This is a genomic window from Deinococcus rubellus, from assembly GCF_025244745.1.
GTDB classification, from domain to species: Bacteria; Deinococcota; Deinococci; order Deinococcales; family Deinococcaceae; genus Deinococcus; species Deinococcus rubellus.
Genome location: NZ_CP104213.1, coordinates 1,501,542 through 1,953,849, shown reverse-complemented (window position 1 = coordinate 1,953,849; position 452,308 = coordinate 1,501,542). Strand labels below are relative to the sequence as shown.

The window sequence follows — 452,308 nt, the reverse complement described above, 5'->3', positions numbered from 1 at the left end:
CTGCAACTCATCAAGACGGCCCCCGGCGCGTCGCTGGTCAGCTCGGTCTTCTTCATGCTGCTGCCCGAACAGGTGCTGGTCTACGGCGACGCGGCCATCAATCCCAACCCCAACGCCCAGCAACTCGCCGACATCGCCATCCAGTCGGCGGACTCGGCCACCGCCTTCGGCATCGAGGCGCGGGTGGCGATGCTGAGTTACTCGACAGGCACGTCCGGCGGAGGTGAGGATGTGGAGAAGGTGGCTGAGGCGACCCGGCTGGTGCGCGAGCGCCGTCCCGACCTCAACGTGGACGGCCCGCTGCAATACGACGCCGCCAGCGTGCAGAGCGTCGGCCTGCAAAAAGCCCCCGGCTCCAGCGTGGCGGGCCGCGCCACCGTCTTCATTTTTCCCGACCTCAACACCGGCAACACCACCTACAAGGCGGTGCAGCGCGCGGCGGGCGTGGTGGCGGTGGGGCCGATGCTCCAGGGGCTGCGAAAGCCCGTGAATGACCTCTCACGCGGCGCACTCGTCGACGACATCGTGTACACCATCGCGCTGACGGCCATTCAGGCGATGCAGGTGGGGGCGGCGGCGCAGGCCGAGAGCCGCTAGACTCCGGGCATGGTCACCGCGATTGTCATGGTTCAGGCCGAGCGCGCCCGCATTCCCGAAACCGCCGCCCTCCTCGCCCAGGTCAAGTACGTCAAGGAGGTCTACAGCGTCACTGGCGACTGGGACATCGTGGCGATGCTCAAGTTGCCCAGCTACGACGACCTCGACGACGTGGTGACGGCCCACCTGCGAAAACTTCCCGGTATCCTCAAGACCCAGACCATGCTGGCCTTCCGCGCTTACAGCACCTCGGCGCTCGACGAGGGCTTCGGCATCGGCCTGGACGGCTAAGCAGCTCGCTCAGTAAATGTGAAACCCGGTCAGCCCGGTGCTCTCCGACCACTGGGTGTCCACGCTGCTGACCCTGGCGTGCTTGGGGCCGCGCCGGAGCTGGTGGGCCAACTGGTGCAGGTCCTCCTCGTGCCCCTCGGCGACGACTTCCACCCGCCCGTCACCCACATTCTCGGCAAAGCCGACAAGATTCAGGTCGCGGGCGTACCGCTGCACATACAGCCGGTAGCCCACGCCCTGCACGGTTCCGGAAACGAGGGCGGTCAGGCGCATGGGCCGGAGTGTAGCAGGGGAGAGCGGGAGCGCGCCGTGCCGGGCCTCACTGACTGCGCCGCTGCCACGCCAGCAACTCCTTGTGCCGCGGCGTGTTGTGCAGCGTGGCCGCCGTCAGGCGCTGCACCTCGGCCTTGCGTCCCACCCGCAGGTAGGCGTCCAGCGGCTCGAACCGGTACCACAGCGTTCGCCAGGGCCAGCCGCCCACAGCCGAGGCGGGCCGGGTCGGGTCGAGCGAGGCGTCGGGCCTGAGCTGCTGGGCCGCGTCGAAGGCCCGCGCCGCGCCCCTGGCGTCACCGAGATGCAACTTGGCCGCGCCCAGATTCAGGGAGCCGAAGGCGTCGGGTCTGGCCTCGACTTCCGCCTGCGCCGTTTTGAGTGCTGCACGCCACATGGCCTGGCCCTGGTGCTGCGTCCCCAGCAGCGTCTTCAGGGTATCTGATTAGCGAGTTGTCCTGGTTCAACAGCGCAGGGACATCAGCATACCAACGGGATCCTGACCACGCAGGCGGGCGGTTTCCACCGTCGACTTGATGCGCATGTACGTGGTGGCTCCCCGTGCATTTTTACTGCACTGCGAGACTTTCCTGGCCATGACCACGGTTCTGAGACTGCGTTCGGCAGCATTGTTGGTCGGTGGAATTTCCGGATCCGACAGGAACAGCAGCACCCTTTCACGAAGGTGCTGTTCTAGAATCCCCAGGCGCAGCCGCTCGTTGGCCTTGGTCTTCAAGGGTGCACGCATCAGCACCTTTTCCAGGCGCAGGGTGAGGGACTCACCCTGCTGCCGATATTCTTCCCGGGTACACCATCCCTCGTCATAGCGCCGATGGAGCTTGATCCCGTCGCGGAACACCTGCGCCAGTCGGAGGCCGTATTCGTGTCCTCGACCGGGCCGCTGTTGTTCTCCGGCAGCGACCTCATCCGCGTTGCGGATGAGATGCGCCAGGCACTTCTGCTGCCTGACCTGATCGAGGTTCTTGCTGTCATAAACCTTGAATCGGTCGCAGACCAGTATGCCTTGGAAGGCGTCGCCCAGGACCTTTCGAAGCTCGATGTTGGTGTGCTGGTGGTTGGCGGTGAACAGCACGGTCTGGGCGCAACGGAAGGTGCTGACCCAGGCTTGACTGGTGCTGATCCGCCAGCCGGTATCGTCATGATGCACAAACGCGGCCGCGCGCAGATCAGCTTCCAGGGTCTGAACATGGGCTGCCAGGGGGCCTGCATCCTCAGCCAGCCGCTGTGCGTCCTGGGTCACTGCGCCCTGCGTGATGCGAATTCCGGTCGTCAACTGGAGCACCCGTGGCAACCGGCGCTGTGGGAGGCCGATTTCATGGTGCAGCACCTGAAGGCTGGCCTTCAGGCGTGGTCCGCAGCGGTGAGCCGTTGCCCCATATTGATCTGCTGCCAGGTCAGGATGCACGCCGCGCACCGTGCCACCACACGCAGGACACACCATCACCGGAACGTGATATTCCGTGAGCTGCTGAGCGCGCTCAGCAGCGAGTTCGGTGATCCAAGCTTTGTCCTGGCGCTTGAAGAGCAATTTGCCGCTGAATCCGCAAGCAGCGCAGGTATTTGGCGCACTGACCTCGATCACTTGAGTGATCTGTTCGGGTGTCGGTGCCTGCTTGTACGTGAAAAGCCCCTCTCCCGCACGGCGTCCTGGGGGTTTGGGATCAGCTTTACGGGTTTCACGACTGTGCGGTGCCGCGTACTTGCGGCTCTTACGCTCAAGGTCTTCAAGGCGCTTCTTCAGGCGTGCATTCTCAGCTTTGAGCGCGCGGTTTTCGGCTTCCAGCCGCTCGAACCGCTGAGCCTGCTGGCGGATAATCTCCAGCAGCTCCTGCTCCCTCAACGTCCCAGTCATCCACCACAGCTTAACGGCAGCACCCCCGTCCTTGGACGGGTGTGCTGGGGGCCGCTAATCAAATACTCTTCAGGTTGCCCGCCTTACTTTTCGGCACCACCACCATGTAGCTGCGGTTGTAGCCGCGCCACAGCCGGTCGAGCTCGGCGTACTTCAGGCTCAGCTTCGGCCCCAGATACGAATCGTAGGCCCGGAATGTCCCTTTCGAATCGTCGTAGCCGCTCAGCAGGCGGTCGTGGTTCATCCCGCCGTCACTTCCCGTGACGAACCAGGTTTCCACCACCACCGGGTAGCCGCTGGCGATCAGCGACTTGAGCAGCGGCAAGGTGCCGTTCACGCCCTGATGCACGAAATACCCCTGGGCCTCGGCATAGGGCTTCAGCTCGCTGAAATTCACGTTCTTGTCGAAGGCGTCGTCCTTGAGTCTCGGCGCGATCTGGGCCTGCGTCTGGGTGCTGCCCCAGTAGCTCATCGCCCTACCGGTGGTCACCGGCCCGCAGTTGTTGAGCTGCTGGTACTCGTGCCGGATGCCGCTCAATTGGGTGGACGGGGGGGCGGCGGCCAGGGCCGGGCCGAGCAGGGCCAGGGCCAGGAAGGCAGGGCGGGTCAACGTTATGCCCGGCTTGTGCAGACCTGGACCGTGAGAAGGCCGCTGCTCACAGCATCGCCAGCGGACTGCTCAGCCCCGCCGCTTCCGGCTCGAAATTGGGCAGCACGCTCAACGCTTGCCCGTCCGCGCCGATGAGTTCGCCGTAGAACATGTGCGGGGTGGTGGCGGTGATTCGTGCCCGGTACAGCCCTGCGCTTTCCGCGCCGTGCGCCTTGGGCACCACGACGGGATGGTTGCCGCGCGTGTGGCCCTCCAGGTGGCCCGCCGAGTAGGCGTCGCCGCGCAGCAGCACTTCCTGCACCGTGCCCTGAAAGCGGGCGTTGCGCCGGGCGCTCCACTCTTTTTGCTTGACGATCAACCGCTGCAACCGCTCGGTCTTGAGTTCGCGCGGCAGATCCTGAAAGTGCCTGTAGCTCGGCGTGCCGGGCCGGGGCGAGTAGATGAACATGTAGGCCGAGTCGTAGCCCACCTCGTCATAAAGACTCAGCGTGTCCTGAAAATCTTCTTCGGTCTCGCCGGGGAAGCCCACGATGATGTCGGTGGCCAGCACCGCGTCCGGCATGTGTGTTCTGATCTGGGCGATGTGCGTCAAGTACTTCTCGCGGCTGTACTCGCGCGCCATTCGCCTCAGCACCCGGTCACTGCCGCTCTGCACCGGCAGATGTACGAACTCGCACACCGCAGGCGTCTGGCCCATCGCGGCGGCCACGTCCTCGGTGAAGTTCATCGGATGGCTGGTCGTGAACTTGATGCGCGGAATGCCGCTGGCACCCACCATCCGCAGCAGCTCGGCAAAGCTGGGATAGCCTGCGAGTTTTGCGCCCGTGTCGAAGCCGTAGGCGTTCACGTTCTGGCCCAGCAGCGTCACTTCCTTGACACCTGCCTCCAGCAGCGTGTCCAGCTCGCGCAGGATCTGGTCGGGGTGACGGCTTACCTGCGGGCCGCGCGTGGTCGGCACGATGCAGTAGGTGCAGTGGTGGTCGCAGCCGCGCATGATGGTCAGGTGCGCCTGCAATTTGCCGACTGGCGGCGGTGGAATGTGGTCGTGCAGCTCGTCTTTGAAGTTCAGGCCCCAGAAGCGCTCGCTACTCTCCAGCGCCGCGCCGATGTCGAGCAGGCTGCCCGGCCCCAGCAAAATGTCCACCTCGAACTTGCGGGCGATCTGCTGGCCTTCCTCGAGCTGCGCCAGGCAGCCCATCATGCCGATCACCAATCTGCGGGTCGCCTTTTCCTTGCGCAGCTGGCCCAGCACGCTGCGGACCTTGTCCACCGGCTTGCCGCGCACGGCGCAGGTGTTGATCAGCACGAAGTCGGCCTGGTCCACCGAGTCCACCATGTCGGCCCCGAGCGAGACGAGTTGAGACTGCACCAGATGCGAGTCGTACTCGTTCATCTGGCAGCCGTAAGTGATCATGTGCGCTTTCATCTGGTCCTCCTGGGCGGGCTGGAGGGAGTCCAGGGCCACGGGTCAAGGGGGAAATACTAGCGCAGTTTTGAGATGATCGATGTTCAGCCTCCGCGTCGTTCTCAATCTTCTGGTCTCTGACCACAGCGCCGCGATCTTCGGCCGCTTCCTCCGGGGTGATCTTGAAGACCGGACCATCAATATCTTGTGCCGCCGCCGAGCACCCCAGATCCGCTAAACTGCCCACCGTGCAGGAGCTGTTCAAACAGTGGAGCTTTTATCTGGCTTCCGGAGTGGAGGGCGCGGCGGGGCTGATTATCGCGCTGGCCGCCCTGCAAGCCACCTGGTGGGCGCTCAGCGTCTTCTTCGCGCGCCCGGCGGCCCCTGACGAGGCCAAGGAGAATGTGCGGCTGCAACTGGCCCGCTGGCTGGCGGTGGCGCTGGAATTCGAGCTGGCCGCCGATATCCTGCGAACCGCCATCGCGCCGAGCTGGGACGAGATCGGCAAGCTGGCTGCCATCGCCGCGCTGCGGACCCTGCTCAACTACTTCTTGCAGCAGGAAATCGACTCTCAAGCCAGGCGCAGCTGCCCGGCCGCCCCGCCCGCTTTGAGCGGCCCATGAACGCCTGGACGGCCCCCGCCGCTCTGGTTATCGGGGCCGTGGGCAGCCTGGTCCTGGTGGGCTATGTCCTGGCCGCGCTGTGGACCCTGCTGCGCGGCCGGAACGAAGCCAACACCGTGAAAGCCCGCCTGACCATCGCCGACGGCGCGCTGACGGCCCTCAATTTCGAGGTGGCCGCCACCCTGCTCAAGACCCTCGATTTGCAGATCTGGCACCAGATCGCCTTATTCGTGGCCCTGTTCGCTCTGCGAACGTTGCTGAAGCGTTTTTTCACCTGGGAGCGCCGCCAAATTGCGGCCCCGCCGTCCCTGGCGGCCCCCGCCTGATGCTGCCCATCCTGACCGCCCCCACCGCCGCCGGGAAAACCGCGCTGGCCCTGCGGCTGGCCCGGCAATTCCCGCTCGAGATCGTTGCCGCCGACGCCTTCACGGTCTATAAGGGGCTGGACATCGGCACCGCCAAGCCCACGCCCGCCGAGCGGCGAGAGGTGTCCCATCACCTGCTCGACGTGGTGGACGTGACCGACCCGTTCGACGTGGCCCAGTGGCTCAAGCTGGCCGAGCAGGCCGCCGCCGACATCCTGGGCCGGGGCAGGGTGCCGCTGATCGTAGGCGGCAGCGGCTTTTACCTCAAGGCCCTGGTGCGCGGCCTGCCGCTGACCCCGCCGAGCGATCCCCAGGCCCGAGCCGGGGTCGAAGCTGAGCTGGCAGAACGCGGTCTCGATGCCCTGATTGCCGAGATCGCCGCCCGCAATCCGCCGGAGGCCGCCCGGATGGAGCGCAACCCGCGCCGCGTCGTCCGGGCGCTGGAAATCTTTCGCCGCACCGGCCGCTTTCCCGGCGAATTCGGCCACAGCGCGCCCGCCCACTGCTACCAGGTGCTTGCCTTCAGCCAGCCGGATCTGGAAGCCCGCATTCGGCAGCGTGTCCACGCCATGCTCGGCGCGGGCTGGCCTGAAGAAGCTGCCTGGCTGGCCGAACAGGTCGCGCCGGACCAGGCTGCGACGGTGTGGCAGGCGCTCGGCTACAGGGAAGCCCTGGCCGTCGCCCGTCAGCAGCTCGGCCCCCAGCAGGCTGCCGAACAGATCGTCCTCCAGACCCGCCAGTACGCCAAACGTCAGCTCACCTGGGCCAGAACCCAGCTCGGCGCGGCGGTTCAGACGGAGCGGGAAGTCGAAACCGCGCTCCAGGCCTTTCTGTCACTCGTAAGGTAAATCGCTCCGCGCCCTGAGTCCGCCCCCTAGACTGCTTGCTCATGAGTCTGCCTTCCAGCCGGGACGTGCTGCGTCTGCCCGAATTCCGCGCCATGCTGCTGGCCGCCGTGTGCAGCACCCTGGCCAGCCGTGCCGTGGCCCTGACGGTGGCCTACCAGCTCTACCAGATCACCAAGAATCCCCTGACGCTGGGCATTCTCGGCCTGGTGGAGGCCATTCCCGCGCTGAGCCTGGCGCTGTTCGGCGGCGTGGTGGCCGACCGCAATGACCGCCGCCGCATCCTGCTGATGACCATCTCGGTGGAGGTGATCTGCGCTCTGGGCTTTACCCTCTACGCGCCGCACGCCGCCTCGGTCGGCATCTGGCCGATCCTGGCGCTGATCTTCACCCTCGGCGTGGCGCGCGGCTTTTCCGACCCGGCGCTGCCCGCCTTCCAGGCCCAGGTGGTGCCGCGCGAACTGCTGCTGCGGGCCTCGGCCTGGCGCTCCAGCGCGGGGCAGGCGGCCTCCATCTTCGGCCCGGCGCTCGGCGGCGTGCTCTACGCCTCGGTGGGTGCGCGCGGCTCGTACGTCTTCGCCTTTGTCCTGCTGCTCCTCTCGCTCGGCTGCGTCGTCTTCGTCAAGCCCAAGCCCATTCCCGCCTTCAAGGCCGGGGAGCCGTTCGTCCAGAGCATCAAAGAAGGACTGGCCTTCGTCTTGCAGCGGCAGGTGCTGGTGGGCAGCATGGCGCTCGATTTGTTCAGTGTGCTGTTCGGCGGCGCGGTGGCCCTGCTGCCGATCTTTGCCTCGGACATCCTCAAGGTGGGGCCGACGGGCCTGGGCGTGCTGGTCTCGGCCCCCAGTATCGGGGCGCTGGCCGTCATGCTCTACGCCACCCGCCGTCCGCCGGGCAGGAACGCGGGCCGCACCCTGCTGATCTCTATCGCGGGCTTCGGTGTCAGTATCATCGTGTTCGGTTTGTCGCACAATTTTTACCTGAGTGTGGCCGCCCTGGTCGCCACCGGCCTCTTTGACGGCGTGAGCATGGTCATCCGCAGCGCCACCTTGCAGCTCAAGGCCCCCGATCACATGCGCGGGCGGGTCAATGCCGTCAGCGGCATGTTCATCGGGGCGAGCAACGAGCTGGGGGCCTTCGAGAGCGGCGTGTCGGCCAAACTGCTTGGCACGGCCCGCAGCGTCTGGCTCGGCGGCATCGTGACCCTGATCGTGGTGGGCGTCACCGCTTACCTTGCGCCCGAACTGCGCGCCATGAACCTGACCGACATCGCCGAGGATCATCCGGCCGAGGACCGAGAACCGGAAGTTGAAACGCATGCCAGCGCCTACACTGAGGCGTAATGGCCCCCGCCGCTCCGGCCCCGTTTAACCCGGCCCAGCGCTGGACGCTGATCGCCACCGTGCTGGGGTCGAGCATGGCCTTCATCGACGGCTCGGTGGTCAATGTGGCGCTCAACGCCCTGCAAAAGGATTTCGGGGCCGATCTGACGGCGGCGCAGTGGGTGGTCAACGCCTACACCCTGATGCTGGCCGCCCTGATCCTGACCGGCGGGGCGCTGGGTGATGTCTACGGGCGCAAGCGGCTGTTTGGCCTGGGCGTGCTGATTTTCGCGGCGGCCTCACTGGGCTGCGGCCTCGCGCCGAACCTGCCACTGCTGATCGCCGCCCGCATCCTTCAGGGCATCGGCGGGGCGCTGCTGATTCCCGGCAGTCTGGCGCTGATCAACACCGTCTTTCCCGGCTCTTCGCGTGGTCGGGCCATCGGGCTGTGGTCGTCCACCACCAGTCTGGTGACCATCTTCGGCCCGGCGCTGGGCGGCGTGCTGGTCGACACGGCGTCCTGGCGCGTCGTCTTTCTGATCGGTGCTGGTGCTGCTGAGTCTGCGGGCGGTGCCCGACACCGTGCCCGACTCCCACTCCCGCGCCCGGCCCGATTTGCCCGGCTCGGCGCTGGCGGTGCTGGGTCTGGGTGGGCTGACCTACGGCCTGATCAGCGCCGGAGAAAGTGGACTCACCGGCCCGCCGCTGCTGATTGCCCTGGGCGGCGCGGCAGTACTGGCGCTGTTTGTCCTCTGGGAAGCCCGCGCCAGGGCACCGATGCTGCCGCTCAGTCTCTTTCGCTCCGCCGCCTTTTCTGGCACCAACCTGCTGACATTTCTGCTCTACGGCGCGCTCGGCGCGGCGCTGTTTTTTTTGCTGCTCAACCTGATCGGGGTGCAGGGCTACAGCGCCGCCCTCGCGGGGACGACCTTCCTGCCACTCTCGCTGCTGCTGGCCGGGCTGTCCGGCTATTTTGGCAGTCTGGCCGACCGGATCGGCCCCCGCTGGCTGCTCACGGCGGGCCCGGTGCTGGCGGGCCTCGGCTTCGCTCTGCTCGGCGGCCTCGGCGTGGGCGGCAGTTACTGGACCAGGGTGCTGCCGTTCAGGCTGGTCATCGGCCTGGGCATGGCGGTCACGGTGGCCCCGCTGACCTCGGCGGTCATGGGATCGGTAGGCGACGGGTATTCCGGCACCGCTTCAGGCGTCAACAATGCCGTGTCGCGCGCCGACGGACTGATCGCGCTGGCGGTCTTCACCTTAGTCATGCTCAGCCACTTCCGGGGGGCGCTGGGCACCTTCCTGCAAGCTGCCGACCTGCCCGAATCGGCCCGCCAGAGCATGACCAGGCAGAGCGGCCGCCTTGCCCAGGTGCCGGTTCCCACGAATCTCAGCACCGTGCAGACGGCTGCCGCCGCGCTGGCGGTCAAGCAGGCTTTCGCCGACAGCTTCCGGCTGGTGTGCTGGGGATCGGGCCTGCTGGCCGTGGCGGGCGGCGTGGTGGGGTTCTGGAGCTTGAGAAAGGCCGCCGAGAGCGGCACTTGCGAGCGACGCGAACTACCCCGGCTGCCCGTTTACTACCCGCGCCGCCAGCCGTGTTGTCAGAAACTCCTTGACGCTCTGCGCCGCCCGCGCGTTCATGCCCGGCACACGGGCGATCTCGTCCACGCTGGCGGCCCCCAGATCTTCCAGGCTGGAAAAGTGTTCGAGCAGCGCGTACTGGCGCTTCTCGCCGATGCCCGGCAGGTCGTCGAAGACACTCCGGAGCATGTCCTGGCCGCGCAATTTGCGGTGGTAGGTGATGGCGTAGTTGTGCACCTCGTCGCGCACGCCGATCAGCATCCGCAGGGCCGGGTGGGTGTGCGGCAGCAGCAACTCGCGGTCCACGCCGATTTCTGAGCCGCCGGTCAGCCAGAACTGCGCGCCGTAGCGTCCCGGCAAGATGATGCGCTCCTCGCGTTTGGCCAGACCCACCACCGGCACATTCACCCCGACTTCCTTGAGGGCGTCGAGCGCCGCATTGACCTGCCCGCGCCCGCCGTCGATGACGATCAGGTCCGGCAGCGGCAACTTGTCGGCCAGGCTCCCCGAAAACCGCCGGGTCACGGTCTGGCGCATGGAGGTGTAGTCGTCGGGATGGTCCAGGCCCTTGACCTTGAAACGTCGGTGCTCGCCGCGCCGTGACCTGCCGCCCTCGAACACGACCATGCCCGAGACGATATTGGTGCCGAACAGGTTGGAATTGTCGTAGCCCTCGATGCGCCAGGGCCGCTCCGGCAGCGCCAGCACCTCGCGCAGGGCGTCCAGGCCCGGATGGTCGCCCCGGCGCTCCAGCAGCGCCAGTTCCGATTCGAGGCCCGTCTCGGCGTTGCGCTGGGCCATCTCGGTGAGTTCGGTCTTGTCGCCGCGCTTGGGCAGGCGCATCTCGATGCGGTGCCCGGCCCGCTCGCTGAGCAGATTCGTCCACAGCGGCGCGTCGGCGTACTCGGCGGGCAGCAGAATCAGGGGCGGCACGTGGGTGGCCTGCGCGTAGTAGTCCTGCACGAAGGCCCCAAGAATCTCACCTCCCCCCGCCTCGTCGGCCCCGGTCAGGAAGCGTTTGTCGCGCCCCACCACCCGCCCGCTGCGCATCCGGAAGAGCTGAACCATGGCGAACTCCCCGGCCTGTGCGTAGCCCAGAAAGTCCAGATCGTCGCTGCCGGTCTGCATGGCGGCCTGCTCGGTGCCGAACAGCTTCTCCACCGCTTGCAGGCGGTCACGCAGCCTGCCTGCCTGCTCGAAATCCTGCCCCTGGGCCGACGCTTTCATGTCGAACTTGAGCTGCGCCACCACCCCCGCCGCCCGGCCTTCCAGCAGCGCCTTCACGTCGTCGACCACCCGCCCGTACTCGCCGGGATCGGCCCGGTCCACGCACGGCCCCAGGCAGCGGTTCATGTGGTAGTTCAGGCAGGGGCGCGGCTTTTTCTGCATCGGCAGCCCGGAATTCTTGCGCAGCGGAAACATGGTGTCGATCAGGTGCTTGACCCGCCGCACGGCGGAGGCGTCCGGGTACGGTCCGTAATAACTGGCCCCGTCCTTGATGACCCGCCGGGTGACGACCAGCATCGGAAAGGCCTCATGCGTCAGCTTCAAAAAGGGGTAATGCTTGTCGTCTTTCAGCAAAACGTTGTAGTGCGGGCGGTGCTGCTTGATCAGGTTGGCTTCCAGCACCAGCGCTTCCACTTCGTTGCGTGCCGAGATCCATTCGAGTTCCAGCGCCTCGCGGGTAAACCGCCCGCTCTTGCCGCCCGCCTTGAAGTGCTGCCCCACCCGGCTGCGAATGTTGTTGGCCTTACCGATATAGATCGGCGTGCCGCCCTTGCCGCGAAAAATGTAGACGCCGGGGGTGGTCGGCAGCACTGGCAGATCGTCAACGTGCATTGCCTCAGTCTAGGCCGGGAAGGGCCGGGACGACTCCCGCCAGCCTTACCAAAGCCCAAAGAATATATATAATTTAACGCAACCGCCATCCATTCCAATTCTTTCCACACCCCCGCCGCCTAGACTCCCGACATGACCACCACCCCACCCGCCCGCCACGACGTACCGACCGAGCAGACCTGGGACATCGGGGCCCTCTACGCCACGCCGCAAGCCTGGGAAGTCGAGGCCGCTGCGCTCGCTGCCGACATTCCGTTGCTCGGCCAGTTCGCCGGAACGCTCGGCCAGTCGCCTGAAGCGCTCGCCAGCTACCTCACCGCCTACGAGGCCCTGCGGATGCGCCTGAGCCGCCTGATGTCGTATGCCAGCATGAGTGCCAGCGTGGACGGCAAGGACACCCAGGCCGCCGCCCGCCGCGACCAGGCGGCCTCGCTCGGCAGTGTGTTTGCCGCCAGCACCGCCTTCGCCAGACCCGAACTGCTCCTCCTTGACGAGGTCCAGGTGCGCCCCTGGCTGGCCCGGCCCGACCTGGCCGATTTCGCAGTGATGATCGAGCGCGTCTGGCGCGAACGCCCCCACGTTCGCAGCGCCGAGGTGGAGGAACTACTGGGACTGGTGCAGGCCCCCTTTGCCAGCGAGCGCGGCATTCACCCGGCCCTGGTCAACATGGACCTGGACTTCGGGCGCGTCGGCGGCATTCAGATCGGCCAGGGCAACATCGACCGCCTCACCGCCGACCCGGACCGCGAGGTGCGCCGGGAAGCCTGGGAAGCCTACGCTGACGCCCACCTGGCCGCCCAGCACACGATGGCGGCGGCCCTCTCCACCCACGTCCGCCAGAACGTCTTCATGGCCCGCGCCCGCCGCTACCCCGACGCCCTCACGGCGGCCCTGACGCCCGACCACATTCCCACCTCGGTCTTTCACACCCTGATTGACACCTACCTCGCCAACATCCAGATCTGGCACCGCTACTGGGACGTGCGCCGCCGCTGGCTGGGCCTCTCAGAGTTGCGCGAGTACGACGTGAAAGCCCCGCTGGTGAGCGCCCCGGAGATGTCCTACCCCGAAGCGGTGGACGCCATCGTGGACGGTATAGCCCCGCTGGGCGACGCTTACCAGGCCCAGACCCGCGCAGGCCTGACCACCGAGCGCTGGGTGGACTGGGCCAGCAACGCGGGCAAGCGTCAGGGGGCCTACAGTAACGGTGGGGCGCGGGTCAAGCCTTACATCTTCATGAGCTTTCAGGGCGGCCTGGGCAGCATGAGCACCCTGGCGCACGAGATCGGCCACAGCATGCACTCCTGGCTCTCCCAGCAGAAACAGGCCAGCAGCGTGCCGCGCTACACCCTGTTCGCTGCCGAGGTCGCTTCCAACTTCAATCAGGCGATGGTGCGTCACCATTTGTTCGCCCACAACACCGATCCCGATTTTGAGGTCGCCCTGATCGAAGAGGCCGTCTCCAACTTTCACCGCTACTTCTTCATCATGCCGACGCTGGCCCGCTTCGAGCTGGAAATTCACCGCCGGATCGAGGCGGGAGAGAGCCTCAGCGCTCCGGCCCTCAACACGTTGATGGCCGATCTGCTGCAAGACGGCTACGGCGAGGGCGTCAAGGTGGACCGTGAGCGCAGCGGCGTCACCTGGGGAGAGTTCTCCACCCACCTCTACAGCAATTTCTACGCTTACCAGTACGCCACCGGCATCAGCGCCGCCCACCAGCTCAGGGCCGGATTCGGCGCCGATCCCGACGCGGCCCGCACGACATACCTGCACTTCCTGTCCGAGGGCGGCAGGCTCGACCCGCTGGACGCCCTGAAGGCGGCGGGCGTGGACCTGACGACCTCGCAACCGGTGGAGGAGACCTTCAAGGTGCTCGCCGGGTATGTGGACCGGCTGGAGGAACTGCTCGCCCAGCGAGACACAGCGGCCCAGACAACCTGATCAGGCGTTCTACGGTTTGGCTCCAATTCCAATGGAATTCGGAGAGAACACCGAATTTCCTTTCATCTTCGCCAAACCGTACTGGTTGAGACGCAGGCCGTTCAATTCCACCTTACTCGCCTTGTGGGCGCGGCTCCAGCCTATCCACGTACTTCTGGGCTGCCGCGAGGGCCTCCTCCATACTGTCCATCTTGCGTTTGACAATGTGCCGGGACACGTCGCGTCCGTCCACGCTGATCTTCCAGGTCTGCGCCGCCCCGCCCCGCAGTGGCCCGCTGGAAAACTGCGGGAGTTGCGGTCGCTCGATCTTGATGCGGTGGTCTTTGTAAAGTTCTTCCATGCCCAGCAGGGTAGCGCCTCTTGTCAAGAAATAAATTTCACGAACAGAAAATCTCGTGAAACCAAGCACTCAGTTAAGATACCGCCTATGACCCGCACCGCCATCCTCGTGCTCAACGCCGGTTCCAGCAGCCTCAAATACCAGCTCCTGTGCGGCATCGAGCGCCTGCTCAGCGGCCTGGTCGAGCGTATCGGCGAACCTGGGGGCGACCCCGACCACGCCAGTGCTTTGAGTCGTGTTCTGGCCGGCCTGCCCCCGGCTGTGACGGTGCAGGCCATCGGCCACCGCGTCGTTCACGGCGGCGAGGCCTTCCGGGCCGCCACCCTGATCACGCCGGAGGTGCTGCAAGCCGTCGCCGCGCTGGCCGACCTCGCGCCGCTGCACAACCCGCCCGCCGTGCAGGGCATCCGGGCCGCCCTGGCCGCCCTGCCGGGCGTGCCGAACGTGGCCGTCTTCGACACCGCCTTCCACGCGACCCTGCCGCCCCATGCCTACCTCTACGCCCTGCCCTACGACCTCTACACCGGGGGCGGGATTCGCCGCTACGGCTTTCACGGCACCTCGCACGCCTACGTCTCGCGCCGGGCGGCGGAACTGCTGGGCGGGGCAGGAGAGCAGGCCGACAAGCTCGTCACCCTGCACCTCGGCAACGGGGCCAGTGCCGCCGCTGTGCTGCGCGGCGTGAGCGTGGACACCAGCATGGGCCTGACCCCCCTGGAGGGCCTGGTCATGGGGACCCGCAGCGGCGACCTCGATCCCGGCGCGGTGCTGCGCCTCGGCGAACTCTACGGTCTGGAGGAAACGTCGCGGCTGCTCAACAAGGAGAGCGGACTCAAGGGGTTGTCGGGCGTCTCAAACGACCTGCGTGACGTGCGTGCTGCGGGTACCGAACGCGCCCGGCTGACTCTCTCGGTCATGACCTACCGCCTGGTCAAGCAGATCGGGGCTTACGCCGCCGCCATGAACGGCCTCGACGCCCTGGTCTTTACCGGCGGCATCGGCGAAAACGATGCTCAATTGCGCGCCGACGTGCTCGGCGGCCTGACCTTTCTCGGCTTTGAACTTGATGCCGCCGCCAACGCCGTGCGCGGCGGAGAGCGGCTCATCACCACGCCGGGCAGCAAGCCTGCCCTGGTCATTCCCACCGATGAGGAAGGCGAGATCGCCCGCCAGGTGCGTGCCGTGCTGGATCTCTGAATGCTGCTGATCCTCCACGCCGCCGTCACCTGGGCACTGGTCGGGCTGATCCTGACCATCCAACTGGTCCATTACCCGCTGTTCGCGCGTGTCGGCCTATCAAGCTGGCCCACCTACGAGCGTGAACACCAGACCCGCATCACTTTCCTGGTTGGCCCGCTGATGCTGGCCGAACTGCTCAGCGCCGCCTGGCTGGCCCTGCGCGTCCCGCCCGCGCTGCCCAGCTGGAGCCTGGGCCTTGGCCTGGCGCTCACGCTGGCCATCTGGATGTCCACCGGCCTGTTCCAGTCGCCGCTGCATGGTCGCCTGTCGGTCGCCTTCGACGCCCGGCTGCACCGGCAACTCGTCGTCGGTAACTGGATTCGCACCCTGGCCTGGCTGCTGCGCGGCGGCCTGTGCGTTTGGTGGCTGGCCCTCTCCCTGAAGTAGACGGCGGGTCTATCTGCATCTTTTAGCAATTAAATTGCGTCTCTACCTTTATATTAACATATCAACGCAACATTCCTCCTCTCCACGTTATACTGCCTGCATGAAGTTGCTCGAAACTCCCCAGCTCACCCCGCCCGCCCCCGACTACTCCGAACACACCCTGCTGACCCCCGGCCCCACCCCGATTCATCCGCGCGCCATGCGGGCACTGACCCGCCCGATGCTCGGCCACATGGACCCCGAGGTCTTCGCGCTCAACCGGGCCGTGCAGGCCGATCTGCGCGAGATGTACGGCACCGGGCCGGAAACCTTTACGGCGCTGCTGGCCGGAACCGGCTCGCTGGGCATGGAGGCGGGGTTCGCCAATCTGGTGGAGAAGGGCGACGACGTGCTGGTGTGCGCCAACGGCTCGTTTGGCCGCCGGATGGCTGAGATGGCCGCCCGCTACGGCGCGAAGGTCCGGCTGGTGACGGCCCCGCTCGGCGAGCCGATCAACCCGGCGGACGTGGCCGACCACCTGGGGAGCGCGCAGATGGTGGCCGTCGTCCACGGTGAGACGAGTACGGGGGTGCTCAACCCGCTGCCGGAAATCGCCGAGATCGTGCGCCGCTCGGGGGCGCTACTCACCGTGGACGCGGTGACGACGGCGGGCATGGAGCCGTTCGACATGAAGGGCTGGGGGGTGGACTACGCCTATACCGGGGCGCAGAAGTGCCTGTCGGCTCCGCCCGGCCTCGCGCCCATCGCCATCAGCGAGCGCGCCTTCGCCCGCTACGCCGCCCGCCGTCACCCCACGCCGCTGTGGTACTGCGATTTCAGTGGTCTGCGCGATTACTGGATAGAGCATACCTACCACCACACCGTCCCGGTCAACCTGCACTTTTCCTTCGCTGAGGCCCTGCGCGCCGCCCTGGAAGAGGGCCTGCCCGAGCGTGCCGCCCGCGTGCGCTGGATGGGCCGGGCCATCACTGCCGCCCTCGCGCCGCTGGGGTTCTCGCCCTACGTCGAGCGCCCCGAGGCCAGACTGCCCACCGTGCTGGCCCTGCGGCTGCCCGACCATTTCGATGACGCGGGCGTGCGCGCCGGGCTGCGGCAGCGCGAGATCAGCGTGACCGGCGGCCTCGGCCCTACGGCGGGCCTGATCTGGCGCTTGGGCCTGATGGGCGAGGCCGCCCGCCCCGCGCCCTACCGCATTCTGATGGTGGCCCTGGAAGACATGCTGGACGCGCCGGGACTGGTGCGGCGGTTCGATGCAGCGCTGGAGAGCGGAGTCTGAGCGGCCCACCCTGAAAGGGCTGCGTGGCGTCAGGGGAGATGTCAGCGACTGCCCCTGACCCGCCGCTGTCTGGGGAGTATCCTGCTTCCCATGCCCGTCACAGGCCGCTACGCCCCCAGCCCCACCGGGGCGATGCACCTCGGCAACGCCCGCACCGCGCTGCTGGCCTGGCTGCACAGCCGCGCCCAGGGCGGTCAGCATGTCCTGAGAATCGAGGACCTCGACACCGCACGGGTCCGTCCCGGCGCGGCCGACCTGATCCGCCGCGACCTGACCTGGCTCGGCCTCGACTGGGACTTTGAATATATACAGTCGGAGCGAAGAGACCTTTACGCTGCTGCTCTCACGCTTCTCCCCACCTACCCCTGCACCTGCACCCGACGCCAGATTGCTGAAGCCATCCACGCCAGCGCAGGCGCGCCGCACGGCCCCGAAGCCGTCTACCCCGGCACCTGCCGTGCTCACCACCCCTCCAATCCTCAGGCCGCTCTCCGCTGGCGCGTGCCTGATGAGACGGTCTGCTTCAACGACGGCTGGACCCAGACGACACTGTGCCAGCACCTGCCGAGCGAGGTGGGCGACTTTGTCCTGCGGCGCGGCGACGGCGTCCACGCCTATCATCTGGCGGTGGCGGTGGACGACGCCGAGATGCGCGTCACCGACGTGGTGCGGGGGGCCGATCTGCTGAGTAGCACGCCGCGCCAGATCGCCCTGCAACGCACCCTGGGCCTGCCGACCCCGCGCTATTTCCACGTACCGCTGATGACCGACTTCAGAGGTGAACGGCTGGCCAAACGCGGCGGCGCGCCCAGCCTCGCGGCGCTGCGCGCGGGTGGTGTCCCTGCTGGCCGCATCCTCAGCGAACTGGCGACCTCGCTGGGCTGGTCGGTGCCCGCCGAAATCAGGGCCCAGGACCTCCTGCCCATCTACGAAAGTCTTCTTCACAAAGTGATAGAATAACTTTTAGACAAGTTGTCTAAGTTTCACATTCAGGACGGCGCTGAGCGGCCTACCCTGGGTCCATGAATCTTCCCACCTATCCGCTGCCGGACGAGCGCGGACGCTACGGTATCTTTGGAGGGCGCTACGTCCCGGAGACCCTGATCCCGGCGCTCGACGAGCTGCGCGACGCCTACGCCCAGGCCAAGATCGATCCCGCTTTTCTGGGCGATTTCGAGCGCTTACTGCGCGACTACGTGGGCCGCCCCAGCCTACTGTATTTCGCCGAGAACCTGACCAAATATGCGGGCGGTGCGAAAATCTACCTCAAGCGCGAGGACCTCAACCACACCGGGGCGCACAAGATCAACAACTGTCTGGGACAGGCGCTGCTGGCTGTCCGCATGGGCAAGAAACGGGTGGTGGCCGAGACCGGGGCCGGGCAGCACGGGGTGGCCAGCGCCACCGCCGCCGCACTGCTGGGTCTGGAGTGCGTCGTCTACATGGGCCGTGAGGACATCCGCCGCCAGGCGCTCAATGTGTTCCGGATGAAGCTGCTCGGTGCGGAGGTCCGCGAGGTCACTTCTGGCAGCGCCACCTTGAAAGACGCCACCAACGAGGCCATCCGCGACTGGGTGACCAATGTGCGCGGCACCTTCTATATCCTCGGCTCGGTGGTGGGGCCGCACCCCTACCCGGCGATGGTGCGCGACTTTCAGAGTGTGATCGGCGAGGAAACCAAATGGCAGCTCGAGGCCCTCGAAGGCCGCCAGGTGCCCGACGTCGTCATCGCCTGCGTGGGCGGCGGCAGCAACGCCATCGGCATCTTCGCGCCGTTCGCTTACCTGCCCGAAGCTGAGCGCCCCCGACTGATCGGCACCGAGGCGGCGGGGCAGGGCGTGGACAGCGGTTTTCACGCCGCCAGCGTGGCCGGGGGCAAGGTCGGGGTGCTGCACGGCTCGATGATGTACCTGCTCAACGACGATGAGGGCCAGATCACCGAGGCCCACTCGATCAGCGCCGGGCTGGACTACCCCGGTATCGGCCCCGAGCACTGCTACTACAGCGATCATCAGGTGGCCGAGTACGTGCCGGTGACCGACGCGCAGGCGCTCGACGCCCTGCAACTGCTGGCCAGGCTGGAGGGCATCATTCCCGCTCTGGAAAGTGCCCACGCCATTCATCAGGCCGTCATCACCGCCCGCGAACTCGGTGAGAGCAAGATCATCGTGGTCAACCTCTCGGGGCGCGGCGACAAGGACGTGGCCGAGGTGGCCCGCCTGCTGACCGGGGGTGAGCACGCATGACCCAGACTGCCCAGATTCCCCCCAGCCGGATCCAGCGCCTTCACGCTGCCTTCGAGACCGCCAAAATGGAGGGCCGCGCCGCCTTCATTCCCTTCATGACGGCGGGCTACCCTGACGCCGGGCGCTTCTTGGACGTGGCCCGGACGCTGCTGGAGCAGGCCGACCTGATGGAAGTCGGGCTGCCGTATTCCGACCCGCTGGGCGACGGCCCCACCATCCAGCGTGCCGGGGAGACGGCCCTGAAGGGCGGCACCAGCACCCGGCGCACCTTCGAGCTGATTAAAGAGCTGCGGGCACATACCGACAAGCCCATCGTGATCATGACCTACATCAATCCGGTCTATGCTGTGGGGCCGAGCGAGTTCATGCGCCTGGCGGTGGAGGCTGGGGTGGACGGGCTGATTCTGCCGGACCTGCCGCCCGACGAGGACATCGGCATCCGCGAACTGGCCGCCGAGGCGGGCCTGGCCCTGACGTTTCTGATCGCGCCCACCAGCACCCCCGAGCGGGTGCGGATCGTGACGGCGGCCTGCACCGGCTTCGTCTATGCGGTGAGTGTGACCGGCGTGACCGGCGCACGCGAGAGCGGCGCACTGAGTGAGGTTCCGGCACTCGTCAAACTCGCCAAAGCGCACACCGCTCTGCCTGTCGCGGTGGGCTTCGGTGTCAAGGACGCCCAGACGGCCCACGCCGTCGCAGTCGACGCCGACGCGGACGGCGTGGTGGTGGGCAGTGCCTTTATCAACGCGGTGGCGGGTGGGGAAGACCTGGGCGCGCTGGCCGCGCAAATCGTGGCGGGCTGCAGAAAAGACGGCTGAGCTTGCCAGCAAAGCGCGGCCCCCGACTGACTCTCGGGGGCCGCGCTTCTGTTCGTTGATTCAGGCAAACTGCGAGAGCCAGCCGCCCAGCACGATCAGTGGCAGCAGGGCGGCGACCAGCCACACGGCGGGAAGACTGTCGGGCTCACTGCGGCTGGCGCAGCGGCGTGCCTGCCGTGGCTGCTCAGGTTGCCCGGAGCGCCGCGAGATCACGCGGCCTTCCCAGCCGGGTGCAGGCTGCCCAGCGCGGCCTTGAGGTGCTTGTACAGCTCACGCTGCAAATCCAGATCGTCCGGCAGTTCGTACTTGAGCTGATCGATGGCCGAGATCAGGTGCGCGCCGCCGGGACTGCGCTCGTGGTCGGGCCTTGCCCACTGCGGCAGCTCGGGCGTATGGACAGGTGCGTGCCGGGCGTCGTCCCAGTCGGCCCAGCTTTTGGGCAAATCGTAGAGGTAGCGTCCGATACCGAACTGCACCGCGCATCTCTTGAGGGCGTCGCTGGCCGCTGCCTTGAAGGTGCCCAGGTCGCCCTCAAGCGCCTCGCCGATGTCTTCACGTACCACGCCCAGCACCGTCAGGCGGCCCTTGACGGTAGGGCGGCCCGCCCCGGTGACGATCTCCATCTCGAAACTCCACCCGTCGGGACAGACGGCGTCGAGCCGGTCCTGCACGGCACGGGCGTCGATGTGGGCCAGCAGCAGGGCGCGGCTGCGGTCACGGGTAAAACTGGCCGGTTTCCAGTTGACTTCCTTTGCGGGAAACGGGGCCTGGAGTCGTTTCTGTACGTCGCTCAGTTTCATGGATTTAGTCTATAACAGAATAGCGTTACGGTCAAGACGTAATATAAGGCTTCCGATTATGCAGGGAAGCGATCCAATACCGCTCACTCCCGCATCGCCAGCGCCACCGCCTCCACCAGCCCGCCCGCGTCCACGTCGCCGACATGGTACTTGCTTGCCGCCCGCGCCTCCTTGTCGGCGTTGCCCATCGACACCGGGTAGCCGACCACCTGCAGGGCGGTCACGTCGTTGTGGCCGTCACCGACCATCATGACCCGGTTCAGCTCGAAGCCGTAGAACCCGGCCACCCGCGTGACCGCGCTGCCCTTGTTCACGCCGTCGCGGGTCACGCTGACGAAGAGTGTGTCGGGCATCACCGGGCTGCTGGCCGGATGAAGCTGTAAGCCGGTGTGGGCTTCGGCGAGCAATGCTTCCTTCTCGGCGTGTGGAATCAACCACTGGGCACGGACCACCGTACCGCCGAGGCTCAGCAGGTCGCGCGGTTTGAACGGCACGCCCAGCAGATCGGCATGCGCCACCGAAACACGCGAGGTGTCCTCCACGGCGTACTCGCGGTCGGTATACACCTCCAGAATCCGGTTGCTGGCCCGCGCTTTCTCGATCAGTCCGGTGAGGAGGTCGTGCGGCAGTTCCTCGCTGCGCGACTCTCCGGTGTCCACCTTGACGATGCTCGCGCCGTTCTGAAAGATGTGCCAGCCGTCCGGGTCGAGCCGCCGGGCGTAGTCCAGCGCCCGGCCCACGGCAGGGCGACCCGAACACAGCACTATCCTGATTCCCGCTGTCCTGGCCTGCGCCAGCGCTTCCCAGACTTCCGGGAGGACCACGTTCCCGGTGCCCACCAACGTGCCGTCCACATCCACACAGATCATGCTCAACATGGCGAGCAGTCTAGCCGCTGAGCCTCCTGCCGCTGGGTAAGCCGTCTATGCCACCGGGTTTCACAAGCGAAAATGCTCGGTATTTCATTCACGAGTCCATTCCAAAAAAGAGCGCACCAGATCGGCACGCTCCCTTTGACAACACCTGATTACACCAGGGCCCGCGCCATTCCCACCACTGAGGCCACGTCCAGGCTCGCGCCGCCGACCAGCGCACCGTTGATATTCGGCTGGGCGCACAACTCGGCAATATTCTCAGGCTTGACGCTGCCGCCGTAGAGGATGCGCACGCCGTCCGCGTACTCGCGGTAGAGTCCGACCAGCGCGCTCCGGATGGCGTCGGCCATCTCCGAGGCGTCCTGGGCGGTGGCGGTTTTGCCGGTGCCGATGGCCCAGACCGGCTCGTAAGCGATGACGATCTCACCCGCGCCCAGCACTGGCACCTGCGAGAGCGAATCCCGCAACTGATCGAGCGTGAAGGCCACCTGCTCGCCGCGTTCGCGCACGTCGAGTGCCTCGCCCACGCAGATGATCGGAATCAGCCCGCCCGCGATGGCCGAGGCTGCCTTGGCCGCCACGATCTGGCTGCTCTCAGCGTGGTAAGCCCGGCGCTCCGAGTGCCCGACGACGGCGTAGCTGGCTCCCACGTCCTTGAGCATGGCCGCGCTGATTTCTCCGGTATACGCGCCCGACTCGTGCGGCGAGAGGTCCTGTGCGCCGAGCTTGACCGGACTGTCTTTCAGTTCCCAGCCGAGTCCCTGTAAATCGATCGCCGGGGCCATGATCGCCAGTTCCGCCGAGGTCTGCGGCAAGCCGGCCAGCAGTTCTTTGGCCCAGCTGATCGCCTGTGAGGGCGTCTTGTTCATTTTCCAGTTGAGGGCCAGCAGATTCTGGGGCATGAAGTGCTCCTTTCGATGAGACTGTGGGTGTCAGATGTGGACGCTGAGCAGGACGAAGGCGAACGGGTTGTGTTTGGCTGTAGAAGCTGACGGGCAGCACGACCAGGCCCGTACCCGACCACCCATTCCCCGTAATCCACTTACTGCATCGCTTCGACGCCCGGTAAGGTCTTGCCTTCCAGCAACTCCAGGCTGGCCCCGCCACCGGTGGAGACGTGCGAAACCTTGCTGGCCTGGCCGCTCTTGTTGATGGCGCTCACCGAGTCGCCGCCGCCCACGACGCTGTAGGTGTCCTTGCCCAGCCCAGCCACCGCTGCGGCCACCGCATTGGTGCCGCCCGCGAACTTGGCAAATTCAAACACACCCAGCGGTCCGTTCCAGAACACCGTTTTTGCGCCTTGCAAGGCCGCCGTGTAGGCCTTGACCGTTTCCGGCCCGGCGTCCAGTCCCTGCCAGCCGTCCGGAATCTCGCCGCTGGGGACGATCTGGGTATTGGCGTCCTCGCTGAAGGCGTCAGCAGCAATGACATCCATCGGCAGCATGATCTTCTCGCCGTACTCGGTGAGCAGCCGCCGGGCCAGATCGAGCTGATCGTCCTCGTGGATGCTCTCGCCGATCGTGCCGCCGCGCGACTTGATGAAGGTGTAGGCCATGCCGCCGCCGATCAGCAGCCTGTCCACTTTGGGCAGCAGGTTCTCGATCACCTTGAGCTTGTCGCTGACTTTCGCCCCGCCGATGATGACCACATAAGGATGGGCCGGGTTGTTGATCAGCCTGTCCAGCGCGTCCACCTCGGTCTGGAGCAGCGTTCCGGCGGCGTGCGGCAACCTGCCCGCCACCCCGCTGACCGAGGCGTGGGCGCGGTGGGCGCTGCCGAAGGCGTCCAGCACGAAGGCGTCGCCCAGTTTGGCCAGCTTCTCGATCAGCGCCGGGTCGTTCTTCTCCTCGCCTGGTTCGAAGCGTACGTTCTCCAGCAGGGCCACCTCGCCCGGCTTGAGCTGCTGCACCGCCGTGAGCGTCTCACCACTGCCCGGCAGGCTGCCGATAAACTCGACCGGCTTGCCCAGCGCCCGGCCCAGCGTCTCCACCAGCGGTGCGAGGCTGTACTTGGGATCGGGACCCCCCTTGGGCCGCCCCAAATGGCTGAGGAGCACCAGCGACGCGCCGCCCTGAAGGAGTTTATTCAGGGTCGGCAACGAGGCCTGAATGCGGGTATCATCCTGAATGACCCCGTCTTTGATCGGCACGTTGTAGTCCACCCGGACCAGAACGCGCTTGCCGGAAACGTTTAAAGCATCTAAATTCTGCATGGGTTCTCCTGAAATTAGGGTCTGAGCGCCGAGGGTCCAAGCATTGAGGGCCCGAAGGTCTGAAACGAGCGCCAGCCAGCCCCAGACCTTCAGACCCTCAATGCTTGGAAAAACAGAACGGCTCTTAGACGCCTTTCTCGCTCACGATCTGCACCAGATCGGCGATGCGGTTGGAATAGCCCCACTCGTTGTCGTACCACGAGAAGAACTTGACCAGGCTGCCCATCGCCATGGTCAGGCCGCCGTCGATGATGGCGCTGTGCGGGTCGCCCACGATGTCTTGCAGCACGATGGGGTCCTCGGTATACGAGATGATGCCCTTGTGGCTGCCCTCGGCGGCCTTCCTGAAGACGGCGTTGACCTCGTCCGCCGTGACCTCGCGGCCCAGGATGACCACCACGTCGCTGATGCTGCCCACCGGGGTCGGTACGCGCAGCGAGGTGCCGTCGAACTTGCCCTTGAGCTTGGGGTAGACCTGTGAGACGGCCTTGGCCGCGCCAGTCGAGGTGGGAATGATATTGATGGCGGCGGCACGCGAGCGCCGCAAATCGCTGTGCGGCAGGTCCAGCAACCGCTGGTCGTTGGTGTAGCTGTGGACGGTGGTCATGATGGCCTTCTCGATGCCGAAGGCCTCGTCGAGCAGCTTCATCGGCGCGCCCAGCGAGTTGGTGGTGCATGACGCGTTCGAGAGGATGTGGTGCTGCTTGGGGTCGTAGTCCTGCTCGTTGACCCCGATCACGATGGACAGGTCCTCGTTCTTGGCAGGCGCGGTGATAATGACTTTTTTCGCGCCGCCCGAGAGGTGCTTGCTCGCGCCTTCACGGCTGGTAAAGATGCCGGTGGACTCGATGACGATGTCGGCCCCGAGTTCGCCCCACTTGATGTTGGCCGGGTCGCGCTCGGCCAGTGCCTTGATCGGTGTGCCGTTGACGGTCAGCGAATCGTCGTCGTAGCTGACAGTGCCGTCAAACTTCCCGGCGGTGGAGTCGTACTTGAGCAGGTTGGCCAGCGTCTTGTTGTCGGTCAGGTCGTTGATGGCCACGACCTCGATACCGCGAGCAACCAGAATCCTGAAAACCAGACGGCCAATGCGGCCAAACCCGTTGATGCCTACTTTCATAGTGTCTCCCTGACGGCCCGCTGTGGGCCGGGTGCTGCTCGCCCGCGCCGGAATCCTTGCCCAGCTCGGGCTCACCCACGTTCCAGGCCGCAGTTTAACGCAGCCGCACGGCGCAGCGCCGGGATGATGGCCCAGACAACTGGACAAGTGTACCAGGTACACTTGTCACGTCACTTTTGACGTCACCTGTTCCAGCGCGCGCTAGGTTCCCATCTTGCCGCTGCGAATCACGTCGGCGATGACTGGCGGCAGGTTCCAGGCCATGATGTCGAAGGCCGCCGAGGAGTAGTCGTACGGCACCTTGTGCATGCTGACCTTGGGGCGGCGTCCGGCGCAGTCGACCAGAATCACGTCTGCGCCGGGTTCGTGGTTGAGTGACAGCCCCACCGAGCCGGGGTCGATGAAGGTGGTGTCGCCGACCGTGCGCACGAACGGTACGTGGGTGCCTGCCGAGACGACCACCCGCGAGCTGAGCTGATCGGCGAGGTCCTGCATCTCGTTCTCGGCGGCCATCAGATCGAGCCGGGCCTCGGGGTCGTGCGGCGCGCCGTGAAAGTAGCGGATGCGCCCCACCGGGGTCATGATCCGTCCACCCGGTGGCAGGCGGCGCAGGTATTCGAGCTGCTCCGGTGACAGGACTGTGCGGGTCCATGCGAGCACCTGATCGGCCACGCCACGGCGGGTTTCACGTTCACCGAACTCCATCGAGACGCGCAGATCGCTTGACCCCAGGCCGACTTTCCAGCCTTCCTGCTGAACGAAGTCGATGACTGGCCCCGGACTGGCTCCGTAGCCGACCAGGTCGCCGACCACCACCACCGAGTTGACGATGTGTTCGCTCAGAAAACGCTGCACCGAGGTCAGCGCGTGAATGTTGCCGTGAATGTCACTGATGAAAGCAATTCGCAAGGTGACCCCAGAATACCGTACCCCGGTCCGGTCTGAGCGGTGCCCCCCGGTGGGGCTGCTACACTCCCGGCCATGTCTGCCCGTGTTGGAACGCCCTTGACCGGACCTCTTCAGCTGCTGTTGTCTACCGCGCTGGGGGTATTGCTGGCCCTGTGCGGGTTGCCGCTGTGGTGGAGTGCTGTGAGCGTGCTGCCGCTGGCGGCTTTGCTGTGGCAGCTCAGCCGCCAGCCCAGCGCCCGCCAGCTGGTCGTCCAGACGTTCTGGGCCATCAGCGCCTACTTCGCTGCGCAACTGTTCTGGCTGGTGGTTTTCATGCACAATCTGATGGCCAGTGACGGTGGGCTGCCCTCGGCGGTGGCCTGGCCACTGGCGGCGCTGGCGCTCTCGCTGCTGTTCATGCTCGAAGGCGTGTTCTGGGCGGTGATGGCCGCGCTGGTGGCCCGCTTCTTCCGGACACCGCAGGCCCGGCTGTGGGGGCTGGCGGGAGGCTGGGTCATTCTGGAATGGACCCGCACCCTGGGGGCGCTGGCCTTTCCCTGGTCGGGCCTGGGTTACACCCTGCTGCGGACGCCGCTGATCCAGGTGGCCGATCTCGGCGGCGTGCTGCTGCTCTCGGCCCTGATCACGGCCTCGGCAGCGGCGCTGGTGACGCTCGTGCAGAGCAGGAACCCGCGCCCAGCACTGCTGATGGCGCTGCTGTGGCTGTCCAGCCTCGGCTACGGCTTGACGCGCACGCCGGCGCAGGGGCCGGTGGGTCAGGCGCTGCTGCTGCGAACTGACTTCGACTCGTTCAGCAAAGCGGCGGGACTGAGTTTTGGTCAGTTCTGGCAAACCCAGTTAAATCTGAGTGCCCAGCGCCGCTCCGGTGAAGTGCTGATCTGGAGCGAAACTGCTGTGCCGGACCCGTCCTACCTATTGGGCACCTCAGATTTTCCTGGCGTGCCCGCGCCCGGCCTCTATGGTCTAGCTCAGCGCCCCAGTAATACTGCTGTCGGCTGGGACGGTCAGGCCATCACTGGCAGCTTCGATAAGGCCCACCCGGTGCCAATGGGAGAATACTTTCCTCTGTCGGGGGCGCTGCGCCCACTCTATGACCTTATCTTCAACTTGATCGGTTTTGCTTTCGATCCCCAGTTCCCTGGCCAGTCGTACACCCCGATCTCACTTGGCGGCGTCCTTTACGGCGTCTATATCTGCTATGACAGCATCGTGGCCCAAGTGGCACGCTGGCAGGCGATTGGTGGCGCTCAGGTGCTGGTGAATGTCAGCAACGACGGCTGGTACAGCGGCTGGGGCGTCTGGCAGCACTTTGACATGGGCCGCCTCCGGGCTATTGAAACCCGCCGCTACGTGCTCAGAAGTGTCAATAAGGGTGTGGCCGCCGTGATCAATGACCTCGGTGAGCCTTTACAGACGCTGACGACAGGGGAGGGTGTCCTCCACGCCGAGTTCCCATTGCTCAGCAGCACGACCCTGTACATGCGCCTTGGTGACCTCCCAGCCCTGCTGGCTGCATTGCTCCTGCTCGGGTACGCGGCCAGGGCAGACCGCCGTAAGTAATATATACAGGATAATTTACTCCCCCGCATCCCCCAGCAACTCCGTGGCTGAGTGAAAGCAACAATGCTGGGGAAACAGCGTTCAGTGCGGCGCGCAGCATCAGCCAGCGCTTCAGCGCCAAAACCATCCGTGCCGTCAACGGCACTTGCCGGACCTTACGGCCCTTGCCGCGCACCGTCAAATATCCCAGGGTCAGTTCGAGATCGTCCACGTCCAGCCCAACGAGTTCAGCGGCCCGCAGACCGAGTTGCCCACCCAGAAGCAGTAGAAGTTGATCACGGGCGGCCAGGCCGGGGTCATGCGGGTGCTGCTGCTGAGGCAGGGCCAGCAATGTTTTGAAGGTCGCCGCACTCAGGGCCGCCTTGCGTGTATGGGCCGCTTCACTTTCAGCGGGCGGACGCACGCTGGCGCTGGGGTCCGTCTCCAGTACTTTCGCCCAGACCAGCGCCCGCATCAGATTCCTGACTCCGTAGAGATGGCGCTTGACGCTGGAGGCCGACAGCCCCTGGGCTTGCAATTCCAGCAGCCAGACCTCAAAAACTTCCAGACCTCAAAAACTTCCGGCTCCAACTGATTGAGCGCGTGTCTGGGCGACTCGGGCGGCCCGGTGAAGGCCAGAAACTTCCGGAGTGACTCGGCATAATGGCTCAGCGTCAGGTCGCTGATGCGCCCGCCCTTGCTCGACTTGAGGCGCAGGCAGGTATGCAGCAGTTCGGTGAGGGCAGCGGTGTCCTGAGTGTAAGCGGCGAGGGCAAATTTTTGCGAGACGGACGGGGAGAATTCACCCACTGGCGGCAGGAGAGGCAACCACTGGGTGTTGTTTCCGGCACCGATAAAGCTAGTAAGCCTAGGCCAGTGCTGAGGTAGATCCTGGACGCTGACCTGCCAGATACACTGGGTGCGGCGATCAGGACTGTTGCTCCAGAGCGCAAGTTCCAAACCGTCTGTCACAAGGACGGCTGGGATTTGGAGAGCCTGAGCGTAAGTCAGCCCTTGCAGCGCCGCCTTTGCGAGCGACTCACCGGGCTTTTTTGCTTCAATCACCAGCTTATGGCAGTTGTGTTCTTCGACGACCACATCAGCTTCTGGGTAACGTCCACGGCTGCGTCCTACCTGCACGGCATACCCCCAGTGCAGCTGCTCAGTCTGGTAGCCCAGGAATGTAAGCAGTGGGAGGATGAATTTCTGCTCAACATCACGTTCCAGTGGAAAGTCACAAGCACTGAAGTCAGTCTTCACCGTACTGACGCTCCAATGCTTGCAAGGCTTCACGGCGAACGTCCATATCCATCCGAGCATAGACGGCACTGGTATTGATAGACGAATGTCCGAGAAGATCGGCCACCACATGCAAATCACGGGTGGCGCGGTAGAGTTGGGTGCCGGCCGTGCGCCGCAGGGTATGCAGGCCCCAGAGCTCCGGCGACAGACCGAGCAACTTATAATACTGCTCGGCAATATAACGAGCGCCGTCCGTAGACAGCCGCTGACCATCTGTCGCTCGAGAAAGCGAAACTAGGAGAGACTCGGCTGGACCGACCTTCCCGAGATCACTCCGGAACACCAGCCACTGTGAAATCGCGCCCGCGACTCCGGAAGTCAGTGGTATCTGCCGGGTTTTGCTGCCTTTGCCGCGCACGGTCAGGGTCAGTTCGGGCAGGTCAATATCAGATAGATTCAGGCCAACCAGTTCAGCGGCGCGAAGTCCCAACACGCCGCCGAGGAGCAACAGTACCTGATCGCGGGTTGCCTGGGCCAGTTGGTGCGGATGCTGCTGCAAAGGCAGTTGCAACAGCGCTTTTAATTGCCTCTGGCTGAGTGGTTTTTTCCGGGCATGGTTGGGCGTAGCTTCTGCGGGCGGTGAAATGCCTTGAGTTATATCTTGTTTGATCACTTCAGCCCAGACCAACGCCTTGATCAGATTACGCACACCGTAAAGATGACGTTTGACGGTGTTGGCACTTAGACCCTCGTGCTGGAGTTGTAAAAGCCACAGCTCAAAAACGTCAGGTGTCAGTTGATTCAGTGCATGGTTGGGCGAATCGGCTGGGCCCGTGAACAAGAGAAATTTCTTGACGGACTGCCCGTAGGTTTTCAAAGTGAGTGGACTCGTGCGGCCCCGACGCACCGATTTAAGCTGAATGTAGGTTTGCATCAACTGAATCAGCGCTTCGGCGTTTTGTTGATGGGCTGCCCGCAGACCCTCACGGCGGCGATTCTCTGGTGTCAGCCACCGACTGACCTGGGCAAGTTGCAGAGCGGTTTCCATACTCTTATATGATACTCCGCAGAAGTGAAATTCTGCGGAGTATCGTATCTTCACGTCTCCAGCTCCTCCAGACTCGCCCCAGTCAGAAACAGCCCAGCTCCCGGCAACACCCTGGCGGTGAACGGCGTCGTCTCCTCGTGCATCTCACCGTCGTATTGCAGCGGAAAAGGCTCGAGCGACGTGACCGTCACCTCACTGGCACGGTAGCTCTCCACATTTTTACCGAACACCGGTTCGCCCAGATTCAGCCGGGCACGCAACGAATCGATCAGGTTCGGCAGCAATTCGAGCAGTGTGCCGGGCTTAAGCGCCAACACCGTGAACTGGCCGTCGCTGGGGCTCACCCCCCTGGCAATAGGCAGCCGAAAATTGGCCATCCCAAAATTTGCCACCATGACCGCCATTGCCTCGACTTCCTGCTTCTGGCCGTCGAGAACCAGTTCAAAGGTGGTCGCCCGTGGGCTGAGCTGCTGAAAAGCGCTCACCACGTAAGCCAGCACCCCGAGCCTGTCCTTGAGCTTCTCAGCGCCCTGAATCATGGTGGCGTCGGCCCCCGCCCCGGCCAGCAGCACGAAGCCGCGCGTCTTGCCCGACACCATCAGTTCGCCGAGGTCGACCTGCACACTGCGGAGGTTATCGACCACCTGGGCCAGCTCATCGGGGCCCTCAGGCAACTTGAGATTCTGGGCGATCAGGTTGGCGGTGCCCGCCGGGTAGGCCAGTAGCGGGACCCCGCTGCCGCGCAGGGCGTAGGCCAGGCCGCTCACCGTGCCGTCGCCGCCCGCCGCGATCACGGCAGCGTAACGCTCCCGATGCTCCAGCAAAGGACCGAACCCGCCTTTGGGCGGCAGCTCCTCAGCGTCCACCTGCCAGCCTTTTTCACCCAGCGCCGCGATGAACTGAGGCAGGGGACTCTGGCCCTTGCCGGACTTGGGGTTGAAGATCAGCAGCGCGCGTCTGGGGGGGGTGGTCTGGGCCGTCATCAAACCATTAGACTGTGTCAACGGAGGCTGTGTATGCGCATATTCTTGCTTGGATCTTTACTGTTGGTGGGAACACTCTCATCGTGCGCGCCGAGGGTAGGCACGGTGATGGGCGTCACCCAGACACCAGTGCTGGTCAAGGTTTCGTCCGGCGCGGCCAAGGGCCAGGCCGTCACTCTTCAGGGGCGTTATCTGGGTGGCCCGGCCACTGGGCGCATTCGTCTGGGGGCCGACGAGAACGGTTCGGGCGGCTACCTGATTCCTGCCGGGGCCGTCACCTCATGGACCGACAGCGAAATCGTCTTCAACGTGCCCGCTGCGTCCCCGGCAGGCGGGAGTTGGCTGTTTGTCGAGGTCAACGGCAGGCAAAGCACCGGGCTGCCGTTCAGCGTCAGCGACCAGTAGACCGTATATCTCGCCGCCGTCCTCACCAGGGCGGCGGTTTCGCTTATCCCCTTGCTGGAGTGCTCTCCCCTGCTAGACTCGCATTTATGGCACTTCAGCGGCCCAAAGGCACCCAGGATCATCTACCGGACGGCAGTTCCGGCTCCCATTCCAGAACAAATCGCAGCGATACCCGTGCCGAGGCCTTCGCCCAGGTGGTCGAGACGGCCCGGCGGGTCCTCACACGCGGCGGCGCGCGGCTGATCCAGACCCCCATCTTCGAGGAGGCCGACCTCGTCAAACGCGGCGTGGGTGGCTCCACCGACATCGTCCGCAAGGAAATGTTCACGGTCCATTACTTCGGCGACCACGGCGGCTTCATCCTGCGCCCCGAGGGCACCGCCGGAATTGTCCGGGCGTATCTGGAAAACGGTCTCAAACAGTGGCCGAGTCCCCTGAAGCTGTGGACCCACGGCCCGATGTTCCGCGCCGAGAACGTTCAAAAAGGCCGCCTGCGCCAGTTCCATCAGGTGGACTACGAGGTGATCGGGGCCGCCGACGCCCTGGTAGACGCCGAGGCCATCGAGCTGATGGTGCAGGTCGTGCAGGCACTCGGTCTTAAAGGTGCGAGAGTCAAGCTCGGCTCCATCGGCGACCCGGCAGACCGGGGGCACTACAACGACTACCTGCGCGAAACGTTCACCCCACACACCGAGCGGCTCTCCGACGACTCAAAAGACCGCCTGGACCGCAACCCGATGCGGATTCTCGATTCCAAGAGCCAGGGAGATCAGACACTGATCTCCGAACTGGGTGTCAAACCGATGCTCGACTTTCTGGGTGAAGCCGCTGCCGCCCACTTCGCCCAGGTCCGTGGGTATCTGGACACCTGGGGCGTCGAGTACGATCTCGACCCCAGCATCGTGCGCGGTCTGGATTATTACCGCCGCACCGCCTGGGAACTGCATCACGAGGGCGTCGGGGCGAAGTCGGCCCTCGGCGGCGGCGGGCGCTACGACGGGCTGGCCGCTGAACTGGGCGGTCCCGAGACGCCGGCTGTCGGCTGGGCCTTCGGTATCGAGCGGATATTGATTGCGCTTGACGCCGAGGGGGTGCAACTGCCGGAGCAGGCCGGGCCGCTGGTCTTTGTGGCAGCGCTGGACCCCGAACACACCGGGCTGGCTGCGCAAGTCGCCTTACAGGCGCGTCAGGTGGCCCACGCCGAGTTCGCCTACCGCGCTCTCAAGCCCGGAAACGTCTTCAAGGAAGCCGAACGGCGCGGGGCTATCTACGCGGCCCTGATCGGCAGTGACGAGGCCGCGTCTCAGAACGTGACCCTCAAGCACCTTCAGACCGGCGAGCAGCGCCGCGTCGCCATCAACGATCTCAATGCCTTCCTGCTGGAGCACCCATGAAACGCACCGCCTACCTCGCCGACCTCGGCTCCGACCACCTCGACCAGCGGGTTACAGTCCAGGGCTGGGTCGCCCGCCGCCGCGACCTCGGCAAGCTGATTTTCATTGATTTGCGTGACCGCAGCGGCATCTTGCAGATTCAAATCGAGCCAGAGTCGCCTGCCTTTACCGAGGCCGACCGGATGCGCGGCGAATCGGTGGCCGAGTTCACCGGTATGTTGCGTCTGCGCCCTGAGGCCCAGCGTAAGGCCGGGAACGGCGCGTATGAGCTGATCGCCGATCAGGCCAAGCTTCTCAGTCTGGCGGCCACCCCGCCGTTCGAGCTGAGCAAGGGCCGTGAGGTCGCCGAGGACATTCGCCTCAAGTACCGCTACCTCGATCTGCGCCGCCCCGAGATGTTCGAGAAACTCCTGCTGCGCTCGAAGGTGTCGGCGGCCATCACTGCCTTTCTCACCGCAGAGGGTTTTCTCAATGTGGAGACGCCGCTCTTGACCCGCTCCACCCCCGAGGGTGCGCGCGACTTCCTGGTGCCCTCGCGACAGACACCCGGCGAGTTCTACGCGCTGCCGCAAAGCCCGCAACTCTTCAAGCAGCTGCTGATGATCGCCGGGGTGGACCGCTACTTCCAGCTTGCCCGCTGCTTTCGCGATGAGGACCTGCGAGCTGACCGCCAGCCGGATTTCACCCAGCTCGACATCGAGATGAGCTTCGTGGATCAGGAAGATATTCTGGACCTCAGCGAGCGGCTGCTGCGCCACCTCTTCGAAACGGTGCTCAACACTGAGCTGCCCAGTCCCTTCCCACGCCTGACCTATCAGCAGGCAATGGACACCTACGGCTCGGACAAACCCGATCTGCGTTTTCAGTTGCCGCTGGTCGAGGTCACTGATCTGTTCAGGGACGGGGCCTTCACTGTTTTTGCATCAGTCCCGAGCGTCAAGGTCCTGGCGACAGGTGAGCTGACCCGCAAGCAGATCGATGAGCTGGAGCGGGTCGCCAAACAGAACGGCGCGGGTGGTCTGACCTGGCTGCGCCGTGAAGGTGAGGGCTTCAGCGGCGGCATCAGCAAGTTCGTGGGCGACTTCGCCGCTGAACTGATCGCCCGGACCGGGGTGCCACCCGGCGGCACACTGCTGTTTGCGGCAGGCGAGTGGAAGAAGGTGGTGACGGCGCTGGGGGCGGTCCGAAATGCCCTGCGTGATCTGCTGTCCTTGGCCGAAGAAGGGTTTCAGGTCGCCTGGATCACCGACTTTCCGCAGCTCGACTACGACGAGGAGAGCGGTGCGTGGACCTACATGCACCACCCCTTCACTGCCCCACATTCCGCAGACCTGCCGCTGTTCGGCACCGAGCGTCAGGGCGAGATCCGCGCCCAGGCCTACGATCTGGTGCTCAACGGCTTTGAGATCGGCGGCGGCTCGGTTCGTATCCATGACCCAGTGGTGCAGCAGCAGATGTTCGGAGCCATCGGCTTCACGCCCGAGACGGCCAATGAGCAGTTTGGCTTCTTCCTCGACGCGCTCTCGTTCGGCACGCCCCCGCACGGCGGCATCGCCTGGGGTTTTGACCGCTTGATGATGGTCATGAGCGGGGCAGCCAGCATCCGCGAGGTGATCGCTTTTCCCAAGAACAACCGGGGCAGCGATCTGATGGCCCAGGCCCCCTCGGCGGCGAGTGAAGCGCAGCTCAGTGAGCTGGGGTTGCAGATCACTCCGGGCAAGTAAAACAGCGCTCAATTCATGACCGTTTGAGAGCAGGCCACGTTCTCGTCTGGCAGATGTTCTAAACTTGCCGGATGTCACCTGTCTTAGTTTCTCCGGCGCTTGAAGCCGCTCGCGGCGCGATGCAGCAGTCGGGCGTGGACGCCCTGTGGATCAGCCAGCCAGCCAATATCCGCTACCTCAGCGGATTTTCTAGCCCTGAGGACGCCAAACTGCTACTCACGCCTGACGCGGCTATCCTCTATACCGACAGCCGCTACGCCCTTCAGGCGGCCCAGGAGGTCAAAGTCGAGATCCATATCGCCCGCTCGCCCGCCACACTGGAACACGCTGCTGAGTGGGTCCAGGGACTGAAGGTCGGCTTCGAGGCTGAGCACCTCACGGTTGCGGGCCTGGACGACCTGAAACAGTACTGGCAGGCTGAACTGGTTCCCCTGCGGCGGCCAATCGAGACGCTGCGCCTTGTCAAATCGGACGCCGAGATCGCCATGATTCGTAGGGCACAGGCCATCGCCGACGCGGCTTACGCTGAGGTGTTGCCGCAGATCCGGGCTGGGGCGCGCGAGACCGATCTGTCGCTGGCACTTGAACTGGCGATGCGCCGCCTGGGGGCAGACGGTCCGAGTTTCGAGACCATTGTCGCCAGCGGTGAACGCGGCGCGTTGCCACATGGGCGGGCCAGCGACAAGCTGCTCGTGGCGGGCGAACTTGTCACCCTGGATTTCGGTGCGCTGATCGGTGGCTATCACTCCGACATGACCCGCACCGTGCCCGTCGGTGAGGTCAGTGCCGAGCTGCGCCGTCTGTACATGGCTGTGCTCGACGCTGAGGACCAGGCCATCGCTGCTGTCGGACCGGGTGTTCGCACGGCAGACCTCGACGCGCTGGCACGGGGAGTGCTGGCTGGGCATGATCTGGCCGAACACTTCACCCATTCGCTGGGCCACGGCGTCGGCCTGGACATCCATGAGGGACCGGGCCTACGCGCCGCGTCGGACGAGGTGCTGCGTCCCGGTATGGTCATCACCATCGAGCCGGGCGTCTATCTTGAGGGGGTCGGCGGCGTCCGTATCGAGGATCTGCTGCTCATCACCGAAAGCGGCCATGAGGTCTTGTCTCAAAGTTCCAGGGCGCGGCTGTGAGGCTGCGGGGATGGTTAATCGCGGCGACGTTACTGGCTTCCCCCACCGCTCTGGCGGTGCGTGGGCAGGCAGTTTATTATGGTGGAAAATATAATCCCCATACCCGAATGACTGCTGCGCACCGCACCTTGCCGCTGGGCAGTTGGGTGCGGGTGAGCCTTTCCAATGGGCATAGTGTGGACGTGCTGATCAATGATCGGGGGCCGTTCGGTAACAGCCGCCGCATTGTTGACCTCTCGCGGACGGCGGCGGCGCGGCTGGGTATTCTCTCGAAGGGCGTGACTGAGGTGGATGTGCGGGTACTGAAGTATGGGAGAACTGGCAGCGTGCGGCGCTGATCTGAAAACAGTTTCAACAAAGAAAGCCGGGCAGCGTTGGCCCGGCCTTCTTCTATTAGATTGCAGTGCTCAGGTGCGTGGAAAGAAGGTCTGTTCCAGCAGGAACACGTTCAGGCCGATGATCACAACAGTGATGAACCAGCCCACCCACTTCCAGAACGGGTTGATCATGAATTCGCCCATCTTGCGTTTGTCGGTCACGAACATCATCAGTGGCACCACCGCGAACGAGAGCTGCATTGAGAGCACCACCTGCGAGAGGATCAGTAAGCTGCCGGTGCCTTTCTCGCCGTAGATCAGCACCACGATGACGGTAGGAATGATCGCCAGCAGCCGTGTGAGGAGTCGCCGCATCCAGGGCTTGAGCCGGATGTTGACGAAGCCTTCCATCACGATCTGCCCGGTCAGGGTGCCGGTGAGCGTGCTGTTCTGGCCCGAGGCCAGCAGCGCCACCGCGAACAGAATGCTGGCGGCACCCGCGCCCAGCATGGGCGAGAGCAGTCTGTAGGCGTCCTGAATCTCGGCAATGTCGGTGCGACCCGCGTAGTGGAAGGCGGCGGCGGCCAGGATCAGGATGGCGGCATTGATGAAAAAAGCGAACGTCAACGCGATGCTCGAATCCCAGGTGGCGAACTTGATGGCCTCGCGCTTGCCTTCCTGGTCCCGGTTGTAGCCGCGCGTATTGACGATGGCCGAGTGCAGGTACAGGTTGTGCGGCATCACGGTCGCGCCCAGGATGCCGATGCCGACGTAGAGCACAGCGGGGTCGAGCAGTTGCTTGGAGGGCACCAGACCGCCCAGCAGCGGTGCAAGCTCAGGCTGGGAGAAGATCATCTCGAATAAAAAGGCCACGGCGATGGTGGCGATCAGGGTGATGACCAGCGCTTCGACGTATTTGAAACCTTTATTTTGCAGCAGCAAGATCAGGAGCACGTCGGCCACCGTCAGACACACGCCGAGGATGAGTGGGAGTCCGAACAGTAAATTCAGCGCGATTGCGGTGCCGATCACTTCAGCCAGATCGGTGGCAATGATGGCCACTTCAGCCGAGAGCCACAGCAAAATGGCGGCGGGTTTGCTGAAGTGGTCGCGGCAGGCTTGCGCCAGATCACGCCCAGTGGCGATGCCGAGGCGGGCTGAGAGGGCCTGAAGGTAAATCGCCATCAGTGAGGAGATGAGCACCATGCTCAGGAGGGTGTAACCGTAGGCACTGCCGCCTGCGATGGAGGTGGCCCAGTTGCCGGGGTCCATGTAGCCCACGGCAACCAGTGCGCCCGGTCCCAGGAAGGCCATGAAGCGTTTCCAGGCGGGCTGGCTGTAATCAATTTTGATGCGGGCGACGTCGCTGAGGGATTCCCCCAGATTCTCCTGCCGCCAGCCATTATCTTTAACGCTCATTTTTTACCGGGTCTCTTGGAGGGGTATGCACGCCTGCGATTTTAGGCTTAACTAAAACAAAATTTCAAGGGGTAGTCATGTTGATTGAGGAGAGACTTTGATGTTGTGAGGGTATGCAGATCTTTAGGTTGTGAGAAAGTGGTGTTAGAACAGATAGAGGCAATCCTAATATATATTCAGTACTGATATCTCGGGGGCGCTCCCCTGGCCGCGTATTTGCGATAGAATCTTGCAGGCATCAACACCTCAGGAGGAAGTACCACATGACCGAAACTGCATTACTCACGCTGGAAACCATCGCCAAGTACCTGAAGGAGCGCGAGGTTCAGCTTGATCTGGAAGAGAACAACGGCCAGCGCTTCATCCGCATGGGCTGGCGCTTCGAGATGGGCGACGCTGCCGTGCTGGTCAGTGTCAACGACGGCCCCAACAACACCTCGCGCCTGGAAGTCACCTGCGTCACCCAGAAGACCTACGTCGAGCGCAAGCAGGAAATCATGGGCATCCTCAACGAGCGTAACCGTGAGCGTGCCTTCGCCCGCAGCATCGACAACGACGGCAACGTCTGGCTCGAATATGTCGGCTTCTACCCCACCCTCACCGAGATGCCTCAGGAAACCTTCGACACCCTCTTCGGCGGCGTCCTGATGCACTTTCAGGACGACTACGCTTTCCTCGAAGGCGTGCAGATCACCCAGCCCCAGCCACAGGCTTAAAACTGCGCGGAACCGAACCGGGCCCATAAGCCCGGTTTTTTGGATGGCAGCTTGTGAAAGATAATTTTAAAAAGCTGGTTCGTGAAATTTAACTCAAGCATGAAGTGGAGAGCAGTATTCTCTATACTTGGCAGCGTGACTTCAATTCGCGATCTGCCCCAACTGATCGGCCAGACGGTAACGCTGAGCGCCTGGCTGCAAGACAAGAGCGGCAAAGGCAAGCTGCAATTTCTGAAACTGCGCGACGGCAGCGGCTTTGTACAGGCCACCGTCTTCAAGAGTGACGTCAATGAAGAGGTGTTCGAGCTGGCCCGGCACCTGACGCAGGAAAGCAGCCTGCTCATCACGGGCGAGGTAAGGGCCGACGAACGCGCCCCCAGCGGCGTCGAGCTGGCCGTCAGCGAGCTGAAGATCGTCGGGACGTCGGGCGAGTACCCGATCACGCCCAAGGAGCACGGCCCCGAGTTTTTGCAAGACCACCGCCACCTGTGGCTCAGGCACCGCCGCCCCTGGGCCATCCTGCGGGTGCGCGACGCGGTGCAGCGGGCCATCGTGGACTTCTTCCACGGCGAGGGCTTCATCCGCTTCGACGCGCCCTTCTTCACGCCCAACGCCGCCGAGGACACCACTGAGCTGTTCGAGATCGATCTGTTCGGCGAGAACAAGGCCTACCTCTCACAAACCGGTCAACTCCACGCCGAGGCCGGAGCGCTGGCCTTCGGCAAGGTCTACACCTTCGGCCCCACCTTCCGGGCCGAGAAGTCCAAGACGCGCCGTCACCTGCTCGAATTCTGGATGATCGAGCCGGAGGTGGCTCCCAGCAGCCATGCCGAGAACATGGCGCTGCAGGAGCGGATGGTCAGCTTCGTCGTCGGGCGGGTGCTGGAGGGCTGCGCCGAGGAACTTGCCGTACTGGAACGCGACCTGGACAAGTTGCGCCCTGCGGCCGAGGGCCACTTTCCGCACGTCACCTACACCGAGGCGCTGGAGATGATCCGCCGGGTCCTGACCTCGGGAGAGTTACCGCCCAATGTCTCAGCGGACACCCAGCCGGTCGAGTGGGGCGACGATCTGGGCGCGCCGCACGAGACCATCGTGGGGTCGCAGTTTGACCGCCCAGTGATCATCGAGAAGTACCCAGCCGCGATCAAGGCGTTTTACATGCAGCCCGACCCCGAAGATCCCCGGCTGGCGCTGTGTGACGACATGATCGCGCCGGAGGGGTACGGCGAGATCATCGGCGGCTCGGAGCGCATTCACGACTACCACCTGCTCAAAAACCGCCTGGACGAGCAGGGATTGCCGCTGGAAGCCTTCGAGTGGTACCTGGACTTGCGCCGCTACGGCAGTGTGCCGCACGCCGGGTACGGTATGGGCCTGGAGCGCTTGATCGCCTGGATCTGCGGCATCAATCACATCCGCGAGGCGATTCCCTTTCCGAGAATGCTGACCCGACTCTCGCCTTGAGAACAGGGCAGCTGGAGCACCCAGAGCTGGAACAGGTGGCCCGCGACTGGACGCTCAAACTCGTCGGGCACTCCAGCGTCACCAACTCAGCAGGCGAGGCGGCCTTCGGACCGTGGCTGTGCGCTGAACTTCAGGCGCAGCCTGCCTTCGCCGGACAATCACCACAAACGCAGCCGCCGCAAACACGGCCGCATCAGATACAGCCGCCGGTCTGGCTCGAACCGACCCTGCATGACAGCGCAGCACGCGCCTCGGTGTGTGCCCTGGCGCGCGGCAAAGGTCCCCGGACGGTGCTGCTGACCGGGCACGATGACGTGGTGGGTGTGGCCGACTACGGCGACCTCGCGCCGCACGCCTTCTCGCCTGAGACGCTGGCGGCCAGGGTGGCAACCTCGTTCTCGCCGGAGCATGACGGCCCGGTGCTGGCCGACCTCGCCAGCGGCGACTTCGTTTTCGGGCGCGGCAGCCTCGATATGAAGAGCGGGTTGGCGGCAGGCCTGGCGGTACTGGAAGCCTGGGCAGCTTCAGGAAACGAGGGCAATGTGCTCTTCGTAGCGGTGCCGGACGAGGAGGAGAACTCGCACGGCATGCGCTTACTGGTGCGGCAACTGCCGGACATCGAGCGCCGCTACGGACTGGAGATCGTGGCCGCCATTAATCTGGACGCCGAGGTGGACCCGGCGGGCGACGGGCGCGGGCAAGCCGTGTTCCTGGGCAGCGTCGGCAAGGTGCTGCCCAGCCTGCTGCTGCTGGGGAGACCGGCCCACGCGGGCACGCCGTTTGGCGGCCTGAGTGCGGCGCTGATGCTCGCGGAGATGATCCGGCGCGTCGAACTGCACCCCGATTTCATCGATCGCCATCCCGCCGAGTCGGGACCCCCAGCAGCGCTGCTGCAACTCTCGGACCTCAAGGACCACTACGACGTGACCACCCCAGACGCCCTGTGGTGCGGCTTCAACGTGCTGCTGCACGGGCGCACGCCCGGAGACGTGCTGGAGCGGCTGCATACGGCAGTGCAAACGGGCATGGAGGCGGCCCTCACCGATCTGGAAACGCGGGCGCGGGCCAGCGGCAGCCAGGTACGGGCCGCTCCGGTTCAGGTGCTGACCTACGCGCAGGTACTGGCGCTGGCCGAGGCCAGAGGTGGTCAGGCAGCGCTGGGAAGGCTCTCGGCCCTGGCGGCCGCAAGCGCGGCGCGCGATACGCCGCACCTGTGCCAGCAGCTCACCCTGACCGCCGCCCGCGAGGCCCAGTTGACCGGGCCAGCGGCCATCCTCGGCTTCGGCTCGCTGCCGTATCCGGTGGCCGAACTCGGCCAGGACGAATCATCTTTGGCCCTGCGAACGGCGGTGGAGCGCGCCATTGTTCAGGTGAAAGCAAAGTTCGGCGTCAGCGTCCGGACCCGGCCCTTCTTTCCCGGCGTCTCGGACATGAGCTTTCTGGGCGGCGCGCCAACACCCCGGCCTGGGCCAGCCGCATGACCCTGGAAGACAGCGGTCGGAACACCCTGCGCGTGCCGGTCGTCAACGCCGGTCCCTGGGGCCGCGACTACCACCAACGCGGCGAGCGGGTGTATGCGCCCTACGCCTTCGGTGTGCTGCCGCATCTGGTCATGGAAATCGCACGGGCGCGGCTGGAGCAGGCTTGAGGGAAAGCTGAGCCTCACAACGAAGCGCCAGAGAGAAGCGGCGCATCCTCAAACTGGGATGCGCCGCTTCTCTCCTGTTCTGTTTTGCTGGATTGCTCTGCTGCCTTGACAGGGGCCGGCGCTCACGCGGCGGCGGCGCGGGGTTGGCGGTGGAGCAGGCGACCCAGCAGACGGCTGAGCCAGTGACTGGAACCCGACTGGGCGCGCAGCTGCCTGAGCAGGCGGGCACGGCTGGCGTCCTGGTGAAGCTGATCGAGGCGGGCCTGGGCGGCCCAATGGTCGCTGCTTGAGATCATGGACATTCACTCTCCTGTCAGCGTCCACTCGGGTTCGCTGATGGGTCCATGATGCGCAGCAACGGGGCCAGTCCGAATCGGCACACTGGCTCAGCCGGAGACTGAATGGTTTGGCCTAGTCGGCCTGGTGAGTCGTTGGCCTATTGGACCGTAACCGGGGCGTCCAGGCCAAAAGCGCTATGGACCGTGCGGGTGGCACGCTCCACGTCTTCGCCCTCAATTGCTACGCTGATGTTCAGCTCGCTGCTGCCCTGCGAGATCATCAGGATGTTGATGTCGTCTCCGGCCAGGGCGCTGAACAGCCGGGCCGAGACGCCCTTGGTACCGCGCATGCCCGCGCCCACGATGGCGAGAACCGCCACGCCCTGCTGCACGTCCACCTGAAGCTGCCGCCCGCCCATCGGGGGGGTCAGGGCCGCCAGGGTACGCTCCTCGTCACTGCCGAGGATGACCAGCGAGACGTTACTCATACTCGACGACTGCGAGACCATCAGCAGGGTGATGTTTTCTTTCGCCAGCGCCGCGAAGAGGTCGGCCACCACGTCCGGCACGCCGAGAATGCCCGCCCCCGAGACATTAATGATGCTGACCCCTTTGATGGCCGTCACCGCCTTGACCGGGTGCGCACCGTCACCTGCCGCCTCGGTGGTCACCAGCGTTCCGGCAAACTCCGGGTCGGCGGCGCTCTTGACCCGCAGCGGAATCCCGGCGTCTTGCAGCGGCGTCACGGCCAGCGGGTGCAGCACCTTCGCGCCGAAGTAGGCCAGTTCCATCACCTCGCCGTAGCTGAGTTGGGCGATGTTCTGCGCGCCCCTGACACTCCGGGGGTCCGCCGACATCACGCCGTCCACATCTTTCCAGGCCCACACCTCGTCGGCATGCAGGGCCGCCCCGATGATGGTGGCCGAGAAATCGGTGCCGCCGCGCCCCAGCGTCGTGATGGCCCCCTTCTCAGTCTCGCCCATGAACCCTGCCACCACCGGGGTCAGGCCCGCGCCCAGCAGGCCGCTGAGCCGGTCACGGATCCGCCCTGCTGCTGTGCTGAGCGGACGGGCGCTGCCGAAGTGGGCGTCAGTGACGATTCCCGCCTGTCCGCCAGTCAGGTGGTGGGCACGCTGGCCGGAGGTTTCGAGCGCCAGCGCCATCAGCGGGGCCGAGAGCCGCTCGCCGAAGGCCACGATCAGGTCGCGGCTGCGCGGGGTCAGTTCGCGCAGCAGGTACACGCCGTAAACCGCCTGGCGCAACGTTTCGAGCAGCTCGCGGATCTCGCGCACGGTGTCGGCGTCGGGGGCCGCCCCAATATCCTGGGCGGCCGTGAAGTGCCGGGTTCTGAGGCCCGCGATCTGGTCGTTGGCATTGGCGATGTCGCCCTTCTCAGCAGCCTCGGCGATGCCGAGCAGTTGGTTGGTGACGCCCGACATGGCCGAAACCACCACCACCACCTTGATCCCTTCTTTGAGGCTGCGCCCGACCAGGTAAGCCGAGTGGCGAATGGCGTTGGCGTCGCCCATATTGGTGCCGCCGAATTTCATCACGAGAAGATGGGGGGACTCTGACATGGCGCTCAGTGTAAGCGGCGGTGGCCGCAAGCGCGGGCGGCGCGTCTATTCAGCTCCGGCGCTGGCCCCGCAAGTTACACTGAGCGCCATGCTCAAATTCGCCTCCAGCTTACTGCTCTCGGCGCTGCTGCCTTCTGCCTCAGCCGCCTCGTTTGCCGGGCAGGTCATCTATCAGGTAATGCCCGACCGCTTCTTCAACGGCAACAAGGCCAACGACGGCGTGACTGACCCCACTAACCTGCGCGCCTGGCACGGCGGCGACCTCGCGGGCCTGACCAGCAAGCTGAATTACCTGCAAAAACTGGGCGTCAGCGCAGTGTGGCTGACCCCCATCTATCAGCAGCAGCCGGGACGCAGCTTCGACACCGACGGCTATCACGGCTACTGGCCCGCCGACTTTCGCAAGGTGGATTCGCATTTCGGGACGCAGACCGAGTGGGAGGGGTTTGTAAAGGCCGCACACACGGGCGGGCTGAAGGTGATCCTTGATCAGGTGATCAACCATTTTGGCTACACGTCCCCCACCGTGACGCAAAAACCCGAGTGGTTTCATACCCAGGCCGACTGCGACGCGGCCAGTAACAAGGACGTGGTCTGTCCGCTCGCGGGTCTGCCGGACCTGAAGCAGGAAACGCCAGCCGTGCGCGACTTCCTGTTCGGCAACGACGACTACTGGCGTACCCAGGGCGTGGACGGTTTTCGCTACGACGCCATCAAGAATGTGCCGAACGATTTTTTGAAAGCGCTACTGGCGCGTGACAGGGCAGCGGGCACCTGGACCCTCGGGGAGTATTACGGCGCAGATGCCCTGACCGTCGGCCAGTACCAGCAACTCGGCTTTGATGGCCTGTTCGACTTTCAGCTGCAAGACGCCATGAAAACCAGCATCATGGGCGGCGGCGGCCTGGAGCGGGTCCGTAGCGCCCTGACTGAACTCGCCAAGGTGCCGCAGCCTGGTGAAGTGGCCCTTTTTCTGGACAACCACGACCTGCCGCGATTCGCCCAGGGCACGCTGTTCGAGGATCTGGGCCAGGACCGCACCAAATACGGATTGCGGGCGCTGCTGACCCTGCGCGGCGTGCCGGTGATCTGGCAGGGCACCGAGATTGCCATGCGCGGTGGGGGCGATCCCGACAACCGGCGCGACATGCGTTTCGAGTCGCAGTGGACGCCCGCCGAACAGGGCGTGTTCGCGGTGGCCAGCAACGCGGTCAAGGTGCGCCGGGCCTCAAAGGCCCTCTCGTTGGGTGACCAGACGCTGCTGGACGTGCCAGACAATCTGGCAGACCGACTGCTGCTGTTCGTGCGGCGCGAACCGGTCAGCGGTCAGCAGGTACTGGTTGCCTGGCACAGCGGCGAGGCACGGACCAGTTACTCGCTGAAAAGTACACTCCCCGCCCAGGCGCTCACACGGGGGCTGTTCTTAGACCCCGGTGAGAGCGTCAGCAACGCCAAATTGAGCATCAGTCACGGCTACCTCAACCTCAGCCTGCCGCCCAAGACGGCGATGGTCTTCGTGCTGGGCAGCGCGGCAGCCAGATGAGCAGGAAAGGATGATCAGGGCGGTGCTGTTTGACCGCGACGACACCCTCAGCGTGATGGACGCGGCCAAATACCCGCAGGCGGCCGCCTGGGCGCAGCAGCAGTTTGGCGTGGACGCAGGAATGGTACTGCGGGTGATGCATCAGCACTGGCAGCGCGCGTTCGGCGAGTGGTGGGATCTGCGAACCCTCGACGACGAGCGGGCCTTCTGGACCAAGTACAGTCGCGGCCTGGCGGCGGACCTCTCACTCAGCGACGGGCAGGGCGAGGCGTTCCTGGCGAAATTTCCGTATCAGGTGTTCATGAAAGCGGCTCCGCAGGCGCGGGCGGTGCTGGAAGCCTTGCGGGAGCGCGGCCTGAAAATCGGTGTGCTGAGCAACACCCTGCCCAACATCTGGCCCACCCTGGACGCCATCGGCCTGGCCGATCTGGTGGACGTGGCGCTGAGCAGTTGCGCCCTGGGCGTCCACAAGCCTGCCCTGGAAGTCTTCCGGCTGGCGGCCAGCGAGCTGGGCGTGGCCTGCGGCGAGGTGCTGTTTCTGGACGACAAGCCCGAGAACGTGGTGGCGGCACGGGAGGTCGGGATGCGGGCGGAATTGGTGGATTTGAGTGGAGAGGTCGCGGGAGCATTGGTGGGATTATGGGAAGTGGTGGGCCTGCTGGATGGATAGTGCTGGATGGATAGTGGAGAGGGGATTGTATATATTCATATCCCAACGCAGCTGGGCAGCGTGAGGGGCTACCATAACCACATGTGGACCGATGCCCATCTGGACCTGGCCTTCAACGCGCTGAACGGACGTGACCTGACGCTGGCCCTGGATACCCTGCGGCAGCGCGAACCGCAGTCGCCCGATACCGCCACCGTCACCTTCGAGGAACTGCGGCGCTCGGGGGTGGGGCTGTGCCTGGGCACGCTGTTCGCCATGCCGCAGACCGCCGAGCACGCCGGGTACACCGACTGGCGGGAAGCGCGGGTGCAGGCCCTGGCGCAGCTCGACCAGTACCGCCGCTGGGAGGACGCCGGGCACATCTCACTGCTCAGGAGTGGGGGCGAGGTACGTCAGCACGCCGCCAACTACGATCCGGCCTCTTCCCCACTGGGGGTGGTACTGCTGATGGAGGGAGCCGACCCGCTGCGCGACGTGGACGACCTGCCGTTCTGGGCGGAGGCGGGCGTCCGGGCCATCGGGCTGAGCTGGGGCAAAACGCGCTACGCCGGGGGCACCGACGCCCCGGGACCGCTGACGGCACGCGGGCACGAACTGCTCAGCGGAATGCGCGAGCTGAACGTGGCACAGGACCTCTCGCACCTTGACGAACAGGCGTTTTTCGAGGCATGTGAACTGCAACCCCGCTGCTTTGCCTCGCACAGCAACAGCCGCGCCTTCGTGGACGGCAACCGCCACCTGAGTGACGAGATGGTCCGCGAGATCGGGCGGCGGGGCGGCGTCATCGGGCTGGTGCTGCTGGGCCTCTTTCTCAAGCGCGGCTGGGACGTGGGGCAGCCCAGGGTCAGCCTGGACGAGGTGGTGCGGCACGCCGAGCACTACGCCGAACTCATCGGCTGGGACAACGTGGGGCTGGGCAGCGACATGGACGGCGGCTTCGGCAACGAGAAGACGCCGCAGGGCATCGATACCTACCGCGACCTGGAGCGCCTGGCCGACGCCCTGCCGCCGGAAGCGAGCGGCGTGATGGGCCGCAACTGGCTGAGATGGCTGGGAGCAAACTTATGAACGAGCTGGATCCCCGCATTCACGCTTACGACGACACCGGACGGCTGGCCGAAACCGCGCTGCTGGGGCGGCTCGACCAGTCGTTTACCTTCGTGGAACCCACACTTGCCTGGACCGGCCCGGCGCGGCTGAGCCTGCACGCCCGGCCCGATCTGACCAGTCCGCAGGTGACTGAGGCGCTGCCCGGCGAGGCGCTGGAGGTCGTCGTGCGCCGCGCCGACGGCTGGGCCTGGCTGCGGACGCGGGCCGACGGCTACCTCGGGTTTGCCCGCACTGCTGGGGTGGTCGCCCACGCTCCCGCCGACCCGCTGGCGGTGACGGCCCTGCGCGGCCACGTCTACGCCCAGCCGAGCATCAAGAGTCCGCTGGTGTCGGAGCTGTGTTTGGGCGCGCAGGTGTCGGCGGCGGGCGACGAGGTCACTGAGCACGGGCGGCGCTGGCGACCTGTTGAGGGCGGCGGGGGGAATGGGGGCTGGGTGCAGGCCGTCTGCTTTGAACCGCTGCCGGACGCGGACCCGGCGGCACTGGCGCTGAGGTTTCTCGCCGCGCCGTATGTCTGGGGCGGGCGCAGCGCCTGGGGGCTGGACTGCTCGGGGCTGGCGCAACTGGTGTTCGGGGTCTTCGGGCAGCGCCTGCCACGCGACGCCGATCAGCAGCAGGCGGCTTTGACAGTTGTGGACAGCGCGCGGCGCAGCGATCTGGCATTCTTTCCGGGGCACGTGGGCATCATGCTGGACGGAAAGAAGATGGTCCACGCCAACGCTGGCTGGATGGCCGTCAGCGTGGAAACACTGGGCGAGGGCGAGTACGGCAAGCGGCTGCAAGCTGAACTGCTGGGCTTCGGGCGGTGGGAGGCGTGATTCGCTGGGAGCATCAGGACCTGCACACCAGATCGCCCTTCGGCATCGCCCGCTGGACCCACAGCACCTATCCGCGCAGCTTCGTTTATTTCGAGGAAGGCGGGCTGGTGGGCCGGGGCGAGGCCGCGCCCAACGCCTTCTACGGCGAAACCGGCGAAACGGTCAAGGTTATTGGCCCGCTACTGGAAGACGCCCTGGGCGATCCCTGGGACTGGCAGGGCCTTCACTCTCGCCTGGCCGCGCGGATGCCGCATCACCATCCCAGCGTCAAGTGCGCGCTGGAAATGGCGGCGCTGGAATGGTGCGCCGTCTCGGCGAATCTGCCGGTGTGGCGGCTGCTGGGCTTGTCGGATGTGCCGATCCCCGAGTCGAGCTACACGGTGAGCCTGGCCGAATTGCCGGACATGCGGCGGCAGGCCCACGACGCCTGGGACAGCGGCCACACCATCTTAAAGGTCAAGCTCGGGACAGAGCACGACCAGCAGATCGTGGAGGCGCTGAGGGAAGAAGTGCCGCAGGCCCGGCTGCGGGTGGACGCCAACGCCGCCTGGAGCCGCCCGCAGGCCCGGCGGATGCTGGGCGTGCTGGAAGCGCTGGACGTGGAACTGCTGGAGCAGCCGCTGGCGGCAGACGACCTGGACGGACACGCGGCGCTGCGCGCCCTGGCCCGGCTGCCGATCATCGCCGACGAGAGCCTGCACCATGTCTCGGACGTGCCCCGGCTGGCCGCCGCTTTCGACGGCATCAATCTCAAGACCGCCAAGCTGGGAGGTCCGCTGCAAGCGCTCTCAGCGCTGCGAACGGCGCGGGCGCTGGGCCTGGGCATCATGATCGGCTGCATGATCGAGTCGTCGCTGGGCATTGCGGGCGCGGCGCATCTGGCGGGCCTGGCCGACTGGGCCGACCTCGACGGCGCGCTGCTGCTCGCGGACGATCCGTTCGGAGGATTGGAGTGGCAGGCCGGACACCTGGCGCGGCCCAGCGGTGTCGGCTGGGGCGTGAGCCAGCGGTGATCCGGGTCGCCATCATCGGCGGGGGCAACCGGGGCGGCGACGTGTATGCCCGGCACCTGACTGAGCAGGGAGCCAGGGTGACGCATCTGGTCGAGGCCAGAGCGCCGCGCTTATCGGAAGTGGCGGCGCGGCACCACGTTCCCCCCGAGCGGCAGTTCGCCGACTGGCCGGGTTTCTTCGCGCTGGGCAGGGTGGCCGACGCGGTGGTCATCGCCACTCCGGACGATCAGCATGTGCAACCCTGCCTGGCGGCGCTGGCGCTGGGGTACAACGTGCTGCTGGAAAAGCCGGTCTGCCTGGCGGAAGCCGAGCTGGACGCGCTGCTGATCGCCGAGCGGGCCAGTGCCGGGCGGGTAACGGTCGGCCACGTGCTGCGGACCACGCCGTTTTTCCGGACGGTGGCGGACGTGCTGGAGAGCGGGCGGCTGGGCCAACTGGTGGGCATCACACTGGCCGAGAACGTGGCCTGGTGGCACTACGCCCACTCCTACGTGCGCGGCAACTGGCGCGCCTCGCCGCCCGCCGCGCCGTTCATCCTGGCCAAGAGCGTGCATGACCTGGATGTGCTGCGCTGGCTGGCGGGAGCTGCGCCCACGCAAGTGGAGAGCCGAGGCAGCCTGCACCACTTCCGGCCCGAATCCCGGCCTCCCGGCGCGGCAGAGCGCTGCCTGGACTGCCCGGTGCCGTGCCCCTACGATGCCCGGCGCATCTACAGCTCCCGGCCCCAGGGCGAGTGGCCGGTCACGGTACTGACGGCAGGCGGGCTGAGTCTGGAAGATGCGCTGCGCAGCGGTCCTTACGGCGAGTGCGTCTATCTGGGCAAAAACAACGTGGCCGACCACCAGACCGTCAATGTGACGTTCGAGAACGGCGTGACGGCGCAACTGACCTCCAGCGCCTTCACGCACAACAACACCCGCACCCTGAAACTGCTCGGCTCGCACGGCGAACTGCGCGGGCAGATGGACACGGGCGAGATCGAGCTGCACGACTTTCTGAGCGGCAAGATGGAGACACTGCAGGTGGAAACCGGCGGCAACCACGGCGGCGGCGACGCAGGCCTGGTGGCGGGGTGGCTGGCGTCTCTGCGCGGCGAGGCAGGCGTGCCGGTGGCGCTGGCGGAGTCGCTGGATTCTCACCGGATGGCGTTCTGGGCGGAACGGTCAAGGTTGGGAGATTGAGCGGACGGCGCTCTGATACTGGCATGCCTCAACCAACACCTGCGTGGCCTTGAGGCTGCCGAACCGGGATCGGGGCGGCTTACCAGGATTTTCTGGCGGCGCGCCGCAGTCGGCCTAGCTCAGCCACTCTCGCCCTGACGGATACTCAGCACCCTGGACGCGCCGCTCTGGTCGGTGGTGACGCCCCAGATGACCTGGGCCACTTCCATGGTCGCCTTCTGATGGGTCACCAGCACGAACTGCGCACCTCTGGCGGCAAACACTTCCAGAAAGTGGGTGAAACGGCGGATGTTGGCCTCGTCCAGCGGCGCGTCCACCTCGTCGAGGACCGCCAGGGGCAGGCCGCTGGCCACGCCAGGGGCAGGGTGATCGGAAGGGGCAGAGTCAGGATGGGCATGGTTGAGGGCGAAGAGAAACCCCAGGCCCGCCATCGTCCGCTCGCCCGCCGACAGCAGCGCCATGCTGCGGGTGCGTTTGCCCCTGGGCTGCACCTGAAGGCGCAGACCGCGCAGCCGCCCGTCCTCGCCGCGCTCGGCGTCCAGTTCGCCCTCGCCGCCCAGCAACTCGCGGCTGTACTCGGTGAAGGCCGCCCCCACCCGCCGGAAAGCCGCGCTGGTGGCCGCGTCCTCGCCGCGCGCCAGCTCGGCCAGATGCTCCGTCAGGGTCTGGGCGGCAGCGGCGGCGTCCTGACGCTCGGCCTGCATCTGGCCCAGGCGGGTGGCCTGCTCGGTATGTTCAGTCTCGGCCAGCGCATTGACCGGGCCGAGGCCAGCGAGGTCAGTGCGCACCCGAGTGAGTTCGGCATTCCACTCGCGGGGGCTGCCGGGCAGCAGCGCGCCCTCAGGCAGCGCTTCCAGGCTGCCCTCGCGGCGGGCCGCCAGAAGCTGGGCGGCTTCAAAATTCTCACGCAGCTTGTTCTGGCGGGCCAGCAGGTTGGCATACTCCAGGCTGGCCGCCTGCTGGCGCTGCTCAGCGTCGGTCAGTCCAGCCGGGCGGTGATGGGCAACCTCCTGCTGGCGGCGCGTCACCTCGTCGTCGGCGGCGCGCTGCTGGGCCAGGTACTCGGTGAGCGCGGCGGTGCTGGCCGCAAGGCGAACCTGGGCGGCGCGCTGCCGGGCGGCGGCGGCCTCGGCCAGCGCCCGGCGGGCGGTCAGGTCGCGGGCGTGGGCCAACTGCTCGGCCTGCTCGCGTTCCCGGACGCGCACGGTGCTCAGGGCGGCGTCGAGATCGGTCAGGCGGGCCTCAAGGTCGGACAGGGACACGTCCGAGAGGCGCTGGGGCGCGGCCAGCAACGCCTCCAGGCGAGACTGCACCCCCCGGCGGCGGTCCTGGGCCGCCTGAAGCGCAGTGTCGAGCTGGGTCACGCGGCGCTCGGCCTCACGCTCGGCCCGCACGGCGTCGGCGTTGCCGGGCGACTGGGCAGGCAGCGGAGCAGGCCGAGCGGCGAGGTCGCGGCCAAGCTGCTCCTCCTGCCCAGCGAGCTGCGCTGCCGCCGCGTCGAGCTGGGCAAGTTCATCCGTCAGGTCCTGCATCCGGCGCTGATCGGCCAGCACGCCCCCCCCGCCGCCCGGCAGGCGGCCCCCGGTCAGCGCGCCGCCGGGTTCGATGAGTTCGCCGTCCAGTGTCACCAGACGCGGCCTGCTGGCAAACTGACGGGCCAGCCGGGTGGCCGACTTCAGATCTTCGAGCAGCAGAATGTCGGCCAGCAGCGCCTCGCTGATCTGCGGCGGGTCGCTCGGGCACAGCCCGGCCAGATTGCCCAGCACGCCCGGCTGGCCCAGCAAGGCGGCGTCGCGGCGGGGGCGGACCCGCAGCAGGTCGAGCGGCAAAAAGGTGGCCCGCCCGCCCCGGCGCTTGAGCACCTCGATGATCTCGCGGGCGTCCGCCTCACCGCGCACCACCACCTGTTCGGTGCGGCGGCCCAGCGCGGCAGTCAGGGCCACCTGATATTCAGATTCCACACTCAGCAGGTCGGCCACTGACCCGATCAAGCCGGGGTGCCCGCTCAGCAGCGCCTGACGCGGTCCCTCACCGTAGCGGGTATAGCTGCTCAGAACTGTCTCCAGGCGCGAGTGCTCGCGCTGCAAGGCCGAGCGTTCGGCGCGGCACTCGGCCAGCTCACGCCCCAGCCGGGTGAGTTGGCCTTGCAGTTCGGCACGCTGCAAGGCGGCGACCTGGGCGGCCTGCTCGGATTGCTGGCGCTGCTGGGCGGCGGCGCTCAGCTCGGCCCTGGCCCGCGCCAGTTCGGGCGTCAGGTGCTCCAGCGCGGCGCTCAGTTCGGTCCATTCGGTTTCCAGGCTGCCGCGCTGGGTCTGACTGCGGGTAAGGGCCTCGGCCTGCTCGGTTTCCAGGCGGCGGGCACGCACCAGCTCGGCACTGAGCGGGTGCTGCTGTGCTTCCAGGCGGGCCAGTTCAGTGCGGGTCTGATCGAGTCCAGCTTGCAGCGGCGCGGGGTCGGGAGCCTCCGGAAGGCGCTGATTCTCAGATTCGCAGAGAGAGGCGAGTTCGGCCTCGGTCTGGGCCCGCTCGGCCTGGAGGTGGTGCAGCGAGCGGCTGACCCGGCGCTCGGCTTCCTGGGCCGCCGCGAGCAGTTCCAGCGCCTGCTGGTGGGCCGCCAGATCGGCTCGAAGCGAGGTCAGCACCGACCTGGCGGCTTCGAGCCGGGCGGCGGCCAATTGGGTTTGCTGGGCGACCCCGGCAGACTGGAGACTGAGTCGGGCCGCCTCTTCGTTCGCCGCACGCCACTCGGCGGCCAGGGTGTCCTGGCGCTGGCGGCGCAGCGTCTCGGTCAGGGCCAGTTCGCGCAGGCTGAGCTGGCGGTGGTGCCCAGCCGCCTGCGCCTCGGCGGCCAAGCGCTGCAGCTGCCGGGCGAGGTCGTGCTCGCCGCGCTCCAGTTCCGCCAGGGTACTGGCCGCGCCTTGCAAGCGGCGCTCGGCCTCCTCCCTGGCGGCCACCGCGCGGCTGAGGCCCGCCGCTTCCTGAAGGTAGCCGAGCAGCACCTGGCCCTCGGCTTGCACCACCGAACTGACCTCGCCCTGCCCAATGACGGCCAGCCCGCCGGGGCCGAGGCCGGTGCCGCGCAGCGCGGCGTGGATGTCGCGCACCCGCACAGCCTGGCCGGAGAGGTCCTGCTCGGCGCTGCCGTCGCGGTAGATCCGGCGGCTGAAGCTGAGCTGGCCCTGGGTGGTGCGGAGTTCGAGCTGCACCTCGGCCAGACCCAGCGGCGCTTTGCCGCCGGAGCCGTGAAAGATCAGTTCGGTGGCCCGGCCCGCCCGCAGCTCACGGGCACGGGCCTGGTGGGTGGCCCAGCGGACGGCCTCCACCACGTTGCTCTTGCCCGAACCGTTGGGGCCGATCACCGCAGTGATACCAGGGCCAAAGTCCAGGCGCACGCGCTCGGCGAAGCTCTTGAAGCCTTGCAGGGTGATGGACTCGATCATTTCAGCACCAGTGAACCCGCAGGCCGCTCAGTCGGCGCAGTCCGCTTTGGTGTAGGGGCGGGTCAGGTCCATGTGGCCGAGCAGGGTCGGGCTGCTCTGCGCGCCCACCAGAAACAGCACGTCCTTGCCCGACTGCTCCAGCAGGGTGCGGGTCAGCGAGCAGATGACCATGCGCTCGCCGCTGACGCCGTAATTGAGCTGGGTGTAGCTGGTCGGCAGGTTGACGTAGAAATGCGCCCCACGTACCCACACGTCCGGCACCTGACTGCCCTGCGGCACGTCGCGCAGGCCCTTGCCTTTCAGCGGCCCGCGTGCCCAGGCCACCAGCGCTGCCTGGGCGATCTTGCCGGACGACTTACCCTCCACCGGCACGGTGCGGTCTTCCTTGACGAAGCCGTCGACCTTGTCGTTGGAAAAGTAGAGCGTGAGCGCCAGCGGCTGCACCAGTTCGAGTTGCAGCGGCGGCGGACTGGGCGAGGCGGACGGCCTGGACACCCACTCGCGCACGGCCAGTGTGGCGACGAGCAGCAGCAGCCCCAACAGGTTGAAGGGGGTGATGAGACGTCTCACTGGCCGCTCCCGGTCAGGTTGGCAGCCCGCGCCTTGAGGAAAGTGGCGACGCTCAGTGCCAGCGCGTCCGAGACCTTGCCGGTGCGCTGGGGCGTGATCAGGTTGGCAAGGTCGCGCGCGTTCTGCGGCCAGCCGAGTTCAAGTTCAAAGGCGGCATGCGGAGCCTGACCAGCCAGATACAGGCGCGGCACCTGCTGCGCGCCCGCCTTGAGGCCGCGCGCGCCGAGTTCACCGAGCAGCAGCTCGGAGAGCCGCTTGGTCTCGCCGCCGTCGCCCACCGCCGCTCGGACGAGCGGACTGCTGCCGCCCGCATCCCGGTAAGCGTTGATGATCTGGGCGTCCTGCTCGCCCACCGACTGATACAGGGTGATGCCCTGACGGTTCGCGCCGGGGAAGCGCCCCACGCTGAGCGTCACGAAGACCTGACTCTGACGGGCCAGTTTCTCGCGCTCGGCAATCGGCAATCGGCCCGCCGCGCTGCGGGTCAGCTTGACCTGCCAGCCGGACTTGCTCAGCAGCTCTCCGGTGGCGCGGGCGACCTCCAGCGGAATGTCCAGGCTGCCGCCGCCCTTGGGGGCCGGGTCGAGCACGATCAGCGGCGTGCGCGGTGCGTCGGTGAGGGCCGCGACATTGCGCGGCAGGCCCGGCCCGACATCGAGGACCAGCCTCACACTGCCGGGGCGCACCACCTTGAAGAGGCGGTAACCCGCGCCGCCGCCCAGCGTCAGGTTCAGCCGGGCGTCGCCGTTGGCTGAAGTGACCTCGAAGCTCGGCACGAAGGCCCCGCGCGTGGCGTAGGTCTGCGGATTGGCGTTAACGCCCTTGAGCACCAGCGTCAGGACGTTGCCGACCACGTTGACGGCGTACTGCGGGTCACGGCTGAAATCCAGCACGATGCGGTCAGTGTCCTTGCCCGCCCGCGAGGACACGTTGGTGAGGGCCGAGATGGGCAGTGAAAAGTCACCGGTCTTGTAATCGGCCCCCAGCCCGCGCGCCAGGGTGTCGAGCGGCAGATACAGCTCTCCGTTGACCAGCGTGGCGGTGCGGGCATTCAGGCGGGTATTGTCGAGTTGCACAGTGTTGAAGGTGGTGGCAGCGCGCTCGGTGTCCTGGTCAATCGGCAAGATCAGTTCGTGGCCCAGGCCCTGCACGACCACGTAGGGGTCCTGGCGACTGATCTGGACCACGCCCGACAGGGTGCCCTCGGCAGCGTACTCGGCTCCGCCCAGCACGATGGCCTGGGTGGTCTGGCCGCCCAGCATCAGCTTGCTGTAGGCGTACTGCGCTCCAGCCACCCCCAGCAGCAGCAGGGCGGCCAGCAGCGCGGCGCGAAGGCGCAGATCGGCAGCACCCAGCTTCATGCGTTTCTGATTTCCTTGCGGGCTTCCTTGTCGGCCTCGGCGCGGCGCTTGTCGTGGAGCTTTTTGCCACGTGCCAGCGCCACCTCCACCTTGAAGAAGCGGCCCTTCTGATACAGCCGGGTCGGAATCAGGGTCAGGCCCTTGACCTTGAGCTGACGCTCGATCTTGGCGATTTCCTCGCGGCCCAGCAGCAGGCGGCGGGTGCGGCGGGGGGTGTGGTTGTTGTAGCTGGCATCTTTGTATTCGGGAATATACAACCCTTCGAGGTCAATGTCGTGGCCCTGCAAGCGGGCGAAGGCGTCCCGGAAATCGACGCCCCCGGCGCGAATACTCTTGACTTCACTGCCGGTCAAGCTGATGCCCGCCTCGAACCGCTCCAGCAGTTCATATTCAAAGTTCGCGCGGCGGTTGGTATACACGGGCCGCATTCTAGCAGGCCCGTTTATGAGGGCAGCCAGGAAGACGCGCCGGGGTCAGTCGTGCGGCAACAGGCGCGACAGCAGCGGCTGAACGACGCCCAGCAGGACCGGCGCAAACCAGGCGATACTTGGCTGAACGAACGCCAGCAGGCCCATCACTGCGAACACGGCCAGGTTGAGCCAGGCCCGGATCGCCAGCATCCGAATCGGGGCGTGGGTGCCCACCAGCGCGTGGACGCGGACGTAACTCAGCATCAGCACGTATGCGGCGCTGATCAGCATCTGGTTGAGGGCATACGGCCAGACGCCCGCTTGGACGCCGCCGTGCGCGCCGAGCACGGCGGCGCTGAACGGCAGCAGCGAGACCGTCATCAGGTACAGGACATTGAGAAAGGCGAGGCGCTGGTCGCTGCGGCGCACGAAGGTGTACAGGCGGCTGTGGCTCAGCCAGCTCAGGCCGGTGACCAGAAAGGTCAGGACGTAGATGGCGAGCTTGCCGAGCAGATCAATGAGCGCCTGATTGACGGCGGCGCGCTCGGCAACCTCACCCAGACCGCGCGCCACCTCCGGCAGGTTGAGTTGCAGCACCAGCAGGGTCATCACGATGGCGAAGACGCCGTCACTCAGGCCATGCAGGCGGCTGAGCGGGATGTCCTGTGCGTCGGCTGCCGGTAAACTCTCTTCGGTCGGCATGAATTCAGTGTAGGCCCAGCGGTCAGGTTAGTTTAGCGCCCCGCCAGGTCTTCCAGAAAATCGAGGGTGTGCATTGCCACCTCAATAGGATGCGAGTCGGTCAGGGCGTGGGTGCCGCCTGCCACCCGTACGGCCCGCGCGCCTGGAATCTCCTGAGACATCCTTTCCAGTGTCCAGGTCTGGATCACCGGGTCGGCGGTGCCCTCGATGACCAGCACCGGCGAGCGCACCCGCCCCAGCAGCGGACCGGTGTCGTGGTTGTACTGGTCCTGGGCCAGCTGGTAAAAGTGAAGCGGCCCGGTGCGAACGTACGAGGCCAGGCCGTAAGGCCACAGTTGCACCCGTTCGCGCGGCAGGTCCAGGGTCAGCCGCCACATCTGCATGGCCACGTTGGGGTTCTCGGGAATGCCGGTAGGTGCACAGGCGATCAGCGGCCCGGCGAGCAGCGGGTAGCGGGCCGCCAGATCGATGATGACCTCGCCGCCCAGCGAATGCCCCAGCAGTGGCGTGCCGCCGAGCTGATTGAGCCTGAGCCAGGCGGCCAGGTGGTCGGTGAGCTGCTCGATGTGGGCCGGGTACGTCAGCCGCCCCGCCGAGAAGCCGTGGCCCGGCGGATCGTAAACCCACACCTTGCGCCAGCGCGACAGGGTGCGCGCCAGGCGGCGGTACATCCACGAGGCGCAGCCCAGGCCCGGCACGATGATCACCGCTTCCGGATGGGTCTCTCCGTAGACGCGGGCGTGGGTCCGCAGGCCGCGCACGACGCTGAAGTGAGGGCGGCCCGACTGGGTGGGCTGCCCGGCGGCGGCGTTGCGGTTCGCGGTCATGCGGGACCAGGACCAGCCAGAAAGGCCAGCACCGCCGCGTTGAAGGCGCGCGGCTGATCGACCATCACGACGTGCCCGGCGTGCGGCAGCTCGACGTAGTGGGCCTGCGGCAAGCTGGCAGCGAGTTGCTGACCGAGTTTGGGCGGCACCAGCGGGTCGCGCGACCCCCAGATCACCAGCGTCGGCACCTCCAGGGTGGGCAGTAGCGCCGCCACGTCGTCGCGCAGCAGGTCGCGGGCCGAGCGGTAGAGGTTGGGCAGGCCGGTTCTGAGTGAATCGCGCAGCACCACCGGCATGAAACGGGGGCGGCCCGAGAACCCGGCACGCGGCAAGTTGAGCGCCACCTTCCACCACCGGGCGTGTAGCAGACCGCTGGCGCAGGCCAGCACCAACCGGCAAACGCGCTGGGGGGCGAAGGCGGTCACATACAGCGCGATCTGACCGCCCATGCTGTGCCCGATCACGGCAGCGGGCGGTAATTCCAGGCTCTCGGCCCAGGCCACGATCAGGCGGGCGGCGTCCTGCACGCCCACGACGCCGAGCAGTTCCAGGGTCAGCACCTCGTGGGCACTCGCCAGCGCCGGAGCATTGAAGCGCCACCACTGCCCCGAGCCGCTCAGACCGTGGATCAGGATGATGGGCGGCCCCGCGCCCTGGCGGGTGTAGCGCAGGGTGCGTTCACCGTCTCTGAAGGTGTGGACGGTCAGCGGGGAACGGAGCAAGGCGCGCACGGCCCGAAGCATAGCAGGCAGCCAGCAAAGCGGTTTTCAGGCCCCCTTCATTCCTGACCAGTGTGACCGTTCAATGTGCCTGCTCAGTGCGGTGGCTCATGGTCAGGAACAACTCGTGAATGCGGGCGTCGCCGGTCAGTTCAGGGTGAAAGCTGCCCGCCAGCAAAGTGCCGCTGCGGGCCAGCACGATCTGTCCCTGGTGCTCGGCCAGCACCTCGACGCTGGGCGAGACCGCCTCGATGACCGGAGCGCGGATAAAAACCGCCGGAAAGGGCGTTTTGAAGCCCGCAACATCGAGCGAGGTGCGAAACGAATCGACCTGGCGGCCGAAAGCGTTGCGCTGCACCGTAATGTCCATCAAGTTGAGGCTGGGCTGCACACCGAACTGCGGCGGCGTGCCGTGAATGGTGCGGGCCAGCAAAATCATACCCGCGCAGGTGCCGAAGATCGCGCCGCCCGCTGCATGGAAATCACGGATCGCCTGAATCAGCCCGTACTCGACCATCAGATTGCCGATGGTGGTGCTCTCGCCGCCCGGCAGGATCAGGCCTGACAAACCTTCGAGTTGCTGCGGTAGCCGGACCTCGCTGACCTGCGCGCCCAGCGACTGCAAGAGGCGCTTGTGCTCGCGGAAGGCTCCCTGGAGGGCCAGCACGCCGATGGTGGGAGATGAGGTCATGGAGACTCCAGGATTGGATGCTGAATGGGTGGGTGAAATTAGAGGGGACGGGGCCATGAGCGCGGCGTCCTGCCCCTGAAGCGGTGGAACAGCAGCGGTGGGTCAGCTTTTTTCAGCGTCGTGCGCAGAAGAACCCAGCCAGACCGGGGGTCCAGAAACCGGACGCCTCCGGTCTGACCGGGCATTTTCGACTGGGCACTCGCCCTCCCCACTCACCAGCCCCGGCTGGCCAGTCGCTCTTGGGGAATCAGCGAGTCGATGTTGATGCCGGTCATCGGCAGACCCAGGTTCTCGCTGACTTCGGCCAGGATATCGGGGTTGTCGAAGTGGGTCACGGCCTTGACGATGGCGCGGGCGCGCTTCTCGATCTGGGCGAGGTCACCGCCGCCGCTCTTGAAGATGCCGCTGCCGACAAACACACCGTCCAGGCCCAGTTGCATCATCAGCGCCGCGTCGGCAGGAGTCGCCACACCGCCCGCCGCGAAGTTGACCACCGGCAGGGTGCCGTGGGCGTGCACATATTGCACCAGATGGTAGGGCGCGCCCAGATCGCGGGCCACCGACATCAGTTCCTCGGCAGGGCGGGACTGGATCGCGCGCATCTCGCCCAGGATGGTGCGGGCGTGCCGCACGGCCTCGACCACGTCACCGGTCCCGGCCTCGCCCTTGGTGCGGATCATGCTGGCTCCCTCGCCCACGCGCCGCAGCGCCTCGCCGAGATTCTTGGCCCCGCACACGAACGGCACGTTGAACTTGCTCTTCTCGATGTGGTAGCTCTCGTCAGCGGGGGTTAGCACCTCAGACTCGTCGATGAAGTCCACGCCCAGCGCCTGCAAAATCTGGGCCTCCACGAAATGCCCGATGCGAACCTTGGCCATCACCGGAATGGTCACGGCGGCGATGATCTCCTTGATCATGCTGGGATCGCTCATGCGGGCCACCCCACCATCCCTGCGGATATCGGCGGGCACACGCTCCAGGGCCATCACGGCAGTGGCTCCGGCAGCCTCGGCGATGCGGGCGTGCTCGGGCGTCACCACGTCCATGATCACGCCGCCCTTGAACATCTCGGCGAAACCGAACTTGATTTCAGGGGTGCCTTGCTGGGTCGATTGGTTGGTCATGCCACGCAGCATAGTCTCAAACTGGCTCCCCCGCCAGGGCCAGAATGGGCAAGCCAGGGGAGCCAGTTTCAGTTACTCAAGGCAAAAACGCCAGCGGATCAACTGGAGTGCCGCCCAGCCGCAGCTCGAAATGCAGGTGCGGCCCAGTGCATTCGCCAGTGCAGCCGACGTAGCCGATCAGATCGCCCTGTTTGACCTGCTGGCCCACTTCCACGGCGGTGGCGCTGAGGTGGCCGTAGATGATAGTCAGGCCCAGGGCAGCGTCCACGGTGTAGACGTTGGTGCCGTATGCGCCGTCACCACTCTTGGTGACCTCGCCGTCCTGGGCCGCGTGAATTGGGGTGCCCATCGGCTCCACCATGTCGAGGCCGCCGTGAAACTGCTCGACATGAAACTCGATGTCCTCCTCTCCGAAGCGGCTGGTCAGGCGCGGGTGGTCGAGCGGCCAGACCAGCCGCAGGTCCGGCGCGCTCTGTTCGGCCAGCACCGCCGCCTGCATCTGCGGGCGCGGATCGTTGGCGGCCAGATCGAGCATCTGGCCCTTGATCGTCTGGGTGCGGGCCGCGTCCTCAACGTTCTGCTGGGCCACGAAGCTCTGGTACTCGGCCTGCCGGGCGCTGGCCTCAGCAGCCTGCTGGGCCAGCCAGGTGTCGTACTGGGCCTGACGCTGGTACTTGGCGACCAGGGCCAGCCGTTCGGGACTGTTGAGCCAGGCCTGATAAGCCTCGTAGCGGCGCTGGCGCTCCATGAGGCGGGCAGTCTTCCAGGCTTCAAAGGCCTGGTACTGGGCCAGCACCACGGCTTCCCTGGCCTGCTGGGCGGCGCGTTCACGGCGGGCCAGCAGTTCGTCGCGGCGCGAGTCGGCGTAGATGCCCGGCAGCAGCAGCTCGTCACCGACCCTGAGTTCGGTGGGCAGCGTGATGGCGTTGGCGCGGGCCACCGAGAGCGGCGAAGCACGGTAGAGGTGAATCAGCTCGGCAGCGCTCTGGCCGGGCTTGATTCGCAGCAGCAGGCCGGTCTCGCGGGTAGGAATGTTGAGCCGGGTGCCCACCGAGAGCTTGTCGAGGCTGCCGAGATCGAGATTGGCACTGATCAGCTCGCGCTCCGAGAGGTTGGAGCGCAGCATCAGAGCGCTGAGCGTGTCGCCGTAGCGCAGCGTCACGGTCTTGATGCTGGCCGGGCGGCGGACAACGACTATCGGCGGTGGCAACGGCACCCGCACCACCTGCCCCCCGGCAGCGGCAGACCCGAGGGCGCTCGCTCGCCGCCAGACTGCACCACCCGCAGGGCCGAGAGCGTCACGCCGTAGCGCTCGGCGATCTGCGCGGGGCGCTCGCGCGGTGCGGCGATGACCCAGGCGGTCCAGTTGCCGGGCTGGGCTGGGGTCTTGAGTCGGAACGGGGGACGCTGAAGCGGTACGGGAGCCGGGCGCAGCAGCGCACTGATCGGCAGCGAATCCGGCGCGGGCCAGGCCAGCACAGGCAGCGGGGTGGGTGCAGCCCAGGTGAGGCCCAGCAGTGACAGACTCAGGCAGGCGGCCAGGCGGCGGGCAGAATGCAGAAATGACTGGGGCAAAGCATTAGGGGCCAAGGCAGGTCTCCGGGGCGAAATATGAGTGATCTGTCAGCATTCAAGCGCAGGAACCTGCCTTCAGATGTGAGAAATTCGGCTCCCCTCTCCCGGCCGACTTCAGCCGCCGCCCAGGGCCGCCAGGAATTCCTGGTTGTTGCGGGTCTTGCCCATGCGGCCCAGCAGCATTTCCATGGCGTCCGCCGGGTCCATGTCGGAGATGACCTTACGCAGCAGCCACATCTTGTTGAGCACCGCCGGATCGAGCAGCAGTTCGTCGCGGCGGGTGCTGGACTTGGTGATGTCCATCGCCGGGAAGATGCGCCGCTCCTCCAGACGGCGCGACAAGACGAGTTCGGCATTGCCGGTGCCCTTGAACTCCTCGAAGATCACATCGTCCATGCGCGAACCGGTCTCGACCAGTGCAGTGGCGAGAATGGTGAGGCTGCCGCCCTCACGGATGTTGCGGGCCGCGCCGAGAAACCGCTTGGGCCAGTGCAGGGCGTTGGAGTCCAGACCACCCGAGAGGGTGCGCCCGGTGGGCGGCGTGACCAGGTTGTTGGCACGGGCCAACCGGGTGATGCTGTCGAGCAGGATGACCACGTGGCCGCCGTCTTCCACCAGGCGGCGGGCACGCTCATGCACGAACTCGGCCACCCGGACGTGGTGCTGCGGTGGCTCGTCGAAGGTGGAGGCGATGACCTGCGCGCCCTGCACGCTCTCGCGGAAATCGGTGACTTCCTCGGGGCGCTCATCGACCAGCAGCACGATCACGGTCACGTCGGGGTAGTTACGGGTAATCGAGTTGGCGATCTTTTTCAGCAGCGTCGTCTTGCCGGCTTTGGGCGGCGCGACGATGAGGGCGCGCTGGCCCCGGCCAATCGGTACCAGCAAGTCGACGACCCGCAGGCTGATGCCGTCCGTGACGCCGGGTTCTTCAAGCACCAGTTGCTGATTGGGGAAGGTCGGGGTCAGGTCGTCGAAGCGAGGACGAAGCCGGGCTGCCTCGGGCGAGAGACCGTTGACCGCCTCCACCTGAATGAGCGAGCCGTAACGCTCGTTCTCGCGGGGGCGGCGGGCGCGGCCGATGACCTCGTCACCGCTGCGCAGAAAAAACTGCTTGATGATGCCCGCTGTGATCAGCACCGTGCGGGACGACGGGTCGAGCAGATCTCCCTGCAAGAAGCCGTAGCCGTCAGGACTGATTTCCAGGAAGCCGCGCGCCAGGGTCTGCCCCTCGCGCTCGGCCTGGCGCTCCATGATGGCCAGGGCCAGGGCGTCTTTCTTGAGCTTGCGGTAATTCTCGATGCCCGCCTGCGCCGCGATCAAGTGCAGTTCCGGCAGGATTTTTTGTTGGAGTTCGTAAAAGGGCAGGGTGTCGGTGCCCAGATGGTCGTTCACAGTGATGCCTCGGTTGGGGCCGCCCTCGCGGGGCGGGAAGTGAGCAAGATGACAGGCGGGCTTGGTTCGCAGTCTAGCGGTCTGAAGCGCGGGCAGGCAAAAGTACACCGGACGGTTGACCCGGCGAGCCGCCGAGTTTAGCATGCAGGTCGGCCCTCCAGCGGGGTCAAACAACCCTTAAAGCGAACGCGAGGACAGTAGGCAGAGCACACGCGATCACGAGCGAGTCAGGAACGGTGAAAGCCTGACGGTCCGCGCCCCGCCGAACATCACCTCCCGCGCTGGGCGAAGAAAGGCCGACGCCACGTGGCCGATTAGACCGCCCCGGATACCCCCCGGCAGAGGGCTTCAACGAGGTTGGCGAGAGCTGACGAAGTTGGGTGGTACCACGCAGACCGTTCATCACGGCGCGTCCCAGCAGTGTTTGGGACGCGCTGTTTTTGGCGCTCCGGGGAGAGGGTCAGAATGCAGATGACTGATATTCCGTTCGGCGTGACCGACTGGCCAGATGTGCCGGTGACGCAGCATCCGGGCGAGACCGGGGAAGCACTGTGGCGCACCCGGCAGTTCGGGAGCGTGCGGGTGCGGCAGGTCGAGTACACGCCGGGCTATCTGGCCGATCACTGGTGCCGCAAGGGCCACATTCTGCTGGTGCTGGAGGGCGAACTCGTCACTGAACTGGCCGATGGGCGCAGCTTTACCATGACGCCGGGCATGAGCTATCAGGTGGCCGACGAAGCCGAGGCGCATCGCTCGCGGACGGCGAGGGGCGCAAAATTGTTTATTGTGGACTGAACAAACCTGTTTCATATATATTCTAAACTGCTCAAAAAGGATTGCCCATGACCACCACCAACCGAAAGCCGTTGTTCCAAGCTGTTCAACAAAATCCGAAATTCCCGGCCCTTGAGGAGCAGACCCTTCAGTGGTGGGCCGAGCGGGGCATCTTCGAGCGCTCGCTGAAGCAGACCGAGGGCGGGCCACGCTACACCTTTTATGAAGGGCCGCCCACCGCCAACGGGCAGCCGGGCGTGCACCACGTGCAGGCGCGCAGCTTCAAGGACCTGTTTCCGCGCTTCAAGACCATGCAGGGCTACCACGTGCCGCGCAAGGCGGGCTGGGACACCCACGGGCTGCCCGTTGAGATCGGCGTGGAAAAGAAGCTGGGCCTGAATTCCAAGCGCGAGGTGGAAGCCTACGGCATCGACAAATTCAACGCCGAGTGCCGGCAAAGCGTGTTCGCCTACGAGGGCGAGTGGCGCAAATTTACCGAGCGGATGGGGTACTGGGTCGATCTGGACGACGCTTACATGACCCTCAACAAGGACTACATCGAGTCGGTGTGGTGGAGTGTCAAGCAGCTTCAGGACAAGGGCCTGCTCTACAAGGGCTTCCGGGTCGCGCCGTACTGCCCCAAGGACGGTACGACGCTCAGCAACGCCGAGGTGAGCGAGGGCTACAAGGACATCCAGGACCCCAGCATCTACGTGACATTCGATTTGACGGAGCCGCAGAAGCTCGGCCTGGACAATGGCGCAGCCTTCCTGGTCTGGACAACCACACCCTGGACGCTGCCGTACAACGTGGGCGTGGCGATTCACCCAGATTTCGAGTACGTGGCGGCCGCAGACAAGGACGGCAAGGTGGTCATCTTGGCCCGCAGCCTGCTGACCGAGGTGCTGGGCGAGGACGCCGAGGTGCTGAAGTCGTTTCAGGGCAGCGAGTTGGAGCGGGTGCCGTACTCTCCCCCGTTCACCGAGGCCTACGCCGCCGAGGGCGAGGGCAAGCCGGTTTGGATGAGCGGCCTGGATACCTATGTCTCCGACTCGGACGGCACCGGCATCGTGCATACCGCGCCCGCCTTCGGTGAGGACGACATGCGGCTGGCCCGCAATTACGGCTTCCCGGTCATCGTGGGCGTGGACGAGACTGGCAAGCACCGTTTCGGCCCGTGGAAGGGCGTGTTCTTCCGCGACGCCAACCAGGACATCATCCGTGATTTGAGGGCGCGGGGCGTGATGTGGAAGGAGAAGAACTTCGTCCACTCGTATCCGCACTGCTGGCGCTGCGGTACGCCGCTGATGTACTACGCCACCGAGAGCTGGTACCTGAACAACACGTCCATGAAAGCGCGCCTGATCGAACTCAACCAGACCATAGACTGGCACCCGCCGCACATCAAGAACGGGCGCTACGGCGGCTGGCTGGAAAACCTGATCGACTGGAATCTGTCGCGCAGCCGCTACTGGGGCACGCCACTGCCGATCTGGGAGAATGAAGACGCCAGCAAGTACAAAGTGATCGGCAGCTACCAGGAATTGGCCGAGCTGAGCGGGCGGCCCGAACTCACCGGCCCCGACTTCGATCCGCACCGCCCCTACGTGGACGACATCACCTTCGAGTTCGAGGGCGAGAGCTACCGCCGGGTGCCGTATGTGATGGACGTCTGGTACGACTCCGGCTCGATGCCATTCGCGCAGCACCACTACCCGTTCGAGAACAAGGAGAAGTTCGAGCAGGGCGGCTTTCCCGCCGACTTCATCGCCGAGGCGATTGATCAGACGCGCGGCTGGTTCAACTCGCTGCATCAGGTCGCCACGATGGTCTTCGACTCGGTGGCCTACAAATCGGTGATCTGCTCCGGGCACATTCTCGACGAGAAGGGCCTGAAGATGTCCAAGAGCAAGGGCAACATCGTCAACCCCTGGGACGTGTTCGAGCAGTACGGGGCTGACGCCGCCCGCTGGTATATGTACGTGTCCGCACCGCCGGAACTCAGCCGCCGCTTCGGGATGAACCTGGTGGGCGAGGCGTTCAGAAGTTACTTCCTGACGCTGTGGAACACTTACAGCTTCTTCGTGCTGTACGCCAATCTGGATCAGCCGGACCTGATCGCCGCACCACCTGTTTCTGAGCGCCCGGAAGTGGACCGCTGGCTGATGGCGAAAGTGCAGACGCTGATCGCTACCGTGACCGAGCGACTGGAGAACTACGACCCGACGGGATCAAGCCGCGCCCTGCAAGATTTTGTGACCGAGGATTTGAGCAACTGGTATGTGAGACGCAACCGCCGCCGCTTTTACAGCAAGGACGGCCAGGTCGATCTGAGCGCCTACGCCACCCTGCACGCCGCGCTCAAGACCGTGACACTGCTGACCGCCCCGTTCACCCCATTTCTGGCCGAGGAGCTGTATCAGAATCTGGTGCGGAGCGTGGACGCCAGCGCCCCGGAGAGTGTGCACCTGGCCAGCTGGCCGGTGGTGGATGAAAGTCTGGCGGCTCCGGCGCTGGTGGGCGAGATGGACGCGGTGCTGCGGGTGGTCAGCCTGGGCCGGGCGGTGCGCGGGCAGACCGGACTGCGCCAGCGCCAGCCGTTGCCACGCGTGATGCTGCGTGCCCGCAGCGGCGAGATGACCCAGGCTTTGGGCCGCTTTGCCGAGCAGATCAAGGAGGAACTCAACGTCAAGGAAGTGGAACTGCTCGACCAGTACGCCGAGCTGGTCAGCTACCAATTGCGGCCCAATTTGCCGCTGCTGGGCAAGAAGTTCGGCAAGGCGGTGCCGCAGGTGCGGGCCGCGCTGCTGGCTGCCGACGCCGCCGAGATCGCCCGCTTTGTCCGGGACGGGCAGCAGTTCGAAATCGTATCCCCCACCGGAGAGCGCTTCGAGCTGGGGCCGGACGAGGTGCTGGTGGACGCCAAGTCGCCGGAGGGGTTCGCGGCGATGGAAGAAGCCGGGTATCTGGTGGCCTTCGACACCTCGCTGACCCGCGAGCTGGAGCTGGAGGGACTGGCCCGTGACCTGGTGCGCGGCATTCAGGACGGGCGCAAGAAGGCAGGGTTCGAGGTGCAGGACCGTATCACGCTGCATCTGGAGTTGTCGGGCGACGCCAGAGACGCCGCCGAGGCGTGGCAGGAGTACCTGATATCGGAAACGCTGGCCGAGACGCTGGTGTTCGGCGCAGCCTCGGGCTTTGCGGCGGAAGTGGAAGGCGGCACGGCGTATCTGGAAAAGCTGGAACCTGATGGAGAGCCTGTCCACTGAGGCAGTCTGGCAGGGCTGCCCCCATGCCAGAAGGTGACAATCGTCAGGGGCGGCTTTACCAATCCATGACACAATGCTGCCTTATATGTCCGCGCCGACCCTGAACCCGTCCGAACAGGCCGCCGAGTCAGCGGGTCAGGCCAGCCGCACCGCCGCCCTGACCCCGGTGGACTACTTCCGGGGGCTGGCGATTCTGGAAGTGGTGCTGCACCACGCGTCCGGCGCGGCGCGGCGCTACGCCGAGGACGGCAGCACCGTGCTCCTGTTTCTTAACATCCTCAACCGGGTGCTGCATTTCGCGGTGCCCGGCTTTCTGTTTCTGTCGGCGGCGGTGCTGACCCGCAGCCTGCTGGCCAGACCCGACTACGGGCGCTACTTCTGGCGGCGGGTGGTGCGCGGGGCGTGGCCCTATCTGCTGTGGACGGTGCTGTACCTGCTCTGGAGCGCCTGGCTGGGCGACCGGCCCTGGGACGACCTCCTGAAGCCCGACAAGTGGCAGCTCTGGCTGGGCTACGGCAAGGGCAACTACCATCTGTATTTTCTGCTGGTGGCGCTGGAATCGTATCTGCTGCTGCCCTTCCTGCTCCCGCTGGCCCGCGCCCGCATCCGCATCTCAGCGGCGCTGGCGCTGGGGCTGGCGGTGCAGATCGGGATTTACTGGGCCAACAAATATTATCTGCACCTGCTGTATCCGGCGTCCACGGTGCTGTGGTATCTGGCCCCGGTGGTGCTGGGCGCGGCGGTGGGCGGGCGCTGGAGCGAGTTTCAGGACTGGTGGAAGCGGCGGCGAGGCAGGGTGCTGCTGCTCACCGCCGCCGCGCTGGTGCTGCACCTGCCGATGGCGCTGGCCTTTCTGGACGGGCTACAGGTGAGTCCCTGGCTCTACAGCGCCTCGACCTGGGCCTACACCACCCCGATGGCTTTGGTGGTGCTGGGTGCAGGCTACAGCTTGTGGCGGCGCGGTCTGGCACGCTGGGTGGGCCTTCTGGGCGGCCTGTCACTTCAGATTTACCTGATTCACCCGGCCATTCTGGAAGGTCTGGAGCACCTCTTGCCCTCCAAAAGCGTGGAGAATCTGGACACCGTGCCTGCCCTGCCGATGCTCCTGCTGATGGTGATGCTCTCGCTGACCGTGCCGCTGGGCCTCGCGCGCCTGCTCGCCTGGTTGCGGCTGAGCGGGGTGTTCTTTGGCCGCTGAGCGCCGGGCCGCTAGACTGACGGGAATGCGGCGTTTTCTCTTCACACTCCTGGGTCTGGTGATGCTGGGCACGGCCCCAGCTCTGGCTCTGACCAGCCCATCCAGTTTGCCCAGTTCGGAACTCCCCGACCCCCCGCAGCGCATCGCAGCGACCCGGCTGGCGGCCTTCGCCTCGGAGCACAGTTACCGCCTGCCGGGCGGCGGCCTGCTGATCGTGCCGCCGGAATGCCGTCTGGAGCGCTGCCCGCTGCTGACCATCTCACACTCGCGCGGGCGCACGCCGACGGAATTGACCGAGAGCACCAGCTTTCAGCCGTTTTTGCGCCAGTTGCTGGCTGCTGGCCTGCCGCTGCTGATCTCTGCCGAGGGTGGTCCCGACGGCTGGGGTGGGCCGGAAGCATTGTGGCAGCTCACCCGCGACTACACCCTGTCAGTGAGCAAGTTCAAATTCTCGGGTCGCACCTACGCGCTGGGCGTCTCGATGGGCGGCATGTCGGCGCTGCGGGCAGCGGTGGACGCCGTGTTCGACGTTCACGGCCTGATTCTGATTGACGGACGGGTCAACCTCACCGATGCCTGGAACAGCGGCCAGTCGCGCCAGCCGGAGCTGAGCGCCGCCTACGCCCTGAAAGGCCGCCCGCCCGCTGCCCACGAAGACCCGCTGGCCTCGCTGCCCGCCAGCTTCCGGGTGCCGCTGCTCGTCTTCGGTAGCCCGCAGGACACCACCGTGAACTTCAAGCGCAACGGTGAGGCACTCTACGGCAAGGCGGCGGGCATCGGCAGCCAGCTCGTCCATACCAGTGGCCCGCACCTGGGCGGCTCGCACCTGAGCGAACAGGTGGCCGCGCAGGTGGTGGCCTTCGTGCAGGGCCTCCAGGCACGCAAGTCGCCCTGAACAAGGTCAGATACCCTCGAAGAAATCGCTGTCTATTTTCTTGACCTGATAGGTGCTGCGGGTCAGCACGCCCACCCCGTACTGAATCATCAGGTCGGCCAGGGTTTCGCCGCCGATCAGGATGATGTTGCCAATCTGGCGAGCGGTGTCTGTGGCGCTGGAACTGAAGCCTGCGGTGGTGATCAGCACGCCCTTTGAGGCTTTGTGATAGGTCAGGCAGCCAGAAAAGTTCCGCACTTCCTGGCTGCCCACGTTGTTGGCCCACTGCTTGGCCTGAACGTAGACCTGGTCCAGTCCCAGCGGGTCTTGCTTGACGACCCCGTCGATGCCGTTGTCGCCGCTGCGCCCCAGCGCCTGGCCCGCGTCTCGCACGCTGCCGCCGTAACCCATCGCCACCAGAAGCTGCACCACCAGAATTTCAAATTGCTGCGGCGTGAGGGCGCGAACCTGGGCGAGGAGTTCGTCGGCCAATGCAGCACTGAGTTCGGCGTAGAGGGCGTCGAGCTGCTCATCGGGCGGAATCTGCTTGAGGTGGTCCGGTTCCGTTTCCGTTTCGTTCACTCCGTTGACGATTGCTTGCTTGCTTCCCCTGAACGCCACATATTCCGGAAAGCGGTTGAGCACTTTCATATCAATGCGGTCCGGAACTTCCTTTAGCAACTGCTGACCCCGCTCGGTAATTTTTACGGCTCCCCGTGTCGGGCTGAGCAGCACGCCCGCTTTGACCAGATGAAACTTCGCCCACAACACCCGGTTGGCGTATTTGGCTTGTTTGCCGCTGGGAAGCAGCTCCTGAAGGTCGGCCTCGCTAAGTTGAAGTACAAGGCGCAGCGGCTGGTAAAGGTCCCTGATACGGTACTCCTGACCGTTCTTTACCGCTTCGAGCATCGGCCTCATGAACGTCTGAAAATCGGGAACTGCCATTCCCCAACTTTAACCCAAACAAAAAAGCCGCCCACCCTGCGGCAGACGGCCCCAACTCAATTCCTGGCGCTCAGTCGGTGTACGCTCCCACCGCCGCGCTGCTGACCAGTTTGGCGTACTTGGCCAGCACGCCGCGCTTGTACCTCGGCTCCGGCTGCACCCACTCTTTCCGGCGGCGCTCGATCTCGGCCTCGTCCACATGCAGGGTCAGCTCGCAGGTCTCGGCGTTCAGCTCGATGGTATCGCCCTCATGGACCAGCGCAATCGGGCCGCCGACAAACGCTTCCGGCGCGACGTGGCCGACGACCAGCCCAAAGGTGCCTCCCGAGAAGCGCCCGTCGGTGATCAGACCTACGCTGTCGCCCAGGCCCTTACCGATGATGGCCGAGGTGGGCGAGAGCATTTCGCGCATGCCCGGCCCGCCTTTCGGCCCCTCATAGCGGATGACCAGCACATCACCGGGGTTGATCTGGTCGGACATGATGGCGTGCATCGATTCTTCCTCCGACTCGAAGACGCGCGCCGGGCCAGTGATCTTGATGGATTTCAGGCCGCTGATCTTGGCCACGGAGCCCTCGGGCGCGAGGTTGCCGCGCAGAATGGCGAGGTGCCCCTGGGCGTAGAGCGGCTGATCGTAGGGACGAATCACGTCCTGGCCCTCGTTGGGTGCGTCCGGCTCGTCGGCCAGATTCTCGGCAATGGTTTTGCCCGTCACGGTCATGCAGTCGCCGTGCAGCAGTCCGGCCTTGAGAAGCATCTTCATCACGCGGGGAATACCGCCGACCTCGTGCAGATCAGTGGCGACATACTGGCCGCTGGGCTTGAGGTCGCAGAAGACCGGCGTCACCTCACGGATGCGCTCGAAGTCGGCCAGCGTCAGGTCGATGTCGCAGGCGTGGGCAATCGCCATCAGGTGCAGCACCGCATTGGTGGAGCCGCCGACGCCCATGATGACGGTGATGGCATTCTCGAAGGCCTGCTTGGTCAGGATGTCCAGCGGGCGGATGTCAGCCTCAATGAGCTTCAGCAGGGCGCGGGCACTGTCGGCGCTGCTCACCGCTTTCTCGGCGTCCACGGCGCTCATGGTGCTGGAAAACGGCAGGCTCATGCCCATCGCCTCGAAAGCCGACGACATGGTGTTGGCGGTGTACATGCCGCCGCAACTGCCGTTGCCGGGGCAGGCGCGGCGCTCGATCTCATTGAAGTCCTCGCGGCTCATCTTGCCTGCGCCGAGCGCGCCCACCGCCTCGAACACCGACACGATGGTCAGGTCTTTGCCGTTGTAGTGGCCGGGCTTGATGGTGCCGCCGTAAACGAAAATAGCAGGGATGTTCAGCCGGGCAATGCCGATCATGGCCCCCGGCATGTTCTTGTCGCAGCCGCCCACCACGATCACGCCGTCGTGCGACTGGCCCCGGCTGACGGTTTCGATACTGTCGGCGATGACTTCGCGCGATACCAGCGAACACTTCATGCCCTCGGTACCCATGCTGATGCCGTCAGACACGGTGATGGTCCCGTAGACCTGAGGCATCCCGCCGCCTTCCTGAATCGCGCCCGTGATGTGCCCGGCCAGTTCGCCCAGCCCGTTGTTGCAGGGCGTGATGTTGCTCTGGGCGTGCGCCACACCGATGATCGGCTTCTCGAAATCGCCGTCGGTGAAGCCCACCGCCCGCAACATGGCCCGGTTGGGCGCGCGCTCGTCACCCTGGGTGACGTGGTAGGAGTTCCAGTTGAGCTTCTTCTTGGTGGTGGTGTCGGTCATACGGCCAGTCTAGAGCCTGGGACCCGGCACGGCGGGCAGGCGTCTGGGCAGCCCACCCTGATGGAGGCATGAAAAAAGCGGCCACTCGGGCCGCTGATTCCTAAAAGATAGCGCAGTATTCGGGCAAAGTCAAATATATGCAGTGGACCTCACTCAGCGCCGCACCGGCAACCGGCCCAGCCCCCGGATCACGAAACCGCCGCCGTACTCCGGCAGGGCGGCGGGGTCAGCCAGCCGCAAGATAGGCGCGTGTCGCACCAGCGCCCGCAGGCTCAGTGCCAGTTCCAAGCGGGCCAGCGGCGCGCCGAGGCAGTAGTGGCGGCCCAGTCCGAAGGTCAGATGCGGGTTGGGGTCGCGGCTGAGGTTCAGTTCGTCCGCCCGCTCGAAGCGGCGCGGGTCGCGGTTGCCGCTGGCATAGATGAGGGCCACCTGATCGCCCATTTTCAGGGATACGCCGTTCCAGTCGAGGTCTTCCAGGACGTAACGCTCAAACATCGGCAGCGGCGTGTCGAAGCGCAGCAGTTCCTCGACGGCGGTGCGAAACGGCTTGGGGTCGCCCTCGCCCGATGCCTGAACGAGCTTCTTCCAGTGTTCCGGCTGCCTCAGCAGCGCCAGCACACCCGCCGACAGGCCGTTAACGCTGGCCTCATGCCCGGCATTGAGCAGCAGAATGCAGGTGTCGGTCAGCTCGGATTCGCTGAGCATCTGGCCGCCGTCCTCGACCTGCACCAGCGCAGTGATCAGGTCGTCTTGGGGGTCGGCGCGGGCGCTCGGCAGCCAGTTTGCGGATCAGGGCACTGAACTCCACGACAGCCCGCTCGGCTTCCGATTGCTGCGTGCGGGTGAACTGCGGTTCATACAGCTTGACGATGGCCGCGCTCCAGGGACGCAACTGAAAGCGCTCAGCCTCCGGCACACCCAGCAATTCGGCGATCACCGTGACCGGCAGCGGCTCGGCGTAGTCGGCCACCAGATCAAACTCCGGACCCAGCGCCGAGAGCCGCTCCTCCAGAATCGCCTCGATACGCGGCTGCAAGGTTTCCACCCGCCGGGGCGTGAACGCCTTGCCCACCAGCGAGCGCAGCCGGGTGTGCTTCTCGCCTTCCGAGTCGAGCATGTGGTTGCCGTTGAAGGCGTCGAAGTGCTGCTGGGCCGGGTCGGGCAGCGGCCAGCCGAGTTCGTCACGCGAATACAGATGGGTCAGCGTGCGCCCAAAGCGCTTGTCACGCAGAATGCCGGAAATGTCGTCGTAGCGCAGCACGACCGTCCTGTTCAGGGCCGTATCGAAGAAGAGGGGCGTTTCCTCGCGCAAGCGTTCGAGCGCCGGGTAAGGGTTCTGGACGAAGGCCGGGTCGGTCAGTGGCAGATGTGGAGACATACTCAGAGCATACGGGGCGGCTCACTCCAGCATGAACCTGACAGCTTCCTGCACGTGAATGGCGGTGGTGTCGAACACCGGCACCGCAACATCGGCTGCACCGACCAGCAGGCTGATCTCGGTGCAGCCGAGGATGATGGCCTGTGCGCCCCTCGAAACCAGGTCGGCCATGACGCGGCGGTAAATGACACGTGACTGCTCTGTGACGGCATTGCGGCACAACTCGTCGAAAATGACGCGGTGGACCTCAGCGCGGTCTGCCGGGCCGGGCACGATCACATCCAGACCATACTTTTCCGAGAGCCGACCTGTGTAAAAATCCTGCTCCATCGTGAAGGCGGTGGCGATCAGGCCGACTTTCTTCAGACCCGCTCCTTGGATGGCCTCCCCGGTGGCGTCGGCGATGTGCAGCAGCGGCAGGCGGGTGGCCGCCTCGATGTGCGGGGCGACCTTATGCATGGTGTTGGTGGCAAGCAGCAGGCCCTCAGCCCCGGCGCGCTCCAGGCCACGTGTGATATCGGCCAGAATTTCGCCCGCCTCGTCCCACTCGCCACTGGTTTGCAGGGCCGCGATTTCGGCAAAGTCGACGCTGTGCAGCAGCAGCCGCGCCGAGGTCAGGCCGCCGCGTTGCCGAGCCACCTCACTGTTGAGCAGACGGTAATACTCCGCCGTGGACGTCCACGACATACCACCAATGACGCCGAGCAGTTTCATGAACTGAGGATACCCGGTCCAGGGATTCTACAAACGCCCGTTGGGAGCCAGGAAAGAGAAGGTCTCTTCGAGACGCTATGAATGGTGTGTTTTAATTCGTCCCGGGCGGATTCCAGCGCCCGGCACCAAAGAAAAGACCTTTTTGATCATCTTTCGCGCCGTCCTCTACGCTTTCCTGGGTTCGGGCTCACTGGGCGCTGCCTTGGGCAGCCGAACTTCAGGCGCGCCCATGAGGGCAAGCCCCGTCTGGCAGATAAGTCCACTTCCCGTTATCCTGAACGCGCACACTGAGAACATGCGCCGAAACAACGCTCTGCCGCTGATCGTGCTGTTCGCCGTGTTGATCGTCCTGGCCGCTTATCTGCTGCTGCGTCAACCTGGCTCAGGCCAGGTGGGCACAGCCCAGCCTTCAGGGGACGGCCCAGCCCGGCAGGCCGGGAGCGTGCCCAACTCCACCCTGACCCCCGGCGACGTATTGACCAGCGATAAGGCCGTCATTTGCCGGTCGGGCTACACCCAGACGGTCCGTAACGTTCCAAGCAGTCTCAAGACCCAGGTGTACCGCTCCTACGGCGTGACTTCGCACCAGCCGGGCGAATACGAGATCGATCACCTCATCAGCCTCGAACTCGGCGGCTCCAACAGTGTGAAGAACCTCTGGCCGGAAAGCTACGTGACCAAGCCGCTCAACGCCCACGTCAAAGACAGTCTCGAAAACAAACTGCACGCGCTGGCCTGCAATGGCACCATCAGCATGCAGGTGGCCCAGCAGGCCATTTCCAGGGACTGGACGGCGGCGTATGTCCAGTACGTGGGGCCGCTGCCAACCCACTGACAAGGATTCCGGGCCATCAGTCATGAAATGACTGTTGACCCGACCAAAGGGAGAAGGAAAAAACGGACGCCGGGATTGGACGAAAGCCGTAAAAGCCCAGCACTCCAGGGAGAGAGATGAACGATTCTGGCACCTCAGAGCCCAAGCCCGCAGCGCTGCTGGCCGCCCAGATTTCAGTGACCGACCGGCTCGGTCAGCCGGTCAAACGAGAGCTGAGCGCCCGCGAACGCTGGCTGGCAACTCAGGCGGAGACTGCCCTCCATGCCGCCCAGGCGTTGACGCCCGGCACCACGCTCAGCCGCCTGGAAATCAACGGCATGTTGCCGGACACCAGTTCCAGCTATCTTTACCTGCGCTACCAGCCGGACGCGAATCAGCCTGCCACAGCGCCGCAGGAGTTCTGGGCCTGCTTTCGCCGACGGGCCAGCTTTGACCAGAAGCGCGGGCTGATCGGCGTTCCCTCAGCCCTGGCCCCCGCCTGAGATGCACCGCCCGATTGGTAGCGCCTCACTTGGCGCTGAACTGCCCGCCCTCGGCCTTGGTCAGCACGCCGCCGACGAATTCGCCCATACCCAGCACCGTGACGGGCGCGCTGCCCCAGGTGCCGCTGCCCGTGATCGGCCCTTCCCAGTAGGCGATCGAAGTCGTCTTGGAGAGCAGTTCCTGATCGTCGTGAACGGCCTTCAGGGTCAAATCGCCCCGGTCGGACTTCACCTTCCAGTCGAGGGTGTAGGTGCGCCCGGAAGGTGAAGTCCACTGGCGCTGCGGGGTCATGGTCACGTTGCCGACAGCGCGGGCCACCCCGTCCACACCGACTTCCGAGCCAGCGAGTTGCACCACGGTGCCGTCCAGGGTTTTCACGCGGTAGAGCATCAGGTCCGAGCCGTCCGAGAGATGCACGCCGAACCAGTCCCACAGGGCATTGCGGCCTGGCTGCTGGTCACCCCACTGGTGGTCGAGCCAGGCCAGTCCCCGCGCGGGTTGGCCGTCAATGGTGCCGCTGACGTTCAGGCGGGTCACGCTCTGGTAATACAGTTGCCCAGTTTCAGGCGTGCCGGAGTAGCCGGGCGGATGCACCACCGGCCCCTTTTCGGGCGTCAGGGTGAGTTGCAGCGGCCCAGCTTTGAGGTCAAACGGTGCGGCGGGCGTGTTGGCGCTCTGGGTCAGCGTCCAGTCACCCTGCCGGACGCTCAGCGGCGGAAAAGAGAATTTGGCGTCCTGGCGGCCCTCTTCCAGAAACGTCAGCTTGCCGGTATTCAGATCAGTGATCGCCAGGTGCGCGGCAAAGTACGGAATGCCTTTGTAATTGACCTTGAACTGCGCCCAGTGAAACGCCTGCTGGGTGTCGGGCAGGTAGCCGGAGACATACCACCACTCAGTGGCCGCGTTGTTCGGCCCCAGGGCGGCAGGGTCAGGAATCCTGGCCGGATCAAAGGCAACGGCGCGGGGAACGCAGGCGGTCAGGAGCACGGGGGCCAGCCAGAGCAAGCGCTTCATAACCTACTCTAGGCGGGCCGGACGCCGGGAAACTGCGCCGGGGGCTACGCTCACTGCTCTGCACTCATGGGTCTTTCGGGTTGACGGTGTTCAGTCGCCCCGGTACCAGCCTATGCAGCAGCGCCACCAGGTCGGCGGCCATGAACTCGTAGTCGTCGGGAATGCCGAGCGTGAGGATTCGTGCGTCGGGCAGCGCACCTCTGAATCTGGTCCGCAGCTCGTCGCGGTGACGCTTTTCCATGCACACGGCCACGTCAGCCTACTCCAGCAGGTTACGGGTCAGCGGCGTCTCGGCACGTCTGTCGGTGCCCGTCGAGGCGACCTGCCAGCCGGGAACGCCGCGAAAGATCGTCTCGGCGGTGCGGCTGCGGAGTTTGTTGTGGGTGCAGACGAAGACGACCCGCAGCGGGCGCTCATGGGCCGCATTCAAGGCCCGCACCTACGCTCCAGCCAGGGAATTTCGGCAGCGAAGTGAGCGGGCGCGTGCTGGCTGGCCCACTTCGCTGCTGCCGCAACATCCATGGTACGCGGCGGTATTCCACATTCCAGCTGCCAGCCGTGCGCGTGGAGAACACCTAGCAGGCAGGCGTACTCATGGGCGTCCGTTCTGGACAAGACAGGGGGCGAGCGGCTGGCTGCCTTTCTGCCTCGACACCGGGCCAGCATTGACTACCGTGACGCTGCCCACCGCCGTCAGCATCTCGCGGTGGGTGCAGCCGACGATGCAGACCGTTGTTGTAGAGGGCGTCGGGCGCAGTGGTGTGGATGTCGGCCGGTACTGCCCGCAGAGCGAAGGCGTTACCATGCACGTTTGAGAGAACGGCTGGCCCCACACCCGCGACCTTACGGACTCTGCTGGCGAATTCATAACCGCTGGTACAGACTGAAATATGTTGCGTCCAATGCCAGCTCCCGAAATCCCGGCTGAGACTGCTCGTATTGCTCGAATGGCGTATCCGAAAGGCCATATGTTCATGCGTCTACGTGACGAGGTTGGGATGCTTCTCGTCGACGAGGATTTCGCCCAACTCTATTCCACACGGGGACAGCCCGGGCTGTCCCCGTGGAGATTGGCGCTCGTAACGCTTATGCAGTTTGTTGAGAATCTGAGTGATCGGCAGGCTGCTGATGCTGTTCGGGGCCATTTGGCGTGGAAATACGCGTTGTCCCTAGAGCTTGGTGACCCCGGCTTTGATTCGACAGTCATGAGCGAGTTCCGAGCACGATTTCTTCAACAAGACACTTTGTTGCTGCTCTTGGACCGATTTCTCGAGCGATGTCAGGATCTCGGGTTGTTACGTCGCCATGGCAAGCAGCGTACGGACTCGACTCATGTACTCGCAGCGATTCGTGTGATGAACCGGTTGGAACTGGTCACTGAAACGCTTCGCGCTGCGCTGAACGCACTGACTGAGATTGCGCCAGCTTGGTTACATCAGGTGAGCGACCCGATTTGGTATGACCGGTATGCGCACCGGGCAGAGAACTATCGCCTGCCAAAGAGTGAAACCGCCAAACAGACGTACGCGGCGTGTGTGGGTCAGGATGGTCAAACTCTTCTCGGACTGCTCAAGCAGTCCGAAGCCCCTCAGGGTGCTCTTCAATTGCCTGAGATTGTGGTCCTGCAACGCTGCTGGGCGAGCCAATTTGTGGAAGCAGAAGGGAGGCTCCGATTCAAAGAACGCAAGGAACTCTCTCCCAGTGTTGAGGCCGTGGAATCTCCATATGATCCAGAGGCACGATTCGGTACGAAACGCGGGAAGGGCTGGATCGGTTACAAGGTTCACCTGACCGAAACGTGTGAGGATGACCTCCCACGGCTGCTGACCTATGTCACCACCACGCTGGGAAATATGAATGACGCGCCCATCGGCTTGATCATCTAAAATCAGCTCTTTCAACGAAATTTGAGTCCAAAGCAGCATTGGCTCGATGCTGGATACCATGGCGCGGAACTTATTGTGGCTGCCCGTGAGCAGCATGGAACGCAGATTATTGGGCCGGTGCGACTTAACAATAACTGGTCTGGCCAGCATGTCCCAGGCTTTGATCTTCGATCATTTGAGATTCAATGGCAGCACCGACAGGTCGTCTGCCCACAAGGGCAGACGAGTGTAGCCTGGACGTCTACGGCCCGAAAGAACGGTCAGGCTCTGATCAACGTCAGATTTGCGAAGGAGAGCTGTCGACCTTGCCCCGTGAGAGCGCAATGTATTCGTTCAGGAGATCGTGCAAAATCGCTAAAGTTTCAGCCGCAAGCCCAACAGGAAGCACGGTACGCCGCACGTGACGCCATAAAAGACCCGCTCGCACAGCAGCTTTACCACCGGCGTGCAGGGATTGAGGGGACCCTATCCCAGGGCGTTCGTGCGTTCGGCCTTCGCCGATGTCAGTATATCGGCGAGCAGAAAACCAGGCTTCAACATGTCCTGACTGCGATGGCCATCAATGTCGTCCGGCTCGATGCCTGGATGATTGGAGAGCGGCCCATTGGGACTAAACATTCCCGCTTTGCTCGCCTTCAGGTCGCCTGAATTCGCCAGCAGAGTCCTTACGGCTGGGGCCGCCGCAAAAAAGCCATCACGACGCCGAACAGCAGACACGTCACCAGTAGCGAGACGAGACTCACGCCGAGGCTGAAGGCAGGAGAAAGCAGGTCCTGGCTGAGCTTGTAAACGCCGAACGGCAGCGCCCAGCCGAGGGCATACAGCCCGGTACGCCGCGCAAAGTCGGCGGTGCGGCTGGCCTGCGGAAAGAGCTGCACATTGAAGATGAAGGCCGGAATCAGCAGCAGTTGCGACAGGAAAAACCACAGCGGTAGGGTATTCAGGCCGCCGTACTGGCTGGCTGCAAAAAAGACATTGAGGGCCGCCATGACCACGGCTGCGATAAGGGCGATGCGGAGAAGTGGATACATAAAGGGCAGTCTAGCGTTTGGGTCCTCGGAGATTGATCCGGCAGCGCGGCCAGCCGAGCGGCGACGCCCTGAAGAGTCAGTCTCTCAGGCTCCCGCCTTGGCATCTTTAAAACTGTTTTTTACGCTGCGGCCCGCTGCGCTTTGCCCCGCCGTAGCTGTAAACCCAGCCCATGAAAAGGCCAGTGAAGACACCCACAAAAAGAGGTTTTTCAGTAGAGTTGCGTCGTCAGAGCTTGGTCGGAAAGGATCAGCAGGAGCACCAACACGCCGACAAAGGTGTCAACTACTGCTCTATGTACGCGGCTCCGCAAAACGTCAAGTGGCTGCCAGATGACCTGCCACAGCAGCAAAGCCGTCAACACTCCAAAAGCTGCCCAGTACCACAGCGGCACTTCACCCACGCGCCCAAATTGACCTTACGCGGCCGTCAGCAAGCCAAAAGCCAGAATGACGCCGCCGCTCAACAACCTCGGCCAGAGTTTCATACGCCATTTTTCGCAGTTAAGGTAAGACCTGTCTGTAATGCTCCACCATCGGGAACGGGTCGTAAAAGTGGTGCATCAGCGAACGCCATTGCTGATACTCGGGGCTGCCGCGAAAGCCCTCGGTATGGTCTTCCAGTGTTTCCCACCACACGAACAGGGCGTACTTGTGGTCGTCTTCCAGACACACTTGCAGCTCGTGACGGAGGTAGCCGGGCATGGCGCTGATGATGGCCTGGGCCTCTGCAAACGCCGCTTCAAACTCGGCGGTCTGGTTGGGGCGGATGTGGAGCAGGGCAAGTTCCTGAATCATGGATGGCTGCTTTTGAACGCGTGCCTCTGGTTCCAGATGTAGCCGAAAAGAAGGCCCATCGTCAGACCCATGAACAGGGCGAAAAACCAGTCGGGGCGCGGCGAAGCATGGTTGGCCAGGGTAAAGAGGAACATGAAGAGTCCTGTCGTCATACCCACACGCCAGCCCAGTGGCACATGCCTCAGCGCCGCGAGGTTTGAGCGCTGCGGCCACTGGGTCAGGAGAACAACAACCGCCAAAGTTAGCGCCCCCCAGCCCCAGCGGGGCACATCAACCAACGACTGGCCGTCCCACCGATGGCCAACCAGGATGATGGCCGTAAGCACCAGCGCGCCCAGAAGACGAAGATGGAGAGGCGATGATTTCATGTGCCCAGACTATCTCCTCCTACCCGAAATACCCCAGCACGTCAATCAATGTCCTGGCGTAGTCGTCTACCCTGATGCCGCGCTTCTGAATCTTGATGGACGGCGGGAAGGTGGTCACTTCGGTCTTGTGCGGGAACTTCTTGAGGCCGCCCGCGTCGTAGTCGAGCGCTTTATAGGCGAAGGTGATCTGGAGGTCAGTCATGGTCTCGCCGATGCTCAGCACCCGGCGGGCCAGGGCGGTGAGCCGCAGCTTGGCGAGGTCGATGAAGTTCTGGACCTCACTGCTGGGGGGGCCGAACTTCTTGCGCAAATCACGCTCGACGCGGCTGATGGCCTGCAAGGTTCGCGCTTCCGAGAGCCGCCCGTAGGTGCTGATGCGGGCGTCCTCGTCGTGGCCGAAGTACTCGGCGTCAAGGCGGGCATTAATGGGGAGGTCGATGCTGACGCTCAGCGGCACCTTGATCGGCTCGCCCTTGAGCTTGGCCACCGCCTCGGCCAGCAGCTCGGTGTACACGTCAATGCTGACCGCCTGCACGTGCCCGTGCTGCTCCTCACCCAGAATGTTCCCCACTCCACGAATCTCCATATCCTTCTCGGCCAGCAGGTGCCCGCTGCCCAGGTCTTGCAGGTCGGCGATGGCCCACAGCCGCCGGGAGGCGTTCTCAGTCATGCGCGGCGGGAAGAACAGGTAGGCGTAGGCGTCGGTGCTGCGCCGCCCGACCCGTCCCCGAAGCTGGTAAAGCTGCGCCAGCCCCAATCGGTCGGCCCTCTCGATCAGGATGGTGTTGGCCTCGGGAATGTCCAGGCCGGTTTCGACGATGGTGGTGGAGACCAGCACGTCGAAGGCCCCCTCCTCGAAGCCGAGCATGATCTCCTCGAGTTCTTCCTCGTTCATGCGCCCGTGCGCCACGCCGATGCGGGCTTCCGGCACCAGATTGCGCAGGTACAAACTACGCGCCCCGATGCTGGCGATGCGGTCATGGATATAGAAGACCTTGCCGCCGCGCTCGATCTCCGACACGATGGCGTCACGCACCGTCACCGGGTCGAAGGGGGCCAGGATGGTCTGAATTGGTTTGCGGCCCTTGGGCGGTGTCTGGATGCTGGACATGTCGCGCAGACCGACCATGCTCATGTAAAGGGTGCGCGGAATCGGGGTGGCCGACAGCGCCAGCGTGTCCACCGCCTTGACCCCTTCGGGAATCTCGATCTTGCCGTCCTTGCTGATTTCCGGCATGCCGCGCAGCGCCCGCAGCTTTTCCTTCTGCGACACGCCGAAGCGGTGCTCCTCGTCCACGATGATCAGGCCCAGATTCTTGAACACGATGTCGCTGCTGAGCAGGCGGTGGGTGCCGATGATGATGTCCACCTTGCCCGACGCCAGATCCATCAGAATTGCCTTGGCCTGCTTGTCGCCGGTGAAGCGCGACAGCCCCTCGACCCGCACCGGCAGGTCCTTGAAGCGCTCCACGAAAACCGAGGTGTGCTGCTCGGCCAGCAGGGTGGTCGGCACGAGAACGGCCACCTGCATGCCCGCGCCCACGACCCGGTGGGCGGCGCGCAGGGCCACTTCCGTCTTGCCGAAGCCCACGTCGCCGGAGATCAGGCGGTCCGCCGGGTTGGGCGCTTCGAGGTCTTTGAGGGTTTCCTTGAGGGCCGTTTTCTGATCAGCCGTCAGCTCAAATTCGAAATTATCCGCGATCTGGCGCTCCCACTCTTGGTTGGCGGGAAAACTGTTGCCGGGCGTGACCTGCCGGGCGGCGTACTGCACCAGCAGCTTGCCTGCCACTTCCTCAGCATTTTTCTTGGCGCGCTCCTTGGCTTTGGCCCAGGCATTCTTGTCGAGGCTACTCAGGGCGGGCGGGTCGTCGGTGGTACCGGGGTGGCGGCGCAGGGTGGGCAACAGCTCAATCGGCACGGCCAGAGCCGCCTCGTTCTTGTAGCTGATATTGAGGTAATCGCGGGTGACGCCCAGCACCGTGCGGGTTTGCAGCCCCTGAAACTGGCCGATGCCGTGCTCCGGGTGAATCAGATAGTCGCCCACCGCCAGTCCCAGCGCGTCGGTGACGGGTTTGCCGCTGAGTTTCTTGCCGCGCAGCGCCGAGCCGCCCTGAAAGCCGTAGATCAGGTCCTCGGTCAGCACCACCATGCGGGCCTGCTCCAGCACGAAGCCGCCCTCGCCGCTGGAGCGCAGGAAGCCCAGCTCGCCCGCGTCCAGACGCGGCAGATTCAGCCATTTGGGTCCTGTTTTATCCAACACCGTGTTGCCCAGCAGCTTCTCGGCCAGATAAGTAGCAGTGCGGTCATGCCGGACCAGCAGCAGCACCCGGTAGCCCGCCGCGCGCCACCCGTCCACGTCCGTCGCCAGTTCACCCAGCCGGGCGCGGTAATACGGTAGCGTCACCAGATCGAGCGTGAAGTCTTCCAGGATCAGCGGGGCACGGCCAAAACTGGTCACCTCACGCATCAGAAGCTGCGCCCACAGCAAGTCGGTAACGGGGCCCAGCACCGAGGCGTAGAACTCGGGGGCGTCGAGGAAGACCCGGCCCGGCAGCAGTTCCAGGCGGGTGGCGTCCCATTTGGTTTCGCTCAGGTAGCCTTCGGTGGGGGCAACGGCGTAACGCTCCAGCTTGCCACCGGGCAATCCGTCAGCGCTCAGTTCACGCAGGGTGTCGAGTTCGTCGCCGAAGAACTCAGCCCTCAGTGCGGCGAGCTGACCTTCCTGGGGGTCCGCCGTCAGGTACAGATCGAGCGTGTCGCCGCGCAGGATAAAGCCCAGTTCGTCGAGCCGCCCGTCGATCAGGCGTGGGTAGCCGAGGTGTTCGAGCCGCGAGAGCACCTCTTCACGCGGGTACTGGCGGCCCACCGTAAAGGTGAGGGCGTGGTCCTCGGGCCGGGCCGGAAACAGGTCCATCGCCGTCCGAATGTCCATCACGACGTGTTCGCGCTTCTCGTCCCATTCGCGCAGGCCGGGGTTGACACTGATGGGCGCGCCGAGCTGGCCCGCGCCCTGGTAGAGTGGCAATCGGTCGGGCGTGGTCAGCAGCACACAGGGGCCAGCGTGGGCGGCGAACAAGGCGGCGCGGGCCACCTGCGGGAGCAGCAGCACATTGCCTGGCGGCACACCCGGCAGCAGTTTGGAGAGCGAGGGCACGGCGACAGTCATCCGGTCAGTTTAATGTCTGGGCGCGGGGCAAAGGTCTTCAGATGAAGAAAGGCGCTACGGCAGCACCGGCATGGCGCAGCCCAGCGCCCCACCCGGCTGCGCCGCCGCCGAAACCTGCACGTCCAGGCCGCTGGCCCTAAATTCGGCGGGCGCGGCAATGTCCACCGTCATACCCTGGCCCAGCGCCCGCTGCACTCCGGCCCTCGGCGGCTGATCGGCGAGACCCATCAAGACGCGGGGCAGGCCGGGTGCCGACTGCCGGAAGCACCACCGGCTCAGCCACTGGGCCGCCGAGTTGAGGGCCTGCGCCTGCGGGCGTGTCAGCCTGTCACCCGCCGGAAGATGCACCCAGACCGACAGCTCGCGCACCTGCTCAGCCTGCACCGGGGTCTGGGCAGCGCTGCCCAGCAGCACGAACAGCTCGGCGGCAGGGTCGCGCCACTTCAGACGCTGCACCTGAGAGGTGGCGTGGGCCCGCTCGAAGGTGGCGCTCTCTATCAGATGCCGCTGCCTGAGCGTCTGAAGTGGATTCTGAAGCGTGGGGCCAGCGCCGCCCGCCCATGCACCCGAACCGGTCAGCAGGCAGGCGAGGAGCATCGGCAGCGGGCGCTTCATCGGTCCAGTCTAGCCTTCCCCAGAGGCCAGCAGCAGGGCTGAAGCACGCGGGCTTGAGCTGAACTTCATGTTCACCTTCTGGTCCGGCCTTCCGGGTCGACCGCCCCCCAGCAGATTTGCTATGCTCGCCCCTGCGTCACCGGGGGTGCCGACTGCGCTGATACCAGCGGAGCCCGGCTGAGATCACACCCCAGGAACCTGAACCGGGTCATACCGGCGGAGGGAGCGTGACTGCCGACCCGCCCTCCGGCTGCTTTGCCGTGAGCGCGGCGGCACCGCTTCTCCTCTGACGCCAGAGGGGATTTTTTATGATTAAACTGAAGTTGAACGTTTTGAGCCTGTTTCTGGTTGGCGGCCTCGCCAGCGCCGCGCCCACCACCCTCACCGTCATCACCCACGACAGCTTCGACCTCGACAAGAAGCTGATCGCTACGTTCGAGGCCCAGAACAACGTCAAGGTGCGTCTCATCAAGGGCGGCGACGCGGGCGAGATGCTCAACCGCCTGATTCTGACCAAGGCCAACCCGCTGGCCGACGTGGTGTACGGCCTCGACAACACCCTGGCTCCCCGTGCCGCCGCCGCCGGACTGCTGGAAGCGTACAAGAGTCCGGCGCTGAGCAAGGTCCCTGCCGCCGAGCGGCTCGACGCCTTCAACCTCAACACGGTGGACACCGGCTACGTGGCCTTCAATTATGACCGGGCCTGGTTCGAGAAAGCGGGCCTGGCGCTGCCCAAGACCCTCGACGACCTCAAGTCGCCCACCTACGCCAAGCTGACAGTGGTCGCCTCGCCCGCGACCAGCAGCCCCGGCCTGGCCTTTTTGCTGGCGAGCGTCAACTTCTACGGTCAGGCGGGAGCCATGCAGTGGTGGAAAGACGCGCGCGCGGGCGGCCTGAAAGTCACGCGTGGCTGGAGCGATTCGTACGACAAGGAATTTAGCCGCAACGGCGGCAAATACCCGATTGTGCTGAGTTACGCCAGCAGCCCCGCCGCCGAGGTCGCCTACGCCGAGGGGTACGACCCCAAAAAGCTTCCGGCCCAGTCGCCCACCGGCAACCTGCTGCTGCCGGGCAGCACCTTCCTGCAACTCGAAGGCGTGGGCGTCCTGAAGGGCACCAAACAGCCCGCGTTGGCCCGCAAGTTCGTGGATTTCATGCTCTCAGAGCCCGTGCAGGCCAACTTCCCCACCCGCATGTGGGTGTATCCGGCGGTGCAGGGCGTCAAGCTCGATCCGGTGTTTCAGTTCGCCCAGGTGCCGCAGGGTGTCAAGGCGCTGACGCCGATCAATACCCAGGCCGTGGTGGACGTGTGGGTGCGCGAGGTGCTGCGGGCGCGCTAAACCAGCGGGTCAGGTGGGCTTGCAGGCGTCCAGAATAATCGAGGCGAAACCCAGCGGTCCCCAGCCTGCCCGGTAGTCGGTGTTGCGGTGATCGAGCAACGCCGAGCGGTACACCGGGCCAGCTTCCGGTGACCAGGGCTGGAAGCAGAACTGCCCGCTGGGGTCGTGGTATTCCAGCAGGGTCACTTCAAAGCCTGCCTGAGTGAACACCCCGGCAAACGTCTGGGCATCGTAGACAATCTGGTGATCGGCAGCGGGGTGGTCAGCGGAACCGGGGCCGCCCACCTGCACCGTACACTGATACCCGGCATCGAGGAAAAAGGCGTCGGGAACAGCCACCCGCAACACGCCGCCGCGCTGAAGGTAGCGCCAGCACAGGCGGGCAGCGGCCTGACCCTGCGGCAAGGTCAGGTGTTCCCAGACGTGTTCGCACAGAAAGGCGTCGGCCAGCTCAGCACCGGAGAAGCGGGCAAAACTCTCAGGGTCGGTCAGGTCGAGCTGCTCACGCTGGGTGGCCGTCCAGCCGTCCCAGGTCTGCTCACCCGCGCCCAGGATGATGCGCCCGCCCATTTACCAGTCCCCGTCCAGGCTCAGCCGCACTGCTCCGGCCAGCGACTGACCCGGCGATAGCACCTTCATGTCGCTGCCCGCCACGCCGCGCGCCGCCAGATTGAAGGCGTCGGTGGCATGCGAGACGGGTTCCAGGGCCAGCGAGCCGTCGGGAGCGGTGAACAGGACGAGGTGCGAGAACACGTTGTCGGCGGTGAGGGTCAGAGCGCGCTGCCCCGGCCAGTCCCGACCCGGCCAGCCCACCCCCGACCAGCTCAGCCGCGCCGTGCCGTCCCAGGAAGCGAACACTGCATCGATCTGGGCTTCTCCCACTGGGCGGGCCACGCCGAAATCGAGGTTGGCGGGAATAGCCTGCGAACCGCCCAGCGGCAGGCTGTTTTCGTCGGTCGGATACCAACCGCCCGCCCCGAACTGCACCTGCGGCGGCTGGCCGTCTTGCAGGCGCTGGAAGTATGGGTGCAGGCCCATCCCGGCAGGCATCGCCTCATCCGAAACGTTGGTCAGGGTCAGGGCAATATCGCAGTGCGGGCCGTGCAGAAGGTACTCCAGACAGGCGGTAAAGGCCCAGGGCCAGTTCATGTCACCGAACTCCCGGCTGTCGAAGGTGCCGATGAGGTGGGTATCGCTGACCCGCTCGACCTGCCAGGGCCGGTTCCTCACATCGCCGTGCTGAACGAGCGTGCTGCCGGATTTGGGGCGCAGCTCAACGGTGCGGCCCGCGAACTCGAAGCGGGCGTCGCGGATGCGGTTGCTGTAGGGCATCAGCGGAAAACAGCCGGTGTCGCTGCTGCTCTCGACTTTGGCGGGGTCCACTGGCCGAAGCACCGGGCGGCCCGAGGCGGCGCTCAGGTTGAGAATGCTGGCTCCGTATTCCGGCACGATGTCGAGTGTCCAGTACTCGTTCTGGACGGTAACGGCCTTCACGGCTTGACGGCGGCGGGACGGCTACTGACCGCGTGATGAATCAGGATGCCCGCCGCCACGCCCGCGTTCAGGCTCTGCACCTGGCCCTTGACGGCAATGCTGACGAGTTCGTCGCACTTCTCGCGCACCAGGCGGCGCATACCCTCGCCCTCCGCGCCGATGACCAGCGCCAGGCGGCGGTCATAGTCCAGGCGGCGCAGATCGGTGGCGGCCTCGCCCGCTGCGCCGTAAATCCAGACGTTATCGGCCTTGAGCTGTTCCATCAGCCTCGGCAGGTTCTTGGTCTGGGCCACCGGCAGGTAGCTGGTGGCTCCAGCAGCGGCCTTGGCGACCACCGGTGAGAGCGGTGAGCTGCGGCGTTCCTCGACGACCACGCCGTGCGCGCCCAGCACCTCGGCGCTGCGGATGATCGCGCCGAAGTTGCGCGGGTCGGTGATACCGTCGAGCAGAATGATCAGCAGTTGCTCGCCCTTCTCGTCGGCGCGGTCGAGAATGTCGTCTACCGTCGCCCATTCCAGGTCTTCGATTTCGGCCAGCACGCCCTGGTGCTGGGTGGTTCCGGCGAGCTGATCGAGTTCGATGCGCGGCGCAAATTTGAGGTGCACATCGAAGGTTTTGAGTTCGCGCACGAAGGCTTCCTCGATGCCTTTGGCGACCAGAAGTTCGGAAACGCGCCCACCTTGCAGGGCTTCGAGCACGGGATTGCGGCCATAGAGAAGCATGGAAAGGAGTCTAGCGCGGGTGGAAGCCTTTACTCCGGCAGAAGGCCTACCGCCGCCTGTTCTACTTCATGGGTGTTAGCACAGCGCCCGTGCAGGTATACGTTCCACTGGCAGCAGGCGTGCAGTTGCTGAGGCTGACATTGAATTTGCCTGCTGTCGCTGAACTGGGCGTGGTGGTCACAGTAGTGGTTACAGGCTTCGGGGCCGCAGTAACGCCTCCGCGAATCGGCACGTTGGCAAACACCTTGTTGGCGAAGACGAGACGGGTGATGCTGACGTATTGGAGAGGGTAATCGAAGAAAAATGTAACTTTGACCGGCAGGTTTTTGTAGACACTGACGCCAAAAAAGCTAGTCGTGGAAGATTCGCCGCTACTCACAACAACTTGATTGGGTGGGTACTCCTTGCCGTCAGGACCAACCAATTTGAAGTACCCGAAGTAAAATGAGGCTGTTGTTTTATCTGAATTGCCAGTGTAGGTATAGTCAACGGTGCATTTTACAGATTTCGTATCTGTTTTTGTATTGACACGAATGCAGTTATTGAGATTGTAGCTCGCAGGCCCATCCTGCCAGGTTTGAGCAATACCACTTGCTCCATTCAGCGCTAAAACTGTAACAGCCAGGTAACTACTCAGCAGCAAAAACTAGGCATAATGATTTCACTGCGAAACACGCTGACGAGGCCATGCCAGACGTTCAATCCCTGCTTGTGGAGCGTCGAGATGTCACTCCGGATACGGGCGAAGTGCTGGCCGCCCTCCTTGGATCGGAAGCCCCCAGAGACCTTGCGTTTAACGCACCACGGCCTGATGTCCCGTTCGGCCTGATTGTTGTCAAAAGGCACACCTTCGTCGTGGAGGAAGCGCAGCACCGCCTCGCGGTGCTGCTGGCACCTCAGGGCCAGGTTGCGGCCTGGTGTCTGTTTCGTTCGGCCTCGTCTCCCAGGGACCGGAGGTGCTGGAGGATTGGCCTTCAGTCCAGCGTCCAGCAGGGCATCGAACTGCTGTTCGAAGGCGATCACGAGGTCGGGAGTGATCGTCCCATCCTTCTGCTGGTGGTACACCAGGCGCAGCGCGTCTCGCAGCTCTCCCGCCCATACTTGAGCGTGATGCTCGGCGAGGCCACGCAGTTCGCGCAGCAGGTGTGCCCCGCAGAGTGCGTGTTTCGCGGAGAGCTTGAAAGACGTGCTCCAGGCGTCGTGCATCAGGATGCCCTTGAACTGCGGCAGGACATTCATGGCTTCCAGCGCGGCGAAGCCCCGCTGGGAATGCTGGCCATCCAGGGTGAGCTGCGCGCAGCTCACGACATGCATCCACTGCAGCTTGCCGTTGACCTTGCTGCCGGTCTCATCGGCGTGCAGGACGGGTTGATTGAGCAGCGCGGCTTTGAGCTGTGTCTCGAAGTCGATGAGGCGGTCAGCAGCCAATTGGAGGTTCAGGACAATGGTGCCTTCACTGGGATGCGCTCCACACAACGCTTCGAGGATCTCCGTGGTGCGTTCCAGTGGTATGAAGTGTGCCGCATTCAGGGAGACCGCCAGCCCATGAACCCGAGACCCGTACTGAACCCGGCCGGGAACGTCGTCAGGGAAGGATGCGTGCTGGCGGTGCCGACACCCTGGGCAGACCTTGACGTCCGCGCGGTACTCGGTCACCTGCAAACGCAGCTCTGGCAGGTCCATGACCTGCCGTGCTACGTGCCCTTGGGCACTGACGCTCTCCCACGCGTGTCCACAGGCGCAATATCCGGTCAACGGTAAGGAGACGACCTCATCCACGTGCTCCGCCATCTTGAGGGTCTTACCGACATGACCACGTTGAGCGCCAGAAGACCGGCCGGTCTTCTGGCGCTCACTCTTGGGTACCCACGGCTTGTCTTTGCTCGGTGGTTGACTGGACGTCGTGCTGTCCTGTGCCAACCGGGCCTCGAGGTCCCGGAGCCGTCCGAGCAACTGAGCCACCTGCGCTTCGAGTTCACGAATCCGGGCCTCAAGGCGCTCACAGTTGGGACAGGGAACTTCGCAGATGTCCAACTGTAGCAAGGAGACTGAGCTACCTCGCTGAGTAGTTACACAGCCAGAACGATAAACTTTTTCACCGGCTGAGTTTACCCAAAGACTGCACTTCCAGCCTTAATCTAATGGGCCTATGCCCGCGCCCTTCTCCCCCATCCATTTCGACGCCAATCCGGTTGAACTCGCCCGCAACCTGCTCGGCGCGACCTTGCAGCGCACGCTACCAGATGGGCGCATTCTCACGGGCCGGGTGGTAGAGACCGAAGCCTATGACTGCCCGCGCGATCCGAGTTGCACGGCGGGGCGCTTTCACCACATCAAGACGCTGGAACTGAAAGCAGCACCGGGACAGTTCGTATTCTGGGTCGCCTACGGACATCCGCTGTTGCAAATCGCCTGCCGCGCCGAGGGCACTGCTGCCAGCGTGCTGATCCGGGCGCTGGAGCCGCTGGAAGGTGTGGACGCCATGCTGGAACACCGCCCGGTGGTGAGCGAGCGTAATTTGCTGAGTGGCCCGGCCAAGCTGGTGCAGGCGCTGGCGATCCTTCCCGAGCAGTTCCGGGGCCAGCCGGTCAACGGCGCGGCGCTGTGCTTGCTGCCCGGCCCGGCCTTGAGCGAGGAGCAGGTTAGCGTCACGGCGCGGGTGGGGATCGCGGCGGGGCGTAACCTGCCCTGGCGCTTTTACGAGACTGACAGCAAATGGATTTCGGGCGGCGTGCCAACCATGGACCTGGCAAACAGCAGCGCTTAGCTCCGCGCCTCCACTTCCTCCTGCGCCTGTCCCCAATCTTCCATGCGGGCCAGCAACTGGGCTTCCAGCTCGGCGGCCTGGTGGCCCAGCGCGGCGAAGTCGGCGTCGGGGGCAGCGTGGGCCAGGGCGCTCTGGGCCTCGTCGAGCTGGGCTTCGAGCTGGGCGACCTCGGTTTCCAGCCGCTCCACCTCGCGCTTGAGGTGCCACAGGCCCTTGCCCTTGGGCGCGGCGGGGTTTTGCCTCACGGGCGCAGCTTTGGCTTCCTGTACCTTCTCGGCGGGGCGATGCTTCTCGCGGTAGTACTGCCAGCCGCCGGGATACTCGTAAAATTGACCGTCCTCGATCAGCCAGATGCGGTCGGCCAAATGCTCGATCAGGCGGCGGTCATGGCTGACCATCAGCAGCGTGCCAGAAAAGTCGTCAAGCGCGCCTTCCAGACTTTCGAGCATCTCCATGTCGAGGTGGTTGGTCGGCTCGTCGAGAATCAGAAAATTGTGGTCTTCCTGGGCCAGCTTCAGCAGCGCCAGCCGCGCCCGTTCGCCGCCCGACAGCACCGCGACGGACTTGTCGTGGCTCAGGTACGGAAACATATAGGTGCCGAGCAGGTCGTGGGCCTCGGCGTCCTTCTCGACGTACTCGCGGGCCTCAAGGTAGAGGGTACTGTCCTCGTCCACGCCGTGCAGTTGCTGGTCGTAGTAACCTACCGTGACCCTGGCTCCGGTGCGGCTCTCGCCCCTGGCATCGTCGCTGGCACTCAGGCCCAGTAGCACCCGCAGAAAGGTGGTTTTTCCGGCTCCGTTGCGGCCAACCAGCGCCACCCGTTCGCCGTGGCGGATCTGCACCTGCACGTTCTCAAACAGGGTTCGCCCGGCGATGCGCTTGGTCAGGTGCCGCGCGTCGAGCACGATGTCGCCGCTGGGCGGTGCGTGAAAGAGAATCCGGGCGGTGCGCTCGGCGCGGGGCGGGGCCGTCGCCGCCGACTTTTTCAGGCGCTCCAGGCGGGTTTCCATGCTGCTGGCGCGGCGGGCCAGCTTGGACATGCCCAGGCCCCAGATCTTCATGCGGGCCGCCGACTCGGAAAGGGCAGCGACCTTGCGGGCGTCCTGCTCGGCGCGCAGGCGCTGGCGCTCCAGTTCCTCGTCGAGCAGGGTGCGGAAGGCAGTGTAGCTGGCCGGATACACCTTGACCTCGCCGCGCCACAAATGCGCCGTCTCGTTGGTGGCGGCGTCCAGAAAAGCCCGGTCGTGGCTGATGACCAGCAGCGCACCGGGGTAGCGCGACAAAAAGCCTTCCAGCCACTCCACCATTACGATGTCGAGGTGGTTGGTCGGCTCGTCGAGCAGCAGCACATCGGGGTTCTCGACGATCAAAGCAGCCAGGCCCAGGCGGGTGCGCTCGCCGCCCGAGAGCCGGGCCGTCTCGTCTTGCTCGCGGCCCCGGAAGCCGAAAGCCAGCGTCACGGCGTCCTTGCGGGCCCGGCGCTCGAAGCCGCCCCGGCGGGCGTAGTGCTCCAGCAACTCGGCGTGGTGTTCGATGCTCTCAGGCGTGCCGAGGTGCATCGCTTCGGCGGCGGCAGCGAGTTCGGCTTCCAGCGCGTCGAGTTCGTGGAAGGCCGCTTCCATGACGCCCTCCACCGTGCTGCCCGGCGCGAAGCTGGGGTCCTGGGTCAGGTTGCCCACCCGCACACCAGGAAACACCCGGATGGTTCCAGCATCGGCCTTCTCCGTGCCCAGCAGCAGCCGCAGCAGGGTGCTCTTGCCCGCGCCGTTGCGCCCCACCAGCCCGATGCGGTCACCAGGATTGATCTGCAAGGTCACATGGGTCAGGACTGGCTGAGCGCCGTAATCTTTTTGAACGTCCTCCAGGGCCAGCAACACGGGACCGAGTATGACACGCCGGGCGCGGTCTGCGCAGCCTCTCCACTCACCTGCCTCAAATACCCGCCCGACGCGCCGCCCGCTACACTACTCAGGTGCGTTTGTCGATTTTTCTACTTTGCGACCTGGTCTGTGGACTGGCCCTGACGCTGGGAGTCGCCGGGGCCGCGCCCTCGGTGCTGCGCGAGGTCAGCGGCAGCGTGGAGCAGCGCCGCACCGTCTGGCAGGCTGCCGCTGTGGGCGAGACGGTGGTGCAGGCGCTGCGAATCGGCGCGGGCCGGGCCACCCTGCAAAGCGGCAGCGGCCAACTGCTGGCGGCCAGCGGCTCGGCGCTGCGGATCTACCAGAACGAGCCAGATTTGCAAACCGGGAAGTTCTATCTCAGCGGCCAGCTCAGCTTCTTCTCGCAGAGCGCCCACCTCGCCAGCGACGGACGGGTGCGCCTGGACCTGCGCCCTCCAACCCGGCGGGTGGCAGTCATCTCGGGCACGGCGCGGCTGGCTGTGGGCACCCGCATCATCACCCTTCAGGCCAGTCAGCAGTACGATTTCGCCACCAAGCAAGTCACCCCGTTCGCCGAGCGCGACGCCTGGTACGACTCACGCTTCGTCGGCGAGGGCGAGGCGGTGGTGCAGTCCGTCAAGGGACCCGTGACGCTTGGACCGCTGGCGTCGGCACAACCGGGCAGCCCATCTGCTACGCCCATGCACAATGCCGCCGTGGACGAACGCCTGCAAATGGGCCAGCAACTGCTGACCGGCGCGAACGCCTTTACCGAGGTCGGCTTCACTGGCGGCGGCTACCTGCGGCTGCAACCGCAGAGTGCGCTCAGCGTGCTGAGCATCGACCAGGTGCTGTCGGAGGGTGGCCGCCGCCAGCGCGAGGTGACACTGCAACTCACGCGCGGCAGCGCCTGGAACGTGGTCGCCAAGCGCCAGGGCGGCTACGAGATCACCACCCCCACCGTCACGACGGCAGTGCGCGGCACGGTCTTCCAGGTGGACGAGGACGGACTGGTCAAGGTATTCGAGGGCCAGGTCGCTCTGCCCAGCAATGCGGGCTTGCTGCTGCGCCAGGACGAGCAACGCAGCAGCGGCGGCACCGTGAAGCCGCTCGTGCCCGACGCTTCTGACCTGGCCAACCAGGCACTCGACCGTCAGCGCGCCGCTCCCACCCGGCTCGACCTGAGCCTGGCCCCTGCCGCATCCGAGCTGAGTCTGACGGTCCGCAGCCAGCCCGACACCCAGCTCAGCGTGAACGTGGCCGGGCGCGATCTGACGGTGCCGGGCAATGCCGAGGGAGTATTTACCCTGGCTATGCGGCCGAACAGTCTGCCCGAGGGCCGCTACGACCTGACGGTGACAGCCCGGCGGCCCGGCAACAGCGCCAGCCTGCGGCGCAGCGTGCTGATTGACCGCAGCCCACCGGTTCTGAGCGGGGTGCAAGTGACTCGCCTGGGCCGCACCGCGCACCTGACTGGTCAGGTGGCCGACCTCTCTCCCAGCGTGCTGCTGCGTGCCGAGGTGGGCGGACAGATTTATACCCACACCCTGTTCCTGCCCCAGCAGACCACTTTCGACTGGCTGCTGCCGTTGCCGGAGCCGGGCACCGTCATCAAACTGAGCGCCACCGACGCGGCGGGCAACGCGGGTACGCCTGTGGTTTATGACGCGCCCTGAGCGGTGGCCGCTCGCCGCACTGCTGGCCGCCATCATTGCCGCGCTGCTGCTGACGGCACTGCCGCGTAACCCCGCCCTGCGAGACGTGCTCAACCGCAACTTGGCCGCGCCGCCCGATGCCCGCGTGGTGGTGGTCGGCATCGACGACGTGAGCCTGCGCGACTACGGCAACCTGACAACCTGGAACCGCGACCTGTACGTCCGCGCGCTGACCACCCTGCGCCAGGCCGGGGCACGGGCGGTGGGCATCGACGTGCTGTTTGACGCTCCTGCTCCCGGCGACGCGGCCCTGGCGCAGGCGGTCAGCTGGCCCGGCGCGGTACTGGCCAGCACTCCCCAACTGCCGCAGGGACCACACGGCTGGAACACCACTTACGGCGTCGCCAGCCTCAACCTGGAAAGCGGCGCGGTGCGGAGCTTCCAGACGGCCTACCGCAGCGTGGACGGCCAGCTCTGGCCCAGCTTCAGCGCCCAGCTCGCGCGCCTGGCCGGGGTGCCCAGGCCGCTGAACACCCAGCCCAAGATTCTGCGCTACGTCGCCCCCGACCCCAGCCGCCTACCTGTCTTCTCGTTTCGCGACGTGGTAAACGGCAACGTGCGCTTCTCAGACCTTCAGAACAAGGTCGTGCTGATCGGCCTGACCGCCAGCAGTTCGCCGGGCAACACCTTCCCCGATTCGCGCCTCGATTTGGTACCGGGAGTGGAGTTGCAGGCGCGGGCAGTGTCTTCACTGTTTGGGGAGCCGTTCCGGGTGGTGGCCCCCTGGCTCTCGGCCCTGATCTGCGCGGCCCTGGCGGCGCTGGCAGTATGGGCAGGCGGCCTGTGGGGCTTCGGGCTAGCACTGCTGGGCCTGGGCCTGAGCGCGCCCCTCTATCTGACAGGCTGGCTCTTTCCCGGCGTCACGGCTTCGCTCTCGGCCATCGTCGGCACGGCTTTCGTCGCCGCCGAGCGGGTCTGGACCCTGCGCCGCCTGGGCAGCCTCGATCCGCTGACCGGACTGGGCAACCGCCTGGCCTTTACCCGCGCCGCCGAGCACCGCTGGAACAGCCGGGCCGCCCGCCCGCTGGGCCTGCTGCTGGTTGATCTGGGGGGATTTCGGCGGGTCAACGAAGTGTATGGCAGGGCAGCGGGCGATCAGGTGCTACGCGAGGTGGCAGCGGCGCTGCGGCTGGGACGCACCCGGCGCGAACTGGTCTTCCGCTGGGGGCCGACGAGTTTGCCCTGCTAATCGAAGTCCAGGGTGACGTGACGCGGCTGGTCCAGCACCTTCAGACCACCTTCGCCGACCTCCGCTACCGCGACATCCCGCTGCGGATCAGCGTGGGCCAGGCCATCAGCACGCCGCAAATGACCCAGGCCGCCGAGCTGATCGAACAGGCGTCACGTGACCGCTACCGCATGAAGTACCGCATGGAGCAGCGCTGAGTGTCTGGTCATACCGATTCCGCTTAATTCCAGTAGCCCCAAAAACAGTGCGGAATGTACTTCCACAGCGCGGAATCGGTATCTTCTCATCCTCCCGCCGATCGGATGAGATCGCGTTCAGCACACATACGCTGTACACGATCTCATCGGACTCCGTATTAGATGCCGCCCGAATCGATCAGCTCCTTGGCACGCTGCACATGCGTTTCGAGATTGCCGCCCTCCACCGCCACCTGATCGGTCACGTCTACACCGTCCACCTTGACCCAGCCCTGCGGACCGTCGTCGCGGCCACCCCAGGCAGAGGGCAGCGCCACGTCAACTTGATCGGCTTCAATCGTCCGGCCTTTGTAGTCGAGTTTCATACGTTCAGCCTAGCGCCGAGGTCAGCGGCAACCTGCGGCGGTAGGCTTGGCGTTCCGTTCACGTTACGGCCCCGCGCGGCTGCCTGTGCTGTGCTGCTGCCAGTCTTGTGCCAGGGCCGGTATACTCGCTTAATGATTCCGACTGCGGCTTCTGCCAATATGCCGCCCGTGCCGGGGGCTGGTGGAGTGGTGCTGCGCGGCGACGCGCAAGACCCCCAGGTGCTGATGGTGCGCTACCGCAGCGGCACCTGGGCCTTTCCCAAAGGCCATCTGGAGGCGGGCGAAACGTCCCAGCAGGCAGCCATACGCGAGGTGCAGGAGGAAACCGGCGTGCGGGCGCAGGTGCTGGCGACCCTATCTGAGACCACCTACATCAATGACCGGGGCGAGTCCCGCCGGATCGCCTGGTTTCTGATGACCACCGAACCCAACCACACTGATACCAAACTCGAAGACACCTTCAGCGAGGGCGGCTTTCTCGGCGTCACCGAGGCCAGTACCCGGCTCAGCTTCACCGAGGACCGCGCCCTGCTGAATCAAGCCCTGATTCTCTGGAGAAAGAACCGATGACCCACTATGCCCTCGGCGACCACACGCCGGACGTTCACCCCACCGCCTTCACTGCGCCCAGCGCCGATCTGATCGGGCGAGTCCAGGTGGGCGAAAAAGCGTCGGTGTGGTTCGGCGCGGTGCTGCGCGGCGATATGGAAGCCGTCACAGTGGGGGCGCGCAGCAATGTGCAGGACGGCGCAGTACTGCACACCGACCCCGGCTTTCCCTGCACCCTCGGCGAGGACGTGACGGTGGGCCACCGCGCCATCGTTCACGGTGCGCGCTGCGAGAACGGCAGCCTGGTGGGCATGGGGGCCGTGATGCTCAACGGTAGCCGCCTGGGCCGGGGCGCGGTGCTGGGGGCCGGGGCGCTGCTGCCCGAGGGCCGCGAGGTGCCAGACGGGATGCTGGCGGTGGGCGTTCCGGCGAAGGTCGTCAAGCCAGTGGCGGGAATGGACAATGCTCAGCATTACGTCGACAACGCCGAGCGCTACCGCGCCGAGCTGAGGGCCGTCGAGCCTTCCGGGAAAATACCGTGAGTCGCCCGCCAGACTCCGGCAGCGGCGAGGGCAAGGAGGCCAGGCGGCGGCTGCCGCCCCGCTCTCCCGAGGTTCGTAAAACCGGGAGCGGCGAGAACCCAAAGGAGGGTGCTGCCCCAGACAGTCCCAGCACAGACAACCAGCTCTCCGGACTGCTCGACGGCCTGAGCCTGCCGGAGCAGTTTCTGGCGGCGGGCGCGGTGCAGGCGGACGGCACTGAGGCGAGCAGCATGCCCGTCAACGTTGCCGGGTCCGGCGAGGTGCGCTTGACTGCCCCGCCGCAGGAGCAGATCGGTCAGACCACGCCGACGCTAGAAGCCCAGACGCGGTCCGTTCAATCACCTCCCCCCCGCCAGGCGCGCCGATGATCACCCAGCTCAGCCCGATGTTTCCGGGAGCCACGCCGTTTCTGGCCCGCTTCCTGCCCACCGTAACGCCCAGCCACACCGGCATCCAGACCGGATTCTGCAACCTTCACGACTTCCTGCGCTTCCTGCACGACCAGAACTGGTACGGCTTCCTGCACGCAGGACTGGGCGAGCAGGCCGCCTACGTGCTGGTCTACGAGGGCCGCACGGTGGCGGCAGCGGGCCTGAGCAGCACCGGGGAGCAGGCGCTGGGCGAGCTGCTGCACCTCTACGACCAGGGCGCGCCGCTCTCGGCCTACCCGCTGGACAAGCACCTGGCGCACATCCTCAGCGGGGTGGGCAGCCGGGCCTGGAAGTTCAATCTCACCGACGACTTCACCGGGCTGCACTCGCGCCCCGGCGAGGCGGTCTTCTACGATCAGGGCCAGGTGGTGGCGACCCTGCCCGCCGGACTGTCGTATGAGGGGGCCTTTCCCGCGCCGCTGCGCCCGCAGACCCTGATTCTGCCGCGCAGTCTGGCGGGCTGGGCCCATCACGGCTACGTGGCGACCCTGCGCGGGCGCGACGCCGTGAACGCCATTACCACCGCCCACCAGAGCTTCCGCTCCCGCTACGGTGCCGAGGGCCTGACCTTTCAAAAAGCCCTGATCGATGGCCTGACGCCCGCCGAATTCGCCCTGCGCCGCGACGTGGCCCTGCACGACCTCGAGGCGCTGCTCAAAGAGCTGATCAGCGCTGGATACCTGAAAGACGACTGAACCGTGCCGAGAACCCCTGTTCCCATCACCCTCGCCATCGAATCGGCCACACCTTACCTGGCGCTGGGCCTGCTGACCCCGCAGGGCGAGTTCGGCTTGCGGCGCGAGGTCGGGCGTACCCACGCCGAGCAGCTTCCCGGCGCGCTCGAAGCGCTGCTGGCAGAGGCCGGATTGAAACCGAATCAGCTTGAGCAGCTCATCGTCGGCACCGGGCCAGGCTCGTACACCGGGGTGCGGGTGGGGGCCAGTTACGCGCTGGGCCTGGGCCGGGCCTGCGGCGCGCCAGTCCTGGGCGTCAGCACCCTGGAGAGCCTGATCGACACGCAGCAGGACGGGATTCAGGCTGTCTCGCTCGATGCCCGTAAGGAGCAGCTCTACGGCGCGGTCTATGTGGTCGGCGGCGGCGTGGTCGTGGACAGCCTGATTCCGGCGGCCAAGTACCCGCACGCCGAGTTCGCAGCGCAGGTCGGCGGCCATCTGTGGCGGCAGGACGCCCCGCCCGACGCCGTGGCTCTGGCCTGCGCTGGCCTGGCACACGGCCTGAGCGACTGGCAGTTGCAGTACCTGTGACGCCCCATCTGGAGCGCCTCATGCCCAAGCGGCTGGCCCGATGAGGCGGTGAGTATGCTGCGGCTCTTGCTCACGCTGCACACGGTAGAATCGCAGGTGTGATTCTGCGCCGCCTCGCCCTGGTTCTCGCTGTCGCGCTGGCGGCGCTGCTGCTGTTGGTCGTGTTCGGCCCGGCGCTCTACGGCCCGGCACTGCTCTCGCGGCTGGGCGGCGCTGACCGACTTTCAGTCTCGTCCATCAGCGGCCCGCTGTGGAACCTCTCGGCGCAGAACTTGAAGGTGACCGGGCCGGGCCTTGATGTCAGGGCGAAGTCGGCGCGGGTCGGCCTGGGAGGCTTCGATCCGGCCACCCACACGGCGCGGCTGAATGTGGCGCTCAGCGGCGGCGTGGTAGACCTGAACCTCAAGTCACTGCTGAGCAAGTCCAGTTCCGGCACTTCCACTGGCCTGGGTCTGCCGCTGGGCCTCAAGGTGCTGCCCGGCGACCTCGACATCAAGGACGTGCAGATCAACCTCGACGGCCAGGGCATCAACGTGCCCAGCGGGCGCTTCAGCGTGACAGGCAGCAGCACCGCGCCGGGCAGCGGGCAGATCAGAATGCAGGGGCAGACCGCATTCGGAAACGCCAGCGCCACGCTGCACTACGCCGAGCCAGGCGGCAGCCTGCGGGCCTGGGCCGACCTCGACGCCGACGCCCGGCTGATCAACGCCTACTGGAAACCCGGCGGCGTCACAGCCGGGCGGGTCCAGGGGCAGTACCGTTTGACGAACGGCGCACTGGCGGGCAACTTCAAACTGATGGGCGGGGCGGTCAAGGTGCCGCAGGCCCGTTTCGTCGCACTCAGCGATCTGACGGGGCGCTTCACCCAGCGCGGCAACTTGGTTCAGGGGCAGCTCGGCGGGCAAGGGCTGGGCGGCCCGGTGACGGCGCAGGCCAGCGTGGATTTGAAGGCCCACCACTTCGAGGTCACAGCGCAGGCCAGCCCCACCCTCGCGGCACTGGGCCAGGCGCTCAAGCTGCCCGCCAGCGGAAACGCCCGGCTCACGGCGCGGGCCAGCGGCTGGACCGACGTGAAGGTGAGCGCCGATGTCAGCAGCTCCCAGGGCCAGTTTGCGACCATCCCTTATCAGGGCCTGAGTGCCGCCTACCGCTTCGAGTCGCAGCTCCGGAACAAGAAAGCACACATCCTCCAAAATAATCTGAGCTTCGAGGTCGGCACCCGGCTGCTGAAGGAGCGCCAGCAGCTCGCCGGAACCTGGACCTTCAACAAGAGTGGCCGCCTGAGCCTGACCGGTGAGCTGGCCCGCAAACCACTGAACCTGACGGGCCAGATCGACGCCCACAACCAGCTGACTATCCAGGGACAAGGCCTCGGCGGACCGGCGCAGGCCAGTTACCAGCTCAGGGAGCGCGAGCTGAGCGCCACGCTGCGCCCCGACGTGTACTCCCTGACCGGCGAGCTGTCGGCCCAGGGCCACCTTGACGATCTGGCGTTGAGCGCCCGCCAGCTCAAGGTCGGCCCCCTCGTCCTGAACGGGCAGGGACAGTTGAACACGAACGGTCTGCGGGCCAGCCTGAATGCAGACAGCGGCGGCACCTTACAGGTCGACACCAGCCGCAAATTCATCGGCACCTGGCAGGCTGCCGGGCTGAAACTGGCGGGCGTCTCGGCCAGCGGAAGTGGCAGGGTCAACCTCGTCAAAGGACTCGCTGGGCAACTCAGCGCCGATGTGCCCAGCGTGACCAGTTCACTCAGTGGCCCCATCAACCTCGATTGGCAGAACCGCAGCGGCAGCTGGCAGGCCGGGCAGCAGCATCTGAAGTGGAGCGGCGACACCTTCAGTCTGGACGCCAATGACCTCAGGGCAGCGGGCGTAACCATTAACGGGCAGGCCAGCTACCGCACCGACACCCGGCAGGCCAGCATCAAGGCCAGCACCGACCTACTCGGTGAAATACAGACGCTGGCGGGACAGTGGACGCCAGGACACACTGGGGCTTTTAGCATCAGCGGGCAGCTTCTCAAAGCGCCGCTGACCTTGACGGGGCGGATTGATGCAGCCAACAAACTGACAGTGCAGGGCCAGGGCATCGGTGGACCCATCGAAGCCAGTTTCGACCCGGCCAGCCAGCAGCTCAGCGCCCAGCTCAACCCCTTCGTCTCCGGCGTCAGCGGCCAGTTGAGCGTGTCGGGTCAACCCAGCGATCTGGCCCTGAGAGCTGCCAACGTCAGGGTCGGGCCGCTGGTGCTGAATGGACAGGGACGGCTGGACGGTGCGGGGCTGCGGGCCAGCCTGACCGAGGCGGGCGGCGGGGTGCTGGGGGTGCAGGGGCAGCTCAGCGATCTCGCACTGAGTGTCCGGAATATCAAGGTGGGACCACTTACGCTCGGTGGGCAGGGACAGCTAGACGCGAACGGTCTGCGGGCCAGCTTGACCGAGGCGGGCGGCGGAACGGCCAGCCTGAACACCGACCAGCAGTTCGCGGGACGCTGGACTTTGAACAGACTGAAACTGGCGGGCGTCTCGGCCAGCGGAAGTGGCAGGGTCAACCTCGTCAAAGGACTCGCTGGGCAACTCAGCGCCGATGTGCCCAGCGTGACCAGTTCACTCAGTGGCCCCATCAACCTCGACTGGCAGAACCGCAGCGGCAGCTGGCAGGCCGGGCAGCAGCATCTGAAGTGGAGCGGCGACACCTTCAGTCTGGACGCCAATGACCTCAGGGCAGCGGGCGTAACCATTAACGGGCAGGCCAGCTACCGCACCGACACCCGGCAGGCCAGCATCAAGGCCAGCACCGACCTACTCGGTGAAATACAGACGCTGGCGGGACAGTGGACGCCAGGACACACTGGGGCTTTTAGCATCAGCGGGCAGCTTCTCAAAGCGCCGCTGACCTTGACGGGGCGGATTGATGCAGCCAACAAACTGACAGTGCAGGGCCAGGGTGTCGGTGGACCCATCGAAGCCAGTTTCGACCCGGCCAGCCAGCAGCTCAGCGCCCAGCTCAACCCCTTCGTCTCCGGCGTCAGCGGCCAGTTGAGCGTGTCGGGTCAACCCAGCGATCTGGCCCTGAGAGCTGCCAACGTCAGGGTCGGGCCGCTGGCGCTGAATGGACAGGGACGGCTGGACGGTGCGGGGCTGCGGGCCAGCCTGACCGAGGCGGGCGGCGGGGTGGCGAGCCTGAACACCAACCGGCAGTTCGTTGGCCGCTGGATGGTGGACGGCCTCGGTCTGGCGGGCTTCTCGGCCAGCGGAAACGGCACGGTCAATCTCTCGAAAGGCCTGAGCGGGCAACTCAGCGCCAGCGTTCCGGACGTGACCAGTGCGCTCAGCGGCCCGGTTCAGCTCGACTGGCAGAAGCGCAGCGGCAGTTGGCAGGCCGGGCAACAGCGCCTGAAGTGGAGCGGCGACACCTTCAGTCTGGACGCCAGCAACCTCAAGGTGCAGGACGTCCAGATCAACGGGCAGGCCAGTTACCACGCCTCGGACCGCCGCGTCACCGGGCAGCTCAGCGCCAGCGGCAAGGGCGTGCACCTGATCGCCACTGGCGAGGGTCAGCGGGCCAGGCTCAGCGGCACCCTGCGCGGCGTTCAGGTGGAGGCGCTGAGCGATCTGACGGCTCCCTTCAGCACGCGGGCCAGCTTGCGCGGCAGCCAGCTCTCCGGCACCCTGAGTTTCCAGAACGGCCTGAACTTCCGGCTGAAAAGCGGGCAGCAGACGGTCCAGGGTCACCTCGACGGCCAGAACTGGACTGTGACCGGCGGCGTGGACCTCGCGGCATTGCGCCCGCTGCTCGGCCAGAACCCGCCCGCCCTGAGCGGCACGGCGCAGTTCGGGCTGACGGGACTCGGCGGCACGGCGCGGGTGCAGGCCAGCGCCCTCGGCGGTCAGCTCGGCGGCACCCTGATGCGGCAGGGCGGCGTCGTCACGGCGCAGCTCAGCGCCCAGCTCAGCGACCTGACGGCGGCGCTCGGCGGTCAGGTGTATCCGCAGGTGCAGCTCTCCGGCCCGCTGACCTGGCGCGGCGCGGGCGGCCCGCAAACGGTGCAGACGCGGGTCAGCGGCCCCTACGGCGATTTGCGGCTGCGGGCGGCGGGCCAGACAGCGGCCATCAGTACTGGCAGCGTGAATCTGCCCGCCCAGGCATTACGGCTGGAGGGCAGTCTCACCCCGGCACTGGCCCTGAATGGCCGCTGGGGCGATCTGGGCCTGACCTACCGGAGTGGCGAGGTCGCCGCCAGCGGCAGCCAGCAGCTCAGCGTCGCTGGACAAAGCGGGCAGGTCAAGGTGGACGCCACCTGGCAGCCGGACTACAGCGGCAGCCTCAGCGCGGCGGGCCAGCTCGGTGAGTACGCCTTTCGCGCCAGCGGTCCCTGGACGGCCCTTCAGGTCGAGTTGAGCGGCGCGGGACTGCGGGCCACCGGCCGGGCCAACGCCCGCACCCTCCAGTACGGCCTGAACGTCAGCGGCGTATTGAATGGTGTGAAGGTTTCCGGGGCACTGCGCGGACAGAAGGCCGAGATCAGCGGCACCTTGAAAGCCAGCGACGGTCAGGGCGGCCAGGCCGACATCAAGGTGAACTCGCTGAGCAGCTTCACGGTGGACGCCCGCGACTTCAAGGTGGCGGGCCAGATGGTGCAGGGCCAGCTCAGCGCCGTCGGCGGGCAACTCAGCGGCTCGGCGCAGTTGGGGCCACTGAGCGTCAAAGCGGACAGGGGGCGCTTCACCGCGTTCGGCACGCTCTATCAGCACGCCATCAGCGCCAGCGGACGGCTGAGTCTGCCGTCCACGCTGAGCGAGGTGCAGCTCAAGGTGGACGGCCCCTACCTCAGCGCCCAGGCCAGTGGCAGCGGCGCGGCCCTGCGCGGCAGTGTCCAGCTTAAGGCGCAGCAGGTGGACCTGAGCGGAGTGAGCGCCCGGCTGCCCGCCCAGGTTTTCCCACTTGAGGCCTCGCTCTCTCCGCTGTCGGTGAACGTGGGCGGGCTGAATTATGCGGGCGGCCAGTGGGGAGGCGCGGCAACTTTGCGCTACACGCTGGCGAACCAGACGGGCCCAGCCCAGAACAGCACTCTCCAACTGATCGGCGGCGGAGAGCGCCTCAGCGCCGCGCCGAGCGGACTCGTCTCGGGCCGGGCGACGCTGCTGCCGAAACTGGGCGGCACCTTCCAGCTCGACCTCTCGGCGCTGGAAAAGCTGCTGCCCCCCACGCTGCTGCCTGCCCAGGTCAGGAGCAACCTGGTGCCGGGCGTCCTCAGCGCCCAGCTCTCGGCGCAGGGGGCGGCCCTGAGTCTCAGCGGTGGGCGCTGGCAGGGCGAGGTGCTGCACCTGAACGGAAACGTCGGCTGGGCCAGCAAGCTCAGTGCCAATGCGGTGTTGTCGCTGCCAGACTCGCGCCTGCCGCTGAGTTACGACGGTCAGACTCTCAGTCTGAAGGGCGGCGTGCTGAATGCCCACGTACTCAAACCGTTCCTGGGCACGAATACGCAGCTCAAAGGCCAGGTACTGGCCGATCTCAGCGTGCCGAAGCTCGACTTGGCGCGGGCCAGCGGCCAGCTCGGCGTCGCCCTGGCCCTGGGTGAACAGTCGGCACGTGGCCAGCTCAACCTGCGGGCCGGGCAGCTCAGCGGCACTCTGAGCAGCGATCTGGGCGGCTCTCCATTGACCCTCAGCGGGGCGCTCTACCCGCAGGCCAATGCCACCTTCCGCTTTGACGGCCTGCGGGGCAGCGTCGTGGGTGATGCCCACAGCCTGGACGCCCGCACTGTCTGGACGGCCAGAGCCGCCGGGACATTCAGGGGGCGCAGCCTGGACGCGACCGCGACCGCCAGCCCCCGGGCCGTGACGTTGGGCGGCGTGCTGGACGGCCTGCGCCTCGATCTGGCGGCCCGCTCAGGCACGGCAGCGGCAGGACTCGCAGGCTGGACCGTCGGCGGCATCTTCAACGCCGCCGACCTGAACCCCCTTACTGGCCAGACTGGGCAGCTCAGCGGCACGTTAGAAGGCAGTCTCGACGACCTGCGGGCACAGGCCAGCGGCGAGATCGCAGGCGTGGCCTTCAGCGTTCCAGCACGGTATCAGGGCGGCGCGCTCACGGTGCAGGCGGCCACGCTGGACGCGGCGCTGTCGGGTAACCGGGCGCGGGCCAACCTCAGCGGTCAGGTCTACCCGGCACTTCAGCTCGGCGGCAGCGCCGACCTCAGCGGCCAAGCGAGCGGACACTTCGAGGTCGGCGCGAGCGGGGCTTACGCTGCGCCCCACCTGACCCTCCAGGGCACGCTCACCTCCGACGTGCTGGGACTGGGCATCAGCGGCACCCGCCTGAACGCCGCCCTCAGCGGCCAGGACTTCGTGGTGACGGTACTCGGGCAGACCCTCAATGGGCTGGCGCGGGGCCGCACCGACGCGCCGGGCTTTCTCCAGACCGCCCAACTGACACTGCACGCGCCTTACCAAAACGGCCAGACCCGGCTGAGTCTGGACGGCCCACTCGGCTGGGACGCCAAGCGCGGCTGGAGCGGTGGGCTGAAGGCGGTGGGCGACGCACCCGGCGGCCCGCTCGACGCCGAGCTGAGTGGCAGTGGCCCCCTCACACTCAGGGTCAGCCTCGGCCCGGCCCGGCTCAGCGGGCAGCTCCCGGCCAGGTTACCCACCACACCGGGCGGCAGCCTGGAACTGCAATCTCTGGACCTCGGCGCGTTCTGGCAGCGGCCGAATCTGCTGGGCCTCAGTGGGCGGGCGACGCTGGGCGGCGCGAGCTGGGCCAAACTGGCTGCGGCCTTCAGCGGACAGCTCACCGATAAGGATAATCAGCTCAGCGGCGACCTGAACGGCCGGTACGCGGCGGGCCACGCCCAGCTCTCTTTAAACGGCCAGGCGCTGCGCGGATCGGCACGCTTCGACGCGCCCGACTTCAGCGCCTCGCTGAACGCCAGCCGGGTCACGCTCTCGCGCCTGCTGCCTCCTGCGCTGGGCGTCGATTCGCTGCGGCTGACCGGCACCCTCAAGGCGGCAGGATCGACGACGGACGGCCTGAAGACCCTCGACGCCCGCAACCTGCTGGTTAGCGGTATGCAGCAGAAGGTCGGCAACTTCCGGCTGAGCGGCTCGGCCACCTACGGCGGCGGCGTGGCACGGGCCGATTTGCGCGGCCAGGCGTATGGCGGCGAGCTGAGCGCTGTCGGCAGCTTCCAGAACGGTTTGAGCCTCAAGGCGCGGGGGCTGAACCTGAAGCAGTACGGTGTCAGCGCGGCCAGCGGCGAGGTCATGCTGCGCGGCAGCTACGACGACCCGGCCATCAGCGGCGTGCTGCGCGGCTCGCGGCCCGAGGGCACGGCGACGGCCACCCTCTCGGGTCCGCTCAAAGACCCCAGCGTGCGCCTCAAGGCCGAGCTGAAGGGGGCCTACAGCGGCACCGTTTATGCCGACGCCGGGCAGCTCGATCTGGCGGCCCAGACGGCCCAGCTCCACGTCTACGGCAACGCAGTGCAGAAGCCGGCGGCGGGCAGCGGCCCGAGCAACTGGGTCAACCTCGACCTGCAGGGCATCTGGCCCAAACTCAGCGGCCAGGCCACCACCCACCTGATCGCCCTGCGCCCGCTGGGCTTCGACGAGCCGGTGGTGCTGAGCGGCCAGGGCGACGGCAGCTACACCCTAGACGCGGGCAGCCTGGGCAGCGGTCAGGTGAGGCTCAGTGGCCTCAACCCCGTGGTGACCGCCAGCGCCACCCTGACCCCACTGAAATTGCTGGGAGCAGAAGGCCAGGGTCAGCTCAATGTCGGCCTCAGCGGACCGCTGAGTGATCTCAAGCTGGCGGCCAGCGGCACCTTCAACAATCTCAGCCGCAGCGGAGTCAGCCTGCCCACCACCTCGCTGAGCCTGAATGGGCCGCTCACGGCACTGCGCGGCGAGGTGCGGCAGGGCGGACAGCAAGTGGGCACCTTCGACGGTCAGCAACTCAGCTTCAACGACCTGAAAGCGGCGGCGGCGGGCCTCGACCTGACAGCCAGTGGGACGGCCACGCTCGGCGGGCAGGTCAAGGCCCAGGTCAGCGCCAGCGGTCCGGTCAACGGGGCGGCCAACCTGACTTACGATTCCGGGCAACTCACGGCGGCGGGCCAGCTCAAGGCAGTGGGCTTCGGCGGCAGCTTCGATGTGCAGGCCGGACCGCAACGTGGCTGGCAGGGCAGCCTTCAGCTCAGCGGCGGGCCGAGCCTCAGCGGGGTGGGACCGCTGCTGAGCGTGCCCACGCCGCTGAAGCTCTCGGGACCGTTCGCATCACCGAAGCTCGCAGGCAAGCTGGAACTGGTGGGGGCCGCCGCCGAGTTGCGCGCCAGCATTGACGGCGCGCAACTGACGCTGCGAAACGGCCCGACCACCCAGGCCAGCGGCACCCTCAGCCTGACCAGAGCGGAGGCCGGGTACGTCTGGACGGGCAGCGGGCAGCTCAAACGGCCCGAGGGCCAGCTCGACCTCGCCCTTTCCGGCGCGGCGGCGGACCCGCGCGCCCAGCTTCAGTTCCGGCGCGGCCAGTGGACAGCGCAGGGGCAGGGCAGCCTCGGCGGGGCCGATCTGGGCGTCTCGGATGGACAGCACCAGGGCAAATTGACCTACGACGGCAAGATTTTCACGCTAAACGCCCCGCTGCTCGACCTGGCTGGACTGGACATCGGCAGCCTGAGTGGGCGAATCAGCGCGGTGGGGTCTTTTGGCAGCGACCTGAACGGCTCGGCCAGCCTGAGCTTCAGCAATCTGAGCAGCGGCGCGATTCTGCCGTATTTCGAGCTGCCGCTCACCGGGTCCGGCAGCGCCCAGGTGAAGTTCGCCAGGGGCGTCGGGCAGCTTCAGGCGCAGGTGAGCGCTCCGTATGGGCAGGCCACGCTCAGTCTTCAGCAGACGGCAGCGGGCCAGGCATGGGCAGGCCGCCTGAGGGGCCAGCTCCAGAAAGGCGAGGGCCGCCTGAGTGCCGACGTGACCCTGGACGACTCGGGCGCGGGCGGCCAGGTAACCCTGCGAAATCTCCCGATTCAGGCCGCCAATCTGCAAGCCGACTTGAACGCCACGGTCACGCTCAGCGGCCAGAGCTTTACGCTGGAAGGCGAGGCCGTCAGCCCGGTGGGCCGCGCCGATGTCAGCGGCGACGGCAATCTGGCCGACGTCGTCCCGGCGCTCAGCGCGTACACCGTCCTCAAGCCCAGCGAGGCGGGCTACCGGGTCCAGGCCGGGGTATCGAGCTTCGATTTGGCGCAGCTCAAACTCGGCGCGGGCATCGGCGGGGCCGTCAGCGGCCAGCTCACACTCAGCCAGGGCAGCGGCAGCTTTGTGGTGAGGTCGGCCGCACTCAAGCTCGGTGACGCCAGCTTCCCGGCGCGTATCGACGGCACGCTGGCCGGGGGCGACTGGAGATTGCGCGGCTACATCGGCAACTCCACCCTGTTCGGGGCCGTCACGGCGGGGCAGCTCAGCGTCCGCAGTCAGCTCGAGGCGCTGCCGGTGGGCAACATCATCGCTGGGTTCACTGGCAAGCTGCCCGGCAACGGCATCGTCACCGGCATTGCCCGCATCGACGCGCCGCTCTCTGACCCGCTCTCGGGCAGCGTCAACCTGGTGGCCGAGCGGGTGCGGGTCACGGCGGGCCAGGACACCCTGATCGGCTCCGGCACCCTCGACTTCCGCAACCGCGAACTGCGCGAAGTCAACTTGCAGCTCAGCGGTGCGGGGCAGTGGAACATCAGCGGCCAGTTCACCCGGCAGAAGGTGGACCTCAAGGCAGCCTTCACCGACACCACCTTCACGCCGGTCCTGGCCTTCGTTCCCAGCCTGAGTGACCTCTCTCCGGCACTCAAGGGCAGCCTGACCCTCAGTGTGGGCGGCAGCTACGGGCAGCCCACCGCCTCGCTCAGCGGCTCGAACCTGGTGGGCAGCGTCTCGGGACTGAATGTGGCGCTGCCCAGCGTGCGCGGCAATCTCGGCAGCGGCGGCCTGTTCACAGCCCAGGCCGCCGTGCAGGCGTCGGGCAACGTCAGCGGAGTCGGCACGCTCAGCGCCGCCGGGCAGCTCATCGGCAGCCGTCTCAGCGGCGCGACCCTGCGCTACCTCGGCAGTCTCAGCGCCGAATCCCTGGGGAACCTCGGCACGCTGGACGCCAGCGTGTTGCAGGGCCAGAACGCCTGGACCGTCAGCGCCTCGGCACAGCAGGGCGGCAGCTTGAAACTCAGCGGTCAGGTCAGCCCCAGCTTCGATTTGACACTGGCCGCCCGTGAGTACAACCTGCCGGTTCGCAGCATCTACGCCCGCGAGAGCAGCCTCAGCGGCGACCTCAGCGCCAGATCGGCAGGCGAGCAGATTCTGGTGGGCGGCAACCTCAGCTTCGAGCGTCTGATCCTGGGCCGACTGGGAGCCAACACGTTGCCCGGCACCGCGCCCAGCACAGCCATTGGCGGCGCGAGCAACGCTGCGAGTAACTATGTCAGCCCGCTGCCCGACGAGCTGACCGTCTTTCCCAGCGACAAGGGCGAGAAGCCGCCCAGTGCCTTTTTGCAGCGCATCATCTTTCAGGACATTCCTATTCGCGCGCCCAACGGCATCCGGGTGGACGAGAATCTGGCCCAGGCCGAACTCTCGGCGGCACTGACCCTATCGGGCAGCGGAGCCGCGCCGCGCCTGAGCGGCAACGTCCGCAGCCTGCGCGGCAACCTGCTGCTGCGCGATAACAATTTCAACCTGCAAAATGCCCAGGCCGACTTCGACGGCTCCAGCCTGTACCCGGTCTTTCGCCTGACCGCCCAGGGCCAGGTGGCCGGGCAGGGCACGCCGAATACCCCCACCATTGGCGTGCAGCTTCAGGTCAACGGCTCGTTCGTGGTGCAGGCGGGCGTGCGGGCACTGCAACTCGACACTCAGCTCAGTTGCACCACCTGCACCGACGCGGGCGAATACTCGCAGGCCGAACTCTACTCGCTGCTGGCGCTCGGCACGCCCGACATCACCACCGTCGGCAGCAACATCGGCTCGCTGGGCCAGAGTGCCGTCAGCACCGCGCTCAACCTGTTCGTGCTGGGGGAGTTGCAGCGCAACATCGCTCGCGCGCTGGGCGTGGACGTGTTCCGCATCTCCAGCAACCTGATTACCCCGGACGGCAACCTCGACGCCAAATTCACCGTCGGCACCTACCTCTCCAAGCAGTTCTACGTGCAGTATCAGGTCGACCTGAGCGGCAAGGGCCTCTTTGACGCCACCTACACCACCTCTGACAACCGCTTTACCTTCCGCGCCAGCACCCCGATCAGTGGCCTGAATTTGCAGAGCGTGCGGCCCTCGTTCTCGGTGGCTTACAACTTCGGTGCCCGCAGCAGCCTGACGCTGGGCGTGCAGTCGGGGGACAGCACCCGGTTCTCGGTGGCATATCTGTACCGCTGGTGAGCGGGCTGATCGTGGGTGCACACCAGTTGCTGTGCACCCAGTTGGCCTCGTTTGACAAATAACGGTCCCGTGCCTACGCTGGCCGGGTAGAGCAAGTCACAGCTCGCCCGTTGACATGGCTTGGGTGGTCGGCCCTACCTCCCGCCGCACTCAGACTTCGCCTTCTCGACGGACTGGCTCCTGAGTAGGGCCAGCGGAGGTTTCATGTCCAGAACAATCCTTGCTCTGCTCAGCGCCGCCCTGCTGCTGAGTGCCTGTGCCGGACCTCGCGGACCAGTCGGGCCAGAGGGCACTCAGGGAAGTCAGGGCACCACCGGCCAGACCGGAGTAGCAGGCCAGGCAGGCCAGAATGGCACCGACGGAGCAACAGGCCCAGCCGGGCCAACAGGCACGACTGGAGCACCAGGTTCTCAGGGCGCATCAGGCACGCCCGGCCCAACAGGCCCAACAGGCCCAACAGGCCCAACAGGCAACGCCAACGTGGAGCAGTACACAATTGCTTATAACTCACCAAATGTGAACTACAGTGGGAACATTAAGATATACACCGTGACGGCTTTCACGCAAGCACAGCTCGACTCGAGCATCGTGCTCTGCTACTCTGAACTCTTTAATAGCTGGATTCCTGTACCGGGATATAATATTCTTTCTGAAACGACATCATTCATTGCCATAGATGTTCTTGACGGAAATCTGGAGATAAGACGCGGGGAGCTGAACTCGGCTGGGCAAATTGTTAAGAAGGACCAATTTGATAATTTCCGAGTCATTATTATTCCCGCCACGAAAATCACTCCACTCTCGCTGCACGGCCCAAATCTGAATGATTACATAGCGGTCAAGGCGTACTACCACCTGAGCGACTGAACCACCCCACAACAGAAAATCAGGCCGCGCTCCACACGGGCGCGCGGCCTGATTTTCTGCTCAGCTCAGTGGCTCAGGCTGGCGCGGGGCTCCAGGGCGTAGAACGCCACCACCGCGACCAAAGTGCCGACCCAGCCGGGCGCGCTGCCCAGATCGAGGCTGAATTCGCGGCCCAGCACGGTGCTGCCCAGGCGGCCTTCGAGCTTCTCGCCGGTCTGCTGCGCCGAGATGTTCCAGCCGACAATCGGCGCACCGAGGTAGCCGGTGACCCGGTCCACGCCGCGCAGGGTCAGGGTCTCCTTACCCACATTGCCGCGCAGTTCGCCGTCTTGCAGCTCGATCTTCACGCTTTCGTCGCCCACACTGCCAGCCACGCCGCGCTCGGTAATTTCGAGGTCAATATCCTTGCCGCTGAGCTTGCCGCCCGCACGGCCCACAATCTTGTCGCCGTCGATGGCGCAGCGGATGGTATATCCGTCCGCGCCGCCAAGGCGTCCTTTGAGCAAATCGTCCATGCGCAGCAGTATAGAGGCAAGTGGGCCTGCGGCAAGCGCGGGCCGGACCTCCGGTGCTCCGGCATGTTGCGCTTCATTCCACCACAAAGTGGAACCCCGCCGTTCGTGGTTCCGCAACACAGAACCCGCCGCTTCTCGTCCTCCCCTTGGTCGGCTCTCCACCGGAGGCCAGATCAGTACACCGCGTTGAGTTCCAGTCGCCCGGTGTAGTGCTGATACTCGACGTTGAGAAGGTACGTTCCCGCCTCACCGGAGCCGTTCATATCGAGTGACCAGCTGCCCTGCCTGCACAGCACGGCGCTGAGGGCGGTGCCGTCGGGGGCCAGTAAACGCAGGGTGGCCTGACCACCCTTGCCCTGGCAACTGCCGGTAACCGTCAACTTGCCCGCCTGGTAGGTCCGGAACGGGTAGCTGCTCTGGCCCTGGGCGTTGAGCAGGTACAGTGGCGTGAGGGTCGCTGCCCCCACCCGAACTCCAAAGGTGAAGTACAGAATCGCCACCGCCACCGCCAGCACCGCCAGGACAACACGCATCAGCTCACATTTTAGCGGATTTCGGCGATGAGGAGGGTGGCCCCACTTACCCCCCACTGGGGGGCCTGACGGCCCAGACCGCATCACCGGCGCGCCAGTGTAAGACAGGCATAAATAAGACAGGTACAAAGCAGCGCTTGGTGTCTCTTGTACACTCTCAAGTATGACTGTCTTCTCCTCCGCCCGCCCGCTGCGCGCCGCCGTGATCGGCAGCGGTCCCAGCGGTATCTACGCCGCCGACGCGCTGCTCAAGCAGCTTCAGGTGCCGGTGGAGGTAGACGTGTTTGACCGCCTGCCCACGCCCTACGGCCTGGTTCGCTACGGCGTCGCGCCCGACCATCTCAAGATCAAATCCGTGACAACCCTCTTTCAGAAAGTGCTGGGCGACCCGCGCGTGCGCTTTCTGGGCAATGTGGAAGTGGGCCAGAATCTCAGCGTGGGGGAACTCAGGGCACACTACGACGCGGTGATCTACACCGTGGGAGCGTCCTCGGACCGGCGGCTGAACATCCCCGGCGAGGACCTGGGCGGCAGCCTCAGCGCCACCGAATTCGTCGCCTGGTACAACGGTCACCCTGACGCCGCCGCCCGCGAGATGCTGCTGCACGCCTCGGGGGTGGCGGTGGTGGGCGCGGGCAACGTGGCGCTGGACGTGGCCCGCATCCTGGCCAAGACGATGGCCGAGTTGCACACCTCCGACATCGCTGCCCACGCGCTGACGGCGCTAGAGCATTCGGAGGTCGAGGACGTGTACCTGCTCTCACGGCGCGGCCCGCTGCAAGCCAAGTTCACGACCAAGGAGCTGCGCGAGTTCGGCGAACTGGCGGGTGCGGACGTGGTGGTGCGGCCCGAGGAGATCGCCGTCAGCGACGAGGACTACGCCGCCATCAGCGACAACGTGGTGAAGCGCAACGTGGATGTGTTGCGCGAGTTCGCCCTCAGGGCGGCGCAGGGTCAGCCCCGGCGCGTCCACCTGCGCTTTCTGGTGTCGCCGGTTGAGCTGATCAGTGATGCCCAGGGGCAGGTGGCCGGGGTCCGCATCGAGAAAAACCACCTGGACGCCCAGGGCAATGCGGTGGGCAGCGGCCAGTTCGAGGTGCTGCCGGTGCAGATGGTGCTGCGGAGTGTGGGCTACAAGGGTGTGGCGCTGAGCGGGGTCCCGTTCGACGACAAACGCGGCGTCATTCCCAACACGCGGGGCCGGATCGAAGGCCGAAGCGGCGAATACACCGCTGGCTGGATCAAGCGCGGCCCCAGCGGCGTCATCGGCACCAACAAGGCCGACGCCGCCGAGACGGTGGCCACCCTGCTCGAAGATGTGCCGGACCTGACGCCCGCGCCCGAGGCAGGCAGGGCCGCCGTGGACGCGCTGCTGGCCTCACGGCAGGTGGACGTGGTGAGCCTCGAAGATTACCTCAGACTCGACGCCCACGAGCTGAGCAGCGGGCAGGCGGCAGGCCGTCCCCGGCTGAAGGTGGCCCACCGTGAGGCGATGTTCGAAGTCATCCGGGCCAAGCGCTGAGTCTCACCACGCACAGATGACCCCATTGCAGCCCGCTGCTCCCACTGACCTGCTGATCATCGGGGCGGGGCCTGCGGGCCTGCACGCCGCCTTCTACGCCGGGCTACGCGGCCTCAGTGTGCGTCTCATCGACGTCCAGCCGGAAGTCGGCGGCCAGCTCAGCGCCCTGTATCCCGACAAATTGGTCTACGACCTGCCGGGATCGCCCTCGGCCAGCGCCGCCGACATCGTGGCCGCGCTGGCAACTCAGCTCGCGCCCTTCAGCCCGGACTACCGCCTGAGCGAGCTGGCGCAGACGCTGACCCAGACGTCTCTGAGCCAAACTGAGCGGGGCTGGACGGTCACGTCGGACCGGGCCAGCTATCCGGCCCGCGCCGTGATCGTGGCAGCAGGGCTGGGCGCGCTGCTGCCACGTGAGAGCAGGCTCGGCGGACAGCACCCTGACGTGCGGACCGTACTGGTAGAGCCTTCAGCTTTCAAAGGTAAATCCGTGCTGATCGTGGGCGGCGTGCCGCAGGCAGTGCGGGCCGCGCTCGACCTGGCCGCTGCTGGCGCGCAGGTCACGCTGACGCACCGCCGGGCGCTGTTTCGCGGCAGCCCGGCGCAGCTCAGGCCACTTGAAGAGTTGAAGCGGGAAGGTCAGATCACCGTCCACGCGCCTGCCGAACCCGAACGGCTGGACGAAGCGGGCATGTGGCTCAGAATCGGGAATGACCTCCGGCACATTGCCGCCGACAGTGTCTACGTTGCCAACGGACACCTGCCCGATCTGTCGGCGCTGCAAAGCTGGCCGCTCGGCTGGCAGGGCGAGTACATCCCGGCGGACGCCACACAGATGACGCGCTTGCCCGGCGTCTTCGTGGCGGGCGACGTGAGCCTGACGGGCGGCGACTTCAAGCTGCTCTCGGTTGGACTGGCACAGGCGGCGCTGGCGGCCAACTTCGCAGCCCAGTTCGTGAATCCGGCGCTGAAGGCCAGACCGGGGCACAGCAGCGATCGTCGGCTGCCGCAACCAGCAGACGACTGAAACTGGCGGGGGGTTTACCCTACCCGCGAGGTCAGGTCCCCGGTGAGGCCGAGCGCGCCCACCGGCAACCCGCTATGCACCCTGGGTCTCAGGCCCTCGGTGCGGATCAGGCGGCGGACTTCCTGACAGCGGCAGGTCGGGTAGGTGCAGAGCATCCCCTCAGGGTGGGTGGCCAGGAAGGTCCGCACCCCGTCCACCAGATCGCGCACCCGGTAGGCGCTGAGATGGGCGCGGCCCACCGTGACCTGCTTACCCTGCACATACGGCGCGATGTTCTCGAAATCTGCCGAGCAGTTGGGAAAGGCGCTGGGCACCACGTTGCCGCCCAGCGGCACATAGCGGGTCAGCAGCGGCACCCCCGCCAGATACTCGCCGTAGTGCAGGGAAGTGTTGCTGGAGTGGTCCACACCCAGCAGCAGCGACACCGCGTCGAGATCGTAAAGCGCGCCGATGGGGCCGTAGGGGTTGGTCAGCGACTGCGCCTCTACGATGGCGCGGGCCTGCTCACCCAGCGCCACGAAGCTCAGCGCCGGATGAAACGATCTCAGGGCGTCGGCCTGCTCAACCAGAAGCTGCGGCACCCGCCCGATGTCGCGGCTGACCCGCGTGTCGCGGTTGAAGGTGGCGTAGACCGAGGACGTGGGCGAGCGCAGCAGGGTCGCGTAGGTGAAGGCCGGGGCGCTCAGGGTGGCCGTGTGCCGCCTCAGTTCGCCCAGCAGCGCCGCTGTTCCGCCCTCGACCTGCCCGAACGAGCGCAGGCTGGCGTGGACGATGGCGTGCTGAGAGCCGTCCAGTCCCAGCGCGGCCAGACCTTCGGCGATCATGGCAGCCGTAACCTGGGGGCGGCGCAGCATGTTGAGCATCACGTCCAGTCTAGCGCGAAAGGAAGTGGCCACCCAGGCTTTTTCCCCTATATTTTAAAGCTTTCGGAAAGCACGCTTCATCCTGTGCCAGAAAAAAGCCGCCACAACACGCGGCGACCTCTTCTGGTCCTTTCTTGCCCCGAATTTATTTGACGAACAGCATCTGGCGGTAGGTCGGCATGGGCCAGTGCTTGGCGGCCACGACTTTCTCGAGCTTGTCGGCAGCCACCCGCACCGCCTGCATGGCGGGCAGCACGTTCTGCTGCATGTGGTGGGCCTTCTCGTGGATTTCCTCGCCCCCCTCGGCCGCGTTTTCCTCGCGCAGCTTGCACACAGCGTCATACATCTCGTCGGCAGCAGCGGCCACTTCTTCGGAAATGGCGGCGGCGGCCCTTCCCTGCTTGATGCCGCTCAGCTCGGCCAGGTACGCCAGCGCGGCGGGCATGATCTGGGTGGCAGCCACCGACTCGGTGGTCTCGCCCTCGATGTTGACGGTCTTGAAATAGATGTCGTACATGATTTCCTGGCGGGCGGCCAGTTCGCGGTCACTCAGAACGCTGTAGCGGCTGAACAGTTCGGCGTTCTTGGCATCGGTCAGGTGCGCGATGGCGTCAAGGCTGGTTCGCATGTTGAGCAGGCCGCGCCCGTGCTCGGCTTCCTGGTGCCACTCGTCAGCGTAGCCGTCGCCGTTGAAGACGACCCTCTTGTGGGCGTCGTAGGTGGTCTTGACCAGTTCACCCACCGCCGTATGCAGGTCCTGGCCGCTACCAAGCCTGGACTTGAGGTCGGTGGTGAGCGCCTGCACCGCGTCGGCCACGACGGTATTGAGGACCGTAATAGGAAAAGAAATACTCTGCAAGCTGCCCACTGCCCGGAACTCGAACTTGTTGCCGGTGAAGGCAAACGGGCTGGTGCGGTTGCGGTCTCCGGCGTGGCGCGGAATCTGCGGCAAGACGCTCGATCCCAGGCCTAGAAACCCAGCGACCTGCCCGCGTCCGCCCTGGCCGCTGGAGATGCGGTCAAGGATCTCGGTGAGTTCAGTGCCCAGGAAGATGCTGATGATGGCAGGCGGCGCTTCGTTGGCCCCCAGGCGGTGGTCGTTGCTGGCCGAGGCCACGCTGATGCGCAGCAAATCCTGGTGCTCGTCCACCGCCTTGATGATCGCCGAGCAGAAAAACAGGAACTGCAAGTTCTCGTGCGGGGTCGCGCCGGGTTCGAGCAGGTTGTCGCCCAGATCGGTGCCCATGCTCCAGTTGCAGTGCTTGCCCGAGCCGTTGATGCCCGCGAAGGGCTTCTCGTGCATCAGGGCCACCAGACCGTACTTGCGGGCGGTGTTGCGCAGAATCTGCATGGTCAGTTGCTGGTGGTCGGCGGCCACGTTGCTCTGCTCGTAAATCGGGGCGATCTCGAATTGGCCGGGCGCGACCTCGTTGTGGCGGGTCTTGACCGGAATGCCCAGGGCGTAGAGCTGCGTCTCGGCGTCGGTCATGAAGCTCAGCACCCTATCGGGAATCGCGCCGAAGTAATGGTCTTCAAGTTCCTGGCCGCGCGGGGGCTTTGCGCCAAAGAGGGTCCGGCCTGTCATCACCAGGTCGGGGCGGCGGTAGAAGTAGTCCTCGTCGATCAGGAAGTATTCCTGCTCCGCGCCGAGGCTGCTGCTGACCCGGCCCACCGGCGTCTCGAAGAGGTTAAGCGCCGGAACCACGGCCTTGTTGAGCGCCTCGATGGAGCGCAGGAGAGGCGTCTTGAGGTCGAGCGCCTCGCCGGTCCACGAGGCGAAGGCGGTGGGGATACACAGGGTCGCGCCGTTGGCGTGGCGCATGATGAACGCCGGGCTGGAGGGGTCCCAGGCAGTGTAGCCACGCGCTTCAAAGGTGGCCCGCAGGCCCCCCGAAGGAAAGCTGGAGGCGTCAGGTTCGGCCTGAATCAGCTCGCTGCCGGAAAACTGGGCCAGCGCCGTGCCGTCACTGCTGGGCGCGAGGAAGCTGTCGTGCTTCTCGGCAGTGCCGCCGGTCAGCGGCTGAAACCAGTGGGTGTAGTGGGTGGCTCCCTTGTCCATCGCCCAGGTTTTCATGGCCAGCGCCACCGCGTCGGCGATCCTGGGATCGAGCGGGTCGCCGCGCTCCAGGGTGGCCTGGAGACTCTTGAACATCGGTTTGGACAAGCGCTGGCGCAGGGTTTCGAGCGTCAGCACGTCCGAGCCGAAGACCTCGCCGATCATCTCGCTGGGGGTGTACTGCTGCTCCACATCCACGCGCCAGTTGCGCGCCGCCGCGACGACTTCAAAGTCCTGATTCATCTGGGTTCTCCTTGGGTGAGGGGGGGGCACCGGGGTCAGCGCAGCAAGAGGGCCTGTTGACTTGGGCTGAGTATAGACGCGGCGAGAAAAAGGCGTCAACGATTTGTCAGACAACTTGCAGGTTTGCCACCCCCGAGCCGGCGCGGACGCTGGCCAAATGCCGCTTTGGGCCGTGTGCACTGCACAAGCATCCAGGTTTGTTGGTACATTTTGCAGGGTGTCCATAGTTGCAAAATGGGTCTGATCGGCTGATCCGAGGTGCCGTCTCCGGCCCGGCCACGCCTGCTTGCCCGGCGCAAGCGCGGACCTCTACTCTGGGGTTTACCGCGCTTCACACTCCGACTGGTGCCGATTTCAGTTCACGCTTTGACCGGCGAAGCTGTCCAGTTCGAACATCCCAGTGCTCTCCCAGCCCTCTTTCACTCCTGCGAGGCTCCCCTCATGACCGACCATCCTCCCCCACCCACCCAGGCCCGCGTGCTGGAACTCCTCCAGGAAGGCCGGGTCAATTTTCTGCGGCTGCAATTCACCGATATTCTGGGTACCATCAAGAACATCGAGGTGCCGCGCAGCCAGTTCGAGAAAGCGCTCTCCGGGGGCGTGATGTTCGACGGTTCCTCGATTCAGGGCTTTACCCGCATCGAGGAATCCGACATGCTGCTCGCGCCGGACCTCTCCACTTTCCTGATCTACCCGCAGTTCTCGCGCGAGGAAGGCGAGCGCGGCAAGGTGGCCCGCATCATCTGCGACGTGAATCTGCCTTCCGGCGAACCGTTTCCCGGCGACCCCCGGTTCGTGCTCAAGCGCCAGATCGCCCGCGCCGCCGAGGCGGGCCTGACCCTGTACGCGGGCACCGAGCCGGAATTCTTTCTGTTCGAACGCGGTGAGGACGGGCGCGGCACCACCCGCACTGGCGACCACGCGGGGTACTTCGATCTGGCCCCACTCGACAAGGGTGAACGGCTGCGCCGGGAAATCGCCAACAAACTGGTCGAGATGGGCTTCGAGATCGAGGGCGCGCACCACGAGGCCGCGCCGGGCCAGCATGAAATTGATTTCCGCTACCAGGACGCCCTGGCCGCCGCCGACGCCATCAGCACCTTCAAATTCGTGGTCAAGCGGGTGGCGCTGGAGTACGGTCTGCTGGCCAGCTTTCTGCCCAAGCCAGTGGCCGGGGTCAACGGCTCAGGCCTGCACGTTCACCTCTCGCTGTTCAGGGACGGCCACAACACTTTCCACGATCCGGCGGGCGAGTTCGAACTGTCCGAGACGGCGCTGCACTTCATCGGTGGGCTGCTCGAACACTCGCCGGGGATATGTGCGCTGACCAACCCGACGGTCAACTCGTTCAAGCGGCTGGTGCCAGGCTTCGAAGCGCCGGTCAACGTGGCCTGGAGTACCTCCAACCGCTCGGCGCTGGTGCGGGTTCCAGCCAAGCGGGGCAACTCCACGCGGGCCGAGTTCAGGCTGCCCGATCCGAGCTGCAATCCGTATCTGGCGCTGGCCGTGATGCTGGCAGCGGGCCTGGACGGCATTGAGCAGAAGACCGTGCCGCCCCCGGCCATCCAGCGCAACATCTACCAGATGACGGTGCGCGAGAAACGTCACCACCGGGTCCGCGAATTGCCGCGCGACCTCTACGACGCGCTCGACAGCCTGGAGCGCGACGAGGTGATTTCGGCGGCGCTGGGCAACCACGCGCTTGAGCATTATCTGCGCGCCAAGCGGGCCGAGTGGCGCAATTACGCCGCCGTGGTGCACCCCTGGGAGATCGAACAGTATCTCGATCTGGTCTGAGGCAACCCCAGCCCGGCGAACGTCATCACCCGGACACAGACTGGGCTGCCGAATGAACATTTGACCGGTAAAGTAGTGAGAATTGCTCAAAACTTGATCAGAAAGCAATAATACTCCACAGCTAGTCGCTTAAATTAAGAAGAGTTGCGGAATAGGGGATGAGCTTTGCATTGACATCTCTTTAAGTTGCTCTTAGACTGTCGGAAGTTCCCACAACAACTGTGCCTGCTCTAGCAGCACCTGGAGGCTTATGAAGAAAACCAGCATTCTCGCCCTGACCCTGCTCGGCAGCTTGACGCTCGGCGCGGCCAGCGCCCAGACCTCACTCAAGATCGCCAGCATCTCGCCCCTCTCCGGTGGTCAGTCTGACCTCGGCAGCCAGATCAAGAACGGCGCGCAGCTCGCTGTCAACGAGTACGTGGCCCAGTTCAAGAAACTCGGCTTCGATCTGAGCCTCACCGGCTACGACGACCAGGCCGACCCGGCCACCGGCACCGCCGCCGCGCGCAAGATCGCCGCCGACAGCAGCATCCTGGCCGTCGTCGGAACGCTCAATTCCGGTGTGGCCATTCCCGCCAGTGCGGCGCTCGCGCCCAGCCACGTGGCGATGGTCAGCCCGGCCAACACCGCCAACCAGGTCACCGACCGTGGCCTCAAGAACATGAACCGCATCGTCGCCCGTGACGACGCCCAGGGACCTGCCGGAGCCAACTTCCTGACCGGCAAGCTCAAGGCCAAAAGCGTCTACCTGCTCAATGACAAGACCGCGTACGGCGAAGGCCTGGTGACGGAAGTCAAGAAGGCCCTGCTGGCCAAGAACATCAAGATTTCCGGCGATGAGGGCACCGAGGAAAAGAGTGACTTCTCGGCCATCATTCAGAAGATCAAACTGACCAAACCTGACGCCATCTACTTCGGCGGCATCTACAACCAGATCGGCGTGTTCGTCAAGCAGCTGCGCGAGCAGGGCGTCATGGTGCCGCTGGTCGGCGGCGACGGCCTGGACAGCGAGCAGATGGTCACCATCGGCGGCAAAGGCTCCGACAACGTCTATTACACCACCGTCGCGGCTCCCGCCGAGGCTCTGGTCGCTTTGCCCGCCGCCAAGAAAGTCGCCGACGCTTATAGCAAGGCCTACGGCAAGGATATCCAGGGCTTCGGCATCTTCGGCTACGACGCCGCCAAGGTCACGCTCCAGGGCGTCTTGCTGGCCGTCAAAGACAACGGCAACAAGCTGCCCAGCCGCGAACAGGTCGAGACCGCCATGCGCAAGGTCCGCGCCACCGGCCTGCTTTCCGGCACCGTGCAGTTCAACAGCATGGGCGACCGCAAAGCCGCCAAGATGTACATCATGAGCATCAACAACGGCAAGTTCACCCTCGATTCCACCATCAACGTCAAGTCCGCAATCAACTAAGCCATCAAGGCCTCGCGGCCTCGAAGCAGGGGCTGGGCAACGCGCCCGGCCCCTTTTTTGCATAGCGAACCTGACGCTGAACTGATGGACGCGGTTCTATCACCGCAAAAGGAGGGAATTCTTGGACTTCGCAACACTCGCGCCGTTCCTGGTGGGCGTGGTCGTCAGCGGGCTGGTGCTGGGCTTCGTCTACGCCATCATCGCGCTGGGCTACACCATGGTGTACGGCGTCTTGCAGCTCATCAACTTCGCCCACTCGGAAGTCTTCGTCACCGGCGCGGTGGTGGGCTTCGAAATTTTCCGGGTTCTGAACGGCTCCGAGATGAACGGCTATCTCAAGCTGCTGATCGCACTGATCGCGGCGATGGTGGCCTCGGGGCTGCTCAATATCCTGATCGAGCGCCTGGCCTACCGCCCCCTCAGAAACGCGCCCAGGCTGGTGCCACTCATCACTGCCATCGGCGTCTCGCTGATCTTGCAAGACGTAATCCGCATCATCGAGGGCTTTCAGGGCCGCTTCGATCTGACCTACCAGTTGCCCACCGGCTTCAGCACGCCGTTTTGCGGCCCCGACAGCACTTGCCCCGGCGTCGGCAAATTCCTGGGCACCATCGGCATCAGCTTGCAAGTCAAGGAAGTGATTGTGGTCATCGTGGCGCTGCTCTCGCTGGCCGCCCTCAACTACCTGGTGAACTTCACCAAGCTGGGCCGCGCCATCCGCGCGGTGGCCCAGGACCGGGTCACCTCGGGACTGATGGGCATTGACGCCAACGGCATCATCAGCCTGACCTTTTTGATCGGCGGCGCGCTCGGCGGCATCAGCGGCGTGCTGTTCGGCCTCAAGTTCGGCACCGTCAACGCCTACTCGGGCTTCGATCCGGGCATCATCGCCTTCACGGCAGCCGTGCTCGGCGGCATCGGCTCCATTCCCGGCGCGGTGCTGGGCGGGCTGGTACTGGGCGTCATCCAGAATCTGATCGGCGTGACCAACATCCTGGGCGGCGCACTCAACATCGCCAACCTGGGTGTCATCGACTCGTCGTATCAGCGCATCGGGGCCTTCCTGGTGCTGGTCCTGATCCTGATCTTCAAGCCCACCGGCCTGCTGGGCCGCAGCAATGTGGAGAAAGTATGACGGCCATCCGTCCAGGCTCGCAGCCGCCCATCAGTGCGCCTGACCGCAGCCTGGCGCTGATCATTCTGGCCGTCATCAGCAGCGCACTGCTGCTGGTCAGCCAGGAAAGCGCCTGGCTCGCGCGCCTGCCTTCAGCGCTGGCCAATTTCCTCAAGAATCCGCTGGTCGCCTCGCTGGTGCTCACCTTCTTTCTGGCCAATCTGCTGTTCGCCTACCGCTGGAAAGCCAGCTTGTGGGCCAAATTGCTGGTCGGTGGGCTGAGTCTGTTCCTGATCTTGCCGTGGGCCGGTCGCGACAACACCTCGGTGCTCGACCTCGCCATCCAGATCGGCATCTTCGCCGCGCTGTCGCTGGGCCTCAACATCGTGGTGGGGCTGGCCGGGCTGCTCGACCTGGGCTACATCGCCTTCTTCGCCGTGGGAGCCTACACCTGGGGCATCTTCGGCAGCGGGCAGATCGGCAAGGTGCTGACCTACTTCAAAGACAACAGCGCCAACAACGGCCCGGTGGTGGCGGTGGGCGGCCTGGTGCTCCTGATCGTCACGGCGCTGAGCCTGCGGACCATCAACCGGGTCAAGGGCAAACGCACGCCCGTCGCCAACTGGGCTTTCCTGCTGGCGGCGCTGGGCCTGGTCATCGGGGTCATTTTGCTGGCGCGCGGCGTGGTCATGCTGGTGGCGGCCAACGCGTCAGGCTTACCGAACGGCATCAATCCCAATTTCTTCTGGCTGTTCCTGATTCTGGCCATCGCGGCGGCGGCCAGCGTCGGCGTACTGATCGGCCTGCCGGTGCTCAAGCTCAAAGGTGATTACCTCGCCATCATCACGCTGGGCCTGGGTGAGGTCATCCGGGTGCTGGCCAACAACCTCGGTACCTACACCAACGGCTCGCAGGGCATTACACCCATCGGTTCGGCCTCGGTGCCGTGGTTCAACTCACTGGCCGGAGCGATAGGCTTCACGCCAGACCAGTACAATCTGTTTTTTCTGTATTTCGTGGTGCTGATTATTATTGCGGTCATCATTCTGGCCAACATGCGGCTTGACCGCTCCAAGATCGGGCGGGCCTGGATCGCCATCCGCGAGGATGAGATCGCTGCGCAGGCGATGGGCGTACCGCTGGTGCAGACCAAGCTGATCGCCTTCGCAACGGGGGCCAGCTTCGCAGGCATCATGGGCGTGATTTTTGCGGCCAAGCAGGGCTTTATCAGCCCCGAATCGTTCATCCTCAACCAGTCCATCTCGGTGCTGAGTATGGTGGTGCTGGGCGGCCTGGGCAGTATTCCCGGCGTGATTCTGGGAGCCGCCGTCGTCACCATCCTCAACATTTCCCTCCTGCCCTCGCTGGGTGAGGCCACCGCCAGCCTCAACATCCCGCCGCAGGTCAATCCGGCGCAGCTCCAGCGCCTGGTGTTCGGCAGCATTCTGGTCGCCATGATGCTGTTTCGGCCCGAAGGACTCCTGCCCAGCGTTCGGCAGCGCCGCATGATGCACGAGGACGACAACCCAAGCGACAACCTGACGCCGCAAGACTCGATTGCCGGTGAACTCAACCCTGAAAACGCGGCGGAAGTCTACTCGCCGGGCATTGCCACACGGGCCGACGACGAGCGCGGCGGAGGAACCCAATGACGGCTGCTGCGCGTCCAAATCTCGGAAAGCCAGCGGCTTCCGGTACCATTCTCAGCATCAAAGGGCTGACCAAAATTTTCGGCGGCCTGACAGCGGTCAACAACGTTGATCTGGAGATTCCGCGCCAGAGCATCGTCAGTGTAATCGGCCCCAACGGCGCGGGAAAAACCACTTTCTTCAATATGATCACCGGCATCTACGAGCCGTCCAGCGGCACGGTAAACCTCGATGGAGACAACCTGGTGGGGCTCAGGCCCGATCAGGTCACGGCGGCTGGCATCGCCCGCACCTTCCAGAACATCCGGCTGTTCGCCTCGATGGACAGCCAGGAAAACGTGATGGTGGGCCGCCACTCGCGCCTCAAGGCCGGATACATCGACTCGCTGCTGCGGACCAAGCGCTTTCACGAATCCGAGAAAGAGGCCGAGGACGTCGCCAACCTGATGCTCGACTTCGTCGGCCTGGGCCGCTTCCGGCACGAACTGGCCACCAATCTGCCCTACGGCGACCAGCGCAAGCTCGAAATCGCCCGCGCCCTGGCGACCAGTCCCAAACTGGTGCTGCTCGACGAACCGGCGGCGGGCATGAATCCGCGCGAGACAGAAGAACTCAAGAGCCTGATCCGGCGCATCCGCGACGATCTGGGCGTCACCGTCTGCTTGATCGAGCACGACATGAGGCTGGTCATGACCCTGAGCGAATACATCACCGTGCTCGACTACGGCTCCAAGATCGCCGAGGGCCTGCCGCACGAGGTCCGCAACAACCCCAAGGTGATGGAAGCTTACCTGGGGCGCGGCGCGGCGGCGGGCGAGTACGGCAAGGAAGAGACGGTCAAGGGCGGAGGCGCGAATGCTTGAACTCCGGGGCGTTCACACCTACTACGGCCACATTCACGCCCTCAAGGGCATCGACGCGGTGGTGCCCGACGGCGAGATCGTCGCCCTGATCGGCGGCAACGGCGCGGGCAAGACCACCACCCTCAGGACCATCAGCGGGATGCTCCGGCCCAAGCAGGGCAGCGTGATCATGCAGGGCAAGGACATCTCCGGCATTCCCGCCCACCAGATCATGCAGATGGGTATGAGCCACGTGCCGGAAGGACGGCGGATTTTTCCGCAACTGACCGTGCGCGAGAATCTGGAAATCGGAGCGCACACCGTCACCGACCGCAAAGTCATCGAGGAGCGCATTCAGGAAGGGTTTACCTACTTCCCGCGCCTCAAGGAACGCGAGAACCAGCTCGGCGGCACCATGTCCGGCGGCGAGCAGCAGATGCTGGCGATTGCCCGCGCGTTGATGGTCAATCCCAAGCTGCTGCTGCTGGACGAACCGAGCATGGGCCTCTCGCCCCTGTTCGTGGAAGCGATTTTCGACATCATTGTGGAGCTGAACGCCAAGCGCAAAACCACCATTCTGCTGGTCGAGCAAAACGCCCAGATGGCGCTGAGCGTCGCCAAGACCGCCTACGTGCTGCAAACCGGCGAGGTCAAGCTGTCGGGTAACGCCTCCGACATCGCCGAGGACGAGAGCGTGCGCAAGGCCTACCTGGGCGAGGACTGAACAGCCCCGCGCTCGTGCCCGCCCCGCCGAATCATGCAGCGGGCACGAGCAGGTATAGTAGGCGGATAACTCACCACTTTTTTCTGGAGGATTCATGAACCGATACAAGACCAAAGCCGTTTTCAAGCCCCTGCTCCTTACTGCGCTGCTGGCCGCCTCAGCAAGCCTCTCGGCGCAGGCCACCACACTGGTGTTCGGCAACAACGGCGAACCCGTCAGCCTGGAGTCCGGTAACATCACCGACGGCATCTCCATTCTGGTCCAGCATCAGATCTACGACACGCTGGTGCATTTCAAGGACGGCACCACCACCACCATTCCGGGCCTGGCGACTTCCTGGAAGGCCAACGCCGACGCCACCTCGTGGACCTTTAATCTCCGCAAGGGCGTCAAGTTTCAAGACGGCACCCCGTTTAATGCCGACGCAGTGGTATTTAACTGGCAGCGCTTCTTCGATCCCAAGAACCAGTACGGCTACCGCGACCAGGGCCGCACCTACGAGATCGTGGGGCAACTGCTGGGCGGCTTCAAGGGCGAGAAGGGAGCCGTCATCAAGGACATCGTCAAGGTAGACGACTCCACCGTGCGCTTCGACCTGAACATGCCCAGCTCAGTGCTGCCCGATGTGGTCGGGGCCGGGTACTTCGGCATCGCCTCGCCAGCGGCCATCAAGAAGGACGGCGGCAAGTACGGCACGCCCAACAGCACCCCGGTGGGCACCGGACCCTTCAGCTTCGTGTCGTGGAAGACCGGTGACCGCGTGACCCTGAAAGCCAACACCGCTTACTGGGGTGCCAAGCCCAAGGTGGACACCCTGGTCATCCGCTCGATCAAGGACGCCTCGCAGCGCCTCAACGAACTCAAGGCCGGAACCATCGACTTCACGGCGGACCTCTCGCCAGACAGCCTCAAGGACGTGACCAGCGACAAGACCCTGGCCGCCGTCAAAAAGCCCAGCTTCAACGTGGGTTTTCTGAGCCTCAACAACGCCAACCAATACCTCAAGAACGACAAGGTGCGCCAAGCGATCAGCATGGCGATCAACAAGAAGGCCATCGTGGACGCTTTCTGGAACGGCCTGGGCGTGTCGAACACCAGCTTTTTGCCGCCGGTCCTGAGCTGGGCCAACTCCAAGAATGTCCCCGCCGACTACAAGTACGACCCTGCCGCCGCCAAGAAGATGCTGGCCGACGCCGGATACGCCAACGGTATCAGCCTGGACCTGTGGTACATGCCGGTGAGCCGTCCGTACTTCCCCAACCCCAAGCCGATTGCCGAGGCGATGGCGGCTGACCTGTCGGCCATCGGCATCAAGGTGAACCTCAAAACGGAAGACTGGGCCAAGTACCTGGAAGACCGCAACAAGGAACCCGGCTTCGACATGTACATGATCGGCTGGACCGGGGACTACGGCGACCCCGACAACTTCTACGCCGCCTACTACGGCCCCAACGCCGCCGACGACATCAACTTCAAGTCGCCGGAACTCAACACGCTGCTCGACCAGGGCCGCGCCGCCGTGGGTCAGGCCGCCAAGGCCAAGATCTACTCGCAGATTCAGGACATCACCTACAAGGCCAACTACCGCCTGCCGATCGTACACAGCCAGCCGCTGGCCGCCCGGCGCACCTACGTGCAAGGCTGGGTGCCCAGTCCGCTGGGCAGCGAAGCCTTCAACAAAATTTCTGTCATCGGTAAGAAGTAAGAGCTGACACGGCAGGGCGGAGTGCGCAAGGTGCCTCCGCCCTGTTCGCGCGTCACCAGAAATGAGACCACAGAAATGAAAGAGGAGGACTCGACTTGGCCGCTTACATCTTACGCAGGCTCCTTCGCACGCTACTGGTGATGGTCGGCATCAGCGTGGTGGTGTTCGCCTTCGTGCGCTCGATTCCCGGCGACCCGGCGGTGGCGATGCTCGGCGAGCGCGCCACACCAGAAGCCTCGGCCCGGCTGCGCGAGCAACTCGGCCTCAATCAGCCCTGGTTTATCAACTACAAAGACCCGGCCCACCTGTTCGACGCCCAGTACCCCAAGTACGTCGGGGCGCTGCTCAGGGGCGACCTCGGCAACGGCATCAAGAGCCAGATTCCGGTGGCGAGCGAACTCAAAACCCGCTTTCCCGCCACCGTGGAGCTGGCGCTGGGGGCCATTCTCTTCGCGCTGATCATCGGCCTCCCAGCGGGCATCGTCGCGGCCCTGCGGCGCAACACCGTCTGGGACAACCTGGCGACCACCGTCAGCCTGGTGGGGGTCAGCATGCCGGTGTTCTGGCTGGGGCTGCTGCTGTCGTGGTTTTTCGCAGTGGTGCTGGGCTGGCTGCCGCCGAGTTCGCGGCTCAGCATCGCCTACACCATCCAGCCGATCACCGGCCTCGACGTGCTCGACGGGCTGCTGCGCGGTCAGTTCGCCGCCGCCTGGGACGCGTTTCGCCACCTGATCCTGCCGTCCATCGCGCTGGGCACCATTCCGATGGCGATCACGGCGCGCATTACCCGCAACAGCTTGCTGGAAGTGCTGGGACAGGATTATGTGCGCACCGCCCGCGCCAAGGGCTTATCCCCGCGCAGCGTGACCCTCAAGCACGCTTTGCGAAACGCGCTGCTGCCGGTGGTGACGGTGGTGGGCCTGCAAATCGGCGCGCTGCTGGGCGGCGCAGTGCTGACCGAGACCATCTTCTCGTGGCCGGGACTGGGATCGTGGCTCTACGACGCCATCTCGCTGCGCGACTACCCTGTGATTCAGGGCGGCGTCATCTTCGCGGCGCTGATTGTCAGCCTGGTCAATCTACTGGTCGATCTCAGCTACGCCTTCCTCGATCCCCGGATTCAGTACGCATGACGACCCCAGGAGGGCCACAATGACCACCGTGACTGCCGCCCCCGCCCGTAAGAAGCCGGAAAATATCCTGTGGCGCAGATTCAGGAAAAGCACACCCGGTAAGGTCGGGGCCATCATCGTGCTGGTGTTCGTGGCGCTGGCCCTGCTGGCTCCACTACTCCAGCCCTACGACCCGTCCACCGACATCGATTACCGCTACCGCCTCGCACCGCCGAGCGTTTCAGCCCTGTGGGACACCGACGCCAAGGAGAAATACACCGACGCTGTGAGCGGCAAGGTGCTGTACTTCAAGCACCCCTTCGGCACCGACAACCTGGGCCGCGACATTGCCACCCGCGTCTTGCATGGAGCCAGGGTCAGCCTCCAGATCGGCATTTTCGCCACGGTGCTGGCGCTGACCAGCGGCAGCCTGCTGGGCATCCTGGCCGGGTTCTACGGCGGCTGGATCGACACGGTGCTGGGCTACTTCAGCGACGTGATGCTGGCCTTTCCAAGCATTCTGCTGGCCATCGGCATCGTCAGCATTTCCAACCGGCCCGGCCTGACCACCGCCATGATCGCCGTGAGCGTGGTGCAGATTCCGATTTACCTGCGCCTGGCCCGCAGCGTGGTGCTGAGCGTGCGCGAGCGCGAGTTCGTGCAGGCCGCCAGCGCTTTGGGCGCGGGGCAGGGCCGCACCATCTTCAAGCATGTGCTGCCCAACAGTCTCACCCCGTTGATCGTGCAGGGCGCACTCAGCATCGCCACCGCCACCATCGAGGCCGCCGCGCTGGGCTTTATCGGGCTGGGCGCGCAGCCGCCGACGCCGGAGTGGGGCACCATGTTGGCCGACAGCCGCGAGTACTACACCCAGGCTCCCTGGACCATGATCTTTCCAGGCCTGGCGATCCTGATGACCGTGCTGGGCTTCAATCTGTTCGGCGACGGGCTGAGAGACGTGCTCGACCCGAGAAGCACGCAGTAGAGCATTCCAGTACAAACGCCGCGCCCCTTATTCAAACAGGGGCGCGGCGTTTGTGTGCCGGATCTACATTGGCTTCATGGGTTTCATCGGCTCCAGCGGCTTCATCTCGCTTTTGCCGGTGCCGTCCTGCACTTCCTCGAGGTCAACGGCTTCGGCAGTCGCCAGATCAGGCTTCTGGGACAGGGATTGCAGCTGGCCGCCTTTGACACGGTAGAACACGGAATCGTCTCCAGTTTTGATCTCTACGACGGCGCTGTCGTCCAACTGCCAGAGGACCGGTGTGCCCTGCCACTCCCCGGTGCTGGCGCTGCTACTCTGGCGCTGGCCTTCCGAGCTGAGACGAATGGTCGTCTGGTCGCCGTCATTTTCCAGGACGATCACCTGACTGCCGCTGAGCTTGCCCTGGTATGCCATGCCGTCACGCTAACGCCGGGACAACGCGGATTGGTGCGGCCCAGCTTCAGAAAGATTCAGGTCGGGACAACACAAAACGCCGGAAGCCTGACACTCCGGCGCTCGGTAAGCTCGGTAAAACGGGCAGGCTCAGTCCAGACTCTTGATCTTGTATTTCATCTGCTTGCCGCTTTCCAGATTCACGACGAAGCTCTCGCCCTTCTTGCGGCCCAGCAACTCGCGACCCACCGGGCTGTCGTCGCTGATCTTGGGCAGGCTGCCGCCGCGCATGGTGGCTTCCGGCGCGCTGACGAGCTGCACCTTCATGTCCTGCTTGGTGGCCTCGTTGTAGAGCACCAGCACGCTGCCGAGTTCGACCTTGCCGGTGTGTTCATCGCCCGTGATGAGGGTGGCGCGGGCCAGGGTGTCCTCGAACTCCTCGATGCGCGCCTCGATCATGACCTTCTCGCGCTTGGCGTCTTCCAGGCCGGTGTCCTCGAAATCGGTGCTGGCCTCCATCTGTTCCTGCAAGATGCGGGTGGCCTCGGCCAGGCGGCCCTGCTCCTGCTCCAGATTGCGCTGAAGGCGCTCGAAACCCTCCTGGGTCAGCTTGATCTGCTTATGCTCTGCGGCCATACGTCCTCCGTGATGAAGTCCCGTTGCCGCCAGCGGCGCGGGAGCTGAAATGAACCTGAAACCAGACTTGAAGCGGCGTCATTCTGCCACAAGCAGTTCGGCGGGGGCAAGAATTGCCAAAGCATAGTGTGAGAAGCGGCTGAATGGAACACCCCCACCCGGCCCACCTGCCACATCAGCGAGGAGACAGCGATTCGCCGAACGCCGCCGGACGCTTGAGAAGACGCAGATTGAGCGCCGCCGGGCCGCTGAAACGCACGTGATCCTGCGGCCTGGACGTGGCCTGACACTCGTAGTTCGCTACGCGGCGGCGCACCATGGGCCACACCACTGCCGCCGCCCGGCCCGCGATGTCGCGCTGCGCCACCGGCCCGAACAGCCGTGAGTCTTCCGAGCCGACAGCGCTGCGGTTATCACCCATCAGGAAGTACTGCCCGGCCCCCAGCGTCACCTCGCTGCTGACCCGACCCGTCGCCGTGTCCAGGCGAGCGTTGTCGGCGATCAGACTGCTCTGGTCCCAGCAGCCTTGCGCTCTCCAGTAGGCCGCGGTGAACTGCTGACTCACCCGCGCGCCATTGACGAACACCTCGCCGCCCGACATCCGCACCCAGTCTCCCGGCAGGCCAATCAGACGCTTGACCAGAAAGGGCCGGTAGTTGAATTGGTTTGTCCACTGATTCGTCCACTGGCCCAGCCAATTGCCCAGCAGCGGACGGTTGAGCGCCTGCGTCGGCGGTTTGAAGACCAGAATGTCACCGCGCTTGAAGTCACCCACCCCGAGCTTGTGCAGCCAGGTCTCGTACTTGGGAACCAGCAGCCGCTCGTGGTCGCGCAAGTTGGGCATCATGCTCGCCCCGTCCACCCCGACCAGCGTCACGCCGAACTGCGTGATGACGACGGCCAGCACCAGCGGCTCCAGCCACGACCACAGCACCCGCCAACCGGAAAACCTAACTATCAGATTCTTATACATAGATAGTGATTATCAGATTCTGATATGAGAACGGCGAGACCAGCATCGACTCTGTCGTCCCTTCCCCCGATCTGCCGCTAGGGTCTGTCTGGCTAAGTTTGATAGAGTCGTCTGTCATGGGCAGAACAGATCTCACGCCGGAACAATGGGCAAAACTGGAGCCTGAATTGCCAGGTAACCCCCGGCACGGACATGCCTACAAGCCGCATCTGCCGGTCATCAATGGTATTCTCTGGCGGCTGAAGACGGGAGCACCGTGGCGGGACATCCCAGAACGGTATGGCCCCTGGGAAACGTGTTGGGATCGCTTCACCCGCTGGTCACGCGATGGCACCTGGAAACGCGTCCTCGTGGCCCTCCAGGTCAAGGAAGATGCTCAGGGAAAGATTGATTGGGACGGCGCGTCCCTGGATAGCACCAGTTGTAAAGCCCACCGCGCTGCGGTGGGCGCACGAAAACAGCCAGCTAAGCTGGAAAAAAGGGGGCACTCAACGATGAGTGGCTCGGCATCAGCCGTGGAGGACGAAACAGCAAGATCCACGTGCTGACCGAGGGAAAACGCCGCCCGTTGGCCGTGCTGGTGTCGGAGGGTCAGGCCAGCGACCCGACCTACCTGCTTCCCCTCCTTGACGAGGTCTGCATCCGGCGGCCCGGTCCGGGCCGCCCTCGGAAGCGTCCGCCGATGGTGCGCGTAGATCGTGCGTACGGTGCACGGAAGTACCGTCAGCAACTGCGGAGCCGCAAGATCGTCTGTGTTTGTCCTGAACGCAAGGATGCCAAGAAAGCGCGGTTGAAGAAGGGCAGTCGTGGAGGTCGGCCCCCGAAATTCGACGCTGAAGCCGACAAGGGCCGCCAGGTGGTGGAATGCAACATCAATCGGCTCAAGGATTTTAGAGCACTCGCCACCCGCTACGAAAAACGTGGACATCAGTTTTTAGCCGTTGTACACGTTGCGTGCATTGTCCTCTGGCTCTGAAAACTCAGCCAGACAGACCCTAGGCCCTGAGTTTGAACCGCACCAGCACCAGAAGCAGTCCCAGCAACACAGCGTCGGCGGCCACTGTCAACGGAACTGCCTGCACGCCGAAGCGGGCCACCAGCACACCAATCAAAGCGGGCATGACCGCGCCGCCCAGACTGCCCGCCGTGAGCATCAGCGGCGCGGCACGGACCGGAAAGCGGGCTGTGAACCAGGCCAGCAGCGTGGAGAAGATCGGCGCGATGCCCAATCCCACGACCACGTAGCCCAGCGCCGCCAGGGCCGGAACGGCGATCAGCAGGCTCCCGATCAGTGCCAAAGCCGCGCAGGTGAGGACCACCCGCAGCGGCTGAAAGCGGACCGCGATGGCCGCAAATCCCAGTCGTCCAGCAGTGAGTGCCAGCCAGTAGAGGCTGGTAATGGCCTCGGGGTGTGGGTTACCGATGCGGCTGAGGTGCGTGGTGGCCCAACTGCCCAGCCCCGCCTCGATGCCGACGTAGGAAAAAAACAGCAACCCGAAGACGCCGACCTGACCCAGCGGGACGCGGCCCTGGGCCAGGTCGGCAGGCTGAGCGGGCCAGACGCGCACGCTGCGCAGCGAAACGGTGAGGGCCACGGCCAGCAGCGCCACCAGCACGAACGGACCAGGATACGCGCCCAGCCCCAGCGCCAGCAGCGGCGCGGCCACCGAGCCGATACCGAACATGGCGTTGACCAGGCTCGACGGCCCGGCTCCCAGCGTGGCGAAGGCGGCGTTAAAGCCCCCTGAGAGCGCGCCGAAGCCCAGCCCGGTGAGCAGGGCGGCGGCCAGCATGAACGTCCAGCTCGGCGCGGCAGTGAAGCCCAGGCCGACCAGTCCCAGCACCCCCAGTGCGAAGGCGGCGCTGCCGATCATCACCGAGGTCCGCAGGGCAAAGCGGGTCAGCAGTGCGGCGAGCAGCAGCGGCCCCATCGCACTGCCAAAGAAGTGAGCGCTGCTGATGCCCGCCACCGTCGCTGTGCTGACGCCGAAACGCGCCTCGAAACGCGGGAAGGCCGGGCCGTACCCCGCCTGAATGAGACCCAGCAGCAGAAACGCCGCGAACCCCACCACAAACAGTGCGGCGTGGGGAGAAGACGGACGGGCAGTAGGCAGGCGGCGGCTCATCAGCCGAAGAAGCCTAGCACGGGCCGGAGCAAGGGTAAACGACGCTTAAGGCAAGTGCTCAGCCGCCGCGCACCCGCTTCCCCTAGGCTAACCAGATGACTGACCGTGACGCTATGAACGATGAACTGCTGGGCGAAGTGGTGGACGAGGGCACCACCGGCGAACTCCTCGAAGAGAAGAACATCGCCGAGGATCTGCTGCGTGCCGACGTGAAGGCAGACCGGGCCAACGCCAATGACCAGCCGGGTTTTGACGATGGCCGTCTGGGCGGCTTCGATTACGAGGACCGCCAGGGTGAACCCAACGACACGGGCGAGGGCGGCGATACGGCGGGCAAGGAAACCGGCGGCGTGGGCATGAGCAGCAACGGCGGCGTGGACGGCGGCCCGGCCCGCACCCGTCCACTGCCGGGCAAAGACGGTCAGTAAAGACTCCGCCACCGCGTGATTGAGAATTGAACGAAATTCGGCGGCCTTAAAACTTACTGTGCTGGCCACATAATTCTCTCTCTGACCGTCACATTCTGGCCGCCGCTGAGCCGAGCGAAGTCCTGGTCTGCTCCTGCAGGAAACTCAAAAAGGCGTCCTCCCAGCGACGCATGCACTGAATTTAGTACGGCTCTCGATGTGTGGTTCTTGACTCCGGCTGTATACCGCGCTATGCTCTTTTTATCACCGCCTGACAAGGGCGGATTTTTTATGCCCTGACTTTCATAATCTGCGGCGGCCAGCTTCAAAGCTGAGACGTGCGCTAGGCTGGGCACCATGACCTCTGCCCCACCCGCCAGTCTCAAGCACGTCTCGTTCCTGAGCGCCGATGCCGACGCCGTGAGCGCGTTTTATCAGCAACTCGGCGCACAGGTCCATAAAGACCTCACCACCTCGGAGGGTATGCGCCGTCTGGTGCTGGGCTTCCCCGGCGGCGGCAAGCTGCAATTTTTCCAGGCGACGGGCCAAGCGCCCAGTCCCCACCCCGGCTGGCAGGAACATATCGCCCTGTACCTGGGTGACCTTGAGGCCAGCATCGGGCAGCTCAAGGCCAGCGGCGCAGCATTCACCCGCGACCTGACGCTCAGTCCCAGCGGCAACCCGATGGCCTTCGTGCTCGATCCGGACGGACGGCAGGTCGAGTTGCTTCAGGCCGGGCCGCTCAGCCTGGAATAGCGAAAGGCGGAGCCGCGCTCAACGTCGACTCCACCTTTCGCAGCTCATTCGCCCAGACTACGGCCCGTCCTTGTAGACCCGGCTGGAGTAGTAATACTCCTGAAGCAGCAGCTTGCCCAGCGCGGCCAGTGGCACGGCCAGCAGCGCGCCCACGATGCCCATCAGGGTCAGGCCCATCAGAATGGCGATGATCACCGTGACCGGGTGGAGATTGGTGGTGCGGCCCAGCACCATCGGCGAGAGAATGTGGCCCTCGATCTGGTTGGCCACCACGAACACCACCACCACCACGATCAGCTTGACGAAACCGCCTGCCGAGGCCGCCAGGAGAAGCGCCGGGGCGATGCCGATGACCACCCCCAGGTACGGCACGACGTTGAAGACCCCAGCGATAAAGCCGATGGCCGGAGCGCTGGGCACGCCCGCGATGCTCAGCGCCACGCCGATGAAGACGCCCACGAAGGCGGCGATGATGAGCTGGCCTTTGAGGTAGCCGCCCACCGCCTGCCCGACATTCCTGGAGAGGTCGAGCACGAACGGTTGCCAAGTGCGCGGAAACAGCCTCAGGAAATTGAGACCGAGTTTTTCGTAGTCCAGCATCATGTAGATGCTCATGATCAGCACCGCGAAGCTCTCGCCGATGATGCCCGCCACGCTCAACACGCCGCCGAGGAAGGCCCCACTGTTGGCCTGCAAGTACGGCAAGATCTTGTTGAGGTACGGCTGAATGTACTGCTGCAAGCCCGCCGCACCGTTCTGGCTGAGCTTAGTGATCTGATCGCTGACACTGGAGAGGGCCGGAATTCGTTTGGTCAGCTCGATAAACCACGGCTGGGTCAGAAAATCTTTGGTGAGTGTGGGGAGGCGCTGCACCAGATCAGTGAGCTGAGTGACGATGGTGACCAGCAGCCCGGAAGCCAGTACCACCAACCCAAAGATCACGACGACGGTGAACAGCACGCCGACAGCGCGGTTGATCTTGCGGCGCTCCAGCCACACCAGCATCGGGTGGGCCAGGTAGGCGATGATGTAGGCGATGACGGCCAGCGTGATGATGTGCGCCACCGAGCCGACGACCCGGTAGACCAGATAGAGCAGCAGCAGAAACGTCGCCGCCCGGATGTAGGGGTTGCGCCAGATGACCTGAAAGGCATTGCTGGATGGGTCGCGGTCAGGCAGGGATGGCTGCAAGTGGGAGTCCTCCAGCTGCATGATACGGGAGAGCGCTGAAGCTCCTGGCGAGACCAGCGCATCCGTCATCTGGCTGACGAAACGGCGGGCCAGCAAGCACTATTTTAAGAAGCCAGTGAATCATGCGTTCGTGGACGGAAGTTTTGACGACGGGGCGGAGAGCGGTCAGGCCGGGCGTGCGGGCTTCGGCGTGGTGCTGATCACGCCGGGGCAGTTGCCACAGCATGTCTACGGCCACACCCTGGCCCACGACAACAACGCCACCGAGCTGCGGGCTGTCACGGAGGCGCTGCGCCACGCGCCCGCCCAGCAGCCTCTGACGGTTCACACCGACAACCTGAACGTGCTCTCGGCCATCCGGCACGGCAGCCGCAGCACCAGCCAGCACGAGGAAGCGCTGCGGGTGCTGGAGGTGGCCGCCGAGCGCGGCATCACCCTGCACCTGGCCCGCGCCCGGCGTGAGCGCCGCCACATGCAGGCTGCCCATACGCTGGCCAACGACGCCCGGCTGGAGCGCGCCAGCTTGCCGCCGCCTGGCCCGCACGCCGAGGTCAACCTGAGCCACGCACCCTGGCGCGATTCGGCAGTGGTGACCCTGCGCCGGGCCGGTGAACGGGTCAGCGCCGAGGTGTCCCGATTGCCCGGCGACGCCCTGGCCCACAGCGTCCGGGCGCTGCTGACCGCAGTACAACTGGCCCGGCCCGGCGAGACGCTGATCATCTCACACGCTTCCAAGCTGGCCGCCGCTTTGTGGGAGAAGCCCAGCCGGGCGCTGCCTGGGGCAGCTCAGGCCGCGCTGCTGAGTGCCAGGGCTGAGGCCGCCGAGCACGCGGTGGTGGTGATCTTCGAGCGGATACAGGCTTAGAGCACGCCGACCCGCTTCAGCTCGGGGCCGCTTCCAGCATCTCGGTGTTCGCGCCGCCGGGCTGCCCTTCCTCGGGCTTGAGCAGCGGAAAGAGCAGCACGTCGCGGATACTGTCCTTGTCGGTGAGCAGCATGGTCAGGCGGTCGATGCCCATGCCCATCCCGGCAGTGGGCGGCATCCCGTATTCGAGGGCCAGCAGAAAATCCTCGTCCTGCTGGTGGGCCTCGTCGTCTCCGGCGTCGCGCCGTAAAGTCTGGGCCTCGAAGCGGGCGCGCTGATCGAGGGCGTCGTTGAGTTCAGAGTAGATCGGCGCGAGTTCAAAGCCTGCCACATAAAGGTCGGCCCGCTCGGCCAGACCGGGGCGCGAGCGGTGCGCCTTGACCAGCGGGCTGATGACCAGCGGCATGTCGGTCAGGAAGGTGGGATTGATCAGCCCCGGCTCCACGTACTCGCCGCCGAGCTTGTCGAGCAATTTATAATCCGGAACCTTGCGGAACCCGGGGTGCTTGGCGTCGCTCCAGGCCCGCAACTGCGCGAGGTCGAGCGGATCGAACTCCATTCCCGCCGCCTCTTTGAGGGCCGTCACGAAATCGAGGCGCTTGAACGGCAAGCTGAAGTCCACCATCTTGCCCTGATACGCGATGACCGGCTGGCCGTGCAGTTCCATCACCAGACCGTGCAGCATGGTTTCCACCAGTTCCATCATGTCGCTGTAGTCGCCGTAGGCGAAATAGGCTTCCAGCATGGTGAATTCGGGGTTGTGGGTGCGGTCCACCCCCTCGTTGCGGTAGTTGCGGCCAATCTCGTAGACCTTCTCGAAGCCGCCGACCAGCAGCCGCTTGAGGTACAGCTCCAAGCTGATCCGCATCGAGAACTCGTGCGAGAGGGCGTTGTGAAAGGTCTTGAAGGGCTTGGCCTCGGTGCCACCGGGAACGACTTGCAGGGTCGGCCCCTCGACTTCCATGAAGTCCTGATGGTCGAGAAACTGCCGGATAAAGCGCACAATCCGCGAGCGGGTGCGGTAGGTGGCGCGGCTCTCGGGGTTGATCATCAAGTCGAGGTAGCGGCGGCGGGCACGCAATTCCTCGTCTTGCAGGCCATGCACCTTGCTCGGCAGCGGGTGCAGGCTCTTGACCAGCGGCTGCCAAGTCTTGACTTCCAGGGTAAGTTGCCCGGTTTTGGTGATAAACGGCACACCCGAGACGCCGATGATGTCGCCCAGATCGATCTTCTTGGTGGCAGCGAACTGCTCGGCGGTCTTCTTGCCGAAATACAGCTGGATGGTGCCGCTCTCGTCTTGCAAATCGGCGAAGGCTGCGCCGCCCATGTGACGAAAGAGCATGATGCGCCCGGCCAGGCTGTAGGTTTCGTCGTCCCAGCGCTCGCCATGTTCGCCGATGGCCTGTTCATTCTGCGAGTGGGCACTCAAAATGTCGGCGGCGTGGTGGGTCTGGGCATAGCGGTAGGGGTGCGTCTCGAAACCTGCCTCGCTCAGGGCGGCCTGGTTGTTGAGGCGGGCGACGGTCTGTTCGTGGAGCTGGCGCTGGGGCTGACCATTGGAGGCGGGGACGGATGCGGCGTCGTCTGACATGCCGCCGAGTATAGAGTGCGCTCCGAAGTGGGCAACGTCATGCTGCGACGAATGAGCTGTGGGGGACTGAGAAGAAGACGGTTTACTTTGTAAAGTATCCCACTTCTCCCCCGCCCCGTTTTGGTGGATGCTGCCCCGATGAAACTCAATAACGATCTGCTGATGCTGAGCCTGACCGCCGACTTCGGAAACGGTCCCAGCGTGCTTCACCCGGTGCTGATTCTGGACCACGAGGCCGGACACACGCTGGTCGACGCCGGAATTCCCGGCATGGAAGACGCCATCCGCGCCGAGCTGGCCGCGCAGGGACTGGGCCTTGAGGACATCAAGCGGGTCATCGTGACCCACCACGACCTCGACCACATCGGCAGCCTGCCCGCCGTGGTGGCCGCGAGCGGCGCAAAGGTCTGGGCGCTGGAGCGCGAGATTCCGCTGATCGAGGGCGACGAATGGCCGCAGAAACGCCCCCGGCCCGAGCAGATCGAGCAGATGATGGCCGACCCAAACGTGCCGCAGGCCCGCAAGGACATGCTCCGCCGAATGTCGGCCATGCCGCCTGTCAAGGTCAAGGTGGACCGCGCCCTGCACGACGGCGAGGTGCTGCCGCTGGCCGGGGGCGTGAAGGTGGTGGCGACGCCGGGGCATACCTTCGGGCACGCCAGCCTGTATCTGGAGCGCAGCCAGACGCTGATTACTGGCGACGCCATGACCTCCAACACAGGCACACTGCATGGCCCCAGTGCCCAGGCCACGCCCGATATGAAGACGGCGGGCGAATCGGTGGGCAAGATGGCCGGGCTGGACGTGCAGACCGTCGTGACCTATCACGGCGGCGTGGTGCATGAAGGCGCGAACGAACAGCTCAGCCGGGTGGTGGGCGAGATGGCCGGAGCGAACGGATGACCGGCAAAGCGACCAGGTCGCAGCGCTGGGTCTTTATCGGCGACAGCATCACCGACACCGGACGGCGCGAGGACCCCGAAGGCTACGGCAACGGCTACGTCTCGCGCATCCGCGAGCAGCTGCTGGTGAATGATCCAGCCTGCACCACCGAAGTTCTGAACCGGGGCGTCAGCGGCGACACCGTGCGCGAGTTGCGGCAGCGCTGGCAGGCCGACGTGACGGCCCTGAAACCCGACCTGCTGAGTATAAAGATCGGCGTGAACGATGTGTGGCGCAGCTTCGATGGCGCACCAGACCAGGCGGTGAACGCGGACGAGTACCGCGCCACCCTGCGCGGCCTGCTGGGCGAGGCCAGCGCCCTGGACTGCCGTCTGGTGCTGGTTACGCCGTTTCTGGTGGAACCGGACCGCCAGGAACCGATGCGCCGCGAGGTCGAGAACCGCGCCAGGATTGTGACTGAGCTGGCCCGTGAGTTCAGGGCCACGCTGGTCGAGCTGCAACCCGCCTTCGACGCAGCGATGGACGCCAGTTCGGCGGCCCGCTGGGCCCCGGACCGGGTGCACCCCAGCGGGCCGGGCCACCTGCTGATCGCCCGGACGTGGCTGAAAGCGGTGACCGGCTGAGCTGCCACAGCGCCTGATCTGCTGCGCCCGGCCCGCGCTGCTCTAGACTTTCCTTGAAATGACGGTGCCTGACCACGCTTCCCCGGCTTCACCCGCCGAAACCCCCGCCGCCCCGCCGCACGATCTCGGTCTGGGACGGATTCTGGCCGAGCAGTCGGGTGAGCGCTTCCTGAATAAAGACGGCTCGTTCAATGTCCAGCGTCAGGGCATGGGCTGGCAGTCCATCAGCGTGTACGGCAGTCTGCTGACAGTGCCGTGGTGGCTGTTTTTTCTGGCCATGGGCGGCCTGTATCTGCTGCTCAACGCCCTGTTCGGACTGATCTACTACGTGCTGGGGTCGGGTGCACTGAGTGAGGAGCCGCTGGCAGGTATGCAGCGCTCGCTGGCCTGCTTTTTCTTCAGCGTGCAGACCTTCGGCACCATCGGCTACGGCCACGTCTACCCGCTGACAACGGCGGCCAATACGGTGGTCACGCTCGAAGCCTTCGTCAGCTTGCTGGGCGTGGCGCTGGCGACTGGGGTACTGTTTGCCCGCTTCTCCAGGCCGCAGAGCCGCATCCTGTTCAGCCGCCACGCGGTCATCGCGCCGTTTCAGGGCAGCACGGCGCTGATGTTCCGGCTGGTCAACGGGCGGCGCAGCCAGCTCATGAATGCCCGCATAGAGGCGGTACATACCCAGTTCGAGGTCCTGGCGGACGGACGGCGGGTGCGGCGCTTCACGGCGCTGACGCTGGAGCGCTCGCAGGTTACGCTCTTGCCACTGGCCTGGACCATCGTGCATCCGATCACGCCGCAGAGTCCCTACTGGCAGGCCACGCCTCAGCAACTCGGAGAAAGTGACGCCGAGATCATGGTGATCTTCAACGCCACCGACGAGGCAGTGCAGCAGACCATCCATGCCCGCAGCAGCTACAAACCGCACGAACTGCGCTGGAACGCCCGCTTCGCCGACCTCTACCGCCGCACCCCACGCGGCGACCTCTACGTGGACGTGGAGCGCCTGCACGATACTGAAACGGCTGTGCTGGACGCCTGAGACAGGCCAAATTGAGCGGCAAACAAGTTTATTTAGCCAGCTAAGCGCTTTCGTCGGCTACACTGACGTATGGCTCAGATCTCCCGTTATTACGATGTCAAACGCGGCTCCGACGGACACCGCTATCTCAGCGTGAAAGTCACCGGATTCTCGCTGCTGCACATTCCGCTGCTCAACAAATCCACCGGCTTCACGCCCGAGGAACGGCGCTTCCTGAACCTGGAAGGGCTGGTGCCGCCGCATACCTCCACCTTCGAGGAGCAAAAGCAGCGCACCTTCCAGCGCTATCTCCAGCAGGTCACCGACCTCGACAAGCACGAATTCATGCGCGCCCTGCAAGACCGCAACGAAGTGCTGTTCTACGGCATCATGGCCGACCACCTCGAAGAGTTGCTGCCGATTCTGTATACCCCCACCGTGGGCGAGGCGGTGCGGGTCTTCTCGCACATCTACCGCTACCCGCGCGGGCTGTCGGTCAGCACATTGGACGTCGACCGGGTGGACGAGATGCTGGGCAATGTGCCGCTGGACGATGTGCGGATGATCGTCGCCACCGATTCCAGCGCCATTCTGGGCATCGGGGATCAGGGCTTCGGCGGTATGGCCATCTCGATTGGCAAGCTGAGCTTATATACGGCGGCGGGCGGCGTCGGCCCCGACAAGACCCTGCCCGTCGAGCTGGACGTGGGCACCAACCGCCAGGATCTGATCGACGATCCACTCTACCTGGGCGTTCACCACACCCGGCTGACCGGGGCCGCCTACGACGAGTTTCTGGACAGCTTCGTGGAAGCCGCTCAGGCCCGCTATCCCAAGGTCATCATCCAGTGGGAGGATTTCGCGCGCGGCACGGCCTTTCATGTGCTGGGCCGCTACCGCAAGGTGATTCCCAGCTTCAACGACGACATCCAGGGCACCGGGGCGATGGCCTTATCGGGCCTGATCAGCGCGGCCCGGCTCAAGAACGAGACCTTGCAGGAGCAGGTGTTCGTGGTGGTCGGCGCGGGCGCGGGCGGCATCGGTGTGGCGGGCATGATCCGCAGTGGCCTGATGCGGGCGGGCCTGAGTCCTGCCGAAGCCTCCGCCCGCGTGTACGTGGTGGACCGCTTCGGCCTGCTGATGCACGGGCAGAACCTGGAAGACCACCAGCTCAGCTTTGCCAAGACGCCCGCCGACGTGGAGGGCTGGATCAGCTCAGAGCGTCTGGCGGCGGGCGAGTGGCCCAGCCTCTACGAGACGGTCAAGTACAGTGGGGCCACCGCCCTGCTCGGTCTGTCGGGCGTTCCGAACCTGTTCAGCCAGCCCATCGTGGAGGCGCTGCACGCCAACGCCGCGCGGCCCATCGTGTTTCCGCTGTCAAACCCCACCGCCAACGTGGAGGCCCAGCCCGCCGATGTGCTGCGCTGGACCACTGGTGAAGCCATCGTCGCTTCGGGCAGTCCGTTTGCAGACGTGGTACTGGACGGCGTGACGTATCCCATCGGTCAGGGCAACAACGCCTTCATTTTTCCGGGACTGGGTTTCGGGGCAATCATCAGCCGCGCCCGCGAGATCACCGACGGCATGATCATGGCCGCCGCCGAGACGCTGGCCGACGAGACGGCCCAGCACGGCGGCCTGGTGTACCCACCGATCTCGTGCATCCGCGACGTGTCACTCAAGGTGGCGGTGCGGGTGGCGCGGCAGGCCATCTTCGAGGGCGTGGCCGCCGAGAAACGGGTCCGCAATCTCACCGATGACGAGCTGGCCACCTTCGTGCAGCGCCGCTTCTGGCAGCCGCACTACCTGCCGCTGAGAAAGGCCGAGGACGCCCAGATGCTGCTGTGAGGGCTCGTGGCTGGTGAGAGAAGAAGGGAGCCGGGCAGCATGAGATCCCAGCCCGGCCCTTCTCTTGTGGATTGAACTCAACGCTTATTTGTACCAGTTCTTGTCCCAGCGCTGGCCGCGCAGCTTCTCCATCTGATCGGCAGGTAGCCCCTGACCATCAGCCAGCGCGGCGTTGCGTTCCACATTTTTCACCGAGCGCATACCCACGATCACGGTGCTGACCGCCGAGTGACTCAGCACAAAACGCAGGGCCTTTTCCGGCACCCCGGCGGTGCTGATGCCCAGCGCCTGTTCGATGGCCCGCAGGTGCGGCTGTAACTCTGTTTTACGCTCGCCCCTGAAATAGTGGTTGCGGAAATCGCTCTCGGGAAACCGGGTCTCGGGCGTCACGTTGCCGCTGAGCGCCCCCTCGTCGAGCGCCACCCGCACGATTACGCCGACGCCGTGCTGCTGGCACACGTCCAGCAGTCGGTCAGCGGGCGTCTGGTCGAAGACGTTGTAGATGACCTGCACCGTTTCCACCCAGCCGTCCTCAATGGCCTTGATGGCGTTCTCCGGCTGGTGGTCGTTGATGGAGATACCGAAGTGCTTGACCCACCCATCACGCTTAAGCTGCTCCACGCCCTCACGCCAGCTGCCCTCACCCAGCCACGAGTCGTTCCAGACGTGAAACTGCTGCACGTCCACACTGTCCATCCCCAGGTTGCGCAGGCTGGTCTCGGTGCAGGCCACGATGTACTCGGCAGGAAAAGCGTCGTCGGCGTGGCTGCCGGGTTCGGCGGGCCATTTGCCGTTCTTGGGCGGAATCTTGGTGGCGACCAGCGTGCCGGGATGTGCGCGGGCCACCTCGCCGACCAGCTTCTCAGAGTGACCTTCACCGTAGGCGAGGGCCGTGTCGATGAAATTGCCCCCAAGTGTGATGTAGCGCTCCAAGGCGCGGGTGCTCTCGCTGTCGTCCGCACCGATCCACTGTTTGCCACTGATGCCCCACGCGCCGTAGCCGATCTCGCTGACGCTCAGGCCGGTGCGCCCCAGTGGGCGCTGATGGAGGGTGTTGGAATTGGAATTGGTCATGGCCTCTGTTTTAAGCCCGCCCGACTCCTTCCAGGTGAGTGAACCTCCAATATTTGTCATAATTTGTCAAGGACTTTTCAAACGGCAGGTCAAGTGCCCATATAAATTGACATTCGCAAATAGAGGACGCTAGACTTGGCCTATGACCGCCACCGATTTCCCGCCACACAGCCAGGCCCAGCAGATCGCCGCGCCGCCGATTCCAGCCCGCTCCTGGGCCATCATCGATTCCACCTTGCGTGAGGGCGAGCAGTTCGCACGTGGCAATTTCAAGACCGGCGACAAGATCGAGGTGGCCCGCGCCCTGGACGCCTTCGGAGCCGAGTACATCGAGCTGACGACTCCGATGGTGAGCGCCCAGACCGCCTCAGACATCCGGCAACTGGCCGACCTGAACCTGAACGCCAAACTGCTGACGCACGTCCGCTGCGCGATGGAAGACGTTCAGCGGGCAGTGGATACCGGCGTGGACGGCCTGGACCTGCTGTTCGGCACCTCCAGCTTTCTGCGCGAGTTCAGCCACGGCAAGAGCATCGGCCAGATCATTGAGTCGGCCCAGAAGGTCATCGGCTGGATTAAAGAGCATCATCCGAATCTGGAGCTGCGCTTCTCCGCCGAGGACACCTTCCGCTCGGAAGAAGCCGATCTGATGGCCGTTTACAAGGCCGTCAGCGACCTGGGTGTGCATAGGGTGGGCCTGGCCGACACGGTGGGCGTCGCCACGCCGAGGCAGGTCTATACCCTGGTGCGCGAAGTCCGCAAGGTCATTCATGCCGAGTGCGGCATCGAGTTTCACGGCCACAACGACACCGGCTGCGCGGTCAGCAACGCCTACGAGGCCATCGAGGCCGGGGCCACCCACATCGACACCACCATCCTGGGCATCGGCGAGCGCAACGGCATCACACCGCTGGGCGGGCTGCTGGCGCGGATGTTCACCTTTGACCCGCAGGGTCTGATGGACAAGTACCACCTGGAAATGCTGCCGGAACTGGACAACATGATCGCCCGGATGGTGGGCCTGCCGATTCCCTGGAACAATTACCTGACGGGTGAGTTTGCCTACAACCATAAGGCCGGAATGCACCTCAAAGCGATTTATCTCAATCCTGGCGCTTACGAGGCGATTCCGCCGCAGGTGTTCGGGGTGGGGCGGCGCATTCAGGCGGCCAGCAAGGTGACCGGCAAGCACGCCATTGCCTATAAAGCCCGCGAAATGGGTCTGCATTACGGCGAGGAGGCACTCAGGCGCGTCACCGACCACATCAAAGCGCTGGCCGAGCACGACGAACTGGACGATCAGCACCTGGAGAAGCTGTTGCGGGAATGGGTGAGTGCCTGAGTGATCATCAGATTCGGGGTGCTACGGTTCGGGCATGCCAGGTGAGAGATCGGGTGAGCTGAACCACTCCAGATCGCGCGGGGCGAGAGCGTTGGTGTTGCTGCACGACCAGCACCTGCGGCAATGTGTAGATGTCTGGAAGCAGGCGAAAGCGGCGAATCTCCATCTCCCGGAGACGAAGAGCGAGGATTACCGCTCGCTGGACGCCCTGCTGCACCATCTTCTCCACTCGGCGAGAATTTACATATTCAGGATTTGCCACAACCTCAGCTTGCCCGCCCCTCAGATTGGTCCAGTGCCGGACATGGAAGTGCTGGCCGGGCAAGCAGACCGCTATCTCGAACACCTGCTGGAGCGCTGGCGCTTGCCGTTGGCAGATGTCACGGACGCCCAGATAGAACCCGACCCGGAACTGTACTTCGCCGGAATGCCCTACTGGGTGGACGCCATGCTGGAACACGCAGTGATGCACCCGATTCGCCACGAGTTTCAGCTCAGGGAACTCATGGAGCGGCAGGGGTAGGATGCAGCTTGCTTACCACAGCCCTGCTGCCTTCAGCCGCGTGCTTGAGCGCGTCAGCCGTTTGAATCCGACCTACTCCAGACTCGGTGTGACGCTGGAGCCGACGCCGCACATGGAACAGCACCGGGTTGTGCTCGGCAGCGGCGAACGGACGTTTCAGCAGGCCCGCGCCGCCCTGCGCGGCTGGCAGACCCATCAATCGCGCTGGCTCAGGCTTTATCCTGGTGGCGGGCCGCCCGCTGAGGGTCAAACTGTCCTTGTGCTGCTGTGTCTGGCAGGCTGGTGCCTGGCCTTCGGTTGCCGCATCGTGCGCGTGCTGGATGACGAGCGGCGCACGGGTTTCGCCTACGGCTCGCTGCCCGGCCACCCGGAGCGCGGCGAGGAATTGTTTTTGATCGAGTGGCACGAAGATGACCGCGTGACCTTCACCCTGCGGGCCGTCAGCCAGCCTGCCAACTGGGTTTACCGGCTGGGGCGGCCCGCCGCAGAGCTGATGCGCCTCCTCGGCACCCGGCAGTACATCCGGGCCATGCGGCGGGCGGCAACTGGCACAATACTTTCCAGATGACTGGTCTCTCCCCCCTTCCCTACCGCGTCTACGCCGCGCCGCGCACCGAGGGCGGCAAACTCGCTTCCTTGTTCGTGAGCGCCGGGGGTGACTTGCAGGCCCAGGCCGCCCGCGCAGGCACGCCGCTGAGCGTCTTCATTGAGAGGCTCGATGAGCACGGCGCTCACCTGCGCGTCTTCACACCCACCCGCGATAAGGGCGACTCTGACAGCGCAGCCCTGGTGGCCCTGCACCACCTCTATGCGGAAGGGCGGGTTCCTGACGTGTCGAGCGTCTGGATGAACGGCCAGGAATACCCGGCCCAGCTCTGCGGCGGCGAGTGGCTGCTCAAGCAGGGTGACGTGAGCGTGACTGGCGCGCCGGACACCGATTTCGGCCCACTGAGAATCCAACCGGAGCACGTTCAAGTCGCCTCGGCAGGCCGCCCGAATCTGGTCGTGGGCGTGCCGTCCCTGGACGTCCTGACCCACTTTCGGACCGACGTAGAGGCCCTCAGCCAGCTCGGGCGCGAGACACAGACGACGGGTTTCATTCTCTACACGCTCGACGCCGAGCGCACCGATGTCGCCTTTCGGGCCTTCGGGCCGCTGAGGGGTTTTGACGAGGACGCCGCCAGCAGCAACATGTTCGCCTGCCTGGTGGGGGCGCTGAGTATGCGCGGCGCGCTGCCGGAAGGTGAGCCGCTGGTACGCGGTCTCCAGATGATGCCGGGCGTGCCGTCCAGGTTGAGCGCCCAGTACGCCCCGCAAGCGGGCGGAGCGAGTGACGTGTGGGTGGGCGGCACGGCCAGCAGGTTGAATGAATGACTGAATTGAACTTGAGCACTCCAAATTTCAATGAACTAAGGCGAGATCTGTCGTTCTCGGCCGTGCTGGCAGGCTTCATCGCCGTGCTGGTGGGGGCGTCGAGCAGCATCGGGCTGGTGATCGCCGCCGCGCAGGCCGCGCACCTGACCCCCGCACAGACGAGCAGCTGGATTTTCAGCGTCTACATCAGTATTGCCGTCACGGGTTCGCTGCTGAGCTGGCGGTACCGCGCCCCGATCCTGACCGCCTGGACGACGCCGGGGCTGGCTCTCATTGCCACCCAGGCCAGCCACCTGACCCTGCCGGAGATGATCGGCGCGTACCTGATCAGTGCTGCGCTCATCACGGCGCTGGGCCTCAGCGGAGCCTTCGAGCGGGTCACGGCACGGATTCCGGGGCCGCTGGCGGCGGGGCTGCTGGCGGGCGTGCTGATTCCGTTCGTGCTGGGGGCCTTCAAAGCCTTGCCCACCTCGCCGCTGATCGTCGGCGCGATGACGGGCGCGTTTTTGCTGGGTCGGGCCTTCTTGCCACGTTACGCGGTGCCCCTATCGCTGGCGGCGGGTGTGGTCGCCGCGCTGCTGAGCGGACAGATCGGTACGGTGGGCGGAGCGGATGTGTTCGGCACCCTGACATTCACGCTGCCCCACTTCACCCTCAGCGCGCTGCTGGCCCTGGCCCTGCCGATGACGTTGCTGACCCTGGCCTCGCAGAACCTGCCGGGCGTGGCGGTGCTGCGAACCTTCGGTTACTCGCGGGTGCCCACCACGCCGCTGATCTGGGTCACCGGGCTGGCCTCGCTGCTGTCGGCTCCGTTCGGGGCGCACACCACCAACCTGGCGGCCATCACGGCGGCCATCGGCGCGGGCGAGGAGAGCCACCACGATCCGGCGCGGCGCTATGTGGCGGGCCTGTCCAGCGCCTTCTTTTATCTGCTGCTGGGCATTTTCGCGGGCTGGGTGGCGGGCGCGGTGGGGGCTGTGCCGCCCGCCTTCATCGCGGCGCTGGCGGGGCTGGCCCTGCTCGGCACGGCGACCAGCAGTCTGGTGTCGGCGCTGAGCGACACCGAGTGGCGCGAGGCCGCTGCCGTCACGGTGTTCGTCACTGCCTCGGGGCTGAGCTGGTGGGGGCTGGGCAGTGCGTTGTGGGGGCTGATCCTGGGCGGGCTGCTGGGGTGGGGACTGCGCAGGAGGGGACCAGGACGCAGAGCATGAGGCTGGCACGTTTTCCCCTCAGCGCTCTGTCCGCCGGAATGGTCGCCGTGCTGATCAGTTTCGCCAGCAACATTCCGCTGTTCGTGCAGATGTTCGCCGTGGCGCACTTCTCACCGGGCCAGTCGGTCAGCAGCCTGACGAGCATGTACCTGCTGCTGGGACTGCTGGGCGCGGGCCTGTGCCTGATCTACAAAGCGCCGGTCATCCTCGGCTGGAACACGCCGGGTCTGGCGGTGCTGATCGCTGAGGGCAGCCGCTTCACACCGAACGATGTGGTGGGAGCACTGCTGCTCAGTGGCGCGGTCCTGGCCCTGATCGGCGTCAGCGGCGCATTCGACGCCGTGGCCCGGCGCATTCCCCCGGCGCTGGCCTCGGCGCTGCTGGCGGGCGTGCTGCTGCCGTTCGTGCTGCGCGGTGTCGCCGCCATCCCCGCCGCTCCCGCGCTGACCCTGCCACTGCTAGGTACTTACCTGCTGGGCCGCGCCTTTTTTCCACGCTATGCGGTGCCCGCTGCACTGGTCATGGGCCTGGGGGCCGCCGCGCTGGGCGGACAACTGCACTTCGACGCGCCGCACCCGCTGGGCCACCTCGAACTGATCGCCCCGGCATTCGGCTTCAGCGCCGCGCTGACCCTGGCCCTGCCGATGACGCTGCTGGCGCTGACGGCCCAGAATCTCACCGGCATCGCCATTCTGCAATCGAGCGGCTACAGCCGGGTGCCGGTCAGGCCGCTGATCACGCTGACCGGTTTGGCCGCCACTCTGGCCGCACCATTCGGCAGCCTGACCCTGAATATGGGGGCCATCACCGCCGCCCTCTGCACCGGACCGGACGCCCACCCCGACCCGGCGAAGCGCTACCTGGCGGGCCTGACCTGCGCGGGCGGCTACCTGGCCCTGAGCCTCGGCGCGGGGGCGCTGCTGGGCCTGGCCAGCGCCTTTCCCGCCGCACTGATGCAGACGCTGGCGGGCGTGGCCCTGCTCGGCGCGGTAATGGGCGGTCTGGAAGGCGTGCTGAGAGACGCCTACTGGCGCGAACCGGCCCTGCTCACGCTGGTCGTCACCGCGTCGGGCTTCAGCCTGCTGGGGCTCAGCGGCGCGGTGTGGGGCCTGGGGCTGGGCTGGGGGCTGGCCTGGCTGCGGGCGAGAGGCACCAGATGAGCAGGACCGGAATTGAAGGTCACCCACCACTGACCCCTCCTCGCATTTAAACGGGTTACGTTTGTTTCATATCCAGATCAGGAGAGAACCGATTTCATCTGAGTCCGTATCACATCGCGCTGGGCACCTCGATGCCGATCAGGCCCAGCGTTTGCACGAAGGCCCGTTGCAGCCTGCCGACCAACGCCAGCCGAGCCTCACGCAGCCCCGGCTCACTCGCCAGTACGTTGGTCGCGGGGCGGCCCTCCTTGTTCTTGGCGTTGTACCAGCCGTTGAAGGCCGAGGCCAGGTCGAGGGCATACTGGGCAACCACGTGAGGGCTGTGAACACGCACCGCATTGGCAACCACTTCCGGAAACCTGGCGACGACTTTGGCGAGGTTCAGATCGAGGTCGGTGGTGCTGGCCCAGTCGGCCCCGCTCCCGTCCACGGCGTGGCCCTCAGCCTGTGCTTTCTTGAGGATATTTCCGGCCCGTACCGCCGCGTACTGCACGTAAGGCGCGGTGTCGCCCTGAAGGGCCAGCGCAAGGTCCCAGCGGAAGTCGATCTGGCGAGTCGGCTCGGCCTTGAGCATGGCGAAGCGGATGGCCCCCACCGCGATGCGGCGCACAATCTCCGCACCCTCGGGGGTGCCGATGACCTCGGGCTTAAGGTTCTGCATCAGCTCGGTGACGAGTTGCCCAGCCTCGTCCAGCACGGCGTCGGCGCTGACCCCGATGCCCTTGCGCCCTGAGATGGTCTGGCCCTCGAAAGTCACGAAGGCATACGACAGGTGGATGCTGCGCTCCTCCTGCTGCGGCGACCCGGCAACCCCCAGACTGGCCCTGACGATCTTCTGGGGATGCTCCTGGCGCGAGTCGATCACGTTGATGACTTCAAAAGCGTGGCCGAATCTTCGCTCGGTGTCGGGCTGCCCGTCGGGCGCGGAAGTCCAGACGGTGCGGCCCTCGGGGTCGGTCATGAACGGCCTGAACTTCATACCCTCGAACAGGCCGAACTTCCAGAACTGATAGCCGATGTCCTTGGCGGCGTACATGGCCGTGCCGTCCGAGCGCATCAGCACCACGTTGCTCTCTTCCAGCCCCGGCATAAAGGCCGACACGTCCATCACCAGCGCCCCGGCGAACTTACCCTCCAGCGGGCGGGCCGTGTGGCTGCCGCCCTCCAGGATGTTCATGGCCTGACTCAAGAACCCGCTGCCCACCACGTCGGATTCCCAGTTGAGCAAATCGTAGCGTGCGCCGAGCCGAAAACAGGTATCGAGGTGGGCCTTGACGATCTGCTCGATCTCGCCGCGCAGTTCGCCGGTTTCAAGGCGGTGCATCACAGCGCGGATGCCGCTTTCCAGCTCTGGTTTGTCGGGGTCGGCGTTAAGGCGTACGTAACCCTCGCCCATGAAGTGGTCGTACTTCTGCTTGCCGTCCCACTTGCGGCGGTAGTGCGCCTGGGCATAGAGGCTCTCAGCCGCCTGCCGCCCGGTGTCGTCGATGTAGTTCTGAATCTCGACCTGATGCCCGGCGGCGCGGAAGATGCGGCCCATGCTGTCGCCCAGCACCACATTGCGGACGTGCCCGACGTGCAGCTCCTTGTTGGGGTTGACCGAGGTGTGCTCGATGACCACCTTGCCGCTGCCCTGCTCCGGCGTGGCGGGATCGGTGACCACCGCCTGCACGAAGGCCCCGGCGTCCACGAAGAAATTGAGAAAGGGGCCAGCCGCCACAGCGCGGGCGATCCCGGTGGGCAACACCACCGTCTGGGCGAGCTGGGCAGCCACCTGCGCCGGATCCTGGCCGAGCAACTTGGCGAGCTGAAAGGCGGCGGGCGTGCCGTAATCGCCGGGCTTGTTCGGCGGCGTTTCCTGAATCGCCACGTCCAGAGGTGCGCCGAGTTGTAAGGCGGCTCCTTCGACGGCGGCTTTGAGCTGGGCCTTGAGGTTCATAAGGGGAGATTTTAGCGCAGGTGGGAAGGCAAGCAGGCAGCTGACCTTCCACTGACGCTGGGCAGTCAGGCTGACATCAGGGCGGGTGGTGTATCATGAGTCACCAGAGCGGCGGCCCTCTCACTTCGCCCTCATGACTGGTCGCCACAGGAGTTTCATGAGCGTCCAAACCAACAACCAAGCCAAGACCGAAGTGGAGCGTGCCCGGCTGCTGGCCGACGTTCACGACTTCCTGAGGATTCTGCGCGGCATGAACAACGAGCTGACCCCCTTCGACTGGGTGCGTCACCTGGCCCCGGACGGCGAATTCCAGCGCGGCGTGGAGGCCATTCCGGTGGACCACATCATCGGCTCGGTGGACCGTTACCGCGAATTCGACCGCTACTACCTGCCCAAAGAAAAACACCTCGACGACCGATGGGTAGGCGTTCGGCGCGCCCAGCTCGACGGCAAGGAGCTGCCGCCGATTCAGGTCTACAAGGTGGGCGAACTCTACTTCGTCAAGGACGGCAACCACCGGGTCAGCGTGGCCCGCCGCCAGGGGCAGGCGTACATCGACGCCAGCGTGATCGAGCTGCACGTCACGGTGCCGCCGAGCGAGGGCGACACCCTGAAAGACATGATCATCAAGGGCGAGTACGCCCAGTTTCTGCGGGCCACCAAACTCAACGAGGTGTCGCCCAACCACAAAGACATCCTGTTTACGAAGCCGGGGCGCTACGCCACCCTGATCGAGCACATCAACGCCCGGCGCTATTACCTCGACCTCAAGCCAGGACGAGAACGGCCCGTGACCTGGGAGGAAGCGGTGGAGAGCTGGTACCGCCGCCTCTACAGCCGGATCGTGGAGAATATCGAGGCCCACGACGTGATGCACCGCTTTCCGGGCCGCACCGAGGCCGATCTGTATCTGTGGATCATGGACCACCGCTATTACCTCTCGGAGAAATACGGTTACGACGTGGGCAGTGAGCAGGCCACGCTGGACTTCAGCAAGCACCACGCTCCCCGGCTCTACAAGCGCCTCGGCCAGCGCATGAAGCTGGCCTGGCGCGGCAAGCTGGAACCGAGGCTGTAGGCTGTAGGGTTCCACTCCTGGTCGGGCTGCGTTCTCAGACCGCCGCGCTACACTCTGGGGCGTGACTTCGCTGTATCTACTAATCAGCATCCTGATGGCCCTGGCCCTGCTGGCGCTGCTGCTGCGCCCAGGCCCGGCACGCCCGATCACCCTGTGGCTGCTGGCGGCGCTGCTGCCGGTGCTGGTGTCGGTGACGGCAGCGCTCTACGGGCAGGCCCAGGCCCAGCGTACTTTATCGGACTTCAATCCGGCGGTGCAGGACCGCGCCCTGGCCTGGCGCGACGCGGGCGGCACCGAGAGCACCTCCACTCTGGCGCTCAGCGGGCTGGACGCCGCCTGCGTGGTGCGGGCGGCCCAGCGCGGCGGCACTTACCAGCTCAGCAGCTCCACACTCTTCGTGCCGAATCAGGCTCAGCTCCTCGGTCCCTGGCCCAGCAAGGCCCAGGCCGACGCGCTGATGCTCAGCGGGCGACTCGGCTGCCGCCGGGTGAGCCGCGCGGGCGAGTAGCGCCGAGCAAGGCCGCTACTTGCCCACGCAGAAATTCCTGAACACCGCGTCCACCACGTCCTCCTGCACGTCACGCCCGGTCAGCTCGGCCAGTGCCCCCAGGGCCTGTTCCAGTTCGTATCCGGCCAGGTCATCGGGCAGATGTCGGGCGGCGGCAATATGCATCAGGGCGCGGCGGGCGGCGTCGGCCTGGCGCTCAGTGGTGAGCCAGGCCTCACCGCGCGTCTGGTTGCCGAGCAGGGCCGCGCGCACCGCCTCGCGCAACTCCGGCAGGCCCGCGCCCGTCACGGCACTGACCAGCAGAAACCCGGGAGCCTGCCAGCGCTGGCCGAGGTCAATCTTGGTCTGTATCCGCAAAGTGGGGGCGTCACTGGCGATGTCGAGCGGTTCGCGCGCAGCGCTGCCGTCCTCGAGCAGCAGCACCAGGTCGGCATTCTGGCCGAGCAACTGGGCCTGGCGCACGCCCGCCGCCTCAATCTCGTCGGCCGTCTCACGCAGGCCCGCCGTATCGACCAGCGTGATTGGCACGCCTGCCAGTTCGAGCTGGGCTTCCAGGTAATCGCGGGTGGTTCCGGCGATGGGCGTCACGATGCTGCGCTCATAGCCGAGCAGGGCGTTGAGCAGGCTGGACTTTCCGGCATTGGGGCGGCCCAGCAGCGCCAGGCGTGCGCCGCGCGTGGCGATCTGCCCGGCGCGGGCGGTGCCGAGCAGGCCAGCGAGTTCGGCCTCGGCCCTCAGCAGGGGTTCCCCACGCTCCTCTTCCGGCACGCCCTCGTCGGGATAATCGAGCATTGCCTGAATGGCGGCCAGGGTGCGGGTCACGGCCTCAGCCACAACCGAGACCCGCGCCGCGATGGCCCCGCTCAGACCCAGCGTCGCCTGACGCCGGGCCGCGTCGGTCTGGGCATTGACCAGCGAGAGCACCGCCTCGGCCTGGGTCAGATCGAGCCGCCCACCGAGGTAAGCCCGCAGGGTAAATTCGCCAGGCCGGGCCGCGCGGGCACCGACTTCCAGCACCCGCTCCAGCAACCGGGCCAGCACCGCCGGGCTGCCGTGAGACTGCAACTCGGCCACATCCTCGCCGGTGTAGCTGTGCGGACCGCGAAAGATGAGGCACAGACCCTCGTCAATGCTGTCGCCCGACCCGCTCCTGAACGCGCCGTAGAGAAAGCGTCCGCCGGGGGTGCGGCTGGGCCGCGAGCGTCCAGCGAATACCGCGTCGGCCACCCGCAACGCCGCCGGGCCACTGACGCGCACGATGCCCACCCCGGCGCTGCCCGGCGCGGTGGCGATGGCGGCGATGGTGTCTGAGAGGCCAGTCATGCAGAGAGGCTAGCAGAGGCGCAGGCAGGCAACCGGACTATTCGTTGGCAACAGGAAATATGCAGTTCCAGTACCGGGCCGCATCTTTGAACGGCACTCCGTCGTTGATCAGCCGCCCCGCGCTTCACGAAACGGTTTGTAGAGCAAAGCTGCCGCCGGGATCAGCACCAGCACGGCCCCGGCAGCCATCAAAGCGGTAGGTGGCGACCAGGTGCCAACTGCGCCCGCCGCGACCACGTAGCCGAGCGGCACCAGGGCGTAAGTGGCGACGCTGATCAAGCCGAAGACCCGGCCCTGCAATTCGGGAGGCGCGGTTTGCTGCACCCAGGTGGGAAACAAAATGTTGGGCACCATTGCCAGCCCGTCGGCCAGGGCCAGCAGCAGCGCCGCCGCCACCACGCTGCGGGTCAGTCCCACGCCGAGGTAGCCGCTGAGGCCGATGCCGATGACGCTCAGCGCCGTTACCAGGGCTGCCCGCTCGGTGTGGACGCAGGCCAGCACAAACGACGCCGCCAGGATGCCCGCATTCATTGCCGTGAGCAGATAGCCGTAGACCGCCGCCGGTTCGCCCAGCGTCCACGTGACGTAGAGCGGCAGCGCCACGCCCATCACCGGGGTGGCAACATTGGTGGCCGCAAAGAAGGTCAGAAAGAGCAGCATGACGGCCTGCCCGACCACCCAGCGCCAGCCCTGGCTCAATTGCTCCAGCAGGGTCTCACCGTGCGGCACTCCCACTGGCTGCTCGGCCACGCGCAAGGTCAGGAGCGTCATGACCATCCACAGCAGCGCCCCGGTGTTCACGGCAGCCAGGCCACCCACGCCGATCACTGCCAGCAGCGCCCCGGCCAGGGCGGGGCCGACGAGGTAACCGAGGCTGTCACCCACCGAGAAAAGGGCATTGCCCGCTTGCAACTGCGGCGGCGCAATCACCTGGGGCAGGAGGGCGTTGTACGCCGGATTGCCCACAGCGCTGAGGCTGCCAAATACCACGCCGAGCGCGTAAAGGTGCCACAACTCGGTGCGGCCTGACCAGATCAGACACGTCATCAGGGCCATACCCAGGGCCCGGCCCGCATTGGTTGCCACCAGCAGGCGGCGGCGGTTGAGGCGGTCCGCCCAGACGCCACCCAACAAGGAGAACAGCAGCCCAGGCAGCACGTTTGCCAGCAGCACCCCACTGAGACCCGCCGCCGCGCCGCCGAGCTTCAGTACCAGAGCAACCTGCGCCACCCGGAAGAGGGCGTCTCCAAAAGTGGAGAGGGTCTGGGCTGTCCAGAGCTGGCGATACTCTCGCTGGCCCAGCAGTGTCCAGTTGGCCTTCACCCAGCAGCCTGGGCGCAGCGGGCCGAGCGCGGAGCGCGCGCCCAGGAAACGCGGCGGAAAGAGTGACGCATCAATGCCAGGCTACTCCACAATCCGCCACCAGAAACTACTAGACGCTTGCTGGAACGCTTTCCAGGTGCGTGGCCTCCGCCCTCCTCAGCCTCAGCGTCTGTTGGAGCGCGTCACCATCAGCTTGAACTCGTTGGGGCTGGAAGCGTTGTCGCGGGCTTCCTCCATCGAGATCAGGTTGGCCTGATACAGATCGAGCAGGTGCTGGTCGAAGGTGTGCATACCTCTGATGTTGTCCTCGACCAGCGCCTCCTTGATCTCGTGGGTGCGGCTCTCGTCGCGGATAAATTCGGAAATCAGCGGCGTGTTGATCAGCACCTCGTGGCCCAGCACCCGGCCCACGCCGTCGGAGCGGCGCAAGAGCCGCTGACTGATAATGCCCACCAGCGACTCGGCCAGCAGCACCCGGATCTGGCCGCGCTCATACGGCGGAAAGAAATCGATGATACGGCTGATGGTCCGCATCGAGTCGAGGGTGTGCAGGGTCGAGAGGACCAGGTGGCCAGTCTGGGCGGCGGTCAGTGCGGCCTCCACCGTTTCCTTGTCGCGCATCTCGCCGATCAGGATCACGTCGGGGTCCTGGCGCATGGCGTACTTGAGGGCGGTGCCGAAGTCGCGGGTGTCCGCGCCGATTTCACGCTGGGCCACGATGCTGCGCTGATTGCGGTGCAAGATCTCGATCGGATCTTCGATGGTGATGATGTTGTAGGCAAAGTTTCGGTTGATGTGGTCGACCATGCTGGCCATGGTGGTGCTCTTGCCCGAGCCCGTCGGCCCTGTCACCAGAATCAGCCCGCGCGAGGCTTCCGAGAACGTCCGCAGCACCTCGGTGGGCAGCCCCAGCGTCTCGAAATTGGGAATGCTGTCGCCGACCACCCGCATGACGATGCCAACCGCGCCGCGCTGCCGGAAAATGTTGCAGCGAAATCTGCCCATGCCTGAAACGCTGTAGGCGGTGTCAAGTTCGTTGCGGTACTCGAAATCCTCCCACTGATCGGCGCTGAGGATGCTCTGGGCGAGTGCCTGGGTGTCGGGCGGCATCAGCAACTGGGTGCCGAACTGCACCAGTTGGCCGTCCACCCGGCCGGTCGGCGGGCTGCCCGCTTGCAGGTGCACGTCGCTGACCCGGCGCGAGAGCATCTGCCGCAGCAATTCGTCGAGGTTCACTGAACCTTCTCCGCATAGTCCACCGCAGCGGGCGCAGTGGCTGGCACGGTCAGCGGCAGATTGTCGATCAGGCGCACGCCGAACAGGTGGGCCGCCACCAGCAGGCGGGCCTGCGTCGGCGCGTCGGCAGGCAGGGGAGCATCAGAGCGGCGCGGGATAGACACACCCCCATTATCGAGCTGTTCTATGTCACGCATGTCACCGTCCACCAGCCCCAGGTAATCGAGGGTCAGATCCGGCTCGCTGACCAGCACCGCGCGGGCCGCCGCCAGCAGCCCGTCCGGGCGGCGCTCGCCCGCCGCATAGCACTGCTGGGCCGCCCCCAGGGCGCGGGCGAGCACGGCAGCACGTGCCCGCTGCGGCGGCGTGAAGTAGCTGTTGCGGCTGCTCAGTGCCAGGCCTTCCTCGCCGGGCAGCGACGAGCGCACCGTCGGCACACCCACGATTTCGAGCAGCAAATCAAGGTCGCGTACCATCCGGCGCACCACCATCAGTTGCTGCCAGTCCTTCTCACCGAAATACGCCCGCGTCGGCTGCACCAGGTTGAACAATTTGAGCACCACTGTCGCCACTCCGCTGAAGTGCCCGGGCCGCGACGCACCGTCGAAACCCTCCGAGACGCCCGCGACGCTGACCCGCGTGGCGAATCCCGGCGGGTACATCTGGTCGGTGTCCGGCGCAAACAGCACGTCCACGCCAGCCCGCTCGGCAAAAGCCGCGTCGTGCGGTAGGTCGCGTGGGTAAGCGGCAAAGTCCTCGCTGGGGCCGAATTGCAGCGGGTTGACGAAGAGGCTCAGCACCACCCGGTCGTTCTCGGCGCGGGCGCGGCGGATCAGGTGGGCGTGGCCGTCGTGAAGGTGGCCCATCGTCGGAACCAGCCCCAGGGATGGGCTGCCGCCCGGCCCCAGTGCGGCCCGCAGCTCAGCGGGCGTGTGGACAAGTTGCATCACACCCGGCAAGCTATCAAAAGTTCAGCCAGGAAAGGTCGGTGGAATCAGCGGTCCAGCTCTTGCGGCAACACCAGATCGATCAGCCAGTTGAGGACCGTCAGGATGATGGCCCCCACGAACGCGCCGCCGAACCCCGACACGTTGAGCGCCGTGAGCGACGCCACCAGCATCAGCATCAGGGCATTGACCACCAGGGTGAACAGGCCCAGCGTCAGCACGTTGATCGGTAGCGAGAGCAGCAGCAGAATGGGCCGGAGAACGGCATTCACGACGCCCATGACCAGCGCGGCGATCAGGACGCTGATCCAGGTGCTGCCCGGCTCGAACGACACGCCGCCGTAGAGCCGGGTGACGAGGTAGAGCGCCGCCGCACTGATGACGAATTTCAGGAGGGCATTGAGCATCTTCCCACCCTAAGACCTGGCCGGGCGCAGGCGTCTTCAGCCGGGCTTGAGGGAGTTCTCAGGAACTGGGCGCTTTACCTCTGGCACCGCGGCGCTTATGCTACGGGCATGTTCAGCCGCACTGCCTGGTGGTGGCCCCGTTTTTCTGGGTGACACTCCGGCTGCCTTGCAAGAAGTCCCGCCGCGCCCAGGAACCGACGAGTTCCGGGCGCGTTTTTTTGTGTGTCCGCATCTTCCCCTCCCCTTTCCGCAGGAGACCGCATGACCCTCACCCAGCCGCAGATTCAGCCCCCAGCAACCTTTACCGAAGTGCGCGAACTCAACGCCGATCTCGACACGCCGGTCAGCGCCTACCTGAAAGTCACCGGCGGCGCAAAGAAGCTCAGCTTTCTGCTGGAGAGCGTGGAGGGCGGCGAGCGGCAGGCCCGCTACTCGTTTATCGGGGTGGGCGAGGTGGGGCGCTTCACCCTGCGTGGGACAACGGCGACGCTCAGCGGGATCTTAGGGAATGAAACAATGGAGACGGCGGACCCGCTCGCCCTGCTCTACAGCCGGGTGCTGCGGCCCGTGACGTTGCCCACCGAGAAGTTCAGCGGCCTGCCGCCCTTCTTCGGCGGCGCAGTGGGCTACGCGGCCTACGACATCATCCGGGTCTATGAGCAGTTGCCCGACGCCAATCCCGACGAGCTGAACGTTCCGGACGCCCTGTTCATCGTGCCGGAAGGTCTGGTCATCTTCGATCACCTGCGCCACCGGCTCTACGCGGTGGCCATCTCCGAGGCCGAGGCCGAGGCCGGGCGCATCGTGGACGCCCTGGAAACCGATCTGCGCGGGCCGCTGCCGGATGTGCCGGGCCGTGAGAAAGCCGAGCCGATGACCTTCAAGAGCAACTTCACACCCGGGGGCTACCAGAACGCGGTGAAGCGCTGCATCGGGTACATCCATGCCGGGGACATCTTCCAGGTGGTGCCGTCTCAGCGCTTCTCCGCCGACCTGACGGTGGAACCGTTCGCGCTCTACCGTGCCCTGCGCGGCATCAACCCCAGCCCGTACCTGGGTTTTCTGAATCTGGGCGAGGTGACGCTGGTGGCCAGCAGCCCGGAGAGCCTGCTGCGAAGCGACGGCCACAGCATCGTGACCCGCCCGATTGCCGGGACCCGGCCACGCGGTCAGACACCCGAGGAGGACGCCGCGCTGGCCGCCGAATTGCTGGCCGACGAGAAGGAGCGGGCCGAGCACCTGATGCTGGTCGATCTGGGCCGCAACGACATCGGGCGGGTGGCCGAGTACGGCAGCGTGACGGTGGAGGACGCCTTTTCCATCGAGCGCTACAGCCACGTGATGCACATCGTCAGCGGGGTGCGCGGCATTCTGCGCAAAGGTCAGACGCCGCTCAACGCCCTGGCCAGCGCCCTGCCGATGGGCACGGTGTCGGGCGCACCCAAGATCCGGGCGATGGAGATCATCGACGAGGTGGAATCGGTGCGGCGGGGGCCCTACGGGGGCAGTTTCGGCTACATCGCCTTCGACGGCAGCCTCGACATGGCCCTGACCCTGCGGACCATGGTCATCACGAACGGCAAACTCCATATTCAGGCCGGGGCGGGCATCGTGGCCGACTCCGACCCAGTGGCCGAAGAACTGGAAACGAGAAGCAAGGCGGCGGCGCTGATGCGGGCGGCGGAAAGGGCGGCGGGAGGACTGTGAACATCCGGTCAGCGAACGTCGACGATCTGGCCGCTTTGCTGGCGCTGCAAAAACTGGCCTTTCAGAGCGAGGCCGAACTCTATCCGGAAGCGGAAATCGCGCCGATGAAGCAGACATTGCCGGAACTTGCGGATGAATTTCCCCAGTACACGACGCTTATCGCTGAGCAAGACGGCGAACCCGTCGGCTCGGTGCGCGGACGGGTCATGGGCGGAGTGGGTGAGATCGGGCGCTTGATGGTACATCCGGCACGGCGCGGACAGGGACTGGGGCGTGCGCTGATGTGCGGGATAGAAACGGCGCTGGACCTTCAGAATTTCAAGCTGTTCACCGGCGAGCGCAGTCTGGGCAATCTTCGGCTCTACGAATCGCTCGGCTATCTCCAGAGCGGCCAGTTTGAAGCGGGGCCAATCGGCATGATCGAAATGATGAAATCAGGAGAACGAAAAATGACCCAGCCAGCAAGCGCCCTGCCCAAAATCCACATCCTCATCATTGACAACTATGACTCGTTCACCTACAACCTCGTGCAGTATTTTGGCGAGCAGGGCTGCGAACTGACCGTCTGGCGCAACGACGCCTTCACGCTGGACGACGTAGCGAAGCTGAATCCCGACGCCATCGTGGTGTCGCCCGGCCCCTGCACGCCGCTGGAAGCCGGGCTGAGCGTGGACGTGATTCGGGCCTTTGCGCCGAAATATCCGCTGCTGGGCGTCTGCCTGGGCCACCAGAGCATCGGCGAGGCCTTCGGGGCGACGGTCAAACGCGCGCCGATTCCAGTACACGGCAAGACCAGCCGGGTCTCGCACGATGGTCAGCACCTGTTTGCAGGCATTGAGGGCGAGGCATGCGTGACCCGCTACCACAGCCTGATCGTTGAAGATTTGCCGCCGGAACTGCTGGCGACGGCCTGGACCACCGATCAGACCCCGGCGGGCGAGTACCGCGCGCTAATGGCCCTGCGTCACCGCGACTACCCGGTGTTCGGCGTGCAGTTTCACCCGGAGAGCATCGCCACCGAGGACGGCAAGATCATGATTCGCAACTTTTTGAATGAGGTCCGGCTGAATGAAGTTCGGCAACATCAGGCAGGCCGCGCATGATCCACGCCCGCTTGATGAACGGCGAGCGCCTCAGCCAGTTGGAGGCGTCTGCCTTCATGGACGAGGTGATGAACGGCAATATCAGCGCCACACGGCTCTCGGCGGCGCTGGCAGCTTTACGGGTGCGCGGCGAGACGCCCGAGGAGATCGCAGGCTTTGCCCAGTCGATGCGCCGCCACGCCGTGCGGGTGCCGGTGACGCCGCGCGAGGTGCTGCTCGATACGGCGGGCACTGGCGGCGACGGAGCCAACACCTTCAACATCTCCACCACCGCCGCCTTCGTGATCGCGGCGGGCGGGGTGCATGTCGCCAAGCACGGCAACCGCGCCGCCAGCGCCCGCGCCGGGAGTGCCGACGTGCTCGAAGCGCTGGGCGTCAACCTCGACGCGCCGCCGGAGCGGGCCGCCAGCGCCATCGACGAACTCGGCGTGGGCTTCATGTTCGCCCGCAACTACCACCCGGCGCTGAGGCACGCCGCACCCGTGCGCACCGAGCTGGCCTCGCGCACCGCCTTCAACGTGCTCGGCCCGATCAGCAACCCCGCCGGGGCAACCCATCAGGTGGTGGGCGTCTACAGCCCGGCTTTGACCCGCACACTGGCCGAGGTGCTGCGGCTGCTGGGCAGTGCGGCGGCGCTGGTCGTGTCAGGCGAGGGGCTGGACGAACTGACGGTCAGCGGCCCCACCCGCGTCAGCGAGCTGCGGGCAGGCGAGATCAGCGACTACACCCTGACCCCGGCGGACGTGGGTCTGGGCGAGCACCCCATCTCGGCACTGACCGGCGGCGACGCCTTCGAGAACGCCGCCATCACGCGCTCGGTGTTGCAGGGCGGCGGCACAGCGGCGCAGCGCGACGTGGTGGCCCTCAACGCCGGAGCCGGGCTGTACCTGGCGGGCCGGGCGGCAGATTTGCGCGGCGGCGCTGAGCTGGCGGGCCAGATTCTGCGCGGCGGCGCAGCCTGGGACCTGCTGGAGCGCTACGCGGCCTACACCCACCACTGAAGACGCCGAAACCATCAAGCCCACCTTAATCTCATTCGCCATCAAAGTTACCGAACGGTCAGCTCGGTTCGCTAAACTCTGGGCATGAGCAAACAACATACCCTCGGATTGTGGCTGACGGTCGCGGCCCTGGGCCTCAGCGTCACGCTGGGGCAGGCGGGCGCGCAGACCAGCACAACAAACACTGGAAGCGCTGTCACCGTCGCTACGCCCTCCGCCGTCAGCAGCACCCAACCGGCCCTGTCGCCCGCATTGGACGCCGAGCGGCGCTTCTTTGAGCTGCCCGGCTTCGGCAGGGTGGCCTACTATGCCGACACACGCGGCACGGGCCGCCCGCTGCTGCTGACCACCAGCATCAACGCCGCCGCCAGTGCCTACGAGATGAAACCCATTTTCGACACCTACGCGGGAAGTAGGCCCATCTACGTGCTGGAATGGCCCGGCTTTGGCAGCTCGGCGCGGCCTGACGTGACCTACACCCCCGAACTGATGACCAGCGCCCTGACCAACCTGGTCGCCGAGATCGGGCAGGACGTGGACGTGGTGTCGCTCTCGCTCGGCTCGGAGTTCGCGGCGCGGGCGGCCCTCGCTGAGCCGCGCATCAAGTCGCTGGCCCTGATCTCCCCTTCCGGCCTGGGCAGCGCACGCGGCGGCACCCAGCGCGCACGCGACGAGGACGGTGGCCAGAAACTCTACCAGCGCCTGCGGACTTTCGGCACGCCGCTCTACGCCCTGATCAAGAGCCAGCCGAGCATTCTGTATTTCCTGAAGCAGAGCTTCGTTGGCCCGGTTGATTCGGGTCTCTTCAATTACAGCCGCGAGAGTGCCAACCAGCTGGGCGGCAAGTACGCGCCGCTATTCTTCATCAGTGGCCGTCTGTTCACGCCCGACGCCTTCGACACTCTTTACAGCAAGCTCAGCATCCCAGTGCTGGTCCTCTACGACAAAGACAATTACGTGAACTTTAACCGCCTGCCGGACTTCACCGCCAAGAGCAACGTGAGCGCCGTGCGCATCGTGCCGAGCCAAGGCCTGCCGCAGTTCGAGAAACTGCCAGAAGTGAAGGTGGCGCTCGACGGGTTCTGGCAGAGCATGGGGCTACAAGGCAAATAAAGTGTGGCCGTTTATAGAGTAAGAAAATGGTGGTCTGCTTTCAGCATCTTCTTTATAACTGTCTCCTTATACGCCCTCTTTACTTCTGATTCCAGCACATCATCCTTTGATTACGCATTTGGATACTCGCTTTTAGTTACTTCGACGTTCTGGCTATTAATTACCACTCAATCAAGAATAGTTATTACCCCAGATTCAATTTTAAAATACTGCCTCTTCGGTAAGTGGAAAATTAGGGGGACGGATATAGATGGAATTGCCATTGAGCGTGTTCCGCGTTCGCCTAGTTTAATTCTGAAGATCCACACCGTTTACGGACAATTAGTATCCATAAACTTCAACTACTACAGTGGTGAGCAGGAGGCGTGGCAGGAAATCCGCAAAATGACTTCGCCAGAAGTGGTTCGGGAACGCTGGCCCAAATACCTGATCTGGCTGCCGGACCGCGACAAGTTCTAGGCTTGGATAGTGAGTTTGAAGCTGTGCAGCGTTCCCTCAGCTATCCTCAGCCCATGACTGTTCTCCACTTTTCCCTGGCACGCGCTTGAGCGTCCGCATTCTGGGCGGCGTCGCCAAGGGCCGCACTCTCAAGGTTCCTGAGAGCGCCCGTCCCAGCACGGCGCGGCTGCGTAAAAGCCTATTCGATCTGCTCTACTCGCGCTTTCCCGAAGGCTCCTCGTTCATCGACCTGCACGGCGGCAGCGGCGCAATCGGCCTGGAAGCAGCCAGCCGGGGCTACCGGGTGACCCTGGTCGAGCAGGACGCACGGGCCGTCAAGAATCTGGAGCAGTCGGCCCGCGACCTGGGACTGCGGGTGCGGGTTGTGCGCGGCGACACGGCCCGGCTGCTCGGCAGTCTGCCGCCGCACGACATCCTCTTTTCCGACCCGCCCTACACCCAGGATATTCCCAAGCTGACCCGCCAGATTCTGGGCAGTCCGCTGATGGGCGCGGACTCGCTGCTGATCGCTCAGCACCCCAGCCAGCTCCACCCCGGCGAGATGACGGGCTTCGAAGCCGAGCGCCGGGTCTACGGCAGCAACGTGCTGACGCTCTACACCGCCGCACCCCAGGAGGCCCGTGAGCAAGACCCCAAAGACGCTTGAAACGCGCGGTATGAACGCCGTCTTTCCCGGCAGCTTCGACCCGGTCACCAGCGGGCACATGGACGTGCTGACCCGCGCCTCACGCATCTTCGACCACGTGACCGTGACCGTGATGCACAACGCCCGCAAGCGCAGCACCCACCTCTTCAGCCTGGAGGAGCGCCTTCAGATTCTGGAGGAAGCCACCCAGCATCTGCCCAACGTCAGTGTGGATTCGTTCGGCGGCCTGCTGGTGGACTACATGCGCCAGCAAAACCGCAGCATCATCGTGCGCGGACTGCGGGCAGTGTCGGACTACGAATATGAACTCCAGATCGCCCACCTCAACCGCCAGCTCGGCGACGTGGAGACGGTGTTCATCATGGCAGCGACCCGCTGGAGCTTCGTATCGAGCAGCATGGTGCGCGAGATCGCCTCCTACGGCGCAGAGGTGAACGAGATCGTGCCGCAGGCCAGCGCCCGAGCACTCAGACTTAAGTTCGCGGACGTGCAGCGGCCGGATTAACTCAGAGTGTGAAAAATTAGTCGTAGCCTAAGAAGAGATCACTTTCAACCGCAACGGTATTTTTAGATGTCCCACACATCCTTTTCAGAAAAATTGGGACCGATGAAAGTCGGTTTCTGCTTCAAAATTACCCCTATCCCCCCCATTGCAAAAACTGACTGTGTGAAAAAATCGTGTTATGCTGAGGCGTTCGTAAGAGTTATGAGAAAATGCGGCCGCCCGCTTTCGCGCTGAAGAAACAGCACATCGGAGTTGCAAATGAAAACGACAATCAGATTATGCGGCATGATTTTGCTGAGCGTTTCTCTATTTTCCTGCTCGCGTGACACTTCGAGTAGCACGCCTACCAGCAACGTGAGCGCTCAGGGAGTGACCCCAACGCAGGCGCAGGCGGCGGCCCAAGAGCAGGGTAAATCAAAATACGGCCGCATTGATCCGGAAGTGCCGAATGTCAATTCACTTAGAGGACAGGGATTGACTACTGTTCAGGCGGTTGACTTCAATGTGGTCGCCCACGCAGACGACTGGGAACTCTTTTTCAGCCCTGAAGTCTACCGTGAAGTCACCAGCGCGACGACCAAGAACGTGTTCATCTACCTCACTGCTGGTGACGCGGGCGCGGGCAGAGGCCCGGTCAAAAACAATCCCTACTATCAAGCACGTGAAGATGGTGCCAACGCAGCGGTGCGCTTTATTGCCAGCGTCAATGCCGCGACTGGGGAAGATCCAGTGTCTTCCAAAGTCGTCATCGCTGGACATAAAGTGCTCAGGGTAGCGTATCGGAACACCGCTTCTTATTTTTTACGGCTTCCAGACGGCGCGCCGGACGGAAAGGGGTTTGCTGGTCAGTCTATGCAACTTCTCTACGAGAACAAAATTCCTAAAATCAATGCAATCGACAAGTCAGCAGTGTATCCAGACTGGAAGGACTTGACAAACACAGTCAAGGGGATTATCAAGAAAGAAACGGGAAATCTGGGGAAGGCATCGTTTAATTTGATGGACTCCGATCCAATCGTCAAAGTCGATCACTCGGATCATATTTACACGACGATGCTTGTGAATTCGATCCTCAAAACAATGCCTTGCGTCAATGCACAATATTTCCTTACATACTGGAAAAATTACACGCCCGAGTATCCCATCAACATGGGCTCAGAAGATCTCATCAATCAAGCGGCTGTTGTGGGAGTCATGCAAGCCAGTGAAGCAGACGCAGGTTATCCGGGATCATGGGATGAGTTCCACAAATCCTTTATCGGCAAAGATTACTCCAGGGAAGTACCCGCCACTTCTACTGCTGCCTGTATATAGGTTCCAGCCAAAAGTCATGAAGAAGGCCTCCACAGAGTTCCGACAGGAGGCCATCTTCATGACTTTAAGTCAGTCCTCTTCCTTGCCAGCAGCTCAAACCTTGCTCCCCGTGGGGCGCGGTGGCTGACCGTTCTTGTGTGCGTCCTTGAGGGCAGCGAACGCCTTACCCCGGTGGCTCACGGCGCGTTTCTCACTGAGGCTGAGCTGCCCCAGACTCCGGCCATCCGGCAGTTCGAAGAGAGGATCGTAGCCGAAGCCGCCGACCCCGCGCGGGCCTTCGAGCAGTTTGCCGTCCACCTCGCCACGGTACTCCTCGATGTGGCCGTCAGGGTAGGCCAGGACCAGCACGCTGACAAACTTGGCGCGGCGGTCCACGGCGTTGCGGGTGCGCTCCAGCAGGTACAGATTACGCTCGTGATCGTCCTTGCGGTGGCCGAAGCGGGCGCTGTAGATGCCGGGCTCGCCGCCGAGCGCGGCCACTTCCAGGCCGGAATCGTCGGCCAGGGCCGGAAGGCCGGTGTACATAGACGCAGCAGCGGCCTTGATCATGGCGTTCTCAGCGTAGGTGCTGCCGGTTTCCTCGGGCAGCGCCACATCGCCCAGCGGTTCGAGCTGCCAGCCGAGGTCGGAGAGGGCTTCTCTGAATTCGTTGACCTTGCCGGGGTTGCTGGTGGCGACCACCACGCGCAGCGGGCCAGAAACGGAGGGAGAACTGGGTTGACTCATCCCCTCAGTGTAGGGCACAGCTTCCGCCGGAAGGGAGCAGGTTTTTCAGAACCTGCCGTTCATTTGCCTGTCTGGCTTCATTTGCCCGCTTGATCGTCACCCGGCTTGAGATCGCCGCCCTCGCCGTACTTGACGCTGAGGTAGCGCCGCCCGGCTTCCAGCTTGCGGGTGTGCTGCTCGGCCTGCGCGTCACTGATGGACCGCATCCGGCGCTCGATGAGGCTGAGTTGCTCGGCCAGCAGCACCTCGCCGTAGGCCAGGTCCGACCCGGTCACGCGCAGGTTCTGGTAGGCCGAGAGGGCGCTGGGCAAATCGTCGTCGGCGGCCTGGCGGGCGTCGTGGGCCTCGCGGGTCAGCACGCCGCCCGCCGCCGTGGAGCGCAGCGCGTCGCGGGTAGAGGTGGCCGCCGCGTTGAGTTTGTGGCGCAGCGGCGGACTCAGGCTCGCCCCGGCCTTGAGGGTCAGGTGCGCCAGCTTCTGAATGCGCCCGGCTTCCAGCGAGGCCAGTTCGGCGCTCACGTCGCTGACCGCCAGGGCTGCCGGAGCCTCGCGGCGCACCGCCGCCTGCCGGGTGCGTTGCCGGAACGACACGAAGGTGAAGACCACGCCCGCGATACCCGCCAGCATCAGCAGCGTGGCCACCAGCGAGCCGTTCAGCGCTGCAATCAGCAAGCAGATCAACAGGACCCCAATCAAGAGGACGCTGAGCGAACCCACCACAACCAGACCCAGGGTGTCACCGGCCCGGCCCACCGCGAACGCGGCCTGCCCGATCAGCGACGGCGAACGGCGCTCACTGAGCCAGGCGTGGTCTTCTTCGGGAACATGGGCTGCCATCAGTGGAGGACTCCGTTGTGCAGAATAAAAACCTGCGAAATGAAAAACTGGGAACAGGACCGGACCATCATGTTCAGAGTACGCCTTCTGCTCGCCGCGAGTTCCCGCACGCCCCAACGCGCCTGGCCAGCGCCTGCCAGGGGCCGAGCTGAAAGTAGTTGTGGCCCAGCGGGCTGGTACTCGGCAACACCCAGACCTCCGCGCCTTCCAGCAAGCCGGGCTGCAGGCCGTAGGAAAGCCTGCCCGTCGGCACGCCCAGTACCTGACTGGCTCCGCGCTTGCTGGTGAAGGCCACCACTTCGGGGCGGTAGTGGGCAAGGCGGGCGCGCAGCTCATCCGGTTCCCAGGCTTCGGTGGGCAGGCTGGCGTCTACCCCGCTGTGCTTCTTGGCCACGTCGGTGAGGCCGATACCGAGGGCCAGCAACGCCGGAAACTCCTGGGGCGCGAAGAGACGCGGAGTCAGCTCCACCTCGGCCAGCACCCGCCAGAATTTGTTCTGCGGGTTGGCGTAGTACGCCCCGGCACGGGCGCTGATGCGGCTGGGCGCAGTGCCGATCAGCACCAGCCGCAGCCCCGGCGCGAGCAGGTCGGGCACCAGGTGGCCCTCGCCGGACGGCGGGAGCAGAGATTCAGTCGTCGCTGTAGCGCTCATCTTTGAACGGATCGCCGCGCATGTGGTAGCCGTTGCGCTCCCAGAAGCCCGGCGCGTCGGCGCTGATAAATTCCAGACCATTAATCCATTTGGCACTCTTCCAGAAGTACAGGTGCGGCACCACCAGCCGCAGCGGGCCGCCGTGTTCCGTTTCCAGCGGCTTGTCGCCGAAGCGGGAGGCCAGCAGGTTCTCGGGCCGCACAAAATCGCCGAGGCTCAGGTTGGTGGTGTAGCCGCCCACTGAGTGGATCATCACGTGGGTCGCTTCCGGCTTCAGGATCAGCATCGGCATCAGATCGGTCACCCGGATGCCGGTCCAGGTGGTGTCGAGCTTGCTCCAGTGGGTCACGCAGTGGATGTCGTAGGTCAGCGTGGTCTGCGGTAGGGCGCGCAACTCCGGCCAGGAGAATTCCCGTTCCTCGGCCAGCCCGAATACCCTGACTTTCGCGTCCTCAAGCTTGTAACGCGGCGCGGGGCCGTAGGTCAGCACCGGGAAACGGCTGGTCAGGCTCTGGCCAGGCGGCACACGGCCATTCATATCGTCTGCGGGTTTTTTGAAGAAGTTGCCGAGCATACCCTTATTTGAGCGCCCAGCCCACCGGAGCTTGGTAAGCCGCGCCGCCTTACGCCTGCCAGATCAGCGTTCTTCAGCCCCGGATTAATGCCTGCCTCACGTTCGCTTAAGGTGCTGTCACGTGCGCGTCAGCTTGAGACGGCAAAGTGAGAGGTATGAACAGAAGATTTTTGGGACTAATCGGCGCGGCGGCTCTGCTGTCGGCTTGCAACGTCACGGTGACAACGCCCGCTTACAGCTCGTCAAACAGCCTCACCCTCGACGCGGTCAGTTCGTACACCAGTCAGTACGCGCTCCTTACCAGCGCTCAGGACCAGAACGGCAACACGCTCGCCGCCGGAACCCCGATCATCTGCGACAACCTCAATACCCGCCTCGATGTGGGCGTGAGCTGGACCGGCGACCTCCAGCAGATCGGCATCCGCTTCAAGGGCGCACTGACCGGCGATACCAGCAACACCAACGTCTTCGGCGACCGCTACAGCGCCCCGGATTACAGTGGCAGCGGCACGGCCAGCATCACCATCCGCCCCGGCTTGGCCCCGCTCAAGGCGAGTAGCGGCGTCAGCGCTCAGGCTATTATCGTGACGCCCATCACCACTGTGAATGTCAAGGGCTATACCTACGTTCAGGCGTTCGGTAAAGACAGCAGCGGCAATTACAGCAATGTGGTCGAGAGCGTGACTCAGATTCCCGTCGCCAACTGCTCGTAAGCTCCGAGCGGGTCTTCCAACTTCGCCTGTTCATTCCAATTCCGCCCACCTGACACCGCCCCCACTCACCAGGAGACCCAAATGAAACTTAACGCCAAAATGCTCTTGCCCGCCCTCGCCCTGCCCCTCTTGCTCGCCGCCTGCGGGAGTGCCAGCACCGGCTCCGGCACTGTCAAGTTTAACGACTTGAAGACCGAGTTCAGAGACGCCACCGGCAAATACGTGGCCTGCGACACGACCAACCTCAACCCCGGCACGACGGAGATCACTAACGTCGCTGTCTACTACACGGCCACCGGCACCATCAGCAGCCTCGATATCGGTCTCCTGGGCAATACCAGCAGCGTTTACGACAGCAACTACACGACCACTGTGCAAGGCAACCAGCTCCAGGCCATCAGCGGCAACGACTTCAAGACGGTCTTCACCGCTGATTCGAGCACCGGCCTGCTACCCCAGGCGATCATAGTTAAGCCCAACCCGGACGTGGCCATTAAGAACGTGACCACCAGCGGTGGGGCAGGCAGCTTCTACGCTCAACTGACGCTGCACAGTGGCAGCGAGGTGGCCAGCACCAACAGCAAGCTGGCCACGCTGCCTTCTATCCCGGTGTATACCAACTGCACCGTGACCAGCGTGACGACCGAAAAGCTTTAACTCCCCTGTTCTCCTCAAGCCGCCCCACTGTGGGCGGTTTTTTGTGGCCTGCACAGCCTCCCCGCACGCTACACTGCACCCACATGTCCACTTCAACCCCAGACGTTTCCAAAGAGGCGCTCTACCGCTCATGGCTGACCCTGCTCAGCTGGCTCGGCGAGGAAGCCGCCGCACGCGGCCTCAAGCTGAGCAAGGTGGCCGACTTTCCAGATTACATCTACCGCATGGAGCGGCCCTACGACCTGCCCACCACCATCATGAGCGTGAGTCTCAACCGGGCCGACCCCCAGTATCCCGAGTCGGGCGGTCAGGCGCTGTTTCTGGCGGCAGTCAGCCCCCGGCACGTTTCCCTCGGCGGGGTGTCGCTGCGGGTCATGGGCGGCAGCAAGCACTGGCACCTGCACGCCCACGGCAATGAACTGCTCGAAGGCAAGCGGCCCTTCACTCGCCCGCGCCTCACCAGCATCCTCGACGGCGTGCAGGAAGGCGTGGACGCTTAGCGAGGCGACTTCATTTTGCCTTGACCGGGTACAGAGCGAGTCTCCAGTCAACCCGGCATAACTTCAATTTCCCTGTATTGATTTCGCAGTCACCGGCGACCTACAGTGGCTCCACGAACAACCGAGAGGAACGCTATGGACGAGACGCTGCGCGTTTCCGGGACATCACGCCCCAACGCGGTCGCCGGGGCCATCGCCGCCCTGATCCGCACCACCGGAACGCTTGAAATTCAGGCCATCGGGCCCTCTGCTGTCAACCAGACGGTCAAGGCGCTGGCCATCGCGCGCGGCTACCTGCACGGCGAGGGTCTCGATCTGAGCGCCCAGCCCGCCTTTGTCAAGCTTGACGTGGCCGAGGAGGAGCGTACCGCCGTACGCTTCCTGGTGCGCCGGGAGACACTGCGGTCTGCCAAGACAGTTGCCCTAGCGACACTGGACAAGGCCAAGAGCGTGCCGGGCCTGTGACGCTAACCTCCATTATGTGAGTTGTTCAGGGCCACTGCAACGTCGCAGAGAGGGTGTCGAATGGCAGAACATTCGGAAATGAGGCGAGGTTTTTGCCCTATTTATTTTCTAAGAACAGGAGCCGATCTTGAGAAAGTTGATAAACGCGAACTCCAATTTTCCATTTGAAGGGTGTTGCGGTAGCCCTGCTGAGTGGTCTGGGTACAACCGGTCGGGTGCCCCAAAGCCGCTATACTCAAAGATCGTATGACCAGAGCCAAACTCCCGATGACCCGGCGCGGACACGACAAACTCGCCGAAACCCTCAATCACCTCAAGACCACCCGCCGCGAGCAGATCAGTGAGTACATGGGCAGCGCCCTGGCCGACGGCGATTTGCGAGAGAGCGCCGCCTACGACGAAGCCCGCATGCAGCAGTCAGAGAACGAGGCACGCATCATCGAACTCGAAGACCAACTCGAGCGTGCCGTGATCGTGGACGAGAGCGCCCAGGACGGCGTGGGCCTCGGCGCAAGAATCAAGGTCCGGGACGGCAAGGGCACCGAGCGCGCCTTCGAGATCGTCGGCACCTACGAGGTGGACGTGCTCAAGAACCGCATCAGCGACCAGTCGCCCATCGGACAGGCCCTGTTGGGCAAACGCGTCGGCGATACCGTGACGGTGAAGCTTCCCAAAGGCAGCGCCGAATTCAAGCTGCTCGAAGTCATCTACGACTGAAACGCTGCCGTCGCCTGACTCCTGACAGCGAACCCTGAATGTGAAGGCCGCGCCCCGATTTCGAGGAGCGCGGCTTTCTCTGAACGGGGGCGCGGCAGGGCCACGTCCACTCAAGACAGTTCGTAGGCAACAGGTTCACGGCGGCGCAGAAAGACTGCCACCCCGGCAATGCCGAGCAGCGCGACGTTGACGCCGATCCAGAGGGTCAGTACGATGGCAATTGAGTTCATTTCTAACACCAGTGTGAAGTCTCAATTAGAAATGAAATGTGAAGAAAAATACTTCAGTTGCTCATGGCAGCCACCAGATCGCCGAGCAGATCTGGGCGAAAGCGCTGGCCGCTGGCATGCTCAAGCTGACGGGCCAGCACGCGGGCCGGGAAGTCCGGCAGGCTCAGCAGGGTGGCCCCGGCCCGCTGCACCTCGCGCACCGCCTGGCCGCTCAGATCGAGGACGGTGTGGTACGGCTGCACCAGTTGGGCAGGCAGACTGCCTCCGGTGAGGACCAGAAGGTCGGCGCGCTCGGCCAAACCGCGCAGGGCCGCGTCGCTGCGGGTCAGGGCGAAGGCCGCCAGCCCGGCGGGCAGATCACGTGACATGGCCTCGGCCTCGCGGTGGGTATCGGCAACCACGGTGATGGCCTTGAAGCCCAGCCGCACCAGCCCCAGCCCCAGCCGCAAATCTGCTGCCGAGCCGATCAGCACGGCGTGCGCGCCCCTGGCGGCGTAGCTGCTTTCCTGCACAGCACTTAAAAGCGCCTCGGGCGCAGCATAGGTACCGCGCGGCCCACCAGTAAAGGCCACCGCGTCGCTCAGCCCGGCACGGCGGGCATCGGGGTCGAGCTGAAGGTACTGGGCAGCCTGGACGTGCAAGCTGGGGTGCAGCAGCGCTCCGGCAAAGCCCAGCGCCTCGCAGGCGGCCAACACTTCCGGCAACGGGGCAGCGGCTACCCCCAGCGCCACCAGGCCAAACTCGCGCAGGGCGCGGGCAGCAGCGGCGGAGTAGCCGATCAGGGCCAGCGCCGCCTCGCCCTGGGCCGGGCCGGGAGCCAGGCTCACAGTCTGGTCCCAGCTTTCACAGCCCCGGTCACAGCACATCCTCCGGGCTGCCGCGCTTGCGGAGGTTGTTCTGGGTCTTGCGCCACCGCAGTCCGCGCACGATCAGTGGGCTGAGCGGACTCAGGCTCAGCTCGTAGCCAGGAAACCAGACCTTCTCACCGCCGAAGTTTTCTTTCATGCGGTAAACACCGAAGCTATGTTTGGTCTCGTCGAGCTGGCGCGGAATGCCCCAGAAGTCGAAGGTGCGGTAGCCGCGCGCTTTCGCGTCGAGCATGGCTCCCCAGTAAAAAGCGGTGGGAGCCTTGGCGTCCTTGCGCTCGCCGCCGTCGGGGCCGGGCCGATCATCCTTGATACTGCCGCCAAACAGGTAATTGGTGACCGTGCCCATCGCCAGAAAAAAGCCCCCGGCCAGCGCCCGGCCCCCGTGGCGGGCCAGCACGATGTAGGCGTCGCCGCCGTGGGCCGCACCCTCACGCAGCATGGTGCGGTAATAGGCCTGCGGAAACGCGCCGAGCTGGGCACGCTCGTTGGTGGCGGTGAAGATGGTCCAGAATTCGTCGAACAGTTCGGGCCCGCCGCTGACGACCTCGACCCCGAACTTGCCCGCCGCCTTGACGTTGCGCCGCGCCATGCTGTGGAGGTTGGCGAGCAGCGCCGACTCCTCACCCCCCAGGTTCACCGTGATGGTGTGTTCGGGCTGCTCGGCCTCAGTTCGACGCCAGGGGCCGATGGCTTCGGGAATCAGGTCGGGGGTACGGGCAAACGGCGGCTCGATCTTGACCAGGCTGTCGTTCATGCGGGCCACTTTCCGCAGGGCGGGCGCAATATCCGGCAGCCGCGCCATGCTGTCGAGGACCGGGCCGCGCGGGGCATACAGCAGGTCGAAACCCGGTACCAGGCGCTTGCGGATCAGTTGCAGCGCCCCGACAGCCTGTCCGGCGTCTTGGAGCAGGTAGCGGGTCGGCGTCTGGCCCAGTTCGCGGCGGGCCTCGCCGTAGCCCCAGCCTTGCAGGGCGCTGGTGATGGGCAACCGGGCCACCACCTCGTCGTAGGCGCGGGCGTCTTGGATGGGAAGCAGCTCTAAAGGCACGGTCAGGATTGTAGCAGGGGCGGCAACATGGACAGACGGTCAAAGCGCAGGCCAGGGCCGCTGCAAAGTCCATCAAAGGCAAAGTTGGGGCGAGCATTTGCCAAGCTCCTCAAGATGGCCCCGTGATTCTGGAGGATGAACACGGCAAAAACCTCGCCTCATCTCCGAACATTTTTCCATTTGTCAGCCGCGCTGCGGCTTTGCGGTTTCCCCAGGCAAAGGTAAGATTTATGGGGGCAGTTTCCAAAACATCTGCTAGACTGACCCGTTCAGTGAAACGCAGACTTTGGCCTGCAAGGCGTCTGGTTTCCCGCACCCCACCCCCGACTGTCAACCTTCACCCCGCGCCGCAACACGCCCCACCTCTGGCCTGTTTCGCTGGGGCCACCTTGGAGCAAGCATGGCTGAACAAACTCCCCGCCGCAAAAAGATCCAACCGCCCGCGCCGCCCGTCCTGAGTGCCGAGACGCCTGCCGCGCCCAAGCCCAAAGCCGCCATCAAATCGCGGGAGAAGACCCCAGCTGCAGGCAGCCCCGACAAGAGCGGCCCGGCAACGGTGGGTCAGGCTGCGCCAGAAAGTAGCCCCACCAGCAAACCGGCAGCGAAGAAAGCAGCAGTCAGCAAACCGGCAGCCAAGAAGGCGGCGGCCAAGCCCTCCGGCAGCACTGCCGAGAGCGCGGCCAGCGCCGATGCCGCACCCAAACCCAGCAAGGCCAAGGCGGGCAGCAAACCCGCTGGCAAGGCCGTCAGCGCCGACACCAAGGCGAGCACCGGCAGTTCCGCTGACAGGCCCGCCAAGAAAGCGGGCAAGGCGGCAGCCAGCAGCGTTCAGGAAAAGCCGTACTACCAGCACTCAAGTATCCAGGACCTGCTCAAGACCGGCAAGGCGGCGGGCATTCTCAGCGCCGAGGAGATCGCCGCCGCCCTGACCACCGCGATGGAAGCCTCAGGCCTTGACCCCGAGAGCGCCGAGGCCTTCGAGGAGTTGCAGCTCTACATCCAGAGCCAGCATATCGAGATTCAGGACCTCGAAGAAGACGAAGAGGAAGAGGACGCCGAGGCCGAGGACAAGGAAAAGGAAGAGGCCGAGGAAGAGGAGAAGTACTTCGACGACATGCCCCGCGCCGTGTCCAACGACCCGGTACGCCAGTACCTCCACGAGATTGGGCGGGTGCCGCTGCTGACCCTGGAAGAGGAGATTGCGCTGGCCCGCCGCATCGAGGAAGGCGAGGAGGCGAGAAAGTCGTTCGAGGAGGAACCCGACCTCGAAGAGCGTGCCCAGCGCCGCCTCAAGCGCCAGATGGAAGATGGTGCGGCGGCCCGCCAGGGCCTGATCGAGGCCAATTTGCGGCTGGTCGTCAGCATCGCCAAGAAGTACACCGGGCGTGGCCTGGGCTTCCTCGATCTGATTCAGGAAGGCAACCAGGGGCTGATCCGGGCTGTCGAGAAGTTCGAATACCGCCGCCGCTACAAATTTTCAACCTACGCGACCTGGTGGATTCGCCAGGCCATCAACAGGGCCATCGCCGACCAGGCGCGCACCATCCGCATCCCGGTTCACATGGTCGAGACCATCAACAAGCTGACCCGCACCGCCCGGCAGCTTCAGCAGGAACTCAGCCGCGAGCCCACCTACGAGGAGATCGCCGAGGCGATGGGACCGGGCTGGGACGCGCCCAAAGTGGAAGAGGTCCAGAAGGTCAGCCAGGAGCCGGTGTCGCTCGAAACGCCCATCGGCGACGAGAAAGACAGCTTCTACGGCGACTTCATTCCTGACGAGAACCTCGATTCGCCTGTCGAGAACGCCGCCAAGACGCTGCTCAGCGAGGAGCTGGAAAAAGCGCTGGGCAAGCTGACCGAACGCGAGGCGATGGTTCTCAAGTTCCGTAAGGGGCTGGTGGACGGGCGCGAGCATACGCTTGAGGAAGTCGGCCAGCGCTTCAGCGTGACCCGCGAACGCATCCGCCAGATCGAGAACAAGGCGCTGCGCAAGCTCAAGTACCATGAGAGCCGCACCCGCAAGCTGCGCGACTTCCTGGACTAAGTGCGCCCTCGCTCTCTCCACTCGGTAAAGCGAAAGCTTTCCAAGGAGGTCCCTCGAGGGGCTGGACTGAAGCAGACGAATTCAGAGAAGCGCCGAACCCTAACGTGGGGTTCGGCGCTTCTCTGCTGAGGTGACAATAAAAAAGCGGCGAACCCACTCCGGGCCGCCGCTTTCTCAATTCGTGAACTCAGGCCACTTGCTTTTTCTTGGCGTCTTTCTGGTCGACCAGCGCCTGGGCCTCGCGCAGCCGAAAGACCACCAGGCTGCCAACGAAGGTGCAGGTGATCTGCTTATGGGCGTTGAGCAGGCTGAGGGCCACCATGATGTCCTCGCGGGTCATACGGAGCTGCTCGGCCATGTGCAGGGCACTGTCGGCACGGCCCTCCAAGTAGTCACGGATTTTTTTGGCGTCGGCGGTCAGCGGGGTCGCAGGCACGTCGGCCAGGCCCGGATCGGCCAGACCGTACACGGCGCGGGTGCCGGTACCGGGTAGGCGGCGCACCCGGCCCTGGTCGAGCAAGCTGGCGAGCGCGGCGCGCAGGTGCGACAGGGCCAGGCTGGTGGTCTTGGCGAGTTCGGTTTCGACCCATTCGGGCTTGCTGTCGAGCGCGGCCAGCACCAGCTTCTCGTTGGCGCGGCGGGTTTCTTGCAGGTCTTCGACGGTGGGGGGATTGAACATGGGGCCTCCGGGGCAGTGGGCGGCGGCTCTCCAGCCCGAACAGATCGGACGAAACCGCCAGCAGGAGCGCGAAAATCAATTGAATCAATGGAAACGAATACCGCTTTGCGTGTCGAGCGTTGGATCGCAATTTTGAACCAAGCTCAACTTTTCTATTTTGACATAAAATCATCCAAGTCTGGTGAGTTTACGTCTCTGCGCAGCAAAGCAAAACCGAACGGAGGAGCCGTTAGCTCAGCCGACGATATCGGGGTGAATGCCGAAATCTTCGGCAACCAGGCGGGCTGTCATCTTGGCCGACATCATCACGCTGGGGGTGCCCGCGCCCGGCTGCGCGCCCGCGCCGACCATGTACAGGTGGGTTACGTCTTCCGAGCGGTTGTGGGGCCGGAAAAAGGCCGACTGGGCCAGCACCGGCTCCGGCCCGAAGGCATTGCCCAGATAGCTGTCGAGGGTGTCGGCGAAGTAATCGGGTGTCACGTAATCGAGGTGGGTCAAGCGGTTCCGCAGGCCCGGAATATAACCCCGGTCATCCAGCATTCCCATGACCCGGTCCACCAGCAGCGGTCCCTGCACGGTCCAGTCGAGGCCGCTGGCGTTGTTGGGCACCGGAACCAACGTGTAGGCGGCGTGGTGACCCGCCGGAGCCAGCGCCGGGTCGGTCAGGGTGGGCACATGCAGGTACTGACTGAAATCCTGGCCCAGCACTTTCTGGCCGAAGATCTCACGCAGCAGCTCCTCGTAGCGCGGCCCCAGAATGATGTTGTGGTGGCGCAGCTTGAGGGGGCACTCAGGATCGTCGCGGAAGCCGAAGTAGATCACCAGCAGGCTCATGCTCTGCGGCGAGAGCTTGACGCGGGTGTCCGAGTTGATCTTGCGGACCTTTTTGTCCAGGCGCTTGAGATAGGTATTGGCCCAGTCGCCGTTGCTGACGACGATATCGGCGCACAGCTCCTCACCGCCCTCCAGCTTCACGCCGCGCGCCACCTGCTGGCGGCCCTCCTTTTCGGTAACGATGTCCGAGACGCCCGCGCCGTAGCGAATGGTGCCGCCGAGTTCCTCAAACTTCTTGACAAAGGCCCGCACCAGCGCTCCGGTGCCGCCGATGGCGTAGTGAATGCCCCAGGTCTTCTCGACGAAGTGGATCATGGCGTAAATGGCCGGAACGCTCAGCGGGTTACCGCCGATCAGCAGCGTCTCGAACGAGAAGACCTGCTGCATCTTGGGATTCTGGAAATACTTCCGAGTAAATGAGAAGAGGGTGCGGACCGCATCGAGCTTGAGCAGGTCCGGCACGGCCCTGAGCATGGTGGGAAGGTCGCCGAAATGGGTGTAGCCCAGTTCGAGAAAGCCGCGCTCGAAGATGGCCCCGGCGTCGCGCAGAAACTGCTCGTAACCGCTGAGATCCTCGGGGGCCAGTGCCTCGATCTGGGTGCGGGTGCTGGTCAGGTCGCCGTCGTAGTCGAAGAAGGTACCGTCGTCGAAGTAGATCCGGTAGAACGGCGAGATCGGCACCAGCTTGACGTACTTCTCGGTGTGGGGCCGCTCGGCGTGAACCCGGCTGCCACCATCCGGGAAGTCGGGGGCGGAGAGGCGGGCCTCGTCGCGCTGGAGGGCGAACAGTTCCTCGATGAACTGCGGCACGGTAATGACCGTCGGCCCCATATCGAAGGTATACCCGTCAACATGGCGCTGGTAGGCCCGCCCACCCGGTGCGTCGAGGCGCTCCAGGATGGTGGTATTGAAGCCTAAGCTCTGAAGCCGGATGCCCAGGCTCAGGCCGCCGATGCCGCTGCCGATGATCAGCGCAGTCTTGCGGCGAGGTTGAAACGGCTGGAGGGAAGCGGCTTGGGTCGCAGAAATCGTCATGAAAGGTCCTTGGGGAGACGTGATGAAAGGCGGGGCGCAAGTCAGAGAATGAGTCTCCCAGGTCAGGTTGGCGCGGCTCAGCCCAGGGGTGGGCGGGGGCTGCTCAGACCGGGCTGGGACTGGAGCGGACTTCCCACCAGGCCCCCGGCAGCATCAGCAGTTTTCGGGGGCCACTGACGTGGGCGCGGCGGCTGAAATTGTCGTAGTCGTTGGCTTCCAGGGCGTCGAGAATACCCTCGTAGGCTCGGGCCGCCGCCGTGACCGCCAGACGGCCCGAGCCGTGCAGGTACGGCAGCCCAGCACGGCCCTCGCGGTACCAATCGCGGGCCTGCTGGGTCAGGAAACGCATCAGGGCGCGGTACGGCGGCGTGACCTGGCCCGCTTCCAGGGTGGCGCGGCTCACGCCGTACTGGGCCATCAGATTATCCGGCAGATAGATGCGGCCGCGCTCCAGATCCTCGCCCACATCACGCAGGATATTGGTGAGCTGCATGGCCTGACCCAGCTTGAGGGCGTAGTCGAGGGTCTGCTCACCGCCGCTGTAGCCCGAGATCGGCGCGATCATGAAGCCGATGACACCCGCGACCCGTCGGCAGTAGAGTTCCAGTTCGCCGAAGGTGCGGTAGGGCGTGCCGCCCGCGTCCATCCGCAGATCCATTTGCAGGCCCAGGTACAGCTCGTGAAATGCCTCCTCGGGCAGCGGGTAGCATGAGGCAGCCCAGCGCAGGGCGGTGGTGACGGGTTGGGCCGCGTCATCGCCCCGCGCCAGATCTCCCGCCTGGTCGCCGCGCAGCGCCGCACTGGTCGACAGCCACCAGGCTTCGAGGGCCGTCTCGCCGCCGCCCGGTTCGTCCACGATGTCGTCGCCCTGACGGCAGGCGGCATACACCGCCCAGACCGCTTCCCGCTGCACGGCAGGAAAGAAGCGCGAGCCGAAATAGAAGGTCTTGGAGTGGTGCCTGGTCAGCTCCCGGCAATGCTGCAAAGCGCCGAGTTGCTCCGGGGTCCAGCCGCGTGGGTGACCGTCTCGCACGTCTCCTCCTTAGGACTGCAGTGTAAGCGCAGCGGCAGGCCACAGAGAGGGCACATTCTTACAGACTTCCTGCTGAACAGCTCTGACGCGTGGAGCGGACTGTCCACTCACGCCCTGATCCACTGGCCGAACAGCACATTGGCCCGCCGCCAACTGCCGACCCATTCGAGCTGCGGCAGCCAGGCGCAGAGTTGGGCCTCGTCGGGAAAGCTCAAGCCACCGAAGCGGCCCAGTGCAGCCTGGAGCGGCGAACCGTCGCGGGCCAGTGTCATCAGCCAGAGCTGCCCGCCGGGACGCAGCAGGCGCTGGGCCTCGGCCAGCATCTGCTGGGGACGGGCCGTCTCGTTGAGGGTCGCGCCGATGGTCACGCCGTCGAAACTCGCGTCCGGCAGGCCGCTGCGCTCGGCGTCAAGCAGAGCGTACTGGATCAGCGGACTGCTTTCGCGCCGGGCGGCGACCTTCAGCATAGCCGGGCTGATGTCGCACGCCAGCACCTGGGCACCTGTGCGGGCCAGCACACCAGCGTAAAAGCCGCTGCTGGTGCCGATGTCGAGCCACGTCTGACCGGCCTGCGGACGGCACAGCGCCCTGAAGTAAGCAGCCTCACGCACCAGCGGCAGCGGCCTGCCGGTGAGCAGTGTCAGCGACTGCTCGCGCCACATCTGGTAGCCCAGCGCCGTGAGCGGCAGCAGGTTGCTGCGCTGGGCCGGAGTGCGTGGGGGCGTGCCCGCCACCGCTGCGGCGAAATCAAACTTGTTTACCCTTTCTTCAAGTTGCCCGGAGATGGTCATGTTGCCATTATGCTAGGCAGATGACCACGGCTGCCCACAGCGGCCACCGTCGGCACGGAGGGTTTTTATGGAACAGAACAAAGGTCTCGGCGGGTCATTGATTGATGTCTTTGACGCTGCAGTGAATCTGATCAAGACCGAGGCAGGTGTGCTGACCAAGCGCGCCACCGACACCGTCAAGGCCAAAGGCCTGGGCGTGGTGCTGCTGCTGGCCGCCACCGGGCCGCTCGTCCTGGGCCTGATCTTTATCATCCTGGCGCTGTTCTACGGCCTGATCCGGCTGGGGCTGGGAGCCTGGGCCGCCGCCTTCTTCATCGCGCTGGCAAGCTTCGGGCTGGCAGGTCTGCTGGTGGTCAGCGGTCTGAGCCGTCTGTCGGCCAAGGTCAAGGAAGATCCCATGAATGACAACGACTATGATCTCAAGACCCCCTACACCGAGCAGGAAAGCGGCTTGCGCGGCGACCCGGCGCTGATTTCGGGGCGCGCCTCAGTGCCGCAGGGCCAACAGGTCGGTCGGGTCCAGCAAGTCCACCTGCACGGCGCAGCCAGGGTGGAAGGCGTCAAGGACGATCAGGCCAGTGCTGATCAGACCAGTGCCGTGCCCAGCACGCCGCTGGCCGCCGGGCGCAACGCGGGCGAGCACAACCCGGTGCCTGGCAAGACCCCCAGCGCGGACGCCGGACCCCAGGTGCCGGACAAGTCCAGAACCGCGCCCGAGGGCATCGTGGTGAGCACCGTGCCCACCTACAAAGAAGACATGAAAAAGGAGGGATACTGATGAGCGAGCGCGAGGACGCCCGGCTGCGGCTGCAAGAATCGGTAGACCAGCTCGGCCAGCAGGCCAGCTTGCAGGTGCAGTTGCAAAAAGAGCCGCTGAAGATGCTGGGCATCGCCACCGGCGTCGGCGCGGTCATCGGCATCGTGCTGGGTCGCTCGCTGAGCAAGACCAGAAAGATCTATGTGGACGATACGCTCTCGAAGAAGGACCAGAAGGCGTTTGCCAAGGCCCAGGTCCGCTACAAGGGGCCTGCCGGGAACATCGGCGGGGCACTTCTGGCGACCCTCGGCACGCTGGCCTTCAAGATCGTGCAGGACCGCTATATCGCGCCCAAGCTTGAGGAACTCGCCCAGAACCTGAGCCAGCAGGCAGGTGACGCGGTCAAGACGCCCCGTCCTCCCAAACCCAGCAAGGACGTGGTGATCCGCGATTTCCGCGCATCCACCGAGAAGGCCTACTCCGACGAGCGCGGCAACCTCAACCTGACCCCTGCCCAGCAGGCGGCCGGAGAAGTCGCCTACGCCGCCCGCGACGTGCCGGTGCGCGACTTCCGGGTGGCCGCCGAGAAGGCCCACGCCGATCAGTTCGGCAGCGTGATCTCGGACGCCGCCGCGTCACCGATGCCCGCCGTCAGCGCCGAAGTGAGGCCGACGGCAACCAGGACCGAGGCCATCACAGCCGACGCGCCGAAAACCAATTTGCAGAAGTGAGCTGAACGGAGAGCGGCCCGGACTGATCAATGTCCGGGCCGCTCTCCCGTTAACTGTATGGCAGTCGTGACATCAGCTCAGACGGCCATACAGAAGCGCTGGGACGGCGTCTGGCTTCATCTCTCTCCTGGCGAGCTATACCCGTTCCAACCTCGCCGCTCGGGAGAGAGGGGTCATCAAACTGCCCCAGATGAATCTGGCCTGCCCGGACGAACCGCTCTCCAAAAAAGCTAATTCTTCAGGCGCGGCGGCTGGGCTTCAGCTTCGTAGAGGTCGGTCAGGTGACGCATCAACTGGCGGCCCAGGGCCAGCAGATCGGCCTCGCCCACCAGATGCAGCTGGAATTGCCCGTGCGGGCCGTATTCACCCACAAAGTCGGCCCCGTCGCGCCGCACCCGCACCCGCACCTCACACAGGCCAAGCCGGAACCAGGCAGCGTGCCAGGCTCCCAGCGGCAGAGGCCGCAAACTCTGGACCGGATCAGAGACCGTTTCGGTGGTCACATTGTTGAGCGGCAGCCCAGGCCCGCTGGCGTGCCTGAGCGCGTGGTAGAGCGCTGTCAGAAACGCCTCACAGGCCCGCGTCTCGGCCTGCCGCCGCGCCGCCGAGCGCTCGACGGCGTGTTGCAGAGCATCGAAATCAGTCATCGGGAGAGCGGGCGCTCACTCCTCGACGTCCAGTTCCTCGGCGGCGCGCTTGCCCGCCAGCCATTCCAGGCCCGCCCACATGAATTCGTCAAGGTCGCCGTCCAGGATGCCCGAGGAATCGTGGCGCATCACTCCGGTGCGGTGGTCCTTGACGTACTGCTTGTCGAGCACATAGCTGCGAATCTGCGATCCCCACTCGATCTGCTTTTGCTCGCCGCGCGCCGCCGCTTCCTCGGCCTCGCGCTTCTTCATCTCGATGTCGTAGAGGCGCTGCTTGAGGATCTGGAGGGCGATATCGTGGTTCTTGATCTGGCTGCGCGTCACCTGCGAGGCCACCGCGATGCCGGTGGGAATATGGGTGAGGCGCACGGCGGAGTCGGTGGTGTTGACGCCCTGCCCGCCCGCGCCCTGAGAGCGGAACACGTCGCGGCGCAGGTCCGAGTCGGGAATGTGAATGTTGATTTCCTCGACCGGCACTTCCGGCACCACGTCCACGCTGGCAAAGCTGGTGTGGCGGCGGTTGTTGGAATCGAAGGGCGAGACTCGAACCAGACGATGAACGCCGTTTTCGGGAGCCAGCATGCCGAAGGCCTTCTCACCCCGGATGATGAATTCCGCCGAGGTGATTCCGGCCTGGTCGCCGTCCTGCTGGTCGAGCAGTTCGACCTTGTAGCCCCGGCGCTCGCCCCAGCGCATGAACATCCGCTCCAGCATCCCGGCCCAGTCCTGCGACTCGGTGCCGCCCGCGCCGCTCTTGACCCGGACGATGGCTGCCGCGTCGGCGTGCTTCATGATGAAGAGTGTTTCACGGTACAGTTCGTCCACGTCGCGCTGAAGGCGGGTCTGCTCCTCGGCGAGCATCTCGGCTTCCTCGGCGCTGGCCATCTCCAGCATCTCGGATAAACCGTCCGCGTCGGATTGCAGCCGGGTGTAAGCGTCCACGACTTTCCGCAGACTCCCAGCCTCCTGGTTGACACTCCGGGCGCGTTCGGGGTTGTTCCACAGATCGGGGTTGCTCAACTCGCGGTCGAGTTCATTGAGGCGGCGCGTTTTTCCGGGAACGTCAAAGATACTCCCGGAGCGCGGCCAGTTTTTCCAGTAATGCTTGCATGGCCTCTCCCTTCTGCTGGCCAGGTCGGGCACGGTCAGCAGGCAGAAGCAGAGTATAGCGGCTAGGGCTGACCGAGCAGTGTCTTGACGGTCACCAGCGTGTAGCCCTCGGCCCTCAACCCCTTGATGATGGCCGGGAGCGCCAGGCCGGTGGCAGGCGCGTGGCCGCCGCTGACGTGCAGCACCACGATGCTGCCGCCCCGCACCCGGCCCAGCACGTCTTTGACGATCACTGCCGGGTCGGGCTGGTTGGCGTCGCCGCCAATCACGTCCCAGTGGACCACTTTGAGGCCCGCCGCCTCGACTTTCTTCACATCGCTCTCTGCGGCGCAGCCACCAGGAAACCGGAAGTAGCGGGGCGTCTCACCCGTCGCGGCCTCGATGGCGCGCTGCGAGCGCTCGATGTTGGCCGCCTTCTGGGCGTCGGGGATCATCGCCAGGCCGTAGCAGGGCTGTGAGAAGCCGGGGTGGTCGTAACTGTGGTTCTCGATCTCGAAGCCGAGATGGCGGGCCAGCGCCAGGGCAGAAGCCGGGTACACCTGCGCCCACATCCCAGTCAGGAAGAAGGTCGCGGGAGTATTTGTTTTTTCCAGAGCCTGCACCACCGTCTCGTTGTCGAAACTCCTGACCTTGCCGCTCCGGAGTTCGCCCTCCATGCCGGGGGTCATGTCAGCGTCGAAGGTCAGGGCCACTTCCCTGGACGAACCCGCCTTGAGCATGCGCGGCCCGTGCGTGACGATGCCGGGGGCGTCGAGTGAGGGGCGCAGGGCGGAGGAATGCAGGGCCGCTGCCGGAGCCTGAACGAGCAGCAGGAGGGCCGACAGGGCAGTGCATTTCATGAATGCAAGCTAAAGGTTGCAGATCAGGCTGAGGTGGAAGGCAGACTGGTCCCGCCCGCGCCGGGCCTGGGCACAGTGGCCCGTTCCAGTTCGGCCCAGAAACCTTCCTGCCAGGGCCAGGCCAGGCCCCCGGTGAGGCGGCGGGTGGCCCGCAGGGTCAGCCCGCCTGCCGCACCGTAAAACAGCACGTCAAGGACAATCGCCAGCGGGAAGGTCAGGGCGTGGGCGCGGGCCACCTGGGCATTGAACCCGGCCACACCGAACGGCAGCGTCACCAGCCAGATCGCCACCAAGTAGCTGGCCACGCCCAGCAGCAGGGCCTTGAGGGCAACCAGCGCGGTGGCCCAGCCGAGCGCCCGGCGCACCTCTGGCTGCGAGAGCGCGGCGCTGAGCAGTTGCTTGCGCTGCGGCGTTTCCGGCGAGACCAGGCCGTAGAACAGAAACTCGAAAAGGGGCCGCCCCAGCAGCAACGACACCCCACAGACGAGTACCAGCAGACCAGAGTGCAGCGCGTCCTTGAGGGCGAAGGCCACCCCGTCGAGCCGCAGAAAACTGACCGCCGCGCCACTGAGCGCTCCAGCCAGCAAAAAGAGGCTGAAGGGGTTGAGCACCCGCCGCCGCAGGGTGTCGGCCACGATGTAGAGGGTCGGCAACACGCCCGCCAGCACGTAGACGCCGTAGTTGCCCAGATGCAGCGACAGATCGGGCAGGCCGACCGGCGCAGGGTTGAGCAGGGCGTAGGGCAGCACGAAGGTAAAGGCCACGTCGAGCGCCAACCGAACGAGACGCTGCCAGACGACCCGCCGCCCACTGGATGTTCGTTTGGCCGAATTCAACACGACTTCAGTGTAAGGCACAGCAAGACGACTTCCTGAGCCGCCCGGCACGGCTGTGTTACGCTTCAAAGCATGACTGACACCCTCGCCAGACCAGCCGCCGGGCAGCGCGACACCGCCGTTTTCGATCTGATTCAGGAGGAGGCCGAGCGGCAGCGCTACGGCCTGGAACTGATCGCCTCGGAGAACTTCACCAGCGCTGCCGTGCGCGAGGCGGTGGGCAGCATCCTGACCAACAAGTACGCCGAGGGCTACCCCGGCAAGCGCTGGTACGGCGGCTGCGAGGTCGTCGACAAGGTCGAGCTGCTGGCCATCGAACGGGCCAAGGCGCTGTTTGGGGCCGAGTGGGCCAATGTGCAGCCGCACTCGGGCAGCAGCGCCAACATTGCGGTTTACGGCGCGCTGCTCAACCAGGGCGACACGGTGCTGGGCATGGACCTGGCCCACGGCGGACACCTGACGCACGGCTCGCCGGTCAACTTCTCAGGGATGCGCTACCAGATTGTCGGCTATCAGGTGGACCGCGAGACGGAGCGCATCGATATGGAGCAGGTGCGGCGACTGGCCCACGAGCACAGACCCAAGATGATCATCGCGGGCGCGAGCGCTTACAGCCGGATCATCGACTTTGCAGCGTTCCGGGCCATCGCCGACGAGGTGGGCGCGATTTTGTTTGCCGACATCGCCCACATCGCCGGACTGGTGGCAGCGGGCGTGCATCCCAGCCCGCTACCGCACGCGCACGTGGTCGCCACCACCACCCACAAGACCCTGCGCGGGCCGCGTTCGGGTCTGCTGCTCTCCAGCGACCTCGACCTGACCGCCAAGCTGGACCGTGCCATCTTCCCCGGCCACCAGGGCGGGCCCCTGGAGCACGTCATCGCAGGCAAGGCGGTGGCTTTCGGCGAGGCGCTGACCCCCGAATTCAAGACCTACAGCGCCCAGATCATCAAGAACGCTCAGGCCCTGGCCGCCGAGTTCCAGGCGCTCGGCTACCGGGTCGTATCGGGCGGCACCGACAACCACCTGTTTGTGCTCGATCTGCGCCCCCAGGGCCTCAACGGCACCAAGGCCACCAAGGCGCTCGACGCCGTCCACATCACCATTTCCAAGTCTACTTTGCCTTACGACACCGAGAAAATTCTGCACGGTGGCGGCATCCGCATCGGCACGCCCGCTGTGACGACGCGCGGCATGTTGGAGGGTGAGATGCCAAAAATCGCCAACCTGATTGACCGGGCGCTGCGGGGCGAGAACGTGAAAGCCGAAGTGCATGACTGGATGGGCGGGTTCGATCTACCGTAAGCAAGTCGGGAAGAATGCCACCGGGCCGCGCTTATTCAAGGTGCGGCCCGGTGTCTGTTTGCTGTGGCATTCTGGCCACCACCATCGAGCGTGGATGATCTGAACTGGCCTCCAAGACACCGAAAAGCGCCCAACATGGGATCACTCTCCCCCACTGCTGGACGCTCTTTCAGATGGCGAGCAGTCAGCTTTCAGTGACCTCATGTTCAGAGACGGCGCTTCACCGAAAGCCGATATCCCTCAGAAGGTGTAACTCTTCGGCACCACCACCACGCCGTTGTCGGTCACGGTAAATCCTCTGGCGCGGTCATGCTCGACATCGTGGCCGATCTTGGTGGCGGGCGGCACGATCACGTCCTTATCGATGATGGTGCGGCGAATCTGGCTGTGACGGCCAATCTGCACGTTGTCGAACAGCACCGAACTCTCGACCAGCGAGTAGGAGTGGGTATGGACGGAGCGGCCCAGCACGCTGTCGCGCACGGTGCCGCCGGAGATGATGGTGCCCCCGGCCATGATGCTGTTGAAGGCCTGCCCGCGCCGACCATCGGACTCGTGGACGAACTTGGCAGGCGGCGAGAACTCGCTGCTGGTACGCAGCGGCCACTCGCCGTTGTAGATGTCGAACTCCGGGTTGACCGTCACCAGGTCCATGCTGGCATCGAAATAGGCGTCGAGCGTGCCCACGTCGCGCCAGTAGAGGTTGGGACGGTCCTGGCCGGGAATCGGGTTCTTGTGGAAATCGTAGGCCATGACGTTGTAGCCGTCCGATAAGGCGCGCGGAATCACGTCCTTGCCGAAGTCGAAGCCTTCCTCGCCGCCCGACATGCTGGTTTCGAGCAGTTCCTCCAGGGCGCGGCGCGAGAAGATGTAGTTGCCCATGCTGGTGAGGCTGGTGCCGGGCTGACCGGGGATGCTGGGCGGGTTAACGGGCTTTTCCAGAAAGTCGGTGACCTTCCATTTGTCGTTCACATGCATGATGCCGAACTGGTGCGCCTGCGCCTGCGGCATCGGGTACGCGGCAATCGAGATGTCGGCGCGCGAGTCGATGTGCTGCTGGAGCATGTGCTCGACGTTCATCTTGTAGATGTGGTCGCCCGAGAAGATCGCCACGTAGTCGGCGTCGTGGTTGCCCACCAGGTGCAGGTTCTGGTAGACGGCGTCGGCGGTGCCCCGGTACCACACCGGGCCGAGTTCCTCGAAGCGGTACATCTGGGCCGGAACCAGCGTGATGAAGTAGTCGCTCAGGAAGGTCCCGAAGCGCCAGCCGCGCTGGATGTGCTCGGTGAGGCTCTGGGCCTTGTACTGGGTCAGCACGTAGATGCTGAACAGCCCCGAGTTGATGAAATTGTTGATGGCGAAGTCGATGATGCGGTACTTGCTGCCGAACGGCACAGCAGGCTTGGAGCGCCGCATCGTCAGCGGCGAGAGGCGTGAGCCCTGACCGCCCGCGAGAATCATACCCAACACGCGTGGTTTCATAGTTCCCCCTGGTGATGTTCGAGAAGTCGGACGTGTACAGAACGCTCCCCAGTTTACCGTCAGAAATGAAGGCGGGTGCCCTTTACGTTTGCTTGTCGCTTGGCCCGGCCCGGCCCGCCTGCCGCAGCACCAGCCCCACGAAGCGGGCCAGCCGGGGCGCGCGGCCCCAGCGCCTGCGGTCCCCGGCCACCCGCCAGACCCACTCCACGCCCAGCCGCCGGGTCCAGGCCGGGGCCAGCGCCGCCGTGCCCGCCAGCACATCCAGCACGCCGCCGCAGCCGAGCAGCACCGGCACGCCGAGCCGGGCACGCCACGCCTCGTTGAACGCCTCCTGCCGCCCCGCGCCCATGCCGGTGAGCAGCAGGTCCGCGCCGCTCTGGGCGATCAACCCGGCCACCCGAGCGTCGTCTTCCGGGCCAAAATAGCCGTGATGTACGCCCGCCACCTGAATACCGTACTGGGTCCGCGCCGACGCCGCTGCCGCTTCGGCCACGCCGGGTCTCGATCCCAGAAAGAAGACCCGGAGGGCCGCGCCGCGCCGCTGCATCAGCCCTGCCGCCAGATCGAAGCCCGGCGCACGCGGCACTGCCTCACCCAGGAGCCGCCGCGCCGCCCAGACGATGCCCACCCCGTCCGCCGTCACCAGATCGGCACGCTGCATGGCCTGGGTAAAGGCCCCCACCTCGCCGCTGCGGGCGTCCTCGGCACGGGCCTGAATGATGAATTCTGGGTTGAGCGTCACCACCGTGTGCGGCCCTCGGCGCTCGGCGCTTAACCAGGCTTCCAGCCGGTCCAGCGCCTGTTCGAGTGTCACAGGGTCGAGTGGAAGATCGAGCAGAATCAGGCGGGACCGGGTCATACAGCGAGTCTAGCGTGAGGTTGTCGGCGCGTCCGGCCTCTCCGGCAAAACCGCCCAATGTGCACTGTCTTTCCTTTGCCGGGGAGCGCACATGAAAATACTATGAAGCATGTTGCCTGGCTTTCTTGCCGCCCTGCCTGAAGCGGCCCGCGTGCCGCTGCTCGCCGCCACCCGCCAGCACCACTGGAGTCGGGGGAGCATCGTGCTGCACGCCGACGATCCTGCCGAGACGCTCTACATGCTGCAAAGCGGCCACGCCCGGCTGTACCGTCTGGGCAGCAGTGCCCGCGAAGTCACGGTCAACGTGCATGGCCCCGGCGACCTGCTGGGCCTGAGCGCCCTGCTCGACGACGGCAAGTACGGCCTCTATGCCGAGGCGATGGACGACCTCTCGGCGCTGATGGTCGGCGGCGAGGCGCTGCGCGAACTGATGGCCCGCTGGCCCGATCTGAGTGTGGCGCTCAGCACCCAGGTGGTGCGCCAGACGCGTGGCCTGCAAGACCGGCTCTCGCAACTGGTGTTTCTGGAAGTCTCGCAGCGCCTCGCCCTGGCCCTGCTCGAACTGGCCAACGAGAGTGGCGAGGCGGGCGATCATCAGGTGGCGCTGCGCGGACGCATCTCGCACCAGGACCTGGCGCACGCGGTGGGCAGCACCCGCGAGACCATCACCAAGCTGCTGGGCGAGTTCCGCTCCAAGGGCCTGCTCGACCTGGGCTACCGCCGCATCGTGGTCATGGACCGCACGGGGCTGGAGCGGGCCGCCCGGCAGCCTCTGGGCGCTTAACGGAGCCTGAATGCTTGAAGACAAGCTTCCGGCGCGGGCAGCGGCACACAAAAACCACGCCGGGGCGTGCATGATGATGGACGCATGACGCCCGCCTCTCCCCTGCCCAGCCTGACCGACGCTTACCGGGCAGGCCACCTGACCGAATTTTTTGCCCACACCCCTGCCGACCTCCAGGCTGTACTGGAAGCGGGCCGTGAGCTGGACCGCCCCGCCCTGGTGGCTGCGCTCCGGGCTTACCATGCCGATCTCGGCCTGCCTGACAGGGCAGACAAAAAATCGGACGCGGCGGCCCGAACGCTCAGCGCCCAGCTCGATCTGCTCGCGCACCCCGAGGCCCGCGTGGTGGTGGCCGGGCAACAGGCCGGACTGCTGGGCGGCCCGGCCTACAGCGTCCATAAGGCCGCCGACGCCGTGCTGCTGGCCCGGCAGCTCAGCACCGAGTCGCGCCCGGTGCTGCCGGTGTTCTGGATCGCCAGCCAGGACCACGACGCGGGCGAGGTGGCCTCCACCAGCCTGCTGGACTTTTCCGAACGCGAGTTCCGGCCTCACCTGGAGCTGCCGCAGGGCGTGCCGGTGGGCCGGATCGGGTGGCGGACCGAGTGGACCGCGCAGCTTCTGGAACTGATCAGCGAGTTCGACGCGCCGGAAGTTCACAAGGCGGCGGTGCGCGCCCATCTGGACTTCGCCTTCGCCGGAACAACCTACGCCGACGTGTTCGCCCGCCTGATGTTCCGGTTGCTGGGCGAGCACGGGCTGATCGTCCTCGACCCGCTGCATCCGGCGCTGGCCCGCCTGATGGCCCCAGCCCTGGCCCGCGAGCTGGAGCGTCCGCTGGACGGCCCGCAGCGCATCGAGGAAGCCGCAGAGCGGCTGGCCGGGCGCGGCTACACGCCGCAACTGCGCCGCCCCGCCGGAGCGACCAACCTGTTTATCGAGGAGGAGGGCGGCCAGCGCACCCTGCTGCGGGTCGTGGGCGACAGTGACAAGAGCCAGCACTTCGACGGCCACACCAGGGCCGAACTCCTGGCCCTGCTGGAGCGCGACCCCAGCCGCCTCACGCCCGCCGCCGGACTGCGCCCGATCATTCAGGATATTTTGCTGCCCACTGCCGCCTTCGTGGTCGGGCCGGGCGAACTGGCCTACGCCGCCGAGCTGCGCGGGGTCTACGCACTGCACGGCCTGACGCAGCCGGTACTGTGGCCGCGCCTGAGCGTGACCTGGCTGGAACCCAACGTGGCGCGGCTGCTTTCACGCTTCGGCGTCACGGCGGCGCAGTTTCAACGCGACCCGGAAGGCACGCTGGGCCGGGCGCTGGCGACCACACAACAGGCCGCCTCACTCGGCCAGGAACGCCTGAATACCCTGCACACCCAGTTCACGGCGCTGGCGAGCGAGCTGGCGGCCCTCGACCCAACCCTCAGAAGCAGCGTGGCTCGCACCGAGCAGCGCACCCTGGCCCGGCTAGAGCGCCACCGCGTGCAGGGCTACGTCGCCCTGGCCCGCGCCGAGAACGACAGGGCCGGGCAACTGACCCGCCTCAAAAAGCACCTGCTGCCCGCCGGACACCCGCAGGAGCGCGAGATGAACTTTCTGACCTACCTGCTCAAACACGGCCAGACGCCGCTCAACATGCTGATGGCGCAGACGGCAGGAGCGACGGTGGAGCTGGTAATTCCGTAGAGCAGTCGTCCGTTCCATCGGTGCGGAAAAGCGCCCCAGCAATTCCGCTATCTTGGGCATGACGGACGCCTGTGAGGACAACTATGCCTCTCCTCCCATATGGATCTACCCGCCCCCACCTGCTCTGGCATATATTTGACTCGCTCCACACGGTGACAAAAATCCTGAAATTTTTATGACAAATACTCTAGCGCTGGTGAAAGTAGCCTTCGCCCCAGCATTTACCGACCACACCCAACAGACGGACCCCTCGCCCGCGTTACCGGGCAAAAGCGCTTCCCACTTCCCGCCCTGCCTATACTCCTAGCCATGCTCCAGCTCACCGATCTGCCGTTTGCCGCCGCCGTTCACACCGGGGCCAGGCCCGCCCAGCGCCTCACCTGGGACTCGCGCCAGGCTGACCCCGACACGGCGTTCGTGGCCCTGCCCGGCGAACAGATGCACGGCAACGCTTTCGCGGAGCAGGCGCTCTCGCGCGGCGCACCCTTCGTCCTGACCGACCTGGATGTGCCGCGCGCCGTGCGGGTCGCGGACGCCCGCCAAGCGCTGTTCGCCTGGGCCAGACAGGAGCGGGCAAACAACCCGCTGGTCGTCGGCATCACCGGCTCGGTGGGCAAGACCACCGCCAAGAGCTACGCCGCAGCCGCACTGGAAGCCCACTTCATGCCGGTGTTCAACACCCTCCCGGCCATCGCCTGCTTTCTGCTGGAGTTTGGCCGCTCGCCTCAGCCGCTGGTGGTCGAAATGGGCATTGACCGCGTGGGTGAAATGCGCGAACTCGTCGATCTGGTGCGGCCCGATGTGGGCATCGTCACCAGTATCGGCGCGGCACACCTGGAAGCACTCGGTAGTCTGGACGGCGTGGCCCGCGAGAAGGGCGTCATTCTGGAAGCGCCGCGCACACTCGTCTCAGAGCAGGCTGCCGCTTGGTTTCCCGGCGTGGACACCTACGGCTTCGGCACGGCGACCCACGCGGGACAGCAGCTCAAAGTCGGCGCAGCGGGCGCGTCGTTCCGGTTCGCGGGCGTGGAGGTCCACCTGCCGCTGGCCTCACAGGTGCAGGCCGAGGCCGCCGTACTGGGCCTGGCGCTGGCCGGGCAGGCCGGACTTGATGTGTCAGCCGCCGCCGAGCGCCTCACCGCCGTTCGGGTGCCGGGGGGCCGCTACCGGGTGCTGCCGGGGCGCTTCACCATCATCGACGACACCTACAACGCCTCGCCGCTGAGTGTCAGAGCCGCGCTGGCATCGCTGGGCGCGTATGGAGGGCGCAAGATCAGCGTGCTGGGCCGGATGCTGGAACTCGGCGAGGACGAGCAGACCATGCACGCTGAAATCGGTGGGTCTGCTCGCCAGCACGCCGATGTGACCTACGGCGTCGGCCTGTTCGCCGCACTGCTGGGCGAACACGCTTACCGCACAGTGCCGGAGCTCCTCGAAGCCCTGCGCCCCGAACTGCAAAGCGGCGACGTGGTGCTGGTCAAGGCCAGCCGGGGCATCTCGTGGACACCGGAAAAGCGCTTGCAGGAAGGCGTGGGCCTGGAGAGCGTGGTGGACGCCCTGCTGAGCTGGGAAGGCGAATGAAGCGCCTCTACTCCCTGGCGCTGCTGGGCCTGCTGAGTGCCTGCGCTCCTGCCCAGATTCAGCGAACCCAGGCGAATACCAATGCCCTGCCCTTCCAGGCCGACTTCACCGACGCGGGCGTGACCTGGGTGGCGGGCGGCAAAGCTTTCGTGGCGCGCGCGCCCAGCTTCCGGGTGCAGCCTGCCCCACTGCCGACGCCCGCCGTGGCCGCCGCCTGGGTGGGCAGCGTGGCCTGGGGAGCCTTGCCCGACGCGGGACTCATCGTGACCCTCGACGGGCCGCCCGAGACGCAGGTGGTGGGCCGGGCGGTGCGGCTCAGTCACCAGCGGGTGTATTTGCAAGACGGCAGCGCCGTGACCTATTCCGGCAGCGCGGCGGACGGCCTGCTGGGCTTTCCGGCAGCAGTGCTGACCGGCGGCGACGGCGAGGAATACGCCCTGGTCGGCGGCAATCTGTACCGACCCGGCAGTCCGCCCACGCTGCTGAGTGCCGGAGCGCAGTCGTACCTCTACAGCCTACCGGGGCGCGGCGCGGCCACCGCCAACGTGCCCACCGTGCAGACGGACGCGGGCCTCTACCGACTCACAGGCGCGGCGCTGGAACGCCTGGACGGCGCGGGCAAGACGGTGACAAGCCTGCCGCATGGCCCCGGCCTGATCGGCACGGTGGGCGGGCGCATCGTGACCCTGAGCGCGGCGGGGCAACTGAGAGTCTTTCTGAGCGATCTGCGGGAAGTGCGGCCCTGACACCCTCTACCAGACCGGCCCAAAAACCACCGTGCTACTCTGCCCCCATTGTGTCTGAACATTCAAATGCTTCCATTCTCTCTGCACCGGAGCCTGCATGATTCTCACGGCGCTGCTCTCGTGGTTCTTTCTGGGCCTGTTCATTCACGTCTCCAAGCTGCGCGGCTGGGGCCAGCCGGTTCGCAAAGAAGGGCCGCAAACCCATCTGAAAAAGGAAGGCACCCCCACGGCGGGCGGCGTGGCCTTCGTGCTGGCCTTCCTGGCGATGTGGCTCATCTATTTTCTGATCAACCCGCTGGAAGGCAGCAACCGCACCCGCGAGATCATGATCGTGCTCTCGGCCACCTTCATGGGCCTGATCGGCTTTGTCGACGATTTTCTCAAGATTCGCTGGCGGATGGTGGGCGGCAAGAAGGAACTGCTGGCCCGCGAGAAGTTTCCGCTGCAACTGATCGTCGGGGCGGTCTTCGCCTATTTTGCTGCGCCACTCGCGTCACACCTGCTGGTCCGGAGCTTCGGGCCAGTGTGGGACGTGGTGCTGATCACGCTGGTGATGGTGGCCGCCGTCAATGCCTTCAACTTCACCGACGGGCTCGACGGACTGCTCGGCGGGGTCAGCCTGATCGTGCTGCTGCCGTTTCTGGGCGTCTCGCCCGCTGCGCTGCTGCTGGTCGGGGCGGTGCTGGGCTTCATGTGGTACAACGCCCACCCAGCCCGCGTCTTCATGGGCGACATGGGCAGCCACGCCATCGGCGCGGTGGCGGCGGGCGTCTACGTCCTCTACGGCGATCCCTGGCTGCTGCCGGTGGCGGCGATCATCCCGGTGGTCGCGGTGCTGAGCGTCATCATTCAGGTCGCCTCGTTCAAGACCACCGGCAGGCGCGTTTTTAAGATGAGTCCGATTCAGCATCACTTCGAACTCAGCGGCTGGAAGGAAACCCAGGTCACGGTCCGGTTCTGGGTCATCACCGCGCTGGCGACAGCGGCGGCCTGGGGCTTGATGGGCGGGAAGTGGTGAAGGCCGCGCGGATCGGGTCAGGCAGGTCGGGTCAGACGCTGCGTTAAAGCGGCTTGCAAGTCCGGCCCGAACACTCCGGCAGTTTGAAACCTGCCGGGCCTCCCGGCCAGCCCAAACGGACCCGTGACGCCCTGTCACAAGCTCTAGAGGCTGGTTGAGAGGGAATCGAAGTTTGACGGGATGATTTTGTCGCTGGCAAACTGGACGGATGGATCGCCGTGCGTACCCAAGTGATGTAGATGACGAGACGTACCACTTTTTATTGCCGTACCTGGCCTTAACCCCTGAGGATGCCCCGCAGCGGAAATTTCCGCTGCGAGAGGTCTTGAATGCGTTGTTGTGGATGAGTCGAACGGGGGCGCAATGGGCATTTCTGCCGCACGATCTTCCACCAGCAGAAGTGGTCCGCAGTCAGGCGAAGCGGTGGTTCGAAGCGGGGTGCTTTGAGAACGCCGTACACGACTGACGGATGCTCAGTCGCGTTCAACAGCAACGTGCCGGCGAGCCGACGGCGATCATCATCGACAGCCGCACGTTGCAAAGCACCCCGGAAAGTGGTCACCGTGCCGGGTTCGATGGAGCGAAGAAGCGCAAGGGTACCAAGGTCCATCTGGCGGTGGATACGCTGGGTCACCTGTTGACCTTGACCACGTCGCCGGCCAACGAACAGGATCGCGCGCAGGTAGAGGCGCTGTGTCACAGCGCCCAGGAGCTCACAGGTGGGATGCTGGAGGTCGTATTTGCCGATCAGGGCTACACCGGAGAACAAGCGCAGAATGCGGCGCGCAAAAGCAATATTGAGTTGATCGTCGTGAAGCGTCCGGACGCTTCACGGGGATTTGTCTTGCTGCCGAAACGATGGGTGGTGGAACGTTCGCTGGCGTGGTTGTCGCGCTTTCGTCGATTGGGGCGTGATCTGGAACGGCTGTCCTCGACCTTGATCGGCTTCCACTTCGTCGCCGCCTGCGTTCTGTTACTGACTAAACTCAGGCCCATCCTTGGATAGGCTGTCCACCAGCCTCTAGACTGATGGCCTCAGAATCAGCCTTTATCAATCGGCCACAAACCCGCACAGCTTCCCAAAGGCCGGAAGCGTTGCCCCGACACTGTGAACGTTCACAATCTGGTTTTATTTCAAGGAGGCAACACCATGACCACGACCACCTACCGTCAACTGGGCCGCAGCGGCCTGCATCTCTTTCCCCTCGGCCTGGGCACCATGCAGTTCGGCTGGAGCGCGGGCGAGGACGCTGCCTTCGAGATCATGGACGCCTACCACGCGGCGGGCGGCAATTTTCTGGACACTGCCGACATCTACACCACCTGGACGCCCGGCAATCCCGGCGGCGTCTCCGAGGAGATCATCGGGCGCTGGATGAAGGCTCGCGGCAACCGGGACGACATCGTGGTGGCAACCAAGGTGCGCGGCGCGATGGGCGGAATGGACAACGATCAGGGGCGCGGCAGCGTACACCAGCGTGAGGGGTTGTCCCGCCGCTGGATTCTCAAGGCTTGCGAGGATAGTCTGAGACGCTTGCAAGTTGACCATATCGATCTGTACCAGGCCCACTGGATCGATTCGCAGACCCCCATCGAGGAAACGCTCTCGGCCTTCACCGAACTGGTGCGCCGTGGCTACGTGCGCTACATCGGCTGCTCGAACTTCAGCGCTTGGCGGCTGATGCAGGCGCTGTGGACGAGCGACCGCAAGGGGCTGGAAGCGTTCGTCAGCGTTCAGCCGGAATACAGCCTCCTCTCGCCCACCCGGGCCAACTTCGAGCGCGAATTGCAGCGGGTGGCCGTGGAGTACGGCCTCGGGGTCATTCCCTGGAGTCCGCTGGGCGGCGGCCTGCTGACCGGCAAGTACCGCCGGGGCCAGCCGATGCCCGAGAGCGTTCGGGCAGGCGGCGCGGCCCAGCGCCTTACCGATGAGAATTTCGACATCATCGAAACCTTGCAGACCGTCGCCGACGCCCACGCCGCCAAGCCCGCCCAGGTGGCGCTGGCCTGGATGCTGGCCCAGCCCGCCATGACCGCGCCGATCATCGGAGCCAACAGCGTGGCGCAGCTTCAGGAACTGCTGGGCACGGTGGACCTGACCCTGAGCGAGGACGATCTGGCCCAGATCACCAAAGTCAGCGACTGGGAACGGGCACGCACCGAGCTGGAGCGCTAAGCCGCCCAGCTCCTCATTCAGACTGAGCGACAATGCAGACCGGCAGGGCCAAGGCGCTTGCCGGTTTCGCTTCTCACCGCGCCGCACAAGGAGACTCAAGATGGGATTTCTCGATCAGCTCAAGACACTTGCCAACCAGGGCCTGACCGCCGGGCAGGAAGGCTTTGCCCGCTTCAACAACGCCACCTTCGCCGACGCCAGCATGGCCGCCTGCGCTCTGATCGCCGCCGCCGACGGCAAGATCGACACCCAGGAGCGCAGCCGCACCGCCGCCTTCATCACCAGCAGCGACAAGCTCAAGTCATTTGACGTGGGCAAACTCCGCAGCAAGTACGACGACTACTGCGACAAGGTGACCCAGGATTTCGATTTCGGCAAGATCGAGCTGATTCAGGTGATCGGCAAGGCCGCTAAGAAGCCCGAGGAGGCGCGCGCAGTGGTGCAACTCGCGGTGGTGATCGCCAATGCCGACGGCGACTTCGACGAGAAGGAGCAGATGATCATGCGCGACATCATCTACGCCCTCAAGCTCAATCCCTCCGAATTCGGGCTGTAAGCGAAGACCCTCAGCCCGCACCGCCCGGCATCCCTTACACTCGGCCCATGACCGGCCCGACCCGACCCAGAGCTTCAACCAAAAGCAAAACCAGCAAACCCGGACCGCAACTCAAACTGCGCCGCGCCGCCACCTCGCCAACTGAGGCCCAGGAACTGTATTTCAAGGTCGTTCCCGCTGTGCTGCCGCCGCGTCTGGCACGCCTGAAGGCGCTGACCAAACCCGGCGTGCGCGGCGCTTCCGGCATCGACGACGCCCAGGCACTCCTGGCCGAAACCCTGCTGAAAGCGCGGGTCAAGGGTGAGGTGCTGGACCTGACGGCACTGGGTGGCCTGCTTGCCAGCTTGCCGGGCGTGGGCCTGCGGGCCGCAGAGGGATCGGCCCCGGCGCTGGCGGTGCTGAAAGCGGCTGGGCTCGAGTCGGCGGCGGTCATTCCCGGCGACCCCCTGGAGCGCGCTCCCACCGTCACGCTGATTCTGGCCGGAGACCGGGGCAACGCCTACGCCCAGGCCCAGGTCAGCTGGGCGCACGCCTGCACCCCGCCGGGCGGCGTCCTGTACCTGGCCGGAGACCGGGACAAGGGCTTTGACCGCTACGTGCGGGCAGCAGGCGCAGCCTTCGGCAGCGGCGAGACCATCGCCCGCGACGGCGGCATGCGGGTCGCCAGGCTGGTGCGCCGCCCCGGCCCGACCCCGCCCCAGCCGGAAGCCGAAACCTACGAACACGAGGGCCTGAAGGTGGTGGCGCTGCCAGGCGTCTTCAGCGCGGGCAAGGCTGACAGGGCGACGGCGCTGCTGCTGCGGACACTGAACGATCTGGACGTGTCGGGCAAAACGGTGCTCGACCTCGGCTGCGGCGCGGGCCTGATCGGGGCCTGGGCGGCCAGGCGCGGCGGCACGGCGACCCTGGCCGACGCCGATTTGAGCAGCGTCCGCAGCGCCGAGCAGACGCTGGCGGCCAACCAGCTCATGGGCGAGGTGATTCACAGCGACGTGGACGCGGATCTGGGCGAGCGCACCTTTGACCTGATTCTGTCCAACCCACCCTTTCATGTAGGGCGCGGCGTCGTGCTGGACGTGGCCGCCGAGTTTCTGAACACGGCCCGGCGGCGCTTGAACCCTGGCGGCGTGGCCTACTTCGTCGCCAACGACTTTCTGCCCTACGAGAAACTGCTGACAGGCTGGGCAAAGGTGGAGGAAGTGGTGCGGGAAAGCGGTTTCAAGGTGCTGCGGGCAGAGCGTCTCTAACCTCGGCCCGAGGCCCAGTACACTACCCGGCATGGAAACCTTCGCTTCCTTCAAAGTCGGCGGCCAGCGCATCTACGGCATGGTTCACCTGCCCGAACCCGATCTCAACGGCATCCCCAGACCCGCCCACGGCTTTCCTGGCGTCGTCATTTTGCACGGCTTCACCGGCAACCGGGGCGGCGATCACCGTTTGCTGCCGCTGCTGTCGCGCTATCTGGCCGACCGGGGCGTCGCCTCGCTGCGCTTTGACTTCCGGGGCAGCGGCGAGTCGGAAGGCGACTTTTCCGAGATGACCGTCAGCCGCGAGGTGGAGGACGCCGTCGCAGGATTCGAGTACTTCAAGGACCTGCCGGAGATCGACCCGGAACGCGCCATGCTGCTGGGCTTCTCGATGGGCGGACTGGTCGCGGCCCTCACCGCGCCGCAAGTGCGGCCGCACCGGTTGGCACTGTGGGCACCCGCACTGCCGGAACTGTGGCTGAAGATGCTGCCGGGAGGCTATGTGCCGCCCGCCATCCTGGATCAGGGCGGCTGGCCGATTGGCCGCGAATTTTTTCTGGAAATGCCGCGCCTGGACCCGCTCAAGGCTGCCGGGCAATACCGGGGGCAGGCGAAGGTCTTTCACGGCGACGCCGATACGTCGGTGCCGCCTGAAATGGGCAGGCGCTACGCCCAGGCGCTCGGCTGCGACTGCGTGGCGATTCCGAACGGCACACACACTTTTGAGAGCATTCCCAGCACCGAGATGCTGTACAGGGTCACGGGAGAGTTCTTGCTGGGAGAATGAGGCGGCTTGTCGCTCATGTTGTGATCAGTCAGCAGAGGAAAATCAGGGAGGATTCCAGTCCACCGTACTGAACCCACTACCAGTTCAGCGCTGAATTACGGCGAGTAGCGGGATCGCGGACGGGTGCTTCAGCCGTCTCCTGACCTCGCCTGACCCCGAAGGCGACGCGCCTGACATCGTGGAACATGAACCGGAACTTGCACCTGAAGCACCGCTCAGCCATTTCGCCTACAGCCCACCCCAGCCCGACCCGCTAAGCTGTCAAGCACATGCCCACGCCCTCTTCGGACCCCAGCGTAACCGTGCGGGCTGACCATCTCCGCAAAGCGTACACCGTCACCGAGAAAGAACCCGGCTTTCTGGGCAGCCTACGCGCCTTCGTGCGGCCCAAAACGCGCACGGTGGAGGCGGTCAAGGGGATTAGCTTTGAGCTGACGGGCGGCGAGATGGTGGGCTTCCTCGGCCCCAACGGCGCAGGCAAGACAACCACCTTGAAAATGCTCTCAGGGCTGCTGCACCCGACCTCCGGCACGGCGACGGTGCAGGGCCACACCCCGCAGAAGCGCGAGACGGCCTTCCTCAAGCAGATCACGCTGGTCATGGGCCAGAAACAGCAACTGATCTGGGATTTGCCCGCCCAGGACAGCTTTCTGGTCAATCAGGCGATCTACGAGATCAGCGATACCGAGTACAGAGCCACCATGCGCGAGTTCGACGAGGTGCTGGATCTGTCGGGCATTCTCAGCAAGCAGGTTCGCAAACTCTCACTGGGTGAGCGGATGAAGTGCGAGCTGGCCGCCGCGCTGCTGCACCGCCCCAAGGTTCTCTTTCTGGACGAACCGACCATCGGCCTGGACGTGAACATGCAGGAGCGCATCCGCGAATTCGTGCGCGAGTACAACGCCCGCTTCAACGCCACCGTGATGCTGACGAGTCACTACATGGCCGACGTGACGGCCCTGTGCCAGCGGATTCTGGTGATCGACGGCGGCGAACTGGTCTTTGATGGCGACCTCTCGGCCCTGACCTCCGGCCCCGACGCCCGCAAGACCGTGAAATTGCAACTCTCGCAGCCGACCACCGCCGCCCGTCTCTCAGAATACGGCGAACTGATCCGCCTGGACGGCCTGGACGTGGAACTGACGGTGCCCCGAAGTGAAGTCAGCGCCCGCGCCGCTGCGCTGCTGACGCATTTTGAGGTGGCCGACCTGACGGTGGAAGACCCGCCAATCGAGCAGGTCATCGGGCAACTGTTCCGAAGCGAGCGCAAACCCGAGCCCGTTGAGGCCCTGGCATGACCCCTCTGAGCTGGCGTCACACCTGGCGCAAGTTCAGAGTCTTGATGGCGACCCAGTTTGCCCACATGACTGTCTACCGGGCCGAAATCGTCATCTGGATGCTGTCGGGTACGCTGAGTCTGATCATGGGCCTGATCTGGATGCAGCAGGCCGCTTCCGCGCCGGGCGGCGAGATCGGCGGCTATACGGCCCGCGATTTTGCCTCCTACTTCATCGCCACCTGGGGCACGGCGCAGGTGCTGGTGGTGTGGGTGGCCTGGGAACTGAGTTTCGACGTGCGGCAGGGAACCTTGTCCCCCAAGCTGCTGCGCCCGATTGACCCGTTCTGGATGCACTACGTCGGGCACTGGGCCGAGCGCATCGTGCGGCTGCCGCTGATGTTCGTGCTGCTGGTCATTTTTGCCATGCTGACTGGAGCCAGCTACACGACTCAGGTCTCGCACTGGTTGGTCTACCTGCTGCTGGTGCCGCTGGCCTTTACCCTGCGCTTCTTTATGGAGTACTGCATCGGCCTGCTGGCCTTCTGGTTCGAGGCCGCCGAGAACTTTCAGGAGCTCATCTGGGTGCTGTACGCCGCGCTGGGCGGACTGCTGGCCCCGCTGAGCCTGTATCCGGCGGCGGTGCAGAAGGTGGCCGCCTTCACGCCGTTTCCCTACATGCTGGGTCTCCCCTGCGATCTGTTGACCGGCAAGGCCACCTTAAGCGACGCCCTGCGTGGATTCTTCATTTTGCTGACCTGGACAGTGGGTCTGGGACTGCTGCGGGTCTGGATGTGGCGCAAAGGGGTCAGGAAGTACGGGGCGGTGGGAGCGTGAGGGGACCGGCAACCGCCTTGCTCACTCACCCCCTCTCCTGCGAAACTTTACAGGCCCCAGCCTTCACGCCGCCGCGTGCCGTTCCCTTTGAAGGGACGGAGCGGAAAGCGAAACTCTCGTTTCCCTTCTTCCGCCTTAGAGAGAAGACGGCCAGAGGGGTTGAGGAGTGGCGTCCTCATGAGCGTCCGTTCGCGACGAGCGGTGAGCGCAGCGAACATGCTCTTCTTATAAGCCGCCACAGGCCCGCATGAGATTCTTCCGCCTCCTGCGCATCTACCTCTCGGCCAGCCTGAGCGTGCAACTGGCGTACCGGGCCAATTTTGTCGCTGCCCTCCTCAGCAGCTTCGCCAACCTCGCCACCGGACTGCTGGGCGTGCTGCTCTTTTACAGCCGTCCCGAGATCAAGGAACTGGGCGGCTGGAACCTGGAAAGTGCCTTGATAGTGGTGGGCTTCTTCACGCTCACCGAGGGGGTCATCAGCGTCTGGCTGCGGCCCAACTTGACCCAGCTCTCGGAGGGCATCCGCACTGGCACGCTGGACTTCTTGCTGCTCAAGCCGGTCGACGCGCAGTTTCAGCTCTCGGCCCGCAACCTGAATTTACTGCGGCTGCCCGACATGCTGCTGGGCCTGGGATTGATCGTCTGGGCGGGAGCAGCACTCGGCACGGTGACGCTGGGCGGAGCGCTGCTGGCTGCCGTGCTGTATCTCAGCGCCATGACGATGGTCTACGCCATCTGGTTCATGCTCAACACCACCGCCTTCTGGCTGGTCAACGTCCAGAATGTCACCGAGCTGTTTCAGGGCGTCTTCAGCGCCGGGCGCTACCCCTTGCAGGCGCTGCCACTGTGGATTCGCCCGGTGCTGACCTTCGTAATTCCGGTGGCCTTCATCACGACCATTCCGGCCCAGGCGCTGCGCGGCGAGCTGGGCACGGCGGCCCTGTTCAGTCCGCTTGTGGCGCTCATTTTGCTGGTGATCTGCCGCGTGCTGTGGTTGCGGGCACTGGGCAGTTATACGAGTGCCAGCAGTTGAGCGCCATGAATGAAGGCCGCCGCCTGCGCTAGCCTCAGCCCATGACCGCGCCCCTTCACCTCGCCGCCAGTCCGGAAGAGACCCTCTACAGCCGCATCGGCCCCGCCACCTTGCACGATCTGGTCACGCGCTTTTACGGCCTGGTGGCCCAGCACCCCGAGCTGATTCCCATTTTCCCCGCCGATCTCAGCCTCACGGCCCGCAAGCAGGAAGCCTTCCTGAGCGGCCTTCTGGGTGGGCCACCGCTGTACCACCAGGAGTTCGGCCCGCCCCGGCTGCGGGCGCGGCACCTGCCATTTGAGATCACGCCGACGCGGGCGCGGGCCTGGCTCAGTTGCATGAACGCCGCCATGCGCCGGACGCCCGACCTGAAGCCCGAGGACGCCGCCGAACTCTTCGCCGCACTGACCCGCACCGCCGCCGCGATGGTCAACACCCCGGAGCCGGAATAATGAGCGAGCTGGAACTGATTCAGGCGGACATTCTGTACACCGGCATGGGCCTGCCAATCCGAAACGGGGCCGTTGTCATCGGAGGGCAGACCATTGCCGCCGCAGGCAAGCTGGACGCCCTGAGTGCCCAGTACCCGCAGGCCGAGCCGCGCCACACGGTGAACGTGATCGCCCCGCTCCCGGTCAACGCCCACGCGCATCTGGACATGTCGGACTACGCGTTTCAGGCGCTGCCGTACTTCCAGTGGATTCCCGAAGTGGTCATCGCCGGGAGGCTCTCACGTGGACTGGCGGGCGCGAAAAAGGGGCTGGCGCAGGTGCGGGCCAGCGGCGCGGCGGCCCTGGGCGACATCGTGTGGCCGGGCACGCCGGAAGTGATGGACTGGCTGCTGAGCGAAGCCGATATGGGCGGCGTGGCGTACTGGGAGGTGCTTGATCCCAACCCCACCACTGCCGAACAGACCTTCGCGCAGGTTGTTCAGGATGTGGCCCGCTTCCGAAAGCTGGAACGCCCCGGCGGGATGCGGCTGGGCCTCTCACCACATGCGACGCACACCGTATCAAGCAGGTTGCACCGCCTACTGGCCGACTTCGCCCGGCGCGAGAACCTGCCGCTGCAAATCCACGTGGCCGAGCACCCCAGTGAGCTGGAGCTGTTTGCAAGCGGCACGGGACCACTGGCCGAGAGCTTTGCCCGGATGGTTCAGTTCAGCTCGCCGGGCCTGACCTTGCCGGAAGTGCTGGGCCGCCCTCCCACGCCGGGGCTGACGCCAGTGTCGTATCTGGCTGAACTCGGCGTACTGGACGCCCGGCCCACCCTGATTCATATGGTCAACGTGACGGACGAGGACATTCGCACGGTGGCGCAGGCGGGCGCAAATGTCGTGACCTGTCCGCGCAGCAACGCCAACTTGCAGTGCGGCACCTTTCGCTGGGCCGACTTCGTGGCGGCGGGCGTGGACGTGGCCCTGGGCACCGACAGCGTGGCGAGCGGCGAGACGCTCAACATTTTTGACGAGATCGCGGCGGCGCGGCGCATCCACACGGACCTGGACCCACGCCTGATCGTGCGGGCGGCGGTCAAGGGCGGGCACAGGATCATGAATCAATATGGTCTGCGCAGTAAAGCACCCTTCCTGCGCCGGGGCGAGGCGTGGGACGAGCGCTTCGTGTGGCCTTCAGTCTGAGCTGACCGCAAAAAACCGGGCGCGTGGCCCGGCAATGAGGGTGGGTTGAGCTGAGGTCAGGGCGTGGTCGGCGGCGTTGGCGGGTCAGTCGGCGTGGCCGTGCAGGTGCCGCGCTGAACATTGGAATCGTTCTGACGCTGCAAGGTCAGCACGCCGGTCAGCGGCAGGCTCTCGCTGTTCAGCACCAGGCACTCGTACTGATCCACGCCGCCGCCCGCCGCCGCCACGTTCCAGACGAAGCGGGTCTTCTTGAGCTGGTCGCTGTTGGTATAGGAGGTGTACTGGTATTCGCCGCTCTGCACCTGGGCCGCGTTCACCTGATCGGCCACGCTAAGGGTGCCCTTGCCATTCTGCACCTCGACCAGGCGCGGCACCGACAGCGTTTTACTGACACTCTGACTGGCGAGTTGCCCGCTGACGGCCCAGGTCTGACCGACCAGGAGTGGTCCAGCCCGACTGGGAGAGGAAGTATCGATCACGTTGCCCAGGTTGAGGGTGGGCGCGCAGGCGCTCAGGGTCAGGCCGCATAGCAAAGCAGGCCAGACAACGGACAGCGGACGTTTGGGCATGGCCCCAGCATACGGGCCACAGGTGAGAAGGAAGATGAGGAAGCTGACCGGGGGCTCCGGCTCAGCGGCCTGACGCAACGAACTACTGCAACGACCGGAGCCTTCAGACGCTTCAGAGTTCGCCGCGTGCGAAGGCGCTCATCAGGTCGGGGGCAGCGGTGTCGAAGCCCACCACGTCGAGCATGTCGCTTCTGTGCGGGTCGGCGACGCTGAACTGGGTGGCCGTCAACCCGACCACGATCAGGCGGGCGGCCAGGCCAGTGCGCTGACGGTATTGGTCCAGCGCGGCGCTCGGGTGAACCGTTCCGGCCCAGGTCTCGTTGTCGGTGTAGACGACGAAGGTGTCCACGTCCACGTTCGCCTGCGCCGCCCAGCGCATCGGCTGAGCGCAGTCGGTGGCCCCGAAGCTGGCCGACTGGGCTTTTCGCATGGCCGCCTCCAGGGTGTCGCGCGGCGTGATGCCCAGCGCCCGGAACTGATCGGCAAAACCCATCGTGAGGGCCTCGGGTTCGGTTCTCAGCGCCAGCATGCCCATGGCCGCCGCCGCCATATTGGGCGTCAGGCCCGGCACGCCTGCCACCTCGCCCCAGGTCATCGAGCCGCTGACATCCAGCGCCAGCAGATGCCGCGTTCCGGCGGGCCGTACCTGCCCGAAAGCAGTGTGAAACGCTTCTTCCAGTGCGTCCACCACACGCGGTACCGGCAGCCAGCTACTATTGCCGCGCACACCCCGGCCCGCCGCGTAGACCAGCCGCGCCTTGAGGGTGTCGAGCGGGTGAATGCGGCCCCGTGCCAGCGCCAGCGGGTCGGTCAGGCGGGCCACCACCGCGCCCACCAATTCGCGGTCATTGACGCTCAGTACCCCCACCCGGCTGAGGTTGCCGAGGTTTCGCAGCAGCCAGGTCAGCCCGTTGGTCTGCATGGCCGCCCGGTAGACCTCGGGACCACGCAGGTGGGTCGGCACGCCCTCGATGGGCAGGCCGTAGGCGAGCATCAAACGTGCAGCGGCTTCGTCGGTTGGCGCTTGCTGCACCAAACTGTGTCCCTCGATGACGCGCAAAGCCGGAGCGTCGGCGTCGGGGGGCGGCACCAGGTCGCCGCTGACCATGAATTTCAGAACGGCGTTGCGAACCGGATCGGCGGTCTTTGGGTGCGCGAGGCGCAGCGCGTCGGCCTGCGTCCAGCCGTCCCGGCCCTTATATTTGACGGCCCAGAGTGCCAGTCTGTTCACGTCCAGGGTCTCGTAGACGTTCGCCACGCCCCGGCGGGTCAGCCGCCCCCAGCCGCCGAGGGCCTTCACGAACGCCAGAAAATGCAGCAGCATGGTACCGGTGCGGGCCACCTCGGGCAGCGCCCGCCAGGCTGCCTGCCGGTCCGCCACATCGGGAGCTGTTTTGGCAATTAGGGCCAGCACCAGCAGCGCCGGGTCGGGCCGGAGCGCACGTCCAGCGCGCACCACGTCCAGCATGATCCGCAGGGCCAGGGCCGCGTCGCACTCAACCAGCTCGCGCAGAAAGTCGGTGGCCTGCACGGTGTGGGCCTGCGCTCCGGCATAAAAGGTGCCGCCGTCGCTGCCCAGCACCAGAAAGCGGGTCAGCCGGGCCGCGTCGCCCAGGGCGTAGACGAAGCCGCCCGCATTGTTCTTGACCTGACGCGCGTCGAGCGGACGATGCTGGCCGCGCTGGAGGGGGTTGACGGCGCTGAGCAGGGTCTTTAAGGCAGAGTTCTTTGCGGCGTCGGTCATGCGGGCGGCCCTCCTTGGGTGGGCAAAAAGAAGTCAGGGCAAGCGTGGCCCGTAAAAAGACACGGCAAAAGACAGCACGCGGAGGTGGCATGGGGAGGACCCGAATCCACGATCCTGCCATGAGAAGTGGTCATCCTCGCCGCTCCGGTCCAGCCCAGGAGGCCGACAAGAGGAGGCCGGACACACGTTCTGACCGGCTGAGCGCGCACGCCACAATTGAAGTGCCGATCTGTCCCGCACTGCGTTGAAGTGTTGTTGAAGCGGAAAACAGCTTGGCCTGCGCAGCACGTTCAGGGCAAGGGTTCTGGTCACGAAAGGAGAGGAGCCAGTCCGGGCCGGAAAACGCAGCCCGGCGCAGTTGAATGGTCTGCCCGGCTCCCAGGCGTGCCGACGCGGCGACCATTGGCTGTATGTGGGGGTAACCGTGACCATTTCGGCCCTGAACGCCGACAAGCAAGCAAAAAGTTGACCGGACAAGGAACGGAACAGGGGGGCATTTTTTCAAGAAATAACCCTGAACCTTCGGCCCGGCCAAACAACTGGAGGCAATTTGAATCAGGGGCCGCTCCGGAGTGTCTGCACCGCGCCTGCCCCTGATTGCCCGGTCAGTCTAGCTTCGCGCGGCGAGGCTGCCTATTGGCCGTGTGGCGCAGTACCGGGCTAAGCCAATCGGCTCAGGGCGCACTACACTGGGCCATGCTGCTGACCCTGACACCCGACGACGCCCGCGCCCACCGACTGATGGCCGAGCAGCAGCGTGAACTCCGGCAGCTCTACCACGACACCGACGAACGCACCGAGCCGTTCGACCCGGCCTCACTCGCGGGCGGCGTACTGCTCGGCTGGGAGGAGGACGGCGAACTGCTGGCGATTGGCGGCCTCAAACCGCTGGAAGTTGACGACACTCAGCTGAGGTCAGCTGAGATCAAGCGGATGTACACGCAGCCGGGGGCACGGGGGCGCAAGCTGGGCCGCGCCATGCTGGACGGCCTGATCATCTGGGCACGTGAACACGGCCTGGAACAGGTGGTCCTGGAAACCGGCGACCTTCAGATGGCGGCGATTGGCCTCTATGAAAGCGCGGGCTTTGAGCGCATTCCCAACTTCGGTTACTACGTCGGCGTCGAGAACAGTTGGTGCTACGGCCTCGACCTGGAGGCCTGACGAAGAAGAGTGAGTCGGCCGCAGGTGGATGCGCTGACGCCGCCGCACCGGGCCGCCGAGCTTCGGCGCAAGTTCGGTGTGGAGACGCGAGAGGTCGCTCAGGCATTTGAGGAAGTTCGCGCTCCCAGCGGGCAAATTCTCGGGGCGATTGTCTTGCTGGCCCGGCGTCAAGGCGACATTCACGCCCTGGCGAATGCATACCGCGCCGCGCTCGCTGCCGCCACCGTGAAAGAGGAACGCGGGTGAACCCGCTCGGCCCTTCCGGTCAGCGCTGAACCGCTACCATACGGGCACATGAAGCCGCTTGCAAAATCTTCTGTCTCTAAACAGCTCTGGAGCGCCGCCGCGCTCCTGCTGCTCAGCGCCGTGCTGGTCGGCTGCCCCAAGCAGAGCACCGGGACGACCAGCGGCGACAACTGCATTGACGAGTTCGCCGACGGCTCACCCAAGGCTCCGGTCAGCACCGTCGTTCTGTGCCGCGCCGAGTACATCAGCGTCTACGATCCGGCCAGAAAGGTGCCGCTGCTGGTGGCCGAGAAACTGCAACCCGCCGAGTTCGACGGCTCAGTCAGCCGCGCCGACAACTTCCAGCAGGACCCCGACCTGGCCGAGTCGCAGAGCGCGGGGCTGAACGATTACCGCAAGTCCGGCTACGCGCGCGGCCACATGGCTCCCGCCGCCGACTTCACCAGCACCGACGAGGCCATGAACCAGTCGTTTTACTTATCGAACATGGTGCCGCAGGACAGCGGCATGAACAGCGGCATCTGGGCCAGCCTGGAGAGCGCGACCCGCTCATGCGCCAAGCAACTCGGCAGCGTGTACGTCATGACTGGGCCAATTTTCGAGGGCAAGCCCAAGACCATCGGCAGCGATCAGGTGGCGGTGCCGAGTTCGATCTACAAGATCGTGGTCCACGGCAACGCGGCCCGCGCCTTTCTGATGCCCAACCGCAAGCTTCCTCCGGCCCGCAGCAACTTCACCCGCTATGAGGTCACGGTGAACGAGGTGCAGCGGGCCACCGGCCTGACCTTCTTTCCCGGCGGCAACGTCAACTTGCAGGCGCACGCCAGTTTCTGCGGCGGCAGCTACGGCAGCTAACCTGCCGGGCATGCCGTGACAGCGGCCCAGCCCGGCGCTTCGCATCCGCCGGTCAGCACGCTGGAACTGTTTCTCGATCTGGTGTTCGTCTTCACCGTGACCCAGATCACCAGTCTGGTGGTGCATCCGCACGGCGCGGTGGACTACCTGCGGGCCAGCTTGGTGCTGCTGATCGTCTGGTGGATGTACAGCGGCTACATCTGGCTCACCAACAATGTCGGCACCGACAGGACGGCCTACCGCCTGCTGATGTTCGGCGGCATGGGCGGCTTCCTGCTGATGGCGCTGAGTATTCCGCACGCTTTCGGCGGGGCGGGCATGGTCTTCGCGCTGGGCTACCTTGCCGTCACCCTGATTCACGCCGGACTCTTCAAGCATGCTCCCAACAGCAGCGCCCAGGCGATCCGGGGCATCTTCGGCTATAACTTGGCGGCGGCCTTGCTGCTGCTGCTGGCAGCCCTCCTGCCGGGCCTGGCGCTGGCATGGTGGGGCCTGGCGGTGGGCGTGCTGCTACTCGGCAGTGCGGTGCGGCGCGGGCACGGCTTTCAGCTCCGGCCGGCCCATTTCGCTGAGCGTCACGGCCTGATCCTGATCATCGCGCTGGGCGAGAGCGTGGTCGCCATCGGCGTGGGCGCGGGCAATTCGGCCATCACCTGGCGGCTGGCGCTCGGCGCGCTGCTGGGGCTGGCCCTCAGCGCCGCGCTGTGGTGGAGCTACTTTAGCGGCGACGACGAGCGGGCCGCCAGAGCGCTGGAACGCGCCCCGGCCGAGACGCGTCCACACCTGGCCCTGCGCGGCTTCGGCTTCGGCCACGTGCTGATGATTGCGGGCATCATCGGGCTGGCGGCGGGCGTCAAACTGGTGGTGGGCCACCTCGGCGGCGCTCCCAGCGCGCTGACGGCCTGGAGCCTGGCGGGCGGGGTCAGTCTCTACCTGCTCGGCGACGTGCTGTTCCGGCAGGTGGTGGGCATCGGCCGCGCCCCAACCCGACTCGTTTTTGCCATGCTGGCCCTGCTGAGTGCGCCGATTGGCCTGCTGGGCGGCGGACTGCTTCAGCTGGCCGTACTGGTGGCGCTGCTGGTGGGGCTGCTATGGCTGGAAGAGAGGCGGGATGATGCCCAACCTGCCTGATCTCTTCGGCGCTCCTCCCGAGTACCCACCGCGCAGCATCTGGCAGCGGGCCTGCTCGGGCTGCGGGGCCTGCTGCGCGGCTCCCGATATCGCGGCGCTGGGCAAGCCGCTGGGCGTGGCCTGCACCCACCTGGGCGCGGGCTGCCGCTGCCAGATCTACACCGAGCGCCCCCAGGTGTGCCGTAGTTATCAGCCCGACTGGGTGTGCGGTGAGGTTTCGGCCCTGCCGACACTGGCTGCCAGGGTTGAGCGCTTTCTGGAAATTTATGGTCTGGACAGCAGTGGCGAGAGCTGAGCCAGACGGAACAGCACCGTCCTGGACCTTAGAGGCTGGTGGACAGCCTATCCAAGGATGGGCCTGAGTTTAGTCAGTAACAGAACGCAGGCGGCGACGAAGTGGAAGCCGATCAAGGTCGAGGACAGCCGTTCCAGATCACGCCCCAATCGACGAAAGCGCGACAACCACGCCAGCGAACGTTCCACCACCCATCGTTTCGGCAGCAAGACAAATCCCCGTGAAGCGTCCGGACGCTTCACGACGATCAACTCAATATTGCTTTTGCGCGCCGCATTCTGCGCTTGTTCTCCGGTGTAGCCCTGATCGGCAAATACGACCTCCAGCATCCCACCTGTGAGCTCCTGGGCGCTGTGACACAGCGCCTCTACCTGCGCGCGATCCTGTTCGTTGGCCGGCGACGTGGTCAAGGTCAACAGGTGACCCAGCGTATCCACCGCCAGATGGACCTTGGTACCCTTGCGCTTCTTCGCTCCATCGAACCCGGCACGGTGACCACTTTCCGGGGTGCTTTGCAACGTGCGGCTGTCGATGATGATCGCCGTCGGCTCGCCGGCACGTTGCTGTTGAACGCGACTGAGCATCCGTCAGTCGTGTACGGCGTTCTCAAAGCACCCCGCTTCGAACCACCGCTTCGCCTGACTGCGGACCACTTCTGCTGGTGGAAGATCGTGCGGCAGAAATGCCCATTGCGCCCCCGTTCGACTCATCCACAACAACGCATTCAAGACCTCTCGCAGCGGAAATTTCCGCTGCGGGGCATCCTCAGGGGTTAAGGCCAGGTACGGCAATAAAAAGTGGTACGTCTCGTCATCTACATCACTTGGGTACGCACGGCGATCCATCCGTCCAGTTTGCCAGCGACAAAATCATCCCGTCAAACTTCGATTCCCTCTCAACCAGCCTCTAGGGCTTCAGGTCCAGACGTGCCAGCACCGCACCAAGCTGGACGGCCAGGTCCGTTTCGTCTCCCCCATTCTCGATCACCGCGTCGGCCAGTCGGCGTTTTTGTTCGGCAGGCATCTGGGCGGCGTTGCGGGCCAGCACGGCCTCGCGGCTGAGCTGATCACGGGCCATAACCCGCGAGAGGCGCAGCTCCAGGGGCGCATCAATCACCAGCACGGCGTCGAACAGCGCCTGTGAGCCGCCCTCGAACAGCAGCGGCACGTCCTGAACGACGGTCCGCACGCCCGCCTCAGCCGCCGCCGCTTCCAGTTCGGCCAACCGGGCACGCACACGGGGATGGACAATAGCGTTCAGCTTGGCCAGCTCTGCCGGAAAACCGAACACGCGGCCCGACAGCGCAGGGCGGTCCAGCTCTCCGCCGACCACCACACCGGGAAACACGGCCTCGATGGCCTGGAGGGTCTGCGGCTCGCGGGTCACCAGCCGGGCCTGCACGTCGGCGTCGAGCACCGTGAAGCCGCGCTCACGCAGCAGGCGGGCCAGGGTGCTCTTACCCGCGCCAATCGAGCCAGTCAGGCCGATACGTCTGAAAGGGGCCGGAAGCATGTGCGCACTCTAGAGCCTGCCCGGCGACCTCACAGCCAGCGGAAGGCCAGGAATGCCGCCAGCACGCCGATGATGGTGCCGACCAGCACTTCCAGGTAGGTGTGGCCGAGCAGCACCCGCAGCGGCTTGGGCGCAAAGCCCTCGCGGACCACCGCACGCAACTCCTCGACGAGTTCGTTGATCAGTCGTGCCTGCTGGCCGCTGCTGTGGCGCACGCCGGTGGCGTCGTACATCACGATCAGGGCGAAGGTGGTCGCCACCGCAAACAGTGGGCTACCCAGCCCCTCGGTGAGCGCCACGCCCGTCACCAGCGCCGAGACCATCGCGCTGTGGCTGCTGGGCATGCCGCCGGTTTCCAGGGCCTTCTCGGGCCGCCAGCGCCGCTCGACGAGCAAGATCAGCAGCACCTTGACAACCTGCGCCCCGGTACTGGAAAACACAGCGGTCCACAGCCAGCGGTTGCCGAGCAGTTCGGCCAGGGAATTCACGGGCGCTTCCGGTGGAGGGTGCAGGGTGAGGTGTCCACGTCTGGGCGGCATTCTACAGGCTCAGGCATGACAAACAGATGTCAGGACATTGCGGCGGTGCTCACCAGCTCGGTGACCCGTTCGCCCGCTTGCAGGCGCTCGGCGGCCAGCACCGTGTTCATGATCAGCTGGGCCACCGTCATCGGGCCGACACCGCCGGGCACCGGGGTCAGGGCAGCGGCGACTTCGGCCACGTCCGGGTGAACGTCCCCAGCCAGTCTGGCCTTACCGCTCTTGCTCAGGCCGACGCGGTTCACGCCCACGTCGACCACCACTGCGCCGGGACGCACCATCTCCGGGGTGATCAGGTGCGCTTTGCCCACCGCCACCACCAGCAGATCGGCCTGCCGGGTCAGCGAGGCCAGACCTTGCGTGCGCGAGTGGGCTATCGTCACGGTGGCGTCGCGGGCCAGCAACAGGGCAGCCAGCGGCTTGCCGACAATGGTGCTGCGGCCCACGATGACCGCCCACCGACCGGCGATGGGCACCCGGTAGTAATCGAGCAGCGCCACCACCCCGGCAGGCGTGCAGGGCGGCAGGGCGGCGTCCCCGGTCCACAACCGCCCCACATTGACCGGGTGAAAGCCGTCCACGTCTTTTTCCGGGCTGATGGCCTCCAGCACCGCGCCGCTGCCGATGTGGGCGGGCAGCGGCAACTGCACCAGCAGGCCGCTTACGGCGGGGTCGGCGTTGAGGCGCTCGATCAGGGCCAGCAGCTCGGGCTGGGTGGTCGTGTCCGGCAGGGCGTGAACGGTGCTGCCCAGGCCGACTTCCAACGCCTTCCTTTCCTTGAGACTGACATAGCTGACGCTGGCCGGGTCCTCGCCCAGCCGGACGACGTGCAGCTCGGGGCGGTGCGGCAGCCGGGCGGCACGGTCTCGGGCCTCGTCGAGCAGCGCCTGGGCAGCGGGCGGACCGGAGAGAATGGCCGCGCTCAACGCTCCGCCTCGGTGACCTCTTGCTGCGGAGTGGCCTCTTCCTGCGGCGCTGAGCTGGCCTCCAGACTGCGCGACAGCCCGCCCAGCACCCCGTTGACGAAGCGGCCCGAGTCGTCGCCGCCGAACTTGCGGGCAATTCGCACGGCGCTCTCGATGACCGGCGGGTGGGCTTCCCGGGTGTGAATCATCTCGAAGACCGCCAGCCGCAGCACGTTGAGATCGGTTTGGGCCATCTGCTCGAAGCTCCAGCCGCGAATGGTGCGCTGCAACAGGTCGTTGATCGCCGCCTCGTGCTGCTGGTAGCCGAATACCAGCTCATGCGCGAAGGCCAGCGCCTCGGGATTGAGGTGCGGGTAGGTGTCGTCGCCCGAGAGCATGGCCCCCTCGGCGCGCATGTAGACCTGCTGGAAGGCCAGGCCCCCCTGCCCCGCCTCGAACAGCACCCGGAAGGCGAACTCGCGTGCGGCGCGGCGGGTGCCGACCGGCTGGGCGGCGGCGCGCTCGCGGCGGGTCACGGCTGGCCTGCCGGGGGCTGGACCGGAGACGGCGTCGGCAAACTCAGGCCCTGCACCGTCACGTTGACCGCCTTAACCTTGAGGCCGGTCATCAGCTCGATATTTTCCTGGAGGGCGCGCTGGGCCTGCTGGGCGAGGGCGTGCAGGTTCTTGCCGTACTCGATGGTGAGGCCCACGTCTAAGCTGACCTGCTGGCCCTCGCGGGTGATTTTAAGCGCCCTGGGGCGGCGCGAAGTCGGCAGCTCACCGGCTCCCAGACTACCGAGCGAATCGCTGAGTGAGTCGCTGATCGCCTCGCCCAGCTTGCCGGGACGCGGCGCGGCAGCGGCGGCGATGCTCAGGCCCTGAATGCGCTCCAGGGTGGAGGTGGCGATATCGGTCAGGACATTCTTGCTGATCTCAAGTTCCATAGACGTCTCCCGGTGCAGTGCTCTGTCATGCGGCGCGGAGCCTGTCGCGGCTCCAGAATTGCCCATCAGTCTAGCAGCGGCGCGCCCAGCTCCGAGAGCAGCGCCGTGAGAGCCGCCTCGTCCAGCACCGGCAGCCCGAGTTCCTGGGCGCGGGTCAGCTTGCTCCCGGCGTCCTCGCCCGCCACCAGGTAACTGGTCTTGCCGGTCACACTACCGGTGACGCGCGCGCCCCGCGCTTCCAGGGCCGCTTTGAGAACGTCTCGGGGCCGCGACAGACTGCCGGTCAGCACGAAATTGAGGTTTGCGAGTTGTGCCGTACGGCTCTCGGCCTCGCTGATTTGGCTGCCCAGACTGGCGGCCCGCAGCTTGGCGATCAGGCTTTGCAACCGCTCGGAGGCGAGTTCGGCGCTGACACTGTGGGCCAGGATGCCGCCCAGTCCCGGCACCGCCTCGATCTGCTCGGGTGTGGCCGCCTCCAGCGCCGCCAGCGACCCGAAGGCGCGGGCCAGCGCTTTGGCGTTGCGGTCCCCGACGCCCGCCATACCCAGCGCGTTGATCAGTCGCCACAGCGGCTTGGCTTTGCTTTCCTCCAATTGCGCCAGGATATTGGCGGCTTTCTTGTCGCCGCCGCGCTCCAGATTGGCGAGTTGCTCGGCAGTGAGCTGGTAGAAGTCGGCGGCGTCCTTGACCAGTCCGGCTTCCAGCAGTTGCCGGGTCAGCTTTTCGCCGATGCCGCGAATGTCCAGCGCGCCGCGCGAGACGAAGTAGCGCAGCCCCTCGTAGAGCCTGGCCGGGCATACCGGATTGGTGCAGTAACGGTTGGCGTCACCCTCCTCCCGCACAGCGGGAAAAGCGCAGATGGGGCAGTGGTCGGGAAAGGTGTAGGGTTCGGCCCCCTCCGGGCGCAGTTCGGGCAACACCCGCACCAGTTCGGGAATGACCCCTCCGGCCTTGCGAACGACCACCGTGTCGCCCACATGCAAGTCCAGGTCGCGGATGAAGTCCTCGTTGTGCAGCGTGGCCTTGCTGACAGTGCTGCCCTCGATCAGCCGGGACGCGAGGTGCGCCAGCGGGGCCAGTTTGCCGGTGCGCCCCACATTGATGCTGATGCTTTCCAGCGTGGTCTGGGCCTCCTCCACCGGAAACTTATAGGCAATCGCCCACTTGGGCGCGCGGCTGGTGAACCCGGCCTCGGTCTGCAAGTTCAGGTCGTCGAGCTTGATGACGGTGCCGTCCACATCGAAGGGCAACCCGCCGCGCATGGCGAGCAGGTCGGCGTGGTACTGCACAGCTTCCTCTACGCCCCGAACCTGCTTCGAGTACGGGCTGACCGGAAATCCCCGCACGCGCAGCCAGTCGAGTACCTCCCACTGGGTACGCGCCGCCACGCCGTCCCGCTTACCCAGCGCATACAGAATGGCGCTGAGGTTGCGCGAGCGGGTCAGTTCCGGGTCTTTCTGGCGCAGCGCTCCGGCAGCTCCGTTGCGGGGATTTTTCAGCGGCGGCGTTCCCAGTTCCTCAGCCCGCTCGTTGAAGGCGGCGAACTCCTCGCGGCTGAGGTACACCTCGCCGCGCACTTCGAGTTCACCCTTCAGTCCTTCCAGCTTCTGCGGCAGCCCGGCGATGGTCAGCACCTGCGCGGTCACGATCTCGCCCATCACTCCATTGCCGCGCGTGGCGGCCCACTGCAATTCGCCGTCCAGGTAGTACAGATTGACACTCAGGCCGTCGATCTTGAGTTCGCAGGTATAGGTAAAGTCGGCCTCGCCCGGCGCGATGTTCAGCGACCGCGCCAGCTTCTCCTGAAAGCCCCGCAGTTCATCGTCGCCGAAGACGTTGTCGAGGCTGGTCATCGGGGTGGGGTGGTTGACCGGCAGGAAAGCGCTGCTGGGCGCGCCGCCCACCGCCTGCACGGGCGAGACGGCCACCGCCCCCACAGGCCAGTCGGGATGCTCAGCTTCCAGCGCCCGGGCTTCACGGGCCAGGGCGTCGTATTCGTGGTCGGTGATCTCGGGGGCGTCCTGCTCGTGATAGAGGCGGTTGTGGCGCGCGAGTTCTCCGATCAGCCAGTCGTAACGTTGCCGGGCTAAGCTGCCTGCGTCCTGCTCCGCTCTGCTCTGGGCCGTTACGCCCTGAGCTGAATCCTGATTTGGTGTTCGTTGGTCAGCGCTCATGGATCAACGCTACCATCACTGCCAGGGCCGCGTCCCCAGCCACCCCCCACCGCTCGGTCCCGGGCACACCTTTAGCGTTTCGTCATTTCGCGTATACTTTCTTCTCAGTACACCCGCGCTCCGCTGACCTTCAGCGGCTCCAGAGCGCTTTGCACAGATTTTTCAGGAGGACACCCATGAAGAAACTCTCCACCACTGCCCTGACCCTTTCGCTGCTGACCCTGACGGGCCTGGCCGCCGCCCAGAGCGGCATCCGCGTGGGCATGGCCTACGACGCGGGCGGCAAGTTCGACAAGAGCTTCAACCAGTCGGCCTACGAAGGCTCGCAGCGCGCGGCCAAGACCGGCGGCGTGAGCGTCAAGGACTTCGAGCCGTCCGACCCCAGCCAGACCGTGCAGGGCATTCGCGGCTTTGCCCAGGACGGCTTTGACCTCACCATCGCGGTGGGCTTTGCCAACAACGCCAGCGTGACCCAGGTCGCCAAGGAAAACCCCGACCTCGCTTTCGGCCTGGTGGACGACGTGTCCGATGCCAAGAACGTTCAGAGCATGACCTTCAAGGAAGAGGAAGGCAGCTATCTGGTGGGCTACCTGGCGGCGCTCAACAGCTCGACCGGCGTGCTGGGCTTCCTCGGCGGCATGGACATTCCGCTGATCCACAAGTTCGAGGCCGGATACATCGCGGGCGCGAAGGCGGCCAACTCCAAGGTCATCGTGATCAGCCAGTACGTGGGCACCACCCCCGACGCCTGGAACAACCCCGGCAAGGCCAAGGAGATCTCGGCCAGCATGAAGGCAAAGGGAGCCGACATCGTGTTCGCCGCTGCTGGAGCCTCGGGCAAGGGCCTGCAAGATTTCGTCAAGCAGCAGCAGTGCCTCAAGGCCGCGCAGCTTCCCAAGGGTGTGACCTTCCAGACCGACAATTTCAAGAACGTGCCCAAGGCGGCCAGCTACACCGCAAGTTGCGCGGGCAACACCCGTCCGATGTTCTTTATCGGCGTGGACAGCAACCAGAACTACCTGGGCGATTTCGACAACAACCCCAAAACCCTCAACCACGGCCTGACCAGCATGGTAAAGCGGGTGGACAACGCCGTCTACGCTCTGATCATGGAAGTCAAGGCCAACAAGTTCAAGGGCGGACCGCGCGTCTTCGGCCTCAAGGAAGGCGGCGTGGGCTACGCCATCGACCAGTACAACAAGGCCCTGATTCCCAGCTCACAGGTCGCCAAGGTCGAGGCCATCAAGGCCAAGATCATCAGCGGCGCGATTAAGGTGCCCAGCGAGCGCTGAGCTGCTGAGACGGCGTTCGCGCTGATCGTAAGCTCTGGTGGCGACAAGCCTTACCTTTTCCTTTAGACTGATGTCCAAGGCCCCGCACGTTTCCCGTGAACGTGCGGGCCTCTTTTGGCATTCTGGCGCGGGCGGACATGCAGGCCGAACGCGGGTGGCCTTGAGAAACCTTCACCCTTTGCGAGTACCGTGAAGCGGTGAACATCCCCTTCTCCAGCAAACCGGGCGGCCCACTGCCCGCAGGTGTCAGCAAACCGACCTGGGTCATCGTGGACGTCGCCGGGCCGCTGCCTGCCCGGCAACCGACCAACCCCATCGCGGCGCTGCTGAGCCGCAGCGAGAGCCTCGAATCGCTCGCTGCCAAATTTGACAAGCTGAGCAAGGCCGAGTGGCTCCACGGCGTCCTGCTGCGCTTCGGCACGCTCGAAACCGACCTCGCCTCGGCCCACGCGCTGCAGGCCATGTTGCGCCGCCTCTCAGAAACCAAGCGCACGGTGAGTTACCTGCCGAGCGTCAATAAAGTCAGCCTGCTGGCGGCCTCGGGCGCGCAGGAAGTGGTGGCTCCCGAGTCGGCGGAGTTCATGCTGCACGGCTTCGGGGCCGAGATCACTTATCTGGGGGCCTTTCTCAAGAAGCACGGCATCGACTTCGAGAATCTGCGGATCGGCGAATTCAAGAGCGCCCTGACCCGCTTCTCGCAGGACCACATGGACGTGGCCCAGCGCCTTCAGACTGCCGAACTGCTGCGGAGCATGGAAGATGCCTGGGCCGCCGATCTGGCCGAGGCGCGCGGCGTCAGCGAGAACGCGGTGCGGCAGTGGCTCGGCGAGGGCGTGTCGAGCGCCCGGCGTGCCCACGAACTCGGCCTCATCAGCAAGGTCGCCTACGAGGACGAGCTGATCGGCCCGGCCACCCGGCCCCTGGCGGCGGTCATCGACCTGCTGATGCCGGAGGGCGGCAAGAGTAAAGCGGGGCGCATCGCGCTGGTGCCGGTCATCGGCAACATCGTCACCGGCAAATCACGAAATAACCCGCTGCCGCTGCCGCTCCTGGGCGGCGCGATGGCCGGGTCCGACACGGTGGTCGCGGCCTTGAGGCGGGCCAAGGAAGACAAGCAGACCAGGGCCATCGTCTTGTATGTCGATTCCGGCGGCGGCTCGGCGCTGGCCTCTGATCTGATCTGGCGCGAGGTCATGACTTCCGAGAAACCCGTCGTGGCGGTCATGGGCAGCGTGGCGGCGTCGGGCGGCTACTACGTGCTGGCGCACGCCGCGCATGTGATCGCCTCGCCCTACACCATCACCGGCAGCATCGGCGTGGTCACGGGCAAGCCGGTGTTCAAGGAGTTCAACCAGCGCCAGGGCTTCACACCCGAGCGGGTCGAGCGCCAGGACAACGCCCTGATCTACAGTTCGTCGCAGCCGTTCAGCGACGCCGAGCGGGCGGAACTGGAGCGCGGCATCGCCGAGGTCTACCAGCGCTTCGTCTCGCGGGTGGCCGAGGGCCGCAAGCTGAGCGTGGCCCAGGTGGACAGCCTGGGGCGCGGGCGCGTCTGGAGCGGCCCCGACGCCCTGACGGCAGGATTGGTCGATGAACTTGGTGATTTGCACACTGGCCTTCAGCGCGCCTGCGAACTGGCCGGGCTGAGTTACGACGCCCCCGTCTGGACCGCCACGCCGCCCAACCGGGGACCACTGCCGGAGTTCGCCCAGCAGGCTGCCGCCGTGAGCCTGAGACCACCGTTCCTGAATGATCAAACGCTGCTGTGGCTGGACCTGGGACTCCAATTGAAGTAGCGGGCGACGGTCTCTGGGCTTGCACTTTGCGGCCCCGTCACCCAGCATGGACCGTATGCCGACCAATTACGCGGGCAATGATCAGCAGCGGGCCGCGTTGGGCGCTTACATCAAGCTGTGGCGGGCAGCGCACTTGGTCGAGATGGAAGCCAACCGCCACCTTGCCGACTTCGATCTCACCATCAGCCAGTTCGGGGTGCTGGAAGCGCTCTACCATCTCGGCCCCATGAACCAGCGCCAGCTCGCCAGCAAGATCCTGCGCTCCAGCGGCAACCTGACGATGGTCATCGACAATCTGGAAAAGGCCGATCTGGTACGGCGCGAGCGCAGCGAACAGGACCGCCGCGTCACCAACGTCTCGTTGACCGTGGTCGGCCACGAACTGATCGCGCGGGCGCTGCCGCCGCATGTGGAGGGCATCGTGAGCGTCTTCAGTTCGCTGAGCGAAGATGAACTCGCGCAACTCTCGAGCCTGACCCGCAAGCTGGGCCTGGCCCTCAGCGTGACCGAAGCGGACTGAAACACGAACCGCAGTGGCAGTGATATTCATCACTGAATCATTCAATGTTAAGTGATTAAATATCGATATGGCTGATTCAACCTTCCTATCTTCTGAGACCACGCCGGTCCAGGGCCTGCATCACCTCACCGTGATGGCGAGTGACCCGCAGCGCAACATCGACTTCTATAGCCAGACGCTGGGTCAGCGCCTCGTGAAAGTGACGGTCAACTTCGACGATCCCGGCACGTACCACCTCTATTACGGTGATTTGACTGGAAAGCCTGGCACGATCATGACCCACTTTCCCTGGCCCGGCGCAAAACGCGGCGTGCGCGGCAACGGCGAGGTGGTGGCCGCCGCCTACAGCGCGCCCCGGCAGAGCCTGGCGTTCTGGCAGGCACGGCTGGGCGACTTCAAGCCGCAGGAGAGCGTGCGTTTCGGCGACAGTGTGCTGCGGATCGCCGACCCCGATGGCACCTGGGTAGAACTGGTGTTTGATACAGGCGACGACGTTTCTCCGGTGGACGCCTGGCCCCACTCCCCCGTTCCCGCCGAACACGCTCTGCGCGGCTTTCACTCGGTCACAGCCTGGGTCGGCACGACGGCCGCCGTGGCAGAGCTGCTGGTGGGTCAACTCGGCTTCAGCGCGGTGGGTCAGGAAGCTGACGACGAGGGCCAGCGCACCCGCTTCAGGGGCAGCGGCCAGAACATCGGGCTCTTTGTGGACGCGGTGGAGCGCCCTGGCCAGCCGCGCGGCACGTTCGGCGCGGGCAGCGTTCACCACGTCGCCCTGCGGACCAGGAACGACGCCGAGCAGGAAGCTTATCTGGAGAGCCTGACAGCGGCGGGTTACCGTCCCACGCCAGTCCAGGACCGCCAGTATTTTCACAGTATCTACTTCCGGGAACCGAACGGGGTGCTGTTCGAGATCGCCACCGACGCCCCCGGCTTTCCCGACGACGAGGCCGTGGACGAACTCGGCCAGCATCTCAAATTACCCGAGTGGTACGAGGCGCAGCGGCCCGCGATTGAGCAGCAGGTGCCGAAGATCATCAGCCGCGAGTACGGCGTCACCATTGGGCAGCGCGAGCTGGCGACCTCAGAGATGAAGGCGCAAGCGTCCATTTCAGTACTGACCGCTGGCCGCCCACTGGGCGAGGGTCGTATGGCCGCCGTGCTGCTTCACGGGCGCGGCAGCACGGCCCAGGACATCCTGGGACTGGAACGCGAACTCAACCTCAGCGCCTACAGCTACCTTGCGCCGCAGGCGGAGGGTGGAAGCTGGTATCCGCAGTCGTTCCTGGCCCCACTCAATCAGAATCAGCCGTCTCTGGACAACGCGCTGGCAACCATTGACGTACTGATGACCGGGTTGGAGCAGCAGGGCGTCGCGCCGGAGCAGATCATCCTGGGCGGCTTCTCGCAGGGAGCTTGCCTGGCGCTGGAATACGCGGCTAGATATGGAAAGAGACTGGGCGGCGTGCTGGCCTTCTCGGGGGCGCTGATCACCCTGGAACACGGCAGCGACCTCGCCGGAACGCCAGTCTTCATGGGCGTGGCCCCGGACGACACGCATATTCCACTGGACCGCTTTCAGGCGAGCGCTGAGGCGCTGAGGGGGCTGGGTGCAGCCGTGAACGCCCAGGTTTATCCGGGCTTGGGCCACGCCATCAACGCGCCGGAGCTGGACGCGGCGCGGGAACTGATGCAGCGGGCGGCAGGGCTGGGCTGAAGGCGGTTACTTCAATGCAGCCGTCACGACCAGCGGCAACGCATCTGGCCCCTCGAAGCCCTGCGAGTACGCCCGCACAATGACGGCCAGCCCTGACTTGTAGCGGTAGGCCGTCTCCAGCCGGTAGCCGCTGGCACACGCCCGCGAGGCGGGCAGGCGGGTGTCGCGCTGCAACTCGCGCCCGCCCAGGGTGAGGGCCAGGCCAAGCGTGGGACGGTCCGAGAAGGTGCACTTGGAGGCAAGCGGCAAGCTGGTCAGGGTGAAGGTGCCTGCTTTCGTCAGGGTGCTGATCGGCGCGGCGCTGGGATAGCCCGACTGCGGCAGGACGTTGAAGAGGCGCTCGCCCGGTAGCGGCGAGATCAGACTGTAGCGCTTGAGGACGTTGAGCTGCCCGGCACGCCAGGTCCTGACCAGAGCGGCCAGCCTGGCAGCGCTCACCCCATCCTGTTTCCAGGTGTGCTGAAGCCGGTAGGCCACAGCATTGCGCCGGACATCGGTGATTTGCAGCGCTGCCGCCGGGAAGCCGCTGCCGTCCTGAATCCACGAGGTAACCAGCAGGTGATAGCGGGCATCTCGGCTGAAGCCCTGCTGGACGATGTGGGGAAAGTCGGCAGCGCGGGCCAGGCTTGAGAGGGCAACCAGCAGCACGAGAAGGCGTTTCATGCTTCAGGGTAAGCTGCCCGGCGCATTTTGTTCTGACCTGATGTGCGCTAGACTGAACGCATGACCCACCCCCGCGCTACCCGAATGATGCGAATGCGCCTGCGCTAGCCGCTGCGGGGCGGTGTCGAGCGGGCTTTTTCCAGGTACGGGAAAAGGCCCGCTCTCTTTTGGGACCAACGCGGAAATGCTTCCAGCATCCCATAGGGCCTCGTCTCTACTTCCCACCCGCTATCCTGTTCACGTTTGCGCCTTCACGGGCCACCGAAGGAGCCTTGACCCCCATGTCGACCCCAGACCCCACCAAAGAACCCTTTTACATCACCACCGCCATCGACTACGCCAACGGTGCGCCGCACATCGGGCACGTCTACGAGAAGATTCTGACCGACGCGATTGCCCGCTACCACCGCCTGGCCGGGTACGACGTGTACTTCGTGACCGGCACCGACGAGCACGGTGAGAAGATCAGCAAGGCCGCCGCCAAGGCCGGGCAAACGCCCCAGCGCTTCGTCGACGACCTGTCGCAGCGGGCCTTCAAAGGGCTGTGGGACAGGCTGAACATCAGCTACGACGACTTCATCCGCACCACTGAGGCCCGTCACAAGAAGTATGTGCAGGACGTGTTGCAGCGCGTCTACGCGGCGGGCGACATCTATTTTGCCGAGTACGAAGGCCTCTACTCGGTGGGGGCCGAGCGCTACGTGACCGAGAAGGAACTCGTCCCCGGGCCGGACGGCGTCAAGCGCTTTCCCGGCGACAAGGACCCGCCGGAACTGCGCCGTGAGGCCAACTACTTCTTCAACATGGAGAAGTACCAGCCCTGGCTGCTGGAGCATATTCAGACGCATCCGGAGTTCATCCAGCCGGTCGGCTACCGCAACGAGGTCATCGAGATGCTGCGCGAACCCATCGGGCCGCTGAGTATTTCCAGACCCAAGAGTCGGGTTCCGTGGGGCATCGAGCTGCCCTGGGATGCCGACCATGTGACGTATGTCTGGTTTGACGCGCTGCTCAATTACCTCTCCGCGCCCACCAGCAAGGGCCGCCCGGAGCTGTTCGATCACGCCTGGCACGTCATCGGCAAGGACATCCTCAAGCCGCACGCGGTTTTCTGGCCCACCATGCTGCGGGCGGCGGGCGTGGCTCCCTACAAGAAACTGGTCGTCCACGCGCACATCCTGGCCGAGGACGGACGCAAGATGGGCAAGTCGCTGGGCAACGCCATCGACCCCGAAGCGCTGGTGGGCGAGTACGGCGTGGACGCGGTGCGCTACACCATTCTGCGCGAGGCGACCCTCAGCGCCGACAGTCCCTACGGCGAGAGCATTCTGATCAATCGCCAGAACGCCGACCTCGCCAACGACCTGGGCAATCTGCTTTCGCGCACCGTCAGCATGATTCAGAAGTACCGGGGCGGCGTGCTGCCCGCTGCCGGAGCACTCAACGAACGCGAGCAGGGCATCCGGGCGGCGGCGCTGAGCTTACCCGAGCGGATCATGGGCCTGGTGCGCGACCTCAAGGTGAACATGGCCCTGGAAGCCGCGATGGAATTCGTGCGCGACCTCAACCGCTACATTGCCGAGAGCGCGCCCTGGGCGCTGGCGAAGAACCCCGACGACGCCGGAAGGCTCGACACCGTGCTGTACACCGCCGCCGAGGGCCTGCGGGTGGCGAGCGTGGCGCTGGAGGCAGCCATTCCCAGCAAGGCCCGCGAACTCAGGGGGCAACTCGGTCTGGGCGGCCAGAGCTACACCCTGACGCCCGCCTGGGGCCTGATCGCTTCCGGAACGCAGGTGCTGGGCGGGCCTGTTTTGTTTCCCAAGCCCGAGCCGAAGGGAGAAATAACCAGCACCGCGCCTCCCGCCCAGCCCAAGCCGCAACCCGAAAAGAAGGTTCAACCCACGACCGTCGAAACGCCCATCAAGACCGCCGAAGCCGCTCCAGAAGCTGACTCAGACAATCTCATCAGCATCGACGACTTTGCCAGAATTGACCTGCGCATCGTGGAAGTCGTGGCAGCGGAGGCGGTGGCCAAAGCCGACAAGCTGCTGAAACTGACCGTCAGAATGGGCCATGCTGATGGAAGCTGGGAGGAGCGCACTGTCGTCAGCGGCATCCGCCAGTGGTTCACGCCGGAAGACCTCGTAGGGCGCAAGGTGGTGCTGGTCGCCAACCTCAAGCCCGCCAAGCTGCGCGGCATCCAGTCGCAGGGCATGATTCTGGCCGCCGAGGACGAGCACGGCAACCTGGACCTGCTGGGCACGAAGCTGGACTTGCCGAGCGGCACGAAGGTTCGCTAAAAATCCTGCAAACACTAGAGGGAGGCCGAGTCGAATTCGGCCTCCCTCTAGTGTTTGCTGCCGGTTGGGTCTAGAAGAACCGCGCCAGATCGCGCACCAGCACGAAAGCGGTCAGCAGCATCACCAGCCCGAAGCCCGCCGCCGTGACCGCCTGCTCCTGGGTAAAGGTCAGCGGGCGGCCCCGCAGCACGCCGACGATGACCAGCAGGATACGCCCACCGTCCAGCCCCGGAATCGGCAGGAGGTTGAAGAAGCCGAGGCTGAGGTTGATCGCCGCCGCGATGCCCAGGAGGGTCCAACCGCCCAGACTGGCCGCCTGCGAGACAACCTGCACCGTGCCGACTGGCCCGACCACGCCCTCGTCGGTTTTGAGGTTGAGGGTGAAGAAGCGGACGAACAGGTTCTTGAAGGCATTCAGGACTTGCGGAATGGCATTGACCAGAGTTTTCCCGGCCTGACCGGCGGCCTGCGGCAAGTTCAGGGGCGTCACACTGATGCCGGGGCCGTAGGCGACGCCGAGCTTTTGCTGTGCGCCGCCCACCCTGGCCGTCCAGTCGAACGAGATTGTCCTGACCTGTCCAGCCCGCTTCAGCGTCAGGGTATGCGGCCCGCTGACAGCCAGCACCGAGGCCAGGCGCTGCCAGCCAGGCTTGCTCTGCCCGGCTTCCTGGTAAGTCGGCGGCAGCGGCTGACCGTCAATAGCGGTGATCGTGTCGCCCGCCTGAAGTCCCAGCGCCTGCGCCCGCGAGTCCGGCAGCACCTGCGAGACACTGATCTGGGTGTCAATCGGTGTACTGAGGCCATTGACATTCAAAGTGGCGGTGATGATCAGGAACGCCACCAGCAGGTTCATCAGCGGCCCGGCCAGCAGCACTGCGATTTTGCCGAGCGCGCCCAGCGAGGCGAATCCCCGCGTGGGCGCACGAACCGAGTCGCCCTCGATGTCGGGGGCCATGCCGTCAATCTCGACGTAGCCCCCGATGGGCAGCAGGCTCAAGCGCCATTCGGTGCCGCGCCACGTCCGCCGCCCCAGGACCGGGCCCATGCCGATGGAAAACGAGCTGACCTTGACGCCCTGCCAGCGGGCCAGCGCGTAGTGGGCCAGCTCGTGCAGGAAGGTGGCGGCAGTGATGATCAGCAATGTCCAGATCAGGCCAGCGGGCGTGAGCGCCGAGGCGATGCCCTGAAAGAAACTCACAGTGGTGTCCTCATGGATGTATCCTCATACGCTGACCTCGTCGTGAATCAATTCGCCCGCCCGCCGCCGCGCCCAGGCGTCGGTCTGCGCCAAGCTATCCCAGGTCAGTTCGCCGCCCGGTGCTTCGTCCAGCACGGTTTCCAGCACCCTGGCGATGCCCAGGAAGCTGAGCCGACCATTCAGAAAAGCGTCCACTGCCACCTCGTCGGCGGCGTTGAGAACCGCTGGACTCAGCGCGCCCTCGCTTCCGGCGCGGTAGGCCAGGCCCAGGCAGGGAAAGCGGGCCAGATCAGGATCGGAAAATTCAAGTTGGCCGGTCAGGTGAAAGCCCAGGTGCCCGGCGACCTCTCCCCGGCGGCGCACGCCGCGCACGTCGCCGGGAGCGCTCATCCCGCTGGGCGCGGCGTCGATGGCGTAGGCAATCGAGAGCCGCATATCGGTGGGGCCGAGCTGGGCCTTCAAGCTGCCGTCACGGAAGCGCACCAGCGCGTGAACGATGCTCTGCGGATGCACCAGCACGCCCACCCGCGACACCGGCACCCCGTAGAGGCTGGCGGCCTCCATGACTTCCAGCCCCTTGTTAAATAAGGTGGCCGAGTCGATGGTGATCTTGCGGCCCATGCTCCACGAGGGATGCCTGAGCGCCTGGGCCGGAGTGATCTGGCTGAGGTCGGCGGGGCCTTCACGAAAGGGTCCTCCCGAAGCGGTCAGGATCAGCTCGGCCACATCGTCGAGATGTTCGCCGGTCAGCGCCTGATACACGCCGGTATGCTCGGAGTCCACCGGCACGATTCGCCCGCCGCCGCGCGCCGCCGCTTCCCAGATCAGGTGGTGGCTGATGACCATTGCCTCCTTGGTCGCCAGCGCCACTGCCCGGCCCGCCTCCAGTGCGGCGCGGGTGGGAGCAAGTCCCTTGAGACCGCTCATGGCATTGACGCACACGTCGGCCTCCAGTGCGGCAATCTCCGAGGGGTCGGCGATGACGCGGGCGAGTGGACCGAGGCGCTCGCGGGCAGCGGGCAGCACGCTTTGCTCCACGCTGACGAGCGCGGGGCGAAACTCACGGACCTGGGCTTCGAGCAGATCGAGGTTGTGGCCCGCCGCCAGCGCCAGGACCGTGTCGCCGCGCTCCCGGATCACGTCAAGCGTCTGGGTGCCGATAGAGCCGGTGGAGCCAAGCAAGGTCAGGCGCATTGCCGCTCAGTCTGCCGCATCCGCGCAGACAGAATGGGCGCATGGATGACCAAAATGCCCCGTAGCGGTTTACCCTGAAGCATGACACCGCTGCTGCTCGGCCACCGGGGCACGCCCCGCCTTCATCCCGAAAACTCGCTGATCGGCTTTCAAGCCGCGCTGGACGCCGGACTCGACGGCATCGAAACCGACGTGCGGCGGCTCGGCGACGGCGGGCTGGTAATCTGCCACGACGCCCAGTTGCCGGATGGACGCAAGCTGGACACGCTCAGCCACGCCGATCTGCCGCCCCACGTGCCGCTGCTGCCCGAGGTGCTGGCCTGGGCCGCCCAGACCGGGGCGTACCTCAACATCGAGATCAAACCCGAACTCGGCCGGGGCGACGGGCGCACCGAGGAAACCCTGGACCTGATCCGTGCCTACGGCCTCGGCCAGCAGGTGATCGTCAGCTCGTTCAGCCCACTGCAATTGCTGGCCGCCTTGCAGCACGCGCCGCAGATCGCGCGCGGCTTTCTGTACCACCGGGCCTACGTGATCGGCGGCTGCAATCTGGTGCCGCCCATCGCCCGGCGGCTCGACCTGGCGGCGCTGCACCCACATTTCAGCTTGGTGACGCCGGAAGTCATGGACACGGCCCAGCGGGAAGGCTGGCGGGTCAACACCTGGACCGTCAACGACGCGGGAGAAGGTCGGCGGCTGCTCGGCATGGGCGTCACAGGCCTGATCGGGGACCTGCCGGACGCGCTGCTGGCAACCCGCAGCACATCCTGAACGGCAACACAAAACAGCAGGAAGTCTGTAACGAATCCTGAGAAGCCGTAAACATATAGCCGCTAAACTGAAAGGCCAGTCTAAATATTTGACTGGCCCTCGTCTTTGACATCTTCTGCGCAGACTGAGGGCAAGAAATCAAGTATATGGCAGAAATCATTAAGGAAAAAGGGGAAAAATGAAGAGAATCATCATCATGCTGGCACTGGGGAGTGCCGTGCAGACGGCGGCGGCCCAGACGACCATCGAGTTCTGGCACACCTTCGGCGACGTCAAACGTGGCGGCTGGATTCAGGACCGCGCCGACGAGTTCAACAAGCTCCACCCCGATCTCAAGGTAATCCCCAGCTTCAAGGGCGGCGACAACGAACTCATCTCGGCCACCATTCTCTCGGCCCGCCAGGGCAATCCCCCGGCCATCTCCCAGATTTTCGAGGGCGGCTCTCAACTCGCACTCGACAGCGGAGTATTCCAGCCGGTCAGCGCCATCAAGAACGTGGACTTCTCGGATTACATCAAGCCGGTCCTCAACTTCTATACCATCAGCGGCAAGGTCAACAGCCTGCCCTTCAACTCAAGCAGCCCGGTGCTGTACTACAACAAAACCCTGATGCAGAAGGCCGGGCTCAATCCCCTCAGGCCGCCCACCACCTTCGGCGCAATGCTCGACGACTGCAAGAAGATCAAGGCCGCCAACATCGGTGTGACCTGTTTCGGCATGAGCGTCAACGGCTGGTTCATCGAAAACTGGCTGGCCGAGCAGAACCAGACTTTCCTCAACAACAACAACGGCAGGAGCGGGCGGGCCACCGCCAGCAATCTGGACAGCGCCGCCGCCAAGACCATCTTCAATTTCTTCAAGACCCTGCAGGACAACAACTACTATTCCTATACCGGCAAGCTGGAAGATTACGACGGCTCGGACGCCATTTTCAACAACCAGAAAGTGGTGTTTCACATCACCTCGACTTCCAAGATCGGCAACAACTCCGACGCGGCCAAGCGGGCAGGTTTCTCGCTGGGCGTCGCCCGACTGCCGATTCCCGACAACACCAGACGCAACGGTGTGGTGCTGGGGGGTGCGAGCCTGTGGATCGCCAAGAACCTGAGCAAGGAAAAAGCGGAGGGCGCGCTCGACTTTGCCCTCTACATGACCAACACCAAGAACATGGCGTCGTGGCACCAACTGACCGGCTACTATCCGGTGCGCCAGAGCAGCATCAATCTGCTCAAAGAGCAGGGCTGGTTCGCCGAGGCCCCACTGCAACTCGTCGCCTTCAATCAGCAGACCAACACCATTCCGAGTCCGGCGACGGCGGGAGCACTCAACGGCGCGGGGCCGGAAACCCGCAAGATCACAGAGCAGGCGCTGCAAAAAGTTCTCAACGGCACCCCGGTAGACGCCGCGCTGAGCGAGGCCAAAGCCCGCGTGGACGCCGCGCTGAGCGATTACAACGCCAACTTCAAATAAGCACTGGACATCAGCACCGGGCGGGCCTGGGCACAAACCGCCAACCTGACCTGCGCCAGACAACAATCGTGAGCACCTAGCCTGAAGTGGTTGTGTCAGGATACAGTGACTGACAATCACCTGACCGGCACTGCCTACTCTCATCCGAGACTCAACACGGACCGAGGCGACCTGTGCGTTTGGTCAGGCGAGACTTCATCAGGCAGGACAAGGAGCGATATGAAACGATTGATGTTAATGCTGGCCCTCGGCAGCGGGCTTCAGACGGCAGCAGCCCAAACCACCATTGAATTCTGGCACTCCTTCGGCGACGCCAAGCGCAGCGACTGGATCAAGGCCCGCGCCGACGAGTTCAACAAATCCCACCCCGGCGTGACGGTGGTGCCCAGCTACAAGGGGGCCTACAACGACTCCTTGCAGGCCACCATCCTGGCTGCCCGTCAGAACAAGGCCCCGGCCCTGGTCCAGATCTTCGAGGTCGGCAGCCAGCTGGCGCTCGATTCGGGCATGTTCCAGCCGGTCAGCAGCGTCAAGGCCGTGGACTTTTCCGATTACATCAAGCCGGTCATCAACTACTACACCATCAACGGTAAGGTCAACAGCCTGCCGTTCAACAGCTCCTCACCGGTGCTGTACTACAACAAAGACCTGATGACCAAGGCGGGCCTGAACACCGCCACCCCGCCCACGACCTTTGGCGGCGTGCTGCGCGCCTGCGCCAAGGTGAAGGTGGCGCTGCCCGACACCAAGTGCATGAGTATGGCGCTCTACGGCTGGTTCGTCGAGCAGTGGATGTCCGAGCAAAACGCCCTGCTGTTCAACAACAGTAACGGGCGTGCGGGCCGCGCCACCGCCACCACCCTCGACGGAGCGGCGGGCAAGAAGATTTTCCAGTTCTTCAAAGACCTCCAGGACAAGGGCTACCTCACCAACACCGGCAAGCTGGCCGACACCGACGGCACCAACGCCATCTTCAGCAACCAGCGCGCCGTCTTCACCATCAACAGCACCGCCGACCTGGGCAACCAGCTGGCGGCAGCCAAGACGGCAGGCTTCCAGCTCGGCGTCGGCGTGCTGCCGATTCCTGACGGCACGGCGCGCAACGGCGTGGTCATCGGCGGGGCCAGCTTGTGGATTCCCAAGAACCTCACCAAGCCCCAGGCCGAAGCCGCACTCGACTTTGCCCTCTACATGACCAACACCAAGAACATGGCCGACTGGCACAAACTCACCGGCTACTACCCGGTGCGTAACAGCAGCATCACGGCGCTGCGTGCTCAGGGCTGGTTTACCAGTTCGCCGCTTCAGATCACGGCCTTCAATCAGTTGCTGGCCACCAAGTCCAACCCCGCCAGCGCGGGCGCGCTCAACGGCGTGGCGATCCAGACCCGCACCTTGATGGAACAGGGCCTTCAGAAAGTCACCGGCGGTCAGGGCGTGGACGCTGTGCTGAGCGACACCGCCAACCAGATCAACGCCGCGCTGACCGACTACAACAAGAACTTCAAGTAAGCTTGGGCCGGAACCGGCGCGGCAGCTTCAGCGCTCACTCTTCTCTCGTCAGACCCCCCGATGTGTTCCGGGGGGTTCTCCCCGTTCTGAGGAGTGCCTCACCACCCGCCCCACCGTCCACACAGACTTCGCTTCACCGGAGGAACGCCCCTTGAGCCTGATCTCTCGCCGCCCCCGCCCACCCACCACAGCCGCCGAGCCGCAGGCGCAGGAACGGGCCACCTTCAAAAGCCCGGTGCTGCCCTGGCTCTTCTTGCTGCCCACCTTCCTCATTCTGGCCGTGTTCCTGTATTACCCAGCCCTGCGCACCCTGCGCCTGAGCTTGTACCGCTCGAACATCATTCTGGGCAATGAGAGCTTCGAGGGACTGGGGCAATTCGCCGAGTTACTTTCCAGCCCGGTCTACCATCAGGTCATCTTGCAGACGCTCATCTACTGCGCCCTGGTGGTGGTGCTGGGACTGCTGTTGGCGATGGGCCTGGCGTGGCTGGCCAGCCGCCCGATTGCAGGGGCCAAGTTCTACCGCCTGATGCTGATCTATCCCTACGCCCTGTCTCCGGCCATCGCGGGCACCATCTGGCTGTTTTTGTTCAACCCTGAGATCGGCGTCATCAACAACATCCTCTCGTCGCTGATCGGCGTGCGCCCACGCTGGCTCGACAACCCGCTGCTGGCCTTCGGCCTGGTGGTTCTGGCGGCCATCTGGAAGGGACTGGGCTACAACGTGGTCTTTTATCTGGCGGCCATTCAGAACATTCCCGGCGAGGTGAGTGAAGCCGCTGCCATCGACGGCGCAACCGGCTGGCAGGCGTACTGGAAAGTGATTTTTCCGCTGCTCTCGCCGATGACGTTCTTTCTGGTGTTCACCAACCTGGTGTACGCCCTGTTCGACAGCTTCGGCCTGGTCGATATTCTCACGCGCGGCGGTCCGGTCTACGGTCAGACCGGCATCACCACCTTCCTGATCTACCAGCTCTACGAGGACGGATTCCGCAATTTCAAGACCGGCGTGGCTGCTGCCGAGGCCGTGCTGATGCTGATCATGGTCGGTGTGATCACCGTGATGCAGTTTCGCTACGGCAACCGGAGGGTTCACTATGGCGCGTAAAGCGGTTTCGGCGGCCCCTGCCTACCCCACTGCGCCGCGCCCGACCAAGACGGGGCCAGCCCGTCACCTGTGGATTCACGTGGTGCTGATTATCGCCGTGGTAGTCATCGCCTCACCGCTGCTGTTCGCGCTGATCAAGGCCACCCAGGCCAGCGACGTGGTGATCGGCCCCAGCCTGCTGCCCGGCACCCACTTTCTGGAGAACCTCGCCAGTGTCTGGAACGGCGCGCACCTGGGCCGCTACATGACCAACTCGCTGATCGTCACCGTCTGCGTCACCTTCGGCAAGACCGTGCTGTCGTTGCTGGCCGCACTGGCGTTCGTGTATTTCCGCTTCCCACTCAAGAGCCTGGCCTTCGCACTGGTCCTCTTTACCCTGATGCTGCCCACCGAACTGCTGATCGTGGCACTGTTCGACCTGATCTCCGGCACGCTGAAATGGGCCGACTCCTACGCCGCCATCATCGTACCGTTCCTGGCCTCGGCCACTGGCACGTTCCTCTTCCGGCAGCACTTCCTGAACATTCCCGCCAGCCTGGCTGACGCCGCCCGAATTGACGGCTGCGGCCCGCTGACCTTCCTGAGCCGGGTCCTGATTCCGATGAGCTGGAACACCATCGGCGCGATGGCCGTCATTCAATTCGTCTCGGCCTGGGACCAGTACCTCTGGCCGCTGGTGATCATGCAGTCCGACGACAAACAGGTGGTGCAGGTGGGTCTGCGCCGCCTGATCGATGCGGGCGGGCAGACCGACTGGGGGGCGGTGATGGCCGGGGCGATGATCACCCTGGTTCCGCCGCTCCTGATCTTCACCCTGCTGCAAGAGCAGTTCAGCAAAGGCTTCGCGCTGGGGCAGGACAAGTAAGTTCGGCCAGAACCAACATGACTTTTTTCAAAAGAAGAAGGCCCACCCCTATAAGCGGTGGGCCTTCTTTTGTATTTTTTGCTCGTCTGTACAGCTTCAGAACACGTTGATATTCAGAAAGATGTACGTGATCGGCACTGCGAACAGGAGCGAGTCGAGCCGGTCCAGAATGCCGCCGTGACCGGGCATGCTGTTGCCGCTGTCCTTCGCACCCAGCGAGCGCTTGATCAGGCTCTCACTGAGATCGCCGAGTTGCGAGGCGCTCGCCACCATCACGGCGTACAGAAAGGCATCGGGCAGACTCCAGATATTGGCCAGCCGGGTCACCAGCACCACGACAAAGAAACTGAACAGCAGCCCCCCGAGCGCTCCCTCCACCGTTTTGCCAGGGCTGACCTCGGGCGCGAGTTTGCGCTTGCCGAAAAAATAGCCGAAAAAATAGCCGCCGGTATCAGCGGCGAAGGTGGCCAGCAGCGGCAGCGCGAAGAACAGCAGGCCGCCCTCCGCGTCGGGGGTATAGCGCAGCATCAGGCCGTAGCCGAGCAGCCAGGGAATGTAGAGCAGTCCGAACATGCTGTAAACGATCCGCTCCAGCGGCCTCTCGCCCGGCTGCATCACTTCCACGACCAGCAGGTAACCGGTGGCCGCCGTCAGTACCACCTCGCGCCACGACCCACCGACCCAGGGCGCGGGCCAGCCAGGATAGCTGGCGATTACGATGGCCGCGCCGAAAAAGTAGAGCGCGGCGCGGCGCACGTCGATGTCGCGCCGGTCCACCATCCGCACGTACTCGCGCAGGGCCAGAAAACCGATGATCAGCAGGAAGGGCAGCAGCGTGGTCCAGCCGAAGTACACCGCCAGACACACCAGCGCAAAGCCCACCACCGACGTGGTGACGCGGGTACTGAGCGACTCCATACGCTTCGGCCCAGGCTGAGCGCCGGGCGGCGCGGGCGGCGTGGCCGGGGGCCGACTCACCCGAGGATGTCCTGCTCCTTGGCGCTCACCGTATCGTCCACCCGCTTGATGAACTCGTCGGTGAGCTTTTGCACGTCGGCCTCGCCGCGCTTGATCTCGTCCTCGCCCACCCCATCCACTTTCTTGAGGTCGTCGAGGGCGTGCTTGCGCAGGCTGCGCACCGCCACCTTGGCATCCTCGCCGTAGGTGCGGGCATTCTTGATCAGGTCCTTGCGGCGCTCCTCGGTGAGCATCGGCAAGCTGATGAAGATGGTGTCGCCCTTGTTGTTGGGGTTGAGACCCAGGTCCGAGTCGCGGATGGCCTTCTCGATCGGGTTGAGCGCACCCCGGTCCCAGGGCGTGATGACCAGGGTGCGGGCGTCGGGGGTGCTGATGCTGGCGACCTGATCGATGGGCATGGTGGAGCCGTAGTAATCGACCTGCACCTTCTTGAGAATGCCAGGGTTGGCGCGGCCCGTTCGCAACACCGAGAGGCTCTGGTCGAGCGCCTCGATGGCCTTGAGCATCTTGCTGCGTGATTCGGTTTGAATCTGTTTCATGTCCATAAAGTTTGACTCCTTGACGTGCCGGGCACAGTCTGCCCAGCTCCCGCTACGATGTGATCAGCGTGCCGACCCGCTCGCCCAGAAAGAGGCAGCGCAGGTTGCCTGCCTGAAAAATATCAAAGACGACCAGTGGCAAGCCCTTGTCCATACACAACGTGATGGCGGTGGCGTCCATCACGGCCAGGCGTTGCTCCACCACATCCATGTGGGTAAGCGAATCGTAGCGCACGGCGTCGGGGTTTTTCTGGGGGTCGGAGTCGTACACGCCGTCCACTTTGTTCTTGGCGTACAGCACCACTTCTGCGCCAACTTCCAGCGCGCGCAGGGTGGCGGTGGTGTCGGTGGTGAAGAAGGGCGCACCGTTGCCACCGCCGAAGATGACCACCCGGCCCTTTTCCAGGTGACGCATGGCCCGGCGGCGGATATACGGCTCGGCCACCGCCGCCATGTGAATGGCGCTCATGACGCGGGTGGGTTGTCCGGCGCGCTCCATCGAGTCTTGCAGCGCCATCGCATTCATGACGGTGCCGAGCATGCCGATGTAGTCGGCGGTGGCCGGATCCATGCTCTTACCGTTCTGCGCGCCGCGCCAGAAATTGCCGCCGCCGATGACGATACTCAGCTCCACGCCGCTGCCCTCCAGCGCCGAGACGATGTCGCGGGCGAGCTGATCAGTGGCCTCGGGCACGATGCCGAACCCCTGGTTCCCCGACAGAAATTCGCCGGACAGTTTGAGAAGAACCCGTTTGTACATACTTGACCTCACAGGAAAGCGGTAGGCAGGAAAGGTACAGTGCTGTGGGTTTCGTCCAAAAAGAAAGCCCAGCAGCGCCGGGCGACTGGGCAAAGAGAAACGTGGCCCGAACTTGTGGAGATAGAGGACGTCAAAAAAGAAGGCGACTTACGCCGCCCTCCTCAACTGCATTTACGCGCCGATCTCGAAGCGCACGAAGCGCTTGATGGCCGTATCGCCGAGGTACTTGCCCACCGTCAGGCTGTTGTCCTTGACGAATTTCTGCTCGGGCAGCACCCGCTCCTCGTAGAACTTGCCGATCTGTCCGCCCACAATCTTGGCGGCCAGGTCAGGGTTCTTGCCCTCGTTGATGGCCTTGTTGGTCAAAATCTCGCGCTCTTTCTCAATATCGTCGGCGTTGACCTCGTCGCGGCTGAGGTACTGGGGGCGCTCGGCGGCCACGTGCAGGGCCACGTCCTTGGCCTGCTGCTCGGCTCCGCCCGCAAGATCGACCAGCACGCCGATCTTGCCGTTGCTGTGCACGTACCCAGCCACGTTCTGGCCTTCCAAGTAGGCCACGCGGTTAAGCACCAGGTTCTCGCCGATGGTGCCCGCCGCCGCCGCAACAGCCGTCTCGACGGTGTCGCCACTCTCCAGCTTGAACTGCTTGAACTCGGTTAGATCGTTGGTCTTGGCCTTCAGCGCGGCCTGGGCCAGGCTTTCTACCAGCGCCTGAAAGTCAGCGTTGCGGGCCACGAAGTCGGTCTCGCTGTTGAGTTCGACCATCGCGGCGCTGTTGCCGTCAATGACAAAGCGGACCAGCCCCTCTTTGGCCTCGCGGTCCGACTTCTTGGCGGCCTTGACGATGCCGCGCTCGCGCAGCAGGGCCACCGCTTTGGTCTCGTCATTGCCCGCGTCGGCAAGTGCCTTTTTCACGTCCATCATGCCCGCGCCAGTCATCTCGCGCAGTTTTTTGATTGATTCCAGCATATCGTTACCTCTCCTGTATCTTGTTATGTTGTTTTGTTCTCAGAACACCAGCCAGCCAGAAAAATGCGGGGCCTGAACACTGAAGTTCAGGGCCGCCGCACGGTTAGCGCTTGAAGAGGGCGGCTTCAGCCCCGAATTTCGTTGTCCAGCGCCTGATCGGCACCCGAGGCGATCTGCTGGCCCTGGGTGTCGTTCTGGCTCATCGCGCCGCCGATCCCGCCCTGGGTGGTGAACATCGCCACGTCGTCGCTGACCGGCTCCTGGGCCGCCTCGATCTCGGCGTTGTCCTCGCCCACGCGCTCGCTGCTGACATCCTCGCCGCCGCCGCGCGCTTCCACGATCAGATCACCGATTCGGTGGGTGATCAGCTGAATGCTGCGGATGGCGTCGTCGTTGCCCGGCACGATGTAGTCGATCACGTCGGGGTCGGAGTCGGTGTCGGCCAGCGCAATAACCGGGATGCCCAGTTTGTTGGCTTCCTGCACGGCGATGACTTCCTTGGTGGGGTCGACCACGAACAGGGCGTCGGGCAGACGGGTCATCTTGCGGATGCCGCCAACGTAGCGCAGCAGGCGGTCGCGCTCGCTGCCGAGCTGGATGCGCTCGGCCTTGGGGCGATCACTGATGCGGCCCGACTCGAACAGCTCGTCGAGCTCGGCGAGGCGGTCAATCCGGGTGCGGATGGTGCGGAAGTTGGTCATCATGCCGCCGAGCCAGCGGCTGGTCACGTAGGGCATGCCCGAACGGCGGGCTTCCAGTTCTACGATTTCCTGGGCCTGCTTCTTGGTGCCGACGAACAAGATGGTGCCGCCGCGCTCCGAGAGGTCCTTGATGAAATCGAAGCTGCGGTCGATCTGCTTGAGGGTCTTTTGCAGGTCGATGATGAAAATACCGTTGCGTTCGGCAAAGATAAAGCGTTTGAACTTGGGGTTCCAGCGCTTGGTCTCGTGCCCGAAGTGCACGCCTGCTTCTAGAAGCTGCTTCATTCCGATATAGGACATCGTTTCTCCTGAGCGTTAGACAAGTGAAGTTTGCCGTCCATGCGCCGAGTTGGAACACTCAGTCGAAGACCGCGACGCTCGAGCGCGGCCTGCTGGGAACACGGGGGCACCCAAACGAAGAGCTTATCATGCGAGCAGGGTCGTGGAAAGAGGCACGCAGAAAGTTTGAGAGGCCGAGAGGCTCACGGCACGCCAGACGGCAAAGCTTGAGGGAAGGTGCTAGGCAGCGATATGGCCCACCGCAGTGCTCGTCGGCTCCGCCGCCCGACCTGAACACCTGTCGCACCCCGGCTCGCCCGCTACACTGCACGTATGCTTCGTGCCGCCTACTGGCTTTCTGCCGTCATCTATCTGCCGCTGGGGCTGATCCTGTACTTCTTTCCGAGCAGCCTCAGCCAACTGCTCAGTCTCAGTCCGCTGTGGCTGGCCCGTCTCAGCGGCGCGCTCCTCACCGCCTGGGGCGGGCTGATCATCGCTGCCGCATTCCGGCCCGACAGCGTGACCCGCTACGGCCTGGCGGCGGCCAATCTGCTGGCAGTGGCCACCCTGGTCCCGGCGGCGCTGCGCGGCACAGTGGGCGCAGCGTCCGGCGCAGTGCTGGTCATCTGCGGCGTGCTGGGCGTATCGGGCCTGCTGGCCATCGCTGGAGGAACCCACCGTGCCTGAAAATGTACCTGAACCCATGCCTGAGCCGGAAAACCAGGGCGGTGAGCGGCTGCAAAAGCGCCTGGCCCGCGCCGGAGTCGCCTCACGCCGCGCCGCCGAGGAACTGATCAAGGCGGGGCGCGTCACCGTCAACGGCCAGCTAGCGACCCTGGGCCAGAGCGTCACCGAGCGCGACGTGATCGAGGTGGACGAACTGGTGGTGGGCGCGAGCAGGGAACCGCACCGTACGTTTGCCATGTACAAGCGCCGGGGCGTCATCGTCACCACCCACGATGAGAAGGGCCGCCCCGCTGTGCTCGACCACATGCCGAGCGTTCCAGGGCTGCATCCGGTGGGGCGGCTCGACCGCGACTCCGAGGGGCTGCTGCTGCTGACGACCGACGGTGAACTGACCCTGCGCCTGACCCACCCGCGCTACGGCCACGATAAGGTCTACCGCGCCTGGATCGACGGCGGTATTCCCGACAACGACACGCTGGACGCGCTGGAAGACGGCATCGAGCTGGAAGACGGCTTCACGTCCCCGTCGCGGGTGGACCGGGCTGGGAAAGGCGTCTACGTGACGCTGCGCGAGGGCAAGAACCGTCAGGTGCGCCGGATGCTGGAAGCGGTGGGCCACCCGGTCACGCGGCTGGTGCGGGTGCGCCTGGGCGGATTGTGGCTCGAAGACCTGGTGCCCGGCGAGTGGCGCGAACTCGGCAGCCGCGACCTGTTCGATCTGGAAAACCCCGACAAGACCCCGGAAAATGTCTGGGCCCGCAAGGAACAACTGACGCGCGAGCGCTGGGGCTGAACAGCTCTCTGCACAAGCTCAGGACAGGGTATTGAACACGTAGAAGACCAGCAGGCTGAACATCACCACCCAGGCTCCCAGGCGAAGCTGGCGCGGCAGGAAGGTGCCACTGGTCACAGCTGAGAGCTGAAGGCCCGCCCCCAGCAGGCTCAGGCCGAACGGCAACAGGCCGGGACTCAGGCGGCTGAGGTGCCACAGGGCCAGAATGTAGATGATGCACACCACGAAGGTCACGCCCACAGCCAGCAGCACCAGGGCCGTCAAGCGGCGGGGAGCCGCGTCTGCCCGCGCCACGCCGCTCACCGAGATCAGCACGACCAGTTGCAGCAGCAACGCGGCGACGACTAGCAGGGGCATGGCTTCACGCTGCCCAGCTTAGCGGGTCGGAAGGGCGACCCGCTAAGCGGCCACGTGTATACTCCTGAGCGCGGGAAGGAACACGGTCGCGCCCTGATTTAACCCAGGGTGAGGAAAGTCCGGGCACCGCAGGGCAAGATGCCAGCTAACGGCTGGGCGGCGAGTGAACCGGCGTGCTTGAGAGAACGCACGCACAGGCGCGAAGCCGACGGACAGTGCCACAGAAACCAGACCGCCCGCCGCAAAAAGGCCGCTCTCACGGTGCGGCGGGTCAGGGTGAAACGGTGCGGTAAGAGCGCACCAGGCCCGGCAGAAATGTCAGGCGTTTGGTAAACCCCATCTGGTGCAAGACCCGACAGTGGAGGAGGGCGGCCCGCCCGTTGATTCCCAGGATGGTCGCTTCAGGAGCGCGGCGACGCGCCTCGCAGAGAGATGACCGTGATTCCGCAAGGAAGACAGAACCCGGCTTACTCCCTTCCCGCACCAGATGAACGCCGCCGCCCTGAGTGACTGGGCGGCGGCGTTCATCTGTGGCTGGGCTGACAGCTGATAACAGCAGCTACACTGCACCATGACTGTCAACAACGAGCGGGATCTGGAAGGGATGAAACGGGCGGGTCGGGTGGTTGCCCAGACACTCGCGGTACTCAAGGCCGCCATTGAACCGGGCATCACGCCCTCCGACCTTGATCTGCTGGCCGGGCAGGTGTTCGAGGCCCACGGCGCACTCTCGGCTCCAAGGCTGGAATACGCGGCACCTGTGAACGCATTTATCAGTGTGAACGACGATATTGTTCACGGCCTGCCAACCCATCGGCCCCTGGCGGCTGGGGACGTCGTCAAGATCGACGTGACGCCAAACGTTCAGGGTTACATCGCCGACGCGGCCATCACGGTGGCCATGCCGCCTGTCTCTCTGGTGGTTTCGCGGCTCCTGGCCTGCGGTGAGGCGGCTCTGGCGGAGGCCATCAAAGTTGCCCGGCTGGGCCGTCCCCTCAATGGGATTGGCCAGGCCATTGAATTGGAAGTCAGAAAACGCGGATTCACCTTGCTACGCGAGTTGCAGGGTCACGGCGTGGGCCGGGCCATTCATGAGCCGCCCAACGTCCCGAACTTTTTCCAGCCTGGCCTGAAACAACCTCTGCACGAAGGACTGGTCCTCGCGGTGGAACCGATGGTGTCCAGTGGCCGCGCCTGGCGTACCCGAACCAGACGTGACGGCTGGACGATCTGCACCACCGATGGCGGGCTGGCGGCCCACTTCGAGCACACCATCATGATCACGCGGGGTGCGCCCCTGATTCTCACCGCCTGACTCAGGGCTGCGGCAAGACTTCCTGAATCGGCACATTTTGGGGCGCTGCGGCCTGAGTCTGCTCCGCCTTGCCTGCCAGCACCGCCGCGATGAAGCCGGCGAACGGCGGGCTGGGGCGCATCGGGCGCGACTTGAATTCGGGATGGGCCTGTAAGCCCACGAAAAACGGGTGGCCGGGCAGTTCGATGCTCTCCACCAGTCCCGCGCCGCGCCCGGCCATGCCGGGGGTCACGCCGCTGATCACCAGGCCCGCTTCTTTCAGCCGCTCAACATACGCTGGATTGACCTCGTAGCGGTGGCGGTGGCGCTCCTGCACCTCGCCGCCCTGTGGGACGTTATAGAGACGCGCCAGCTTGGTTCCGGCCAGCAGATCCATCGGCCAGTCGCCCAGTCGCATGGTGCCGCCCAGGTCCGCCGTCTGAAGCTGCTCGGGCATCAGATCGATGACCTTATGCGGCGCGTAGGGGTCGAACTCGGTGGAGTTGGCCCCCGGCAACCCGGCCACGTTGCGGGCATATTCCAGCACCGCCACTTGCATGCCCAGGCAGATGCCCAGGTACGGCACGGCGTGGGTGCGGGCGTACTCGGCGGCCCGGATCTTACCCTCGATGCCGCGCACCCCGAAGCCTCCCGGCACCAGAATGCCGTCCACATCGCCGAGCTGGGCCTCGATCTCGGCGGCCTCCTCCAGCGACTCGGTGTTGACCCACTTGATGTTGACGCGGGCGTCGTTGGCGATCCCGGCGTGCAGCAGCGCCTCCATCATCGAGAGGTAGGCGTCGGGCATGGCGGTGTACTTGCCTGCCAGCGCGATGGTGACTTCCCGCGCGGGCGACTTGATAACCCGGACCGCATGTTGCCAGACGCCCAGGTTGGGATGAATATGTTCCAGATCGAGCAGCGTCTCGACGGCTTTGCCCAGCCCCTGCTCCTCCAGCGCCAGCGGCACCTCGTAGACGTGCGGCACATCGAACGACGAGAAGACCCGGTTGGGCTTGACGCTGGTAAATAGCGCGATCTTGCGGGTGATGTCTTCGGGCAGCTTGTCTTTGCTGCGCACCATCACGATGTCGGGGCTGATGCCCACCGAGCGCAGGGTCGCCACCGAGTGCTGGGTGGGCTTGGTCTTGAACTCGTTGGAGGTTCCCAGGTACGGCACCAGCGTCAGGTGCAGATAGAGGGTGTGCTCGTCGCCCACGTCGAAGCGGACCTGCCGGATGGCTTCCAGAAACGGCAGCGACTCGATGTCGCCTACCGTGCCGCCCACCTCGATCAGTACGATGTCGGCTCCGGCCCGCTCACCTGCTTCGGTGATGCGGCGCTTGATCTCGTCGGTGACGTGCGGAATAACCTGCACCGTCTGCGAGAGATAATCGCCAGCACGCTCCTTGCGAATGACTTCGAGGTAGACCTGCCCGGTGGTGATGTTGCTGCCCGGCGGCACGTCGAGGTCGAGAAAGCGCTCGTAGTTGCCCAGATCAAGGTCAGTCTCGGCTCCGGAAGCGGTCACGAATACCTCACCATGCTCGTATGGCCGCATGGTTCCGGCATCGATGTTGATATACGGATCGATCTTGACGGCGGTGACCTTGTAACCGCGCGCCCGCAGCAGCGCGCCGAGCGAGGCGGTGGCCACGCCCTTACCCAGACTGGAGACCACGCCGCCGGTCACAAAAATATATTTGGTCTGCATCGCTGTGTTCCTCCTGCCCCCGCCTGTTTCCCGGCTCCAAAAGAAAAACCGGGAGCGCAGAGGCTTCCGGGATTTCAGGGTAGCACAGGGGATGGTTCAGGGACAGGACGCGGCGCGTGGGCAGGCCCAATTACGAGGCGAGACAGTCGCACCTAAGACCTTATTGTTGGCAGCAGTCGCACGAATTGACGGGGAAGTTGAACCAGTGATGCGCTGCATCTCGAATGAAAAATTCACGGTGCCATCAGGTCGAGCAACAGCACCCGCCGCTATCGCCGCAGCCGTTGGCCCTGTGGGCCGTGTAATGGAAAATTTCAGACTACCAGGTTTAATATAGTCTACGAGAATCGCTCCAGATCTACCAGTGTAATACGGAGAAGACGGCACATTAAGAATACGATTTATGCCGTTTTCAGGAACATAATTCGGAAACCAGGCCGTTATTCCATCATAGAGATTCGCACCTCAGCAGCTGACACTTCGGTGAAAATGGCGTCTAGGACGCAAAACAGCAGCATGCAGGGCGGTATCTCGGTCTGTGACAATCCGAACGACCGCCCTGCTTCATGCTGACACGCTCACTGCTTATCTCAAACTCAAGCTCCCCCACCGTCGAATCGACGCGCTCCGCAGAGTGTCCGAAGTGCTGTTCGGCATCATTCAGGCCGAGTCCACCGTTCACCGAAAGATCGCCCTGAACATCCCACGTGCCGGTTCACCAGAATCCAAAACCCGAACTGTGGCACGGGTATTTCATGACGCTCAGCTCACTCCACAGGACGTCTTGGACGTCCTGCTCCCCTTACTCCCCGCAGGGAAACTCACGTTCGTGATGGACCGGACAAATTGGCATTACGGAAAGACGCCGCTCAACATCCTGGTCCTCGGTGTCGCGCTGGGTGGAGTCGTGCTCCCTCTGATGTGGAAGGTGCTCCCTCATCAGGGCAATAGCCATACCGGCGCACGGATCCTCCTGGTCTCAAAATTGCTCCAAGTGCTTCCTGCGAAGCGGTGGGCGGTGCTTATCGCCGATCGCGAGTTCATCGGAGAGGATTGGTGCAGTTTCTTGCGCTGGAAGAAACTGCGGATGTGCCTACGGATCAAGGAGAATACCCGCATCGACGACGAGTGAGCCCGCGATCAGTTCGCAGGACTGAAACCGGGTGAGGTGCGCTCCCTGTATGAGCGGACCTGGGTGTACGGCGGGTGGATGAACGTGGTCGTCACCCTCTCTCCTACGGGAGAGAGGGTGATTGTCATCTCGGATTTACCCGTCTGGAACGTACTTCAGACCTACCGGAAGTGTTGGGGGATCGAGTGTTCATTCTCCGCGATGAAGACGCGAGGTCTGAATCTGGAAGCGACCCATATGACCGCACCGGACCGGATTTCCAGGCTGTTCGGACTGCTCTGCATCGTCCTGGCCTGGACCTTACGGATTGGAGAAGATGAGCAGGCCGCTGACCCGCCGAAAAGAGATAACCGGGGACGACTCCCTAAAAGTCAAGTCAGGATCGGCCTGAGGGTGCTGAGCGACGCAATTCGTTGGGGGATGGATGCGTTCTGGACACATCTTTTACTGCTCAAAACGCCTTTCCTCCCTCCCAGTGCAGGAAAATCTTGAAGTGTCAGCTGCTGAGGATTCGCACGATACTCCATCAGAACCCACTGGTTGTCATTTTGAGGATCGGTTTTAGGCTTTGAGCTGGCGAGCAAAGTGGAATCGTTTATCAGTGCCGAGCGCAATACTGGATAATAGGCGAAAAATCGGTAGCAGCCATCAGAATTTATTGAACTAGGATCAGCATTAGTGCAATTGGTTATTGTGTTGTCTGACGCATAATTTGGAGCGCGTGGAGGCAAAACCATCGCCAGGAAAACATTATTGATCTCAGCTGAAGTTGGAGATAGTAGGTTAGAGAGATGACCGACCGTTGGCTACCCTCGCACCTGACCCGAACTCAACTCGAAGAACGTCGGCTGCACTTCCTCGAACTCCTCGAGACTCAAGCGCACAGTACCCAGGAACTCGCTGAGTTCTTGGGCGTCAAGGCGAGTCCCATCAGCACGTGGAAACATCGCCTGCGGCACCAGGGTTCAGACGCGCTGCAGGCCACGGTGACCACGGGAAGAGCGCCAGCGCTCTGCGGGGAACAGCGGGAGACACTCAAGCGTCTCCTGTGCGAAGGCGCGCAGGTCCACGGCTTTCCTGACGCCAGTTGGAGCACCTTGCGGGTCAGAGACGTCATTGGTCGTCACTTCGATATCTGGCATCACCGCGATCACGTCCGCAGAATCCTGCACCAGTTGGGCTTTTCCCGCCAGAAGCCAGACAAACGCGCTCTGGAACAGAACCCGGAAGCTGTGGCGACCTGGATTCAGACCACCCTTCCCGAGATCAAAAAAAAGTAGCTGCCGGTGCGACCCTGGTGTTCCTGGATGAAGTGGGCTTCAGTCTCAAAGGCACGGTGAAGCAGACCTGGGCGCTGCGCGGCCAGACCCCCGTGGTCCTCGGGAAAGCGAGCTGGGATAAGGTCTCAACCATCGGTGCGGTGACCACTGCTGGCCAGTTTTTCCAACAGACTCAGCACGGGGCCTTCAAAGGCCCCGATGTTATTTGCTTCCTCCAGCACATCTTGACCCACGTCCCAGGAGAGGTCGTGGTGGTGCTGGACAACGCTGGCATCCATAAGTCGAAGGCCGTCACGGCCTTCGTCACAGGTGAATCTCGGTTGTCCCTGCAGTACCTCCCACCGTATGCTCCGGAACTCAATCCCATCGAGCTGGTGTGGGCGTACATGAAGCGGAACATCCTGGGGAACTTCTGTGCCCGCACCTTGCAGGAACTGAAGGCACGCCTCCGGGTTGGGTGGCAGCGCGTTCGGTATGTCCGACTCCCTGCTCGCCTCCTGCACAGCTATCTCCCATCTTGAACTTCAGCCGGGATCAATAGGAACAGTCGCCGTTGCTGATGCAACAGTCCACTGATATTGATTATTGCCATTGACTGTATTTTTGGCGGTTGTGCCAGTCGTAGTAAGGAGTAGATTGCTCGTGCCTGATCCCGTGGGCCACCACACGTAGAGTGCCTCTCCCAGTCTCCCAGTGATGATCTGTTGCGCTATCTGACCTTCCTTAATAATATCTGCGTTAAGATTAATACGGTTAGAATCACGTGCGGAAGAGCTGATGATCGCGCTGATAGCTACCAGAAGTGCTCCAGCAATAAAAATACTCATCAGAAGCTCAACTAAAGTGAAGCCTTGTTGACTCTTCATCTTCTTCATGGGCGTAAATCCAGCGTGAGGGTCATAGGGGAGCTGACACCTGGCATGCTCCTAGTAATAGATAAACGGCGCATGGGAGGATTAGCGAGCTGGTCACAACCGGCAGGGCTCATCGGTACATCAAGAACATTTAGATTAATACAGGTAACGTCACCAAGCTGAGCAGCAGTCAAAGGTGGGTTGTAGTCGTAATCTGCGGTCACTAAAGTCCTCACAGCCTCAAGCTGCCGCTGCGCCGCCGTAGTCACAGACAATGTTTGTTGTGAAGTAATGTTAACCTTATTAAATCCAATCAATGGGACGGCAACCGCAGTAATAACTAACCCCAGACATACTAAAGCAATTGGAGTTTCAATTAAAGTGAAGCCCGCTTGATAAACATTTTTCCGACCTCTCATTGACGAATCACCTTACCCGTCACACCGACCACATAAAAGGTTTGCGTATTTCCACCTGATTTGCTTACAGTTAAAGTGCGATTGGTGGCCGAAAGATCGCCGTATGGAGCACCATACACGAAACTTCCTGTAGTCGATCCACCAATTTGCAGAACTACGTTGTCAGGGATCGCGATACTCGTGACCACATCACCTGGCTGCACACCCGAAACCCTGAGATCGTATCCCTTTCCGCCGTTTATCAACGTAAAGCTTGAATCCTTGCTTGTCTTAAGGGACGCGCTTCTAACTCTCTCTAAGTCCAGAGCAATCTGAGAGGCTGCAGAACGAATCTGGTTAGATACCAGCTCTCCTTGCACGTTCACTATTATTACGACAAAGAGAATACCAATTACGAGAATAACAACGAGTAGTTCTATGAGGGTAAATCCATACGCCCACTTACTCATTGATTTTTTTCCTGTCTAAACTCATTCATAAGCGTGAAGTCAACATTTGTACTTTGCGTTCCATCAGGATTGGTCTTCCCAAGGGCTGGCTGCCAATTGGCAACTAACGTAGCACCTGTCGGGTCCACACCCGGCACACCAACGGAAGTTGTTGGAAAACCTGGCGGGCTATAATCTGTACCACGGGCGTCATAGTAATAGTTTTCACTCCAGCCACTTGAGCCATTTTTAACAATCGCATCTTCGTCTTTAATTACACCACCACGAACAACAAGTGTACCTTTATCTCTCCCGCTTCCAGTGCTACCAAAGTCATAGGGGTTCGACGCGGATGCATTGTAAGGAATAATATGTCCTCTACCGGCCATCACAAACCCATCAATCTCCAGATTCTTGGGGGCATTCGCGGAAGTTCCAGGGGCTGTATTCTGATTGATCGTCGTTGGGTTGTAAGCAAGTCGGACATCTCCAGCACTTGAATATAGTCCGAAGATGTTCTTGATATCATATTGGCCATTGGTCTTAGATGCACAGGCTCTAATTGACAGGCAGCGATTCTCGTATTTCACATCTCCTGTCAGTGTCGTGCTTCCCTGTGAGACGACAGTAATGCCAGCAAACTTGGCGATAGCTGCTCCTCCATTGGCACTGGCAGCAGCGGCAGTCAAGCGGGTTGGCCCACTCAAACTCCCGATATCACCGTCAGCGTAGATCATTCCGTTGAAGACATCCGGCTGAACTCCAATTGCAGCAGCTATCCAGCCAGTAGATGTCGCAGAGCTCTTAACCGCATTAACAAAAACATTAGAATTAGGAGAGGTTTCAATGAGCATCTTTTTGTCTTGAGCGTATCTAAGTCGAATAGGTAGGCTGAGGTTTCCACCATTCGGGACAATCTCAATATTTTGAAAAGTTGCTGGCGTTCCACCGCTTGCACTCAGCGAGATTTTTTGCGGATTTGCAACTAGCACACCAGCAGTACTCGCTAAGTCTCTCTGATTTCGACTATTGATCGGCATATTAATAAAATTGGCGTTAAAACTCGGAGTTGGATTTCCGTTTCCGGCTGCTACTTGTATGTATATAGATTTATCAGTTCCATTCGGGGTCTTTGTGGCTCCGTAAAGATTGTATGCACCCTGACTTCCACCTGATCCCATCTCACTGGCCATAATATAAGAGTCATTACCATTGACGACATCATTTACAAGTCCATTCACACGGGCACCACTTGGTGTATCTACTCTATTTCCCTGAGCGTCGATACTCTTTGCAATGGTTGAATAACCAGCAGATGTTAGAGCTCCATCGATGGAGATGCTCGATCCATTCTTTACTCCTGTAGTACCGTACACTCCACGAAAAGAGGGTATTGAATTGGTATGAAACGGACCACTGAAGTCGTTACCATATCCGTAGTAACCTGCGTGACTCCCCCATTGATTAACAAATTGGCCATAACTCGTGAAATTAGGATTTGTTGGGGGAACCCCAGGCACTTCGAACTTGAAGCTAAAGGCATGAACAGTCTCATTACCGCGCACAGTGATCCGGCGACTGGAATCTGAGGATTGACCAAGACTATCAACGCCAGAAACTCGGAAATACAGTGCATATGCATATTCGTCGGTCTGTAACAAGGTAAGAGGCCTTAGGCCAGCCTGCACTTGTGCACCATTGACAAGGGCCGCCCGATTTGCAGAGAACACTCTATCGAAAAACGCCTGGCGGTCAGCAACACTTGTCGCCGGAATACCCGCTTGGGTGTATGCCAATGCCGCAGTGCCATTGTTTGATATAAGTTGCGCGAAGAAGTTTGCTTGATTAACAGAAAATTGAGGAACATCGCAAACCTTAGCACTTTGAGGGATGGACACGCTTGTGCCAACAATAACCGTATTACTTGCATTTGCTTTGACGTACCCAGCAACCGGAACAGTCGCACCATTTTGACATAAACTGGCAATCCAACTCTTTAATGTGCCGTATGTCGTGCCTGCAGGCAGTGTGGAATTGGTCATAATGCGCTGCGATGCATCAAGCAAGCTTTTCGCATAGGCTATGCCCGATTCAGCAGAGTACTGAGCAGGCAACACTGCTTTTTGTTCACCTGTTGTGCGGCGCACTGAGAGTGAAAGATTCGCCGAAATAACCAGGAGCGCCGCCAACATCAGCATGGCCATCAGAACGATAACGATCAATCCTGCGCCCTCTTCACGCCGCCGACCAAAAGAGGGGTGATGGGGATGACCAGGGCTCTGGGGGGAATATGGAGGCCATACAGCCCTATCCAAATTCATCGGAGATTTAACACGCTTGTATACCATGATTGACTATTTCTCAAGAGGTGCTTGATCCGTAACCCCTGAATGGGGTGGGAAATCAGTCTCCACACTCCTGACGGCAGTAACCACAACGCTTCCCAATAGCGGCCTCATACCCCAGGCAGAACCTGGACTTAAGGTAGGACCATGGTTTCACCCCGTCGTTCTTCGCTAAAGTCGACTTCTCTGGTGTCCGCTCTCCCCCGCCCACTCGACTTCACCTACCCGTCCAACCGCTGGGCCGCCGCCGGGCTGGGGCTGGGACTGCTTGCAGCCAGAGCGCTGGGCCACTCCTGGCCTGCCAGTCTGCGCATCGGCCTGGGCACCTTCACCAGCTGGGCCATTGCCCGCGAACTCGACCCCGATTATTCGCAGACGGCGCTGGTTGCTATGCCGCTGGCGTTCGTGGCCTCGCTGGGGCGGCCCGCAGATGCGGCAAAGCAACCCGAAGGTCTGAGCAGCCTGCGTCACGCCCTGCCAGGCTTCGTGGCGCTCAGCAGCACACGCGCTCTGGTCGCCACGGTGGGGCCAGCGCCGAGTGCCCAGGACGCCGCCGCGCTGGGGGTGCAGGCCGCCGTCACGGCGCTCAGCAGCGGCAGCGTCACCAGCCTGCTGCCGGGCGCGGCACTGGCCTGGTCGAGTCAGGCCCGTGACCGCTTCAGCGCGCCGCCGCTCTCGGGCCTGGAGGTGTTGGCTGCCGGAGCAGTGCCTTCCGCTGGACGCAGCGCGGGCCATAGCACCCTGAGTGATCTGCTCAGCCTCGCAGCACTGGGCCTCAGTCGCCAGCTCGCAGCCCCCGAACGGATCGACAGTTCGTGCGATCTGGTACCCGATAAAGTCTCCGACGAGCGGGTGAGGGCAGCCCGGCTACTGAGCCTCGGCACGCTGGCACTGGGGCTGGTGCGGCGCGAAACACTCTCGCTGGCTCCACTCGCGGCGGCCTGCGTGAGTATCGGTGTGCGGCGCGCCCTTCGCCGTTGACTCCCACTGTTCCGGTTTGCTGAAGCTTTGCCCAAGAACTGAGTGGTCAGTTGGCAGCTTCTCCTGCACTCGGTTCGGCTCACTATCACCTACAGTGAATCCATGACAGGCATTCCCAGACAGATCACTTTGGTGCTGGCCACGCTGCTGACGCTGGTCATGAATTACCTCTCCAACGCCCTGCCGCTGTTCGGCAACAGCAACGGCCAGGTGTCGGACTCGCTTCCCAACGCCTTCACGCCTGCCGGGCTGACCTTTGCCATCTGGGGTGTGATTTTTCTGGGCCTGGCGGTGTTCGCCGTCTATCAGGCCCTGCCGGGGCAGCGCGGCGCACGCTACGACGCCCTGTTCTGGCCTTATCTGCTGGCCAACCTCCTCAACGTCGGCTGGCTGCTGGCTTTCCAGAGTCTGCATTTCGGACTGAGCGTGCTGATTATGCTGACATTGCTCGCGTCGCTGATCTGGCTCTACACGCGCCTCAGAAGCCTGGAGCTGAAGCGCAGCGAGACGCTCGTCCTGGGCCTGCCCACCAGCCTGTATCTGGGCTGGATCGCAGTGGCGACGATTGCCAACGTGACGGCCTGGCTGGTCAGCCTGGGCTACACGAGCGGCCTGCTGGGTCTGAGCGGCCCCATCTGGTCGGCGCTGCTGGTGGTCATCGCCTCGCTGATAGGAGCCTTCCTGCTGCGTGCCAACCGCGATCTGGCCGTCAGCGGCGTGATCCTGTGGGCTTACTACGGTGTCTACCTGGCCCGCCCGGACGCGACCATCGTGCTCAGCGGACTGATCGTCGGGGTGCTGATTCTGCTGGCCGCCGTCTTCGTGCGGAGCGGCAAGCCCGGCAGCGGGGCACGGCGGCTGACGGCCTGAGCTGACGGTCTTTCGGCAAAAGAAGATATAGAAAAGATCGAAGCGTCTAAAGCAAGCTGATTAGACGCTTCGATCTTTTCTATTCTCACTTACAAGCTGAGCTGCACCAGTAACCGCTCCAGGGCTGCCGGAACGTCCAGACCGCGTTTCATCGCCAGATCAGCATCGAGGATGTGGTTCAGGTGCGCCCTGATCTGGCGCTCGCTGAGCTGGCGGGCCACCTCCAGCGCTTTCTTGGCTGGGTAAGGCTTGACACCCAGACGCTGGGCCGCCTCGCTCTCGGAGACGCGCCCGCCGCCTTGCAGGAGGGCCACGCTGCGGGCCACCAGGCTGTATTGCCAGATCACCGCCCCCATCAGCTTGAACGGGTCTTCCCCACTGACCAGCAACTGCCGCAACTGCTTCAGAGCTTCGGCCGTGCGGCCCGCTGTGGCCGCGCCCAGCATGACGAACGAATCGCCCGGCGGCTCGCGGCCCACCACCCGCCGCAGCGTCTCACGGTCCAGCGGCCCGTCCACGAAGGCCAGCTTGTTGAGTTCGGCGCTGAGGCCCGCCAGATCGGCCCCGAACACCTCGGCCAGATACTGCGCGGCCTCACGCTCCAGCTTGAGCTTCATCTGTTTGGCCCGCGCCGTTGCCCAGCCTGCCACCTCGCCGGGCTTGACGGGCGCGGGCACCGCCTGATGCTGACCGTGCTGCTCGTAGTGCTTGACGCGGGTCGCCGCGCCCAGCAGATCGAGGACGACCACCAGCGCGCCGGGTGTGGCCAGGGCTGCCAGGAGCGCCTTGTCGGGCCGCACACCTTCCAGATCGACCAGTGCCGCCGATTCCCCGAAGAGACTGGGGGCCAGCAGGGTAGCGAGCGTCTCCGGCGTCACGTCCTCGCCGCTGACACGTGGCAGATCGCGCAGGTGCAGGCCGCGCCCGGCAAGCGCTTCACGGGCAGCCTCCTCGACCAGAAAGCGGTTGCCGGAAAACGCCAGAATCACGCCTGGGTATTCCTGACCGAGCGCTCGCCCATCAGGGCATGCTGCCAGGCTTCTCGCAACTGCTTGGCCATCTGCTCAGCACTCTGGGGGCGTTTGTCCGGGTCGCGCTGCAGGGCACTTTCCAGCAGCGGGTGCAAGGCCGCTGGGCCAGGCAGCGGCAGGCACTCGCTCGACAGTCCCACCAGCCAGCCGAGCGCGTCCGGGTGCGGCGGCTCACCGGCCAGGCAATCAAACAGCAGCCCTGCCACCGCGTAGAGGTCGCTGCGGGTGTCGCCGCGCACGCCGTTGAACTGCTCCGGGGCCATGAACTGCGGCGTGCCCATGCGGGTCCCAGCATGCAGACCGTCCGGCAGGGTCCGGTCACAGGCCATACCGAAATCGGTTACGCGCACGCTCTCTGCACAGGCACGTCCTCCCAGCAACATCACGTTTTCCGGCTTGAGGTCGTGGTGGGTAACGCCCTGGCGGTGAAAGGCGCAGGCAGCGCTCAGCACGCCCAGCGTGACGCTGACGGCCTCGGCAGCGCTCAGGCGGCGGGTGTCGAGCAGCTCGCGCAGACTGCACCCCTGGACGAACGGAAAGACCAGTTGATCCTGGGTGTGGGTCAGCAGCGGCACGAGGGCCGGATGCGACAGGCGGCGCACCACCCGGCCTTCATGGTGAAAGCGCAGCCGGAACTCGGCGTCGCCGCCGACCAGCGCCTTGACGAAGACGTCCTGGCCCCGCCAGCATCCGCGCTCCAGCCGCACGCCGCCGTGCGCCGAGAGCAGGGCGCAGTTGGAAAGCGTGATAGGCCGGGTGATGGGTGAACGGGTCATCTGTCAGAGTATAAAGACGAATGCTTCACAAGCCTGTCACTTCGTCACCTTCGTGAGCGCTTGACTAACCTCACTTGCTCCAAAGTGGCCAAGGTGGGCCGCGTCACGCCCCAGGCCGAGCACCGCGCTAGCCTGACGAAATGCAACGTCCCCGCCGCCTGCGCCGCACGCCCGCCCTGCGCGCCCTGACCCGCGAAATCCGTCTCTCCGCCGAGCAGTTCATTTTGCCGCTGTTTATCCATGAGGGCGTGGGCGACCAGGAGATTCGCACCATGCCGGGCGTGCTGCGCCACGATCTGCCGGGACTGCTGGCCAGAGTGCAGGAAGCGCATGACCTGGGCATCGGCAGCATCATCCTGTTCGGCATCCCCGACCACAAAGACCCGCACGGCTCAGAAGCCTACGCCGGGGGCGGCATTGTGCAAAAAGCCATAACAGAAATCAAAGCCAGGTTTCCCACACTCACGGTCATCGCCGATACCTGCCTGTGCGAGTACACCGATCACGGGCACTGCGGGCCGCTGATACCGGACGGCGCGGGCGGCTGGACAGTGGACAACGACGCCGCCCTGCCGCTGCTGGCCCAGACCGCCGTGTCGCAGGCCCGCGCTGGGGCCGATATCGTCGCGCCCAGCGCCATGATGGACGGCCAGGTGGGCGCGATCCGGGCCGCGCTCGACGCCGCAGGCTTTAGCGACGTGCCGGTGATGGCCTACGCCGTCAAGTACGCCAGCGGTTATTACGGCCCCTTCCGCGAGGCGGCGGGCAGCACCCCCAGCGTGGGGGACCGCGCCAGCTACCAGATGGACCCGGCAGGCGGCTACCGCGAGGCGCTGCGCGAGGCCCGGCTGGACGTGGCCGAGGGAGCCGATTACCTGATGGTCAAGCCCGCGCTGGCTTACCTGGACGTGATGCGGGTGGTCAAGGACGAATTCGAGTTGCCGATGGTGGCCTACAACGTCAGCGGCGAGTACGCGATGCTCAAGACGGCAGCACTCGCCGGGATGCTCGACGAGAAGCGCACGGTGCTCGAAACCCTGATCGCCTTCCGCCGCGCCGGAGCCGACGCCATCATGACCTACCACGCGCTCGACGCGGCACGCTGGCTGCGGGAAGACGCTGGGAAGTAGCGCGGAGCCGCCGGGCTGGAAGCATGGCGCGGCGGCGTCTTCGGCTGGGTGACTCCGCGCCGCAGTCTGCGCTCACAGGCTCAGCTCCCGGTCCATATTCAACTTCAAGCGCCCAGCCTCCAACCAGACGCGCAGATGCCGGTATCTGACGAGGTAAAACACCCCGACCAGCAGCGCCGCCAGCCCAGACATAGCACCCATGCCCATCGACCAGCGCGGGCCGAAGGTGTCGGCCACCCAGCCGAGCAGCGGCGCGCCGATCGGCATGGCCCCCAGCGCCACCGCCAGCCGCAGGGCCATGACCCGCCCGCGCATGGCGGGTTCAGTGCTGAGCTGCATGATGGTGTTGGAGGAATTCATAAACGTCTGTGCCGAGATGCCCACGACGACCAGCGTCAGCCCGAACAGCCAGATGCTCGGCATCACGGCGGCCAGGGCCAGGCCGACGCCCAGCACAGCCGCGCCGCTGAGCAGCACCCCGAACGGCACCGTGTCGCGCCGGGCCGCCAGCAGCGCGCCCGCCACCGCGCCCACCGCCATCACCGAGTTGAGCAACCCGTACTCACCCGCCCCGGCGTGAAAGACGCTGACCGACATGGTGGAAATGAAAATCGGGAAGTTGATGGCGAAGGTGCCGACAAAAAACAACATCAGCAAAATGACCCTCAGGTCGGGGCGCTGCCGGACGTAGGCGAAGCCTTCCAGCAGATTGCCGGACTTGCGGGCCGCCCGCTCATCGCGGCGCAGCTCACTCAGCCGCAGCCGACTGAGCGAGACGATCACGGCGGCGAACGAGGCCGCGTTGATCAGAAAGACCCAGCCGGTGCCCACTGCGCCGATCAGCACCCCGGCCACGGCTGGCCCCACCATCCGGGCCGCGTTGAACGAGGTCGAGTTGAGGCCCACCGCATTGGGCAAGTCGGCCTCACTGACCAGTTCCGAGACGAAGGTCTGACGCACCGGGGCATCGAAAGCGGTGACGATGCCCAGCAGCGCCGCGAAGCCGTAGACCTGCCAGAGCTGCACATGGCCCAGCACCGTCAGCAGACCCAGCAGCAGCGCCAGCACGCCCTGGCCCATCTGGGTCGCCATCAGCAGGCGGCGGCGGTCCAGGGTATCGGCGGCCAGTCCAGTGAGCGGCAGCAGCAGCAGCTGCGGGCCGAATTGCAGCGCCGTCACGACGCCGAGCGCGGTGGCATTATGGTGGGTGAGCTGGGTCAGCACCAGCCAGTCCTGGGCCGTGCGCTGCATCCAGGTGCCGATGTTAGAAATGATGGCCCCACTGGCCCAGACACGGTAATTGTGGATTTTCAACGAGCGGAAGGTGCTGCTCATTGTAATTGGCCGGCGCTCAGGGACACTTGGGTTCTCCTTCTGGTGCAGTGTGTGCCAGATCGGCGAGGCGTCTCAGCAACCCGGCGGCGCGGGCGAGTTCGGCCTGTTCCGGCAGCGTGAACTGCATCTGAAGCGAATCAGCGAGCCAGTCTTCCCGCGCCGCTCGGCTGGCGCTGAGCCGGGTGCGGAACAAAGTCGTGAGCGCCCAGAGGGTTTGCCGCCCATCAGTGGGGTCGGCGCTGCCGCTCACGCAGCCCAGCACTTCCAGACTGGCGACGGTGGCCCCCATCGACTGCGGGCGCACGCCCTCGGCCCGTGCCAGAGCGGTCACGGTGAGCGCTTCCGCGCGCTCCAAGTGCGTCAGCGCCGCCACCTGAGACGGCGTGAAGTCGCCGAGGTGCGCTTCCTGCCGCAGTCGCCGCCGCAGCTTTCCGACGACCACCCGCAGTTCGGCGGCCAGCGCGGGAAGAAGGACTTGATCAGTCATGACGAGAGCCTACTACTTGTGAAGCTAAACTTTGTAGTTTCCCTTGGCATCATGCGGACTGCTAGGAGCCTTCAGGCATTTGCCTGGCCCGCCGTTTAGACTCTTGTCCATGCGCGTCGTCCTCAAGCTCGGCACCTCGGTTCTTACCGGCGGCTCGGACCGCCTCTGCCGCCCGCGCATGGTGGACCTGATGCGGCAGATGGCGGCCCTCCAAGGCGCGGGCCATCAGGTCATCCTGGTCACGTCGGCGGCGGTGCTGGCAGGCTGGGAAGCGCTGGGCTTTCCGCCGCGCACCCGTACGGTGGCCGAGAAGCAGCTGCTGGCCGCCGTCGGGCAGGGCGTGCTGATGCAGACCTACGGCGCGCTGGCTGAGATCTACGGTGTCAAGGTGGCCCAGGTACTGCTCACGGCGGGCGATTTCCGCGACCGCACCCGGTATCTCAACGCCCGCACCACCCTGGACGGCTGCCTGGCGCGCCGCATTCTGCCGATCATCAACGAGAACGACGCGGTGGCGACCTCGCAGCTCAAGGTGGGCGACAACGACACCTTATCGGCCTTCGTCGCCAATCTGGCCGAGGCCGACCTGCTGGTCATCCTGACCGACGCGCCGGGCCTCTACACCGCCGACCCACGCACCCACCCGGAAGCAGTGCTGATTCCGCTGGTGGAGCGCATCGACGCGGGCATCTGGGAGAAGGCGGGCGGGGCCGGGTCGCACCGGGGCACCGGGGGCATGCACACCAAGATTCAGGCCGCCGAGATCGCCACCCGCGCCGGAACACCTGTCATCGTGGCCCCCGGTGACGCCGAGAACGCGCTGCTAAGAGCGGTGTCGGGCGAGGCCATCGGCACCCGATTCGTGGGACACGGCTCTCGGCTCGAAGCCCGCAAACGCTGGATTCTGGCCGAGATCGCCAGCGGCCAGATCGAACTCGACGCGGGCGCGGCCAAAGCGCTGCGCGAACGCGGCAGCAGCCTGCTGGCCGTCGGCGTGCGCTCGGTGGTCGGCGAATTCGAGCGCGGCCACACCGTACGCCTGCTCTCACCCAGCGGCGAGGAAATGGCGCGCGGCCTGACCCGCTACCGCTCCGGCGATCTGCGGCGCGTGGCGGGCCTGAGAAGCAGCGCCATCGAGGCGGCCCTGGGCTTCAGCGACGGCCCGGAAGTGGTGCACAGAGACGATCTGGTGCTGCTCTAAGAGGTGGTCCAGACAAACTGAAATTCAGGTTTCCTGTCTGTACTCCCCTAGCACTTCAGTCACGGCAGACAGGGAGCGCTCAAAAAAGACCGGATTGCTCACCCGGTAGTAGCCGACGGCCTGAACACCCTTGGCCAAAGCCCAGGCCCGACCCCGCGCCCAGGTGTCGTCATCAACCCTCAACGCGGCGCGGAAGGTTTGGCGGCCCGCAGCGGTCAGCATGCCCCAGGCCACCTTAAGATCGACGGCAGGATCGCCCAGGCCCAGGGCACCAAAATCAATAACGGCGCTCAAACGGCCTTGCTGGGCCAGCAGGTTGCCAGATTGCATGTCTCCGTGAAGCAGCACGGGCAGGCCGCTCCAGGCCGGAAGCATAAGGGCGTCTTGCCAGAGGTGAGCGGCCAAGGCAGTGTCGAACATTCCTTCACAGGCTGCGGTGGAAGCGCGGGTAAAGTCGTCCATGCGGCTCAGAAAATCCTGGCCGTAGGCAGACAGCAACTCAGTAGAAGTTTGTTTTGGTGGGGCGGTCTCTTGCAGAGCGCTGATGAACGCGGCCAGATCGAGCGCCAACTGCGACTCGTCGGCAACACTCTCCAGGGTGGCCTCTTCACCATCCAGCCAGCGGTGAATGGACCAGGCGAAGGGATAGCCCCCGCCGGGTTGGCCCACCGCGAGCGGCACCGGGATGGCCAGCGGGAGCAGCGGAGCCAGACGGGGCAGCCAGTAAGCCTCCTTGACCGCGTCATCTTTCCCCAGTGAATCAGGGGCAGGCGCACCACCATGTCGTCGCCGAGCCGGTAGATCGCGTTGACCGTCCCGCTGGACCGCAGGCGCTTGAGCGGTAATCCGGCCCACTGTGGGAACTGCGCGGCCATCAAACGGCGCGCGAGTGCCGGGGACGTCTCGGTCTCGTCCGGGTGCATTCTGGGCTGATCGCCAGTCACGGTGACCTCATTCAGACGGGCCTGCAAGATCCACAGCCAGTACCAAAAAGGGGGGCGCTCCCGCCTCCCACGCCGCGATGTCCCTGGCGCTCAGGCCGCCCGCACCCGCGCCAGGACCGCGCCCTCAGCGCTCTGTACGACAAACTGGCCCTGCGCCCGAGCCTCGGCCCACTTCAGCAGTTCCAGCAGATCGTCGGACTCGCGCAGCACATCGTTCTCGCCGCTGCCGTCCCACAGCAATCGGTAGGCCCTGGCCTCGGCAGGCGCTTCCCAGCGCACTCCACTGTCTTCTTTGGTAAAGGCTCTTGACATGTTGTCATTATAGCGCTTACAGGGCAGAATCAGAGTAAGAGAACGGTGTCCGGAACTTCATGAAGGCGGTTCAGCGGCTGTCCAGCAGCACTTTCAGCCGGTCCAGCACCTCCTCGATCTTTTCCAGGCTGGTCGCGTAGCTCAGCCGCACCCGGCCCGGTGCGGCAAAATCAGTGCCGGGCACGACGGCCACCCGCGCCTCGTCCAGGATCAATCGGGCGGCTTCCAGTTCGTCCGGGTGAATCGGCGCGGTGTCGGTGAGCACATAGAACGCGCCCTGCGGCGTGGGCGTCTCCAGGCCCAGGGCATTGAGTCCGGCCACGATGCGGTCCCGGCGCTGGCGGAAGGCAGCGCGGCTGCGCTCGATGAAGGCGTCACTGTCCGTTACCGCAGCGACGGCGGCCCACTGCGCGATGCTGTTGGCGTTGCTGGTGCTCTGGCCCTGAATGGCGTTCATGGCCTGAATAAGCGCCAGCGGCCCCGCCGCGTAGCCGATGCGCCAGCCGGTCATGGCATACGCCTTGCTGGCTCCGTTGACCGTCAGCGTGCGCTCAGGGGCAAAGCGGGCGATGCTGATCTGGTCGGCGTCATAGACGATGTGCTCGTACATCTCGTCGGTGATGATCAGCAAATCTCGTTCCTGGGCGAGCGCGGCCAGTTCGCGCAGGGTGCTCTCCGGAAACACCGCTCCAGTGGGATTGCCAGGGCTGTTGAGCATCAGCAGCTTAGTGCGCGGAGTGATGGCCGCCCGCACCGCGTCCACGTCGAGCTGATAACCGCTTTCAGACGTCGTCGGCACCGCCACCGGCACCCCGCCCGCAAAACTGACCATCTCCGGGTAGCTGACCCAGTAGGGAGAGGGGATCAGCACCTCGTCGCCGGGGTCAAGCAGAGCGAACAGGGCGTTGAACAGGGCCTGCTTGCCGCCGCTGGTGACGGTCACAGCGTCAGGCGAATACGTCAGGCCGTTTTCGCGTTGCAATTTGGCGGCGATCGCTTCGCGCAGTTCAGGAATGCCGTTGACCGCCGTGTACCGGGTCTTCCCCGCGTCCATCGCAGCTTTGGCGGCGGCGATCACGTGCGGCGGCGTGTCGAAATCCGGCTCCCCCACTGCCATCGAGATGATGTCCACGCCCGCCCGTTGCAACGCCAGGGCGCGCGACGACACCACCACCGTGGACGAGGGCTTGAGGTTTCGGACCTTCTGGGAGAGTGTCAGGCTGAGCGGGGTGGTCATGCGGACATGATAAAGCGCCCACCGCGCTCCTGGGTTCAGTGGACTGGGTTCAGTGGACGGCATCCCAGCCGCAGGAGCGGGTGGGCCGCTCCTGCGTTCACGCTTCCTTCACGCCGAAAGCTGGAAAACTCCGTATGATGGCGGACAATGCCCAATCGTAACTGGCCCGACCGCAGTGTGACATTAGCCCTGGGGAAGCTGACCCCGGAATGGGCTGCGCGCCCGACCCTGTCCGGGACGGCTGGCACTCAGCCCCGGAAACAAGTCCCCCTCGGCGCGGCCCTGCTGCTGGCGCTGAGCCTGGGCTGGAGTGCCGCGCAGACGGCTGCACCGGCCCCCACCGTGCCGCCCCCTGCGCCGGTGACGACTCCCGCTACGCCCACTTCTGCGCCCGTCACTGCTGCGCCCGTCAAGCCCAGGCCACCCGCCGCCAACTACGTGGCGCTGGGGGTGCTCTACTACGACCAGGGCAACTTCAGTGACGCTTACCTGTCGTTCCGGGCCGCCGCCGAGGCCGACCCGATGAACAGCGACGCACTATTGGGACTGGGCCGCAGCCAGTCGCGTCTGCGGCTCTATGTGCCTTCCCTCGACACCCTGAAGAAGCTGGTGACCCAGGACCCGCGCAATGTCAGCGGCTACCTGGCGCTGGCCCAGGCTTACCAGGCGCAGTACGTCGGCACCAGTGACCGCAGCACCATTCCCGGCACCCTGGACGCCGCCCTCAAGGTGCTCGACGCCGCCGAGGTGGCCACGCGCGGCGGCGACAGCGACAAACTCGATCTGAACCTCTCCAAGATTTACAACGAGCGCGGCTCGCTCTACCGCCTCCAGCGGCAAAATATCAAGGCCATCGACGCCTTCAAGCAGGCCAATACCCTCAATCCCGACAACGGGGTGATTCTCTACAACATCGGTGACATGTACTACGCCACCGGCAACATTCCCGAAGCGCTCAACAACCTGCAACTGGCGGTCATCGCCGATCCCAGCGATCCGTTCAACCGGGCCTACTACGCCAAGCTGCTGGCTCTCAGCGGCAATCTCAGCGCCGCCAGATCCGAGGCGGCCCAGGCCGCCCGCTTCGCGCCCAAAAACCCCTACGCGGTGGGCCAGTACGGTGTGGTGTCGTACCTCGCCAAAGACGCCAAGACCGCCCGCACGCAGTTGGTGGCCTCGATCAAGCTCGACCCGCTGCGCTATCCGGAGTTTTATTACTACATGGGCCGCCTGGAACTCGACCAGGGCAACCTCAAGGAAGCGCGCAACAACCTGACCAAAGCGGTGGCGCTGGCCAGCACCACGCCCGAATACCTGTATTACCTGGGGCTGGCGTATGAGCGCTCCGGCGTCAGCGCCGCACCAGACCGGCTGCGGGCGCTCGACTCGTATACCCGCGCCACTACGCTCGACCCCGGTTACCAACTGGCCCTCGACGGCCTCAAGCGCCTGAAGTAAAACTCTTCCTGGGTTGGCCCCGGCCTGCACCACAGACCCCGGCGGGCGGGGCGGGGCATACTTCGTTTCGCATGTCCGCTTCCGCCGCCCTTTCCGCGCCTGCCATCTGGTCGGTGGCTTTGCCTCTGCCGCTGCCTCCCTATGACTTCGCCGCGCCGCACGGCTTTGCAGGGTCAGCGCTGGGTCGGCGGGTGCTCATTCCCTGGCGCGGCGATCTGGCGCTGGGCGTGGTAGTGGGCGGCAGTGCGGGCAGCGGACACAAGCTGCGCGAGGTGGCGGGTGTTCTGGACGACTCGCCCTGGGTCGGGCACGGCTTTCTGGCGGGGGCAGCCAGCCTCAGCGCCCTCTCGCGGGTGCCGCTGGGACTCCTGCTCTCCGATCTGCTGGGGGTGGGACTGAATCCCCGCTACAGCCACCGGGTCCGGGCAGTGCAGGACGCCGATCTGAGTTTATTTGCCCGCCACACCCCGACTTCAGACTGGACCGACGCCAGCGCTTTTCCCCCGGCGCTGCTTGACGCCGTGCGCGAACAGGGCCTGCTCGATGAGGCGTTCGGCCTCACGCCGCGCTCGACCACCATTTACCAGGCGCGGCCCTGGGCGCAAGTGCCGGAAGATCAGCGCCACCAGACCGCCTGGCAAGCGGTGGCCTCCAGCGCCGTGCCCCTGACCGCCCGGCAGCACACCGCCTGGGCGTGGCTGGACGCTCACGGCCCGGTCCTGAGCCTGGGCGACTGGGCGCGGCGGGCCGGAGTGGGCAGCGGCGTGGTGATGGCGGTGGTGCAGCGCGGCTGGGCTGAGGCCGTGATCGTGGACGCCGCGCCGCCGACCGCTTGGAGCGTGCTGCAAACTGCCGGGCCGTTCGAGACCCAGAGCGCCTGGGCGCAGGCTGCCGGAGTACCGCCCAGCCAGGTCGCCTCCCTGCTGGCCCGCCGCTGGGCCGACAGCGTGGAGGTGCAGGCCCCGCCGCCCGCGCTGCCTGCCCCCGCCGCCCCGCCCCGCGCCGTGCCGGACGACCTGCCGGAAGGGCTGATCTGGCGACTACACGGGGGCCGCGACCGCGAGCGCTTCGCCAGTTTGGCCGCCCGCCTGCGCCGCCGCCTGGAACTGGGGCGCAGCGTGCTGGTGCTGGCTCCCGACGCCGCTACCCTGCGCCGCGCCTGGGACGCACTGAGCGGGCTGGCAGCAGACACCGGCACCCAGGCCGTGCCGTTTTCGGGCGGCCTCAGTGAGGTGCAGCGCGAACACACCTGGCAGCTCATTCAGTCTGGAGAAGCGCGGCTGATCATCGGCTCGGCCCTGGCCTTGCCCGCTCCAGTCAGCGACCTAGCGCTGATCGTGGTGCTGGAGGAGGCCAGCGACGGCTACAAGCTGCCTTCCGGGTCGGGGGTGTTCGTGCCCGATCTGGCGGCGCGAATGGCGAGCGCGCTCCAGACGCCGCTGGCCTACGTCGGCACGGCCCCGGCGGTGGAGTCGGTGGCGCACCCCGGCGTGATCATTGCCGCGCCGCGCAGCCGGGTGCATATCGTGGACTACGCCAACCCAGCGAGTCAGCCCGACATGGGGCCGCTCAGTGGGGTGCAACTGCGGCAATCGGGCGCAGGCTATCCGCTGTCACACGATCTGGCCAAGGTGCTGCGGCAGGTCGCCGAGCGTGGACGGCAGGCGGCCCTGCTGGCTCCCCGGCGCGGCTACTCGGCGCTGATCCGCTGCCCCAGCTGCGAACACACGCCGCAGTGCCGCAACTGCGACATTCCGCTGCGGCTGCACCAGCAGACCCGGCAGCTCACCTGCCACCAGTGCGGCTACACCCAGGGCATTCCCGAGCGCTGCGACGTGTGCGGTGAGGCGCTGTGGAGCGCCAGAGGCCCCGGCACCGAATGGATCGCCGCCGAGGTGAGAACCCTGCTGCCCGGCTGCCCGATCTACCGCTTCGACAAGGACCAGCAAGACGACCTGACACCGCTGATGCGCGGTGAGAGCGGCGTGGTGGTCGGTACCCAGGCATTGCTGTCGCAGGACGCGCCGCCCAATCTGGCCCTCATCGGCGTCACGCTGGCCGACACCTGGCTGAACCTGTCGGACTTCCGGGCCTCGGAGCGTTACCACCGCCTCCTGCGGCAACTCGTCACCTGGCACCCCGAGCGCGCCCCGCTGCTGCTGGTCCAGACCTTTCAGGCCGAGCACCCGGCCCTCAGGAGCGTGGCAGACAGCCACGACGCCCTCCAGTTTCCCAGGGCCGAGTACGAGCTGCGCCGGGCGCTCAACTACCCGCCGCACGCTTCGCTGGCCCAGGTGCTGATCACTGCCCGCGAACAGGGCCGCGCCAGCGCCGGGGCCGACGAGGTCGCGCAGGCACTGTTTGCCGCCGGAGCCACGCCGCAGGAAGTCCTGGGGCCAGCGCCCAGTCCGGTCACGCGAATCAAGGGGCTATATCCGTATCACCTGATGCTTCGAACACGCGATGAGACGCGGCTGGCCACCCTCTTGGAAGTCCTCAACCGGAGCTGGAAGGCGCGGGTGCGGGTGGACGTGACACCGAGGGGCGGATTTGGGGTCTGAGATGGCCTGACCGGGACTGGTCATCAGAATGACGAGGGCGGCATTGGGTTTTGCAAATCGGTGAGGTCATCCCAGGACCAGCGCTGCGATCTGCCTCGCGCAAGCCGAGGTTGAAGTGTGGGTCGTGTCCACTTCCAGGTCGTAGCGCACCCCCTGGTGAACCAACTCCGCCTGAAGCCGGGCCATCCCCACCACCCGGTCCACCCTTTCCAACTCGCGCCTCTCTGCCACCGCAGCGTCGCATTTCACTCCGACCCACAGCACATTCAGACCTTCCAGTGCACTGAGCCATCTCGCCTGCGAATCCGCACCTCCCAGAAAAACCTCGTCCACAATGACGTTCGCACCGTGGCGGGCCATCTCGCCCACGCCCCGGCTCCAGGCCATATCCAATCGCCGGAACGTTTCTCCCGTCGTGACTTGCCCGTCTGGGCCGAAGTTGACACCCGCATCCGAAGACTGAAGCGCAGGTGGCAGCGCTTCAATGAAGGTGTCCACGCCTAAAGTCAGCCAGACACCCGGAAGAACATTTTGCAATTGCCGGGCCAGGCTGCTCTTGCCAGCACTGGAGCCGCCGTTGAGGACAATGACCTGACCGTTCATGGCCCGGAGTGTAAGGCAACCCGGTCCCAAACGACCCGAATCCAGCGCCCCACTACTTCAGCAAGTTCCGCGCGATGATGACCCGCTGAATCTCGTTGGTGCCCTCGTAGATCATGTTGAGTTTCACGTCTCGCAGCAGCTTCTCTACCGGGTACTCGCCCACGTAGCCGTAACCGCCGTGAACCTGAATCGCTTCATTGGCCGCGTCGAAGGCCATTTCCGAGCAGTAGGCCTTGGCAATGGCGGCCTCAGAAGCATGCGGCTTGCCCTGATCCACCAACCAGGCGGCCTTCCAGGTCATCAGCCGTCCCGTCTCGATGCCCATCTGCATCTCGGCCAGCTTGAACTGAATGGCCTGGTAGGTGGTGATCGGCTTGCCGAACGCCTCGCGCTCCTTGGCGTACTTGAGGCTCTCGTCGAGCGCCCGCCGCGCCACGCCCACCGACCCCGCCGCCACCGGCACGCGGGTCTTGTCCAGGGTCTTCATGGCGATCTTGAAGCCGTCCCCGAGGCCCCCGAGCTGATTTTCCCTGGGCACCCGCACGTTCTCGAACACCAGTTCGCTGGTCAGGCTGGCGCGCTGGCCCATCTTGTGCTTGATCTTGTTCGACGAAAATCCCGGCGCACCCTTGGGCACCACCAGGGCGACGGTGGCGCGGTGGCCTCCATTCTTGTCAGTGGTGGCAAAGACCACGGTGATCTCGGCGATCCCGCCGTTGGAAATCCACATCTTGGTGCCGTTGATGACCCACTCGTCGCCGTCCAGCACCGCAGTCGTGCTCATGGCGGCAGCGTCGGAGCCGTTGTTGGGTTCCGACAGGGCGAAGGCGGCCAGGCTGGCCTTCTCGGTCAGCGGGGTCAGAAACCGCTTCTGCTGCTCCTCGGTGCCGCCCACCACAATCGGCGTGATACCCAGCTCGGAGGCCATCAGCACGGTATAGATGCCCATGCAGCCGTAAGCGATCTCCTCACCGATGATGGACTCGTCGAGCATCCCCAGACCCAGCCCGCCCGCGTGTTCGGGAACGCTGAGGTTGAGCAACCCGACCTCGTGCGCCTTCTCCACGACCTGCCAGGGCAATTCCTCTTTCTGGTCGTACTCGGAGGCAATCGGGGTAATCTCGCGGCGGGTAAAATCGCGGGCGAGTTGCTGAAGCTGCTTTTGTTCGTCGGTGAGGGAAAAGTCAATCATGGGCGGTGCTCCTTGGATGGGCGAAGGGTGGACGGGTCCGGGGCTGGGTTTAGACTGAGTCTAAGCTTAGCAAAGCGAAAGCCGTCACGCACTCAGGGGCCGCGCAGGTGCAGCGCGAACGAGGCCACCAGTTGCGCTGCCACCACGCCGCCGAAGACCGCTGCCGTGCGGTTCTGTCCCTGGACCAGCAGTGCTCCGCAGACCGCGCCGTAGAACAGCAGCTCGAAGCCCAGCCGGGCTGGGTCAGTCAGACGGGAAGCCGAATTGGGCGCGGCCCAGATGCCCCAGGCCGCCCCCGCTAGCAGGAGGGTCGCCACCACCGCCAGCCAGCGTAGCCACAACGCCAGGTCCAGATGCCAGCCCCAGCAGGCCAGGAAGAAGAGGGCGGCCAGCTCGCAGCCAAAACTCAGTATCTGCACCGCAAAGATCACCGGACTGAAGATCACTGGGCCAGCTTCGGGGCATGGCGCTGGGCTTCCCGCACCACCTTGCGCATTGCCTCGGCGGGCTGCTCCAGCACCCTACCGTGACCCACCGCCAGCCGCGAGGGGTTCAGCTCAGTCAGGCGGGCAGCAGACTCGGCGGCAAGGTGGGCGTCCCAGGTCGCCAGCGCCGGAAACGGAAACAGGGGACGCAGCTGTCCGGCCACCGCCAGCCCACCCGCCACCTGAAAGGCGTCTCCGGCGATCACGGTGCCGTCACGCTGGTCATGGAAAGCGAGTTGACCCGGTGTATGCCCTGGCGCGGCCACCGCCCAAAGTGACCCCACCCTGTCGCCGCCTTGTAGCAATCGGTCCGGGCGGGTCCGCGCTCCCCTCAAATCGCCTTTGAGCTTGTTGTTGCCCTCGCCCGCGTCGAGGCTCAAATCTCCGGCCAGCAAACGGGCGTCGCGGGCGCTGATACTGACCTCGGCGTTCGGCAAGGCGGCATGCAGTGCGTCCAGGCTGCCGATATGGTCGCCGTGCGCGTGCGTCAGCGCGATGCGGATGATGGGCAAGCCGATCTGCCCAGCCGCTTTCAGGATGGCCATCTCACTGCCGGGCAGATTGGCATCGATGAGCGTCAGGCCGTCATCGTCCCGGACGAAGTAACTGTTGACCACGCCGAAGCGGGCCAGGCAAAAGAGATGGGAACCGTGCTGGGTCAGTGGCATGATTTGCTCCTTCCAACGAACAAAAACGACGTTCGCCTTGATGGTGAACAGCGTACATCTTCAAATCCCTGGCGTCAAGACATACACTGTTCGCTATGCCATACCCGTCTAAACTCACGCCCGATCTGATTTTGAATTCAGCCCAAACGCTGCTCGATGCTGGCGGCGCGGCGGCGCTCAACATGCGTCCGCTGGCCGCCGCACTGGGGGTGCAGGCCAGCAGTCTGTACCGCCATTTCCCGGACCGGGAAGCGCTGTTGCAGGCGCTGGAAGACGCGGCGTCCACCGAATTTGGCCGAGTTCTTCAGGGGGCCAGTTCCGGAAAACCGCCACGCGAAGCGCTGTGGGCAGCGGCTGAGGCATACCTGAGCCATGCCCGGCGCTTCCCGCACCGTTACGGCCTGCTGCTCTCGCCGCGCTTACCGGCAACAGCGCAGCCCGGCCCCGGCAAGGACCTCTGGAACACCGTGTTGAATCTGGTCAGTGCACTGAGTCGGATACCGGACGACACCGCCCGCACGGTGGCGCTGTGGGCCTTTCTGCACGGCTACGCGGTGCTGGACCGCAGCGGCCTGTTCGGTCTCAGCGGGCCGAGAGGCAGTTTCGATATCGGCGTGAACGCCCTGCTGGACGAGATGGAACGGGCCGCCCCAGCGGCGAGCGCATGACCCCGCCCTTACCGGACGAGGCCCGTGCCCTGTTGATCGATGAGGGAGACCGACTGGCACGGCGGCTGGCGCAGCAGCTTCACGCGCCGCTGGAGCGCCAGGACCGCCTGACGCTGTATGGCCGCTCGCTGGCGCTCAATCTGGTACAGGCGCTGCTGCCCACCGTGGAGCAGATCACCTGGCGCATGGACAGGCCGCTGAGCGCCCACGTCACCAGTGATTTGCGGGGCCGCGCTGTGGTGCAGACCGTGACTTTTGACGGCGAACTCCACAGCAACCTGCCCGCCGACGACCTGATCGAGACGGCGCTGTTCGGGCGAGGGCAGCTGCACCCGAAGATTCGGGAAGAGTTGCTGGGGGCGCTGCACGGTTCCGAACACGCCGCGACGCGGGCGCTGGTGGCCTGCCTCAAGAGCAAGCCCGTGCTGGACGCCACCCAGCGGTATCTGCAGGGACTGCTCAGGACGTGACGCCCATGAATCCGGACCCGTCAATCTGAATCAGTGGCTGTTCAGTGACCGCCAGGCTTTGAAGGTCACCGGAAACAGCGGCTCAGCCAGTTCACCCAGCGCCCGCGCAAACAGGCGAGTCTCGTACTGTGCGCCCTCGTGGTCGCGAAGTTCCAGAAAATGCAGCAGGCTCCGCACATTGAAGGTGTAGTAACTCTCGGTGTAGAGGCTGAGCGGCAGGACGCCCCGCGCCTGTTCACGGGTCACGCCAAGTTCGAGCAGTTGATGGTAAGCCTTGAAGGCCGTCTCGGAAGCGTACTTCCACACTTCGCGGGCGGCGTTTTGGTCTAAAGAACCATCGTCTTCCACACTGGCCTGCCGGTTGCTGGGGGCTTGCTTGCGAAACTGGGTGGGCGTGTAGTCGCGCTCCTGAAGCTCGACATACCTGCCCGAAATTTCATTTTTTGAGACTCCGACACGGTGGCGCACCAGCTGACGGTCAACAAAAATCGGGCAAACCAGCTTGAAGGTGATCAAGTTGTGTTCAAACGGACTGCCATGCTTGTGCTTGAGCAGGTAGGCGATCAGCTTCTCGTCACGGCCCGTCAGCGGCACGTCCGAATCGCCGCCGAAACTCACTCTGGCTGCATTCACTATCATTTTGTCGTCGCCCGCATACTGAATCAGCGCGGCCGAGCCAATGCCGTCTGAGAGCGGGTAGAGCACAGGCGAGGTAGAAGGAAGCACCGGAGCAGAGGCAAGATCATTCACGCCCCTTAGCTTAAGCCCATTCGCTCAAACCACCTCGGTCAGCGGCGGCGCACCCGGACCAGCACCGGCAGCGGCTGACGGCGGTCTTCAGGGCGGCGGGCAAGCGTCAGACCGAGGGCGACGGCGGCGACAGTCAGTGCAATCAGCATGGCTCAGTCTGCGCGCCCCGAGCTGACAGGAGCGTTACAAATCTGACGGTTGCCGAGGGGCGTCGAGCTTCATCAAAGTCAACCTCTCTACCACTGTCAGAACGCTGAAACCGACCTTCGCATCAGTCCGCCGCGCCCGCCGATTGGCCGGGTGCGGGCCAGTGATTCAAAGCGGATTGACCCCCAACAGCGTGCAGTCAGGTATTGGCAATGCGCGGAGGAAGCGCTGGGCCCAGTCGTGTTTGTAGAGTTATGAACTGAGCACTTCACCTGGCCCGACCAGCAACCGGTCCAGGCTCAGTCCACCCGCTTCCACGATTATCCGAAATTCTTCGGCTGAGACGGGCAACACTGACAGCCGGTTGCCTTTTTGTAGCAGACGCAGGCCGCTCAGTTCAGGTTTAGTCCGCAGAGCGTCCAGCGTTTGAAAGTGGGGCAGTGCAGCCACCGCCGCCACGTCCACCATGCTCCAACTTGGCGAATCGGGTTTACTTCGGGCGTCAAAGTAAGGGCTGGACCCGTCGAATTGCAGGTCGTCGGGGTAGGCGGCCCGCACCACCCGCGCCACCCCTGCGACACCCGCCGGACGGGTGCTGGAGTGATAAAACAGGCACAACTCGCCCACCTGCATCTGGCGCAGAAAATTGCGGGCCTGATAATTCCGGACGCCGTTCCAGGCTTCGGTCCCCGCCGCCATCAGGTCGGCATATCCGAACACGTCTGGTTCACTTTTGAGCAGCCAGAACTTCACGCCGGACAGTCTAGAGCGCGGGTCTTCTTCACGGTCTCTTGATTCTGGACTCAGGCAGGCAACTTGCGGGCGGCCCACTTCGTACAGTGAGATCAGGAGGCTCTACCCATGTCTATTCTCGACCGGCTGTCCCGTTTGCTACGCGCCAACGTCAACGATCTGATTTCCAAGTCCGAGGACCCCAGCAAGATCATCGAGCAGACCCTGCGCGATATGCGCGACGCCTACTCGCAGGCCCGCGTGGAGGTGGCAGGCTCAATGGCCCAGCAGGCCAAGCTGGAGCGCGAGGCCAACACCAACCGCAAGCTTTCTGAGGAATACGGCATGAAGGCCGAGGAAGCCATGCGCGGCGGCAACGAGGACCTGGCCCGCGAGGCGCTGCGACGCAAGCAGAACCACGCCGACGTGGCAGCAGGCTTCGACGACCAGCTCAAGCTCAGCACCTCGCAGGTCGATCAGCTCAAGACCCAACTCCGGGCGCTGGAAGCCAAGATCGACGAGATGGAGAGCAAGCAGCAGCTTCTGCTGGCCCGCCACCAGACCGCCAAGGCCAGCGAGACCCTGGAGAAAGTCTCAGGCTTCGATAAGTCCGGCGGTGCCATGAGCGCCTTCGACGATATGGAGCGCAAGGTCACGGCCCAGGAAGACAAGGCCAACGCCATGCATCAGTTGCGTGAGGAAGGTGACATTGACGCCCAGCTCGCCAATATGGGGCGTGGCAAGGCGCTCGACGACGAGTTCGAGGCCCTCAAGCGCAAGGTGCAGGGCAGCTCAGAGGGTAGCCAGAACCAGTAAACACCGCCAGCCAGTCGGCTGGACAGAATCAAACAACCGTACACAGTGGAGGTCAGCGAGAACAAATGCGCTGGCCTCCACCTTTTCTTAAAGAGCCTTCATCTCAAGCACAGAGAAAAACCCGCTTTCGCTGAAGCCGGGTTGAGCCAGCATTCATCAAACCTTCTACAGCCTGTCAGCTCAGGTTGTGGCCCTGCCATCTGTCAGCCCTGACACCCCTCACCAAGTCAAGGCGCGGCAAACTGCACGGGTGACTGTTTACCGGGCCTACACGCCCGCCGCCTACGAGTTTCCGCTGCCGGAAGGCCACCGCTTTCCCTATTACAAGTACCGGGGCGTGGCCGAGCGCCTCAGTGGCCTGTTGCCGGTGCTCGACACGCCCAACCTGTCGTGGGCGGCAGCGGGCATGGTGCACGATCCGCTGTGGCTGCGGCGCTGGCGGCGAGGCGAGGTCAGCGCCAGGGAGACCCGCGAGTTCGGTCTGCCCTGGAGTACAGAAGTGGTGGAGCGGGCGCGGCGGGCAGCGGGAGGCTCGCTGGCGGCCCTACACGACGCCTTCGAGGTGGGCTGGGGGGCCAATCTGGCGGGCGGCACCCACCACGCCTTCGCCGACCGGGCCGAGGGCTTTTGCCTTGTCAACGACGCCGCCATCCTGACGCGGGCAGCACTGCGGAGCGGCCTGGCGCGGCGGGTCATGACGGTGGACCTCGACGTGCACCAGGGCAACGGCACGGCGGCGCTGCTGAGCGGAGTCAGCGGCGCATACACCCTCAGCGTGCATGGCGAGCGCAATTACCCGTTTCGCAAGGAAATCAGCAGCCTCGACATTGGCCTGGGCGACGGCGTGCAGGACAGTGAATACCTGGCGGTGCTGCACGCCCAGGTGCTTCCGGCGATGGACGCCTACCGACCCGATCTGCTGCTGTATCTGGCAGGAGTGGACGTGCTGGCCGGTGACCGCTTCGGGCGCTTCGCCCTAAGCCTGGAAGGCGTGCGGGAGCGCAACCGACTGATCCTGAGCTGGGCCAGAAACGCGGACGTACCCGTGGTGACCATGCTGGCCGGGGGCTACAACGCCGACCACGCCCTGACCATCGAGGCCCACGCCAGCGTCGTGCTTGACGGCCTGGACGTGTTCTAGAGCGGGAACCGGGCAAACGGACCACAGCAGACGGGAGAGGGCCAGGCGCTTTGCCTCTTATAGAATCTCCATACCTTCTTCAGAGTGTGACCCCATCACATTTCAACCTTGGACAAACCTTATACAGTCACTGTACAGTCCGCTGGCTGAAGGGGAGCGATCCGCGTTGATGGTTGCAGCGTTCCTTCCGTTCTCACACCGCGCCCCGGCGCAGACAGGAGACCTTATGACCCTGCACACGAACTTCCCGCAGACCCCCGCTCCCCAGGGCCGCCCACTCCACCGGGGCGATACCCTCTACTACGCCGGTGACGCCGCACCGAGCCTCTACCGACTAGAAAGCGGGCTGCTGCGGGCGGTGCGTTTGACCTCGCAGGGCCGCAACCTGACGGTGCGCCACGTCCGCCCCGGCGACATCTTCGGCGAGGAAGCGCTCCACAACCTGCCGCGCAGCCACCAAATCATCGCCCTGACCGACGCGGTGCTGACGCCACTGCATCTGGAGCACCTGGGCGGCAACGAGTTGTGGGAAGTCACGCGCAGCCTCAGCGCCCAGCTTCAGCGGGTCATGACCGACGGCGTGCACATTCAGGACGGCGAGTTGCGTGAGCGCATCGCCCGCTACCTGCTCAACTTGGCGGGCAGCAGCCTGGGCGGCACCCACGCCGACGGCAAGCGTTATGTGCGCGCCACCCACGAACTGATCGCCGAGGGCACGGGGGCCACCCGTGAGTCAGTCAGCAAACTGATCGGCGAGATGCGCGACGACGGCCTGCTGACCCCCGCCTACCGCTGCCTGACCTTGACCAACGAGGCGGCCCTCAAAACCGAGTCAGGGCTGTTCTGATTTCGAGCCGGCCCTTCTTACTTCTCGCCCAAATGGCGTCCCCGGTCCGGAGACGCCTGTTTTGTTTTTGTGGCTGTTCAATCTGAGAACGGGGCGTTTTACCGCTGACTTCCCTGTCCGCCTGTGCTTGACTGCGCTCATGTCCGGCTCCCCTGCCCCGCGCCCCCGACCCAACCCCAAATCCAGTCGCCCGTCCACGCCGCCCAGCGGGCAGAGCACCACCCGCGCCGTGCTGCTGATGATTCTGCTCACCGCTGCCGTGCCGGTGGCTGCCCGCTGGGTGCAGGGCGACTTTGAGCGCTGGCTGACCAACGGTCTGACCCTGCTGGCCTCGGGCTGGCTGCTGTGGAACGTGGACAGAGGCTCGGTGCTGGCCTGGCGCGTCACCGTGTCGCTGAGCATCGGCCTGGGCGTGCTGGCGATGCTGGTCGGGCTGGTGGCGGGGCAAGGGGCCTGGGGCGGCTGGATCGTCACCCTGGTGGGCCTGCTGTTTGTCGGCTGCGGCCTGCTGCTGGTGGGCGTGCCGGACGTGCGCGAATATCTGGATGGCCGCTGGGCGACCTGGCGGCGCGGCAAGCTGGGGGGAGGGTCTGGTCGCCCATGACCCGGCGCTTCACCGTCTCGGGCACCAACACGGCCTTCAGTTGTGCCCACTGCGGCCTGAAGGTGCTGGCGCTGAGCAACGGTTCTGTCAGAAACCACTGCCCCGGCTGCCTGCACAGCCTGCACCTGGACGTGTTTCCCGGTGACCGCGCCTCGGACTGCGGCGGCCTGCTGGAGCCAGTCGAGATCGAGCAGCACCCCAAGAAAGGCTGGATGATCGTTCACCGCTGCCAGAAGTGCGGCCATCTGGGGCGCAACAAGGCCGCCCTGGACGACCCCCAGCAGCCCGACGACTTCGCGGCCCTACTCGCGGTCTCGGCCCGACACCGCGAGTAGGGCCGCCTTATCCCACGCTGGCCTTGTTAGACTCAGGGCATGATCCTGTGGGCACTCGTGACTCTCATTCTGTTTTCCGCCCTGCTGCTGGGCCTGGCCGCTTTCGGGCCGCTGCGGGGCACGCCCTCGGCCAGGCCGCTGAGCTGGACCGCCAGCGTTCAGGCGGTCCTGGCCCTGTTGCTGGTCGGCGCACGCCTGACGGGGATGGCCTGATATGGGACCTGAGAGTACCGGGGAGCTGGGCGCGGGCGCAAACCTGATCGATCTCAACTTCATGGGCGTGCCGGGCAGCATCGCCAGTTACGTCTTCGATACGGGCGACGGCCTGGCACTCGTTGATACTGGCCCCAGCACCACCCTCCCGGCGCTGGAAGGCGGCCTCCAGAAACTGGGGGCGGCCCTGAGCGACGTGCGCCACATCCTGCTGACCCACATCCACCTTGACCATGCAGGCGCGGCTGGCTCGCTCGCCCAGCGCCTGCCCAGGGCCAGCGTGTATGTTCACGAGCGCGGCGCGAAGCACCTGACCCGCCCCGAACGACTGATCGCCAGCGCTGGCCAGATCTACGGCGACCAGATGGGAGCGCTGTGGGGCGAAATGCTGCCGATTCCCGCCGAGCGGTTGACCGTGTTACGCGGCGGAGAGCACCTGGCTTTCAGCGGACTACCGGGCGGCGTGGACGTGCATTACACGCCGGGACACGCCGTCCACCACGTGTCCTACCACTCCGGAGACGACCTGTACGTGGGCGACGTGGGCGGCATTCGCATCGCCCTGCCGCAGAGTCCGCGCCCACCCACCCCGCCGCCGGATATCGATCTGGCCGCCTGGCAGCGCAGTATCGCTCTGCTGCGGGCCCTCCCGGCCCGCCGACTGCACCTGGCCCACTTCGGCTGCTACGTGCAGAGCGCTTCTCACTGGGACGGCCTGCTGCTCAACATCGCCACCGACGCGGCGCGGGTCGGCACCCGGCTCGAGGCGGGCGAGGACCTGGCGAGCATCACCCGCACCTTCAGCGCCGAGTTGCAGGCCGACCTCGACGCCGAAGCGCCGGGCCTGGCCGACAAATTCGTGCTGGTCTGTCCGCCGTGGATGAGCGTGCAGGGGCTGGCGCGGTCATTCCAGCAGCAGGCAGAGCAACCGCAAACAGGGCAGCCGTGAAGGTGCTGGTCGTCGGCGGCGGCGGGCGCGAACACGCCATCGTGGAGGCGCTGGGCCGTGCACAAAGCGTCAGCGAGATTCTCTGCACGCCCGGCAATCCCGGTATGGCCCAGCAGGCCCGCCTGATTCCCGGCGATCAATCGCCCGACTCGGTCACGGCCCTGGCCCTCGTCGAGCGGGCCGATCTGGTCATTGTCGGTCCCGAAGCGCCGCTGGCCGCCGGGGTGGTGGATGCTCTGCAAGCGGCGGGTCTGGCCGCCTTCGGCCCCACGCGGGCGGCGGCGCGCATCGAGGGCGACAAGGTCTGGAGTAAGGCGTTCATGCGGCGTCACGGCATCCCGACGGCCCGCCACCGCAGCTTCGCCGGGCTGGACGCAGCCCTGAGCTACGCCGCCGCCCAGCCACTGCCGCTGGTCGTCAAGGATGCGGGCCTGCGTGCCGGAAAAGGCGTGACCATCGCCCACACCCCTTCGGAGGCCGAGGCGGCGCTGCGCTCCATCTTCGAGGTGCCGGACGCCCAGACCGTCATTGAGGAGTTTATGACTGGCCAGGAAGTCACGGTGCTGGCCTTCTGCGACGGAGTGAGGGCTGTGATGCTGCCGCCTGCCCAGGACCACAAGACCATCTTCGCGGGTGATGTCGGCCCGATGACCGGCGGCATGGGCGTGATCTGCCCGTTTCCCATCTCGGAAGCTGACCTCAGCCAGGTGCAGACCGGGATTCTGGACGTGACCCTGCGCGGGATGAGTCAGGAAGGTTTTCCCTACGTGGGCGTGCTGTACGCCGGGCTGATGCTGACTGGCGAGGGCCCGAAGGTGGTGGAGTTCAACGCTCGCTTCGGCGACCCCGAGGCCGAGGCGGTGCTGCCGCTGCTGGACAGTGATCTGGCCGAGATCGCTCTGGCCTGCGTACGCGGTGAGCTGATCGCCCAACAGGTCCGCTTTCGTGAAGAGGCCAGCGCCGTGATCATCCTGGCCGCGCCGGGCTACCCCGCGACGCCTCAGACGGGCATTCCACTGACCCTGCCTGCCGTCAGCGAGGGCGAACACATCTTCCAGGCGGGCACGGCCCTGGACGCCGGGCAGCTCGTCTCCAGCGGGGGGCGGGTGCTGGCGGTGCAGGCCAGCGCACCGACGCTGGACGCCGCGCTGGGCCGGGCCTACCGGCTGGCCGACGCCGCACATTTTGCCGGGGCGCAGATGCGGCGCGACATCGGCGCGCGCATCGGAGCTAGGCCCGACAGCCCCCCCCAGGTGGTCTCCCCCGAAACAGCCGGTTGATTTTTCTGTGTGCCGCCTGCTAGCATCACGCTTGCCCTTGCCCCAGCCAGCGCTGCGGTGAGTTCACGAGTCGCCGGAGTGGCGGAATGGCAGACGCACTTGACTCAAAATCAAGCGGGAAACCGTGTGGGTTCGACTCCCATCTCCGGCACCACCTTCATTTCATAAGGACAGCCCATGACCGCACTGCTTTCCATCTTTATCGCTCTGTTCGCGCTCGTCTGCGTCGGACTGGTTTTCTTCGTGCTGCTGCAAGTGCCCAAGCAGGCCGGACTCTCGGCCAGCCTGGCGTCGGGCGGCGACCTCTTCGGCGGGCGCGGCGTCGAGGGCGGACTGATCCGCATCAGCAGTGTGCTGGGCGGTTTCTTCATGTTGCTGGCGCTGCTGATCAACATTCTCTCACACTGAAACGGCTTCAATCTCACACTTAATGCCTGGCCTCAAGATTGGGGTCGGGCATTTCATTTGCAATGAGCAACCACAGTGAAGTTGTCATTAGTCGTCTGGCTTACCCAAACTAAGCCATTTGCTTGACCCCAGCAAAAAAGCGCGCTTATAGTACGGTCGCTACCGTCCACTCCAAAATGTATCGCCCAAGCCGGGGGAGCTGACCTCTAGATCACACCACCGTGCTGAGCGTGCTGGACCGGAAGCAACTGTTCCTGACCTTTGATCCCAAGGAGAATGAATGAAGAAATTAATGATGCTTGCCGCCGCCCTGACGCTCAGTGCCGCCAGTGCCGCCCCGTTCGTGTACCCCGCCGCTTGGTTCGCCGACCCCGTCTCGCAGGCCAAGTCGGGCGGCGAGGTTAGGGACACCAACCTCAGCGATTTCAAGACGCTCAATCCCTTCACTTCTGCTGAAGCGAATAGTCTGCCCCTGATCATGGGCGACCTCAGCGCAGGCCTCTTCACGCAAGACCCCACCAGTGGCGACTTTATTCCGTTCATGGCCGCCGCCATGCCGACGGTCAGCAACGGCGGTAAGCGCTTCACGGTCAAGCTACGGCCCGACATGAAGTTCAGCGACGGCCAGGCGATCACTGCCGACGACTGGGTCACGACCTACAAAATTGATGTCGATGAAAAGGTGGGCAGCAACGCCCGCGACAGCTTCTTCCTCAACGAGAAGCCGATCACCGTCAAGAAGATTGACGCCACGACCCTGCAATTCGATTTCCCCACCGTTAGCGCCAGCGCCTACGCGATCATGAGCTACGCGCCCTGGCCCGACCACGTGTTCGGACCGGTCTATGCCAAGAGCGGCGCGGAAGGCATCAAGGCGATGTGGGGCCTGAGCGCCGACCCCAAAACGATTGTCGCGCCAGGGGCCTGGGTCATCAGCAGCTATCAGCCTGGCCAGCGGGCCGTGCTCAAGAAGAATCCCTACTATGGTCAGTGGGTGAAGGACAGCGCGGGCAAGGCCCTGCCCTACCTCGACACCTACAATATCCGTATCGTCAAGGACCTGAACGCCGATCTGGCGACCTACCTGTCGGGGCAGTCGGACGTCTATGCCCCAGCAAAGCCGACGACTTGGCACAGATCAAGAAGGCCATCGACGCCGGGAACCTCAAGTCGGTGTTGGTTCCCAACGTCAGCCCCAACTCGACCAGCTCCTGGATCGTCTTCAACTGGAACAAGTCGGCTGATCCGTTCAAGCAGAAACTCTTCCGCGAGGCCAAATTCCGCCAGGCCATGAGCCACATCGCCAACCGTCAGGCCATGATTCAACTGGCGCTAGGCGGCCTCGGCACGCCGGTCTATACCAGCACCTACCCGGTGTTCAAGAACTACCAGTTCGCCGACACTCCCAAGTTCGAGTACGATCTGGCGGCAGCCAGCAAGCTGCTCTCGGACATCGGCTTCAAGAAGAAGGACGCGGCAGGCTACCTGGTGGACGCCAGCGGCAAGGAACTGGCCTTCACCCTCTCCACCAATTCCGGCAACACGGTACGCGAGCAGCTCGGCAGCATCTTCCGCGACGAGGCCAAAAAGGTGGGCGTCAAGGTCAACTTCACGCCGATTGACTTCAACAACCTGGTGGATCAGCTCACGGCCAAGGGCCCAAACCGGCCCTTCGATGCCATTTTGCTGGGTCTGTCGGGCGGCACCAACGTCTGGCCCTACGGCAACAATGTGGTTCCCTGCGGCACCAACCTGCACTCGTACAACAACCCCACCAACGGAGCCTGCCTGACGCCGCAGGAAACGCTGATGACCAAGTTGTACTACCAGGGCGACCAGACGCTGGACTCGGCGGCCCGCCAGAAGATCGGCCAGCAGCTCTCCAAGGTTGAGGGTCAGTTGCAGCCGGTGATTTACCTGGTCGGTACCAACTACCACGTCACTTACAACAGCCGCCTGGGCGGTGAGTATAAGCGCAACCTGTGGGACGCTTACTACGGCTCACGTACCGGCGTTTACATCACCACCTACATCAAGTAAGCTAGCGAGATTTGTAACCGGCTGGGGCCGTTCGCACAAGCGAATAGCCCCATCTCTCTGTAAGGTCCTCGCCTCCAGCGAATGTATTGCCAAACAACAAGGAGCCGCCCTTGGTACTCTTCCTCTTACGCCGGTTTCTCAATTCGATTCCGACCCTGATCTTGGCCAGCATGCTGATCTTTTTTATCATTCAGCTGGCTCCTGGCGATTTCCTGACGCCCGCACGGCTGAACCCGAATATTTCTCCTCAACAGCTTGAAACCTTGCGGCACAACTTCGGTCTGGACCAGCCTCCTATCCTGCAATACTTCTCCTGGATCAAGAACGTGGTGCAGGGAGATCTGGGGCTTTCCTTTCAGTACCAGCAGCCGGTACTGGCCGTCGCATGGCCACGTATCGTCAATTCTCTTTATCTGGTACTTCTCTACTTAATCATTTTTTACGTTATCGCCATTCCTCTAGGAGTTTATGGTGCTGTGCGTCAGTACACAATTGGCGACAAGATCAGCAGCACCATCATGTACTTTCTATTGGGCTTTCCCAGTTTCTTCCTGGCCCTGATCGTTCTCTTTGGAATTGTGCAACTGCGTTTTGCAACAGGCTGGCAGTTTCCAACTGGCGGAATGACCAGCGACAACCATGATTCTTTGAGCCTAGGAATGAAGTTCTGGGATATCTTGAAACATATCGCGCTACCCGCCCTGGTGGTCGCCGTGGGAGATGTAGCGGGGTTCACAAGAATTTTGCGGGGGCAGATGCTGGAATACCTGCGGGCCGATTTTGTGAGAACAGCCCGTTCCAAGGGAGCCACCGAATTCTCAGTCATTTACAAACACACGCTTCGCAATGCCATCATCCCGTTTGTCGCTGGGCTGGGCAGTCAACTGCCTGCCCTCATTAGCGGCGCTGGCTTTGTCGAGGTTGTGTTCGCTTACCCTGGGATTACCCCGATGCTGCTCGACTCAATCAACGCCCGCGATCTGTATCTGATTGCAGGCTTCAACATTCTCACAGTCGCCCTGCTCATTATCGGCAACGCTCTGAGCGATATCTTGCTCGGTATAGTTGATCCACGGATTCGCTACTCATGAAAATACAGCGTATTTATCAGTCCATCTCCTCGGAAGAGGCCATCGCCGGGAGCTTACGATGACGACAGTCACTCCAGGGTCCACAGTCAGCACTAAAAATCAAGGTCAGCTCTCGGTTGCTATTCAGCAGTTCAGAAAAAATGGTGTCGCCAAGTTTGGGGGAGTGGTCCTCATCTTGCTCTATGTCATGGCCCTCTTCGGAGGTTTTCTGGCTCCCGATGGCCTTTCCAACTACAGCACGACCAACTTGACACCTTTCCATCCTCCAACTCCCGTTCATTTCTTCTCAAATGGCAGTATATCTCGCCCGTATGTAAACAATTACAGTCAGCAGCTTAATATGACCACGTTCATTAACGAATATAAACCGACTGCCGAGAAATGTCCGATTTATTTCGGGGTTTCAGGAGAAACGTATAAAATATTAGGAGTCATACCAGCAAGTCTGCACTTGTTCGGGACCAATAATCCCAATTGCAAAGTCTATTTGTTTGGAGGAGATGGTTTGGGGCGCGATCTCCTCTCACGAACAATGTACGCTTCGCAAATTTCACTTACGATTGGTGTTCTCTCCGTTCTTGTCGCCACAATTATCGGGATGATCATGGGGTCGATTTCCGCCTACTTTGGCGGCACAGTGGACAACCTTATTCAGCGTCTTATTGAAGTGATCGCCTCTATCCCTTACCTCTTCTTGGTCATTCTCCTGCGGTCCATTTTTCCAGCCAATCTCAACCCCATTCTGGTCCTGTACGTCATTCTGGGTATTCTGGCGTTTATCAGTTGGGGCGGCCTTGCGCGCGTGGTGCGCGGCCAGCTTCTCAGTGTTCGCGAACAGGATTACGTCTCAGCAGCAACGGCGCTGGGCGCATCAAGCGGACGGGTGATGTTTCGCCACATGCTGCCGTCGATGACCAGTTACCTGATTATCAACCTGAGTTTGGCTATTCCCGGTTTTATCCTGCTCGAATCCGGCCTGAGCTTTCTGGGCATTGGCGCAGTCGAGCCTTACGCTTCCTGGGGCAGTCTACTCACCCAGGCCCAGGAAGGCGGCTTCGCGTCGATCACCCAGCGGCCCTGGGTGCTGATTCCCGGCTTTTTCATTGTGGCCACCGTGATGTGTTTTCAGCTTCTCGGTGACGGTCTGCGCGACGCCTTCGATCCCCGCAAGCGCCAGTAAGACTTAAGCGCCTGGCAGATGCGCACCGCGCCCCTGCCAGGCGCTATGATGCCTGGCATAGTTCAATACTTCGCTCAGCGTTGACCCGCTCTTTGTCCGTTGTTTCCGTTTTGACGTTCACTCTTCTTCCAGGAGCGTTGCATGACCCTGACCAAAGACACCGCCGTGCCCAACCGCCACGCCGAGACCCTGCTCTCGGTGACCAATCTCAAGACCTACTTCTTCACCGATGACGGCGTGGTCAAGTCGGTCGACGGCGTGACCTTTCACCTCGGCAAAGGCGAAACGCTGGCGGTGGTGGGCGAGTCCGGCTCCGGCAAGAGCGTGACCAGTCTCAGCGCCATGCGCCTGATTCCCACGCCGCCCGGCAAGATCGTCGAAGGCGAGATGCTGTTTACCGGCAAGGACGGCAAGACCGGCGACCTGGCCAAGATGAGCGAGGCCGAGATGCGCAAGATTCGCGGCAACGACATCTCAATGATCTTTCAGGAACCGATGACGTCGCTCAATCCGGTGTACACTGTGGGCGACCAGATCGCCGAGGCGGTGTCGCTGCACCAGGGCAAGAACCGCAAGGAAGCCATGCTGGCCGCCACCGAGATGCTGCGGCTGGTGGGTATTCCGGCCCCCGAGAAACGCGTCCACGAGTACCCGCACCAGATGTCCGGCGGCATGCGCCAGCGCGTGATGATCGCCATGGCCCTCTCGTGCAACCCGGCCCTGCTGATCGCCGACGAGCCGACCACGGCGCTCGACGTGACGATTCAGGCCCAGATTCTCGATCTGATGCGCAAGCTGCAAAAAGAGATCGGCATGAGCATCCTGTTCATCACCCACAACCTCGGGGTGGTTGCCGAGATGGCCGATAGAGTCGTCGTGATGTACGGCGGACGGGTGGTCGAGGAGGGCGACGTGATCGAGATCTTCCAGGCCCCGCGCCACCCCTACACCATGGGCCTCTTGAACAGCATTCCGCGTGTGGACCACGCCGCCGAGTACCACGGCGGGCTGGGTCAGAAAAAAGAGCGCCTGGAAGCCATTCCCGGCAACGTGCCCAACCCGCTGAACTTGCCGCCCGGTTGCCCCTTCGAGCCGAGGTGCAAGTACGCCATCGCCGAATGCAGCAAGGCTGTGCCTGCGCTGGAAGACACCGGCGGCGGCCATATGTCGCGCTGCATCCGCTGGAAGGAGTTCGAGAACGAGGCCCGACCTGCCGTCTCGCAGAGCCACAACGCTATGGGAGAAACACTGTGACCGCCAATTTCAACCCCAATCCAGCCAATACCGCCACGCCAGGGGCCGTCGTGTCCGCCGCACCACCACTGCTCAAGGTCCAGAACCTGGAGAAATACTTCCCGATCCGGGGTGGGCTGCTCTCGCGGGTGGTCGCCAACGTCAAGGCCGTCAACGACGTGTCGTTCGAGCTGGCCAAGGGCGAGGTCGTCGGGCTGGTGGGCGAGTCGGGGTCCGGCAAGACCACGGCGGGCCGCGCCATTCTGCGTCTGATCGAGCCGACAGGCGGGCAGGTCATCTTCAACGGCACCGACGTGACCAAACTCGGCAAATCGGAGATGCGCGAGTACCGCCGCCAGATGCAGATCATCTTCCAGGACCCGTTTGCCAGCCTCAACCCGCGCATGACGGTCTCGGACATCATCGGCGAGGCGCTCGATATCCACAAGCTGCACCAGGGATCGGCCCGCACCGAGCGCATCTCCAGCCTGCTCCAGAAGGTGGGACTCAGGCCCGAGCACATGCGCCGCTACCCGCACGAGTTCTCCGGCGGCCAGCGCCAGCGCATCGGCATTGCCCGCGCCCTGGCCGTCGATCCGAGCTTCATCGTGGCCGACGAGCCGGTGTCGGCGCTCGATGTGTCGATCCAGGCACAGGTCGTCAACCTGATGCAGGACCTTCAGGAAGAACTCGGCCTGACCATCCTGTTCATCGCACACGATCTGGCCGTGGTCGAGTACATCTGCGACCGGATCATCGTGATGTACCTGGGCCGCATCATGGAAATCGCGTCGAGCCGCGAACTCAACCGCAACCCCAAGCATCCCTACACCGAGGCGCTGCTCTCGGCGGCCCCGGTGCCCGACCCCACCGTCAAGCGCCAGCGCATCATCCTGGAGGGCGACATTCCCAGCCCGATCAATCCTCCCTCGGGCTGTGTGTTCCGAACCCGCTGCCGCTACGCCATCGACGACTGCGCCAAGATCGTGCCGGAGCTGCGCGAGGTGTCGCCGGGCCACTTCAAGGCATGTATCCGCGACGACGTGCTGTAAAGCCGAACACCATCAAGAAGAAGCAGGGCCGCCCATCTCGGAGCGGCCCTGCTTTCTTATATCTTACTCGAACTGCGCCAGCACCGCTTCCAGCCGCTCTTTCTGGGCGCTGAAGTCACTCACCCGGCGCTTCTCCTCCTCAATGACCTCGGTGGGGGCACGGGCCACGAAGCCCTCGTTTCCGAGCTTGCCCTGCGCCTGCTTGATCTGCTTGTCCAGCTCGGCCAGGCGCTTTTTCTGCTTGCCGAGCCAGTCGGCGGGGTCGACCGTGCCGTCCAGCGGAGCTCGGATGATCACCCCGGCGTCCACCGCGCTGAGGGTGCGGCCTTCCAGCGCGTCCACCAGACTCACGCGGGCGATACCCTCCACCACACGGGCATTCTGACGTACCAGGTCGGCGGCCTCGCCTTCCACCGACACACTCAGGCGGTCCTGCGGCGATAAGCCCAGCTCGTTCTTGAGAACGCGCGCGGCACTCACGGCGGCGCGCAGGCGGGTAAAGGCTTCAGTGGCCTCCTGATCTTGCAGTGCGGCGTTCCCGTCCGGCCAGGCGTGGACCGCCAGCTGGCGGCGGTGGCCGAGCGCGGCGTACAGCTCGGAAGTGATGAACGGCATGAACGGGTGCAGCAGCTTGAGGATGTGCTCCAACACCAGCTTGAGGGTCGCTAGCGTGCCGGTGTTGGCTGCACTCATGGCGGGCTTGGCCGCTTCCAGATACCAGTCGCAGTACTCGTCCCAGGTGAAGGCGTAGATAGACCGGATCGCCGCGCCGAGGTCGTAGGCGTTCAGATGGGCCGTGACTTCCGCCGTGACCGCATCGAGGCGGCTGATGATCCAGCGGTCGGCCAGGGTCAGCTTCTCTTTGTGCCCGGCCAGAGAGAGCAGCAGATCGCGGCTGCGCGGATTGACGCCCGAGGGCATCTCAGCGGCGGCGCGGATGTAGGGGGTCAGCGGGTCCTCAGCGGGCAGCTCGGCCACCACTTCCGATAAGCGCAGCCGCACGAAGCGGGCGGCGTTCCACAGCTTGTTGGCGAAGTTGCGGCCCTGCTCATAGCGGCGGGCGTCGTGGCGAATATCCTGACCGCCCGTCGAGAGAAAGGCGAAAGCGAAGCGCGAGGCGTCCACCCCGTACTCATCGAAGAGTTCCAGGGGGTCGAGGCCGTTGCCCTTGCTCTTGGACATCTTCTGGCCCTTGCTGTCGAGGTAGAGGCCGTGCAGCATCACCGTATGGAAGGGAGCCTGCCCGGTCAGACCGTAGGCGGCCATCTGCATTCTGGCCACCCAGAAAAACAGGATGTCGTAGCCGGTGATCAGCACCTGCGTCGGGTAGAACTTGAGAAAATCCTCGTTGCCCTCGTCGGGCCAGCCGAGCGTAGAAAAGGGCCACAGGTTACTCGAAAACCAGGTGTCGAACACGTCCGGGTCGCGGCGCAGGTTCAGGTGGGCATACTGCGGGTCGGCGTCACAGTCCAGATCGGGATTTTCCAGACTCGGCACGTAGATGTTGCCCTCGGCGTCGTACCAGGCCGGAATCTGGTGCCCCCACCACAGCTGGCGCGAGATGTTCCAGTCGCGGATGTTCTCCAGCCAGTCACGGTTGACCTTGGTATAGCGCTCCGGAACGAACTGCATTTCGCCCTTGTCCAGGCCCTCCAGCACCTGCTGGGCCAGCGGTTTGACGTTCACGAACCACTGCAAGCTGACGATGGGTTCGACCGGCACCTTGGTGCGCTCGCTGAGGCCGATGGCGGTGTCGTGGTCCTTCTCCTCAATCAAATCGCCACTCTCGCTCAGGGCCTTGACCACCGCCTTGCGGGCGGCAAAACGCTCCAGACCGCGAAATTGCTCGGGCACCAGCTCGGAGGTGAGGTTGCCCATCAGGTCAATCACGCTGGGGCGGGCAAGGCCATGCCGCTCGCCGATCTCGAAGTCGGTGGGGTCATGGGCCGGGGTGATCTTCAAGGCTCCCACGCCAAAATCACGTTCCACGGCGCGATCGGCGATGACCGGCACGTATCTGTCCGTCAGCGGAATACGCGCTTTCATCCCGATCAGGTGCGAGAAGCGCTCGTCGTCGGGATGCACGGCGATCGCTTGATCGGCAAAGATGGTCTCGGGACGCACGGTGGCGATCAGGATTTCGCCTGCCTCACCGTTGCTGGCTGCCGCCGCCGGGTCTTCGAGCTTGTAACTCAGCGTGGACATCTTGCCCTTGCGGACCTCACGGTCAATTTCCAGTTCGCTGAGGGTGGTCTGCGCCGCCGGGTCCCAGTTGACGATGCGCTCGCCCCGGTAGGCCAGACCTTCATGGTAGAGCTTAACGAACTGATGGCGCACCGCCCGACTCAGGCCCTCGTCCATGGTAAAGCGCTCGCGGGTCCAGTCGGCACTGACCCCCAGACGGCGCAGTTGCTCCAGAATGACGCCGCCCGATTCGGCCTTCCAGTTCCAGACTTTTTCCACGAACGCCTCTCGGCCCAGGTCGTGACGGCTCACGCCGGCCTCGCGCAGTTGCCGCTCGACCACCACCTGAGTGCTGATTCCGGCGTGGTCCATGCCCGGCAGGTACAGCGCCTCGAAGCCCGCCATGCGCTTGTAGCGGATCAGGCTGTCGATCAGGGTGTTGTCGAGCGCGTGGCCGAGGTGCAGGTTGCCGGTCACGTTGGGCGGCGGAATCACGATGGTAAACGGCTCGCGGGCGCTGGTCGCGTCGGCGCGGAACGGCTCCTCGAACCAGCGTTTGGCCCACCTCGGCTCGGTGGCGGCCGGGTCGAACGACTTGGAGAGTTCGTTGACGGTGTCGACAGCCGGGTGGGTGGGGTTTTCGGAGGCAGCGTCGGTGGCGATGTCAGTGGCAGGGTCAGTCATGGGGCAGCTCCTGTGGAGAGGGGAAGGTAAGCGTCAAAATTCCAGTCGAGCGCGGGGGCATCGAGGGCAACCCAGCGGAAAGCGAACAAGTGGTCGTCGGCGTGATGCTGCCAGACTTCGGGCAACTCTGGTGGGGCCAGCAGGTGAAAGAAGTGACGCAGCTCGCGTTTGTGGTGCTCAGCGTTGATCCAGACAGCGCTGCCCAGGTCATGGGGCGGGCCAAAGCCGCTGCGTTCGGTTTCTTCTCTGACTCCCCGGCTGGCCGCCTCCCCACTTCCACACCGCCTGCTGGAACCTGCACGCTGGAGTCGTCAGGCACGTAGTCAAACACCAGCAGCCCCGCGACGCGCGTGACGCGACAGACGGCGTTTCCGCGCAATTGATGGCGTTGGGCATGGGCACGGGCCGGAATCAGTTCTGAGGACAGCATGGACATCCAGAGTGCTCCTGAGTGAGAGAAAAAACCGCCGGGCAACAAAAAACGCCCCATCCGCCTGGATCTGCGGACGAGACGCCATGAAGGTCATTCCCGTGGTACCACCGCGATTCCCACCCCATACAGGGCGAGCACTTGAACGCGCTGTGCCGGGCGCACCCGGAGGAGTCTACTTGGCCCAGCGCTTGCCCGGCCTTTCTTCCCTCGTGCTCGCGGGCGACATTCTCCGGCGGCGTTCCCAGCCTCCTCTCAGTCTGGACTGGGCTGTCCAGAGAGACCTTCCTGTGGGCGCTCACACCGGGTACTCTTCCCGGTCATTGCACGAGAAGTATAGCGCGGGCCAGGGCGGCGGGAAGTGGGGCGAAGGATCCAGTTTTCTTCAGACCCAGCCCATACACCGTCAGACGGAAGGAAATAAAGCCCTTGCTCGGAGCGCGTTCGTTGCCCAGTCGCCCCTTCACCCTGCGCGGCGGCGTTGACCGACTGACTCAGGGTTGGGCATCCTCACGCAGGCGGTATCCCACTTCCCGGCAGCACTATTTCCGCGCTGACCACATGAAATACTCCGCCCATGCCCAACCTCCGCACCCTGACCCTGGCCCTCCTGCTGCTCGCGCCCGCGCCCATGGCGTTTGCCCAGACCGACGTGCCCGCACAGGTCAGCAGCGCCCAGACCGCGCCCGTCAAGCTCCCGGCGGGCGTCACTTTTGTCAACTCGGCGGAGGGTATCAGCGAGTACCGCCTCGCCAACGGTCTCCGGGTGCTGCTGGCCCCCACCGCGTCCAACGCCCTGATGACCCTGCACGTCACTTACCTGGTAGGCAGCGTGGACGAGGGGCTGGGCGAGGGCGGCATGGCGCACCTGCTGGAACACATGCTGTTTAAAGGCACGCCCCAGCATCCCGACATTCCCGGCGATCTGCGGACGCGTGGAGCCAATGCCAACGCCGACACCCACCCCGAATACACCGATTACCACGCCACGTTCAATGCCACCAAAGACAATCTGGATTTTCTGACGTCGCTGGAAGCCGACCGGATGGTGAACAGCTTCATCAAACCCGAAGACCTCGCCAGTGAACTGAAAGTGGTCATCAACGAGTTCGACAACGGCGAGAACAACCCTGGCAATCTGCTCTACAAGGCCACCCAGCAGGCCGCCTTTGAATTTCACCCGATTGGCCGCAGCGTCATCGGCAACCGCTCGGAGGTCATCAATGTTCCGGCCAGCCGACTCAAGACCTTCTACGCCAGGTATTACCAGCCGGACAACGCAGTGGTCACGCTGTCGGGCAACTTCGAGCCGGAGGACGCACTACAAAGGATTCAGGCCACCTTCGGCCAGATTCCCAGACCGGACCGCAGCCAGCCGGGCCAGGCACTGATCGCCGACTACACGGTGGAGCCGCCCCAGAACGGCGAGAAGAAGGTCAGTGTGCGGCGGGTGGGGGCCGCGCCGATCATCATCGACAGCTACCACACGCCCGCCGCCAACAGCCCCGACAATGCCGCGCTGAGCATGCTCTCGTACGTTCTGAGCGAGCAGCCTGACGGACGGCTCTACAAAGCGCTGGTGGGCAGCACACTGGCGGTGGGCGCGGGCATGAGCGTGGACAGCTACAGTGTGCCGGGTCTGAGCAGTCTGGTGGTCAATCTGGCCCCGGACGGCAGCATTGCAGCGGCGCGGGCCGCCTTGCAGGGCGTGGTCAACAAGCTGAGCACCAATCCCATCACCGACGCTGATGTGGAGCGCATCCACACCCAGCTGATCGCCGGGTTTGATCGCCTGGCCGCCGATCCCGCCGCCACCGCCGAGAACCTGATTCCAGAGCTGCCCAGCGGCGACTGGCGCAGCTTTTTCCTTCAGCGCGACGCCCTCCTGGCGGTCACGGCGGCAGACGTGAACCGGGTGGCCCAGACGTACTTCAAACCCAGCAACCTGACGGCAGGCACCTTTTACCCGACGCCCGCGCCGCAGACGGTCACGGTGCCCGCCGCACCGGACATCACGGCGGCCCTGAACAACTTCAAACCCCGCGCCGCCCAGGCCCAGGGCGAGAACCTCAACACCGACCCTGCCGCGCTGGAAGCCCGCGTGGTGCGCGTCACGACGCTGCCCAGCGGCATCAAGGCGGCGTACCTCAGGAAGGCCGTGCAGGGCAACCGGGTGCTGCTGAGCCTGAATGTGGATCTGGGCAATGAGACGACCGAGGCGAGCGTCCGCAACCGCGACGCGGGCGGCTACGTGGCGGCCATGCTGCTGCGCGGCTCTAAGGGGCTGAGCGTGCAGCAGCGCCGCGAGGCACTGGCCAAACTGAGCGCCACCCTGAATATCGGCGGCGGCTCCAGTGGCCTGAGCATCAGTATGAGCGCCCCGCCGGAAAACCTGGCCGCCACGCTGGAGATTGCCCGCACGGTGCTGCGCGAACCGTTGTGGCCGCAGAGCGACTTTGAAGACCTCAAGCGCGGCAGGCTGACCGGGCTGGAAGAAGGCAGGTCTGATCCGAACTCGCTCGCCAGCATCGCGCTGGGCCGCGCCTTCATGCCCGCAGATGCCAAACGCGGCGACAGGCAGTATTACCGCAGCCTGGACGAGCGGATCGAAGACCAGAAGGCGCTGACCCTGAACGATGTGAAGGCGGTGTACTCGGGTTTATGGGGACTCTCAAACTCGGCGCAACTGGCTGTGGTGGGGCCGCTGGACAGAAGCGTGGTGGAAAGCAGCATTGCCAGGTTGCTGGACGGCTTCAAGTCCCCGGTGGGCTACGAGCGCCTGACCAACCCGCTGGTGACGCCCGCAGCGCAGACACTGAACCTCAATGTGCCTGACAAAACCGGGGCGGTGCTGCTGGCCTCGCAGAACTTCGCGCTGAAAGACACCGATCCCGATTACGCGCCGCTGCTGATCGCCGTGCAGATCCTGGGCGGAGACAGCCTGTCCTCGCGGCTGGCGACCCGCGTGCGGCAAAAGGAGGGCTTGAGTTACTCGTCCGGCGCGAGCGTGAGCGCCAGCAGCGAGCAGGCACTGGGCAGCTTCGATGTGTCGGCCACTGCCTCGCCCGCCGACATCGACAAGGTGCAGACGGCCCTCCAGGAAGAACTCGCCCGCGCCCTGAGTGACGGCTTCACGGCGGACGAGGTGAGCAGGGTGCAGGCAGCCATTCAGCAGGCCACCGCCGCCAACCGCAGCGACGACAGCAACCTGCTGGGAGACCTCCTCAGTCAGACCTATCTGGGGCAGACCTTTGCCGACAGCGCCGAGCAGGACGCCGAATTGCAGGCCGTGACGCCCGCTTCAGCGCTGGCTGCCCTGAGAAAGTACGTCGACCCGGCCAAACTGGTGGTGGTGAAGGCGGGGAGCTTCGGGAAGTAGCGGCGCGGAAGTCACCCAAGACCGGCAGCCGGACTTCAGTTCAGTGTCCGCTCACCCGCTTCGGGAGCGCCGCCTGGCACCCAACTGTTGGCCCAGTCGGCGCGGAAGAGGTAGGTGGCGTCCTCACCCTCGCGGGCGTACCAGACCCGCACACCCTCGCCGGGGCCACCCGCCATCGGCGACCAGGGAGTGAGGTAGGCGGTTTCGCCCGCATTCAGGATCGCCAGCGGCTGACCGTCGGCGCTGCGGGTTCTGAGCCAGGCGTTGCCGCTGGCAGGCGACCACCCGGCCAGATGCAGGGTCTGACCGGAGGTGTTGAGCAGCCGGGCGGCGTGAACGTCCAGCGTGAGTTCGAGGTCGGCCACCGCCGGAAGCTGAGCACCCTGCCAGCGGCGCAAGAAGGGCTGGGCGGGCCGGGGCGAAGCAGGCGGCAGCGGCGAGCGGCGCGGGTAGAGCACGGCAGAGAGCAGTACTGCCAGCCCGTACAGCACCGCCGAGGCGGCCAGCAGCAGCCCGCCGACGCTCTGAAACTGCACCGCCAGCATGGCCAGCACCAGCGCCAGGCCGAGGCCCAGCCAGGCCAGGCCCAGACCCCGTCGGCCCGGCGCGCTCCGCAGCCGAAGCACCGGCCAGTAGGCGGCGATCAGCACGAAACCCGCCCCCGCGCCGAAGAGGGCCGGGACGTCGAACACCGGGGCGGCCAGCAGCGCGCCCAGGCCCAGCGGCATGAGCCACCCCAGCCGGGGCCACAAGCTGCGGCGGGCCGACTGCGCCAGTTGCCACAGCCACATCAGCGCCGCGCCAACCAGAACGGCGGTGTAGAGCGGGGTCAGTTGATGAAGAGTATTCACGACGCTGTTCTCCCGCGCCTAACCGCGCTGTCCATGCCGGGTCATCTCGAAAACCAGGTGGCCGAGTTCGTCTCTGAGGAGGCCCTCCCAGGCGGTCTTCACGGCGTTGAGGCTGCCCGGCAAGGCAAAGATGAGGGTGTGGCCCGCCAGCCCGCCGACGGCCCGCGAGAGCATCGCCGCGCCGCGCACCTCCTGATAGCTGAGCATCCGGAAGAGTTCACCGAAGCCCGGCATCGGCTTGGTGATCAGCGACTCCACCACCGGAATGGTCACGTCGCGCCCGGTAATGCCGGTGCCGCCGGACGTGATCAGCACTTCTGCGTCATGCATCATCCGGGTGATGGCCGGGCGGATCTCGGTGGCGTCGTCCCTGACGATGGCCCAGCCGCTGAGCGAGTGGCCCAGGACGGCGAGTTCGCGGCGCAGATACTGGCCGCTGGTGTCGGTCTCCGGCGTGCGGGTGTCGCTGATGGTCAGCACGGCGACGCGCACAATGCGAGGCGCAGCTTGTTGGTGGTCGTCACGGCCCATGCGCGCTACTGTACGCCGCCGCAGGGAGAATGTGGGCGGGTTAAGGCACGGTTGGATCGGTCTTTGCTCAGCCTATGCCCACCTGACCGGCCCGGAGCACCGCCAATGCCCGCTCAGGCAGCACATTCCAGTCCGCTTTGCTGAGTCGGGTGCGGCGGTGGTGCAGCTTCAGGTAGACCGTCGCCTGCTCTTTAAGGTAGGCCCGGTAATGCTCGTCGTGGCCTGCCTGCACGCATTCGAGGGCCAGTCCGTCCAGACGCTCGGCCAGCTCAGCCAGCGCCAGAAAACGCGCGGCGTCGGCTCCGCTGTGGCCCAGCATGTCGCTGAGGGCGCTCAGGTTGCCAGGCTCGCGGGCCAGGCGCAGGGCCGCCCGCTTCACGTTGGGGTCGGCCAAAGTCAGGCGACAGGCGCGGCAGGGCTGCTCACGGCTCGGCTCGCCGCACACCGGGCACGGCGCGTAGCCCTGCTGCTCGCGCCAGCGCCGGGCGCGGGTCACGGCCTCGGCCGCTTTGAGGGCCACGCTGCGGAGGCTCTCCGGCGCGGCCTGGGCCAGTTGGCGGGCGCGGGCGCGGTCCGGTGCGGGCAGCGCTTCAGGCAGCGGTGTGGGAATGTGGGCATTCAGGCGGCCCACCGAGAAGCGCAGCTCGGTCACGCTCTGGTCACCGAGTTTTTCCTGAAGCAGCTTGAGAAAGGCCGGACGCTGCAAGGTCAGGAAATGGGCCAGGCTGCTGTCACGCACCTCGATCATCAGCGTATTGCCCTGCTGGCTGCGGGCACGGGTGAGTTTGGCCAGGTCGGTGCCCACCACTTCCGGCCACAGCACGATGCTACGCGCCTTGGCCAGCCCGCCCTGCAGGCGGTGTTTGGCGAGGGTGGTGCCCAGCACATCGCGCAGGCCGCGTGACCCGCCGAGGCGCGGTCCGCTGCGGCGGGTCACGCGACGACCTGTCCGGCGATGGGGGCCTGCTCAGGTTCCCCAGATTCAGTCGGGGCCGGGCTGAAGGTTCCGGCCTCGGCACTCAGGCTCTGGACCGCGCCGGGAGCCTCCTCGGTGCCGGTGACGATGGCCTGCGGCACGCTGGCGGCCATCGTCAGCAAAAAAGCCCGGCGGGCGGGGTCGAGTTCGGCGGAGAAGTCGTCAATCAGCAGCAGCGGCATCTCGCCGAAGCGCTCCTGCAACAAGTCGAGTTCGGCTTTTCGGAGCGCCAGGGCAATGGTGCGCGCCTCTCCCCGGCTGGCGTAGTCGCCCGCTGCGAAGTCGCCCAGGGTCAGGCCCAAATCGTCGCGGTGCGGCCCGATAACAGTGGAGCCGCGCGCCCGCTCCTCTGCGGCGCGGCGGGCGAAATCGGCCCGGAAGGTTTCGGGGGTGGTGGTTTCCACGAGTTCGAGTTTGAGCGGCTTGGCCGAGCCGAGGGCGGCGTTGGCGGCGGCGGCCAGCTCGGCCAGCCGGGACACGGCGCGGCGGCGCACCTCCATGATCTCGCTGCCGAGCTTGATCAATGTCTCTTCCCAGATGGGCATGGCCCACTCTTCCCCGGCCCGCAGGGCGGCGTTGCGCTGCGCCACGGCGCGCTCATAGCGCGAGAGCTGCTGGGCGTAGCGGGCGCTGATGCGCGAGAGCAACTCGTCGAGGTAGGCGCGGCGCAGACTCGGCCCGCCGAAAACCAGTTCCGAGTCTTCCGGGCGAATCCAGACGGCGCTGCCACGCGGCAATTCGAGGCCGCGCACCCGCACCCCGTCGGCCTTGAGGGTACGCCGCCCACGCCCCAGCCCCACTTCCAGCACGCTGAGACTGCCGCCCTGGAGCAGATCGGCCCGCACGTAGGCTTCCTTCTCGCCCTGCTGCACCAGTTGCTCCAACCTCCCCACGTCGCTCAAGCCGGTGAGCGCCAGGTAGACGGCCTCCAGCAAGTTGGTCTTACCCGCTCCGTTCGGCCCCCACACCGCGCTGACGCCCGCCGGAAAGTGCAGCGTGGCGGGCGCGAGGTTGCGGTAGTTGAGGGTGGTGAGGGTTTGCAGGAGCATAGGGGCATTCTAGCGGGGATGCGGGGCGCGACCGGCCTCCCCCATCCCCCCATCTGGCTCACCTGGGCGTCATATCCGGCAAAAAGCACGTGCTAGACTTTCGCGCGTGTGCCGGGAAAAAAGTGCCAATTCACCCAGGAACAGCCTGCCCAGGAAACAGGGCAGCAAAAAAACCACCCCAGCAAACAACTGGCGTGGTGGGTGGTGCACCCGATAGGACTCGAACCTATGACCTTTGGCTTCGGAGGCCAACACTCTATCCAACTGAGCTACGGGTGCAGACAAAAAAAGCGGAGCAAATGCTGCCGTGAGGCCGTAAAGCTCAGGTAACTTAGCATGCAGGTAAGGAGGAATCAAGTGAATAAAAAAGTACTCACCAGCGTCCTGCTGGGGTTTCTGGCCGTCTTGCTGGTGGTGGGCCTGATCTATCAGTTCACGCCGAACGTGGGCAGCCTGTTCAGCACTGCCCAAGCGGGCACGCCCGCCATCAAGGTAAACGGCCAGACCATCACGGTGGAAGAATTGCAGGCCCTGCAACGCAGCAACCCGGTGCTGAGCGCCACCACCACAGGGTCGCTCGGCGACGATCTCAAGACCGTGACGGTGGAAAGCCGCATCGAGAACGCGCTGCTCAAAGCCGCCAGCCAGGACCAGGACATCAGCCGCAACGATGTCAACACCCAGGTGGATCAGGTGCGCAAGAGCAACAACCTGACCGACAACAAGACCTGGGTAGACCGCCTCGCGCAGATCGGCTTTACCGACGCTTCCTACCGCCAGGAAGTCAAGTCGCAACTGGCCGTGCAGAAAAAGCAGAAGGCCATCACCGACGCGGCTCCCAAAGCCAGCGCCGCCCAGCTCCAGCAGTACTACGACCTCAATAAGGCCCAGTTTCAGGATGAAGCCCGGATCGTGGGCCGAGAAATCGTGGTGGCCGACCAGGCCAAGGCCAACGCCCTGCTGGCCCAGCTCAAGGGCGGCTCGGACTTCGCGGCGCTGGCCTCGGCCAACAGCAGCGAATTTAAGAGCCGGGGCGGCGCGCTCGGCCCGGTTACCAACGGCAAGCCCGCGCCCGTGACCCAGGCGACGCTGCCCACCGAGGTCGGCGCAGCGGCCTTCGCCCTGACCAGCGGCGGCCTGACAGACGTAACCGCCTCGGGCGGCAAGTTCTACATCGTCAAGGTCGAGCAGTTCGTTCCGGCGGCCACCAAGCCGTTCGAGGGCGTCAAGTCGCAGGTCACCGATAAGGTCAACCAGCTGCTCCAGACTGCTGCCGCCGAGCAGTGGTTCGACGGCCTGCGCAAGAACGCCCAAGTCGAGTACTTGCTGCCCGCCTGGAAAATCCAGAACCCCACCGTCGCGGTGGTCGGCGGCCAGAAGATTGCGTATTCGGACGTGCTCAGCGGCGTGGTCGGCAATCAGCAGTTCGCCGCGCTGCTCCAGCAGGTGCCTGCCGAACAGGCGGGCAGCATGGTCAACCAGTTTCTCAAACCCGGCATCACCGAGCAGCTCATCGAGCAGTACGCCGCGCCCACCATCGTCGCCAACAACAAGCTGGCGCTGGTCGGCAACCGTGCCAGCCTGGCCCAGCAGCTGGCCCTCTACGGCTCGCGCGACGTCACGGTCAGCGATCAGGACGTGATCAAGAACTACCAGACCAACATCGCCACCTACACCACCAAGGCCAGTGCCACCATCAGCGAAGCCGTCTTCGCCGACAAGGCCAAGGCCCTGGCCTTCCGGCAAAGCTTCGACGGCAAGAATTTCGTCTCGGCAGCCAGCAAAGCGGGCGGCACCGTCTCAGAGCGCGGCAGCCTGACCCAGGGCGACGCCAAACTCAACCCGGCACTCGGCAAGGCCATCTTCGACACCGCCAGCCTGCGCCCCGCCGGGGAGGGCAGCGTCAGCGACGTGATCGAGAACGGCCAGAATTTCAGCGTGGCCTACGTCACCGATCTGGTGCGCGCCAGCGTCAAGCCGCTGAAGGAAGTCGAGTCGGTGATTCGCCCGCAACTGCTCGCGCAAAAGCGCAGCGAGGCGGGGCAGGCCTACCTCAAGGCCCAGATGAAGGGCATCAAGGTAGAAAACGACCTCAGCGCCGTGCTGGCCGCCCAGGACAAGCGCCTGGCCGCCGCTGCGCCCAAGCCCACGCCGAGCAGCACTGCGCCGGGAACGGCAACCCCGGGCAGCACCGCCCCGGCGACGACGCCTGCGGCGACCCCAGCAACCACCCCAGCCACCACTCCCAAGACCACCGCGCCCGCCAAACCCTGAACTGAGTTTCACTTTCAAGCCGCCGCCCACTTGTCTTGGGCGGCGGCTTTGAGATTTGATACGGCCTGCGCTCCGAGAAAATGCTCTAGGCTGCCAGGCACCGCCATGCTCGCCGCACTCGCTTCCCTCAGCCAAGCCCAGCACGCCAGCGAGTTTCTGCACCGGCTGACGCTGATCGCCTCGGAGCGCTGCCGGGCGCACGGCGCTCAGGCGCGGCTGGGCGAGGCGCTGAGCGTGCTGTGCGCTCACGGGCGCGGGCTGGGCCTGAGTGACGGCTCGCTGGCCCGCCAGGCCCTCACGACGGGGCAGCCGCAGCGCAGCGGCATGATCTGCGCCCTGCCGCTGCGCTGCGGTTCACCGGCGGACGGTTCACTGACCGGCGCGGTGCTGGAAATTATCGGCGGCGAGGCGGCGGCACTTGCCGAGATCGAGGTGGCCCTGCCGCTGCTGACGCTGGCCTTCGAGGGCGCGCTGGCCCGCGAGGCGCGGCGCGGACGCGGGCGCGTCACCGAGACGCTGGCGCAGCTCAACGTGCGCATCGGCGGCAGCCTGGATCTGGCCGAGGTGCTCACCGCCACGGCCCAGAGCGCGGCCCACGCGCTGGGCTTCGAGCGGGCGCTGGTGGGCTTGTTTGGGCCGAGCGGCGAGGCGGGCCGCCCAACCGGCACGGCACTGGCCAGCGAGGTCTTTACCCACGGTTTTGCCGCACCGTTCAGCGGCGACGTGGGCGTGGGGCCGGAGAGTTTCGCCCGGCTGATGGAACGCGGGGAGGTCATCGTCTACGATCACGAGCGCGACCAGGGCACGCCGCTGAGCGCTGGTCTGGCCGAATTCTCGCCGATGCTGGCCCTCATCGCGCCGCTCAAGGCGCGAGGCAGGCCGCTGGGGATCCTGTATGCCGATCTGCGGGTACGCCGCCCACTCAGCGAGGGGGACGACACCCTGCTGCTGGCGCTGGCCGAGCAGGCCAGCCTGGCCATCGACAACGCCCGGCGCTACACCGACGAGACCCGCAAGCGCCACGTGGCCGAGTCGCTGCGCGAGGTGGGCGCGTCTCTCTCACACAGCCTCAACCTGGCTGACATTTTAGCCAGCGTCCTCAACTACGCCCGCGTGCTGTTTGGGGCTGACGCCTGCGCCGTTCACGAACTCCAGCCGGACGGACGCACCCTGAGTATCCGCAGCGCGGTGGGGCTGTCGAGCGAGTACGTGCTGCGCTCACGGGCCAGGGTCGGCACGGGCGTCACCGGACGGGCCGTCGAGCGGGGGCAACTGACATGCAGCCGCGATGTGGGCGTAGAAGCCCAGGGCGGCGGCTCGCGCTACAGCCGGCAACTGCTGGCGGCAGGCAAATACCCGTACCGGGGTGTGGTGGGCCTGCCGCTCTCGGCACGCGGCAACGTCTTCGGCGGTCTGAGCCTCTACTACACTGAAGTCCTGCCGCTCGACGCCGAGGAACTCGCGCTCACCGAGGTCTTCGCCGCCCAGGCCGCGCTGGCCATCGAGAACGCCCGGCTCTACGAGGACGAGGTGCGCCGCGAGCGCGAGAGTGCCGTGCTGCTGAGTGTGGCCGCCCGCTTGCAGTCGCCGATTGCGCCGGGCGCACTCTTTGAGGTGGCCCGCGAACTGACCCTGGCACTGGGAGCCGAGCGCGGCCTGATCGTCACGCTCGGTGGGACCGAGGGCAACTTGACTGCGGCAGGCCAGGTCAGAGACACACCTGAGCGCGTCACCCAGGTCGCGGCCTACAACCTGCCCGCTGCGCCGGACGCCGCGCAGATCGGCTGGCTGGTGGCGCAACTGGGCCGGGGACCGCGCCCGCTGACCCGGCGGCACCTGCTGGACGGCGCGGCCAGCGGTCTGCTCGCACCGATCCGGCACCAGGGCAGTTTGCTGGGGCTGTTCTACGCCGACCAGTCGCAGGAAGAGGTGCCCGGCGAGCGCAGCCTGCATCTGGCCCGTTCTCTCAGCGATCAGGTGGCCCTCTCGCTGAGCCGCGAGCGGCTGTTGAGTGCCCTGGCCCGCGAGGAAGCCCGCTACCGCCTGCTGGCCCACAGCGCCCACGACCTGATCATCGCCGCCGACACGGCAGGCACTGTGACCTACGCCAACCCCGCCAGCCTGCGCCTGCTGGGGCCGCTGGAAGGCTACGGGCTGATGAGCCTGATCAGTGCTCCGGCCTTTCTGGACGCCTGGCACACCTGTCTGAGCACACCCGACAGCGGGGGCCGCTGCGAGGTGACGGTCAGCGGCGTGGCGGGCGAGCTACACCTGGAAGTACGCCTCTCCGCTGTCACCGGCGGGCCGGGACAGGTCCAGGGCCTGCTGCTGGTGGCGCGCGACCTCAGCGAGTTGCAGACGCTGGCCGAGGAAATTCAGCGCCGGGGTCAGGAACTGGAAGCGGTGTCGGCCCGGCAGGGCGAGTTGCGGCAGTTTCTGTCGCTGTTTACCCAGGCCCAGGAGGAGGAGCGCCGCCGCATCAGCCGCGAGCTGCATGACGACACCGCTCAGGTGCTGGTGGCGCTGGGCCGCCGCCTGGACAGACTGGGACGCAACCTGAGCGGCGAGAATCGCCTTCAGGCTGCCGACATCCGGCTGGACCTCAACGCGGCCATCGAGAGCGTGCGCCGCTTCGCGCGCAACCTGCGCCCCAGCGTGCTCGACGACCTGGGGCTGCTCCCCGCGCTGGAGTGGCTGGCCTCACAGTCCCGCACCCCCACCCGCCTGGAAGTGCAGGGGGCCGAGCGCCGTCTGAGCGCCGCCGCCGAACTCACCCTCTTCCGGGCCGTGCAGGAAGCCCTCAGCAACGTGGACAAGCACGCCGGGGCCGCCAGCGCCGCCGTGCGGGTGGTGTATCAGCCAGGCGAGGTGGAGGTCAGCGTCAGTGACGACGGGCGCGGCCTGGACAGCGGCGAGGCCGCGCAGCGCGCACAGGCCGGGCACATGGGTCTGCTGGGATTGCGCGAGCGGGTGGCGCTGGCGGGCGGCGAACTCAGCCTGGAGAGCAGGGCGGGGCGGGGCACCCAGGTGCGTTTCGTGCTGCCGGGCTAGACCTGGTTTCGTTTTTCTGTTCTGCGGGCCATCCTGACAGCCCCAGAATCTCCGCGCCCAGACCCACAAAAGACCCATTTTGCGCTATACTGAACAGGTTGCCCGGCAGCCGGTCTATTATGCTCACAGCATAATATATGATAGACTCTGCTCACCGCCTGAACCCCTTCAGGTCAGCTCATTTCACCCGCCCGGCCCCCGGCTGAGCGCGGCCACCCCTGGAGTCACCGTGACTGGAATCCAACCTGTTGACATCACCACCGAAGTCAAGACCAATTTTATCAATTACGCCATGAACGTCATCGTGGACCGGGCGCTCCCGGACGTGCGCGACGGCATGAAGCCCGTTCAGCGCCGGATCATGTACGCCATGCTGCAAGAAGGGCTGCTGAGTAACCACAAGCACGCCAAATCCGCCGCCGTCGTGGGCGAGGTCATGAAAAAGTACCACCCACACGGCGACAGCTCGATTTACGACGCGATGGTCAGACTCGGGCAGTGGTGGAACATGCGCTACACCCTGGTCGACCCGCAAGGCAACTTCGGCAGCATGGACGGCGACGCGGCGGCGGCCATGCGCTACACCGAGGCCCGCATGACCAAACTGGCCGAGGAAGTGCTGGCCGATCTGGAAAAAGAAACGGTCATCTCCAAGCCCAACTACGACGAGACCACCGAGGAACCCAGCGTGCTGCCCGCCGCCTTCCCCAACCTGCTGGTCAACGGGGCCTCGGGCATCGCGGTGGGCATGGCGACCAACATCCCGCCGCACAACCTCACCGAGATCATCAACGGGCTGCTGGCGATTACTGAGAAGCCCGGCGACACCGCGCAGGAAAAAGCGGCGTTGATGACCCTCGACGAGATGATGAAGCACGTGACCGGCCCGGATTTTCCCACCGGAGGCCGCCTCTCGCAAAGCGGCATCCGCGAGGCGTACCTGACCGGCCACTCGGGCCTCAAGGTGCGCGGCAAGGCCCGCATCGAGGAAAAGAACGGGCGCAACCAGATCATCATTTCCGAGATTCCGTATCAGGTCAACAAAAGCAACCTGATTCTGACCATCTCGGCGATGTACAAGGCGGGCAAGATTCCCGACATCTCGGCCCTGCGCGACGAATCCGACCGCAAGGACCCGGTAAGAATCGTCGTGGAGCTCAAGCGCGGCGCGATGCCCACGCTGGTGCTCAATCAGCTCTACAAATACACCCAGCTCCAGACCACCTTCACAGTCATGAACCTGAGCATCGTGGACGGCCAGCCGCGCGTTCTATCGCTGATCGACACCATGATGTACTTCCTGGCCCACCGCGCCGACGTGGTGACCCGCCGCACCGAGTATGAACTCAAGCAGGCCAAGGCCCGCGCCCACGTCCTGGAAGGCCTGCTCAAGGCGCTCGACCACATCGACGAGGTCATCGCCCTGATCCGGCGCAGCAACACCGGGGCCGAGGCCAGAGACGGCCTGATGCTGAGATTTGATTTTAGCGAGATTCAGGCACAGGCGATTCTGGATATGCGCCTTCAGCGCCTGACGGGGTTGGAAAGTGGCCGCCTGCAAGCCGAGTACGACGAATTGCAGGCTCTGATCACCCGCCTGACCAGCATCCTGGGCGACAAGACGCTGCTGTGGCGCGAAATCCGCAAGGAGCTGCGTGAGCTGCGCGAGAAGTACGGTGACGAGCGCCGCACCGTGGTCACCCTCTTGGAAGAGGACATCAACAAAGAGGACCTGATCGCCGTCGAAGACATGGTCATCACCATGACGCGGGCCGGGTATCTCAAGCGCACCAACCTGGGCAACTACCGCGAGCAGAAGCGCGGCGGGCGCGGCTCGTCGGGCGGCAAGCTGCGCGAGGAGGACATCAACACCCGCGTGTTCGTCGGCAGCACCCACGATTACCTGCTGTTCTTCACCGACCAGGGCCGGGTCTTCCACGAGAAGATCTACGATCTGCCGGAAGCGGGCCGCGACGCCAAGGGCAGCCACATCCGCAACCTGCTGCCCAGCTTGCGCGAGGAGGAGAATATCGCCTCGGTGCTGAGCGTCCACAGCTTCGAGGAGACGGGCTGCTTCGTTTTCGCCACCAAGAACGGCATCATCAAGAAGACCCTGATCACCGACTACGGCAACATCACCTCGGCGGGATTGATCGCCATCAACTTGCAGCAAGACGACGGACTGATCGGTGTCGGCATTGTGCAGGACGGCGACCATGTGGTGCTGGCGACCCGCAACGGCAAGGCCATGCGCTTCGATTCCTCCGAGGTGCGCGACACGGGCCGCGCCACCCAGGGCGTCATCGGCATCCGGCTTCGCGAGGGCGAGAGCGCCGATCAGCAGCGTGATCAGGTGGTCAGCATGGCGCTGGTACCGGGCGGCGACGAGCAGAGCGAACTGCTGGCCGTCAGCGAGTACGGCCTGGGCAAACGCACCCCGGTGGGCGATTACCCCAGCAAGGGGCGCGGCGGCATGGGCGTCATCACGCTCGACGTGACCGAGAAGACCGGCGCGCTCGTAACCCTGACCCGTGTGGGTGGCAACGAGGAACTGATGGTGCTGACTCAGAAAGGCACCGTCATCCGCACCCGCGTGGACGATATCCGGGTCACAGGCCGCAATGCCCAGGGCGTGAAGGTCATCAACATTCAGGACAAGGACCGCGTTATCAGCGCCTTCTCGATTGCCCGCGAGGACGAGTTGTAAGCCCAGGCTGAACCGGGTTGGGCAGGGGCCGAGAAGGTGGTCCCTGCCCGATTTTCTTGGAGACACGGTGCACCCGCCACCATCCTCATCTCGATCACATTCTTCGAGAAAGGTGTCATCTGGACACCAAGAAAACCCCTGATAGAAACAGCCGTCCCAGCCGCACTTTTCTCAAGCTCCATACTGCTCAGCACAGCCCAGGGTGAGGATACCTTCATCCACACCTTTTGTAGCCTGAGCTTTGATTAAAGATACAAAACTGTTTACAAAATTGTGATGTAGGTGTACACTGTGGTCATGGCCAGGATTGACCCGGCTCCCACCCTTCACTCAGCCTCAGGAGGCACAAACATGCTCCTCGAAAAAACGTTCGTTGACACCATCACCTACCGCCCCGGCGTCGTCATCCTCTACCCCGGCAAGTCCGAAATGCTCTACCGCGTCGCCAGCGGCCTGGTCCGCATTCACACCATGGACGACGACGGCAACGGGCTGACCCTGCGCTACGTCAAGCCCGGACAGTATTTTGGTGAAGAAGCGCTGGCCGGATCAGATCGTCAGTACTTCGCCGAGGCCGTCACCGACAGTACCGTCGACGTGATCAATCCGGCGCTGATGAGTAACGAGGACAACCTCGAAGTGACCACCCACCTCGTCCGCACGCTGGAGCGCGCCTACGAGAGCATTTACCGTCTGGTCGGCAAGCGGCTGCGGGCACGCATCGCGGGCGAGTTGCTCGAACTCAAGGACACCGCCCTGGCCTCGCAGCTCGACAGCGGCGAAACCATGATCTACGCCACCCATGATGAGCTGGCCGCCGCCGTGGGCAGCGTGCGCGAGACCGTCACCAAGGTCGTCGGCGAACTCAGCCGCGACGGTGTGATCAGCGCGGGCTACGGCAAGATCACCCTGCGCGACGAGAAAGCGCTGGCCCGCATCTCCGCCGAGTAAGTTCCAAGCAAGTAGTTAAGAGCCGCCTCCACATCGGGGCGGCTTTTTTGGCTTCCAGAAACGTATGCCTGGAAGGCGCAAAACGCTACGGTCTCCCCCGCTGGCCTGCGCCATCCTGCCGACATGGCCCGCCGCCTGCCGCTCTCCAACTGGCCGCCGCCGCCCGCGAGTGAGCCGCGCTGCGGGTTGTGCGAGCGGGCCGTGCCGCACCTCACCGAGCACCACCTGATTCCCAGATCGCAGGGTCGGCGGCGCGGCGTCAAGGTTTATGAGTTGCCGACCGTGATGCTGTGCGGAGCCTGTCACAAGTTTTTGCACAAGACCTTCAGCAACGCCGAACTGGCCGGAGAGCTGAACTCACTGGACGCTTTGTTGGAACAGGAAAGTGTACAGAAGTTCGTGGCCTGGCTGAGAAAGCAGCCCGCGACGAAGGGCGTCAAGGTGCGCTAGGCACTGACTCCAATCGCCTCGCTGACATGCGTGAACCCGTCGCGGCGCAGCAGCTCCAGCAGTCCGGCGTTGATGCGCCGCGGCAGGTCCGGCCCCTGGTAGATCAGGGCGGTGTAGACCTCGACCAGGCTGGCCCCTGCGCGAATCTTGGCGTAGGCGTCCTGGGCCGAGAACACGCCGCCCACACCGACAATCGTCAGTGCGCCCGCCGTCTGCCGGAAGGCCCGGCGCACCAGTTCGGTGCTGCGCCCGGTCAGGGGCCGCCCGCTGAGGCCGCCCGACTCGGCCCGGTAGGGATGGCTCAGGCCGTCGCGGCTCAGGGTTGTGTTGGAGAGGATCAGGCCCGAGGCCCCGGCCCGCACGGCGGCGTCCACGCTGGCCTCAAAGTCGGTGTCGCTCAGGTCGGGGGCCAGCTTGACCAGCACCGGCAAGGCCCGCAGGGTTCGGACGCGCTGCTTCTCGGCCTCGGACAGCACGACGCGAACCAGCTCGTGCAGCTCGGCCGCACTTTGCAGCGCCCGCAACCCCGGCGTATTGGGACTGCTAACGTTGATGACAAACCCGTCGGCCACGCCTGCCAGCGCCCGTACTCCGGCCAGATAATCGTCTGCCGCCTGCGCGTTGGAGGTGTCCTTGTTTTTGCCAATGTTGGCCCAGACGGGAACAGCGTGCGGGCCAGCCAGCCGGTGTTCCAAAGCAGCCAGCCCCCGGTTGTTGAAGCCCATCCGGTTGATCAGTGCTTCATCGGACGGCAGGCGAAACAGGCGCGGCGCAGGGTTGCCGGGTTGCGGGCGCGGCGTCACCGTGCCGACCTCAAGAAAGCCGAAGCCGATGTTAGAGAACACGCCAATGGCTTCAGCGTTCTTGTCCAGGCCCGCCGCCAGACCAAGTGGGGACGCGAAGGAAAAGCCCCACAGCTGCTGGCCGAGCGCCGGTGCAGTCGCCCTGGTCAGCGAGCCGATCAGCGCAGGCAGGCCGGGGAGCCGACCAGCCAGGGCGCAGGCGTTCATGGTCAGGTGGTGGGCCTGCTCGGCGTCGAGGCGAAAAAGTGCGGGTTTGAGGCGGGCGTACATGGCAAGCAGGATAGACGACGGCGCGACGCGGCGGGCGTCAGGATGGGCACAAAAAGGGTCACACTGCCCAGAGCGTGACCTTTGATTTAAGGTTTACGCTACAGATGACTGGGCATCGGCCCGAACTGCACGAGCTGGCCGTGCCGGGCCTGGGCTTCCTCTTCCATCAAATCGGCCAGGCTGGCACTGCCCAGCACGCCGCGAATGGCAGTGTCCACCCGCCGCCACAGCCCTTCGGTGGAGCAGGTGCCAGTGCGGTCACAACTATGGTCGTCTTCGATGCAGGCGACGGGCGCGATGCTGCCCTCCATCGCCACCACCACGTCCCAGGCGTTGATCTGCTGCGGCGGGCGCGAGAGGATGTAGCCCCCGTGTGCGCCCCGAATGCTGCGAATAAATCCGGCGCGGCGCAGGTTGGAAGCGATCTGCTCCAGATAATGCTGGCTGATGCCCTGACGCTCCGAAACGTCCTTGAGCGGCACCGCCGCACCGGGACGCTGGCCGATGTCGATCAGGGCGCGCAAACCGTACTGAGCCTTGGTTGAAACCCACATGGAGCCAGTCTACTCCCAAAACCCGTACTGGTAATGTGGATTTCGGCGGGTTGACTTGAACCAGCACTCATTCCAAATCCACGCTCTTTTTCGGCGTCCACTTTTTGCGGCCCGTCGCGGAGGGGGCCGGGGCGTTTTCGGTGGGCGTAACTTGTGTCTGGACGGGTTCGACTGGAGTCGGTTCAACTTGAACTGATTCAGCCCGACTTGGCGCAGCGGCGACTGGAGCTTCATCTGCTGCCCGTGCCCCGGCTTTAGGTGCCCATTTGGGGCGGGCGGCGGGTGGAGTGGGTCCAGTCTGGGCAAGTTCGCTCTGGAGGGGTTCAGGCGAACTGGGTTGAGATTGGGCGGGTTCAGGCTGAACAGATTGAGTCTGAGCGGGCGCTGAAGCCTTGACTGCTCCCGGCTTCCACTTGGGCCGCTCGGATGACTCCAGCGCGGAGGCAGCGGTCTCGACGGTTTGGGGTGCAGGTTCGGCAGCGGCAACAGTTTCGGCTTTCGGCGTGCCAGACTTCCACTTAGGACGTTCAGTGGGCGAGCCTTCGATCTTTTTCTCAGCCTGGGCTTGAGTGCTGGCCGGTTCAGCGGGCGCAGCCTCCACTTTGGATGCGCCAGGTTTCCACCTGGGGCGCTCGGCGGGTTCGCTCTGAGCAGGAGCGGCCTGAATAGCCGTCTTCTCCTCCACTGGCACGTCGCTCACGTCATCCTGAGCAGCGGCCTTACCCCATTTCTTGCGGGCTGGGGCGGGTTCGGGGCTGGGCTGCTGTGAACTGACCTGCTCCGGACTGGTTGCGGCTATTTGAGGCACCGCTTCGGCACTTACATCGTCCTGCTTGCCCCATTTCTTTCGGGTCGGCTGGGCTTCAGTGGGCGTCATTTCCACGTTTTGCTCCACACCCAGCGCGGGACTCACATCGTCTTTCTGTCCCCACTTTTTGCGTGGCGGGGCCGGGACTTCTGGCACTGGCCCGCTCTCCGGCTGCGCGTTGATCACCGAGGCGCTCGTCTCTCCCACCACATTCGAGGGTGCGTCGGCGCTGATCTCGCCGTGCCCGGCAGCCATCGGCTGCTCGGCAATCGGGGCGCTGACGACTTCCGGCTGCTCCAGCGGGCTGGGGGTCTGCATCGGCCCCGTCGGTTCGGCCCACTCGCCGCTTGCGCGCTGCACACTTTCCAGCAGCAATTCGGCCACGTCCTTGACGATGATCTGGTCCTGGGCCTGCATGGTGGGCGTGGAGTTGAGCATGGACTTGCAAAAGGGGCAACCCACCGCCAGCACCTTGCCTGCCTTGGCCGAAACAGTCGCCGCGTCCAGCCGGGCCTGAATCTCTTCGAAGCGGTTGTCGGAGATGCGCCCGTCGCCCTCCTCCTCCTCCTTCCAGAACTGAGCGCCGCCCGCCCCGCAGCAAAACGAATTCTCGCGGCTGCGTTCCAGTTCCAGAATTTCCAGGCCCATGCTCTGAATAACGTGGCGCGGCGCGTCGTAGACGCCGTTATGGCGGCCCAGGTAGCAGGGATCGTGATAGGTCACTGACAGGTCAAGCGACCCCGGCTGGAGCTGGCCGCCCGCCACCAGCTTCTCCAGATACTCGGTGTGGTGCATGGTCTGGTAGTGGCCGCCGAGTTGCGGGTACTCGTTGCCGATGATGTTCATGCAGTGCGGGCAGGTGGCGACGATCAGCTTGGGGTGCACCTGATTGAGCGTCTCGATATTCTCCTGGGCCAGCGTCTGGTACAAAAACTCGTTGCCGGCGCGGCGGGCGCTGTCGCCAGTGCAGGCTTCCTTCTTGCCCAGCACCGCGTAATTCACACCCGCCTTGTCGAGCAGTTGCACGAAGCTGCGGGCCACCTTCTGCGCGCTGGGATCGTAGCTGGCCGCGCAGCCCACCCAGTAGATGATGTCGGGTTCGGGGTTCTCGTCGATGGTGGGCACCTTGAGGCCGTCGGCCCACTCGAAGCGCTTGTCGCGTGACAGGCCCCAGGGATTTTGCGCCCGCTCCATGCCCCGAAAGGCCGACTGAAGCTGCGGCGGAAACTCGCCCGCGACCATCACCTGCTGACGGCGAATGTCGATGATGTCGAGCATCTGCTCGTCTTGCACCGGGCAGACCTGCATGCACGCGCCGCAGGTGGTGCAGGCCCACACCGCCTCCTCGCTGATGGCGAACTCCAGCAGGGGGTGGGTCGTGACGGCCCCGCTCTCGAATGGCGCGGCCTTCAGCGTGAACGGACTGGGATGCGAGGCGATGACGTTCAGCTCCATGCGCTTGTTGATCTCCAGCGCGGCGGGCGACAGCGCCTTTCCGGTGGCACTGGCCGGGCACACGTCCTGGCAGCGGTTGCACTGGATGCAGGCGTAGGCGTCGAGCAATCTAGGCCATTCCAGGTCTTCGAGTTTCTCCACGCCGAGCTTCAGCTCCTCAGCCTCCATCGCCGCTTCCAGGCCCTTCATCGGCGGCAGCGTGCCGGAGTTGGCCTGACGCTTGAAGGTGTAATTCAGCGGAGCCATGAAGATGTGGACGTGCTTGGTATAGGGAAAGTAGGCCAGGAACACCAGCACCGAGCCGAGCGCGCCCCAGTAACCGAAGACGCGCCAGTCGTAGAGCGCCGCGTCGGAAACGCCGCCGAAGAAGGCCCTCCCGATCAGCGTGGAGAACGGCTGCCAGGCGTCGCCGCCCTCCAGTTGCAGCTTGGCTCCCTGACCGATGGCCCGGCTGCCGACGTGGAACACAATGAAGGCGCTGACGATCAGCGAATCGCGCAAAATGTAGTTCTGCTCGACCAGCGGGTGCAGCAGGCTCTTGCCGTTGAAGCGGAAATCACGTCTGGACGGTGAGAACAGGCGGCGAATAACCAGCGCGATCACGCCCACCAGCACCAGGAAGCTCAGCACGTCGGCCAGCAGGTTGTACACCTTGCCCCAGACATGGTTGGACGTGATAACGAAATGAAAGTAGCCTTCCAACCCGTCGACCAGATTGACCGGCACGTAGTAAGTAAAGCCGTAGAAGATGAAGGCGTGAAAGGTGCTGATGACCGTGCGGCGGCGGAAGGTGCGCTCCTGGGTCAGTGAGGAGACCAGGGCCGAGATGAGACGCTTGCCCAGCACATCGAAGCGGGGTTCGGTGGCGGGTGCGCCCCGGCGAATCCGCAGGTAGAGGCGGTAAAAGCCCCACACGCCCAGGCCACCGAACACCAGTGCGAACACGAAAAACAGAATTTTGGAACTGAGCGGCAGCACGGGAAACCTCCGGGGGCGAGACAGGTTGAGGTACGAAAATTGAACTGGGTCTAACGATTGTGAAAGGCAGTATACCCACAGGCACGGGAACAGGTTGGACGTCTGGAACAGCATAGCGGCCTGAGGAGGCCAGGGGACACGGCTTCAAAGCACCCCGCCTCCCCTTTGCAGGAACGTCCAGACGCTAGGCTCAGTGGCATCTGGCGGCCCTGAGCGGTGAGGCCGCACCCCGGAGGACACCCCACTTGACCCTGACCCCTGTCGAACTGCAACGCTACCTCTCCGCCCTCGTCGAGCAGAACCTGCCCCTCTCGACCATGATCTGGGGACCGCCCGGCGTAGGCAAATCCAGCATCGTGGCGCAGATCGCCGCCGCCCACGAGCTTGAGTTTGTGGACGTGAGGTTGTCGCAACTTGCGCCCACCGATCTGCGCGGCCTGCCCGTCGCGGAGCACGGCATCTCACGCTGGTATCCGCCGGAGTTCTTGCCGACCGGGGGCCGGGGGATTTTGTTTCTGGATGAGGTCAACATGGCCCCGCCCACCATGCAGGGCATGGCCCAGCAGCTCATTTTGGACCGTAAGGTGGGCAGCTACGAGCTGCCGCCGCACTGGTTTGTCTGGGCGGCGGGCAACCGCAAGGAAGACCGCGCCAGCGTGTTCGACATGCCCGCGCCACTGGCTAACCGATTCCTGCACCTGACGGTTCGCAGCGACTTTGATTCGTGGCGCGGCTACGCGCTGGGCCGCAATTTGCACGAGCAGATCATCGCCTTCCTGACCTTCCGGCCCGAACTGCTGCACCGCCTCGACCCCACCCAACCGGCCTGGCCGAGTCCGCGTGCCTGGGAAATGGCTTCGGCCCTGTGGCGCAGCGGGCTGGACGTGGCCCCGGCCATCGGTGAGGCGGCAGGCGCGGAGTTCGTGGCTTTCGTGCGCCTCTACGAGCAGCTTCCCGATCTGGGCGACGTGCTGGACGGCGGCGGGCTGGGCCTGCGGCTGCCCCCCGAGCCGAGCGTGCGCTACGCGGCGGTGGTGGGCCTGGCGGCGCGGGCCAAGGACGCGGCGCAGGCCTACAACGCCTTTCGCTGGCTGGCGAACGGAGCGGGGCCGGAGTGGTTGCAGCTCTATGTGGCGACGCTCGTGAGTAAGTTCCAGGCCCAGGGCCACCTGGCCGACCTCGTCGAACTGATGCAGCGCGACCCCGAACTGGCCGCACTGGTCGGCAGCGCGGCAGAACTGGCGGAAGCCTGAGATGACCCGGCCCGACCCCACCTTCGAGCGCCTCGTCTCCGGCTCACGGCTCAGGCTGCGCGGCAAGAGCGCTTTCTTCGCCACGCTGCTGCTGCACGCCGACATCGTGCCGAGCCGGGAAGTGCTGCTGGCCGGAACCGACGGCGAGCGGGTCTATGTCAATCCCGAGAACGCGGCCACCTTATCCGCCGACAGCTTTGACGGTCTGCTTCTGCATGAGGTGCTGCACGCGGCCCTCTCGCATGTGCCCCGGCGTGGCCCCCGCGAGAAGCAGAAATGGAACCGCGCTGCCAACCTGATTGTCAACGGCATGGTGGCGCAGGCGGGCCTGCCGGTGCCGCCCGACGCCGCCCGCGACGAGCATCTGGAGCAGCTCAGCGTGGAGGAGGTCTACGTTTCGCTGGGCGAGAGTGACGAGGACGACGGCGACAGCGATCTGATGGACGGGCCGCCGAGCGACGCGCCGCCCAAGGGAGAAAAATCCAGCGACGTCAAGCGGCAGTGGGATCAGGCACTGGCCCAGGCCCGCAGCGTGGAAGCCATGACCGGCAAGGGCGACGACCCGCTGGGTATGCACCGTGAACTCCGGCGGCTGGAACCGGCCCGGCTCGACTGGCGTTCGCAACTGTGGCGCTTCCTGGCACGCACCCCGGTGGATTTCGGCGGCTTTGATCGGCGTTTTGTCGGGCGCGGGTTGTACCTGGAAGCATTGGACGACGAAAGCCTGCGCGCCCTGATCGCGGTGGACACTTCCGGCAGCGTGGACGACGACGCGGTGCGGGCGCTGATCGGTGAGGTGCAGGGCGTGCTGGGCGCATACCCGCACGTGCAGGCCACCCTCTACTACGCCGACACCGAGGCCTATGGCCCCTACGAGTTGCGCCCCGGCGACGAGATTCCCGCGCCTCAGGGCGGCGGAGGCACCGATTTCCGGCCTGTCTTTCGGGAAGCCGAGACCGCCGAGCCGGACGTCATTATTTACCTCACCGACGGCTACGGCGACTTTCCGCTCCAGGCTCCCCGCGCCCCGACATTGTGGGTGGTGCCGCCGGGCGGACTGGAGGACAGCGGCTTTCCGTTCGGAGATGTGTTGAGGCTGGAAGACGGGCAGTAGTCACCCCTTCAAGCGCCAGCCACGCTTTTCCAGCGTCCGCAGATTGGGTTCAGCAGCGATGGACAGCAGGTACGGCGCGAGCCGCTGCAACTCGTCATCGCCTTCCTCGCCGCACCACTCACTGACCCGCACCAGATGACCGTAGCTGCAGGCGTAGTTCTCGGCCCGGTCATCGACCACCAGAATCCGCTCAGGTGGATAGCGCCCGCGAATCCAGCGGGCCTTGAACTTGCGGGCAGGCTTGAAGAAGGCGAACTGACCCTCGGCGTCGCGCCGAAAGGTGCAGCGCTCCCGGTGCCACAGAAAGAAGGCGCGCTCACGGAGGTCGAAGCCGGTGGCCGCCTGAACTCCAGCCAGCCCTTCGAGCATCCAGTCCTCAGTGGCCGCCGTCCAGATGGCCAGATCGTAGGCCGTAGACACCGCCGTCAGAAATTCGGCCAGATGCGGGCGCAGGCTCAGTTTCAGGCCGCCCGGCACCCGGACGCCGTGCCACAGCGTTTCATCGAGGTCAAGGACCAGCAGGGGTCGGACAGGCGCGGGCAGGCTCAAGGTTCGGGCAGTCTAGCCGCTTCGCTCCCTTTCCCTGCGCTGCTCTAGAATGCCCGGCATGACCGCCGAACCCGCCCACCGCCTGCCCAGCCTGGAGGCTGCCCTGGACGCGGCGAGCAATCCGCGTGCGCCTGCCGGAGAGCTGGCGACCCTGGCGGCCCACCCGGACACGCGGGTGCGTGCCGCCGTGGCCGCCCACCCCAACACGCCGCCGCACCTGCTGGGGCTGCTCGCGGAGCGCTTCGCCGCCAAGGTCTTGCACAATCCGGCCCTGACCCTGCTGCGGCTGGCCCGCCCGCACCTGCTCTCGGAGTTTCCCGATGTGGGCGTGGCGGCGCTGGCGGCCCTGCCTGACGCGCCAGACTGGGTGCTGGACGCGGCCCTGCGGCACGAGAGTGTGAACGCGGTGCTGGCGGTGGCGCGCAGGCCGCAGCTCAGCGAAGCGCGTGTCAGGATGCTCGCGGAGAGCGGGCTGTGGCAGGTGCGCGAGGCGGCCGCCCTGCGCCCGGACCTGCCACCCGATCTGCTCGGCAAGCTCGCCAGCGACGACGACTACGATGTCCGCAAGGCAGTGGCGCTGCGAGACGACGTGCCGGAAGGACTGCTCAGCGGGCTGGTGCACGATTCGCACAGCATGGTCCGGGCGCACGTGGCCCGCCGCCTTGATCTGCCGCTGGCCCTGATCGCGCGCCTGGCAAGCGATACCGACTCCGACGTGCTCTCGGTGCTGGCCCGCCGCCTCGACTTGCCGCCCGCGCTGCGCGAACAACTGATGGACAGTGACGATATCGGCGTGCGGGCCGCCACCCTGCAAGCCTGGGCGGTGCCGGAAAGCTGGCTGCGCCGCGCTGAGCAGGACCCCGAGCCGGAGGTGCGCGCCGCCCTGGCCCACCGCCCCAACCTGGGGCCGGAAACCCTGCTGCGTCTCGCGCACGACGAGGCCGAGCCGGTGCGCCGGGCACTGCTGGAACGCGACGATCTGCCCGACGACGCCGTGATCCGGCTGGCCCACGCACCCGAACAGGACATCCGGCTGCATGTCGCCAGCGCCCTGAACCTGCCCGAAGCGGCCCTGGACGTGCTGATGACCGACGAGGACGCTGCCGTGCGGACGGTGCTGGCGGTGCGCCCCGATCTGGGCGAGGTCCGGCTCTTACAGCTCACCGAGGATGCCAACGCCGAGGTGCGCCGGGCCACCGCCCTGAGTCAGCAGGCCGCAGGGAACGTGCTGACTCGGCTGTGCTCGGACACCAACGCCGGGGTGCGCCGCGCCGCCGCCCTGCACCCGGCCCTTACGCCGGAGCAGCTCGCCCGCCTGGCTGCCGACCCCGACGCAGGCGTGCGCCTGAGCGTGGCCTCGCGCGCCGGGCTGGATAGAGGCCTGCGCGACCAGCTCAGCCGCGACCCCGACCCGCTGGTGGCGCAGGCAGCCGGGCAAGGCGATCAGCAGGCAGCGCAGCACTTTCTGCACCCTTAGAGCGTGTTGTGGCTTCTAGCGCCCTCCGTCTTCAGGGGAACGAGTCGCGGGAGAGGCCAAGGTTGGGCAATGACGTCCGTCCATGACAAGTGGGAGAGCGCAGCGAATGCACACTGAACTGACCCAAGGGACACACTGCTGAGTCCCAATCGCACGCCATTCAGTCTTTAATCTCCCACCTCACTGCCCGTTCCAGACGCCACCGGCATGTTCTCGGTCAGTGGGGCCGCTGCAGAATCTTCGACCAGATGCGGCAGGGCCACGTAAAAAGTCGCGCCCTCGCCCAGTTGACTCTCGGCCCAGACGCTGCCGCCGTGACGCAGCACGATGCGCCGGACGTTGGCCAGCCCGATGCCGCTGCCCTCGAACTCGTCGGCGCGGTGCAGGCGCTGAAAGACCCCGAACAGCTTGTCAGCGTAACGCGGATCGAAGCCCACCCCGTTGTCGCGGACTTCCAGAACCATCTGGGTGTCGGTCTGGCTGGCGCGCAGGCGCACGGTGGGCTGCTCGGCCCTGGCGCTGTACTTCACGGCGTTGCCGAGCAGATTGAGCAGCACCTGCCTGAGCAGCGAAGCGTCGCCGCGCACCTGCGGCAGCTCGCCTACGTCCCACTGCGCTTCCCGGCCCGGCGAACTGAGTTGGAGTTCGGCGATGACCTCAGCCACCAGATCGGTGAGCGAGACCCGACTCTGGCGCATTTCCTGACGGCCCATCCGCGAGAATTCGAGCAGGTCGTCAATGAGCTGGCCCATTCTGGAGGCCGCATCACCGATGATGCCCATGTAGCGCTGCCCACGCGGGCCAAGGCTGCTGCCCGTGTCTTTCTGGAGCAGGTCGGTAAACCCGACGATGTGGCGCAGCGGCGTGCGGAGATCGTGCGAGACACTGTAACTGAAGGCTTCGAGTTCGCGGTTGGCTTCCTCGAGTTCGGTGGTGCGCTGGGTCACCCGCTCTTCCAGGGAGGCGTTGAGTTCGCGCAGTTCTTCCTGGGCCTCGCGCACCCGCCGCGAGAGCTGGGCACTTTCCAGGGCCACGCTCAGGCGGCTGGCGAGTTCCTGGGCCAGTTCCAGGTCGCGGTCACGGACCTTTTGCCGGAAACCCAGCGCCAGCAGCATGGCCTCGTCACCGCCCTGAAGCCGCTTGCCGCCCAGCGGAATCAGCAGCAGGCCCGAGAGGTTACTTTCGAGCAGCGCTTCTCCCTCGACGACCACCGGATCGGTGCTGGTCAGTGCCTGCTGCGCGCCCGCGACCACGTCAGGGTGCGAGAGCAGCAGCACCTCTCGCACATGCCCGCGCACCTGGCTGATCGGCGAGGCCAGATGGCCCGAGGCGTACTTGATCCACAGCGCCGAGAGCGACGTGAAGCGCTCATTCATCAGACTCAGGGCGGCGCGCAGGCCCGGCACGCCGCTGTCGGGCATCAACCCCTCGCCGCCGATGAGCTGCCCGCTGATGGCCGCGATGAGCCGCGAACTCCACTCGGCATACACCTGATCGTCGATGTCGGTGCTGGTGCCGACCCATTCGAGCAGCTGCCCCTGCCCGCCGTGAATGGCGACGCTGCGGGTCACGAAGGTGTGGTAGGTGCCGCCTGCGCCAAGCAGGCGATGCTCGAATTCGAACGGGTCGTGGCTGCCCAGCGCCTGCGCCCAGCGGCGACTGAACTCCGGGCGGTCGTCCGGGTGCACAGCGTCCAGAAAACGGCCCCCGGCACGCTCCCCGCCCACATAATCGTGCCAGCGGCGGTTGAAGTAGGTCGGCTGGCCCTGCGCGTCGGTCAGCCACACCACCTGCGGCATGCCTTCCAGCACGCCCCGGTAGCGCTCCTCGTTGTGCAGGGCCAACCGCTCGGCTTGCAGGCGGTCATGCACGTCACTGACCGAGAAAACCCACTCGCTGACCTGTCCACCCGCATCCAGAATCGGTGCGCCCACCAGCACGAAGTAGCGGTAGGCAGTCTCCACCTGTAGTCTCAGCTCCAATACCATCGTCTGAGCACTGCGGCTCGACGCTTGCCAGGCACGCTCCAGGGCCGCGCGGTCTTCCGGGTGCAGCACGTCGCGGATCATCGCCTCGCCGAACATCTGCTGGTACTTGACGTTGCGGTAGGCCACCTCGTCGCCGTTGCTGGTGACCCACAGCGGATACGGCACGGCTTCCAGCACGCCCTGGTAGCGCCGCTCCCCGGCCTTGAGGGCGCGCTCGGCGTCGATGCGCTCGCTGATATCGTGGATGACCTCGAGCTGTCCGATGACCTCGCCGCGCTCGTTTCTGACGGCGCTGCGCTGCATCTCGCCGTAGAAGCGCTGCCCGTTGCGGCGGCGGTAGACGGTGGTGACGCGCTCCAGGGACGTGCTGCGGTCAATGCGCCCATCGGCATGCAGGGCGGCGATGCTCTGGCCGCGCAGATCGTGCGGCGCGTAGCCGAACTGATGCTCCAGCGCGTCGTTGGCGTAGAGCACCAGATTGTTGGTGTCGGTAAAGACGGCGGTGTCGTGCATCGAGCGGAAGATCGCCTCGAACTCGGCCCGCGCCCGCTCCAAGCTGGAGCGCGACAGGGCCAGCGAGCGGCTGATGTCCTCGGCGCGCAGCCGGGCGCGGACCTGGGCCTGAAACAGCAGGGCGGCGAGGCTGCCGACCAGCGCGCCCGCCAGCAGCACCAGCCAGGGCGCAGCGGCAGCCCAGTCGCGCCCGAAACTGGCCAAAGCGGCGTGGGTCACGGTCCAGGTGCGCCCCGCCACCTCGATGCGCGAGGTATCCTCGAAAGCTGCGCCCGGAGTGACGCCGCCGTAGAGCAGCGACGGGCCGTCAGTGATCTGGAGTTCGAGGTTGAGGTTGGCGGCCCGGCGCTGTTCGCCGCGCAGACTGCTCACCAGATCGCTGAGGCGCACCGGCACGTAAACGAAGCCGTACAGCGCTCCGCCGCGCGCCACCGGCAGGTACAGGATCACGGCGGGCTGAGCCGCCCCCAGATCGTCGACGAGTTGCAGCGGCGCGGTGGCCACCGGCTGGTTGAGGCGGCGGGCCTCATCGATGGCGGCCCGGCGCAGCGGCTCACTGTACATGTCGTAACCCAGCACGGCGGGCGTGTTGCTGCCGGGCGGCTCGGAAAAAGTCACCGGCACGTGATTGCCCGCAGTAGCCGGATACACCGTGAAGGTCGGTAAGCTGCGGCGCTGGTCCTGGGTGTAGATGCTCAGCAGGGTGGGCGGCACCCAGCGGGCAAAGCCCAGGAGGCGTGCGCCGGGCAACCGCTGCGGCAGATTGAGATCCTGGACATAGCGCCCGAAGGTGGCCCGGTCGATGTCGGCCCCAGTGCTCCACAGCGCCCGCGTGGAGATCATCACGTTGACGTAGCTGTCGAGCCGCCGCATCAGGCTGGCGTCGAAGGTCGCCACCTCGCGCTGAAAGCGGGCGCGCTGCTGCTCGGCCACAAAATAGCCCACCAGCGCCGCCAGAACCGCCGAGAGCAGCAGCGCCAGCAGCAGCACCACCAGCGGCGTGATCCGCAGGGCCAGGCGAGGTCGGGGCAGCCGGGCAACGCTCACAGCGGCGCTCCCCGGTCCAGCCCGTGCAGGCGCAGGGCATCCAGAAAGACCTTGATCCCGATTTCACAGCCGGTCCAGGCGATGAAGGCCAGCCGTGCCTGCTGGGCCAGCATCCCCAGACCATTCTCGGCGCGCAGGCCAGCGGCGCGGGCCTCGCGCATCATTCGGGTCTCGGCGGGCTTGTAGACCATGTCGTAGACGAGCGCAGAGGGCGGCAGGGCAGCGAAGTCGAAGTCCAGCAGTGGCGTCTGATCCGGGTCGTTCAGTCCTGCGCTGGAGGCGTTGACGATCAGCGACACCTGCTCCCAGGAGACGGCAGCCCGGTCCAGCGCCTGGCCACCCAGCGCCGCCGTGAGTGAGCGTGCCCGGTCCGGGGTGCGGTTGACCACGAACACTTCCCGCTGCCGAAGCCGCAGGGCGTAGACAGCGGCCCGCGCCGCACCGCCCGCGCCCAGCACCACGGCGGGGCCGCCTGCATCGCCCGCGTCCGACAACGCCGCCGCCAGCCCTGGCGCGTCGGTGTTATCGCCGTGCAATTGACCGCCCACATTGATGACGGTATTGATGGCCCCGATGGTCCGCGCTGCGCCGCTGAGCGAGTCCATATAGGCAACTGCCGTTTCCTTGTGGGGAATGGTGAGATTCGCGCCCAGCACGCCCTCGACGCGCAGCGAGGCGAGCGCCTGGCCCAGTTCGGCAGCACTGACCCAGCGGGCGCTGTATTCGCCTGCCAGGCCGCAAGCCGCAAAGGCCGCGTTGTGCATCACCGGGGATAAAGTATGAGACACCGGATCGGCGAATAGGTATGCCTGCACCGGACGACCTGCCGGTTTGGCCTTCTCCCTCATCACAGCTCTCAGTCTAGCGGGCTTTGGCTGCCCGGCGTAGGCTCCCCGGCACAGGGCATTGCTTCACCCTCCTGTCAGAATGCGGGACGCGGTGAGGGAAAGGCAGAATGTAGACCAGGGCACGGCCCCGCCGACAGATGCAGCGGAAAATGACAGGCATCAGAAACGCCCATCCTGTCCGCTTCCCCCCGCCGCGTACCGGGGGGCTTTTTGCCGCCTGAGCCTCTCAGGCCAGGATCTGGCGACGCTACCCGCCTCCCTGCTGCCCGTCACCCTTCACGCCCGTTTCGCCGCCCAGGCGGCCAGGAGCCATTTTGAACGAACAGACGCTGATCACCGCCCAGATTCACCTCAACTCGCCCGAGGAAGCGCTCCATCTGCTCGGCACCAGCGACAGCAATCTGCGGCGCATGCGCGAACGCACGCCTGCGCGCCTCACCGCACGCGGCGACACCATCAGCGTCAGCGGGCAGGACGCGGGCCAGGTGGCCGCCGCCGAGCGCATGATCAAGGACGCGCTCGAACTGGTGCGCGGCGGGCATGAGCTGACGCCCGAAGCGGTGGACCGCATCGCCAACCTGAACGGCGAGGGCCGCAGCCTGGCCGCCGAGACCAGCAGCGCGCCGAGCCTGCCGCGCGGCATCAAGCCCAAGACGCCGGGCCAGAAGGTGTACCTCGAAAAAGTAGAGACGAGTGACATCACCTTCGGCATCGGCCCGGCGGGCACCGGCAAGACCTACCTGGCCGTGGCGATGGCCGTCAACGCCCTCAAGGCCAAGAAGGTCAAGCGCATCATCCTGACCCGGCCCGCCGTGGAAGCCGGAGAAAAGCTGGGCTTCTTGCCAGGCGACCTCCAGGCCAAGATCGATCCTTACCTGCGCCCGCTCTACGACGCCCTCTACGACATGCTCGATCAGGAGAAGTTCGAGTCCTACCTGACCAGCGGCGTGATCGAGGTGGCCCCGCTGGCATTCATGAGAGGAAGGACTTTGAACGACGCCTTCGTCATTCTCGACGAGGCCCAGAACACCACCGGCGAGCAGATGAAGATGTTTCTGACCCGCATGGGCTTCTCCAGCAAGGTGGTCGTGACCGGCGACGTGACCCAGATCGATCTGCCGCGCCACGTCACCAGCGGGCTGGCAATTTCCAAGCGTATCCTCAGCCAGATCGAGGGCATTGCCTGGCATGAATTCACCGACGTGGACGTGGTGCGCCACCCCCTGGTCGGCAAGATCATCCGGGCCTATGAGCAGGCCGAGAATGCCGAGCAAGACAAGCGAGCGGCGCGCCGGGGCGACCTCCAGAGCCTGCCGGAAAACGAAAGGGACAACCAGCAGGGCTGAGCCGGGGGCAGAGCCGCAAACCAAGCCTCAACCTGGCCTGCGTAAACGCCAGGTCAAGGGAAGACTCAGCGCCCAGACGCTAGGCTGAGCGCCACAGGAGGGCCTTTTTATGACCGATAACCACGGTATCAATTCCGACGCACCCAAACCGCAAGACCTGCCCGAAGCGCCCGAGCATGCCCAGAAAAAGGGCCTGGACGCCCACGACGTCGAGGAGATCGGCAGCATGATCACCTCCGACCCGCCCAGCAGCAACATGGGCGAGAGCAGAGAAGACGAGGACTGAGCTGCCCCTCGACAAGCACAGAGCAGGAGCGTCCGGGGCAACTCGGGCGCTCTCTTTTCCGGTGGACACCGCGCTGGTTGGCACGGCCATCCGGCAACTTTGAAAGGCCCCGCCGCATACTGACCTTGATGCTGACATGCTGACGCGCCCGCTGCTGCTTGCCTGCCTGCCCTGGACGGCGCTGGGCTGGCAGCCCTGGTGGCTGTGCCTGCTCCAGAGTGGAGCAGTGGCCTTCACCGTCAGTCGCCGGGAGCGCGCCGCCCTGCCGCCGGGGTCTTTGTTCGTCAGCCTGCTGCTGCTGGCCCTGCTGGGGACACTGACACACTGGCCCGATCTGAAAAGCGCGGCCCTGACCTTCGTGGTGACCGGACCTCTCTCGCTGCTGCTGGCAGCAGGCATCGGCGGCGCGCAGCAGGGGCAGCGCTGGGCGCTGGCGATCCCGGCGGCCCTGCTGCTGCTCGGCCCCACCTGGCTGGGCGTCCTGGGGCTGCTGCTCGGCGCGCTGGGACTGGGCGGCCCGGACCGTCAGGCGGAGTCGGGGCTGAAACCGCAGGGCAGGCCAGGTCTGGGCTGGCCCATGCTGCTGACCGCCGCAGTGGCGCTGCTGACTTTTGCCCTGCTGCCCCGGCCTGCCCTGCCCCACCTGGACCGCACCCCGATTGACGTCGTCCAGCGGGTGCCCGACGCGCCAGCGTCGGTGCGTCCACCCGCCCAAAATCAGGTCGGCAAGCCCAGGGCCGCGCCCCGGCTCGCCCCGGACCGCAGCCTGCAAGCCTTGCTCGACGCCTCCAGCCTGCCGCTGCTGGGTATGGCACTGTTGTGCCTGGCGGTGCTGTGGCGGATGCGGCCAATCAAAGGCCAGCCGCTGAAGTGGTGGGCACTGCTGCCCATTGTGGGACTGCTGGCAGCGGCAGGACTCTTCGTTCTGGGTCTTCTCCTTCAGCCGCAGCCGCTCTACCGGGTGGTGGGGCGCATCGTCGAACCGGCGGCGAGGCAGGTGACCCCGGCGGGTGGCGGAGCCGGGCGGCAGACCGCGCCCCTGCCACTGAACCTGCCGACCTGGCTGATCTGGACGGTGGCGGCACTGAGCTTGCTGCTGCTGCTGCTCATTGCCTGGGCCGTGCTGCGGCTCAGGGAACTGCCGGACGACACCGACGGCCCTGCGTTGACGGACCCCCCAGACGGCCCCACTGACGCGCCGACGGGCCGGGTGCGGGCGGCCTACGCCGCCACCCTGCATGTGCTGGCCCATCACGGTCTGAGCCGCCTGACCAGCGAAACCCCCGACGAACTGCTCAGCCGCGCCGCCGTTCGCTGGCCCGAGGCCGCCGCGCCGCTGGCACAACTGACCGGGGCCTATTCCCCGGTGCGCTACGGTCAGGCCGCCGACGAAAGCCAGGCCGAGGCTGCCGAGCACAGCGCCGCCGAGGTGCAGTCTCTCCTCGACGCCTCCCCCGTTCCCGACTTCCCCCTTCCGAGGTACCCATGACTGAGCCCGCTCAACCGTCCGATCTGCAAGCCTGGGCCGAGCGCCTGGAAAGCAACGTGGCCCGCGTGCTGGTGGGCAAACAGCAGGTGACCCGGCTGGCCCTGGCCGCCGCCCTCGCGGGCGGACACCTGCTGCTCGAAGACGCCCCCGGTACCGGCAAGACCATGCTGGCCCGCGCCCTGGCGGCCTCGCTGGGCCTGGTGTTCAAGCGGGTGCAGTTCACGCCCGATCTGCTGCCCAGCGACGTGACCGGCGTGAGCGTGTACCGGGGGGGCGAGTTCAGCTTCGTGCCGGGCCCGATCTTCACCGGGATACTGCTGGCCGACGAGATCAACCGCGCCACCCCCAAAACCCAGTCGGCGCTGCTGGAGGCGATGGGCGAGGGGCAGGTCACCGAGTCGGGCGTGACGCACCGCCTGGAGCAGCCGTTTTTTGTGATGGCGACCCAGAATCCGGTGGAACACGAGGGCACCTACCGCCTGCCGGAAGCGCAACTCGACCGTTTTCTGATGCGGCTCTCGGTGGGCTATCCGGCGCTGGAGGAGGAGGTGGCGCTACTCGCACGCCTGCAAGGTGTCCACCCGATTGGCACGCTGGAGGCGGTGGGCACGCCCCAGGAACTGCTGGCCGCCCAGGCTGCCGCCCGCCGAATTTATGTCGATGAGGAAGTGCGGCGCTACATCGCCCGGCTGACAGCGGCCACCCGCGCCCACCCCCAGGTGCTGCTGGGGGCCGGACCGCGCGCCAGCCTGGCCATGCAGGGCATCGCCCAGGCGCTGGCTGCCCTCGCAGGCCGGACCTACGTGCTGCCCGACGATGTGAAGACAGCGGCTCCCTTTGTGCTGGCCCACCGCCTGAGCCTGGGCACCGAGGCGCGGCTGCTGGGCATCAGGGACGTGCAGGTGGTCGGGGAGGTGCTGGCCAGCGTGCCAGTACCAGCTGAAACCGTGCCCGCCCGCCCGTGATCGTCGACCCGTGGACCCTGGCCTGGCTCGCTGTGCTGCTCTTGCTCGTGGGCCTGATCTGGGCCGCCTACCGGCAGCCGCCCAAATTGGAACTGAGCCGCGAACTGCCGCCAGCAGGTTTCGTGGGCCGTCCGCTGCCCTACCGGGTGACGGCGCAGCTGCGCTCGCGGCTGCCACTGCGCTACGTCATAGAAGACGCGCCGCCGCTGCGGATCATCGCGGACAGGCAACTACGCTGGGGCGGCTGGCTGTGGCACTCGGGCGCAGCGCAGCTCAGCGGCGAGGTCAACCTCAACACGCGCGGCGAGTACCACTGGCCCGATACCGTGCTGCGCTGGGCCGATCCATTCGGGCTGTTCTGGCGCAGCGTCCGGCTCAACTTTCCCACCCGGCTGGAAGTCTATCCTGGCGTTCACGGGCTGCGGCTGCCCGATCTGCTGCGCCCGCTGCTCTCGGAAGGCGCGCTCAGCCGCACGCTGGGCCTGGACGACCCGCTGAGTCTGCGCGGGGCGCGGCCCTACGTGCCGGGCGACCCGCCGGGCCGGATTCACTGGCGGCTCTCGGCGCGCAGCGGCGAACTGACCGTGCGCGAACTGGAGCGCACCGCCAGCAGCCGCCTGATGGTGTACCTCGACCCGCGCGGCGACGCGGTGTTCGCGGAGAGCGCCGTGCGCCTGGCGGCCAGCCTGGTCCAGGAAGCGCTGCACCTCGATCTGCCGGTCTCGCTGAGCACGCCGGGCCACGCGACACCTTCAGGCCGCACCCCTCAGGCACTCCGGGCGGCGCTCTCGCGGCTGGCGACCTTGCAGCCGCTTTCCCCCGGCGAGGCCCTACCCAACATGGCAAGCGAGTTGACCTTTCAGGCGGCGGGCAGCAACCTGATCGTGCTGACCCAGCGCGCACCCACCGATCTGCTGACGGCGGCGCTGCGGGCCAGGACCAGCGCCAAACGGGTGGTCGTGGTGGTCATGCCGGAGGGCTTCTATCTGGAGCCTGGCGAGTCGCCGCGCCGCCAGTGGGCGGGCCTGCCGGACAGCGTGCGCGACCTGGAAAGGCAGGCGGGCGTGCTGGCCGACGCCGGGGTGCTGGTGTTCGTGCTGCGCGGCAACCAGAGTGTGCTGCGGCTGGCATGAGTGCGCGGAGCAACGGTTGCGGACACCGGCGCTAAGCGCCTTGCAGCGGTCCATACGCCCGCGTCAGATCACGGGTCAGGACGCCGAGGTGCAGGGCGTCGCCTTCCGAGCGCCGCACCCGCAGATCGTCGTCCAGCAGTACCAGGGCCACCACCTTTCCTGCCGCGTGGCGGATGTGCAGGTGCTTTTCGCCGCGCAACTGGGCTTGGTCGGCACGGCCCAGCAACGCCCACGCCCCGTCGGTATCGGTGAGGCCGAGTTGCTGCTCCGGCACGGCCAGGCGGAACAGTTCGTCTTCCAACCAGGCCACCACGTCGGGTCGGCCCCCGATCAGGCCTTGCCGGATGGCGGGTTCGGGTGAGTTGAGGGGAATCCTGCCGCCGCCGCGCCGGGTCACGCTTCCGCCCGCCGCCTGAATGAGCGCCATACCCGCCGCGATGTCCCACTCGCTTCTGGGCGACATGGTAAACGTCGCGTCGGCCTCGCCCGCCGCAATCAGCGCCAGCTTGAGGGCGATGCTGCCCGACGGAAGCATCTGCGGCAGCGGGTAGCGGTGCAGTTCGCGCTTATGTTCGGTATCCGAGACGGCGATCAGGAATTCGGCGGGCAGGCGAGCGCTGAACCCGGCGCGCTCACCGTTCCTGGTTAGGCCCTCCCCCACCACACCGCTGTAAAGGGCCTGCCGGGCAGGTGCATTCACCACACCCAGCACCGCCTCGCCCTCCACCGCCAGGCCGATACTGACCGCAAAATCGGGGGTACCGTCCACGTACTCTGTGGTGCCGTCAATCGGGTCGATGATCCAGACCCGGCGTTTGCTGAGGCGCTCGGCGGTGTCGGTGAGTTCTTCGGACAGAATGCCGTCATCCGGAAAGGCCGCCCGCAGTCCGGCCACGATCAGTTCGGACGCCTCGGTATCGGCCACCGTCACTGGGTCGTCCTTGGAGGTCTTGTAGTCCACCTTGAATCCGGCGGCGCGGTGTCTGAGCAGGAGTTCTCCGGCCTGACGGGCGAGGGCCTCGGCGATCTGGCGTTCATGGGCGTAGGTCATCGTCTGCAGCATACCCACTCCCCTAGCTTTGCGGCTTGCTTGTGGCCGCCGCACGCCGCTACACTACGCCTCAATGTACGGCTCCCTGCGTTTTGCCGACAATCTGAATGACGATCCCCGCTAGGGGACGCCCGCGACCGTTGACCGCGCCCCCGACTTCCCCACGGAGTCGGGCTTTTTTTGCTTTACGAGGAGTCCAGATGACCACTTCAGAATCGGCCCAGCCCGCTGCCCCATCCACCAGACTTCCCCGCACCCTCACCCGCGACCTCGGCCAGCATGACGGCCAGCCGGTCCGCTTGCAGGGCTTCGTCCATGCCCGGCGCGACCTCGGCGGGGTGCAGTTCGTGGTGCTGCGCGACAAATCCGGCGTAGCCCAGTGCGTCGGCTCGGGGCTGCATCTGCCCCTGCCCGAGAGCAGCGTGGAGATTACCGGCACGGTCAAGGCCCACAAGAAAGCGCCTGGCGGCTTCGAGGTGCAGGTCGGGAGCATGAAGGTGCTGTCGGCGGCGACCCAGGCGTCTCCGCTGGAAATTCCCAAGATGGAGTGGAACGTCAATCCCGAGACCATGCTGGATTACCGCTACGTGTCGGTGCGCGGCCTGCGCGAACGGGCGGCGCTCAAGGTGCAGGGCGAGATCGTCTACGCCTTCCACACCTACCTGCGCGGCCAGGGTTTCACCGAGATCAGCACGCCCAAGATCGTCTCGGCGGGCGCGGAGGGCGGCGCGAACCTCTTCAAGCTCGACTACTTTGGTGAGCAGGCCTACCTGGCCCAGAGTCCGCAGCTCTACAAGCAGATCATGGTGGGCGTCTTCGAGCGCGTCTACGAGGTGGCCCCAGTCTACCGCGCCGAGGAACACGCCACCAGCCGCCACCTCAACGAGTACCTGTCGCTGGACGTGGAGATGGGCTTTATCGACGACGAGGAAGACGTGATGAACCTGGAAAACGGTTTCATGACGTTTGCGATGGAGCGCCTTCGCGAGAGCTGCGCCGCCGAGTTCGAGCTGCTGGGCGCGACCATTCCCGAGGTTCCCAGACATATTCCGCGCATCACGCTGCTGGAGGCCAGAAAGCTCGTCACCGAGAAGTTCGGGCATCAGGTGGGCGGCAAGGACCTCGACCCGGAAGCCGAGCGCTTGCTGTGCCAGCACTTCTCCGAAACCGAGAACAGCGACTTCGTGTTCGTCACCAAATATCCGCGCGCGGCCCGGCCCTTCTACACGCACGCTGACCACACCGAGGACGGCAGCCTCAACCCCGACCTGACACGCGGCTTCGACCTGCTGTTCCGGGGCATCGAGATCACCTCCGGCGGCCAGCGTATCCACGAATATCAGATGCTGATGAACTCGATCGACGCCTACAAGATGAACCGCGAGGCCATGAGCGGCTACTCGGAAGTCTTCAAGTACGGCATGCCCCCGCACGGCGGCTTCGCGATCGGGGCCGAGCGCCTCACCGCCAGACTGCTGGGCATCGCCAACGTTCGCTACGCCCGCGCCTTCCCGCGCGACCGCAACCGCCTGACACCCTGAAGGCGGGCGAGGGCGGCGCACTCGGAATTGTAAGAGAACATTAAGGCTGGGCTGCTTATTCTGGCCGCACTTTGCAAGGAGTGGGTGGTCGCCGGGCGCTTCATGACCCGCTCCCTGTCATGGACTGGCGTCTTTGAAGGAGCAGCTATGAAGCGGTATCTTCCTGCACTCACCTTGTTGGCATGCCTCGGTTTCTCGGCAGCTGTGGCAAGCACAAACACTGACCCCGATATTCTGGTCAACCCGGCAGACTCGCCGTGCAGCAAGATTCGTCTGCGCCTCTGGGAAGCAGACAAATGGATTCTGGACGTTTATCTGTCGCCGGACGGCAAGCACAAGTTCATGCTCGGCAAGGCGTTTCCGAAACTCATCAAAGGCGACGATTACCGGGCCGTCTCCGAGTGTCTGGACTTGAAGAAGGGCGGTTTCTCCAATTCCGGGGGCCTGAACTTCGTCTACGATGGCCGCACCCTGATCTTCAACTTCAACAGCAGCGGCTACGCCATCAGCCGGGGCGGCGTGCGCTGAGAACCTGAACCAGGTTAAATCAGTACCTGAAAAACACCAGTTCGCCGGGCACCTGGGACGGAATCACCCGCGCGGTGGGGGCGCTGAGGGCCTGGGCAAGTTCGCGCGCCTCGGCCAGATATGCCGCATAAGGCACCTCGCCCGCCTGACGCGCCGGGGCCGGAACATCAAACAGGCCGGGCAGCGGCTGATCTGCCGGGTGGGTCCAGGTGCCGGTGTGCCAGTCCACGTCGTAGAGCGGCACAAAGCGCTCGCCGTAATCGGCCACAAATTCCAGGGCGTCGAGCATGAAACCGAACTCGGCCTCGCTGGTCCAGGGCGCGAAGTTCAGCCGTGTCCAGCCGGGCTTGAGACCGTCAAACCCGCCCAGCACGCAGGACAGGTAGCGCTCGCTGGTCGCGTCGTCGATGTTCAGCAGCGCGTGACCGTAGGGACCGGCGCAGGCGCAGCCGCCACGCGACTGGATGCCGAACAGGTCGTTGAGCAGCCGCACTACGAAGCGGGGGTGCAGCACAGCCTCGCTGCCGCTGCGGATCAGAAACGACAGCACCGCCAGTCTCGGCTCGTCGAGGTTGCCCAGCAGGCGAATGTTGGGATGGCGGCGCAGCCCGGCAATGGCGCGGCCAATCAATTCGTGCTCACGCGCCTGAATGGCGTCGGTGCCCAGCCGTTCCTTGGCCTTGAACGCCAGGGCCGCCCGGATCTTGCCGAGAATGGCGGGCGTTCCGGCGTCCTCACGCGCTTCCACGTCGGCCACGAAGCGGTGGGTGGTGCGGCTGACGTAACTCACCGTGCCGCCGCCCGCCGTTGTAGGTGCGCCCGCCGGGTACAGGTGCGTCTGGAAGCACAGCAGGCCCGGCGTCCCGGGGCCGCCCGCGAATTTGTGCGGGCTGAGAAACACCGCGTCGTAGCCATCGGGGCGTCCGGGCCGCATGTCGATCGGCACGTAGGGCGCACAGGCGGCAAAGTCGAAGAACGCCAGGGCACCCTGGGCGTGCAGGAGCCGGGCCAGGGTACGGGTATCGGTCAGGTGACCAGTCACGTTGCTGGCGGCGCTGAACGACCCGATCTTGCGCCGGGCACGGTACTCCGGGGCCTTGAGCAGCACCCGCAAGGCTTCGAGATCAACGCCGCCCCTGGGACACAGCGGTACTTCCACGACCTCGGCCAGGCTCTCGCGCCAGGTGACCTCGTTGCTGTGGTGCTCGTAGGGCCCGACGAAGACCACTGGGCGCTCGGCGAGCGGGGTGGCCTGCCGCAGGCGCTCCAGCAGGGCCGAGGGCGCGGCCAGGCCCAGGATCTCCTGAAGGCGCTTGACCGCCGCCGTGCTGCCCGACCCACACCACAGCAGTGTGCAGCTTTTGTCTGCGCCGAGCTGGGTCTTGACATACTCGCAGGCGTCGTGGGCCAGACGGGACGTGATGGCCCCAGTGGCCGAGTCCTCGGTGTGGGTGTTGGCATAGAGCGGCAGGACCCGCTCGGCCAGGAAGGTTTCAGTGGAGCGCAGGGCACGCCCCGAGGCGACGTGATCGGCGTAGGTCACGCGGCGGTCACCGAAAGGCGTCTGAATCACCGCGTCCTGACCGATCAGGTCACTACGAAATTCCGCGAAGGGGTCCATCTCTGTAGTGTAGGCTTCCTGACTGGGGCGTCAAATGGGCGGGGCCGCAGGTCTGGTTGTGTCCACCCTTCAGTGGTCGGTCGTGAGGTCGTTCAGGGCGTCGTCACTCAGCAGCATTAAGAGCCTATCCGGAAAGTCCGGGCATTGAGAGCCGAAAGGCTGCCCACAACGTGATTTTTAGCTTTATCACTTCCGAATGAGCAGCGAAGTGCGAGTAAAGCGTCCCAGAGCGGCTTTCTAGACATTGTCTCGTTATTTTCCGGATAGGCTCTAAGGTCAGCAGCGTCCACAGCCGGGTCAGGCGCGGTCATTGCCAGGGATGCCGGGCCCGCCAGGCGCTTTGCAGCAAGGCGCAGCTCCCCCGGTGCCGAACCCACCGGCACGCAACCACTCGGCATGGCCCCACTCAAAACCGGGCCATCCAGAAGAGGCCCAGCCCCGCCGCCGCCAACCCAGCCGCCGTACCAGCAATAACAGAGCAGGCACGCCCCCGGTACAGAGCGCCGGAGTGGGCAGCTGGCGGCTGCCACCCAGCGTCACGGCGCGTTCCTTATGCAAGCGGCCACAGCGGCGCAACCGGGAGTGGCGTCACCAGGGTTGTGACATTTTCGACCTGACTGACCCTATCTTGCCATTTCTCGCATAATTTTTGAAGTGCCATCATCCCACAGGCAGAAGAGCGGGCGTCCAGCTGGAGAGCCTGAACGCCTGTAGAGGGTAAAAAGTTGACGGCGGGGTTTAGGGATCACGGTGAAAGCGGCGGCGAAAGCGCTGGTTCAGGGCTTGCAGGCGCTCGGCCACTGCCAGTGCCCCGGCGTCGTGGATGATGTGGCCGCCGCGCGAGGCCGCCCCAATCACCAGACCCGCCGACACCAGCACCAGATTCTTGATGATGTACTGCCCCTCCAGCGTCGGCACCAGCGGAAACACGTTGAATGTCTCGTGGCGGAAAAACAGCAGTGGCAAAAACGTCCCGGCCATCTGCGTCAGTAGCAGCAGCACGGTCAGGCGCAGAAAACGGCCCGAAAGCAGGCCCAGCCCGATGGCACATTCCCAGGTCGCCAGCAGCGGCAAGCTGACGGCGGGCGGCACCAGGCCAAAACTCAGCACCGTGATGGTGTGGGTGGCCAACTCCTGCGCCACGCTGACGCCGGGAAAAAACTTGAGCACCCCGAACCAGAAGAACACCACGCCCAGCGACAGCCGCAGCAATGTGATGCCGTGCAGCGCCCACCAACCGATCATCCGGTCTTCGATCAGCCTGAGTTTCCAGGCGAATTCATTGAGAGCCGCCGAACTCGGACGGCGATTTGATTCATCCGGCAAAAAGCTGGTGCTCAGGCTTCCTCTGGTGCGTTTGGCGCGGTTCATAATGACCTCCGGAGCTTCTTTTGATGAACGGCGGCTTCTTTTTTCTTCTCTTGCCTGTATGTACGCAGTCAGGCAATCTTTAGATGTGGCCGCTGATTTCGGGCGGCAGGCCGTGTGCTAGCCTGACCCGCATGCCGGTGTACGTCGTCGATAAACCGCTGAACCTGACTTCGCACGATGTGGTGGGCCGGGCGCGGCGACTGCTCCAGACCCGGCGGGTGGGCCACACGGGCACCCTCGATCCGCTCGCCAGCGGTGTGCTGGTGCTGTGCGTGGGCGATTCCACCAAGCTGGTGCAGTTCATGGAGCGCGACAGCAAGGACTACCTGGCTCTGATCAGCCTGGGGGCGGCCACCCCGACCCTCGACGCTGAGGGGCCGATTCTGGAGCGCGCCCCGGTACCGGACTTCAGCGCCGGGCAGGTGCGCTCGGTTCTCTCGGCCTTCGTCGGCCCGCAGGAGCAGGTGCCGCCGCAGTACAGTGCCCTACAAGTCGGCGGCGTGCGTGCCTACGCGGTGGCCCGCGCCGGAGGGCAACTCGATTTACCGGCCCGCCACATCACCATTCACGAACTGACGTTGCTCGGCCAGTATGCCGACCTCAGCGCCGCGCCGCGCACCTTCGCGCCTGGCCCGGACGGACGCTGGGCCGGGAGCGACACTGGCCTGAATGTCAGTCTGCCGCCCGCGCTGGGCGATTTTCCCACGCTGCTCGTCTGGGCGCGGGTGGGCAGCGGCACCTACCTGCGTTCGCTGGCCCGCGATGTGGGCGCGGCGCTGGGCGTTCCGGCGCACCTGGCCGGGCTGATCCGCACCCGCGCGGGCCGCTTCGAGCTGTCGCAGGCGACCACGCTCGACCTGATCGGCGAGGCGGCGGGCCTGCCCGATCTGAGCGCCCTGCCGCTGCCGATCATCGATGCTGCACCCGAACTGGCCCTGCATCTGCGCCAGGGCAAACGCCCCGCCGACCCCCGCCAGGGCCGCTTCGCCGTGCTGCTCGGCGGCCAACTGGTCGCGGTGGTTGACGGCGACGGCGAGCGCCTGACCGTGGTGCGGGCCTGGGCCTAGCACCCTGAGCGCGACGGTGGTGGCGGCCATTGAGTACAGCGTTTGGCGCTTTCCACGCAAGGCATAACAACTGACCGAATGCTGTTTCTTCACTGGCGCTGGAGCGGTCACACGGGAAAAGAGTCCAGGGGCACCCGGCCGGCCTGGACTTTGCAATGGGTTTTGACGTTTGGACCCTGGCCTGAGTGCAGCCTTCAAGAAACGACGGTACGACCATACCTACGCCGAACTGCTCCCAGCGCCCTTTCCACGTCCTGTGTATCACTAACTGGACGCTGCTCTGAAACGGCTTTTACAGTGCCTGCATTTACAACGTCTGGGCCAGAATGGGCGTGGTCGTCGGCTGCGGGCTGCCACTGGGCGGCTCCACGCTGACAGCCAGCGTCACCGGCCCACTCAGCGGCGCGCTCAGAAAGCTGCGGCCCTTGAAGACGCCCAGCGATGCGGGGGCCTTGCCGACCACCTGCCAGGCCTGGTACGCCCTGCCCTGCGGCGCGGCGGCGACCAGCAGCACGAAGGCGCGGCCATCTTTGAGGCGCACCGCCGTGCCCAGCGGCTGGCCTTCCTTGGTCGTCAGCGCCGTGCTGACCGCGCCCGGCTGGGTCTGATAATCGGCCAGTTGCCGCTCCGGAGTGGTATTCAGACGCGGCAGGATCAGCACGGCGGCCACGGCGGCGGCCAGCGCAGCGGCGGCCAGCCAGCCGAGATACGGCGAACGGGACGGCGCGGCCAGCGGTAGATTTGCCGGGGCTGGCGCGGCAGGCTGAGTCTGGATGGACTGATTCTGATCCGGCTGGATCTGTGCGACTTGGATCTGTGCAGCTTCGATCTGAGCGGGCTGCGCCTGTGCCTGGTCAGCCCGCACCCGCTGAAGCAGACGCTCGGCGCTGCCCGCAGGCACGGGGGCTGGATCGGCCAGGGCAGCCAGGGTGTCTTGCAGGGCGCGCAGCTCAGCTTGCCAGGCCGGTTCAGAGGTCAGGCGGCGCTCGACGCTGGCTGCTTCTACGCCGTCCAGCAAGCCGAAGGCGTAGAGACTGAGCTGATCTTGCCACTCGGTTGATTCGGATTCATTCGGCATCGTGCTGACCTCCTTTAGAGGAAGTGTTGGTGCGGAGCGTGTCGGGGGCCGGGGCCACCGATGTTTCCAGGTGAACGCGCATCTGGGCGAGTGCCCGGCGCAGGTAGGTTTTGATACTGCCCAGCGGTATGCCGGTGCGCTCGTTGAGTTCACTGTGCGAGAACCCCTGATAAAACGCCAGCACCACCAGGGTCTTTTCCGGTTCGCCGAGAATATCCACCGCCCGCTGGGCGATCACCTGCTCGATGCGGTCCGGCGCGCTGGTCGGCGCGTCCCACTCTTCGAGGTCCAGACCCGTCTCGGGGCGGTCCCGCAGCGCCTGAAGCATGCGGTTGTGGGCAATCGTGACCAGCCAGGTTTTGACGCTGGCCCGGCCCGGATCGAACCGGGCGGCAGCTTTCCAGGCATTGAAGAAAGCGTCCTGAACGCAGGTCTCCACGTCGTCTTGCTGCCGCAGCATCCGGCGGCCCAGGCCGTACAGATAAGGTGCGTAGCGCCCGTAAAGCGTACTCAGGGCAGCTTCGTCGCCTCCGGCCATCCGGCCCATCAGGACTTCATCAGTATCTTCCACTCGCCATTAAGCTATCACTTCGCCTCCTTTGAGAACGCGGCCCATGAGCTTGTCCACCGGTGCCGGGCGCGGCTGAGGTTGATGCACTTGGGGCTGGCCCGCTTGAGGTCGATCTCCTTGAGATTGACGCGCTTGAGATTGAAAGTCCACCGGATCGGGAGCCTCGATTTCTGCGGGCGGCGACCCCGACGAATCAGCCGGTCCGCGCGGCCTGAGCCGCCACAGCCGCACCATCAAGACCACACCGCCCAGACCCACACCACAGAGTCCACCGATTGCTGCTGTCAACCACAACTCCTGAGCCATAACCAATTCGTCCTTTGCTTCGGCGGCGACGGGTGCGCCGGGGCGGCGGTCAACTCAGGGTCCGGACTGAAGAAATTTCAGCCGGAAGAACAATCAGGCGAGGCCACCCCGAAGAGTCGACCCCGCCCGCTGCCGAGTGCCCAAGGGGGTGGGCGACTCAATAGGTTTTAAGCGTGTCAGACCGATTTGGATGTGGAACCGCAAAGAGGAAATCAGGGTAGGTGGGGAAGTACGTTGCGGGCCACCGAAGGAGAACGGGGAACAGCGAATCTCTGTTTTTAGATGAAATTAAATTTTGTTTGAGGTCGAGCCAAAGTAGGGCAACGAGATTGCCGCTAGACACGAAACCCACCGGGGCATCCGTCTGTCTGCGGGCCTGCCCTGGCCGCTACACTGAACGGATGAAGACCGCCGCGCCCCGTCTGCTCGCTTCCCTGGTGGCGGGCCTGTCCAGCGCCCTGATCATGTACGGCATTTTCCTGTCGGATGGTCGGCCTTTCCCCTACCACAACAGGGTGCCCGACGTGGAACTGGCTTACCGAATGATTCCGCTGGAGCTGTTGATTGGAGCACTGGTGGGGGGACTGGTGTCCTGGCTGTTCGGGCGGCGGCAGGCCAGCGCGCCCCGCAGCGACGTGCAGGAGCGGATGCTTTACCGCTTCGCCTACCGCCAGGGCGGGGTATTCACCCTGCCGGAACTCGAAACCCAGTCGCCGCTGAGCGCCGAGCAGGCCCGGCAGGTGGTCGAGCGCCTGCTTACAGCGGGGCGTCTCAAGCAAGAAGGCGAAACCTACCACCTGAGATGAACCGCGCCCCGGACGCCCTGTTCGACCTGGCCGTCAACCGGGCCGCCAACACCCTGCGCAGCCTGCCCGCTGCCGGGCGCGGGGCGGCCCTCGGCGAGTGGCACGCCCGCACCCGCTTTGCCCGCCGGGTGGCGCTCAGCGAGGTGGTGCGCTGCCTGGAGACGCGGCCCCCCGGCGAATGGCACTGGTCCGGCGGGCCAGAGGGCAAGTGGCAAGTGGGCAAGGCTGCGTTTCCCTAGAGCGAAGTCAGGCCAGCTGCCAGCGCGTCCAGCGCCAGCCCGATGCCCCGGTTGATCTCGCTTTGTGGCAGGTAGGGTAGCAGGGGCCTGCCGGGCGGCTGGAATAAGGCCAGCGTCTCGTCAGCGGGTACGTGAAGAAAGCCGCAGGGCACGCCGGGGCCGAGCTGATGGCGGGCCAGGTACATGGCCTGATTGCACAGGTACAGGCCCGCCGTGTCACTGACATAACCGGGCACGCCCGCTTCCCGCCAGGCGCTCAGAATGGCCCGCAGCGGCAGCGTGCTGAGGTAGGCGTCGGGGCCGCCAGAGCAGAGTTCGCGGTCCTGAAACGACGCGCCCGCGTTGTCGGGAATGCGGAAATCGAGGACGTTCAGGGCCACCCGCTCCAAGCTGAGCTGCACCCGGCCCGCCGCCAGCCCGGTCAGCAGCACGGCGTGGGGCTGAACACGTTTCAGAACCTGCGCCAGCACTTCCGGCATGCTGGCGGCATTGACCGGCAACGCCTGGGTGAAGACTTGCGCGCCTGCGATCTGCTGGTTCCCAAAAGCTGAGAGCGCTGTCAGGGTCGGGTTGCTGGGGTGGTCACCGAAGGCCTCGAAGCCGGTCAGCAGAATGCGGTTCATGCCGTGAGTCTAGCCGCACCGTCTGGCAGCACGGTTAAAGTCGCCGCCCAGCGTTAGCCTGAAGCCATGCCCGAACTGCCCGAAGTCGAGACCACCCGCCGCAAGATCGAGCCGCTCCTGGTGGGCCGCATCCTAACGCGCATCGAACACGACGCGCCGCACAAGTACACCGACACCCACAAAGCCGAGGGCCGCACCGTGACCGGCATCGGGCGGCGCGGCAAGTACCTGCTACTACAACTCGCCGCCCACGAGGCCGCCACCGCTGGCGAGCACAGCGAGGACCTAGAACTGCTCGTTCACCTGGGCATGACCGGCGGCTTCCGGCTGGAAGCGGGGCCGCACACCCGCGTCACGCTGCATACCGACCAGGGTGCAATTTATTTCAACGACGCCCGGCGCTTCGGCAAGGTGGCGGTGGTCCGCAGAGGCGAGTACGCCGCCTTCCCTACCCTGCACAACATGGGGCCGGAGCCACTCTCGGAGGAGTTCAGCGAGGCCGAGTTCGTGAAGGCGGCGGCCAGCGCGGGGGCCGTCAAGCCCTGGCTGCTGTCGCAGAAGCCGGTGTCGGGCGTGGGCAACATCTACGCCGATGAGAGCTTGTGGACAAGCCAGGTGCACCCGGCCCAGACCCGGCTCAAGCCTGCCGAGGCGCGGCGTCTCTACACGGCCATCCGTGAGGTGATGACGGCAGCGGTGGCGGCGGGCGGCAGTACTCTGGGTGACGGCACCTACCGCCAGCACGACGGCGAGGCGGGGGCATTCCAGGTGCAACACCACGCCTACGCCAGAGCAGGAGAGCCGTGCGAGCGCTGCGGCACGCCGATAGCGAAGACCGTGCTGGCCCAGCGAGGAACGCATTTTTGCCCCAGGTGTCAGACCCTCAAGCCGCGCTAACTTGAGCACATGAGCGATTCACCCGACCTCACCGCCCTGCGCGTTTCGTATACCCAGGGCGAACTCCGCCGCGCCGACCTCGCTGCCGATCCGCTGGCACAGTTTCAGGGCTGGTTCGGGTCCGCCCAGCACAGCCAGGTGCGCGAACCCTACGCGCTAAGCCTGGCCACTGCCGACGCTGCCGGGCGGCCCAGCGTCCGCACGGTGCTGCTGCGCGGCGCGGACGAGCGCGGCCTGACCTTCTACACCAATTACGGGTCTCACAAGGGCCATGATCTGGCCACCAACCCGCAGGCCGAGCTGCTGTTCTTCTGGCCCGATCTGGAGCGGCAGGTGCGCGTTTACGGCTCCGCCGAGAAAGTCAGCCTGGAGGAATCGGACACCTACTTTCACAAGCGCCCCCGCGAGTCGCAGCTCGCTGCCCACGCCAGCGACCCGCAGAGCGCCCCAGTTGAGAGCCGGGCGGCGCTGGAGGCCAGGCTCAGCGCTTTGGAGGCGCAGTATCCGGAGGGCAGCGAGGTGCCCAGACCCGACTTCTGGGGCGGTTACCGAATCGCGCCGCAGGAATGGGAATTCTGGCAGGGACGAGCGAACCGGATGCACGACCGCTTCGTGTACCGCCGGGCTGGGGAGGGCTGGACGGTCGAGCGGCTGATGCCCTGAGTGCGCCGCGCCCGCAACTTCTGGCCCGCTGAACCCGTACCTGCTTTCAGGAGGCGTCAATGCTCATGCTGTACTTGTTTTGCTTCATCGTGGGCGGCGGCCTACTGGCCTTTTCGGTGATAGGCGGCCACGACCACGACCCCAGTGGCTCGGACGTGGGCACAGGTCACCCGGACCACGTGATGGAGGCCCAGGATGGCTGGGCCAGCTACTTCTCGCTGCGGGCGATGGTGAGTTTCGCAGCTTTCTTCGGGCTGGGCGGGCTGGCAGCGCGCGGCCTGGGCCTCGGCGGGCTGGCGCAACTGGGGTTTGCGCTGATCTGCGGACTGCTGGTCGGCGCGTTCGCAGCGGTGGCCCTGCGGCTGGCGCGCACGCGAGGCGAAACCGCGACCCAGGCCCTGACCCTCACGGGCCGCACCGGCAAGGTGACGGTGGCTCCGGTGGGTGGGCAGCCCGGCAAGGTCGAATTGATCGTGGCAGGCCAGACCGAGCAGCTCCTGGCCCGCAGCGCCGACACCCTGCACCCCGGCGACCAGATCATCGTGATCGGGGTCGAGGGCGGCCTGCTGGACGTGCGGGTCTGGGAGGGCAACTGATGCCGCCAGTCCTGACCGGCAGGGCTGAGCCTGTTTTCTCTTTGCTCAGCACAACCCTGCATTCGCTCATCTTCCCTGCCCCGACGTTCCCTCGCCCCGCTCACCTTTCCTTTCTCCGAGGCCCCTCATGACCGGAACCATTGTGCTCGCCCTGATCGTCCTCTTCGGTATTTTCATCGTGCTGATGATGATCCGCTCTCTGCTGATCATCGTGCCCCCCAACAAGGTGGTGGTCATCTCGGGCCGCTCGCGCACCACCGCTGAGGGCGACTCGGTAGGCTACCGGGTCATTCGCGGCGGGCGGGCCTTTCGCGTGCCGCTGCTCGAAAAAGTCGCCTGGATGGACCTCACGACCATTCCGCTCGATCTGCGCGTCGAGAACGCCTACTCCAAGGGCGGCATTCCGCTGACCATCCACGCCGTCGCCAACGTCAAGATCAACGCCCACGAGCCGCAGCTCTCCAACGCCATCGAGCGGTTTCTCGACACTGACCGCAAGCAGCTCACCAACATCGTGCGCGACACCCTGGAGGGCAACCTGCGCGGCGTGGTCGCCACCCTGACTCCCGAGGAGATCAACCAGGACCGCCTCCGCTTCGCCGAGGAACTCATCGGCGAGGCCGACCACGACCTGGGCAACCTGGGCATCAAGCTCGACACCCTGAAGATTCAGAATGTCTCGGACGCCTCGGGCTACCTCGACAGCATTGGCCGCCGCCAGACCGCCGACGTGCTCAAGGAAGCCCGCGTGGCCGAGGCCGAGCGCGACGCCGAAGCGACCCAGGCCGAGGCCCAGGCACGCCAGCGTGCCCAGGTGGCTCAGGCCATCAGCTCCCAAGCGGTGCTGGAGCAGCAGAACATGCTCAGAATCCGCACTGCCGAACTCGGCGCGGTGGCCGCCTCCAAGGAAAACGAGGCCAAAGTCACCGCCGAGCGCGCCCGCGTGGTGGCCGAGCAGCAGCTCGAGCAGGAGCGCGTCATTCTGAACGCCAAGCGCTACGAGGCCGACGTGGTGGCCCCCGCCCGCGCCCAGCGCGAGGCCAAACTCCTGGAAGCCCAGGCCGCCGCCGCGCCGATCATCGAGGAGGGCCGTGCCAAGGCCGAGGCCGTGCGGCTGATGACCGAGGCGTTCCGGCAGGCAGGCAGCGAGGGCGAGCGGGCATACATCCTCAACATGCTGCCCGGCATCGTCTCCGAGTTTGCCGATGCGGTGCGCGGCATGCAGATCGACAAGATCACGGTGCTCGATTCGGGATCAGGCCAGGCCACCCGGAACGCCATCGGCACCCTGCCCGGCAACATCGTCTCGCTGATCGAGCAGGTCGAGAACGCCACCGGAGTCAACCTGCTCAGCGCCCTGACGATGCGCGGCTCGGGTGTGACTGCGCCGGCTGTGCCGGTCAGCTCAGCCAACGACTGACAGGGGAGCGGGTAGGCGGGGGCGAAGACTGAAGCGGGTCTTCGCCCCCGCCATTTTTACTGCGGCAACACCGAAACTCCAGCCGCCCTCACTGCGGAAACAGCGGCGGCTGCGCTCCCGACGCGGGTGGGGCGAGCTGATTTTGAACGCTCAGGCCCAGCAGCCGCACCGGACGGCCCGAGAGCAGTTCCGGGGTCAGCAGTTCTCGCGCCAGTCTGAGCAGCCGTGCCGGATCGGTCAGCGGTACGGGACTGGTGAGTCGGCGGGTCAGCAGGGTCCGGTCCGCGAACTTGACTTTCAGCACCAGACTGCGCCCCCGGTAGTCGGCACGCGTCAGGCGCGGGATCAGCAGTTCGATCAGCCCCGGCAAGGCCGCCTGCACCTCGGCGAAGCGCGTCAGGTCGTCCTCGAAGGTGCGCTCCACGCCGACACTCTTGCGCTCACGGTCCGGATCGACGGGACGCTCATCTATTCCGTGGCTGATCCGGTGAAAGTGTGCGCCCTGCGCGCCGAACCAGCGGGTCAAGTCCGCGAGCGACTGACGCTTGAGGTCGGCTCCGGTAAAGAGCTGGTGGTCGTGCATCCGGCCCCGCGTGGCCGGGCCGACGCCGTGAAACCCTTCCACAGGCAGGGCGGCAATCAGTGCCTCGGCGTCCTCGGGGCGAATGACGGTCAGGCCGTCGGGCTTGTGCATGTCGGAAGCGAGCTTGGCCAGAAACTTGTTGAAGCTGACCCCGGCGGAGGCGGTAAGACCAGCCTCGCGCCGGATGTCAACCTTGATCGCCTGAGCGATGCGGGTGCCGGAAGGGTGGTGGCTCACATCCAGATACGCTTCATCCAGCGAGAGCGGCTCGACCAGATCGGTATACCGGAAGAACACGGCCCGGATGACGTCCGAGACTTGCTTATACACGTCCATCCGGGGCGCAGCGAGCAGGAGATGCGGGCATTTTTGCAGGGCCAGACTGGTGGGCATGGCGCTGCGGACACCGTAAGCGCGGGCCTCGTAGCTGGCAGTCAGGACCACGCCGCGCTTACTCTGGTGCGCCACCGCGACGGCCTGACCGCGCAGGCTGGGCTGGTCACGCACCTCGACGCTGGCGTAAAAGGCGTCCATGTCGATGTGAACGATCCGCCGCACACCGCCATGATGGCGCTTTGCTCGGGTCGTATAGGTGATGGGCGCGGCGCTGGCATGGTATGGGAGGCAGCTGAGTGCCCTAGGGTCTGTCTGGCTAAGTTTGATAGAGTCGTCTGTCATGGGCAGAACAGATCTCACGCCGGAACAATGGGCAAAACTGGAGCCTGAATGGCCAGGTAACCCCCGGCACGGACATGCCTACAAGCCGCATCTGCCGGTCATCAATGGCATTCTCTGGCGGCTGAAGACGGGAGCACCGTGGCGGGACATCCCAGAACGGTATGGCCCCTGGGAAACGTGTTGGGATCGCTTCACCCGCTGGTCACGCGATGGCACCTGGAAACGCGTCCTCGTGGCCCTCCAGGTCAAGGAAGATGCTCAGGGAAAGATTGATTGGGACGGCGCGTCCCTGGATAGCACCAGTTGTAAAGCCCACCGCGCTGCGGTGGGCGCACGAAAACAGCCAGCTAAGCTGGAAAAAAGGGGGCACTCAACGATGAGTGGCTCGGCATCAGCCGTGGAGGACGAAACAGCAAGATCCACGTGCTGACCGAGGGAAAACGCCGCCCGTTGGCCGTGCTGGTGTCGGAGGGTCAGGCCAGCGACCCGACCTACCTGCTTCCCCTCCTTGACGAGGTCTGCATCCGGCGGCCCGGTCCGGGCCGCCCTCGGAAGCGTCCGCCGATGGTGCGCGTAGATCGTGCGTACGGTGCACGGAAGTACCGTCAGCAACTGCGGAGCCGCAAGATCGTCTGTGTTTGTCCTGAACGCAAGGATGCCAAGAAAGCGCGGTTGAAGAAGGGCAGTCGTGGAGGTCGGCCCCCGAAATTCGACGCTGAAGCCGACAAGGGCCGCCAGGTGGTGGAATGCAACATCAATCGGCTCAAGGATTTTAGAGCACTCGCCACCCGCTACGAAAAACGTGGACATCAGTTTTTAGCCGTTGTACACGTTGCGTGCATTGTCCTCTGGCTCTGAAAACTCAGCCAGACAGACCCTAGTCCAGCAGGGAAGCCATTTGGCAGCTGAACATCAAATCGCCGACGGTTTTTCGAGATAAAGTTCACCATGTACAACCGACCACCGCAGGCGTTTTAAATCGAATGATGCATCACAGTTCCCCGACCCGTTAAACGGCCCAATACCGGCATGACTTCTGCTCAGCGCACGATTTCCCGCGAGATTCAACTGGCCGCCCGTCCCCAGGGCGAACCCAAGAACAGTGATTTTGCCCTGGTGGAGCGCGAACTCGGCCAGCCGGGCGCAGGCGAGGTGCTGGTTCGCAACCTCTACCTGACCGTCGATCCCTACATGCGAGGACGCATGAACGACGTCAAATCGTACACCCCGCCCTTCGCGCTGAACGAAACCATGACCGGTGGCGCGGTGGGCGAGGTGGTGGCCTCGGGCGCAGATGGGCTCAGCGTGGGCGATCTGGTGCTACATGACCGGGGCTGGCGCACCCACGCGCTGATGCCTGCGCAGGCGGCGCGCAAGCTGGACATCCAGCCTGGCGTCTCGCCCAGCGCCTACCTGGGCATTCTGGGCATGCCCGGCCTGACCGCCTACGCTGGACTGCTGGAGGTCGCCGCCTTCAAGCCGGGCGACGTGGTGTTCGTGTCAGGCGCGGCAGGGGCGGTGGGCAGCGCGGTGGGCCAGATCGCCCGTCTCAAGGGGGCTGGGCGGGTCATCGGCAGCGCCGGATCGTCAGAAAAGGTGGCCCACCTGACCGGCGTCCTGGGCTTTGACGCCGCTTTCAATTACAAAGATGCTCCAGTACTCCAGCAACTCCGCAAGGCCGCGCCGGACGGCATAGACGTGTACTTCGACAACGTGGGCGGCGACCATCTGGAAGCGGCCTTGAGCGTCTTCAATCCCTTCGGGCGTGCGGCGCTCTGCGGGGCCATCAGCCAGTACAACGCGGCCCAGCCGCCCAGCGGCCCGCGCAACCTGGCGCTGGCTGTCGGCAAGCAACTGACGCTGAAAGGCTTTATCGTCAGCAGTTACAGCCACCTGTTCGCGGCGTTCGTGCAGGAGGTCAGCGGCTGGATCGCGTCCGGCGAATTGCACCACGATGAGACGGTCATTGAGGGCATCGAGAACACACCGGGAGCCTTCATGGGTCTGCTGAATGGTCAGAACACCGGCAAGATGGTTGTCCGGCTGTAGAGCGGCCAGCAGCAGGACAAGCAAAGCGAAACCGTAACTACTCAGCGAGGTAGCTCAGTCTCCTTGCTACAGTTGGACATCTGCGAAGTTCCCTGTCCCAACTGTGAGCGCCTTGAGGCCCGGATTCGTGAACTCGAAGCGCAGGTGGCTCAGTTGCTCGGACGGCTCCGGGACCTCGAGGCCCGGTTGGCACAGGACAGCACGACGTCCAGTCAACCACCGAGCAAAGACAAGCCGTGGGTACCCAAGAGTGAGCGCCAGAAGACCGGCCGGTCGTCTGGCGCTCAACGTGGTCATGTCGGTAAGACCCTCAAGATGGCGGAGCACGTGGATGAGGTCGTCTCCTTACCGTTGACCGGATATTGCGCCTGTGGACACGCGTGGGAGAGCGTCAGTGCCCAAGGGCACGTAGCACGGCAGGTCATGGACCTGCCAGAGCTGCGTTTGCAGGTGACCGAGTACCGCGCGGACGTCAAGGTCTGCCCAGGGTGTCGGCACCGCCAGCACGCATCCTTCCCTGACGACGTTCCCGGCCGGGTTCAGTACGGGTCTCGGGTTCATGGGCTGGCGGTCTCCCTGAATGCGGCACACTTCATACCGCTGGAACGCACCACGGAGATCCTCGAAGCGTTGTGTGGAGCGCATCCCAGTGAAGGCACCATTGTCCTGAACCTCCAATTGGCTGCTGACCGCCTCATCGACTTCGAGACACAGCTCAAAGCCGCGCTGCTCAATCAACCCGTCCTGCACGCCGATGAGACCGGCAGCAAGGTCAACGGCAAGCTGCAGTGGATGCATGTCGTGAGCTGCGCGCAGCTCACCCTGGATGGCCAGCATTCCCAGCGGGGCTTCGCCGCGCTGGAAGCCATGAATGTCCTGCCGCAGTTCAAGGGCATCCTGATGCACGACGCCTGGAGCACGTCTTTCAAGCTCTCCGCGAAACACGCACTCTGCGGGGCACACCTGCTGCGCGAACTGCGTGGCCTCGCCGAGCATCACGCTCAAGTATGGGCGGGAGAGCTGCGAGACGCGCTGCGCCTGGTGTACCACCAGCAGAAGGATGGGACGATCACTCCCGACCTCGTGATCGCCTTCGAACAGCAGTTCGATGCCCTGCTGGACGCTGGACTGAAGGCCAATCCTCCAGCACCTCCGGTCCCTGGGAGACGAGGCCGAACGAAACAGACACCAGGCCGCAACCTGGCCCTGAGGTGCCAGCAGCACCGCGAGGCGGTGCTGCGCTTCCTCCACGACGAAGGTGTGCCTTTTGACAACAATCAGGCCGAACGGGACATCAGGCCGTGGTGCGTTAAACGCAAGGTCTCTGGGGGCTTCCGATCCAAGGAGGGCGGCCAGCACTTCGCCCGTATCCGGAGTGACATCTCGACGCTCCACAAGCAGGGATTGAATGTCTGGCATGGCCTCGTCAGCGTGTTTCGCAGTGAAATCATTATGCCTAGTTTTTGCTGCTGAGTAGTTACGCGAAACCTTCTGGGCAATGAAAAAGCCGCCCGGTGGCGTTGTCACAGTGGATGGGATTGGTCAGTCCAGGCGTCAGGACAAGATGATTTTGCGAGGGCCGCGAAGCGCCAGGTGCAGCAGACCGAGCCTCAGCCCTGACCCGGCTATGACCTGCGCGACCACGAAAACCAGCCGGAAGTTGAGGAATGCCATGGGCCATTGTCGGATGTAAATTCTTACACAACCGTCACGCCCCGCATGACACTCGTTCCTCCCTGAGCTTGCGCCGGGGCGTGCGGGTGGAAGGCGAAGAAAGAGGGCATTCAGCTGATGCAGATCGCCCAGGACTTCCCCGGCGAAACAGAAGCAGAACTGCTGGAAGCACGTTAAGGAGATTTCCCCACCTTCGACGATATCCTGGAAGAACCCAGCTAGACATCAGGCAAAGTCCGATCAAAGCCGCGTCCGTGAATCTGCACTGGGCGCTGCTGGCTACCCACATATCTACGCCAATCCGCTCTTTGAACGCTGGTCAATAGCTGCAGCCTCTGGCCTGCCATTCTGAAAGAACCGGGCCTGAAGGTTGTAATCGTGCCAGAATCAAAAAGTTAGGCATAGGAGAAACGATGAGTAGACCGATCAGATGGGGAATCAGTCGTCTACTACTCGTATTACTGGGCCTAGCCTGCCTGATCAAAGCAATGGTGGAATGGCGTTTAAGCAGTACAAATCACGACTTGATGGGCCATAGTCTCATTAGTGGACTGATGGGCACGTCTTTGATCGGCGGAAGTATTTCACAGCGCAAGCCATTTACGATCGTGCATGTCTGCTGGGCAGTATTTGTATTTGTTGAAGTCTTTGTGAAGAGATTACTTGTCTTCTAGTACAGGCTAGGCAGGTAGAGCGTCATCCACCCCAAGACTTATACAGCCCCCGCTCCTGTCTGTGGATAACTGATCTCCCCTGTGCAAAACCGCCTGCATATTGACCACATCACTGAAAACGCCCGCTACAACGCAAAAACGCCACTCGTTAAAGCGGCGTTTTTGCTGTACTGGCTGGTGGAGGCACACGGATTCGAACCGTGGACATCCTGCTTGCAAATTACCGCCCCGCTTGTGGCGCGATGTATTTGCTGGGAGCCGCACGTTACATTTTTGCCGTCTGGGACAGCATTACGCATGAGGTAAGAAGCTCGGCGGTAGGCGCTGGAAGGCGGAAGGTGCCGGACCTTTTACGCACGAATTACGCACGCCCACCCCTTTAATGCCCAGGCTGCTGCCATTACGCCATGTCCAGAAATGTGCTTATTCGTTTCGTTCCACCTGCACCCATCAAGGTCAAGACTGGCAAGGAGACGACGCACACCCGCAAATGGGACGGCGAGAAGCTGGCCGCGTTTCTGCAAGAGGGTCTGGAGATCTGGGCGGGCGACAAGTACCCCGACTTCGAGATGCGGGTGGCGGTGTCGCGTCAGGCTGAGATCCGGTTCGAGAACTGGAAACCGGAGAAGAAGGAAGCAGAGGAGCTGCGCGCGGAGATCGGTGAAGAGATCAGTCAGGTGATGGAAGGCATCAAGCCGGAAGACTACCTGAGCGAATAAGATTGTCCAAAGGGTTATCCACAGGCCTGCTTCTTGCCTGTGGATTATTTTTGCCCCTCAGCTTAGCCCCAGTTCATCGGTCGGGATATTTTCGGTCGGGACATTTGAGTTTCTTGCCGTCAGTCAATCCAGCCAAATTCTCGGTGCGCTTCTTCGATCTCTGCCCGATTGGGCTCCGTACCGAATGTATGCCGTAGCCCTTCGTAGTAATCATCAGGGGTACTTGACGGCCATTCTCCCGCCTTGGCATTCTGCACCATCAAATCATGAAGGCCTTTGTGGGCAGCTGCACTGATTGTCCGGCCATCGTTGTCCACGTAGATGATGCCTTCCATATGCTTGCGCCAGAACACGGCCAAGGTTGCATGGGAGTCACTGCGGCGTAGGTCCTCTTGGATTTCGTGATCTGCGCTTATCCAGAGCACTTCGCGTCCTGCGCGCCAACATCTGACCATCAGGGAATCGAGCTTGACCTGCTGGAGCGGGGTCGGTAGTTCAAGCTGCTGAGTAACCTTGACGGTTGCCCGAGGCGGACGATTCTTCTTTTCGCTCATAGCATAATTGTATGGGTAAAAGTTGCCATTGAACAAAAGCGAAGAATGCCCCCGCTCCCGGCATCGGCCAGGAGTGGGGGCTTTTTTGAGACTCAGGGGTCTCCTGCGAATTATACAAGAGCGAGAATCAAGGCTGTCAAAAAGCAAATGCGGGCGCTTGCGGACTTGTGGCGTCTAGCGCGGCCCGCCCGTGACATTCGGTGGAACTGGGTGGGCAGTGGGGAGCTGAGAGCAAGCCCCGAGGATGAGCAAGCCGGTCAGAGCCAGCAGCGCGTATTTCTTCTTCACGGCAGCCTCAAGTAGATGGGCCGCACGCCGCTGGCTGCCCGGTAGTACGTCACCGATCCGCCGCTGACCTTGCCCTGGTCGATGATGACCCGATAGAGCTTGCCCGCTGTCACATCTGGCAAGCTACACCCGACGTACCCGCTGGCCCGCTTCCGGCAGTTCTGGTCGGTGGTCACGAAGTCGCCGCCCAGCAGCAGCGCCGGGGCCGTTGCTGTGTCCGGGCCGGGATTGATGAACACCACGCTTTGCCCGTCGATCTTCAGTGAAGCTTGCTCCTGCTGGGCGGCTTGCAGGGCCGGGGCGCAGGAAGCTAGGGCGATGACGCACGTTAAAGCCAGAAGTCCGAATCGTTTTTTCACAGTTCCCCCATTTCGCGCAGCTTCTCGATTTCTTCCTGCACCTTGAGTCGATTCTCGGCTGAGAGATGGGCGTCACCATCAGCCAGGTCAATGACGACCGGCGCAAGAACGGGCGCAAGCTTGAGGACGGTGGCAACAGACAGCTTGTCGCCGACCATCCCGGTGATGAGGTTGAGCAGTTCGTTCATGGCGTCTCCTGTACGGGTGCAGCAACAATGACGGCGGGCGGCAGGTCGACAGGCGAATCGGCCAGCGGCGCGTCATCCGGCAGATGCAGCGCGGGCCAGTCGGTGCGGGTCGCGGCGGGGAAGTCAGCGTCATCCTGCGGCGGCTCGGCCGCCGGGAAGCCCAGCAGCGGAATGGCCTCCAGCCCGCCCGTCGAGGGCACGATCACAGCAGGCGGGGCCGCGTTTCCAATCCAGCCGAGCACCGTCTTCGTCCCGTCGCGCCCGATCACCGCTGTCAGGCCAGCGGCCAGGCCGAAGAAGATGGAGGTGGGCCAGCCGGTGAGGCCGAACAGGGGCAAACTCCCGCCCAGGTTGCTGAAGTACAGCACCACGCCCCCAATCACGCCCAACACCGTACTCAAGGCCCACCAGATGGGGGCGGGCGGCTCCTTGCGCGGCGGCTCGTAGGCGGCATATCGAACGGAGATGTTGCGCTTGATGGTGCTGTTCACGCCGAACACCACCGCCGCGAGTGCCGCCGGGCTGCTCCCCAGAAGGCTCAGACCCGTCAGATCGAAGCCGAAGCCGTCGGCCTGGGCCGCCGCCGTGCCAGCCAGCAGCAGCATTCCGAGAATCAAAGTCTTCTTCATTTTCCCCCCCTGAGAGCAATCCACACCGCGCCCGGATCGGTGGCGTTGACGGTGATACCGCCGCGAGAGATGCGCTGACCGGCCACGTTGTCCCAGCCGCCGCCGCTGTTCTCGATCAGCACGCGAGGACCAGGAGACACAGCAACTGAGGTAGGCTTCACCACAACCGGCGGAGCTGGCGGCGCAGCGTCGAATACCCAGTCACGCGGCATTCGCCCCACCGTGGTCAGCCCGCCCCACTGCGGCAGCGGCACCCAGTTCAGCGAGCCGCCCAGGGACCGGCCCCGGCGCACTGTGGCGTTTTCCAGCACGTAGAGCTGGCCGTTCTCAATGCCCAGCAGCCCGATGTGACCGAAGTCGCTGGGCAGCCGAGAGAACACCACGTCCCCGGCGCTGGCTGCACTCAGCGGCACAGTCATCTTCTGGTCGATGAACGCCTGCTCCATACTCCGTGCCCAGGGAACGGTGGGCGAACGTCTGCGGTTCTCGGGCGTTAGGTGCTTCGAGATGGCCATGAGGGCGTACCACTCGCCGCCGCGCCAGTCGTTTGCATCCTCGATGACCTGCCGGTCTGCCTTGAGGCAGTAGTTCGGCTCCCGCTCGATCTGGAGCTTGCCGCTCAAAACGGCGTCGATGCTGCGTTGAATCTTGTTCATTTCGCTCCCTTTTTGAAACAGCTCTCTGGAATCACGAATGGCACCCGGTAGGCCGCCGCGTCAGAATTGAGCGACGTAGCCGCGCTGCGAATCTCGTAAAACCCCGGCTCCAGATCGGCGGGCAGTGGGTACTTGCCGAAGGTGCTGTTGAGCGTCTGCCCCTGCTGCGCCTGGGTCCAGATGAAGTACTTCGGGTCGGTATCTGGCTTGAGCGTGCGGCCCTCCGAGGCGTCCCACAGCGTCCGCACCACCATCAGGAGCGTCGGGGTTTTGTTGACGATCAGGCGCGGCTGCCACGTCACCACCCCGCCGGGGCAGACCTCCGGCTTGGTTGGCAGGTACACCTCGGCGGTGTAGCTGAACGGCGAGGGCCGCCAGATGCTGCTGTAGAGCTGCGAGGCCAGCAGGCCCAGCAGCACGGCCACACACGCGGCGAACACCCACAGGAATGGTGCGACCCAGCCGGGCATCACGCGGGCAATGTGCGGACTCACGGGTGGCTCCCACTGAACTTCAGCACCGTCACGATCACAGCAATCAGGGAGGCCAGGGAACCGCCGCCCAACCACTTGATAATCAACATCTGCCCCTCCTGACGCGCCGCCTGAATCCGGCTGGCCTGCTCAATGGCGTCCAGCCGGTCAGAGGCAGCGTCATCGACGGCGGCGAGGTCCACTTTGATCTTGTCAATGTCGCCTTGAACCTGCTTGACGGCGGCGTTCAACGTTTCTCGGATGCTCGGCACGCCCGTCGCGGGATCGCCCGCCACGCTCCGGTCGAGGCGTTCCAGAACCTTCTTGACCTCACCTATGTCTGCTGAGAGCCGCTGGAAATCGTCGGGACTGGTCATGGCGCACGCTCCAGCACAATGCCCCGCCATGCGCCCAGTTCGCCCGTGACGTTGCTGTAGCGCTCAGCGTCGTAAAGTTCCCAGCGCCAGGTGAGCGAGGTCCACAGCTCAGCGGCGGGCACGGTGTTGGTGGCCTTGCCGATCTCCCACGCGCCCGTGAGCGGCTTGATCGGCTGGTACGGCGCACCCTTGCGCTTGACGTTCAGGGTGCTGGACTTGCGAATACGGAACACGGTGCTGGCCGGGCAGCCAGGAGAGACGATCAGCCGGACGTGGTAGGCCACGCCACGCACCTGATCCGGCGAGAGGGTAAGGGTGCAGGCTGCGGGCCGGGTGAGGACCGCTGCCGGGAAGAGCAGGAGCGGCCCGAAGAGAAGGAAAGTGAGCTTCAAGTGGCCTCCGGGGTCATGGCTAGAGTTTCGCCGCGCCCATGACACCTGGACATGGGCGTGAAAAAACCCCGACTAGGCGGGGGCTGAGGTGTGTGTTGGGTGGCCGATACCTGCCGCTATGGATTCCTAGGACGCGGCTGTCGTCGGCTGCCGTGAACAAAGCCGTCTCATAGTCACCATCATCCGTCCTCGCTGTAGCGTGGGATGGGGCAGTCAAAGCAAGCACGACTATTTCTCAGGGCAATTCAGCTCCAGAGTTTAATCTGTGAACCATGAACAAACTTCTACCCCTCCTTCTTCTCTCGGGTACCACTGTCCTCGCCCAAGAGTTGCTCTACGATCCGGCCCCACCTGCCAATAGCGCCTTCGTGCGGGTATTGAACGCACCCAGTGCCACCCTCGGCGACAAGGCCGTCACCGCTGATAAAGGTGCCGCCAGCGTTTACGTCGTCATCCCCCAGGGCGACTTCACTGCCAAGATCGGCGGCACCAGCGGCAAGCTGAAGGTCGAGGCGGGCAAGTTCTACAGCGTGGTGGCCGATGGGACTAAGCTCAATCTGCTGACTGATCCTTCCGCCGACAACCGCGCCAAGGCCCTGCTGGTGATTTATAACCTCAGTAAAATAGTCAGCATCGACCTCAAGACTGCCGACGGCAAAACGGCTGTGGTGAGCGGTGTCAAGCCCGGCGAGAGCGGCAGCCGCGCCGTCAACGGCATCACCGTGGATCTGGCGGCCTTTAGCGGCACCAAAGCACTCGGCACCCTCAAGGGTGTCAAGTTGGAGCGCGGCAGCGCCTACGCACTGGTCCTTACCGACAGCGGCCTCACGTTGACTACCAGCAGCACCAAGACCAAGTAAGGCGGGGGCAGGCGTGGTCTTCAGCAGTAACGTCTTCCTGTTCCTGTTCCTGCCGGTTTTCCTGATCGTCTACTACCTCCTGCCCTTCAAGGGGCGGAGCGCGTGGATTCTGGTCGGTAGCTACGCGCTGTACTCGTGGTGGCGGCTGGATTTCCTGTGGCTGCTGGCCGGGGTCACGCTGGCCGCCTATTTCTTCGCCCTAGCGATTGACCGCTCCAGCGGGCCACGTCGCTTTCAACTCCTGACGGTGGCCGTAACGCTGAATCTCTGTGCGCTGGGCTACTTCAAGTACGCCAACTTCGGCATCAGCAGCTTCAACGCGGCCATGACTGGCCTGGGGTTTGCACCGTTTACCTGGGCACCGATTCTCTTGCCCATCGGCCTGTCGTTCTTTATCTTTCACGCCATCTCCTACTTGGTGGACATCTACCGCAAAGAAGAGCCGCCCACCCGTAACCTGCTGGACTTTGCCGCCTTCATCGCCCTGTTCCCGCACCTGATCGCCGGGCCAGTACTGAAGTACAACCTGCTGGCCGATCAGTTCCTGAGCCGCACCCACACCCTGGAGAAGTTCAGTTATGGGGCCACCCGCTTCATGACGGGATTTGCCAAGAAGGTGCTGATTGCCGACACCATCGCGCCACTCGTGACGGCCACCTTTGGCCAGACCAGCCCCAGCTTTTTTGACAGTTGGCTGGGGGCACTGGCCTACACCTTGCAGCTCTACTTCGATTTTTCGGGCTACTCCGACATGGCCATCGGGTTGGCGGCCATGATGGGCTTCAAGTTCCCTGAGAACTTCAACCACCCCTACATCTCCCGCAGCATCACCGAGTTCTGGCGTCGCTGGCACATGAGCCTGAGTTCGTGGCTGCGCGAGTACCTCTACATCGGCCTGGGCGGCAACCGCAAAGGACGCACCCGCACCTACGTCAACCTGGCCCTGACGATGGTGCTGGGCGGACTGTGGCACGGGGCCAACTGGACCTTTATCCTGTGGGGTACCTGGCACGGCGGCATCCTGGCCATCGAGCGCCGCATGAAGGAAGCCAAGCTGTGGCAGCCTTTCCCCACCTGGCTAACCATTCCCGGTACCCTGCTGCTGGTCATTCTTGGCTGGGTGATGTTCCGCGCCGACAATGTGCCCGCCGCCTTCCGAATGTACAAGGGGATGCTGGGGCTAAACGGCGTGCCGCTGAGTGACACGTTGGCGTGGCAGGTACGGCCTAGCGAGTTGATCACCATGCTGATTGCCGCCGTGCTGGTCTATGTCGCCCCAGTCTGGGGACAGCGGGTGGGTGATGTCGGAAGTAAGCTGCTGCGCCCCGGCCCGGCAGTGGTGGCCACCGTGGCGCTACTGCCACTGTTCGTCTTGGCGATCATGAAGCTGTCGGCACAAAGCTATACCCCCTTCCTTTATTTCCAGTTCTGAGGTGACTGAATGACTGAATTTGCCCAGGACACCGTCAAACCCAACATCGACAATCCGGCGGCCCCAAAGGTCTTGCAGTGGATGCCCGCCGCCTTCCTGCTGGCGGTGGTGGGGGTCGGCGCGGCGCTGGCCCTCACCTCTAAGGGAACACGTACCTTTCCTACCGGACAGGACGTGGTGACGGGGCAGTGGATGGGAACCTACGAAAAGACCAACCTTGACCCGGGTGTGCCTTGGCGCGACGCCAGCGTGAACCTGTGGGGCGGTCTGAATTACCGCCTGTTCGGTGAGGCCCGCGATGGGGCTGTGATCGGCGCAAACGGCTGGCTGTTCACCAGTGAGGAATTCCAGACGGCCAAGACCGACGCCGCAGAGATCGCGGGCAAAGTCGCGTACATCAAGCAGGTCCGGGACGAGCTGGCCAAGGACGGCGCAAAGCTGGTGGTGGCTCTGGTTCCGGCCAAGGTGCGGGTCTACGCGGACGAGCTGGGCGGCGTCAAGGTGCCCGAGGTGAATGCCTCGCTTTACGAGGACTTCCGCCAGCAGCTCGTCATGGCAGGCGTTCCCACGCCGGATCTCGCTGCCGACTTTAAGGCAGACAGGTCAAGAGGCGACCTGTTCTTCCACACCGACACCCACTGGACACCGCTGGGGGCAACTGTGGCGGCACAGGTCCTTGCGCCTGTCGTAAAGGGATTGGGTCTGGATTTGCCAGCAGTAACGTATGCGGCATCGAAGAAACCTCCAGTCAAACGTTCGGGCGATCTGCTGCGCTACATTCCAGTACCGGAAGGTGAAGGTCCCTCACCCGACACGGTGCAAGAAGCGGTCTACACCCGCACCGACGCAGGCGGCGGCGGACTGCTGGGAGACGAGAGTTTGGCCGTGACACTGGTCGGGACCAGCTACAGCGCTGTCAGCAAGAACAACGTTTGGCACTTCGATGGGGCTTTGTCCAAAGCGCTGGGCACGGAAGTCCTCAATGCTGCACAGGAAGGCAAAGGCCCGGTTGTGCCGATGCGCGAGTATCTGTCAGGGCAAGACCGGAAAGACAACCCGCCGCAAGTGGTGATCTGGGAGATTCCAGAGCGGTTCTTGCGGGTGGGTTATCCAAAGGAGACAATGAAATGAAACAGATCCTTTTGACCCTGGCCTTGCTAGGAACCATTGCATCCGCTGCACGTCCAGACTGTGGTGATTTCGCGGACCGTAGCAAGTTTTATTTCGACAATCAGGGTAACATCTTGTCCCGTTTTGATGTCGGCACCTTGACAGACGCGGGCTTGACGGACCCAGCCACTCGTGAGTACTTCCGTCGCCTGGCAGCGGCCTTCTCGTATCACGGCTCACAGCTCATCGCCATGCCGCTATCGGTCTTCGGCTGGAGCTTCGTTGGTAGGATCGACCCGCGTGAGGCGCAAGGCACTCCCTTCGCGGCCCTCCTCGAACCAGGATACTTGGACAAACGTTTGGTGGCCAACCAGCAGCGGCTTGCGCTGTACCGCTCAGCGGGATTGCCAGTCGCCGATTACATCGGCACGGCCTTCGCGATCCTACGCATCAATCCAAATCTCAACATTTACAACCCTCAGGACACTCACTGGACGCCGGACGGTGCAAAAATCGGTAGCGAGGCAGTGGCAGCACAGCTCGTCGAGATCAACCCGCAACTTAAGGCTGCACTCAACACCAAGCACTTTGACGTGAAAGCGGGCACCTTCGCTTATTTCAAAAATAGTGGTTGGCCTTATGCGATCCGTAAATCTTGCCCGAACACGACCTGGACGCCCCTGTCTGAAACCATCCGTACTGCTGAGAGCGTGGCACTTGACCCAGTGGGTCTCTTGGACGACGAGGCAGCTCCATCAGTGGTGGTACTAGGGTCAAGTTACTCCTCCCCGATTCTTGGTTTTGTTCCATACCTACAAAAGGATTTGGGTACCGAAGTGACCAACGCGGGCCAGTCCGGTGGCGGCACCTTTGGCGCGATCCGCGACTATTTCGCATTGGACGCGGCTCAGCCCTGGGCCAAGTTGTACATCTGGGAGTTCCCCGACACGTTTCTTTTTCCAGATACCGAATTCCGGCAGGTACTGCCGCTCTTGCTGCCTAGTACTGAGATTGAACGTGGCAGCTTCACTGCGCCGGGCAGCAGCATAGCCTATACGCCAAAATCGTCGGGTATAGCCGGGAGCCGTTACGTTGCGGAAGTGGCTTTTGACAAACCGCAAACCCGGGAGTTGAGCCTGACGCTGACTTATACCGATCACGCCGAAACGGTGCAACTCACCAAAGCCAGGGGAAGCATCCCGACTCAGTTTCTGATTGAACTCAGCGGAACAACCCCTCTGAAAACCGTGACCGCAACCTTCCCCAGCGCGGCTCAGGGGAGCGTGCATGTGGCGATTCGGCAATATGACGAAGCGGCATACGAGGCTGATACGACAGGCAATTAACCCACCTTGCGCCACGTCCCGTTGAACCCCACGCACTGCATGAGTTGATTGATGGTCATGGGGATGTCGGTAGCAGGCATGATGGTTGAACCTGCTGTGAGCGTCAGCCCTTGAAGGGCGATGACGGTGAGGCGCTGGCCGTTGTATTTGGGGGCAGGCAGTGTGGCATTAGTCCAGGCTGAGCCGTTGTTGTAGAGCGTGGCTGTAAGGTTGTCTGCCCACTCGTACCCGACGCCCAGCACGATGGCTCCGCCTGCCCCGGCGTTGTTGATGCTCGTGCTGTCGCTCCCCACCGCTCCCCAGCCCGTGCCGGAGCTGAACCCTGTTCGCTTCGTGTAGATCCGTCCGGTGGTCGTGTCGCGCAGCATACTCCCGATGCCGTACCCCACCACGCCGCCCACAGGGTTGAGATTCGGGTTGCCGCTGCAAAAACCGTTCGCCAACAATGCTCCAGCGTTGGCAGCACGCTTGGTTTCCAGCCCCGTCTGGTCATCGATGCTCCAGCCAATTTCGTTCACCCATTTCGTCGGATCGGGATCTGTGGTATTGAGCCGGTAGCGCTCCTTCGTCCGCTTGTTCGCGGTGATTGGGGCATTTTGATTCTCCCGCTCAGTGATGGTCGTCGCCGCCGGGAGCGCCTGCACATCTCTGGTCACCGTCGTGCTATCAGCGAACAGCACGGCCTTCTGCTTTAACCCCGGCAGGTTGTTGCGCCCAATGACGCCCTCGGGACCCTGATCGGCATGGCTGACATACGTGAGCAGGGCGTCCGAGACGCCTACATCCAGCGTCAGGAACTCCAGCCACTCGGCCACCCGGTTATTGTGGACGATGACGCTCTGACGCCCACCTGCACGAATGGAATAGGCGCTGCCCCGGCTCGGTAGTCCCTTGGACTCGTGATTGTTGAACGCCGCGCTTACCAGGCCATTGGCTTCAATGTGAATATCAGTAAACTCAAAATAGTTGTTTTCGATGAAGGTATAGGCCGTCAGTGGGTGGTCTACCGTCACCCCTCGGCGCAGCTTCATGAAGCGCGAGTGCAGCACCCGGTTGCCGTTTGCGCCGTCCGTCTGGCCGCCGGTCAGCAGCACGCCACTGCCGAGGTTGGAGCCACCGTGGAAGGCGCAGCGCTGGATGGTGTTCCAGTAGTTGCCCGTGACAGTGCCGTCCAGTTTCAGCGCGTAGGCCAGGGGGTCAGCATTGAGAACCGAGAAGCTGCACGCCTCAATGTTAGCCATCTGAAACTGGCTCAGGTCAACCGCGCCCAGGCCAGAGGTTGTCGTAAAGGCTAGGCCCTTAACCTCCAGTCCAGTCATGTAAAGCGCGTCCGTTTCGGGGCGGAAGGCGTAGCCGCTGCCGGTGTAATTGATCTGCGGCTTGGGAATCGTCCGCTGAGTGACCGGGCTGGTGTTGCGATAACCCGCCCCCATGCCGTGCCCATCGGATACGATTTTCACGTTCGCGCCGATGTAGATCGGCGCGCTGACTGTGATCTGCTCAAGGGGGATCAGGATCGCCCGTCCCGTGTCCCGCCCTTCCAGCACCAGGTCTTGTAATTTGCCTGCGTTGTAGCTGGCGCTATTGGCTGCCGCCAGCCCCCGGTTCAGGCCAGGGATGAAATTCACGGCCAGCGCCGCACCTTCAGGGTTGACTAGAGGGAAACCGTAGGGCGTCCATGCTCCAGCTTGTTTCAGGTGGTAGGCGAAGCCCGTGCTGGTAACGGTACGCGCCACATCGCCGTTTGCACGGTTCGCCAGATCAGCGTTTCGCGCCACGTCGGTGAGATACGGGAAGGTTTTGTTGGCCGCCAACATTTCATCTCGACTCTGCGCGCTATCGGCCAGCGATTGCGTCATCTGCGGCACCAGCGCCGTCGCCTGTGCCAAATTGATGAGCTGCTCAGGCGTGGCCGTTAGCGCCTTACCCACCGTCACCAGCGCGTTGATGTCCAGTTCAGTGGCGGTGGACGAACTCAATACCGGCTGGAACGTCACCGAACTGATCGGCAGACCGCCCTTACGAACCGTCAGGCGGTAGGTGTCCGGGTCCGGATCAATGCCAGGCCGGGCAGCCCCGCTCACGAAGTCGCTGAAGGTCGTGCCGTCAAAGGCTTTCAGGTTCCCAGTCGAGTCAATGGCTGCGTCGGGAAAGCCACTGGCGGGCGCAATGCCGTTCAGACCGATGACGCCGTGCCGTCCGTCGACCGTGATGGAAACGCTCAGGGCGCTGGCGTCGCCGCCCCGGTCATGTTTGTATTTCCAGATTGCCATTAGAGTTCCCCTTCCTTCCACGCAATAACGGCGGTGGCCCCGGCGGCGATGATGGTCAGGCTCGCGAAGCCCGGCTCCAGATACGGCAGTGGCCCCGTCACGGTCAGCGCGGCGTCCATCCCGCTCAGGGTCACGTCCTCCCCGCCCAGCATCAGGGTCTGCCCGGCTGGGATGGTGCTGTGCCAGGTGGTCAGGCCTGCGTCACTCAGGATGCTGGGGTCCGTGACAGCCGAGCCGCCCGCCGTGATGCTGACCCGCAGATCAGCCCGCGCCTGCCCGCCGATGCTGACCGGCGTGACCACCCCGACAGGCACCGTGCGCGTCTTGCTTTCCTGCCAGAAGTACGGTGAGGCGCACTCCAGTGTCAGTTCCACCGCGCCGCCGCGCATGGCCGCCCCGGTGAAGCTGCGGGTCACCTTGCTCACCCCGGCGATGCTCAGCGTCCCGCCCGGCGTGCGGCTGTACCCGGCAATCCGTGGGGCCAGCGTGGCAATCTCGCGCTGCAAGGCAAACGCCTCTTCCGGGTTCTTCCCGTGCGTGCCGAGCGTCACCGCGAACTGCCCGGCCCTCGGGCGGCGCTCCCCGACGAACACCTTCAGGCCGGTGCCGGGCACGTCCTCAAACGTCCCGATGGGCACGAGGTCCGGCTGCGTCTCCCCTTTCACGAACAACGCCTGCTCAGGGGTCCAGCGGTGCAGGTTGAGCAGGTCTCTCCCCTGTTCGTCCAGAAACACCCGGTCAATCATTTGCCCGCCCGCATTTCCTGACGGACACGCTCGATGGCCGCAGCAGTGGCGTCATCGTCACTGCTGGCCTGCGGCGTGCCGCACTCCACGCTCACGGTTCCGGCACTCAGGTCATAGGTCACGCGCTGCACATCCAGGTCCACCTCGCCCTGCATGGTTTCAAAGCGGCTGACACCTCGGCAGGCCACGCGCCGGAGTCTCCGGTACTGGCCGGTCCAGCTCCGCACCGGCTGCACGCGGTACCGCAGCAGCCCGAAGGCGTAGGCGGAGAGTGTGCCTGTGCTGCTGAGCTGCGGCAGGATGCGGCCTATCCGGGTGGGGTCGCCAGTCAACTTGAAGGCGCTCACGCTCACGCCGTCCCCGGCATAGGTCCAGCGGGTCACGTTGTCCGTCGTGGTACCCCTGGTCAGCGGGATGTCGCCACCCGGTGTCACGAGGCTGACCCCGGTGGCCCCGATGCCGGTGCCGGTGACAGCGGTGTTGAAGAACGTCAGCACTGCTGAGCCCGCTGTCAGGAAGACCGGCGCGGGCGGGGTGACGAGCGCGGCTGAGGCTGGACTGAGGGTTCGGGTGTACCCGCCTTCGGCAATCGCGGTGGCGTTGAGGCTGTTGTTGGGATTGCCGGTGAAGGGGAAGGCATCTATCGGCACCGTGAAGAATTGCCCGGCGTCATTTCGGCACGTCATGATGACATGCGCCTTGATATTAGATGCCGACGAGCCGGGCGGCAACGTGCCACGCACTTGCCCATTCACGGAAATGCTCAACCCAGACGGGGCATACGTGGCAAAGAAGCTGGGTTTATACCGGATATCTGTGGTGTACCCACCGAAGACCTCAATCTGTTTCAGGAAGCCGTTATTCACCGTTTCATTTGCCGCCACCCAGGTCTGGGAGGGGGAGCGTCGGACCTCCAGCACCTGACCGAGCGGCAGGCCGTGATTATCCACAATGACATCGAGGCCGTAGTTGTAGCTCGCGGAGGGCAGCGTTACGGTCATCACGCTTTCGTCCACCGTCGCCGGGTGCATATGCTCGCCTGCCTGGAGCGTGAACATGTTGGGTGTCGCCAGCACCCCAGCAAAGTCGGCATTGAAGAACAGCCCTGTCTGATGGGCCACGTAAGGACCGGGATACTCGAAATACACGGGTAGACCCGTCCCGATGTCGGTGTAGTACCCGCTGAATTTGGTCGCAATGTCCACCGTGCCAGCCACGCCGTCGAGCGGGTTGTCTGCGGCCTCACCAACGCGGGCAGGAATCTGGTTCGGCGGCTCCCAGACCTCACCCCGTTTGACGATTTCGCTTTCGATGCGGCCCTCGAACCATGCCTCAGTGCCATCTGGGCGGTTGTAGGAGAAGCGCACGGCGTTCCTGTACCCGCTGGTGTCGCCAGGGCTGATCTCTGAACGGGTGCGCGGGAAGCGGTGGGTCAGTTCGGTGTCGGGTCGGTACGCTCCGATCCGGCCCCGGTTGTCCACGCCCCAGGTGCCGCCGTCGATCACGGGCATGGCCGCCTGGAAGGTGTCGCCCAGCAACTCAAACAGGGTCACGGCTTTCAGGGTGGCCAGGTCCACTGGAATGTCTCCCAGGGTCACGCCGGGCGGCAGGATGCAGTGCCCGATGACGTACCCGAGGTACAGGGCAAACTTGGCGGTGATGGTGCCGGACCAGCGGGCCTGGGACACGGTGTCCTTGAGGGGCCGGGCCTGAATCTCACCCGCGCCGATCTGCCACGGTTCCCCACCGACCTCGCCCAGATACGTGGGGTCATCGTCCGCGTCTCCCTTCAGCCAGATTCTGAGCCAGTCCCCGGCCTCAAAGGCAACCGGGGCGCTGACCTTGACGCTGCCAGGACCGCCGAACTCGCCGCGCAGCACCTCAAACTTGCCGCCCAGCGGCGCGATCTCGCCGGGCCTGTACGTTCCGGCCTCGCGGGCGTAGATGATCTGGTACGGGGCTGCCGCGCCGGGCTTGCTGAGACTCAGGCGGTACATCAGGTGTACCGCGCCAGCTTGGCCCGCAGGTTCCCGCTGGTGGGTGGGGAGCCGTAAGAGACGATGGTGGTCTGGGTGTAGCTGATCTCCTTGACCGCCGCCGTGTTGTTGTTGACGGCCTTCGTCAGATCAGGGATGGCACTGTTGAGGACGCCCAGCAGCGGCCCCAGCTCACTGCCGATCTGGACGCTCAGGCCGGGCAGGGCCGCGCCGATCTGCTGAATCAGCCCGCCCGCGTCCAGTCCTTTCGAGAGCGCCGTGTCGAGCTGGGTGAACAGCGGATCGAGTTTCGAGAGGATGCGTTTCACGATGAAACCGTCCTGAATGGCTTGGCTGATCTTGTCCCGCACACCCTTGTACATGGCGTCCAGTGGGCTGTCCCCATTCAGGAACGCCTGCACCCCGCTCATCATCGACTGCCGCCAGCTCTGGGCAGTCTGTTCGCGCTGCTGGGCCAGTTGCTGCGCGGCCTGCACCTCGGCAGTCTGGGCGCTCAGGCGGGCCACCCGCTCCTGGGCATCGTACTTGCTGTGGATGCTGGAAATCTGGGCGGCTGTCAGGTCAGCGGCGCTCAGCTCGGCTTCTTCTTCCAGGGCGATGCGTTCCAGGGTGCGGGCCAGCTTATCGGCGTTGTAGGCGCTGTCGATAGCGCGCTTCTGGTCATCGGTACCGGCGGCGGCCAGGGCCAGCGAGTGTTCCGCGTCGGCCAGCGAGTCGCCGTCGCTCAGTGCCTGGAGCTTGATGTTGCGCTGAATCTCGGCGGCCTTGCGGGTGGCCTCGGTCTGCCAGTCGAGGTAGTCCTGATCGTTGGAGCGCTGCTTGAGGTTGAACTCCTCGTTGATGTTGAGCCGGTCCTGCTCGGTGAGGCCATCGGCAGCCAAGGCGCTCTGGCGGTCGTTCTCGATTCGCGCTGCCGTGTTGACATGCAAGCGCTCTTGCAGCTCGGCATCGGAAATGAGCTTGGCCCGGTTCTGGATTTTCAGGGCCGTCTCGATATTGTTGATGCCTGCGCCCTGAACGCTGCGCTGCTTGGCGGCAATGGCTTCAGGCGAGTAGCGGCCCGTGCCAGCAGCCTTATCGACAGCGTCCATCGTCTTGATGTACTCTTTGGCCGCCTCGGTGGTCATCTTGGTGTCGTAACCGAGCTGGGCGATGGCCGAGCTGAGCGCCTCGGTCTTGCTGGGGTCACTGTCCGGCAGGGCCAGGGCGTCGGTGAGCCGTTTGGTGTCGCGGGCGTAGGTGCCAATGGTGTCGGGGTTGTTTTTGAAGGCATCGACCAGGGCCTGCTGCACCCCATCGGTGATGCTGCTTGCCAGAGTCTTGGCGAAATCCTCGATATTGCCGGACTCGCGGTACTTCTTGAACCCGCCGTCCATCCCGGTGTACACGCTGTTGACGAAGGTGGAAGCCGTTTTCAAGCCCACCTTGTCCACTTCGTTCACCACTTCCGGCCCGCCTCCAAAGAGGTCAGCCAGCCAGCCCTTCGAGCGGATCGAGGTCTTCTGGTAATCGTCCGGATTCAGATACGGGTTGGCATCCTTAAAATCGTCGCGCAGCTTGGCGACCTCGGCGTGGGCCTTCTTGAAGCCGCCGATGGCGTCAGCGATGCTGGAAGCAAACTTGACGGCCAGCGCCACCCACGAATTGAGGTCCGCACCGCCACTGGCAACGATCTTCGCCACGTCGCCCGCCATGCTGCTGACCTTGCTGAAGAGGTTTTCAGCGCCCTTGATATTCGCGGCCAGATCCTTCCAGGGGGTGTTCAGTTTCTTGCCGAAGCGGTCATAGTCTTGTTCGCTCTGACCCATCGCACCGGCCAGATTGCCCAGCGCACCGGTCACGTTGGCCAGCAGATCGGCGTAGCGCCCGAAGACGTTGATCTGCTCTCCCCTGGCGGCGCGCAGAGCGTCCTCAGCACCTTCCAGGGATTCCAGAGTGGTTTTGTACTTTTCGCTGTCCTTGTCCAGTCCCACAAGATCGGTTCGGTACTGGCTGATCTGCTCAATCAAGGCCCCTTGAAGCTCGCTGTTGGCTGAGAAGTCCAGGCCATTCCCCTGGGTCACTTTGCGCTGGGCGGCCTTCACTTTCGCAGCGGCGGCTTTGTCAGCCAGATCAATTTGTGCTTGAGCGCCGTCGCTGTCGATCTGGGTCAGGCTGGTTTGCAAGGCCAGATCAGCCGCTTTGATCTTGTCGCCATTCACCCCCGCGTCTTCCAAGGAACGGGCGTGGGCGCGCTGAGCGGCCTCTCTACGGGCCTGCAAAGTCTCAGCGAGGTTCTGGGCCTCGCTTATGCTCCCAGCCTTATAGCGGGCCTGCTGACCGGCAACAGAGAGCGCCGTTTCAGCATCCTCGCGGGCGCGGGTGCTCTGGCGGGTCAGGAGGAGCTGATCGGCGACGGCCTTCTCGTCGATGGCCGTCAGTTGCTGGGTGCGGGTGGCGGCAGCCTGAACATACGCCTGGGTCTTACGACCTTCTTGGGTTTCAAGGCCAGCAGTGGCCCGCGTGAACGCTGCCCGCACCGCCTCTTTGTCCAGATCGGCCTTCTGGGTGATGGCGTCTTTCTCCGAGATGAGGCCCATCTGCTTTTGGATTTCGAGGTGGGCGGCAGTCTGGGCGCGTTCAGTGTCCAGCAAATCCTGATGGCTGCTGATGAGGAGCGCCTTGGCCTCCTGAACCTGCTCGGGGGTGAAGCCGCTGGAAGGGTCGGCCAGAAGCTTAAGCACCTCGTCATTGCTCAGGCGGTTCTTTTTAATGCCGTCCAGAACGCTGGCAAAGTCCGTGGTACTGGCCTGCGGATTCTCAACCGGCTTGCTCTTGCCGCGCCCGCCATCCTGATAATCGGCTGGGTTCTCGTAAATGTCGGCCACCAAGTTATCAACGTCAATCCGGTTGGCAATTTCGGCCCGTACCATCTGGGCAAAGGCACTATTCGGTCCGCCTTTCTTGACCAGCGCCTTGAGGGTGTCGGCCAGGAATGCGCCGCTGGCCCCCGCAAGGCCCGCTTGCAGTCCTTCCTTCTGATCGTCGCTGATGGTCCCGTATGCCGCGTCGGTCTTGGCGTCTGGAATGACATTTCCAGCGAGGCCGCGCCCCTCGAACTGATCGCCCTTGAGGCCCACAATTGGCCCCGCCGCGTCCCGCACACCCTGAATGGCCCCTTTCAAGGCTTCCAGCTGCTTGGTCGTGATGCTGCCGTTGCTGGCCAGCAGTTCTAGTCCGCCTTCGAAGTCATCCAGGGCCTTCAAACCGCTGGGCATCTGTGCGAGCAGCTCGCCCGTGGTGTAGCTCAGCTTCTCGAAAGGCTTGATCGCGCCGTCAGCCTGCCGGGCTCCGTCCGAGACAGCGCTGTACGTTCCGGCTGAAACCTCGGCATCAATCGTGTCCTGAGCCTCGATATTCTTCTGGCGCTTGATTTCTTCAGTGACGGCCCGCACGCTGCCCGCCGAGGCGTAGCCCTGCTTCTCCAGCTCGCCGAGGGTTTTGATGTAGGTGGCCACTGCATCGTCACCAGAAGGAATCTGGTCTACGGCGTCCTGAACACTTACCACGATGGCGTCTTGTGCTTTCCTCGCCCGGTCGAAGCCGTCGGTCATGTTGTCGTACTTGCCGCTGGCGATGTCGGCATCAATGCCGTTCTGGTAGATGGCGTCCCGCACGGCCTGCACGCTGCCTCCTGCGGCGTATCCAGCCTTTTCAAGCGCGGTCAGGGCAGTCAAATACTCGGCAGTGGCGGCGGTGCCTGCGGGCATCTGGGTCACGGCGTCGGCGATGCTGATAACCACCTTGCCCTGCGCCTTGCTGGCCCGGTCGAAGCTATCCGAGAGGCTGTCATAAGCACTGCTGGCAATCTGGGAATCAATGGCCTGCTGGTAAAGCGCGGCGACATTCGCTTTCGCGCCCACCACGTAAACGCTGTTGGTCGTGCCTGCTTTTTTGGTGCTGGCGTCCAGGGCGTCCATCTTTTCGAGCGTGTTCTGGAGGGTTGCCGCGTCCACTTTGCCAGTGCTGATTTTGTCGCGCAGCGTGCTGGCCAGGGCCGCGTATTCGGTGCGGCTGCGCTGAACGCTGACGGTCACAGCGTCCTGGCCCTGGCGCAATGCCTGTGCGTCTCTAGCATCCAACAGGGCATTACTGCGGACATCTCCAGCTACGTTGAGCGCCCCGCTGTGCTGGGCCTGGGCCAGTTGCTCAGCAGCCTCGCGCAAGGCGGGCTTGCCCTTTGCGGCGGCGTCCAAGGCGGCTTTCAAGCTGTTATCAGCCTGAACTTTGGCCAGTTGATAATCGCGCTGGGCCTGCTGCTCACGTGCTGCTTGCAGCGCAGCGCCTTCGTTTTTAACGATGGCCAGCTTTTTGGTGAGGTTCTCGCCTGCCAACTTCAAACCGTCGTCGTAGGCCCGCTGCGCGACGGTGACGGATTGCTTGGCGGTGTTCACATCGCTCTGTGCCCGCTGCTCACTCTTTTGCCGCACGATTTCAGCGATTTTGTCCGCATCCGTCCCGGCCTGGCGCAGCCCGTCAATCTCGGAGCGCGTGCTTGCCACCAGATCGGAGAGCGCATTTTTCTGGGTGCGGTCCTTCGTGCCGGGAATGGCCTGCTTCGCGGCAGCCTGCACCTTACCGAGCGCAGAAATATACGTCTGCACCGCCTTCTGATAACCGGGTGCATCCTCCGATACCAGCTGGAACGCGGCGCGGGCATCTTCGAGCTGGCGCTTGAAGGATTCGGCCAGGCCGTCCTTCTTGCTGAGGCTGTCGATCTCGCCTTGCGTGGAAGAAAACAGGCTGCTCAGGGCGCTCTTCTTGTCACCAGCGGGCAGGCTCCCGGCGAGCTTCTGGCTCTCGGTGGCCGCCTTCCGAAGCACGGCCAGGTAAGCATCCAGCGCCTTGTCGTAACCGGGCGTCTCTTTGGTGTAGAGCTGGAACACCGCTTTGGCGTCCTCGATCTGCTTTTTGAGAGCTTCCACCGCGCCGCCGGTCTTGCCCAGAGAGGTGATCTTGTCGCGCGTACTCTTGACGATCCCGGCGAGGTCGACGCGCCCGGCATCGGATTCCGGCAGCTTCATGGCCGCTTCGTAAGCCAGTCGCTGCACGTTACTCAGGGTGGCGAGGTAGCGGTCTACAGCTTTCTGATACTCGGCGCTGTTCTTGTCCACCAGATCGAACGTCGCCTGCGCTTGCTTCAGACGGGCGTTCAGGGTGTCCTTGAGTGGCGTGGGCGGGTCGGCGGGGGGCGCGCCGGGCGTGGGGGCGGGTTCAGCAACCTTCCCTTTGGGCTGGCGGCCCGGCTGCGGCGTCACCACCTGATTACTGACACGCTGCAAATAGGCCAGCAGATCGCCGGAGCGCACAAAGCTGTTCACCGAGCCCAGGCGGTTGATGTCCACATCCCCCACCGGGTTCACCTTGCCGGTGTCGAGTGCCTTGCCGCCGTTGATCCCGCCCGGCCCGAAACGCCCGCCGTTGTCCTGATACGTCACGCGGTTGTTACCGCGCACCACGCCATTACCGAGGTAGACCCCGGTATGGTTCTGACCGTTCTCCGTGTAGAACACCACGTCGCCGGGCTTCAGATCGTTGACCGAGGTGTATTTGCTGGTCAGCTTGGCCCGCTCCAGGCTCTTCTGGCTGCTCTGCGCCGAGGCCACGCCGCCGGGTGCGCCGTCCCTGAACAGCTTGTCAATCTGGCTGCGGACTTTCGGCGCGGCATCTCCCAGCGTGTCGCGCACCCAGCGGTCACAGTAGTCCACGAGCTTGTCAGCCTGGGCGTCGTTTCTGGCCTGCAAGGACTGGCTGACAATCGCGCCCGCAAAGGCCGGAAGATCGGCGGGCACCACGCGGCCCTGACCCGGCAAGGTCGGCCCCGCACCGACAAGCACACCGCTGCCTTGCGGCTGAGGCCCACCGTTGACCGCCTGCGCTGCCGCACGCGCCGCGCCCGCTGCCTTGAGTGCCGCGCTCTGAAGGATGCTGGGCATCTTCTCGGCCGCCCACTCCAACATGGAAGCCAGCGCATTCAGCAGGATGCTTTTCAGCCCGGCCAGCCCGCTCTGGAAGGCCATGCTGATGCGGGCCGCCAGGTTATCCACCTGATTTTTGATGATCGGCCAGGCGTTCCCGATGGCGTCCGCAATTGAGGTCCAGGCGCTGCCGACCGTGCTCTTGATGGTGTCCCACGCGCCCTGCCAGTCACCGCTGAGCAGTTGGCCCAGCGACTTGAACGCACCGCCCAGCAACGTGAAGGCCCCTTTGATGAGGCCCAGCACGATGTCCAGCGCTGCTTCCACCGCTGGCCCGATGCGCTTCCAGATCGGGATGAACACGTTGTCGATCAGGTCAGACGCCCCGTCGATCAGGTTGCTGACGCCGTTCACCACGAACTCGAACACGCCCTTGACGAAGGTGCCGAAGCCGGAAACAACCGTCTGGGCCGCCTCAATCGGGCCTTTGAGCTTGGGGGCGAGCGAGTTCCACAGCGGAATCAGCACCTGATTGATGACCTCTTCCACCGAACGGAAGGCGTTCCCGAAAGCAGTTTGAAGGGTGCTCAGCAGCGGGGCCATGAGTGCCTGCGCCCGCTGCCAAGCTGCCGGGATCTGCCCCGCCGCCTTGCTGATGGCGTCCCCGACCTGACCGGCCACGCGCTTCACGTCATCGAAGTTGACGCCCATTCGTTGCAGCACGAAGCCGATGGCCGCGCCCGCCGCGATGAACGGGGCAACCGGGGCCAGCAGTGCCCACAGCGCCGCCGCACCCGCCGCCAGGGCAGGCAGCAGGGCCGCTGTGATGCCGCCCGCTACAGAGATGACGCCTGGCAGCAGCGCCCCGGTCAGGCCGCCCACGAGTGCCCCGGCGTTCTCTTTGGCCCACATGAAGATGTCACTGACGGCCTTCACGGCGCTGCCCAGTAGGGGGTATTTGCTGCTGAGTTGCCCCAGCACGTCGCCGCCCTCGGCATAGGTCTTCAGAAGCCCGGTGAAGAAGGTCGTACTCTCGGCGCTCAGCTCATTGAAGCGCTGCACCAGCGGCATGGTGATCTGGCCGAGCTGAATGCTGAACTGCTGCTGGGAGAGCGTGACGGCCTGCTGGCTTTTGACGTACTTGTTCTGGATGCTGCCCAGCGCTTCGACTTCGGTGCCGGTGGCGTCGGTCACGAGGTTGTAGAGCGCCTGTGCTTTCTCAGCACTCGTTAGAGCATCGGTGGTCTTGCCGAGCGACTTCGCCAGCTTGTCGTTATAGGTGCTCAGGTTCTGCGCGATCCCAATGGAGTTGAGCTGCGCTGACATGCCAGTGGCGGCAGCGTCAGCGATATTGCTGAACCCCGCTTTGGCGTCACGACCAGCGGCGATGGCAGACGCGCCCGCACCACGCATCACAGCTTCGAGCTGACCCATGTTCGTGAAGCCCACCCGGATCAGGGTCGTCATGCTGTCCTGAATGTCGGTGACGCTCACGCCGAACTGATCGGCCAGCCGCTGCGCCGCGCCGTTGGCCTGGTCAATGTCAATACCGAACTTCGCCACCGTCAGGCCAAACACCTTCGTGTTGGTGGCGGCCTTGTTTGCCGCGTCGGCCCACTGGGTCAACTGCCCGACCATCTGCCCGACCCCGGAGGTCACCTGCTGAATGACATTCAGCCCGGCGTTCAGGTTGAGCAGGCCCGCGTTCAGGCCGCCGATGTTGCCGGTCAAGCCACTCACGCCCGCCGCGCCCGAAACGGCCACGGAGATGTTCAACAAGATCTGGTCAATTAACGAAGCCACGCCCCAGCCTTGCAACCGGCATGACACTCGGCAGGAAGACGGTGCAGGCAGGCAGATCAGTTGGCGGCTTGGTCAGTGGGCCGCAAATATGGAACTCAACTCAAATTCACGTATTGAACTTTCTGCCCAGATTGCTGCGTATAAGAAGATAGAAGCGCTCAGCGGTCCAGTTCAATGGGTCAAGTTCGGCAGGCTGATTTTACAGGCCAATGCTGGATTTGCTCGTCGTCGCCGCTGCCTACTTCAGGAGGTTCCATGAAACGTCAAGCATCCCCCCTTGCCGCCCTGATCGGCCTAACGGTCCTGCTCTCTGCCTGCGGAAACATCATCGCACCGACTGCCAAGTATGCCGGGTACATTTACGCCCAGACCAATGCGGCCACCAACAGCGTGGTCGAGTATGGCCGCAGCGGTGACGGCAAGCTGGTCAAGCTGAACGAAATCGCTACGGGCGGCCAAGGCTCGGACGGGAAGCTGGTCGTCATTAAGCCGGGCAAGGCGGCAGTCGATCCGCTGTTTTCCAACGACAGCGTGGTGCTGACGCTTGACCATCAGCGTCTCTTCGTCGCAAATGCGGGCAGCGGCAGTGTCTCTGCTTTTTCTCTGGATGCTTCCGGCACGCCCCGGCTAATCGGCAGCTATCCCAGCGGCGCACCTGCACCCACCAGCCTGAGTGTGAGCGGCAATCTGCTCTACGTCAGTCATGGCAGCGCCAGTGATCAGAACGTGCAGATCACCGGCTTTCAGATTCAGGCAGACGGCTCGCTCAAAGGCATTCCCACAGCCAGCTACGCGCCGGACAAGGCCAGCGTCATTACCCAGATCAAATTCAGCCCCGACGCCCGGTTCCTGGAGAGCGTGGAATTGATGAACGGCAACCTGACCCTTTACCCGGTGCAGGCAGGCGGCACGCTCGGCGCGGGCGTGGTAAACGTCAGTGCAGGTAAAGGGCCGTTCGGCAGCGTCTGGCTGGACGATACGCACGTCCTGGTGGCTGACGCCATGAGCAACTCAGTGTCGTCGTACTCACTTGACGCCTCTGGCAAGCTTACGCCCATCACCTCGGCATTGCCCAACAACCAGAAGGCGACCTGCTGGCTCAAAATTACGCCGGACAAGCAGTTTGTTTACGCGGCCAACACCTCGTCGGGCAGCATCTCGGTGTACCGTATCGGCGCAGATGCCTCGCTGTCGCTGGTCAACGGCAATACGGCCTCGCTGGCTCCCGGCAGCGCAGTGGATTTCATGGACGGCCCCAGCAGCGGCCCGGTAGATCTGGTCATCAGCCAGGACGGCAACTACCTCTACCAGCAGTTCAGTGGCCTGGGCGTGGTGGCGGCCTACCGCATCGGTGCGGACGGCAACCTGACGCCCATCGCAGGCGGCGACGCCACCGGGCTGCCCATCGGCACCGAGGGCCTGGCCGGGTACTGAATTCGCTTCAAGTTTGATCGGTCATTGAAGATACAGGCCAGCGACGACAAGGGCCAGCAGCTCGGTAGCAGCCGGGCTGGGCGTAAGGCTGCACCGAAAGCAGCAGCGAAGACCCATACAAACCCAAATAAGATCTCTGCAACGAACAGAAAGCCCCTGGCCGACGCTAGGGGCTTTCTGTTTCGGTCTCACTCTGATTTGGTTCTCGTCTTCTCGTGATACTGCCGCTCTCCTTCCACCGCGTTTGCCCAGAGCATGATCGCCGTGTCGAAGGCCAGCAGCTCGTGAGGCTCAGCCCCATTGATCGTCAGCAGCAAGTGCGGGCGGCATCCGTAGGACTTAGCCAGTGCGTGCAGGCTTACCGCGTGCCTTGTCAGGAAACGCTTCCGCCTGGGCGACCACCTTCTTGTCGGGGGCGCTGAACGCCTGCACCGCTTCCAGCAGCACCGTCAGGTCCGGCCCCAGGCCGTAGTCGGGTTCCTCCAGACTGCCGCCGTACAGCTCAACGAGCGCTTCCAGCTTCGGTTCGATCAGCGCGCCCCGCAGCAGCTTCTCCTGAATCTGGAGGCTCGTTTCGAGCATTTGCTCGCGGCTCATGGTGGGGGCCTGGCCATCGACGGACTCAATGGCCGCCGCGCTCTCTTTGGCGTACTCACCTGCCGCCGTGAGCAGGGCAGGCGTGCTCATGACGTGCCGGGCGGCGTCCATGGTGTACGCCTCGATGTTCAGCTTCTTGATGATGACGTCAATGCCGGTGCTGAGCGTGACGGTCTTGGTGAAGCCTTTGAGTTTGAGCGCGGGGTGCGGGTTGGTCATGCTGTCAGTCTCACGGGGCGAGTGACACCCAAAGGAAACGCGCCCAGCGGTGAGGCCGGGCGCGAGGTGGGCAGTGAGGCGGGTTTAGCCGGGCAAGTTCCACTCGAACGTCGGCGCACCTGCGTTGCTCGTGGCTTTGATGTCGATGGGGACCACGATCCGGCCCAGGCCGCCGTCCGGGACGAAGGTGCTGACCCGCGAGTGTGGGAATTTGACGCTCAGCTCCTTGGCCCCAATCTTGAACCCGGCTTCCAGCACCGCGTCGGCCCCGCTCTCGTAAGCGTCCCGCAGGGCGTCTGGTGTGCTGGCCGCACCCACCCGGATGTTGACCATTGCCGAGAGCGCCCCGCTGCGGCTCCAACCCACCGCGTACAGGTTGTTGGTGGCGTCCAGGCCCTGCGCGGCGTCCTCGGCTTCCATCGGCTGCGTGATCGTGATGGTGGCCTCGGTGGGCAGCACCGTCGCGGCGGCGTACTTGACGAAGAAGTTCATGAACTTCGCCAGCTCGGTATTGCTCACCGCAGGCAGCACCGGCACCGTGCCGAGCGGACTGACGCGGGTGGTATTCAGCGTCACCTGCACCGTCGCGGTGGCGCGGTTGCTGATGGTGATGACGATGGAGCTGATCTGCACGTCGGTGAACAGGCTGTTCCTGACCGGGTGCGGCTGCCACACCGTCAGCGGCTGGCCCGGCGCGAGGGCCGCGAAGTCATCCAGGCGCGGAATCAGCTTGGCCTGGGGCGGGGTTCCGGAAGCGGCAGCAGGCGTGCCCAGCATGGCGGTCAGCAGCAGCGGCAAGTCGGCCAGGGTGGCCTGCGCCGTGATCTGACGCTGCGAGGCGGCCACACCCTGAAGCTGCTCGCCAGTCTCGAAGATGGTCCCGTCGGCAATTTCATCATTGGTGTAGGTGTATTCGGGCATGGGGTTGCCGAACGCGGTGGTCCGCAGGGTGTTGGTGGGGGCCGTTGCTGGCGTGCCCACTGCCGTCTGAAGGGCAATAGCGATGGCTCCGTATTTGCCGAGTCTGGGGGTGCTCATTTCTTACCACCTTTGCCGCTGTCTTCGGCTTTGGGTTCCGCTTTGGGCTTGTCGAGCGCGGCCTCTTCCTTGTGTGGGCGGTCCAGCTTGAAGTGCCCGCTGGCTTTGATGGCCGCTTCGTGGCTGTCGCTGGTGGCTTCGATGACCGTGCCGGGTTCCACGCTGCCGATGCCGGGTAGAAAACCCGTCGCCTCTCCGTCATATCGGTAATGCTTTTTCATTCGTCCTCCGCTCCCAGGTCGTATTCGATGTCCAGATGGGTCACGCTCACCAGAAAGCCCTCGACGATGAGCGGCTGTTCCTGCATAAAGTTGACCAGAGCGCCTGACTCCTGATGGTTGAAGGCGCGGGCGGCCCGCTGGCAGGCCTGCACCACGTTCAGACGGCGGGTCAGGGCGGCGATGGTGGCGGCTTCGGTTTTGGGCCGCTGAATGACGATGCTGACGAACACCGGCACGCGGATCTCGGTGCTGTAGCCCTGATCGGCCACGTCCTCGCCGGAGTCGAAGCCCTCGGTGGTGATCCAAAGTTGCCGCTCAGCGTTGCTGGCCTTCAGTTCCCCTTCAATCGGCTCACGGGCAAGCACGGTGTACTGAGGGAAGCTGGTCTGAAGCTCAGCTTTGAGCGCCTGGATGAAGTTCAGAACGATCATTTGGCCGCCGCCTTCAGGGCTTGTGCCAGGTATTGCGGAAACACCTTGCGGGTGGCGTCCAGCGCGTCACGGGCAAAGCGGCGCTCAGGGAGGACAACGCGCATGACGCGCCGGAAGCCGCCCGCAGTGCGGAAGAACAGGCCCCGTGGCGTCTTGGCCTGGATGACTGCGCCACGGTCATGCACCCAGCCATAAAAGGCCATGCCCAAGCTCAGGTCGCCGCCGGTTGGAGTCTTTTTGAGGTAGGTCCGAACCGAGCGGATCAGGCGACCCGAACGGACGCGCAAACCACTCGGCCCGCCTTTGCTGAGGTTCTTTTTCATCTCGGCTTGCAGGAACTTGCGGGCCTCGCCGAGCGCATCCTGAGCAGCTTGCGCGGGGATGGCGTCCAGCTTTTTTACCCAAGCGGGAATACGCAAGCTGGCGCTGCTCTTGGTCACGCCAGCACCTCGTCTTCTTCCGTCCGCACGTACAGCTTCCACGTCCCGGCCTTCTTGCCGATGCCGTTGCGCAGAATCCTGAAGGTCTGGAGCTTGCCGGGCTCCACGTCCACCGTGACCAGGGCGTTGTCTTCCAGGCCAGCAGGGGGCGTGCCGAGGGCCACGTACACGTCTACGGTGTGCGTGGGCGTGTCGGCGGCCACTCCGCCGCGCCCGGAGCTGACACCGAGGGTGAGCGGTATCAGCTTTGGCCTTGAGCAACGGATGGTGCCACCACTCGCGTCGGTGAGTGTCAGGAAGGGCCGGGCGTCGATAGCCATTACCAGACCTCTTCGTTATTCACCGGGCCGCCCATCGGGGGCCACGCCTGCACCTGAGACGGCACATAGGCGCTGATCCCCTGCGCCGCGTCCAGACTGAGCTGAGTGCGGAGCAGCGTCTTCAGCTTCCTGTCGATCTGCGCGTTCAGCTCACCGCCAACCTCGTATTCGGTGTTGTCGGCAATCAATCGGGCGGCAGTGGCCCAGGGCCGGGCGTAGAAGACGCCCTCCACCGTCACGCCGTCCACTGACAACGCACGGGTGAGCGTGTCCTGGTCAGTAGGTGCGGCGTAATTGACGCCCAGCGCATCGGTGAGGTGCGTCAGGGCCTCGGCAGAGGGCAAGGGCGGGTTCATGCTTCGCTGACCTTCTCAGGCGCAGCGGCGGGCCTGGTGATATGGCAGTTCTGGCAAATCCAGAGACCGCCCAGATACCGCTGCATGTCTCTGTAGCAAGTCGGGCAGCGCTGAGTGCCGTTGGGATCGGTGACGCTCATTTCGCGCCGCCTTTCGCTGGTTTGGCGGGCTTGCTGGCCTCGGGGGGCGGGTTGATAGCGTCGGGTTTTGCGACGCCGTGGTCATCTGGTGCGCTTGCGTCCAGCACGCTTTCAGGCTCAGCAGCCGCGCCCGCTTCCAACTCAGCCACGCGGGCCTTGAGGCCGGGCAGATCGTTCTGATACCGGATGAAATCAGACTGGGTAGATTCCAGCTCGGCTTGCACCGCATTCCGGGCCGCTCCAAGCTGGGCCGCGCCTTCGTGGGTACTGTCCAGCTTGGCTTTCAGGTCGGCCACTTCAGTGATATAGCCCTGAATGATGTTGCCCTGGCCACCGCGAATGTCCTGAAGCAAGGCCAGTTCTGAATTGGCCTTGTCCAGATCCGCCTTCAAGCTGTGGTTGGCGTCCAGCAACTCCTGAATGTCCGCGCCCTCCGGCTGAATCTCATCCTGCGCTGGGTCCAGCTCGCTCTCGTGCAAGGGCAAATTCAAACTGGCCGCCAGCTCGGCGGGCACTTCCACGAACCCTTTCTTGTTCGTGGCGCTGAAGGGGCCGTAGCTCTTGCCTTCGTAAGCGTAGGCCCCAGGAATGTTCGTCACCTTGACGCCCATCTCAGACCCCGATCTCGGTGGCGCACAAGTACAGATTGCGGGCCTCTTCGATGTACGGCATCAGGTCTTCGCTGGCCTTGCCAATGACTTCGTACTCGGCCCCCTGCGGGATGTAGATGTTCGCAAAGCGGGTGCTCTGCTGCCCAGCCTCGGTGTTGGGGCCGATGTGGGTCACGCCGAGCGCGCCGCGCACGATCTGCCCGTCGATCAGCTCCACCTCACGCGCCGAGGAGCGCATGAAGGTCACCCGGCCAGAAGGCCAGAAGTAGGGCGCGTCCGGCGCGTCGCCTTTGCCCGCGTAGGTGGTGAGCGTGACGGATTTCAGCACGTCAAGCGACTGACTGGAGCGGTTGAAGGTGCCGTCCGCGTTCGTGCCCGCCTGGCTCAGCTCGTAGCGGATCACGGTGGGGCTGGTCTGCGTGCGGCTGCGAACGATGATGCCGTTCGCCGGGTTGTTGACAATCGCGGTGAAGGTCGTGGGGTCGGTAATCCCCATCGGCTCCTGGCGCAGCTTGGCGCGGGCGTCCTGCACGTCAGTCCAGAACAAGCTGCCCGGCTTGTCGTACGCGGCAGTCCCAGTGCGGCTCACCTTGTAATCGGCAGGCACGCTGAAATCGAGGTCCACGCCGTTCCCGGTCTTGGAGTCCTTGACCTGGATCTTACCGTACGCCAGCGCCTGCGCCCGGAAGACCTCCTCGCCGTAATCGAGGGCCAGCAGCAGGCCGTCTTCGACCACGCGACTGATGAAGTTCTCGTAGACCGCCTGCGGATTGGTGCCGCTGTTCAGGGCGACGGCCCCTTGCTGCATCGCGCCGCGCATGATGGCAGCGTTGGCGCGGGCGTGCATGGCGTCCTGCAAGGATTCGTTCAGCTTGCTTTCCGCCGTGATCTTGAAGGTGGTCCCGGTGAAGCTGACCATCTGCAAGCTGCCGATCTTCGCGTAGGGGCTGTCCACAGCGGTCAGAGCGGCGGGTTCGGTGACGATGCGGAAGCTGCCCGTCTGGATCTCGGCCAGGGTGCTGCTGACCGGCGGCAGGAAGTTGGCCAGGTAGAGATTCGAGAGGGCGATGGGCCGTGTGGCGATGTACTGATTCAGGCCCGAAGTGATGCGGGCCAGGGCTGCCTGGAATGGGTTCACGAACGCTCCCTTAGACCGTCACAATCAGGCTGCCCTGACTGGCTTGGAAGATGAAGTTGGAGCCGAGCGCGGTTTTCAAGCCAGCGCTGAGCACTTTGGGCGTGCCGATGGCGTCAGGAAGCTGGTCCTCGTAGATCACGCCGCCTGCGTACAGGCCGGTGGTCAGATCAGAGCCGCGCGACGTGCCGGGCAGGGGGGCTTCCACGATGTCCGAGGCCATCAGGAACGCTTTCCCGGCGGCTTCGGTGCCAGCAGCGGGAATGAGGCTCTTGTCGGTGTCGCGGATAACGACCGTTCCAGCCGGAATCACGCGGTTGCCCGCCGTGCCGAATTTGGCGTCGGTGAAGCTGGCGAGCTTGACGGTGCCGCCGAGGGCGATGCGCTGGAGGCTCTGTTCGTCGGCGGTAAACTTCACGCCGAGGCCGTAGGTGGTCACAGTTCTACTCACGGTTTAGCTCCTGTGGAGGGTGTGGCGAAGGGATCGACAACAACGCGCTCAGCACTCGGGGCGCGGCGGCCCAGGGCGTCCTGAATGGCGTTGCCGGTGGGGGCGGGCTGGCTGCCTGCACCGCTTTGCCCAGTGATGACCGTGCCTTGCGGCGGCTGGCTGGCTGGGAAGAGGGCGGGCATGAAGGCCGTCCAGTGCTGCTGGGCGTAGGTCCGCAGTTCGCCCTGATCGGCTCCCTCGGCGTTCAGGACGCGCACTTCCCGCCGTGCGGGGTTCGCGCCTTCTGCTGGGATCTCGCGCACCTCGGCCCGCAGGCCAGCCACGCGCAGACGGTCAGAGAGGACGTCTGGGTTCGCGCCGGAAGCGTCGGCCAGGGTGCGGCCCGTCTCGCGCTGCACTGCCGCTGAGCCTTGCTCAAGCTGGGTGCGGAGGGCGACGGGGTCAGCGTTGATGGCCTGGTAGGCGGTCCACTGCTGGGTCTGCTCGGGGTCAGCACGGTTGCGCCTTGCGCGGGGAGCTGGCCTTCGAGGGTGCGAATCCGGGTGCGGTACTCGCGGTTCTCGTCGAACAGGAGCTGCGCGGCCCGGTCACTCCCGCCTTGCCGGTCGATCAGGTTTTGCAGGCTGCGAGCGATGTCGCCGCCGCTGGGCTGCGCCGGAGCCGCTGGCTGAGCAGCGGGCTGGGCGGGCGTTGCGGGTGCGTTCCCAGGTTCGGCGGGGCTGCCGCCTTCCCAGAGGGTCGGAGCTGGCCCAAAGAGGCCCCAGCCGGTGCTGTAGAGCGCGGAGAGGGTGGCCCCGCCGTGCGGGTTGGTGGGGGCGGTGACAGCCTTGCTGGTCATGCAAGCAGTCTGGAAGAGCGTGTGACACCCTGGCAGCGAAAACCGCCCGGTGAGGGGCGGCTGGGGTCAGTGCTGGGTTTTACTCCCGCTCAGGCCGGTGCCAAGTACTGGGAGCGGAGCCTTCAAGCTGTGAGGTGGCCCAGAAAACGTCATTGCCGTCCAAGAAACACTGGAGGTTGCAAGTTGCTGGCCCGAAGACGTTCACCACAATGGCCGCGACGTGCTGGCCTTCCTCGGCGCGGTTGCCGATGTGCGCTTGCGCTCCTAGGGGCCACTGCTCATCCTTGATGCGCTCGGCTATGCTCGGCCCGGTAGTGCGGCGGCGGTTGATCTGGTCGGCATCTTGGGCTGAGAGAACGTAGTGCACGATCCGTCCGATGGAAGGGTTCATGCCCCCAGGATTCCGTGCGGTCTGACACCAAGTGAAAACCGCCCAGTGGGGCGGCAGAACCTGAATAGATTTCAGGTAAACGAATCTTTGAGTCGTTGAACTCTATGCGGGATGACATATAAGTATTCAATCAAGTTTTCAAGAAGCTCAACCATTTGCACAGCCATGGCCTGATCCGTCTCTTGGTCAAGGTCAAAATGGGCACCTAGGTTTCCGCCCTCGCGCATAGCATGTGCTAGAGCAAGTATGGGGGCATCAAGATTGGCGTTTTCGGGAAGCCCTTCTATAACTTTATACAGGGTCTTATCTCTAGTGGCACTCGGATCGCTATATGCTAATTTCACGACGCCCTCTAATGTTCTTCTGGCGAGAGTCGCTACTGCACTAGGTATATTTGCGTTCAGAGTCGCGATAGTATCAAGATATGATTGTTTGACACGATCAGGAACCAAATCTAATCCGCTTATTGGCTGTCTCTCAATGGTGATTGCAGACTCCATATAAATTTCGGCAAGCCGACCATTTTGGTCTGTACCAAATCCAAAAAGTCTTATAGGGTTATTGCACCGTGGATTGGGACATCTCGTAGTGAAAAGCCAAGTGTGTTCACCGTACCAATTGCTACTAGATGTATCAAGAGCCGTCATCTGCTTGCAATGCCCACAGATGATGCTGACATTGACAGGCTTGCTGGGATTTTGTCCTGGAGCCCATCTCGTAACAACCGTTATTGGAAGCCGCTGCATACGTTAATTTACCAGTAGTTGGCCTTCGGTTTTCGTGCTTCCAGCTTGTCCGCTCAGGTGACAGGTGCAGCCCAGCACCGACACATCACCGCCTGTCCTGGCAGTTCCGGCGCACTCCGCCACGTGAACACCCGGCCTTGCAAGGCCTGATGGGCCGCACGTACTCGCCTGTCCTGCTGGGTTTCCCACTGGAACTGCTTCACGCCCAGCGTCTTCAGACGGTCTATCCCGGCCCGACTCGCCGCCGTCAGCATCTGATCCTGGGCAATCAGCACCGCCCGGCTTCTGTGAACGCCCAGGCGGGCTTGCAGCAAGTCAGCCGCCTTCTCGGGCGTGAGACCCAGCCGCAGGGCTTCCCTGACCGTCTGAGCCGAGTCATTGCGGAAACGGACAGTCTCGGTTTGCCAATACTTATTCATGGCTGCCCTTTGCCGGTCGACTGCCTTCACCTGCAAGCTGGCCGGATCATTCAGTTTCAAGCTGGAATCCAAAAGTTTAACAAGATCGTCAGAAGTTAAGATTCTGTCCCGCACGGCCCGCTTCAGCACTGCCGTCAGCTCAGCGGGCGGCGTCCGGGTAGCAGTCATGGCCTCGTCGATGCGGCGCAGCACCAGCGGCAGGCTTGCGCGGCGTCTGCCCGGCGGCAGGGCCAGCACGCGGGTCAGCTCGGCCTCAGCGGCCTTGAGTGCCACTTTGCGGAACTGGCGCAGGACCGCGCCCCGTGCGGCGTCCAGGTGGCCGTCTTCCCGCTTGCGGGCCAGGGCGATGAGGCGGCGGGCTTCAGGGGTTTGGGGCATTGTCCAGGGCCGCGCCGTCAAGCGCGTTCAGGTCTGCCAGGTTGACTGGAGCAGCGCCGCCCAAGTCTGCCTGCCGCTGCTCTTCCACTTGGCTGTCTGAGATGAGCAAGGCTGGGAAGGCAAGTTGGAGCGCCTTCAAGCCAACCCAGGCTGGGGCCGCCGCCAGAATCTTGAGGGCCAGTGCGGGCGTGATTCCCTCAATGGCCATGCGCTCTCTCTCCGCTTGGCTATCTTCCACGCCGATTCGAGCATGAACCGATTCGAGGCTTATCACGCCCCCTTCATGCAGCTTCAGGGCCGTATCCACCTCGGCAGGCGTGGGCTGCACAGCACTCATGCGGGCCTGCACCGTGGCGTGGAAAGCGTCGTACTCCGGGCGTCGACCAATGAAGTGCAAGCCGAGGCGCAGCACGGTATTGATGACCCAGCGGACCAGCTGCTCAAGGGCCATGCGGGTCGGTTCCAGGCTGCTGATGAAATCCTGCACCGCCTGAATGCGGCTGACGCCGTTCACGCGCCCGTCGCCGGTCATCAGGACGTGCAGCTGCTTGGCCTCGTCGAAGATGGCCTCCCGCACTTCATCGAACGTCTCGCCGAACACGCCCCAGCCGCTTGGGTCTTTGTACTGGACGGACGGGGTGGAGAAGTTGCCGGAGGGAACCAGCTTGCCCGTCGCCTCATCCTTGACCATGATGGCCACGCCGTTCAGGAAGTTCGTCACGCCTGACCCAGTGTTGTAAGAGCTCGGCACAAACTTCTGACCGCCTGGAGCCGCCGAGTCCTTGACCCACTGACCGGGCATTTGGGCATTCAGAATGGTGCGCTCAACGAATCCGCCCAGGTCGATGTTGCGACTGCCCATCGTCATGGTCTTGTCCGCGAACAGCGAGAGGCGGCGCACGCTTTCGGTGATGAGCGGGTCGAGTTTGACCTCGAACAGCAGCAGATCCGGCACGGGGTAGGTGTCGCTGGGGTCGTTGTCCTGGCCCATGCTGGCGGGCGTGACTTTGGTCATTCCGTTTGGTAGGCGCTCTTGAATCTCCCAGAATGGGAGGCCCATCGCGTCCTTGTAGTGGAAGTAAGCCGAGTTCACCCGGCCTTCGATGTCCCTGACCACGCCTGCCGCGTCCCAGCTTGGGGCCTGGACGCTGATGAAGCCCAGGGCGTCCGCTAAGGTCAGGCCGCCGGGTACGCCGGGGCCGGAGTTGCCTTCGCCGTCGGTCACGTTGGCTTCCAGCTTGCTGCGGGGCACGAACAGGCGCAGCGTGCCCCGTTCGCTCCACAGGGCGGTGGTCAGTGCCTTCTGGATGCTCAGCCACACGCCCGAGTTGTCCCACCAACTGCTGAGGGCGTCGGTGAACTCGTCGACCAGCTTCTGTTCAGCCGCGTTGGGCTTGCCGCCTTTGGGCAGTTTGCGTTTCGGTGTGACGCTCCACAGCGGCTCCCGGCCTGCGATGCCGTTCACGTGGCGCTGCACCACGTTCAGGGGCAGGTTGCGGCTGATGAAGGTGCGCTCGATTTCGGCAGTGACGCGGGCGACGTTCGCGCCGCTGTCGGGGCTGCCGTCGTATCTGGGGAGCGGGCCGGTCCAACCCCGCGATCCATTCCAGTGGTCATCTCGAATCAGCGCCGCGCTGAGTTGCAGGTCAGACCTTCCAACGCGGGCCTGTTGCTGTCGCCTGGCCAGCCCAAGCGGGGTCAGAACTTTAATCAGAGAGACGGGCGCGGCAGCATCGGGCATGGTCCTAGCGTGTCAGGCGGCATGACAGCCGGACTAGAAGGACTGGGAGTACGTGCCGGGGATGAACAGCTCAGGCGGCTGATACAGCAGGCTCTTCACGGCCAGCGCGTTGGCAATCACGATGTCGTCATGCAGACCGCTGGGCGCTTCATACCGCACACCCGTGGCGGTGCTTTTGGCCTGAAATGCAGCCATCTCGCCGCGCTGGGCTTCATCGGCGAGCAGGTTCACCATGCCGCGCTCCAGGGCCAGCGCCAGGCCTTCCACCAACGGCGGTTTGCTCTGGGCAGTGAACTTGAAGGCAGTGGCGTTGTCGTATTCCTTGCGGAGCAGTTCGAACACCGGATCGCCCAGGCCGGTGGCGTCCACGGTGGCGCGGGCGTTGTTGTATTGCCTGAGCAGTGCCGCCACCCGGCTGACGCTGCGCTCCCACGTCTCGCCGCGCCAGCGGGCCAGCTTCACCTGGCGGGCAGGCGTCACGCTGCTGTCCAGAATGCTGACCACGGTGTAATCCACCGCCCGGCCCAGATCCACCCCGGCGACGTAGCTGTGGTCCGCTTGTGGGTCTTCGGGGGCGGGCAGGATCAGGCGCGCCGCCAGCAGCTCGCGCTTGAAGAGTGCGCCTTCGTCATCCACGAACTCGGCCAAGAAGTACTTCCTGAAGAGGCGTTCGGGCATGGTGCGCTCCAGCCGCTCCAGTTCTTCACTCGGAAAATACGGGTTGATGCTGGTGGGCAGTTGCAGACTGCGCTGGCCTTCCTGCCCACTCTGACCCGCGTAAAACCAGTCCCGGTACCAGTTGGGGTAATCCGGCGTCCCGATCGCCAGCGCCTGTCCGCGCCGTTCACTGAGGGCAGGCATCAGCACCTCGACGGCGTAGTTCGGAACGAAGCCCGACTCGTCGATGATGGCGAATTTCACGCCGTCGCCCGCCAGGCTCGCGGGGTTGTCGGCACTCTTGGCCTGAATCACCGCGCCAGTCTTGAAGCGCAGCGTCAGCTCCGAGAGGCTGACCTTATCCACCAGCGGGGCCAGCTTGGTTGTGCATTCCACCATCGCCGCCATGAACAGCGCTTTGGCGTGGGCGTAGGTGTCACTGACGACGTAGACGAGCGGCGGGCCGAACTGATCGGGCGGCTGCAAGGCCTGGTAGATACTCTCGAAGCGTGCGCCGTGGGTCTTCCCGGCGCGGCGGCCATACAGGCAAACCAGGCGGCGGGTTTGCGGGTCATCAAGCGCGGCGTGCATCTGCATCTGGCCCGCGTGGGGCGTGTAATGAAGAGCACGCCAGAGGCGATTTCGGCTAATCGGCAATTTTTACACACCTCCAACCTTTGTGCGACTTCTGTCTACCCTTTGCCACACTGCCCATAGAGGCATCCGAAAGACTGTTATTACGGCAAAAGGCTTTAAGATTTTTTACCTCAATTTCTAACCCTTCTGGATCGGTTAGAAGCCAGTGCCTTGAACACGATTCACGGTGTGCCTCGATTGCGTCTTGAGATTTGGGGGCTTTTCTCCCAGTCATACGCTTAGATATTGCGGCGCACTGCTCGGGTGTGTGTTTCTTGCCCCTGTTAGATTCAGCGCGGCGAGCTACAAGCTCGGCAGGCTGTTTTCTTCCGGTGAGGGCCACCCTTATCTTTTCCACAACCTCAGCGGGCCGCTCTTTCCCTAACTTACTGGCCCTAATTTTTCCCTTTGCTTCAACGCTTAAGCGACGTCCCAAAGAGTTTTCACGATGCACGTGGGCAATCTTTCTCTGAGCTTCGGCCATATTCGCTCTCGCCAATTCAGAGTGCTTATATCCGCCTGTGCCTTCGCCGCCGGGAGCTAGATTGGTCAATCGGCAACCAATTGAACGGAAATAGCTAATCCAGAAAACTTCAGCTTCACGCCAAGATTCTTCTATGCAACGCTCTATAAGAAACATTTCCGGCTTCAAATCTTCAGATAAAACACTCTTTATCCAACGGTTCTTATACGTGTTATCGGCCAAATGATGCTTAGATATGTGCCGTCTATACCGATGGCGCATATCTTGAGCTTTGCCGACATAACGCAGCTCCTGAGTACGTGGGTCAATCAACCCATAAATGGATGTGATGGTAGTATTCGTCACGTGCAGACCTCCTGTGTCTGTACTGCTCCTGGGGATGGCCGTCCCGCGAGGAGCTTTGTCATACAAATATAGCATATTCTTCGTCCCAGACGCACTTAAAACAATCGTGTAGCCGAGCGCCTTCCACAGCTTGCGGCGCTGAATCGGCATCAGTCGTCGCCGCTCAGCGCCTCGATCAAACGCTGGGCAGAGTCATCCTCATCTGCGCCCGAATACTTGAGCTTCAGGCCAATGGTTTTGACTTGCCGGTCAATCACCTGCATTTCCATGTTGAAGCCCGCCAGGCCCATCTGTTCGGCATCTTGGCGCATCACTTCCAGCCGCCGGGTCAACTTGTCCAGCATCTCAAGGTCCGTCGGCAGGGTGGCTGCAAGGTGGCCGCGCACGATGTCCTTGGTGGCCTCGGCGCGCTCACGGCGGCGGTCTTTGAGGAAGCGGTTGACGGAGCTGTAGCTCACCTGGATCTCTGGGCGCTCGGCGATTTTGCGCCCGCTCAGGCCCTGCGCCGCGAGCTTGAGAATCAACTCCTCTTGCTGCGGCGTGAGTGGATTTCTTGAATCGTCCGGCTGAGTCACTGATTCATCATGGTGCGTGCGCTGACACAGGAAGGACGTCTGGGCGCATTGATTCAGGTGAATCAGGCAAGGGAAAGCCGCCCGGCGAGGGGCGGCGGTCTGTGCGTGTGGGTTGGGTCAGCGGGCAGCAGGTGAAGTCAAGCGGCCACATCATCCAGCAGAACATTCAGCGCGACGTCGATCTGGCTGCTGAGGGCGTCTCCCTCGGCGTACCATTCCGGCGATCCGAACGAGGCCTTCAAGGGCGGGGAGGCGTCCCACTGCTTTGCCGCCACGTCCTTGAGCGCGTCCCCTGCCGCCTCGAAGTGAACCTGCCAGTCCCCAGGCGCAGCATCGATGCGGCCCAGGTAAGCCGCCGCCTCGGCCGGGGCCAGTCGGGGTGCGAGGGTGGTCAGCAGACGGCGGATCTGGGCGCGGCCCTCGGGAGACTGGGAGAGGGAGCGGAGGCGGGCGAAGGGGGAGGTCACGGTCATGAGCTGCCCCCTTCGGTGAGTGCGGTGGCAAGATCACGCAGTTGCTGGGAGGTCAGCTTGTCGAACTGGTGTTCAAGCTCCACCCGACGCGCCTGATCGGCAACAAAGAGCGGGCCAGCACGCTCAAAACTCAGTTCACCAGCTTGATAGCCAAGATGCAGTTTCCTGAACGCCGCCTGGGCGTCCTTGTGATCGGCCAGCAGCGTCAGCACTGCGGCAGCTTTGACGGCTTGAGCGCTCATGCTGCCCACCCGCCGACCATCAGGCCCAGCTGCCCGTAGGCGTACTCGCGGACCAGATCACGCTCGGCGGCACTCAGGGCGGCCAGACTCGGGACCACCCGGTTCAGAACGTCACCGGCCAGGGCGTAGTGCTCGCGGTAGCCGAGGCGGCCCAGCTCGCGGTGGAGTTCACAGGCGACGGCCTTCCCGATGACCGGCGCGGACACTTTGGGGGATACCGGCGTCAGCACCTCTTCCAGCAGCCAGACGCGCTCAGCAGTGCGGAGGGTGGCGACGGCGCGCTCCAGTTCGGCGGGCTGGCCGTTGATCTCGGCCACCAGGCCTGCATCGGCGCGGGTGAGCTGGACGGTGGAGTAGGTCACGTCGGTCACCACGCCGCACTCGCGGTCTACGTTCAGGACGTTGAAGGTGCGGCTGTGGGCGCGGGTGCCGGTGTTGGGGGTAAACTCTTTCATGTCGTTCTCCTGCGGGGGTTTGACTCAGATTCGGGCGCTTACTTCGCAAGGGAGGCGCTCGTTTCTGGTATGGATATGTTACCCCATAGAGTTTAGTATGTCAACTCTATGGGGTAAGTCTGTGCTAACCTATTCGTATGGATACTCCAACACGCGCCGTAGAAAAAGCACTTGCCGAGGTAGGAATGAACCGTGCAGACCTGGCCCGCAAATTGAAGGTGACTCCGCAAGCGCTTAGCCGGGTGCTTAAGGTTGAGCAGGTTGCCAGTCAGCGCAGCCTCTGGCCCGAGATTCTCAACGCCCTCGGCCTGGAGATCGTCATTCAGCCCAAAGAGGGCAGCAAGTGAGTGCCGATGATCTTCCTGTCCATTACAAAAACCTGCTGATGCAGTACGAAACGCTACGACGAGACCACCAGCGCTATCTCAAGCGGGCCTCTCAGGCCAAAAAAGCCCACGAAAAGGCAGCGCTAAGCCTGGCAAAAATCCCTGATCCGGCGGCAAAGAAAGAGGCCGTCAGGCTGATGCAGATTGCCCGGGGGTTCCCCGGTGAAATAGAGGCAGAACTGCTGGAAGCACGTTGGGGAGATTTCCCCGCCCTTGAGGATATTCTGGGAGGATCCAACTAGTCATCAAGCAAACTTCCCGCAAAGCCGCGCCCGTGAATCCGCACTGGGCGCGGCTTTGTTTGATGCTTTGTGGCGTAGGTTGAAATCAATCCATCAAGCAAAGAGCCTAGCGCCCAGCTTTGAACAGCTCAAACTCCATCCAGGGATAGGCGGCCTTGACCTCTCGGAACTTGATTTTGAAGCCTTCGGTTTCCATGCCTTTCACGTCTTCGGCAGTCACCCGGCCCCCGCTCCAGAAGATCAGGAAGTCCGCCACGTAGCGCGTGCCGCCCGGCAGATAGAACACCGGCTGGCGCATGAAACCCACCACATCGCCCGCCTTTTCCAGCAGCTTGAGCTGGTCGAAGCGGGCGGCTTCGGCTTTGCTGGGAAAACTTATCCCGTCCCGCTCGGTGCGAACGGCACTGAACTTGTGATGGGCGAAGGGTCGGCTCACTGGCCTTCCAGCAGCGCCAGGCCGTCCGGCGTGATGACGTACCGCGTCTGCTCAGCCCGGCCCGTCACGGCCCACAGCCCACCTTTGACGAGCTGGCGGGCGAGCGTGCGGGCGTGGTGCCACTCGACTCCGGCTTGAGCGTGCAGAGCGCTCAGGTGCTCGAAGGCGGGCGCACTCGCGGCGCTAGCCGTGAGCAGGGCAAGGGCAGCGGGATCATTCACTTTGGGCCTCCTGTTGCGGTGGCGGTGCCTGCGGGGGCGGGGTCGGCTGCGAGAGCGGTTCATGTAGCCCTCAGCACACCGGACGGCACGATGGCCGTGTGACCGTCGGGCCACTGCACCAGAACATTGGCGGGCCTGCTGCCAGCGCGGGGCACGGTCAGGGCGGTGCAGGCGGTGCCGCGCCGGGCATCGTCGCCTTTGCCCTCTTTCGGGCCGTAGCGGTATTCCTGGCCGGTGGTAATCCAGCGATACTTGCGCGGCTTCACTCGGTCACTCTCCGGTAGCTGCTGACAATCCCGCGCAGCGTTTCATCTGAAATCGACAGGAAGGCGCTGAACACCAGTTCGTCCCGCTCAACGGGCGGCAGGTGGTCGAGCCCGAACAGACCGAGGCGCTGCTGAACCCGCTCCCTGAGTCCAGCAGCGTCTGCGCTCATCTGGCGGCCTACCATGCCCACGTCTGCCAGATTCGTCACGTCCCTGAGCGTCCCGGCGGCGATGGCCTTGTCGATTTCCGGCACGGTTACGCCCTTGTCCAGCGCTCTGGCAGCTTCGATCAGGTCTGTCTGATCTGCCTGGGCGCTCACTCCGGCTTCGAGGGCGAGGCCAGCGCGCCAGAGTCGCCAGGCGGTTGTGCGGCTGATCCCGGCGGCTTTGCTGAGCGTGGTGCTGAAGTCACCCTGATGCCCGGCGGCCAGCCAGCGGAGGTGAAGGACGCGGGCTTCGCGGGCGCGGTCTGCCATGCTGCGCTGCGTGGCCTGGAAGCGTTGGCCCCAGGCGGCCATTTCCTGTTCGAGCGTGAGGGCGCGGACTTCGAGGCTAGGCACGCGGGCGGTCACTGCGGCCCCGCTTGCAGTCGGGCGCGGCGCTGGAGATACCACTCCCGCTTCTGCTCAGCGAGTGGCAGCCGTTCAGGAAGGCCTTCTCGGAAGATGTCCAGCGTCTCGCACCACTGCAGATCCGTCAGGTAGCCCCGGCTGATGGCCTCGTCAATACTCTCTGCCACCAGGGCGCGGCTCTTCAGATCATCAAGCAGGTAACGGGCCGCCTGGGCCGCGTGAGGGCTGGCGTGAGGCCGCTCATACCCCGTCACGTCCGCCAGGTCAGGCGCAGTGTTGCGGCTCATACGGCTCCGTTCGTTTCGCGTTCGCGCAGCTCGGCGAGCAGGCCCGACTGATTCCACCTGGGATTGACGCCGAGGGCCAAGGCGGACCCAGCCTTGAAGCGGCGGCGGCAGGTTTCTGGGTGGGCACCGGACCGGGCGGCCAGCCAGCCAGGGAAGTCACCGGCCACCGCATGACGGGCGAAGTCGAGATAGAGCGCGTAGGCGGCGCGGGCGGACTTTTCAATTCCAGCCCGGCCAATCCCGCCGATATTGGCCCACTCTGAAGCACGTTTTTCCAGCGCCAGCACGTCAGTATTCGGTCTTTTTTGACCAATTTCCTCACTTTGAGGGAGATATTTGAGACGTTGGCTTACATTCAGGCGGGTTTTTTGGGTCTTGACCTTGTGACGCTTCCGGACGGCCCGCCGTGCTTTCTGGCCGTTCTCGCTCCAGAACCGGGCCGCCTCCCCTTTCATGAACGCCGACCACTGCTCTTCAGTCCTGGCTCCGGCGGCGATGGCTTCGTCTGGGCTGGTGTGGACGGTGCCGCGCAGGAACTTCACGGCGGCCTTGTCGGCATAGTGGCGCTTGACTGGCATTTATTGACCTCGCATCTGGCGGCACAGGCGTTTCAGGCGGCGCTGACCTCGCACCAGGACGGTGACGACGGTGCAGGCGCGGGGATCGATCCGGCAGACGTGCGAGCCGAGGGTGTAGACCTCGCGCTCGGCGTTGACCTGGCGGTGCTGGCCTTCTTCGATCACGCGGGCGATGGCTTCGCGGGCGGCTTGATCGTCGGGGCACTGCCAGCGGGTGCGGGCACGGTCTAGGGCGTGGCGGGTGATGGCCGGGGCGGTCATTGCCGGGCCTCCTCGAACAAGGGTGCGAGCTTCGGTGCCAGCGCTGCTTTCTCCAGGCCAAGCCGCCGGACAGCCTCGCGGCGCACGGCGAGCCACATCTTGTACGGGTGGTGCTCGCGCGCGCCGAACGGGTACGCGGCGTCAATCTGCGCGAGGACGGCTTTCGGGGCCTCGCCTGCTTTGCGGCCAGCCTCCACGATGGGCCAAATGACTTTGCCCGCTCTGCTTTGCCAGTAGCTCATCTCGGGTTCTCCTTGAAGCTGAACGTCCGCAAATTGGCGTTCAGATGCACGGTCTTCGTCGGACCGTTGCGGTTCTTCCTGACGATCAATTCCGCCTGGCCGGGGCTGTCTGCGGGGTCGTAGTAGTCGGGCCGGTGAATGAATGTCACGGTGTCGGCGTCCTGCTCCAGCTCGCCGCTGTCTCGCAGGTCAGGCAGATCGGGGCGGTTCTCGCCGCGCTTCGTCACTTCACGGGAGAGCTGGCTGACCAGCAGCACCGGCACGCCTAAGCGCTTGGCCACGTCCTGCTTGAGCGTCTTGGTGATGTAGCCGTAGAGCTGGGTGCGGTTGTCGGCTTGCCCTCTTGGAGCGCTGGCCCGGACGTGGCTGAGCTGGTCGACGATGATGAGGCTGAGCGGCGCGGCAGCGTGCTCCCGCCAGCAGGCGCTGACGATGCCCTCCAGACTGGATTCCTCGTCGATCATCCAGTGGGGGCGCATGGCTTCGAGCTTCCCGGCGGCCTGCTTGAGACGGTGCTCAGCACCCACCATCGGCGCGGCGTCGTGGCGCAGGTCCACGCCGCTGATCCGGCTAAGGGTGCGCTGGCGGGTGATGAGCGCGCCGTCCTCCAAGCTGAACATCAGCACCCGCCCCGGCCCGCGCTGATCGCCGAGCGCCGCACTCTGGGCAAACTGGCTGACCAGCGCCGATTTACCGACGCTTGGCCTTGCAGCGAGGATGTTCAGCGTCCGGGGCTGCCAGCCGCCCAGCACTGCATCGAAGCTCGGCAGGCCAGTGGTAATGCCCCGGTAATGCATGGGGTGCAGGAGCCGGTCAATCGCGGTGCCCAGATCGTCGGCCACGCTCACGGTGCTGCTGCTCGGCGTCTCGGCCAGCAGCTCACCCAGGCGGGCGTGCGTGCTCGTGATCGCGCCCAGGGCGTCCGCTTCCGGCTCGCTGAGCGTGCGGGCCAGCACGGCGGCGCTGCGATGGGCTTCTGTGGCGCGGTAAGTGCTCAGAACCCCACGAGCCACGGCGGGCAGCTCGCGGGGTTGCAGGCTGTAGGCGTCCAGGCTGATGAGATCGTTCAGGGTCATGCCCACTGGCCAGCGCGGATCATGCTGATGCTCGGCAAGGGCCACAACGCCCAGGTTGCCCGCTGCGTGAACCTCGCGGGTCAGTTGCCACAAACCGCCGTAGTGGACGAAGTGATGCGGCTGGAGGGCGCGCACTTCCGGCAGCTCCAGCACTTCCGGGTCCAGCAGGGCCGTGCCGATCAGCGACTTCTCCAGGTGGCCGGGGTTGCGCGGGTCGAAACCGAACTCGGGCAGGCTCATGCGCTGCGCCTCACGGCGGGCTGCGTGCTGGCCCAGGGCACGGTGAGGTAATCGGCCAGGCCGGGGCCGGTCTGGATGCTCACCAGCCGGTCAGCGTGCAGCACTTCCAGCACCTTGCCGGAGTTGGGGCCGCAGACGAGGATTTCACCCAGGACCGGCACGCGGTCAGCCGGGGCCGTGTGTTTGGCTTTCAGGTCGGCTTTGTACTGCTGAACCAGCTCGACAGGCCAGGGCTTGCGGCTGTCCTGATTGAGCAGGTCCGCAATGGTGAACTGACCCTTAGCGCCGGGCAGGGTGTTTGCCAGGTCACGGGCCAGTCGGATGAACGCGGGCGTGTACTGTTCGGCCCAGCGCGGTAAATCTTTCTGGTAGCGGCTTACAAACCCGTAGCCCAGCAGGCCGTGAAACAAAACTATCGCGTCCTCGCCGCCCGCCGCCGCGCCGCGCCCCGGAACCGTGCTTTGTGCGCTGTTCGCTGGGTACGTTTCAGGTGCAACAGGTGCCAGGTCGTTTTCTTCCTGTGAGGGCAGATCAATATCAGATGCCAAATCTATTTTTTGATCTTCTGGGGTGGCTGGCGGCTTCGGTTCTGCAGAATTATTGAAGTCGCCTTCCCTTCCTTCCCCTGGATCTACTTCTAAAGGATCTACTTCAGGTGCCTTTCTCAGAGGCGGCCCCTGCCTTTCTGGCGTGCGGGGGGTGCCTTTCTCAGAGGCGGGGGGGCCTAGCAAAATGATGTCGTTTGTGGTCTGGCTGTTGTCCTCTTCTCGGAAGCGTTCGCGCAGTTCCAGCCAGCCTTTATCACGCAAACCATACAGAGCTTTCTGAACCGCCGGGCGGCTCATCTTGCAGCAAGCGGCGATCCTTTTTTGCCCTTCCCAAACTCGCCGCTCGTCACCCACCCGGCGGCAAAGGTGTGAGTAGACCCTGAACTCGTATACGGTTAAATCGCTGTCATCCACGTCGCTGTGGACGAACATGCCCAAGGCGAAACTGTTACCACGCGGCTTGATGTTGCTCACAGCCCCATTCCTGTCAGTTCCATCGCAGCCATGAACACGTCCATGCGCTGATCCGGGTGCAGGGCCAGCAGGCGCGTCAGGCCTGTGAGCGTCATGCCGTCTGCCTTGCACCAACTCGGCAGGAAGGTCAGCTCGTCATGCTCGCCGGTCAGCAGCGGCCCGCGCAGCACGTTGACCCAGTAGGTCAGCGCTTCGTCTTCGGCGAGAGCCAGGCCGACAGCGGCGGCGGGGCAGACGCGCTCAAAGATCGGCAGGTACAGCGCCCGCGCTTCGTCTACCGATGCGGGGTAGAGGGCATCCAGCATGTTGATGCCCTCTACCTCGCCGCGCTCGCCGAGGATGAAGATGGGCCAGGAGACGCCGAGCTTGGCGCTGGGCTGGAAGTTCTGGCGTGTCATCGAAATGTTGCTCACAGCTACTCAGCCTCCCCGGTGCGCGTGCTGACGCGCTGGCCGACGGTCCAAAGGGTGGAAAGGCAGGCGGGCATTGACGGCCAGGGCCGCGTGCAGGGTCGTGGGGTGGGTCCGGTAGTCAGGCATCAGTCCGCCGCCTCTTGAAGTGCCACGCTCAAATTGGCGTGGGTGAGTGCTGCTGCCAGGTCGGGGCAGACGCTGTTTCCGATGGCCCGGACCTGCGCGGCCTTGCTGACCGGCTTGCCCTCGGCGGTGCGCTCCAGCACGTAGTCGTCACTGAAGCCCTGGCACTTCGCCAGTTCGCGCGGCGTCAGCATCCGCATACCGATGTCGGCCAGGACGTACAGCTCGCCCTTGACCGTGACCAGCACCAGCTGCTGCGCGTGATCGGCATGCTGCTCCAGGGCCTGCGGCGCGTACTCGTTCAGCAGGGCGTAGACCTGACGGGCGCGGGCGAGCATTTCGGCTGGCAGGGCAGGCTGGCAGGTTGCAGTGATGACACCGGTCTTGCCCTGCCCGGTGGTGACGATGGTGCCCAGCGGCGCGGACACGTCAGCGGCCTTGCTGGTCCCAAACTGGCGCATCAGCGTGGCCAGGGTCGGCGCGAAGCGGTCCACCGTCGGCACTGTGCGGAGCGGTTCATTCGCGGGCTGGCCAGGGTCGCCGCGCCCGTCCTGGCTGTAGTAAGTGGCGAGATGGCCGCTCAGCAGGGCGTGGTGATCGACGGTGGTCACAGTATCCAGCGGCCCACTCACGGCGATGCCTGCGCCCTGGTAAGTGCCGCCGTAGTGCTTGACCAGCGAGGCCACAGCCAGGCGACTGCCGTTGCCGGTGGTGACTACCGTGGGCGAAGGCAGCTCGACGCTGACCGCCCGGCTGGCCTGGCCCACGTTCTCGCCATAGCGCGGCACCAGATAGCCGGTCAGCAGTTCGTTCTTGTTGTGGTTGGTGGTGACAGTGCTGAGCGGTTCCTGGGCGCTGCGGGCCGGGGCCTGATGCTGCTTGTTGGTCACGCAGGGCGCGAGCACTGGCTGCACCAGGCCGTGCGCGTCATACGCCGCCGTCACCGTCTTCATCGGCTCGGCCAGATCCTGCCCCCGGAATGCCTCGCCGCCGTGGTTGCAGGTGACGATGAACGGCTCCGGCGCATTGAGCACGAACCGCTCGATGCCGCGCGCGATGCGCTTCATGGTGGCTGGGACCAGCGCTTTTTTGCGGGTGAAGATACTGGGCGCGTCCAGGCTCCAGTCGATGCACGAAGCGGCTGTGCGCCAGGGCTGGAGCAGGCCCGCTTTCACTCGGGGGTCGCTGGGTTTGGCATGCGTGGGCGCGGGCCAGATGATCGGCAGGCCATCGCGCCGGGCAACCAGGAACAGGCGCTTGCGGATCGTTGGCGTGCCGTAATCGCAGGCACGCAGCTCGCGCCACTCCACCGCGTACCCCTGATAGCGCAGGGCGTTGACGAAGCTGTTGAAGGTGCGCCCCCTGTCTTTCGGGCAGGGTCGGCCATCGTCTTGCAGCGGCCCCCAGGTCTGGAACTCTTCGACGTTCTCAAGGATGATGACGCGGGGCTTGACCAGCGCGGCCCAGCGCAGCGCCACCCAGGCGAGGCCGCGAATCTTCCGGTCCAGCAGGCCTGCGCCTTTCGCTTTGCTGAAGTGGGTACAGGTGGGACTGAACCAGCAGAGCGCCACGCGCTGCCCCCTGGTGATGTCCAGCGGGTGAACCTGCCACACGTCCTCCACGCTGTGATGGCTGTGCGGGTGGTTGACGCGGTGCAGGCCCACGGCCACCGGATCATGGTTGATGGCGTGGTCCACCGGGCGACCCAGGGCGCGTTCCATGCCGCTGCTGGCCCCACCCGCTCCGGCGAAGTTGTCGATGACCAGTTCACCCTCGGCCAGCAGGCCCGCATTTCTGCGAGCGGCGAGGTAGGGGAAGAGTGGGGCGTAGGAGTGCTTCATCCCGCCGCTGCCGCCAGTTGCTTGGCCTGCCAGGCTTCCAGCTCAGCCACCGGCACGCGCAGCAGCTTGCGGCCCAGGCGGATAGCCGGGAAGCGCCCGAGGCGGATTTCGCGGTACAGGAAGCCGGGCGAGACGTGCAGGCGCTCAGCGGCCTGGGGAACTTCGAGGTACTTCGGTTCTTTGCTCATGACTGGGCCTCGGCGGCGGACTTGAAAGCGCGGCGAGCCTCAGCAAGCATCTGCTCCGCTTCGCTGTTGTCCAGGCCGCTGAAGGTATCGAGGAGCACGTGGGCCTGCTCGGCGGTGAGTGTCTTTGTGCCTTCCGGCTTGACGCTGTTTAAGCTGTAGCCCCAAAGCGCGGCGCGGTCTTCGCTGGTCTTGGCTCCGGCCCGGCTTGCGTGGGCACAGAGCGCTTTGCGCTGGCCTTCGCTGAGCAGCAGTTCTTCCACTGGGGCCACATCAAAGGGCGGCGTGTCCTGAGCTGCGGCCTGCTCTTCTTTGATCTGCCTGCCGACCTCGCGCAGCGCGTCGAATGCGCTTCTGGCCTGCTCAACATCCTTGCGCCAGTCGGGGAAGTGCGCCAGCGCCGCGACAGCCCGCTCACGGCCTCCCAGACCGTTGATCTTTGTTCCGGCCTCGCCGATCTTGACCACCCAAGCCTCAAGAGCGGCGTTCGGATTCGTCGCCTGGACAATCTGCCGGGTCACATCCACCGTGCGGGGCTGAGCCTGTTGGGGAGCCGGGGCGGGATTGTCCGCCTGGGCCATTTCGGTGTCGGTGTAGATGCCAGAAAGCTCAGCCGGGAAGGCTTTCCGCAGGGCCAATCCCTCGCAGCACTTTCCCAGCATGGTGTAAGGCATCTTGGCCCACATGTCGGAAACGGTTTTGTTGCCGGTGGCCTGACCGTTTTTCCATTCGTTCTTGGTCTGAACGTACTCGCTCCAGCGGGCCGTCGCCGGGAACTCCGCGATATGGCCCTGCACCAACCGCCGAGCAACCACCCGCGCCCACTCTGGATAGCCCTCAGCATTCAGCGGCCCGAACTCCGGGTCAGACGTGCCGAGGTGCGTACCGGTGCGGCTGGCAATCAGGCGGTAACCGTCGATGCCAGTCTGAATGGTCATCTTGTCTTCGCGGCCTGACTTGCGCTTGATGGCATACACCTGCTTAGCGAAGGGGCTTAAACCCGTGCTTTTGCAGACTTCAAGGAACAGCGCCAGCTCAAGGTCGGTACAGCCGACAGCGACAGTATTTTTAATCAGGTCGATCTGCTCGCGGCTGAAATCGCCGGGCTGTGCGAGGGGCATGTTCTGCGGTCGGGTTTCAATCGCGGTCATTTCGTCGCCTCCAGGGCCGGTACTTCAGCGCGTTGAGTCAGAACCACTCCAGCCAGTACCAGGGCCAGCCCGATCAGGCCCACAGCAGCCAGCGAAAGGCCGGTGAAAGCGTCGAGGGTCAGCAGCAGGGCGATGCCAGCGAAGATCAGGGCCGCGCCGAGGTTGAAAGCCAGGCGGGAAGTCAAGCGCCACTCCCGATCTCGCTGATGAGCTGCCGCCACTTGCTGTAAGCCGCTTCCTTCTCAGCACGGCAGGCGTCTTTCGCTTCCTGCGCCGCACCAGTGCGCCACAGCCAGACACCCTCACGCACAGCCATGAAGTACCCGGCATAGGCAGCGTCTGCGGCGCGGCTGGCCTCGCTGAGCGGGTGGGCCTGGATGAGGGTGATCATCCGCGCACCGCCGCTTCGAAGGCTTGCTGCTCACGGGTCATGGGCACGCTCGCCGCACCTTCCGCCGCCTGCGCCGCTTCGATCAGGTGGGCAGCCAGCAGCCGGGCCTCGCGGGCCGTCAGGAACTTCGAGGCCATCACCAGATCCGCGCCCGCCGCTGCACCCTCAACCGCAGTGCGCGGCAGGCTGAGGCAAATGGGCAACACGCAGTTCTCCACCGTGATCTGGGCAACCTCGAAACCGCCCCACTCGTCGCTGAGAATGTCAGCGGTGTAGATGGGGGCGCTCACTGTCCTGCCGCCTTCCGGCCTGCCCACACGCCGCGCTGGCGCTCAATGCGGTTGCGGCACTCGCCAGCACTGAGCATGTTGCCCCCGTCCATCACGGCCACGATGCTCACGCCCTGCGGCTGGGAGGCTTTGGCGCTCAGGTGGGCGTCCACGATCTGCTTGCCGTGAGCGAGGCTGCGGCAGGGGCGGCGGAGGCCAGCGACGAACCAGCCGCAGGCAAGACGGGAATTGGTCTGGTAAATCTCAAATCCGTTGTACGTTTCTGCTAGGGTGGTCACTGTAAAACTCCTTTTTGTAGTTGCCCCGGCCCTTCACTGCCGGGGCTTTGTTTTGTCGGCTAGGCCGACGCTTCAATCCGGTCTGCATAGGTGGAATTTGCCTCGGTATTTATTTGCAAAGCCTTAATATCCTCAGCAGCAAACAGCTCCATGACCGGAATGTCCAAGACCGTGGCAAGCCGCACCGCAACGTCAATGTGCGTGTTGCGCGGCAAACCGCGTTCATGCGCTGCCACAAACGGACTAGAAACATGAGCTGCACGTGCTAGGCCGTCTTGCGACAGCCCCCGTGCTCGCCGGTGCTCCTTCAGTCGTTTCATTCGCATACCCATAGAATAAGGCTTAGCGGGTAATACGTCAATATCGGTAAGGCTTTGCCATTGGACAACCTGTAGACCCGTAACTAGTATTGTGATATGGGTATGGGGATATGGGTACTATGGCGACTGCAGAGACCTGGGGAATGACAAACATGCCACGCGCAAAGAGGGCATCGAATGCCAATTTGCCTGCATGGGCAAGGGCTTTAAGGGTGCGTCGAGCCGAGCTTGGAATTAGCCAGGAAGAAGCTGCCGCACGCTCCGAAGTCCTTAACCAAACGACCATCAGTGAGCTAGAGAACGGAAAATACGAGCTTGGCAATCTGACAGCTGCTCGTCTTGCCGCCCTGGCACGCGGTCTCCAATGGACTCTTGCGGAACTCGAAAGAGCTGTTGGTGTTGATTTTGGGCTTGGAGCCTACATGGAATCTATCCAGACTCAGCAAATGCATACCGAGTACCAGCAACAGCCGGTCTACAAACTTAATAGCTTGGTTGAGAAAGACGCCACGCCTTTTGAGTACGCCTGGCTACCCCCAGGCCGAGGCGATGATCAGGCATTCACTAGGGCCTTGCTTATCGAAGATACGGACATGGAACGCATGGGCCGCAGTCTTCACCCGGATGACATCGTTTTCGTTCGCACCGACGAAACGGCACCCATACCAGACAATCTCTACGCCATCGTGCAGGAATCAAAAGTCATGATCCGCCGCTATGTAGAAACTTCCATAGGGGCGGCCTTCGTTGCCGACAGCCCTGCACTCTCGGGGCAACTAATCTCCCCAAGTAAGGTCACCATCGTGGGCCACGTGTACCGCGTATTCAGCGACTTCAATAACTACGGAAACTAACCCGGTTTTTGCCCTTGGAGGCACTGAATGTTCTATCAACTCGGTCACGTGTTCCCCCGTTCTGTTCCTACCTACAAGCCGCTGGTTCTTTCTGGCGTTGCCTATGCCTCGCGACTAGAGTTTCCCGTTTCAGATTGGGGAGTTGACTTCGAAGCGGGAGCACCACTTCGACTGTTACCAAGCCAACGCACAGCCTTAACAGAGGCATGGCTGGTCAGTGGCGACAGCATGTCACCCACGATCAAAAACGGCGACATCATTTTAATCAATCCATCCGAAGCGTACAGCACGCATTTGCCGTGCGCTTTCCAGACGCCTTATGGCGTAATGGTCAAGCGCCGGGGCGTGGATGGACGCGGCAGAAACTGCTTGCTGAGCGACAATCCCGATGTCCCACCTTTTTACGACCTAGACGAGGCGATAGCGCTGGGCAGCGTGTATGCCGCTTATTTGGGGCCGCGCAAGATCCGTTACATCGGCTAATTGAGGAGTGAAGTCGGGATTCTGTAAGACGTCGCCCAGCAGTCTGCCGAGTAGATAAAGCTCAGATGGAAAAGGAGAAACCGTGAGTTCATTTTTCAGTACGCTGAGCGCCCTGGCCTTTCTCGCCATGATCGTCTTCATCATCCAAGCAAGGCGCAAACGCCCAGGCGCGAGCAAGCGAGCCTGGCAAGCTGTGGCTGCCGTCATCGTCTTCAGTGCCATCAGTAGTGCCACCATGACCGCCGCCGAGAAGCAAGTCGCTGAAGCCAAGCGCGTAGCCGAGGCCCAGCAAGTCGCTGCCGCCGCCGCCCAGCAACGCACCGCCGATGCCAAAGCTGCGACAGCTCGCGCCGCCCAGGATGCGGCAGAGGAAAGAGCGGCGGCCATCAAAAAAGCAAATACATCGATTGAACCTGCCGAAATGATCGTCGCCTGCCAGCGTCAGGCCCGCGAGCGCCTCAAGCTGCCCGACACGGCCCGCTTTCCCGGCTTCCTTGAGGGCATGGATAACCAGCCGCTAGTCGGGCCGGTGGGTGCAATGTGGCGCTCCTGGGTCGAGAGCGAGAACTCATTCGGCGGCACGGTCAGAACTCAATTCAAGTGCCAGTACGTCAAGAAAGACAACACGCTTTACCTTGACTTCTTGGACAACTAAGCCATGACCCGCCCTACCCTCCAGCGCGGGCAGCGCACTCCCCTTATCACCTTCACGCCCCCGTTCCCACGCCGAGCTGCCGCCCCGGTCGGAGAAGGCACTGGGGACCGTGAGCTGACGCGGCCATACCAATCAGAGGACGCTGAGCTAAAGGGGAGGAGTAAATGGACTGGAAACTGGAAGTCGTCGTGGTGCCGGTCACGGACATCGACCGCGCCCTCTCCTTTTACGCTGAGCAACTCGGCTTCAAGCTCGATCACGACATCAAGGTGGGTCCCAGCCGCCGAATCGTGCAACTCACGCCACGAGGCTCCGGCTGCTCGATTGTTCTGGGCGCGGGCCAGGCCATGACCCCCGGCTCACTCCACGGCCTGCAACTGACAGTGAGCGATGTGCGGGCGGCCCGCGCCGAACTGCTCGACCACCAGGTGGAGGTCGGCGAGATCCAGGTCATGGGCAGCGCCGCCCCCCGCCCAGCTGAGCCTGAAGAAGACCTCAATTACGTCGGCTTTTTGTTCTTCAAAGACCCGGACGGGAACAGCTGGGCCGTCCAGCAGATCAACCACCGGCCTGTCGCTCCCAAATGACCGATCTGCAACTGGACAGACGCTTCGGAAGACGGCAAGCTCAAGGAGACCACCAAGGTGAGTGAAGACCATGACGAAGGCGTCACCCAGCTGCTGCAAGAAAACAGTACCGTCAACGAACTCCTGCGCCAGAAGGCCGAGCTGGGCCTCACCAATCTTCACCGGCCTATTGAGCAGTTCGGTGTGCTGCTCAGCCGCCCCGCGTTCGTCATTACCTCCGGCATTCTGTTCATGATGTGGATCGGTCTCAACCTTGACCTGAAGTTCACCACCCGCAAACCCTGGGATGAGCCGCCTTTCTTCTGGCTTCAGGGCCTGATCGGTGCGCTGGGCCTGCTGGTGGCGGCCACCGTACTGGTTTCGCAGTCACGCCAGGCGCAACTGGCCGAGCAGCGGGCGCAGCTCCAGCTGCAATTCATCGTGCTGACCGAGCAGCGCACCGCCAAGCTGATTCAACTCTTCGAGGAATTGCGCCGTGACCTGCCAGATGTCCGCAACCGGGTCGATACCCAGGCGGAGATCATGCAGCAGCCTGCGAATCCCGAAGCGATTCTGGAGGCGCTGACGACACTGGACGAGGGTGGGGACATGGGCCTGCCACCGAAAGAGGAATTGTGACTTATCAACCCATTCAGCGCGGCCAGCGTGCCCCGCTCTCCCAGTTCACGCCTGTCACTCGCTTCACCCTCAAGATGCAGGACACAAATGGCTAAAACGCGAGAGGAAAAAAACTATACCTTTGCCTTTGACGATTCTGGTGGTATTGAACCCTTCCTAAATCCAGATAAAACTTTTAGAGAAGGTCAGTTCCCTTTTCTTATCATTGCAGCCATAGGACTGAGAAATGATCTTCTAGAAAAATTCTACGACGAGTGGAATTTATTAAGAGGAGATATAAAAGCCGCCCTTGATCTGAGTCATCTTCCTCCACTTCATGCAAGATTGATGTTTGGCGCTAGTAGGCCGGAAACGTATAGGAAAATGCCCAATCCATATCTCAACGTAGATCAGGCACTTACCCAAGAGTGGTTTATCAGAGCCTTTGACATATTAAACGCTCTGTCAAAAGTAAAGGGCGGAGCTGGCGGTCTATCTGCGATCTACAGAAGAGAATCGTATAAATCTTCTGTCACATATGGCTTCCAAACAGAATTGTCAACGAAAGAGTCCAGTTTCATAAAACTTAATACTAAAGGGAAGAAAAAATCATATCATCAGAAATATTTATCTGCTGCCTCTTCTGTACTAATCAGGCCAGTATTTGATTGCTTTGGGATGATCCAAGAAATTATGCGCCAGATTGACGGTGAGGCACAGGTATTTCTGGACCCATTCAGCAGTTCTGATGGGCTTAATGATGAGATCGTATTCGATTTCATCAGGCAACATCTTGCTCTTCCCAAAATTTCTTCTGTTAGGCGAGTCGAAGATACTGACAATGAGCCTCTGAGCCAGGCTGCCGACCTGATTGCCTACGGTCATTTCAGAGATGAGCTAATACAGGTACGTCTCAAAAATGGACAGAACCCCCCCTTTGAGCCAATGCTGGAAGCAGCAAGGATTAGATGGGGACCACCCAGAATATGCTCAGCAGATGTAGGTCATATATGGCGGAGGAAAAGATCAGACCGTAGATATGATCAAATTTCAGTAGCCGCAATGTACTCCACCGCCTTTTACGAGCTACAAAAATTCCATCCTGATTTTACGAACCAATACCTAGTAACACCCGATGAATTCTTAAATCGGGTCATCAAAATATTGGGCAATACCAAAGCGGGTTACATTCCTATTTTGAAAGATGGCGTCCTAGAGGCTTGGGAAGCTATAAACACTATCTCGCCACAAAAAGGCGAAGACCGCCCATAAGGCGGCCCCGTAGAACGAATGTATAGCGTATGACACCGCTTGTCAACCGCTTCCCTTAGGAGTCCTCAAAATGTGTCTTAATTTGCGCCAGGACGATAGAAACTTCTGCCAGAGGACTCTGCGCCCATGACCAAACGCGGCAATGGTCAAGGCTCAGTCCGGAAGCTCCCCTCGGGCCGGTTCCGCTGGGAACTCATGATCGAAGGCCGCCGCTTTTCCGGCATGGCCGCCAGCAAAACCCTCGCACAGCAAGCCCTGGCTGGACTGATTGCGGACGCCACACGCGGCGGCATCGCCGACCCCAGCACTGTCACTGTCACCGAATACCTCACCCAATGGCTTGAAGGCCGCAAGACCAGCCGCGCCTACCGCACCCACGAAGTGCAGGAGCGGGCCTTGAGGCTCTACATCCGGCCTGCCATCGGCGAGAAAAGGCTCCAGAAGCTCTCCCCTGCCGACCTCCGGGCCTTATTCGACAGCCTGAACAAGAAAGACCTCGGCGCGGCCAGCCAGCGGCAAGTCCATCAGCTCCTGCTGACCTCCCTGAAGCACGCCCTGCAACTGGAGATCGTCACTCGCAACGTCGCCGAGATCGTCCGGCCCAACCCGCCCCGCAAACGCGAGAGCGAGGAGCTGGCCGCCTTCACGCCCAACGAGGCCGCGTCGTTCCTGGCCGCCTGCCGGGCCGACCCGCACGGCGCGTGGTTCGAGTTCGCGCTCGGCACCGGAATGAGGCGCGGCGAGGTCTGCGGCCTCAAGTGGGCCGACCTGAACCTCAAGGCCAAGACGGTGGCCGTGCGCGAGACCATCAGCGACACGGGCGGCACCATCCGTATCAGCGCTCCCAAGACGGTCAACAGCCGCCGCACAGTGCATTTGTCGGGAGAAACCCTTGAACTGCTTTCCCGGCACCGTGAGCGCCAGGCCATGACCGCCGAGGCCATCGAAGGCTGGGCAGACTCGGGACGGATCTTCACCAACCTGCACGGCGGCACCCTGCGGCCCAACAACCTACGCCGTGACATGACCCGGCTGTGCGAGGCAGCGGGCGTGCGCTTCCTGCCCATTCACGGGCTGAGGCACACCTACGCTTCACTGAGCTTGCAGCGCGGTATTCCGGTGGAAGTGGTGAGCAAGCAGCTTGGTCACAGCACCGTCGCTTTCACGCTCAGCCAGTACCGGACGGTCTATCAGGGCGAGCGCGAAGGCTGGGCGCTGGGGCTGGGTGACATGCTGGAAGGCAAGACCGGGTAAGGCCATTACGCACGGGTTACGCATTTCAGGCGGAATTGAGCGCCTAACTGAAAACTCAAGGAATGAAAAAAGGCCGTGCTAGACGGCCTTTTATGCTGGTGGAGGCACACGGATTCGAACCGTGGACATCCTGCTTGCAAAGCAGGCGCTCTCCCGCTGAGCTATGCCCCCAGCGCCACGAAGCCTAGCACCTGCTCCGGCGCTTTGTCCAGCGGCGCGGCGCTATGCTGGCCGCAGATGCCGCACCGAGTGAAGCTGCCCGCCTTTCCGCCCGGCGCGCTCCTAGTCGGCGGCGCGGCCCGCGACCTGCTGCGCGGCCAGATGCCCAGCGATTACGACTGGGCCGCGCCCGACCCCGCACAGGCGGCCCGCTGGACGGCAGGCACAGGCGGCGCGGCCTTCCCCCTCGACGAGCGGCGTGGCCACTGGCGGGCCATCGTCGGCGGCGTGCAGCACGACTTCGTGCCGCTGCCAGCCGACCTCGGCAGCGAACTGCTGCGGCGCGATTTCACGGTCAACGCGCTGGCGATGGACCAGGCCGGGCGCGTTACCGACCCGGCGGGCGGCCTGACCGACCTCCGGCGGCGCAGCCTGCGAATGATCAGCGAGCAGAATCTCAGAGACGACCCGCTGCGGCTGCTGCGGGCGGCGCGGCTCTCAACCACACTCGATTTTCGGCTGGAAGCCCAGACCCGCCTCAGCGTGCAGCATCTAGCGGCTGAGGCACTGGCCCAGCACTGGCCGCTGCCCGCCGCCGAGCGCTCAGGAGCCGAGCTGAATGCCCTGCTGCTCTCGGACCGCGCCGCCAGTGGCGTTCTGCTGCTTAAAGAGCTGAACCTGCTGGCCCTTTATCTGCCAGAACTGCTGGAGGGCGCAGGCGTCGTGCAGGGCGGCTTTCACCATCTGGACGTGCTGCACCACAACATCGAGGCGCTGCACCAATTGCTGGCCCGCTTTCCCGACGCCGATCTGGCGTTGCGTTGGGCCACGCTGCTGCATGATGTGGGCAAGCCGCGCACGCGGGGTGTCAACCCCAACACCGGGCGCAATACCTATTACGGCCACGCCGAAGTGGGCGCGCAAATGACTGCCGAGATGCTAACCCGCTTGAAGCAGCCGCGTGGTCTTACCGAGCGGGTCAGTGCCCTGGTGGGAGCGCACATGGTCCACCTACCCACCACCGAGCGCGAGGCCAGCCGCTTCGTGCACCGTCGCCGCCCCCTGCTGCCCGATTTGCTGGGCCTGATGCTGGCCGACCGCGAGGCCTCGCGCGGGCCGCACAGCACGCCGCAGACCCGCCTCGCCTACCAGCTCGGCTTCGAGCAGATACTCTCGGCGCAGCAGGAGCGGCCCGCACCCCCGCCACCGCTGCTCAGTGGCCGCCAGGTGATGGCGCTGCTAAATATCCCGCCGGGACCTGTCGTTGGCGAGGTCATACGCGCGGTGAACGAGGCGGCGGCGCTGGGCGACATCCGGACGCCCGCCGAGGCTGAAGCGTTTGTGCAAGCGGGGCGGGACAGCTTCATGTCGAATCAATCTGGCCCCCAGCAGGTAGACTCGCAGACGTGAGTATCCGCACGCCCGAATGGGTCAAAGACGCCGTCTTCTATCAGATCTTCCCCGACCGCTTTGCCCGCAGTGGCCGCCAGAACCTGAATCTTCACCTGCAAGTCTGGGGAGAAGCGCCCACCTTCCACGACTACATGGGCGGCGATCTGTGGGGCGTCATCGAGCGCCTGGACCACATCCAGGGCCTGGGTGTCAACGCGCTCTACTTCTGCCCGGTGTTTCAGTCGGCCAGTAACCACCGCTACCACACCCACGACTACTTCAAGGTCGATCCGATGCTGGGCGGCGACGAGGCACTGCATGCCCTGATCGACGCGGCCCACACGCGCGGCATGAAGGTGGTCCTCGATGGGGTGTTCAACCACGCCTCGCGCGGGTTCTTTCAGTTCAACGACCTGCTCGAACAGGGCGAACACAGTGCCTACCGCGACTGGTTTCATGTCCAGGCCTGGCCGCTCTATCCCTACGAGCACCAGCACCCGGCCAACTACGCCGCCTGGTGGGGCAACCGGGCGCTGCCCAAATTCAACACGTCCAATTCCCCGGTGCGCGAGTTTCTGTGGAGCGTGGCCGAATACTGGATGCGTTTCGGCATCGACGGCTGGCGCTTGGACGTGCCCAACGAGATCGACGACGATTCGTTCTGGCAGGAGTTTCGCCGCCGGGTTAAGGCCATCGACCCCGACGCCTACATCGTGGGCGAGATTTGGGGCGACGCCCAGCGCTGGCTCTCGGGCGATCAGTTCGACGCGGTGATGAACTACAACTTCACCCGCCCCTGTCTGGCGTACTTCGGGGCCAGAACGCTGGACAACGCCATGAACGAAGTGTCCGGCATCGAACATCTGGAGCCGCTGGACACCGCCACCTTCGCCCAGCGCGTGACTGAGGTGGCGCGGTCTTACGATCCGCAGGTCATTCAGGCGCAGCTCAATCTGCTCGACAGCCACGACACCGCCCGCTTTCTGACGGCGGTGCGCGGCGACGCCTCGGCCTTTCGGCTGGCGACCATCTTTCAGATGACCTATCTCGGCGCGCCTTGCATCTACTACGGCGACGAGATCGGCCTGCCCGGCGGCCCCGACCCGGACTGCCGCCGCGCCTTTCCCTGGGACCAGCCGGAAAGCTGGGACCGTCAGACCCTGCATCTGATTCAGACCCTGACCGCCGCCAGGCACGCCAGCAAAGCCCTCCGGCGCGGCAGCTTCGCAGTGCTGCACGCCCAGGGTGATCTGCTGGCCTACCGCCGTGAGGACGCGGGCGCGTACGCCTACGTGCTGATGAATACCGGCCAGGACGCCAGCGATCTGAGTCTGAGCGGCCTGACGCCGGGGGGCTACCTGGACGCCCTGAGCGGCCACCGCTACGTCGTGGGCGAGTCGCAGACCTTCAGCGTGCCGGGGCGCGGAGCGCTGGTGCTGACCCAGCCGTAGCGGCAGCCCCGGCTACACCTTGTCGAGCGGCACCCGGCTGTGGGGTTCAGGCAGGCTCAACTCGCCCAGTTCCGCAGCCCCCTGAAAGCGCTCGCGCAGAAACCGGCCCTGGGTGAGCATCCGGTCTGCGGCGGCGTGATCGAGCTTCAGGGCCTCGCGCACACCCTGGGTCATCAGGTCAAGCTGTTCCGAGAGCAGCGTCTGGGCGTCCATGCCCTGTGTGGCCAGCCGCTGCCGTGCTCCGTCCGTGAGGTCGAGGTAGGCGCGCAGGGTCTGCGGCAGGTAATCGGCCTGGGTCTGCTTGACAAGGTAGGTGCTGCGGGCGTCGAGGCCAGCGGGCGCGTCCTGAATCTGACACAGTAGGCCGAGGGCCTGGCTGCGCTGCGGCTCCGGTAATTTCAGGGCCAGCACTGGGGCAGCGTGGGGATCGCTCAGCGTGGGCGCAAGCAGCGGCGCGGGGCGCTTGGCCGCCGTCTCCAGCTCGGCAATGGCCCGCTTTTCCTGCAAGAGACGCAGCTTGTTTTGTCCAGCAATGGACGTGATCAGCGCCGAGCCGCCGAAGATGCTGCCGAACACCACCAGAACAATCAGAACGGCAATCATGATAAGGACAGTCTGACAGAAGAACCAGGACAGGCGAAAGGGGCGGACAAGACCGGGCCGGGTTCAATGCGGAAAGACCAGGGCCGCACTGCCGGACGCCACGGCCCGGTCACGGCCTGCCGACTTGGCCGCGTACATGGCCTCGTCGGCGCGGGCCAGCAGAGCGCTGAATTCCTCACCGCTGCGGACGCTGCTCGACCCGATGCTCACGGTGACCCGCAGGCCGTGCGGCCAGGACCAGGCACGGAACTCCGCGAGCAGTTGCTCGGCGCGCACTCGGGCACTTTCGGGCGTCGTGCCCGGCATCACCACGATAAATTCCTCGCCGCCCCAGCGCCCCACCGTGGGCGGATTCGCGCCGACTTCAGCGGCGCAGTTTCGCAGCACCTGCCCCGCCGCCACCAGCACCTCGTCGCCGACGCTATGCCCGTACTGGTCGTTGATGCGTTTGAAGTGATCGAGGTCCACCAGAAAAAGAGACCCGCTCTGACCCCGCGCCGCGTCCGATAAAAGGGCGTCCACCGCCGGGTAGACGGCGCGGCGGTTAGGCAGCCGGGTCAGAGCGTCCGTGAAGGCCATCTGGCGCAGCAGTTCCTGGGTCTCCGCCTGGCTGGCGTGCTGGGCGCGAAACCACGCCAGGCCCCAGATCAGCAGCACCACGATCACGGCGTTGAGCTGCAACCGCACCAGTCCGGCGGCAAAATGACTGACCTGACTACCCGGCAAGACCCAGGGCACCGCAACCGCCAGAACCACGAACGCCAGATTGAAGGTAGCGGCGCGGCGCGGCGGCAGGGCCAGAAAAGCCAGTGTACAAACGCAGACCACTGTCCAGTAGGGGCCACTGTTCGGGTAAGCGCCCTGCGGCTGCGGCCCCAGGCTGACCAGCGCCACATGCACAACCGTCGCGGCGGCCAGCACCCCGATTCCCACAATCTCGGCAACAGCCAGTGACCTCTTCGTCAGCAGCCACCACAAATCCGCCAGACCGAGGATCAGGAGTAGCGGCGCGATATAGAGCAGATAAGGTTCTCGCAGGTTCAGCCACCACTGCAAGGCGACGCTTCCACCCAGCAGCAGAACACCGAAGGAGACCGCGCCGATATAGAGCCGCCGCCGCACCGCCTCACCGTAAGGATCGTAGGCGGGCAGATGAAGGCTGAAGTCGTGGGCCGCCACGCCCCATGATAAGCGCCAGGTTCTGAGCCGTGTCTGACAAATTCCCGGTTTCCGGTAACCTTCGGCCTCGTCTGAACGGCACTCGGCACGATGCTGGTCCCCGCTGATGGCGTGGCCTGGACGATGACCCCATCCAGAAAAGAGGACCGCACCCACTCGCGGTCCTCCTACGACTCACCGCTCAACGCTTCAGGGCGTCTCTGCGGTCACCGCCGACTTCTCCTTGGTGTGCCCTGCCACGATGTGGTTAATCACCCTCAACCATGCCCGGGCGCTGGCTTCCACCACATCGGAGGCCACATCGTTGCCGCTGACGGTCATCTCGCCGTAGCGGGCGCTCACGCTGACTTCGCCCAGCGCCTCGGCTCCTCTGGTCACGGCCTGCACGCGGTACACCTCCAATTCAGGGGCAATGCTGGTGGCCGCATTGATGGCGTGGAAAATGGCTTCCACCGAGCCGTCTCCGGTGGCGGTGGCCTCGCGTACCCCGTCGGGCGTTTGCAATCTGACATAAGCCAGCGGCTGCATGTCGGTGCCCATCGCAATCTGAAAGCGCTCCAGTTTGAAGGTCTCGGAGGTTTCCACGCTGCTGCCCACCAGAGCGTGGAGGTCATCAGAGTAAATCTGGCCCTTGCGGTCAGCCAGCTCCTTGAAGCGCACGAACAGAGCGTTGAGCGCTTCATCGTTGAAGCCGTGGTCAGAGTGGCCGTCGGTGTCGTAGCCCAGATCGGCCAGCGCTTTGCGGAAGGCGGCGCGGCCCGAGTGCTTGCCCATCACCATCACGGCGGCCTCGCGGCCCACCAGCTCAGCGTTCATGATTTCGTAGGTTTCCTTGTGCTTGAGCACGCCGTCCTGGTGAATGCCCGATTCGTGCGCGAAGGCGTTGTCGCCAATTACGGCCTTGTTGGGCGGCACCGGCATCCCGGTCAGGCGGCTGACCAGCTTGGACACCCGGTAGAGTTCGCGGGTGCGGATCTCGGTCTCGGCCTGGTAGTGGTCGCGGCGGGTGTGAATCGCCATCACGACCTCTTCCAGCGCGGTATTACCGGCCCGCTCGCCGATGCCGTTGATGGTGCATTCGATCTGGGTCGCTCCGTTCTCGACGGCGGCCAGGCTGTTGGCCGTCGCCATGCCGAGGTCGTCGTGGCAGTGCGTGGAGATTTCGACGTTGCGGCCCTGCACGATCTCACTCTTCACGCGGGCGATCAACGCGCCGTACTCGCCGGGCGTACCGTAGCCCACCGTGTCGGGAATATTGATGACGGTTGCGCCCGCCTCAATCGCGGCTCGGTAGAGCTGGATCACGAAGTCGAAGTCAGCGCGCATCACGTCCTGGCCACTGAATTCCACGTCACTGGTGTACTGGCAGGCCAGCTTGACCGCCGCAATGGACGATTCGATGACCTGCTCGGGCGTCTTGCGGAGCATATGCTGCATCTGCACGGCGCTGGCGCTGGTAAACACATGGATGCGGCTTCGGTCGGCGGCTTCCAGCGCCCGGGCGGCCCGCTCGATGTCGGCGCGGGCCGTGCGGGCCAGCGCGCAGATGACCGGCCCGCGCACTTCCCGCGCGATGCGTGAGACGCACTCGAAGTCGCCGTCCGAGGTGATCGGAAAACCCGCCTCGATCACGTCCACGTTCAGCCGGGCCAGCGCGTGGGCGATCTCGATTTTCTGGTTGTGGTTGAGCGCCACGCCGGGCGACTGCTCGCCGTCACGCAGGGTGGTGTCGAAGATGTGGATGCGGCGCAGGTCGGACGGCTCTGAAGTGGGCTGGGTCATGGTGGAGTCTCCTGATAAGCTTGAAGCGGAGTACGGAAACGAGAACGGCGGCAGCATACCAAAACAGAACAACCCACCCAAAAAAACCCCCGGAAGTGACACTCATTCCGGGGGAAGGGGGCGCAGACCGACCTAGCGCAGCATTCCAACCGGAAGCACGCGAAGAAGGAGTCGGCCCTGCTGAACTGTTGGCATTGCAGGCATAGTACACATTCGCAGGCGGCGAATCAACCGCCCGAAGTGTTGTTCGGCGCGTCGTCGGCGGGCGGCAGGGCCTGAGCTGGCTCGCCCTCCTTGTTCAGCGTGGTCAGGACCGGTTCCTGGCCCACCAGAATCGGCCGGGCCGCCGACCTGTCCTGTTCGGGCTGCGTCTGCTCACGGATCAGGTCAGCCGGGCCGCTGATGTCCAGCACCTCGCGGCCCAGGGTCAGGGTCTGCTGGCGCTGCTCACTGATCCATTCCTTGCGGATCTCGATCTGCTCCACCGGATAGACCTCGCGGGCGATGACGGGCCGCTCCTCGGTCAGAATGAACTGGTAAACACGCCCCGGCTCCAGCAGCTCGCCGTTGAATTTCACGGTGCCGCCTTCCGGGGCGCTGGTCAGTTCGAGAATCTCGCGCTTGAGTATCACCGAGACCTGCACTTCCTCCTCGACAACACGCTTCTGGACCGTGATCTGAGCGCCCACGCCGCGCTCGACAGCGACCAGAGCGCGCTCCTCATGCAGAGTCAGGGTGGTCACGGGCCGGGGTGCCCGGACTTCGCGAATGGTCACAGCGGCGGACGGATCCAACGGGTCAGTGGGCTGAAGGTCTTCGGGACTGTAATCGGAACTGGCCATGACGACTCCTGATAAAGTGAGAACAGAAGCGGGGCAGGGAACTATGTCCCCACCCCGGCGCAGCGCAGCAACCTGCGCGGAAAGTTGCGGCGCTTTTCCTCAGATCTTGCGGCTGGTGTCGGTCTTGGTCTCGGTCATGGTGGTGTCACCATTCTCTAGACGCACGTCGCCAGTCTTGTTGACGTCCAGCACCTCGCGGCCAATCGTCTCACTGACGGTCTGGTTGTCGGTCACGGTGCGCTTGCCGACGCTGATCTCCTCGGTGACATACGCCTGCTTGCTGACGTTGGCACGCTCGGCTTCCAGATCGATGTTCATGGTCTTGCTGTCGGCACCCAGCACTGCGCCGTCCACCGGGCGGGCATCGGTCACGGTATGACGCTCGATAACGACTTCCTCGCGCTGCAAGGCCACGTTGACGTTTTCCTGATGCGTCTCGACGTGCTTGCCGATCTCGACGCTGCCCGCCTTGAAGCGGTCCTTGGCGACGACCAGACGCTCCTCGAGCAGTTGCAGCTTGTCGGGGGTCTTGTAAGCCTTCTCCTGGTAGTTGGTACGCGCCGCCGTGTCGGTGGCCAGCGCCGGGTTCTTGTCCACGCCGCGCAGGACGCGCTCATCGGACTCGCGGTACTCGTCGCCGTAGGTCTCGTTGACGTTGTAGGCGCGCAGGCCACCCACCTGGTCCTTGCTCAGCTCGTCAAAGTACACGCCGTCGTTCTCCAGGCGGCTGTGGCCCACCGGCACCAGCACTTCCTTGGAGCTGAACCAGCCGCCCGCGTCCACGACGAAGTACTGGATGCGGCCCGTATCGGACTGCACCAGCGCGTCGCGGATGGTGCCGATCTTGTCACCGTTCATGCCGTAGGCGATGTAGCCGGTGGGATCGTAAACGCCGTCACCGCTGAAGTTGTAGTTCTGGTCGCGCGAAAGGTCAGACAGACGAATCAGGTTCATGTTGCTCTGCGTCATATGGGCTCCTTAAAACAGTGAGATCAGATCAGCCTGTCCTGGGGATGTTCTCTGGGGTCTTGGTCTGGACAGATCTCAACCCGCGCAGAAAAAATCCGCCATCGCCAGTAGTCTGGAGTTGTACGGTCACAGTGTGGCGATTTCACGCCGGGCATTGCTGAGACGAGGCTCATGCAGCGCTGGGTGAACCTTCAGCAGACACTGAAGAGAGCATTACTTTTGGCTTAGCTGGCTTAAATGTGCGAGAAAACAGCCGCATGAAGCACTCTTCATGGGCTGTCACCGAACATACAGATGAGACGTTCTCTTAAAGCATGAAGTCGCTGCTGGCGTGGGTTTCGCGCTCGGTCTCCCAGATCAGGTCGCGCAGTACCCAGCCACTGCCGGAAAAGCGCAGGCCCATTCGAATCTCGGCCATCAGATAGGCGCGCACCTCGCTGGGCGAGAAGCCGCGCTCGACGATCTCGCCGAGGTTGAGATTGCCGTTGAGGGCGCGTGCCAGAGCACTCTGGCGCTGGCCCTGGTGGTTGAGCCGCAGGCCGTACCAGGCGTAGCGTCCGGTGGGACGCAACTTGCCCGCCTGCACGGCGTCGGCGGCGCGGGCGGCCACCTCGAACAGCGGCAATCCCGCGTCGCGGGCGGCGGCGCGCACGCTGCGGCCCTTTTCCTGATCGAACAGGGGCATCGGGCCGCTGAGCACCACGCTGGGGCTACTGATCACCGTGCCGATCTGCGCCCACTCGTCACTGATGCGCGCCCAGTCGGTGGTGAACTGCTCGAAGGGCGAGATGGCGCTGCCAGTCACGTCGCGGCGCATGTACGAGAAACTGCCGCTGGTCGGCAGCATCGGGCTGGCATGCAGGGCGTCGAGGCCCGTCCAGTCGAGGATGCCGCCTTCGACCACCTGCCCACGCGCAAAGGCCACCGTGAACGGCAATTCGGCGTCCACGTCCAGCACGCCGGTCTGCCCGGTTTCATGGAGCAGCGACAGCACGCCGATCAGCGGCACATCTGAAAAGAGACCCTGAATCATTCTGGATTTGTCCTGGCTCTATTCACTCTGAACCCAGCTTAACATTCTGCCGCCGCCAGGTGTTCATGGCTTTCCAACACATTGATCAGGGCCTGCCCGTCAGGGGGCAGCAAACAGTGGGCCGAGGTCGCTGAGCTGCCCGGTGGGTGTCAGCTCGGCAAAGCGGTGAGCGCCGAACACCTGCAAGAAGGCGGCCTGTGAGAGCTGGCGGGTCAGTCCGGCGGGGCCGGTGGCCTCCACCGCCGCGCCGCGCAGGGTGAAGCAGTAGCGCGGGCGCTGCGGCGCGGGGGCAGGCACCTGACCCTTTTTGCGGGCGGGCGCTGCGGGCGTGACCAGGGCCACCGAGTATTCCTGCCCGCCGCGTGCACCCAGGAATGCCAGCAATTCGGGGGCCGATAAGTCGGGCGTTGGACGCTGGCCTTCAGCGCGGCTCAACCGTGACCGCCGTGCCGTAGGCCAGCACTTCCGTAACGCCGTCGGTGATCTCGTTGGCGTCGTAGCGCATCGCCAGTACTGCGTTCGCGCCAAGTTCACGGGCATGCTGCGCCATCAGGTCGTAGGCCTCGCCGCGCGCCTTCTCGGCCAGTTCGGAATAGATGGTGATGTTGCCGCCCAGAATAGTCTGCAAGGACGCGCCGAGATTGCCCAGCACGCTGCGGGAACGCACCGTCAGGCCGCGTACCACGCCGATGTGCCGCACCACCCGGAAGCCTTCGAGGTCGTTGGTGGTCGTGACGATCAGTTCGCTGGTGTGGGCCGTTCTGCCGTAAGTCATACTTCGAGATACGCGCCCAGACGGGCGTTCGTTGCCGCGACTCTCACCTACTGCACCACGGTCCCGGCTCCGGCCAGCGCAGCGCTGATCGGCTGTCCGGCGCGGGCGTCGCCGAAAATGACCCGGCCCACCCCGCCCGCCACCGCTTCCGCCGCGCCCAGCACCTTCTTCTTCATGCGGTCCTGGGCGAACTCTAGGTAACTTTCCACATCAGCCGCCGGAATCGAGCGAATCAGGCTGGCCTCGTCGGGAAAGTCGCGCAGCAGGCCCGGCACGTTGGAGAGGAGCAGCATGGCCTCGGCTTTCATGGCCACAGCCAGCGCGGCGGCGGCCCGGTCCCCGTCCACATTGATGGCCACGCCCTCGTAACTGGCGGCAGGCGGGGTCAGCACCGGCAGGTAGCCCGCGCCGAGCAGCAACTCGATCAGCTGGGTGTTGACCTTCTCGACAGTGCCGGTGTGGTCGCCGCGCAGCACCTTCACCTTGCCGTTCTCGACGGAGCGCACGCTGTCCTTGTGCTTGCCCTCGAAGATGCGCCCGTCCAGGCCCGACAGGCCCACCGCATTGACGCCCAGGCGCTGCAACCGCTCCACGATGCCCTTGTTGATCTTGCCGCAGTAGACCATCTCGAAGATTTCAAGCGTTTGGCGGTCAGTGAAGCGCGAGGTGTACCCGCTGGGACTGGTGATGAAGCGGGGCGGATGGCCCAGCAGTCCGGCCACCCGGTTGGTCTCACCGCTGCCGCCATGAACGAGAATGAGTTTTTTCCCGCTGTGCCACAGTTGAGCCAGATCAGCGCACACCGCGTCGTAATCGATACCGGCGCTGCCGCCGACTTTCACCACAATCATGGGGGCGAGGCTAGCACAGCTGAGCAGCATTTCAGGAGCGGCTCAGGGCTTCGGGGGCGCGTCGTGGGCGGTGCTGGGCAGCCAGTAACGCTCGGTCCATTTCTTGAGCAGCGTGACCACCGGAATCGCCAGCACCGCGCCGACCAGACCGCCCAGGGTCAGGCCCGCCAGGATGGAGAGCAGCACCGCCGCCGAACTCAGATCGGTGGTTTTGCCGAGGATGTACGGCGAGAGAAAATTGCCCTCAATCTGGTTGGCGACGACAAACACCCCGATGACCAGCAGCACCGTGATCCAGCCGCTGGGCAGGGCCAGCAGCACGGCAGGCAGCGCGGCGATCACCGGCCCCAGGTACGGCACGATGTCCAGCACCGCCGCCAGCAGACCAATCGCCAGCGCATTGGGAATGCCCAGTGCCAGAAGTCCCAGCGCCACCAGCACGCCCACTGCCAGGCCCACCAGCAACTGTCCGCGCAGGTAACCGCCGAACGACTCACCGACATCGCAGGAGATCTGGCGCGCCCCCGGCTGCCAGGTCAGCGGCAACACCCGCATCAGCCCCTGCCCCACCCGCTCGTAGTCGAGCATGAAATACGCGCTCAGAATCACGATCAGCGCGCCCTGACCGATCCAGCCCACGGCGCTGACCACCCCGCCCAGCACAGTGCTGCCCGACGTGAACAGGCGCTGCAGGGTCGGCCCCAGATGGGTGCTGAGCTGCTGGGCCTGCGCGGTCAGAAAGGTGGTGAGTTGCTGCTGGGCGTTCTCCAGACCCGGCACGCCGCTCAGCCGGGTCAGCAGCCCCCCGATCAGATCGGGCAGGCGGGGAATTAGCGCGGGCAACTGACCCACCAGGACAACCACCTGGGCCAGCACGGTCCAGCTCAGCAGCGCAGTGACGGCCAGCAGCACCACCAGCACCAGCAGCACCCCCAGCGGACGCGGCACTTTCCGGCGCTGGAGCCAGCCCAGCAGCGGGTTGACTAGAAAAGCCAGGGTGTAAGCCACCAGAGCAGTGACGAGCACGCTGGTCAGCGACCGGGCCAGCACCAGCACCAGCACCAGCAGGATCAGGTACACCAGCAGCCGCAGCCAGGGCAAGCGCCACAGCCCGGCCAGCAGATCGGGAATGGTGCGGGGCGTCACGCCGGGGCCGCTACGAGGGCGGCAGCTTCTCGCCCCCTGCTCCACCGGGTTCCTCTAACGAATGTTGCTCTCCCAGGTGTTCCTGTACCGGATGCCGCTGCGGCAGATCGTTTCATCGTGTCAGCTTAACTTTAACCTGACACCTGGGAGTTGGGGCCGGAGAGAACTTGCAGCACTTGAATGTACTTTTCAGCTTCACGTCTTGCTGAGCGTGTCCGCCGTGTGGGCCAGCCATAAGATTTTGCCGCGCGACTCGCCGCCTGTCAGCCGGGACACTCCACTTGCCGACCTGCACTGAATCTTGACTTTCGGATGACGAAACCTGCATGGGATTGCAGCAAGCTCAGGACATGAATCTCGCCCTCGACTTTCAGGCCCGCCGCGCTGCCGAAGACCAGGCCCTTACGCTGGCTGCCCGCCGCTACGGGGTGGACGCCGGGCTGGTCGCCGCCATTCTTGCCGACGAGGCAGCGCGCTGGGGCGTGGCCGATCAGCTTCAGCACGGCTGGGCGCGGCTGATCTGCGCCTTGCCCGCTCGGCCCGCCCAGCACCTGATCAATTTGACTGAACCGCTGCTGCGCCGTCCGCTGGGCAGCCACAGCCTGGGCCGCGCCCAGATGAAGCTCGCCACCCTGCACGAGGTCGCCCGCAGCGGCCTGCTCAGCTTGCCCGCCCGTCCGCAGGAACAGGTCCGGATGCTACTCGACCCACAGGCCGCACCGTCGCTGGTGGCCGCCCGGCTGCGTCAGACGCTGGATCACTGGCAGGCGGACGACGTTGACCTGACACGCCGCCCGGAGATTCTCGGCACGCTCTACAGCCTGGGCCTGAGCGGCCAGGCAGGCGTCCATCCGCACCCACAGCTCACCCGGCGCGGCCTGAAGATCGCGGCGGTGGCCCGGCAGTACCGCGCCAGGCAGGCCCACAGTGGGCGACAGACAGGCCACGCGGAGGCTGGATGAACACCGGGACGCTCACCGTCAGCCGCCCCGGCCAGCCAAAAGCTTTAGACTCTGTGAAGATGCCCACTCACGCCCCCATTCAGATTCTGCTGGTCGAGGACAACGAGCCGGACGTGATCCTGACCCAGGAGGCGTTTCTCGACGCCAACCTGCCCACCGCCATGCAGGTGGCCCGAGACGGTGTGGAGGCCATGCAGATCCTGCGCCGGGAGGGCGAGTTCGCCGCGTCGCCGCGCCCCGACGTCATTTTGCTCGACATCAACATGCCGCGCAAGAACGGGCTGGAGGTGCTGGCCGAACTCAAGGACGACCCAGCGCTCCGGACCATTCCAGTGGTGGTACTCACCACCTCACAGGCCGAGGAAGACATTCTGCGCAGCTACCAGAACCACGCCAGCAGCTACATCGTCAAGCCTGTGGAATTCGATCAGTTCTACAGCGCCATCCAGGCACTCGGCCAGTACATGCTCGGCACCGTGAGGCTGCCGCCGCGCTGAGCGGCCAGGCCGCGACCCCAGGCAAGAAAAAAGCCCCACCACGCGGGCAGGGCCAGAAATCTGGATTCGGAACTCAGTAGTCAGTAGAAGGTGGCGACGCGCTCGACGTCGTGGCGGTGGTGCGGGAAGCCGTCCTCGGCGCGTTTGCCGAGAGGCAGCAGGCCAGCAAACTGCACGTGCTCCGGCAGGCCCAGCAGTTCCTTGACCTTTTCAGGCTGGAAGCCGAGCATCGGCACGGTGTCGTAGTCCAGGCTGCGGGCAGCCAGCATCAGGAAGCCGAAGGCGATATTGGCCTGCGCCAGGCCCCACTGACCGCGCTGGGCCGTGTCCATTCCGGCAAAATTCTTGCGGAAGCCCTCGGCACGGGTCTTGCGCTCCTCCTCACTCATGCTGGCGGGCAGGGTCTGCTCGATGGTGTTCAGGGCGTCTTCCATGTCGCTGTACACCACCAACACGGCGGGAGCACTGGTCACCTGCCCCTGGTTGTATGACGCCTCCTGTAACTTGGTCTGGAGGTCGGGATTCTGGATCACCGCGACACGCCAGGTCTGCACGTTGTTGGCGCTGGGGGCGAGGCTGGCCAGACGCAGGATCTCGCGCAGGTCATTCTGGTCGAGCGGCTCCTGCACGAACTTGCGGATGCTGCGGCGGGTTTCGATGGCTTCTTTGACGGTGCTGGGATGGATCTGTGTCGCGGTCATGGCAGAAGAATAATCCAATCGGTTTAAAAAGTCAAGCAGTGTGTCCAGCCTAGCAATTTGGGGATGGATGGCGTGTATACTTCTAGCATGATTCAGGAACAGCACGACATCTTTTGCCCGGTCTACCGGGCCATCGGCGTGTTGCAAGAAAAGTGGGTGCTGCATATCGTGCGCTCACTCCTGGCCGGTCCCAAGGGGTTCAACGAGCTTTCGCGGGCCATCGGCGGGTGCAACAGCGCCACCCTGACCCAGCGACTGGAAGGTCTGGAAACGCTCGGCATCATCAGCAAGGCCACCGACCAGGAAGCCCAGGGCAAGCTGGCCCGCAGCATTTACACCCTGACCCCTGGCGGGCAGGAGCTCCAGCGAGTGATCGGGGCCATCGGCGAGTGGGCCGACCTGCACCTCAGCGAAGAAGAGATCGTCAAGACACCCTGCGCGGGCTGAGCAGCACACCGTAGCGGGGAAGTTCATCCAGGGGAAGTCTGGCCAGCGTGCCCACTTCCCCTTTTTTTGGCTCTCAGTGAGCGGGAAGCCCAGAGCATGCCAGGAGCGGGTCAAAGGGATAAGGCCCAGACCAGCATTTCTCGAACGCTGGCTCCCGGCCACCACCCAGCCCGTTTTCGCTACAATGCTCAGCCGTGAACAATGCAGATCAGTCAGCCGCGCCGGGCGCTTCATCAGACGGCCAGCGCCGCATTTACCGGGTACAGGTGGGAACGGTCACGCGCGATTTGCCCGTCGTCGAGGTTGCGCCGGGCGTCAATATCGCCCTCTTCAACATGCTGGGCGACACCGAAGTCACCGAGGCGGCGGGCAAGGCACTGGCGGCCCTGATTCCTGGGGGCGTGGACGTGCTGGTCACGCCGGAAGTCAAAGCGCTGGGGCTGGCACACGTCATCAGCCGAGAGTCGGGCCTGCCCTATGTCGTCATCCGCAAGACCGTCAAGCCGTACATGATCGAGCCGGTGGCGCGCGAGGTCGTCAGCATCACCACCGGCAAACCGCAACTGCTGGTCCTCGACGGCTTCGACATCTCGAAGATCAGGGGCCACAAGGTCGCCATCGTGGACGATGTGGTGTCCAGCGGCGGCACGCTGGCCAGCCTGCGCCAGATCATCGAGGAGGTCGGCGGCGAGGTGGCGGCGGTGGTGGCGGTCTTCACCGAAGGCCAGGAACGCGAGGAAGTCACGGCGCTGGGGCATTTGCCGCTCTTTTCCTGACCCTGCTGCGCTGGGTTTTCCTCTTTTCGGCTTGAAGTAGGCACAGCCTGAAGTGGGGCTACGAGCGCCGATCACTTCAGGCTGTCTGTCTCGCGCAGATCGAGCTGGCGCAGCAGCGTGCCGCCGTAGAGCAGCATGGCCCGGTAGTCGGCCTTGGTGGCGGCCTTCAGCTCGAACTCGGCGTCCCGGTGCTGGGCGTCGAGGTAGCGGCTGTCACGCCCCAGTTCGCGGTCACCGGCAAACCACACCACGCTGAGGTAATCGGGCGGCATGGGGCCGTCCACCCGCGCCGAAACAACGAGCAACTCGCCCTGGCGCTGCAAACTGGCCTGGGTCACTTTCAGCGGCAACGCCACCTGCACTGGCGCAGGAATCACCGGGATAAAATTGTAGCGGCAGCCGCACAGCAGCAGGCCGCACAGCAGGAGTGGAGCGAGACGAATCATGCGCTGCCCAGCATAGCGTGCCGCCGGAGAAAACGGCGTCCGGCAACGCAAGTCGTGACAAATGCCACACGCGAGGGTGAAAAAGCCAGAAATCTCACATGAGTAAGCGGTGTGTAAGAGACCAGGGCGTCTGATGAACGCAGCCGTGATGACTCAGCCAACCCCCCCCACCCGCAGTGCGCGTTTCTGGCTTCCGCTTCCCAGTCGTCAGCCACTCTATCTGCTGTCCACCGACCACTATCCCTGGAGCGAGGTGTGCGCCGACATCGAGCAGCGCCCGCTCCTCAGTGCAGTCCTCGAAGCGCGCCAGGACGGACGCCAGGGACGGATGATGTGGAACGCGGGGGCGGCCCTCGGCGGCTTTGATCAGGCCAGAGATCTGAGCGTCAGCGAGTTCATGCTGGCGTTTTCACACGCCACCGTGCAGCTTTCCCTGGTGGAGCCGTCCGCTGTGATCACCGCTTGGCAGTGCCGCAGCGCCCAGCCGGAGGCCCTCAGCGAAGCCTGGCCCGCCGCGCAGGCCCAGCTCGCAGACAGCGGCTTTTCCGGTGCGCTCCTGGGCGGTGAGCGCGGCTCGGTCATCAGTTTCTGGCAGTCCGGCAGACCGGTGGCGGGCAGTCTGCCGGTGGGCGGCGTCGTCTACAAGCTCAGCGCCCCGCAGCAGCTCAGAGGCCCGGAACTCATTCAGTTCTGGTCGCAGGTGCTGGCCATGACGGCAGCGCAGAGCAGTAACGTCGCCGACGTGTGGCGCAGCTCGGCTGCCGAACTCGCCGACCGCCACCCGGTTCTCGATCCGTTCGCCCGCGAGGTATGGCTCGATCAGCTCTCGGTACAGGCGCTGCCGGACCTCAACGTGGCCGAACTGCGTGACGCCCTGCTGGCTGTCTTCTCAGCCACCCTGCGGCGCGTGCGGCTGCGGCTGCGGGCACTGCCACTGGCCGAGCTGCAAGCCTCACCGATGTGGAGCGCTTCGGGGGCAGGTGAACTGGTGTGACCACGACCTGGCCCAGTGGCGTCACCGATCAGACTCCCTTGCCGTTCGCTCTGTGGCGTGTGCTCGACGCCCTGGCCCGCAAACCGGACGCCCTGGTCGACGACCCCAGGGTCCAGGAAGCGCTGACGCTGGCCGAGCAGTACGCCGCGCGCGCCCAGCGTCAGGAGCAGCTCGTTGATGACCGGCTGTTCGTCGAGGTGAGCGCCGCGCTGATGGCCTGTGTCGGGCCGATGGGCCGGGTGATGGTCGAGGACGCCCTCGACGAGTTGCCCGCTCCGGTGCGGCTCTCGGCCCTGCTGAGGACCATCGCCCAGGAACTCGAAGACGCCCAGCGCCAGGCATTCGCCCGGCAACTGCGGGCGCGGGACATCGTGTGAGTGCAGCGTGGTTAGGCAGCCGCCAGCACGCCTGGGCCAGCCACTTCAACCGAAATTCATCATTCCACACCAAACCGCACCGACGCCGCTCAGCGGAGTGATCCAGGGAGTCAGCATGAAATACACCGTCGTGATCGAACAGGCCGTTCCGGAAGAGCAGCAGGCGCAGCTTCAGCAGGCGCTCGCCAGCCGCTTTCAGCTCTCCGCCGACCAGGCCCGCAAACTGGCGACCCGCCGGGGAGGCCGCCTGATGAAACCCACCGGGCGCGAACGCGCCGCCGTGCTGCTGGAGATCTTCAAGGAAGTCAACGCCCAGGTGCGCCTGGAGCAGGTGGCCGAGGCTGCCGAGTTGCCGGGCGCGGTGCCTGCCGCCGCACCGCTACTGGGCAGGTCGCCCACTCCACTCTCCCTTAACCAGACCGACCTGCACGCTACCGAATTCGGTCAGACAGTTCTGCCGCGTGAGCCGGGACGCGAGCAGAGTGTCGCCACGCTGGACAGCCCGGTGATGGTGGCCCGCGCCGAGCCAGGTTTCTCAGGCACTTCGGCAGTGTCGGCAGTGGCCGCCGCATCCCTCGTCCCCGCCACCGACAATTTCTGGGACGAACTGGCCGCGCCCGCCTTCAGGCCTTCGGCTACCAACACTTCCGGCGGCCTCTTCATGCCGGACACCGGCAGCCAGCCCGAATCCCGCTTGTCCGAAGCACAGCCGGTGCTGGCGTCGCAGCCCGGCGGCGTGCTTGCCAGTACGGATCTGTTGGGTCTGGGCAGCCTCAGCACGAGTCGCTCCAGCCTGGGCAGCCTTGACTCGGCTCCCGCCGACAGCTGGTCAGATTTCACCGGGGCGCTGACCATGACCGAGACACCCGCCGCGCCGAAAGTCGCCGACGAAGCGCCGGAAATGCTGATGCAGTCCACCGAGCACGACACGCCGCTGGGCCGCCGCCAGCCGCTACTGCGCCGCCTCACCGTCGCCTCGGTGACGCCGCTGGCCGTCTACACGGTGCTGACCCTGAGCACCCTGAGCATCGTGCTGACCTCCTCGCAACGCTCGCTGATCTCGACCAGCGCCGCGACCATCGCCGCCGCCGTGGGATCGGTCCTCAACACCACCGATCAGAACACTGTTAACCAGCAGCTTGGCACCCTGCTCAACCGCCAGTCGGTGGGCTTCGTGCAAGTCGAGCTGCCGGACGGCACCACCTTCTTCCGCAGCCAGTCACCGGGCCTCGACGCGGTGCTGGGCGAGCGGGTCGGTACCTGGGTCAAGTCCAATCCGTCGAGCGGCGTGTTCGTGCAAAACGATACCCCGGCGCAGCTCTACGACGCCCAGCTCCAGCAACTCATCAGCGTGGGCGCGCAGGACTCCGAACCGGCGGCGGCGCTCAAGCGGGCCGTCAACAACCCCGACAACCAGACCATCAGCAACCGCAATTTCCAGGTGGAGCGCATCGGGGTGTACGCCAAGCCCGACGGCAGCCGCGAAACACGCGGAGCCAACGAGAAAAGCACCAATCCCCTGCTCTACCGCATCGCCGTCGGCGTGCCGATTGACTCGGCCCAGACCCAGCTTCGCAATACCTTGCTGATCTTGCTGGTGGCGGGCCTGCTAGCCATGCTGCTGGGCGCAGCGCTGGCCGCCCGCGCGGCGCGGCGCATCGTGCAGCCGATCGAGCGACTGGTGACGGCTGCCGACGCCATCAGTCTCGGGAACCTGAGCCAGTCGGTGAAGGCCGAGTCCAATGACGAAGTGGGCGATCTGGCCCAGGCGCTGGAGCGCATGCGCCTGAGCCTCGACGCCGCAATGGAGCGCCTGCGCAAGCGCCGCAAGACCTGAGCCACCCAGCACCTTCGAGCCTGGCCCCGACATCAACTGTTCGGGGCCAGTTTTTTGGTGTAGGGCATGGGTCAGAAACGAAACAAGCCTCGGAAATACGCAAATACCTGAGCAGATTGGCGTTAGAATGTCGGTATGATGCCCGCCCCCGACACCGCTGTCCTGATTGACGGGCACGCCCTGGCCTTCCGCTCGTATTTCGCACTGCCGCCGCTGACCAGCAAGAGCGGCGAGCCGACCCACGCCATTCTCGGCTTCATGCGCCAGCTCACAAAACTGATGAAGCAGACCAGCAACCAGGTGATCGTGGTGTTCGACCCGCCGGTCAGGACCTTTCGCAAGGAGCAGTACGACGACTACAAGGCGGGCCGCGCCGAGACGCCCAGCGACCTCCCGGCCCAGATCAACCGTATCCGCGCCATCGTGGACGCCGTGGGCCTGCCGAGACTGGAAGTCAACGGGTACGAGGCCGATGACGTGATCGGCACGCTGGCCAAGAAAGCCGAGGCGCACGGCATGAACGCGGTGATCGTGACCTCCGATCGAGACAGCTACCAGCTGCTGACCGAGCGCGTCAAGGTGCTGACCAGCGATTTCAAGCTGCTCGGTCCGGCAGACGTGCTGGAAAAGTACGGCGTCAGCGTCTCTCAGTGGGTCGATTACCGCTCGCTGACCGGTGACGCCAGCGACAACATCCCCGGCGCGAAGGGCATCGGCCCCAAGACAGCGTCCAAACTCCTCCAGGAACACGGCACCCTCGACGAGGTGATTGCCCGCGCCCAGGACGGCACGCTGGAACCCAAGGGCGCACGCGAGAAGATCCTGGCGAGCCTGAGTAACGTCTACAAGAGCCGTGATCTGTCGTGCATGGTGACTGATCTGCCACTCGACATCGAGATGGCGACCCACGCGGGCGCGGGCGACCCGGCGACGCTCGACGCTCTGCTAACCGAACTCGACCTGGGCAGTGTACGACGCGACCTCGAAGCACTTCGGAGCGGCGAAATCGGCGAGAGCACCCCTGTTGCCGAACCCGCAAGCCTACTGCGCGAGGTGCCGCAGGCCGAGTGGCGCACCCCCGGCGAGGGCGTGATGTGGGGCTACCTGCTGTCGCGCGAGGACGACTTGAGCGCTGAGCTGCTTCAGGCCGCGACTTACGACAGCGACGTTACCCGCACCGCACCGCTTGAGTTTGAGCCGGTTGAGCAGGAGTCACTTGAAACCACTTCATCGCCCGAAGAAGCGCTATTTGAGGAAGTGGCCAGCAATAAGAAAGCCAAATCAAAGGCCAAGCCCAAACCCGAACCGCTCGGTCACGTCAATGAAGCCGAATTCGTGGGCCAGCGTGAGATCCGGGCGGCAGGGGCCAAGGCGCTGGCGACCCACCTGCAAGTGCGCGGTCTCAAGATTGAGCCGGGCGACGACCCGCTGCTGATTGCCTACCTGCTCGACCCGGCCAACACCGCCATGCCCGCCGTGAGCCAGCGCTACCTGCACGCACGCTGGCCGGGCGACGCGGCGGGGCGGGCAGCCCTCAGCGGCCAGCTCTGGGAGCTGCTGCTGCCGCAGCTCGACGAGGCGCGACTCAAACTCTACTACGACATCGAAAAACCGCTCTCGCAGGTGCTGGCCCGCATGGAAGTGCGCGGGGTCAAGCTCGACAGCGCTTACCTGCGCGGGCTGAGCGGGGCGATGGGAGCGCGCATCCAGACGCTGGAGGCCGAGATCCACGTTCACGCCGGGCACGTCTTCTCGGTGAGCAGCCGCGATCAGCTCGAAGCGGTGCTCTACGACGAATTGCAGCTCGAAACGGGCCGCAAGACCAAGCTGACCGGCAAGCGCTCGACGGCGGTAGCGGCGCTGGAACCGCTCCGGGACGAGCACCCAATCATTCCGGCGCTGCTGGAATACCGTGAACTCAGCAAGTTGCGCGGCACCTACCTCGACCCCATGCCCAATCTGGTCAACCCCCGCACTGGGCGGCTGCATACCACCTTCGCCCAGACCATCGCGGCGACGGGCCGACTGAGCAGCCTCAACCCCAACCTCCAGAACATCCCGATCCGCTCGGCGGTGGGCCGCGAGATTCGCAAGGGCTTTATCGCCGAGGCGGGCTTTACCTTGCTGAGCGCCGACTACTCGCAGATCGAGCTGCGGCTGCTGGCCGACATCTCCGGCGACCTGCTGATGCAGGAAGCTTTTCAGACCGGGGCCGACATTCACCGCCGCACCGCCTCGCAGGTGCTGGGCGTGGACGAGAACAATGTCAGCATCGAGCAGCGCCGGGCCGCCAAGACGGTCAATTTTGGGGTGCTCTACGGCATGAGCGCCCACCGCCTCAGCCGCGACCTGGGCATCCCCTACGCAGATGCCAGCGGCTTTATCGACCGCTATTTCGAGACCTACCCCGGCATTCGCGGCTACATTGACCGCACCCTGGCGTTTGGCCGCGAACACGGCTACGTCGAGACGCTGTACGGACGGCGGCGCTACGTTCCGGAACTGGTGAGCACCAACCGCACCGTGCGCGAGGCGGGCGAGCGGCTGGCCTACAACATGCCGATTCAGGGCACCGCCGCCGACATCATCAAGATCGCCATGATCAGGCTGGACGAACCACTGATGGCGTTGGGCGCGCGGATGCTGCTGCAAGTCCACGACGAACTGCTGGTCGAAGCCCCACTCGGTAAGGCCGACGAGGTGGCAGAACTCGTCAAGGCCACCATGATGGGCGCGGCCCAGCTCAGCGTGCCGCTGAATGTGGAAGTCGGACGCGGGCCGGACTGGTTCGATACCAAGTAACGACCCGCCTGTCAGAATGACTGGGTGCATACGCTAGCGCTGATTCTGGTGACCCTGGTGGCCCTAGAACACCTCTCCATCCTGATTCTGGAAATGTTTCTGTGGCGCACTGAGCGCGCCCAGCGGATCTTCGGCATCAGCCCGGCGCTCTCGGAGCAGACCGTGACGATGGCCGCCAATCAGGGCCTCTACAACGGCTTTCTGGCGGCGGGCCTGATCTGGGGCCTGGTGAGCGGACGCGCCGACGTGATGGTCTTTTTCCTGGCCTGTGTGGTAATCGCCGGACTCTACGGCGCGGTGACGGTCAGCCCGCGCATCGCCGTGGTGCAGGCGCTTCCGGCGGCGCTGGGGCTGATCGCGGTGTGGCTATCATGAGCGCAAACGGCTGGACGGACGCCGCCCAATCCATTCAGAGCCGCGTTCGGCTCAGATTTTGAAGAGAATCCGCCCGCACGAGGGGCACTTGACCGGGGGCAGTTTGCCGCCAGCGGCCCGCTGCTGGATGTTGACCGGCAACTGCACATTGCAGCCCTGGCACCTTCCCGCCGTATACGACACGATCCCGATGCCTTTCTTGCCCTTGCGGATCAGCTCGTACTCCTTGACCAGTCTCGGCTCGGTGCGGCCCACCAACCCAGCGCGCTCGGTCCGCATGTCCTGGCCCTGGTCGCGCAGACCCTGCACGCGGGCCTCGTCGGCCTCTTCCAGGCTGCCCAGCGAGGGCCGCAGCGCCTTGTGCTCGCCGCGCAGACCACTGGCGCGCTCACGCAGGGCCACCTGCTGGGCGTGCAGCGGCTCCAGCGCTTCCTGGTAGTCCGAGACGCGCTCGGAGAGCTGCAAGATGACGCTCTCGTACTGCGACTGCAACTTGGCGTTGGTGGCGTTGCGGTCCTGCTCGGTTCTGTTGCGGGCCACCTGATCGCGGCTGCTGGCCAGATCGAGTTCGAGCTGCCGCACCTGACGGTCCACCTTCTCCAGCTCGATCTCGGTGTCTTCGAGCTGGTTGTTGATGCTGCCCTGCTGCGTGCGGGCGGCCCGCAACCCGTCTGAAATCTGATCTTCCTCGGCGCGCAGGCGGTCAAGTTCCAGGTCCAAAACCTGCACACGGTAAAGCTGTTCCAGTTGTCCGCTTTCGCTCATCGCTGCCAGTCTACCCCCCTTCGGCCCACAAGGAGGCCCGCCGTATTAGCTGCTGCGCTCAACGCCCAGCCGGGGACACAGGCTCAGCAGCGTGCAGGCCGAGCACTGCGGGGTGCGCGCCAGGCAGATTCGCCGTCCGTGCAGGATCAGGGCGTGGTGCAGGAAAACCCACTTTTCTCTGGGAAAGAACCGCTGCAAGTCGAGTTCGACCTTATCGGGATTGGTGTGGGCGCTGAAGCCCAGCCGCCGTGCGAGCCGCCCCACGTGGGTATCCACCGCAATGGCGGCGTACCCGTAGGCGTTACTCAGCACCACGTTGGCGGTCTTGCGCCCGGCTCCCGGCAGGGCCACCACCGCGTCAAAACTGTTGGGCACCTCGCCGCCGTGCCGCTCGATCAGCAGTCCGGAGAGCGCCACAAGGTTTCTGGCCTTGTTGCGGTAGAGGCCGATGGTGCGGATCAGCGTCTCGACATGCTCGACGGGAGCGGCGCTCATGGACCGGGCGTCGGGGTAGGCGGCGAATAGCGCGGGCGTGGCGGCGTTCACGCTTCTGTCGGTGGCCTGCGCCGAGAGCACGGTGGCGATCAGCAACTCGAACGGGTTGCGGTATTCCAGCTCGGTGCGGGCGTCAGGATACGCCTCCCCGAGTCGAGCCAGCACCCCGGTGGCGCGGCGCTTGAGTGCGGCGGGAGAAGCAGGATTGGCAGGCATTCCACCAGCTTACCCAACCCCCATCTTCACCGAATTGTGACTTTACTTAAAGCTTACTTAAATGCTCTAAGCTGCCCGGCGACATGGACTGGCTCTACAGCATCATTCTCGGCATCGTGGAGGGACTCACCGAATTCCTCCCCGTTTCTTCCACCGGCCACCTGATCGTGGCGGGCGACCTCCTGCGCGTGCCGTGGCCGAAAACGACGCTCGACACCTTTGAGGTCGTCATTCAGGGCGGCGCGATTCTGGCGGTGGTGGTCTACTACTGGCGCGACCTGGTGCAGCAGGCCCGCACCATTAACAAGGACGCGGGCGTGCAGCGGCTGTGGCTGGGCATTGTCGTGGCCTGCATTCCCGCCGTGATTCTGGGGGTACTCTTCGGCAACAAGATCAAGGCGCTGCTGTTCACGCCCACGGTGGTCGCCTGGGCGCTGATCGTGGGCGGCGTGCTGATGTACCTGATCGAGTTGCGCCCACGCCCGGCGACCACCCACAAGCTTGAGAGTATCAACCTGCGCCAGGCCATCATCATCGGTGCGGCGCAGTGTCTGGCGCTGCTGTGGCCCGGCTTCTCGCGCTCGGCCAGCAGCATTCTCGGCGGCATGCTGACGGGCCTGGACCGCCCCACCGCCACCAAGTTCAGCTTTTACCTGGGCATTCCGGTGCTGGGCGGCGCGACCCTGCTCGATTTCGTCAAGCACCGCCACGACCTCGGCTCGGCGGGCGTGACCAACGTGGGCATCGGCTTTGTGGTCAGCTTCATCGTGGCCTACTTCGTCATCGGCTGGCTGCTGCGCTTTATCAGCACCCACAATTTCAAGGGCTTCGCCGTCTACCGGATCATCGCGGGCATCGTCATTCTGGGACTAATCGCCAGTGGGGTCATCCATAACGTCAACCGCGCCTGAACGCCCGACCAGCGCTGAGCGCTCCGCATCCCGTCCGAGTGACGGGATGTTTGCTGTCCGGTTTTCCCGGCACACGCGCCCAACTTCACCCCGCCGTCACTGACAGGCCGCGCCAGGTTGTCTATCCTTTTGCCATGAGCCTCCTTGACATGATTGGCCCGGTGATGATCGGACCGAGCAGCAGCCACACCGCCGGGGCCTGCCGCATCGGGCAGGTGGCGCGGCAACTCCTGGGCCAAACGCCTGCGCACGCCGAGATCGGGCTGCACGCCAGCTTCGCCAAGACCGGCAAAGGGCACGGCACCCACCTCGCCCTGGTTGCCGGGCTGCTCGGCTACGCACCGGACGACGCCCGACTGCCGCAGGCGTTTGGAGAAGCTGCCTCGGCAGGCCTCACCTTCAACTTCGAGACGGTGGACCTGGGCGACGTGCATCCCAACTCGGCGCGGCTGACGGTCAGCGGCAACGGGCAGACAGTCACAGTGATCGGCTCCAGCACCGGGGGCGGCGTCATCGAGATCATCCGGGTGGACGGCTTCAAGGTCAGCTTTTCTGGCGGGGCCTTTACGCTGCTGACGCGCTACAACGACGCGGTGGGCGTGATCGCCAAGGTCGCCGGGCTGCTGGCCGCCGACCACGTCAACATTGCCGCGCTGACCTGTGACCGCGACAAGCGCGGCGGTAACGCCATGCTGTGCATAGAACTGGATCAGACGCTAGGCAACGCGGCACAGCACTTTCTGCTGAGCTGGCCGGAAATGGACTGGGTCAGGATGGTGCAGCCGGTGATGGACGCCGGGATCGTCGCGCCAGTCCTGCTGGGGACAACGGCATGACTTTAGACGAGATTCTGAACGCCCCCTCGCCCGCCTCGCAGTGGGTGCTGGACAGCGACTGCGCTGAGAGCGGTCTGACTCCTGCCATCGTCAAGGAAGCCATGCGCTCCCGCATTGCCGAGATGCGGGACAGCGTGGAGCGGGGGCTGGCCTCCAGTGCGCCGAGCACCACCGGCATGGTCGGCTGGAACGCCAAGGGCCTATGGGACGCGCCAGACCTGCTACAAGCACCGCTACTGAGGCGGGTGCAGGCCTACGCAATGGCCGTCAACGAGGAAAATGCCCGGATGGGCCGGATCGTCGCCGCACCGACGGCAGGCAGCGCCGGGACAATTCCCGGAGCGCTGCTGGGCGTGGCCGATCATCTGAAGATCTTAGACGACGATCTGGTGATGCCGATGGTGCTGGCGGCGGGCGTGGGCAAGGCCATCAGCAAGCAGATGTTCATCAGCGGTGCGGCGGGCGGCTGTCAGGCCGAGATCGGCTCCAGCGCGGCAATGGCGGCGGCGGCAGTCACCGAACTGCTGGGCGGGTCTTCAAGGGCCTGCGTCCACGCAGCGGCGATGGCGCTGATGAACACCATCGGGCTGGTGTGCGATCCAGTGGGCGGCTACGTGGAAGTGCCGTGCGTCTCGCGCAATGCCTTCTTCGCCGTTCATGCGGTCAGCTCGGCACAGTTGGCCCTCTCCAATCTCGAGAGCTTCATTCCGCCGGACGAGGTGATCTCGGCCATGGCGCAGGTCGGTCGGATGATGCCGCTGGAACTGCGCGAAACGGCGGAGGGTGGGCTGGCGCAGACGCCGACGGGGCTGGCAGTGACGGCGAGAATGGAGGGGAAATAATTCGATGGGGCCAGCGCTGCCCGATCAGGTAGATGGTGACAATGAAGACCAACTGCACCGGCAACCAGAGTACTCGCTCCCGCCAGTAGGCAGTTTGCGAATACTGCCACAGCACCCAGCCGCGCTGTCCCAGCCAGAAGCACAGGCCAGTCACGAGAAGCGACGCTTCCGCGTTGACCATCAGCGTGAATGGAGCAGACCGGAGACCCATCAGGTAAAAGCCGGGCAGAATCAGCTCCATCGTCTGGAATATTAGAAGGCTCACCAGCGCCGTGCGCCCTATCTGCCTGAGTCGTTCGCGCCACACAGCCCGCCGCGTTTCCTGTGCCCAGACGGCATTCGGGGCGTGCTCGGCTTCGGCCTGCATGGCTGCGTCCCAATCATCAGGATTCATGTCTAATTTCCCGGCTCTTCGAAACATACTGCCGCAGCCGTACGCCCAGGAACACACCGCCCCAGATCCCAAGGACAATGCAAAACCACCGCAAGAGCCCAACCGGGGTCATCCACCACTCAAGAACTTCTGCCCAAGTAGGCCGAGGATAGAGATCAAGGCCTCTCAAAACCGACTGCGGAAAAGGTCGACCCGGCTCCGGCATCAGCAAGCCCGTTAAAACTGAGAAAACGCAGAAACATAAACATAGAAGTGGGGCGGCCAACCAAACGCCGACTCTGGCCCAGCCCAGCACAACTCCGATTACTAAAGTAGACATAAAGTTCGCCAATAACGTCAAAGTGAGCCAGGCTGCTTCAGTATTGACCCAGGGATAACCGCGAAGGACACTCCAACTTCCCTGAACCGAAATGTCATTCATTACAAGCACACAGCCTTCAGCCAGAGCCAGAAGCAGGAAGACTTTTCGCACGGCCGAACGGGAGCGTCGCCTTTGGGCCAGCCGCAACGTCTCCCCCACCCACACCTCGTCATTTACGCTCGCCGCCTCGTTCACCATGCCCTGTTCCCAGTCTTCCGGCGTCACAGTAGCGCCCCCCTCAATATCGGTGCCGTTTCCTCACGCCGCTCCCGAGCCAGCTTCAGCCCCGCTTCGCTCAGGCGGTAGATGTGGCGCGGCGGTTTGCCCGCGTGCGGCGACGGCTCCCATTCGGCGTCCAGGAGTTCGGCTTCGTGCAAGCGCCTCAAAATCGGGTAGAGCGTGCCACTTTTGAGGTCAGTGGCCTTGCTCAGGTCGTAACCGTGTGCCCAGGCGGGATGCGACTCCGCAAGCTGCGCAAGTATGGCCTGCGTCTGCGGGCTGATGTTGGGAGGTCTGGGCATGTCCTATTCTACTTATGTAGAGTTTAATGTCAAGTGACCCAGAGTGGGCACCACCTGCGCCCTCAAATGCCCAACATTTCCCGCAATTCGGCGTGCGACACGATGACCCGCTCAGCCCCAGCTTCTTCGAGCGCCACGCCGTCTGCGTTATGGCCGCCGCCAATAAAGCCCCAGCCCGTCGCCCCCGCACTGAGGCCCGCCGCCAGTCCGGGCAGACTATCTTCCACCACCAGGCAGCGCTCAACCTTCGCGCCGAGTTGCTGGGCTGCAAAAAGGTACAGATCCGGCAGCGGCTTGCCCCGACCGCCCACGTGCGCCGGGTCGTAGGCGTGAGCGCCGATCAGCTTGTCCAGGCCCGCCGCCTTCAGCTTGGGACGGAGCTTCTCGCGCAGACTGTTGCTTGCCACCGCAAACGGCACACCCACCGCTTTGAGTGCTTGCAGGGTCTGGGCCGCGCCCGGCACTTCCTGCACCGCCGCGAACGCTTCGGCCAGGCGCTCGGCCAGCTGCTGCTCGAACTCGGGCGCGGGCGTCCAGCCGTGATCACGCGCCAGGCCCGCGTAGAGGTTCGGCACCGTGCTGCCCACTGCCCGAGTCATGTAATCGGCGTGGTCCAGCGTCAGGCCATGTTCGCCCAGCGTCTGCAGCCAGACCCGGCCCGCGACCACTTCGCTGTCTACCAACACGCCGTCCATATCAAAGAGCACCGCATCGAAAATCATCTTGCCGCACTGTAGAGCCTCAGCGAAGCGAAATGACTCTTCCCCTTTCTGCTTTCGTTGCTGGAAGCGGGGACGGCGGGTGAATTCCCCGGCGGCTTTCCGGCCCATCCTGTCCAGGCCCGCAAACGCTCTCCTCCGGCGGCGCTAAGCTGAAGCATTCGGGAGGCACAATGGAACGCTTGGAAATCAACGAGATTCTGACCGGGCTGCGCGCGGCGCGCTCGGCCCGGCAGGGCGCGGCCGTCGCCAGCGTGGTGCGGGTACGCGGCAACGCCTACCGCCGCGAGGGTGCCCGCATGCTGATCCGCGAGGACGGCTCGCACGTCTGCATGCTCTCGGGCGGCTGTCTGGAGAGCGAGGTGGCCCTCAGCGCCCAGCTCGTCATGGCGCAGGGTCTGCCCTCGCTGACCAGCTACGATCTGAGTGAGGATGTGATCTGGGGCCTGGGCATCGGCTGCGGTGGCAGCGTGGACATTTACGTGGAGCCGGTGCTGGACGGTGGTGGACTGCTGGGCGGCGGGCTGCTCGGCACCTGGCTGGGGCTGCTGGAGCGCGGCGATCTGGGCATCCTGGCCACCGTGCTGCCCGCCGCTGCTGACAGCCTACCGGGTGCACCGCTGGGCCGCCTGCTGGTCCGCGAGGACGGCACAGCCCAGGGCGAGGGGCAACTCGAACCCGCTCTCGGGGCGCAGATTCTCGGCGCGGCCCGTGAAATGCTGCGGGCGCTGTATCCCAGGGCCGAAACCCGGCGCTTCACGGCAGCGGGCGGCGCGGCAGTGGACGTTTTTCTGGACGCCAGCGCCCCCGCCCCTGAACTCGTGATCTTCGGAGCCGGACATGACGCCCTGCCACTCGCGCAGCGTGCCCTGGAAGTCGGCTGGACCATCAGGGTGGTGGACGCCCGCGCCGCCTTTCTGACAGACCAGCGCTTTCCCGGCGCGCAGCTCACCCTGGCCGAACCGGACCGACTGGGCGCAGCACTCAGCCTGGGGCCGCGCTCATTCGTGATGGTCATGAACCACCACCTGGAGCGGGACCGGGCCTGCCTGCGCTTCGCCCTGGAAAGTGCCGCGCCCTACGTGGGCGTGCTGGGACCGCGTCAGCGCTTTCTGGACGCGCTGGCGACGCTGAGCGAAGAAGGCTACCAGCCCGACGCCGAGCAGCTCGCCCGCATCAGCAATCCGGTGGGGCTGGACATCGGCGCGGAAAGCCCTTACGAGGTGGCACTCTCGGTGGTGGCCGAACTGATCGCCGTGCGGCGCGGCTTTGCCGGGGGCCGCCTGAATGGCCGGGCCGGGCGCATTCATGACCCCGCCGAGCCTGCACCTGCCGCCGCTCCTCTGTTGCCCGCAGCCGGGGCGGTAAACTAGCCGCATGTCATGGCTTAATCGTCTGCGTGACGGCCTGAGTAAGACCCGTCAGCAGCTCAACCAATCCGCCGGATTCCTGGGCACCGACCTCAAGGACGTGTTCACCAACCGCATCGAGACGCTCGAAGACCTCGAATACGCCCTGATCGTCGCCGACGTGGGCCGCGCTGCCACCGAAGAAATCCTGGAGGACGTGCGGAGCAGCACACGAGGCAACCTTCAGGAGGCCTTGATGGACGCCATGACCCTGCAACTCGAACCCGACGCCAAGCGGGCGCAGTTTCGCAAGTTCGGTTTCAATCCCGATGCCAAGCGCAGCACCGTCGATCCGCAGGGCAAGGTCATCATGGTGATCGGCGTCAACGGGGTGGGCAAAACCACCACCATCGCCAAGCTGGGCCGCTACTACCAGTCGCGCGGCAAACGGGTGATGTTCGCGGCGGGTGACACCTTCCGGGCGGCAGCGGGCGCGCAGCTCGGCGTCTGGGGCGAGCGGCTGGGCATTCCGGTGGTGCAGGGCATGGACGGCGGCGACCCGGCAGCGGTGGCGTTTGACGGAGCCGTCGCCCGCAAGGCCCGCGACTTCGATCTGCTGTTCGTGGACACCGCCGGACGGATGCACAACAAGCACAACCTGATGGAAGAGTTGAAAAAGGTGCGCCGGGTTATCGACAAGGCCGATCCAGGCGAACCGCACGAGATCTGGCTGGTGCTCGACGCTGTGACCGGGCAAAACGGGTTGCAGCAGGCCAAGAAGTTCCACGAGGCCATTACCCTGACCGGCGTCATCGTCACCAAGCTCGACGGCACGTCAAAGGGCGGCATCGTCGTGCCCATCGTGCGCGAGCTGGGCGTGCCGATCAAATTCATCGGCGTCGGCGAGGGCCAGGAAGATTTGCAGCCGTTCGACAGCAAAGAATTCGTTCAAGCACTTTTTGATGTCAACATCCCGAAGGATGAGCTGGGCAAAGGGGTTTTCAGCCGCGAAGACTGAGGGGGTTTGAGAGTGTTCGCTTGACTCGCTCCTCTGCGGAGCTTGTTAGGTTCTATCCTGCCGCGCAAAGAGGGAACTAAACACCTGGCCTGCTCCCATTCTAAGGTCAACCTTCGCCTGGCCACTTCACCACCTGGACAGATGCAAAACGCACTGGCCTGAACGTCACCGAAGGCCCAACCGTGGAGAACGTGAAAGAAAACGGCCACAAATAAAACCGCGCAGACACAGTGCCGAGCGCAGTGACCAGCTCCCCCTCACCACCGGTGAGGGGAAAATGCAAATGCCAACAAGCCGAAGCACTGACCCAAGCACAAATTAAACCGGCAGCACCCGCACGTGATCGGCGATCAATCCGCCGCCCAGCAGCTTCGGCCCGGCGTACAGCACGGCGCTCTGGCCAGGAGCCACGGCGAACTGCGGCTCAGCAAATTCCAGCTCGAAGCCCTGCCCGTCAGCGTGAATGATCCGCGCCGCGACGGGCCGGGTACGGTAGCGCACCTGCACTTCCAACTCGCGGGGCAAGTCGGCCAGATCGATCAGGTAGTTGGCCCCCTCGGCTTTCAGCGTGCGCCACAGGCAGTCCTCGTACTCGCCCACCCAGACGGTGTTGCTTGACACGTCCAGGTGAACCACGTGCCTCACCAGATGCGACTGAAACAGACCCAGCCCCTTCTTCTGGCCCAGGGTGTAAAACTGGGTGCCCAGATGCTCGCCCACCACCTCGCCCGTGCGGATGTCACGCATCTGACCAGACTGCTGCGGCACGTACTCAGCCACGAACTCCTTGACGGTGCCGGGCACGAAGCAGATGTTCTGACTCTCGGCTTTCTGGGCGGTCAGCAGGCCGTATTCCTCGGCGATCTCACGCACACGGGGCTTTTCCAGCTCGCCCACCGGAAAGAGGATGTAGGGCAGGGCGTCTCTGGGCGTGCCCCACAGAAAGTAGGTCTGGTCCTTGCGCGGGTCGTCACCCCGGTGAAAGGCCACGGAGCCGCCCGGCTCGTCTACCCGCTTGACGTAGTGTCCGGTGGCGACGTAATCGCAGCCGAGCATCTTGGCCTTCTTGACCAGTTCGTCGAACTTGACCTTGGTATTGCAGTTGACGCAGGGATTCGGCGTGCGCCCGGCGGCGTATTCGGCCAGAAAAGGGCCGACGATGTGGCGCTGAAACTGTTCGCGGTAATCGAGCAGGTAGAACGGCACACCGACCTGCTCGGCCACCCGGCGGGCCTCGTAGGCGGCGTCGGGCGAGCAGCAACTGTCGAAGGTATCGGTGCGTTTGTCATCGGGCCAGAAGCGCATCATCGCGCCGACCACCGAAAAGCCCTGGGCCTTGAGAAGCGCGGCGCTGACGCTGCTGTCCACCCCGCCGGACATGGCGCACAGCACCCGCCCGCCCGGCTTGATGCCCTGCGCCGCCTGAACCGGGGCCGCTTCGTTCTGGGTTGTGTGCTTCACCGTGGCCGTCATAACGAGTGAGTGTAACAGGACAGCCGATACCCCGCCGTGAGCGCCGCGACAGTGGCCCAAACAACGGGCCAGACCCATGAGCCAAAACAGTGGTTAGACTGCTGTGCATGCTCACCGATGCCCAACTCCTCGCCGCCGCCGCCCGCTTCGGCACGCCGCTCTACGTCTACGACGCCGCCGAGCTTGACGCTGCTCTGGCACGGGTGCGAACCGCCTTCACGGATACCCGCCTCTTTTACGCCATGAAAGCCAACCCGAACCTGACTTTGCTGGCCCGGATGCGCGCGGCAGGGGTGGGCTTCGAGTGCGTCAGCGCCGGAGAGCTGGCGCGGGCGGTGAAGGTGGGTGCGGGCGGCAGCGACATTCTGGTCAACGGTCCGGCCAAGTCGGACGAGGAGTACGCCGAGGGCGCACGGCTGGGCGCGACCTTCATCGTGGATAGGGCCGAGGAAGTCGGGCTGCTGCCGCCACGCTCGCGGGTGCTGGTGCGGGTCAATCCGGCGCTGGAGGTCAGCACCCACGATCACCTCGCCACCGGGGCGGGCGGCAGCAAGTTCGGCGTGCCGCTGGGCGGAGTGCCCGCCGTGTTGAACGCTTTACGGGCGGCGGGCCACGACGGACGCGGCCTTCATGTCCATATCGGCAGCGCCATCCGCGACGCTACCGACTTCGCGGCGGCCTTCGCGCGGCTCAGCGAACTGCGGCCCGCTGTGGGTGAGTTGGAAGTGCTGGACGTGGGCGGCGGCTGGAGTCTGGACGCCGACCTGGACGGCATCGCAGATCAAGCCAGGCGAGCAGCGCAGGTGTTCGGCGCTCAGCTCTGGGCCGAGCCGGGGCGCTACCTGGTGGCGGGGGCGGGCGTACTGCTGAGTCAGGTGGTGGGCCTCAAGGCAACTGCCCACGAGTTCGTGCTGCTCGACGCGGGCATGACCGAGCTGATCCGCCCGATGCTCTACGGCGCGGTTCATCCGGTGCTCCCACTCTGGCCACGCAGCGAGGCCGCCCTCCACAACACAGGCACCTACGACCTGGCTGGTCCCGCCTGCGAGAGCGGCGACGTGCTGGCGCGGGAGGTGCCACTGCCAAGACCCCAGCGCGGCGACGTGCTGGCACTCCTGGAAGCGGGGGCTTACGGCGCGGCCATGAGCAGCAACTATCTGACCCGCCCTCGCCCAGCAGAGGTGCTGTGGGACGGGGAGTGGCGGGTCATCCGGCAACGCGAGAGCGTTGAGACGATTTGGGCAGCGGAAACGTGATACTAACTCCACTTCATTCCGGAACACCCCACAACAAGTGGTCAGGCGTGTTCATGCGCGTTTCGTCATGAGCAGCACCTCTCTGGTACTCCTCCTCCCGTTCTGATCAAGACAGCGCGGAAAGTCCTTCCGCAAGGCGGAATCCGTCGCCCTTCCTTCTCCTGTTGTCTTGGGCAGAACGGCACCTCTCGGGCCTGCCCGCTGGTCCGATGAGATCGCGTCCAGCATCCGTGTGCTGGACGCGATCTCATCGGAACCCTTACGGATACTCAGCCGTCCTCGTCGCTGGGAATCAGCTCAGTGGGGCTGGCGCTATGCTGCTGCAACTTGGCAGCATTGTCAGTGGGCGTCTCGTTCTGCGGATCGCCTTCCGGCACGGCCACCACTTCCGGGTGCTCCTCCGGCAAGCTGGACTGGATGATCTCGCCGGGCTGGTTGCGGGCACTCTTGTCTGTCATGGCCGCACCTTAAAGACAAAGTGGGCCGTCATGGTGGTGATTTGAGCAAGCGGGCTTTAGAGAGACGCCCTCACAACTGCGCGTGCAGCCGCCGCGACAGCTCGCCCGCCACTTCGAGGCCCACCGCGAGCAGCTTGAAGTACGCCTCACTGGTGATCGGCTCCTCCTCCGCGCCGCCCTGGGCTTCCAGCATCAGGCCCGCAGCGGTGGCGACCACATTCAGATCGGCGCTGGCCCGCGCGTCCTCGCCGTAATCCAGATCGACCAGCAGTTCGCCGCCCACATAGCCGACGCTGACCGCGCCGAGTTCGTGCTTGAGCGGCCATTCGCTGAGCGTTCCGCGCTTGACCAGACGGTCCGAGAGATCAAACAGGGCAGCGTACCCGGCCAGCAAGCTGGTGACGCGGGTGCCGCCGTCAGCCTGCAACACGTCACAGTCGATCACCAGGGTCTGGTTCCTGAAGGGTTTGAGATCAACCACCGAGCGAAATGAGCGGCCCAGCAAGCGCTGAATCTCATGCCGCCGCCCATTTTGCATATTGCGCTCGCGGTTCTGGCGGTCCTGGGTGGCGCGCGGCAGCATCAGGTACTCGGCCATCAGCCAGCCTTCCTTCTTGCCGCGCATGTGGGGCGGCACCTTCTGGTCGAGGCTGACGGTGGCGATCACTCTGGTCTGGCCCAGTTCCACCAGCGCGCTGCCCTCGGCGTAAGCGTTGACACCCCGGCTCACCTTGAGGACACGGGGTTCGAGGGCGGCCCGGCCCTGCCTCACTGTGATGACCTCACTGTTGCCGTCCTCATCGGGCTGCCTGCTGCATGGCGATCTCGGGAAAGGAAAATTCGGCCCGCTTGACCCGGACCGGCTGGCCCGTCAGCGCCGCCATCACGGGCGTGGCCTGTCCAAGATCACCCGTAACAAAAAACTGCGTCTCGCCGCCAGCACCGGGCGTTTCGGTACCCATCAGTACCTGCACCGTGCGCCGCGCCACCGCTGCTCCGGAATCGAGCAGCGCGAACTGAGTGCCGAACTCGGCCCGAATGCTGGCAACTAGAAACGGAAAATGGGTGCAGCCCAGCACCAGTTGATCGGCCCCAGCCGCTGCGGCGGGCGTCAGCACCTCGCGCAGCACGGCCCGCATGCGCGCCGAGTCGGCCTGCCCTTTTTCCACCAGCGGCACCAGTTCGGGGTGACTCAGGTGAAGCACTGCCACCCCGGCGGGTACGGCAAACTGCCGGGTCACCTCGGCCAGCTTCTCGCCGCGCAACGTGACCGGCGTGGCGAGCACCGCCACCGTACCACTGCGGGTGGCCGCCACCGCCGGTTTGAGCGCCGGAACGAGGCCCACGATGGGAAAACCGGGACCGAACTGTGCCCGCAGAAAATCGAGGCTGAAGGCACTGGCAGTGTTGCAGGCGACGACAGCTCCCCGGCAGCCTTGCGCGAGTAGCCAGGCCAGGCAGGTCGCCGTCAGGCTCCGCACCTCGTCGTCGGAGCGGCTGCCGTAAGGCACGTGGGCCGTGTCGGCCAGATACACGAAATCCTCTCCCGGCAGCGCCCGTCGCAGTTCGGCCAGCACACTCAGGCCGCCCATGCCCGAGTCAAAGACGCCGATGGGCCGCGCCCGCAAGGCAGGTTGGGGTGGGTGCTGCTCTGATCTCACGCCCGGAAGTCTAGCGGGTTTGTAGCCGTGCTGCGCCAACCTCAACCTGCACCACGGGCCAGTAGAGCGGCGTGTGGTGCAGAAGGCAGTTGAAGAGACACGTCCTGAACCACATGTCATCAAACCGCTGCGCCGTTGATATGGGCCGGCTGCCGGGCAAACAACAGCACGAAACGCCGGAGTGTGAAGGCCACCTCAGAGCGTTTTCAGCACGGCGCTCGGCGGGTGCGCCAGGGTAGCGTATGCACGCCGTCCGCTTGTTGCTGGCCACTGCTGGCCTCAGCCTCGCCGCTGCGGCCAGTGCCCAGCCGTCCGTCTCGCCAAACGCGGTTTTCAGTCCGCCCTTGCTGAGCACCGTCGAGGTTGGCCTGACCGGGGGCTACGCGGCGGGCGGCAGCGGCCAGGTGTCGGTCAGCCGCGCCGATCTGGCCGGGCCGCTCGGTGTGCGTCTGAGCCTGAGCCGCAGCAGCAACGATCAGCCGCAGGCGAACGGGCAGCAGACGCGCCGAACCCTCTTGGCCTACGGTCTGGACGCCACCTACGATTTCGGCCAGCCGATGCCGGGCGTGGCGACCAGCTTCTACGGCGGGCTGCGTTACGGTCAGATCATCTCGCGTCTGAGCGGTTCCGGCGACCAGACCACCGAGACGACCAGCGGCGCTCCGGGCCTGGGCATGGGCGCGCAGATCGGCTACCTGCTCACCAACACCTTCAGTTTCATTGCCGAACTGGGCCTAGATCAGTATTTCGGCAACAAGGGAGAGGTCAGCCAGAACAGCCAGACCACGCCCACCGCCGAGCGCCCCGGTACAGTGTTCAGGGCGCTGCTGGGCGTCAAGTACCGCTTCTAGAGCATTTGTCACAATAGAATCTGGGGATGGGCGTGTTTAAACCAGTGTTCGATCTCTAACCGCTTCACGGCGTCCAGGGCGTTGCCAATGGCGTTGAGAAGATCTTGGACGACCCGCCAGGCACCACCGCGCACCAGGGCTTTCATTTTGGAGAACATCAGCTCAATCGGGTTGAAATCTGGACTGTACGGTGAGGTGAACAGCATCTCGCAGCCCTGGGCTTCGATGAGCGTCCGAATGGACGCTCGGTGGTGCGAGGAGAGGTTGTCCAGCACCACGACCTGTCCCTTTTGAAGTGTGGGGCAGAGGATGTCTCTGACGTACCACTCGAACGTTGCCCCATCCAAAGCGCCATCGATCACGATGGCGGCTTGCGGCCCGGCCAAGCTCAGTGCGCAGATCAAGGTTTGATTTCGCCCATGATTTCTCGGCACTTGATCAACGGCACGCTCATGGCTGGGAGCACACCCATACCTCCGCGTCATCGCGATGTGAAAGCCGCTCTCGTCGAGAAACACCAGGCGCTCAGGATGTTGGAGATAGGGTGCAAGATCGTTGAGGAACTGCCTACGTCGTTCCTCACAGCGTTCTCTGGCGACCAGCGTTTTTTTTATGGATGATCTTATGACGGCGAAACACCCGGTCGACTGTTTTGAAACTGACCCTCAGCCCGGTGGCGGCTTCCAGCAGGTCCGCGTGCTCTTGCAGGGTCGCGTCTTGGTGTGTCTCGAGCTATGCTAAGAGCTGTTGCTCATGGTGGGTCGTCACCGTGCGGTGACGACCCGTCGGCTGAGCCACGACGTGCAAAGTGTTCTGGCGATGCCGCTCCAGATAGCTTTTGACCGTGTCGACATGCACAGAAAAGTGCTGTGCCGCTTCGTTCGGCGAAGCGCCGCCCAGGACCAGCGCGACAATCCGAGTCCGAAGCTCCAAGCTGTACCCACGTACCCCGGCTGTATTCACGAATTTATTATGGCAAATGCTCTAGGTATCTCCTTGTAAGACTTTAGCTTTACCGAACGGAGCGAGTGAGGAAGACGGTATGTCCTCAGATCTCTCCTTCCGAGAACCCGTCCGGCAGGCCACCCAGGGTCTGGGACAGCCACTGCCGATCGGCCCTCAGCAGCGCAAGCTGACGTGAGATGGCCAGATCAACCCCGAAGAGGCCTTGCCCAAAGGCCCCCTCATGGGTGGGCACCCGCTCCAGGCCCGCGATCTGTATCTCCAGGCTCTCCCGACGCTCGGACAGCAGGCGCTTGACCTCCGCAGGCGGCAACTGATTGACGAACATCATCCCCAGGTCACCGTAGAAGGCCACCGGCTCGGGGCGGCTGAGGTGGGCACGCAGCAGCGCGAAAAACTGCTGCTCGCCGCCGGGCGTCAGGCCGTACACGCGCCGGGCCGGACGGTTGCCTTCCTGCTCGGTGGTCGCCTCAATCCAGCCCTGCTTTTCCAGCCGGTCAAGGGCCGCGTAGGCGGTGGCTTTCTTGAGCGTGGTGAAGCGGCCCAGATTGCGTTCGATGAACTCGTTGAGCTGGTACCCGTGCTGGCGCTGCCCTTTGAGCAGGCCAAGCAGCAACAGGGTGTTCGGGTCTGTGGTCATATCTCCAGACTAGTCCAGGCTTGACTATTCTGGCAAGCGAGCTTAAAGTCAGAGTTGAAATAGTCCAGTATGACTAGTCACAACAGGAATATAGCCGCCTCCCCCTATCCCCTCATTCATTCTTTAAGGAGCCTCATGTTCCTCGCCCTACGCGAACTCCAGCATTACCGCTTCCGCTCCGTCCTCATCGGCGGCATCGTCGCCCTGATCGCCTTCATGGTCTTTATGCTGACCGGCCTGACGCGTGGTCTGGCCCACGACAACGCCGCGCTGCTGATCGAGACTCCCGCCAGTTACTTCGTCACCACCCGCGACGCCGAGGGCGTGTTCACCCGCTCCTTCCTGAGCAAGGCGGACGTTCAGCGCATCACCGCTGCTGCCGGGAGCGCCAGCACGCCGCTGGCCCAGAGCTTCGCCAGCTTCAGTAACGGCGATAAGCAACTCAGCGGTGTGCTGCTCGGCATCGATCCGGCCAGCTTTCTGGCTCCGAAAGTAACGGACGGCCAGGCCCTGACCGCCAGCACTGCGGGGGCCGTCGTGGACAGCTCCCTCCAGAAAGACGGCGTGAAGCTCGGTGACACGCTGATTCTCAAGCCCGGCGGCGAAACACTCAAGGTCCTGGGATTCACCCGGTCCGCCCGGCTCAACCACCAGCCGGTGATGTTCGTGACGCTCAGCCGCTGGCAGGCGCTCAACCCTCGCAGCCAGGGCAGCGTCAGCGCCGTGGCCCTCAAGACCGATGCTGGAGTGGCCAGCAAGGTCGGCGCACTGAGCGGCCTCAGCGTCTTTACCCGTGCCCAGGCCCTTCAGGTTCTACCGGGTTACAAGGAAGAGCAGGGCAGCCTGACCATGATCCAGGTGTTCCTGGTGGTCGTCGCTGCCTTCGTGATGGCTGTGTTCTTCTACGTGCTGACCCTCCAGAAGACGCCTCAGTTCGGACTGCTCAAGGCCATCGGGGCCAGCACCCGCACCCTGGCGGGCAGCCTGGTCGCGCAGATGCTGCTGCTGACCGTCGTTGCCGTGCTGATCGCCGCCCTGGTCACCCTGGGGCTGGTGAATCTGCTGCCCGCCGGGATTCCCTTCACCCTGACGCTGCCCACCCTGCTCGCGGCCTCGGCCCTGTTGATCGTGGTGGCCGCCCTGAGCAGCTTGCTGAGCCTGCGCACAGTCGCCAAGGTTGATCCGCTGATCGCCATCGGCACCGTGACCTGAAGTCGGAAGGGGCCACAGGCCCCTTCTCGCTTGAAGTTCCCAACTGTTCTTCTGCCCTTCTCTCCCCTTCCCAGGAGTCCATCATGACCCTCACCATTGACCGTCCACAGACTGCTTCCGTCTCCCACGCTGCCGCCGCCCTGAACGCCCCGATCCTCTCGCTCCAGGGTGTCAGCAAGACCTACGGCGACGGTGACGGCACCATCACCGCCCTACATCCAGCCACGCTGATGGTCCGGCCCGGCGAACTGGTGGCCGTCAACGGTCCCTCGGGAAGTGGCAAGAGCACCTTCCTCTCGATTGCCGGGGCGCTCCTGCGGCCCAGCTCCGGTCAGGTGATGATTGCTGGGCAGGATCTGATCTCTCTCTCCGACGCGGCACTGCCCGCCTTCCGCCTGAAACACCTCGGCTTCGTCCTTCAGAGCAGCAATCTGATTCCTTACCTGAACGTCCGCGAGCAGCTCACCCTGGTGCCGCATCTGGCCGGTGAGGATGGACGGGATGCCCGGCAGAAGGCGGAGGACCTGCTCAAACTGCTGGGGCTGACCGAGCGCGCCCGGCACTTCCCCGACGCCCTCAGCGGCGGGCAGCGCCAGCGTGTCGCCATCGCCCGCGCCCTGATGAACGACCCGCAACTGATCCTGGCCGACGAGCCGACGGCCAGCCTCGACAGCGTCCGGGGCCGCGAGGTGGTCGAGCTGATCGCCCAGCAGGTCCACGAACACGGTAGGGCCGCCGTAATGGTCACCCACGACGAGCGCGTGCTGGACTTGTGTGACCGGGTGGTAAGCATCGTCGACGGGCGACTGTCGGCGGGTGAGTAACCAACGCCAAGCGAAAAACGTCCCTGACTTTCCCGGCACCAAGCGCCTACCATAAGTCCAGTTTCCCCGCGTCCAGACCACCGCCTGCCCCGCCCCCCCATTTCAACCTTGCCTCAACAGGAGTCACCATGAACACCGCCATTCCCATTCTCCGCTGGATCATTCGCGTCGCCGGTATCGTCGCCCTGGGCATGGGCCTGATCTTCTGGGGCGGCAGCGGCTACGGCCTGCTGAGCGCCCACCAGGGACTGGGCTATGTGGTGTCCATCGCCCTGCTGCTGATGGCCATCCTTGGCTTCGGGCAGCGTGTCGCGCCGGGCCTGCTGGTCACGGCAATCATCTGGAGCCTGGTCGTGCCGGGCGTCGGCAGCTCACAGCTCAAGATGCTGCCCGGCGACCTCCACTGGATCATTCAGGTGTTTCACCTGCTGCTGGGTGTCGGGGCCATCGGCCTGGGCGAGGTCATCGCGGGCCGGGCGCAGCGGGCACGCGCCGCCTGATTGCCGAACCGCTGCCCAGTTGACCCCCCCGCCCCCCACACGCTAAGATGCCCGACGTTCCTGACCACCCGGCGACAAGTTGCGAAGGCCGCAAGTTGCACGGCAGCACGAACACTCTTATCCAGAGCGCCCGAGAGAACTGGCTCGACGACGGCGCAGCAACCGGCCCTCATCACGGCAGCGGTGCTTTCCATACCCCACAGCGCAGGCGTTAACGATAACGGCGAGGTGGGAACGATAAGGGCAGGGCTCCCAGCGTACCCATGACGCTTCCCTCCCTCCAGTCAGGCGAGGGGCTTTTTGTTGGCCCCGGAGAATTTCTCAGACCCACCCGGAGGTCAACCCATGACGAATACCCAGCGCTTCGAGACCCTGCAAGTGCACGCCGGACAGAAACCCGACCCCGCAACGGGCGCGCAGGCCGTGCCGATCTACAACACCAACAGTTACGTTTTCGAATCGGCGGAGCACGCCGCCAAGTTGTTCGGTTTGCAGGCGTTCGGCAACATCTACTCGCGGATCATGAACCCCACCACCGACGTGTTCGAGCAGCGGGTGGCCGCGCTGGAAGGCGGCGTGGGCGCGCTGGCCGTCGCCAGCGGCCACGCCGCTCAGTTTCTGGCGATCACCACGCTGGCCCAGACCGGGGACAACATCGTCAGCACGCCGAATCTCTATGGCGGCACGGTCAACCAGTTCAAGGTGACGCTGGCCCGGCTGGGCATTGAGGTCCGCTTTACATCCAGCCAGGAAACGCCAGAAGAAATCGCCGCCCTGATCGACGACAGGACCCGCGCCGTGTACCTGGAAACCATCGGCAACCCGGCGCTCAACGTGCCCGACTTTGAGGGGGTTGCGGCCGCCGCACACGCCAAAGGTGTGGCCGTGATCGTGGACAATACCTTCGGCGCAGGCGGATTTTTCTGCCAGCCGCTCAAGCACGGCGCGGACATTCTGGTCGAGAGCGCGTCCAAGTGGATCGGCGGGCACGGCAACGGCATCGGCGGCGTCATCGTGGACGGCGGCAAATTCGACTGGGGCAACGGGCGCTATCCGCTGATGACGGCCCCCAGCCCCAGCTATCACGGCCTGAACTTCTGGACCGTCTTCGGCGAGGGCAACGCGCTGGGTCTCCCCAATCTGGCCTTCATTTTGCGCGCCCGCACCGAGGGCCTGCGCGATCTGGGGCCGACCCTCGCGCCGCAGCAGGCCTGGAATTTCATTCAGGGTCTGGAGACCCTCTCCCTGCGCGGTGAGCGTCACGCCCAGAACACCCTGGCACTGGCCCGGTGGCTCAGAGAGCAGCCAGAAGTCAGCAAGGTCACCTATCCGGGCCTGGAGGAGCACCCCCACTTCGAGCGGGCCAAGAAATATCTGCCACGCGGCGCGGGCGGCGTCCTAACCTTCGAACTGAAGGGCGGCAGGGCAGCAGGTGAGGCGTTCATCGAGCGGGTCAAGCTGGCGCAGCACGTTGCCAACGTGGGCGACACCAAGACCCTGGTCATTCACCCGGCCAGCACCACCCACTCGCAGCTCGACGAGGGCGCGCAAACCCTGGCGGGCGTGACCCCCGGCCTGGTACGGGTCTCGGTGGGCATCGAGCACTTTGAGGACATCAAGGAAGACTTCGCGCAGGCGATGGTGGGCGTGCCGGAGCCGGAGTCGGTGTGACGGCGCTGGAGGCGGCTCCCCGCACCTTTGCGCCGCTGGGTGAAGCGCCGCAGCGATGTTCGGCGGTTCTGTTTGGGACCACGCCGCTGCTGCTCGACAGTGGGCAGGTCGTCAGCGACGTGCGAGTGGCCTACCACACCTACGGCACTCCCAGCCGCGACGCCGTGCTGGTGCTACATGCCCTGACCGGCGACAGCGCGGTGCATCAGTGGTGGCCGGGCCTCTTCGGAGCGGGCCAGGCCCTCGATTCGGGGCGCGACTTCATCGTGTGCAGCAATGTGCTGGGCGGCTGTACGGGCACGAGTGGTCCCGCCGAGCTGGGCACCGACGAACTATCGCTGCGCGACATGGTGTGCCTTCAGCGTGAACTGCTGCGCCACCTCGGCGTGGAGCGCGTCAGCGTGGTGGGCGGCAGCATGGGCGGGATGCAGGCCTATGCCTGGCTCAACACCTTTCCCGATCTGGTGAACAAGGCGGTCATCATCGGCGCGCCAGCGCGGCATTCGCCCTGGGCCACCGGGCTGAACACGGCGGCCCGCAGCGCCATTCTGGCAGCCCCCGGCGGCGCGGGGCTGCAAGTCGCCCGCCAGATCGCCATGCTGAGTTACCGCAGTCCGCAGAGCTTCGCCCAGACCCAGGCCGGGCCGAGTTCCCGCCGGGCGGGCCAGGCAGCCATCAGCACGTACCTCGAATACCAGGGCCAGAAACTGGCCGACCGCTTTTGCGAGCGCAGCTATCTGGCGCTCACGAACGCAATGGACCGGTTTCAACTGACCAACGCCGAACTGAACCTGATGCAGACGCGAACGCTGGTGGTGGGCATCTCCAGCGACCAGCTCTATCCGGCCTGGGAAGTGCGCGAGCAGGCCGGGCGGCTTCGTAACGCGATCTACTGGGAACTGGAGAGTCCGCACGGCCACGACGCCTTTCTGATGGACGCTTCGGCACTGGACGAGCAGGTAAAGGCGTTTCTGGAAGGTTGAACGCTGCCGGGCGGAAACCAGCCCTCAGCCCTGACCCACCAGCGTCCGGTCCGGCTCCCAGCCCTGGTCTGCACCGATCTCATCTGTCCCGTCCCAATCGGCCCGGTTCTGGTCAACCCAGGACAGGCGCACGCCCCGCGCCGCCAGATACGCCTGAACATCGTGGCCGTGCTCGGCCAGCCCGCGCAGTAGCGCCTGGGCCTGGGCCTGCACGGCCTGGGCCTGCGCGGCGCTGAGATACCCCGCCCGCACGGCGGCCAGGAACTCGTCCTCGTCAATCAGCTCGGCGCGCAGGCCATGCCACACCAGCACATCCAGGTAATGATCGGTCAGGGTCCAGATCCCGCCTGCCTCGGTGATGGTCGCCAGATCGATGTAGTAGTCGTGCTCACGCGGGCCGTGAAACTCGTAGCGGCAGACCTGCAACCCCAGCGCGGGCAGCAGATGGGCCTGCCAGGCGCGGATGCGCGGGTGGGCCTTGAACGGGCGAACCACCGCCAGCCCCGCCGCATGCACGTGATACCGCTCGACGGCGCGAATCCCAGTGTTGGTGTGGTGTTCGCGCCGGGCGAGGTCGTGGCGCTCGACCTTGGGTGGCTTGGCCGGGGTTGATTCTATTGGGAACGGTTTGGCTTGAACGGCGCGTGCGCCAGCGTCCGGGTGGCGGGTTCTCGGCGGCGCGTCAGTCGGCATAACCTACAGTACAGGTCACCTCCGGGGCCGCGTGACCCGGAGACGGGAAGCTGTGTAGACTTCCGACCAACCATGAACACTTCGGCGGCGTAGCAAACGTGTCCACCGTTGGTACAGGGACGGTCTACGCGGGTCTCAACCACGTGCCGTGCACTGCCAACGAGTTCTAGAGCAGCGCCCACTCGGGGCAGAAGGCATCAAGTCCGAACCGCCGCCCAGCAGACCGGGCGGCGGTTCGTTCTCTTCGGCTTATAGCACCGGCAGGGCCAGCAATCCAGCGAAAGCGTCGGGCGCGGGCAGACCAGCTCCGAAGTCGCCCGGCACATAGAAGCTGCCCTCGGTGCTGCCGGGGCCGACGGCGGCCAATCGCCCGGCCAGTTCGGCAGCGCTGATGCGGCCCGCAAAGAAGGTGCGGTGGGCGGCGACCACTTCCGCGACCTCGGCAGCGCTCTCGTGGACGAATTCGAGGCGGAACTCACACAGCCCCTTACCGAGCCACTCGCGCAGGTGCGCCGCCCCACTCTGGGCACGCCCCTCAAAGACCGTGTTGCGGCAGCCCACGTCAGCCATCACTGGGTGCAGGTGACCGCGCTCGTCGCGCAGGGCGAGTTGGTGCGACTCGCAGGGGTGGCCGCAGTTGGTGTAATCGGTGCCGCTGCTCAGGAAGCGGCAGAACACGCAGTGCTCGGTGTGGAAGACCGGCAGGTGGCCGTAGGCGATCACTTCGAGCTTGTCCGGCCCCACCAGCCCGGCAAGATCCGTAATCTGCTCGGCGTTGAGGTCGTGTGTGGGCGTGACCCGCTCCAAGCCCAGCGCCAGCAGCGCGCGGGTGCTCAGGGCATTGGCGGCGTTCAAGCTGAAGTCGCCAGTCAGGGCAGGCCGGTTCGGGGTGTCCTGCAAGCCTTCCAGCAAGCCGCCGGAGCGCACCAGCAGCTCGGCCCCCAGCGAGAGCAGGAACTTCTGGAGGTTCTGCTCGCTGGGCTTGAGGATGCGCGGGCTGGCGACCCGCACCGCGATGCCCGCCTGCTGCACCTGCTCGACGCTGGGCTTGAGCCCGTAGAGTTCGAGGTAATCGAGGGTGATGCTCGCAGGCCGGGCCGCGATGGCGGCTTCGAGTTGCACCGGGGTGCGGACCAGCAGGTGCAGACGCGGCTCTTGGCTGGCCGGAACACGGGGAGCAGGACCGCTGCTGACGTCCAGAAGCGGGTTGGCACGGCGCTGCGGCGCTTGCCCACGCAGCTCGCTGAGGCGCGCAGTGGCCTCACGGCGCAGGGCGTTCAGGGCGCTGACCGGCAAGAAACCCGCACCGACCAGCTCCGCCGTCAATTCGCTCAGGTGGTACGGCGTGCCGCCCAGCCTGCCGAGCTGCTCGCACAAGCTGGCCTCGTCCAGCGCCCGGTTTCTGGCTTCGGAGAGCACCGCCTCGCCGGTCACGCTTACGCGGCGGCCCGCCTCGTCGGTGAGCATCAGGCTGGGCCTCTCCCCCACCCGGCCCACGAAGTGCATCGTCAGCGGGCGGGTGTAGAGCGGATCGGCGCTCTCCAGGAGCGGGCGCACGCGGGCGTCCAGGGCCGGATCGTGGGTGCGCCACACCCAGTCGCCGGGCCGCACCCGCTCGGGGTTGACCGCTCCTCTGGCAAAGCGCAGTTCGATGTCCTGCCCGGCGCTCAGCACCTCCACCTGCTGCCCGGCCTGCCCGCCACCGTAACTCCAGCCGCCGTACAGAAAGCCGCCCTCCTCGCGGCCCTCGGGGGCCCGCCAGTTGGCCGCGTCGAACACCAGGCCGTCGCCGGGCTTGAGGGTCTCGCTGAGAGACACGACCACCCCGCGCGGCGTCAGCGCTTTCACCGTGCCGACCCGCACACCCCGGTGGCGCGGCGCACGGCCCCGCACGACGGTCTGGTGGTTGGTTCCGGCCATGAAGTGCGGCCCCAGGCCCCGCGAGTAGACCTGCTCCAGATCCTGCTCCTGCTGAGGCGTGATGCTCAGCGGCAGCCCGGCCCAGGCCTCGTCCACGGCCTGACGGTAAGCGGCGGTGGTCAGCGCCACGTATTCGGCGTCCTTGTAGCGGCCCTCGATCTTGAGGCAATGCACGCCGATCTCGACCAGTTCCGGCACCTGATGCAGCGCGTAGAGGTCGCCGGGCGAGAGCAGGTAACGGGCGTCACCGAGGTCGCGCCGCACGCCGTCGACGAACAGATCGTAAGGCAAACGGCAGGCCTGGGCACACTGGCCCCGGTTGGCGCTGCGCCCGCCCCAGGCCTCGCTCGAAAAGCACTGCCCCGAGTAGCTGACGCACAGCGCGCCGTGCACGAAGGTTTCCAGCTCGACATCGGTGTCAGCGCGGATGCGGGCAATGTCCTTCAGGCTCAGCTCGCGCCCCAGCACCACCCGGCTGGCCCCGAAGCGCCGGGCGAGCTGCGCGCCCTCGGCGGACGTGATGCTCATCTGGGTGGAGCCGTGAATCGGCAGGTCCGGCACCACTTCGGCGGCCAGACGCGCCACGCCGAGGTCCTGCACGATGATGGCGTCGACCCCGCATGCGGAGAGGTGCAGCAGTTGCGCCTCGGCCGCCCGCAGCTCACGGTCGAAGATCAGCACGTTGAAGGTGACGTAGCCTTTGACACCGCGCTCGTGAAGGAAGCGCATGATCTCGGGCAGCTCCTCATTGCTGAAGCCCACCTTGGCCCGCGCGTGAAAAGCCTCCACGCCAAAAAACACCGCGTCGGCTCCGGCTTCCACGGCGGCGCGCAGTTGCGGCCAGCCGCCCACTGGACTCATGACCTCGGGCTTAAAGCGGGCGGACAGGTGGCTGGGTTCGGTGGCACTGGGCTTGACGAGGCTGGGCATAACAAATCAGTGTAGCGGGCGAGGCCGGGAAGCAGGGTGAGCCAGAGCGGAAAAGCGGCAAAATTGGCCGCGTACCAGGCCCCGACTTTTCAAATGCCAGGTTCACGGCGATAGCCAGGCCACGGAGTCGCCGAGAACACGGAATTAAATAAATCGCTCGAACATTGATAGTTTCATTTGAAATTTTAATCAAGGATCGGCTTTGACCATGTGATCTGTCAGTCAAGTCATGATGCGGCGACAGTTAAAAGAGCAGACTGGCTTCATGTACCAGTCCGACCTCGACCTCATCACCAAAGCCCAGTTGCAAGCCGCACCGGGCCACCACATTTCACCCAGGCCCACGCCGAGCCGCCTGGACCGCTGGGTACGCCGCGTTTCGGACCGCCTGAGCCAGCGACGCCCCGCCGAATAAGCCTAAATCTGGAACTCAAGAAGGGCGCTTCTCTGTTGAGAAGCGCCCGACTTTTTCGACTGCGTTCTGTCTCTGAAGTTTCGTCTCAGCGCACCAGCTTGGCGTCGTCCTGCTCGGACATCATTCTCAGGAAAGCGTCCACGAACTGCGGGTCGAACTGGCTGCCAGACTGACGGCGCAACTCTTGGAGGGCGCGCTCACGGCTCCAGGCGGGCTTGTAGGGCCGGGCGTTGACCAGGGCGTCGTACACGTCGATGATCGAAAACAGCCGGGCAGCGTCGGGAATGTCCTGGCCGCGCAGCCCACTGGGATAGCCGCCGCCGTCCCAGCGCTCGTGGTGGTAGCGCACCAGATCGAGCGTCTCGGCAGGCAGGAAGTGGAGATCCTGGAGCATGTCGTAGCCGATGGTGACGTGGCGCTGCATTGAGGCGCGCTCGTTGGGGTCGAGGGGGCCGCGCTTGTGCAGGATGGCGTCCGGTACGGCAATCTTGCCCAGATCGTGCAGGTATGCGCCCCAGCGCACCGCCTTGAGGCGCTCGTCGTCCCAGCCGAGCCGGGCCGCCAGCCGCAGCGCCAGGGTCATGACCCGCTGGGTGTGACCGCCAGTGTCGTCGTCGCGGTGCTCCAGGGCCGAGCCGAGCGCCTTGAGGGTCAGGTCGTTGGCGTCGCGCAGTTCGCGGATGGCGTAGACCTGACCGAGCTGCGCGCCCAGGAAGCGGGCGAACGACTCGACCACCGACTTCTCATCGGCCTCGAACTCGCGGTCCTCACGGGTCAGCAAGATGAGGCCCAGATGCTGGGTGGCGCGGCCATAGATGTTGACCACCAGTTGCGTTTTGCGCTGCGGGCGCTTCAGTAAGGCCAGCACTTCCTCGGCCACCCAGTGATCGGCCTGCACACTGCGGCTGTCGTTGTCGCTGGGCACAATCGGCTGCTCGATAAACGGCTCGAAGGCCCCGCGTGCCGCCAGAATCATCGGCGTGCCGCGCCGGTAAGCCACCATGGCGAAGTGGGGAGCCACCCGCAGGTTTTGCAGAATGGCGATGCCTGCACGGATAATCGCCTCGGCGTCGCGGGCCTCTCCCAGCTTGACACTGCCTTCTTCGAGCGCCTTGACGGTGTCGTGCAGCCACTCGGTTTCGCGGGCCTTGGACCCTTCGCGGATCGAGAGCAGGCCCAGGCCCAGGATCAGCGCCAATGCTCCGGCCAGGCTCCACGGCTCCGGCCTGGTCTTGACCAGCACCAGCGTGGCCGTGAAAGCCAGCACGTAGACCGCGATGGGCAGCCACTTCCACAGGCCCCCCAGCCGCTGGGTGAGCGAGGCGCACAGTACCGTCATGCCCACGATCAGCGGAGTGTTGCGCAACACGACACCGTAGGCGACGCCGCCTGCGGCCAGTAAGGCCAGCACAATCAGCGGAGCGGGCGAGGGCGGGGCGGCTGGAGCGGCGGATGCGGACACAGCTTCAAGTTTAGCACTCTCTTAACTTTTCTTCACGTTAGAATTTCGTCAGTTTCCGCATGCTCCTGATCAGGGGCGAATTCAGGGCGCGGCAGCACGGAATTCGGCAAACGCCGCCTTCAAGAGCCGGGCGGCCTGGGCGGCCCTCACGCCTGGCGTGACACTCAGCGGGTGTCCCCAGGCGTGCGCAAGCAGGTCGCTGACGCCGCCAAGCGCTCCAGCGCGGGGATTACTGGCTCCGTATACCAGCCGCCCCAACCGGGCTTCGAGCGCCGCGCCCAGACACATCGGGCACGGCTCCAGGGTCACGTAGAGGGTGAAGCCAGTCAGGTACGGCCCGGCCACCTGGGCCGCCTGCCTGAGGGCTTCCAGTTCGGCGTGCCGGGTCATGTCGCCGAGTTCGCGGCTGCGGTTGGCCGCCGAGGCGATGACCTCTGTGCCGCGCACCACCAGCGCTCCTACTGGCACCTCACCGGCACGGGCAGCGGCCTCAGCCAGTCTGAGCGCCTCGCCCATAAAGTAGTGGTCCGCTTCAGGCCCGCTGAGCGGCGGTCCGTCGACCTGCTCGCGCGCGCCCAGCGCCCAGACCGGCGGCTGGATGCCGAGCCACTGCACACCAGCGGGACCAGCCAGCAGCCACAGCCGGTCACGCTCGGCCCTGGGAACCCGCAGATCGGTCAGCACGTCGCTGAGTTTGCGCTCGCCGGCGCTGAGACGGATACGGTCCCCAGCCTGGCGGCGGCGCAGGGTCCAGTCAGGAGGAAAGGCAAATTCGGGACGCAGCCAGTCGTGGGCCGGATCTGAATCCGAGCGGGGCAGTTCCAGCCGGGGAAAGGGACCGCCAATCACGCTGATGTCGCGGCCTGCGGGCAAGCTCAGATGATGGGTGACGCCGCGTGACAGGGCTGAGGCCAGCGCGTCGAGGTGCGCAGCGTGGAAGGTCAGACCTGCCGCCACCAGATCGCGGCGCACCAGCCGCCGAAGCAGTGCTTGAGACTGCCCCCGGCGCGGCGTGTGCAACGTGAAGCGCCCAGCCAGATCGCTCAGCACAGCATCGTCCTCGGCCTGGTGGCGGGCCAGGCGGGAAAGGCGTTCGTCCAGACCTGGAAATCGGGTACGCATTGGCGGCATCACCTCGGCGCGCAGCCAGTTGCGGGTATAGCTGGTGTCGGCGTTGCTGGCATCCTCACGCCAGGTCTGCTGCCAGGCGTCGAGGGCTGCCGTGATCTGCCCCCGGCTGACGCCCAGCCAGGGACGGCGCAGCGCTCCCCGTACCGGGGCGATCCCGCTGAGGACCGCCTCGCCGCGCAGCACTTGCCACAGCACCGTCTCGGCCTGGTCGTTCCGGGTATGCGCCGTCAGGATCAGCTTCAGCCCGCGTTGCCGGGCCACCCGCGCCAGAAAATCGTAGCGCAGCCGCCGCGCCGCTTCCTCGGTGGTCCAGCCGCGCTGCTCGGCCACCCGCGCCACCGGAGCGCGCCCCAGCTCACACGGCACACCCAGGTCCCGGCACAGCGCCGCCACCCACTCGGCGTCGGCAGCCGATTCGGGCCGGAGCTGGTGGTCGAGGTGGGCCACAACGGGCGACGCGCCGACGAGCAGCAGCGCCCGCAACAGGGCCACGCTGTCAGCTCCGCCCGAGACACCCACCACCAGCGGCCCGGAGAGGGCCTGGGCGTAGTGGCGCAGTGGGGCCAGCAGAGGCGTCAGGAGGGCGCGGGCCGGAGGCATCTCGCGCCATCATAGGTCAGCCCCCCACCCGAAACGCCCCTTGCCCCGCGTCCACGCGCCCCGCATACTGTCGGGCATGTTACGTCCCGGCCAAACCGCGCCCCTGTTCGAGGCCAAGAGTGACGAGGGCCAACCCCTCTCGCTGCTGACGCTGCGCGGGCAGTGGGTGGTGCTGTACTTCTTTCCCAGGGCACTGACCCCGGCGTGCAGCCTGGAAGCCAGGGAATTCGAGCAGTCGATCGGCGAGTTCCAGCAGCGCTCGGCCCAGGTGATCGGCGTCAGCAGCGACACCGAGGCCCGGCAGGCCCTGTTTCGCGACACCTGCCACCTGAGTTTTCCGCTGCTCCCCGACTCGGACCGGCGCGTCTGCCGGGCTTACGGGGTACTGGGCGGCCTCGGCGGCTGGCTGGGCCTGAGTCATCGGTGCACCTACCTGATTGATCCGGCGGGGCTGGTGGCCCAGGTCTGGCCCTCGGTGAAGCCCGGCCAACACGCCGCCGAAATATTGCGCGAGCTGTCGACCCGTCAGCAGGTCAGCGCCAGCACGCAGGGCTAGAATTTGGCACTGACCTTCATGCCGCTGAGCTTGAGGTGATCCCCCAGCAGGCTCACGCCTGAGAGCGCCTGCACGCCGAAATAGCCGCGTCCGGCCTTGGCCGCCCGGTCGAGTGCCACCCCGGAGAGCTGAAAGCCCGTCACTTCGCCGCCTTTGAGGGTGAGGGTGCCGATCTTCTGGGCGCTCTCGCCGCTGGCCGCGCAGACCCGCATGCCGCTGCCGGGCAGGCTGGGCAGCGACGTGCCTGCGAAGGCATCAGAGCCGTCGTAGGCGACGCACTGCCCAAAGCCCACGCTGGACGGTAATTTAAGAACCTGATCGGGAATGCCGACGGCAGGCAGCGGCACCACGCCGCATCCGGCCAGCAGGGCAGCGCTCAGGGTCCGGTCTGGACATGGCGGCAGCTTAACAGCCCAGGCCACGCAGAGACCCGACAACATTCGCGCTGCACGCAGAAAATCTCGCATTCTGGATAAGACAGCCCGCAGTGGGCCGGGCCAGGCTGCGACGCCGTGAAATACTCACCGCTATGAATGTGACGATCAAGACCCAGGCCCTCAGACGTCTGCGGGGCCGCTACCCCTTCGGCCACACGGGCGACCTCCTCAGCGCCGACAGCGGCATAGCGCCGGGCGAGGTGGTGGACGTACGCGGCGAGGACGGCAGCTTCGTGGGACGCGGCTACTTCAATGCCCAGGGCGCGACCCCGCTGCGAATGCTGACGCTGGAGCGCGAGGACATCAACGAAGCATTTTACCGCCGCCGCGTTCGCGAGGCGCTGGGACGGCGCGAGGGGCAGATACACAACACCGACGCCCTGCGGGCCGTCTACGCCGAGGCCGACGGGTTGCCGGGCGTGGTGGCCGACCAGTTCGGCAGTTCTCCAGCGGGAGGGGTGCTGGCGGTGCAGCTTCGCAACGCCGGGGCCGAGCGCCACCGCGACCTGATTCTCAGCGCCCTGAAAAAGGAAACTGGGGCCAGGGCCGCCTACGAACGCAGCGATACCGGCGAGCGCCGCAAGGAGGGGCTGGACCTCAAGACCGGCGAATTGTGGGGCGAGGTGCCCAGCCGCGTGCGCTTCTTCGAGGACGATCTGGAACTGTTCTTCGACTGGCAGGATGCCCAGAAGACCGGCTTCTTTCTGGACCAGCGCGACAACCGCCGGATGCTGGCCGCCCTGGTGCAGCCGGGCCAGCATTTTCTGGACGTGTATTCGTATACCGGGGGATTCAGCCTGCACGCCGCCCGGCGCGGCGCACAGACTGTCGCCGTCGATAAGGACGCCGCCGCGCTGGGCATTCTGGAGGCAGTGGCCCGTGCCAACCGCTTGCAGGCCGGAGCGAGGCTGGGCGACGCGCTGGAGGTGATGGCGCAACTGGAGCGCGAGAAACGCCGCTTCGACGTGGTGGTCCTCGACCCGCCCACCCTGGCCAAGCGCCGCGACGACGTACCCAACGCCAAGCGGGTGTTCACCGACGGCACGGCCCGCGCGCTCAGGATGCTCAACTCCGGCGGCCACCTGCTGATCTCCACCTGCGCCCATTACCTCAAGGTGGACGACCTGCTCGACGCGGCGCGGGTGGCAGCGGGTGAGGCCGGGGCAGCGGCGCAGGTCGTGGCCGTGACGTATCAGCCCGCCGACCATCCCTACATGCTGGCGGTGCCGGAGAGCCTGTACCTCAAGAGCGTGCTGCTCAAAAAGGACTGAGCCAGACCGCCCGACCGGACCAATTGACCGGGCAGCCGTACCCACGCGGTAACACTGCTGATCAAATTTGCGCCCAGCGACGGGTCAGAGTCACACATCCACCGGGCAAATCGTGTATAGTTTACCCTTAGTGCCAGCCAGAGAACGGCTGACCACCACCCGAAAATGCCGCCTGCGCTTGTTGAGCACTTCCCCGCGTTTCAGGCAAAACCCCCAAGCGGCAGGGTCGTTCACCGGACAAAATGAGCTGTCGGCGCATGCAGTGGAGATTTGAGGACCCGAGAAAGCTCCCAAGTTGCATGTCTGAAAGGCTTTCACCGGCGCGTGTGCGAACCCCGGAAAAAGGACTCCATGCAATTTAGTGAACTGATCAACCCCGAACTCGCCGGGCGTCTTGCGGCGCAGGGCATCACCGAAGCCACTCCCATCCAGTCCGAGAGCCTACCGCACACCCTGCAGGGCCGCGACCTGATTGGCCGCGCCCGCACCGGTACCGGCAAGACGCTGGCTTTCGCGCTGCCGATCATTCAGGGCATTGCCCCCAGCCGCGAGCGGGGCCGCACCCCGCGCGCCCTGATCATGGCTCCCACCCGCGAACTCGCCAAGCAGGTCGCCGAGCACTTCCACAGGGCGTCCGGCGAACTCGAAGTGCTGACCATCTACGGCGGCGCAGCTTACGGCCCGCAGGAAAAGACCCTGTCGCGCGGCGTCGATATCGTCGTCGGCACGCCGGGACGCATCATCGACCATATCGAGCGTGGCAACCTGGTGCTCGACGCCGTGCAGTTCGTGGTGCTCGACGAGGCCGACGAGATGCTGAGCGTGGGCTTTGCCGACGCCATCGAGGAAATCCTCAAGGCCACGCCTGAAACCCGCCAGACCATGCTGTTCAGCGCCACACTGACCCGCGACATCCTGCGCATTGCCAAGCAGTACCAGAACGATCCGGTCACAATCGACCTCGTCGGCGAGGGCAAGAGCCAGGCCGCCGTAAGCGTCGAGCACCTCAAGATCCGCGTCGGGCGCACCCGCACCCGCTTGCTGGCCGACCTGCTGACCATCTATAACCCCGAGCGCGCCATCATCTTCGCCCGCACCAAGCGCGAGGTCGATGAACTGGCCCTCGAACTCATTCACCGTGGCCTGGAGGCCGAAGCGCTGCACGGCGATCTGGCCCAGAGCCAGCGCGAGCGCGCCCTCGGGGCCTTCCGCGCCGGACGGGTGCGGGTGCTGGTCGCCACCGACGTGGCCGCGCGCGGTCTGGACATCCCCGAGGTCGATCTGGTGGTGCAGTACCACCTGCCGCAGGATCACGAAAGCTATGTTCACCGCTCGGGCCGCACCGGACGTGCCGGGCGCACCGGCACCGCCATCGTGATGTACGGCGACCGCGAGCAGCGCGACCTGCGCAATCTGGAGCACGCCACCGGCGTTCACTTCATCGAACGCGCCCACCCCACCCCCAAGGACGTGCGCGACGCCTCGGCCCGCACCTCTGCCGACCAGGTTCGTAAAGTCGAGAGCGAGTTTGCCGAGCCGTTCCAGGCCGAGGCCGAGCGCTTGTTTAGCGAACTGGGTCTGGAGAGCCTGGCCCGCGCCCTGGCCCGCATCGCCGGAGCCGTGACGCCCGCACGCACTGTCAGCCTGCTCAGCGGTGAGGAAGGCCAGGTCACCGTGATGTTGCACGGCCAGCGCATGAGCGTGGCCCGCACCGTCGCGCTGATCTCCCGCAGCACCGACATCGACAGCCGGGCACTGGGCCGGGTGCGCCTCTCAGACGAGGGCGCGGTGGCCGACATTCCCAGCGAACTGGTGCAGAAACTGCTGGCCGCCTCGCCACTCGACGGCCAGGTGGAGGTCAGCGTGCCCGACGAGCTGCCCACCCTGCACGAAGCCCCGCAGCGTGAGCGCTTCAGCGACAGCCGCAGCAGCGGCGGCTACCGTGGCGGAAGTCGCCAGAGCAGCGGGCGCTCCTCCAGCAATGACCGGGGCAACAGCGGCGGCAGCGGCGGTTACCGTGGCCGCAGCACCAGCACCGGGAATAGCAGTGACTTCGGCAGCCGCGAGTTCGTCCCCAGCGGCCCGGAGCGCGGCGGCAGCGAACGGCGCGATCGGCGCTAAGGTACAAACTCAATAGGTGGGCGGGCGTCTGTGATGGACGCCCGCCCTTTTTGGTCTTACCGCTAGCACCACAATGGCACCCGCATCTCGGCCTCGGTCCAACCAACTGCCGTGAGGGCCGCGCCTGAGCAGTCCGTCAGGCAGAATGAAATGCGGGTGGCCCAGTGGCGTCACCATCAGGTCGCCCACCTGCGCGAGGTCGGCTTCCGTTTGTGGCGGGCCACCATATCGGCCCTCGGCCCGCAGCCCAGCAGCAGCAGAGCGTACCCAGGCTGAGCAGGCTGCCGCCCGCGTGATCGGATTTGACAGCGCGGCTCAGTGAGGCGTCAGCAGTCACCCTTTTGTTGGATCAGGCGCGCGACGATCAGCGCTCCGCCCAGAATCGCGGGGATGCCGCCGCCGGGATGCACCGCCGTGCCGACCTGCCACAACCGTTTTGAGACCCGGTAAGGCTGCGGATGAAACGGCCCGGCCCGCCAGAACGGGTTGGCCGCGCCGTAAATCGAGCCGCCGGGCGTGCCGAGCGCGGTGTAATACTCCGGGCCAAGCGCATGGACGGCCAGCGCCGAGTCCAGCAGCCCCGGCACGCCCAGCACCGCCTCGGCCCGCGCCACCTGCCCACGCACCCAGACATCCGTCAGGCTCTGGCGTTGCCCGGTGGCCGGAACGGTGAGCAGGAGCGCCAGCCTGCGCCCCTCGGCATGAACCAGGGCCAGGGTGTCCGGCGGCAGGGCATTGGCCCTCATGGCTTGCCGGAAGGTGGCAAAGCTTGTCGGCGCGACGATACTGGTGGCGGGCAGCGGCACCGCGTCGGCGAAAGCGGCGTAGATCGCCATCCCGCTGACAGTGCGGGCCTGCGGCTTGATAGTTTTTCCACTCAGCCCGGCCCGCCGCGCCGGATCGAGGGCGCTGACGATCAAATCGTGCGGCACCGTTTCGCCGCGTAGCTGGACGGTGGCCCGCGACCCCTCCAGACCCGTGACCGGCGTGTGGGGCCGCAGCCGCACGCCCCGCACCTGACACAGGCGGATCAGCTCGTCCAGCAGCGCCGCCATCCCTCCAGCAGGCCGCGAGACTTCATCCGCGATCAATGCCGGGAGCAGGGCATAAAGCGCCGGGGCGTCGTGTGGACTGAGTCCAGCGTTGAGGGCGTGGGTCTTGAGGGCGTGTGCCAGGAGCGGCGAGAAACGTTGCGCGTCGGTCCAGCGCTCCGCTGTCAGGTGCGAACCCAGCACCCGGCCCAGCGCGGCGCTCGCCTTCAGAAACGCGGGGTCACTCAGGCGCGGCGGCGTGGTCAGCAGAGTTTCGATGTGGAGGCGCAGCGGGCGCACCAGGGCCACGTAGCGGTCCCACTCGCCGGACAGCGGATGGCCCGGCGGCAGCGGCACGGTCCCGAACGGCGTGTGGTGCAGGCCCAGTCCACCTGGCAAGAGTTGTAGGTCCAAGCCGTCCGCCTCACCCAGCACAGCCAGATAGCGCCGCCAGACGCCCGGAAAGGTGAACAGGCTCGGCCCGGTGCTGAATGTCAGGCCGCCCACTTCCAGCCGCCCCAGCTTGCCGCCCAATTCACCCGACTCGTACAGCGTGACCGCGTGGCCTGCCTCGGCCAGCAGCGCCGCCAGACTCAGGCCCGCCAGCCCGCCGCCAAGAATACCGATGGAGTGGCTTGCGGAAAAAGAGCGACCCGTTTCGCGCCTCATTTTGCCAGCAGGTACACCAGTTGCACCCCGCTCACCGCGCCGACGATCCAGGGCGAGACGATGCTCAGCGGGTAGAAGCGGGCCGCCTGCCGGGGCGTGGGACGGCGGCGCAGGGCCAGCGCCATGCCGCCGCACACCAGACACACCGCCGCGCTGCTGAGCGGGCTGAGCGCCCACACCAGCGCGCCCGCCAGCGCGAACCAGCCGAGCGCATAGAGCGCTGTGCCGGACGCACCCAGGCGGGTCGCCACTGTGCGGGTGCCCGCCCCCACGTCAGCCGGGATGTCCTGCACGGCGTCGAAAGCGTGCTTGCCCACCGCGTAGGCGCACAGGGCGGCGAAGGCCAGCCAGGGCACCGCCGCGCCGACCATCAGGGCCGGGATCAAGAGCGGCAGGGCGTAGGCCACGTTAGACAAGCCGTCGAGGAAGGGGCGGGCCTTGAAGCGCAGCGGGCGCAGGCTATATCCCGCGAACAGCCCTGCCGAGAGCAGCAGCACCCCGGAGGCAGCGGGCGGCAGCCACCAGCCCAGCACCAGCAAGAACGGCAGATTCAGCCCCAGGATCAGCCACAGCAGCGGCGCAGCCTCACCCGCCGCCAGCCGCGCGCCCTGCCAGCCGCCCTTGCGCGCGCTGCGGGCGTCCTCGTCCAGATCGGCGCAGTCGTTGAGGCCGTAGATCAGCAGATTGAAGGGCAGGGTCAGGTAGAGCAGCAGGGTCAGCCAGGCCGCCGACATGTTCCAGAGCTGCCCGGAGAGCCACAACCCGGTGACGGCCACGCCCAGCGTGTTGATCCACAGGGCGGGGCGCGAAACCAGAAGCACCTGGCGCAGCGGCAGGGCGCTGAGCGTCAGAGGGCGGGGGCGCGGCTGCAAACGGCTCACGGGAAGAAGTATAGAGGCGCAGCTATGGGCGGGTTGTCCGGGCATAGCTGCGCCACAAAATCCTTGCGACGAATCCCGCTAGACTGCCCGGCATGGCCCGGCGCGTTGATCCCGTTCAGGACAGATTGCGCCGCGCCGCGCTGGAGCAGGCGGCTTACCAGGCGATCTTCGAGTGCGGCTTTGCCAGTGTCACGCTCGGCGACATCGCGGCGCGGGCGGGGGTCAGCAAAGGCACGCTGGCCTACCACTTCGGCAGCAAGGAAGAGCTGCTGGCCGCCGTGATGCGCCGATTCGTGAGGACCGTGACGGCGGCGACCCGGCGCGCCCTGCGGCTGGCCGACGGTCCCGAAGCCAAGCTGCGGGCATATGTGGACAATCAGTTTTACGGCATGCTCAACACCCGGCGCTTTTACACCGTCTCGCTCGATCTGCTCTCGGCAGCGGCCCGCAGCGAGGCGCTGATGACCGTGCAGCGCGGCTTCGTGGCCGCCAACCTGAGCCTGGACGCCGAACTCGCGGCGCTGGGCACTGGCGACCCGGGCCAGCCCGCCAGCCTGGAAGCGCGGGCCTGGCAGCTGCGCGCACTGGTCGACGGCCTGAGCATGCGCTTCCTGTCAGACCCGGCCCCCGACCTGGACCGCTACCGGCAGGTCTGCCTGACAGGTTTGAGAGCGCTCTTGTGGCCCCGTTTAGACGGTATTCAGAAGGGCTAAACCGCCCAAAAGCCTGTGCTAGCCTGATCAGTATGAGAAACGCTTTTATCGTGTCTGCGGCACTCTTGCTGGTCGGCACACTGGGCGGCGGTTTCACGGCCTTCCGACTCGCCACACACCATGAGGCCGCCGCGTCTGCCGCAACGAGCGGCGCGGCCAGCACCGCAGCAACTGACAGCACCAGCGGCACTGCGGGCACCGGAGCCACGATGGCAGGCAGTGCGGCTCCCGCCACCGGCATGCCGGCCACAGCCAGCACTGCCCAGGGCAGTACCCCCACCCAACCGGCGGGCAAGGCCAGCGCCACCGAAGGCGCAGGCGTGGTCGCCAAGGACGGAGCTTCGGGCCAGTCGTCCACCACCGCCGCGCCGGGCGCACCCACCAAGCCCACCAGCGCCGACAACCCCTCGGGCAGCGCCCCCGCGCCGGGCAGCAGCGCCGCGCCAGCCGGTGGGGCGACCTCAGCCGCCAGCGGTGCAGGCGACGCCGCTGCGGGCAAGCTGCTCTTTGCCGGGGCCAAGAAGCCGGAAGTCAACTGCTCGGTGTGTCACGGCGCGGGCGGCAAGGGCGGCATCGGAGCCAACCTGACCACCGCCGACGGCCCCAAATCCTGGGACGACACCCAGTTCACGGCGGCGCTGCGCCAGGGTCAGACCCCCACCAAGATGCTCAACGCCACCATGCCGCGCTTTGCCGACACCCAGCTCAGCGACGACGAGATCGTCAACATCCACGCCTTCATCAAGACGCTGCAATAAGGTTCGGGGTGACAGGGTTTGGCAGCCAACGTTTCAGTTGAGCCGCACAACCCTGCACTAGCCTGCAACCATGAAACGTCGTCTGTTCGTCTTCCCTGTGCTGCTCGCGCTCGGGGTGGCCCTCACCGCCTGCAACCCCGTTGCCACCCTCAACAACACCACCAACCTCAGCGGCCTCGACGTCACCCGCAACCTGCACTACGGCCCCGATGCGCGCAATGTGCTGGACATTTATGCGCCCCAGCAGGCCAGCGGCAAGCCCGTGGTGCTGTTCATTCACGGCGGCTCGTGGGACAGCGGCAGCAAGGACGAGTACGTCTTCGTGGGTGACAGCCTGGCACGTGCCGGATACGTGACGGCGGTGATGAGTTACCGCCTGGCCCCCACGCACCCCTATCCCGATTACATCCAGGACGCGGCGCAGGCGCTCAAGTGGCTTCAGGACAACGCCGCGAAGTACGGTGGCAACGGCCAGCGCCTTTACGTGGTCGGACACTCGGCGGGGGCCTTCAACGCTGCTGAGGTCGTGGACAACGCCCGCTGGCT

The 452,308-nt window shown here is 64.8% G+C and carries 441 protein-coding genes, 3 tRNA genes, 1 other RNA gene, 6 pseudogenes and 2 riboswitches (2 of these 453 only partly in view); of the genes and pseudogenes, 227 read left to right on the top strand and 224 right to left on the bottom strand.

The window, feature by feature from the left end; all coding sequences use genetic code 11:
• Positions 1–597, top strand: partial view of a phosphate acetyltransferase gene (gene pta / locus N0D28_RS10060; protein ID WP_260559396.1) — the final stretch only. 1,536 nt of this gene lie to the left of the window's left edge; the window shows 597 of its 2,133 coding nt (coding positions 1,537–2,133); the start codon falls outside the window, past its left edge; its stop codon occupies positions 595–597.
• A gap of 9 nt (positions 598–606) precedes the next feature.
• Positions 607–888 carry an Lrp/AsnC family transcriptional regulator gene (locus N0D28_RS10055; RefSeq protein ID WP_260559395.1) on the top strand — a complete coding sequence of 94 codons (282 nt, stop codon included), beginning with the start codon at positions 607–609 and terminating at the stop codon, positions 886–888.
• Positions 889–897: 9 nt separating this feature from the next.
• Here N0D28_RS10055 and N0D28_RS10050 read toward each other — a convergent pair whose 3' ends face one another.
• The 5 genes from N0D28_RS10050 to miaB all read right to left on the bottom strand — a co-directional run bounded on the left by N0D28_RS10050 (position 898) and on the right by miaB (position 5,067).
• The gene (locus tag N0D28_RS10050) at positions 898–1,161 is read right to left on the bottom strand and encodes an acylphosphatase (RefSeq protein WP_260559394.1); all 264 of its coding nucleotides are present in this window, start codon (positions 1,159–1,161) and stop codon (positions 898–900) included.
• 46 nt (positions 1,162–1,207) lie between these two features.
• Entirely contained in the window at positions 1,208–1,555 is a 348-nt protein-coding gene (locus N0D28_RS10045; RefSeq protein ID WP_260559393.1) for a hypothetical protein, read from the bottom strand.
• A 66-nt stretch (positions 1,556–1,621) separates the two neighbouring features.
• Positions 1,622–3,031 (bottom strand): IS66 family transposase, encoded by a 1,410-nt coding sequence (tnpC, locus tag N0D28_RS10040; RefSeq protein ID WP_260559392.1) that lies wholly within the window; start codon positions 3,029–3,031, stop codon positions 1,622–1,624.
• Positions 3,032–3,089: 58 nt separating this feature from the next.
• Positions 3,090–3,641, bottom strand: coding sequence for a C39 family peptidase (locus N0D28_RS10035; protein WP_260559391.1), 552 nt, complete (start codon positions 3,639–3,641; stop codon positions 3,090–3,092).
• Positions 3,642–3,687: 46 nt separating this feature from the next.
• Complete coding sequence (miaB, locus tag N0D28_RS10030; protein WP_260559390.1) at positions 3,688–5,067, bottom strand: tRNA (N6-isopentenyl adenosine(37)-C2)-methylthiotransferase MiaB; 1,380 nt, start codon at positions 5,065–5,067, stop codon at positions 3,688–3,690.
• 227 nt (positions 5,068–5,294) lie between these two features.
• Between miaB and N0D28_RS10025 the strand changes: the two genes are divergently transcribed.
• Genes N0D28_RS10025 through N0D28_RS15680 form a run of 5 tightly spaced genes read left to right on the top strand, consistent with a single transcriptional unit; the run spans position 5,295 to position 9,811 of the window.
• Positions 5,295–5,669, top strand: coding sequence for a DUF1622 domain-containing protein (locus tag N0D28_RS10025; protein ID WP_260559389.1), 375 nt, complete (start codon positions 5,295–5,297; stop codon positions 5,667–5,669).
• Positions 5,666–5,995 carry a DUF1622 domain-containing protein gene (locus N0D28_RS10020; protein ID WP_260559388.1) on the top strand — a complete coding sequence of 110 codons (330 nt, stop codon included), beginning with the start codon at positions 5,666–5,668 and terminating at the stop codon, positions 5,993–5,995. Before N0D28_RS10025 ends, N0D28_RS10020 begins: the two co-directional genes overlap by 4 nt.
• Entirely contained in the window at positions 5,995–6,882 is an 888-nt protein-coding gene (gene miaA / locus N0D28_RS10015; RefSeq protein WP_260559387.1) for a tRNA (adenosine(37)-N6)-dimethylallyltransferase MiaA, read from the top strand. Before N0D28_RS10020 ends, miaA begins: the two co-directional genes overlap by 1 nt.
• A 41-nt stretch (positions 6,883–6,923) precedes the next feature.
• Positions 6,924–8,219 carry an MFS transporter gene (locus tag N0D28_RS10010; RefSeq protein WP_260559386.1) on the top strand — a complete coding sequence of 432 codons (1,296 nt, stop codon included), beginning with the start codon at positions 6,924–6,926 and terminating at the stop codon, positions 8,217–8,219.
• Positions 8,219–9,811 (top strand): MFS transporter, encoded by a 1,593-nt coding sequence (locus tag N0D28_RS15680; protein ID WP_376777670.1) that lies wholly within the window; start codon positions 8,219–8,221, stop codon positions 9,809–9,811. The genes N0D28_RS10010 and N0D28_RS15680 overlap by 1 nt, the downstream gene beginning before the upstream one ends.
• Here the strand turns inward: N0D28_RS15680 and uvrC are convergent.
• Entirely contained in the window at positions 9,753–11,615 is a 1,863-nt protein-coding gene (gene uvrC / locus N0D28_RS09995) for an excinuclease ABC subunit UvrC (protein WP_260559384.1), read from the bottom strand. The two genes, N0D28_RS15680 and uvrC, sit on opposite strands and share 59 nt — an antisense overlap.
• Before the next feature lie 132 nt (positions 11,616–11,747).
• Here uvrC and pepF point away from each other — a divergent pair, with 132 nt between their 5' ends.
• Entirely contained in the window at positions 11,748–13,559 is a 1,812-nt protein-coding gene (pepF, locus tag N0D28_RS09990) for an oligoendopeptidase F (RefSeq protein ID WP_260559383.1), read from the top strand.
• A gap of 112 nt (positions 13,560–13,671) precedes the next feature.
• On the opposite strand, the gene N0D28_RS09985 is transcribed toward pepF, so the two are convergent.
• Complete coding sequence (locus tag N0D28_RS09985) at positions 13,672–13,899, bottom strand: hypothetical protein (protein WP_260559382.1); 228 nt, start codon at positions 13,897–13,899, stop codon at positions 13,672–13,674.
• 87 nt (positions 13,900–13,986) lie between these two features.
• On the opposite strand from N0D28_RS09985, the gene N0D28_RS09980 reads away from it, so the two are divergent.
• The 6 genes from N0D28_RS09980 (at position 13,987) to trpA (ending at position 19,865) form a co-directional block, all read left to right on the top strand.
• The gene (locus N0D28_RS09980; protein WP_260559381.1) at positions 13,987–15,096 is read left to right on the top strand and encodes an acetate/propionate family kinase; all 1,110 of its coding nucleotides are present in this window, start codon (positions 13,987–13,989) and stop codon (positions 15,094–15,096) included.
• Positions 15,097–15,525 carry a hypothetical protein gene (locus N0D28_RS09975; RefSeq protein ID WP_260559380.1) on the top strand — a complete coding sequence of 143 codons (429 nt, stop codon included), beginning with the start codon at positions 15,097–15,099 and terminating at the stop codon, positions 15,523–15,525.
• A 100-nt stretch (positions 15,526–15,625) separates the two neighbouring features.
• Positions 15,626–16,801, top strand: coding sequence for an alanine--glyoxylate aminotransferase family protein (locus N0D28_RS09970; protein WP_260559379.1), 1,176 nt, complete (start codon positions 15,626–15,628; stop codon positions 16,799–16,801).
• 90 nt (positions 16,802–16,891) lie between these two features.
• The gene (gene gluQRS, locus N0D28_RS09965; protein ID WP_260559378.1) at positions 16,892–17,761 is read left to right on the top strand and encodes a tRNA glutamyl-Q(34) synthetase GluQRS; all 870 of its coding nucleotides are present in this window, start codon (positions 16,892–16,894) and stop codon (positions 17,759–17,761) included.
• A 62-nt stretch (positions 17,762–17,823) separates the two neighbouring features.
• A complete protein-coding gene (gene trpB / locus N0D28_RS09960; RefSeq protein WP_260559377.1) occupies positions 17,824–19,047 on the top strand; it encodes a tryptophan synthase subunit beta in 1,224 nt (407 codons plus the stop codon).
• A complete protein-coding gene (gene trpA / locus N0D28_RS09955; protein WP_260559376.1) occupies positions 19,044–19,865 on the top strand; it encodes a tryptophan synthase subunit alpha in 822 nt (273 codons plus the stop codon). The genes trpB and trpA overlap by 4 nt, the downstream gene beginning before the upstream one ends.
• Before the next feature lie 60 nt (positions 19,866–19,925).
• Here the strand turns inward: trpA and N0D28_RS09950 are convergent, their stop codons facing one another.
• The 7 genes from N0D28_RS09950 to N0D28_RS09920 all read right to left on the bottom strand — a co-directional run bounded on the left by N0D28_RS09950 (position 19,926) and on the right by N0D28_RS09920 (position 25,781).
• A complete protein-coding gene (locus N0D28_RS09950) occupies positions 19,926–20,078 on the bottom strand; it encodes a hypothetical protein (protein ID WP_260559375.1) in 153 nt (50 codons plus the stop codon).
• A complete protein-coding gene (gene ddrA, locus N0D28_RS09945; RefSeq protein WP_260559374.1) occupies positions 20,075–20,665 on the bottom strand; it encodes a single-stranded DNA-binding protein DdrA in 591 nt (196 codons plus the stop codon). Before ddrA ends, N0D28_RS09950 begins: the two co-directional genes overlap by 4 nt.
• An 83-nt stretch (positions 20,666–20,748) precedes the next feature.
• The gene (locus N0D28_RS09940) at positions 20,749–21,543 is read right to left on the bottom strand and encodes a Cof-type HAD-IIB family hydrolase (RefSeq protein ID WP_260559373.1); all 795 of its coding nucleotides are present in this window, start codon (positions 21,541–21,543) and stop codon (positions 20,749–20,751) included.
• Between the two features lie 149 nt (positions 21,544–21,692).
• The gene (gene tpiA / locus N0D28_RS09935; protein ID WP_260559372.1) at positions 21,693–22,442 is read right to left on the bottom strand and encodes a triose-phosphate isomerase; all 750 of its coding nucleotides are present in this window, start codon (positions 22,440–22,442) and stop codon (positions 21,693–21,695) included.
• A gap of 140 nt (positions 22,443–22,582) precedes the next feature.
• Complete coding sequence (locus N0D28_RS09930) at positions 22,583–23,752, bottom strand: phosphoglycerate kinase (RefSeq protein ID WP_260559371.1); 1,170 nt, start codon at positions 23,750–23,752, stop codon at positions 22,583–22,585.
• 124 nt (positions 23,753–23,876) lie between these two features.
• Entirely contained in the window at positions 23,877–24,872 is a 996-nt protein-coding gene (gene gap / locus N0D28_RS09925; RefSeq protein ID WP_260559370.1) for a type I glyceraldehyde-3-phosphate dehydrogenase, read from the bottom strand.
• 201 nt (positions 24,873–25,073) lie between these two features.
• On the bottom strand, positions 25,074–25,781 hold the full coding sequence (locus N0D28_RS09920; protein WP_260559369.1) for a metallophosphoesterase family protein: 708 nt from the start codon (positions 25,779–25,781) through the stop codon (positions 25,074–25,076).
• A gap of 72 nt (positions 25,782–25,853) precedes the next feature.
• On the opposite strand from N0D28_RS09920, the gene lnt reads away from it, so the two are divergent.
• Positions 25,854–27,341: an apolipoprotein N-acyltransferase gene (gene lnt, locus N0D28_RS09915; RefSeq protein ID WP_260559368.1), complete on the top strand. Its 1,488-nt coding sequence runs from the start codon at positions 25,854–25,856 to the stop codon at positions 27,339–27,341.
• Here lnt and N0D28_RS15675 read toward each other — a convergent pair.
• The 4 genes from N0D28_RS15675 to N0D28_RS09895 are packed head-to-tail and all read right to left on the bottom strand — an operon-like array spanning position 27,241 to position 30,593.
• Positions 27,241–27,795 (bottom strand): site-specific integrase, encoded by a 555-nt coding sequence (locus N0D28_RS15675; RefSeq protein ID WP_376777617.1) that lies wholly within the window; start codon positions 27,793–27,795, stop codon positions 27,241–27,243. The two genes, lnt and N0D28_RS15675, sit on opposite strands and share 101 nt — an antisense overlap.
• Positions 27,795–28,580 carry a type I restriction enzyme HsdR N-terminal domain-containing protein gene (locus N0D28_RS09905; protein WP_260559366.1) on the bottom strand — a complete coding sequence of 262 codons (786 nt, stop codon included), beginning with the start codon at positions 28,578–28,580 and terminating at the stop codon, positions 27,795–27,797. Before N0D28_RS09905 ends, N0D28_RS15675 begins: the two co-directional genes overlap by 1 nt.
• Positions 28,570–29,610 carry a tyrosine-type recombinase/integrase gene (locus tag N0D28_RS09900; RefSeq protein ID WP_260559365.1) on the bottom strand — a complete coding sequence of 347 codons (1,041 nt, stop codon included), beginning with the start codon at positions 29,608–29,610 and terminating at the stop codon, positions 28,570–28,572. Before N0D28_RS09900 ends, N0D28_RS09905 begins: the two co-directional genes overlap by 11 nt.
• A 50-nt stretch (positions 29,611–29,660) precedes the next feature.
• The gene (locus tag N0D28_RS09895) at positions 29,661–30,593 is read right to left on the bottom strand and encodes a diacylglycerol/lipid kinase family protein (RefSeq protein WP_260559364.1); all 933 of its coding nucleotides are present in this window, start codon (positions 30,591–30,593) and stop codon (positions 29,661–29,663) included.
• A gap of 108 nt (positions 30,594–30,701) precedes the next feature.
• Between N0D28_RS09895 and N0D28_RS09890 the strand changes: the two genes are divergently transcribed.
• The 5 genes from N0D28_RS09890 to N0D28_RS09870 all read left to right on the top strand — a co-directional run bounded on the left by N0D28_RS09890 (position 30,702) and on the right by N0D28_RS09870 (position 35,593).
• Positions 30,702–30,998 carry an IPT/TIG domain-containing protein gene (locus N0D28_RS09890; protein ID WP_312846401.1) on the top strand — a complete coding sequence of 99 codons (297 nt, stop codon included), beginning with the start codon at positions 30,702–30,704 and terminating at the stop codon, positions 30,996–30,998.
• Positions 30,999–31,084: 86 nt separating this feature from the next.
• Positions 31,085–32,392: a histidine--tRNA ligase gene (hisS, locus tag N0D28_RS09885; RefSeq protein WP_260559362.1), complete on the top strand. Its 1,308-nt coding sequence runs from the start codon at positions 31,085–31,087 to the stop codon at positions 32,390–32,392.
• Positions 32,389–34,116: an aspartate--tRNA ligase gene (aspS, locus tag N0D28_RS09880; RefSeq protein ID WP_260559361.1), complete on the top strand. Its 1,728-nt coding sequence runs from the start codon at positions 32,389–32,391 to the stop codon at positions 34,114–34,116. The genes hisS and aspS (N0D28_RS09880) overlap by 4 nt, the downstream gene beginning before the upstream one ends.
• A gap of 71 nt (positions 34,117–34,187) precedes the next feature.
• The gene (locus N0D28_RS09875; RefSeq protein WP_260559360.1) at positions 34,188–35,255 is read left to right on the top strand and encodes a M24 family metallopeptidase; all 1,068 of its coding nucleotides are present in this window, start codon (positions 34,188–34,190) and stop codon (positions 35,253–35,255) included.
• Between the two features lie 107 nt (positions 35,256–35,362).
• A complete protein-coding gene (locus N0D28_RS09870; protein WP_312846400.1) occupies positions 35,363–35,593 on the top strand; it encodes a septal ring lytic transglycosylase RlpA family protein in 231 nt (76 codons plus the stop codon).
• A gap of 69 nt (positions 35,594–35,662) precedes the next feature.
• On the opposite strand, the gene N0D28_RS09865 is transcribed toward N0D28_RS09870, so the two are convergent.
• Positions 35,663–36,991, bottom strand: a complete 1,329-nt coding sequence (locus tag N0D28_RS09865; protein ID WP_260559359.1) for an Nramp family divalent metal transporter — start codon at positions 36,989–36,991, stop codon at positions 35,663–35,665.
• A gap of 263 nt (positions 36,992–37,254) precedes the next feature.
• On the opposite strand from N0D28_RS09865, the gene N0D28_RS09860 reads away from it, so the two are divergent.
• From N0D28_RS09860 to N0D28_RS09845, 4 genes are all read left to right on the top strand, one after another.
• Positions 37,255–37,707 (top strand): type III secretion system chaperone family protein, encoded by a 453-nt coding sequence (locus N0D28_RS09860; RefSeq protein WP_260559358.1) that lies wholly within the window; start codon positions 37,255–37,257, stop codon positions 37,705–37,707.
• 135 nt (positions 37,708–37,842) lie between these two features.
• Complete coding sequence (asnS, locus tag N0D28_RS09855; RefSeq protein WP_376777616.1) at positions 37,843–39,174, top strand: asparagine--tRNA ligase; 1,332 nt, start codon at positions 37,843–37,845, stop codon at positions 39,172–39,174.
• Positions 39,171–40,655, top strand: coding sequence for a M20/M25/M40 family metallo-hydrolase (locus N0D28_RS09850; RefSeq protein WP_260559356.1), 1,485 nt, complete (start codon positions 39,171–39,173; stop codon positions 40,653–40,655). The genes asnS and N0D28_RS09850 overlap by 4 nt, the downstream gene beginning before the upstream one ends.
• Positions 40,652–40,822 carry a hypothetical protein gene (locus N0D28_RS09845; protein WP_260559355.1) on the top strand — a complete coding sequence of 57 codons (171 nt, stop codon included), beginning with the start codon at positions 40,652–40,654 and terminating at the stop codon, positions 40,820–40,822. Before N0D28_RS09850 ends, N0D28_RS09845 begins: the two co-directional genes overlap by 4 nt.
• Before the next feature lie 122 nt (positions 40,823–40,944).
• Here the strand turns inward: N0D28_RS09845 and N0D28_RS09840 are convergent, their stop codons facing one another.
• Both N0D28_RS09840 and N0D28_RS09835 read right to left on the bottom strand, forming a co-directional pair.
• On the bottom strand, positions 40,945–41,124 hold the full coding sequence (locus tag N0D28_RS09840; protein WP_260559354.1) for a hypothetical protein: 180 nt from the start codon (positions 41,122–41,124) through the stop codon (positions 40,945–40,947).
• Between the two features lie 134 nt (positions 41,125–41,258).
• A complete protein-coding gene (locus N0D28_RS09835) occupies positions 41,259–42,677 on the bottom strand; it encodes an aspartate kinase (protein WP_260559353.1) in 1,419 nt (472 codons plus the stop codon).
• Between the two features lie 88 nt (positions 42,678–42,765).
• Between N0D28_RS09835 and N0D28_RS09830 the strand changes: the two genes are divergently transcribed.
• The 6 genes from N0D28_RS09830 to N0D28_RS09805 all read left to right on the top strand — a co-directional run bounded on the left by N0D28_RS09830 (position 42,766) and on the right by N0D28_RS09805 (position 49,012).
• Positions 42,766–44,220 (top strand): alpha-amylase family glycosyl hydrolase, encoded by a 1,455-nt coding sequence (locus tag N0D28_RS09830; protein ID WP_260559352.1) that lies wholly within the window; start codon positions 42,766–42,768, stop codon positions 44,218–44,220.
• Between the two features lie 10 nt (positions 44,221–44,230).
• Entirely contained in the window at positions 44,231–44,890 is a 660-nt protein-coding gene (locus N0D28_RS09825) for an HAD family hydrolase (RefSeq protein ID WP_260559351.1), read from the top strand.
• An 81-nt stretch (positions 44,891–44,971) separates the two neighbouring features.
• Positions 44,972–45,958: a dipeptidase gene (locus N0D28_RS09820; protein ID WP_260559350.1), complete on the top strand. Its 987-nt coding sequence runs from the start codon at positions 44,972–44,974 to the stop codon at positions 45,956–45,958.
• Positions 45,955–46,818 carry a C40 family peptidase gene (locus N0D28_RS09815; protein WP_260559349.1) on the top strand — a complete coding sequence of 288 codons (864 nt, stop codon included), beginning with the start codon at positions 45,955–45,957 and terminating at the stop codon, positions 46,816–46,818. The genes N0D28_RS09820 and N0D28_RS09815 overlap by 4 nt, the downstream gene beginning before the upstream one ends.
• Positions 46,815–47,831, top strand: a complete 1,017-nt coding sequence (locus N0D28_RS09810) for a dipeptide epimerase (protein ID WP_260559348.1) — start codon at positions 46,815–46,817, stop codon at positions 47,829–47,831. Before N0D28_RS09815 ends, N0D28_RS09810 begins: the two co-directional genes overlap by 4 nt.
• Positions 47,828–49,012, top strand: a complete 1,185-nt coding sequence (locus N0D28_RS09805; protein WP_260561872.1) for a Gfo/Idh/MocA family protein — start codon at positions 47,828–47,830, stop codon at positions 49,010–49,012. Before N0D28_RS09810 ends, N0D28_RS09805 begins: the two co-directional genes overlap by 4 nt.
• 119 nt (positions 49,013–49,131) lie before the next feature.
• Here N0D28_RS09805 and N0D28_RS09800 read toward each other — a convergent pair whose 3' ends face one another.
• From N0D28_RS09800 to rho, 12 genes are all read right to left on the bottom strand, one after another.
• Positions 49,132–52,452: an SMC hinge domain-related protein gene (locus N0D28_RS09800; protein WP_260559347.1), complete on the bottom strand. Its 3,321-nt coding sequence runs from the start codon at positions 52,450–52,452 to the stop codon at positions 49,132–49,134.
• A gap of 27 nt (positions 52,453–52,479) precedes the next feature.
• Positions 52,480–53,022: a GerMN domain-containing protein gene (locus N0D28_RS09795; RefSeq protein WP_260559346.1), complete on the bottom strand. Its 543-nt coding sequence runs from the start codon at positions 53,020–53,022 to the stop codon at positions 52,480–52,482.
• Positions 53,019–54,383 (bottom strand): N-acetylmuramoyl-L-alanine amidase CwlD, encoded by a 1,365-nt coding sequence (locus N0D28_RS09790; RefSeq protein WP_260559345.1) that lies wholly within the window; start codon positions 54,381–54,383, stop codon positions 53,019–53,021. The genes N0D28_RS09795 and N0D28_RS09790 overlap by 4 nt, the downstream gene beginning before the upstream one ends.
• Positions 54,380–54,811, bottom strand: a complete 432-nt coding sequence (smpB, locus tag N0D28_RS09785) for an SsrA-binding protein SmpB (protein WP_260559344.1) — start codon at positions 54,809–54,811, stop codon at positions 54,380–54,382. Before smpB ends, N0D28_RS09790 begins: the two co-directional genes overlap by 4 nt.
• Positions 54,812–54,856: 45 nt before the next feature.
• Positions 54,857–55,495 (bottom strand): TMEM175 family protein, encoded by a 639-nt coding sequence (locus N0D28_RS09780; protein ID WP_260559343.1) that lies wholly within the window; start codon positions 55,493–55,495, stop codon positions 54,857–54,859.
• Between the two features lie 32 nt (positions 55,496–55,527).
• The gene (locus N0D28_RS09775) at positions 55,528–56,322 is read right to left on the bottom strand and encodes an alpha/beta fold hydrolase (protein WP_260559342.1); all 795 of its coding nucleotides are present in this window, start codon (positions 56,320–56,322) and stop codon (positions 55,528–55,530) included.
• Positions 56,319–57,053 carry an alpha/beta fold hydrolase gene (locus tag N0D28_RS09770; protein WP_260559341.1) on the bottom strand — a complete coding sequence of 245 codons (735 nt, stop codon included), beginning with the start codon at positions 57,051–57,053 and terminating at the stop codon, positions 56,319–56,321. The genes N0D28_RS09775 and N0D28_RS09770 overlap by 4 nt, the downstream gene beginning before the upstream one ends.
• A 70-nt stretch (positions 57,054–57,123) precedes the next feature.
• Entirely contained in the window at positions 57,124–57,732 is a 609-nt protein-coding gene (gene pdxT / locus N0D28_RS09765) for a pyridoxal 5'-phosphate synthase glutaminase subunit PdxT (RefSeq protein WP_260559340.1), read from the bottom strand.
• A 212-nt stretch (positions 57,733–57,944) separates the two neighbouring features.
• The gene (pdxS, locus tag N0D28_RS09760; protein ID WP_260559339.1) at positions 57,945–58,856 is read right to left on the bottom strand and encodes a pyridoxal 5'-phosphate synthase lyase subunit PdxS; all 912 of its coding nucleotides are present in this window, start codon (positions 58,854–58,856) and stop codon (positions 57,945–57,947) included.
• A 76-nt stretch (positions 58,857–58,932) separates the two neighbouring features.
• Positions 58,933–60,072, bottom strand: a complete 1,140-nt coding sequence (locus N0D28_RS09755) for a peptidoglycan DD-metalloendopeptidase family protein (protein ID WP_260559338.1) — start codon at positions 60,070–60,072, stop codon at positions 58,933–58,935.
• Positions 60,051–60,431 carry a hypothetical protein gene (locus tag N0D28_RS09750; RefSeq protein WP_260559337.1) on the bottom strand — a complete coding sequence of 127 codons (381 nt, stop codon included), beginning with the start codon at positions 60,429–60,431 and terminating at the stop codon, positions 60,051–60,053. The genes N0D28_RS09755 and N0D28_RS09750 overlap by 22 nt, the downstream gene beginning before the upstream one ends.
• Positions 60,432–60,545: 114 nt before the next feature.
• The gene (rho, locus tag N0D28_RS09745; protein WP_376777615.1) at positions 60,546–61,826 is read right to left on the bottom strand and encodes a transcription termination factor Rho; all 1,281 of its coding nucleotides are present in this window, start codon (positions 61,824–61,826) and stop codon (positions 60,546–60,548) included.
• A 471-nt stretch (positions 61,827–62,297) separates the two neighbouring features.
• Here rho and N0D28_RS09740 point away from each other — a divergent pair, with 471 nt between their 5' ends.
• From N0D28_RS09740 to N0D28_RS09725, 4 genes are all read left to right on the top strand, one after another.
• Positions 62,298–62,621, top strand: a complete 324-nt coding sequence (locus N0D28_RS09740) for a DHCW motif cupin fold protein (protein WP_260559336.1) — start codon at positions 62,298–62,300, stop codon at positions 62,619–62,621.
• 47 nt (positions 62,622–62,668) lie between these two features.
• Positions 62,669–65,869 (top strand): isoleucine--tRNA ligase, encoded by a 3,201-nt coding sequence (gene ileS / locus N0D28_RS09735; RefSeq protein ID WP_260559335.1) that lies wholly within the window; start codon positions 62,669–62,671, stop codon positions 65,867–65,869.
• Positions 65,870–65,954: 85 nt separating this feature from the next.
• Positions 65,955–67,067: an acyltransferase gene (locus N0D28_RS09730; protein ID WP_260559334.1), complete on the top strand. Its 1,113-nt coding sequence runs from the start codon at positions 65,955–65,957 to the stop codon at positions 67,065–67,067.
• 25 nt (positions 67,068–67,092) lie between these two features.
• Entirely contained in the window at positions 67,093–67,962 is an 870-nt protein-coding gene (locus N0D28_RS09725) for an alpha/beta hydrolase (protein ID WP_260559333.1), read from the top strand.
• A 6-nt stretch (positions 67,963–67,968) separates the two neighbouring features.
• On the opposite strand, the gene N0D28_RS09720 is transcribed toward N0D28_RS09725, so the two are convergent.
• The 5 genes from N0D28_RS09720 to N0D28_RS09705 form a co-directional block, all read right to left on the bottom strand.
• Positions 67,969–68,886, bottom strand: a complete 918-nt coding sequence (locus N0D28_RS09720; RefSeq protein WP_260559332.1) for a restriction endonuclease — start codon at positions 68,884–68,886, stop codon at positions 67,969–67,971.
• 70 nt (positions 68,887–68,956) lie between these two features.
• Positions 68,957–70,651 carry a dihydroxy-acid dehydratase gene (gene ilvD, locus N0D28_RS09715; protein ID WP_260559331.1) on the bottom strand — a complete coding sequence of 565 codons (1,695 nt, stop codon included), beginning with the start codon at positions 70,649–70,651 and terminating at the stop codon, positions 68,957–68,959.
• A gap of 153 nt (positions 70,652–70,804) precedes the next feature.
• Positions 70,805–71,356 (bottom strand): cytochrome P450, encoded by a 552-nt coding sequence (locus N0D28_RS15570; RefSeq protein WP_312846399.1) that lies wholly within the window; start codon positions 71,354–71,356, stop codon positions 70,805–70,807.
• The gene (locus N0D28_RS15565; protein WP_312846398.1) at positions 71,298–72,029 is read right to left on the bottom strand and encodes a cytochrome P450 family protein; all 732 of its coding nucleotides are present in this window, start codon (positions 72,027–72,029) and stop codon (positions 71,298–71,300) included. The genes N0D28_RS15570 and N0D28_RS15565 overlap by 59 nt, the downstream gene beginning before the upstream one ends.
• Before the next feature lie 21 nt (positions 72,030–72,050).
• Positions 72,051–72,743, bottom strand: coding sequence for an aspartate/glutamate racemase family protein (locus tag N0D28_RS09705; protein ID WP_260559330.1), 693 nt, complete (start codon positions 72,741–72,743; stop codon positions 72,051–72,053).
• A gap of 295 nt (positions 72,744–73,038) precedes the next feature.
• On the opposite strand from N0D28_RS09705, the gene N0D28_RS09700 reads away from it, so the two are divergent.
• A complete protein-coding gene (locus N0D28_RS09700) occupies positions 73,039–73,578 on the top strand; it encodes a hypothetical protein (RefSeq protein ID WP_260559329.1) in 540 nt (179 codons plus the stop codon).
• A 116-nt stretch (positions 73,579–73,694) separates the two neighbouring features.
• Positions 73,695–74,060, top strand: a complete 366-nt coding sequence (locus tag N0D28_RS09695) for a hypothetical protein (RefSeq protein WP_260559328.1) — start codon at positions 73,695–73,697, stop codon at positions 74,058–74,060.
• A 25-nt stretch (positions 74,061–74,085) separates the two neighbouring features.
• On the opposite strand, the gene N0D28_RS09690 is transcribed toward N0D28_RS09695, so the two are convergent.
• The 3 genes from N0D28_RS09690 to N0D28_RS09680 form a co-directional block, all read right to left on the bottom strand.
• The gene (locus tag N0D28_RS09690) at positions 74,086–75,075 is read right to left on the bottom strand and encodes a lipocalin-like domain-containing protein (RefSeq protein ID WP_260559327.1); all 990 of its coding nucleotides are present in this window, start codon (positions 75,073–75,075) and stop codon (positions 74,086–74,088) included.
• Between the two features lie 64 nt (positions 75,076–75,139).
• Complete coding sequence (locus N0D28_RS09685) at positions 75,140–75,316, bottom strand: hypothetical protein (protein WP_260559326.1); 177 nt, start codon at positions 75,314–75,316, stop codon at positions 75,140–75,142.
• 18 nt (positions 75,317–75,334) lie between these two features.
• Positions 75,335–75,514, bottom strand: coding sequence for a hypothetical protein (locus tag N0D28_RS09680; protein ID WP_260559325.1), 180 nt, complete (start codon positions 75,512–75,514; stop codon positions 75,335–75,337).
• A 235-nt stretch (positions 75,515–75,749) separates the two neighbouring features.
• Between N0D28_RS09680 and N0D28_RS09675 the strand changes: the two genes are divergently transcribed.
• From N0D28_RS09675 to N0D28_RS15670, 3 genes are all read left to right on the top strand, one after another.
• Entirely contained in the window at positions 75,750–75,890 is a 141-nt protein-coding gene (locus tag N0D28_RS09675; RefSeq protein WP_260559324.1) for a hypothetical protein, read from the top strand.
• 75 nt (positions 75,891–75,965) lie between these two features.
• Positions 75,966–76,961, top strand: a complete 996-nt coding sequence (locus N0D28_RS09670) for a transposase (RefSeq protein ID WP_260559323.1) — start codon at positions 75,966–75,968, stop codon at positions 76,959–76,961.
• Positions 76,962–77,036: 75 nt separating this feature from the next.
• Positions 77,037–77,609 carry a transposase gene (locus N0D28_RS15670; RefSeq protein WP_376777614.1) on the top strand — a complete coding sequence of 191 codons (573 nt, stop codon included), beginning with the start codon at positions 77,037–77,039 and terminating at the stop codon, positions 77,607–77,609.
• Between the two features lie 17 nt (positions 77,610–77,626).
• Here N0D28_RS15670 and N0D28_RS09665 read toward each other — a convergent pair whose 3' ends face one another.
• The 5 genes from N0D28_RS09665 to N0D28_RS09645 all read right to left on the bottom strand — a co-directional run bounded on the left by N0D28_RS09665 (position 77,627) and on the right by N0D28_RS09645 (position 82,936).
• Positions 77,627–77,992: a hypothetical protein gene (locus N0D28_RS09665; RefSeq protein WP_260559322.1), complete on the bottom strand. Its 366-nt coding sequence runs from the start codon at positions 77,990–77,992 to the stop codon at positions 77,627–77,629.
• 501 nt (positions 77,993–78,493) lie between these two features.
• Positions 78,494–78,787, bottom strand: coding sequence for an antibiotic biosynthesis monooxygenase family protein (locus N0D28_RS09660; protein ID WP_260559321.1), 294 nt, complete (start codon positions 78,785–78,787; stop codon positions 78,494–78,496).
• Entirely contained in the window at positions 78,784–79,155 is a 372-nt protein-coding gene (locus N0D28_RS09655) for a hypothetical protein (protein ID WP_260559320.1), read from the bottom strand. Before N0D28_RS09655 ends, N0D28_RS09660 begins: the two co-directional genes overlap by 4 nt.
• 19 nt (positions 79,156–79,174) lie before the next feature.
• On the bottom strand, positions 79,175–82,321 hold the full coding sequence (locus tag N0D28_RS09650) for a DEAD/DEAH box helicase (RefSeq protein WP_260559319.1): 3,147 nt from the start codon (positions 82,319–82,321) through the stop codon (positions 79,175–79,177).
• 54 nt (positions 82,322–82,375) lie between these two features.
• On the bottom strand, positions 82,376–82,936 hold the full coding sequence (locus tag N0D28_RS09645; RefSeq protein ID WP_260559318.1) for a hypothetical protein: 561 nt from the start codon (positions 82,934–82,936) through the stop codon (positions 82,376–82,378).
• 131 nt (positions 82,937–83,067) lie between these two features.
• Positions 83,068–83,179: riboswitch (TPP riboswitch) on the top strand.
• A gap of 65 nt (positions 83,180–83,244) precedes the next feature.
• Here N0D28_RS09645 and N0D28_RS09640 point away from each other — a divergent pair.
• On the top strand, positions 83,245–84,276 hold the full coding sequence (locus N0D28_RS09640) for a thiamine ABC transporter substrate-binding protein (RefSeq protein WP_260559317.1): 1,032 nt from the start codon (positions 83,245–83,247) through the stop codon (positions 84,274–84,276).
• Positions 84,277–84,285: 9 nt separating this feature from the next.
• Here the strand turns inward: N0D28_RS09640 and N0D28_RS09635 are convergent, their stop codons facing one another.
• The 5 genes from N0D28_RS09635 to tnpC (N0D28_RS09615) all read right to left on the bottom strand — a co-directional run bounded on the left by N0D28_RS09635 (position 84,286) and on the right by tnpC (N0D28_RS09615) (position 88,475).
• Positions 84,286–84,846, bottom strand: coding sequence for a class I SAM-dependent methyltransferase (locus tag N0D28_RS09635; RefSeq protein WP_260559316.1), 561 nt, complete (start codon positions 84,844–84,846; stop codon positions 84,286–84,288).
• On the bottom strand, positions 84,847–85,770 hold the full coding sequence (locus N0D28_RS09630) for an aldose 1-epimerase (RefSeq protein ID WP_260559315.1): 924 nt from the start codon (positions 85,768–85,770) through the stop codon (positions 84,847–84,849).
• Entirely contained in the window at positions 85,767–86,492 is a 726-nt protein-coding gene (rlmB, locus tag N0D28_RS09625) for a 23S rRNA (guanosine(2251)-2'-O)-methyltransferase RlmB (RefSeq protein WP_260559314.1), read from the bottom strand. The genes N0D28_RS09630 and rlmB overlap by 4 nt, the downstream gene beginning before the upstream one ends.
• Before the next feature lie 61 nt (positions 86,493–86,553).
• The gene (locus tag N0D28_RS09620) at positions 86,554–87,135 is read right to left on the bottom strand and encodes a hypothetical protein (RefSeq protein WP_260559313.1); all 582 of its coding nucleotides are present in this window, start codon (positions 87,133–87,135) and stop codon (positions 86,554–86,556) included.
• Positions 87,126–88,475, bottom strand: a complete 1,350-nt coding sequence (gene tnpC, locus N0D28_RS09615; protein WP_260561822.1) for an IS66 family transposase — start codon at positions 88,473–88,475, stop codon at positions 87,126–87,128. The genes N0D28_RS09620 and tnpC (N0D28_RS09615) overlap by 10 nt, the downstream gene beginning before the upstream one ends.
• A 166-nt stretch (positions 88,476–88,641) precedes the next feature.
• Here tnpC (N0D28_RS09615) and N0D28_RS09610 point away from each other — a divergent pair, with 166 nt between their 5' ends.
• Positions 88,642–89,259, top strand: coding sequence for a DNA-3-methyladenine glycosylase (locus tag N0D28_RS09610; protein ID WP_260559312.1), 618 nt, complete (start codon positions 88,642–88,644; stop codon positions 89,257–89,259).
• Here the strand turns inward: N0D28_RS09610 and N0D28_RS09605 are convergent.
• A complete protein-coding gene (locus tag N0D28_RS09605; protein WP_260559311.1) occupies positions 89,256–91,136 on the bottom strand; it encodes an ABC-F family ATP-binding cassette domain-containing protein in 1,881 nt (626 codons plus the stop codon). The two genes, N0D28_RS09610 and N0D28_RS09605, sit on opposite strands and share 4 nt — an antisense overlap.
• A 95-nt stretch (positions 91,137–91,231) precedes the next feature.
• Here N0D28_RS09605 and N0D28_RS09600 point away from each other — a divergent pair, with 95 nt between their 5' ends.
• The 3 genes from N0D28_RS09600 to N0D28_RS09590 are packed head-to-tail and all read left to right on the top strand — an operon-like array spanning position 91,232 to position 94,240.
• Positions 91,232–92,815 carry a FecR domain-containing protein gene (locus N0D28_RS09600; protein WP_260559310.1) on the top strand — a complete coding sequence of 528 codons (1,584 nt, stop codon included), beginning with the start codon at positions 91,232–91,234 and terminating at the stop codon, positions 92,813–92,815.
• Positions 92,802–94,043, top strand: a complete 1,242-nt coding sequence (locus N0D28_RS09595; protein WP_260559309.1) for a sensor domain-containing diguanylate cyclase — start codon at positions 92,802–92,804, stop codon at positions 94,041–94,043. Before N0D28_RS09600 ends, N0D28_RS09595 begins: the two co-directional genes overlap by 14 nt.
• A 17-nt stretch (positions 94,044–94,060) precedes the next feature.
• Entirely contained in the window at positions 94,061–94,240 is a 180-nt protein-coding gene (locus N0D28_RS09590; protein ID WP_260559308.1) for a hypothetical protein, read from the top strand.
• Positions 94,241–94,398: 158 nt separating this feature from the next.
• Here N0D28_RS09590 and N0D28_RS09585 read toward each other — a convergent pair whose 3' ends face one another.
• On the bottom strand, positions 94,399–94,605 hold the full coding sequence (locus tag N0D28_RS09585; protein ID WP_260559307.1) for a hypothetical protein: 207 nt from the start codon (positions 94,603–94,605) through the stop codon (positions 94,399–94,401).
• Between the two features lie 132 nt (positions 94,606–94,737).
• Between N0D28_RS09585 and N0D28_RS09580 the strand changes: the two genes are divergently transcribed.
• The 7 genes from N0D28_RS09580 to N0D28_RS15560 all read left to right on the top strand — a co-directional run bounded on the left by N0D28_RS09580 (position 94,738) and on the right by N0D28_RS15560 (position 109,679).
• Entirely contained in the window at positions 94,738–95,175 is a 438-nt protein-coding gene (locus N0D28_RS09580; RefSeq protein ID WP_260559306.1) for an NUDIX hydrolase, read from the top strand.
• Complete coding sequence (locus N0D28_RS09575) at positions 95,172–95,696, top strand: gamma carbonic anhydrase family protein (RefSeq protein WP_260559305.1); 525 nt, start codon at positions 95,172–95,174, stop codon at positions 95,694–95,696. The genes N0D28_RS09580 and N0D28_RS09575 overlap by 4 nt, the downstream gene beginning before the upstream one ends.
• A complete protein-coding gene (locus N0D28_RS09570) occupies positions 95,693–96,064 on the top strand; it encodes a hypothetical protein (protein WP_260559304.1) in 372 nt (123 codons plus the stop codon). The genes N0D28_RS09575 and N0D28_RS09570 overlap by 4 nt, the downstream gene beginning before the upstream one ends.
• Positions 96,061–96,822, top strand: coding sequence for a hypothetical protein (locus tag N0D28_RS09565; protein WP_260559303.1), 762 nt, complete (start codon positions 96,061–96,063; stop codon positions 96,820–96,822). The genes N0D28_RS09570 and N0D28_RS09565 overlap by 4 nt, the downstream gene beginning before the upstream one ends.
• Positions 96,823–96,825: 3 nt before the next feature.
• Positions 96,826–97,392, top strand: a complete 567-nt coding sequence (gene tsaB / locus N0D28_RS09560; RefSeq protein WP_260559302.1) for a tRNA (adenosine(37)-N6)-threonylcarbamoyltransferase complex dimerization subunit type 1 TsaB — start codon at positions 96,826–96,828, stop codon at positions 97,390–97,392.
• 98 nt (positions 97,393–97,490) lie between these two features.
• On the top strand, positions 97,491–108,812 hold the full coding sequence (locus N0D28_RS09555; RefSeq protein WP_260559301.1) for a translocation/assembly module TamB domain-containing protein: 11,322 nt from the start codon (positions 97,491–97,493) through the stop codon (positions 108,810–108,812).
• A 204-nt stretch (positions 108,813–109,016) separates the two neighbouring features.
• Positions 109,017–109,679 carry a hypothetical protein gene (locus N0D28_RS15560; RefSeq protein ID WP_312846397.1) on the top strand — a complete coding sequence of 221 codons (663 nt, stop codon included), beginning with the start codon at positions 109,017–109,019 and terminating at the stop codon, positions 109,677–109,679.
• 65 nt (positions 109,680–109,744) lie between these two features.
• Here the strand turns inward: N0D28_RS15560 and N0D28_RS09545 are convergent, their stop codons facing one another.
• Both N0D28_RS09545 and N0D28_RS09540 read right to left on the bottom strand, forming a co-directional pair.
• On the bottom strand, positions 109,745–110,194 hold the full coding sequence (locus N0D28_RS09545) for a hypothetical protein (RefSeq protein ID WP_260559300.1): 450 nt from the start codon (positions 110,192–110,194) through the stop codon (positions 109,745–109,747).
• A 173-nt stretch (positions 110,195–110,367) separates the two neighbouring features.
• Positions 110,368–110,727, bottom strand: a complete 360-nt coding sequence (locus N0D28_RS09540) for a hypothetical protein (RefSeq protein ID WP_260559299.1) — start codon at positions 110,725–110,727, stop codon at positions 110,368–110,370.
• Positions 110,728–110,890: 163 nt separating this feature from the next.
• Here N0D28_RS09540 and N0D28_RS09535 point away from each other — a divergent pair, with 163 nt between their 5' ends.
• On the top strand, positions 110,891–112,249 hold the full coding sequence (locus tag N0D28_RS09535; RefSeq protein WP_260559298.1) for an FAD-dependent oxidoreductase: 1,359 nt from the start codon (positions 110,891–110,893) through the stop codon (positions 112,247–112,249).
• 16 nt (positions 112,250–112,265) lie between these two features.
• Positions 112,266–113,276, top strand: coding sequence for an NAD(P)/FAD-dependent oxidoreductase (locus N0D28_RS09530; RefSeq protein WP_260559297.1), 1,011 nt, complete (start codon positions 112,266–112,268; stop codon positions 113,274–113,276).
• A 14-nt stretch (positions 113,277–113,290) separates the two neighbouring features.
• Here the strand turns inward: N0D28_RS09530 and N0D28_RS09525 are convergent, their stop codons facing one another.
• Positions 113,291–114,139 carry an AAC(3) family N-acetyltransferase gene (locus N0D28_RS09525; protein ID WP_260559296.1) on the bottom strand — a complete coding sequence of 283 codons (849 nt, stop codon included), beginning with the start codon at positions 114,137–114,139 and terminating at the stop codon, positions 113,291–113,293.
• A 145-nt stretch (positions 114,140–114,284) separates the two neighbouring features.
• Positions 114,285–116,438: a glutamine synthetase III family protein gene (locus N0D28_RS09520; RefSeq protein WP_260559295.1), complete on the bottom strand. Its 2,154-nt coding sequence runs from the start codon at positions 116,436–116,438 to the stop codon at positions 114,285–114,287.
• 441 nt (positions 116,439–116,879) lie between these two features.
• On the opposite strand from N0D28_RS09520, the gene glnA reads away from it, so the two are divergent.
• The 9 genes from glnA to N0D28_RS09475 all read left to right on the top strand — a co-directional run bounded on the left by glnA (position 116,880) and on the right by N0D28_RS09475 (position 127,783).
• Positions 116,880–118,235 (top strand): type I glutamate--ammonia ligase, encoded by a 1,356-nt coding sequence (gene glnA / locus N0D28_RS09515; protein ID WP_260559294.1) that lies wholly within the window; start codon positions 116,880–116,882, stop codon positions 118,233–118,235.
• A 250-nt stretch (positions 118,236–118,485) separates the two neighbouring features.
• On the top strand, positions 118,486–119,652 hold the full coding sequence (locus N0D28_RS09510; protein WP_260559293.1) for a branched-chain amino acid ABC transporter substrate-binding protein: 1,167 nt from the start codon (positions 118,486–118,488) through the stop codon (positions 119,650–119,652).
• A 121-nt stretch (positions 119,653–119,773) separates the two neighbouring features.
• On the top strand, positions 119,774–120,787 hold the full coding sequence (locus N0D28_RS09505; RefSeq protein ID WP_260559292.1) for a branched-chain amino acid ABC transporter permease: 1,014 nt from the start codon (positions 119,774–119,776) through the stop codon (positions 120,785–120,787).
• Positions 120,784–122,418, top strand: a complete 1,635-nt coding sequence (locus N0D28_RS09500; protein ID WP_260559291.1) for a branched-chain amino acid ABC transporter permease — start codon at positions 120,784–120,786, stop codon at positions 122,416–122,418. The genes N0D28_RS09505 and N0D28_RS09500 overlap by 4 nt, the downstream gene beginning before the upstream one ends.
• The gene (locus N0D28_RS09495; RefSeq protein ID WP_260559290.1) at positions 122,415–123,278 is read left to right on the top strand and encodes an ABC transporter ATP-binding protein; all 864 of its coding nucleotides are present in this window, start codon (positions 122,415–122,417) and stop codon (positions 123,276–123,278) included. The genes N0D28_RS09500 and N0D28_RS09495 overlap by 4 nt, the downstream gene beginning before the upstream one ends.
• Positions 123,271–123,981, top strand: a complete 711-nt coding sequence (locus tag N0D28_RS09490) for an ABC transporter ATP-binding protein (protein WP_260559289.1) — start codon at positions 123,271–123,273, stop codon at positions 123,979–123,981. The genes N0D28_RS09495 and N0D28_RS09490 overlap by 8 nt, the downstream gene beginning before the upstream one ends.
• Positions 123,982–124,075: 94 nt before the next feature.
• On the top strand, positions 124,076–125,686 hold the full coding sequence (locus N0D28_RS09485) for an ABC transporter substrate-binding protein (protein WP_260559288.1): 1,611 nt from the start codon (positions 124,076–124,078) through the stop codon (positions 125,684–125,686).
• 95 nt (positions 125,687–125,781) lie between these two features.
• Positions 125,782–126,819: an ABC transporter permease gene (locus tag N0D28_RS09480; protein ID WP_260559287.1), complete on the top strand. Its 1,038-nt coding sequence runs from the start codon at positions 125,782–125,784 to the stop codon at positions 126,817–126,819.
• 19 nt (positions 126,820–126,838) lie between these two features.
• Entirely contained in the window at positions 126,839–127,783 is a 945-nt protein-coding gene (locus N0D28_RS09475; protein ID WP_260559286.1) for an ABC transporter permease, read from the top strand.
• Positions 127,784–127,846: 63 nt separating this feature from the next.
• On the opposite strand, the gene N0D28_RS09470 is transcribed toward N0D28_RS09475, so the two are convergent.
• The 3 genes from N0D28_RS09470 to lepB form a co-directional block, all read right to left on the bottom strand.
• Positions 127,847–128,197 carry a hypothetical protein gene (locus tag N0D28_RS09470; RefSeq protein WP_260559285.1) on the bottom strand — a complete coding sequence of 117 codons (351 nt, stop codon included), beginning with the start codon at positions 128,195–128,197 and terminating at the stop codon, positions 127,847–127,849.
• Positions 128,198–128,326: 129 nt separating this feature from the next.
• Positions 128,327–128,812 (bottom strand): GreA/GreB family elongation factor, encoded by a 486-nt coding sequence (locus N0D28_RS09465; protein ID WP_260559284.1) that lies wholly within the window; start codon positions 128,810–128,812, stop codon positions 128,327–128,329.
• Between the two features lie 175 nt (positions 128,813–128,987).
• Complete coding sequence (gene lepB / locus N0D28_RS09460) at positions 128,988–129,785, bottom strand: signal peptidase I (protein ID WP_260559283.1); 798 nt, start codon at positions 129,783–129,785, stop codon at positions 128,988–128,990.
• Between the two features lie 116 nt (positions 129,786–129,901).
• Between lepB and N0D28_RS09455 the strand changes: the two genes are divergently transcribed.
• Positions 129,902–130,761 (top strand): IS5 family transposase gene (locus tag N0D28_RS09455; RefSeq protein WP_260559282.1). Its coding sequence is split into 2 segments (ribosomal slippage): positions 129,902–130,259 and positions 130,259–130,761, totalling 861 coding nucleotides; the frame shifts between segments, so codons are not numbered across the junction.
• 19 nt (positions 130,762–130,780) lie between these two features.
• Here N0D28_RS09455 and N0D28_RS09450 read toward each other — a convergent pair.
• Positions 130,781–131,911 (bottom strand): MFS transporter, encoded by a 1,131-nt coding sequence (locus N0D28_RS09450; RefSeq protein ID WP_260559281.1) that lies wholly within the window; start codon positions 131,909–131,911, stop codon positions 130,781–130,783.
• Between the two features lie 95 nt (positions 131,912–132,006).
• Here N0D28_RS09450 and N0D28_RS09445 point away from each other — a divergent pair, with 95 nt between their 5' ends.
• Positions 132,007–132,339, top strand: coding sequence for a hypothetical protein (locus N0D28_RS09445; protein ID WP_260559280.1), 333 nt, complete (start codon positions 132,007–132,009; stop codon positions 132,337–132,339).
• A 336-nt stretch (positions 132,340–132,675) separates the two neighbouring features.
• The gene (locus tag N0D28_RS09440) at positions 132,676–133,074 is read left to right on the top strand and encodes a VOC family protein (protein WP_260559279.1); all 399 of its coding nucleotides are present in this window, start codon (positions 132,676–132,678) and stop codon (positions 133,072–133,074) included.
• Between the two features lie 57 nt (positions 133,075–133,131).
• Here the strand turns inward: N0D28_RS09440 and N0D28_RS09435 are convergent, their stop codons facing one another.
• The gene (locus N0D28_RS09435; RefSeq protein WP_260559278.1) at positions 133,132–134,265 is read right to left on the bottom strand and encodes an AI-2E family transporter; all 1,134 of its coding nucleotides are present in this window, start codon (positions 134,263–134,265) and stop codon (positions 133,132–133,134) included.
• 130 nt (positions 134,266–134,395) lie between these two features.
• Here N0D28_RS09435 and N0D28_RS09430 point away from each other — a divergent pair, with 130 nt between their 5' ends.
• Positions 134,396–135,130, top strand: coding sequence for a ribonuclease H family protein (locus tag N0D28_RS09430; protein ID WP_260559277.1), 735 nt, complete (start codon positions 134,396–134,398; stop codon positions 135,128–135,130).
• 16 nt (positions 135,131–135,146) lie between these two features.
• Here N0D28_RS09430 and lysS (N0D28_RS09425) read toward each other — a convergent pair whose 3' ends face one another.
• The gene (lysS, locus tag N0D28_RS09425; protein ID WP_260559276.1) at positions 135,147–136,721 is read right to left on the bottom strand and encodes a lysine--tRNA ligase; all 1,575 of its coding nucleotides are present in this window, start codon (positions 136,719–136,721) and stop codon (positions 135,147–135,149) included.
• A 138-nt stretch (positions 136,722–136,859) separates the two neighbouring features.
• On the opposite strand from lysS (N0D28_RS09425), the gene N0D28_RS09420 reads away from it, so the two are divergent.
• The 4 genes from N0D28_RS09420 to N0D28_RS09405 all read left to right on the top strand — a co-directional run bounded on the left by N0D28_RS09420 (position 136,860) and on the right by N0D28_RS09405 (position 141,110).
• On the top strand, positions 136,860–137,624 hold the full coding sequence (locus tag N0D28_RS09420) for an MBL fold metallo-hydrolase (RefSeq protein ID WP_260559275.1): 765 nt from the start codon (positions 136,860–136,862) through the stop codon (positions 137,622–137,624).
• On the top strand, positions 137,621–138,247 hold the full coding sequence (locus N0D28_RS09415) for an SGNH/GDSL hydrolase family protein (RefSeq protein ID WP_260559274.1): 627 nt from the start codon (positions 137,621–137,623) through the stop codon (positions 138,245–138,247). Before N0D28_RS09420 ends, N0D28_RS09415 begins: the two co-directional genes overlap by 4 nt.
• A 58-nt stretch (positions 138,248–138,305) precedes the next feature.
• Positions 138,306–139,283 (top strand): ion channel, encoded by a 978-nt coding sequence (locus N0D28_RS09410; RefSeq protein WP_260559273.1) that lies wholly within the window; start codon positions 138,306–138,308, stop codon positions 139,281–139,283.
• A gap of 69 nt (positions 139,284–139,352) precedes the next feature.
• The gene (locus N0D28_RS09405) at positions 139,353–141,110 is read left to right on the top strand and encodes an NAD-dependent malic enzyme (RefSeq protein ID WP_260559272.1); all 1,758 of its coding nucleotides are present in this window, start codon (positions 139,353–139,355) and stop codon (positions 141,108–141,110) included.
• Positions 141,111–141,194: 84 nt separating this feature from the next.
• Here the strand turns inward: N0D28_RS09405 and N0D28_RS09400 are convergent, their stop codons facing one another.
• Positions 141,195–142,184 carry an aldo/keto reductase gene (locus tag N0D28_RS09400; RefSeq protein ID WP_260559271.1) on the bottom strand — a complete coding sequence of 330 codons (990 nt, stop codon included), beginning with the start codon at positions 142,182–142,184 and terminating at the stop codon, positions 141,195–141,197.
• Between the two features lie 142 nt (positions 142,185–142,326).
• On the opposite strand from N0D28_RS09400, the gene lysS (N0D28_RS09395) reads away from it, so the two are divergent.
• From lysS (N0D28_RS09395) to N0D28_RS09370, 6 genes are read left to right on the top strand one after another with little or no spacing between them, the layout of a single operon-like run.
• Positions 142,327–143,526, top strand: a complete 1,200-nt coding sequence (gene lysS, locus N0D28_RS09395; protein WP_260559270.1) for a homocitrate synthase — start codon at positions 142,327–142,329, stop codon at positions 143,524–143,526.
• 34 nt (positions 143,527–143,560) lie between these two features.
• Positions 143,561–144,049: a hypothetical protein gene (locus tag N0D28_RS09390; RefSeq protein ID WP_260559269.1), complete on the top strand. Its 489-nt coding sequence runs from the start codon at positions 143,561–143,563 to the stop codon at positions 144,047–144,049.
• Position 144,050: 1 nt separating this feature from the next.
• Entirely contained in the window at positions 144,051–144,617 is a 567-nt protein-coding gene (locus N0D28_RS09385; protein ID WP_260559268.1) for a DUF1990 domain-containing protein, read from the top strand.
• Entirely contained in the window at positions 144,614–145,423 is an 810-nt protein-coding gene (locus N0D28_RS09380; protein ID WP_260559267.1) for a PhzF family protein, read from the top strand. The genes N0D28_RS09385 and N0D28_RS09380 overlap by 4 nt, the downstream gene beginning before the upstream one ends.
• Complete coding sequence (locus tag N0D28_RS09375) at positions 145,420–146,634, top strand: benzoate/H(+) symporter BenE family transporter (protein ID WP_260559266.1); 1,215 nt, start codon at positions 145,420–145,422, stop codon at positions 146,632–146,634. The genes N0D28_RS09380 and N0D28_RS09375 overlap by 4 nt, the downstream gene beginning before the upstream one ends.
• Positions 146,631–147,794, top strand: a complete 1,164-nt coding sequence (locus N0D28_RS09370; RefSeq protein WP_260559265.1) for a benzoate/H(+) symporter BenE family transporter — start codon at positions 146,631–146,633, stop codon at positions 147,792–147,794. Before N0D28_RS09375 ends, N0D28_RS09370 begins: the two co-directional genes overlap by 4 nt.
• Positions 147,795–147,903: 109 nt before the next feature.
• Here N0D28_RS09370 and N0D28_RS09365 read toward each other — a convergent pair whose 3' ends face one another.
• Positions 147,904–149,733, bottom strand: coding sequence for an arginine--tRNA ligase (locus N0D28_RS09365; protein WP_260559264.1), 1,830 nt, complete (start codon positions 149,731–149,733; stop codon positions 147,904–147,906).
• A 157-nt stretch (positions 149,734–149,890) separates the two neighbouring features.
• Between N0D28_RS09365 and N0D28_RS09360 the strand changes: the two genes are divergently transcribed.
• Both N0D28_RS09360 and N0D28_RS09355 read left to right on the top strand, forming a co-directional pair.
• A complete protein-coding gene (locus N0D28_RS09360; RefSeq protein ID WP_260559263.1) occupies positions 149,891–150,811 on the top strand; it encodes a DUF4032 domain-containing protein in 921 nt (306 codons plus the stop codon).
• A 61-nt stretch (positions 150,812–150,872) separates the two neighbouring features.
• The gene (locus N0D28_RS09355; RefSeq protein WP_260559262.1) at positions 150,873–151,319 is read left to right on the top strand and encodes a hypothetical protein; all 447 of its coding nucleotides are present in this window, start codon (positions 150,873–150,875) and stop codon (positions 151,317–151,319) included.
• Between the two features lie 15 nt (positions 151,320–151,334).
• Here the strand turns inward: N0D28_RS09355 and mnmE are convergent, their stop codons facing one another.
• The 5 genes from mnmE to N0D28_RS09330 all read right to left on the bottom strand — a co-directional run bounded on the left by mnmE (position 151,335) and on the right by N0D28_RS09330 (position 156,555).
• A complete protein-coding gene (gene mnmE / locus N0D28_RS09350; protein ID WP_260559261.1) occupies positions 151,335–152,642 on the bottom strand; it encodes a tRNA uridine-5-carboxymethylaminomethyl(34) synthesis GTPase MnmE in 1,308 nt (435 codons plus the stop codon).
• Between the two features lie 108 nt (positions 152,643–152,750).
• Entirely contained in the window at positions 152,751–153,965 is a 1,215-nt protein-coding gene (locus N0D28_RS09345; protein WP_260559260.1) for an MFS transporter, read from the bottom strand.
• A 162-nt stretch (positions 153,966–154,127) separates the two neighbouring features.
• Positions 154,128–155,201, bottom strand: coding sequence for a type IV pilus twitching motility protein PilT (locus N0D28_RS09340; protein WP_260559259.1), 1,074 nt, complete (start codon positions 155,199–155,201; stop codon positions 154,128–154,130).
• Positions 155,198–156,148 carry a pantoate--beta-alanine ligase gene (panC, locus tag N0D28_RS09335; RefSeq protein ID WP_260561870.1) on the bottom strand — a complete coding sequence of 317 codons (951 nt, stop codon included), beginning with the start codon at positions 156,146–156,148 and terminating at the stop codon, positions 155,198–155,200. The genes N0D28_RS09340 and panC overlap by 4 nt, the downstream gene beginning before the upstream one ends.
• A gap of 47 nt (positions 156,149–156,195) precedes the next feature.
• Positions 156,196–156,555: a phage holin family protein gene (locus tag N0D28_RS09330; RefSeq protein WP_260559258.1), complete on the bottom strand. Its 360-nt coding sequence runs from the start codon at positions 156,553–156,555 to the stop codon at positions 156,196–156,198.
• A 261-nt stretch (positions 156,556–156,816) separates the two neighbouring features.
• Between N0D28_RS09330 and trpE the strand changes: the two genes are divergently transcribed.
• The 9 genes and pseudogenes from trpE to N0D28_RS09285 all read left to right on the top strand — a co-directional run bounded on the left by trpE (position 156,817) and on the right by N0D28_RS09285 (position 164,403).
• On the top strand, positions 156,817–158,262 hold the full coding sequence (gene trpE, locus N0D28_RS09325; RefSeq protein WP_260559257.1) for an anthranilate synthase component I: 1,446 nt from the start codon (positions 156,817–156,819) through the stop codon (positions 158,260–158,262).
• A 104-nt stretch (positions 158,263–158,366) separates the two neighbouring features.
• Positions 158,367–158,603: pseudogene (locus N0D28_RS09320) on the top strand (GNAT family N-acetyltransferase); the annotation flags it as partial.
• A gap of 108 nt (positions 158,604–158,711) precedes the next feature.
• Positions 158,712–159,365 (top strand): anthranilate synthase component II, encoded by a 654-nt coding sequence (locus tag N0D28_RS09315; protein ID WP_260561869.1) that lies wholly within the window; start codon positions 158,712–158,714, stop codon positions 159,363–159,365.
• Positions 159,362–160,366: an anthranilate phosphoribosyltransferase gene (gene trpD / locus N0D28_RS09310; RefSeq protein ID WP_260559256.1), complete on the top strand. Its 1,005-nt coding sequence runs from the start codon at positions 159,362–159,364 to the stop codon at positions 160,364–160,366. The genes N0D28_RS09315 and trpD overlap by 4 nt, the downstream gene beginning before the upstream one ends.
• A gap of 84 nt (positions 160,367–160,450) precedes the next feature.
• Entirely contained in the window at positions 160,451–161,479 is a 1,029-nt protein-coding gene (locus tag N0D28_RS09305) for an alpha/beta hydrolase (RefSeq protein WP_260559255.1), read from the top strand.
• A 3-nt stretch (positions 161,480–161,482) separates the two neighbouring features.
• Complete coding sequence (locus tag N0D28_RS09300; protein ID WP_260559254.1) at positions 161,483–161,938, top strand: hypothetical protein; 456 nt, start codon at positions 161,483–161,485, stop codon at positions 161,936–161,938.
• A gap of 85 nt (positions 161,939–162,023) precedes the next feature.
• Positions 162,024–162,584 carry an RsmD family RNA methyltransferase gene (locus N0D28_RS09295; protein WP_260559253.1) on the top strand — a complete coding sequence of 187 codons (561 nt, stop codon included), beginning with the start codon at positions 162,024–162,026 and terminating at the stop codon, positions 162,582–162,584.
• Positions 162,585–162,594: 10 nt separating this feature from the next.
• Positions 162,595–163,089, top strand: a complete 495-nt coding sequence (coaD, locus tag N0D28_RS09290; protein WP_260561868.1) for a pantetheine-phosphate adenylyltransferase — start codon at positions 162,595–162,597, stop codon at positions 163,087–163,089.
• Between the two features lie 258 nt (positions 163,090–163,347).
• A complete protein-coding gene (locus N0D28_RS09285) occupies positions 163,348–164,403 on the top strand; it encodes a PIG-L family deacetylase (protein WP_260559252.1) in 1,056 nt (351 codons plus the stop codon).
• A 93-nt stretch (positions 164,404–164,496) separates the two neighbouring features.
• Here the strand turns inward: N0D28_RS09285 and rdgB are convergent, their stop codons facing one another.
• The 4 genes from rdgB to N0D28_RS09265 all read right to left on the bottom strand — a co-directional run bounded on the left by rdgB (position 164,497) and on the right by N0D28_RS09265 (position 167,191).
• Positions 164,497–165,129, bottom strand: coding sequence for an RdgB/HAM1 family non-canonical purine NTP pyrophosphatase (gene rdgB / locus N0D28_RS09280; protein WP_260559251.1), 633 nt, complete (start codon positions 165,127–165,129; stop codon positions 164,497–164,499).
• Between the two features lie 77 nt (positions 165,130–165,206).
• The gene (locus N0D28_RS09275; RefSeq protein ID WP_260559250.1) at positions 165,207–165,965 is read right to left on the bottom strand and encodes a hypothetical protein; all 759 of its coding nucleotides are present in this window, start codon (positions 165,963–165,965) and stop codon (positions 165,207–165,209) included.
• A 73-nt stretch (positions 165,966–166,038) separates the two neighbouring features.
• A complete protein-coding gene (locus N0D28_RS09270; RefSeq protein ID WP_260559249.1) occupies positions 166,039–166,617 on the bottom strand; it encodes a mismatch-specific DNA-glycosylase in 579 nt (192 codons plus the stop codon).
• Positions 166,595–167,191, bottom strand: coding sequence for a sulfite oxidase-like oxidoreductase (locus N0D28_RS09265; RefSeq protein WP_260559248.1), 597 nt, complete (start codon positions 167,189–167,191; stop codon positions 166,595–166,597). Before N0D28_RS09265 ends, N0D28_RS09270 begins: the two co-directional genes overlap by 23 nt.
• A gap of 155 nt (positions 167,192–167,346) precedes the next feature.
• Between N0D28_RS09265 and N0D28_RS09260 the strand changes: the two genes are divergently transcribed.
• The 5 genes from N0D28_RS09260 (at position 167,347) to N0D28_RS09240 (ending at position 170,243) form a co-directional block, all read left to right on the top strand.
• Entirely contained in the window at positions 167,347–167,904 is a 558-nt protein-coding gene (locus N0D28_RS09260; protein WP_260559247.1) for a hypothetical protein, read from the top strand.
• Between the two features lie 81 nt (positions 167,905–167,985).
• Positions 167,986–168,561: a hypothetical protein gene (locus N0D28_RS09255; protein ID WP_260559246.1), complete on the top strand. Its 576-nt coding sequence runs from the start codon at positions 167,986–167,988 to the stop codon at positions 168,559–168,561.
• Between the two features lie 83 nt (positions 168,562–168,644).
• Complete coding sequence (locus N0D28_RS09250) at positions 168,645–169,061, top strand: NADH-quinone oxidoreductase subunit 15 (RefSeq protein WP_260559245.1); 417 nt, start codon at positions 168,645–168,647, stop codon at positions 169,059–169,061.
• 135 nt (positions 169,062–169,196) lie between these two features.
• Positions 169,197–169,526: a stage V sporulation protein S gene (locus N0D28_RS09245; RefSeq protein WP_260559244.1), complete on the top strand. Its 330-nt coding sequence runs from the start codon at positions 169,197–169,199 to the stop codon at positions 169,524–169,526.
• A gap of 246 nt (positions 169,527–169,772) precedes the next feature.
• Positions 169,773–170,243 carry a transcription elongation factor GreA gene (locus N0D28_RS09240; RefSeq protein ID WP_260559243.1) on the top strand — a complete coding sequence of 157 codons (471 nt, stop codon included), beginning with the start codon at positions 169,773–169,775 and terminating at the stop codon, positions 170,241–170,243.
• A 283-nt stretch (positions 170,244–170,526) separates the two neighbouring features.
• Here the strand turns inward: N0D28_RS09240 and N0D28_RS09235 are convergent, their stop codons facing one another.
• Together N0D28_RS09235 and N0D28_RS09230 are read right to left on the bottom strand one after the other, a co-directional pair.
• Positions 170,527–171,300, bottom strand: a complete 774-nt coding sequence (locus N0D28_RS09235) for a shikimate dehydrogenase (protein WP_260559242.1) — start codon at positions 171,298–171,300, stop codon at positions 170,527–170,529.
• Positions 171,301–171,328: 28 nt separating this feature from the next.
• Positions 171,329–172,390 (bottom strand): lipid II:glycine glycyltransferase FemX, encoded by a 1,062-nt coding sequence (locus tag N0D28_RS09230; RefSeq protein WP_260559241.1) that lies wholly within the window; start codon positions 172,388–172,390, stop codon positions 171,329–171,331.
• 400 nt (positions 172,391–172,790) lie between these two features.
• Between N0D28_RS09230 and rpoD the strand changes: the two genes are divergently transcribed.
• Positions 172,791–174,434, top strand: a complete 1,644-nt coding sequence (rpoD, locus tag N0D28_RS09225; protein ID WP_312846396.1) for an RNA polymerase sigma factor RpoD — start codon at positions 172,791–172,793, stop codon at positions 174,432–174,434.
• A 187-nt stretch (positions 174,435–174,621) separates the two neighbouring features.
• Here the strand turns inward: rpoD and N0D28_RS09220 are convergent, their stop codons facing one another.
• The 4 genes from N0D28_RS09220 to N0D28_RS09205 all read right to left on the bottom strand — a co-directional run bounded on the left by N0D28_RS09220 (position 174,622) and on the right by N0D28_RS09205 (position 178,806).
• On the bottom strand, positions 174,622–175,113 hold the full coding sequence (locus tag N0D28_RS09220; RefSeq protein WP_260559240.1) for a transcriptional regulator: 492 nt from the start codon (positions 175,111–175,113) through the stop codon (positions 174,622–174,624).
• Between the two features lie 234 nt (positions 175,114–175,347).
• Positions 175,348–176,982 (bottom strand): phytoene desaturase family protein, encoded by a 1,635-nt coding sequence (gene crtI, locus N0D28_RS09215; RefSeq protein ID WP_260559239.1) that lies wholly within the window; start codon positions 176,980–176,982, stop codon positions 175,348–175,350.
• A gap of 103 nt (positions 176,983–177,085) precedes the next feature.
• The gene (locus N0D28_RS09210) at positions 177,086–177,949 is read right to left on the bottom strand and encodes a phytoene/squalene synthase family protein (RefSeq protein ID WP_376777669.1); all 864 of its coding nucleotides are present in this window, start codon (positions 177,947–177,949) and stop codon (positions 177,086–177,088) included.
• A gap of 173 nt (positions 177,950–178,122) precedes the next feature.
• Entirely contained in the window at positions 178,123–178,806 is a 684-nt protein-coding gene (locus N0D28_RS09205) for a class I SAM-dependent methyltransferase (protein WP_260559237.1), read from the bottom strand.
• A 67-nt stretch (positions 178,807–178,873) separates the two neighbouring features.
• Here N0D28_RS09205 and N0D28_RS09200 point away from each other — a divergent pair, with 67 nt between their 5' ends.
• Together N0D28_RS09200 and N0D28_RS09195 are read left to right on the top strand one after the other, a co-directional pair.
• Positions 178,874–179,584, top strand: a complete 711-nt coding sequence (locus N0D28_RS09200; protein ID WP_260559236.1) for a phage holin family protein — start codon at positions 178,874–178,876, stop codon at positions 179,582–179,584.
• Positions 179,584–180,294 carry a hypothetical protein gene (locus N0D28_RS09195; protein ID WP_260559235.1) on the top strand — a complete coding sequence of 237 codons (711 nt, stop codon included), beginning with the start codon at positions 179,584–179,586 and terminating at the stop codon, positions 180,292–180,294. The genes N0D28_RS09200 and N0D28_RS09195 overlap by 1 nt, the downstream gene beginning before the upstream one ends.
• A gap of 230 nt (positions 180,295–180,524) precedes the next feature.
• Here N0D28_RS09195 and N0D28_RS09190 read toward each other — a convergent pair whose 3' ends face one another.
• The 4 genes from N0D28_RS09190 to N0D28_RS09175 form a co-directional block, all read right to left on the bottom strand.
• On the bottom strand, positions 180,525–180,941 hold the full coding sequence (locus N0D28_RS09190; RefSeq protein ID WP_260559234.1) for a hypothetical protein: 417 nt from the start codon (positions 180,939–180,941) through the stop codon (positions 180,525–180,527).
• Positions 180,942–180,956: 15 nt separating this feature from the next.
• Positions 180,957–182,052, bottom strand: a protein-coding gene (gene prfB / locus N0D28_RS09185; protein ID WP_260559233.1) for a peptide chain release factor 2 whose coding sequence is annotated in 2 segments (ribosomal slippage) — positions 180,957–182,006 and positions 182,008–182,052 — 1,095 coding nt in all. Because the reading frame shifts where the segments join, the coding sequence is not laid out codon by codon here.
• A gap of 61 nt (positions 182,053–182,113) precedes the next feature.
• Entirely contained in the window at positions 182,114–182,890 is a 777-nt protein-coding gene (locus tag N0D28_RS09180) for a polysaccharide deacetylase family protein (RefSeq protein ID WP_260559232.1), read from the bottom strand.
• Positions 182,891–182,913: 23 nt separating this feature from the next.
• Positions 182,914–183,729, bottom strand: coding sequence for a VC0807 family protein (locus tag N0D28_RS09175; RefSeq protein WP_260559231.1), 816 nt, complete (start codon positions 183,727–183,729; stop codon positions 182,914–182,916).
• Between the two features lie 69 nt (positions 183,730–183,798).
• Here N0D28_RS09175 and glyA point away from each other — a divergent pair, with 69 nt between their 5' ends.
• Complete coding sequence (gene glyA / locus N0D28_RS09170; RefSeq protein WP_260559230.1) at positions 183,799–185,031, top strand: serine hydroxymethyltransferase; 1,233 nt, start codon at positions 183,799–183,801, stop codon at positions 185,029–185,031.
• A 240-nt stretch (positions 185,032–185,271) separates the two neighbouring features.
• On the opposite strand, the gene glgC is transcribed toward glyA, so the two are convergent.
• Together glgC and N0D28_RS09160 are read right to left on the bottom strand one after the other, a co-directional pair.
• Complete coding sequence (glgC, locus tag N0D28_RS09165; RefSeq protein ID WP_260559229.1) at positions 185,272–186,513, bottom strand: glucose-1-phosphate adenylyltransferase; 1,242 nt, start codon at positions 186,511–186,513, stop codon at positions 185,272–185,274.
• Between the two features lie 82 nt (positions 186,514–186,595).
• A complete protein-coding gene (locus N0D28_RS09160; protein ID WP_260559228.1) occupies positions 186,596–187,372 on the bottom strand; it encodes a WecB/TagA/CpsF family glycosyltransferase in 777 nt (258 codons plus the stop codon).
• A gap of 109 nt (positions 187,373–187,481) precedes the next feature.
• On the opposite strand from N0D28_RS09160, the gene N0D28_RS09155 reads away from it, so the two are divergent.
• From N0D28_RS09155 to N0D28_RS09085, 15 genes and pseudogenes are all read left to right on the top strand, one after another.
• Positions 187,482–188,156, top strand: a complete 675-nt coding sequence (locus N0D28_RS09155; RefSeq protein ID WP_260559227.1) for a Crp/Fnr family transcriptional regulator — start codon at positions 187,482–187,484, stop codon at positions 188,154–188,156.
• 84 nt (positions 188,157–188,240) lie between these two features.
• Positions 188,241–189,839, top strand: coding sequence for a bacillithiol biosynthesis cysteine-adding enzyme BshC (gene bshC, locus N0D28_RS09150; protein ID WP_260559226.1), 1,599 nt, complete (start codon positions 188,241–188,243; stop codon positions 189,837–189,839).
• Positions 189,840–190,148: 309 nt separating this feature from the next.
• A complete protein-coding gene (gene murF, locus N0D28_RS09145) occupies positions 190,149–191,420 on the top strand; it encodes a UDP-N-acetylmuramoyl-tripeptide--D-alanyl-D-alanine ligase (protein ID WP_260559225.1) in 1,272 nt (423 codons plus the stop codon).
• A complete protein-coding gene (locus tag N0D28_RS09140; RefSeq protein WP_260559224.1) occupies positions 191,417–192,166 on the top strand; it encodes a hypothetical protein in 750 nt (249 codons plus the stop codon). Before murF ends, N0D28_RS09140 begins: the two co-directional genes overlap by 4 nt.
• Positions 192,167–192,263: 97 nt before the next feature.
• Positions 192,264–193,184 (top strand): phospho-N-acetylmuramoyl-pentapeptide-transferase, encoded by a 921-nt coding sequence (locus N0D28_RS09135; protein ID WP_260559223.1) that lies wholly within the window; start codon positions 192,264–192,266, stop codon positions 193,182–193,184.
• A 208-nt stretch (positions 193,185–193,392) separates the two neighbouring features.
• Positions 193,393–194,190, top strand: a pseudogene (locus N0D28_RS09130) (IS5 family transposase).
• A 144-nt stretch (positions 194,191–194,334) separates the two neighbouring features.
• Positions 194,335–195,360 (top strand): aldo/keto reductase, encoded by a 1,026-nt coding sequence (locus N0D28_RS09125; RefSeq protein WP_260559222.1) that lies wholly within the window; start codon positions 194,335–194,337, stop codon positions 195,358–195,360.
• 100 nt (positions 195,361–195,460) lie between these two features.
• Positions 195,461–195,916, top strand: coding sequence for a tellurite resistance TerB family protein (locus N0D28_RS09120; RefSeq protein ID WP_260559221.1), 456 nt, complete (start codon positions 195,461–195,463; stop codon positions 195,914–195,916).
• Positions 195,917–195,963: 47 nt separating this feature from the next.
• Entirely contained in the window at positions 195,964–197,163 is a 1,200-nt protein-coding gene (locus tag N0D28_RS09115) for a class I SAM-dependent methyltransferase (protein ID WP_260559220.1), read from the top strand.
• A 31-nt stretch (positions 197,164–197,194) separates the two neighbouring features.
• Entirely contained in the window at positions 197,195–197,950 is a 756-nt protein-coding gene (locus tag N0D28_RS09110; RefSeq protein ID WP_260559219.1) for an alpha/beta hydrolase family protein, read from the top strand.
• A 269-nt stretch (positions 197,951–198,219) separates the two neighbouring features.
• Positions 198,220–199,248: an ABC transporter ATP-binding protein gene (locus N0D28_RS09105; protein WP_260559218.1), complete on the top strand. Its 1,029-nt coding sequence runs from the start codon at positions 198,220–198,222 to the stop codon at positions 199,246–199,248.
• Entirely contained in the window at positions 199,245–200,063 is an 819-nt protein-coding gene (locus tag N0D28_RS09100; RefSeq protein ID WP_260559217.1) for an ABC transporter permease, read from the top strand. The genes N0D28_RS09105 and N0D28_RS09100 overlap by 4 nt, the downstream gene beginning before the upstream one ends.
• A gap of 247 nt (positions 200,064–200,310) precedes the next feature.
• Entirely contained in the window at positions 200,311–201,096 is a 786-nt protein-coding gene (locus N0D28_RS09095) for an ABC transporter permease (protein WP_260559216.1), read from the top strand.
• Between the two features lie 41 nt (positions 201,097–201,137).
• The gene (locus N0D28_RS09090; RefSeq protein WP_260559215.1) at positions 201,138–201,548 is read left to right on the top strand and encodes a globin domain-containing protein; all 411 of its coding nucleotides are present in this window, start codon (positions 201,138–201,140) and stop codon (positions 201,546–201,548) included.
• On the top strand, positions 201,548–202,735 hold the full coding sequence (locus N0D28_RS09085; protein ID WP_260559214.1) for an amidohydrolase family protein: 1,188 nt from the start codon (positions 201,548–201,550) through the stop codon (positions 202,733–202,735). The genes N0D28_RS09090 and N0D28_RS09085 overlap by 1 nt, the downstream gene beginning before the upstream one ends.
• 56 nt (positions 202,736–202,791) lie before the next feature.
• On the opposite strand, the gene N0D28_RS09080 is transcribed toward N0D28_RS09085, so the two are convergent.
• A complete protein-coding gene (locus tag N0D28_RS09080) occupies positions 202,792–203,304 on the bottom strand; it encodes a hypothetical protein (protein WP_260559213.1) in 513 nt (170 codons plus the stop codon).
• A gap of 112 nt (positions 203,305–203,416) precedes the next feature.
• Positions 203,417–205,048 carry an RNA-binding protein Rsr gene (gene rsr / locus N0D28_RS09075; protein WP_260559212.1) on the bottom strand — a complete coding sequence of 544 codons (1,632 nt, stop codon included), beginning with the start codon at positions 205,046–205,048 and terminating at the stop codon, positions 203,417–203,419.
• A gap of 696 nt (positions 205,049–205,744) precedes the next feature.
• On the opposite strand from rsr, the gene N0D28_RS09070 reads away from it, so the two are divergent.
• Genes N0D28_RS09070 through N0D28_RS09050 form a run of 5 tightly spaced genes read left to right on the top strand, consistent with a single transcriptional unit; the run spans position 205,745 to position 208,739 of the window.
• Complete coding sequence (locus tag N0D28_RS09070) at positions 205,745–206,212, top strand: GNAT family N-acetyltransferase (protein ID WP_260559211.1); 468 nt, start codon at positions 205,745–205,747, stop codon at positions 206,210–206,212.
• A gap of 9 nt (positions 206,213–206,221) precedes the next feature.
• Positions 206,222–206,458: a hypothetical protein gene (locus N0D28_RS09065; protein ID WP_260559210.1), complete on the top strand. Its 237-nt coding sequence runs from the start codon at positions 206,222–206,224 to the stop codon at positions 206,456–206,458.
• Between the two features lie 48 nt (positions 206,459–206,506).
• Positions 206,507–207,313, top strand: a complete 807-nt coding sequence (locus N0D28_RS09060) for a DNA/RNA non-specific endonuclease (protein ID WP_260559209.1) — start codon at positions 206,507–206,509, stop codon at positions 207,311–207,313.
• Between the two features lie 15 nt (positions 207,314–207,328).
• Positions 207,329–208,444 (top strand): low temperature requirement protein A, encoded by a 1,116-nt coding sequence (locus N0D28_RS09055; RefSeq protein WP_260559208.1) that lies wholly within the window; start codon positions 207,329–207,331, stop codon positions 208,442–208,444.
• The gene (locus N0D28_RS09050) at positions 208,428–208,739 is read left to right on the top strand and encodes a YkgJ family cysteine cluster protein (protein WP_376777613.1); all 312 of its coding nucleotides are present in this window, start codon (positions 208,428–208,430) and stop codon (positions 208,737–208,739) included. Before N0D28_RS09055 ends, N0D28_RS09050 begins: the two co-directional genes overlap by 17 nt.
• A 47-nt stretch (positions 208,740–208,786) precedes the next feature.
• Here N0D28_RS09050 and N0D28_RS09045 read toward each other — a convergent pair.
• The 7 genes and pseudogenes from N0D28_RS09045 to ligA all read right to left on the bottom strand — a co-directional run bounded on the left by N0D28_RS09045 (position 208,787) and on the right by ligA (position 214,815).
• Positions 208,787–209,584: pseudogene (locus N0D28_RS09045) on the bottom strand (IS5 family transposase).
• Between the two features lie 61 nt (positions 209,585–209,645).
• Complete coding sequence (gene coaE, locus N0D28_RS09040; protein WP_260559206.1) at positions 209,646–210,251, bottom strand: dephospho-CoA kinase; 606 nt, start codon at positions 210,249–210,251, stop codon at positions 209,646–209,648.
• Positions 210,252–210,280: 29 nt separating this feature from the next.
• On the bottom strand, positions 210,281–210,739 hold the full coding sequence (locus N0D28_RS09035) for a divergent PAP2 family protein (protein ID WP_260559205.1): 459 nt from the start codon (positions 210,737–210,739) through the stop codon (positions 210,281–210,283).
• Between the two features lie 80 nt (positions 210,740–210,819).
• Entirely contained in the window at positions 210,820–211,716 is an 897-nt protein-coding gene (locus N0D28_RS09030) for a bifunctional 5,10-methylenetetrahydrofolate dehydrogenase/5,10-methenyltetrahydrofolate cyclohydrolase (protein WP_260559204.1), read from the bottom strand.
• Positions 211,713–212,231, bottom strand: a complete 519-nt coding sequence (gene nusB / locus N0D28_RS09025) for a transcription antitermination factor NusB (protein WP_260559203.1) — start codon at positions 212,229–212,231, stop codon at positions 211,713–211,715. Before nusB ends, N0D28_RS09030 begins: the two co-directional genes overlap by 4 nt.
• Entirely contained in the window at positions 212,228–212,641 is a 414-nt protein-coding gene (locus tag N0D28_RS09020) for an Asp23/Gls24 family envelope stress response protein (protein WP_260559202.1), read from the bottom strand. The genes nusB and N0D28_RS09020 overlap by 4 nt, the downstream gene beginning before the upstream one ends.
• 65 nt (positions 212,642–212,706) lie before the next feature.
• On the bottom strand, positions 212,707–214,815 hold the full coding sequence (ligA, locus tag N0D28_RS09015; protein ID WP_260559201.1) for an NAD-dependent DNA ligase LigA: 2,109 nt from the start codon (positions 214,813–214,815) through the stop codon (positions 212,707–212,709).
• 176 nt (positions 214,816–214,991) lie between these two features.
• Between ligA and N0D28_RS09010 the strand changes: the two genes are divergently transcribed.
• From N0D28_RS09010 to N0D28_RS08995, 4 genes are all read left to right on the top strand, one after another.
• Positions 214,992–216,107 carry a BMP family lipoprotein gene (locus N0D28_RS09010; protein ID WP_260559200.1) on the top strand — a complete coding sequence of 372 codons (1,116 nt, stop codon included), beginning with the start codon at positions 214,992–214,994 and terminating at the stop codon, positions 216,105–216,107.
• Positions 216,108–216,304: 197 nt separating this feature from the next.
• A complete protein-coding gene (locus N0D28_RS09005; protein WP_260559199.1) occupies positions 216,305–217,903 on the top strand; it encodes a S49 family peptidase in 1,599 nt (532 codons plus the stop codon).
• Positions 217,904–217,958: 55 nt separating this feature from the next.
• Complete coding sequence (locus N0D28_RS09000) at positions 217,959–218,423, top strand: MarR family winged helix-turn-helix transcriptional regulator (RefSeq protein ID WP_260559198.1); 465 nt, start codon at positions 217,959–217,961, stop codon at positions 218,421–218,423.
• A gap of 67 nt (positions 218,424–218,490) precedes the next feature.
• Positions 218,491–220,137: a VOC family protein gene (locus N0D28_RS08995; protein WP_260559197.1), complete on the top strand. Its 1,647-nt coding sequence runs from the start codon at positions 218,491–218,493 to the stop codon at positions 220,135–220,137.
• Between the two features lie 6 nt (positions 220,138–220,143).
• Here the strand turns inward: N0D28_RS08995 and N0D28_RS08990 are convergent, their stop codons facing one another.
• Positions 220,144–220,800, bottom strand: coding sequence for a DUF2259 domain-containing protein (locus N0D28_RS08990; RefSeq protein WP_260559196.1), 657 nt, complete (start codon positions 220,798–220,800; stop codon positions 220,144–220,146).
• Between the two features lie 281 nt (positions 220,801–221,081).
• Here N0D28_RS08990 and metG point away from each other — a divergent pair, with 281 nt between their 5' ends.
• The gene (gene metG, locus N0D28_RS08985) at positions 221,082–223,100 is read left to right on the top strand and encodes a methionine--tRNA ligase (protein ID WP_260559195.1); all 2,019 of its coding nucleotides are present in this window, start codon (positions 221,082–221,084) and stop codon (positions 223,098–223,100) included.
• A gap of 70 nt (positions 223,101–223,170) precedes the next feature.
• On the opposite strand, the gene N0D28_RS08980 is transcribed toward metG, so the two are convergent.
• Positions 223,171–224,298, bottom strand: a complete 1,128-nt coding sequence (locus tag N0D28_RS08980; RefSeq protein WP_260559194.1) for a M50 family metallopeptidase — start codon at positions 224,296–224,298, stop codon at positions 223,171–223,173.
• Positions 224,299–224,322: 24 nt separating this feature from the next.
• Entirely contained in the window at positions 224,323–225,492 is a 1,170-nt protein-coding gene (gene dxr / locus N0D28_RS08975) for a 1-deoxy-D-xylulose-5-phosphate reductoisomerase (RefSeq protein WP_260559193.1), read from the bottom strand.
• Between the two features lie 81 nt (positions 225,493–225,573).
• On the opposite strand from dxr, the gene N0D28_RS08970 reads away from it, so the two are divergent.
• From N0D28_RS08970 to N0D28_RS08950, 5 genes are all read left to right on the top strand, one after another.
• The gene (locus N0D28_RS08970; RefSeq protein WP_260559192.1) at positions 225,574–226,263 is read left to right on the top strand and encodes a glycerophosphodiester phosphodiesterase; all 690 of its coding nucleotides are present in this window, start codon (positions 225,574–225,576) and stop codon (positions 226,261–226,263) included.
• A gap of 178 nt (positions 226,264–226,441) precedes the next feature.
• Positions 226,442–227,734, top strand: coding sequence for an ABC transporter substrate-binding protein (locus N0D28_RS08965; RefSeq protein ID WP_260559191.1), 1,293 nt, complete (start codon positions 226,442–226,444; stop codon positions 227,732–227,734).
• A 219-nt stretch (positions 227,735–227,953) separates the two neighbouring features.
• Positions 227,954–229,246, top strand: coding sequence for an ABC transporter substrate-binding protein (locus N0D28_RS08960; RefSeq protein ID WP_260559190.1), 1,293 nt, complete (start codon positions 227,954–227,956; stop codon positions 229,244–229,246).
• A gap of 151 nt (positions 229,247–229,397) precedes the next feature.
• Positions 229,398–230,354, top strand: a complete 957-nt coding sequence (locus N0D28_RS08955) for a carbohydrate ABC transporter permease (RefSeq protein ID WP_260559189.1) — start codon at positions 229,398–229,400, stop codon at positions 230,352–230,354.
• Entirely contained in the window at positions 230,344–231,219 is an 876-nt protein-coding gene (locus tag N0D28_RS08950) for a carbohydrate ABC transporter permease (RefSeq protein WP_260559188.1), read from the top strand. Before N0D28_RS08955 ends, N0D28_RS08950 begins: the two co-directional genes overlap by 11 nt.
• Positions 231,220–231,315: 96 nt before the next feature.
• On the opposite strand, the gene N0D28_RS08945 is transcribed toward N0D28_RS08950, so the two are convergent.
• The 5 genes from N0D28_RS08945 to rpsB all read right to left on the bottom strand — a co-directional run bounded on the left by N0D28_RS08945 (position 231,316) and on the right by rpsB (position 235,466).
• On the bottom strand, positions 231,316–232,137 hold the full coding sequence (locus N0D28_RS08945) for a phosphatidate cytidylyltransferase (RefSeq protein WP_260561866.1): 822 nt from the start codon (positions 232,135–232,137) through the stop codon (positions 231,316–231,318).
• 56 nt (positions 232,138–232,193) lie between these two features.
• Positions 232,194–232,742: a ribosome recycling factor gene (gene frr / locus N0D28_RS08940; RefSeq protein WP_161881996.1), complete on the bottom strand. Its 549-nt coding sequence runs from the start codon at positions 232,740–232,742 to the stop codon at positions 232,194–232,196.
• Between the two features lie 46 nt (positions 232,743–232,788).
• Positions 232,789–233,496, bottom strand: a complete 708-nt coding sequence (gene pyrH, locus N0D28_RS08935) for a UMP kinase (RefSeq protein WP_260559187.1) — start codon at positions 233,494–233,496, stop codon at positions 232,789–232,791.
• Between the two features lie 171 nt (positions 233,497–233,667).
• Positions 233,668–234,465: a translation elongation factor Ts gene (gene tsf, locus N0D28_RS08930; protein WP_260559186.1), complete on the bottom strand. Its 798-nt coding sequence runs from the start codon at positions 234,463–234,465 to the stop codon at positions 233,668–233,670.
• Between the two features lie 125 nt (positions 234,466–234,590).
• Positions 234,591–235,466, bottom strand: coding sequence for a 30S ribosomal protein S2 (rpsB, locus tag N0D28_RS08925; RefSeq protein ID WP_260559185.1), 876 nt, complete (start codon positions 235,464–235,466; stop codon positions 234,591–234,593).
• 312 nt (positions 235,467–235,778) lie between these two features.
• Here rpsB and N0D28_RS08920 point away from each other — a divergent pair, with 312 nt between their 5' ends.
• Positions 235,779–236,132 (top strand): hypothetical protein, encoded by a 354-nt coding sequence (locus tag N0D28_RS08920; RefSeq protein WP_260559184.1) that lies wholly within the window; start codon positions 235,779–235,781, stop codon positions 236,130–236,132.
• 16 nt (positions 236,133–236,148) lie between these two features.
• Positions 236,149–236,925 (top strand): pseudouridine synthase, encoded by a 777-nt coding sequence (locus N0D28_RS08915; RefSeq protein WP_260559183.1) that lies wholly within the window; start codon positions 236,149–236,151, stop codon positions 236,923–236,925.
• An 18-nt stretch (positions 236,926–236,943) separates the two neighbouring features.
• Here N0D28_RS08915 and N0D28_RS08910 read toward each other — a convergent pair whose 3' ends face one another.
• Positions 236,944–237,282, bottom strand: a complete 339-nt coding sequence (locus N0D28_RS08910; RefSeq protein ID WP_260559182.1) for a hypothetical protein — start codon at positions 237,280–237,282, stop codon at positions 236,944–236,946.
• A gap of 70 nt (positions 237,283–237,352) precedes the next feature.
• On the opposite strand from N0D28_RS08910, the gene rnpB reads away from it, so the two are divergent.
• Together rnpB and map are read left to right on the top strand one after the other, a co-directional pair.
• Positions 237,353–237,768: RNase P RNA component class A (gene rnpB, locus N0D28_RS08905), an RNA gene on the top strand.
• An 85-nt stretch (positions 237,769–237,853) separates the two neighbouring features.
• Positions 237,854–238,597 (top strand): type I methionyl aminopeptidase, encoded by a 744-nt coding sequence (gene map, locus N0D28_RS08900; protein ID WP_260559181.1) that lies wholly within the window; start codon positions 237,854–237,856, stop codon positions 238,595–238,597.
• 1 nt (position 238,598) lies between these two features.
• Here map and pyrG read toward each other — a convergent pair whose 3' ends face one another.
• On the bottom strand, positions 238,599–240,290 hold the full coding sequence (gene pyrG / locus N0D28_RS08895) for a CTP synthase (protein ID WP_260559180.1): 1,692 nt from the start codon (positions 240,288–240,290) through the stop codon (positions 238,599–238,601).
• 538 nt (positions 240,291–240,828) lie between these two features.
• On the opposite strand from pyrG, the pseudogene N0D28_RS08890 reads away from it, so the two are divergent.
• Positions 240,829–241,914: pseudogene (locus N0D28_RS08890) on the top strand (transposase).
• A gap of 299 nt (positions 241,915–242,213) precedes the next feature.
• A protein-coding gene (locus N0D28_RS08885) for an IS630 family transposase (protein WP_376777612.1) occupies positions 242,214–243,223 on the top strand; the annotation gives its coding sequence in 2 pieces (ribosomal slippage) (positions 242,214–242,688 and positions 242,688–243,223; 1,011 coding nt in all).
• 3 nt (positions 243,224–243,226) lie between these two features.
• Here N0D28_RS08885 and N0D28_RS08880 read toward each other — a convergent pair.
• From N0D28_RS08880 to N0D28_RS08865, 4 genes are read right to left on the bottom strand one after another with little or no spacing between them, the layout of a single operon-like run.
• Positions 243,227–243,577, bottom strand: a complete 351-nt coding sequence (locus N0D28_RS08880) for a prepilin-type N-terminal cleavage/methylation domain-containing protein (protein ID WP_260559178.1) — start codon at positions 243,575–243,577, stop codon at positions 243,227–243,229.
• Positions 243,574–243,975 carry a type IV pilus modification PilV family protein gene (locus tag N0D28_RS08875; protein ID WP_260559177.1) on the bottom strand — a complete coding sequence of 134 codons (402 nt, stop codon included), beginning with the start codon at positions 243,973–243,975 and terminating at the stop codon, positions 243,574–243,576. Before N0D28_RS08875 ends, N0D28_RS08880 begins: the two co-directional genes overlap by 4 nt.
• Positions 243,972–244,424, bottom strand: a complete 453-nt coding sequence (locus N0D28_RS08870) for a pilus assembly FimT family protein (RefSeq protein WP_260559176.1) — start codon at positions 244,422–244,424, stop codon at positions 243,972–243,974. Before N0D28_RS08870 ends, N0D28_RS08875 begins: the two co-directional genes overlap by 4 nt.
• Positions 244,421–246,625, bottom strand: a complete 2,205-nt coding sequence (locus tag N0D28_RS08865) for a hypothetical protein (protein ID WP_260559175.1) — start codon at positions 246,623–246,625, stop codon at positions 244,421–244,423. The genes N0D28_RS08870 and N0D28_RS08865 overlap by 4 nt, the downstream gene beginning before the upstream one ends.
• 312 nt (positions 246,626–246,937) lie before the next feature.
• Here N0D28_RS08865 and N0D28_RS08860 point away from each other — a divergent pair, with 312 nt between their 5' ends.
• Both N0D28_RS08860 and N0D28_RS08855 read left to right on the top strand, forming a co-directional pair.
• Positions 246,938–247,729, top strand: coding sequence for a hypothetical protein (locus N0D28_RS08860; protein ID WP_260559174.1), 792 nt, complete (start codon positions 246,938–246,940; stop codon positions 247,727–247,729).
• A gap of 102 nt (positions 247,730–247,831) precedes the next feature.
• Entirely contained in the window at positions 247,832–248,599 is a 768-nt protein-coding gene (locus N0D28_RS08855) for a TspO/MBR family protein (RefSeq protein ID WP_260559173.1), read from the top strand.
• An 89-nt stretch (positions 248,600–248,688) separates the two neighbouring features.
• Here N0D28_RS08855 and holA read toward each other — a convergent pair whose 3' ends face one another.
• Positions 248,689–249,588 (bottom strand): DNA polymerase III subunit delta, encoded by a 900-nt coding sequence (gene holA / locus N0D28_RS08850; protein ID WP_260559172.1) that lies wholly within the window; start codon positions 249,586–249,588, stop codon positions 248,689–248,691.
• Positions 249,585–250,406 carry a serine/threonine-protein kinase gene (locus N0D28_RS08845; RefSeq protein WP_260559171.1) on the bottom strand — a complete coding sequence of 274 codons (822 nt, stop codon included), beginning with the start codon at positions 250,404–250,406 and terminating at the stop codon, positions 249,585–249,587. The genes holA and N0D28_RS08845 overlap by 4 nt, the downstream gene beginning before the upstream one ends.
• 140 nt (positions 250,407–250,546) lie before the next feature.
• Between N0D28_RS08845 and hemB the strand changes: the two genes are divergently transcribed.
• Complete coding sequence (gene hemB, locus N0D28_RS08840) at positions 250,547–251,536, top strand: porphobilinogen synthase (RefSeq protein WP_260559170.1); 990 nt, start codon at positions 250,547–250,549, stop codon at positions 251,534–251,536.
• A gap of 72 nt (positions 251,537–251,608) precedes the next feature.
• Here the strand turns inward: hemB and N0D28_RS08835 are convergent, their stop codons facing one another.
• Together N0D28_RS08835 and N0D28_RS08830 are read right to left on the bottom strand one after the other, a co-directional pair.
• Positions 251,609–252,871: an MFS transporter gene (locus N0D28_RS08835; RefSeq protein ID WP_260559169.1), complete on the bottom strand. Its 1,263-nt coding sequence runs from the start codon at positions 252,869–252,871 to the stop codon at positions 251,609–251,611.
• A gap of 16 nt (positions 252,872–252,887) precedes the next feature.
• Positions 252,888–253,358, bottom strand: a complete 471-nt coding sequence (locus tag N0D28_RS08830; protein ID WP_260559168.1) for a MarR family winged helix-turn-helix transcriptional regulator — start codon at positions 253,356–253,358, stop codon at positions 252,888–252,890.
• A gap of 109 nt (positions 253,359–253,467) precedes the next feature.
• On the opposite strand from N0D28_RS08830, the gene proB reads away from it, so the two are divergent.
• Positions 253,468–254,559 (top strand): glutamate 5-kinase, encoded by a 1,092-nt coding sequence (gene proB / locus N0D28_RS08825; protein ID WP_260559167.1) that lies wholly within the window; start codon positions 253,468–253,470, stop codon positions 254,557–254,559.
• 24 nt (positions 254,560–254,583) lie between these two features.
• On the opposite strand, the gene N0D28_RS08820 is transcribed toward proB, so the two are convergent.
• From N0D28_RS08820 to N0D28_RS08810, 3 genes are all read right to left on the bottom strand, one after another.
• Positions 254,584–255,414: a phosphotransferase gene (locus N0D28_RS08820; RefSeq protein ID WP_260559166.1), complete on the bottom strand. Its 831-nt coding sequence runs from the start codon at positions 255,412–255,414 to the stop codon at positions 254,584–254,586.
• 179 nt (positions 255,415–255,593) lie between these two features.
• Positions 255,594–255,815, bottom strand: coding sequence for a hypothetical protein (locus N0D28_RS08815; protein WP_260559165.1), 222 nt, complete (start codon positions 255,813–255,815; stop codon positions 255,594–255,596).
• Between the two features lie 70 nt (positions 255,816–255,885).
• Entirely contained in the window at positions 255,886–257,052 is a 1,167-nt protein-coding gene (locus tag N0D28_RS08810) for a pyridoxal phosphate-dependent aminotransferase (protein ID WP_260559164.1), read from the bottom strand.
• Between the two features lie 147 nt (positions 257,053–257,199).
• Here N0D28_RS08810 and N0D28_RS08805 point away from each other — a divergent pair, with 147 nt between their 5' ends.
• Complete coding sequence (locus N0D28_RS08805; protein ID WP_260559163.1) at positions 257,200–258,510, top strand: tetratricopeptide repeat protein; 1,311 nt, start codon at positions 257,200–257,202, stop codon at positions 258,508–258,510.
• Between the two features lie 71 nt (positions 258,511–258,581).
• Positions 258,582–261,071, top strand: coding sequence for a replication restart helicase PriA (gene priA, locus N0D28_RS08800; RefSeq protein WP_260559162.1), 2,490 nt, complete (start codon positions 258,582–258,584; stop codon positions 261,069–261,071).
• 66 nt (positions 261,072–261,137) lie between these two features.
• Here priA and cpt read toward each other — a convergent pair whose 3' ends face one another.
• The 4 genes from cpt to N0D28_RS08780 all read right to left on the bottom strand — a co-directional run bounded on the left by cpt (position 261,138) and on the right by N0D28_RS08780 (position 264,019).
• Positions 261,138–261,674 (bottom strand): chloramphenicol phosphotransferase CPT, encoded by a 537-nt coding sequence (gene cpt / locus N0D28_RS08795; RefSeq protein WP_260559161.1) that lies wholly within the window; start codon positions 261,672–261,674, stop codon positions 261,138–261,140.
• A 52-nt stretch (positions 261,675–261,726) separates the two neighbouring features.
• Entirely contained in the window at positions 261,727–262,866 is a 1,140-nt protein-coding gene (locus N0D28_RS08790; RefSeq protein ID WP_260559160.1) for an acyl-CoA dehydrogenase family protein, read from the bottom strand.
• Positions 262,867–262,958: 92 nt separating this feature from the next.
• Positions 262,959–263,312, bottom strand: coding sequence for a YrdB family protein (locus N0D28_RS08785; protein WP_260559159.1), 354 nt, complete (start codon positions 263,310–263,312; stop codon positions 262,959–262,961).
• The gene (locus tag N0D28_RS08780) at positions 263,309–264,019 is read right to left on the bottom strand and encodes an MBL fold metallo-hydrolase (RefSeq protein ID WP_260559158.1); all 711 of its coding nucleotides are present in this window, start codon (positions 264,017–264,019) and stop codon (positions 263,309–263,311) included. Before N0D28_RS08780 ends, N0D28_RS08785 begins: the two co-directional genes overlap by 4 nt.
• Before the next feature lie 95 nt (positions 264,020–264,114).
• On the opposite strand from N0D28_RS08780, the gene N0D28_RS08775 reads away from it, so the two are divergent.
• Both N0D28_RS08775 and N0D28_RS08770 read left to right on the top strand, forming a co-directional pair.
• A complete protein-coding gene (locus N0D28_RS08775; protein ID WP_260559157.1) occupies positions 264,115–264,687 on the top strand; it encodes a TetR/AcrR family transcriptional regulator in 573 nt (190 codons plus the stop codon).
• On the top strand, positions 264,684–265,157 hold the full coding sequence (locus N0D28_RS08770) for a hypothetical protein (RefSeq protein WP_260559156.1): 474 nt from the start codon (positions 264,684–264,686) through the stop codon (positions 265,155–265,157). Before N0D28_RS08775 ends, N0D28_RS08770 begins: the two co-directional genes overlap by 4 nt.
• 30 nt (positions 265,158–265,187) lie before the next feature.
• Here the strand turns inward: N0D28_RS08770 and thyX are convergent, their stop codons facing one another.
• Positions 265,188–265,907: an FAD-dependent thymidylate synthase gene (thyX, locus tag N0D28_RS08765; protein ID WP_260559155.1), complete on the bottom strand. Its 720-nt coding sequence runs from the start codon at positions 265,905–265,907 to the stop codon at positions 265,188–265,190.
• A 399-nt stretch (positions 265,908–266,306) separates the two neighbouring features.
• The gene (locus tag N0D28_RS08760; protein WP_260559154.1) at positions 266,307–266,807 is read right to left on the bottom strand and encodes an EVE domain-containing protein; all 501 of its coding nucleotides are present in this window, start codon (positions 266,805–266,807) and stop codon (positions 266,307–266,309) included.
• Positions 266,808–266,915: 108 nt separating this feature from the next.
• On the opposite strand from N0D28_RS08760, the gene N0D28_RS08755 reads away from it, so the two are divergent.
• The 15 genes and pseudogenes from N0D28_RS08755 (at position 266,916) to N0D28_RS08680 (ending at position 279,975) form a co-directional block, all read left to right on the top strand.
• Complete coding sequence (locus N0D28_RS08755) at positions 266,916–267,602, top strand: PspA/IM30 family protein (protein ID WP_260559153.1); 687 nt, start codon at positions 266,916–266,918, stop codon at positions 267,600–267,602.
• 250 nt (positions 267,603–267,852) lie between these two features.
• On the top strand, positions 267,853–268,743 hold the full coding sequence (locus N0D28_RS08750) for a histone deacetylase family protein (RefSeq protein ID WP_260559152.1): 891 nt from the start codon (positions 267,853–267,855) through the stop codon (positions 268,741–268,743).
• A 226-nt stretch (positions 268,744–268,969) separates the two neighbouring features.
• Positions 268,970–269,590: a Crp/Fnr family transcriptional regulator gene (locus N0D28_RS08745; RefSeq protein WP_260559151.1), complete on the top strand. Its 621-nt coding sequence runs from the start codon at positions 268,970–268,972 to the stop codon at positions 269,588–269,590.
• 139 nt (positions 269,591–269,729) lie between these two features.
• Positions 269,730–270,194, top strand: coding sequence for a hypothetical protein (locus N0D28_RS08740; protein ID WP_260559150.1), 465 nt, complete (start codon positions 269,730–269,732; stop codon positions 270,192–270,194).
• Positions 270,191–270,529: an RNHCP domain-containing protein gene (locus N0D28_RS08735; protein ID WP_260559149.1), complete on the top strand. Its 339-nt coding sequence runs from the start codon at positions 270,191–270,193 to the stop codon at positions 270,527–270,529. The genes N0D28_RS08740 and N0D28_RS08735 overlap by 4 nt, the downstream gene beginning before the upstream one ends.
• Before the next feature lie 39 nt (positions 270,530–270,568).
• On the top strand, positions 270,569–270,742 hold the full coding sequence (locus N0D28_RS08730) for a hypothetical protein (RefSeq protein ID WP_260559148.1): 174 nt from the start codon (positions 270,569–270,571) through the stop codon (positions 270,740–270,742).
• A 1-nt stretch (position 270,743) separates the two neighbouring features.
• Complete coding sequence (locus N0D28_RS08725) at positions 270,744–271,691, top strand: MBL fold metallo-hydrolase (protein ID WP_260559147.1); 948 nt, start codon at positions 270,744–270,746, stop codon at positions 271,689–271,691.
• Positions 271,688–272,971 carry a phosphoribosylamine--glycine ligase gene (gene purD, locus N0D28_RS08720; RefSeq protein WP_260559146.1) on the top strand — a complete coding sequence of 428 codons (1,284 nt, stop codon included), beginning with the start codon at positions 271,688–271,690 and terminating at the stop codon, positions 272,969–272,971. Before N0D28_RS08725 ends, purD begins: the two co-directional genes overlap by 4 nt.
• 72 nt (positions 272,972–273,043) lie before the next feature.
• Positions 273,044–273,125, top strand: a tRNA-Leu gene (locus tag N0D28_RS08715).
• A gap of 23 nt (positions 273,126–273,148) precedes the next feature.
• Positions 273,149–273,379 (top strand): preprotein translocase subunit SecG, encoded by a 231-nt coding sequence (gene secG, locus N0D28_RS08710; protein ID WP_260559145.1) that lies wholly within the window; start codon positions 273,149–273,151, stop codon positions 273,377–273,379.
• Between the two features lie 280 nt (positions 273,380–273,659).
• Positions 273,660–275,419 (top strand): annotated as a pseudogene (locus N0D28_RS15665) (ABC transporter substrate-binding protein).
• A gap of 110 nt (positions 275,420–275,529) precedes the next feature.
• Positions 275,530–276,510, top strand: coding sequence for an ABC transporter permease (locus tag N0D28_RS08695; RefSeq protein WP_260559143.1), 981 nt, complete (start codon positions 275,530–275,532; stop codon positions 276,508–276,510).
• A 58-nt stretch (positions 276,511–276,568) separates the two neighbouring features.
• Positions 276,569–277,690, top strand: a complete 1,122-nt coding sequence (locus tag N0D28_RS08690) for an ABC transporter permease (RefSeq protein WP_260559142.1) — start codon at positions 276,569–276,571, stop codon at positions 277,688–277,690.
• 141 nt (positions 277,691–277,831) lie between these two features.
• Positions 277,832–278,944, top strand: a complete 1,113-nt coding sequence (locus tag N0D28_RS08685) for an ABC transporter ATP-binding protein (protein ID WP_260559141.1) — start codon at positions 277,832–277,834, stop codon at positions 278,942–278,944.
• Positions 278,945–278,994: 50 nt separating this feature from the next.
• Positions 278,995–279,975 (top strand): ABC transporter ATP-binding protein, encoded by a 981-nt coding sequence (locus tag N0D28_RS08680; protein ID WP_260561865.1) that lies wholly within the window; start codon positions 278,995–278,997, stop codon positions 279,973–279,975.
• A 63-nt stretch (positions 279,976–280,038) separates the two neighbouring features.
• Here the strand turns inward: N0D28_RS08680 and N0D28_RS08675 are convergent, their stop codons facing one another.
• A complete protein-coding gene (locus N0D28_RS08675; protein WP_260559140.1) occupies positions 280,039–282,843 on the bottom strand; it encodes a valine--tRNA ligase in 2,805 nt (934 codons plus the stop codon).
• A 1,007-nt stretch (positions 282,844–283,850) separates the two neighbouring features.
• Here N0D28_RS08675 and N0D28_RS08670 point away from each other — a divergent pair.
• A complete protein-coding gene (locus N0D28_RS08670) occupies positions 283,851–286,652 on the top strand; it encodes a M16 family metallopeptidase (protein WP_260559139.1) in 2,802 nt (933 codons plus the stop codon).
• Positions 286,653–286,687: 35 nt separating this feature from the next.
• Here the strand turns inward: N0D28_RS08670 and N0D28_RS08665 are convergent, their stop codons facing one another.
• From N0D28_RS08665 to N0D28_RS08645, 5 genes are all read right to left on the bottom strand, one after another.
• Positions 286,688–287,503: a hypothetical protein gene (locus N0D28_RS08665; RefSeq protein ID WP_260559138.1), complete on the bottom strand. Its 816-nt coding sequence runs from the start codon at positions 287,501–287,503 to the stop codon at positions 286,688–286,690.
• Positions 287,504–287,521: 18 nt separating this feature from the next.
• Entirely contained in the window at positions 287,522–288,034 is a 513-nt protein-coding gene (locus tag N0D28_RS08660) for a MogA/MoaB family molybdenum cofactor biosynthesis protein (protein ID WP_260559137.1), read from the bottom strand.
• Between the two features lie 67 nt (positions 288,035–288,101).
• Positions 288,102–288,971, bottom strand: coding sequence for a DciA family protein (locus tag N0D28_RS08655; RefSeq protein WP_260559136.1), 870 nt, complete (start codon positions 288,969–288,971; stop codon positions 288,102–288,104).
• Positions 288,968–290,059: a DNA replication/repair protein RecF gene (gene recF, locus N0D28_RS08650; RefSeq protein ID WP_260559135.1), complete on the bottom strand. Its 1,092-nt coding sequence runs from the start codon at positions 290,057–290,059 to the stop codon at positions 288,968–288,970. Before recF ends, N0D28_RS08655 begins: the two co-directional genes overlap by 4 nt.
• 202 nt (positions 290,060–290,261) lie before the next feature.
• Positions 290,262–290,338 (bottom strand) — tRNA-Arg (locus N0D28_RS08645).
• A 78-nt stretch (positions 290,339–290,416) separates the two neighbouring features.
• Here N0D28_RS08645 and N0D28_RS08640 point away from each other — a divergent pair.
• The 5 genes from N0D28_RS08640 (at position 290,417) to N0D28_RS08620 (ending at position 299,492) form a co-directional block, all read left to right on the top strand.
• Positions 290,417–292,333: a peptidylprolyl isomerase gene (locus N0D28_RS08640; RefSeq protein ID WP_260559134.1), complete on the top strand. Its 1,917-nt coding sequence runs from the start codon at positions 290,417–290,419 to the stop codon at positions 292,331–292,333.
• Between the two features lie 105 nt (positions 292,334–292,438).
• A complete protein-coding gene (locus tag N0D28_RS08635; RefSeq protein WP_260559133.1) occupies positions 292,439–295,384 on the top strand; it encodes a GAF domain-containing sensor histidine kinase in 2,946 nt (981 codons plus the stop codon).
• A gap of 229 nt (positions 295,385–295,613) precedes the next feature.
• Positions 295,614–298,091: a DNA gyrase subunit A gene (gyrA, locus tag N0D28_RS08630; RefSeq protein ID WP_260559132.1), complete on the top strand. Its 2,478-nt coding sequence runs from the start codon at positions 295,614–295,616 to the stop codon at positions 298,089–298,091.
• Positions 298,092–298,442: 351 nt separating this feature from the next.
• Positions 298,443–299,042, top strand: a complete 600-nt coding sequence (locus N0D28_RS08625; protein ID WP_143719945.1) for a helix-turn-helix domain-containing protein — start codon at positions 298,443–298,445, stop codon at positions 299,040–299,042.
• A gap of 123 nt (positions 299,043–299,165) precedes the next feature.
• A complete protein-coding gene (locus tag N0D28_RS08620; protein WP_260559131.1) occupies positions 299,166–299,492 on the top strand; it encodes an HNH endonuclease in 327 nt (108 codons plus the stop codon).
• Here N0D28_RS08620 and N0D28_RS08615 read toward each other — a convergent pair.
• From N0D28_RS08615 to N0D28_RS08605, 3 genes are all read right to left on the bottom strand, one after another.
• On the bottom strand, positions 299,489–300,565 hold the full coding sequence (locus tag N0D28_RS08615) for a quinone-dependent dihydroorotate dehydrogenase (protein ID WP_260559130.1): 1,077 nt from the start codon (positions 300,563–300,565) through the stop codon (positions 299,489–299,491). The genes N0D28_RS08620 and N0D28_RS08615 overlap by 4 nt on opposite strands.
• Positions 300,566–300,663: 98 nt before the next feature.
• Positions 300,664–301,119 carry an RrF2 family transcriptional regulator gene (locus N0D28_RS08610; protein ID WP_260559129.1) on the bottom strand — a complete coding sequence of 152 codons (456 nt, stop codon included), beginning with the start codon at positions 301,117–301,119 and terminating at the stop codon, positions 300,664–300,666.
• A 67-nt stretch (positions 301,120–301,186) separates the two neighbouring features.
• Positions 301,187–304,360 (bottom strand): heterodisulfide reductase-related iron-sulfur binding cluster, encoded by a 3,174-nt coding sequence (locus N0D28_RS08605; RefSeq protein WP_260559128.1) that lies wholly within the window; start codon positions 304,358–304,360, stop codon positions 301,187–301,189.
• Between the two features lie 245 nt (positions 304,361–304,605).
• Here N0D28_RS08605 and N0D28_RS08600 point away from each other — a divergent pair, with 245 nt between their 5' ends.
• On the top strand, positions 304,606–305,613 hold the full coding sequence (locus N0D28_RS08600; RefSeq protein WP_260559127.1) for an ATP-binding protein: 1,008 nt from the start codon (positions 304,606–304,608) through the stop codon (positions 305,611–305,613).
• 1 nt (position 305,614) lies between these two features.
• Positions 305,615–306,727 (top strand): vWA domain-containing protein, encoded by a 1,113-nt coding sequence (locus tag N0D28_RS08595; protein WP_260559126.1) that lies wholly within the window; start codon positions 305,615–305,617, stop codon positions 306,725–306,727.
• Here N0D28_RS08595 and N0D28_RS08590 read toward each other — a convergent pair whose 3' ends face one another.
• On the bottom strand, positions 306,728–307,276 hold the full coding sequence (locus tag N0D28_RS08590) for an HAD family hydrolase (protein ID WP_260559125.1): 549 nt from the start codon (positions 307,274–307,276) through the stop codon (positions 306,728–306,730).
• A gap of 58 nt (positions 307,277–307,334) precedes the next feature.
• Here N0D28_RS08590 and N0D28_RS08585 point away from each other — a divergent pair, with 58 nt between their 5' ends.
• Positions 307,335–308,753 carry a hypothetical protein gene (locus tag N0D28_RS08585; RefSeq protein ID WP_260559124.1) on the top strand — a complete coding sequence of 473 codons (1,419 nt, stop codon included), beginning with the start codon at positions 307,335–307,337 and terminating at the stop codon, positions 308,751–308,753.
• Positions 308,754–308,920: 167 nt separating this feature from the next.
• On the opposite strand, the gene N0D28_RS08580 is transcribed toward N0D28_RS08585, so the two are convergent.
• Entirely contained in the window at positions 308,921–312,301 is a 3,381-nt protein-coding gene (locus tag N0D28_RS08580; protein WP_260559123.1) for a CHASE domain-containing protein, read from the bottom strand.
• Positions 312,298–313,149: a shikimate dehydrogenase gene (aroE, locus tag N0D28_RS08575; protein WP_260559122.1), complete on the bottom strand. Its 852-nt coding sequence runs from the start codon at positions 313,147–313,149 to the stop codon at positions 312,298–312,300. Before aroE ends, N0D28_RS08580 begins: the two co-directional genes overlap by 4 nt.
• A gap of 314 nt (positions 313,150–313,463) precedes the next feature.
• Here aroE and N0D28_RS08570 point away from each other — a divergent pair, with 314 nt between their 5' ends.
• From N0D28_RS08570 to N0D28_RS08550, 5 genes are all read left to right on the top strand, one after another.
• Positions 313,464–314,495 carry a PhoH family protein gene (locus N0D28_RS08570; protein ID WP_260559121.1) on the top strand — a complete coding sequence of 344 codons (1,032 nt, stop codon included), beginning with the start codon at positions 313,464–313,466 and terminating at the stop codon, positions 314,493–314,495.
• A 109-nt stretch (positions 314,496–314,604) separates the two neighbouring features.
• Complete coding sequence (locus tag N0D28_RS08565) at positions 314,605–314,781, top strand: hypothetical protein (RefSeq protein WP_260559120.1); 177 nt, start codon at positions 314,605–314,607, stop codon at positions 314,779–314,781.
• 136 nt (positions 314,782–314,917) lie between these two features.
• Positions 314,918–316,270 (top strand): DUF4129 domain-containing protein, encoded by a 1,353-nt coding sequence (locus N0D28_RS08560; RefSeq protein ID WP_260559119.1) that lies wholly within the window; start codon positions 314,918–314,920, stop codon positions 316,268–316,270.
• Positions 316,267–317,235, top strand: a complete 969-nt coding sequence (locus tag N0D28_RS08555; RefSeq protein WP_260559118.1) for an AAA family ATPase — start codon at positions 316,267–316,269, stop codon at positions 317,233–317,235. Before N0D28_RS08560 ends, N0D28_RS08555 begins: the two co-directional genes overlap by 4 nt.
• On the top strand, positions 317,232–318,368 hold the full coding sequence (locus N0D28_RS08550; RefSeq protein WP_260559117.1) for a DUF58 domain-containing protein: 1,137 nt from the start codon (positions 317,232–317,234) through the stop codon (positions 318,366–318,368). The genes N0D28_RS08555 and N0D28_RS08550 overlap by 4 nt, the downstream gene beginning before the upstream one ends.
• Positions 318,369–318,399: 31 nt before the next feature.
• Here N0D28_RS08550 and N0D28_RS08545 read toward each other — a convergent pair whose 3' ends face one another.
• Entirely contained in the window at positions 318,400–319,431 is a 1,032-nt protein-coding gene (locus N0D28_RS08545; protein WP_260559116.1) for a 3'(2'),5'-bisphosphate nucleotidase CysQ family protein, read from the bottom strand.
• Positions 319,432–319,619: 188 nt separating this feature from the next.
• Here N0D28_RS08545 and aspS (N0D28_RS08540) point away from each other — a divergent pair, with 188 nt between their 5' ends.
• Together aspS (N0D28_RS08540) and N0D28_RS08535 are read left to right on the top strand one after the other, a co-directional pair.
• Entirely contained in the window at positions 319,620–320,960 is a 1,341-nt protein-coding gene (gene aspS, locus N0D28_RS08540; RefSeq protein WP_260559115.1) for an aspartate--tRNA(Asn) ligase, read from the top strand.
• A gap of 204 nt (positions 320,961–321,164) precedes the next feature.
• Entirely contained in the window at positions 321,165–321,488 is a 324-nt protein-coding gene (locus N0D28_RS08535; protein ID WP_260559114.1) for a hypothetical protein, read from the top strand.
• A gap of 19 nt (positions 321,489–321,507) precedes the next feature.
• Here the strand turns inward: N0D28_RS08535 and N0D28_RS08530 are convergent, their stop codons facing one another.
• Together N0D28_RS08530 and N0D28_RS08525 are read right to left on the bottom strand one after the other, a co-directional pair.
• A complete protein-coding gene (locus tag N0D28_RS08530) occupies positions 321,508–323,109 on the bottom strand; it encodes an aminotransferase class V-fold PLP-dependent enzyme (RefSeq protein WP_260559113.1) in 1,602 nt (533 codons plus the stop codon).
• Positions 323,110–323,847: 738 nt separating this feature from the next.
• On the bottom strand, positions 323,848–324,480 hold the full coding sequence (locus tag N0D28_RS08525) for a DoxX family protein (RefSeq protein WP_260559112.1): 633 nt from the start codon (positions 324,478–324,480) through the stop codon (positions 323,848–323,850).
• Between the two features lie 131 nt (positions 324,481–324,611).
• Between N0D28_RS08525 and truB the strand changes: the two genes are divergently transcribed.
• Positions 324,612–325,547, top strand: coding sequence for a tRNA pseudouridine(55) synthase TruB (gene truB, locus N0D28_RS08520; protein ID WP_260559111.1), 936 nt, complete (start codon positions 324,612–324,614; stop codon positions 325,545–325,547).
• Between the two features lie 307 nt (positions 325,548–325,854).
• Here the strand turns inward: truB and N0D28_RS08515 are convergent, their stop codons facing one another.
• Together N0D28_RS08515 and N0D28_RS08510 are read right to left on the bottom strand one after the other, a co-directional pair.
• Positions 325,855–326,625: an anti-sigma factor gene (locus N0D28_RS08515; protein ID WP_260559110.1), complete on the bottom strand. Its 771-nt coding sequence runs from the start codon at positions 326,623–326,625 to the stop codon at positions 325,855–325,857.
• Entirely contained in the window at positions 326,615–327,196 is a 582-nt protein-coding gene (locus N0D28_RS08510; RefSeq protein WP_260559109.1) for an RNA polymerase sigma factor, read from the bottom strand. The genes N0D28_RS08515 and N0D28_RS08510 overlap by 11 nt, the downstream gene beginning before the upstream one ends.
• Before the next feature lie 707 nt (positions 327,197–327,903).
• Here N0D28_RS08510 and N0D28_RS08505 point away from each other — a divergent pair.
• Together N0D28_RS08505 and N0D28_RS08500 are read left to right on the top strand one after the other, a co-directional pair.
• A complete protein-coding gene (locus N0D28_RS08505; protein ID WP_260559108.1) occupies positions 327,904–328,308 on the top strand; it encodes a cell division FtsX domain-containing protein in 405 nt (134 codons plus the stop codon).
• Positions 328,305–328,547 (top strand): hypothetical protein, encoded by a 243-nt coding sequence (locus N0D28_RS08500; protein WP_260559107.1) that lies wholly within the window; start codon positions 328,305–328,307, stop codon positions 328,545–328,547. The genes N0D28_RS08505 and N0D28_RS08500 overlap by 4 nt, the downstream gene beginning before the upstream one ends.
• Here N0D28_RS08500 and N0D28_RS08495 read toward each other — a convergent pair.
• On the bottom strand, positions 328,544–329,170 hold the full coding sequence (locus N0D28_RS08495) for a pyroglutamyl-peptidase I family protein (protein ID WP_260559106.1): 627 nt from the start codon (positions 329,168–329,170) through the stop codon (positions 328,544–328,546). The two genes, N0D28_RS08500 and N0D28_RS08495, sit on opposite strands and share 4 nt — an antisense overlap.
• A 66-nt stretch (positions 329,171–329,236) precedes the next feature.
• Between N0D28_RS08495 and N0D28_RS08490 the strand changes: the two genes are divergently transcribed.
• From N0D28_RS08490 to N0D28_RS08475, 4 genes are all read left to right on the top strand, one after another.
• A complete protein-coding gene (locus N0D28_RS08490) occupies positions 329,237–330,067 on the top strand; it encodes a DNA-formamidopyrimidine glycosylase (protein WP_260559105.1) in 831 nt (276 codons plus the stop codon).
• 9 nt (positions 330,068–330,076) lie between these two features.
• Complete coding sequence (gene pdxH / locus N0D28_RS08485; RefSeq protein ID WP_260559104.1) at positions 330,077–330,730, top strand: pyridoxamine 5'-phosphate oxidase; 654 nt, start codon at positions 330,077–330,079, stop codon at positions 330,728–330,730.
• A gap of 59 nt (positions 330,731–330,789) precedes the next feature.
• The gene (locus N0D28_RS08480) at positions 330,790–331,326 is read left to right on the top strand and encodes an NfeD family protein (RefSeq protein ID WP_260559103.1); all 537 of its coding nucleotides are present in this window, start codon (positions 330,790–330,792) and stop codon (positions 331,324–331,326) included.
• Positions 331,327–331,453: 127 nt separating this feature from the next.
• Positions 331,454–332,746 carry a flotillin family protein gene (locus N0D28_RS08475; RefSeq protein WP_260559102.1) on the top strand — a complete coding sequence of 431 codons (1,293 nt, stop codon included), beginning with the start codon at positions 331,454–331,456 and terminating at the stop codon, positions 332,744–332,746.
• Positions 332,747–332,834: 88 nt separating this feature from the next.
• Here the strand turns inward: N0D28_RS08475 and dinB are convergent, their stop codons facing one another.
• Positions 332,835–333,887, bottom strand: a complete 1,053-nt coding sequence (gene dinB / locus N0D28_RS08470; protein WP_260559101.1) for a DNA polymerase IV — start codon at positions 333,885–333,887, stop codon at positions 332,835–332,837.
• 118 nt (positions 333,888–334,005) lie between these two features.
• Here dinB and N0D28_RS08465 point away from each other — a divergent pair.
• From N0D28_RS08465 to N0D28_RS08450, 4 genes are all read left to right on the top strand, one after another.
• A protein-coding gene (locus N0D28_RS08465; protein ID WP_260559100.1) for an IS5 family transposase occupies positions 334,006–334,865 on the top strand; the annotation gives its coding sequence in 2 pieces (ribosomal slippage) (positions 334,006–334,363 and positions 334,363–334,865; 861 coding nt in all).
• Positions 334,866–335,036: 171 nt separating this feature from the next.
• Positions 335,037–336,056, top strand: a complete 1,020-nt coding sequence (locus N0D28_RS08460) for an NADP-dependent oxidoreductase (RefSeq protein ID WP_260559099.1) — start codon at positions 335,037–335,039, stop codon at positions 336,054–336,056.
• Positions 336,057–336,179: 123 nt separating this feature from the next.
• Positions 336,180–337,529, top strand: a complete 1,350-nt coding sequence (tnpC, locus tag N0D28_RS08455; RefSeq protein ID WP_260561822.1) for an IS66 family transposase — start codon at positions 336,180–336,182, stop codon at positions 337,527–337,529.
• Between the two features lie 1,282 nt (positions 337,530–338,811).
• A complete protein-coding gene (locus N0D28_RS08450) occupies positions 338,812–339,123 on the top strand; it encodes a hypothetical protein (protein ID WP_260559098.1) in 312 nt (103 codons plus the stop codon).
• Between the two features lie 119 nt (positions 339,124–339,242).
• On the opposite strand, the gene N0D28_RS08445 is transcribed toward N0D28_RS08450, so the two are convergent.
• From N0D28_RS08445 to N0D28_RS08410, 8 genes are all read right to left on the bottom strand, one after another.
• Positions 339,243–339,677, bottom strand: coding sequence for a hypothetical protein (locus tag N0D28_RS08445; RefSeq protein ID WP_260559097.1), 435 nt, complete (start codon positions 339,675–339,677; stop codon positions 339,243–339,245).
• Positions 339,678–339,961: 284 nt separating this feature from the next.
• Positions 339,962–340,324, bottom strand: a complete 363-nt coding sequence (locus N0D28_RS08440; protein WP_260559096.1) for a hypothetical protein — start codon at positions 340,322–340,324, stop codon at positions 339,962–339,964.
• Positions 340,321–340,512 (bottom strand): hypothetical protein, encoded by a 192-nt coding sequence (locus N0D28_RS08435; RefSeq protein WP_260559095.1) that lies wholly within the window; start codon positions 340,510–340,512, stop codon positions 340,321–340,323. The genes N0D28_RS08440 and N0D28_RS08435 overlap by 4 nt, the downstream gene beginning before the upstream one ends.
• Entirely contained in the window at positions 340,509–341,141 is a 633-nt protein-coding gene (locus N0D28_RS08430; protein WP_260559094.1) for a hypothetical protein, read from the bottom strand. Before N0D28_RS08430 ends, N0D28_RS08435 begins: the two co-directional genes overlap by 4 nt.
• Positions 341,138–341,797, bottom strand: coding sequence for a hypothetical protein (locus tag N0D28_RS08425; RefSeq protein ID WP_260559093.1), 660 nt, complete (start codon positions 341,795–341,797; stop codon positions 341,138–341,140). The genes N0D28_RS08430 and N0D28_RS08425 overlap by 4 nt, the downstream gene beginning before the upstream one ends.
• A complete protein-coding gene (locus N0D28_RS08420) occupies positions 341,794–342,291 on the bottom strand; it encodes a hypothetical protein (RefSeq protein ID WP_260559092.1) in 498 nt (165 codons plus the stop codon). The genes N0D28_RS08425 and N0D28_RS08420 overlap by 4 nt, the downstream gene beginning before the upstream one ends.
• Entirely contained in the window at positions 342,288–342,647 is a 360-nt protein-coding gene (locus N0D28_RS08415) for a hypothetical protein (RefSeq protein ID WP_260559091.1), read from the bottom strand. Before N0D28_RS08415 ends, N0D28_RS08420 begins: the two co-directional genes overlap by 4 nt.
• A complete protein-coding gene (locus tag N0D28_RS08410) occupies positions 342,644–343,039 on the bottom strand; it encodes a hypothetical protein (RefSeq protein WP_260559090.1) in 396 nt (131 codons plus the stop codon). Before N0D28_RS08410 ends, N0D28_RS08415 begins: the two co-directional genes overlap by 4 nt.
• Before the next feature lie 272 nt (positions 343,040–343,311).
• Between N0D28_RS08410 and N0D28_RS08405 the strand changes: the two genes are divergently transcribed.
• Genes N0D28_RS08405 through N0D28_RS08390 form a run of 4 tightly spaced genes read left to right on the top strand, consistent with a single transcriptional unit; the run spans position 343,312 to position 347,787 of the window.
• Entirely contained in the window at positions 343,312–343,899 is a 588-nt protein-coding gene (locus tag N0D28_RS08405; protein WP_260559089.1) for an alginate O-acetyltransferase AlgF, read from the top strand.
• Positions 343,900–343,912: 13 nt separating this feature from the next.
• A complete protein-coding gene (locus N0D28_RS08400) occupies positions 343,913–345,331 on the top strand; it encodes an MBOAT family O-acyltransferase (RefSeq protein WP_260559088.1) in 1,419 nt (472 codons plus the stop codon).
• Positions 345,332–345,340: 9 nt separating this feature from the next.
• A complete protein-coding gene (locus tag N0D28_RS08395) occupies positions 345,341–346,462 on the top strand; it encodes an alginate O-acetyltransferase AlgX-related protein (protein WP_260559087.1) in 1,122 nt (373 codons plus the stop codon).
• Positions 346,459–347,787: an alginate O-acetyltransferase AlgX-related protein gene (locus N0D28_RS08390; RefSeq protein WP_260559086.1), complete on the top strand. Its 1,329-nt coding sequence runs from the start codon at positions 346,459–346,461 to the stop codon at positions 347,785–347,787. The genes N0D28_RS08395 and N0D28_RS08390 overlap by 4 nt, the downstream gene beginning before the upstream one ends.
• Here N0D28_RS08390 and N0D28_RS08385 read toward each other — a convergent pair.
• From N0D28_RS08385 to N0D28_RS08370, 4 genes are read right to left on the bottom strand one after another with little or no spacing between them, the layout of a single operon-like run.
• Positions 347,784–350,060 (bottom strand): polysaccharide lyase domain-containing protein, encoded by a 2,277-nt coding sequence (locus tag N0D28_RS08385; protein ID WP_260559085.1) that lies wholly within the window; start codon positions 350,058–350,060, stop codon positions 347,784–347,786. The genes N0D28_RS08390 and N0D28_RS08385 overlap by 4 nt on opposite strands.
• The gene (locus N0D28_RS08380; RefSeq protein ID WP_260559084.1) at positions 350,060–350,806 is read right to left on the bottom strand and encodes a hypothetical protein; all 747 of its coding nucleotides are present in this window, start codon (positions 350,804–350,806) and stop codon (positions 350,060–350,062) included. Before N0D28_RS08380 ends, N0D28_RS08385 begins: the two co-directional genes overlap by 1 nt.
• A complete protein-coding gene (locus N0D28_RS08375; RefSeq protein ID WP_260559083.1) occupies positions 350,803–352,803 on the bottom strand; it encodes a hypothetical protein in 2,001 nt (666 codons plus the stop codon). Before N0D28_RS08375 ends, N0D28_RS08380 begins: the two co-directional genes overlap by 4 nt.
• Positions 352,803–360,539, bottom strand: coding sequence for a hypothetical protein (locus N0D28_RS08370; RefSeq protein ID WP_260559082.1), 7,737 nt, complete (start codon positions 360,537–360,539; stop codon positions 352,803–352,805). Before N0D28_RS08370 ends, N0D28_RS08375 begins: the two co-directional genes overlap by 1 nt.
• Here N0D28_RS08370 and N0D28_RS08365 point away from each other — a divergent pair.
• Entirely contained in the window at positions 360,529–360,822 is a 294-nt protein-coding gene (locus tag N0D28_RS08365) for a hypothetical protein (RefSeq protein WP_260559081.1), read from the top strand. The two genes, N0D28_RS08370 and N0D28_RS08365, sit on opposite strands and share 11 nt — an antisense overlap.
• A complete protein-coding gene (locus tag N0D28_RS08360) occupies positions 360,819–361,997 on the top strand; it encodes a lactonase family protein (protein WP_260559080.1) in 1,179 nt (392 codons plus the stop codon). Before N0D28_RS08365 ends, N0D28_RS08360 begins: the two co-directional genes overlap by 4 nt.
• A gap of 339 nt (positions 361,998–362,336) precedes the next feature.
• On the opposite strand, the gene N0D28_RS08355 is transcribed toward N0D28_RS08360, so the two are convergent.
• The 22 genes from N0D28_RS08355 to N0D28_RS08250 form a co-directional block, all read right to left on the bottom strand.
• A complete protein-coding gene (locus N0D28_RS08355; RefSeq protein WP_260559079.1) occupies positions 362,337–362,813 on the bottom strand; it encodes a hypothetical protein in 477 nt (158 codons plus the stop codon).
• A gap of 84 nt (positions 362,814–362,897) precedes the next feature.
• A complete protein-coding gene (locus N0D28_RS08350) occupies positions 362,898–363,851 on the bottom strand; it encodes a phage tail tube protein (protein ID WP_260559078.1) in 954 nt (317 codons plus the stop codon).
• The gene (locus N0D28_RS08345; protein ID WP_260559077.1) at positions 363,848–364,072 is read right to left on the bottom strand and encodes a hypothetical protein; all 225 of its coding nucleotides are present in this window, start codon (positions 364,070–364,072) and stop codon (positions 363,848–363,850) included. The genes N0D28_RS08350 and N0D28_RS08345 overlap by 4 nt, the downstream gene beginning before the upstream one ends.
• Entirely contained in the window at positions 364,069–364,503 is a 435-nt protein-coding gene (locus N0D28_RS08340; RefSeq protein WP_260559076.1) for a hypothetical protein, read from the bottom strand. The genes N0D28_RS08345 and N0D28_RS08340 overlap by 4 nt, the downstream gene beginning before the upstream one ends.
• Positions 364,500–364,943, bottom strand: a complete 444-nt coding sequence (locus N0D28_RS08335) for a hypothetical protein (RefSeq protein ID WP_260559075.1) — start codon at positions 364,941–364,943, stop codon at positions 364,500–364,502. The genes N0D28_RS08340 and N0D28_RS08335 overlap by 4 nt, the downstream gene beginning before the upstream one ends.
• Entirely contained in the window at positions 364,940–365,263 is a 324-nt protein-coding gene (locus tag N0D28_RS08330) for a hypothetical protein (protein WP_260559074.1), read from the bottom strand. Before N0D28_RS08330 ends, N0D28_RS08335 begins: the two co-directional genes overlap by 4 nt.
• Positions 365,263–365,619: a hypothetical protein gene (locus N0D28_RS08325; protein WP_260559073.1), complete on the bottom strand. Its 357-nt coding sequence runs from the start codon at positions 365,617–365,619 to the stop codon at positions 365,263–365,265. Before N0D28_RS08325 ends, N0D28_RS08330 begins: the two co-directional genes overlap by 1 nt.
• Positions 365,620–365,755: 136 nt before the next feature.
• Positions 365,756–366,358 (bottom strand): hypothetical protein, encoded by a 603-nt coding sequence (locus N0D28_RS08320; RefSeq protein WP_260559072.1) that lies wholly within the window; start codon positions 366,356–366,358, stop codon positions 365,756–365,758.
• Positions 366,359–366,371: 13 nt separating this feature from the next.
• On the bottom strand, positions 366,372–367,508 hold the full coding sequence (locus N0D28_RS08315) for a major capsid protein (RefSeq protein WP_260559071.1): 1,137 nt from the start codon (positions 367,506–367,508) through the stop codon (positions 366,372–366,374).
• Between the two features lie 10 nt (positions 367,509–367,518).
• Complete coding sequence (locus N0D28_RS08310; protein WP_260559070.1) at positions 367,519–367,956, bottom strand: hypothetical protein; 438 nt, start codon at positions 367,954–367,956, stop codon at positions 367,519–367,521.
• Positions 367,953–368,213 carry a hypothetical protein gene (locus tag N0D28_RS08305; protein WP_260559069.1) on the bottom strand — a complete coding sequence of 87 codons (261 nt, stop codon included), beginning with the start codon at positions 368,211–368,213 and terminating at the stop codon, positions 367,953–367,955. The genes N0D28_RS08310 and N0D28_RS08305 overlap by 4 nt, the downstream gene beginning before the upstream one ends.
• A complete protein-coding gene (locus N0D28_RS08300) occupies positions 368,201–368,794 on the bottom strand; it encodes a hypothetical protein (protein ID WP_260559068.1) in 594 nt (197 codons plus the stop codon). Before N0D28_RS08300 ends, N0D28_RS08305 begins: the two co-directional genes overlap by 13 nt.
• Before the next feature lie 79 nt (positions 368,795–368,873).
• Positions 368,874–369,185 (bottom strand): hypothetical protein, encoded by a 312-nt coding sequence (locus tag N0D28_RS08295; protein ID WP_260559067.1) that lies wholly within the window; start codon positions 369,183–369,185, stop codon positions 368,874–368,876.
• Between the two features lie 71 nt (positions 369,186–369,256).
• A complete protein-coding gene (locus N0D28_RS08290) occupies positions 369,257–369,832 on the bottom strand; it encodes a DUF4145 domain-containing protein (RefSeq protein ID WP_260559066.1) in 576 nt (191 codons plus the stop codon).
• Positions 369,833–369,984: 152 nt separating this feature from the next.
• Positions 369,985–370,728 carry a minor capsid protein gene (locus tag N0D28_RS08285; protein WP_260559065.1) on the bottom strand — a complete coding sequence of 248 codons (744 nt, stop codon included), beginning with the start codon at positions 370,726–370,728 and terminating at the stop codon, positions 369,985–369,987.
• Positions 370,712–372,469 (bottom strand): hypothetical protein, encoded by a 1,758-nt coding sequence (locus tag N0D28_RS08280; RefSeq protein WP_260559064.1) that lies wholly within the window; start codon positions 372,467–372,469, stop codon positions 370,712–370,714. The genes N0D28_RS08285 and N0D28_RS08280 overlap by 17 nt, the downstream gene beginning before the upstream one ends.
• Positions 372,470–372,502: 33 nt before the next feature.
• Positions 372,503–373,723, bottom strand: a complete 1,221-nt coding sequence (locus N0D28_RS08275; protein WP_260559063.1) for a phage terminase large subunit family protein — start codon at positions 373,721–373,723, stop codon at positions 372,503–372,505.
• 49 nt (positions 373,724–373,772) lie between these two features.
• On the bottom strand, positions 373,773–374,591 hold the full coding sequence (locus tag N0D28_RS08270; protein WP_260559062.1) for a hypothetical protein: 819 nt from the start codon (positions 374,589–374,591) through the stop codon (positions 373,773–373,775).
• A gap of 149 nt (positions 374,592–374,740) precedes the next feature.
• Entirely contained in the window at positions 374,741–375,115 is a 375-nt protein-coding gene (locus N0D28_RS08265) for a COG3415 family protein (RefSeq protein ID WP_260559061.1), read from the bottom strand.
• A 188-nt stretch (positions 375,116–375,303) separates the two neighbouring features.
• On the bottom strand, positions 375,304–375,639 hold the full coding sequence (locus tag N0D28_RS08260) for a hypothetical protein (protein ID WP_260559060.1): 336 nt from the start codon (positions 375,637–375,639) through the stop codon (positions 375,304–375,306).
• Positions 375,636–375,881, bottom strand: a complete 246-nt coding sequence (locus N0D28_RS08255; RefSeq protein WP_260559059.1) for a hypothetical protein — start codon at positions 375,879–375,881, stop codon at positions 375,636–375,638. The genes N0D28_RS08260 and N0D28_RS08255 overlap by 4 nt, the downstream gene beginning before the upstream one ends.
• Positions 375,878–376,336 (bottom strand): hypothetical protein, encoded by a 459-nt coding sequence (locus N0D28_RS08250; RefSeq protein WP_260559058.1) that lies wholly within the window; start codon positions 376,334–376,336, stop codon positions 375,878–375,880. The genes N0D28_RS08255 and N0D28_RS08250 overlap by 4 nt, the downstream gene beginning before the upstream one ends.
• A 137-nt stretch (positions 376,337–376,473) precedes the next feature.
• On the opposite strand from N0D28_RS08250, the gene N0D28_RS08245 reads away from it, so the two are divergent.
• Together N0D28_RS08245 and N0D28_RS08240 are read left to right on the top strand one after the other, a co-directional pair.
• Positions 376,474–376,683 (top strand): helix-turn-helix domain-containing protein, encoded by a 210-nt coding sequence (locus N0D28_RS08245; RefSeq protein WP_260559057.1) that lies wholly within the window; start codon positions 376,474–376,476, stop codon positions 376,681–376,683.
• Positions 376,680–376,964 carry a hypothetical protein gene (locus tag N0D28_RS08240; RefSeq protein WP_260559056.1) on the top strand — a complete coding sequence of 95 codons (285 nt, stop codon included), beginning with the start codon at positions 376,680–376,682 and terminating at the stop codon, positions 376,962–376,964. The genes N0D28_RS08245 and N0D28_RS08240 overlap by 4 nt, the downstream gene beginning before the upstream one ends.
• 106 nt (positions 376,965–377,070) lie before the next feature.
• Here the strand turns inward: N0D28_RS08240 and N0D28_RS08235 are convergent, their stop codons facing one another.
• From N0D28_RS08235 to N0D28_RS08145, 19 genes are all read right to left on the bottom strand, one after another.
• Positions 377,071–377,400, bottom strand: a complete 330-nt coding sequence (locus N0D28_RS08235; protein ID WP_260559055.1) for a DUF1064 domain-containing protein — start codon at positions 377,398–377,400, stop codon at positions 377,071–377,073.
• The gene (locus tag N0D28_RS08230) at positions 377,397–377,621 is read right to left on the bottom strand and encodes a hypothetical protein (RefSeq protein WP_260559054.1); all 225 of its coding nucleotides are present in this window, start codon (positions 377,619–377,621) and stop codon (positions 377,397–377,399) included. Before N0D28_RS08230 ends, N0D28_RS08235 begins: the two co-directional genes overlap by 4 nt.
• 59 nt (positions 377,622–377,680) lie before the next feature.
• A complete protein-coding gene (locus N0D28_RS08225; protein WP_260559053.1) occupies positions 377,681–377,887 on the bottom strand; it encodes a hypothetical protein in 207 nt (68 codons plus the stop codon).
• Positions 377,884–378,459, bottom strand: coding sequence for a hypothetical protein (locus N0D28_RS08220; protein WP_260559052.1), 576 nt, complete (start codon positions 378,457–378,459; stop codon positions 377,884–377,886). Before N0D28_RS08220 ends, N0D28_RS08225 begins: the two co-directional genes overlap by 4 nt.
• Positions 378,456–378,746, bottom strand: coding sequence for a hypothetical protein (locus N0D28_RS08215; RefSeq protein WP_260559051.1), 291 nt, complete (start codon positions 378,744–378,746; stop codon positions 378,456–378,458). Before N0D28_RS08215 ends, N0D28_RS08220 begins: the two co-directional genes overlap by 4 nt.
• Positions 378,743–379,324, bottom strand: a complete 582-nt coding sequence (locus tag N0D28_RS08210; RefSeq protein WP_260559050.1) for a hypothetical protein — start codon at positions 379,322–379,324, stop codon at positions 378,743–378,745. The genes N0D28_RS08215 and N0D28_RS08210 overlap by 4 nt, the downstream gene beginning before the upstream one ends.
• Positions 379,325–379,585, bottom strand: a complete 261-nt coding sequence (locus N0D28_RS08205; RefSeq protein ID WP_260559049.1) for a hypothetical protein — start codon at positions 379,583–379,585, stop codon at positions 379,325–379,327.
• Complete coding sequence (locus N0D28_RS08200; RefSeq protein WP_260559048.1) at positions 379,582–379,827, bottom strand: hypothetical protein; 246 nt, start codon at positions 379,825–379,827, stop codon at positions 379,582–379,584. The genes N0D28_RS08205 and N0D28_RS08200 overlap by 4 nt, the downstream gene beginning before the upstream one ends.
• Positions 379,824–381,143 carry a DnaB-like helicase C-terminal domain-containing protein gene (locus N0D28_RS08195; protein WP_260559047.1) on the bottom strand — a complete coding sequence of 440 codons (1,320 nt, stop codon included), beginning with the start codon at positions 381,141–381,143 and terminating at the stop codon, positions 379,824–379,826. Before N0D28_RS08195 ends, N0D28_RS08200 begins: the two co-directional genes overlap by 4 nt.
• Entirely contained in the window at positions 381,140–382,165 is a 1,026-nt protein-coding gene (locus N0D28_RS08190) for a helix-turn-helix domain-containing protein (RefSeq protein WP_260559046.1), read from the bottom strand. The genes N0D28_RS08195 and N0D28_RS08190 overlap by 4 nt, the downstream gene beginning before the upstream one ends.
• A complete protein-coding gene (locus N0D28_RS08185) occupies positions 382,162–382,563 on the bottom strand; it encodes a hypothetical protein (RefSeq protein WP_260559045.1) in 402 nt (133 codons plus the stop codon). The genes N0D28_RS08190 and N0D28_RS08185 overlap by 4 nt, the downstream gene beginning before the upstream one ends.
• A 140-nt stretch (positions 382,564–382,703) precedes the next feature.
• The gene (locus N0D28_RS08180; RefSeq protein WP_260559044.1) at positions 382,704–384,542 is read right to left on the bottom strand and encodes a DNA cytosine methyltransferase; all 1,839 of its coding nucleotides are present in this window, start codon (positions 384,540–384,542) and stop codon (positions 382,704–382,706) included.
• Positions 384,539–384,730 carry a helix-turn-helix transcriptional regulator gene (locus N0D28_RS08175; RefSeq protein ID WP_260559043.1) on the bottom strand — a complete coding sequence of 64 codons (192 nt, stop codon included), beginning with the start codon at positions 384,728–384,730 and terminating at the stop codon, positions 384,539–384,541. The genes N0D28_RS08180 and N0D28_RS08175 overlap by 4 nt, the downstream gene beginning before the upstream one ends.
• Positions 384,727–385,878 (bottom strand): phage recombination protein Bet, encoded by a 1,152-nt coding sequence (gene bet, locus N0D28_RS08170; protein WP_260559042.1) that lies wholly within the window; start codon positions 385,876–385,878, stop codon positions 384,727–384,729. Before bet ends, N0D28_RS08175 begins: the two co-directional genes overlap by 4 nt.
• Positions 385,875–386,063, bottom strand: coding sequence for a hypothetical protein (locus N0D28_RS08165; protein WP_260559041.1), 189 nt, complete (start codon positions 386,061–386,063; stop codon positions 385,875–385,877). The genes bet and N0D28_RS08165 overlap by 4 nt, the downstream gene beginning before the upstream one ends.
• Entirely contained in the window at positions 386,060–386,269 is a 210-nt protein-coding gene (locus N0D28_RS08160) for a hypothetical protein (RefSeq protein WP_260559040.1), read from the bottom strand. Before N0D28_RS08160 ends, N0D28_RS08165 begins: the two co-directional genes overlap by 4 nt.
• Entirely contained in the window at positions 386,266–386,559 is a 294-nt protein-coding gene (locus tag N0D28_RS08155) for a hypothetical protein (protein ID WP_260559039.1), read from the bottom strand. Before N0D28_RS08155 ends, N0D28_RS08160 begins: the two co-directional genes overlap by 4 nt.
• Positions 386,556–386,837 (bottom strand): hypothetical protein, encoded by a 282-nt coding sequence (locus N0D28_RS08150; protein WP_260559038.1) that lies wholly within the window; start codon positions 386,835–386,837, stop codon positions 386,556–386,558. Before N0D28_RS08150 ends, N0D28_RS08155 begins: the two co-directional genes overlap by 4 nt.
• A gap of 59 nt (positions 386,838–386,896) precedes the next feature.
• Positions 386,897–387,163, bottom strand: a complete 267-nt coding sequence (locus N0D28_RS08145; protein ID WP_260559037.1) for a helix-turn-helix transcriptional regulator — start codon at positions 387,161–387,163, stop codon at positions 386,897–386,899.
• A gap of 113 nt (positions 387,164–387,276) precedes the next feature.
• On the opposite strand from N0D28_RS08145, the gene N0D28_RS08140 reads away from it, so the two are divergent.
• The 7 genes from N0D28_RS08140 (at position 387,277) to N0D28_RS08110 (ending at position 392,859) form a co-directional block, all read left to right on the top strand.
• A complete protein-coding gene (locus tag N0D28_RS08140) occupies positions 387,277–388,011 on the top strand; it encodes an XRE family transcriptional regulator (RefSeq protein WP_260559036.1) in 735 nt (244 codons plus the stop codon).
• A 27-nt stretch (positions 388,012–388,038) separates the two neighbouring features.
• On the top strand, positions 388,039–388,494 hold the full coding sequence (locus N0D28_RS08135) for a S24 family peptidase (RefSeq protein WP_260559035.1): 456 nt from the start codon (positions 388,039–388,041) through the stop codon (positions 388,492–388,494).
• Between the two features lie 82 nt (positions 388,495–388,576).
• A complete protein-coding gene (locus N0D28_RS08130) occupies positions 388,577–389,149 on the top strand; it encodes a hypothetical protein (RefSeq protein WP_260559034.1) in 573 nt (190 codons plus the stop codon).
• A 164-nt stretch (positions 389,150–389,313) separates the two neighbouring features.
• Positions 389,314–389,736, top strand: a complete 423-nt coding sequence (locus tag N0D28_RS08125; RefSeq protein WP_260559033.1) for a VOC family protein — start codon at positions 389,314–389,316, stop codon at positions 389,734–389,736.
• A gap of 57 nt (positions 389,737–389,793) precedes the next feature.
• Positions 389,794–390,354, top strand: coding sequence for a DUF1003 domain-containing protein (locus N0D28_RS08120; RefSeq protein ID WP_260559032.1), 561 nt, complete (start codon positions 389,794–389,796; stop codon positions 390,352–390,354).
• A gap of 87 nt (positions 390,355–390,441) precedes the next feature.
• On the top strand, positions 390,442–391,605 hold the full coding sequence (locus tag N0D28_RS08115; RefSeq protein ID WP_260559031.1) for a hypothetical protein: 1,164 nt from the start codon (positions 390,442–390,444) through the stop codon (positions 391,603–391,605).
• 195 nt (positions 391,606–391,800) lie between these two features.
• On the top strand, positions 391,801–392,859 hold the full coding sequence (locus N0D28_RS08110) for a tyrosine-type recombinase/integrase (RefSeq protein WP_260559030.1): 1,059 nt from the start codon (positions 391,801–391,803) through the stop codon (positions 392,857–392,859).
• A gap of 96 nt (positions 392,860–392,955) precedes the next feature.
• On the opposite strand, the gene N0D28_RS08105 is transcribed toward N0D28_RS08110, so the two are convergent.
• Positions 392,956–393,030: transfer RNA gene (locus N0D28_RS08105), tRNA-Ala, on the bottom strand.
• A 66-nt stretch (positions 393,031–393,096) separates the two neighbouring features.
• On the opposite strand from N0D28_RS08105, the gene N0D28_RS08100 reads away from it, so the two are divergent.
• Positions 393,097–394,428, top strand: a complete 1,332-nt coding sequence (locus N0D28_RS08100) for an HDIG domain-containing metalloprotein (RefSeq protein ID WP_260559029.1) — start codon at positions 393,097–393,099, stop codon at positions 394,426–394,428.
• Entirely contained in the window at positions 394,425–395,861 is a 1,437-nt protein-coding gene (locus N0D28_RS08095; protein ID WP_260559028.1) for a glycoside hydrolase family 13 protein, read from the top strand. Before N0D28_RS08100 ends, N0D28_RS08095 begins: the two co-directional genes overlap by 4 nt.
• 12 nt (positions 395,862–395,873) lie before the next feature.
• Here the strand turns inward: N0D28_RS08095 and N0D28_RS08090 are convergent, their stop codons facing one another.
• The 10 genes from N0D28_RS08090 to N0D28_RS08045 all read right to left on the bottom strand — a co-directional run bounded on the left by N0D28_RS08090 (position 395,874) and on the right by N0D28_RS08045 (position 405,041).
• Positions 395,874–396,464 (bottom strand): hypothetical protein, encoded by a 591-nt coding sequence (locus N0D28_RS08090; protein WP_260559027.1) that lies wholly within the window; start codon positions 396,462–396,464, stop codon positions 395,874–395,876.
• Between the two features lie 63 nt (positions 396,465–396,527).
• On the bottom strand, positions 396,528–397,643 hold the full coding sequence (locus tag N0D28_RS08085) for a GGDEF domain-containing protein (RefSeq protein ID WP_260559026.1): 1,116 nt from the start codon (positions 397,641–397,643) through the stop codon (positions 396,528–396,530).
• Positions 397,644–397,832: 189 nt separating this feature from the next.
• Complete coding sequence (locus N0D28_RS08080) at positions 397,833–399,425, bottom strand: 2-isopropylmalate synthase (RefSeq protein WP_260559025.1); 1,593 nt, start codon at positions 399,423–399,425, stop codon at positions 397,833–397,835.
• Between the two features lie 227 nt (positions 399,426–399,652).
• Entirely contained in the window at positions 399,653–400,267 is a 615-nt protein-coding gene (locus tag N0D28_RS08075) for a DUF2382 domain-containing protein (RefSeq protein WP_260559024.1), read from the bottom strand.
• Between the two features lie 99 nt (positions 400,268–400,366).
• Entirely contained in the window at positions 400,367–401,236 is an 870-nt protein-coding gene (locus N0D28_RS08070) for a PRC and DUF2382 domain-containing protein (RefSeq protein ID WP_260559023.1), read from the bottom strand.
• Between the two features lie 307 nt (positions 401,237–401,543).
• Positions 401,544–402,269, bottom strand: a complete 726-nt coding sequence (locus N0D28_RS08065; protein WP_260559022.1) for a DUF4388 domain-containing protein — start codon at positions 402,267–402,269, stop codon at positions 401,544–401,546.
• 99 nt (positions 402,270–402,368) lie between these two features.
• Complete coding sequence (locus N0D28_RS08060) at positions 402,369–402,704, bottom strand: hypothetical protein (RefSeq protein ID WP_260559021.1); 336 nt, start codon at positions 402,702–402,704, stop codon at positions 402,369–402,371.
• Positions 402,691–403,044 (bottom strand): YbjQ family protein, encoded by a 354-nt coding sequence (locus N0D28_RS08055; RefSeq protein ID WP_260559020.1) that lies wholly within the window; start codon positions 403,042–403,044, stop codon positions 402,691–402,693. The genes N0D28_RS08060 and N0D28_RS08055 overlap by 14 nt, the downstream gene beginning before the upstream one ends.
• Before the next feature lie 47 nt (positions 403,045–403,091).
• Positions 403,092–403,895, bottom strand: coding sequence for a [LysW]-aminoadipate kinase (locus N0D28_RS08050; RefSeq protein ID WP_260559019.1), 804 nt, complete (start codon positions 403,893–403,895; stop codon positions 403,092–403,094).
• Positions 403,896–403,937: 42 nt separating this feature from the next.
• Positions 403,938–405,041, bottom strand: a complete 1,104-nt coding sequence (locus tag N0D28_RS08045) for an AI-2E family transporter (RefSeq protein ID WP_260559018.1) — start codon at positions 405,039–405,041, stop codon at positions 403,938–403,940.
• Positions 405,042–405,391: 350 nt separating this feature from the next.
• On the opposite strand from N0D28_RS08045, the gene N0D28_RS08040 reads away from it, so the two are divergent.
• Both N0D28_RS08040 and N0D28_RS08035 read left to right on the top strand, forming a co-directional pair.
• Positions 405,392–406,003: a DUF1402 family protein gene (locus tag N0D28_RS08040; RefSeq protein WP_260559017.1), complete on the top strand. Its 612-nt coding sequence runs from the start codon at positions 405,392–405,394 to the stop codon at positions 406,001–406,003.
• A 59-nt stretch (positions 406,004–406,062) separates the two neighbouring features.
• Entirely contained in the window at positions 406,063–406,500 is a 438-nt protein-coding gene (locus tag N0D28_RS08035; RefSeq protein WP_260559016.1) for a response regulator, read from the top strand.
• Positions 406,501–406,580: 80 nt separating this feature from the next.
• Here N0D28_RS08035 and N0D28_RS08030 read toward each other — a convergent pair whose 3' ends face one another.
• Entirely contained in the window at positions 406,581–407,201 is a 621-nt protein-coding gene (locus N0D28_RS08030) for a nitroreductase family protein (RefSeq protein ID WP_260559015.1), read from the bottom strand.
• Between the two features lie 87 nt (positions 407,202–407,288).
• Here N0D28_RS08030 and N0D28_RS08025 point away from each other — a divergent pair, with 87 nt between their 5' ends.
• Together N0D28_RS08025 and N0D28_RS08020 are read left to right on the top strand one after the other, a co-directional pair.
• Positions 407,289–407,648: a winged helix-turn-helix transcriptional regulator gene (locus N0D28_RS08025; RefSeq protein ID WP_260559014.1), complete on the top strand. Its 360-nt coding sequence runs from the start codon at positions 407,289–407,291 to the stop codon at positions 407,646–407,648.
• 194 nt (positions 407,649–407,842) lie between these two features.
• Positions 407,843–408,424 (top strand): phosphoribosyltransferase family protein, encoded by a 582-nt coding sequence (locus N0D28_RS08020; RefSeq protein ID WP_260559013.1) that lies wholly within the window; start codon positions 407,843–407,845, stop codon positions 408,422–408,424.
• A 71-nt stretch (positions 408,425–408,495) separates the two neighbouring features.
• Here the strand turns inward: N0D28_RS08020 and N0D28_RS08015 are convergent, their stop codons facing one another.
• The gene (locus tag N0D28_RS08015; protein WP_260559012.1) at positions 408,496–408,870 is read right to left on the bottom strand and encodes an immunoglobulin domain-containing protein; all 375 of its coding nucleotides are present in this window, start codon (positions 408,868–408,870) and stop codon (positions 408,496–408,498) included.
• A 148-nt stretch (positions 408,871–409,018) separates the two neighbouring features.
• On the opposite strand from N0D28_RS08015, the gene N0D28_RS08010 reads away from it, so the two are divergent.
• The 5 genes from N0D28_RS08010 (at position 409,019) to N0D28_RS07990 (ending at position 415,255) form a co-directional block, all read left to right on the top strand.
• Positions 409,019–409,864, top strand: a complete 846-nt coding sequence (locus N0D28_RS08010) for a hypothetical protein (protein ID WP_260559011.1) — start codon at positions 409,019–409,021, stop codon at positions 409,862–409,864.
• The gene (locus N0D28_RS08005) at positions 409,861–410,241 is read left to right on the top strand and encodes a DUF8082 domain-containing protein (RefSeq protein WP_260559010.1); all 381 of its coding nucleotides are present in this window, start codon (positions 409,861–409,863) and stop codon (positions 410,239–410,241) included. The genes N0D28_RS08010 and N0D28_RS08005 overlap by 4 nt, the downstream gene beginning before the upstream one ends.
• A gap of 115 nt (positions 410,242–410,356) precedes the next feature.
• Complete coding sequence (locus tag N0D28_RS08000) at positions 410,357–412,078, top strand: HAMP domain-containing protein (RefSeq protein ID WP_260559009.1); 1,722 nt, start codon at positions 410,357–410,359, stop codon at positions 412,076–412,078.
• Between the two features lie 135 nt (positions 412,079–412,213).
• On the top strand, positions 412,214–414,880 hold the full coding sequence (polA, locus tag N0D28_RS07995) for a DNA polymerase I (protein WP_260559008.1): 2,667 nt from the start codon (positions 412,214–412,216) through the stop codon (positions 414,878–414,880).
• Positions 414,881–414,904: 24 nt separating this feature from the next.
• Positions 414,905–415,255, top strand: coding sequence for a DUF1304 domain-containing protein (locus tag N0D28_RS07990; protein WP_260559007.1), 351 nt, complete (start codon positions 414,905–414,907; stop codon positions 415,253–415,255).
• A gap of 51 nt (positions 415,256–415,306) precedes the next feature.
• Here N0D28_RS07990 and N0D28_RS07985 read toward each other — a convergent pair whose 3' ends face one another.
• Together N0D28_RS07985 and nth are read right to left on the bottom strand one after the other, a co-directional pair.
• Positions 415,307–416,020: a zinc ribbon domain-containing protein gene (locus N0D28_RS07985; protein ID WP_260559006.1), complete on the bottom strand. Its 714-nt coding sequence runs from the start codon at positions 416,018–416,020 to the stop codon at positions 415,307–415,309.
• A gap of 45 nt (positions 416,021–416,065) precedes the next feature.
• On the bottom strand, positions 416,066–416,731 hold the full coding sequence (gene nth / locus N0D28_RS07980; RefSeq protein ID WP_260559005.1) for an endonuclease III: 666 nt from the start codon (positions 416,729–416,731) through the stop codon (positions 416,066–416,068).
• An 83-nt stretch (positions 416,732–416,814) separates the two neighbouring features.
• Here nth and N0D28_RS07975 point away from each other — a divergent pair, with 83 nt between their 5' ends.
• The 3 genes from N0D28_RS07975 (at position 416,815) to N0D28_RS07965 (ending at position 419,320) form a co-directional block, all read left to right on the top strand.
• Positions 416,815–417,642, top strand: a complete 828-nt coding sequence (locus tag N0D28_RS07975; RefSeq protein WP_260559004.1) for an undecaprenyl-diphosphate phosphatase — start codon at positions 416,815–416,817, stop codon at positions 417,640–417,642.
• A 134-nt stretch (positions 417,643–417,776) separates the two neighbouring features.
• Positions 417,777–418,478, top strand: coding sequence for an L-serine ammonia-lyase, iron-sulfur-dependent subunit beta (gene sdaAB, locus N0D28_RS07970; protein WP_260559003.1), 702 nt, complete (start codon positions 417,777–417,779; stop codon positions 418,476–418,478).
• Positions 418,475–419,320: an L-serine ammonia-lyase, iron-sulfur-dependent, subunit alpha gene (locus N0D28_RS07965; RefSeq protein ID WP_260559002.1), complete on the top strand. Its 846-nt coding sequence runs from the start codon at positions 418,475–418,477 to the stop codon at positions 419,318–419,320. Before sdaAB ends, N0D28_RS07965 begins: the two co-directional genes overlap by 4 nt.
• A 976-nt stretch (positions 419,321–420,296) precedes the next feature.
• Here N0D28_RS07965 and N0D28_RS07960 read toward each other — a convergent pair.
• A complete protein-coding gene (locus N0D28_RS07960; protein ID WP_260559001.1) occupies positions 420,297–420,596 on the bottom strand; it encodes a PadR family transcriptional regulator in 300 nt (99 codons plus the stop codon).
• 62 nt (positions 420,597–420,658) lie between these two features.
• A complete protein-coding gene (locus tag N0D28_RS07955) occupies positions 420,659–421,318 on the bottom strand; it encodes an HAD family hydrolase (RefSeq protein WP_260559000.1) in 660 nt (219 codons plus the stop codon).
• A gap of 170 nt (positions 421,319–421,488) precedes the next feature.
• On the opposite strand from N0D28_RS07955, the gene N0D28_RS07950 reads away from it, so the two are divergent.
• Together N0D28_RS07950 and ftsY are read left to right on the top strand one after the other, a co-directional pair.
• The gene (locus N0D28_RS07950) at positions 421,489–422,688 is read left to right on the top strand and encodes an XdhC family protein (protein WP_260558999.1); all 1,200 of its coding nucleotides are present in this window, start codon (positions 421,489–421,491) and stop codon (positions 422,686–422,688) included.
• A gap of 4 nt (positions 422,689–422,692) precedes the next feature.
• Positions 422,693–423,682 carry a signal recognition particle-docking protein FtsY gene (gene ftsY, locus N0D28_RS07945; protein ID WP_260558998.1) on the top strand — a complete coding sequence of 330 codons (990 nt, stop codon included), beginning with the start codon at positions 422,693–422,695 and terminating at the stop codon, positions 423,680–423,682.
• Positions 423,683–424,000: 318 nt separating this feature from the next.
• On the opposite strand, the gene mnmA is transcribed toward ftsY, so the two are convergent.
• Positions 424,001–425,062 carry a tRNA 2-thiouridine(34) synthase MnmA gene (gene mnmA / locus N0D28_RS07940; RefSeq protein ID WP_260561864.1) on the bottom strand — a complete coding sequence of 354 codons (1,062 nt, stop codon included), beginning with the start codon at positions 425,060–425,062 and terminating at the stop codon, positions 424,001–424,003.
• Between the two features lie 200 nt (positions 425,063–425,262).
• On the opposite strand from mnmA, the gene lysA reads away from it, so the two are divergent.
• Positions 425,263–426,411, top strand: coding sequence for a diaminopimelate decarboxylase (gene lysA / locus N0D28_RS07935; protein ID WP_260558997.1), 1,149 nt, complete (start codon positions 425,263–425,265; stop codon positions 426,409–426,411).
• Positions 426,412–426,680: 269 nt separating this feature from the next.
• On the opposite strand, the gene N0D28_RS07930 is transcribed toward lysA, so the two are convergent.
• The 3 genes from N0D28_RS07930 to murI all read right to left on the bottom strand — a co-directional run bounded on the left by N0D28_RS07930 (position 426,681) and on the right by murI (position 428,530).
• Positions 426,681–426,869 carry a hypothetical protein gene (locus N0D28_RS07930; RefSeq protein WP_260558996.1) on the bottom strand — a complete coding sequence of 63 codons (189 nt, stop codon included), beginning with the start codon at positions 426,867–426,869 and terminating at the stop codon, positions 426,681–426,683.
• A 70-nt stretch (positions 426,870–426,939) separates the two neighbouring features.
• Positions 426,940–427,641 carry a ribonuclease PH gene (gene rph, locus N0D28_RS07925; RefSeq protein ID WP_260558995.1) on the bottom strand — a complete coding sequence of 234 codons (702 nt, stop codon included), beginning with the start codon at positions 427,639–427,641 and terminating at the stop codon, positions 426,940–426,942.
• A 25-nt stretch (positions 427,642–427,666) separates the two neighbouring features.
• On the bottom strand, positions 427,667–428,530 hold the full coding sequence (murI, locus tag N0D28_RS07920; protein WP_312846395.1) for a glutamate racemase: 864 nt from the start codon (positions 428,528–428,530) through the stop codon (positions 427,667–427,669).
• 242 nt (positions 428,531–428,772) lie between these two features.
• Here murI and N0D28_RS07915 point away from each other — a divergent pair, with 242 nt between their 5' ends.
• Positions 428,773–429,381, top strand: a complete 609-nt coding sequence (locus N0D28_RS07915) for a porin family protein (protein ID WP_260558994.1) — start codon at positions 428,773–428,775, stop codon at positions 429,379–429,381.
• An 8-nt stretch (positions 429,382–429,389) separates the two neighbouring features.
• On the opposite strand, the pseudogene N0D28_RS07910 reads toward N0D28_RS07915, so the two are convergent.
• Both N0D28_RS07910 and N0D28_RS07905 read right to left on the bottom strand, forming a co-directional pair.
• Positions 429,390–430,344 (bottom strand): annotated as a pseudogene (locus tag N0D28_RS07910) (IS630 family transposase).
• 85 nt (positions 430,345–430,429) lie between these two features.
• Positions 430,430–430,984, bottom strand: coding sequence for a PadR family transcriptional regulator (locus N0D28_RS07905; RefSeq protein WP_260558993.1), 555 nt, complete (start codon positions 430,982–430,984; stop codon positions 430,430–430,432).
• Positions 430,985–431,119: 135 nt separating this feature from the next.
• Between N0D28_RS07905 and N0D28_RS07900 the strand changes: the two genes are divergently transcribed.
• The 5 genes from N0D28_RS07900 to N0D28_RS07880 all read left to right on the top strand — a co-directional run bounded on the left by N0D28_RS07900 (position 431,120) and on the right by N0D28_RS07880 (position 436,174).
• Complete coding sequence (locus N0D28_RS07900) at positions 431,120–432,196, top strand: ABC transporter permease (RefSeq protein WP_260558992.1); 1,077 nt, start codon at positions 431,120–431,122, stop codon at positions 432,194–432,196.
• Positions 432,197–432,279: 83 nt separating this feature from the next.
• Positions 432,280–433,020 (top strand): ABC transporter ATP-binding protein, encoded by a 741-nt coding sequence (locus N0D28_RS07895; protein ID WP_260561813.1) that lies wholly within the window; start codon positions 432,280–432,282, stop codon positions 433,018–433,020.
• Positions 433,021–433,148: 128 nt separating this feature from the next.
• Positions 433,149–433,520, top strand: a complete 372-nt coding sequence (locus tag N0D28_RS07890) for a hypothetical protein (RefSeq protein ID WP_260561812.1) — start codon at positions 433,149–433,151, stop codon at positions 433,518–433,520.
• Between the two features lie 114 nt (positions 433,521–433,634).
• Positions 433,635–433,764: riboswitch (SAM riboswitch) on the top strand.
• A gap of 101 nt (positions 433,765–433,865) precedes the next feature.
• Positions 433,866–435,191 carry an O-acetylhomoserine aminocarboxypropyltransferase/cysteine synthase family protein gene (locus N0D28_RS07885; protein WP_260561811.1) on the top strand — a complete coding sequence of 442 codons (1,326 nt, stop codon included), beginning with the start codon at positions 433,866–433,868 and terminating at the stop codon, positions 435,189–435,191.
• Positions 435,188–436,174, top strand: coding sequence for a homoserine O-acetyltransferase family protein (locus N0D28_RS07880; protein ID WP_376777662.1), 987 nt, complete (start codon positions 435,188–435,190; stop codon positions 436,172–436,174). Before N0D28_RS07885 ends, N0D28_RS07880 begins: the two co-directional genes overlap by 4 nt.
• 24 nt (positions 436,175–436,198) lie before the next feature.
• On the opposite strand, the gene N0D28_RS07875 is transcribed toward N0D28_RS07880, so the two are convergent.
• Together N0D28_RS07875 and N0D28_RS07870 are read right to left on the bottom strand one after the other, a co-directional pair.
• Positions 436,199–436,867, bottom strand: a complete 669-nt coding sequence (locus tag N0D28_RS07875; protein ID WP_260561810.1) for a DUF402 domain-containing protein — start codon at positions 436,865–436,867, stop codon at positions 436,199–436,201.
• Between the two features lie 249 nt (positions 436,868–437,116).
• On the bottom strand, positions 437,117–439,717 hold the full coding sequence (locus N0D28_RS07870; RefSeq protein ID WP_425556181.1) for a U32 family peptidase: 2,601 nt from the start codon (positions 439,715–439,717) through the stop codon (positions 437,117–437,119).
• Positions 439,718–439,982: 265 nt separating this feature from the next.
• Here N0D28_RS07870 and N0D28_RS07865 point away from each other — a divergent pair, with 265 nt between their 5' ends.
• Positions 439,983–440,132, top strand: coding sequence for a hypothetical protein (locus tag N0D28_RS07865; RefSeq protein ID WP_260561809.1), 150 nt, complete (start codon positions 439,983–439,985; stop codon positions 440,130–440,132).
• Positions 440,133–440,217: 85 nt separating this feature from the next.
• On the opposite strand, the gene N0D28_RS07860 is transcribed toward N0D28_RS07865, so the two are convergent.
• A complete protein-coding gene (locus N0D28_RS07860; protein ID WP_260561808.1) occupies positions 440,218–441,594 on the bottom strand; it encodes an HD-GYP domain-containing protein in 1,377 nt (458 codons plus the stop codon).
• 81 nt (positions 441,595–441,675) lie between these two features.
• The gene (tilS, locus tag N0D28_RS07855) at positions 441,676–443,325 is read right to left on the bottom strand and encodes a tRNA lysidine(34) synthetase TilS (protein WP_260561807.1); all 1,650 of its coding nucleotides are present in this window, start codon (positions 443,323–443,325) and stop codon (positions 441,676–441,678) included.
• A gap of 76 nt (positions 443,326–443,401) precedes the next feature.
• Between tilS and N0D28_RS07850 the strand changes: the two genes are divergently transcribed.
• Positions 443,402–443,881, top strand: a complete 480-nt coding sequence (locus tag N0D28_RS07850) for a peroxiredoxin (protein WP_260561806.1) — start codon at positions 443,402–443,404, stop codon at positions 443,879–443,881.
• Here the strand turns inward: N0D28_RS07850 and N0D28_RS07845 are convergent.
• Positions 443,878–444,303 (bottom strand): hypothetical protein, encoded by a 426-nt coding sequence (locus tag N0D28_RS07845; protein ID WP_260561805.1) that lies wholly within the window; start codon positions 444,301–444,303, stop codon positions 443,878–443,880. The two genes, N0D28_RS07850 and N0D28_RS07845, sit on opposite strands and share 4 nt — an antisense overlap.
• A 107-nt stretch (positions 444,304–444,410) precedes the next feature.
• Here N0D28_RS07845 and N0D28_RS07840 point away from each other — a divergent pair, with 107 nt between their 5' ends.
• The gene (locus N0D28_RS07840; RefSeq protein WP_260561804.1) at positions 444,411–445,589 is read left to right on the top strand and encodes a class I SAM-dependent rRNA methyltransferase; all 1,179 of its coding nucleotides are present in this window, start codon (positions 444,411–444,413) and stop codon (positions 445,587–445,589) included.
• A gap of 351 nt (positions 445,590–445,940) precedes the next feature.
• Positions 445,941–447,710, top strand: a complete 1,770-nt coding sequence (locus N0D28_RS07835) for a DEAD/DEAH box helicase (RefSeq protein ID WP_260561803.1) — start codon at positions 445,941–445,943, stop codon at positions 447,708–447,710.
• A 326-nt stretch (positions 447,711–448,036) separates the two neighbouring features.
• Here the strand turns inward: N0D28_RS07835 and N0D28_RS07830 are convergent, their stop codons facing one another.
• Positions 448,037–449,410, bottom strand: coding sequence for a phytoene desaturase family protein (locus N0D28_RS07830; protein WP_260561802.1), 1,374 nt, complete (start codon positions 449,408–449,410; stop codon positions 448,037–448,039).
• Positions 449,407–450,291: a UbiA family prenyltransferase gene (locus N0D28_RS07825; protein WP_260561801.1), complete on the bottom strand. Its 885-nt coding sequence runs from the start codon at positions 450,289–450,291 to the stop codon at positions 449,407–449,409. Before N0D28_RS07825 ends, N0D28_RS07830 begins: the two co-directional genes overlap by 4 nt.
• Before the next feature lie 92 nt (positions 450,292–450,383).
• Here N0D28_RS07825 and N0D28_RS07820 point away from each other — a divergent pair, with 92 nt between their 5' ends.
• The 3 genes from N0D28_RS07820 to N0D28_RS07810 form a co-directional block, all read left to right on the top strand.
• Positions 450,384–451,004, top strand: a complete 621-nt coding sequence (locus N0D28_RS07820) for a TetR/AcrR family transcriptional regulator (protein WP_260561800.1) — start codon at positions 450,384–450,386, stop codon at positions 451,002–451,004.
• A 32-nt stretch (positions 451,005–451,036) separates the two neighbouring features.
• Positions 451,037–451,762: a c-type cytochrome gene (locus N0D28_RS07815; protein ID WP_260561799.1), complete on the top strand. Its 726-nt coding sequence runs from the start codon at positions 451,037–451,039 to the stop codon at positions 451,760–451,762.
• A gap of 70 nt (positions 451,763–451,832) precedes the next feature.
• Positions 451,833–452,308, top strand: the 5' portion of a protein-coding gene (locus N0D28_RS07810) for an alpha/beta hydrolase (protein ID WP_260561798.1). Its footprint extends 385 nt past the window's final position; the window shows 476 of its 861 coding nt (coding positions 1–476); its start codon is at positions 451,833–451,835; its stop codon lies beyond the right edge, outside the window.

Bases quoted from the DNA above. Each gene is read 5' to 3' on its own strand.
- N0D28_RS10055 (WP_260559395.1), top strand. From the start codon at position 607: ATGGTCACCGCGATTGTCATGGTTCAGGCCGAGCGCGCCCGCATTCCC.
- N0D28_RS10050 (WP_260559394.1), bottom strand. From the start codon at position 1,161: ATGCGCCTGACCGCCCTCGTTTCCGGAACCGTGCAGGGCGTGGGCTAC.
- N0D28_RS10045 (WP_260559393.1), bottom strand. From the start codon at position 1,555: ATGTGGCGTGCAGCACTCAAAACGGCGCAGGCGGAAGTCGAGGCCAGA.
- tnpC (WP_260559392.1), bottom strand. From the start codon at position 3,031: ATGACTGGGACGTTGAGGGAGCAGGAGCTGCTGGAGATTATCCGCCAG.
- miaB (WP_260559390.1), bottom strand. From the start codon at position 5,067: ATGAAAGCGCACATGATCACTTACGGCTGCCAGATGAACGAGTACGAC.
- N0D28_RS10020 (WP_260559388.1), top strand. From the start codon at position 5,666: ATGAACGCCTGGACGGCCCCCGCCGCTCTGGTTATCGGGGCCGTGGGC.
- miaA (WP_260559387.1), top strand. From the start codon at position 5,995: ATGCTGCCCATCCTGACCGCCCCCACCGCCGCCGGGAAAACCGCGCTG.
- N0D28_RS10010 (WP_260559386.1), top strand. From the start codon at position 6,924: ATGAGTCTGCCTTCCAGCCGGGACGTGCTGCGTCTGCCCGAATTCCGC.
- N0D28_RS15680 (WP_376777670.1), top strand. From the start codon at position 8,219: ATGGCCCCCGCCGCTCCGGCCCCGTTTAACCCGGCCCAGCGCTGGACG.
- uvrC (WP_260559384.1), bottom strand. From the start codon at position 11,615: ATGCACGTTGACGATCTGCCAGTGCTGCCGACCACCCCCGGCGTCTAC.
- pepF (WP_260559383.1), top strand. From the start codon at position 11,748: ATGACCACCACCCCACCCGCCCGCCACGACGTACCGACCGAGCAGACC.
- N0D28_RS09985 (WP_260559382.1), bottom strand. From the start codon at position 13,899: ATGGAAGAACTTTACAAAGACCACCGCATCAAGATCGAGCGACCGCAA.
- N0D28_RS09980 (WP_260559381.1), top strand. From the start codon at position 13,987: ATGACCCGCACCGCCATCCTCGTGCTCAACGCCGGTTCCAGCAGCCTC.
- N0D28_RS09975 (WP_260559380.1), top strand. From the start codon at position 15,097: ATGCTGCTGATCCTCCACGCCGCCGTCACCTGGGCACTGGTCGGGCTG.
- N0D28_RS09970 (WP_260559379.1), top strand. From the start codon at position 15,626: ATGAAGTTGCTCGAAACTCCCCAGCTCACCCCGCCCGCCCCCGACTAC.
- gluQRS (WP_260559378.1), top strand. From the start codon at position 16,892: ATGCCCGTCACAGGCCGCTACGCCCCCAGCCCCACCGGGGCGATGCAC.
- trpB (WP_260559377.1), top strand. From the start codon at position 17,824: ATGAATCTTCCCACCTATCCGCTGCCGGACGAGCGCGGACGCTACGGT.
- trpA (WP_260559376.1), top strand. From the start codon at position 19,044: ATGACCCAGACTGCCCAGATTCCCCCCAGCCGGATCCAGCGCCTTCAC.
- ddrA (WP_260559374.1), bottom strand. From the start codon at position 20,665: ATGAAACTGAGCGACGTACAGAAACGACTCCAGGCCCCGTTTCCCGCA.
- N0D28_RS09940 (WP_260559373.1), bottom strand. From the start codon at position 21,543: ATGTTGAGCATGATCTGTGTGGATGTGGACGGCACGTTGGTGGGCACC.
- tpiA (WP_260559372.1), bottom strand. From the start codon at position 22,442: ATGCCCCAGAATCTGCTGGCCCTCAACTGGAAAATGAACAAGACGCCC.
- N0D28_RS09930 (WP_260559371.1), bottom strand. From the start codon at position 23,752: ATGCAGAATTTAGATGCTTTAAACGTTTCCGGCAAGCGCGTTCTGGTC.
- gap (WP_260559370.1), bottom strand. From the start codon at position 24,872: ATGAAAGTAGGCATCAACGGGTTTGGCCGCATTGGCCGTCTGGTTTTC.
- lnt (WP_260559368.1), top strand. From the start codon at position 25,854: ATGTCTGCCCGTGTTGGAACGCCCTTGACCGGACCTCTTCAGCTGCTG.
- N0D28_RS15675 (WP_376777617.1), bottom strand. From the start codon at position 27,795: ATGCGGGCGCTGGTCTGGGCGAAAGTACTGGAGACGGACCCCAGCGCC.
- N0D28_RS09900 (WP_260559365.1), bottom strand. From the start codon at position 29,610: ATGGAAACCGCTCTGCAACTTGCCCAGGTCAGTCGGTGGCTGACACCA.
- N0D28_RS09895 (WP_260559364.1), bottom strand. From the start codon at position 30,593: ATGACGGCCCAGACCACCCCCCCCAGACGCGCGCTGCTGATCTTCAAC.
- N0D28_RS09890 (WP_312846401.1), top strand. From the start codon at position 30,702: ATGGGCGTCACCCAGACACCAGTGCTGGTCAAGGTTTCGTCCGGCGCG.
- hisS (WP_260559362.1), top strand. From the start codon at position 31,085: ATGGCACTTCAGCGGCCCAAAGGCACCCAGGATCATCTACCGGACGGC.
- aspS (WP_260559361.1), top strand. From the start codon at position 32,389: ATGAAACGCACCGCCTACCTCGCCGACCTCGGCTCCGACCACCTCGAC.
- N0D28_RS09875 (WP_260559360.1), top strand. From the start codon at position 34,188: ATGTCACCTGTCTTAGTTTCTCCGGCGCTTGAAGCCGCTCGCGGCGCG.
- N0D28_RS09870 (WP_312846400.1), top strand. From the start codon at position 35,363: ATGACTGCTGCGCACCGCACCTTGCCGCTGGGCAGTTGGGTGCGGGTG.
- N0D28_RS09865 (WP_260559359.1), bottom strand. From the start codon at position 36,991: ATGAGCGTTAAAGATAATGGCTGGCGGCAGGAGAATCTGGGGGAATCC.
- N0D28_RS09860 (WP_260559358.1), top strand. From the start codon at position 37,255: ATGACCGAAACTGCATTACTCACGCTGGAAACCATCGCCAAGTACCTG.
- N0D28_RS09845 (WP_260559355.1), top strand. From the start codon at position 40,652: ATGACCCTGGAAGACAGCGGTCGGAACACCCTGCGCGTGCCGGTCGTC.
- N0D28_RS09840 (WP_260559354.1), bottom strand. From the start codon at position 41,124: ATGTCCATGATCTCAAGCAGCGACCATTGGGCCGCCCAGGCCCGCCTC.
- N0D28_RS09835 (WP_260559353.1), bottom strand. From the start codon at position 42,677: ATGTCAGAGTCCCCCCATCTTCTCGTGATGAAATTCGGCGGCACCAAT.
- N0D28_RS09830 (WP_260559352.1), top strand. From the start codon at position 42,766: ATGCTCAAATTCGCCTCCAGCTTACTGCTCTCGGCGCTGCTGCCTTCT.
- N0D28_RS09825 (WP_260559351.1), top strand. From the start codon at position 44,231: ATGATCAGGGCGGTGCTGTTTGACCGCGACGACACCCTCAGCGTGATG.
- N0D28_RS09820 (WP_260559350.1), top strand. From the start codon at position 44,972: ATGTGGACCGATGCCCATCTGGACCTGGCCTTCAACGCGCTGAACGGA.
- N0D28_RS09815 (WP_260559349.1), top strand. From the start codon at position 45,955: ATGAACGAGCTGGATCCCCGCATTCACGCTTACGACGACACCGGACGG.
- N0D28_RS09800 (WP_260559347.1), bottom strand. From the start codon at position 52,452: ATGATCGAGTCCATCACCCTGCAAGGCTTCAAGAGCTTCGCCGAGCGC.
- N0D28_RS09790 (WP_260559345.1), bottom strand. From the start codon at position 54,383: ATGAAGCTGGGTGCTGCCGATCTGCGCCTTCGCGCCGCGCTGCTGGCC.
- smpB (WP_260559344.1), bottom strand. From the start codon at position 54,811: ATGCGGCCCGTGTATACCAACCGCCGCGCGAACTTTGAATATGAACTG.
- N0D28_RS09780 (WP_260559343.1), bottom strand. From the start codon at position 55,495: ATGCCGACCGAAGAGAGTTTACCGGCAGCCGACGCACAGGACATCCCG.
- N0D28_RS09775 (WP_260559342.1), bottom strand. From the start codon at position 56,322: ATGACCGCGAACCGCAACGCCGCCGCCGGGCAGCCCACCCAGTCGGGC.
- pdxT (WP_260559340.1), bottom strand. From the start codon at position 57,732: ATGACCTCATCTCCCACCATCGGCGTGCTGGCCCTCCAGGGAGCCTTC.
- pdxS (WP_260559339.1), bottom strand. From the start codon at position 58,856: ATGACCAACCAATCGACCCAGCAAGGCACCCCTGAAATCAAGTTCGGT.
- N0D28_RS09740 (WP_260559336.1), top strand. From the start codon at position 62,298: ATGACTGATATTCCGTTCGGCGTGACCGACTGGCCAGATGTGCCGGTG.
- ileS (WP_260559335.1), top strand. From the start codon at position 62,669: ATGACCACCACCAACCGAAAGCCGTTGTTCCAAGCTGTTCAACAAAAT.
- N0D28_RS09730 (WP_260559334.1), top strand. From the start codon at position 65,955: ATGTCCGCGCCGACCCTGAACCCGTCCGAACAGGCCGCCGAGTCAGCG.
- N0D28_RS09725 (WP_260559333.1), top strand. From the start codon at position 67,093: ATGCGGCGTTTTCTCTTCACACTCCTGGGTCTGGTGATGCTGGGCACG.
- N0D28_RS09720 (WP_260559332.1), bottom strand. From the start codon at position 68,886: ATGGCAGTTCCCGATTTTCAGACGTTCATGAGGCCGATGCTCGAAGCG.
- ilvD (WP_260559331.1), bottom strand. From the start codon at position 70,651: ATGACCGACACCACCACCAAGAAGAAGCTCAACTGGAACTCCTACCAC.
- N0D28_RS15570 (WP_312846399.1), bottom strand. From the start codon at position 71,356: ATGCTCAGCGAATCCGAGCTGACCGACACCTGCATTCTGCTGCTCAAT.
- N0D28_RS15565 (WP_312846398.1), bottom strand. From the start codon at position 72,029: ATGTCTCCACATCTGCCACTGACCGACCCGGCCTTCGTCCAGAACCCT.
- N0D28_RS09705 (WP_260559330.1), bottom strand. From the start codon at position 72,743: ATGAAACTGCTCGGCGTCATTGGTGGTATGTCGTGGACGTCCACGGCG.
- N0D28_RS09700 (WP_260559329.1), top strand. From the start codon at position 73,039: ATGCGCCGAAACAACGCTCTGCCGCTGATCGTGCTGTTCGCCGTGTTG.
- N0D28_RS09695 (WP_260559328.1), top strand. From the start codon at position 73,695: ATGAACGATTCTGGCACCTCAGAGCCCAAGCCCGCAGCGCTGCTGGCC.
- N0D28_RS09690 (WP_260559327.1), bottom strand. From the start codon at position 75,075: ATGAAGCGCTTGCTCTGGCTGGCCCCCGTGCTCCTGACCGCCTGCGTT.
- N0D28_RS09685 (WP_260559326.1), bottom strand. From the start codon at position 75,316: ATGGAAAAGCGTCACCGCGACGAGCTGCGGACCAGATTCAGAGGTGCG.
- N0D28_RS09670 (WP_260559323.1), top strand. From the start codon at position 75,966: ATGTTGCGTCCAATGCCAGCTCCCGAAATCCCGGCTGAGACTGCTCGT.
- N0D28_RS09665 (WP_260559322.1), bottom strand. From the start codon at position 77,992: ATGTATCCACTTCTCCGCATCGCCCTTATCGCAGCCGTGGTCATGGCG.
- N0D28_RS09660 (WP_260559321.1), bottom strand. From the start codon at position 78,787: ATGATTCAGGAACTTGCCCTGCTCCACATCCGCCCCAACCAGACCGCC.
- N0D28_RS09655 (WP_260559320.1), bottom strand. From the start codon at position 79,155: ATGAAATCATCGCCTCTCCATCTTCGTCTTCTGGGCGCGCTGGTGCTT.
- N0D28_RS09650 (WP_260559319.1), bottom strand. From the start codon at position 82,321: ATGACTGTCGCCGTGCCCTCGCTCTCCAAACTGCTGCCGGGTGTGCCG.
- N0D28_RS09645 (WP_260559318.1), bottom strand. From the start codon at position 82,936: ATGAAGCGCCCGCTGCCGATGCTCCTCGCCTGCCTGCTGACCGGTTCG.
- N0D28_RS09640 (WP_260559317.1), top strand. From the start codon at position 83,245: ATGATTAAACTGAAGTTGAACGTTTTGAGCCTGTTTCTGGTTGGCGGC.
- N0D28_RS09635 (WP_260559316.1), bottom strand. From the start codon at position 84,846: ATGGGCGGGCGCATCATCCTGGGCGCGGGTGAGCAGACCTGGGACGGC.
- rlmB (WP_260559314.1), bottom strand. From the start codon at position 86,492: ATGCTTCTCTATGGCCGCAATCCCGTGCTCGAAGCCCTGCAAGGTGGG.
- N0D28_RS09610 (WP_260559312.1), top strand. From the start codon at position 88,642: ATGCCCGCGCCCTTCTCCCCCATCCATTTCGACGCCAATCCGGTTGAA.
- N0D28_RS09595 (WP_260559309.1), top strand. From the start codon at position 92,802: ATGACGCGCCCTGAGCGGTGGCCGCTCGCCGCACTGCTGGCCGCCATC.
- N0D28_RS09585 (WP_260559307.1), bottom strand. From the start codon at position 94,605: ATGAAACTCGACTACAAAGGCCGGACGATTGAAGCCGATCAAGTTGAC.
- N0D28_RS09580 (WP_260559306.1), top strand. From the start codon at position 94,738: ATGATTCCGACTGCGGCTTCTGCCAATATGCCGCCCGTGCCGGGGGCT.
- N0D28_RS09575 (WP_260559305.1), top strand. From the start codon at position 95,172: ATGACCCACTATGCCCTCGGCGACCACACGCCGGACGTTCACCCCACC.
- N0D28_RS09565 (WP_260559303.1), top strand. From the start codon at position 96,061: ATGATCACCCAGCTCAGCCCGATGTTTCCGGGAGCCACGCCGTTTCTG.
- N0D28_RS15560 (WP_312846397.1), top strand. From the start codon at position 109,017: ATGTCCAGAACAATCCTTGCTCTGCTCAGCGCCGCCCTGCTGCTGAGT.
- N0D28_RS09545 (WP_260559300.1), bottom strand. From the start codon at position 110,194: ATGGACGATTTGCTCAAAGGACGCCTTGGCGGCGCGGACGGATATACC.
- N0D28_RS09540 (WP_260559299.1), bottom strand. From the start codon at position 110,727: ATGCGTGTTGTCCTGGCGGTGCTGGCGGTGGCGGTGGCGATTCTGTAC.
- N0D28_RS09535 (WP_260559298.1), top strand. From the start codon at position 110,891: ATGACTGTCTTCTCCTCCGCCCGCCCGCTGCGCGCCGCCGTGATCGGC.
- N0D28_RS09530 (WP_260559297.1), top strand. From the start codon at position 112,266: ATGACCCCATTGCAGCCCGCTGCTCCCACTGACCTGCTGATCATCGGG.
- N0D28_RS09525 (WP_260559296.1), bottom strand. From the start codon at position 114,139: ATGCTCAACATGCTGCGCCGCCCCCAGGTTACGGCTGCCATGATCGCC.
- N0D28_RS09520 (WP_260559295.1), bottom strand. From the start codon at position 116,438: ATGAATCAGGACTTTGAAGTCGTCGCGGCGGCGCGCAACTGGCGCGTG.
- glnA (WP_260559294.1), top strand. From the start codon at position 116,880: ATGACCGACCATCCTCCCCCACCCACCCAGGCCCGCGTGCTGGAACTC.
- N0D28_RS09510 (WP_260559293.1), top strand. From the start codon at position 118,486: ATGAAGAAAACCAGCATTCTCGCCCTGACCCTGCTCGGCAGCTTGACG.
- N0D28_RS09500 (WP_260559291.1), top strand. From the start codon at position 120,784: ATGACGGCCATCCGTCCAGGCTCGCAGCCGCCCATCAGTGCGCCTGAC.
- N0D28_RS09495 (WP_260559290.1), top strand. From the start codon at position 122,415: ATGACGGCTGCTGCGCGTCCAAATCTCGGAAAGCCAGCGGCTTCCGGT.
- N0D28_RS09490 (WP_260559289.1), top strand. From the start codon at position 123,271: ATGCTTGAACTCCGGGGCGTTCACACCTACTACGGCCACATTCACGCC.
- N0D28_RS09485 (WP_260559288.1), top strand. From the start codon at position 124,076: ATGAACCGATACAAGACCAAAGCCGTTTTCAAGCCCCTGCTCCTTACT.
- N0D28_RS09475 (WP_260559286.1), top strand. From the start codon at position 126,839: ATGACCACCGTGACTGCCGCCCCCGCCCGTAAGAAGCCGGAAAATATC.
- N0D28_RS09470 (WP_260559285.1), bottom strand. From the start codon at position 128,197: ATGGCATACCAGGGCAAGCTCAGCGGCAGTCAGGTGATCGTCCTGGAA.
- N0D28_RS09465 (WP_260559284.1), bottom strand. From the start codon at position 128,812: ATGGCCGCAGAGCATAAGCAGATCAAGCTGACCCAGGAGGGTTTCGAG.
- lepB (WP_260559283.1), bottom strand. From the start codon at position 129,785: ATGTATAAGAATCTGATAGTTAGGTTTTCCGGTTGGCGGGTGCTGTGG.
- N0D28_RS09450 (WP_260559281.1), bottom strand. From the start codon at position 131,911: ATGAGCCGCCGCCTGCCTACTGCCCGTCCGTCTTCTCCCCACGCCGCA.
- N0D28_RS09445 (WP_260559280.1), top strand. From the start codon at position 132,007: ATGACTGACCGTGACGCTATGAACGATGAACTGCTGGGCGAAGTGGTG.
- N0D28_RS09440 (WP_260559279.1), top strand. From the start codon at position 132,676: ATGACCTCTGCCCCACCCGCCAGTCTCAAGCACGTCTCGTTCCTGAGC.
- lysS (WP_260559276.1), bottom strand. From the start codon at position 136,721: ATGTCAGACGACGCCGCATCCGTCCCCGCCTCCAATGGTCAGCCCCAG.
- N0D28_RS09420 (WP_260559275.1), top strand. From the start codon at position 136,860: ATGAAACTCAATAACGATCTGCTGATGCTGAGCCTGACCGCCGACTTC.
- N0D28_RS09415 (WP_260559274.1), top strand. From the start codon at position 137,621: ATGACCGGCAAAGCGACCAGGTCGCAGCGCTGGGTCTTTATCGGCGAC.
- N0D28_RS09410 (WP_260559273.1), top strand. From the start codon at position 138,306: ATGACGGTGCCTGACCACGCTTCCCCGGCTTCACCCGCCGAAACCCCC.
- N0D28_RS09405 (WP_260559272.1), top strand. From the start codon at position 139,353: ATGGCTCAGATCTCCCGTTATTACGATGTCAAACGCGGCTCCGACGGA.
- N0D28_RS09400 (WP_260559271.1), bottom strand. From the start codon at position 142,184: ATGACCAATTCCAATTCCAACACCCTCCATCAGCGCCCACTGGGGCGC.
- lysS (WP_260559270.1), top strand. From the start codon at position 142,327: ATGACCGCCACCGATTTCCCGCCACACAGCCAGGCCCAGCAGATCGCC.
- N0D28_RS09390 (WP_260559269.1), top strand. From the start codon at position 143,561: ATGCCAGGTGAGAGATCGGGTGAGCTGAACCACTCCAGATCGCGCGGG.
- N0D28_RS09385 (WP_260559268.1), top strand. From the start codon at position 144,051: ATGCAGCTTGCTTACCACAGCCCTGCTGCCTTCAGCCGCGTGCTTGAG.
- N0D28_RS09380 (WP_260559267.1), top strand. From the start codon at position 144,614: ATGACTGGTCTCTCCCCCCTTCCCTACCGCGTCTACGCCGCGCCGCGC.
- N0D28_RS09375 (WP_260559266.1), top strand. From the start codon at position 145,420: ATGACTGAATTGAACTTGAGCACTCCAAATTTCAATGAACTAAGGCGA.
- N0D28_RS09370 (WP_260559265.1), top strand. From the start codon at position 146,631: ATGAGGCTGGCACGTTTTCCCCTCAGCGCTCTGTCCGCCGGAATGGTC.
- N0D28_RS09365 (WP_260559264.1), bottom strand. From the start codon at position 149,733: ATGAACCTCAAGGCCCAGCTCAAAGCCGCCGTCGAAGGAGCCGCCTTA.
- N0D28_RS09360 (WP_260559263.1), top strand. From the start codon at position 149,891: ATGAGCGTCCAAACCAACAACCAAGCCAAGACCGAAGTGGAGCGTGCC.
- mnmE (WP_260559261.1), bottom strand. From the start codon at position 152,642: ATGACTGGCCTCTCAGACACCATCGCCGCCATCGCCACCGCGCCGGGC.
- panC (WP_260561870.1), bottom strand. From the start codon at position 156,148: ATGCAACTTGTCCACACGCCCGCTGAGCTGCGGGCCGCACTGGGGCCG.
- N0D28_RS09330 (WP_260559258.1), bottom strand. From the start codon at position 156,555: ATGCTCAATGCCCTCCTGAAATTCGTCATCAGTGCGGCGGCGCTCTAC.
- trpE (WP_260559257.1), top strand. From the start codon at position 156,817: ATGACCCTCACCCAGCCGCAGATTCAGCCCCCAGCAACCTTTACCGAA.
- N0D28_RS09315 (WP_260561869.1), top strand. From the start codon at position 158,712: ATGACCCAGCCAGCAAGCGCCCTGCCCAAAATCCACATCCTCATCATT.
- trpD (WP_260559256.1), top strand. From the start codon at position 159,362: ATGATCCACGCCCGCTTGATGAACGGCGAGCGCCTCAGCCAGTTGGAG.
- N0D28_RS09305 (WP_260559255.1), top strand. From the start codon at position 160,451: ATGAGCAAACAACATACCCTCGGATTGTGGCTGACGGTCGCGGCCCTG.
- coaD (WP_260561868.1), top strand. From the start codon at position 162,595: ATGAACGCCGTCTTTCCCGGCAGCTTCGACCCGGTCACCAGCGGGCAC.
- N0D28_RS09285 (WP_260559252.1), top strand. From the start codon at position 163,348: ATGAAAACGACAATCAGATTATGCGGCATGATTTTGCTGAGCGTTTCT.
- rdgB (WP_260559251.1), bottom strand. From the start codon at position 165,129: ATGAGTCAACCCAGTTCTCCCTCCGTTTCTGGCCCGCTGCGCGTGGTG.
- N0D28_RS09275 (WP_260559250.1), bottom strand. From the start codon at position 165,965: ATGGCAGCCCATGTTCCCGAAGAAGACCACGCCTGGCTCAGTGAGCGC.
- N0D28_RS09270 (WP_260559249.1), bottom strand. From the start codon at position 166,617: ATGAGCGCTACAGCGACGACTGAATCTCTGCTCCCGCCGTCCGGCGAG.
- N0D28_RS09265 (WP_260559248.1), bottom strand. From the start codon at position 167,191: ATGCTCGGCAACTTCTTCAAAAAACCCGCAGACGATATGAATGGCCGT.
- N0D28_RS09260 (WP_260559247.1), top strand. From the start codon at position 167,347: ATGAACAGAAGATTTTTGGGACTAATCGGCGCGGCGGCTCTGCTGTCG.
- N0D28_RS09255 (WP_260559246.1), top strand. From the start codon at position 167,986: ATGAAACTTAACGCCAAAATGCTCTTGCCCGCCCTCGCCCTGCCCCTC.
- N0D28_RS09250 (WP_260559245.1), top strand. From the start codon at position 168,645: ATGTCCACTTCAACCCCAGACGTTTCCAAAGAGGCGCTCTACCGCTCA.
- N0D28_RS09245 (WP_260559244.1), top strand. From the start codon at position 169,197: ATGGACGAGACGCTGCGCGTTTCCGGGACATCACGCCCCAACGCGGTC.
- N0D28_RS09240 (WP_260559243.1), top strand. From the start codon at position 169,773: ATGACCAGAGCCAAACTCCCGATGACCCGGCGCGGACACGACAAACTC.
- rpoD (WP_312846396.1), top strand. From the start codon at position 172,791: ATGGCTGAACAAACTCCCCGCCGCAAAAAGATCCAACCGCCCGCGCCG.
- N0D28_RS09220 (WP_260559240.1), bottom strand. From the start codon at position 175,113: ATGTTCAATCCCCCCACCGTCGAAGACCTGCAAGAAACCCGCCGCGCC.
- crtI (WP_260559239.1), bottom strand. From the start codon at position 176,982: ATGACGATTTCTGCGACCCAAGCCGCTTCCCTCCAGCCGTTTCAACCT.
- N0D28_RS09205 (WP_260559237.1), bottom strand. From the start codon at position 178,806: ATGACCATCTCCGGGCAACTTGAAGAAAGGGTAAACAAGTTTGATTTC.
- N0D28_RS09200 (WP_260559236.1), top strand. From the start codon at position 178,874: ATGGAACAGAACAAAGGTCTCGGCGGGTCATTGATTGATGTCTTTGAC.
- N0D28_RS09195 (WP_260559235.1), top strand. From the start codon at position 179,584: ATGAGCGAGCGCGAGGACGCCCGGCTGCGGCTGCAAGAATCGGTAGAC.
- N0D28_RS09190 (WP_260559234.1), bottom strand. From the start codon at position 180,941: ATGACTGATTTCGATGCTCTGCAACACGCCGTCGAGCGCTCGGCGGCG.
- N0D28_RS09180 (WP_260559232.1), bottom strand. From the start codon at position 182,890: ATGAAATGCACTGCCCTGTCGGCCCTCCTGCTGCTCGTTCAGGCTCCG.
- glyA (WP_260559230.1), top strand. From the start codon at position 183,799: ATGACTGACACCCTCGCCAGACCAGCCGCCGGGCAGCGCGACACCGCC.
- glgC (WP_260559229.1), bottom strand. From the start codon at position 186,513: ATGAAACCACGCGTGTTGGGTATGATTCTCGCGGGCGGTCAGGGCTCA.
- N0D28_RS09160 (WP_260559228.1), bottom strand. From the start codon at position 187,372: ATGACCCGGTCCCGCCTGATTCTGCTCGATCTTCCACTCGACCCTGTG.
- N0D28_RS09155 (WP_260559227.1), top strand. From the start codon at position 187,482: ATGTTGCCTGGCTTTCTTGCCGCCCTGCCTGAAGCGGCCCGCGTGCCG.
- bshC (WP_260559226.1), top strand. From the start codon at position 188,241: ATGACGCCCGCCTCTCCCCTGCCCAGCCTGACCGACGCTTACCGGGCA.
- murF (WP_260559225.1), top strand. From the start codon at position 190,149: ATGCTCCAGCTCACCGATCTGCCGTTTGCCGCCGCCGTTCACACCGGG.
- N0D28_RS09140 (WP_260559224.1), top strand. From the start codon at position 191,417: ATGAAGCGCCTCTACTCCCTGGCGCTGCTGGGCCTGCTGAGTGCCTGC.
- N0D28_RS09135 (WP_260559223.1), top strand. From the start codon at position 192,264: ATGATTCTCACGGCGCTGCTCTCGTGGTTCTTTCTGGGCCTGTTCATT.
- N0D28_RS09125 (WP_260559222.1), top strand. From the start codon at position 194,335: ATGACCACGACCACCTACCGTCAACTGGGCCGCAGCGGCCTGCATCTC.
- N0D28_RS09120 (WP_260559221.1), top strand. From the start codon at position 195,461: ATGGGATTTCTCGATCAGCTCAAGACACTTGCCAACCAGGGCCTGACC.
- N0D28_RS09115 (WP_260559220.1), top strand. From the start codon at position 195,964: ATGACCGGCCCGACCCGACCCAGAGCTTCAACCAAAAGCAAAACCAGC.
- N0D28_RS09110 (WP_260559219.1), top strand. From the start codon at position 197,195: ATGGAAACCTTCGCTTCCTTCAAAGTCGGCGGCCAGCGCATCTACGGC.
- N0D28_RS09105 (WP_260559218.1), top strand. From the start codon at position 198,220: ATGCCCACGCCCTCTTCGGACCCCAGCGTAACCGTGCGGGCTGACCAT.
- N0D28_RS09100 (WP_260559217.1), top strand. From the start codon at position 199,245: ATGACCCCTCTGAGCTGGCGTCACACCTGGCGCAAGTTCAGAGTCTTG.
- N0D28_RS09095 (WP_260559216.1), top strand. From the start codon at position 200,311: ATGAGATTCTTCCGCCTCCTGCGCATCTACCTCTCGGCCAGCCTGAGC.
- N0D28_RS09090 (WP_260559215.1), top strand. From the start codon at position 201,138: ATGACCGCGCCCCTTCACCTCGCCGCCAGTCCGGAAGAGACCCTCTAC.
- N0D28_RS09085 (WP_260559214.1), top strand. From the start codon at position 201,548: ATGAGCGAGCTGGAACTGATTCAGGCGGACATTCTGTACACCGGCATG.
- N0D28_RS09080 (WP_260559213.1), bottom strand. From the start codon at position 203,304: ATGCCCAAACGTCCGCTGTCCGTTGTCTGGCCTGCTTTGCTATGCGGC.
- rsr (WP_260559212.1), bottom strand. From the start codon at position 205,048: ATGACCGACGCCGCAAAGAACTCTGCCTTAAAGACCCTGCTCAGCGCC.
- N0D28_RS09070 (WP_260559211.1), top strand. From the start codon at position 205,745: ATGCTGCTGACCCTGACACCCGACGACGCCCGCGCCCACCGACTGATG.
- N0D28_RS09060 (WP_260559209.1), top strand. From the start codon at position 206,507: ATGAAGCCGCTTGCAAAATCTTCTGTCTCTAAACAGCTCTGGAGCGCC.
- N0D28_RS09050 (WP_376777613.1), top strand. From the start codon at position 208,428: ATGCCCAACCTGCCTGATCTCTTCGGCGCTCCTCCCGAGTACCCACCG.
- coaE (WP_260559206.1), bottom strand. From the start codon at position 210,251: ATGCTTCCGGCCCCTTTCAGACGTATCGGCCTGACTGGCTCGATTGGC.
- N0D28_RS09020 (WP_260559202.1), bottom strand. From the start codon at position 212,641: ATGGAACTTGAGATCAGCAAGAATGTCCTGACCGATATCGCCACCTCC.
- ligA (WP_260559201.1), bottom strand. From the start codon at position 214,815: ATGAGCGCTGACCAACGAACACCAAATCAGGATTCAGCTCAGGGCGTA.
- N0D28_RS09010 (WP_260559200.1), top strand. From the start codon at position 214,992: ATGAAGAAACTCTCCACCACTGCCCTGACCCTTTCGCTGCTGACCCTG.
- N0D28_RS09000 (WP_260559198.1), top strand. From the start codon at position 217,959: ATGCCGACCAATTACGCGGGCAATGATCAGCAGCGGGCCGCGTTGGGC.
- N0D28_RS08995 (WP_260559197.1), top strand. From the start codon at position 218,491: ATGGCTGATTCAACCTTCCTATCTTCTGAGACCACGCCGGTCCAGGGC.
- N0D28_RS08990 (WP_260559196.1), bottom strand. From the start codon at position 220,800: ATGAAACGCCTTCTCGTGCTGCTGGTTGCCCTCTCAAGCCTGGCCCGC.
- metG (WP_260559195.1), top strand. From the start codon at position 221,082: ATGTCGACCCCAGACCCCACCAAAGAACCCTTTTACATCACCACCGCC.
- dxr (WP_260559193.1), bottom strand. From the start codon at position 225,492: ATGCGCCTGACCTTGCTTGGCTCCACCGGCTCTATCGGCACCCAGACG.
- N0D28_RS08970 (WP_260559192.1), top strand. From the start codon at position 225,574: ATGACACCGCTGCTGCTCGGCCACCGGGGCACGCCCCGCCTTCATCCC.
- N0D28_RS08965 (WP_260559191.1), top strand. From the start codon at position 226,442: ATGAAGAGAATCATCATCATGCTGGCACTGGGGAGTGCCGTGCAGACG.
- N0D28_RS08960 (WP_260559190.1), top strand. From the start codon at position 227,954: ATGAAACGATTGATGTTAATGCTGGCCCTCGGCAGCGGGCTTCAGACG.
- N0D28_RS08950 (WP_260559188.1), top strand. From the start codon at position 230,344: ATGGCGCGTAAAGCGGTTTCGGCGGCCCCTGCCTACCCCACTGCGCCG.
- N0D28_RS08945 (WP_260561866.1), bottom strand. From the start codon at position 232,137: ATGGAGTCGCTCAGTACCCGCGTCACCACGTCGGTGGTGGGCTTTGCG.
- frr (WP_161881996.1), bottom strand. From the start codon at position 232,742: ATGGACATGAAACAGATTCAAACCGAATCACGCAGCAAGATGCTCAAG.
- pyrH (WP_260559187.1), bottom strand. From the start codon at position 233,496: ATGTACAAACGGGTTCTTCTCAAACTGTCCGGCGAATTTCTGTCGGGG.
- tsf (WP_260559186.1), bottom strand. From the start codon at position 234,465: ATGCTGGAATCAATCAAAAAACTGCGCGAGATGACTGGCGCGGGCATG.
- rpsB (WP_260559185.1), bottom strand. From the start codon at position 235,466: ATGTCCTATATCGGAATGAAGCAGCTTCTAGAAGCAGGCGTGCACTTC.
- N0D28_RS08920 (WP_260559184.1), top strand. From the start codon at position 235,779: ATGCTTCGTGCCGCCTACTGGCTTTCTGCCGTCATCTATCTGCCGCTG.
- N0D28_RS08915 (WP_260559183.1), top strand. From the start codon at position 236,149: ATGCCTGAGCCGGAAAACCAGGGCGGTGAGCGGCTGCAAAAGCGCCTG.
- N0D28_RS08910 (WP_260559182.1), bottom strand. From the start codon at position 237,282: ATGCCCCTGCTAGTCGTCGCCGCGTTGCTGCTGCAACTGGTCGTGCTG.
- map (WP_260559181.1), top strand. From the start codon at position 237,854: ATGACTGTCAACAACGAGCGGGATCTGGAAGGGATGAAACGGGCGGGT.
- pyrG (WP_260559180.1), bottom strand. From the start codon at position 240,290: ATGCAGACCAAATATATTTTTGTGACCGGCGGCGTGGTCTCCAGTCTG.
- N0D28_RS08880 (WP_260559178.1), bottom strand. From the start codon at position 243,577: ATGAAGAAGATGAAGAGTCAACAAGGCTTCACTTTAGTTGAGCTTCTG.
- N0D28_RS08875 (WP_260559177.1), bottom strand. From the start codon at position 243,975: ATGAGAGGTCGGAAAAATGTTTATCAAGCGGGCTTCACTTTAATTGAA.
- N0D28_RS08870 (WP_260559176.1), bottom strand. From the start codon at position 244,424: ATGAGTAAGTGGGCGTATGGATTTACCCTCATAGAACTACTCGTTGTT.
- N0D28_RS08855 (WP_260559173.1), top strand. From the start codon at position 247,832: ATGACAGGCATTCCCAGACAGATCACTTTGGTGCTGGCCACGCTGCTG.
- N0D28_RS08845 (WP_260559171.1), bottom strand. From the start codon at position 250,406: ATGACCCGTTCACCCATCACCCGGCCTATCACGCTTTCCAACTGCGCC.
- hemB (WP_260559170.1), top strand. From the start codon at position 250,547: ATGCAACGTCCCCGCCGCCTGCGCCGCACGCCCGCCCTGCGCGCCCTG.
- N0D28_RS08835 (WP_260559169.1), bottom strand. From the start codon at position 252,871: ATGAGCAGCACCTTCCGCTCGTTGAAAATCCACAATTACCGTGTCTGG.
- N0D28_RS08830 (WP_260559168.1), bottom strand. From the start codon at position 253,358: ATGACTGATCAAGTCCTTCTTCCCGCGCTGGCCGCCGAACTGCGGGTG.
- proB (WP_260559167.1), top strand. From the start codon at position 253,468: ATGCGCGTCGTCCTCAAGCTCGGCACCTCGGTTCTTACCGGCGGCTCG.
- N0D28_RS08815 (WP_260559165.1), bottom strand. From the start codon at position 255,815: ATGTCAAGAGCCTTTACCAAAGAAGACAGTGGAGTGCGCTGGGAAGCG.
- N0D28_RS08810 (WP_260559164.1), bottom strand. From the start codon at position 257,052: ATGACCACCCCGCTCAGCCTGACACTCTCCCAGAAGGTCCGAAACCTC.
- N0D28_RS08805 (WP_260559163.1), top strand. From the start codon at position 257,200: ATGCCCAATCGTAACTGGCCCGACCGCAGTGTGACATTAGCCCTGGGG.
- priA (WP_260559162.1), top strand. From the start codon at position 258,582: ATGTCCGCTTCCGCCGCCCTTTCCGCGCCTGCCATCTGGTCGGTGGCT.
- cpt (WP_260559161.1), bottom strand. From the start codon at position 261,674: ATGAACGGTCAGGTCATTGTCCTCAACGGCGGCTCCAGTGCTGGCAAG.
- N0D28_RS08790 (WP_260559160.1), bottom strand. From the start codon at position 262,866: ATGATTGACTTTTCCCTCACCGACGAACAAAAGCAGCTTCAGCAACTC.
- N0D28_RS08780 (WP_260559158.1), bottom strand. From the start codon at position 264,019: ATGCCACTGACCCAGCACGGTTCCCATCTCTTTTGCCTGGCCCGCTTC.
- N0D28_RS08775 (WP_260559157.1), top strand. From the start codon at position 264,115: ATGCCATACCCGTCTAAACTCACGCCCGATCTGATTTTGAATTCAGCC.
- N0D28_RS08770 (WP_260559156.1), top strand. From the start codon at position 264,684: ATGACCCCGCCCTTACCGGACGAGGCCCGTGCCCTGTTGATCGATGAG.
- N0D28_RS08755 (WP_260559153.1), top strand. From the start codon at position 266,916: ATGTCTATTCTCGACCGGCTGTCCCGTTTGCTACGCGCCAACGTCAAC.
- N0D28_RS08745 (WP_260559151.1), top strand. From the start codon at position 268,970: ATGACCCTGCACACGAACTTCCCGCAGACCCCCGCTCCCCAGGGCCGC.
- N0D28_RS08740 (WP_260559150.1), top strand. From the start codon at position 269,730: ATGTCCGGCTCCCCTGCCCCGCGCCCCCGACCCAACCCCAAATCCAGT.
- N0D28_RS08735 (WP_260559149.1), top strand. From the start codon at position 270,191: ATGACCCGGCGCTTCACCGTCTCGGGCACCAACACGGCCTTCAGTTGT.
- N0D28_RS08730 (WP_260559148.1), top strand. From the start codon at position 270,569: ATGATCCTGTGGGCACTCGTGACTCTCATTCTGTTTTCCGCCCTGCTG.
- N0D28_RS08725 (WP_260559147.1), top strand. From the start codon at position 270,744: ATGGGACCTGAGAGTACCGGGGAGCTGGGCGCGGGCGCAAACCTGATC.
- secG (WP_260559145.1), top strand. From the start codon at position 273,149: ATGACCGCACTGCTTTCCATCTTTATCGCTCTGTTCGCGCTCGTCTGC.
- N0D28_RS08690 (WP_260559142.1), top strand. From the start codon at position 276,569: ATGACGACAGTCACTCCAGGGTCCACAGTCAGCACTAAAAATCAAGGT.
- N0D28_RS08685 (WP_260559141.1), top strand. From the start codon at position 277,832: ATGACCCTGACCAAAGACACCGCCGTGCCCAACCGCCACGCCGAGACC.
- N0D28_RS08675 (WP_260559140.1), bottom strand. From the start codon at position 282,843: ATGACTGACCCTGCCACTGACATCGCCACCGACGCTGCCTCCGAAAAC.
- N0D28_RS08670 (WP_260559139.1), top strand. From the start codon at position 283,851: ATGCCCAACCTCCGCACCCTGACCCTGGCCCTCCTGCTGCTCGCGCCC.
- N0D28_RS08660 (WP_260559137.1), bottom strand. From the start codon at position 288,034: ATGGGCCGTGACGACCACCAACAAGCTGCGCCTCGCATTGTGCGCGTC.
- recF (WP_260559135.1), bottom strand. From the start codon at position 290,059: ATGCTCCTGCAAACCCTCACCACCCTCAACTACCGCAACCTCGCGCCC.
- N0D28_RS08635 (WP_260559133.1), top strand. From the start codon at position 292,439: ATGCTCGCCGCACTCGCTTCCCTCAGCCAAGCCCAGCACGCCAGCGAG.
- N0D28_RS08625 (WP_143719945.1), top strand. From the start codon at position 298,443: ATGCTCCTCGAAAAAACGTTCGTTGACACCATCACCTACCGCCCCGGC.
- N0D28_RS08620 (WP_260559131.1), top strand. From the start codon at position 299,166: ATGGCCCGCCGCCTGCCGCTCTCCAACTGGCCGCCGCCGCCCGCGAGT.
- N0D28_RS08615 (WP_260559130.1), bottom strand. From the start codon at position 300,565: ATGTACGCCCGCCTCAAACCCGCACTTTTTCGCCTCGACGCCGAGCAG.
- N0D28_RS08610 (WP_260559129.1), bottom strand. From the start codon at position 301,119: ATGTGGGTTTCAACCAAGGCTCAGTACGGTTTGCGCGCCCTGATCGAC.
- N0D28_RS08595 (WP_260559126.1), top strand. From the start codon at position 305,615: ATGACCCGGCCCGACCCCACCTTCGAGCGCCTCGTCTCCGGCTCACGG.
- N0D28_RS08585 (WP_260559124.1), top strand. From the start codon at position 307,335: ATGACCGCCGAACCCGCCCACCGCCTGCCCAGCCTGGAGGCTGCCCTG.
- aroE (WP_260559122.1), bottom strand. From the start codon at position 313,149: ATGAGGGAGAAGGCCAAACCGGCAGGTCGTCCGGTGCAGGCATACCTA.
- N0D28_RS08565 (WP_260559120.1), top strand. From the start codon at position 314,605: ATGACCGATAACCACGGTATCAATTCCGACGCACCCAAACCGCAAGAC.
- N0D28_RS08560 (WP_260559119.1), top strand. From the start codon at position 314,918: ATGCTGACGCGCCCGCTGCTGCTTGCCTGCCTGCCCTGGACGGCGCTG.
- N0D28_RS08555 (WP_260559118.1), top strand. From the start codon at position 316,267: ATGACTGAGCCCGCTCAACCGTCCGATCTGCAAGCCTGGGCCGAGCGC.
- N0D28_RS08545 (WP_260559116.1), bottom strand. From the start codon at position 319,431: ATGCTGCAGACGATGACCTACGCCCATGAACGCCAGATCGCCGAGGCC.
- aspS (WP_260559115.1), top strand. From the start codon at position 319,620: ATGACCACTTCAGAATCGGCCCAGCCCGCTGCCCCATCCACCAGACTT.
- N0D28_RS08530 (WP_260559113.1), bottom strand. From the start codon at position 323,109: ATGGACCCCTTCGCGGAATTTCGTAGTGACCTGATCGGTCAGGACGCG.
- N0D28_RS08525 (WP_260559112.1), bottom strand. From the start codon at position 324,480: ATGAACCGCGCCAAACGCACCAGAGGAAGCCTGAGCACCAGCTTTTTG.
- truB (WP_260559111.1), top strand. From the start codon at position 324,612: ATGCCGGTGTACGTCGTCGATAAACCGCTGAACCTGACTTCGCACGAT.
- N0D28_RS08515 (WP_260559110.1), bottom strand. From the start codon at position 326,625: ATGCCGAATGAATCCGAATCAACCGAGTGGCAAGATCAGCTCAGTCTC.
- N0D28_RS08505 (WP_260559108.1), top strand. From the start codon at position 327,904: ATGAAGACCGCCGCGCCCCGTCTGCTCGCTTCCCTGGTGGCGGGCCTG.
- N0D28_RS08500 (WP_260559107.1), top strand. From the start codon at position 328,305: ATGAACCGCGCCCCGGACGCCCTGTTCGACCTGGCCGTCAACCGGGCC.
- N0D28_RS08495 (WP_260559106.1), bottom strand. From the start codon at position 329,170: ATGAACCGCATTCTGCTGACCGGCTTCGAGGCCTTCGGTGACCACCCC.
- N0D28_RS08490 (WP_260559105.1), top strand. From the start codon at position 329,237: ATGCCCGAACTGCCCGAAGTCGAGACCACCCGCCGCAAGATCGAGCCG.
- pdxH (WP_260559104.1), top strand. From the start codon at position 330,077: ATGAGCGATTCACCCGACCTCACCGCCCTGCGCGTTTCGTATACCCAG.
- N0D28_RS08480 (WP_260559103.1), top strand. From the start codon at position 330,790: ATGCTCATGCTGTACTTGTTTTGCTTCATCGTGGGCGGCGGCCTACTG.
- N0D28_RS08475 (WP_260559102.1), top strand. From the start codon at position 331,454: ATGACCGGAACCATTGTGCTCGCCCTGATCGTCCTCTTCGGTATTTTC.
- N0D28_RS08460 (WP_260559099.1), top strand. From the start codon at position 335,037: ATGACTTCTGCTCAGCGCACGATTTCCCGCGAGATTCAACTGGCCGCC.
- N0D28_RS08450 (WP_260559098.1), top strand. From the start codon at position 338,812: ATGTCCAGAAATGTGCTTATTCGTTTCGTTCCACCTGCACCCATCAAG.
- N0D28_RS08445 (WP_260559097.1), bottom strand. From the start codon at position 339,677: ATGAGCGAAAAGAAGAATCGTCCGCCTCGGGCAACCGTCAAGGTTACT.
- N0D28_RS08435 (WP_260559095.1), bottom strand. From the start codon at position 340,512: ATGAACGAACTGCTCAACCTCATCACCGGGATGGTCGGCGACAAGCTG.
- N0D28_RS08430 (WP_260559094.1), bottom strand. From the start codon at position 341,141: ATGAAGAAGACTTTGATTCTCGGAATGCTGCTGCTGGCTGGCACGGCG.
- N0D28_RS08425 (WP_260559093.1), bottom strand. From the start codon at position 341,797: ATGAACAAGATTCAACGCAGCATCGACGCCGTTTTGAGCGGCAAGCTC.
- N0D28_RS08415 (WP_260559091.1), bottom strand. From the start codon at position 342,647: ATGACCAGTCCCGACGATTTCCAGCGGCTCTCAGCAGACATAGGTGAG.
- N0D28_RS08405 (WP_260559089.1), top strand. From the start codon at position 343,312: ATGAACAAACTTCTACCCCTCCTTCTTCTCTCGGGTACCACTGTCCTC.
- N0D28_RS08395 (WP_260559087.1), top strand. From the start codon at position 345,341: ATGACTGAATTTGCCCAGGACACCGTCAAACCCAACATCGACAATCCG.
- N0D28_RS08390 (WP_260559086.1), top strand. From the start codon at position 346,459: ATGAAACAGATCCTTTTGACCCTGGCCTTGCTAGGAACCATTGCATCC.
- N0D28_RS08385 (WP_260559085.1), bottom strand. From the start codon at position 350,060: ATGGCAATCTGGAAATACAAACATGACCGGGGCGGCGACGCCAGCGCC.
- N0D28_RS08380 (WP_260559084.1), bottom strand. From the start codon at position 350,806: ATGATTGACCGGGTGTTTCTGGACGAACAGGGGAGAGACCTGCTCAAC.
- N0D28_RS08375 (WP_260559083.1), bottom strand. From the start codon at position 352,803: ATGTACCGCCTGAGTCTCAGCAAGCCCGGCGCGGCAGCCCCGTACCAG.
- N0D28_RS08365 (WP_260559081.1), top strand. From the start codon at position 360,529: ATGTTCAACAAGATCTGGTCAATTAACGAAGCCACGCCCCAGCCTTGC.
- N0D28_RS08360 (WP_260559080.1), top strand. From the start codon at position 360,819: ATGAAACGTCAAGCATCCCCCCTTGCCGCCCTGATCGGCCTAACGGTC.
- N0D28_RS08355 (WP_260559079.1), bottom strand. From the start codon at position 362,813: ATGACCAACCCGCACCCCGCGCTCAAACTCAAAGGCTTCACCAAGACC.
- N0D28_RS08350 (WP_260559078.1), bottom strand. From the start codon at position 363,851: ATGAGCACCCCCAGACTCGGCAAATACGGAGCCATCGCTATTGCCCTT.
- N0D28_RS08345 (WP_260559077.1), bottom strand. From the start codon at position 364,072: ATGAAAAAGCATTACCGATATGACGGAGAGGCGACGGGTTTTCTACCC.
- N0D28_RS08340 (WP_260559076.1), bottom strand. From the start codon at position 364,503: ATGATCGTTCTGAACTTCATCCAGGCGCTCAAAGCTGAGCTTCAGACC.
- N0D28_RS08330 (WP_260559074.1), bottom strand. From the start codon at position 365,263: ATGGCTATCGACGCCCGGCCCTTCCTGACACTCACCGACGCGAGTGGT.
- N0D28_RS08325 (WP_260559073.1), bottom strand. From the start codon at position 365,619: ATGAACCCGCCCTTGCCCTCTGCCGAGGCCCTGACGCACCTCACCGAT.
- N0D28_RS08300 (WP_260559068.1), bottom strand. From the start codon at position 368,794: ATGACCAGCAAGGCTGTCACCGCCCCCACCAACCCGCACGGCGGGGCC.
- N0D28_RS08295 (WP_260559067.1), bottom strand. From the start codon at position 369,185: ATGAACCCTTCCATCGGACGGATCGTGCACTACGTTCTCTCAGCCCAA.
- N0D28_RS08290 (WP_260559066.1), bottom strand. From the start codon at position 369,832: ATGACGGCTCTTGATACATCTAGTAGCAATTGGTACGGTGAACACACT.
- N0D28_RS08285 (WP_260559065.1), bottom strand. From the start codon at position 370,728: ATGCCCCAAACCCCTGAAGCCCGCCGCCTCATCGCCCTGGCCCGCAAG.
- N0D28_RS08280 (WP_260559064.1), bottom strand. From the start codon at position 372,469: ATGCCCGATGCTGCCGCGCCCGTCTCTCTGATTAAAGTTCTGACCCCG.
- N0D28_RS08275 (WP_260559063.1), bottom strand. From the start codon at position 373,723: ATGCAGATGCACGCCGCGCTTGATGACCCGCAAACCCGCCGCCTGGTT.
- N0D28_RS08260 (WP_260559060.1), bottom strand. From the start codon at position 375,639: ATGACCGTGACCTCCCCCTTCGCCCGCCTCCGCTCCCTCTCCCAGTCT.
- N0D28_RS08255 (WP_260559059.1), bottom strand. From the start codon at position 375,881: ATGAGCGCTCAAGCCGTCAAAGCTGCCGCAGTGCTGACGCTGCTGGCC.
- N0D28_RS08250 (WP_260559058.1), bottom strand. From the start codon at position 376,336: ATGAAAGAGTTTACCCCCAACACCGGCACCCGCGCCCACAGCCGCACC.
- N0D28_RS08245 (WP_260559057.1), top strand. From the start codon at position 376,474: ATGGATACTCCAACACGCGCCGTAGAAAAAGCACTTGCCGAGGTAGGA.
- N0D28_RS08215 (WP_260559051.1), bottom strand. From the start codon at position 378,746: ATGAGCCGCAACACTGCGCCTGACCTGGCGGACGTGACGGGGTATGAG.
- N0D28_RS08210 (WP_260559050.1), bottom strand. From the start codon at position 379,324: ATGCCAGTCAAGCGCCACTATGCCGACAAGGCCGCCGTGAAGTTCCTG.
- N0D28_RS08205 (WP_260559049.1), bottom strand. From the start codon at position 379,585: ATGACCGCCCCGGCCATCACCCGCCACGCCCTAGACCGTGCCCGCACC.
- N0D28_RS08200 (WP_260559048.1), bottom strand. From the start codon at position 379,827: ATGAGCTACTGGCAAAGCAGAGCGGGCAAAGTCATTTGGCCCATCGTG.
- N0D28_RS08195 (WP_260559047.1), bottom strand. From the start codon at position 381,143: ATGAGCCTGCCCGAGTTCGGTTTCGACCCGCGCAACCCCGGCCACCTG.
- N0D28_RS08185 (WP_260559045.1), bottom strand. From the start codon at position 382,563: ATGACACGCCAGAACTTCCAGCCCAGCGCCAAGCTCGGCGTCTCCTGG.
- N0D28_RS08180 (WP_260559044.1), bottom strand. From the start codon at position 384,542: ATGAAGCACTCCTACGCCCCACTCTTCCCCTACCTCGCCGCTCGCAGA.
- N0D28_RS08175 (WP_260559043.1), bottom strand. From the start codon at position 384,730: ATGAGCAAAGAACCGAAGTACCTCGAAGTTCCCCAGGCCGCTGAGCGC.
- bet (WP_260559042.1), bottom strand. From the start codon at position 385,878: ATGACCGCGATTGAAACCCGACCGCAGAACATGCCCCTCGCACAGCCC.
- N0D28_RS08160 (WP_260559040.1), bottom strand. From the start codon at position 386,269: ATGATCACCCTCATCCAGGCCCACCCGCTCAGCGAGGCCAGCCGCGCC.
- N0D28_RS08145 (WP_260559037.1), bottom strand. From the start codon at position 387,163: ATGCGAATGAAACGACTGAAGGAGCACCGGCGAGCACGGGGGCTGTCG.
- N0D28_RS08140 (WP_260559036.1), top strand. From the start codon at position 387,277: ATGGCGACTGCAGAGACCTGGGGAATGACAAACATGCCACGCGCAAAG.
- N0D28_RS08135 (WP_260559035.1), top strand. From the start codon at position 388,039: ATGTTCTATCAACTCGGTCACGTGTTCCCCCGTTCTGTTCCTACCTAC.
- N0D28_RS08125 (WP_260559033.1), top strand. From the start codon at position 389,314: ATGGACTGGAAACTGGAAGTCGTCGTGGTGCCGGTCACGGACATCGAC.
- N0D28_RS08115 (WP_260559031.1), top strand. From the start codon at position 390,442: ATGGCTAAAACGCGAGAGGAAAAAAACTATACCTTTGCCTTTGACGAT.
- N0D28_RS08110 (WP_260559030.1), top strand. From the start codon at position 391,801: ATGATCGAAGGCCGCCGCTTTTCCGGCATGGCCGCCAGCAAAACCCTC.
- N0D28_RS08100 (WP_260559029.1), top strand. From the start codon at position 393,097: ATGCCGCACCGAGTGAAGCTGCCCGCCTTTCCGCCCGGCGCGCTCCTA.
- N0D28_RS08090 (WP_260559027.1), bottom strand. From the start codon at position 396,464: ATGATTGCCGTTCTGATTGTTCTGGTGGTGTTCGGCAGCATCTTCGGC.
- N0D28_RS08080 (WP_260559025.1), bottom strand. From the start codon at position 399,425: ATGACCCAGCCCACTTCAGAGCCGTCCGACCTGCGCCGCATCCACATC.
- N0D28_RS08075 (WP_260559024.1), bottom strand. From the start codon at position 400,267: ATGGCCAGTTCCGATTACAGTCCCGAAGACCTTCAGCCCACTGACCCG.
- N0D28_RS08070 (WP_260559023.1), bottom strand. From the start codon at position 401,236: ATGACGCAGAGCAACATGAACCTGATTCGTCTGTCTGACCTTTCGCGC.
- N0D28_RS08065 (WP_260559022.1), bottom strand. From the start codon at position 402,269: ATGATTCAGGGTCTCTTTTCAGATGTGCCGCTGATCGGCGTGCTGTCG.
- N0D28_RS08055 (WP_260559020.1), bottom strand. From the start codon at position 403,044: ATGACTTACGGCAGAACGGCCCACACCAGCGAACTGATCGTCACGACC.
- N0D28_RS08050 (WP_260559019.1), bottom strand. From the start codon at position 403,895: ATGATTGTGGTGAAAGTCGGCGGCAGCGCCGGTATCGATTACGACGCG.
- N0D28_RS08040 (WP_260559017.1), top strand. From the start codon at position 405,392: ATGAATCTCGCCCTCGACTTTCAGGCCCGCCGCGCTGCCGAAGACCAG.
- N0D28_RS08035 (WP_260559016.1), top strand. From the start codon at position 406,063: ATGCCCACTCACGCCCCCATTCAGATTCTGCTGGTCGAGGACAACGAG.
- N0D28_RS08030 (WP_260559015.1), bottom strand. From the start codon at position 407,201: ATGACCGCGACACAGATCCATCCCAGCACCGTCAAAGAAGCCATCGAA.
- N0D28_RS08025 (WP_260559014.1), top strand. From the start codon at position 407,289: ATGATTCAGGAACAGCACGACATCTTTTGCCCGGTCTACCGGGCCATC.
- N0D28_RS08015 (WP_260559012.1), bottom strand. From the start codon at position 408,870: ATGATTCGTCTCGCTCCACTCCTGCTGTGCGGCCTGCTGCTGTGCGGC.
- N0D28_RS08010 (WP_260559011.1), top strand. From the start codon at position 409,019: ATGACTCAGCCAACCCCCCCCACCCGCAGTGCGCGTTTCTGGCTTCCG.
- N0D28_RS08000 (WP_260559009.1), top strand. From the start codon at position 410,357: ATGAAATACACCGTCGTGATCGAACAGGCCGTTCCGGAAGAGCAGCAG.
- polA (WP_260559008.1), top strand. From the start codon at position 412,214: ATGATGCCCGCCCCCGACACCGCTGTCCTGATTGACGGGCACGCCCTG.
- N0D28_RS07985 (WP_260559006.1), bottom strand. From the start codon at position 416,020: ATGAGCGAAAGCGGACAACTGGAACAGCTTTACCGTGTGCAGGTTTTG.
- nth (WP_260559005.1), bottom strand. From the start codon at position 416,731: ATGCCTGCCAATCCTGCTTCTCCCGCCGCACTCAAGCGCCGCGCCACC.
- N0D28_RS07975 (WP_260559004.1), top strand. From the start codon at position 416,815: ATGGACTGGCTCTACAGCATCATTCTCGGCATCGTGGAGGGACTCACC.
- sdaAB (WP_260559003.1), top strand. From the start codon at position 417,777: ATGAGCCTCCTTGACATGATTGGCCCGGTGATGATCGGACCGAGCAGC.
- N0D28_RS07965 (WP_260559002.1), top strand. From the start codon at position 418,475: ATGACTTTAGACGAGATTCTGAACGCCCCCTCGCCCGCCTCGCAGTGG.
- N0D28_RS07960 (WP_260559001.1), bottom strand. From the start codon at position 420,596: ATGCCCAGACCTCCCAACATCAGCCCGCAGACGCAGGCCATACTTGCG.
- N0D28_RS07955 (WP_260559000.1), bottom strand. From the start codon at position 421,318: ATGATTTTCGATGCGGTGCTCTTTGATATGGACGGCGTGTTGGTAGAC.
- N0D28_RS07950 (WP_260558999.1), top strand. From the start codon at position 421,489: ATGGAACGCTTGGAAATCAACGAGATTCTGACCGGGCTGCGCGCGGCG.
- ftsY (WP_260558998.1), top strand. From the start codon at position 422,693: ATGTCATGGCTTAATCGTCTGCGTGACGGCCTGAGTAAGACCCGTCAG.
- mnmA (WP_260561864.1), bottom strand. From the start codon at position 425,062: ATGTCCGGCGGGGTGGACAGCAGCGTCAGCGCCGCGCTTCTCAAGGCC.
- lysA (WP_260558997.1), top strand. From the start codon at position 425,263: ATGCTCACCGATGCCCAACTCCTCGCCGCCGCCGCCCGCTTCGGCACG.
- N0D28_RS07930 (WP_260558996.1), bottom strand. From the start codon at position 426,869: ATGACAGACAAGAGTGCCCGCAACCAGCCCGGCGAGATCATCCAGTCC.
- N0D28_RS07915 (WP_260558994.1), top strand. From the start codon at position 428,773: ATGCACGCCGTCCGCTTGTTGCTGGCCACTGCTGGCCTCAGCCTCGCC.
- N0D28_RS07905 (WP_260558993.1), bottom strand. From the start codon at position 430,984: ATGACCACAGACCCGAACACCCTGTTGCTGCTTGGCCTGCTCAAAGGG.
- N0D28_RS07900 (WP_260558992.1), top strand. From the start codon at position 431,120: ATGTTCCTCGCCCTACGCGAACTCCAGCATTACCGCTTCCGCTCCGTC.
- N0D28_RS07895 (WP_260561813.1), top strand. From the start codon at position 432,280: ATGACCCTCACCATTGACCGTCCACAGACTGCTTCCGTCTCCCACGCT.
- N0D28_RS07890 (WP_260561812.1), top strand. From the start codon at position 433,149: ATGAACACCGCCATTCCCATTCTCCGCTGGATCATTCGCGTCGCCGGT.
- N0D28_RS07885 (WP_260561811.1), top strand. From the start codon at position 433,866: ATGACGAATACCCAGCGCTTCGAGACCCTGCAAGTGCACGCCGGACAG.
- N0D28_RS07875 (WP_260561810.1), bottom strand. From the start codon at position 436,867: ATGCCGACTGACGCGCCGCCGAGAACCCGCCACCCGGACGCTGGCGCA.
- N0D28_RS07870 (WP_425556181.1), bottom strand. From the start codon at position 439,717: ATGCCCAGCCTCGTCAAGCCCAGTGCCACCGAACCCAGCCACCTGTCC.
- N0D28_RS07865 (WP_260561809.1), top strand. From the start codon at position 439,983: ATGTACCAGTCCGACCTCGACCTCATCACCAAAGCCCAGTTGCAAGCC.
- tilS (WP_260561807.1), bottom strand. From the start codon at position 443,325: ATGCCTCCGGCCCGCGCCCTCCTGACGCCTCTGCTGGCCCCACTGCGC.
- N0D28_RS07850 (WP_260561806.1), top strand. From the start codon at position 443,402: ATGTTACGTCCCGGCCAAACCGCGCCCCTGTTCGAGGCCAAGAGTGAC.
- N0D28_RS07840 (WP_260561804.1), top strand. From the start codon at position 444,411: ATGAATGTGACGATCAAGACCCAGGCCCTCAGACGTCTGCGGGGCCGC.
- N0D28_RS07835 (WP_260561803.1), top strand. From the start codon at position 445,941: ATGCAATTTAGTGAACTGATCAACCCCGAACTCGCCGGGCGTCTTGCG.
- N0D28_RS07830 (WP_260561802.1), bottom strand. From the start codon at position 449,410: ATGAGGCGCGAAACGGGTCGCTCTTTTTCCGCAAGCCACTCCATCGGT.
- N0D28_RS07820 (WP_260561800.1), top strand. From the start codon at position 450,384: ATGGCCCGGCGCGTTGATCCCGTTCAGGACAGATTGCGCCGCGCCGCG.
- N0D28_RS07815 (WP_260561799.1), top strand. From the start codon at position 451,037: ATGAGAAACGCTTTTATCGTGTCTGCGGCACTCTTGCTGGTCGGCACA.